Source organism: Dyadobacter sp. CY343 (assembly GCF_021390335.1).
GTDB lineage: Bacteria > Bacteroidota > Bacteroidia > Cytophagales > Spirosomataceae > Dyadobacter.
Genome location: NZ_JAJUXK010000007.1, coordinates 1 through 400,247 on the forward strand (window position 1 = coordinate 1; position 400,247 = coordinate 400,247).

Sequence of the window (400,247 nt, forward strand, 5' to 3'; positions counted from 1 at the left end):
CGGTTATTACTCAGCTCAATGCTCATCAGTTTGAACTCCTTATCAAATACTCTTCTTTCTCCTGACATATGTATTAAGTTATAAAAGTTTCACTTAACTCAATGTCCGCTTAAAGGTAGCAGGTCCAGTATCTTTAACAAACATCCTAAGTACGCAGCCTAAAAGTGAACTCATATTTAGCCTAAAAGATCATCATTCAAATTCGGCAAACCTTAAAGACATAGAATCTTCAATGTAGTCGAGCATATCTTTGTCAGCCCCGCCGGCTTTTGCAACTTTTATGATGTCTATCTCCCTGTCAGGCTTTGTGTCTGCCCACGCGGCATCATGAGATTTCTCTGTTAGTGTCTTGAAGTCCAGATGCTGATTTTCTTGAATTGATTCGTTCAGACAAGCAATTTCCGACTCAGACAACCAATCCATATCTGGTTCAGAAACTCCTTTAATACTGTAGTTTCCAAATGTTTCGAAGAATTTGGCAAAAGTCGGCTTCCCGGCGCGCAAGCTTTTTGTTATATCGTATGCCAGGGATGGTGCTGGCCCGTTGTTCATGGCGTGAAACCTATCACCTGATATTTCCGATCCATATTTGACCAGGTGTTTTTGCTCGGCAAAATATAGGATCTTGAACAGTTTATGAATATCACTTTTGCCGCCTAAATGCTTTAAAATATAGAGCATGGCGCTAATTGTGATTTCTGTTTTCTCCTCTATCGTATTCATGTTATCGAAAATTAGAAATATCCCGAACTAATTTAAATGACTTATTGAGAGACGATCTTTATACCAAACAGCCAGAATATTAGGGTTTTGCCAAAGTTCGACAAATCTCTTGTTATAACGAAAACTGAATATCCTGCGGTATTCGGTTCCACGCTTCTGCCATTCAAATAGGTAATTTGTGAATCCTACTAGCTATATATAATACTTTTTGCAGGTTCCATACAACCTTCCGCCCCTACGTCAGCCTCTTTTAAGCAAAAGAACACAACCTGTGCTTGTTTTGCTATGAAAGTATTATCCTTAATCTTATCGTTATTCGTGTTTCAATCCGTGTATGCGCAGGATAGTTTGGAAGTTGTTTATACCCAGGAGCAGCAAGATACGCTTGTTAAGCAGAGGTTTATCGATCAGTACGAGAATGTTTTTATGACCAAAGTGCCAACGCGGCACATGTTTAAGCTTGGTTTGACATTCTCTCCCAACTACCTTTTTGCAGTCGAAAACAGCCAGACACAAAGCACTTCCTACCACGTCGGATATGAATATAAAGCATTCCCTTCCTTTTCATTAGGCACCGAAATTACGGCGGGCGGAGGCTGGGGGAGTCAGACGGATTTTTCAGGAACGCTGGTCGCGAATGTGTACGGAAGGTGGTACTACGACATGAAACGCAGGATTAAGGAGGGTGTAAATGTCAACAACTTTACCGGCAATTATCTGGCGGTTGTAGCCGAAAAAAGCTGGGGAATTGCTGAATCGAATTACCAGTTATCAAGATTCGGCTCAGAATTCGGTTTGCAGCGGCGGTTTTTGAATAACGGGCGGATCGAGTTTGCGATCGGAGCATTTTACCAGCTTTATCAGAAAGGATATTACCCTGCCCTGCTGAGCTACGAAGCAGGTAAAAAATCGGATTTCGCGATTGTTTCCCGAACGAGTATGGGGCTTGCTTTTGGCGACTGGCGGCGTAACAGGAATGCGGCAATATGTGAAGTACTACGCTGCGACGAGTCGCTGTCACAGCAATGGAAACTGCTTTGGCCAAAAATCTACCTCTCCTCCCGGTTCGCCCAGGCAACCGCCGGATTAGCTTATGAACGAAAACTTGGCAACCGGCCATTGTCCGTTAACGCGCAGGTAAACGCCGATTACATGCGCATTGTTTCCTCCCTGCAAACCGGCACGGAAGCCAGGCGGGCCAGCAACGATATTCAAATCTGGCCGTCACTTCAACTGAGATATTATCTGGATACAAAAGAAAAGCTTCGCCGGGGTACCGGAGGTAACAATTTGTCGGGTCTGTACCTCGGGCCGCATAGTGACTTTGTGTATTACAATAGCGAAACCATTTTCAGTGTAGGAAGACCCAAAAAGCATATGGGAGCTGGTGCAGCTTTGGGATACCAGCAAACCCTTTTTGGGAAAGCCTATCTTGATTTTGCATTGAGTTCCAGTTACAATTTCTTAAAACCCGGCCCTTATGAAAAACACTGGCTCAGCGCGATCAGGCTTGGGTTCGGGCTTACACTTTAATCTGCATACAACCATTTGAACACTTCCCGGACTCTTTAAGAAAACCCTGGCTGGTATAATGAAGAATAGCAATTACATCAGCAGCAAGAGCAAAATATCTCGCAAAATCATGAAACTGAACAATTTTATATTCAATAAAGCGATACCCGTAACCCTCGTCTTTTGCTTGTCGCTTATCTCAATGGCTCAGGCGCAGGCCACTTTGCAGGTTGCGACGAAGAAAATCGAGCGGACGATCGGTGGGCCGACGGTGCGGACATTGTATATCAATGCCGAAAAAGCGGATATTGAAATGGTCACGTGGGGCAAAGATGATATTTCTGTTGTGATGGAATTATCAGCAAAGCACCCCGATCGCGCCACCGCGGCCCAGGACCTTGCGAAGATGCAGTATATAGCCGACCGTAATGGGAAGGATTATTTTTTAAGAAATTATATTGTGTTGAAAGACGGCGAAAACAAGCCGGTTTCTAATCTAAAAGCGCGCTATATTATTCACCTCCCGGCTTCCTGCGCAGTCGATTTAAAAAACACCTTTGGCAATATTATGCTGAAAGGTTTGATGAAAAGCCTGACTTTAAAAGCCGATTTCTGCACAACTACACTTTCTGATCTGAGCGGCAAAGGCATTCTGAATACTACATTCGGAGAGTTGAGCGGCACGGAGCTTGCCGGCACCTTTACTTTTTCAACAGACCGGACCAATATCAGGCTCGACCATATTTCCGGATCCGTGAAGCTGGATGCATTGTATGGAAACGTGGAGATCTATCCCACGACCGGTTTAACCAGCCTGGCAATACGATCTAAAAAATCAGAAGTCACCTTATTTGCCAAGAACTGGCAGCAATTTGATTACACAATCAATAGCGCCTACGCGACGATGAAACTCCCGAACGGGTTTAAGTGGAAAAGAAATACCGCAGATTTTAAAGAAGCATTTTTCTCGAAAAATCAATTGGCGAACGTCGATATCAATGCGGAATTCGGGCAGGTGACAATTAAGTAAGCGTATCAAAATCATCATTTATGAAAATCTCAACAATCCTGCTGCTGACATTGATAATCAGCGGACCGGCCTTTGCGCAAGACAATGCACAGATTACCTATACTCAAGAGGAAGACACCCTCTTGAAGCAACATTTTATCGACCGGTACGAGAATGTGTTTATGACCAAAGTATCGACCCGCCACATGTTTAAAATCTCAGCCGGCGGCTCGTCGCTCCGCGGGACCGGCATTAACCTGGCTTACGAATACAAGCTTTCCCCCTCACTTTCGCTGGAAGCGGGCGCTTATGTACAGAATGGCACTGAAAATCTGGGTCTTTTAAGGAATATTGCTTTTGACCCGAATAAGACTTTGAATGTATGGGCCAATGCAAAGCTGCGCTGGTACTACCAGATGAATCAACGCATGAAAGACGGGCTGAGCGCCAATAATTTCAGCGGTGCCTATTTTGGTCTGTCTTATGAAAAACCTGTGATCACCCGAAGTGAATATGGTAACCGCGGAGCGCATGAAGGCCGGATAGGATTGCTTTACGGATTCCAGAGCAGGTTTTTTAATAGTGGTTTCGTTGATTTTGCTGTGGGTGTTTTTGAAGGTAACGGTTCTCCGATACTTCGGGATAACCTATCTACATCGAAATTCAGAAACACGATGATCGCCACCCAATTCAATGTGGGACTTGCTTTTGGCGACTGGAAAAGATCGGATAAAACCCCGACCTGTGACATTTTGCGATGCGACGAACAGGACCAGGATCAATGGAAAGTCCAGCTCCCAGATCTGGTGATCGGGCTGAAATATCAGAGGGCGGCGCTTGGTATCGCGTACGAGCGAAAAATCGGGAAAAGTGCATTTTCTTACAGTGCGTATGCCAATGCGAATTATCACAACGATAACTATTACAGATTTGGCAATGTGACCACGGGTGTTAGCCTGCGTCACTATTTTCTTCAAAAACACCAAATGCTGCGCGGGAAGACGGGAAACAGTTTTTCAGGTGTGTACTGGGCTGCTTCGGCAGCGTATGATTGGACATGGGTGCGAAGCCAATTTTACAACGAGCAATCTCAAACTAAAAGGTTCGATAGTCCCATGTTTTCGCTGGCACTGGGTTACCAGCAAAGACTGTTCAAGCGGCTGTATTTTGATGTTTCTGCCTTTTACAACAGAAGCACTTTATATGGAAAGCCTAATAACTTTTTCAGCTCGAAGATGTCCCTTGGTATGACGTTTTGAGATAAAAAACACCAGGCGGAAATAGCTTCCGCCTGATGTTTTACTGAAATAATTCCTGATAAAACGTTAAACCTTCCTCTGCCAGTTCGTCGGCGCTATTGGCCAGCGGGCGCCAGATACAGGCTGCGCGGGCGAGTTCTTTGGAAGGCTGCCCGAAGGTTTCGATCACTACGGCGCCTTCGTAGCCTATTTCGACCAATGCATTTTTAATACCTTCCCATTCAAGATGCCCGGTGCCAGGTGTACCCCGGTCGCTTTCATTGCCCTGGACGTGACAGAGCAGGTTTTTTCCAATTTTCCGGATCGCGTCGGGAATATCCTTTTCTTCTATATTGGCATGAAAAGTGTCCATCACGATCTTCAAATTCGGATGATTGACGTCCCGCACAAGCGACAGCGCCTGGTCGACCGTATTGATCATATCCGTTTCAAAACGGTTCAAAGGCTCTAAACCCAGTTCAATGCCATGATCTGCGGCTACCTGACTTACTTCACCTAAGATTTCAATGCACCAGTTACGTTCTTGTTTTTTCTGTTCTTCGGAAACAATCCTGGTCTTTCCGACAGCAGAGTAAAGTGGCCCACCAAAGATCGGGCTGCCCATTTCTGCTGCTATTTTAATGCAATCGATAATATATTCCTTACCTATTTCCCGATAGGCAGGTTCAGTACTTGAAATATCCCGCTCGGGCCCGAAAGCGCCACTGATGGTCACTTTCAGGTCGAGGTCGCGGGCTACTTCCCTCACTTGCTTCCAGTCGATCAGATTTTTGTCTTCCACGGCTATCTCAATGATATCGTAGCCCATGTTTTTCACCTTTGTCAGCAGGGTAATATCCTGTGTGGAAAATGGGGAAACCCAGATAAATGTGCTCGCGCCAAATAGCATACTGATTTGTTTATTCTTCAAAACTTGGCACATCCACCCGGATACCGCCATTCATCGCCGATTCGTGGGCGCATATTCCGGCGCAGGTATAGTTGGCAGCCAGCGCCGCATCCACCGCCGAATCTCTGCCTTCTATAATCGCAGCGACAAATTCCTGTACCAAATGTGGATGTGAGCCTCCGTGACCTGCGCCCTGCAGGAATGAAACGTGGTTCGGGTCGTCAATTTTTTCTCTTTTGGTAAAATGCTTGATCGGTTCGATCAGCAGCTCATCGGTATCAGGCACGTCAATGCGTTTTGCATTTTCGCCCCCGTCAAAAATGATATGACTTTCATCCTGCAACTGCTCCCATTCAAAGGACATTTTCGTTCCATATACATCATAACTCTCCCGGTACTGGCGCACTACATCAAATAGCGAGCGCGTAGCCTCGGCCACTACATCGGAATTTTTGAGGGTAAATGTGGCTGTTTCCACGGCAAAAGGCGATCCGTAGCGGCTGGCCAGATCTTCGGAAAGCCTGCCCGAACCGTGGCAAACTACTGTTTCTGCGATGGTATTGTTGATTTTTAATAATGGCGAAATCGCGTGCGTACCGTTCAGCATTGGTGGGTAACCTTTCCAATATTCACCCCAGCCTTCCATGCTCATATCCTGAATATGTGACCCGCGCACAAACTGGATCCGGCCCAGATCGCCGTTCTCTGCAAGCTTCAAACCATACAGAAACTCGCGCGTGTACAATGCAGTTTCCATCATCATATACACTTTCCCTGACTTGCGTTTCGCAGCAACGATCGCCTCGCAATCTTCCTTGGTCATCGCCATCGGAATGGTGCAGGCAGTATGTTTTCCGGCATTTAATGAAGCCAGAGTCATTCTCGCATGTTCAGGAACCGGCGTTACCACATGGATCGCATCCACATCGTCGCGGCCCGGAACATCTTCGAAATGCTCAAATACCAGGTTTGGATCGAGGTTAAACTTGGCAGTAAGCTCGTCGCGCGTTTCTTTGCTGCGCGTGCAAATTCCGACTGCTTTGATATTGGGATGACTTTGATAGATCGGGATAAATTCTTTACCAAAACCCATTCCCACAATAACTACTGTAATTTGTTTCTGACTCATGCTTTCAATCTAATTGTTGATTTCAAACTCATTAAATTCATTGATGATTAAAAATAATCATCATTATTCATCATTATTCATCATCATTATTCATCATCATTATTCATCATCATTATTCATCATCATTATTCATCATCATTATTCATCATCATTATTCATCATCATTATTCATCATCATTATTCATCATCATTATTCATCATCCCCGGGCTGAAGCCCGGGGCAATTGATTTCGGGCTGGCGCTTTGCGCCTCGCGCTTGTTTACATTTCATTCGTTGTGGGTTGAAACCTGCGGCGATGATTTTAAAATGGCGCCTCGCGCTCATTCCCCAATCAATACCCGTCGACTTCAGTCGACGGAAAGGCCCGCCGCCCATTGAACAGCGTTACGTATTAATTTCTTGTAGGGCTCAATTGTATGCGACGCTGCATCGTGACCCAGCGCGATCCCAACTACGCGACCTTTTGGGTACTTAACCACAAATAAGCTGGGATACGTATTCTCCGAGGTCGTAGCCTTCCCGGTAGCAAGCACTTCAATCGGCGTCGCAGCTGGGTCTGATTTGAAATAATAAAGCTCGTCGTCGAGGTGGAAAGTTACTGGTAATCCTTTTGTGAGCGGGTGCTTTTTGTCGGTGATCGTTACATCGAACGGACCATATTTGTCGTGGCCTTTTGAGCCGCCGCCTACCAGTTTTTCGTTGTATTCAGGCCAGTCTTTCCAGTTATACCAAATGGCAGGGTGAGCCAGGATAAGCCCTTTTCCTGCATCCGCAAATGCGAAAATTGCTTTTCTTGTTGCTTCGTCGGGGATGGGCTGGTTGTTGGCGAGGAATAGCACGTCTGCATTGGGCAACTGGGACAATATGGTCGACGGATCGCTGGTGTAGGTTACCACGGCCAGTCCGTCTTTCTGCAAAGTAGCCACATCTTCACCCTTATACCAGCGGTCGAAATCGTGGGAAGAACCACCACCGACCATTAATACGCGGATCGGCTTTTTGGCAGGTGGAATATTCGCCACTGCCTGGCCGGCGACCAGCGCAATTACAACAAAAAGCAGCGCTAACTTTTGAATGAATCTCAACATAAACTGTATTTAAAATTTAACTAAAAATTTGAATATCATCTTGTTACCCTCAAAATCCCGTTCATTCCGCGCCAGTGTCCGGGGAAGGTACACACGTAAGGATAGTCTCCCGGCTCACTAGGTACAGTGAATTCAAGCGTTACCGTTTCCCCCGTATTGACTAGCCTGGTGAAATGCAATACTTCCGAGATTTTCGGTACATACTGTTTTTCGGCAGCTTTCGGGTCGCGCAACATTTCATCGGCGGCTTTTCCTACTTTTTGCAAAGTTCCGGGTTTGATGATCACCAAATTATGCTGCATTCCGTCGGGGTTTTCCAGGTTGATCACTACTTTTTGCCCGGCCTTTGCGGTAATCAGCTTTTTATCGAATTGCATGATCTCCATTTCCACTTTCAGCTCGATTACGGTCGCTCCGGCTGTCTTGGCGCCTCCTTTTTTAGATTGATCTGCCTCCGTTTCAGCCGCCCTGCCTTCCTCCGGTCTGTTCAGCTCCAATGTTGCTTTCTGGAAATTGCCGGCGAAGCCAAACTTGCCTTCGTAAGCTCCAATGTTATTTTCACCCTCCATATCCTCGCCCGTACGAACCGTATTCACAAGCGGCGTCGCGAAAAGCATATGTGCCTTCCCCTGTGCGGCGGGTTTGCCGTCAATGTTAATAAAAATTACCCCGTCCTTTTTCAAGCCAGCTTCCACATCAAATTTCTCCGGCAAAGGCTGACTAGTAGCGGCCTGCGCCAGCATTCCGTGCTGTTTTACGGCCATAATCAATTTCCCATCCTGAATATAAAGCGCGTACCCGCCTTCCTTTCCTCCCTGACCAGCGATAAATCCTTGCAAAGCCCGGTCTTTTCCTTTCGTTACGCTCGCTTTGATCGTGATTTCTTTCCCGGTTACATCAGGCGGGAATTGAAGCATATTGCGCCTTCCCAATGCATAAACCTCCTTTTTCAAAGCATTACTGATCTGACCTGAAAGTGAGGAACTGCCGCTGTGTTTACCAGCAGCCGCCAGAAATCCTTTTTCGTGCTGAATTCCAGCGGCCAATAACGCTTTTGAAAGCCACTTATCCTTGCCATTTTCTTCTTCCAAAGAAGCCTGGAAAATCGCCTCGCCCACTTTTTCCGATTCCTGCATTTCAACCAAAGCCACAAAAACCGCAAGTCTTGTATTCAGATCAGGATCCTTCATGAGCTTTTGCAGCGATTCAAAACTTTGCGCATTCTTCGGTAATACCGAAGCCGCTGCCTTGCGAACGCCCGCAGCAGGATGCGACAATGCTTTATTCACTACCGCCAGACTTTGCATATCCGATCCGTCGAGAACACCCAGCCCGTGTAAAGTCCATAATGCATGCACAGCCGGGCTATTTAACCCGATCTCATCTATTTTTTGATTTTCAATAATCTTATACAAATCCGGTACAACCGAGCGTTTTCCCGACTCGACAAGCAGTCGCTGCGCTGTCATTCGCCAGAACATATTGTCGTTTTCCAATGCCTTTACCAAGCCCGGCAAATCGTCTTTGGACAGTTTGAGCGGCTCTGATTTTTTCCCATTCTTATAAACGATCCTGTAAACCCGGCCGTGGTTCAGGTCGCGCATGGGGCTGCTGAATGCATTTCCAGGCCCGCGTGGCTGCTCTTTGAAAGGGATAATAAATTCAGCAGGCGATTGCGCAGGCACGAATACATTGTGCTGAATAATGAAATTGTACCAGTCAGAAACCCAAACCGCACCATCGGGGCCTACTTCTGCATGCACCGGACCAAACCATTCGTCGGAACTGGCTAGCAAATTCCAGCCGTCTTTTTCTTTAAAACCAGCACCGTCTTTTTCAATAATCGCATTATGCACCAGCCTGATCGTCGGTTCGGATACAAATGCAACGCGGTTCCAGTATTCTTTTGGAAAAGATCTTGCTGTGTAAAAACGGTGGCCCGCAGCAGAAGTAAAACCACCTACCACATCCACCTGTCGCAAATTGGGCGTCATTGAATGTGCATCGTAATGTCCGTCGATCTTTTGCACAGCCTGTATTCCCGACTCTTCTCCCTCAACCGAACGCTGCAAATATTTGCCCGGCATCGAATAGAACGCGCTGTGCGTGTTGTTCGCTGTCGACAGAAACACATTATTATCTTCCGTCATTCCCAGCCCCCAGGTATTGTTACTGCTGCTTCCCAAATAGGAAAAGTCCTTTCCGTCGGGTTTGAAATGATATACGCCCTGCCCAAAATTGTAGGGTTTTCCCTCAATCTCGCCTTTAAAACCAGAGTACCCATTTACGCCCCAGATCTTATTATCGAAGCCGTATTGCAGGTTAGACGGTCCCGCGTGGGTATCGTTTTTACCCCAGCCAGTCATAATCACTTCACGCACATCGGCCTTATCATCGCCGTTGGTATCTTTCAAAAACACAAAATCCGGCGCCATGGAAACGATGATCCCGCCATTTGAAAAAACCATACTGGTCGGAATATTGAGGTCGTCGGCGAAAACGGTGAACTTATCTGCTTTTCCATCGCCATTCGTATCCTCACAGATCTTAATCCGGTCGTTTGCCGCGCCGTCCGTTTCTTTAAATGTATTGGGATAATCCACCGACTCGACCACCCACAACCTGCCTCTTTCATCCCATGCCATCGCGATCGGGTTGGTGATATCCGGCTCTGCTGCAAATAGTTGTATCTCAAAACCGGCTGCTACCTGCGTCAGCTTGTTAGATTCAGCCGGTGAAAGCGCATCCTGCATTTTAGGTACTATGTGTCTTTTGGTATAATGCGAAATCGTATCGGAGTCGTAGATATCGGCGTCAGGAAGCTGCAATGCCTGAATGCTTTTCTGGACATCGTCGCCTATTGCCCACACGACGCCATTTCTTACCAGATCCAGAAATCCTTTATTTGTCCAGGTACTGTCCTCGTGACCGTACGCGGTATAGAAAACGCGTCCTTTTCCCTCATTCCGAACCCAGGTATAAGGTTCGTGGTGGTCGCCTTCCACTCTTTCGCCCAATACGGTTTTGTCAGGATTGAGGTTTTTGTGCACGTAAGTTTCGTCCCACGTTTCAAAATCCGTAATACCCTTCATCACCTGGTGATCAGGTTTGAGGATTGTATTTTTAAAAGTCCCGACCTTATGTGAGGCAAATTGTCCGCCTACTGTTTTAATATACCATTCAGAATTTTTGAAACAGCCCGTTGCCGAATGTAGCGGGATCAAACCTTTGCCACCTTCTACAAATGCTTTCATCGCACTTTCCTGCACCGGGGCCAGCGAATCGTGGTTCGCGTAAATGATCAACCCGTCGTATTTCGCTAGATTTTCAGTATTAAGATCTTTTAAATCAGTGGTATAGCTCATATTAACACCACTTTTGAAAAGCTTAATCGCCAGCCAGGGCGCGTATTTGCCCGAATCGTGGTGCTTGCTGTTGTGCCCCAGGAAAAGTACTTCTCCGCGTCGGGCTGACTTGTTTCCTGTACTGTTCCCACTATTTCCGGAAGGATTTCTCGCACAGGCGGCAATGAATAATGCGGTAAAAAGGATCAGGATGTTTTTCTTCATTATATAAAAATTCGGGGTTAGGCGCTTTTCCCTTTGCGGGCTTGATGGAAAATAGACCGGGCCAGCTTGCGACCGGCCCGGTTTAAAACTATAAGTCGATTTTTTGAACCGGAGAGAATACCATATCCTCCACATCTTTGATTTTAACTCCTACACGGGCAAATACGTAATCCTGAGCCGGTACCAGTGCCGGCACGCTGACTGTCAGACTAATCGCATTCAGGTCTTTCAGGTCAGCTGCATTCAGGTCGGCGACGCCAATGTTGGTTGCGCGCGATACGAAATTGGTTTTATTGATAAACAACGACACGTGCTCTACGTCTTTTGCATTCACACCCGTAATGATCTTTTCCAGTTTCAGAGTGGCTGCTACTTTTCCTTCGCCGCCATTGAAACTCGCATTTCTGATCATATAATAGGGCTGCACCTCCACGTCAAGCGTTTGATTTCCACTGAGCGCCACGTAAAGGGTATCTTTTTTAGAAGCGTCCTGCTGGATCGTACGGAACGGGCCGCGGCCGGAGGGTACTACCAGTTTATAATTTCCATTGAACAAAAGAGCAGAATAACTCCCGTCCTGATCAACCGGCGCATCAATGGGCGCAAGCTTACCAAATCCGGGCTGCCAGAGTTGCAGGCGTACCTGGTTGAATTCGACCCCGATCGGCTCGCCGTTGTAAACGATCTGGCCCGTGAGTGTCGACTTGGGGTCCGTGAAATTGTCTTTACTGCAAGACAGCATCACAAACCCGAGCAGGAATATGGTCAAAAGTTGAACTGTTACTTTCATGATCTGATATTTTAAATGCCTTAGTGATTAGGATTTCTGACGATTTTGGGATTGTTATTAACAACATCGTCGCTGATATAGGAATAATAATTCCCCAGCTGAAAACGGTCTGCACCGGTTACGCGGCTCAATCTGGTCACTTTGTAAATCCATTTTCCATTCGTAGGCGAGCCTGGGTTATAGATTTTGTATGACCAGAGCCCGTAAGGCTGCGTGTTCCGTTTCGTCGCCTTTCCAAGGTCCTTTGACAATTCGGCCTGGCTGATCGCATTTCCGTCCATGATCTGGTGTGCGATCCTCCATCTTTTCATATCATATAAATAATGCCCTTCGAACGCGAGTTCTACTCTTCTTTCGTGGACAATCCGGTCAAAATTGATGTCGGCGGCTTTGAGCGGCGTTACCAAACCTGCGCGTGCGCGTACCATATTCATGTATTCAGCAGCCACCGGAAGCTGGCCAAGGTGAAAAGCCGCTTCCGCTGCATTCAGCAGCACTTCTGCAAAGCGATACCTTACCAGCCAGACCTCGCTATTTACTCCCCGCTGACCAGAGCCTACTACCGGATCCAGGTATTTCCGAAGGTAAAAACCGGTTTGGGCCGTAAATTCGAAACCATCGATCGGACCATCGAAACCTACTACCTGCTCGGGTACGGTTTTGCCGGGTAAAGTCTTTTGCGCACCACGGTCGTCGCCACTTACGATCGTACCGTTTCCAAGCTGAAAACCAGCCCAGATATCCACAGCGCGACCTTTGAATGTAGTGCCAGGCAGCATAACGGTACCGGCGAGCCGCGCATCCCTTCCCGCAAAAATATCAACCTGATTATCATAATAAAGCGGCGTACCTGCTGCATTCACAGTGGGGATCGGCGCGAATGTATTGTCCAGTTTTTCAAATGCTTCCACGAAATTCAAGGACGGATTAATGCGGCCGCCCTCTTCTTCTTCCGCACCATAACGCGGTTGGTTCCAGCCGGTGAAGTAATGCACTTTGCCACTTTGCAGCTTATAATCCTCTACAAAAATGACCTCGGGATTATTAGCCTTATCATAGAAAATACTCGCAAAGTTTTCAGACAGATCGGGCTTTTTCGTGTAAAGTCCGTATGCGCCGACGCTTCCGTCAATGATCGCTTTGGCAGCTGCCAGTGCCTTGGTGTAGTAACCCTGCGCCATCGACGCCGGAATACCCACTTCTCCTCCTGGCAATGCTACGGAAGGTGTATTCACTCCGTACTTTGCAATTGAGGCTGCATACAATGCCGCACGTGCTTCCATCGCCAGCGCCGCAGCTTTGGTTGCGCGGGATTTCTCACCCACATTGGCCGGCAGATCAGCTTTGATCGCTTCTGCTTCACTGATCACGAAATCATATATTTCGGATTCTTTGGCTCTTGGATGCTGCAAATAGCTTGGATCGCCGCTAAAATCGTAAGTCAGAGGTTCCAAGATCAACGGCACGCCGCCCATTCTTTTTACCAATTCGAAATAATAGGAAGCGCGCAGGAAACGTGCCTCTGCCAGAAACCTCGCTTTTACACCCGGATCCAACTTTTCAGCAGCTGTACATTTCTGGATAAACAGGTTCATTTCACGGATATAACCGTAATCCCAGGCAGCCCAGGATCTGACATCCCAGCCGCTGTTTTGAAATGCATTGTACCGTCCCGCCTCAGACCAGAATGCTTCATTGAAATCGCCGATCGTAGTCCAGCCGGGAATATCGTTAATGGTTTTGAACGTCGCAATATCGACGTAGCGATTATAGAGATCTCCCAAAACCGACAGTACCTGCTCTTCACTATTCCAGATCTGCGCGTCGGTGAGGATATTGGTGGGTGGCCGGTTAAGGAATGCATCGTCGTCACATCCCCAATTCAGTGTTAAAACGCCGATCAGTAGTATATAAAATATCTTTTTCATTTGAATCTGAGATTATTAGATTGACAGATTAATACCCACGTTCACGAATTTGGATTGCGGATATTGCAGCCCGTTGTCGTCTGCTATTTCCGGGTCTATCCCGTATTCTTTCAGGTTATCGATGGAAAACAGGTTATATCCGTTGATATATACCCGGGCGCGCTGCATTTTCAGCTTTTCCAAAACCGATTTCGGAAGCGAATAGCTAAGCTCGATCGTTCTCGCGCGGATGTATTTGACATTGTGCACCCAAAAAGTCGAGTTCTTATTATTGTTGCTGTGCGAGCCGTCGTTGTAACGCAATGCGGGATATTTGCCCGGAATCCATTCACTATTCAGATCAAAAGGATCGGCGCGGCGCCAGCGGTCGAGGAAAATGCTGTTCAATGCACCGTCGTTCTGATATGCCCAGCGCTGTTCCCAGTTCTGGTTCCAGGTGTACATCGCACCGCCCGAGAAGTCGGCATTCAATGTAAAACCTTTCCAGCTTACGGACATATTTAACCCGAAATTGATATTGGGCTGCCCGTTTGTGGTATAGCCGATCGGTCTTTCATCCAAGTTATTGATCACATTATCTCCATTGAAATCCTTGTAGATGAGGTCACCGGGAAGTAAAGTACGGTTTCCCTGTCCGTCGATATTCACAGGATATTCATTGATCTGTTGCTGCGACTGGAACTGCCCGACCGTTTCGTAGCCCCAGAAAATATTATCATATCTGGCTTCCCGAGAGTTGCGGTACTGATCCTGTGCATTGTTAAAAATCGGCCGGTAAGAAGCGACAAATTTGCTTCTCGAAAATGACACATTACCGCCTACCGAATAGTTGATCTCCCCTGATTTACCATTGAAAGTCAGCGCGCCTTCCCAGCCTTGCTGCGAATCGCTGTTTACATTTTCGTCGGGCAAACTGTAACCTAGCTCACTCGGTACGAGCAGATCATATTTGCGTCCCAGCAAGCCAGTGCGAAGTCTGTAAAAATAATCCACGGAACCTGTGATCTTCGTTCCGAGGAATGAGAAATCAGCGCCTATATCTGTGATCTTACTTTTGAACCAGGATATGTTATTGATAATCTGCCCTTTATCTCTGGAAGTAACCACCGGATTTCCGCTCAGAATCGCATTTCCCTGGTTGTAATTGTAGCCCGGCAGGTACGCGTACGGACTCAAAGGGTTGTTAGGATCATTGTTAAAAAGGATATTATCATCTCCCAGAACACCATAGGAAGCGCGGAATTTCAGGTCGTCGAGAATGCTGCGCGGACCGATGAGATCTTTAATAAATTTCTCCTCCGTGATCCGCCAGCCTACCGAAGCCGATGGAAAAGTACCCACGCGCCGATCGGGTGCGAACTTCCAGGAAGCATCGCGGCGGGCCGAAAGTTCGACGTAATACTTATTGGCAAAATCATAATTTACCCTACCGATATACCCTATACGCGCTAGCTCAGAATCTGAGTCGTTGTAAGTATCCATAGTCGGGAAATAGATCAGCGGCAGCACGTTTGTTTTCGGCACCGAATGCACCCATTGTTCCTGCGTTTGTTCTTCCTGCCGCTCGGCCACGAAGGTTGCGCCTACGGTATGTTTGCCAAATGTATTATTGTAATTAAGCTGACCCTGATACACATTCCGCATTACCTTTTTGGTCCCGCGCTCGCGCCAGGGGTTGGTACTTCCACCGGTTACGGTGTAGCTTTGGTCGGTAGGATTGTAGGTATAAGCTTCGTAAGTGTACTCGTGCCCGTTCATTACCCGGTCGGCGATGTAATAGGAAAACAGCCCTTTGGCTACCAACCCTTTTACGCCAGGAATCATATATTCACCCGTAAAATTGCTCTGCAAAACGCGCCAGTATTCCGTCCAGTAACCTCCCAGTTTCTTATTGTTGTAAGCCCAGTTTGTTTCATTATGCTTGATATCGTTCAGATATTCGGGGTTATCGTTGGCATAAGGTCGCTCAAATGGCCGGTTTCTCAGAATAGCGAAACGTGGCAGCCAGTAATCATCGGCTCCGGGAATACCCGGCTGGTCGCGGGCTTCAATACGTCCGTTGATCTGCACACCCAGTTTCAGGCGGTCGGTAATTTTCGCGTCTACATTACTCTGGATATTGGTTCGTTGGAAAGTAAATTCCCGCCCCAATACCGCATATTGTTTTAAATGCGTAGCTGAAATATAGTAGCTGATCTTGTCGGAGCCGCCGGTCATATTCAGATTGAGTGAATACAAGGGCGCATTCTTTTTGATGATAAAATCTTTCCAGTTAAAAGTCTGATAACCAGGCTCAGTACCTACTCTGTATTTTTCCAGCTCAGTGGGCGTGATCGTCGTTTTCCCGTACTGGTTCATTTCCGCCTCTGCGCGGCCGAGCATCCATTGATACGAATCGTTGACCACATTTGGAAAGCGCGACCAGTTTTGCCAGCCGGTATAAGCGTCGATATTGACCGTATTTTTAGTACTGTTCTTCCCGCGTTTGGTAGTTACAACTACAACTCCATTTGCAGCGCGAACCCCATAAATAGCCGCTGAGGCATCTTTCAGTACCGTAATACTTTCAATATCATTGGGAGAAATGTTATTGAACTGGCCCGCATCCTGCTGAATCCCATCGATCACAAAAAGCGGGTTACCCATATTCCTGATCTGCACATTGGCACTCGCGCCGGGGCGACCGTCGGGCATACGAAAAGTTACTCCCGGGATCTTTCCCGCCAGCCCGGAGCTGACAGTCGATCCGCCGTGAACACGCTCGATATCTTTGCTGGTCACCGTTGAAATAGCGCCGGTCAATGATTCCTTTTTCTGGGTACCATAACCCACCACCACCACCTCTTCCAATGCTTTATCGTCCACCTTTAAAGCCATTTCCACTTCCGTTTGTCCCTCGGCTACAATGATTTCGCGTGATAGAAAACCGACAAAGGAAAAGATCAGTGTCGCGGTTCCGTTCGGGACAGTTAATGAAAATGCCCCTTTTTCGTCAGAAGAAGTACCCGTTTGAGTTCCTTTTAAAACAATACTTACACCTGGCAATGCAGTGCCCGATTCGTCCTTGACAGTACCGCGTAAAGTGCGGTCAATTGTTTGGATCGAGCTTGATCCCGGCTCAACTGGTTCTACGTCAGATACTTTTACCGGTGTTTTGTCCGGCTTGATCACGATCAGATCTTCGCTCACTTTGTAATTGAGTTGCAGCGGCCGGAGCAGCTGATCGAGCACAGAAGATAAATGCGCATTGCTGACCTTGATAGTTGCTTTTCTGTCAGACTGTATCAGCCTGGAACTGAACACAAACTTGATATTAGTTTGCTTTTCCAGCTCTTTCAAAACCTTTTTAACATCCTGGTTTTCAATATCCAGCGATACCTTCTGCGTGAGGGCCGACTGTGCTCTGCCGTCTACCGCCCACGACACTCCGGCAAAGAGGCACACCAGGAAACACTGTATAAATGTGATACGCATAAGAGTTACGAGCAGGTCATCGGTTCGTCGAACTTTTTCCATATTTTTGATTGATTTGTTGGTTAAGGAGATTTTATTCAACAATATCTTCCCGGGCGGCCACTTCTGTGGCTGCGAGTAATTAGCGTTACTTTCGGGGATTCCAATCAGTCATGTGGCAGCATGGCTGATTTTTTTTGTCGACAGTAGGGCTCTATGTCATTCTGATTTTGGTTTTTGGTGAAAAGACTTCCTGACTCCGGCAATTACAATTTATGCTTCTACCTGCATCCGTTTCCAGTGATCCTGACCTGATCTCCGTCGATCTCATAGGTTGCATCAATGGCGTTACATATCACCGCAAGCTTTTTGCTGAAAGGCTGTCCAACTAAAGTGGCAGTTAGCGGACATTTTTTCAGCGCTTCCACACTACAATTTATTTTTACATTATATGCTTCCTCCAATGATTTGAATACCTCACCGACCGGCGTTTCGTCAAAAACAAAAAGCTGCGAGGCGATATCATATTGATTTTGGGCAACAACAGCGGGCGCGATCGGTTTCAGGACTTTGCCGCTGCCAGGGGCGAGGGCAATTTTTTGATCAGGATAAAGAATAAAACCCTTTTTTTCAGCCTTGTTAACCTCCGTTTCACTCGCATTATCGCTACCTACCGAGAAAACCGTCACCTTCCCCGTTTTCACTTCCACCTTCACTTCACCACTTTTTTCACGCGCATCCACACTGAAACTTGTTCCCAGCACTTTGGTCACGATACCTCTCGAATACACCAGAAATGGCCTCGAAGGGTCTTTTACGATCTCAAAAAAGCCTTTTCCACTGAGGGTAACTTCCCGCTTTTGTCCGGCCGGCATCTCGCGGAACGAGAGCCAGGAGCCGGGTTCGAGCACTACTGAACTTCCGTCGGGCAATAGTACAAACCGCGGTCGATCTGCATCATTTGTAACTTTTGTGAGCGACTGCTCTTTCATTACAGCAGGCTCTTCGCTTCTTGTAATTACATTTTGAGGACGAATAAAATACCAGAAACTCAGTGCACCTATTCCACAAATCAGGGTGACCGAAGCCGCGGCCCGGATCCATTGCCATGTATGCTTCGCCGGCTTTTCCTCTTCCAAAACCGGCTGCTCCTCTACATACATGCTATCTTCCACGACCTTCCACATTTTACTGCTCTGAGCTTCGGTAGGACGGTTTTTGCCAGTATCTTCTGCCAGCAGGTAAATGTATTCCCTCGCCGATTCGACTGTTGCCGCTTTTTCAGGATATTGTTCCAGAAAACCTTTCCAATAAGCTTCGCTATCCGCATCGGGGTTAAGGACCCATGCAACAAATGCATCAAGCCTGATCAGGTCGGTGAGAGAGTAAGGGGTGTATTTCATTGGATATTGAAAGGGTTGATTCCCCTTAAATACAAAGAGCGGAGATCGTCGGATTTGACCTCTTTAAAATGAAATTATTTTAGAAAAAAATTCTAAAAGTTAGATAAGGAGCAGATTATCAGCAGGAAATTAATAATCACATTTTGGGTCTGCCGGAATGCTGTAAGTGCTTTATAAAGGAAGTTACGCACCGATTTTTCATTCACACCCATAATCTGGCCAATCTCCGCAATACTGAATTCGTCGAAATAGCGCAGGGTAATCGCTTCGAGCTGGCGCTCGGGAAGCTGGGCAAGTAGCTCTTTGATCCGCTGGGCACGCAGTAGGTTAGATTCCGACTCGATCAGCATTGTCTGCGAATCGGAAAAGGAAAACGGCATGATCTCCGGGTCGGTAATATCAGAAATCTCTTCGGTCGCCGGGTACTTATCCAATGTCTGGTGAATCCTTCGGCGTAATGTCCGGTAGAGATAGAATTTAATCGAGGAGATATTCTCGGTCAGATTAGCGCGCAACCGCCAGATATCGATAAATATATCCTGGATCGCATCTTCGGTTACTGCGGTGTGGGTGGTGAGCTTACAGCCGTAGTTGTATAGCGTACGGTGGTATTTTTCGAAAATGAATGTAAAAGCCTGCTCGTCCCCTTGCCTGAGCGCCAGCCAGAGTTGCCGCTCTGTTTCCCACCTGCCAAAAGTATCCTTTACGACCACGTTCTGCTTTTTTAGACAAAGTACCAGGGCACGAAATTATACTATTATGCTATTTAATATCAATCAATTCACATAATACTTGCAGCGAGTCTCACGATTTTCACTTGCTTCTGAAACGAAAAAGCCACATAAGCCGATTTAATGAAAACTACTTCTACAAGATTTACAAAACTACCTTGAAGCCAGATTGAAGTCTGAAAAGGTCAAAGTTTCATGGCATAACATTTGAGTAACATTGACAACGTTATAAAATTTCGATAATAATGGTCACGTTAAACTTTGTCAAGGATGACTGGGTGAAGGAAAAGAACGGTTCCCGACTAATGCGGGTAGATGAATACCAGATCATCGAAGCCGTCAACTATGCGAACGGTAATCAGGCATTACCGTCCTCGAAGCGGGTTTATAGTGGAAAGATATGGTGTACTTGGGTGAATGACAACAAGACAGTGGTGACACAGCCGTTTTGGGAAGAGGATCTCGAACCCGCTGTTCCAAATGTTGCGCAATCTCAAAATAATCATTGACGAGCCCGTTCTGTACTATTCAGTTGCACACACTTTTTATATTAAAAAAGCCCGGAAAGTTAATTTCCGGGCTTTTGTTTTTGTAGTAAAGGTTAAGGCTTACCACTGTCTGCCTTATTCACTGAACTGGTATCGCCAGTGGTTTCTGCTGTTCCTTTCTTATTCTTTCTGCGATTCATTCTGTCTGTTTTTCGGCTGTTTGAAGGTACTAATGTATCCTTGATCACAGCTCCCGAACTGGTCTGACCTTTAATTAAGGTATCCTCGGAAGGAATATTGGCAGGTCGTACCGGCGATTGGGGAGAATTGAAATCCGTCTTACTTTCGGTTGCAGGAGCAGTGGTTGCTGGCTGCTGCGTTGGTGTCGTTTGCGGAGTAGTTTGTCCGGGGGCCGGGTTGGTTGGTACCGGGGTAGTTTGCGCGGAGGCAATCCCTGCACTGGCAAGAAATGCACTCAGTATTATTGATAATGTTTTCATTTCAGTCTGGTTTTTAGATGATTAGCACGCCGATTGCGGATAACTTTTCTATACCAAAAGTATTCCAGAAGCGATAGCGAAATGAATATTTTCGGGATTTCTCAAACTCTAATACAGTTTTAAGATTAGAGAGTGCACTCGAAAAATTTCGTACTAACTCATTCAAAGTTCGGCTGGTTAATACACAATTTGCGTACACTAATACCCAGACATCCAATAATTTGCCGACTTCGCTTATAGAAAATCTACATAGAAATAATTCGCATCATTTTGGGACAATCGAAATTTGCTTGGCCGTCAGAAAGTATAAAATTCGTAGCTGACCTTCCATTTATCTTCTTTACCCGGCGCTGCGCTAATTTTAATATAAGGCTCCGGACAAGAAGTAGTAGGGCACGCCCAGTACACCAGTTTTTCGAGCGGCTTGTCGCAGGTCATTCTAACGCCCGCTTTGCTTTTGGTGTTTTCAATACGGATATCATAATCCTTCGCGGAGGAGCCGAAACCTTGGAGCCCACTGCTGAAAACCTGATCGCCATTCACCACTTGCCGCGTATAGACTAGCTGCTTGCCCGCAGGTTTGATAATACTACCAAATCCGCTCCCCTCGCCTGTCACTTCAAATGGGAAAACGATCCGGATGTTTTCATTGGAAGGCTCGTTATCGATCATGAAAAAGTTGTGGTTGTAAGTGCTGGTCTCTATCGTTTTTGTGCCGGTATTTTTCAAGGTATGTTCCAATACCAGTTCAGGCTTGCCGGGTACCAGTCTCAGGGTTTTGGTGTAGATGTAGGAGTAGCCGGAAGGATCTTTCAATTCGTGGACAAACTCAACTTTGTCTTTTCCCCTGGTCACCTTCCATTTCCCGGGATTTCTAACCTCATAATTCGTTGCAAATGCATATTTCTTATCGTCTGGCTTAACTAACGTGCCCACACCGATCTTCACAAAGGTCTCGCCCGCTTTGGCTTCATCGAAATTCAGCGCGACGAATTCTTCTACCGGTCCCATAATCGCATCGTGTAACTTAGGGGCGTAAGGCGCCTGGTTCCATTTCCCGAAATAAGAATGACCATTGTATTCCAGACTTGGCACTACGCCACCCCAATCGAAGCGCGTGCCGCGGTAATATCCTTTTTCTGCGTCAGGGAGATATAGTTTTGCTTTAATGATTCCATTCGTAATATCGGTGGATGGAAAATCGGCCAGCCTGAACGCAGTTGCGCAAATGCACAGCAGGGCGATGATGAAACTGATTTTAATTTTCATGCAAGCGTTGATGTTTAGGAATTTGGGTAAAAAATAGAAATACGGGTTATTAAAAAAGACAGTAAGATAAAAATGCAACACTACATTTCACCTTACTGTCTGACTATATGCTTCCTTTAAAACTTAGGAAATTCCTTTAAAAGCGTCTTCGTTTATAAACGGTTGGTTCCTGAGGCGCTGCTTGGTGGCTTTGTAAAACGCATTCGCAACCGCCCCACCGGCTGGCGGTAATGCAGGTTCTCCCAAACCTGTCGGTGAAATACCGTTATCCACAAAGTGTACGTCCACTTCAGGAATTTCGCTCATTCTTATAAGCCTGAAACCGTTGAAGTTGGTCTGGTCGGGGGCTCCATCCTTGAAGGTCATATTGCCGTACATCGCGTGGCCAACTCCGTCCACTACTCCACCGCGTACCTGCTGTAAAGAGCCACTTTTGTTGATCACAATACCGCAATCCACTGCGGCGATCACGTTCTTCAATACAGGTTTGCCTTTTTCCATTGCAACTTCTCCTACCTGCGCTACGTATGAGCGGTGAGAGAAATATACGCTAAATCCCTGGAAAACGCCTTTTTTCTTACCCCAGTTACTTTTCTCCGCCGCCATTTTGATCACCCCGATCATTCTGTCGACATCGTACTTAACTTCTCCTGCGGGTGATTTTTTGGCTTTCTCTAATAGCGCCAACCTGAATGCAACCGGGTCTTTTCCAGCGGCCTCGGCCACTTCATCCAGAAAAGATTGTTCTGCGAAAGCGAGGAAGTTGGTGATCGGTGCGCGCCACGGTCCGGTTGTAATCGGCGATTTATGTTCTACCGAATCGATCAGCAGGTTATCTACAGATCCGGACGGAAAATTGTCTTCGCGGGTCGGGTTACCAGAATTAATACCTACCCCACGCAACTTATACCCGATCATTTCTCCATTTTTATCCAAAGCAGCTTCGAAGCGGTACCTGACTGCGGGACGATAAATGCCGCCTGTCATATCATCTTCACGTGTCCAAATTACCTTAACGGGCGCTTTAACAAGCTTCGAAACGTGAGCGGCTTCCAATACAAAATCGGCAGCGAGCCTTCTGCCAAACCCGCCACCCTGACGCGTGATTTCAACGGTAATCTTCTCAGGCGCAATGCCGGTCAGCTTTGCAACTTCTGTCCGTGCACGGTCCGGCGTTTGGGTCGGGCCTACCAATTCCACGCCATCTTCGCGTACGTGTGCGAAAAAGTTCATCGGTTCCAGCGGGCTATGCGGCAGGAACGGACATTGGTATTCAGCCTTGATCACTTTGGATGCTCCTTTGAATGCAGCTTCCACGTCTCCGTTTTTCCTCCGGACAGTCGCTTCACCATTGTCCATTAATTGGGTGAAAATCCGGTTATGATCAGCGGTACTTTCCAGTTCAGCGCCTTTTTCGTATTCTATCTTTAGTGCACCCTTGGCTTTTTTCACCTGCCAGGTAGATTTGCCGACTACCGCCACACTGTTTTCAAATGTGACCACATCAACAATTCCGGGCATTGCCTTGGCAGCCTCAGCATTCACAGATTTTAGTTTTAATCCAAATGCTTTCGGTCTCTGAATTAAAGCAAACAGCATTCCTTCCCGATAAAAATCAAGTCCGAAAAGTGGTTTTCCGGTTGCAATATCAAGGTTATCTACATTCCTGACCGATTGCCCGATCAGTTTAAAATCTTTTTCGCTTTTCAGCTTCACTTCTTTCGGAGCTTCGAGTTTGGAAGCTGCTTCTGCCAGCTGCCCGTAAGTCAGCGATTTGCCGGAAGTTTTATGTAAAACATTGCCATTTTCAGTACTGCATTCTGCCGCTGGCACTTTCCACGTCGATGCCGCCGCCTCGATCAGTAAATGCCGGGCTGTGGCGCCGGCGTTACGCAGCCTTTCCCACGAATGCGGAACCGCGCCGCTACCGCCTGTTACCTGCCGCTCGAAAATCGTAGTATCCAGGTTCCCCTGCACTGTTTTTACCAGTTTCCAATCCGCATCCAGCTCCTCTGCTACTACCATCGGAAATGCCGTTTTGATACCCTGCCCGATTTCGGGGTTCGGGGACACTATGGTGATGATATTGTCTGTTCCAATGGAAAGATATGCATTGAAATGAATAGAGCCGGCTGCAATAGAACGGGCGTCAACTACTACTGGAAGTGCGTTTGAGTTTGTCCAATTAAACCCTAAAAACAGTCCACCGCCTGCCGCAGCCGCAATTTTCATAAAATCACGTCTGGAAGTTTGATCTAGTGTTTTCATTATTGGTTGGATTTAGAGGCTGCAACTTTCACTGCTTCCCGGATTCGGTGATAGGTACCGCAGCGGCAAAGATTTCCGCTCATGGTTGTTACAATTTCCTGATCAGTAGGTTTTGGCTTTTCCTTCAATAATGCAGCAGCTGTCATGATCTGTCCCGCCTGGCAATAGCCACATTGTGCTACATCCACTTCATCCCAAGCTTTCTGAACAGGGTGGTCGCCTTTTTCTGATAGACCTTCAATCGTTGTCACTTTTCCTTTGCCTACTGCTGACACCGGCAAAACGCACGACCTGACTGCCTTTCCGTCCAAATGAACGGTGCAGGCGCCGCATTGCGCAATACCGCAACCGTATTTCGTACCGACCAATCCTAAGTTATCTCGCAGCACCCACAAGAGCGGGGTATCCTGCTCGACATCCGCATCGTAGCTGCGGTTGTTAATTGAAAGTTTGAATAAAGCCATGGTGAATAATTTGAGTGCTGAATTATCGATTCTGCGTAACAAATAACAAGTTACAAAATTTGGCAAAAAATACCTCGGCATCCCGCGGGGCATCCAGCCGGGGCAGCAGCTCTCAAAAGAATCAGAAGTAGTTGATTTACTGGGTATTTAGTGTCGACAGCGGTGAATATAGTAAGAACTGATATCAGGCTTCGCCACCAGGGCCTCCGAAACTGATGGGGAAATTGAAAGAGGGATCAATATCAGACGAATTCTGTATTGGGCCGTATTGATCTTCATATTTCTGAATATTATCTTTTAGTGCCGCAACGAGTCTTTTTGCGTGTTCAGGTGTCACTATAATACGCGCCTTCACTTTTGCACGAGGCACTCCGGGCATCAGACGTATAAAATCCAGAATAAATTCGCTGTTGGAATGCGCTATCATGGCAAGATTGGAGTATACTCCCTCAGCCATTTCCTCAGACAATTCTACATTAATTTGTTGCTCGTTTTCCTTATCTTCTTTCATTGGATGATTTTTAAAACAGCTTCGAGCTGAAATGGATTTCGGAAATTACTAAAAAATAGCAGCACCTAAAAGCAAAGAGCCGGCCTGCATTGCTGCGGGCCGGCTCTTTTTATTCTAATTTATTTACTACACTAATTCTTTTTTCTTACGCGACTGTCTGTCACGGGAATCAGTAAGTGCATCGAATTCTTCTTTCGAACCTACGATCAGACTTTCGTATTGGCGCATTCCTGTACCGGCCGGGATCAAGTGACCTACGATCACGTTTTCTTTCAAGCCTTTCAGTTCGTCGCGTTTTCCACGAACAGCCGCTTCGCTCAATACCTTTGTAGTTTCCTGGAACGAAGCCGCAGAAACGAAACTTTCGGTACCCAAAGAAGCTTGCGTAATACCCATCAAAGTAGGTTTCGCAACAGCTGCCTGCGCATCACGTGCAACGACCAGTTTAAGGTCGCGACGTTTCAAGCTTGAATTTTCGTCACGCAAGCGGCGTACAGAAACGATCATACCAGGTTTCAGTGTCTCGGAGCTACCAGCATCTTCAACAACTTTCAGATCAAGGATCTTATCGTTTTCTTCACGGAACAAAACGCGGTCAACTGGCTGCATTTCGAGGAAATTGGTATCTCCTGCATCCAGGATCTCCACTTTCTGCATCATTTGGCGTACGATACATTCGATATGCTTATCGTTGATCTTCACACCTTGCAGACGGTATACTTCCTGAATTTCATTTACCAGATATTCCTGAACAGCAGTTGGTCCTTTAATAGAAAGGATATCCGCAGGAGTGATAGCACCGTCAGAAAGCGGGTCACCGGCTCTTACAAAGTCACCATCCTGAACCAGAATGTGTTTCGAGAGTGCTACCATGTAGCGACGTTGTGTTCCGTCTCTTGATTCGATATGAATTTCACGGTTACCGCGTTTCACACCTCCATAAGAAACTACACCATCGATTTCAGAAACAGTTGCAGGGTTGGAAGGGTTACGTGCTTCGAATAATTCCGTTACACGTGGCAGACCTCCCGTAATATCGCGGGTTTTACCAACCACACGAGGGATTTTTGCCAGCGGCTGACCAGCTTTGATCGCTATGCCATTCTTCACAACCAAACGCGCTCCAACAGGAAGGTTATAGCCTTTTTCTGTCTGATCTTTCAACAACGTGCTCTTACCTTTTACCACTAATGCAGGGTTTTTGGTTTTATCACGTGTTTCAATGATCACAGATTCCTGGAAACCGGTTTGCTCATCAAATTCTTCACGATATGTAATACCTTCTTCAATTGCATCGAAAGAAACGTTTCCGGTGAATTCAGAAAGGATTACTGCGTGATATGGATCCCAGGTACAAAGTTCTTGTCCCTTCTGAACCTTCTCTCCATCTTTTACCAATAAGTGCGCTCCATAAGGAACGTTGTTCGAGATCAGCAACTGGCCTGTTTCAGGGTTAGTAATTTTAACCTCTCCTGAACGACCCATTACTACTGTCACCTCATCTCCTTCTGAATTAACAGACTGAACCAAACGAAGATCTTCAAAACCGATTACACCATCGAATTTCGCCTTGATGTTCGCTTCAACGGAAATGTTAGAAGCAGTACCACCGACGTGGAATGTACGAAGTGTCAACTGCGTTCCCGGCTCACCGATTGACTGCGATGCGATTACACCAACAGCTTCACCAATGTTAACCATATGGGCAGAAGCCAATGAACGTCCGTAGCATTTCGCACAAACACCATTACGTGTTTCGCAAGTCAATACCGAACGGATCTCAACTGTTTCAATGCTGGTTTCATCAATGTAAGAAGCGATCTCTTCCGTAATTTCCTGACCAGAAGCCAGGATCATTTCGTTAGACAAAGGATCAAATACATCGTGAACACTCACACGACCCAGGATACGTTCAGAAAGTGGCTCAACGATATCTTCATTGTCTTTCAAAGCAGAAATTGCAATTCCACGAAGTGATCCGCAATCTGTTTCAATAACAACAACATCTTGTGCTACGTCATGGAGACGACGTGTCAGGTAACCCGCATCAGCCGTTTTCAAGGCTGTATCGGCAAGACCTTTACGTGCACCGTGTGTTGAGATAAAGTATTCAAGAACGTCCAAACCTTCTTTAAAGTTGGAAAGGATAGGGTTCTCGATGATTTCACCTGCACCACCCGCGATGTTTTTCTGAGGCTTGGCCATAAGACCCCTCATTCCACCCAGCTGACGGATCTGCTCGCGCGAACCACGTGCACCTGAGTGCATCATCATATAAATGGAGTTGAATCCGCCCTGGTCAGTTTCCAATTGCTTCATCAACGTCTCTGTAATGCGTGAGTTAACACGTGTCCAGATATCGATAACCTGGTTGTAACGTTCGTTTTCAGTGATAAGGCCCATCAAGTAGTTGCTCCAAACGTTTTCCACGTCCAGTTTCGCTTGCTCGATCAGTTTCACTTTTTCGTCCGGTACCATCACGTCGTTCAATCCCATGGACAAACCGCCTTTGAAGGCCATTTGGAAACCAAGCTCTTTGATTTCATCCAGGAATTGAGCTGTACGGGCAACACCCGCCAGTTTGAATACCAAACCAATGATCTGTTGTAATTTTTTCTTGGTCAACAGTTCATTGATATAACCTACCTCTGCTGGCACGGCCTGGTTGAACAGGATACGACCGGCAACGGTTTCTACCAATTTTATTTCAAAAGTCCCGTCGTCATTACGAACACGCAGACGGCACTTGATATTCGCATGTTTCGAAAGTTTGCCTTCGTTGATCGCGATGATAACTTCGTCCGGACCGTAGAAAATCATTCCTTCTCCGATAATCGGATATTCAGGAGTGCTTATGCGACCTTTTGTTACATAATACAGACCCAAAACCATGTCTTGTGATGGAACCGTAATCGGTGCACCATTGGCAGGGTTAAGAATGTTATGTGACGAAAGCATCAACATTGAAGCTTCCAAAACGGCTTCCTGACCCAGTGGTACGTGTACCGCCATCTGGTCACCGTCAAAGTCAGCGTTGAATGCAGTACAAACCAATGGGTGCAATTGAATCGCTTTTCCTTCGATTAGTTTAGGCTGGAATGCTTGAATACCCAACCTGTGCAATGTTGGAGCACGGTTAAGCAGAACAGGGTGTCCTTTCAAAACGTTTTCCAAAATATCCCAGATCACAGGATCTTTACGATCTACGATCTTCTTCGCTGATTTTACAGTTTTAACAATTCCACGTTCGATCAGCTTACGGATAATGAACGGCTTGAATAATTCTGCCGCCATATCTTTTGGCAAACCGCACTCGTGCAACTTCAATTCTGGTCCTACAACAATTACCGAACGACCAGAATAATCGACACGCTTACCAAGCAAGTTTTGACGGAAACGTCCTTGCTTACCTTTCAGCATGTCAGAAAGTGATTTCAATGCACGGTTACCTTCTGAACGCACTGCATTTACTTTACGGCTGTTATCGAAAAGCGAATCTACCGCTTCCTGCAACATCCTTTTTTCGTTACGCAAGATCACCTCTGGTGCTTTGATCTCGATCAGACGCTTCAAACGGTTGTTCCGAATGATCACACGACGATAAAGGTCATTCAAATCGGAAGTCGCGAAACGACCACCATCCAAAGGCACAAGCGGACGAAGTTCTGGTGGAATAACCGGAACCATCTTGATCACCATCCATTCAGGACGGTTTTCGATACGTGTATTTGCATCCCGGAATGCTTCAACAACTTTCAGACGCTTTAATGCTTCTGCTTTACGTTGCTGGGAAGTGTCCGTTGCTGCCTGGTGACGAAGTTCGTATGAAAGCTCATCCAGTTTAATCCGGTTTAAAAGCATTTCAAGCGCATCAGCACCCATTCTCGCGATAAACTTATTTGGATCCGTATCAGGAAGCATTTGGTTTTCGCGTGGCAACTTGTCGATGATATCCAGATATTCATCTTCGGTCAAGAAATCAAGATAGCCAACGCCGTCTTCTTCCTTGATACCAGCTTGAACAACTGCATATCGCTCGTAATAAATAATTTGATCCAATTTCTTGGTAGAAAGTCCCAACAGGTAACCGATTTTGTTCGGTAAGCTGCGGAAATACCAGATATGCGCAACTGGAACCACCAATTCAATGTGGCCCATACGCTCACGACGCACCTTTTTCTCAGTAACTTCTACACCACAACGGTCGCAGATGATTCCTTTGTAACGGATACGTTTGTATTTCCCACAATGACATTCCCAGTCCTTCACAGGTCCGAAGATTCTTTCGCAGAATAATCCGCCCATCTCCGGCTTGTAAGTCCGGTAGTTGATGGTTTCAGGCTGGGTTACTTCACCGAATGAGCTCTCAAGGATAGACTCAGGTGAAGCCAGACTGATCGTCATTCTGGAAAAATCACTATTAAGTTTTTTGTTCTTTTTGAAAGACATAATTAAAAAGTCGTTTGTCTGTTAGTCGAAACTCAATTGATTTCATTATGGCGCGGTTTCCCGCGCCAACGACTAAATATTAGTCCAGTGTAATCTCCAATGCTAATCCACGAAGCTCGTGAACAAGTACGTTGAATGACTCCGGAATATTTGGTTTCGGAAGGTTTTCACCTTTCACGATTGCTTCATATGCTTTGGCACGACCCACCACGTCATCAGATTTAACGGTAAGGATTTCCTGAAGAATGTGAGATGCACCGAATGCTTCAAGCGCCCACACTTCCATTTCTCCAAAACGCTGACCTCCGAATTGTGCTTTACCACCAAGCGGTTGCTGCGTGATGAGTGAGTATGGCCCGATAGAACGCGCGTGCATCTTATCGTCAACCAAGTGACCCAGCTTCATCATGTACATCAAACCAACTGTAATTGGCTGATCGAAACGCTCTCCGCTCAAACCGTTGTAAAGGAATGTACGTCCCCAGTCTGGCAAACCAGCTTCTTTCAACTCAGCCGCAACTTCTGCTTCCGTAGCTCCATCGAAGATCGGAGTAGCATAGCGACGACCCAATTTTAGACCAGCCCAGGCAAGAATGGTTTCATATATCTGACCAATGTTCATACGTGAAGGCACCCCAAGTGGGTTCAACACGATATCCATTGGTGTTCCGTCTTCAAGGAATGGCATATCTTCATCACGAACAATACGGGCAACAACCCCTTTGTTACCGTGACGACCTGCCATTTTATCCCCAACTTTCAATTTACGTTTCTTAGCGATGTATACTTTCGCCAATTTCACGATTCCAGCTGGAAGCTCATCACCTACTTCAAGCGCGAAACGATCGCGTTTAAAACGACCCATAATTTCACTTCTTGCATTCAGGTAATTTTTCAGTACCAATGAAACCTGGCGGTTAGTATCTGCATCTTCTGTCCAAGAATCGGTCAATACATCTCCAATAAGGTTAACTTCCTCCGGAACTGCATATTGGCTTTCATCGCGGTAAGGGTTGTTTGCAGGGAACAAGTTCTCAGAGATATTTCTCACGTTAAACTTCATTCCTTTGCTGATCAACTCATCACCGAATTTGTGCTTAACTCCCTGAGTTGTTTTTCCGTCAGTAAGCTGAACAAGTTTGTCAACAATCCTTCCACGTAAAGCAGTTAGATCACGACCATACTTTTTCATTAACAGACGCAGTTCGTCTTTGTGTTTCGCACGCTCTTCCTTTGTAGGGCGAGAGAAAAGCTTGGTATCGATAACGACACCTTTCATTGATGGCGGCGCCTTTTTCGAAGCATCCTTTACATCACCAGCTTTGTCACCAAAGATCGCACGAAGTAACTTTTCTTCCGGAGTTGGATCAGACTCTCCTTTTGGAGTGATCTTACCTATAAGTATATCCCCTTCTTTTACTTCTGTACCAACCTGAACAATACCATTTTCATCCAAATTCTTAACCGTTTCCTCGCTTACGTTTGGAATCTCAGCAGTTAATTCTTCTTCACCACGTTTTGTATCACGAACTTCAAGCTCGAATTCTTCAATGTGAATAGATGTGAAGATATCTTCACGTACCACTTTCTCAGAAATTACGATCGCATCCTCGAAGTTGTATCCCTGCCAAGGCATGAACGCAACCAACAAGTTACGACCTAGCGCAAGTTCTCCACCTTCTGTACCATAACCCTGGCAAAGCGCCTCTCCCTTCTTCACTTTTTGACCTTTCAAAACCATTGGTTGAAGGTTCAGACAAGTGTCCTGGTTGGTTCGACGGAATTTAACGAGATCATAAGAAACGCTATCTTCAATAAAGCTTACCAGACGATCTTCTTCTGTTCTATCGTATTTGACAACAATTTTCTTAGCGTCAACAAATTCGATTACACCGTCACCTTCCGCCACAACCAATGCACGTGAATCCATTGCAACACGTTTTTCAAGGCCAGTTCCTACGATTGGCGCTTGTGGGCGCAGCAAAGGAACACCTTGACGCTGCATGTTCGATCCCATCAACGCACGGTTCGCATCATCATGTTCCAGGAATGGAATAAGTGAAGCTGCCACGGAAACAATCTGATTTGCAGCAACGTCCATATAAGATGCCTGAGATGGATCAACCATCGGGAAGTCACCTTCGAAACGGGTCTTAATTTTCTCAACCGTAAAGTTTCCTTCTTTATCGACAGACGCGTTGGCTTGTGCGATGTATTTGGAATCTTCTTCTTCGGCAGTCATATATATCAGCTCATCGGTCAGCTTACCTGCGCCATCAATGACACGGTAAGGAGTTTCGATAAAGCCCATTCCATTTACTTTGGCAAATACGCAAAGAGATGAAATCAAACCAATGTTTGGACCTTCCGGCGTTTCAATCGTACAAAGACGACCATAGTGCGTGTAGTGAACGTCACGAACCTCAAAGCCCGCTCTTTCACGTGAAAGACCACCAGGCCCAAGAGCAGACATACGACGTTTGTGCGTAATCTCAGCCAATGGATTGGTTTGATCCATAAATTGAGAAAGCTGGTTGGTACCAAAGAATGAGTTGATAACAGAAGAAAGCGTACGAGCATTGATCAAATCAACGGGCTTGAAATCTTCATTATCACGTACATTCATACGTTCCTTAATGGTACGCGCCATACGCGCAAGACCTACACCAAACTGAGCATAAAGCTGCTCGCCTACTGTACGCACACGACGGTTTGACAAGTGGTCAATATCATCGACAACCGCTTTTGCATTGATCAGACCGATCAGATACTTCACGATTGAAACAATATCACCGGTAGTCAAAACGCGAACGTCAAGACTTGTGTCAGATCCCAATTTCTTGTTGATCCTGTAACGGCCAACATCACCAAGGTCATAACGTTTGTCACTGAAGAACAAGCTCTGGATAACATCGCGAGCAGTTTGTTCGTCCGGTGCCTCAGCATTACGCAATTGGCGGTAAATTTGCTCAACTGCCTCTTTATCAGAGTTTGAGCTATCTTTTTGCAGCGTATTGTAGATAATATTATAATCCGCCACATTCATATCTTCTTTATGAAGAATCACTGATTTCTGACCTGATTCCGTGATTACATCAATGTCATCGGCAGAAATAGTCGAATCTCTTTCCAGCAAAACTTCATTACGCTGAATAGAAACTACTTCACCAGTATCTTCATCTACGAAATCCTCAGTCCAGGTGCGAAGTACCCTCGCAGCTAATCTTCTGCCGACCGCTTTTTTCAGGTTAGCAGGAGTCGCACTGATTTCCTCTGACAACCCAAATAAGTCAAGGATATCTTTATCAGAGCCAAAACCTATTGCCCTCAAAAGCGTAGTAACCGGGAATTTTTTCTTACGGTCAATGTAAGCGTACATCACATTATTCACGTCGGTCGAGAACTCGATCCACGATCCTTTGAATGGAATAATACGTGCAGAATATAATTTAGAGCCATTTGTGTGCTTGCTCATCGAGAAGAACACACCTGGCGAACGGTGAAGCTGAGAAACGATTACACGCTCAGCACCATTGATTACAAATGAACCCCTTTCGGTCATGTAAGGAATGTTTCCTAGGAAAACTTCCTGTTCAATGGTTTCAAATTCTTCGTGATCTGCGTCGTTACAAATCAGCCGTAACTTCGCTTTAAGCGGAACCGCATAAGTAAGTCCGCGATCGATGGATTCATCAACAGAGTATTTTGGTGGTTCAAGAAGATAATCAATGAACTCCAAAACGAAATTGTCGCGTGAATCGGCAATTGGAAAGTTTTCAGCGAAAACTTTGTACAATCCTTCCCCTGAACGGTCTTCAACCGATGTATCCAAACTGAAAAAATCCCGGAACGACTGTACCTGGATTCCTAGCAGATCCGGATAATCGATAATCTGATTAATCCTCGAGAAATTTTTTCTAGGTGTTGCTTTAATTGTAGCCAAGGCTATGTCTGATTTGGGTTAGAAGAAAAACCGGTACGCCGACTGTTCAATGCGTCCGGTATTAATTAGTTTTAAACCTAATCTAATGCCTCGTAGAAGAATAAATAACCGCCCCTTTTCTATCTTTTCTACGAGTAAAGAAGTGTTTCGGGCAGATCATTGAAGAAGTAAGGTGACTGCGATATGAATAAGCAGGGCCTTCTATTACAAACGAAAAAAAAAGCATTTTCGTTTGGTAAAACACAAAATAGGAATAGACCTGACGATTGTCAGGCCTATTCCTTAAATTATAAGTTAATGCAGCAAAGCAAATTACTTCACTTCAACTTCTGCACCTGCTTCTTCAAGTTGTTTTTTCAAAGCTTCCGCTTCGTCTTTTGCAACTCCTTCTTTAACAGGTTTTGGAGCGCCGTCAACTAGTTCTTTCGCTTCTTTCAGTCCAAGACCAGTAAGGTCTTTAACCAATTTCACAACAGCAAGTTTGCTTGCGCCAGCTGCTTTCAAGATTACATCAAAAGATGTCTTCTCTTCAGCAACAGGAGCATCCGAACCACCGCCACCAGCAGGACCTGCAACCATAACTGCACCAGCAGCAGCAGGCTCAATACCGTACTCGTCTTTAAGAATTGTAGCCAATTCGTTCACTTCTTTAACCGTAAGGTTAACAAGCTGTTCTGCGAAAGCTTTCAAATCTGCCATTTTTATTTAGATTTTTTGATTATACAATAAGATGATTTTAAAGCTCTGTTTTATTAAACCCGGAGAGCCAAGCCTGGCTATTTAATTAGTCTTCTTTTTCAGACAAAGTCTTAAGAATACCAGCCAATTTGTTTCCACCGCTTTGAAGGGCGCCGATAACATTTTTAGCAGGTGATTGCAACAATCCAATTATTTCTCCGATCATTTCTTGTTTTGATTTCAGAGAAATAAGAACGTCAAGCTGGCTTTCACCAACAAAAACCGCAGTATCAACAGAAGCTCCTTTAAATTTAAGCTTATCGCTACCTGATTTTTTCTTGAATTCTTTAATCAATTGTGCAGGTACTTTGCCTGACTCCGGGTGAAACATTACTCCAGAAAATCCTTTCAACACTTCGTCGAATGAGGAATAGTCTGTATCTAACGTTTCTAGCGCTTTTCTTATCAATGTATTCTTAACAACACGATACTCAATTCCACGCTCAAAGCATAAGCCTCTAAGCTGGTTTACTTCGCCAACAGACATTCCGTTCGCGCTTGTAATATAGAAGTATGGAGTGCTAGCGAATTTTTGACTTAATTCGTCTATAATTACTGCTTTCTCTTCCCGTGTCATATTATAATCCTGGAATCGTGTTTTTATCAATATCAACACCCGGGCTCATCGTACTTGACAAGTGAATGCTCTTTACATAAGTACCTTTTGCCGAAGATGGTTTAAGGCGCATCAAAGTATTGATAACTTCCTGTGCATTCTGCGCAAGCTGGTCAGTTCCAAAAGAAACCTTTCCAACGCTGGTATGAATAATTCCCGTTTTGTCAACTTTGAAATCAATCTTACCGGCTTTTACCTCTTTCACCGCTTTCGCCACATCCGGAGTTACAGTTCCTGATTTAGGGTTCGGCATCAATCCGCGAGGACCTAAAACCTTACCTAACCGTCCCACCTTTGCCATCACACTCGGCATAGTGATAATCACGTCAATGTCAGTCCAGCCTTGTTCTATCTTAGTGATATACTCGTCAAGACCAACGTAGTCTGCTCCTGCCTCTTTCGCTTCTGCTTCCTTATCAGGAGTGCAGAGAACCAAAACACGAACTTCTTTTCCGGTTCCGTGTGGTAATGTCACCACGCCACGTACCATTTGATCAGCTTTACGAGGATCAACGCCTAAGCGAACGTCGATATCTACCGAAGAATCAAATTTAGTGTAGGAAATCGTTTTAAGAACGTCCGCAGCTTGCTCCAGAGAGTAAGCCTGATTTGGGTCGTATTTCGAAAGCGCTTCTTTTTGCTTTTTGGTCAGTTTTCCCATGTTCTTTGTTTCGTTAGCGTATTAAACCTACGCTTAGTTGTTTTCTTCCCATGGGGCTTTGCCTGCCACGGTGATACCCATACTACGAGCCGTTCCCGCGATCATCTTCATAGCAGAATCAATTGTAAAGCAATTCAAATCCGGCATTTTAGTCTCAGCGATCGTACGAACCTGATCCCATGACACTGAACCTACTTTCAAACGGTTTGGCTGAGCCGAACCTGTCTTTACTTTTGATGCTTCCAGAAGCAAAATAGCGGCCGGGGGAGTCTTGATGACAAAGTCAAAAGACTTATCCTTATAGTATGTAATAACTACCGGCAATACCACACCCATTTTATCCTGGGTACGGCCATTGAATTGCTTGCAAAACTCCATGATATTCAAACCCTTTGATCCTAATGCAGGACCAATCGGAGGTGAAGGATTGGCTTGGCCGCCTTTCACCTGTAGTTTGACGTATCCACCTATTTCTTTTGCCATTGTTTTGGAATTTGTTGGGTCATTGATTGATTACGGTCCTAGTGCAAGTGGAAGCTTACCTGCCCATATTCTCTCAACTATCCTTTTCTACTTGTGCGTAACTGAGTTCCACGGGTGTATTACGCCCGAATATCTTAACAACTACATTGAGTTTTTTCTTCTCGTCAAATACTTCTTCAACCACTCCGATAAATCCACTGAAAGGACCATCGACCACTTTCACAGTTTCTCCTCTGATAAAGGACATGCTTGGCGCTTCTTCGTGCTGCTCAGCTTCGTCGACCTTACCCAAGATCCTGTTGATTTCGGACTGTCTTAATGGAACGGGGACTTTTGAATTGCCTTCCGCATTACCGAGAAACCCTATGACTCCGGGAATGCTGGTGATAATATGAAGTACTTCTCCTTTTGAAAGGTCGGCCGAAATAATAATATAGCCTGGGAAAAAGTTCTTTTCCCTCACTCTCTTTTTCCCATTACGCATTTCATAAATCTTCTCAGAAGGAATCAGAATCTGCGGAACGAATTCATTTAATTTTTGTCGTGTTATCTCATTCTCAATGTAAGACTTGATTTTTTTCTCTTGTCCAGACACCGCCCGTAACACAAACCAATTTAGACTACTCATACCATTTAGGGGTTAAAATAGCCTTAAAAAGACTGGTAAAACAGTTTTAGTGCATTCTCAAAAACGAAATCCATCACACCAACTACGAAGGCAAAAATGAGCGAGCCTACAAGCACCAATGTTGTATTAGCCTGCAATTCGTTAAATGGAGGCCAAGTAACATGCTGGGTGATTTCTTCCCAGGAAGCTTTAAAAAAAGAGGTAAACTTTTCCATTGTTCCTTTTAAAATATGCACGGGTGGAGAGATTCGAACTCCCATCAACGGTTTTGGAGACCGCTATTCTACCCTTGAACTACACCCGTTTATCGCGCAAACCGATCTTTCGGGCTGCAAAGATACAATTTATTTACAAAAAACAAGTGCATTCCGTAAGAAATGCACTTGCGTTTATTACTTAACTAATTAGTCAAGAATTTCAGTCACCTGACCAGCACCTACGGTACGTCCACCTTCACGAATCGCGAAACGAAGACCTTTTTCCATAGCAATCTTGTTGATCAATTTCACATCAATTGTGATGTTGTCACCAGGCATAACCATTTCTACACCAGCTGGAAGAGAAATTTCACCTGTTACGTCCGTGGTACGGAAGTAAAACTGGGGACGGTATTTGTTAAAGAATGGAGTGTGACGTCCACCTTCTTCTTTCGAAAGTACATAAACCTCGCCTTTAAAAGCAGCATGAGGCTTAACTGAACCTGGCTTGCAGATTACCATTCCACGACGGATATCTTCTTTGTTGATACCACGAAGTAAAAGACCTACGTTGTCACCAGCTTCTCCACGGTCAAGGATCTTACGGAACATCTCAACACCAGTTACTACTGATTTAAGACCTTCTGCACCCATACCAAGGATATCAACTGCTTCACCAGAGTTGATTACTCCTCTTTCGATACGACCAGTTGCAACTGTACCACGACCAGTGATCGAGAATACGTCTTCAACAGGCATCAAGAAAGGAAGATCAGTCATACGTGGAGGAATTGGAATGTAGCTGTCAACAGCATCCATCAATTCTTCGATCGTTTTAACCCATTTTTCTTCACCATTCAAACCACCCAAAGCAGAACCTTGGATTACAGGAATGTTGTCTCCATCGTAATCGTAGAAGCTCAAAAGCTCACGGATTTCCATTTCAACAAGTTCAAGAAGTTCTGGATCATCAACCATATCCACTTTATTCATGAATACAACAAGCTGAGGAACACCAACCTGGCGAGCCAAAAGAATGTGCTCACGAGTTTGTGGCATAGGTCCGTCAGTAGCCGCAACTACGATGATAGCACCGTCCATCTGTGCAGCACCAGTTACCATGTTCTTTACGTAATCCGCGTGACCTGGACAGTCAACGTGAGCATAGTGACGGTTTGCTGTCGCGTACTCAACGTGGGATGTGTTAATTGTGATACCACGTTCTTTCTCCTCAGGTGCATTATCAATTGATGAGAAATCACGAAGTACTGCTAAACCCTTTTTCGCCAACACAGTTGTGATAGCAGCAGTAAGGGTAGTTTTACCGTGGTCAACGTGCCCGATAGTACCGATATTTACGTGGGGTTTCGAGCGGTCAAACGTCTCTTTTGCCATGACTTAAGTACGCTTAAAATTAAAAAGTTATTACAAATTTATTTTACACTAACTATTGATCCTGCACAGCTTAAAAACTCCAAGCCCTTCAAAACCAATTCACCAAATACAGAATCAAAATCTTTCGAGCTTTTGAGGGGATTTGAACCGCGCGGCGGCCGCCCCTGATCTCTTCCTTACCAAGGAAGTGCTCTATCCCTGAGCTTTTGAGGGGATTTGAACCCCTGACCTCTTCCTTACCAAGGAAGTGCTCTACCCCTGAGCTACAAAAGCAACAAACCCTTGTAAGAACCAAAAAGCGATTAGCGAAAAAGTTACATTGAAATGTTTTCGCTAATCGCTTCGACGGTGCTTTAAATGAGCGGAAGACGAGGTTCGAACTCGCGACCTATAGCTTGGAAGGCTATCGCTCTACCAGCTGAGCTACTTCCGCATCTGTTTTATATCTGACCTTTGTCTGGTAACAAGATCACACTTGATATAAACTGTGGGGGCGGATGGATTCGAACCACCGTAGGCATACACCAGCAGATTTACAGTCTGCCCCATTTGGCCACTCTGGTACACCCCCGTACATCATTTCAACACTACCGCGAAACCGTTTGTCCCACTTTTTGGAGTCGCAAAATTATGGCCTTTTCTTAAATTCTCAAATTGTTTCTGAAAAAAAATAAATAAAAAAAGAAGCTGAAACGGAAAATATCGATTCCAGCCTCTCAATGCAGTTTTTAATCCTCAAAATAGTCTTACTCCAAAGCTCAACATTCTTACAGCGGGTCCGCGCTTGTCCTCGTACAGATAGTTCAGGTCATAGTTTACGAAAAGATCTGGAAATTTTCTAATCCCGATTTCCGCTGCAAGCCCATAGCGCAAATCTTCAATGTAAAAGTTCTTCCGGACGTGGTCAACATCTTTACTTCCTTCAGCCCGGAGCTTGGTGTAACTCCCCAGCTTATATCCGCCGTAAACCCCGGCACTCAGGTAAGAAATGAAGGAATGCGAGAAACTGACAGTCGGCATGATTGACAAGTTGACGTATGGTACAACGAGCTTGCTCTTTCTCATTACCACTTCCTCGTTATTCTTGTCGACAACCGGCAAGAACTCAACGTACTCGGTGTTCTTAACTACTGTATTATTATTGTCAAACATTAGATTGTACCAGGAGAAATCCGCACCGAAATCCACATGAAATCCCGCATTTTTACCTTGCACTACTTTTGCACTGGCAATGTAACCCAAGCTGATAAATCGCGAGCCAAAGGGTTTGAGCTCATAACCCGCCTTGTTATACCCCGGCGTAGTTTCATTAGTCCCATAAGTATTTAGGCCGAAGGCAACGTTGAAGCCTTTTCTCGGACTTGAACTTCTACCAGACTTATGAAATCGACGGCCTACCCTGCGGTAATTTGAATCCGATGTAACTACATCATCACCGTCTCGGACTTCAACACCCTTTCCGTCGATAGAAACCCTGGTATCTCCATCCTTCACATGAATGCCGCGCAAACCAATTCTCACATAATCCTTCTCATCTTTATCATCCTGATTTTTGAGATAATTATTCCCGTTAAATTCTTCTCTCAGGTAGGTTGTGTCAGCTTGTGTACTGTCTAATCTTATTTTTAAGTCTTTAAGAAGCGCATTCAAATCATATTTCAAGATCTTATCCAGTTCTTTTCGGTTTTCACCGTAAATGATCAGACGGGTTTTGTTTCCAAATGTTACGATAATAGAATCTTTCTCAAATTTCTTGTTCAAATCGGAGCCTTTTGAAATTCCTGCATTTATAATAGCAAATGCAAAAACCATTATCAGCAAGGCAAATACTTTACGTTTCATGGCTGAATAGATTATAATTTTGTTCTGTCTTTGGAGTCTTGATACTTATCTGACGTTTTATCTTCTTTACTGCGCAGCCGGTCGTCAACCCTCGCTACCAGCGTTCTGGGATTAAAACCAACTTCTTCCCAATCAACCCTTTCACCAGCCCTCGCATTCTTTAACTGACGAAATACTTTCGAAAATTTGGAAGCCTTTGGTCTCTCCTCCGGATCATCCGATTCCGATTCAACAGCAACTACGATTGTCCGAGCGGGCTCAGCCTCTACTTTTGCTATTCCGGCCGTTTTGTTCTCTTCTTTTACCGGCTCCCAATCATTCACCTCAGGAAGACTGGCAACTGACGAGGATGTATTATTATTCATTGACTTTTCGGCAGGCTGCTTAGTTTCCAGTTTTGCCAATGCAGGCTGCTCCTCATTTATTTCATTCAAACTGCGTTGCTCCGGCACTTGCTTTTCCTCAATTGCCTTTCTTACTACTAAACTCTCTTTCTTGATTTTTTCCTTCGGTACCGCTGCAATTGTATTTTCAGTTTTAACAGTCTTTTCATCAACTGCTTTTGGTAAAATACTGTCCTGCCGCTGCACCTTCGCTACAATCTGTTTATTGGTTACAGTAACATCTGTCTGACTATGTTGCCAAACTAAATAGCCTCCAAACAAGCCAACAACCGTACTTGCTGCCGCATACCACACCCAACCCATTACACGTCGCTTTGGTACTTGCTTTTCCTGTATCCTCAGCCATGAATTGTCAGAAGGCGTTTTTTCCAGGTCATTCAGCTTTCGCTTGAAAAGATCATCAACAGGATGCTTTTTCATATTCTACTTTTTTTTTAAAATCATTCTCCCATTCCAAAACCATTTTCTGCAACAATGCCCGGGCCCGATGCAATTGTGATTTGGATGTACTCTCACTAATTCCCAGCATTTCTGCTATTTCAATATGTGCATAACCTTCAATCGCATACAGATTGAAAACTGTCCGGTATCCCGTTGGTAGACGTTCTATCAAATCCAGCAGCTCCTGCGTATCCAGATTCTGGTCGGCTTGCACGTAGTCGGGTATATTGTTCGCCTCGTCAGACAAATTATCTTCCAGTATTCTTTTCTGCTTCCGAAGATATCCCAGTGACTCGTTGACCATTATCCGGCGGATCCAGCCTTCAAAACTTCCGTCACTGTTAAACTGATCGATCTTGGAGAATACCTTCAAAAATCCTTCCACCATTACATCCTCGGCCGCCATTTCATCACATATATATCGGAAACATAAACCCAGCATGCGAGTGCTGTATTTATCGTACACTTGTCGCTGCGCCTTTGAATCCTCCTTCTTAAGCGCTTTAACGAGTTGTGCTTCCTGGCTAAATAGTGATAAAATTTTACCCATTCTAACTTGTGGTTTCAACAGCAAGATGCTTATTACTTGTGACGAGGTTGCACGCCCTAAGAAGTTTTTTGTAGTTTTTAGTAAAAAATAATCAATAAGCTTCTCTTAGCTTTGATGCATTGATCCAGACACTAAATGTTTTATGCTAGATTCATCAGCACCTATTGGGATTTTTGATAGCGGTATCGGCGGTATGACGGTTGCGAGCGCAGTTACCCGGTTACTACCATTGGAAAACACCATATATTTCGGGGATACCGCTCACCTTCCCTATGGCGACAAATCGACGGCGTCTATTCAGGCATATTCAATCAAGATCTGTAATATGCTTTTACAACAAAACTGCAAGTTGATACTGATTGCCTGCAACTCGGCGTCGGCAGCTGCTTATGAGTTGGTTCGGGAATATGTTGGCAGTAAGGCGAAGGTGCTGAACGTGATAGACCCTGTTGTAGATTACATTAAGGAGCATTATGACGGAAAAACGATCGGTTTAATAGGTACGAAGCAGACTGTTTTATCCAATGTCTACAAAAAGAAAGTTGATGCGATCGGGAAGAATATCCATTTGAAATCACTGGCTACACCTTTGCTGGCACCGATGATAGAGGAAGGTTTTTTTGATAATAATATCAGTGAAAGTATTGTTGCAAGCTACTTATCGGATCCGACACTTGCGGGCATTGAAGCGCTTATTCTGGGTTGCACACATTATCCACTTATCAAGAAACAGATAGGAACGTTTTACGCAGACCAGATCGAAATCCTCGACACTTCTGAAATAGTCGCACATTCGCTCCGCGCCTGGCTGGAACAGCATTACCTCGTGAATGAAAAGGGAAGCGGCAACCGGCAATTTTATGTATCCGATTATACCCTCTCTTTCGAACAATCCACTTCTATCTTTTTCGGCAGAAAAATCCAGCTAGAGCATTATCCGCTCTGGGAATAGCCTATTCATAAATTAGTTTAATGGGGCCCAAAAGTCCGGAAGGCATTGGTTCCCATTTGCTTGCATCAAACTTTTTATAAGTAATATCAACAATGTTAATATCTTCAAATCGCTTCCAATCCGGTTTCTGAGTGTCTCGTAAACGCATATAATTAGCCGACAAATTTGTTACCTCAATTTCCAGCTCATTATTTTTTGCTTTGAAAAGCGCAGCATCCAGTTCAATCCGAAACGGAATGCACCACACAGTTCCTAATGCTTTCCCATTCAATGTTACATTCGCTGTTTCGCGAACATCCCCCAGATCTAAAACCACTGACTTACTCTTATTAAGATCAGCCGGCGCATCAAAGCTGATCTTATAAAGGGCAGTACCTGAAAAATACCTGGCAGAATCAGGCAGAACTGTCCAGGATTCAAGTTGCTGCATTTTAGCCGGGGCGGGTCTTAAAGGTCGGCCATTTAAAAAGGTTATTTCCCACGGCCCTTTGATCTCATAGTTTCGCGAATAAGTTACGATTTCGCCTGGTTTGCCAGCTTCTTTTGTCGATTCTAGAAAGCAGGATTGCCCTGGCAGCAATCGCAAAAAGACTTCCTGCCTGTCTCCTGATTTACGGAAAGCCATCTCAGATTTCCCACCAAGCGGATCTATTCGGGTAAAATGTCCGCCCTCGCCAAGTTTTACCCAACCTTCCCGGAAAGTATTGGCAAGATTTGTGACGAAATATAACGTGCGCCCGGCTTCCGTCCTTTTACGAATAAATGTCAGTCCCTTTTCGGCTAACTCCTCGGAAAATACCTTATTCTTAGTGAAACTTTCTTTCAAATTCGGAGAAACCTGAACATTTTCCTTTTTCTGCAACGCTAGTAATTCCTTCTCAAATGCTTGTTGATTAGAAGAATGCGCATTATAACCGCTCACTTTCTTCGGCAGATTATCCTCGAATATAATCGTAACTCCCGCCGCCGAAAGTCGTTTCAGCTCTTTGAGCGTTTCCATCGGCATATACGTACTGGAAGGAATCAAAATCGTTTTGTATGTTATATTGGCGGGAGTCAGCAGTTTGTTCCTTTTTACATTCAAGTCCTTCAATTGCAAATCCGAAATGAAAACGAATGTGTAGCCCGCATTCCATAACTTTTGCGACAGTTTGCCAAAAGGCAGATCGAGCAGCCAGCGGTCTACGTGATGTACTTCAAGCAAATGTATATTACCTGAAGATTTCGCCCTGGTCGCCCAGAGATCATGAATAGGAAAATACACAAGTATATCATTGTCAGGCTTACTGCTTTGAAGTCGCTCCTGACAAAACGCTACATATTGATTCAGTAAAGGGAGCTCCTTTGCAAAATGCGATGTGGGCCCGAAATGCGTAGACGCGTAAAACAGCCAGCCCGGATAGGGCGCACCGGGCGGCGAATAATTGGTACCATGATAAAAGACGTGGTTAATGCCGGAAGCGAACAGCTCATCGATCTGCGGCTTGATCTGTGAAAGTGATACCTTGAAGTGGTTCGCAAGCCACGTGCCAGTCTCCGAGCTAACAAGCCTTTTACCATTTAAATGAGCTGCCGAAGAAGCGAACTTCATCGCCAATGGATTGGGTGTTCCAAACTGCTCAATGGAATAGTCGGGATCAACACGCAAACCGGGAATGTCGAACCGGCTCGTACCAAATGATTCTGTTTCAGGAATATCCGCAGCGGCGTAAAGATCGAGCAAATTTCCAGGTGACCCGTGAGCCTGATAGCGAGTCACAAATCCTTTCTCCTTGCTCCACTTCGTCCAGGGAATTGCATACCTTTCGAGTAAAAGCTCAGCAAGAGTCTGGTGATAGTCTATTCTGATCAGTTCGCTCGACGGGTTTAGAGTCGAGTCTGACAGTGCATTTAGGTTTTCGAGAATATCATATTTCCTTCTCTTCTTAAACTCATTTGCAAAATCAGCTGTCCAATTGGCTCCGTAAGCCTCATAAGAATCCATGTACATGGATCTTGGCAATGCTGCAATACCTGTGAATGCAGAGTCGAACCGAGTGAGATAGTGGGACATTGCATTGGCATGAAAAGGATCAAGTACATATCCTTCGCCGCCCGGCGCAGCACGTTTTACTTTTTGCTTTGTGAGATTAACATGTGGTTTCCCATTCTGGACAACCATTGTCTTCGCAGCAAGCGATTCCGATACATTAGGCCCGCCAAAAGGCCAGCCGGTACCCGTTGTCATATCAACACCAATCCCAAGGCGCTTACCCTCCGTGACTGTAAATTGCATTACATCAAGCCACTCCGGCGATAGAAACGGGATCGCTTCTTTTTCTAATCCCTTTACACCATAGATCGGAATAATATGTACTCCGCCAATACCGGAAGCTTTAAATGATTGGAGCTGTGCCAAGATATCCTCTTTCTTCACAGTACTTCCCATCCACCACCAGTAGGTCCATGGTTTGGCCGTAGATATGGTCTGGGCTTGAATGAACAGACTTTTTAGAATAATCAGGAGAATAAGAAGTTGCCTCATAGAAGAGTTTTTGATTAAAGTCGCCAAGCTTGTTTTCTACACTACTAACTGACTTTATTTTTGAAATAGGCACAAAAAAAGCGAAACCGGAAGATTTCGCTGAATATTACATTCGAAGTGCTTAACCCTGGTAAGCCTGCTTCACCCTGGAAACAACAAGTTGTCGCTCCTCCCGCGCCCTTTTGCTATTCCTATACCAGAGGTACCCGATTACGCCCACAAGCAGGTAAGGCATTACAAAAAGGTACATAATGCCGGTATTTAATCCCACACCTACATTATTGCGTCCGTTCCCCATCGAGCTTTCTACCGAGCCACGGCACATTGCACACTGCGCCCAGGAATCGAAGCCCAGGGCCATGAACATAATTATTAATCCTGATATGATCAAAAATTTTCTCATGAATAATATGGACTGATCATTAAATAAACAATTACACCACTCACACTTACATACAACCAAATCGGCATTGCCCACTTTACTGCTTTTTTGTGCTGAGGAATCTGATTTGTGTAGCCGAAGTATACGGCGCGCAGTACAAACCAAACGACCACAATTGACAATAGAATATGCGAAATCAGTAAAAAGTAATAGATTGGCCTCACAAACCCCTCGCCGCCGAACGGAGTAGATTCGTTTGAAATGTGATAGAGAATATAACAAACCAGAAAAACAGCTCCGAGCAAAAACGCTCCCGTCATCGCTTTCCTGTGCCCGGCGATATCCATTTTACGAATGAAATAATACCCCGTGATCAGCAAAATCGCGGTAAGTGTATTAATTACGCCGATCACGTGGGGCAGCACTTTGGTCCATGCTCCGAGCTCGACTTTTTGTCTGATCCCCAATATAGCTGCAACTGCGATTGGGATCACCACAGCGAGTATGTTAATAATCCGCTCGTATTTCGGTTTTTTCTCTAAAATCAAAGTCGACATACTATTCTTTTGTTTTGCCTTCGTAAGACAATATCTTGATCTCTGCCATCAGACGATCCACTTCTTTCGGATCCGTAACCTGGTAATACCCTCTAACAAATCCTTTCGTATCCACCAATGCGCAAATCGACGCATCGTCAGGCATTCCATTCTTGATGCCCAACTCCTGCTCATAGAACAGTTCAAGATGGTTTGCTGGTTCCGCTTTCACTTCCCAGCCCTGGCTTTTCAGCTCTCTGGCAAAGGTTGTGGAATCGTCCTGTTCCAATGTTAAAGTGACTAACTGCACATCTTGAATCTCAGCTTTTAATGCTGCTACTCTTTGTAATTGGGAAAATGCCAGTTTGCAGCTGTCTGAGCAATCCTTGGGCAGATAAGTAATAACGTTCAGCTTTCCTGTGAAAGACAAATCCGTTATCGCCGATTTGCCAGCATCAACCTGGTGAAAGACTGTATCCGCATCCTCAATCAGTATCTTTCCATCCGAGCTGAGTTCCGGATTAAGGTAAGGAAGATCATAGTGATTTCTTGCAAAAATCTGCAAGAACAAAAATATCAAAGCCGGTATTACCAATGTTGCTATCAGTAATCCGGCTTTGCTGAAATTCTTCATTTGTTCTTAACTGAAAATCGCGTCAAATATGGCATTGCCTTCTAAGAGAAGAGCCAAGATCAACCACGCTACAAATATAATAGGGACAAGGATTGACCAGATAAGGGATTTCGTCTCGTGTTTTAAGTGCATGAATTCACCAACGATATAAAATGCCTTTACAATAGTCATAACGATGAAAACTGAAACTTTTAGGACTCCGTGAGGCACCAAAAAGGCGATAACGAATTCAAGTGCAGTTAATATCAATAGGATCCAGAACGTCTTCATGATCGCCTTGCGCTGTTCTGCGCCAGCGTTCGGATCCTGATTGTGAATATGATGTGCGTCTGCCATTTGTTTAAGAATATTACAAGTTAAAAACTAGACCAGATAGAAGAAGGTAAATACAAACACCCAAACCAAATCAACAAAGTGCCAGTAAAGACCCACTTTTTCGACCATCTCATAGCTCCCTCTTTTATCATAAAAACCGGTAGCGGCGCGGAAGAATATCAATATGTTTAATATAACACCACTAAAAACGTGGGTTCCGTGAAAACCGGTAATGAAGAAGAAGAAATCTGCAAATGCTGGCGGACCATATTGATTTTCTGTCAGATTGGCCCCAAAGATCGTTTTCTCAATCCACTCTCCATTTTCCATTACTTTCATTACGCTACCAGTATCAGTACCATGGATAAAGTGAGCCCATTCCCAAGCCTGGCAGCCTAAAAATGTAAAACCTCCCAAAATTGTCCAAAGCATATACTTTTCCACATTCGCTCTGTCCATCCGGTGACCAGCTTCCACCGCAAGTACCATTGTAACACTACTTGCGATAAGGATAAAAGTCATGATACCTACAAAAACCAGCGGAAGAGAAATCCCGTGTAAAAACGGAACTGCCTCATATACTCTTTCAGGAATAGGCCAGTATAGGTTTGAGAAGGTAAAATCTTCCCGGTTTCCGGTGAAGGCAGGAAAACTGAACCGGGCTGTACCATACGCCACCAAGAGGGCGGAGAAAGTAAAAGTATCGGAGATGAGGAAAAACCACATCATTAGTTTTCCGTAACTCGCTTTCATGGGCTCTATCCCCCCCAACCACATTTTGGGTTCCACAGCACCAGGTGTTGTTACATTTGCAGCCATTGGTAAAAGTATTATTAATTAAAAGTCAATAAAAAAACAAAAAGGTAGATCCAGAGGATATCTAAAAAATGCCAGTAAGTCGCACAAATCTGAATTCTTCTTAAATTCTTTTTGTGGACCCTCAACTTAAATGCAGCTGTCAAAGACACTGCTAAAACAATCAGGCCGGTAATAATATGGAATCCATGAAGTCCAGTAAACACGTAGAAAAAAGAACCTGAGGGATTTCCTACGAAATATACGTTCATGTCAACCAGCTTTTTCCACCCTTCAAACTGCATCCAAAGGAAGATCAGGCCGAGTACAAAAGTAATAGAAATTGCTATTTTCAATTGTTTGAACTGATCTTTTTTTGCCGAAAAATAGGCCCACTGCATTGCTATGCTGCTTAATAATAATACGCCTGTGCTATACCAGAAAATTACTGGCATTTCAAATTCGAGCCAGTTACCTTCTGCTCTGCGTACCAGATATGCGCTGGTCTGCGAAGCAAAAAGCATTATTATCGTTACCAGGAACAACCACAAAATGAACTTAATAGGGTCCATTGCCAAAGTCTCCTGCGGCTCCTTTTCTAACTTATATTGCTGAACGTTTTCCATTTCTCTACAAAAATTTCATTTTCACAATTTATCCAACAAAAATGCGATCTGAACGATCGGTAAATATATAAATGATCCAAACATTAACTGCTTGGCCGTCTTATCTGTGCAAGTTCGCATCAAATGGAATGTTTGCGCCAGAAAGAGTACTCCAAAGACGGTAGCTATAAATGCAGAATTGATTCCTGTCATTCCCAGCTCGTACGGCAACCAGCCGATTGGCAGTAGGAACAATGTATAGATCATAATCTGCAAAGTAGTATCAAGATCCTTCAAACCATTTGCAGGAAGTAGTTTAAATCCCGCACGTTTATAATCTTCATCCAATACCCAGGCAATAGCCCAGAAGTGTGGGAACTGCCAAAAGAACTGAATAGCAAATAAAATACCCGGTTCCAGGCCAAACTGATTAGTTGCGGCAACCCAGCCGATCATTGGAGGAAACGCTCCCGGAAAGGCTCCTACAAACACGGCAATAGGACCAACCCGCTTCAATGGCGTGTAAACGAACCCGTACAATACCAGTGAAAGAAGCGAGATAAGTCCGGTAGTGAGATTGAAAACGAAAACAAAGATAATCAGCGAAGCAACTCCTAAGAATAACGACCACGCTGCTGCTTGCTCAACAGTAATTCTGCCACTCGGTAAAGGCCGACCGGCCGTGCGCTTCATCAGCTTGTCAAAGTCCTTTTCGAGAATTTGGTTGATAATATTGGCAGAGCCTGTGATTCCTATCGAAGCAATTATGAACAAAATCAGATCACCTGTTTTTACATCTTTCGACCCCAGGCAATAGCCCATTGCACCTGAAAATGCTATTAGCGATGCAAGACGGAACTTCAATAATTCAAATAAAACGCCAAGCCTCTCCCTTAACCTTTCTATTCCGCTCGCGCTTTCTTGTAATGTTGTCATTATTAAAACAAATTTATCTTACTGCCTGTCACCGCACTTGTGGCGACGTTTCGTATTTCAAATAAGTATTTCCATTTACTACCAGCCAGCTAACAAATTGCAATCCGATCAATAGTATCGCGAGTGTCAAATGCAACGGCTGCGCCCACGGCGGTACCCCAAAATAAGCCATTACCAGGCCGGTCACTAGTTCTGCTCCTAAAATTATTGAGCAGGAAATCGCAAGGTTAGCAGTAAAAGATCCTCGCTTTTCGAATTTCAAAATCCTAAAGACCCACAACGCATTTATCGCCATTACCAATATTGAAAACGACCTGTGCACATAGAATCGCATTCCGATTTGATTTATCCATTCTGCACGCGCATTGTAGCCGAAGCGCACTATAATTTCATCTATTGCTTCCCGTACCTGAGTTCCAAGCAGAATCTGAAATAATGAAATCCCCATCACAGCGATGCCCAAAGTATTCAGAGCTCTTTTTCCACCTTCGCTCACCTCAAACCTTTTATCTACATATCCCGACCAAGTAAACAGATAGAGCAAGACAAAGACAATGATGATCGCAAAAAGCATGTGTAGTGTCACCACCACCGGCTTCAACTCAAAAGAAACCACTTTTGCACCCAGCCAGCCTTGAAATCCCACCAGTATGAACGCGGCGAGACTAAAATAAAAAATCTGCTTATTTCCCGTTTTCAAAAAGGGTAGGGAAGCAAGCAGAGTCAGAAAAATCATTATCCCGGTAAATGCTCCCAATAGCCTGTTTACGTATTCTATCCAGGTTTTAGTTGCATTGAACTCTACCTCCCCTTTCAACTTCGCTCCGTAGATCTCCTTATAATTAGTCGGTAACTGGGATTCCTCCGTTGGCGGGATCCATTTTCCGAAGCACTTTGGCCAGTCTGGACAGCCCATACCAGCTCCTGTACTCCTCACTACACCACCTGCTACAATCAGAAAATAGAGTGTAATGACAGTATTTAAAGCCAACCGACGGAAACGCCGGTTGGCTTTGGAATTAATGTGAAGCTTTGAACTGATCATTAAAGTTCTGCGACTCAATTGCTTTTTCCTGAGCTATCAACTCATTTTCATGAGGGAAGTTGGATTCAAGCGTTTGAGAATATGGAATGTTTTGAGGAATAAAATCTTCCTTGGCACCTGGCTTGCTATAATCATAAGACCAACGATAAACTGCTGGTATCTCACCTTCCCAGTTTCCGTGACCCGGAACAACCGGTGCAGTCCATTCCAGGGTATTTGAACGCCATGGATTCTGAGGTGATCTCTTGCCTTTGAAAATACTGTAAAAGAAGTTCCAAAGGAAAATGAACTGCGCAAGGAATGATAATATCGCTGCAATAGATATAAACATGTTCATATCCATGTACTTATGCGTAAAGTCATAGCTCGTAAATTGGTAATACCTACGAGGGAAACCTGCGATACCTACATAGTGCATTGGAATAAATACCATGTAAATCCCAATAAATGTCAACCAAAAGTGAATCTGACCCAAGGTCGTATTCATCATTCTTCCAAACATCTTAGGGAACCAGTGGTAAACTCCTGCGAAAAGACCAAATGCAGATGCAGCTCCCATTACAAGGTGAAAGTGAGCCACAACGAAGTAAGTATCATGCAATTGAATGTCCAGCGCGCTGTTTCCTAGGATAATACCAGTCAAACCTCCCGACACAAATAGGGAAACCAGACCGATCGAGAATAGCATACCAGGCGTAAATACTATATTACCCTTCCACAATGTAGTGATGTAATTAAAACCTTTTACCGCAGATGGTACTGCAATAATTAGCGTCAAGAACATGAATACCGAGCCCAGGAACGGATTCATACCTGTTACGAACATGTGGTGAGCCCACACGATAAAGGCAAGGAAAGCTATACCCAGCATTGAAGCGATCATCGCTCTGTAACCAAAGATAGGCTTCCGTGCATTTGTTGCAATTACCTCAGATGTGATTCCCAAACCCGGAAGTAGTACGATATAAACCTCAGGGTGGCCCAGGAACCAGAACAAGTGTTGGAATAAGATTGGGCTACCACCAACATTTGGAAGCGCTTCCCCATTGATATAAATGTCAGACAGATAAAAGCTTGTTCCGAAGTGACGGTCAAATATCAGGAGCAACACCGAAGACAGGAGAACCGGGAAAGAAATCAGACCAAGAACCGCAGTAATCAGGAAAGACCAGATTGTAAGAGGTAGTTTGTCAAATGACATCCCTCTCGTACGAAGGTTGATAACCGTTGTGATGTAGTTAATACCTCCTAAAAGCTGAGACACAATAAAGAACGCCATACTCGCTAACCAAAGCGTCATACCCATTCCTGATCCAGGGTGAGCCTGAGGTAATGCACTTAATGGCGGATAAATTACCCAACCACCAGCAGCTGGCCCGGATTGCAGGAACAAAGAAGCAAACATGATAACGCTGGCCAAAAAGAAGAACCAGTAGGACAACATATTCATGAAGCCCGACGCCATGTCTCTCGCTCCGATTTGCAACGGAATTAAGAAGTTACTGAATGTTCCACTCAATCCAGCAGTTAAAACGAAGAATACCATAATGGTACCATGCATCGTAACCAAGGCCAGATAAAAGTTTGGGTCCAATTTCCCTGCATCACTTATCCAACCACCTAATACAGGTTTGAGCCATGACAAGTTAGAGTCAGGCAAACCAAGCTGAATACGGAAGATAACAGACATTGTAATACCAATTACCGCCCAAAGAATACCGGTAATCAGATACTGCTTCGCTATGACCTTGTGATCTTCGCAAAATATATATTTCTGCCAAAAGTTTTGTGCTTCATGGTGGTGTTCATGCTCATCTGCGTGATGCTGAGCTGTTTCCAATCCTTCAATAGCTGACATATACTTTCAATATTTTTAAATTAGTAATTAGCGTAGACTAGTGCTTGTTCCAACTCCACCTCCCGAAGTGCTGTCAGCTGGTGCAGCAGCCTCTGCGGGCACATACTTCATAGCTTTTGCTTTCAGGTTTTCAGGAACTTTGGCAAGATATTCAGGATATGTTTGCAGGAAGGTAGACTGTTCTGCACACCATTTTTTGTAAGACGCTTCGTCCTCTACCACCAGGCGCATTTTCATTGAAAAATGCCCTTGTCCACAAACCTCCGTACATGCGATCTCATAGTCAAATTTTGAATTGCCAGTCTCTGCACGCATATCCGCTGTTGTCTTGTCAGCGACGAACCAGAATTTAGTAGGCATCCCAGGCACTGCATCCATTTTCACACGCATATGAGGAATAAACACACTGTGCAAAACATCACGTGCACGAATTTTCAACAATACAGGCCGGTTCACCGGAATATGCATTTCACTCGGGTTTGTGAAATCATCAAACGAATTCTCATCAGAAAGATCTATCCCAACCTCGTTTTGAGCGTCGATCAATTTGAAGTTGTAATTACCGAGTTTGTTATCACTCACCCCAGAATAACGCGCGATCCAGTTAAACTGTTTTCCTGTGATCTCAATTACTTCCGCATCTCTCGGTGCATCCGAAGTAATATCAGACCATGCTTTCCATCCCGTAAATACCAATAATGCCATTACGACAGCTGGTACGATAGTCCATATTAATTCTAAGCGGTGATTTTCAGGATAGAAGGTAGCGCGGTGATTTTTCTTGTGCTGATATTTCCAGGCAAAAAAGAAAATCAGGAAGTTTACCAGGATAAACGGGATAGTAAGAATTCCCATTGAAAACCAGAACAAATCATCGGTTCTTCTTCCATGAATAGATGATGCTTCCGGTAGGAAAAACTCACGAGCATGTAAATATGACCAGGTAATAGAAATTGCTCCAAAAACAAGGATCACAATAAACATCGCTCCATTCACCTTATTTCCCGGAGTCCGAACTTCGTTTGAATCTGTCTTATTAATACCCTTGACAACGTTTTGTAGCCTGGCGATGACGACACCGACAAGAACCACAAATACAAGAGCAACTAACGCGATAATGATATACATGATAATAGACTGGTTTTTGCAATTAGGCGATATCGTGATGCAATGATTCCTCCAACATAGGGTGATTCCTTGGGATCAAATTCGCCTTTTCTAATTGAGATGCTATTGAATACGCAAATGCACAAAGGAATATCAGGAAGAATCCCCATTCCAACGCTCCGAGCTCCGCTCCTGCACCTACCGTGCCAGGCATAATATTCGTGTAAAAATCCATGTAGTGCCCGATGATTACACTCCAGCATGCCACCTTCAAAATCGAATGTGTATACTTTGCATCGCGTGTCATCAACACCAAGAATGGAAAAAAGAAATTAAGAAAAAGTGTAATAAAAAAAGGCGCTTTATAAAAACCTCCGTGACCTCTGAAACGCTCAATGAAATAGATCGTTTCTTCTGGAAGGTTAGCATAGTAGATCAAAAGAAATTGAGCGAACCATACATAAGTCCAGAAAATACTGAATGCGAAGATGAATTTACCCAGATCACGCAAGTGACTTGAATTAACTGCTCTCAAGTAACCTCTCTCTCTCAGCATTACTACTGTCAACGTAATCACCGCCAAACCTGCAACATGCCAACTTGCCAACGTATACCAGCCGAACATAGTACTGAACCAGTGTGTATCGATAGACATTACGAAATCCCAAGCCGATGTTGATGACGTAACACCAAATACAACTAAAAATGCTGTCCCGAAACGGATAGATTTTTCATAAAATTCAGTTCCCCCAATTTCGTCCTCTTTCAGGGAAAGGTTACGGATCACTCTCCAAAGCCAATACCAAACAGCAAAGTAGATCACCAATCTGATTATGAAGAAAGGTGTATTCAAAAATCCTCTCTTGCCGGCAATGATCTTATCGTATTCAGGGCCGCCTACTTCGTACAAACCTTCGTGCGTCCAGTGAAAAAGATCATGTCCACCGAAAATGAATGTAAGCAACATCACAACGCCCATGTAAGGCAAGAATGCTGGTAAGGCTTCGGGGATTCTTTTGAAAACAGTTGACCACCCCGCTTGCGCCAGATAGTTATATGAGATAAAGAACATTCCTACTACCGACATACCGGTGAAGTATACGCCATTAACCCAGAGATTTGCCCAGATCCTAGCTACCCAGCTCTTGGCATGATGCCCACCTTCTGCGGCCGCAGCAGCTCCGTGACCGGCAGCTCCGTGTTCCGCACCAGCATGCCCAACTGCCGCAGCAGCCTGTTCTGCTCCGCGCGCAGCTGCTTCATGTCCTCCGCCAGTTGCTGCAAGGTAAGCACCCAAAGCTACCAGGGCCAACCCTACACCACCGCCTATAAGTAAATTCCTCTTAGCTTCTGATGTAAATTCAAACCGCTCTTCAATAGAAGGAATCGAATGTGCTGATGCCATTATGTATTTATTTCTCCGTTATTAAAAATATAATTACGCCCCTTTCTGCAACTTCTGTACGTAGTGTACAATCTTCCAACGCTCGGCTGGATCAATCTGAGAGCCGTGAGGCCACATCCGAGCTTTTCCATATGTGATCACGTGGAAGATATGCCCTTCATTCATATTCTTGTACGCATCGCTTGCATAATTAGGAACCCCTTTATACATAGCACCAACCTTTCCGTCCCCAGCGCCAGTGGCACCGTGACAATGCTGGCAATAACGTTCATATAAGATCTTACCTTCCGCCATTGAGGCGTCGGTCAAAGGAATAGGGTTTTTCAATACTTTTTCAGCAATTCCAATGCTATCAGCGGCAATATTATAAACCATCAAATCGACAGTTGCCGAGTCAGCCTGACCAAATGAAGTCTGATAATTCCTCCTTGCAACAGTACCAGCAACGGGCAGACGCATTGTTAATCCCATTGGGTTAATAGGATTTGCCTTTTCCTGCTTGTAAGGCTCATAGCCCACGGGTAGGTACATGTTAGGTGCATACTCCTTTCCTGGATCATTCAGATCTTTCTTACAACTGGACGCAGCAGTCAGAACAACCGCAGCTACCAAAATACCTTTATATATACTCTTGAATTTCATCGTCTCAAACTTCATTAAAATTGCTTGATGTTGACTTCCTCAGCTCCACTGTCCTTTAATGCTCTGGAAATGTCTTCAACTGTCATAGAATTTCTTCCCAAATCTATCGCCATTACAAACTTGTTATCCGTTGAGCGCACATCAAACCTGGGGTGAGCATGTGTGCCGGGCCCCAATCCATTCGAGATAAAGAATGTAATAACCATTCCGAAAGCTGTAAAAAGTACAGTAAGCTCAAATGTGATAGGAATATAAGCTGGAATTGAAATGGGATCTTTTCCACCAATAATCATCGGCCAGTCGATCCCCATAGTCCAGATCATCAATGTTAAAGCCACGCAGCATCCTGTTACACCGAACATAAATGCAGCTATACCAATTCTGGTTCTTGGGTGCCCCAATGCTTCATCCATACCATGGATTGGAAAAGGAGAATAAACCTCTTTGATCTTCACGCCAGCTTTTCTAAGCCGGGGAACTGCGTGAAGCACAGTATCGTCATCGTCATAAACTCCGACCAAATATTTACCAGATAATTCTGCCATACTATTACTAATTATTAAATATCAGAAAGTCTCCTTATTCTTTGTCTTTGTCAAATGCCGGTTCAGCTGTTCCACGTTGCCTCACTTTCGCAACACCAGCTATTTTTGCCGGAAGCTGAGCAGATGTCGAACGTAATACTGCCTTCACTTCTGCCATATTCACTACCGGCAGATACTTCGAGAATAGAAGGAATAGGGTAAAGAACAAACCGAACGAGAATATATAGTCGCCAATATCGTACCGTGTTGGTGAGAACATGGCCCAGCTTGACGGGATGTAGTCACGGTGAAGTGACGTGACGATAATTACAAATCGTTCAAACCACATTCCGATATTTACTACAATAGATATGAAGAAAGTAAATGTGATGCTGCGACGCAGTTTTCTTGACCAGAAAAGCTGAGGAGAAATTACGTTACATGTCATCATCGCCCAATATGCCCACCAATATGGCCCGGTCATACGGTTGAAGAATGCATAATATTCATATTCAACTCCACCATACCAGGCTATAAAAAACTCAGTAATGTAAGCCACACCTACAACAGAACCGGTCAAGGTAATAACCTTGTTCATTGTCTCGATGTGCTCCAATGTTATATAATCTTCGAGCTTATAAACAACCCTGGTAATAAGCATCAAGTTTTGAACCATCGCGAAACCTGAGAAAATCGCTCCTGCCACAAAGTATGGAGGGAAGATTGTTGTATGCCATCCGGGAATTACGGAAGTCGCAAAGTCCATACTAACGATTGTGTGAACCGAAAGTACCAGTGGCGTTGAAAGCCCTGCAAGGATTAAGCTGATGTATTCGTAACGTGCCCAGGTTTTTGCTGAACCATCCCAGCCCATTGCGAAAGTACCATACATGAAACGCGAGACTTTACTAGTAGCGCGATCACGGATTGTGGCAAGGTCAGGAATCAGACCGATGTACCAGAAAACCAGCGAAACCGAGAAATAAGTACTGATCGCAAAAACGTCCCAAACAAGTGGTGAGTTAAAGTTTACCCAAAGTGATCCGAAAGCATTTGGAAGCGGCAGTGCCCAGTATGCCATCCAGGGACGGCCCATGTGCATTAAAATAAATGAAGCTGCACAAATAACGGCGAAAATGGTCATCGCCTCAGCTGCGCGGTTAATAGATGTTCTCCATTTCTGGCGAAACAGCAAAAGAATCGCAGAAATAAGCGTTCCCGCATGACCAATACCAACCCACCAAACGAAGTTAGTAATATCCCAAGCCCAGCCGACAGTTTTATTCAGACCCCATACACCCAAACCTTCCCACCAGGTCCAAGCTAGGCAGACAGTACCATATGCCAAGACCAAAAGAGAGATACCGAAGGCAATTTTCCACTCTTTGGTTGGAGCACCTTCCACATGCCGACATATATCTTCCGTTACGTCTGCGTACGTTTTCCCACCTTGAATCAGCGGTTCTCTTACAGGTGAAGTAACATGCATACTACTATCTATTTATAATGATTTAAACTTCAAATTATACCCTTTAATACTAAGCGTGTTCTTTCGCTTCCGCAGGCTTAGCAGTAACATCTTTATTACGAACCTTGGTCAGATAAGAAAGCTGTGGACGAACATTAATTTCTTCCAGCATATGGAAAGCTCTTCCTTCACGTTCTTCCTCAAGGATTTTCGAAATCCGGCTTTCTGGATCGTTCATGTCTCCAAAAGTGATAGCGCCGGTTGAACATGCAGAGGCACAAGCCACATTCACTTCTCCGTCTACAATTCTTCTTCTTTCTTTCTTCGCTGTAAGTTTTGCTTCCTGTATTCTGTGAACACACATTGAGCACTTCTCAATTACCCCTCTGGAACGAACAGTTACGTCTGGGTTAATGACCATTTTACCAAGGTCATTATTGAAATGGTAATCAAAGTTGTCGTTATCAAAATATTTGAACCAGTTGAAGCGACGTACTTTGTATGGGCAGTTATTTGCGCAGTACCTTGTTCCAACGCAACGGTTGTAGGTCATTTGGTTAAGACCTTCTGAACTGTGCGTAGTTGCCAATACCGGACATACTGTTTCACAAGGTGCATTGTTGCAATGCTGACAGAGCATCGGCTGGAAAGTCACCTCCGGATTTTCAGAGGCTATTTCTAAACCTCTTAAATCCTCGACATCTGCATCACTGCTATAATATCTGTCGATACGTATCCAGTGCATTTCACGGCTATTGATAACTTCCTGACGGCCAACGACCGGAACGTTATTCTCAGCCTGGCAGCTTACCACACAGGCGCCACAACCAAAACATGTATTCAGGTCAATGACCATACCCCATGAGTGGTTCTTATATTTATGTCCATTCCAAAGTGTCAGATCCGTCGCATCAACAGTACCTTCTGATGTTGGAATTTTTGGGATAAACCGACCAGCTTGTGGGTCTTTTTGGAAATGAGATAAAACTGTTTCCTGCAAAACCGATTTACGGTTCATCACAGTATTATGCGTCTGAGTCTGAGCTATCTCACGCGTATCACCTGTCTTGGAAATAACAACCTCACCAGGTAAGAATGAGAGATACCCGCCGATAGATGTTGCGAAAGGATATACATTCTTTCCAACACCATTTGCTGATTTACCTGCCTTCTCACGACCAAATCCGATGGCTATCGAAACAGTACCATTAGCCTGCCCTGGTTGTATAATAACAGGAACTTCAACAGATTTCCCTTTACTTTCTACTTTAACAACATCGCCTTGAGCAAGTCCGAGTTCAGCCGCTGTCTTTTGTGAAACGCAAGCGTGATTGTCCCAGCAAGCTTTCGTAACAGGCTCTGGCAACTCTTGCAGCCAAGGATTATTAGCCGTAGCACCATTACCGATACCTACGTTTTCGAACAGAACCAGCTCGATTCCGGTTGAAGATGCTTTGTAGGTTTTTGCAATGCTGGCACTTGCGGCACTTATATCTCCGGCAAATGTGGCACCAGATGCAATAGCTGTTGAATTTGAATCAAATACTCCGTCATGAAGTGATTTTACCCAAAATGCTTCGAAGTCACCTCCTGCGCCCAGAGAAAATATGTTCTTTCTCCAATATGCTTTTACATATTCGTGATAATCAGAAGGCTGACCTGCCCATTTCAGTAAACTTTCCTGAGCCTGACGCGTACTAAAGATATGACTGATGGTAGGTTGTACCAGGCTGAAAGAGCCTGCAACAGGTTCCGCATCATTCCAAGATTCTAAATAATGGGGAGCCGGACAGATGTATTTCATCAATGAAGATGTTTCATCTGCGCGATCATTAAATGACACACTGAACTGAACTTTCGGCAATGCCGCTGCCAATTCAGAACCCCGAGGATGATCGTATACTGGATTAGCTCCCAGTAAAATAACCCCGGCGATTTTACCACCTTTTACATCATCAATGAATTGGTTCATTGCAATGTCATTTCCCTGGCGATAGTTAGCAGGCTTGTCAAGATTAATTGTAGTGCCGTAACTTCCGAGCAAACTATTTAAAGCATTCACCACAACCTGAACAGCTGGATCATTAACCCCACTCACAACAAGCGCCTGTCCTTTCGCTGCGATCAAATCGTTGGCTGCTTTATCGAGGTTTGGAATCTCTATTGAAGGAGCAGATATTGAAGCGCCTCCTAGCTTGGCAGCAACTTTCTTGTATAATGAACCTACAACTAAACCAACCTGTGAAGGCTTAATAGCAGAACGATAATCCGCATTTGATCCGGTTACAGATAGTCCAGACTCAAACTGGTAATGGCGTGACATTTCCTTCTTACCTTCTTTACCACTGCTCAACGCTCTCGTTTCACCGTATTGCTTTGAATAGGTATCAGGCGCGATCCAGGTTCCAAGGAAGTCCGCCTCTATGCCAACAATTACTTTCGCTTTGGCAAAATCATAAGAAGGTAATACCGCTTTGCCAAACGAAATTTCATTTCCTTTCAGAATAGCGGAAGAGGAATTTGCATCATATACAACATGAGTAGTTGTAGGATATTTACTAGTAAAATCTGCGATAACAGATTTGGTAGATGGACTTAGGATAGTCTGTGAAAGAATCCGGATTGCTCCTCCGTTACCCGCAATTTGCGTTAGCTGTTGAGTAATCTCCTTATCGACTGTCTCCCAGCTAACTTTTGTATCTTCGCCCTTTTTAGGACCTCTTAATTTTTCATTGTCATATAGCCCAAGCAAAGAAGCCTGAGCCCGGGCACTAGTCCCTGCAGAGATTTTTGATAAAGAATTCGGTTCAATCTTAACTGGCCTTCCCTCACGCGTTTTTACTAAAATACTGGCATAATCCCCATTTTCAGCGTAAGTAGTAGCATACCAGTTAGCGATGGTAGGAAATTCCCCTTCTGGCTTATTGATGTATGGAATTGCTTTTTTAACAGGTGCCTCGCAAGCTGCAAGAGAAACCGCCGCCATTCCGAAACCAAGAACTTTAAGGAAATCCCGACGATGCGTGCCTACTCCGTCAATCAGACTTTCGTATTGGCTCTCAGTAGGTTCAGCAGCAAATTCAGAAGCCGCATCCTTTACAAATTTCTCGTCATTCCGTAGCTCCTCTAGTCCCCGCCAATATCTCTTATTAGTATTTTCCATAAAACTATTCAATACAAATGCGTTGTATTCTGGTATTAATTTCTATTGATTAATAGTGGCATTTAGAACATTCCAAACCACCTATATCAGCTACTTTCAATGCTTCTTTGCTTTCCGAAGCGTGTAACTGCACCAGCTTGTCATAATATTGATTGTCTTTTGTATTGACTTCCGTTTTGCGGTGGCAATCGATACACCAACCCATTGTTAATGACGAACGCTGTTGAATAACTTCCATTTTCTCAACCTCTCCGTGGCAACTCTGACATTCAAGACCGCCCACATTAACGTGTTGAGCGTGGTTGAAGTAGGCCAGATCCGGAAGATTGTGCACCCTAACCCACTCGATTGGCTGGTTATTTTCAATTGAGGTATAAATCTTTTGAATTTCAGGAGATTCTTTTTTGATAACCCCGTGGCAGTTCATACAGATATTAGCAGAAGGAATATGTGCAGACTTACCCCGGTTAACGCCTGTGTGGCAGTAGTTACAATCAATCTTATATTCACCAGCGTGTAATTTGTGAGAGAAAGAAATCGGCTGCTTAGGCGCGTAACCTTGCTGAACACCTACACTATACGCTCCATCCAAAGTCGCTTTCAGAACAAGCAGAACGAATATCCACATCGTAGCAGATCTGATAGCCGGATCCATTGAAATACGTTTCAACGAATTGCCCAGGTTTGTCATGAAATCTTTTTTGCCTGCCGCTTCGCCCTCGTCACCGTTAACCGCTTTCGACAATAGTGAAACAATTACGAGCAGAACACCAAGTACCAGTATCATAACCAATACCAATGCAACGAGAACGATTACAAACAAGTCAGATGGAGCTCCACCCTGCGCATCACCTCCCGCTGCGACTGCCCCGCCACCTGCTGCGGCTGCTGGTGCAGCTGCGGTAGCAGCTTGATCAACATATGCAAAAATCCCTTTGATATCATCATCGGACAAGTTTGGAAAACTTGTCATTTGGGCTTTTGAATATTCGTTGTAGATTTTAACCCCGTAAGGATCGCCGGAAGCAATAACAGCCTGTGAGTTGCGTACCCACTTAGCGAGCCATGCAAAATCATGGCGGCTGCTTACACCTTTCAAACCAGGCCCAACCACTCTTTCATCTGTAACAGCGTGGCACTGTGCACAGTTATTTTTAAACAATGTTTCACCTTTTGCAGCGTCCCCGCCACCGGCAGGTGCTGCGGCAGCTGTCGCTGTACTATCTTGAGCAAATGCCAGATTTTGTACGTTCAGAAGCAGAGCTACCGCAATTGTGAAAAGGATTCTTGAGTAACTTAAGTAGGAACGAAACTCGGCGTTCATACGGAATGATATATTCATAATCAACTATTCATTATTCTTCAACAGACAAAACTAGCTTACGATTTTTTATCCACAAAAGTATTTCAGTGATATTTTGGACCCGTATCTTATTTATAATTTGTCTAATTTATTGGGCATTTTTAATAGCACTGACTTTCCAAATTTGCTTTGATTTTCAAGCATTTAGCAAAAAAAATACCATTTGTCAGTGCTAAAAAGCGACCGAGTCAAATGGCATTTTTCAGATAAATTTTTGTGCCAGACTTGCGGGCAAAATTACCTGTAATCAAGGGAGGTTCCGAGCGGATTCGAACCGCTGTACGAGGTTTTGCAGACCTCTGCCTAGCCACTCGGCCACGGAACCAAATTTAGGTTAGCTGCTTGCCCTAAGACCCGCAGCTAATCCGGGTGCAAAAGTATCAAATTTCCTGGCTATTCACCATTAACTTATTACTTTTTGCCTTTTTTTTCGCTTTCTTCCATTTGTTCTTTCAAAGCTGAGAGAACACTTAGGTCTCCAAAAGTAGACTTTTCTGCATCTTTTGCCGGAGCATCAGAGGTCGTCGCCTTTGCAGGAGCCGATTTTGCAGGTCTTTCCTCTTTCTTTTCCTCAGCAGGAACGTGCTTCACTTTTGAATGTGTCAATACGATTTTCTTCTCGTCTTTCAGGAATTCAAGAACTGTGAAGTCAAGGCTTTCACCTACTTCTGCCAGCGTACCATCTTCTTTTGCAAGATTTTTAATAGCTGCAATTCCCTCAATACCATAAGGAAGTTCCAAAGTCGCAAACTTGTCGCCTTTCGCAACGATTGTAGACTTATGAACTGAACCTACTTCGAAGATGCTTTCGAAAGTATCCCAAGGATTTTCTTCCAATTGCTTGTGACCAAGAGCAAGACGACGGTTATCTGCGTCCAGTTCAAGAACAACTACTTCCAGTTCGTCGCTTACTTTAACGAAATCAGATGGATGCTTGATTTTCTTAGTCCATGAAAGGTCAGAAACGTGAACCAGACCGTCGATACCTTCTTCAAGCTCGATGAACAAACCGAAGTTTGTAAGGTTCCGCACAACACCTTTGTGACGGGTTCCAACAGCATATTTCTCTTTAAGAGAAGCCTGAGTCCAAGGATCCTCAGTCAGTTGTTTGATGCCAAGAGACATTTTACGCTCGTTACGATCCAGTGTCAAAACTACTGCACTGATTTCGTCATTCACATTCATGAACTCCTGTGGATTACGCAGGTGCTGAGACCATGACATTTCCGAAACGTGGATCAAACCTTCAACACCTGGTTTGATTTCAAGGAATGCACCGTAATCAGCAACATTAACAATACGACCTGTAACTTTCGATCCAACCTGAATTTCTTCAGCCAAAGAATCCCAAGGATGAGATTGCAGTTGTTTCAGACCAAGTGAGATACGTTTTTTCTCTTCATCAAAGTCAAGAACAACCACGTTCAATTTCTGATCAAGCGCAAGCAGGTCAGATGGGTGGTTGATACGACCCCATGATATATCAGTAATGTGCAAAAGACCGTCAACACCACCCAAGTCGATGAATACACCGAAGTTGGTCATATTTTTGATCACACCTTCAAGTACCTGACCTTTTTCAAGGTTGTTCAGGATCTGCTGGCGTTGCGCTTCAAGATCTTTTTCGATCAGTACTTTGTGAGATACTACTACGTTATCATTTGCGTAGTTGATCTTAACGACTTTAACCTCCATACGCTTTCCAACAAAAATGTCGAAATCGCGGATTGGTTTAACATCGATCTGAGAACCTGGCAAGAATGCTTCAATACCGAAGATGTCAACGATAAGACCACCCTTAGTTCTTCTTTTAACGTTTGCATCGATAACCACATCCTCGTCAAATGATTTCTGGATGTTGTCCCAAGCAGTAATAACTTTTGCTTTCTTGCGTGAAAGAACCAGCTGACCTTGTGCGTCTTCCTGGTTTTCTACGTAAACCTCCACTTCGTCGCCGATCTTCATTCCTGGCAAGTCGCGGAATTCATTGGATGAAACGATACCATCAGATTTGAACCCGATATTCAGGATCACCTCACGGTCAGTAATACCAACTACAATACCTTTAACCACTTCTTTTTCCTGAACCGGAGAAATAGTAGTTTCATACATTTGTTCCAGACGACCACGGTCAGCACTAGAGTAACCTGTACCGAAGCCTTTGTCTGCTGCTTTGTCCCAATCGAAATCAGGAAGGGGTTGATTTTGTTGTTCCTTAGACATAAATAGGAATTATAGCTCTTGGATACATCAGCGAGCGAGCTACCTGGCTGAAATAAGTTAAACAAGGTATTTGAAAAATGAGAGCGCAAAAGTACGCGTTTCTGCTATAAATTCCGAAGGAGTCCGAAATTTTATTTGGAGAGAAAATAAAAGAAAATGAGGGTTGAAAGGACGTGACGGCTGGTGGCAGATAAACTCGCCACTTAATACGATCTTTCCTTTACACCAAGATAAGGTAGCCACTCATCGGCAGCCAGACCGGAGAAATCACGGATGAACATCAGGAAAGAAGGACGGAAGGGACGCTGCCGGAGCGGCATATCCATTTCTTCGGGGGTATGGTCGCCTTTTCTCGAATTACAACGCTTGCAGGCAGTCGCCAGATTGTCCCAGGTAGTTTTACCACCACGTGACTTAGGTATCACATGATCCAATGTCAAATTATCGTGCGTTCCGCAATATTGGCACCGATTTCCATCCCTCTTAAAAAGGTTTTGCCGGGTCATGACCACACCTCTATACGGAATATGTATGTAGCGGTGAAGGCGGATGACAACCGGCATGGGATACTGGTCGTTTACTGTTCGCAAATACTGCCTTCGGGATTCGGCCAGCATTTCAGCCTTGTTCATGTAAACTAACAAGAACGCCTTTGGAACTGTGCAAACACTTAATGCGCTATAATCTTGATTAAGAACCAGTACTTTACCCATGACTCCTCGAGGTAATTATTTGCGACAATATAATAAATTTCCGCTAAAAAAATCCTCACATTCGCCTCAAATTACTGACTTCCAACTCAGTAATTAGCGCGATCTGTTTCCCGCTTAATATCTTTTTCTTTTATGCTATCGCGCTTGTCAAACAGTTTTTTCCCTTTTGCCAATGCGATATGCAGCTTTGCGAGTCCGCGATCACTGGTGAACAACCTGATCGGGATGATTGTTAAACCCTGGTCTTTCAAGCCTTCGGTCAGTTTCCTGCGCTCCCTTTTTGTGATCAGCAACTTGCGATCACGCATTGGATCATGGTTATAGTGGGTACCTTCTGTATAAGGTGAAATATGCAAACTTCTGATATATAATTCGTTATCCATGAAAAGGCAATATGCATCCTGAAAATTCACCTTCCCTTGTCTGATCGATTTAATCTCAGTGCCCGTCAATGCCATCCCCGCAGTTATCTCTTCCAGGAAAAAATATTCGAACGATGCCTTACGATTCTTTATATCTACTTTTTTAACTATTTTTTCAGACATATTCTTAGCTGGATGATAAAAGGGCTCAAAATTAATTTTTTGTTAAAACTATACCAACACATGAAATCAAACCTACCGCAATGCATTTTGATCATTGCGATCATTGCATTACTGAACTTTAAAACCACGCCGGTGAATGCGCAGGACCAAATGTCGGCGGTGCGTGCGACGGTTGGTAAGTTATTTGATGGAATGCGTGCAGGTGATTCGCTGATGCTGCAAAGCGTTTTTACGAAAGACTGTGCACTGACATCCATTTCGAAAAACGAAGCCGATTCTCTTGTTGTGCGCACGAGCAGTATTCAGGGCTTTATCAAAGCAGTCGGCACGCCACATAAAGAAAAGTGGGACGAAAAAATCTACGATGTAAAAGTCTCCATCGATGAGCCGATGGCTATCGTGTGGGCGCCTTACAAATTCCATTTAGGCGAAAAGTTCTCACACTGCGGCGTCAATGTATTTACCCTATTGCACACAAAAACAGGCTGGAAAATTACAGGGATAACAGATACCAGAAGAAAAGAAGCCTGTCCTTAAAGCATTAAAATCTGACCATTTGCCGCCAGGTACCTTTCATTCGGTTGTACTTGATCGTACTGGGCAAAGCTTTCCACCAGTATTTGTTCATTTCCACCGCGAACGAAGGCTGCATATAACAATTGATCACACAACCTTCACAAGCCGGCAGCTTTCCTTCCAATGCAACCAGTTTTTGTACCTCGTCAGAATGGTAGAGGTTAAATAAATCTCCTTCGATCGGAAAATCCTTTAAGCCCAGGTGATAGCAAGGCAATACCAGTTTGTTCTCGGGTGAAATGACAATGGTAGTACTAGCAGCTTTGCAAACTGGCGCATCGACATGATTTCCTCCATCCAGGCGCAGCTGTACAAACGCTTCGTTGAGATATACATTCTTCTGTTTAGCCCACCAAAGTAATTCCTTCAATGCTTCTTTCGACAGGTTTGCGCCAACCTTATCGTATTCAAATACCGGATTCAAAATCAGCACCAAATCGTTTGGAATGCAGATCTCCTCCCAAAGCTGTTTGATCTTGTGAACGTTGTCTTCAAAAACGGTGAAAATAATATCTGGCCGCTCGCCCATTGACTTGGCAATGGCGATCGATTCCATCACTTTATCAAAGCATTTGACGCCACGCGACTGATCGTGCTCGTCGCGATCGGGTGAATCGAGTGAGAAGTGCAGCATATCAACCAGCCCGTGCAACTTTTCAGCCTGTTTTGGATAAAGCAGCCCGTTACTGGTCACCGTCGTAATCATTCCGTGGTCTTTTGCTTCCTTTAAAAGCAAGTCCAGTTGCCGGTGCAGTAAAGGTTCTCCGCCGGTGAAATCTATAACCTTAACACCCAGCTTTTTGAGATCGCGGAGATTTTCGCGAAGATTTTCAACCGTAATATAAGGCGAAGGTTTTTCCCAGATATCACAGAAACTGCATGATGCATTGCAACGATACGTCACATAATAATTACACAGGACCGGATGGGATACCAAACGCATATCAGCTGATCATAGAAAGAAGACTTGTTAGTTTATCTTTCAAATCCTTTCTGTCCACAATGAAGTCCAGGAATCCGTGTTCCAAAACAAATTCTGCGCTTTGGAATCCTTTCGGCAGGTCTTTGCCAATCGTCTCGCGGATTACGCGCGGACCTGCAAAACCGATCAATGCTTCCGGCTCGGAGATATTGAAATCGCCCAGCATCGCGTAGGAAGCAGTAACGCCGCCAGTTGTAGGATCTGTTAAAAGAGATATATAAGGAACTTTGGCCTCAGACAATTGCGCCAGGCGCGCAGAGGTTTTGGCCATTTGCATCAATGAAAACCCAGCTTCCATCATCCTCGCGCCACCCGATTTCGAGATCATCAAGAAAGGGACTTTGTGTTCCAATGCATAAGAAATCGCTCTCGCTATTTTTTCGCCCACAACTGAGCCCATCGATCCGCCGATAAAATTGAAATCCATACAAGCGATCACTAAGTCCAACTCGTTCATTTTCCCATAGCCGGTTCTCACTGCATCATTCAATCCCGTTTTCTGCATGGTTGATTTGATACGGTCGGGATATGCTTTTGTGTCAACAAAATGCAAAGGATCACCGGAAGTCAGATTTGCATCGAGCTCAACGAATTCATTGTCATCAAATAATAAATTGAAATAAACATCTGAACCGACCTTTTCGTGGTAATTGCAGTGCGGGCAGGTGAATGCATTTTGCTTGTGCTCCCTGGTAGGTGTGATTTTTTTACAATTTGGACATTGGTACCACAAACCATCTGGCGCCTCGCGCTTCATTTCCGTTGGTGTATTGATACCTTTTTCTTTCCGAATAAACCAGGACATGTTCTTGTGGGTTAATTTAAAATATAAAAGCTTAACTAACAGCTCTTTATATTGGCTTCATGATGAATACAAGATTCAAATATAAGAATAATTGTTTTTTTATACGGTTATCCGGCTTTATCAGTGGCGGCTACCAGCCATAGATGAACAATTTTGGCCTTAATTTGTTACTATTAAACCAATCAAATAGCTGGTTTATTTAACATCGATGACTACAGTTCCGTCCCCTATCGTGATTATTGTTGGCACTAACAGGCCCAACTCGATGTCGCGGAAAATTGCCGAATACTACCAGACCATTTTAAATCACCTGGATGCACCCAGTATTATCCTGGATCTGATCAATCTCCCGCACGATTTTACTGTGTCCGCTTTGTACCATAATACTGGTAAAAACGAGGATTTCAATAGCTTAAAATCCCTTCTAGAGCAAACTGATAAATTCGTTTTTATTGTTCCGGAATACAACGGTTCTTATCCGGGAGTTTTAAAAGCATTCATCGACGGCCTTCCTTATCCCAACAGTTTCGCGAATAAGAAGGCAGCATTGGTGGGCTTGTCGTCTAATATGCAGGGAGCAACTATTGCATTGAGCCACTTGAATGACGTGTTCAGTTACCTGGGTATGAACACTTTGGCATTACGCGTGAAGTTGGGTCAGATACGCAATCATTTCCAGGATAACGTGATATCAAATGCATTATATAAAGAGCTGATCGAGTTACAGGCAGGCCAGCTGATCCACTTTTAGATATAATGAAAAAGGGAGCAAAAGCCCCCTTTTCTATTTTATTTCAACCAATGCTGTTCCATTTCTAAAGCAGGGATCGCCGGTCGTTTCCATAACTCCGCTTTGCTTCTCCTGAATGCCGGTCCTTCCAGATCAGCGAATTTCACGAGGCCGTCTTTGAAAGAATTAATCATTACCTGCAAATCTTCATTTTCATCCTCAGACCATCCGTCATTCGCATCCAATTCCGTAAGCGATGTATTTGAAGATTCAAATCCTGAAGAAATAATCTCTCTCTCCATAACCAGATCAACCGAGCTGGTAGGAGTATTTTCGTAAACTTCCTCAGTAAGCTCAAGCTCTTCTTCCTGCACGGGAATATCAACCCTTGTATTATCTACCGCAGTCTCAACAGTTCCGGGAAACTTATGAGACAATTTAATTCCGGGAATCGGAGATTCAATGCTGTCAAAACCAGCGGCAACGATGGTTACCCTCAGTTTGTCTACCAGCGAATCGTCGAGGATCGTTCCTAATTTGAACATCCTGGCTTCGCCACCAACCTGAGACAATACGTAGCTCCAGATCTCGCGCTGCTCTTTCATTGTAGCCTCCTTCTTCTTGCTGGTAGCCAGCGTAACAAGGATACGTTTCGCGCCGCGAATATCTCTGTCATTCAATAGCGGAGAATCTAATGCTTCTTTGATCGCTACCTGCGCACGGTCTGTGCCGGTTGCTTCCGAAGTTCCCATTACAGATTGTCCGGCTTTTTTCAATACTTTCTCAACGTCCTTGAAATCCGTATTGATATTCCCGTTCGTTGTAATGATCTCGGAAATACTCTTAACTGCATTCAGCAAAATACCATCGGCTTCCGCAAAAGCCTGCGTGATCGTCATATCTTCAAACAGCTCTTCCAGCTTGTCGTTCAATACAACCAGTACGGTGTCACAATATTTTTTAAGCTGCTCAATACCTTCAAGCGCCTGTTCTTTCTTATCAAATCCTTCCCAGGTATAAGGTGCGGTTACCACAGCAACCGTCAATTTCCCCATTTCTCTGGCAAGCTGGGCGATAACGGGTGCAGCTCCGGTTCCGGTTCCACCACCCATACCGGCAGTGATAAACACCATTTGCGTTGACCCGCCCAGTAATCCTTTAATTTCTTCAATCGTTTCCAGGGCCGCTTCTTTCCCTTTTGTTGCGTCAGTTCCTGCTCCCAGTCCCTGTGTTAATGTTGCTCCAAGCTGTATTTTGACCGGAACGGGACTATTTGCCAGTGCCTGTCTGTCGGTATTACAAACTGCAAATTCTACATCTTTGATTTTTTTCTCAAACATGTAATTAACAGCATTGCTACCTCCGCCACCTACACCTATTACTTTGATAATCGCAGGCTCACCTTCGCCTGTGGCTGGAAAGTCTTTCACAATTTCGTTCACGATGTAATCCTGGTCTAGAGCTTTCAGCAAGCTTGTGTTTAATTTTTTCTCCGGGGTTGAGTTGGTCATAACTTGTGCTGATTTTTCAATAGTCGCCTAAACTATCGTCCTTTTTGCCAATAATATTATTGATGTTATCCCAGAATGTACCGCCATTTTTTTTGACAGGCTCCTTCACTTCTTTAGGTTTCTCTTTTTGAACAACGCTGGCTGTAAGAGCAGTAGCTGGTTTACAAACAGACTTAACCCTCGGGTCGATGGATTTCAGGCCCGCCCACGCAAGACCAATTGCAGTACTGAATGAAGAATTGCTCACCGCGTCAGCTTTGGCCGTTCTTTCCAGATTTTCGGGATAACCGACCCGAACGGACATATCAGTCACTTTTTCAAATAATAATTCTATCTCATCGATATTCGCAGAGCCTCCCGTCAGCACAATACCGCCGATAAGCCTGTCGAGATAGCCGGATTTGATGATCTCGGCATATACCATCGCAGCAATTTCTTTCAGCCTGGCTTCGATAATCAATGCAATATTCTTCTTCAAAACCGGCTTCGGTTGCCTGCCAGCAAGATAATTGACCAGGATTTCTATGTTAAGGGGAATATCCGCAGCAAGCGCAGCGCCATATTGCTTTTTCAGCTGCTCTGCGTTTTCGTATTGGATGTTGCATCCCAGAGCAAGGTCATTTGTAATATGACGGCCACCTACCGGGAAAGTAGCAATATGCCTGATAATGCGGTCCTGATAAATGATCAGATCCGTAGTATGGTCACCAATATCGACCAATGCAATACCAGCCTTTATTTCATTATCCGTTAAAACAGCCAAACTGGTAGCCAGCGGCCCCAGTACCATTTTATCACATCTTAAATTCTGATCAGCGTCCGCCAGGCTTTTTTTGGTGCGCTGGATTGATTGATTATTTGCAGATACAATCAGGAAATTGCCGCCCAGCTTGATTCCTGTGCGCCCAACCGGCTCCTTAATGCCCATCGAATTGTCAACAACGAAGTCCATCGGCAATACATGCAGTACATCGTAATTTGGCTCGATCTTCGCGCGGTACATATCATCAACAAGCTGATCCACATCGCGTTGTGTAACTTCCTCTCCTGATGATGCAGAAGGCCGAATTACGCCATCGCTCTGCGAAGTCACTTTTACGTGCGTCCCGCTGAAACTTACATTTACAACGCCGATATCCAGGTCAGACCGCAGTGAAGCTTCCTGAAGAGCCTCCCTTATCGCGCTACCAACCTGTTTTATATTTTCTACTGATCCATTTATTACTGCTCCGGCAGGCACGGGTACTTCACTAAAACCCAGAATTTCTATATTGTTCTGACGTGACCCGGAAGACGTTCCCTGTGCTGCGATCACGGCTATCTTAGTACTTCCGATATCAACTCCAACTACAATTTTTTCGTGTGCCATGCTAAAGGTGAATTATTATTCACAAACTATTTGATCTTGAAACTTAACACTTATTCTTTTAAATCTGCTCCAGTCCTGGCTCAATACTTTATCGTAGAATATTTTGAGCTTTTTAAATTTAGACTGATAATCTTCCGCTGTTCCTAATTCAATCTGCTGATCACCTACGACGGTCATCAGACTAATTTCTCCGTCAATATCTGCATTCAACTGCGTTACCTGCGCTTTCCAGAATGGGTCTGTGTTCAGAAAATGAAGTAAGTCCATGACGGGTGCTCCCTTCGCGTTCTGTAACTTTTCGGGCTCATTGAAAAAAGCGCCCGAAACCAATAATGTTCTTGCTGAATAATTTTCTGATAGAGGAAAAAAAACGCCTTCATCGCTAATATAGTATCCCGACGTATTCCGCGTTTCTCCATTTTCAGAAGTATTGATCCAGCGCGCTAGCGGTTTTTCCTGTTCTACTTCTACAACTATATTACCCCGAAGGTCACTGAAAACCTGGCATTTTCTGATCAGTCTGTTCCGCTTCACCCGTTGCTCCAGATCATTCATAGCAACGTCTTTCAGCCTGCTTCCCAACAGGGGGTCTCCCCCGTTTTCTGTCAATAACATCCGGACATCCATTTGATCCAAAAACCGGGCTCCTGAGTCTCCTTTGATCGATATTACCAGATTGGTACAACGTTGCTGAGTCAGCTTGCTTTCTGCCATACCTATTCCGGCAATTGGCAATAGAAGCCACAAACTACGTTTCAACAAAAGCCGTGAATAGTCAAATTTACGTAACATCTTAGTAATATTAACAATGCTATTATTAATTATTCACAAACCGATTTCTGAGCTGGATTGCCAGAGGCTCGACCAAAGTATCAATATCTCCGGCCCCTATTGTTACCACAATATCCGTATTTAATTCTCCTAAAATGCTAAGTACTTTGTCTTTAGAAATAATTTGCTTATCCTCAGATTGCACCTTTTCCAGGATTATCTGAGATGTTACTCCTTCAATTGGCTGCTCTCTTGCCGGATATATTTCCAGCAATAAAAGACGGTCAGCCAGAGATAGACTTTCTGCGAAACCTTCTGTAAAATCGCGGGTTCTGGTAAAAAGATGAGGCTGAAAAATCGCCGTTACGTGCCTGCCGGGATATAAACCTTTGACAGAAGAAAGAAAAGCTTCAATTTCGGCCGGATGGTGAGCATAATCATCAATATAGACATTTCCCTCCTCTTCGACCTGGTATTCAAAGCGCCGCTTCACGCCCCCATAATTTTCCAGCGCCTCCTTTATTTTCTCAGGTGAAACTCCCACATGTAAAGCAACTGCGCTGGCTGCAATGGAATTCTCAATATTATGATAGCCTGGAATTTTCATGGCAATACCTTCGATCACACCGTCAGGATACACAAAATCAAAAACGAATCTAGCGTTTTTAATATGAATATTCCTGGCATGAAATACACCCGAGTCCAGTGAATAGGAAAGCACTTCTGCTTTGGTACTTCCTGAAAGCTGCAGTCCCGTTTTCATAAAAAGCACACCGTCCTCATCGATCTGCCCGACAAAATCCCGGAAAGATTCCAGTACAGCCTCATGCTTTCCATAAATGTCAAGATGATCCGCATCGGTGGAAGTGACGATTGCTATTTCGGGGAAAAGTGTCAAAAAAGATCGGTCAAATTCATCTGCTTCTACAACACAAAAAACCTCTTCCAAACGGTCCGTAGGCTCATTTAAAAGCAGGTTAGTCCCATAATTTTGAGTGATACCTCCTAAAAATGCGGTACTGTTTACGTGCGCATGTTTCAGGATATGTGCAACAAGCGAAGAAGTAGTGGTTTTCCCGTGCGTGCCTGCCACCCCTATTGTCCTCAGGTTTTTGGTTAAAATGCCAAGTACCTGCGAGCGTTTCAGGATCAGGAAGTTTGTATCACGAAAATGGAGCATCTGCTGGTGTTGCACTGGCACTGCAGGTGTATAGATCACCAGCGTTTTATCAGGATCTTCGAGGAAAGTACGTGGGATCGTTCCAATGGAATCTTCAAGCGTTACCTCAATTCCTTCACTCATCAGGCTGCGAACCAGTGGCGTCATCGTTTTATCGTAACCTGCGACTTCAAATCCATTGGCCTTAAACCAGCGGGCCAGTGCACTCATCCCGATCCCGCCGATCCCCACAAAATAAATATATTTCCAATTGGTCATTGAAGACGACATGCTACGTATAGTCAATGTTAATTACATGATTAATTTCAATACTTCTTCTGCAATATCGTCGGCGGCAGTTGGCTTGGCCAGCTTTCTGATATTGGTTTTCAATTTTTCCTGCTCTCCCATATCCCCGAGCAATTCTAATGCTCTATTCACAAGCTCGTCTTTAGCCGCAGCATCTTTGACCAACCAGGCAGCATCCTGATCCACCAGCGCCAGTGCATTCTTAGTCTGATGATCCTCTGATGCGGCTGGAAAGGGTATCAATATAGCAGGCTTCGCCGCAAGGCAAAGTTCTGAAACAGACAATGCGCCCGCCCTCGATACCACCACATCTGCAATAGCATAAGCCAAGTCCATTGTATATATAAACTCAAAAGCTTTGATCGCGTCAGTGTGCAAATTTTCAATAGCAAGTTTGGCAGTATCAATATAAGTCCGGCCGGTTTGCCATAAAATCTGGTATCCCTGATCCAGAAAACGGGCCAGTCCCTCGTTCATGCTCTCATTAATTGATCTCGCACCTAGACTTCCGCCCATTACGAAAAGCGTTTTCTTATCTTCCTGCAACCCGAAATGTGCATAACCCTGGCGACGTTTGGAAGAAACATCTACGATATCGCTTCGTACCGGATTACCTAGAACAGCGATTTTCTCCTGCGGGAAAAACCCTTCCATTCCCGGATAAGCAACACAGATTTTTGCTGCTTTTTTAGCTAAAAATTTATTGGTAATACCCGCGTACGAGTTCTGCTCCTGGATTAAAGTCGGGATACCTTCGTAAGAAGCCATCATCAACAAGGGCCCGCTTGCAAATCCGCCTACACCTACTGCCACATCAGGTTTGAAACGCTCGATAATCGACTTCGCTTTCAGCAAACTGTTAATCATTTTAAAAGGCAGCGCAAGATTATCCAATGAAAGCGCCCTTTTAATTCCCGCAATTGGCAAGCCGACGATTTCATAGCCCGCCCTCGGTACCTTTTCCATTTCCATTTTACCCAAAGCGCCTACAAAAAGTACTTCCAAATCAGGATCTCTCTGTTTTAATGCATCGGCAATTGCAATTGCCGGGTAAATATGTCCGCCGGTTCCGCCCCCACTAATAATCACTTTTTTAGGCATATCAGATCCGTTTCTCTTCCACAAATTCACCGCGACTCACACTGAGAATCATTCCCATCGCCATTCCCGTAAATAATAAGGAAGTACCTCCCTGACTAAAAAACGGTAGCGTTTGTCCGGTGACCGGCACCAGTCCCACTGTGACAGCCATGGCCGAAAAAGCCTGGCTGACGACAATGAACGTGAGTCCGGCGGATAGCAACCCCCCAAATGGCCGCTTGGTGGCTTCGATTGCTTTCAGCCCGCGATAGAGTAATATGAGATACAAAACAATGAGAATCGTACCGCCAACTGTACCGTATTCTTCCACGGCTACTGCGAAAATAAAGTCTTTTTGAGGTTCGGGAAGGAATCTTCGCTGCCGGCTTTTGGCTACGCCTTCCCCGTATAGTCCGCCCCGCGCCATCGCCATATAGGATTGCTGCGATTGGTACACAACAACATCTTTATCAAAAAATGCGGATATCCGGTTTTGTGCAGTTCCTGCTCTCTGGGTAGAATTGAGGAGGATCGCGATGGTTGCGAAAAATACAAGTCCTAATGCTGTAAACAATAGGTAATGAATAGGGACTTTCCCCACAAACATCAGCAGGAAGCATATTCCCGCCAACATGACGGCCGTGGAAACGTTACTTGTAAAAATAAGTCCGCAAACGACGCCTACCAGTGAAAGCGGCTCCATAAATAGCTCGCGCGTATTCCAGCCGCCTTTAATATGTCTCGCTAAAATCAGCGACAAATGTGCGATCAGGGCAACTTTCGCCCATTCCGAAGGCTGAAACCGCTGGCCGATTACGGGAATCTCGATCCACCGTGAAGCATCGTTGACCGAGGTTCCGAAAAACATGGTGAAAACCAGGAGCAATATCGAGCTCCAAACCGCCAGCCGGGTGACGTAAACAAATTTGATATAAGGAATCCGGTGGATAAAAAACATCACTACCAGAGATAATACGCACAGCAACACGTGCTTATACAGATAGTATTCCGTATTTCCGTCCATCTGGCTATAAGCATCTTTTACACTCGCACTATACACTACCACGATGCTCCAAAGCAGCATGATAATGCAAATGCCCCAGATCCAGGGGTCACCTTTCAGGTTCTTTGCAAACCAGGCCTGCGTGTCTTCCCTGGTTTTATTCAGGAGATCAATATTGGGTGAAGCCATTGCTTAAATCAGATTAGTATTTTAATGGACGAGATTTCTGACTGCGGCTTTAAACTGCTCTCCCCGGTCCTCGTAATTTCTGAACAGATCGAAACTGGCGCAAGCCGGCGACAAGAGCACAACGTCCTGATCTACCGCCCATTCCCTAGCTTTCTCCACAGCTTCCTGGATATTTTCAGTCTCAAAAATGACCGGAACAATTCCCGAAAAGTACTTGACGAGTTTTTCAGGGTCTTTACCCAGAACTACCAAACCCTTCACTTTATTACGTACAAGCTCCTCGATTTGCGTATAATCATTTCCCTTATCCACTCCTCCCGCGATCAAAATCACCGGCTGGTTGAAACTGCCGAGCGCATAAAAAACGGAATCTACATTGGTAGCTTTGGAATCGTTTACATAGGTTACTCCATCGATCACTTCCACTACTTCGAGCCTGTGAGGAGCATTTTTAAATGATCTTAATCCCTCGCTGATCTTTGAATGGTCAATATTCAATAGGCGCGCGACCGAAATTGCGGCCATTGCGTTGATCGCATTGTGCGGGCCTTTTATTGGTAAGGTGCCAAAATCTTCCTCAAAAGTTTCTCCTTTAATAGTGGAAATCAACTTTCCATCGCTGAGATAAGCTCCTTCAATCGTTGTTTCATTTAAAGAAATTTCCACCCTTCGAACCTGCGGATTTCTCTTTTCCAGCTCCGTTTGAATTACCTCACTTTCTTTAAAATATATCAGGTAGTCTTCGTCGGTCTGGTTTTGAATAATATTGAACTTTGAATTAATATAGTTCTGAAAATCATATCCGTACCGATCTAAATGATCGGGTGTAATATTGAGTAAAACCGAAATTTCGGGATGAAAATTTAAGATATTGTCTAACTGGAAACTGCTGATTTCCAGCACATAAAAATCATGCTGCTGCGTAGCTACCTGCCAGGCAAAGCTATCGCCGATATTACCAGCCAGCCCAACCTTCAAACCTGCATTTTTGAGCAAATGATAGGTGAGTAGCGTTGTAGTTGTTTTTCCATTGCTACCCGTAATTGCGATGATCCGTGCATTGGTATAGCCTGCGGCAAATTCAATTTCGGAAACTATGGGAACCGACTTTTCCCTCAACGCAACGATCAGGGGCACTGTATCTGGTATCCCTGGACTTTTTACAACCAGATCTGCATCCAGAATTTTTTCAGTGGTGTGCTGCTCCTGCTCGAATGCTATATCTTCCTTTCGAAGTATTTCAATATACCTATCGTGAAGCTTTCCCTTATCTGATAAAAAAACCTTAAAACCCTTGGATTTCGCAAGAATAGCGGCTCCGACACCGCTCTCTCCACCACCCAAGATGACTACTTTTTGTTGCACAGGAATTCAATTAATCATTTGCAAAAAATGCCCTAACTACGAAGGTAAATCTTTTGCTGAAAACTTTTTTTACTCTTTCAGCAAATACCCCTAATAAAAAAGAGGCATATCAGATATGCCTCTTTACAACAAATATTTATGGTTTTTATCTATTCCTTTTTAAGCGATTCAGATATCCTCAAACGATTTGCCAGCTTCACAATCATGAAAATTACCCACGCAATAATAACGAACTGGATCAACACCTGAATGAAATTACCGTACTTAATTGCAACCTCCGGCGTTTCGCCCACAGCCTCTTTCAGAACAACTTTCAATTGAGTAAAATCCACGCCGCCTATGATCAAACCGAGTACCGGATTGATGATATCCTCCACCAGCGAAGTGGTGATTTTCCCGAAAGAAGCACCGATGACAACACCGACTGCCAGATCTAATACATTGCCCTTAGCAATAAAAATCTTGAATTCCTGAAGCATAATAAGTCGAGGTTAGTTGGTGAAATTAAAACGAATACAAAAATCCTATACTGAGTGCCTGTGCAAATTGAACTTCATCACTTTGATCCTGATCATAAACCATAATTCCACCCAGATTTACATTCACGTACTTATTGATCTTCGCAGTAAGCATCGCGTCCAGCCTGTTATCGATATTCAATGGGTGCTTGAAGCTTGAAAACATCAGATAGCGAAATTTCAGATTAATATCTTTTGCGATATCCTTATCGAAGTTGGCTACGAGCTGTATAAGAGCGGCTTCCGTCCTCACCCTCCTCCCTATAGGTACGCCATAATTTTTCTGCTCGGGCGTATTCACATACAGATCCGTGTCTACGACGATCGTCTGACGCAATGCGCCAGGCGCGAAATCTATAAAGAAATAAGGTACCGGCCGGTATTCAATACCAACTGCCTCTGTCAGATAGGCGGGTGAGAGAATGCCGGAAACCTTCCTTTTTATTCGTGAAGAATCGGGATTATCAGAATAAGTGTATCCTGCTCCGAACTGTGAAAGAAAGTTTATATTCGCGAAAAGGCTCCATTTCTCTGTCAGATCCCTGTTATACTTCGTATCGAAGAAGATCCTGTCGACATTTTTGCGGCTGAGCTGTCCTTTGTTCCTGACAATACCATATTGAGATTGAAAATCATTCCGCCACGAATTTTTGCCCTTTTTCTTCTCGTTCAAGGCGTTAAAGAACAACCCGAGTGCGATAGAATTAACCCCTCCGCCGGTCCAGTTCCCGCTGAATGAGCCCTGATTCAGGTTAGCCCCGAACTCGATTTTTTTCCAGATGGTATCTCCCGGCGCTTTGAAACGGCCTGCGTTAATTGGGTTAGAAAGATCAACGTTGTTTTGGGAGAATACTAAAAAATTAGAGAGTACTAATAAAAAGAAGGTAACCGAGAGTAAACTTCGAGATATGCTGCTCATGCGTTTCAATTTCAGTGAAAGAAATCCATTGAGTTCCGTAGTGAATTGTTTCAAAAATGTTGAGAAGCGCCCGGTTAAGGTAAGGCATTTTTGAATTTTTTAAAAACTAGCTGAACAGAACTGTCTCCAGATATTTTTTCCTGAGCTTCTCCCGGGAGCGCATTAGCCTCATTTTCACCGCACTTTCTGTCATTTTGAAAATGAGGGCAATTTCCCGAATAGTGCGATTGTCGAGATATTTCAGGTATAAAAGGGCTTTTTCTTCAAGATTCAGCTGACTCAGGGCGGTTTTCAAACTGATGGTATTTATTTCTTCAACTTCGAAAACCCGCTGTATATCGAAGTCGTCCTGCTGATCAGCATTCTCTGCATAAATAGTCACAATCCTTTTACGCCCGGATCGTACCAGGTCCATGCACTGGTTGTAAGTAATTGAAAAAAGCCAGGTAGAAAATTTCGCATCCTCTTTGAAAGTGCTCATTTTGGAAAGCAACTTCAGGAATACGTCGTGGGTTAGGTCCTGCGCCCGGGATGTATCTTTCGTGAATGAAAGACATTTTTGATAGACTTTGAGCACGTAGCGCTCGTAAAGCTTTTGGAAGTAGTAATTGTCTCTGGAATCTAAGAAAAGCTTGACTAATTCTTCATCAGATGCACTATGCGGAACATAATCGTTAAATAGATTTTCAATCATCCGGCAGTCGAAATATTACTAATAGTGTGTATAAAAAAACCAAGAAGGACTTTAATTTTTTGTAAATATTAAAAAACAACGCCTGGTATACAAGTACATACCAGGCGTTGTCAACATTATTTTATTAACGGGAAATATTAGCCCCCGATCGCTACGCGTTTGAAGGACTTAACTGTAAGCCCTTTGCTCGTTTTTTCCAACAACTGACGAATTGTAAGAGAAGAATCTTTAACAAATTCCTGGTTTAGCAGGGTATTGTCTTTGTAAAACTTCTGAAGTTTGCCCTGAGAAATTTTTTCAAGCATTGCTTCCGGCTTACCTTCCGCACGCGCCTGCTCTTTTCCAACTTCAATTTCGCGCTCAATTGTAGCAGCATCAACTTCATCTTTGTCAAGAGCAATAGGTTTCATCGCTGCAATTTGCATCGCAACGTCTTTACCCAATTCAGTAACATCCGTTCCGTTCACACCGTTGAATGCTACCAATACACCCAATTTTCCATTAGAGTGAATATAAGGCACAACCTGGTCAGCAGTTACGTTTTCGTAAGCAGTGATTTCAAGCTTTTCTCCCAATTTACCAACCAGATCAACGATATGCTCGCTAACCGGACGTCCGTCTGCAAGTGTAGCAGCAAGCAAAGTCTCTTTGTCGGAAATGTCGTCGGCAACAGCTTTTTCCAAAATGCTTTTCGCCAGATTTTTGAAATCTTCTACATTAGAAACCGGCTCAGTTTCGCAAGCTAATGCGATCAGCTTTCCGTTTGTTCCGTCAGCACTGATCTCAACAACCACTGTACCTTCTGAAACCGCGTTATCAGCGCGTTTTGCAGCTACTTTTTGTCCCTGCTTACGTAGAATATCAACGGCTTTGTCAAAATCGCCATCAGCTTCCTGAAGTGCTTTTTTGCAATCCATCATGCCTGCGCCGGTCATTTGGCGGAGTTTGTTTACATCTTGTGCGGTAATTGCCATGATTTGGTTTGTATAAATTTTTATTTCTTTAAAAAAATGATAGCCCATAGCGAAATGGCTATGGGCTATTTTTATCTAATCAGATACAAACATGGATTCAGAACCCAAGCCATATCGCCCTAATTATTATTCTCCATCACTTTCAGCCGGTGCCTCTTCCGCAACTTCTGCACGTGGTGCAGCAGGAGCAGCTTCTTCATTGCCTTTGTCAGCCTGACGTTTGGCTTCTTCTTCCTCAACCAGACGCTGATCGTCTTTATCTTGTTTGCGTTCCATCAAACCTTCTTCGATCGCTTTTCCAATCGCGAGGGTAACTAACGAAATTGCTTTGTAAGCATCGTCATTACTTGGGATTGGGAAGTCAACTAATTCAGGGTTTGAGTTCGTGTCGCAGATTGCAAAAATAGGTATGTTCAACCTTTTTGCTTCTGAAACTGCAATGTGCTCGCGTTTTACATCAACGATGAAAAGGGCAGCAGGAAGACGGGTTAAGTCAGCTACACCACCTAACACTCTTTCCAATTTATCCTTTTCACGTGTAAGCATCAGGCGTTCTCTTTTCGCGATATTGCTAACCGTGGTTTCGTCTTTTAGCATCTTCTCAAGAGTCTGCATTTTTTTCAAAGACTTGCGAATTGTGCCGAAGTTTGTAAGCATACCACCCAACCAGCGATCAGTTACGTAAGGCATTTTAAGGCGTTTCGCCTCTTCCGTTACGATTTCCTGTGCTTGTTTTTTAGTAGCAACAAACATGATCTTACGTCCTGAACGAACGATTTGCTTCAACGCAGCCTCAGCGTCATTGATGCAGCTCAAAGTTTTGTTCAGGTCAATGATGTGGATCCCGTTCTTCTCCATGAAGATATACGGAGCCATACGTGGATCCCACTTGCGGGTAAGGTGACCAAAATGGACACCTGCATCCAATAGTTCTTTATATTCTATTTGTGCCATTGCAGATTTAAAATTTTGAATGTTTTGAAATTACGCAGCACGAAGCATCGGGCACGATAAGCAACGTCTGGACAATTTGTCGTCAGTAAGTGTCATTTGTTGTCATTAATGGTCACTTGTTGTTTTTAATAAGAACAATAAATGACCCACTGACTATAAATGACCACAAATGACCATTTCTTATTAACGTTTCGAGAACTGGAACCGTTTACGAGCCTTAGCGCGTCCGTATTTCTTACGTTCAACCATACGAGGGTCACGGGTAAGAAATCCTTCTTTTTTCAACGCACCACGGAATTCTCCGTTGTATTCGCAAAGTGCGCGGGAAACAGCCATACGGATTGCTTCCGCCTGTCCTGAGATCCCGCCGCCTCTTACATTTACTTTAAGATCGTAACCATTACCTCCGCTGATCACAGCGAAAGGTTGCTGAAGAACGATCTGGTGTACTTCAAATGGAAAGTATTCTTTGTAATCGCGACCGTTTACTTTAATATCTCCTTTGCCTGGCGTCATATAAATACGAGCCACAGCTGTTTTTCTTCTACCTATTGTGTTGATCACTTCCATGAATTACAACTGGATTTCTTTTGGTTGCTGCGCGCTGTGCGGATGTTCCGGCTTTGCGTAAACAAACAGATTAGTAAACAAACGACGTCCCAAACGATTCTTTGGAAGCATACCTCTTACGGCTTTCTCAATCACACGTTCTGGGTGTTTTTCGAGCAACTCACGGGGAGTTTGAAAACGTTGACCTCCCGGATAGCCAGTATGACGAACATAAATTTTGTCGGTCATCTTTTTTCCTGTCAACTTAATTTTATCGGCGTTGATAATGATAACATTATCACCACAATCCACATGAGGAGTGTAACTGGTTTTGTGTTTGCCTCTGATAATTTTAGCAACCTCACTGGCCAAACGACCAAGAACTGCATCCTGAGCATCCACAACAACCCACTCCTTGTTTACTGTGTTTTTGTTCGCCGAGATGGTTTTGTAGCTTAACGTATCCACGATTAACAAAAAATTTAATTGATTTTCAATATATTACACTGTAACAAGACAGTCCCATCGCAAAATGGGAGTGCAAATATAGAGTTTAACAAATTGAATTACAAGTATGTTTTGGAAATTTCGGACGACGGCGGGCTCTGTGAGGCTATTTGACAGAAAACAAAACTAGTAGATCGGAAAGCTTACAGCTGCATAAGGTAATCCATAAAAATTATAAGCGCGGCGTTGTCTGTTATCAAGTAACACTTTAGTATTATTTCTTTCCTGGGTTAGATAAGCAATCTGGCCGTGGACGTAGCCTAGTTTCAACCCGAATCGTTTTGTTAAAAATATCCGCGCGTATACCTCAGATTGGCCATTGTAGTTCTTCAAAGCCAATGGTACAAGATTGAGGATCACAGGTGAAGTGGAAAGCCACTGACCATAATTTGGCTTCCCTGTCCCGCTTCCTATCAATTTATCATAATACCCGCGTCTGCGTGAACCGAGTGACGCGCCGATCAAATCGGTATTAACGCCCAGGTCGATCCGCCAGAAACGAAGGTTGATCCCGGCTACAAAACTGACACCATTTGCTGAAATATTGTCGAATTCAAGAAAATCTGTATCCGACTTTTTAGAATACAAATTGGTCCTGCCTGCATAATATCCCCACGCCCGAAGCCCGAGCCCGAAGCGCAGCCAGGGTACATTATTTGGGCTTATTTCTTCATGATAAAGAATAGAAGGTGCCCAGGATGTGCTGTTAAAACCAGAACCTACATCAATTCCCGCACTCACCTGCGACTGGCGCTGGCCGGTTACGGTATTACTGAACAGGATTAAAGCAAAAAACGGTAGTATGTGAAGTGCCTTCATTCTTGAATACGCAAATGTTATTGACCGAAAAGATATGTTAAAAAGATCCTGAGAAGCAAATATAGTTTGCAGGATGCGAAGATTTGCGATATTGCGGATTTCCGGTACGAATGCGTATTTAAAGATTTATAAAACCTTGATCACTAAACCCATGAAAAATTTCTTACCCAATCTCACAACATTATTTACGCTTGGTTTAATGCTGTGTCTGACCTTGTGTTCATTCCCATTAATAGCACAGGATGTTGATAAACTAGGCTTTCGTCCGCTTTTTAACGGGAAAAATCTCGACGGCTGGGTTGATGTCAATACTTCCAAGGAGACCTGGAAAGTGAAAAACGGCACACTGATTTGTTCCGGCAAACCGATCGGAGTAATGCGCTCTGATCGCCAATATGAAAATTTCATTCTGGAAGTGGAATGGAAACACATGGAGGCGGGCGGCAACTCAGGTATATTCGTCTGGAGCGAAGGCACGCCGCAGGAAAATGACCCGCTTACCAAGGCGATCGAAGTACAAATGCTCGAACTCGAATACGCACCTCAGCATAATGCAACCGAAGACTACGTGCACGGCGAATTATTCCCAACCATGGGAATGACTGCGATACCCGATAACCCGCGCGGTATCAGAAGCAAGTCTCTTGAAAAACGCTGTAAAGGAAAAGGCGAATGGAACAAATATGTGGTAGTGTGCGTCGACGGAACCGTGAAATTATCAGTAAACGGGAAATTTGTGAACGGGTTACGCGCCTCTGAAAGAAAGAAAGGCTATATCTGCCTGGAAGCCGAGGGTGCGGAGATACACTTTCGCAATATGCGCATTATGGAATTGCCGGGCGGCATTACTTCTCCGGAACAAACCGCGCCGCTCGTTAACTAGTCAGTCGGGTCTTTTTACGCAATATTTATAGCTAGACAAATTTTACTTATTCATGAAAATTTCCTTCGTAGGTGCCGGGAATGTAGCCTGGCATCTTGCTCAGGCTTTCGAAGAGGCTGGCCACTGGATTTGCGAAGTTTACAGCAGGGACACCCAAAAAGCGCGTCAACTGGCTTCCAATCTGTACGATACCAATATCCAGCCCGACCTCAACTTTTCAGAAAGCGAGGCAGAGGTGATCGTGATCGCGGTAAGTGACGATGCAATCGAAAGTGTGATCGAAAGAATTGTATTGCCGGAAGGCGTTATTCTGGTACACACATCAGGCACGCGCTCACTGGCGGAATTCCAAAATCTGGTGGAGATATATAGCGACGTTTTTGTTCATACCGGTGTCTTTTATCCGCTGCAAACCTTCACGAAAGATGTCGAAATGGACTACCGGGATCTTCCTTTTTGTATTGAATCAAAAACTGAACTGATTGAAAACAAACTGATCGCGCTCGCACAGAGTATCAGCGACCAGGTTAGCCGGACCGACTCCGACGAAAGGTTTATACTCCACGTAGCTGCCGTTTTCGCAAGCAATTTCACCAACTATCTCCTTACCGTTTCACACGAACTGCTGGAAAGGGAGCAGTTAAGTTTTGACTTACTGAAACCACTGATACAAACTACGATTTCCAAAGCACTGCAGTCAAACGATCCGTCGCTGGGACAAACCGGCCCGGCTCGCCGCGGCGACTGGAAAACGACGGGCCGGCATCTGGAATACCTGCAGGAAACCAATGAGGACTGGACCGAGATTTACAGACTGCTGACCGACAAAATCAGGAATACCTACATTTCGAAATAGCAAAAACACCGTCTGGAAAAAAGTTAGCCTATATTTGCAGCATTCCCAATTGACCATTTTCATGAGTTCTACGTTAACGGAACGGTTCAGCCAGATTACCACTTTCATTTTTGATATCGACGGCGTGATGACCGACGGCAGTGTGATCGCCCTCGAAACCGGCGAGCAGCCCAGGATTTTCAACGTACGCGATGGTTATGGGATCAATCGCGCGATCAAAATGGGTTACAGAGTGGCTATTATCTCCGCGCAAAGTCAAATGGGCGTGCGCAAGCGGCTCGAATATCTGGGTGTGAAGGATATTTTCATTGGAACTTCTCCCGACGGGAAACTGCCTGTTTTCAAAAAATACCTTGCAGAAACCGGTCTGAATATAAATGAGATTGTTTTCATGGGCGACGACCTGCCCGACTACGAAGTAATGCGAACCGGCGTAATGGCTGCTTGCCCGGCTGACTCTGCCGAAGAGATCCTCGCTTTATCCGACTACATATCTCCTAAAAATGGCGGACACGGCGCAGTTCGCGACCTGATTGAACAGGTAATGAAGGTGCAGGGGAAATGGATGGCGTGGTTTGAATAATTGAATCCGAAGTGGAAAAAAGGCGTTACTTCCCCAATTTGAACGGCGTTCGCTGCATCGCTGCGGTTTTGGTTATTTTTCATCACCTCGAACAGGCCAAACATGCACTGGGAATTGCTAATATGTACGAAGTGCCTATTGTGCAGCATGCCGGCAGGCTGGGTGTGGGCCTGTTCTTCGTCCTCAGCGGCTTCCTGATCACTTATCTTTTGCTGGATGAAAAAGGCCGTTTTGGTAATGTCGACGCGAAGAAATTCTATCTGCGGCGCGTATTCCGCATCTGGCCTATTTACTTTCTGATCATCGGTCTTTCCTTTTTCGTTTTCCCGCATATTGATTTGCTCGATTACCCGGGTATCGACGAGAAGCTGGCAACTGACGCAGCCGAGCGGCTTATCCTTTTACTTTTGGTATTCCCAAATTACGCTTTTGTTTTATACGATCTCCCCTATTGGTGCGCACAAACGTGGTCGATCGGAGTGGAAGAGCAGTTTTACTACCTCTGGCCCTGGCTTATTAAATACCCGAAACGCAGTATTCCGATTGTGATTTTGTTTCTGGCTTTGAGTGCCGCACTCCTGTACATCGGGCTCGAAATTGCCGATCCTACTGAAGAAGCGCGAAAGTCGATGATAAGTACTTTTCTGGGGCAGTTTAGGATACAGACTATGGCGCTGGGTGGATTATGCGCGTGGCTGGTTTACACTGGAAAAGATAGATTTCTGGATATTATTTTCAGAAAAGATATACAGATTATCGGTTACACCCTGCTATTGATACTCTTCTTTTCAGGCGTGCATTTCTTTGGTTTCCTTGAAGTGTACGCGTTGTTTTTCGCATTCTTTATTCTGAATGTATCCTGCAACCCGAAGTCCATTATCAGTCTGCAAAATCCGGTCATGGAGCATTTGGGGAAGATTTCTTACGGATTGTACCTGTATCACGTGGTAGTGATTGTATTGATTATTACCATTTTAAACAGGTATATTCCTGAGTGGAGTGGCACTTCCTACCAGGTTGGACTCTACGTGCTGACACTACTGGGCTCCGTTGCGGTAGCCTCGCTTTCTTTTTCTTACTTTGAACAGCCTTTGCTCAGATTCAAGGACAGAAAATTCGGCAGATAAACTTCCTTAATACTATTGATCCGCCAGCTCCGACATTTTATAAAAATGCAGGTTTTGCGCTTTTGCCTCTTTCAGGATCGTTTCCAGAAAATTTACATTAAATCCATATTCACCATTTTCGGGTGCTTTGTAAAGTGGTTCGTGTCCAAACAGCATCAACGCAGTGCGCGTCTCTTTTGCGCGCCGGATCGCTTCTTTCATGGCAGTTTCAGTCAGCCCGGTATCGGTATCTATCAATAGCGCATCTACGGATTTTTCTTTTTTAAAATCATAAAAAATCCAGGGCATTAATCGCGGCGCCAACGCATAAATCTGAAACCCAAGCAGTTTTCGTTTCGAGATCGCCACGTCGCGAATGATTTTGAACCCATTTGCATACAAAACCGAATCCACCGTTTCATTGTGATTTCCACCTGGGTGCGCGTAGGAAGTGGGTGTAAATCCTGCTGCATTCATATATTTCATTCCAGGCTCGATCTCAGTAGTATAATATCCTTCCGGGCCGCCGGCTGCGATGATCTCAGTAGATTTTCCGTGCGTCGTACTATGAAACGCAATCTCGTGTCCGTCATTTTCCAGTTGCTTTAATTTCAATATTTCATCCGTAGTCAGACTGTCGGAGCAGGTAATATAGAATGTAACCTTTGCCCCGTATCTCTGAAAAAGCGGCCTCAATGCGTACCATTCATTGATGAAATGATCGTCAAATGAAATAGCGACACCCGCACGATTCTGCTCACTACCTTTTTGCTGGCAGGATAACGTATAAAATCCAATTAAAATCAGCAGCAATTTCAGCGCAAATGTTCGCTTTCTTCGGGGTATGCAATGTTTCAATACTTCGGGAATGAAATGTTATTTTCGCTAAATTAATCACACAAATGAAAATACTTCACACGGCAGACTGGCATATCGGTAAAAAACTCGACCTCTATTCAAGACTGGAAGAGCAGCGGCTGGTACTGGAAGAAATATGTGAAATCGCCGAAAATGAGCAGGTCGACGCTATTGTTATCGCAGGTGACCTTTTTGACAATTTCAACCCGTCATCGGAAGCTACGGAGTTACTATACAGTACATTACACCGACTCTCAGCAAACGGAACACGTGCGGTTATTGCCATCGCCGGTAACCACGATTCCCCCGAGCGCATTCAGGTACCCGATGCTCTTGCGAAGGTCTGCGGGATATTGTTTGTAGGTTTTCCAAATACCGAAGTAAAAGCTTTCTGCACGCAGGGAAAAGTCGAGATTATCAGAACAACGCGGGGTTTTATTGAAATAACACTTCCCAACTGCGACTTCCCACTCCGTATTTTGCACACACCTTATGCGAACGAACAACGCCTGAAAACGTTTTTGGGCGTGGAAGATTCCGAAGAGCTGTTGCGGCTGCATTTGCAGGAACACTGGAAAAAGCTGGCTGACGAATACCTAGATGATAAAGGTTTCAACCTGCTGGCTACTCATTTATTTGTAATGAAAAAAGGCGAACCTGTACCGGAAGAGCCCGAAGAAGAGCGGCCGATCCTGCATATTGGCGGCGCGCAGGCTATTTACACTGAAAATTTCCCTGAAAATGTGCACTACATTGCACTCGGACATTTGCATAGATATCAGGTAGTTGACAAAAAACCTGCTCCCGCCGTGTATTCAAGCAGCCCGCTAGCGTATAGCTTTTCAGAGTCCAACCAGACTAAATATGTGGTGATACTGGAAGCGGAAGCAGGAAAATTGATCAGCTACCGGCCGGTTGAATTATTGAAAGGAAAAAAATTGAGAAGAAAAAGCTTTCAGAGCATCGACGACGCGATTGTGTGGCTGGGCGAATATCCAGAGGATCTGATCGAATTAACGATCGTTTCCGATAATTACCTCGAAGCCTCGGACAAGAAACGGTTGATGGAGGCGCATCCGGGCATTATCCAGATCATTCCCCAAATCAAAAAGCCCGAGCTGGCAGAAGCCACTTCCGGAGTAGACCTTTCACTCAGTATGGAAAAGCTTTTTCAGGAATACTTCAAAAGCAAAAACAAAGGCCAGGAACCGTCGGAAGGATTATTGGAGGTATTTCGTGAGGTATTAGGAACCGAAGGAGAATAATAGATAAGTGAGGATCGAAAAGCTCCGGTAGGAGCCCCCCTGTTTATAGAAAAATACGACCCGGAAAATACAACGACTCCGGCAGGAGTCTCCTCCGGAGACCACACATTTTTTATTGCCGATGCTATAAACAGGGGGCCACCCCGTGGCCTATTTTCGCCTTCAAAGCTCATTATATAGCAAAATAGGCTATTCCTCCTGGAATAGCCTATTTTGCATCTGCTACATTTACATATTTCAACTCGCTCTTCTTAGCTTCGCTTCAATCGTTTGTTGCGTGTGCGGTACGATGCGTAGGCGCTCTTTGGGGATTAGTTTGCCTGTGTCGATGCAGACACCGTATGTGCCGTTCTTGATGCGGATCAATGCGTTTTCAAGCTGCACTGAATATTTCTGTAAACGGGCGGCCAGCTGGCTGAGGTTTTCGCGCTCACTCGCATCTGCTCCGTCTTCTACCAGCTTCGCCGAACCTGCCGTAATGTCCGTTCCACTATCATTTTTCTTGCTCAGTCCTCCTTTAATATAATTCAGTTCACTCATTGTTGCATCCAGCTTCCCACGAATCAACTCTTCAAATTCCCTTAATTCTTCCTCTGAATATCTTGTGCGTTCTTCTTGCATGATCTTAATGATAATTATGTTAATCTATATTAAGGAGCGTTTTCAACTATAAAAATACGAGTATTCCGGCTATTTACGTATACTTCAAAAGATGCAAACGCTTTCCTACATGAAACTTACTAACATTGATATGAGGGACTATAACCTAACAAAGCCACAACCTCTTTCAGGATATGGCTTTGTGTTATAACATGATTGTACTATTTGTAAAGTACCGATTTGACTGCTTCAACAACGCGCTTCGTATTCGGCAATATCTCTTCAATTAAAGTCGGTGCGTAAGGCAAAGGCACGTCGCGGTTCGTTACCCGCACTACCGGCGCATCCATGAAATCAAATGCGTGACGTTGGATATGGTAAGTTATTTCTGTTGAAATAGATGCCAGCGGCCAGGCTTCTTCCACTACCACGCAGCGGTTTGTTTTCTTTACAGATTCAATAACAGTCGCATAGTCAATAGGACGAACTGTTCTCAAATCAACCAGCTCCACGTCGATACCTTCTTTTTCCAGTTGGAGAATAGCCGGCATTACCACACGCGGGATCATTTTACCAAAAGAAACAATAGTAACATCTTTTCCCTGACGTTTGATATCAGCTTTGCCCAGCGGGATCAGATATTCTTCGTCAGGAATCTGCATTTTATCACCGTACATTACCTCGGATTCCATGAAGATCACCGGGTTATTGTCGCGGATGGATGATTTAAGAAGTCCTTTTGCATCGTAACCGTTTGAAGGAACAACAACTTTCAGACCTGGTGTATTCGCATACCAGTTTTCAAAGTTCTGAGAGTGCTGTGCGCCCAGCTGACCTGCATTTCCGGTTGGCCCGCGGAATACGATCGGGCAACCGTACTGGCCGGCAGACATCGAAAGGATTTTCGCAGCGCTATTGATGATCTGGTCGATCGCAACAAGTGAGAAGTTGAAAGTCATGAATTCGACGATCGGGCGAAGTCCGTTTCCGGCTGCTCCTACCGCGATTCCAGCGAAACCAAGCTCGGCAATCGGCGTATCGATCACACGTTCCGGCCCGAATTCGTCCAGCATTCCCTGACTGGCTTTGTAAGCACCGTTATATTCTGCAACCTCTTCCCCCATCAAAAAGATACTTTTGTCAAGGCGCATCTCTTCCGACATTGCGTCGCGAATGGCATCTCTGAATGCTAATTCTTTCATTCGTAATTGTATAATTATTTAATCTTAGAAGAAACCTTCGCAAAATCCAGCCAACTAATCAACTACTTTGCCCGGTTACATTAAAAGAGGTTTGATAGACTTGTTTTCAAAACGTATTGTAAAATTAGAGAAACAAGCCCAATTCTCAAATCTTTACAAAAACCAATAGGGTAAATAACCTAGCTAATTTTCGCCGACCGGACATTAAACCGGGATTACGTCCACTTCTACTGTGAGCGTATGTTTTCCGTAGCTGAAAATGATCCCTTTCAATGGAGGCACGTCGCTGTAATCGCGGCCCCAGGCTGTGACAATATGCCGCTCGCCGGGCACCACATTGTTGGTCGGGTCAAAATCACACCAGCCGTAATCGGGAATAAATACCGAGATCCACGCGTGGGAAGCGTCCGAACCCTGCAACTTTGGTCTTCCCCGAGGCGGTAATGTTTCGAGATAACCGCTCACATACCGGGCCGCGAACCCAAAGCTCCTGATACAGGCGATCGCCAGATGTGAAAAATCCTGACAAACCCCTTTTTTGGCAGCGAGTACCTCCTCGATCGGGGTATGTACAGTCGTAAAATCGGGCACAAAGTCGAATTCGGTGTAAATTTTACGGCAAAGGTTTATGACACAATCATAAAGCGGCATATCTTCCTGAAAACAATCGCTGGCAAAAGCAGTGATATCCTGTCCCCACTTCACCATCGGACTGGGTAATATGTATTCCAGTAAAGCTATTTTCAGCGATCGGTCACCGAGCTGCCGCTGCCTCGCTGCCGCACAGCTGATCTCAGAGGGCATAAACAGCGCGCCCATGTCTTCCACATTCCGTTCCACCAAAGCAGTGGTGAGTACCGTAAGCTCTTTGTGCGGCGCGTGAAGGGAAAAGTAATGTGTTTTATTTCCGTAAAAATCCGTCCGCTCTACGATCTGCGAAGGCTGCGGCGTGATCTGGATATTGAAGTTCCGGCAGGATTGATTTGGCAATGTGCGCGGCATCAGACAAAGCAAACTATGGTAATTGTTCACCGCCTGCGCATATTCATATTTCGTTTTGTGTACCAGCTTATATTTCATCCGTGTCGTAATCTGCCGGTTCAAAGAAAGAATGATGCATGATGGTGTGGCTGAAATACATATTGGTCAGACTAATTGAAACCGAAGATATTAACCTGGAAACCTCTGATAATAAGCTGAACAATTCGTGCCTTTCAGAATTTCGGCCGGTTTTGCTCAATTCCGCAACATTAGCGAGTTTGACTGCCGTTACAGCCTTCAGTACCGACCTTTCAGCCTCATTGAGCCTGTCGCCGCGGGTGGTAGTAGGTAGTTTTCCAAGATTACTTTTCAATTCGTCCAGCATATATACCAGCGAATAGGGTAGCGCTTTTTCGAGCAAAACCATATCCAGCATCGCCTCCACACTCAAATGCGATTTATAGATCTGTCTGTAATTGACCAGGGAATGATGATTGATCAAAGTCGCTTCAATAAGCTCATTTTCAACCGCCTGTGAATTAACAACCCCAAAGTTAGACTGTATCACACTGATCCTCGACAAAATGCGCTCGATCAGCTTGCCCGTTTCTAAAAGCAAAAAGCTGTTATCCCGCGGCATACTTTCGGCGATCACGCCCAGAAACGTGAACATATTGTTGAAAAGCCCGTCCAGCGTTTTCTGGATATTGTTACTGTTCATGCTCGATGCATTCCGGATTTCATGAAATCCGTTGTCGATCAGATCCACGATCCGCCAGGTTTCCAGGTCCCACTGGTTCCGCACTGCCCCAACCGCATTCAAAAATGCGCCAATATTGGAAGCGATAGAACCGGGCCGGTTTGTATTGGAAATCAGGTCGATGATCTCTTGATAAGGGTTCCGGAAATGATCGACTTCTTCATCCAGGAATCCCGGATAAGTGGCCGATAAATGCGTGACGGATTGCAGTAATACCTTGATATGCTCCTGCTTGGCGGATCCGCCAAAGTTCCGATCGAGATTCAGTACGTTGATCGTGATATTCATGAACTTGATCACCGCCATCGTGCGCTCACAATATCTTCCTACCCAAAAAAGATTTTCGGCGCTGCGGCTCGGCAACGAAACGTGCTTGTTTACCGACGCAGGACTCGGCAGACTTACCTTTTCCTGCACTTCTTCGGTTTTGTTCGAAACAATCCACGTATCCTTCGAAAGTCCGCCATATTGATTGGAGATCACAAACCGGTCTTTCACAGGCGAGCTCCGCGTCAATCCGCCCTGCATCACGTAATAGCCATTTTCATCAGCTACCATAAATGCGCGCAATGCCGCGTAACGAGGTTCTATATTTCCATTGATCAGCGAGGGAGTAGTAGAGAGGCTGACTTCCTGCTGGGCGATGAACTCGTGCGGATTTTTTAACAGCATCCGTTTTACCTCTTCCTTTTCCTGAAAACTCAACAGCCGGCCGTAAATAGACCTGAACTTCGTCTTCCGGTTTCCTTTTTTAATAATCAGTTCGTCGAGATGTTCCAGCACGTAGCTAAGCTCTTTCCGGTGCCCGCACCACCACGTAGCGACCGAAGGCATAATGAGTTTTTCACCCAAAAAATACTGACTGATATTCTCCATAAATGCGAGGAACGCATGATTTTCAAGCACACTCGAACCTGGCGCATTAAGTACCTGCACATTTCCCATTCTGATCGCCTGTAATAGTCCGGGGACTCCCAGCCGCGAATCTTCGCGCAGTTCGAGCGGGTCGCACCAATCGTCATCGATCCGGCGCAGGATCACGTCTACTTTCTGCAAACCATCAATGGATTTCAGCCACACAGAACCGTTACGGACAAGCAGGTCGTCGCCCTGTGCGAGCGTGTAACCGAGGTAGGAAGCCAGGTAAGCATGTTCGAAATAAGCTTCGTTACTGGGCCCGGGCGTGAGGTAAACGATATTGGGAGCATCCTTGCTTTTATCAGCAAGCCGGGAAATGGTACTTTGCAGGCTGTTGAAATATGGGGCCAGCTTGCTCACGTACATGCCGTCTGCGAGCTCTGGCAATAGCTTGCTCATCACAACGCGGTTTTCGAGGGTATAACCCGAGCCGGAAGGTGCCTGCGTCCGGTTATCGACGATCCACATCTGTCCGTCTGGGCCGCGCGCCATATCTGCTGCAAACAGGGTAAGCTGGTTTGAGCCGGGAATTTTAATATCAATGCAGGGCCTGAAAAAGCCGGTATTGTCAAAAACTAATTCAGCCGGAATAATCCCGTCACGTACAAGCTTTTGCGGGCCGTACAGATCTTTAAGCATCAGGTCCAGCAGCACGGCGCGCTGCTGTAAACCTTTTGCAATTTGATTCCATTCTTTTTGTTCGATCAAAAATGGGATCGGATCCAACTGCCACGGCCGGTTCATGCCGTCGGGCGAGCCGTACACGTTGTAGGTAACCCCATTTTCCCGCAGTTTCCCGATGATTTCCTGATTTCTGCTTTTCAGCTCATCCAGGCCCAGCTTTTCGAGTGTTGCGAACAGTGCGTTCCAATGCGGCTTGACGTTTCCACGCAAATCCAGCACCTCGTCGTAAGAGCTCAGTCCGCTTTGATAAGATTGTAACAGGTTCACGGGAGCCTCGGTAAGCATAATTTCGTAGCAGGTGATTAATACTGAAACCTATTTTGATTTCCAGTATTTACGTAAATCCAGCGTATTTGGATACTCGGGATTGATTAATTCAATAGGTGCATCCGCCTTCATATCTTTTTTGGTTTCTGCGACAAAGCGGGAAACCGCACCCGACGTATCTTCCTTGATCTGCACTTCCTGCCGTGAAGAAGGTGTATGTCCAAAACCCTGAAACAAGCTTATCTTGCGGGATTCTGCTTCAAATGCATTTACAGGATGTGTATCAAAAGCACGCCCGCCGGGGTGAGAAACGAAGTAGGTACAACCGCCCAATATACGGTTATTCCAGGTATCCACAATATCAAAAACGAGCGGCGCATCGGCCCCGATAGTAGGGTGTAATGCAGAAGGCGGGTTCCACGCTTTGTACCGTATTCCCGAAATATATTCCCCTTTGATACCAGAGCTCCTCAGCGGAACCCGACAGCCGTTACAAACCAGAATATGCCTTCCCTCCACGAATCCACTGATTTTGACCTGCAATCTTTCGAGAGAAGAATCCACAAAACGTGCGGTTCCGGTATTGGAAAGTTCTTCTCCCAATACATGCCAGGGTTCAATACCCAGACGCAAATCGAGCTGGATATTATCTACCGTAATACCTCCGTAATGCGGGAAGCGGAATTCGAAGAATGGGTCGAACCATGAAATATCGAAATTGTAACCCGAGTCTTTCAGATCATTTACCACATCCACCATATCCAGGTACGCGAAATGCGGCAGCAGGAATCGGTCGTGCAGCTCGGTACCCCAGCGGATCAGTTTATGTTTGTATGGATTTTTCCAAAACTTAGCGATCAAAGCGCGGATGAGCAGCGTTTGTACCAGGTTCATGTGCTTGTGCGGCGGCATATCGAATGCACGAAATTCTAGGATACCCAGCCTGCCCGTCGACGAATCGGGGGAATATAGTTTATCCATACAAAACTCCGATCGGTGGGTATTGCCGGTAATATCAACCAGCAAATTCCTGAAAATGCGGTCTACCATCCAGAAAGGCACTTCTTCGCCTTCTGGGATTTGTTCAAATGCAATTTCTACCTCATACAATCTTTCATCCCGGCCTTCATCGATACGCGGCGCCTGACTTGTAGGGCCGATAAACGGGCCCGCAAAAAGGTAGCTCAACGCCGGGTGGTGCTGCCAGTAGGTAATCAAACTCCGCAGCAGATCGGGCCGGCGTAATATCGGGCTGTCGGCTGGCTTCGCGCCTCCGATGGTAACGTGGTTACCTCCACCGGTTCCGGTATGGCGCCCGTCGACCATGAATTTCTCAGTACCCAATCTCGAAAAGAAAGCCTCTTCATACAACGCACTGATATTGTCGACCAGCTCCTGCCAGTTTTTTGCAGGATGAATATTCACCTCAATAACCCCCGGATCCGGCGTCACGATCAATTTCTGAACCCGATAATCCGAAGGGTTAGGATAACCCTCAATTCGGACCGGCATTTGCAGTTTCTCGGCAGTTGCTTCAATAGAGGCAATCAGATCAAGATAATGTTCCAGATAATCAATAGGCGGCAGGAAAATATAGATAATCCCATCACGCTCCTCCACACAAATCGCCGTCTTCACAATAGGAACATCAAACAAAACCCCTTCCTCCCTTCCTCCATTCTCCCTTTCCTCCCTACTCGAAGGTAACTCATAAGCCGGCGCCACAGAACCGTAACGATTTTGAACGGCCGACTTATAATCGCCCAAAGCGGGCAGATCCTCAAACAAACTTCTTTCTACGGGCAGCTCGCGGCGGTCTTTGGCAACTTCTGGCAATGCTTTCAGTGGAAGCCGGTAACCCATCGCCGAATTTCCGGGAATCAAAAAGCAGTTATTTCGTCGGAACTGCCACACAGAACTTGTCCAGTGACTGCCTTTCTCGTCCCATTTAACAGGCAATACAAAACCGGCAGGGTTATTTAGGCCCCTTTCCAGCACTTTGGCCAGTGTTCGTCTTTCAATGGAATCTTTGAGGTTAACCTTCAAAGGATCCACATTCACGGGCAATTTTCCTTCCTCCATCGCCCAGTAAATAGGGTCTTCGTAGGCAGGAGTAATATTATTTATATCAATACCGAGGTACCTTGAAAGTTCTGTTGTAAATGCCTCCGCGTCCCGGAAAGTATATTTGGTACCGTTCTCTTTGGCTACCAGCTCATCGTTTCGCCACATCGGCACACCGTCGTTTCTCCAGTACAATGCATATTGCCAGCGCGGAAACTGCTCGCCCGGATACCATTTACCCTGACCGAAATGCAGTAATCCACCGTGCGCAAAACGTTTTTTCAGTCTCAGCGACAGATCGTAGGCAAGCTGACGCTTCATAGGTCCGTCAGCTGCGGTATTCCATTCCGGGGATTCGAAATCATCAATGGAAATAAAAGTAGGCTCGCCGCCCATCGTCAGCCGAACATCGCCTTCCTGTAAATCCTTCTCCACATCGTGCCCAACCTGCATGACGGCAGCCCATTGTTCTTCGGTATAAGGCTTGGTAACGCGCGGATCTTCGTGTATCCGATAAACTTTGTTGTCAAACTCAAAAGTAACCTGTGCCACGTCCGTAGCCCCCGAAACGGGCGACGCGCTGGCATAATCGGGCGTGCAGCAAAGTGGAATGTGGCCTTCACTTGCGAAAAGTCCGGAAGTAGGGTCCAGACCAATCCAGCCTGCGCCGGGAACGTAAGCCTCCGTCCAGGCGTGGAGATCTGTAAAATCCGCTTCCGGGCCAGAGGGGCCGTCGAGTGACTTGATATCCGATGTAAGCTGCACCAGATAACCCGACACAAACCGGGCTGCAATACCTAAATGCCGCAATATCTGGACCAATAGCCAGGCCGAATCGCGGCAAGAGCCACTTTGGATGTTCAGCGTACTTTCGCAGGTTTGCACACCCGCTTCCATCCGGATATTATAATGTATTGCCTTATATAGTTCCTGGTTCAAATGCACCAGAAAATCGACAGTCTTGATATCCCTGTTGACCTTCGACTTCTCGACAAAATCCATCAGCAGCGGCCCCGATTCCCTGGGTTCTAGGTAAGGTCCCAGCTCCATTTTAAGCGTCTTTTCGTATTGAAACGGGAACATATCCGCATATTCCTCCACGAAGAAATCGAAGGGATTGATCACCTGCATTTTGGCGATCACCTCTACATCAATGCTCAGTTCTGTTGTTTTTTCGGGAAAAACGACGCGGGCCTGATAGTTACCAAATGGATCCTGCTGCCAGTTTATAAAATGGTTTTCGGGAGAAATTTTCAGGGAATAACCTTCAATTGGTGTGCGTGAATGCGGCGCGGGGCGCAGGCGAAATATATGCGGTGAAAGTGAAACACTCCGGTCAAACTTATATTTGGTCTTGTGCGAAATTGCAACTTTTATAGCCATAGTTGGAGTATTACAATAATCTAAATTAATTTGGTAATCAGGAGTACATCTGTTTGTAAAAAAACGGATTATAGTTGTTTTTCAAAATATAAACCGGCACTAAATAATTTACGCAAAATTTTATTTTAAAGCTAAAACATTCTTAAAGAAGCTGCGCAGACTGAAATTTCTTCAAAAGTTGCGTAATTCGCCTTCATCCTAACCATTATCTCTCAGAATTTTTAAAATGAAAATAGCAATTATAGGCTGCGGCAACATGGGAATGGCATTCGCCCGCGCTTTCCTGAAATTCGACCTTGTTAAAAAAGAAGACTTTTTATTAGTTGAAAAAAGTACCGACAGGCAGGAAAGTCTGACCAGCTTTCAACCGGGCGTGCTTACCGGCGTGATCGGGCCGCAAGTCAGTGAATATGATTTGATTATCCTTTCTGTAAAACCCCAGGATTTTGGGGCGGTTGGTCAGAGTTTAAAGGAAGTGGTGCAGCCGAAACAGGTTGTGTTGTCGATTATGGCAGGTATCACGATTCAGAGCATTCAGCATACACTGGGACACAAAGCGGTGATCCGCGCCATGCCGAATACGCCTGCAATGCTTGGAATGGGTATTACTGCCTACGCCGCGTCGCCGGAAGTGGATATTCAGCAATTGCGTAAAGTCGAAAACCTGATCAATGCAACCGGAAGATCTGTGTTTCTGGAAAATGAGGAGCAATTGAATGCAGTAACCGCGCTCAGCGGCAGCGGCCCGGCGTATTTCTTTTATGTGGTAAAGGCGATGATCGAGGCGGGTAAGCAAATGGGCTTTGAAGAATCAGTGGCTGCGCTGCTGGTGAAGCAAACGATGCTTGGCTCCTACCATTTGATCAATACGGCCGACAAATCGCTCGACGAGCTGATCAAAGCAGTAGCTTCGAAAGGGGGAACAACCGAGGCTGCTTTAAGGCAATTTGAGGCAGGTAGTCTGGACGAAACACTGAAACAAGGCATTGTAGCCGCACAGATCAGGTCAGCCGAACTATCGAAAGGGTAACCTTCGTTTTTATTTTAACACACATTCAATCAAAACTAATGGAAGCAAAATCGGATAAACTCGCTACGCTGGACATTGTTCTGGGCGGGCTGATGCGGAGGTACAAGGAGCGCGTTCCCGATGTGGGAACGATCCTGAATGCGATGGTGAACACAGGTATGATCAATCATGCCGACGAAATAGAGAACGACCATATTGCATTCCGGACAATGGGCGTACCGCAGCTTGGTGTGCAGTCGTTTGAAAAGATATTCCTGCATTATGGTTACGAAAAGCGCGACCATTATTTTTTTGAAGGTAAAAAACTGGACGCGTGGTGGTACAGTCCGCCGCGTGAAAGTGACCCGCGCATTTTCGTCAGCGAGCTGCGTGTGGGCGACCTTTCCGAAGAAGCGCAACGCATTATTCGCAGCTACACAGACGAGGTAACCAGCGACCCTGCCGATTCGCTGGATCTGGATAATGGCCTGGAAGTAGACGCATTCCTCCACAAGCCGCTCTGGCGCACACCGACGGTTTCGGATTACCAGGCACTTTTAAAAGAAAGCGAATATGCAGCCTGGGTGATTTATAACAGATATTATCTCAATCACTTCACGATCAGCGTACATAACCTGCCTGAAGGCTACAATACCGTTGCCGATTTCAATACATTCTTAGAAAAAAACGGGATCAGGCTCAATACCTCGGGCGGAAAGATCAAAGTAAGTCCGGACGGAGGCTTGCTGCAAAGCTCAACTGTTGCGGAAATGATCAACGCGGAGTTTGCGGGCGGAGAAAAGCTTAGTATATCCGGCTCTTATGTGGAGTTTGCTGAAAGAAAAATCTTACCTCAATTCAAAAACATCCCTCAGCAAGAACTTCACCGAAGACATCGCAGAGACGGTTTCGAAGCCGGAAATGCGGATAAAATTTTTGAGAGTACTTATACTACGCAGACTGGGAAGTGACGGTTAGCTATTATCTTTTTTAGTATTCCGAATAGTCAGAATCCGAATAAGATCTTCGTTTACAATCTCGTAATATATCAGGGTTTGTTTGTTTAAAGTGCATTCACGCACACTGGGCTTAGAAGGAGATGCCCGGTACATATAAGGCATTTTACTGATCAAATCAATCTGATTAGTGAGACTCACTAGAAAGTCGGTCTTTACTTTCTCTGACCAATGTTCTCCTAAGTATGCTGAAATCTCTTCGATGTCTCCGCGGGCTCTATCGGACAATCTAACGTTCAATGCCATAAGCAGACTTCATATGGTCAAAGAAATCTGAATGCTTCCCGGAATCGAAATCTGCAATTCCTTCGTCTATTGCTGATCTTGTTTTGTTATCAAGATTTCCCCAAAAATCTTCCTGGGACTTCGCTTCCCGCGAAAGTAGAATAAGGTATGCCTGCAAAACTGCTGTATCTTCAATACCATCGATCAACGCGTGCAGGCTGGATTTCAAATCGTTTCGACTCATTTTCGTGCTGGTCTAGTGTGAAAGATTACTTTGAATAACTTCAAGCTACTATAAAAACGCAAAGTGCAAAGGTTTTTTAAATTAAGGAGACCAGGAAGTGAAGGAATCAAGCGGTTTCGAAATATTAAACAATACGTCAGGATCGAAGTCTAGCGGTGCCGCGATCGGCTTTCCGTCATAATCTATTATTTCAATAAGATCATCCCAATATATTGTCTTTCCGTCGGTTTTTGCTTTTTTAAAGGTATTAGCTTGTAACAGCTGGTAATAGACGCTTTCAGGTTTCTCAAAATATTCAGCCAAAAATTCTCCAAAGTCAATAGCCCGCACAATGTTATCGGACCACAATACAGTGATCACAAACGCGTCTATTGAAACTATCTCCTTAATCCTCGGATTCATCATTGCAATGGTCTTATTTTCCTAAACTGCGCATTGTCTTTCTGAGACTCGAAGTAATTGAGATACAACTCTTCTCTGTGAAGTTCAACCCAAGCCTGAACTAGCCGGATTTGTTTACCGGGCAAACGTCCAGCCAGTATATTACCAGTTTCAATCGAAAATTGTGCCTCATCACCAGCATATTCGGCATGGAAATGGGGCGGCAAATGATCTTTGAAGTACATAAAGATAACAATTCCGAAAAACCGGGAGATTTCTGGCATGTGTTCAGGTGGATAGTGTGTTAAAATTATCCACTAAAATAGCCATTATTCCGCAACCAAAAAATGAACGATGCGGCAGGCGGTGCCGGTGCTTTCTTTGTTCTTTTCCGAGGAGATAGTGAGCTTTAAAGTATGTTTGCCGGAGGAGAGTTCGTCGTCGAGCATGAGGTACCAGGGTAAATGCAGCTGGGTGCTCCACTTCGTAAACAGATCGAGCGTTTTTGGTTTTTTGCCGTCGATTGAATAGGTAATAATCGCTGCATCAGGGCCGGAAATGATCGCTATTCCCACGCCACGGCCTTTGAACGGCAGCTCGAAAGAAGCGTTTGCAGTTTCGCCGACCAACATCGGCACGTTTACAAAACCTTCGCGGGTCGAGAGTTTCGTAACAGGTTTCCAGCTCGGGTCAATTGTGAAACCTTTGAGGTTTTTGGCTTCTACGATGGAATAGTAGCTCCCCTTTTCGTAGGAGAACTGATCGATTGCTTTCGGAAACTCAACTGCCGTTTTTGTTGAATCAAAATCCTTTTTCAGCAATTCTTTTATCGTTTGAAAATACACTTCCTGTCCGTAAGGCGATGGGTGCAGATCTTTGAAATCGTACTCCCAGGAAAATTCGCCGGCCTTGATGCGGTCGTACACCTCTTTGGCCAGATTGATATAAGCAGCCCCATAATACTTCGCGATGCGCTGGTGCACAGCTACTTCCGTCGGCTCCTTTCCTTTTTCATAATCCGTATTTTTCAAAGGCTCGGCAAAAGCCATTAATACCACATTCGCCTTCGGATTTGCAGTATGCATTTGCCTGACAATTCCTTCCAGCGCGCGAACCTGCGCCTTTTCACTAAATCCATTTCCGCGGTCATTTACAGCCGATTCCATAAACAGAAGGTCGGGAATTCCTTGGGCCAACACATCCCGGCTAAACCTGAATGCGTGTGGCGTACTGCCAAGCGAGGGTATTCCGGCTGCTATAAATGTAAATTCAGTATCAGGGAAACGCTCCTGCAAATACTGCGAGGTCTTGTTCCGCCAGCCAGGGTTATGCGTGATCGAGCCGCCCAGAAATGCGACGGTACCTTTTTTGGTCGTTTTAAATTTTTCAAATGCATTCCCAAGTCCTGCGTTGACTTCAATATAAGGATCGTGCGGAAGCGGTTTGGTCACAGGAACACTGTTTTGTTCAATGAAATTTGCAAAAAACTCAGGGTGTTCGATCGGGAAATGGTGACCGTCCAGCTTCTGCTCGCCCCGTGTCATGGGGTAAACAGACACCGGCCCGCCGAGTTGCTGATAGGTTTTAACCAATAAATCGCTGTTTTCCGCGGGCGGTACTAATTTATCCTGCAAGCCGATTACGTGAACAATCGGCACCTTGAATGCAGCCAGCCCGGCCAGGTCGTTTAGTGGGATATCATTAAATTTCAGTGCTTCCTCTTCGGACTTCCCAAACAATTTCAACCACAAATCCCAATCTTTTTCCGATCCCGGCCCCTTCCCTTTTCCGCCCGGCCAGCTTTTGGGGTCGCATACCGGCGCCTCGGCGTAAATACAGCTTACCTTATCTGGATTTCGCTTTCCCCAGCCGTACACATACAGCCCGCCGCGGCTCACTCCCTCCAATGCGACTTTGAGAGCGAATTGTTTTTCTTTCACCAAATAATCGTAAAACGCATCCCAAACCTGCATAGCCTGCGGGTGTGCGAACATATCGTTGGTATTCACATAAGCAATATGGAACCCCCTCGAAAGCAGGATACTATCCATTTCGGTATGCCAGGTGGGGAAATGTGCGCGCCAAACCCACGGATTGCCCGGTATTGCCTTAGCCGGCTTCACATACCAGGCTTCCCGGTTTTCAAATGTAAATTCAATTTTGTCAAAGCCTTTCCAGGAGGTTTTCTTCTCGACAATTTGTGCATAGCTAATGCGCCCGGAGAGGCAAATAATCAATAAAATGAGCTGTTGGATGTGTCTTTTGATCATAACCTGGAAAAGAGATGATCGGACTGAATTTACCGGGATCGATTCTCTGTGTGGTACGATATTTTAAGTTAATGCTTTGTACAATAACTAAGAACTTATGGATAAGATCGAAAAGTTTAAAAGCATGGAGAAGATTCTCCGTGAAATTGAAGACTTGAAAAATAGTGAAACTGCCGTGATCAAAAAGATCGGTCAGATAGAAACAGAAAATATGAACCTGAATATTCAGGACCTGGAAAAGTCGCTGGGTGCGATTTATGATGGTGCTTATAAAAACCTTGAAAATGTGGAAACGCTCCATACTTCTTTCACGGAAACCGTTTCGGATTTCAAAGAGAAAAACAACATTACTGATGAGATGTTAATGGAAATCAGAGAGTAATCTCACTTTCTATTGAAAACCAGAAAAGCTGCCAGGTGCAGCTTTTCTGGTTTTGATGTATTTTAATATTAAAGTCCTGCATCATCGGAAGCACCTTTGGCCAGGGCTACCCAATCCATTCCTGCGCGATCTTTTGCCAGTGCAGAGACGAAACGGTTTTTAACCAGATCGGCCAGCGGCATAGGCGCATTTACCTTCGCCGAAGCCTGCAAAGTCAGGTTAATATCTTTCAAACCAAGCGGCAGGCCGAACAGTACCGGCTCGTAAGTATGCTGCGCCACCATTTTACCATAATTCTGGAAGATCGGGGCGGCGAATAAGGTCGAAGTCAGCATTTCGTATATGCTCTGACGTGGGATACCGCTTTTTTCCGCCAGTGTAAATGCCTCCGCCATCATTTCCAGGCTCGCTGCGATCATGAAGTTGCCGCAAAGCTTGATCACATTCGCTGCGCCGGGATCATCGCCGAAGTCAAAAACGCCTTTTACAAAGTTTTGCACCAACGGTTTTGCCCGTTCTCTCGCTCCTGCTTCTCCCGAAACTACAATATTCCCCATTCCTGAAAGTACCGCGTCGGGGCGCGCGAAAATTGGTGCTGCCACGTAGCTCGCTCCATATTTGTTGTGCGTTTCAGTGAGCTTGCGCGAGCAGTCGGGTGAGATGGTGCTCATGGAAATGTGCAACCCGTTACTGCCAAGTTTTTGCAGCAGAGCATCGGAGAATGTTGTTTCAACCGCATTATCGTCGGCAAGTACAGAAAATACAATTCCTCCCGGTTCGATCGCGTCGATCGCATTTTCGGCAACTTTTGCACCGAGTTGGGCCAGCGGCTCAGCTTTTGAAATCGTCCTGTTCCAAACTGTTACTTCAAAACCTGAGTTAATCAATCGTTGTGCTATTGGTGCGCCCAGGTTTCCAAGACCCAGAAAAGCTATTTTTTCAGCCATAATCTCAATTTTAAATGAAAATATATAGAGTACTACCTGAGTAAACTTTTCTCAAACCTGCATAATTCCAACATTGAACTGTTTTTCGATCGGTGCCTGGTCGGCAGCCTGAATTCCCGTGGAAATAATACTCCGGGTTTCAACCGGATCGATGATACCATCTACCCACAAGCGGGCGGCGGCGTAGTAAGGGGACAATTCTTCGTTATAGCGATCCGTAATTTCCTTCAATAATTTCTCTTCCTGCTCGGGCGTAATGATTTCTCCTTTCGCTTTTAATGTGGCTGTTTGTACCTGCAAAAGCGTTTTCGCAGCAGTTGCGCCGCTCATTACCGCCATTTGCGCAGTTGGCCAGGCAAATATCAGCCTTGGATCGAAGGCTTTGCCGCACATTGCGTAATTGCCTGCGCCATAAGAGTTTCCGATGATGAATGTGAATTTGGGAACGACCGAGTTGGCTACTGCATTGACCATTTTGGCGCCGTCTTTGATAATACCTCCCTGCTCCGCCCGGCTTCCAACCATAAAGCCAGTCACATCGTGAAAGAATATCAGCGGGATTTTTTTCTGATTGCAGTTCATGATAAACCGCGCCGCCTTGTCGGCAGACTCGCCGTAGATCACCCCGCCCATTTGCATTTCTCCTTTGCCGGATTTGACCATTTTCCGCTGGTTGGCCACGATTCCCACTGCCCAGCCGTCGACGCGGGCATAGGCGCAGATCAACGTTTTCCCGTAATCCGGCTTGTATTCATCCAGTTCCGAACCATCGACAATGCATTCGAGAATTGGCCGGACATCGTAGGGTTTCAGCCTGTCAATTGGTAGTAATGAATATATCTCCTCAGCGTTTCTGTTGGGATCAATGGAAGGTTTGCGGTCGAAGCCGGCGGAAAGCGGCCTGCCGATTTTATCAATATGTCTTTTAATTGCGTCGAGACAGGATTTGTCGTCGGGGAATTTGTTATCGGTTACCCCCGAAATCTCGCAATGCATTGTCGCGCCGCCTAGCGTTTCTGCGTCTACTTCTTCCCCCACAGACGATTTTACCAAAAACGGCCCAGCCAGAAAAACAGAGCCGGTACCTTCCACGATAAAAGCTTCGTCGGACATGATCGGCAGATAAGCCCCGCCTGCCACGCAACTGCCCATAATAGCCGAAAGCTGGACGATCCCCATCGCAGACATTTGTGCGTTATTCCTGAAAACCCGCCCGAAATGCTCTTTGTCGGCGAAAACCTCGGCTTGCATAGGCAGATATACCCCGGCGCTATCGACCAGATAAATGACAGGTAAACGGTTTTCCATTGCAATTTCCTGTGCGCGGAGGTTTTTCTTAGCCGCGATCGGAAACCAGGCACCTGCTTTTACGGTCGCATCGTTGGCGACGATCATGCATTGTTTCCCCGAAACAATTCCAATTCCAGCTACTACGCCGCCTGAGGGGCAGCCGCCTTCTTCGGCGTACATATTGTCTGCCACGAATGCACCAATTTCCACGAATTTTGATTCAGAATCGATTAGGTATTCGATTCTTTCGCGGGCGGTTAGTTTGCCTTTTTTGTGCTGTGCTTCGATTTTTTTGATCCCACCGCCGAGTTTTACCTGGTCATATTTTTGCCGGAGAATTTCCAATAGTTGCGGAAGGCTTTCCTGTGTAGTCATAGGGCAGATGAAGTGTGGATTATTTCACAAAATAAAAAGTCGTTTACCCGCAAGCAAACGACTTTCATACTTATTGAAAAATTACTTTTCTATTTGATCACCGTTGTAGTATCAAGCGGCGATTCCGCGGGGCCTTTGTCTTTTTTACCAAAAACGGAGATATTGATGTAGCGTTTCGGATGTTCTCTCAAGTTGGTCAGCAATTTATTGAGGCTCACCATCGTCCTGTCAATATTATTGTAAAGTGTCTCGTCCTTAACTAGCTTACCCGCTGTTCCTTTCCCGGATTCCACACTCGCAAGCAGGTTATGCAGCTCTCCTATCGTCTTGTTTGCATTGCGGACAGTTTCTCCGAGCTGCAATGCATTCAAAGAATCAGCAAGTGTTCCTGTTTTGGTCAGCAGCGGCTTGATCTCTTTTTCAGTTTCAATTAAGGAAGTGGAAAGCTCGTTCAGATTGGAAGTAAGCGCGAGCAGGTTGGTGCGGTTTTCATTCAATAATCCTTGTAAGCTGCTGCCTGTCTGGTTGTAGTTTTTCAATACCTGATTCAGAATAAGTCCGGTTTCCTCGAACCCAGCTACTACCTGGTTCAGGTTTTTGATGAGTGAATCTGCGTGGGTAACCAGCGGTAGCGCCTGCTGTTGCAGCACGGCTGAGATACCGGGGTCTTTTTTGGCTAAAAGCGTATCTCCGTCCTGCATCGGCGCTCCGGTACCCGGGGACAAATGAATGACTTTTCCGCCGAGCAGGCCACCGTCGGCGAGTATTGCGGAACTTCCGCCAGGTATCGCTATTCCTTTCTGTATATCAAGCGAAACCAGCAAATGGTTTTTACGGTTTTGCAACAATTTGATTTCACGAACCCTGCCGACATTCAATCCATTGAGCAGTACGGGATTAGAAGCTGTTAATCCGTCGATATTGTCATAGATAACAAAGTATTGATGCGTTCTTGAAAAAACATCTGAGCCTTTCAGGATATGAAAGCCGAAATACAGCATCACCATTGCGGCAATTGCCATCATTCCAACTTTTGCTTCTTTCGATAATTTCATGGACTAAATAATTTCCCGCCAGGCAACCGGCAAGTTCGGCAGTACTAAGTTTATATCGGTTGCATTAACATCAAAGTATCAAAAATTGTTTTGACAAATCAAAACATCGGCATCCCGTCTATTTAACGGTCCATGTCTTTTTTATAAGCCATGAACGCCTGGTGAATAGATTCTGCAACTTCTACCTGCCCGTCTTCCGAGGCCAGATAATCTTCCTCTTCCGGTGTGGATAAAAACCCGGTTTCGATCAGCACACTCGGCATTGCGCAGCGCCATAATACCAGGAACCCGGCTTGCTTCACGCCCCGACTTTCCCTGTCCGAAACAGACTGGAATTTCTTTTCGATCAGATCCGCCAGACGAAGGCTGCTTGAAATAAATGCGCTTTGGTAATTGGCGAGCATAATATGCGCCAGCGGTGAATTAGGATCAAAACCTTTGTATTTCTGCTTATAGTTCGTTTCCTGCAAGATTACCGAGTTTTCCCTTCTCGCCACGTCCAGGTTACCTTCCGTTTTATGCAAACCCATTACGAAAGTTTCCGTCCCGTGAACCGACCTTGATCTTGGTGTTGCATTACAATGGATAGATATGAAAAGATCTGCATTGTTACGGTTGGCGAATGCAGAACGTTCACCCAATTCTATAAAAACGTCAGTCGATCTGGTGTATAAAACCTTGACTTCCGGCGTAGCTTCTTTGATCTTCCTGCCCAACTCAAGCGCGACGCTCAGTGCGACGTCTTTTTCCTTTATTTTCCGGCCCCTGGTGCCGGGGTCTTTCCCGCCGTGACCGGCATCGATTACAACTGTTCTTACTTTTGCGGACTTGGAATCGGCGGGTTCCTGTTGAAATACGAACGCAAGACTTGCCAGCAGGAAACTCGCAGCAATTATTGATTTAAGAACTTTTAACATTATTTTTTAATTGGGGCGTTACTCGTTAGAGGTTTCTCTGCTAATTTTGATATCGAATGCAAAAATACTCTATTTGTTAAAACTGAAAAGAAAGGCGATTATTATATCGTCAGTGGTTGCGGCGTTTCTCCTGTTCAGCACTTTAGCCTGTGTGCAGCAACGCTCCAAGGGGTCCGGGAAAAATAAGAGTAAGCAGGCTGTTTCCTCTTCTGAAAAACAAACTTCGGATTCTCTTCTTACAGCTAATCAAAAGTCTGGTACCGATACACTTGGTACCGGTGAGGGTCGTACGTCTCAGCCGCTAACACCCGCTGACTCACTTAATAAGAATATTTCCGCCGATTCTACCGCCGCGGACACAATTTCAAACCCGGACGATTTACAGAATGTAGTTGAATATACTTCCGAGGATTCGACGATTATGGATGCTGTTCTTAAGCAAGTTCATTTATATGGAAATGCGGAAGTGAACTATGGTACCATCAACCTGAAAGCCAATTACATCCGGCTTAACTGGGTTACTAATGAGGTATATGCGATCGGCACCTACGATTCTACTTCCAAGAAAATGGTCGGCGATCCTATATTTCAGGATGGTCCGGAAACTTATAATACCAAAGAAATCAGGTATAATTTTAAATCTCAAAAAGCGCTGATCCAGGGGATTGTAACCCAGGAAGGCGACGGTAATATCAGGGGGGAAAAGGTCAAGAAAGACGCGGAAGGCAACTTTTATATCCGCCACTCCATGTACACGACGTGTAATCTCACGCACCCGCATTACTTCATCAATGCGCCGAAGATTAAAATGGTGAACAAAAAGCAGGTCATTTCGGGACCTTTCAATCTCGTGATCAGCGACGTTCCGCTTCCTATTGCGCTGCCTTTTGGTTTTTTCCCTTTTCCAAAGAAAAAAGAAAGTGGCACGAGCGGGATCATTTTCCCGACTTACGGAGAGGAACCGAACGGGCGGGGCTTTTACCTGCGCGAAGGCGGATATTACTTTGCAATCAGTGAATATGTCAACGCGATCGTAACAGGACAAATCTATTCGACTGGCAGCTGGGGTTTGGGTGTGGCTTCCACTTATATCAGACGGTACCAGTACAGCGGGAATTTTGCATTGCGTTTCAATAAAAACAAACCGAGCGACGAAGTGGATCGATTGCTGGGCCGGGGTGTTACCAATGATTTCAGCGTTGTATGGTCACACGCACCAAAGCCGCGCGGGAACTCCCAGTTTTCTGCTAATGTCAATGTAAGCAGCAATAGCTATAACCAGTTGCAGGAGTTCAACACAAACCGATATATATCTAACGTAGCCAGCTCGTCGGTGCAATACAACCGCACATTTGGTCAATATGCGCGGGCAGCAGCCAGCTTGCGCGTGAACCAAAATTTCGGACAAAAAGCGACCAATGCCGACACTGCTCGACGTGTTGGTGGAAAAACCAACGTTTCCACCGATTTTAGCTTTGGTATCAACCAGATCGCTCCTTTTGCATTAAAAGGTGGTCGCGGCAAGTGGTACGAAAGCTTCCGTCTTGGTCTGGATTTTAGCGGAAATTATGCATTGACCAACTCGCTGACTGCCATCGATACTTCTTTCAGCAGATTGGGTTTCCAGATTTCTAATACAGTAGATACGTCGAGGGTAGGGATAGCGAAAGTGGTGCCCTTCAACCTGAACAACCTGCCGGATATGTTGAAAGACGCGCAGTTTACCGGACGTTACAGCTTGCCGATTTCCCTGCCCAACTTTAAAGTTTTGCGGTTTGTGAATGTGACCCCCAGCCTTTCTTTGCAGGGGGAGGTTTTCACAAAACAATATAATTACTCAGTCGATTCTCTCACCAACCGTGTGCGCATTGATACGCTCAATCAGGCCGGGACTGAATATTCTTACAACTTCGGGGCGGGTGTGAACACTCGTTTTTACGGGACATTCTTTATCGGAGGAAAAAGGCTGGAAGCGATCCGACACACGGTAATACCTTCTTTATCATTTACTTACACCCCGGATTTTACCGGCGACGCATTTGGTTTTTATCAAAAAGTTAGTGTCCGGAACCGGAAAGACGAAATACAGGATTATTCACTTTCCCGGTTCCGCGGGATTGGTACGGGAGTCGGTAACGGGCGGGCGAGCAGTGTAATTTCTTTCAGCTTAAACAACTCTTTTGAGATGAAGCTGAAATCGAAAAGCGATACTGCGGCTACCCAATTCGAAAAAATATCACTGCTTGACAATTTGAGCGTCGGAGGTAGCTACAATCTCCTGGCCGATTCTTTGAATCTCTCCAATATCACTGTGAATGCGAATGCGCGGGTCGGCCGGAACCTGAATCTGAACTTTAATATGAACCTGGATCCGTACGCTTATGAAGCGAATCCACGGGTTTTGTCTAATCAGGTTGGTACCAAGGTCAACAGATATGCGATCACGCAGGGTCAGGGACTTGCCAAGCTGCAAAATTTGGGCTTTACATTAGGTACCAGCTTTTCACCCAAGGGATCAGACAAAACAAAAACACCGCCGGTTAATGGAGCTGATCCAAATGCGGAGATTAAACAGGAGCAGCGAGAATATATTGAGCAAAACCCCGAGCTGTATGTGGATTTCAATGTACCCTGGAATTTGTCGCTTAACTACAACTTCGGCCTCAGCAAGCCCGGCCTTTCCAAAGCAACTCTGATCCAGGCTGTGCAGGCGACGGGTGATCTGAGTTTATCTAAAAATTTCAAAGTAAGCGTAAGTACCGGTTTCGATTTTACTGCATTCTCTCCTACCATTACGCAGCTTACACTTTACCGGGATCTGCATTGCTGGGATATGAGTTTCAGCTGGACACCATTCGCAGGCAGCGCGGCGCGGGTTAGTAACTACAACTTCACATTGAAAGTGAAGTCGGCGCTCCTGCAAGATCTTAAAGTAACGCGCCGCCGCTCGTTCTACGACAGATCAGCCTATTGATTAGGCACAAAAAAAGGCTGCCCATGCAGGCAGCCTCTCAATTTCTTTGATCAGATTACTTCGAAGCTGGCTTAGCGGCCTTTGGAACCACTTCACCTTTCAGATATAAGGTAATCGATCCGCCTTCGGTATTACTGAAAACGGTTACAGGTTTGTTGAAAGAACCTGCTGCTGCTGCATTAAAAGTAGCTTTTACTGATCCTGTCTTTCCAGGAAGTACAGGGTCTTTAGACCAAACCGGTGTTGTACATCCGCAAGATACGGTTACATTGGAAAGAATTACTGGCTCTGTACCTGTGTTGGTAAAAACAAACTCGTGCGTTACCGGCGTTCCCTGAGGCACTTTGCCGAATGCATGCGTTTCTTCTTTGAATTTTAGCACACCTTTCTGAGCGAAACTAACGGTGGTCAGGCCAACCAATAGAACCAGAGCTGAAAAAAATACTTTCATAACTTTGACTATACATTAAGTGGTGAAAAACTAATTAGCAAACAAGATTAATGCTTAAAAATTAAATTTAATAATCGTTAACCAATATTAACAGAAGGCAGCGAATCGTGGTATGGCAGCGGATTATTATTTTCCTGCTTAATTTTGGCTTGCATTCAAAAAAACGTAATTTAACTACTGATTATTTCCAGAAAATTTCGCTTATGCTTCCGAATGATAGTTTGACCGGCTCCGGTATTTTGAGTAAAGAAAACATTATCAGTGATTATCGCCTTGCTTGCGAGAGTCGCCAGGTAAGTCTGCTGGGCCGGAAAGATACAATGGGAGGTCGTTCTAAATTTGGCATTTTTGGAGACGGTAAGGAAGTAGCCCAGATCGCACTTTCGAGGACTTTCAGGCAGGGTGATTTCAGATCCGGCTATTACAGGGACCAAACGATTGAAGCTGCTTTGGGTAACCTTACCTGGCAGCAGTTTTTTGCGCAAATGTACGCGCACGCGGATTTGGAACACGAGCCTAACACAGGCGGAAGGTCAATGAACGGTCACTTTTCCACACGCTGGCTGGATGAAGACGGGCGCTGGCTGGATCAGACGCAACTTTACAATTCTGTTTGCGATATATCCTCCACTGCGGGGCAAATGCCCAGGGCGGTAGGACTTGCTTATGCTTCCAAATTATACCGGGCCAATAAGCAACTGCACGGGCAGACGACATTTTCGCGTCAGGGAAACGAGATTGTATTTGCCACGATCGGCGACGCTTCCACTTCTCAGGGAATGTTCTGGGAGGCGATGAATGCAGCCGGAGTACTGCAAATCCCGCTGCTCACTTCCGTATGGGATGATGGCTATGGAATTTCAGTTCCTATTGAATATCAGACAACCAAAGGAAGTATCTCAAAGGCGCTGGCAGGGATGCAACGCAATGAGGATGAACCTGGTATGGAAATATTCACAGTCAGTGGCTGGGATTATCCTGCATTGATTGAGACTTACCAAAAAGCTACCAGGATCTGCCGCGAGGAGCAGGTTCCTGTTTTAGTGCACGTGACCGAGCTCACTCAGCCGCAGGGACATTCGACCTCAGGCTCACACGAACGTTATAAATCCAAGCAAAGACTGAACTGGGAAATTGAGCGCGACTGCAATTTGCGCTTCCGGGACTGGATATTGAAAAATGGATATGCTACCGACGAAGAACTTGAACAGATCGAAGTAGAATCCAAGGAAGTAGCGGCACAGTCGCGTAACAATGCGTGGCAGGCTTACCGGAAAGATATTGATAAGGAATACCTGGAAACAATACAGCTAATTCAGACAGCCGGGCGTGAAAGCCAGTTTGCCGACGAACTCAGCAATGTAGTGCACGATCTCTCCAAAACTTATTTGCCGGTGCGGCGGGATATGGTTTCCAGCATTCGCAAAACGCTTCGGATATTGGGCAGTGAAGCGGAGCCGGTAAAAAGTGCGTTGAAAGCATTTTTAAAAAACAGCCTCAAAGAGAACAAAGCGCGATTTAATACACATTTATACAGCGAAACGCAGGATTCTCCTTTACACGTAGAAGGAATTAAACCTGAATATTCAGAGAACAGCCCCACTGTTGACGGTCGGGAAATTATCAGAACTTACTTTAATTCTCTTTTTGAGCGAGACCCAACCGTGGTTGCGATTGGAGAAGATATTGGTATGATAGGTGATGTAAATCAGGGTTTTGCAGGTTTGCAGGAAAAATACGGCGAGCTTCGCATCACCGATACCGGAATCCGCGAAACGACCATTATCGGTCAGGGAATAGGAATGGCAATGCGCGGGCTGCGGCCGATCGTAGAGATCCAGTATTTCGACTATATTTATTACGCACTCTCCATATTGACCGACGACCTGGCGTCGCTCCGGTACCGGACAGCTGGCGGTCAGAAAGCGCCGCTCATTGTCCGCACGAGAGGTCACCGGCTTGAAGGTATCTGGCACTCGGGTTCTCCGATGGGTACGATGCTCAGCAGCTTGCGCGGCATGCACGTGATCGTACCGCGAAATTTTACCCAGGCAGCCGGTTTCTACAATACATTAATGAAGGGCGACGATCCGGCGCTTATCGTCGAGCCACTTAATTCTTATCGTCAAAAAGAGGTTTTACCCGATAATATCGCTGAAATCTGCATCCCGCTGGGGCAACCTGAAATTTTAAAGGAAGGAAATGATGTGACCATCGTTACTTATGGCTCCATGTGCCGTATAGTAATGGAGGCCGCTTCTCAATTGCAAAGTGTAGGGATCGACGCTGAGGTGATCGATGTACAGACACTTTTGCCATTTGACGTAAACAGCAGCATTGTAGAATCCATTAAAAAAACGAGCAGGGTTGTCTTCGCCGATGAAGATCTGCCAGGTAGCGCATCCGCTTATATGATGCAGCAGGTTATTGAAAAACAGAATGCGTACCGCTGGCTGGATTCAGCGCCGGTGACAATTTCCGCGAAAGACCATCGCCCACCTTACGGTTCGGACGGTGATTATTTTTCGAAACCTAATATGGACGATATCTTTGAAACTGTTTACAAGATCATGCACGAAGCGGAGCCCGAGCTTTATCCGGAACTGTTTTAGTGTTTGATATCTATGTATAAAAAATCAGGAAAGAGAATTTTAGACTTGATAATAGCGGCAGCCGGGATCTTCATCTCGCTGCCGCTATTTGTTTTAATAACCCTCCTAGTCTGCGTTGATTCGCGCGGCAGGCCATTTTTTCTTCAAAAACGACCGGGATTAAATGAGAAGCTATTTACGCTGATCAAACTCCGAACAATGCAGGACAATGGCGATGTCACTTCTTTGGGCCGCATTTTGAGGATTACTTCATTCGATGAGATCCCGCAGCTGTGGAATGTGTTGCGGGGTGAAATGAGCATTGTGGGCCCGCGTCCGCTTTTGGTGCAATATCTTCCTTTGTATAATGAGTTTCAAAAGCAGCGCCACACCGTATTGCCTGGTATCACCGGCCTCGCGCAGGTGAGTGGACGAAACGAGATCAGCTGGCAGGAGAAGTTTGAGTATGATGTTTCTTACGTGCAGAATGTATCCCTGAAACTGGATCTGGAAATTCTCGGTCGCACCGTTTCCCAACTTATGGAACGCAAAAATGTGAAGTCTTCGACGGGCCTTCCAATGGACGAATTTAAAGGAAACTGATATGCTGATCTACGGTGCAGGCGGCCACGCGAAGGTCATTTTCCGAATGCTGATTGAGGCGGGATTCGAAGTCGACGCAGTATTTGACGATCAAAGTGAGACTTATCTTTTTGACAAAAAAACAATTCCCTACAATCCGCACGTTTTCCCGGACCAAGAGGTAATCGTTGCGATAGGCGACAATGGTGCGCGGCGTCGGGTGAAAGAGCGAATATTTCACAAGTTTAGCAATATCATTCACAAAAGTGCATTGATCGATTCCAAGGTATCGATCGGGGAAGGGTCTGTCGTTTTTCAACAGGCAGTTATCCAGGCAGATGCGCGTATTGGGAGACATGTTATAATCAATACGGGAGCGATCGTAGAGCACGAATGCGAGCTCGGTGATTTTGTGCACGTAGCGCCTCGGGCTACACTTTGCGGGAATATGAAAGTTGGTGAAAATACGTTGCTGGGTGCCGGCTGCATTGTTTTACCAAATATTTCGATTGGAAAAAATTGCATCATCGGCGCGGGTAGCATAGTTACCAAATCAGTTCCGGACAATGTTACCGCCGCAGGTAACCCGGCCAGAATTTTAACATATTAAACACATACTATGAATTACAGAATATGGCTGTCGCCGCCGCATATGAGCGGTGGAGAATTGAAATACGTTCAAGAGGCATTTGACAGCAATTGGATTGCACCTGCCGGACCTAATATCCGTCATTTTGAAAATGAGTTAGCCCAATATACCGGAGCAAAATATGCGGTTGCGCTGGCGTCGGGAACAGCTGCTGTTCATTTAGCCTTGTGCGCTTTGGGTATCGAAAAAGGCGATATTGTACTCTGCCAGTCGCTGACTTTCGTTGCCACTGCTAATCCGATTCTATATCTCGGAGCCACGCCCGTTTTCATCGATAGCGAATCAAAAACGTGGAATATATGCCCGGAGGCTTTGGAAACGGCGGTAACGTATTACATAAAGCGTAACCAAAAACCAAAAGCATTGATCTGCGTGCATTTGTATGGAATGCCCTGCTTAATGAACGAGTTACTGGCGATTTGTGACAAATACGGTATTGCATTGATCGAAGACGCAGCCGAGGCGCTGGGTTCTACGTATACAGGGAAGCATTTGGGCACTTTCGGCAAAGCGGGGATTATTTCTTTTAATGGAAATAAAATAATCACTACTTCCGGCGGTGGCGCTTTGCTTTCAGATTCTAAAACGCTTACGGATAAAGCCAGGTTTTTAGCGACGCAGGCGAAAGATCCGGCTAGTTATTTTCAGCATTCCGAAGCTGGCTATAATTACGCGCTGAGCAACGTTTGTGCAGGCATCGGACGCGGACAAATGGAAGTTCTGAATGAGCGTGTGGCAGCGCGACGGTCTAACTTCAATCGGCATCAGCAGTACCTGGCTGCAATTCCTGGCATTTCATTTCAGGAGGAGCCAGCAGGCGGATATTCAAACCGCTGGCTGACTACCTTGGAGTTATCATCTGCAAACGCTGGTAGCACACCTGAAAAATTGATCCAGGCTCTTTCCGCAAATGGAATAGAAGCCAGGCGCGTGTGGAAACCAATGCATTTACAACCACTTTACAAAACAGCACCTTACTTCGGAGGTAACGTGGCTGAAAATCTTTTTGAAAATGGTGTATGCCTTCCATCCGGATCTCAGTTAACGGAGAAAGAGGTCACAGAAATAAGCAACGTAATTATTGAATTGATTGAAAATAAAAAAGGCTGTTCATGAGCGGGTCACGAACAGCCTTTTTCTCTTAATTAGCGTATTACAGAATTTCGATCTCGAATTGCAATGGTGTGTAAGCCGGCACCTTAGGGTTACCATTAGCTCCGTATCCAAGAGAAGAAGGAAAAATGATAATCGCTTTTTCCGTTTTTCTCATTCTTCGCACTGCTCTGTCGAATCCCGGAATCACACCGTTAGTGCCGGTAGTTACTGCAATTGTTCCTTCGTCGAATTTCGTATCGTCCAAGAACTTTCCAACGTATTTAACACTGACGGATTTGCCCACACCAAGCGTATCCCCAGTAACCGTGTTGGTTCTGATAATTACCAAATTACTGCTGGTACGCTCAGAAACAGGGAATTGCTTCCTCGCTAGGAAATCGTCAATTTGCTGTACTTCGGTTCTGGTTTTTACGAATTCAATTTCAAGTCTGATTACAGAATAAGCTGGGATATTTACTCTTTCTGCATTGCCGAAAGCCAATGTGTAAGGCAGAAGGAAAGTAGCTTTTTCTCCCGTTTTCATCAAGAATATTCCGCGCTCAAGACCGAAGATATTGGTTGAATAACCCTCCGCTGGAAAAGTAAATGTCGAATCGTCTTTGATTGATAAAACCTTCGTTCCATTCAACAGATATCCGTTGATCCTGACAGTTGCCCCGTCCCCTCTCTTTGGCCGCTGACCATTTGGATTTGACTTTCTGATAATGTAATACAAACCAGAACTATCCTTTATCGCAGAAGATCCTGCGCTGTCTTTTGCGAGAAACTCCTGGATCTGAGTCTCATTCTCAGCCATTTTCTCCTCATCCTCGTTGTCGGATTTCATACACCCTGACAAACCTGCCACCATAGCAAGTAAAAAACACAATGCTAAATAAGTACGCTTCATTTTCTTGTCTTCCTTTCTTTTAAATTAAATGGGAATAATTACTTGCATCGATAGACTCTGCCCAACTGCTATTGGTTGCAATCATAAAACTGAAACTTCCATAAGTACATTTTTTTCGTAGAATCTGCAAAAGGAAGATAGCGGGCAAACGCCGCATTTCGGGTTTCTTGCTACGCAAATATAGCGTCCGTGCAAAATTAGCCAGTGATGCGCTTTATGAACGAGCTGTTTCGGAATATATTTTACCAATATTTTCTCAACACTCAGCGGGGTTTTTGCGGTACCAGGAACGAGCCCCAAACGATGCGAAACGCGGAATACGTGCGTGTCGACTGCCATAGCAGGCTGGTTAAAAATCACCGACGCAATTACATTGGCTGTCTTTCGACCAACGCCCGGCAGCTTTTGCAGTTCATCCACGGAAGCCGGCACTTCGGAGCCAAATTGCTCGACCAGCATCCGCGCCATACCCACCAGATGCTTACTCTTATTGTTCGGGTAGGATATTGACCGGATGTAAGTAAAAACCTCTTCTGCATTGGAAGCGGCCAGCGCCTCGGGAATGGGAAAACGCTCGAAAAGCGGCGGCGTCACGATGTTTACACGTTTGTCTGTGCATTGCGCAGACAATATCACCGATACCAGCAATTCGTACGGATTGTTGTAATGTAATTCGGTTTCAGGTTCAGGGAAGTTATTGGTAAAATAATCCAGAAATAGTCTGAACCGCTCCTGTCTAAGCATAAATAGGAATCAAAGCTGATAACAACGACAAAATCCAGCTATTCAGCGAATAGCTGGTAAAAAGAAAAACCTACCGCCCTCAATTATAGAGAAGGGCAATAGGTCTTTTCGACGAGAATTGCTGTGAATATCTGAAAACTTCCGAGATCACTTTTTCCGAAGGAGTCCGGGTGATTTTGTTCATCTGGGTTTGAATTTCGAGCGAATCCAGATAAAAGTTCATCAGATTATCGTCAAGAGCAAGCGCCTCAACAATCAGTTCATTTTCATTTTCTGTTGTCTCGGCATATAAATACCTTACAACATCATCGTAGGTAAAAGTTTTTGTCATACTGTGGGGCACGTTGGTTGAATTGCTTACGCAAGTTTATCAACGCGTAACGCATCCTGCCCAATGCCGTATTAATACTCACTCCCGTGGCGTCCGCAATTTCCTGAAAACTCATGTCCTCATAGTGGCGCATGATCAGTACTTGCTTCTGCACATCAGGTAACCGCTGGATCATCTCCCGCAGTTGTTCATGTGTTTCCTGACGAATCTGGATTGACTCAACGGAATCCTCCGAAAAATCCAGCGTATTAAAAACACTGCTTCCGTCTTCGAATACTACATTGGGGTAGCGTTTATCGCGTCTGAAATAATCAATGGCAAGGTTGTGTGCGATACGTATAATCCATGGCAAAAACTTGCCCTCATCATTATATCTACCTCCTTTTATCGTATCTACGGCCTTTATAAATGTATCCTGTAATAAATCTTCGGCTACATATTGGTCTTTGACAATTAGATAAATAGTGGTGTATATTCTTGATTTATGGCGTTGAACGAGTTTTTCGAAAGCTTTCTCGTTCCCACGGATATACAATGTCACCAACTCACTGTCGCTAACTAGGACTTTCTCCATTTTTATTATTCGATTTAGTTAACGTAGAGCGGTTCTCCGATATTGTTTCTCCTTTCTGTCTGGTGATAAAAATGAAATAATTATCTGTATTTGAAATTATACGATTCAAAGAAATAGATTTAGCAAATAATTTGCAAATGTTTGGGTTTCTTTTTTCGGGAAATTGTTTTCCGTTAACACATGTTAACAACCAGGGCATATTTTCGTATATATTCGATCCGTCACGATACCTTCTGTTCTTTTAGCAACAAATTATAGAATTTATCAAATAGACATACGCTCGATTTGCCTGAACGGATTTACCTGGCGACACAATTATTTTTACACAGAAACCGAACAGTAAAATTTAACTTTTCCAATAAATATTGAACTATTGCCAGATATGAAATACACGCATATTTTTTTTGATCTGGATCATACACTCTGGGATTTCGAAAAGAATTCATCGGAATCCCTGGAAGAGATTTTTCACCGTTTGGCTCTCGAGCAACACGGAATCCAGTCAAAGGACGCATTTATTACTTGTTTCCTCAAAATTAATACGGCATTGTGGGATGCTTTCGACCGGGGACAGTTGCACCATACCTATATACGTGAGCAACGGTTTAAACTGGTCTTCGCGGAACTGGGCGTCCAGTGCCCGGATAATCATGACGAGATTGGTGAAATGTACCTGCGGGCGCTGCCGGATAAAAAGCATTTGCTGGAAGGAGCACTCGATCTGTTAACCTACGCCCAGGCTGCAGGGTACCGGATGCATATTATTACAAATGGTTTTAATGAGATCCAGGTACGGAAGATAGCCAGTTCGGAGATCAATCACTTTTTTGAGAATGTCATCACATTCGACACTGCAAATGCTAAAAAGCCGGATCGGAAGATATTTGAATTTGCTATGGAAACCGCAGGTGCCTCCGCTGAGGAAAGTATTATGGTCGGAGATAACTGGGTTGCGGATATTATGGGGGCCAAACAGGTTGGAATAGATACTGTTTACCTTAACCCGGCCGGATTGCAGTTTGACGAGGCACCGACCTACGACATTCGCAGACTGGAAGAACTACTGCTTATCCTTTAACCGAACTAATATTGATACAACACAGGATTTAGCTCGCTGTCCGCTGGTCCGCCCACCGGCCTGGATAGCAACCAAGTTTCCCAGTCGGCCTGCTGGTACTCGTTTCTTGGCTGCACAATTTGCTGGTCCTCGTCCATGTAAATCATGGTCATCACCTTACGCGGCCGGCCGGATACATTTGCTCCCGCGCGGTGGAACAACCAGCCCGCATGAAAGCTCACTTCGCCCAGTTCGAAAGGAGTTTCATTCAATGTGAATTGTTTCAGTTGCTCGTTCATCAGCGCTTCGCTTTCGTCACTGATTTCGACGTCGCGACCTATTTCTACGTGGTGACTTTTTTCTGCAAATGCCAGCGGCCCCATTTCCATTAAAGTTTCCTGAAGAGGAATCCATACCGTAACAGTTTTGGGAGAAGAAAGTGGCCAGTAAAACTGATCCGCATGCCAGGGCGTAATGCCGCCGGAAGATTCCTTATATAAAGCCTGATCGTGGTAAAGCCGCACGCCTTTCACCTGCAACAGGTCAGTCGCGATCCGGGCCAGCCTTTTGGAAAAAACAAACTCTTTTGCTTCCTCACTTTCGCGCCACAAGTTCATCACCTGCAGGAATGCCCGCTCGTAAGTCGTGCGTTCTTCCATTGGCTTCGTCAATTTGTTCAGCTTGAATACCAGATCGGTGATTATAGCTCCGTAATGTTCGAGCAATTGCGGGCTGAGCACGTTTTTGAGTTTTACGTATCCGTAGGTTTCGAAATGTGTAATCGCTTCTTGCGGAACTGCAAACGGTTCGGAAAGCTCGCTCTGAATCAAATCGTATTGTAGTTGGGCCATGATCAAGTCTTTTTCAGTTAAAAAAAGATTGCATTCAGCGAAAACTACCTTAGTGATCCTGTTCGTAAAATTTAATTTTTTTCTCGCGCAGAAAGCTTTTGATCACATCCACATGCACGCATTGACCTACATTCAAAAAAGGATAATTGGAAACCTGCTTTCGCTGACCTTCCGAAATCACTTCCCTATTGACCTGGTCAAAACCCAGGTGCAGGTGCCGGGTTGCGCTTTGCATTCCGTAGATGACACCATTTGGATCAAAAAGCGGCCCGCCGCTCTGGCCGCGCAAGCCGGGGGTACTCATTTCAATACCTGTTACTTCATTTGCCTCGCCAATATGTCGGGTAATAATGCCGTCGATCGGGAAACTGGGGGTTTTGGAGCGGCCTGCTTTTGTCCATTCAATATCTCCGGAATTTTTATTGTACTGATAATTTGTAAACTCGGGAAAAGGATAACCCAGCCGGCATAAGTACCTGCCTTGTCGCACAGCGCGCGAATCTTTCAGAAAATGCGCGTGGCCCTGGTATTGAATGGATTCGAAATCACGAAACTGGATAACCGCCAGATCCTGGGTAGGATGCAAATGGATGGAGAGCGCTTTGTAAGCCGAAACGCACTGGATAAAGTTGAAAAGAATGCGGATGGGATTCACCGAGTTGATCCGGTATTTGGTTTCCAGGCTGAGCCGCTGCGTTTCGAAACCGGGGTCTTTTTCAAATTTCCGTAATTCACCCCTGAATTTGAGATAGTTCTCGTAGATCGCATTCGCATGCAAAATCTGCTTTGCGACGTGCCTGCATGTAATTGCAAATCCGTCCTCGTTCACGAAAAACAAAGTGGCGGTTCCAGGTACAATATCACTTCCCGAGTAATATCTGAAAATAAAATGGATCGGACGGGTGAACTGATCTACTCTCTCAATAGCTCCAACAAACATGTCGGCAAATGTAGTAAACCAATCTCATTTGTGGGTGAAAGGAACCAGCGCTTCTGTCTGATCCCAGCTTAATATCATATTTACACCTTCGGGTATATCTTCAAAATAGATATTAAATTGCTCCTGAACAGTGGGGCGGATCCGAATTGGAACTTCAACCTGCATTACATTTTTCCCGTCATTGTATTCGGTACCCCATTGCCCGGTTTCTGCATTGAGAATAATCTTCCAGGTACTTTGCCCCGGAACGGAATACAGCGAGTAAGTGCCCGCCTTAACAGGCTTCCCCGCCATTAATATATCCTCTTGAAATTCGATCAAAGTCGCTTCGTTGGCCCCTGTTCGCCACACTTTTCCGTAAGGAGACAGTGCATTATCCTTATCCCTGCCAAAAATCAATCTTCCTTTTTTGCTTGGCCTGCTATAAGTAACCTTGATGCCCGCAACTTTAGATGTTTCCGCTACTGCCTCCGGGCTGAATGATTTGGTGTACATTCTCACGCCGGCAAACGCGATCAATCCCAGAACCATAATCCCTAACCCGATCAGTAGCGCTTTCTTCATAGATCAGGGACAGACGATTTTGTAAAAAGTGTAGGTTACCGATAATCGGAGATAATAGTAGTTGTCTTTCAGTGAAGGGTCACCCTGTATCAACTTGTCGGTTGCGACTGGCTTGCCGCCGAGATCATCGAGAAAATCAGTAAAAGTTTTTCTTGCACCATATTCAATACCAATATTCCACGGCCGGCGAACTTGGTATTTGATACCAACACCATAAGGCAGCGTAAATGTGGATGTTTTGTAAGGATTGCTCTGCACTTTGGGATCAAACTTTGAATACCCGATCCCACCAAATAAATACGGACTCCAGTTGACAGCAAACCTGCGTTCCTGGAAATTCAGAAAGTTATATTCCGCGACTGCGCTTCCTTCAAATATCCTGGTTGTGAAAGATTTGTTTCTCGCAAGCTGGAAAGGATCGTCACTGTGCTTGTCATCCGCACCGATAATACCTCCCGCAATTTCAGCGCGAAGTGACAATGCCTGATTGGGATTGAACCGAAAAAATAAACTGCCGGCGGGCTTGATGAATCGAATTCTTTGTGAGGGAGCAATATCTCCTTTGTAGTTAAAACCCCCTATTCCAGCTCCCAGCTCGATCTTCTGGGCAATGGTATTTGTATTAATTGCGGTAAAAAAATAAATACCTGCCGACAAGAAGTAGAGCAAGTATTTATCAATGTAGTTTCTAAAAGAATATTTCAAAGTGTGCCTTTATTTTAAAGGAGGACATTTAATTTGAGAAGGCAGCATATAGTTGATATGGATCATACCAAAAAGATAATTGTCCTTCAATTTGGGGCTATATCCGCGTGCACTTCCCGGCGCACCATAACCCGTAGCAGGAAGTGCCGCGAAAGGATCAGCTGCATCTATCTGGTAATTCACCTGCAAAAATTTCTTCAAAGACTCGGTTCTGTCAGCGCCTTTTCTCACTGCAATTGGATTAGTAGAACGGTTGGCTACTGTCGCGGCCAACGGATCATCCGCAAACAAAGCCGGATCTGCATACTTTCCTGCAACATCATCCAGGTAGTCGGTAAAAGTTTTCCTGAAACCCAGCTCAGCTGAAATATCGAATCTTGAATTGATTTTATACCGAACTCCGATTCCTACCGGTATTGCAAACTGTACCAACGAATACGGTTTGGCATAACCTTCATTTCCCTGACCCTCTGTACCCAGCGGCTGCAATTTAACCCAATCTCCGTCAAGTGAATCGAGCGCCTTAGGATTGTGGGCTGTTAATGCGACGCCGGCAAACAGATAGGCACCAAACTGCGGGCGTCTGTCGTAACTGCGACCATCGGGAATTAATTTAAAAATACCCTGAACCGAAAACTCTTTCAGATCATTGCGGAAATGCAGGTTTCTGGCATAAAATACGTTGCTCTCATATTTTGAGCCGCGGTTCATTATATAATCGTCGCCCGCGATTCTCGCATAAGTAAAGCTGGCCCTGGCGCCGAGTCGTGGTGTAAAGTGCCTTGTGTAGTTACCCCCGATACTCCAACGCACCATTTTGAACATCGAAGCGAGTGGTCTTCTGTAAGGTGCCATATCGCCAAAATAGCTGGAAGTACCGATACCAAAACCTGCCGTAGAATATGGGACAAAAATAGCCCGGCTCTGGGCCTGAGATTCTTTGCCTGCTATGAATAGTCCAAGAGTAAAAATCAACGCCAGCGTCCCGGGTACTGTCTTGAATTCAAAATTTCTACGCATTTTCAAATCGTTTTTTTGCAAAAATAGGATAGTTGTTGATTTTCTTCAGAGTGTATCACCATTTGAACGTATTTCCGATAAAATTATTTGTAGCGGCTCTAATTTTTAGAAATACCTGCGACAACACATTCACAGACGTTTTAAATTGACCTCAACTAAAACTTTGCTATCATTGCAGACCAAAAAAGATCCGGGAAATGATTACGAGTCACAATTTGAAATTTTCCTATTCTGCTCAAAAAAAATTTCAATTTCCTGATATCAGCTGCGGTGACAGAGAAACTTTGCTGATCCTGGGACAATCGGGAAAAGGGAAAACCACCCTGTTGCACCTGCTGGCACTCCTGCTACAACCCGAATCCGGCGAAGTGATTATTGGCGGAAGGTCGATCAAGCACCTGTCGCATGAACAAATCGCACTGATCCGGGCAAAGACTATTGGGATTATTTACCAGCGGGCGCATTTTGTAAGTGCATTGTCGGTAATTGACAATATGCTGTTGTCCAACTTTCTGGCAGAAAAAGATCAGGATCGGAAAAAGGCAATCTACCTGGCCAACGAGCTTGGTTTCGCAGAACATTTGTCTAAGAAAACATCGCAGCTCAGTCAGGGTGAACAGCAGCGGGTAAGTATTGCGAGGGCATTAATGAATGATCCGAATGTGATTTTGGCGGATGAACCTACATCCAGCCTCGACGATATCAATTGCCAGCGTGTAATCGATCTTTTAAAAGCACAATCAGCTTCCATAGGAGCCAGTCTCGTCGTGGTAACGCACGATCAGCGACTGAAAAGCGAATTTTCGAATCAGGTAATTTTATAGCCTTGCGCAAATGCTGCTGCGGCCGGGCTCGCAAGTCAAACTAACAAGCAATGAACCTTTTCAAGATCAGCCTCGCGAATATCAGGGAGAAGAAGCTTAACAGCTTTCTCAGTGCATTGTTACTGGCGCTTGGTATAGGCATGATCTCGCTGCTTTTGCTTTTAAACCAACAACTCGACGAGCAGTTCAGGAAAAATATAAAGGGAATAGATATGGTGGTGGGCGCCAAAGGAAGTCCGCTGCAACTTATTCTGTCCAGCATTTACCAGATCGACGCGCCTACCGGAAACGTGCCGCTGGCGGAGGTGAATTCTTTACGCAAAAATCCTTTCGTCAAAACGGTTATCCCGCTTTCGATGGGCGACAGTTACCAGGGTTTCCGCATTCTTGGGACAACTCCAAAATATATTGAGCATTACAAGGTTAAGGTTGCAGAGGGGCACATTCATAATGCGTCGATGGAAGTTACCGTGGGAAGTAAAGTAGCCCGCAACGCCGGACTAAAGATAGGCGATACATTTGCCAGCTCACACGGGCTCGACGGAGAAGGCGACCAGCATGATCATAAAAAATACAAGGTGACCGGCATTTTTGCGGCCAGCGGAACGGTCGTGGACCAACTGATCATAACCCGGCTTTCGAGTATCTGGGATATTCACGAACATGCGGAGGCTGGTGCTGAAAAACATGAAGAGCATCACGAGGAAGCTGGTGGCGAGGCGGAAGAAGAAGGGCAGGATGTGACAAGCGCGCTGATCCAGTTCCGTAACCCGATGGGATTAATGACGATCCCGCGGCAGGTCAACACGAACACTTCCATGCAAGCCGCATTGCCCAGCATTGAAATCAACAGGCTTTTCTCTTTGCTTGGTGTGGGTATTGAAACTTTGCGCGCGATCGCGCTGGTCATTATTACGATTGCCGGCGTGAGTGTTTTTGTCTCCCTTTATAATTCTTTGAAAGAGAGAAAGTATGAAATGGCGCTGATGCTGTCAATGGGCGCTACCCGTACATCACTTTTTTTAATGTTGCTGATTGAAGGGCTTTTCCTTTCGGTTGTCGGTTTTTTCGCAGGAATATTGCTCAGCAGGTTCGGATTGCTGCTTTTTTCAAAGGCGGCAGAACAGGATTTCCATTATTCGCTGGGGAAGTTTGCGATACTGCCCGAGGAAATTTATTTGCTTTTCGCTGCACTCACGGTTGGTGCAATAGCCGCTGCGCTGCCTTCTATCGGCATTTACAAATTGAATATTTCGCGCACGCTGGCAGAGGAATGATAATCTGTATAAATTTGTTAGTCAGGCGAAATCCTTATCCAAATCGATTCAAGATGAAATCCTTCAAGACAATCATATTCTTTTTCTGCATTACTTCTTTGCTAGCGTTCAAACCTGCAAATGAGCCGATCAAAGTAACCTGGGAGACTTTGAGAGACGTTACTTTCAAGAAAAAATGGTATGCGGAAGAATCCATTTATATGCTCCACCCGACATTCGGGCCTAGCGTGCAGAAGTTAAAAAACCAGCAGGTGGCGATCACAGGCTATATTCTTCCTGTGGATCTGGATGCAAATCTGTACGTACTTTCCGCATTTCCATTCAGCGCCTGCTTTTTTTGCGGTGGCGCAGGGCCGGAAACTGTGATGACACTTAATTTTAAAAAGAAAGACGGAAAGAAATTCAAGACTGACGAAAGGCTTACTTTCACAGGTACATTGAAGCTCAATACAGATGATATTTACCAGATGAACTATATTCTGGACGGAGCGGAAATTATTAACTAATTAATTGGATATCAAATTCCTATTAGCCGCCATACGCCGCAAATAAAGAAAAGTACAAGTCCTACCGGCGTGAGCACTTTCCAGCCCAGGTACATCAGCTGATCCACCCGCAAACGCGGCAGCGTCCATCTGGCCCACATTTGAACAAGTACTGCAAATACTGCTTTACTCAATAACCAGAACGCGCCGCTGAGGTATCCAAACCAGGTTCCCGGTTCGCCGCTGGTCCAGTCTGCGAGGCGCAGCGGACCAATATTTGGAAATGGTGTATTCCAGCTTCCTAGAAATAGAATAGCGCCGAGGAGCGACACAAGTAACATCATACCATATTCTGAAAGCATAAATATTGCCCAGCGCATCCCCGAATATTCCGTGTGAAAACCTGCTACCAGCTCCGATTCGCCTTCCGGTAAGTCAAACGGGGCGCGGTTACATTCAGCGAGAGAGGCGATGAAAAAGATCACATAGGCTATCAACAGAAAAGGATTCCGTACGATATTCCAGGACAAAAACCCACCTACTGCACTGATATCCAGCCCAAATTGCTTCATTTCAAAAAGGTATACGGGATCGACAGCATAAATACCTTGCTGGAAGCTGATCGCTTGTAAGTCAAGGGTTTGAGTGAGCATTACCACACATAATATTGATAACCCGAGCGGGATTTCGTAGGAAACGATCTGCGCCACCGCCCGCATTGCACCGAATAATGCGAACTTGTTATTCGAGCCCCAGCCCGCCATTAAAAGCCCAACAACATCAACTGAAACGATCGTAAGAAGGAAAAACACACCTACCGCGGCACCGGAACCTGCCAGATCAGGAGCGAGCGGCACGACAGCAAATCCGGCAAAAACGGCGACGAAGATAACGAAGGGAGCAATCAGGAAAAGCCACTTATCGGCTGCTTTGGGAACGATATCTTCCTTTTGAAGTAGCTTTAAAAGATCCGCAAATAGCTGTAAGACACCCCATTTACCTACTTCCATCGGTCCCATTCTATCCTGGATAAATGCGGAGACCTTTCTTTCCAGGTACACACCTATTACCACGAAACCGGGCACAAGCAATAAAAATATTATCAGCGTAAATGGTATCAATGCCTTTTCAGTCAAATGCTCGTTTTAACAAAAGTAAGTAAAAAAGTTACTCCACTTCGTCTGGCTGGCCACTATACCCCGATTCCTGCAAAATCCGGCTGGCATTATCTATCTCCATCAACGCTACAATAGATACTTCCGGGTTCTTATCCATAAACATCCCGACGATCCGCCAACCCACCCAGCGCGCTATTGCACCGGGCACTTTTTCTCCAATTTCGGTAGTAAATGGTCTTTCTTCAATGAATTTACGCTTTTGCAGCACATTCTTTTCATACAAAAGCTTGCTCGCAATAAAGTAACCCCAAATGTTCTGCTGGCTGTTATAAGTCCTTTTAAGGTCCGCTTCGGAATAGCCTATGATAAAACTGTCGGGCGTGTGGGGAAGCATAAATTTCACAAACTCGTAACCTTTTCCATAGCCGATCATATCGCCCAGGAGCGTCGGGTCGCCCGGATCTGTACGGTTGTATTTATTGGATAAAAAGAAAACGATAGATGGAACAATGTACGCTTTCTGATAGCGGCGAAGCTGGTAATCGAAAACATCAGGCCGATATCTTGCATCGGGACCGCCAAAATAATCCAGCCCGATAATGATCAGTGAATCAGAAATATATAAGTCGCTTCCTGTAAATCCGGTCACGATAAATTCGACTTTGGGAGCCTGAAATGCAGGATAGTAGTGCTTGATCCGTTTGAATGCATTTGAAAGTGAATCCACAATCCCTGCTTTCCGGTCACCGATCAATGAATCGAGCTGGCCTCTGAAACTTTGGAAATCAGGATTTTGCAAAACATTAAACAAATAACCCGCCAGCTGCGGAGATTCCACGGGCGCTTCGGTGAAGTAATACTTCTGAAGGTGACTGTGTTTGTTTAAAAAATTTTGTACTTCTGTAACCGACTTGCAGGCAAAAAGCTCCTGATCGAGGTTTTCTGAAACAATATTGATATTTATGTCAATGATATCCGGCTCGCTCCGGTGGTCGGGCTTGCAGGAAAACGTGAGTGCAGCGAGCAGAAAAAGCGGAATGATGTTCTTAAAATAAACCATTCGATTACTGGAAAATAACATGTCAGGTGAAGCTTCAAAAATAGAAAAAAAACGGATAAGCATTCTTGGATGCGGTTGGCTGGGCATTGCATTAGCTCAACGCTTGCTGGTCGATCCTATTACATCGGTAGTGAAAGCGAGCACTACCTCCGAGGGAAAGCTGGCCGATTTCGAGCGTCGAGGGCTGGAAGGTTTTCTGTTACCATTAACACCTGGTTTTCACGCCGAAAGTGATGTGGTCAAAGACTTTTTCAATACCGATTCATTGGTCATTTCTCTCCCGCCGCGTTCAGGGAAAAATGAACCGGGGTTTTATACAAAGCAGATTGAGGCTGTTGTTGAAGCTGTCAGAAACTCGCCGGTCAAAGAAGTCATATTCATCAGTTCCACAAGTATTTATCCGGATCTGAACAGAGTAGTAACGGAAGAAGATGTGACACTTCCGGAACATTCTCCTGCTCAGGAAATGGTTTTAGCCGAAAAATTAATTGAATCATTAAGGCCGGAAAGAACAGTCAGTATTCTCAGATTTGGCGGTTTGCTTGGCTATAACCGCATTCCGGGCAAATATGTGCAGGGGCAAAAAGATATGTCAACCGGCGAAATTCCCGTCAACTACATTCACCGCGACGATGGTGCGGCTGTTATTTTGACGATGCTGAAACTGGGGGTAAAGAACGAGACTTTCAATATCGTAGCACCTTCACATCCACCCCGAAAAGCCGTTTATTTGGATACCTGCGGGCAATTCGGCTGGGAAGCGCCTACCTTTTTGTCACCTGCAACGCAGCCCGATTTCAAGATCATTTCCAACGAAAAATTTACCCAAAACTTCGCCTACGAATTCCTGTACCCCGATCCGCTGCGATTTCTTTACATGCTGGAAGATACTGTCTGATATCAATACAAAGAAAAAATCCGCAAAATGACTTCCGCGGATTTAATATTGATATAACCAAAAGTAAACTATTGAGTTCCTCCGAGCAATTCGGTCAACTTGCTTTCCAGGGCAGGGCCGCGCAGGTTTTTGGCGATGATTTTTCCGTCTTTATCTATCAAAAAAGTGGCTGGTATTGCATTCACACCATAACTCTGCGCCACGCCGGAGTTCCATTTTTTGAGCTCCGATCCGTGTTGCCATTTCAAATTATCCTTGGCGATTGCGGTCTTCCAGGCTTTCTCATTATCGTCAAGCGAAACGCCGTAAATGTCAAAACCCTTTTCTTTGAACTTATCGTACATCCGCACCACATTCGGATTTTCCATCCGGCAAGGTCCGCACCACGAAGCCCAGAAATCGATCAATACATATTTTCCGCGCAGTGATGATAATGCAACCGGCTTACCTTCGGGGCTATTCAACGTAAAATCAGGCGCTTCCTGACCAATCGTCACACCCGCAAATCTTTTGATCTGCCCGATAAACATTTTTGCCAGAGTCGGCATTGGCTGTACCTGCTCATAATCGGCAGCCAGCTTTTTAAGGACTTCAATATCTGTTTCAGGATTCAAAAAGTTATTGGCCGTGAAAAGTGCTACCAGTGAAGTTCCCATTTCAGGCAGCAGTTTCCGGATCACCGCCAATCTCTCTCCGTCGGCTTTCGCAAATGATTGCTGGATCTCGGCAATTTTCTTGGTGTCTTTCTTTTCTTCCGCAGCAGCATATTCTTCATTCCAAACGGTCACTTTTGCAGCGAATGCCTGCATTAACTGGTCTATCTGGGCATAGTATTCCATGTTTTTGGAACCTGATACCTCGGCTTTCCCTCCGTTCCCTTTTGCGTCTTTCGGGGTACCGTCTGCATTAATGCTAAAAGTTTCGCCGCCTTCTACCAACAGCACTACTTTCTGCCTGTCAGCTATATTTACTGTAAAAAAGCTCCCTCTATCGCTTTCTTTTGACTTGATCGTAAAGCTGCGATCCGCGCCGAGCTGTGTGGAATCCACTTTGACAGCTGATCCGCCGGCCGAGGATTTCGACAAGATAACCTTCTCGCCTTTGGCGCCATTTTTTACTTTCCCGTTAATAGTAAACTCCTTCGGTTCAAGCTGCTGTGCCTGTGACTGCATTCCCGCAAAAACGAGTGCAGCCAGTAAAACGCTTTTCATCAATTTCTTCATAACCTAAGATCAGATCTTGTTAGGGAAAACTCACTATTATAATTTCTTTGCTAACAATTGATTCACCAGTTTAGGATCCGCGCTGTTGTTTGATTTCTTCATTACCTCCCCCACAAACAATCCTATCAAACCTTTTTTGCCTTTGCGATAAGCCGCTACCTTGTCTGGCATTGAATTAATTACCTCATCTACCAACGATTCCAGCTCGTTTGTATTGCTGTTTTGCAGCCAGTTATTTGTTGCAGCAATCTCTTTCGGCTCCCGTTGCGGCTCTGCCAAAAGCACCGGAAAAATCTTCTGTGTAGCCACCGAATTACTCACCGTACCGGACTCAGCCAGGTCGATCAGATCCGCCAGATTTTGCGGGCTCACCGGGAAAAGCGCAATATCTCCTCCATTTTCGTTCAGGAAAGATTTCACGGGTCCCATTAACCAGTTCGAAATCGTTTTGTAAGCCGGAGTTTTGTCACAAACTGCTTCAAAATAATCAGCAATTTCTTTGGTATCCGTCAATACCATCGCGTCGTAAGCAGGGATACCATATTGATTTACAAACTTCTCGCGTAGCTCGTGCGGCAAAGCGGGCATTGCAGACTGAATAGCCGAGAGCCACTCTTCTGAAATAACGACCGGAGACAAATCGGGATCGGGGAAATAGCGGTAATCGTTCATCGTTTCCTTCACACGCATTCCGTAAGTCTGCCCATTATCCACATCAAACATCCGCGTTTCCTGCTGAACCTGACCGCCGCTTTCAACCAATGCAACCTGCCGCCTTTCTTCAAAACTGATCGCCCGCATCATGTTGCGGATCGAGTTCATATTTTTGATCTCCACCTTGGTACCATATTCTGCCGCACCGTATTTGCGAACAGAAACGTTTACATCACAACGCAGCGAACCTTCTTCCATATTCCCGTCACTGATACCTAAGTATCGCACCAGCCGGCGGATTTCGGTTACAAAAGCGCCTGTCTCTTCCGCCGATCTCAGATCCGGTTCAGAAACCATTTCTACCAGCGGTGTTCCCGCGCGGTTGTAATCCAGTAAAGTTTCCTCCTGATCGCCTTCATACACAGATTTTCCCGCGTCTTCTTCTAAGTGAATATGGTGAAAGCGAATTACTTTTTCAGTAGTTTTTCCCTCTGCATTCTTAAATGAAATCGCAACTCTGCCATGTTCACAAATGGGTTTTTTATCCTGCGAGATCTGGTATCCTTTGGGAAGGTCGGGATAGAAATAATTTTTTCTATCAAAAGTAGTTTTCCTGCTGATTGAACACCCGCAAGCCAGCCCTAGCCGCACTGCATATTCAATTGCTTTTTTGTTGATTTTGGGAAGTGTGCCCGGCAAAGCGAGGGTAAGCGGGCCGATATTGGTATTGGGTTCTGTGCCAAAACGATTCACGTCCCGGGCAAACAATTTGGATTCTGTCAATAGCTGACAATGTACTTCCAGCCCGATTACGGTTTCATAAGTGGCTAAAAGTTCGTCCTTAATATCAGCCGGTTGCAGGGTATTTTGAGTCATAATAATAGGAAATGCTATAACAAAGATATGCATACGGGCCGTCCATAGCATGAACGGCCCGTATTTATCAGACTAAAAAAGTCTCTATTACAAAGAATTGATCCAGTTGGCAATCACCACAATATCCGCTTTCGGAACGTGTGCCATCGGCGCCATTGGAGGGTAGCCAGGCCAGTGTTCCGGTTTTGGGCTGTGTACCAGTGCTACGATCTCGTCAGCAGAATATTTCTTTTTAGCCACTTCCGAATATGCCGGTCCGATTACTTTATCATAAGCCTGGTGGCACGCAAAGCAAGCGTGTTTATTAAGCAATGCAGAAACTTCGGCAGGAACCGCTTTGCGTTTTGGAGCGGCAGCTACTGCAGGAGTTGCGGCTGCGCCAGGTGCAACGGCAGCGGTCGAATCGCCTGCTTTTGCAGAGTCACCTGCGGCAGCAGGAGCCGCAGCAGCGGGAGCGACAGCAGGTTTTTCAGGTTGATTTTTCTTGTCGTTTGCCAGCTTCACAAGTGCAGTTTCCTCTCTCGACTTGCTCCCGGATCCGTAGTAATGGTCATATTTATCACGATCGTCTTTCGAAGAGCATCCTGTCACGAAGTAAACCGCCAGGGCCACGATCGCCCAAGAAGTGCTTTTTTTCACTGTCATTGTTTTCAATTTTTAAATTTCCGCCAGATTAAGGAATGTGTTCAAACATCACACGAAGAAAGCATGTTTGCTCGATATTTCCGTCATGAATCACGCATAAAATAGAATTTATAAGCAACTTTGATGCAGTTACCAGTTTGTACGACAATAGGTTAAGTAAGCCCGCTTTCAAGAAAAATCATCAAATATTTCTCCGGATATTTTGCTCTTATTATTGGTATTAAAATTAATGTTGTTACTTTTGCACTCCTATTTGTAAAAACGATTAAAGAAATGGCTAAGAAAGGTAATAGAGTACAGGTCATACTGGAATGCACAGAACAGAAAGAAAGCGGTGTTCCGGGAATGTCACGTTACGTGACTACTAAAAATCGGAAAAATACGCCAGGCCGTATGGAGTTGAAAAAATTCAATTCTTTCCTGAGACGCTATACCGTACACAAAGAGATTAAATAAGTTTTTAAACTTTAACGATATACATACATGGCAAAGAAAGTAGTTGCTACCCTGAAAAAAGAAGGCGGTAAAGCATTCGCGAAAGTGATCAAAGCCGTAAGATCTCCAAAAACCGGAGCTTACACCTTCAAAGAAGAAATTGTTCCCCTTGACGGTGTTCAAGGCGCTTTGAAAAACTAGTCTTCGGCTGCGCTCAGACTGACATTGATCGCATTTATCCCACTGAGCGAAGCCGAAGTGTGATATTGTATTACTAAAAAGTCCCTGTTGGGACTTTTTTTGTTTTATTTTTGGTCCGTTAACATATATGGATTATGAGCTTATTCGGCTTTTTTTCGAAGGAAAAAAAAGAAACATTAGATAAAGGTCTTGAAAAAACCAAAGACAGCTTCTTTGGCAAACTTTCACGCGCTATTGTGGGTAAAACCACTATTGATGAGGATGTTCTGGACGAACTGGAAGATATTCTGGTCAGTTCAGATGTGGGTGTGGAAACTACCGTGAAGGTGATCAAACGCATTGAAGAACGCGTTGCAAGAGACAAATACGCGACTACTGCCGAGCTGGACAGTATTCTCCGGGAAGAAATCGCAGCGCTGCTTACAGAGAATAAATCCGTTGATATTAAAGACAGTTTTGAAACCCAGCATTTACCAAAACCTTTCGTAATTATGGTCGTAGGTGTAAATGGTGTTGGTAAAACGACTACGATCGGTAAGCTGGCACATCAGTTTCACCAGCGCGGGCACAAGGTTGTACTCGGCGCAGCAGATACATTCCGTGCAGCGGCAGTAGACCAGTTGAAATTATGGGGGAAAAGAGTTGACGTTCCTGTGATCGACCACGGAATGAATACCGACCCTTCGGCGGTTGCTTACGACGCATTGAAAAAAGGCAGCGAAATAGGTGCCGACGTGATTATCATTGATACGGCGGGACGTTTGCATACGAAAGTCAATCTCATGAATGAGCTTTCGAAGATCAAGCGCGTCATGCAAAAGATCATCCCCGACTCGCCGCACGAAGTTCTTCTCGTGTTAGACGGAAGTACAGGACAAAACGCTGTGATTCAGGCACGTGAGTTTACCAAAGTAACTGAAATCACTGCCCTGGCTATTACCAAATTGGACGGAACTGCAAAAGGCGGAGTAGTGATCGGTATTTCCGACGAATTCAAGATTCCTGTGAAATACATCGGAGTAGGCGAGAAAATGGATGATTTACAAGTATTTGACCGGGCTGAGTTTGTAGATTCTTTGTTTAAGAAAATAGGTTGATGACTATTTTTAATAAATTTGGGTATGGGCAAAATCCAGCCACCGAAAAAAAACTTAGCTACTCCAGGCGTTCCTTTGAGTGAAGAAGAATTCTTGCGCAGTGTAAAAGAGGCCGAAAAAGGGCCCTTTTACGCTGTAAATGAAACAGCTCAATTTATCGCAAATTGGAAGTCGAAATACGAGAAGTCGCATTCAGCAAAGTAGCACTGGAAAATTTGGAACAACTATATGCGTATGGTGTAGAAACATACTCTTATGAGTCAGCCACTGACTTCCTGGAAGAATTATTTGCTGAAATCACAAAGCTTTCCGTTAGTTATTTGCGGAATCCGGAATGCCGATACTTAAAAACAGTGTCTAAGAAATACCGTAACCTTCGCTTCAAAAATTATCTGGTTATTTACAGGATTGCCAGCATGCAGATCGAAATCTTAACGATAATGCATTCAAGTCGCAGCGTAGCCAAACTAAAACTAGCCCGGCGAATCAAATTACCTTAGTCGCTAGAAGTCGCTATTCTGCCTAATTTTTCCGAACTTTGCGCTCCGTTTTGCCGTTCAGTTTCAATCATTTGATTACGGCATCTTTTATTTACGCTCAATAGCTAAAAGCCAACCGCTGGTAGCTAATCTCAATGAAAACCAAAGGAATAGTAAAAAACAAAGTCAATATCGTCACGCTGGGCTGCTCCAAGAATGTGGTGGACTCGGAATTATTGTATACTCAGTTGAAGGGTAACGGTTTTGCCGTCGCTCACGAGTCGAAAAGAGACGATTCGCAGATCGTTGTGATTAATACCTGCGGGTTTATTGACAATGCCAAAGAAGAATCGATCAATACCATTCTACGCTATGCCGATGCAAAAGCGGCGGGAATGGTGGATAAAGTTTATGTTACCGGCTGTTTGTCACACCGTTACAAAGATGAACTTTCGATAGAAATCCCAACAGTCGACGCGTGGTTTGGAACAAATGAACTGCCCCGATTGCTCAAAACGCTCAAAGCAGATTACAAACACGAGCTGGTCGGCGAACGTTTATTAACAACTCCAACACATTACGCTTACCTTAAAATCGCCGAAGGTTGCGATCGCCCGTGCAGCTTTTGCGCGATACCGATTATGCGCGGCGGACATATTTCCCGCCCGATAGACGAGTTGGTGAAAGAGGCAAAATCACTTGCGAAACGAGGTACCAAAGAGCTGATCCTCATTGCGCAAGACCTGACTTATTACGGTCTTGATATTTACAAAAAAAGAAACCTCTCCGACCTGATCGCCCAGCTTTCAGATGTGGAAGGAATCGAGTGGATCAGGCTGCAATACGCGTATCCTGCCGGTTTCCCAATGGATATTCTCGATATCATGAATGAGCGCAGCAATGTTTGCAAATACCTTGATATGCCGCTGCAAACGGGTTCTACCGAGATTTTGAAATCAATGCGCAGAGGTATTACGCGAGAGAAAACAGAGGCGCTGATTTACAGTATCCGTGAAAAAGTACCCGGAATCACATTGCGCACGACATTGATCGTGGGGCACCCGGGCGAAACGGAAGCGCTTTTTGATGAAACTTATGATTTTGTAGAAAAACTGCGTTTCGACCGTCTGGGCGCATTCCAATATTCACACGAAGACAATACACATTCGTATACTTTGGAAGATAATGTGCCTGCCGAAATCAAACAGGAACGCGCCGATGCGATCATGGAATTGCAGCAGGGAATCTCCTATGAATTGAACCAGCCGAAAATCGGGAATACCTACAAAGTTTTGTTCGATCGGAAAGAAGGCGGACACTTTATCGGAAGGACTGAATTCGATTCGCCGGAGGTGGACAACGAAGTACTTGTTCCAGCTAGTCAATATGTTAGGTTAGGCGATTTTGCGAACGTTAAAATTAATAATGCAGAAGAATTTGACCTCTACGGTGAAGTTGTCTCCTGATATTTTCGCCGCTGGGTTAGTCTTACTAAATTTGCCTTTCAGAATTTTGAATAATAATATTTAAAAGAAATGTTACAAAGAGTACAAACTGTTTTTCTAGCTATTGCAGTAATCGGAATGGGCATGTTCCTTGCTTTCCCGATTTGGAATAAAATGTCGCTCTCGGGAGATCAGAGCGCGTTGCTCACCGCAACAAAACTAACGCACCAGGTTACTCCCGTGCAATCCAATATCCAGCCCGTTTATTATTTGATCGCACTGGCAATTTTGGTGGCTGGCATTTCTGCTTACGCCATTTTCCAGTACCGGAACAGAGTTCTGCAATCGGCATTATGTGCAGTCAATTCGATTGTAATGACGATTTTGATGGGATTGGTGATCTATTTCACATTCTATAAAGCCGCCAAATTATTTGATCCGGAGCTTCCAGGCAAATACGATATGGGCTTTTACGGATTGGTAGGAGCAATGCTGGCAAATGTTTTCGCCAACCGTTTCATCCGGAAAGATGAACGTACCGTGCAGCAATCCAAAAGATTCAGGTAGTAGCTTGCTACCCTGAGTGCAATGTTTGTCACATTGATCGCACCGGGCCGCCGGGCAGTCGAAATGTTACACCAATCCTTCGCGTAACAGATCATGCAGGTGGACAAAGCCCAGAACCTGATTGTTTTCAACGACAATAAGCTGGGTAATACTCTTCGACTGCATGATCTCCAACGCATTCACCGCATATTCATCTGGTGAAACTGTGACCGGCGCGATCGTCATAATGTCGCTGGCTTTCAAATTCAGCAAGCTTTCGCCTTCGTGTTCTTTCAGCATCCGGCGTAAATCGCCGTCGGTGATAATGCCCGCCATTTGATTTTCCCCTTTTATTACTGCGGTTGCCCCAAGCCTTTTTGAAGTCATTTCGAGGATAACCTGCTGTAATGTAGCACTTTCTGTTACGCTTGGCAGTGCATTGTGCGGGTAAAGGTCGCAGACTTTCAGATAAAGCCTTTTTCCAAGAGCCCCGCCCGGGTGATATTTGGCAAAATCGTCGTGCGTAAACCCTCGCGCTTCCAGCAAACAAATAGCCAAAGCGTCGCCCAGCGCCATCGTAACGGACGTACTGGTAGTTGGCGCCAGGTTTAGCGGATCGGCTTCTCTGGGCGCGTATGCGTGCAGGATAAAGTCGCTGTTTTTGGCCAGATAAGAATCCTTGTTACTGACCATCGCGATCATTTTCACACCGGTTCTTTTCAGCAGTGGAATTAAAACTTTGATCTCCGGCGTATCGCCGCTTTTTGAGATAACCAACACCACATCATTAGCCTGGATCATTCCCAGGTCACCATGAATAGCATCGGCCGCGTGCATGAACAATGCTGGCGTTCCGGTTGAGTTTAAGGTAGCTACGATTTTCTGCCCTACGATCGCGCTTTTGCCTATTCCCGAAATCACAACCCGCCCTCCCGAATTTAAAATAGTATATACGCAGTTTTCAAATTCATCATCAATCAGTTCAATAATTGTGTGCAATGCTTCTGCCTCCTGCCGTATTACTTCTTTTGCTATTGACTGGATATTTTTTATTAATTTCAAATCTGAAACACAGTTTAAAAGGATACAATTGTGGATATTCAAATCAAAAAACAAAGATATAGAAGTTTGGAATAACCATTTTGTTAACAGAGTATGGTAAAGCAGGTTGATCATGTCGTACTAGACACGTTAAAAGAAAAACTCAAAGAAATATTTGGATATAGTCAGTTCCGGGGTGACCAAGAAGTTATTATTCAAAACATACTTCTGGGAAAAAATACATTTGTAATCATGCCTACCGGGGCTGGTAAATCGCTTTGCTATCAACTGCCAGCGTTGGTCAGCGACGGGCTGACGATCGTTATTTCACCTCTTATTGCATTGATGAAAAACCAGGTCGACCAGTTGACCGCTTTTGGTATCAATGCACAGTTTCTAAATTCGACATTGACAAAGGCTGAAATGACGCGCGTTAAATCCGATGCGCTTGACGGAAGCCTGAAATTGCTCTATATCGCGCCGGAATCGCTTACAAAGGAAGATAATCTGGACTTCCTGAAAAAGGTCAAAATATCCTTTGTAGCCATCGACGAGGCGCATTGTATCTCTGAATGGGGCCACGATTTCCGGCCTGAATACCGCCGCATTTACGGAATTATTGAAAATATCGGCCAGCTTCCAATCATTGCATTAACTGCGACTGCCACGCCAAAAGTGCAGCAGGATATTCGCAAAAACCTGCAAATGGAGGAAGCAGAAACCTTTAAATCTTCATTCAACAGAAAAAACCTCTACTACGAAATCCGTCCGAAAAAGGATGTAAAAAAGCAGCTGATCCGCTACATCCGCAATAATAAGGGTAAGTCGGGTATTGTATATTGCCTGAGCCGGAAAACGGTGGAAGAGGTTGCCGAGCTGCTTAATGTCAACGACGTACGTGCATTACCGTATCACGCCGGTCTCGACAGCAATACTAGAATGTCGAACCAGGATGCATTCCTGAACGAGGAAGCCGATGTGATCGTGGCAACTATAGCATTTGGAATGGGTATTGACAAGCCGGATGTGCGTTTTGTAATACATTATGACGTTCCCAAGTCGCTGGAAGGCTATTACCAGGAAACTGGCCGTGCCGGGCGTGACGGTTTGGAAGGTAATTGTCTGATGTTTTATAGCTATGATGATATTCAGAAACTAGAAAAATTTAACAAAGACAAAACAGTTACCGAAAGAGACAATGCGCGCCACTTGCTGAATGAAATGGTGGCATATTCCACTTTGGGCGTTTGCCGGAGAAGGCAGTTGCTGAGCTACTTTGGAGAATATCTTGACAAAGACTGTGGTTTTTGTGACAACTGTATCAAATCAACTGAAAAATCAAAAGTTCAGGAAGATGTGGTTTTAGTGTTGAAAGCAGTTGCATTGACCGAGCAGCGTTTTGATTGTGAGCACATTGCAGATCTTTTGACCGCGACTGAAAATCAATATGTAAAAAGCTACGAGCACGATAAGCTTGAAGTGTACGGCAAGGGTCTTGAGTTGAATGAATCGCGTGAATACTGGATCTCGACGATCCGTCAGCTGGTGATTTTTAATTATCTGGAAAAAGATGTTGAGAACTACGGCGTGATCAGGTTGAGTACCAAAGGTGCCAACTATCTAAATGATCCTTACCAGGTTACGCTGCATAAAGATCACAATTTTGAAGAAGAGGAAGTAAAACCGGAAGACGACGATAAAGAAACGGCAGCAGCAGGAAGTGCCCACGCATACGATGAGGCGCTTTTAGGAATGCTGAAGGCACTTCGGAAGAAGGTGGCCAAAGAGAAAAACCTGCCTCCTTACGTTATTTTTCAGGATCCGTCTCTGGAAGAAATGGCGACGACCTACCCGACCACCCAACAGGAAATGGCGCAGATCAACGGCGTCGGAATGGGGAAGGTGCAAAAGTTCGGCCGCCAGTTTATTGATCTCATTACCAGATATGTAGAGGAAAATGAGATCGAAACTGCGAAAGATGTTGTTATCAAATCGACGGTTAATAAATCGAAGATTAAGATTTTCATTATTCAGCAGGTTGACCGCAAAGTAAGTCTGGACGAGATCGCAGAGGTAAAAGACCTGGAACTGGCCGATGTAATTGAAGAAGTTGAACATATTTGCTATTCGGGCACAAAGCTGAACCTGGATTATTATATTAACCAGGTGATCGACCGCGAAAGGCAACAGGATATATACGATTATTTTATGACCGCCGAAACTGATAATATCGCCGTGGCACTCGACGAATTTTCCAACGACGAAATCAGTGAGGAAGAATTAAGGCTGATGCGCATTAAGTTTCTGTCTGAACTAGCTAACTAGTTGCTGCACAATTTGATACGCACCAACCACCAAGTGAATTTTTAAAACAGCTTATGAATATACTGATATTGGGATCCGGCGGAAGAGAACATGCTTTTGCCTGGAAAATCTCCCAAAGCCCTCTTTGTGACAGCCTGTTTGTAGCCCCCGGAAACGCTGGTACAGCAGGTGTAGCAACGAACCTCTCTATTTCTTACAATGATTTTGATGCAATTGCGGACGCAGTACTGGCTCACAAGATCGAGCTTGTGATTGTGGGCCCGGAAGAGCCGCTTGTCAATGGTATTGTTGATTATTTCGAAGCGAACGCAAATCTTGCACACGTAAAGATCATCGGCCCGAACAAGGCTGGCGCGCAGCTGGAAGGCAGTAAGGATTTCTCCAAAGCATTTATGCAGAAATACGGAATCCCGACCGCTTCTTCCAAAACCTTTACGGCCGAGACGCTCGAAATAGGACTGGAATACCTGGAAGCACATCCCCTGCCGATCGTGTTGAAAGCGGATGGACTCGCTGCCGGAAAAGGCGTGATCATCGCAGAAAAATATGCCGAAGCGGAAACTGCTTTCCGTGAAATGCTTGTAGATAAAAAATTCGGAGATGCCGGTAACAAAGTAGTGGTCGAGCAGTTTTTAAAAGGTATTGAACTTTCCGTTTTTGTATTGACCGACGGAGAGCATTATAAAATTTTACCAGAGGCCAAAGACTATAAGCGCATTGGCGAAAACGATACCGGACTGAATACCGGCGGAATGGGTGCAGTATCACCGGTTACATTTGCCGACGCTAATTTTCTCCGGAAAGTTGATGAAAAAGTGGTCAAACCGACGCTTAATGGGCTAAAAAGCGAAGGCATTAAATATGTCGGTTTTATTTTCATTGGATTAATGAATATAAAAGGCGAACCTTACGTGATCGAATACAATGTTCGTATGGGTGATCCTGAAACGGAAGTAGTAATTCCGCGGATCCAGTCGGACCTGGCTATGTTAATGGCCTCGACTGCAAAGGGTACCCTGAATGACTTTGAACTACAGATATCACCACAGGTTGCAGTGACGACAGTAGTTGTTTCAGGCGGCTATCCTGGTGATTATGAAAAAGGAAAGGTGATTTCCGGAAGTGAAAAAGTAGAGGATGTGTTCTTATACCACGCTGGCACTACTTTTAACGAAAATACCGAAATAGTGACAAACGGAGGGCGGGTTATGGCATTCACCGGCCTCGCCAATTCACTCGAAAATGCGGTACATAAATCGCAGCGCGCAGCTCAGCTCGTGCAATATGAGGGTAAATATTTCCGTCACGATATAGGTGTTGATTTAATACGTTATAACGATTGATGAGGAGGAGTAATTATGGGATGCGGATCATGTTCATCAGGAGGATGCAGTACTGACGGTACTGCGGTATCCGGATGTGGAAGTAAAGGAGGTTGCGGAACCGGAGGATGTAACAAAATGAATGTCTTTGACTGGCTTAGCCACATGGATGTTCCTACCGGACAACGTTTTGACGTTGTCGAGGTGAAATTCAAGGGAGGGAGAAAAGAGTATTTCCGTAATATCAATCAACTGGAATTTATCACAGGCGACTATGTTGTCTGCGAAATGGCCTCTGGCCAGCATATTGGAACTGTTTCTTTGCAGGGCGAGCTTGTTCGGTTGCAAATGAAACGGAAAAACGTCGTGTTCAGCGATGATATGCATGTGATTTATCGCGTAGCATCGGAAAAGGATCTCGATAAGCACACGCAGGCAATGGCCCGCGAAATGCCGACCCTTTATCGTACCCGCGAAATTATCCGGGAAATGAAGCTGAATATGAAGTTGTCAGATGTAGAATTTCAGTCTGACAATACAAAAACGACGTTTTACTATTCTTCGGAAGAGCGCGTGGATTTCAGGGAGCTGATTAAAAGTCTGGCTTCGGAATTCAAGGTGAGGATTGAAATGCGGCAGATCAGTCTGCGTCAGGAAGCGAGCCGCCTGGGTGGTTTAGGATCCTGCGGCCGCGAACTTTGCTGCTCTACCTGGCTGACTGATTTTAAAAATATCTCAACTTCGGCAGCGCGTTACCAGAATTTGTCGCTGAATCCTGCGAAACTTTCCGGGCAATGCGGCAGATTGAAGTGCTGCCTTAATTACGAGCTCGAAACTTACATTGATGCATTAAGGGATATCCCCACAGTAGATGCGCCTTTGAAAACCAAAAAAGGCATTGCTACGCTGCAAAAGACGGATATTTTCAAACGGATCATGTGGTTTGGTTTTGATAAAGATACCAACTGGTACCCGGTAGCGATCGACAAAGTGTTGCAGATCATTGATCTCAACAAAAAAGATATTATCCCGGAATCACTTGAAATACTGACTCCCGAGCCAGAAAAAAGTCTGGAAAGAGGTGCTAATAAATTAAACAGCGACCTCGAAAATCTGGACAAAAAATACAGCGAGGAGCAGAAAAAGAAAAAGAAGAAAAAGAAAAACAGATCAGGTCAAAACAAAAACAATCCGAACGCGCAAGGCAAGCCACAAGCTGCGGCACCAAACCAACCGGCGGGTAAGTAAATTGTTTGGATTTATGAATATACAAGAAGTCAAGACTAGGCGTCGCCGTTTAGAACTTGACTTCTTTTTTTAGATAGATCTATGAAAAAACACATAGAGCGACTGCATCAGATTGCCAGCGGTGAATCCAGGCGCATTATTGGATTAATGTCCGGAACTTCGCTTGACGGACTGGATATTGCACTCTGCAATATCCGAAAAAGCGGCACTGAAACTGTGCCGACCCTCGAAAAATTCACTACAATACCCTACGAAGACCAGTTCCGTAACCAGATCAGAACGATATTTGCGAAACGGGAAATCGACTTCCAGCAACTTGTCCTGCTTAATCCCTACATCGGTTTGGTGCATGGGAAAATGATTAAGGAAACGCTGGCAAACTGGAATATCGCCCCCTCGGATATTGACTTGATCGCCAGCCACGGACAAACCGTTTTTCACGCACCTCAAAAACAACACAACTTACCCGGCTTCCCGAATGCCACTTTGCAAATCGGCGACGGCGATCATATTGCTGTGGAAACAGGCATTATTACGATCAGTGATTTCAGGCAAAAACATATTGCTGCGGGTGGCGAAGGTGCGCCGCTGGCTGTTTACGGGGATTATTTTCTGTTTTCGAAAAAAGATGAAAACCGCATTCTGCTGAATATGGGCGGTATTGCCAACTTCACTTACCTGCCCGGACATTTGGACGCAGCCGCAGTTTTCACCACCGACACCGGCCCTGGGAACACGCTTCTTGACTATTTCACCCGAAAACTTTTCAATAAACCTTTTGACGAAAACGGTGCGATCGCTGCGAGTGGTACTGTCAATGAATTGCTTTTAAATGCATTGAAATCGCTGCAATTTTTCACGCTGCCATTTCCGAAAACGACCGGGCCGGAAGTTTTCAATTTTGAATATGTGGAAACTGCAATTCAGAAAACGGGACTATCTTCGCTTTCAAACACCGACCTGATCGCTACACTCACGCAATTGAGTGCGGATACTATTTCAGACGCAATTTCAAGAACGATTGAAAGCGACCAGGAATACCGGATTTACGCTAGCGGAGGCGGCGGACATAATCGCGTTTTAATTCAGGCGATCAGCAAGAATCTAAATCAGGATGTTGGCCTGATCGATGAGTTGGGCGTATCCGGCGATGCGAAGGAGGCTGTTTTATTTGCAGTTTTAGCTAATGAAACCGTTGCTGGAATGCATTCCGATTTTGGTAAAAAAGAAGGAGTACCTTCTATTTCAATGGGCAAAATTTCTTTTCCCGGCTGATATTTAAATTAATACTAAAAATTCTGTTGGATAAGACTTCATACATGTACGATATCACTATTATTGGCGGCGGGATCGTCGGCCTCGCTACTGCACTTCGCATCAAAGAACAAAAGCCTGCATTAAAGGTTTTACTGCTCGAAAAGGAAAATGAAGTGGCAAACCACCAGACCGGTCACAATAGCGGCGTAATCCACTCCGGGCTATATTACAAGCCGGGAAGTTTGAAAGCGACCAATTGCATTCGAGGCTACCAAATGCTACTCGACTACTGCAATCGGGAAAATGTACCTTACGATTTGTGCGGCAAAATTGTAGTCGCGACTACCGAAGAGCAGCGCCCCCTGCTCCGAAACCTGTTTGAAAGAGGTAACCAGAATGGATTGACCGAAAACAGAATGATCTCCCAGGGCGAAATCCGTGAAATTGAGCCGCACGTGAAAGGCCTGGAAGGTATTTGGGTCCCTTATACCGGTATTATTGATTATAAAACTGTTTGTGAAAAATACGCTGAGAGCGTGCGGAAGCTGGACGGCGAGATTCGCTTTGGCGAGAAAGTGATTGACGTGCGCAGCAAAACCACGCATTCCGAAGTGGTATCTGCGAGCGGGAGAGTTTTCGAAACAAAGCTGATCGTGAACTGCGCCGGCCTATATTCCGACAAAGTCGCACAACTTACTCAGCCGGAGGATATTAAGGTTAGGATTATTCCTTTCCGCGGAGAATATTACAAAATCAAACCAGAAAAGCATCACCTCGTCAAAAACCTTATCTACCCGGTTCCAGATCCAAATTTCCCATTTCTAGGCGTGCATTTCACGCGCATGATCGAAGGCGGAATTGAGGCCGGCCCGAATGCAGTTTTCGCATTCCGCCGCGAAGGTTACGACAAGCTGGATATCAATTTTCCCGAATTAATGGAATCCCTCGCGTGGCCCGGCTTCCGGAAAGTGGCGATGAAATACTGGAAAACGGGAATGGGAGAATATTACCGCTCATTCTCAAAAGCTGCTTTCACAAAAGCATTACAGGGACTTATCCCCGAAATCCAAAGCGACGACCTCGTTCCTGGCGGCGCCGGAGTACGCGCGCAGGCTTGCGATTACGATGGTGGCTTGTTGGATGATTTTTCAATTATCGAGAATAAAAACGCAATCAATATCTGCAACGCGCCTTCGCCAGCTGCAACTTCGTCGTTGTCAATTGGCCAGACCGTTTCGGAGCGCGTTTTAGCGCGGGTATAAGTGTTCAATTGCCGTCGACGGGAACAAAAGTCGACTATTCCCGGCTTGGCTTGCCCTTCCCCCGACTGAAGTCGCGGGTAATTGATTGTTATTAAATAAATCAAAATATTCTTTCTAATTTTAGTCACGCTGGCAAGCTCCTGAAAATGAGTTACCGCCATTTACTACGTTCAAGAAAAGTGAAAATCGAAATTGAAAAAACCATGAACAAAACGGCAAACGCACCTGTGGCAGAAGCTGCTGATGGTGCAAAGAAAAGCGATCGATTGACTCGGCTAATTGAAAAAGTAATGGCGGATAAGGAATCCGTTAATCTGTACCACGACGGAAAAATTACCAAGGATGAATTGCACGCCAGAGGAGTTAGGTTTGTTAAGGGCTTATGATTATACAGCAGAGGATAGCGATAATTGTGAAGAATATATCTTTAAAACCGACTCGGGCGCACTCTACTCCTGTTATTTCATAAATGCTTCCGGGTATTTTGAAGACTATCCATCAATAAAAAATGACATTGTCACCTTTGGATTCGGGCTAATTAGTCCATCTGAAGGTTTTTTTGTGGAAAAACGTTTCGAAGCGCGTTTTAGCGCGGGTATAAGTGTTCAATTACCGTCGACTTAAGTCGACGGTAATTAAAGAAAGAGAAGAGCTTTAAGCTTGCGGTATTTCAAATTTTTTGACTTGGGTGCTTTTTTTGCGGGAACAAAAGTCGACTATTCCCGGCTTGGCTTGCCCTTCCCCCGACTGAAGTCGCGGGTAATTGATTAAAATTTTTCTTCTTGTCGGAATTTCGGACTTATTTGTATATTTGAGAAATGAAAAAGTTTGCTTCGGTAACAGAAGCCTTTGAGTGGTGGTGTAAAAGTGTTTATCCTGGCCTCGCACCTGATATTAAAAAAGGAAAGTACACAAGTGCTTGGAAAGATTTCACTTATCAACAAGGGATATCTGAAAAAAGAATGAGGGAGATATTACTAGAATTTGGAGATGTGGATGTGAAGACTGTTGTCACTTTTACGCCAAAATAAAAAAATTTATCCAAAATTAGTCGGAAAACTCGACTAATTACTATAAAGAAAAACCCGGATGCTGCTGTCTCCAAACGTTGTCACCCGGGCCAGTTTAATCAATTAACAATCAAACTTTCGTAAATGTATGAACACATTTCAGAATTCAACAAACAATCCGGCGAATTGCACAAAAGCCCATTTATCGGAAACCCAACAAGCAATGTTGCAGGATATCCGCAACTTCTTCCTGACAGATAAATGCTCGCAGATCATTGGTTCAATGAATGAGTTGGTGGAAACGATTTTGTTCAGTAAAGACCTTGAAAACGTAACTCCGGAAATGCGCGTAGATATTGCGAATCAACTGAGAACTGTCACATTAATTTCCAAGCTAAGCGAAAGCAACCAAAGGAACTGATAAATTAAAGGCACGAACAAAACAAAAAAAGTCGTGGCCGTTTCTTACGAAACAACCACGACTTAATATTTTCAAAAGCCAAAAGCTAACTGCTAACAGCTAAAAGCTGTTAGCTACTCCTGCCCTATCTTGCTATGCTTTTTACCATAACCGAAATACACTGCGAACCCGATTGCAAGCCATATTGCCAGACGATACCAGCTTTCGATCGGTAGTGAATACATTAAGTAAAGACAAACCACTATTCCCATGATCGGTACGAATGGTACCAGCGGCGTGCGGAATGAGCGGTGAAGCTCAGGCCTTTTAACGCGCAACATCCAAACACCTACGCACACCAGACAGAATGCAAAAAGCGTTCCGATACTTACCATATGCCCCAGGTCACTTACAGGAACAAGTCCCGCAAAAATGCTCACGAAGCCCATGAAAAAGATGTTGGTTTTGAACGGCGTTTTGAATTTAGGATGCACTTCGCTGAAAAACTTAGGCAGCAATCCATCTTTGCTCATTGAGTAAAAAACACGGCTTTGACCCAAAAGCATGACCAGCATTACAGAGGTGTAACCCGCCAGAATCGCAATGATCAATGCTGTTTGTAAGGAATCGTAACCCGTTTGCGCAAAGGCAGTCGCAGCCGGTTTTGCATCATTTGCGAATGCAGTGTATTTCACCAAACCTGTCATTACGTGCGCGAAAAGCACGTACAAAATCGTACAAACGACCAAAGATCCAAGGATACCGATCGGCATTCCTTTTTGGGGATTTTTAGCTTCCTGCGCGGCAGTTGAAACCGCGTCAAATCCAATGAATGCGAAGAATACCACCGCGGCCCCGGTAGCAATACCAGACCAGCCGAAGTTTTCATAAGCGCCTGTGTTTTCAGGAATGTAAGGCACATAGTTGTCCGGGTTGATATGGCTCCAGCCCAGTCCGATGAATACCAAAACAACCGCCACTTTTAATACAACAAGGAAATTATTAAGGAATGCAGATCCCTCAGTACCACGGATCAAAAGAAGTGAAAGCAGACAAACGATCAGGATCGCAGGCAGGTTCACGATTCCGTTATCAATAATAGTCCCGTCGCTAAGTGTTACTACTTCAAAAGGAGAGCAAACCAGCTGCGTGGGAAGGTGAATATCAAATTTACTGAGGAATTCCAGGAGATATCTGGACCAGCTTACTGAAACAGTAGCCGCTCCCAATGCATATTCAAGAACCAAATCCCAGCCGATGATCCAGGCAACGAACTCGCCCATTGTGGCATAGGAGTAAGTGTAGGCACTTCCTGCGATCGGAATCATGGAAGCGAATTCGGCGTAGCAAAGGCCGGCAAAACCGCAGCCTACCGCGGCAAGTATGAATGAAATGGTTACTGCAGGTCCCGAATGTTCCGCAGCGGCAATACCTGTTAAAGAGAAGAGTCCTGCGCCGATGATTGCGCCAATTCCTAATGCCACCAAGCTCGCCGATCCAAGTGATCTTTTTAGTTGGTTGGCTTCGCCTGTTGATTCATTTAATAATTTTTCAATGGGCTTTTTAACCCATAGTTGATTTGCCATAAGCTCTTTTGTGTAGTTATATGAACATCTTATAAAACTAAAAGAAAATTTGCTGATAACTTGTCAAGACAAAATAAAAAAAGGGACAGCACAATGCTAACCCTTTTTTCTTCTAACTTATTACGCTTTAACTTTCTTTGGTGCCGCTGGTGCTGTTTCTGCTACTGCCAGTGCAGGCTCTTTCTTCTGATCACGTTGCAGCAGGTCAACCACGATCGGTGCCGCTACGAAGAGTGAAGAGTAAGTACCTACGATTACCCCAAGCAACATACAGAATGTAAATCCGCGGATCACAGCTCCTCCGAAAATCATCAGAACGATCAACACCAGGATTACAGAGATACCCGTCACCGCAGTCCGGCTCAAAGTACTGTTCAAGGCATTGTTGATAACCGTCGGCAGGCTCTGGCCACGTGACTTATCGTCTGCCAGGTAATCACGGATACGGTCATAAATTACGACGGTATCATTCATCGAGTAACCGATCATCGTCAAAATCGCTCCGATAAATGCCTGGTCGATATCCAGTGACCAAGGTAACCAGCCGTTGAACAGCGAGAAGATCGCAAGAATGATCACCACGTCGTGCGCAAGCGAAACAACCGCACCGTAACTGAACGCAACCCTTTTGAAACGGATCAGGATATAGATAAAGTTAGCACCTAAGGCAAGCAATACAGCATATACAGCCGACCACAAAGTATCTTTCGCCATTGTAGGGCCTACTTTATTGGAGCTTACGATTTGCGCAGGATTGTTACCCATCTTCTTAACCGCTTCCATAACCTTCGCCTCAGCGCGCTGATCTGCGTCTGGTGTAGTTTCTTCGATCAGATATGCAGTCGTAATTTTCACCTGATCCTGTCCACCGAAAGTTTTCACTTCGGTTGCAGAACCCAGCGTTTCATCCATTTTATCACGCAGAACATCAGCATCAACATTGTTCTCAAAGCGCACTACATAAGAACGGCCGCCTTTGAAATCAATACCTAAACCAAATCCCTTAAATATGAAAGAACCAATTCCGATCGCAATGATTACACTTGATATAATGTAAAAACGGCGACGCTGAGATACGAAATCAAAATGGTTGTCTTTGAACCAGTTCTTCGTTAGACCGGTATAGAAGTTGAAAGTTTTACCCTTTTTAATCTGATATTCAAGCAGCAGACGCGTGATGAAAATCGCGGTGAAAAGAGATGTAAGCAAACCTAAAACCAGCGTAGTCGCAAAACCAAGTACCAATCCTGTGCCGAATGTGTAAAGGATTATACCTGTCAAAAGCGTGGTTACGTTCGAGTCAATAATCGCACTCAATGAACTCTTGAAACCGTCGCGAACTGCCTGGGCAAATGGTTTTCCTGCCTCAAGTTCCGTCTTTATACCTTCGTAGATCAGTACGTTGGCATCCACCGCCATACCGATCGAAAGGACGATACCCGCAATACCCGAAAGTGTCAGTACTGCGCCAAGCGACGCCATGATACCTAACAGGAAGAACAAGTTGATCAACAATGCGATATCAGCGATCCAGCCCGCTTTGCTGTAATAAGCGATCATGAACACCAGTACAATCACCAAACCAACCGCCGACGAAAGCAAACCGTCGTTGATCGCCTCAGCACCGAGTGAAGAACCTACTACGGCTTCTTCCACAATGTGTGTCGGAGCAGGTAACTTACCCGCTTTCAACACGTTAGACATATCTTTGGTCTCTTCAACTGTGAAGCTACCAGTGATACTTGAGTTACCATTTGGGATTTCACCCTGTACCGTCGGTGCAGTGTAAACCAGGTTATCGATAATGATCGCAACCGGGCGGCCAATGCTGCGGGCAGTTAGTGAGCGCCATTTGCGGGCTCCCTCTCCGTTCATTCGCATGGTTACTTCCGGACGACCGCTTTCGTCGTAGTCGTGCGTTGCATCTACGATCACGTCACCTTCCATGGCAGCCTCGCCATTTTGCTTTTTGATAAAATACAATGGCAGGATCAGCTGGTTATCTCCGGCAGCGGTTCCTTTACGGTCCCACATGAAAACCAGGTCAGCCGGGAATAGCGAGCGAACTTCCGGGCGGCGAAGAATTTCTCCTGCGCGCGCAGTATCTTTCAAATAAACACCCAGACCTTGCGGCATTGGAACAAATAAGCTGGTCAACGCAGCAGTTTGCGCTGCAACCGCAGCCGAGTCATTTGCAGTAGAGTCACTTTTTTGTGCCAGCTGCTCAGCCAGGCCACCAGTTGTTTTCTTGGTCGTATCTGCTTTTGCAGTGGTTGCAGCAGCAGGTCTTTTCGCTTTTTCGACCTCCGCCTGTTGCGTCAAATACCTTCCCAGACCTTCCAGACCTGCGCCCAGTTCGTTAGTCAGATATACTTCTGCAAATTCAAGTTTCGCAGCGCCGGACAAAAGGCGACGAACACGTTCAGGGTTATCCACACCTGGTAATTCCACCAAAATACGGTTTTGGCCAGGCAAACGCTGGATGTTCGGGTTAGTTACACCAAACTTGTCGATACGTGCCGAAGTGATCTGGAATGCACGGTCAATAGAACCGTTTACTTCAGTATTCAGCATTTTTATTACATCTGAATCAGATGAATTGCTGCTGATCTTGCCGCGGTTTGAGCTGGTAGCGAAAACAGACGCAAGGCTTGTATTCGGCGCCGCTTCTTTATACGCCGCAGCAAAACGGTTGATAAAAGTGCTGTTGCTCGCAGCTTTGTCCTCACCCGCTTTTTTCAATGCAGCCTGAAATGCAGAACTGCGTGCGTTTCCACCTGCCATTCCTTTCAAGATGTCAGCAGGAGCTACTTCTAAAACCACGTGCATACCACCTTGCAAATCAAGGCCCAGGTTGAGCTCACGTTCTGTAACTTCCTGCAGGGTATGACCAAGGTAAACTTCCTGCCGCCACAGCGAGTCAACATAACGCTGTTTTTTTGCTATATCTACTTCTCCTCTTGAATCGGTCGCGTAGGCAGTTGCTTTGCTTTTAAAGCTGCGTGAAGCGAAAGTAAAAGACAGATAATAGACGCTAATGAGGGCAACTATAATAGTTAACCCTATTATTCCATTCTTATTAGTCATTTTTTTAACTGAAAAAATTTAATTGAAATTCTTGAATAAAACGGATTGATTACCTGAATACAGGCGCCGGAGTCGCTGACAATGAGATTCTAATAATAAAAAATGCAGCAATTGCCTCCCCGGGTTCAGGGAGCGTTGGTGACTATGAGCCTTCCGAAGATTCGATGGAAGTAGGAGAACAGGAAAAACGATTCCTGAAATGTGAACCTTACCGCCAGCTGCGTGGCAACGAATTGCCAGACGGGCTGAGGTACGAAATAGAAGTAATGCGAGAAGTCAAATGAAATTGCCGGCGTGATAACCGCGTCGAGGGACAGGGTACTTACTTTCGCCTCTACCGGACTGGAAGCCTGCTCTTTGGCGCTCTTTTGCGCGATTTCCTTCGCCTTACCCGTGTAATTTTGACCTATTTCCGCATAGTCAGACCAAGACCGCGCGCCTGCTACCACCAAAAGCATGGCGGCTAGCATAAAGCTGATTGTCTGGTTGATAAGTCTTTGCGCTCTCACGAAGTGAATAGGGGGTTCCTAATGAACCGCAAATTTTGATCTAAAAATTTACAATACCAAACTATTTTTCAACTGCAATTTGTATCAACTTTCGAATATTTATTTTAAATCGTCGAATAGCCAAGCCGGGAATGCTGTGTTTCATTTTCGGAAAAAATAAATCGCGAAGCGCCGGGCGGGAGGCAAAATGCAATCTCTAAATCGCATTCTACCGGAACAAACCAGCCTGCCAGCCAGATAATTAGCATATTAAAATCGTCGTCTTCCAAACATTTTTCCAATGCGCCTAAATCTGGCAAATGTACCTCTGCTATTATTTTCGGACTGTATACGTCGATCTCACCGCCCAAAACAAGATCCAATCCCACCGAAACATTATTCAGCCGCGTTTCAGCTGGTACTGTAAACCTGCCCGCGGGTAAGGTTTGGAAACTCACCTCATAATCCAAAACCGCCAACAATATCTCTCCCGCCACTTTCAGATCACCCCTATTCTCTGAGATCAGCGGCATTACCGGCACCAGCCTGACGAGCATTGCCTTACTGATCTTAGCCGGTACCTGCCAGAAATTACGCAGTTCGTCCAGCAGGAGCGAATCGGGATCGAGATCGTGTGCAAGCTGTTCCAAACGCGCCAGCTTCAACCGGTTGAGGAAAAATTCGTGTTCCAGCGGCAAAAAGAACAGCCTCGATTTTTGCTCTTTTTCCCGCTGCAGCCTGATTTCGTCGACCTTTTTTTTCAAAGTATTGATCGAGCCGGAAGAAGGCAAATGGAAGAGCTGTTCGGGTAAATGGTCGTAAATCCCGTTCCTATTCGACGCTATGATCTTCCCCTCAAAATTCCCCAGCTCTGCCTCACCCACAAATTCAACATCCGCGTGGCTGCGCCTTTTGAAAGAGCCGAGCGGCTTGAATAGAATTTTGTCCTCTGCAATACCTTCTTCCAGCCACGAACCCGCGACGAATTCTGCACTGAGATCACTTTGATGTTCCGCCAGCATTTTTGTAGTCTATTTATTTGCCAAAACCTTTACCGGATACATTCCCGTAGAGCGCCGCTGGATTTTTAATTGTAAAAGCTGACAAGCATCACGCCATTCCGAATCGTTGCTCACATGCAGGGCAGGCTTCAAATCCACGATCAGGCAACGCAAAAATCCCTGCCCGGGCAAATTACCCGGCATAAAACCAGACCTAACATCCACACCCGACAGCCGATCACCCATTTCGCCAAAACAAAATGCGCGAATATCTTCCAGCGTGACCAGCCGGTTGCCCGTAATCAGGTTTTTTCGGAGCTGCTGTACATATTCCGTTTCTTCCGGCTTGGGTTTTCCTCCCGCAGTTTTGGTCAGTAAAATCGTGTCCGCGCTACTCAGGCCCGAGGCGCTGTAAGTCTGCATTTTGGTACCCGCCGAAATTCCGTTGGCAGTTTCAGAAGTAGTAGTCCAGTAGGAAATGAAAAGTACGTCAGGATTTTTCTCGCCCTTGATCACCAGAAAAGGCTGCGCGGTCGTTTCGCTCGCTTTTTTCACGCCCAATTTCTGCTCGATCCGCGCCATATTCTGTGCTATTTCCCGCAGCAGCGAAGCCAGAAAATCCTCCCCCACCGCATTGAATGCAGTTACCTCATCTTTCAGCAATTCCATTAAATGATACAAAACCGCCTTCGCATTGCGCTCATCAAACCGGCCTACTCCCTGGTGCCGGACGGTGTATGTACCCACCGTTTCTTCGTCCGAATAAGTGGCTTTCCCCGAAGGCGCGTAAGCCTGGTTTTTCTGGTTGATCACCGAGTTGACCATAAGAAATGCGTCGCTCGAAGGCAGCGCGATCCCGTTCAATCCGGGCTGCAATCGGTAGGTGAACTTATGAAGCTGCATATTCAATACCGGAAATGCATTGATCGCCACTGTTATATTTTCAAAACCCGCTGCCGGAAACGACGACGGCCATTTCACTTTGATCCACGTAAGCGGCTTTTTGAGCATTTGCAAAGTGCGGCTGTCAAACTGCTGCTCAAATTCAGGCGGGTACAATGAGGTTTCCAATTTTCCTTTTTCCCAAACTTCATCACTGGCCAGATTCACAAAATTGTCGCTGTAAAGCAAAAGCTGGTGGTCGGCGTCTTCCTGCAAGCCTGTCCACGTATTCAGTACCCTGCCATTTGCCTCCCAGGTGGTTTTGGGAAGAAATTCGCGGTAATCGTATCCCTTTATATCGTTGATCCAATCTATAAAAAACCGGAATCCGTTCCACGAAGTAACGCCCGGATCCACTTCCAATCCGATCCACAAAGCCTGTTCGGCACCTGCATGCGACCGGCTGTTGGCAGTCAAGATTCTTGCTCCTTTTTCCAGTGCATATAATCCAGCCGGAGTAGCATAACTGGCCACGGCCGCATTGACGAGTGAATAGCTGCCCGCCGGAGCAAAAAACAGCTCATTCGACTCTCCTTTCCGTGCATTGGGCCGCTTACATACAAACTGGTTTTCCCGCTCCGTCCAGCCAAGCGGCTCCACCGGCCGGGCTTGCGCGATAGCAGCGCAGGGTTGCGGGCTATTTTGTATTTGGGGTGATAAAACTTCCGCCAGGCGCGTCATCAAACGCAGCTCAGTACCTTCGATCTCGTGCCCTATCTTCTCGAATTCGACCGAGCAAGCCTCGATCAAAAGCCTCACCAGCGGGTCGAACTGGTCTATTTTAGATTCATCCAACCCCCAAAGCTCCGCCGAGCGCCGCAACAAGCGACGGGAGATGTTTTCTTTTGTATAGTTGGCTGTTTGCATGTCTGTGGGGTTATGGTGGGAGTTGTTGGAAATGGTTCGGGATTGTTGGGAGTGGTTTGGAATTGTTTGGAATGGTTCGGATTGTTGGAAATGGTTCGGAGTGGTTCGGGATTGTTTGGAATGGTTCGGGATTGTTGGAAATGGTTCGGAGTGGTTCGGGATTGTTCGAGATAGTTCAGAGTGGTTTGAACGTTAGGAATGGTTCGGAGTGGTTTGAAAATGCTGTTTGACTATAAATAACAACCTCGAACAACCCCGATCCACCCCGACCAATAAATGACGAAAAATGACGACCCCAATCCACCCAAACAATAAATGACCAAAAATGACCATCAATGACAACCCCGAACAACCCCAATCCATTTCGATCTACTCCGAACCATTCCGATCCACCCCGAACAATACCATCCCCCTCACTCAATCGACAAAGGCGAAATAAATATCCTTTCAAAAAACACGAAATGCTCGTTGGTTCGGCGGATTGTGGCTTTGATCTCTATTCCGATCCTTTTGCGGATATAGTTGGTGCTTTTTGAAAGCATTTCGAATTCCTCCACTTCCACCCTTATTTTAGTATTAGTAAGCCGCGTTTCGTATTTGCTCACAGCTTCTTCGAGCGACTCGCGGATCAGGTCTTTCCATTTTATTTGTGATAAAACTGAAAAATCATGCTCCCAGAGTGCACAGCCGTAGCCGCTGTCAAAACGCGACTCGTTGAAGTGCGTAACCATCAGCAAATACAAATGCTGATGTATAGCCTCGCGCTCGGAACATTTGGGATGATTTTTGCCCGAAACAATGCGGTCGAGCGCGAGTGGCAATGCATAGTTCTGATCTTCCATCGGCGTTTAATAAAATGTGGTTGCTTTAATGAAAGTGTATCTTATTTTTGCCTCATATTCAACTGTCCCTGAACCGAATGAACCTTCCTTTTGTAAAAACCCCCACGCAGCGGCTGCAAGTACTATATGCTTTGGTCGTAGTTGCTATATTGTTGCTGGTCGGGGCGCTGGGTTTCTGGATCGTCGATTACCGCGACGCTTACCCGATGGCGATGGTCAGTTTTCTGGTGCTCGGTGTATTGCATGTGTATTTATTGTCGCAATGGTTTGAACATCTTTTCGAAAACCGTTCTGCGAAAGCGATAGGTTTTACCTTACTAATCTCACTGCTTGCCGCGCTGGCCATTATTTTTCTATACCATAAACTCGCTCAGGATCTTTCCAAGGGGGTAGGAATGGCCACAGCACTGGTTGGTTTCCTGTTCCCGATCTTCGTTTCGCGGGTTTATCAGAATTATCTTGAAATCCCTTTAAAAGAATACAAAAAATGGTATTACCCGGTTGGTCAGCCGCTGCCGGATATGGATCTGCTGGACCTATCCAGGGTACTGGTTATTCAGTTTGAGTTTACTAAAAAGGTCAATGAAACTGCATTCACGAACTTCCGGGCAAAAGCACCGAATGCAATGCTCTTCGGCGAGCTTTTCTTTATTTTCTTAAATGATTACAACGACCGTAATCCCGGCAGCCCGGTTGAATATCTTTCGCCGGACGGCGCGCCTTATGGTTGGTTATTCTACAAAAAAAGCCCCTGGTACAAGCGCCGAAAATACATGGATCCCGATCTTACTTTTCAAGCCAACAATGTGCTGGATAATGAGACGATAGTAGCAGTAAGAGGCTGATCGTTACCAGTTTTGCCGGGAATCGTACTCGCTATATCCTTTGTATGAATCACTTTGCCTGATTTCCGTCATCAGGCTTGATGCATCCTGATTATCGACGCGATAAACCCCATCGATTGTAATACTGGCCGCTATTTTAGTCTGATATTTAAAATTGAGGGTAAACTGATTGTAATACATCCAGTAAACGCCAGCAGCGGTATAAGCGCAAGCCTCCTCCTCTGCAAAATCGTGTCTCCCAATCCCGTGATAGTCAATGATTGCGTGCGTGCATTCGTGTATGACAATACTCTTATTAGCATAATTATTTAACTTGAATCCGACCGGCAGCGTGATTTGATTGTGTAAATAACTGCCTCCCCGCCCTTTGACAGTTTTCATTTGCAACTTGATTACTCCAGACTCAATTCTATCCGCAATTGCCAGGTACATATCCGAACGGATCGGGTTTCCTCTCAATTCAAAATTAATCAGGCTAACAACCGGATCGTGTCTTAGGAAAGAGACAATTTCATCTTTAAGATTAGCCATTCCTGTTTGGGTTAAATAAAATCATCTTAATAACTCTGAAAAAGCATTTCGGCCGCCACGCAGGGCGTGACGGCCGAAAGCCTTATTACCACCGATTGACGTGCGGCGTACCGAAAAGCTTTACTTCCCGCGCCGACAAAGTGAGGCTTGTTGTCATCGGCATCGAGCCCGTTTCGATGAAACTCTCGCTGTACTGCACGCAATACACGTCGGTCAGTTCCAGTTCTTTCTGAGTCTGCTCTTCGTCAACATTCTTGAAAACGATCTTCGCGCTCGACTTTTTTCCGTCCGGATCTACCATCCATTCCCACAGGCTCTGGCTTTCGGAAACGCTCGACGAATCCACCTGCACGAATACAGTTCCGCCGTAAACTTTGGAAGAAACGCGGCCTTTATCGTCTATCGACTGGGATAAGGAATAGTTGCATGAAATCACTGAAATACCGTCGCCGGATGGACCACCGTCCCAGGTAAAATAGGCGTCAAAACTTGAAGCTGGCATAGTTGTAATTGTTTAAAAGTGAAAAGAATAGATTATGGATATATTAATTTAATTTGATTAGAGACCCCTGGACATTGATCAATCCACTCGACTTAATATCTGTGCTTGCGTCTCCTTCCACGGTCATTGTGGCTCCTTTAATATTTGCACTTGCGGTACTTTCTGCATTCAGCTCGGTACCAGCTTTGATGTCGGTCGCCGTCCCGCTTTCCAGCTTGATATCCTGGCTGGCTTTCATCGAAATTTGCCCGGCCTGCACATCGAAACTGGAATTCGCATTCATAGAAATGTTATTCGATGCTTCCACATTCAGGTCTTTGCATTTAATATGGACAAGCCCATTTTCGACCTGCATTTTTATTTCACCATCGTCCTTAAAACTGAATTGCAGGAAAGTATCCAGCTTATTCCGGTTGCTGATCTGAATTTTCGCATCCCCGTCTTTATCCAAAAAGACAACCATATTACCCGACCGCGTGGCGATGATTTTCACGTCGTTATTATCCGAGGTATAAGCAATATCCTCTTCGGGCTTTGGGTAAAGACTTGTGAGTACAAAAGGATTTTCGGCTAAATTTCCTTCATAACCGATCATCACCATCGCCCCTATCTCCGGCACAAAATTGGTCCCTCTACCCTGTGAATTGTGCATGGTACCAACCCGCATCCAGATCGATTCCTGGTCCTGCTGTCGCGACTGGCTCCAAAAGAATTTCACCCGCACGCGCCCCAGCTGGTCAGTATCATCATTTGCGATCACCTCCGCCTGCTCGGTTTCGCCCAGCGGATTGGTTACAAAAGGATTATTAGGAGGATGCTGCGCCGATTCGGGAACTGCATTAAAACTATTCTGGTAACTCCCGGCCGTATTGATCTCGTGGCGAATGTGCACCACCCGGTATTTCCCAAAATTCTCCTCATAAGCTTCCCCGCGCTCATTCAGTCGCTGCCCTTTTACGGCCAGTACTGTCCCGACGCTGATCGTGGGCGTTTCGCCGCTGCCTCTGAAATCGACCATGGAAGTAACCCGCGCCGAGCGTTCCATTTTCGTAAGTTCGTCCACTTCACTCTGTCCGCTGATAATTTCCGGTGCAGGAAGCAATGCCGTTTGAGCAAAAAGGGTGTCCGATTGTTCCAATGCAAACTCGCTGAGCGAAGTAAGCCCGTCGACCTGCTGCTGGGCAGATTGTCCCGTAAAAGCTTCCGGAACTGTATAATTGTATCCCTCAAAACTGAATGCAGCCGGTTGCAGCTTCAATGCAACATCGAAATTCTGCAAGCCGTCGACCAGAAAATCAACTTCCGCCCCGCCGTTTCCGTGGCCCAGTACCAGCTCGCGACCGTTATAGTAAAACCACTCGCAGCAGCGATCAGCAACGCGGCTCAGAAATTTGTAATTGCTCTCATTATATTGGGTGAAAGGCACTGCACGGCCGCCGTTTTCAGGATTAAGCTGCTTTCTGAGTAAATTCTGAGGGTAAGGCTGCAATACCGCATTAAATATATCCTGCACGGTACCTCTCAAAAACGACCTCCGCTGAACCGAATCTTCCATGACGATCGTCGGACTGTACCCTTTCAGCACGAATGCGCTGCTCATATCGCTCAGGCTTCGCAGCCGGATCTCGGTCACAATACCCTGAAATGTAAAGTCAAACGATTCCTGGCCAAGCCGCGGGCTAAATGAAAAAGTGATCTTTTTGCCCATTACCGCCCGATGCGCTTTGTTGAAAAAATGCTCGCCTGCATCTTCCAGCTGATCAAACGGTACCAGTAGCTCGAACCAGTGGTGTGCAAAAAGGTCCTGCTCGATCACCAGCCCCAGGTGCCGCGTGATCTGTACGCCGCCTTCGATCTCAATGGAAGTATTAACCTGTCGTGCCATTAACTTTTAATTTCAACCTGACCAATTTTCACTTTTACCGGGAGCAACACCAATTCGTACACCAGCGCCAGACTGCTGTCACGCACGAAATAATCCTTGCCTCTGTGCTGCGGCATATAGTCTTCTGCATTAGGCACATGCGCAATCTGGTATCCCCGCATGGTCGACTGCCGGGCCGCAAAAGATTCCCTGAAACCCACACAATACGCGTCCTCAAACTCCATTTTCCGCAATAGCTGTGAATCGTTGTCATACTTGAACTCGATCTGCCCGCTCAGCTGCCGGTCGTTTTTAAATGCCCAATCGTACAGCAATGCGAAATCATCGTTTTGGGTCGGCGAAATCGTCATTCTGATTAGTCTCGCTTTCGGCGCATCAGTCGGACTTCCGCGTTCGTCGGCATTGCGGTTGCAGCCGTAGGACACTTTTTTGACCAGAAATTTCTTCCCGTCCAGCGTAAAATGCGCCTCGACTCCGATAGTAGCGTCCTGCTCAGCCATCTTTAAAAATTTTCAAGTTTAGCCTCATCGATTTCCACGCTCGAAGCGGTGATAGTCAGGCAGGTAATGAAGTTTTGCAGCCGGTTCGTGAGTTTCTTATCCATATCATCAGTACCATCGTCAAACATTTCCACAAACTCGGTACAAACTGCTTCCTTGAAACTCAGTGTTTTGAAAGGCCCGTTTTCACCAAATTGCTCCACCGACAGATCGTATTTCTGCGAAGGCTTATTCGCCCATTCGATCAAAAAATCGTCCATGACCATTTCCAGCTCCACATACAAATGCGCCCACTGGATCGGCGAAGTAATCGACATCGCATCATCCACCGTCTGATGCAACTCAAACCGCATAAACATCACGCTGTATTCGTGATCCTCGATTTGCATTGTGCTTGCGAAGGACATTTTTTAATGTTGAATGATTGAATGACTGAATGACTGAATGGACCTTTGAAGTAGTGATGCATTTGTCACCCTGAGCGCAGCCGAAGGCTCGTACAATGTCACCCTGAGCGCAGCCGAAGGGGGGGTGCTCCATGTCCCTTCGACCGCCGGGCGGCCCCGTCCGCTCAGGGTGACAGTACATTCCTTCCTCCCTTTCCTCCTTCCTCCTATTTCCCTACTGCTGCGCATACTCCGCCGCCCATGCCGCCGCGTCCAGATCATCTCCTTTTTGGCCGGTTAATGCGATCATGAAGTTTTTGGCTGGGAAATAGGGAACCATGTGAATATCGAGATAGACTTTATCCTTCTGGTTTTTATCCTGCTCAAAACGCATTACACTGAACTTTTCGATCAGTTTGCCCGGGCCGGTTACGCTGTCCAGGAACTTGATGATCTGCTTTTTCAGATCGTTTTTAGTATTGTAATCGAAGTTTTCAAAAGCGCGACGGTTGAGAAAATCGATCAGTACTTTGGTGATATAATCAAAAACCCGCACGACGGAATAGGTTTGTAAACCCACGTTATCGCCGTTGAAAAGCGTCTTCGCCGAAAACGCCATTACTTTGCTGTATTCATTCACCATCGGGATCAGCCCCATTTTTTCAAGATCCGCGATCTCCGATTTTTTGAGCGGAAAACGCACACCGTCCACTTCACTCAGCGTCCCATGCTTTTTACCCGCCGCCACCTGCGACATCAGCGTTTTATAAACATTGCCCGCCAGCGCAGTAGAAGGTGGTAAGTACAAATCCTCCTCTTCGCCCAGATCAGCGTGCTTCGCCCTGCCTACCAGCCAGTTACACGTCATCATTACATTGGACAAATGCGCCGCGCCGCCTGTCAGGTTTGCCGATTCGAAAAGCTCCATCACGTCTTCCGGCGCATCGAGGTGCATGAAGTCGGTAAGCAGCATTGTTTTGTTCTGATGCGCCAGTTTCGCCCATTTGTCCACCACTTTTCCCGAACCCAGGTAACCCGGCACATTCAGGATCGAATAGTTTTCGCGCAGGTCGAGCCGGTCGAACTTCGCAGCCAGCTCTTCTCCCACCGCATCAATGAATGTCGTAACGTCCAGGTCCTGCAACTGGTCTGGCGCCGCATTCAGGAACGTCACATTCTTCACTTTTTCCTGCTCGGTATTCTTGAAAAACATCGCCACAGAACGGTACGATTGTTCCAGCGGCCGCACTGTTTCCACTGCTTTTCCAAGGTTTTCCTTCAATAGTTCCAATGCGGTATCAGCCTGTTTCTGACCCATTTCGATCATATCAGGAACGGAATCGCCACTGCTCAGCAGCTCGGTCCAGAGTTCCAGCCGCTTTTTCAGCTGCTGTCTTTCTTTCTTTTTATCAGCCTCGGTGAGAAATATCTTCTTCCGCGCCTTTTTCTCGGGATTAATATTCGCGGCGCCTTCGATAATAGTCTCTACAAGGTCATAACTGCCATATTTCGCCAGAAGCGGCAACCCCGTTTCCAGCGGCACCGCAGTGCGTTCTTTGAATGCCGGGGCAATGTCTGTTTTTTGTTCAGTGGACATGTTTTTAATGTTGAATGATTGAATGATCGAATGATTGAATATTTATTCTAATGAGTGAATGAGTGAATGTTTTTAATTAGTGAATGAGTGAATGTTTCTAATAATTGACTAGGTCGCCTGGCCATATGAATGAGCGAATTAGCAAGCGAGTAACTTTTCATTCACTAATCGCACCGGCGAGCCGGTCACTCATTCAGTCATTCAATCATTCACTCATTCAATCATTCAATCATTGAACTACCCCGCCTCCTCCAACTCATTGATCAGCGTCTGAAATACACCTAGCAATGCGGCTTTCGCTTCTGGCTTTTCGAGCGCGGCTTTTAGTATTTTGTTTACTTTTAAATGCCTTACTACCTGCTGGTAAGCTTCACTTCTTGCGTCGAGATCCTGTAAGAACGCGCTTTGGGCGATGATGCCTTTTTTACCAAAATCACCCAGATTTTTGAACCGGAGATTTTCATTGATAAAGCTGCCGTCCTGTGTGATGAACTCTACCTCCGCCTCGGGCTGATAGTGTGCAAAAACCTCTTCGGTCGTTTTCAGGTCATAAACCATTTCGGGCCGCGGCGACGGGTCGCCTGTGAGTTGCGTCGCGAATAGCGTTCTGTTTTGTGGGATATCCGCAATGCCTTCGCTCGACTGGTCGATCTTGCGTTCATTCCCCCCTATTCCGTAGTTGAACATGCTGGTATGTGGTTAAGAGTAAATTTTATAACTAACTATTGATAATCAACCTATTAATACAGTCGGGCAGCCTTGCATGATCGTGCCGCCATGCGCCGTCGAATCGCCCATTCTGACAGCCGGCCTGTTTCCGATCATGACCGTCGCAGAGCCTGTCACAATGGTGTCGGGTGGACCGACGCACACGCACATATCGCCCAGGACAGCAGCCGGCACCCCTCCGATCAGCGCCAGGGGCGCTCCCGGCGGTAAAATTGGTCCGCCCACATGCGGTATCGGCGGAGTACCCGGCGTCACCATCGGACAAACATGCATATCGCCTATTCGAGCTGCTGGTTGGGACATGGTTGTTGGGTTTTAGCTGTTGGCAGTTGGCTGTTAGGTATTAGCTTTTAGCTTTTTGATAATATTTTCTATCAATCCTGTCTTTCAATACAATTCACGCGCTAAAAGCTAACAGCTAATAGCTAATTGCTAAAAACCAACACCTCATTTCACTTTCTTAAAATCAAATATCGAGCTCAGCGAAACGCCTATTCCTACTGCGGCTGCACCGATTGAGATGTATACGCCGGGTTTTGCATAGCTGGTCAGGCCCTCGGGATTGGATATTTTTTCTTTATAATCTTTGTAATCCTTATTGAGCATTGAGTAGGTCACTGCGCCGAATGCCAGTGCGGCTACACCTGCTCCCAGCTTGATCGCCCCCCACTTCCGCGCCTGTTTGATCTCCGCCTGGTTAACCTGGCTGATCTGCTCCGAAACGCGCTCGGCTTGTTTCGCATCCTGCTGGCTCATAGCCGGTTTCTTTTCCATTTGCTGCGTTACGAGCGGCTCTTTTTTCTTTTGTAAAGAATCGTAAGTCGCGGAAGGAGCAGGGTTCACCGGCGCCGATTTCGCATTTTCGGAAGAATTGAATGCAACGCGCGTCAGGTACACAATCCAGTCATTGCCCGATTTATCCGCCCGCAGCTCGGCTACCCGTGTGATCGGCTGGTAAGGTGTATTATCCTTATTGCTTTTTCCTTTAAAATGCTGGGTGTAAAAAACTTTGACAAAAGGATACTTATCTACCTTCACATCGCCCACAACCAGGTTTGTAAATTCAATCGTATTGGTCTCCGATTTGACATAAAACAGGTCAAAATTACTGAGGTACTTCTCGATCGGCGTGTCCAGTCCCGGCGCGCTCACCTTATGTTTCGGGTCCACATCATCCTCCACGATCACCCCGTCATTCACAAAAATCTGGTCGTTACTGGGCATGTAACTGTTCATCATCAGGTACTTGCGCTCATAATTACTCAGGTCTTCGTTCGCGATCGCATTCAGCAGATCGTTCAGTCCCTTTATCCTTTCCCGCGCCAGTACCCGTATTTCATCGGCGTCTTTCCGGCTCAGCGTTTGCGCGCTGGATTGATTAGTTAAAAATGCCGCTGCCACCAGCAAAAAGCAGGTATTGTTGATCAAAAACTTTTTCATCGCATTCATGAGTTTCAATTACTTTTTCTCGGATAAATCAATAATCTGCACTTCCACGCGCCTGTTCAGCCGGCGGTTTTCTTCCGTATCATTCGGCCGCACCGGGTGCTTGCTGCCCATTCCCGTCGCTGTGATGAGTTTTTCCGAAATACCTTTATTGATCAGATATCTCGTTATCACTCTCACACGGTATTCCGACAATGTGAGGTTCAGGTTCGGATTACCGACATTGTCCGTATGACCGCTGATCTCCAATCCTTTACCAGTATTATTTTGGATAAATAGCGCCACTGAATCCAGGTAAGCGCGCGATTGCGGCGGCAGTTTATAATCGCTTCTTGGAAAATAAAGCGTCTTCCCGGAGACATTTCCCACCTCGGTTTTTGGATTTTCTTTTACCGTCAGAATCGCTTTCCGATCTGGTATTCTTAAAGATTTCAGAGTCAAACCCTCTTTCAGCGAAGCTACCGCCGTACTGAAATCAGCCTGATCTGCACTGCTGACACCAAAACTGTAAGACCGTCCCGGCGCGACTTCCGCGAAGTAATGCCCGTCGTTAATGCGGTTAAGCGGAACAATAAGCCGGCTGTCTTCCACCAGCTGCACCCGCGTTCCCTGCTGCGCATTGAGGATATTGACCGACAAAAGGGTGTGCTGCTTACTCAGTTTAATAATGTAAGTCCGCGGTTCCTGATCGGTTTTATCCAGGATCAGGTTGCCATTGTAGGCTTGATAACCGGCGGACTTCACTTCCACGGCTACGATATCTTTCTCAGTGAATACAATCTCGGCAGTCGGTCTGGTTGCGAGCAGACTGAAACAATCTTTCTTCTCTTTTTGGGTATAATAAAGGCAAATATCCGCTGCCAGTGGCTGGTTAGACATCGCATCGCGCACCTCGATGCGCCGGATAATGGAGGTCGGCGTGCGAACGGAATCTTTGAGCTCAAAATGCTTTTGCTCCGATTGCGCATACGGCTCATCGCTCGTTTGCTTCCCGAGCGGCATCAATGCAAATGCTACGAAATAGGTACCTTCCGTTTTCCCGTCTATGTTCAACGGAATGTGCAACGACTGGTATTGCGGCGCTTCAATCGTAAGTACCGACACATTGCAGGGCATTTCCACATTGAATATACCCGCGGAATCAGTCTTGCCCAACCTCATTTTTCCCTGATCTGTTTTGGCTGACAAACTTGCTTTCAATGCTTCCGAGCCGCTGATATCCGTCACTTTTCCGGCCAGGAAACCGCATTGGGCGTAGGCAATGGCGCTTCCTATCCACAAACAAAAAGTCAATATGTGCTGACCGTATTTCATTTGTCCTCGCTGGTTTCGACCCCGATATTTCCTAACAAAACCTCCCAGTTCACCGTATCTTTTCCATCGATGGTTTTCTGATACGATTCCAGTTTTACGCGGATATTTTTCTTGGTAATATCCCCGTAAGCCACTTTTCCATTGGCTGCAAATCCTTCAAAAACCTGCTGCGCGGCGATAATGCCGTAATAATTCCCGTCATTTTCCTGTTTCAGCTCGCTCACGTACTTTACCTCGTTCCAGGTGATATTGATCTTGCTGTAAGGCAGCAGTTTCAGCCGGTTCAGGTATTCTTTGACAGGATATTTTTTAACCCCTTTCGGCGAACTTACCGCCACCGTCGCCTGCGGCTCAAATAGGCTAAGAGCCTGTTGTACAGCCTTATTCTTTTCATCCGACTTCATACTTTTATCTCCGATAATGCGCAGGTAAGAAGTAAATTCATCCACCCGCCGGATCCCTTTTGCGCTGTATTCCTTGTATTCTGTGTCCGACAGAAAAGGTTTGGGTTTCTCTTTCGGTACCTGCGGCTGCTCTTTTACGGCTACTGGTTTCTGAGGTTTATCCTCAGCCTTTTTCACAATCTCCTTTTCCTTTTTTTCAATGTCTTTATGGGCCAATGCAAGCAATGGGGCCACATCTACAACATCACGCAGTATCTCGTGGCGGCCGTCGCGGTAGATTACCGTCGCCACTTCTTCTTTATTGATCGAAGCCGGGTTTCCCTCGCCCGTGAGATAGTTGATCACATCGTCGCTTTCGTAAGATATTTTACCCGAAATCACAGTGAGCGGGACACTTTTGACGATAATATCCTGGCTTACATTCCGTGGCGGCGCTTTGTAAAATGCCTCGATCTGCGTCTGCGCCTTGTTATTGTTTTCATTGAGTTCTGAAATCACCATAAACTGGCCGCTGGAAGAAAACACGATCAAAAACCGCTTTCTGTGATAAATCCGCGGGATACCGTCGGCGGCGATCCATTCCAGCTTGCTGTCCATCGCGCGGCTCAGTTTCGCCTGCACCGGGTTGCCATTATCCAGCCAGATCCTGTCCTGCGCGTGGGAAAACACCGCAGTAAAAACCAGTAAAAACATCAACAGATATTTCATAGCATTACCTCAATTATCATAGGTTACCAGGCTCATTACCAGCGCGTCAGTCGTCGCCGATTCGATTCTCCATCTACCATAGCGGCCTTCCAGCGTTTTGAACACGATTACCGTATTCACACTTTGCGAATTGACAATAAACGAGACGCCCTTCGCATCATAATCCCGGACTTTAAGCAGTGCATCGTAGATCAGACTATTAAAGTCGATCACACCCATATTCTTTACAATCAGACCATTAGCTGCGGTGACGGCGAGTACTGTACCGCGGCCGGAAATCGAATAGATATCGATGATCGCATCCGACTGCCTTGTTTCTGATGCGCTTACAGTCCCGTTATCCAGATCAAAATAGCTCCCTTCACTTCTTTTTAAAGTGATTGATTTTTGGTTGAAACGCTCGGTTGGTGCATTGGTCGTTTTAGCTTTCAATATGTCGCTATAACCCACGCCACCGCCTTCATTCCGGGCGTATAATGCGACATAGTAATCCGTATTTGCTGCTAATCCGGATATTTCCTGTTCGATTGTGATCGGCAGGTTTTCGGCTACGCTATCAAGTTTTATCACCGTGCCGGTTTCCGTATTCAGGTTTTCATTTTTACCATAAACAAGCCCGTATTCAAGAATTTTGCCACTTTTTTTCTCCTGCCGATCGTTCTTACTGGCCGGTTCCTGGATATTGCCTTTGACTGTAATCTGGGTCCTCCCGGCAAATACCAGCTCCAATGCCGAGAACGTCGGCGGCAGCGGGTCCACCGGGCCGAAAACGTCGCAGCCGACGAGCAATACGATCAATCCAATCCAACTTTTACTTAATATCCTTTTCATAAAATATAGGGTTTTCCCTTAATGGTTTCACCTGACGATGTTATATATACGCAGCCCGTTTTAGTCATTATTATAAGTTGTGATAGAGACTCCCATATTCCCCGAGTACACATCCAGATCCGATCGCTCCATTCCTTTTGAATTGATCCGCATCTTTCCAAAATGCCCTTCATTCGTCACGTAGGCGAGCACCGTGCCGTTGAAAAGCTTGTTCTCCCTGGTGGTATAACTTCCATTTACAAAATCAGCCGTGTATTTAAGACCCGTCAGATCTGAGTATTTCAATGCTTTGAAATCGGTACCGGTCGGCATGACGAAGAATTTGGCACCGTTTCTTGGATAAATACCCGCCGGCTGACCGTAAGGGTACCAGTACATATCCTCCGTTCCGTTCTGCGATTGCAAATGCCCGGTTTCCAGGTCATAAGTATTTGAGAAATTCATAACGAAAGTTGTATCCTGCAATATCGCCGGCTCTCCCACCTTGAATGTGAGCACATTACCATAAGCTACCCCGCCATTTGTGCCCGCATACGCCCGGGCAAAATAAGTCGCGCCCGTAGTAAGCTGATCCAGGTTTGCCGTGAAGCTGCCCGTCGAAACCGAACCGGCTGTCTGCGCTTTCGAATCGTTGATGGTCGGAACCTGGTTTGTGGTTGAAAAACAAACACCATGATTCGTAATTATCACATTGCTATTTCCCGTCGTCACACTATAGTTGACCTTCGCCGCATTTGCCTGCACACCCGAAACACCCGAAGTTCTGATTGAAGGAAGAATATAATTTGCTGTTACAAAGCTCGTTACCGGACCGTAAATAATCCCGCCTCCTTCATTTACTGCGTAAGCCCGGATGTAATACTTTTCCAGCGCCGAAAGTCTCGTGATCTGGTCTTCCCAATTGTAGGGAGAAGCTGCAATCGCCTCGCCGCCCTGCTCCACGTACCCGTTTTCAATCGTAGGCTCGTCGAGTATCCCATACACAAACCCGAAATCCTGAATTTTGCCGCTCTTTTTCTCCTGCCTGCTATTTTTCGAATCCGGATCTGCAACCTGCGCACTAACCCGAACCTGGTTATTCGAAACTTCGACAATGGTCACCTCCGAAACCTGCGGTACCAGCGCATCAACCGGCAGGAACATATTGCATCCGTCGAGGCAGGCCGCGAGGCTGATTAAAACGATATTTGTTATCCTTTTCATTTTCGAATATTTACCGGTTGCCGTAACACATCACTCCGCCCACGAGTCAAGGCTTTCCATGTAACTTGCAAAAGTCCTTTTCAAAATGCCCGGATAAGGCCGGTTGACCCTGATCCCCCTGCTTGTTGAATGGGGCGGGAATCTGAACATATCGCCTTCCCAGTCTCGGTTAATGTATTGCATCGCGTCGGCGCAGTACACATTGGCACCGGTTGCATTGGCAATATGCTGTAACATCAGCTTTCCATCTCCCCAGCCCCCCACTTTCGCGGGATCGCTATTGGCGGCTGAGCAGGACAGGAACACAATATTGCTCAGCTTGCAAGGCGCCCATTTTCTGAACAAAAAATCATTGGTAACATCTATCAGTTCTTGGCCTAGCGCAAGCCCGAAACCGCCCACTTTCTGCGGCAGCGAATAACCCGCCACCATCGACATGCCGTTGTAACCATTACTGTTTGTGGTACTTATGCCGTGGACGATGATAAAGACATTCGTTATTTTTCTTGATGAAATGATATTAAATGCAGTCTGCAGAATGCCCTCAGTACTATCTGCCCCGGCATTGAAGTAAAGGCTTTCCTGTGCGTCAAACTGGTTACTTCCCGAGAAGTCCAGATCACAAATAAGCAACCGATCCGCTTTCATAGTCCAAAAAGTGATTTCAACATCCAAAGATTTCCGCCTACGTGTATCAGTTCTCCGTTGTCCCAGTAACCTATCATCTGCGGTGTGCTGAGTGTGGGAGTAAAATTTACCAGTTGATCTTCGTGATTTTGCCGGATCAGGTGTCCCCTCAGCCGCTGGTTCCAGGGCTTGGCAAACTTGGCCGACTGCGCCCTGCCTACACCCAACAGCGTATCCGCGTCATCGACGTTGTTAAATCCATAATCCCGCATATCATTCCCGGTTCCACCTACATGGTCTAGTTCGAGAATATGGCCAAATTCATGCGCCGCAGTGTTCCTGACATAATCCACCGCGTGTGCAACGCCATTGATCCTGCTCACTGCGGATTCTGACCTGTACCTGTGCGGCATCCAGGAAAACATATCCGTTTCGACATCACTTCGATTGAAACAGCCGGTTTTTGGTACAGCCGTTGTGTTGATAAAGCTTCTGAAAGTATTTGGTTTTTTGCCCGTATTAAAGATCGATAATGCCACGTGCGCCTGAGCGGGCGAAGTCTTTACGATGTCCATTGACAGTCCGCAAACGATTTTTGCAGGAGTCAATCCCTTTGACGATTTGTACCATGGACGGTTTGGAACGAGATCAAATTTTTTATCCCAGTAGTTCGTGATCACTTTTTGATACTCATTCTCAAAGTCTTGCCACTCCGCCATTGTCCAGGGATTCGCCTGGTATTTGTATCCGCTCGACCTATCCGTAATAGTCCCCTTACCGTCGATAATCAGGTCATCGAATATTCCGCGGTCGGTAGGCTCTACTTTCCGCAGGTGTACACGCACCTGGATCGTCAGCTGCAATGTATTATCATCCAGCGGCAATAAAACCGAATCCCAATTTGTGGATTTGTAAGAAATCAAATAATGCATAATTACTGCTCTTTTAGATTTGCTCAATTCCCTGTAATACTTTCTGTTGCTCAGTCTTTCGGGTATTCCACAACACTTCATTTTCCCCCGAAACACTCAGTTCGATCACCGACCCTTTTCCTACTTCACCCGAAATGATCATGCGGCTGATCGGCCGGCGCAGCATATTCCGGATCACTCCTTTCAATGGTCGCACCCCGTATCTGGGTGTAAAACCCTGCATGGCAATGTGTTTTCTGGCTTCGTCGGTCAGATGCAGAGAGATACCCTGCTTTTCCATTAAATCGGTAAGGCTACGCAAATGAATGTCAAAAATCTTCACCACGTTTTCCTCTGATATCGGCGCGAAAGGCACGATTTCGGTTAATCTGGCAAGAAATTCAGGCCGGAAATATTTGGCCATGATCTCCATCAGGTCGGCCGATTTTGGAATACCTCCCTTATTAAATTCCTGGACAATATGCTCCTGCCCGATATTGGATGTAAAAAGGATCACCGCATTTGAGAAATCGCCTTCTTTACCCAGCCGGTCGTGTAACTTACCTTCGTCGAGTATTTGGAGAAAAAGATCAAAAACAGAAGGGTGCGCTTTTTCTATTTCGTCAAAAAGAACCACTGAATAGGGTTTCTGACGGATTTTGTTCACTAGTAAACCGCCTTCCTCGTAACCCACATATCCCGGAGGCGCGCCGTATAGAAGTGCCGCTGAATGCTCTTCCTTAAACTCCGACATATCAAACCGGATCAAAAAAGATTCGTCATTAAACAGAAAATCGGCCAGTGCTTTCGCTATCTCCGTTTTTCCGGTACCGGTGGGTCCGAGCAGGAAGAAGGAACCGATCGGCTGTCCCGCTTTGATCAAACCCGATCTCGACTCCAAAATCGCTTCGCTCAATGCTTTCACCGCCTGGTCTTGTCCTACCACCCTTTTTTTCAAAACTTCATCGATCCCAAGCAGCTTATCGCGTTCCGAACTTTGCAGCTTACCAAGCGGAATACCCGTTTTATGCGAGATAACCGCCGCTATTTCATTTTTGCCTACGAAATCACTGCGCTGCGCCGCGAGTTGCTGTAATGCGGTGAGTTTGGTATTCAATTCTGTATAAATACCCTCGGCTGTCTCCATTTCCGGCGCGTCCAGCTGGTCCAGTTTCCCGATCAGCAGCGGGCTGAGGCGGTTACCGAGCTGGCATGCAAACCATTTCAGTTCGTGTACCCTTTCCGCCTCGTCGATCGCCATTAATGCATTCAGATCGTTTTGCAATGAAACCAGCTCCTGCTCAGAAACTTCGTCCATGAGCCGCATTGCGGCCATTGTTCTGTCCAGCAGATCCAGCGCCACGTCGGGCAGCCGGCGTTCTTTGATGTACCTTTTTGAAAGCTTAACTGCCTCTGCCGCAACTCCCGGCGCTATTTTAATTCCGTGGTGCGCTTCGTACGAAGGCAGAATGTGCTCGATCATGCGCGTCGCAGTCGCTTCGTCGGGTTCTGCTACGTGCAGTACCTCAAACCGGCGGGAAAATGCTTCATCCTTTTCAATGTATTTCCGGTATTCTTCCGGCGTCGTGGCCCCGATCAATGTCAGCTCGCCTCTCGCCAGTTCGGGTTTCAGAAGCTGCGCTACTCCGGCACCTACAGAGCCTTTCGGATCGAGCAGCATGTGGATTTCGTCAATGAACAAAATCGCTTTATCGAAGGCTTTTATCTCATTTAAAATCCCTTTCAGTCTTTCCTCAATCTCACCTTTGTAAGATGCGCCTGCTACCAGCGCGCCGGTGTCCAGTTCAAGCAACTTTGCATTTTGAAGCAACTGAGGTACTTTTTTATCAAATATCAGTTTGGCAAAACCTTCTACCAATGCTGATTTCCCTACACCCGGCTCGCCTGTGAGGATCACATTGGGCTTGCTTTTACGGCCCAGTATTTCGGCCATTTGCCTTATCTCGTTATCCCGCCCGATCACCGAGCCGATCTTACCTTCGGCTGCATTGCGCGTTTTGTCTGTGGTGTATTTTTCAAGATTCGATGTTCCTGCCTGCGTTTTGGCAGTTTGTCTGGCAACTTCACTTCCCTGCTCCCTGCCATTCCCACTGGCCGAAGTAGTGGTTTGTGTGTGCATAGCCAGCACTTCTTTCTGCGTCAGCGGCAATGATTTGAGCTGATCCGATGAAAACCCAACACCCGGTTTCAGTATCGCGGCCAATGTGCTCAGCGGATCTGTATCCGTATTCAGTTGGAGCGAGATCAATGCAGCCAGTTCCAGCGCAGCAGCTGCGGCTTCGTCGGCGGCCGGATTTTCGGGTACTTTAATGGATTTGGCGCATTCTTCCAGCCGCACTTCGGTCCAGTCACGCAGGTAAGCAATATCTTTTCCCGCCATCACCAGCTCGGAAGCCAGCCCGACGTCATTGTGCAGCAGCCCCATTAAAAGATGCGGCGCACCGAATTTCTCCTGGCGGTACTCCCGTGCAAGTGCCTGTGCGACAGTGATTGCGTATTTAAGTGCTTCGGTTTGCATTGATTCTGGATTCAGGAATGTGTTAAAAACTCATTTTTCACTCAATCACATTTGCATTACCTAGGGTTGGTTCTTTTGTAAAAAGATCATCCGTTCCGTTGCTTTCGCCTTCATTTCCTTGTTGGCGGTTGAAAGCTGCAAGCCGTCATAAATTTGTTTCGCCTGGTCGTAATACACTTTCCGGTCATTTTTGCGAAGATTCCCCTGCGTAAGCAGCTGAAAATAACCTTCCGCTTCCGAGTACCGCAGCCACTCCCGGTAAGTCACGTTCGGGCCGTTTTTGGCTGACATACATTCATCGAGCTGTTTCTGGATCGCCGCCACATCTCCGCCGCCGCCGCCCAATTTTCCTGCGCGGCAATTGTCGAGATCGCGCTGCATCATACCCAGCTTGGTCTGCAACTCCTTGGCTTCACCGCCTCCACCTCCACCGCCGCCACCGCCGCCAGCAGCCGCACCGGCCAAAAGCTGACGTTCCATTCCTTTTATTTCCAGGTCTTTCATATTGATCTGATTGCGCAGATCATTCACCATTTGAACATCTATCCCTTTGCTATCGAGCGTCCGGCGGAGTTCCGCAATCGTTTGCCGGTACGTCACCAGCGCTTCTGTGAGCTTTGCGATACCAGTTGAAAGCCGCTTGTTCTGTTCGTGTGCGGCGGAGTTGGAGAGGTTATTGAAATGGCTCATAATGCCATTGATCCTGCTCTCAATATCAACGAGCTGCGTACGCGCCGTCGCTTTCGACATTTCGTCGGTTGCGCTGCTGTATGCACCGTCGAGCTGAATTACTTTCCTGGCAATGAGGCTTAAAGTATCCGTATCCACCAGCATAGGCGATTGTTCCTCCACGATCAGCCGGTACCGGGTAGTTTCCGATTCCGCCACCGACCCCGGCACCCGCAACAGCAGATAAACCGCCAGCACCGGAAACGTCATCGACAACATATACATCCCCACAAACCGCCCAATCGCCACCTTTCGCTGATTCTTATTTACAGGCTCCATTTGAAAAATTGTTTAATGCTCTTTTATTCCCTTCCTCCTTCTCTCACCCCCAACCCCCTTTGAGGGGGCTTTAAAAGTAACTTCCTCCTTTCCTCCATCCTCCCTTTCCTCCATCTCTCACCCCCAACCCCCTGTGATGGGGCTTTTTGTTGTTGCATGTAAGGATTTCCTCCCTTCCTCCCTTCCTCCCTTTCCTCCTTCTCTCACCCCCAACCCCCTATGAGGGGGCTTTTTGTTGTTGCATGTAAGGATTTCCTCCCTTCCTCCTTTCCTCCATCCTCCCTTTCCTCCCTTACAGCGGACTCCACCGCGATTTCGCTTTCTCCGGCTGCACCGGCGGCTCGTGTACCGGACTTTCAATGATGAAAACCTGCTGTCCTTTTCGTTTCCCAATAAATTCCAGCTGGCTCAGTTTCAGGAAAAGCGCGGCCCACATGTTGTAAAAATTGTCGAGCGTTTTAATGCAGGGTACTATATCGTTGTGATTATAATCGACCTGAATAACCCCGATGATCTGTTTTTCCAGACTTCCTGGCGTATCGTCGGCCCACTCGCCCAGGTAACCTAAGAGTTCCTCTTTCTCGCGGTCGGTCAAACATTCCAACGCGGCGCGGATACTTTGTACGATCTGGATCAGGCAAACTACCATATTGATCGGTTCCTGGTGCGGTAGCAGCCGCTGGTAACTTATATTGGCAATTGAAAACGCATTCACCAATCTTTCTACCAGCATTTGCACACTATCGGAAAGCGTACTTTTCTGACTTTTAGTTTTAATCTTTTGAAGGATCCGAAAGGAATAGGTTTCAATATCATTCAAATAAACCCCAAACCTGTTGTACCATTCGCGCAGACTTTTATGCGAAACGACCGTCCGGCAGGCAGGAATAAAATCGTGTGCGACGCGCAGTTCAGCATTCGTATATTCAATTTTACCAACGATCAGTCCCGCTCCTGTCCACTGTTCCTTGTTGATCAGATCAATGGGCGTCAAATCGATCCGGTAAGTGGGAGTAGTATAAGGATGCCGCACCGGAAGCTCCGTATCCAGCACATTACCAACCTGTTGCCGCTCAAAAAGATTGACACTTAAAATAATATATAACCCGATATTCTTCCCGGGCGCAAAGTGGTATTCATTGGTAATATTTGTCAGCGAGGTGTCCAGTTTCACCTGATCGGCGGCAGTTACTTCCAGCAAACTTCCGTCCGGCGTGATCGCATTGCATTGCTCAATTCTGATCCGGATCTGCAAACTGGCGTCGCCCAAAACCTGCATTTCCAGCGATTCCCGGTTGTCTTTTGAAAACAGGCCATAATTAAGTGGCGTTTGAAAAATCGCCTGCGCCTTCCGTACCTGCCCGGTGTGGTAATTATCCGTTTCGATAAAATGCTGACGGGCGATCTTCATGCCGTCAACCCAATTCACAGCCATGTGGCGGTTCTCAGCCATATTAATCCAATTTCGTAAAGTGCTACATCTTCATCGCCGCCTTCACAAGCCCGATCACCGACCGGACATTAAATTTGCGAAACAGGCTCCGGCGGTACGCTTCCACGGTTGAAATGCTCACGCCCAGCTTCTCAGCTATCTCTTTCGAGCTTAGCTCATCCATGATCAGGTTGAGGATTTCCGTTTCGCGCTTTGTCAGTTCCATAATTGAAATACTTAGACAAAGTTGCCGGTTCGGGAACGTGAAATCAATCGGCAGATACCCTGATTTTCAACGATATTTACCCTGATTTTTCTAAGGGTTTTTAGGAGGATTTTTAAGGGTTTTCCATGATAAAATTCATGAAAACTAGACGACGCCCATTCTGACAGCTATTTTCGTCAGGCCCACCGAATTCTTGACACCTAGCTTATGAAACAGATTCCTGCGGTGCGTTTCCACTGTTTTATCGCTGATACAAAGCTCATTGGCGATCTTGTTGGTAGAATATTCACTAGCCACCAGCCGTAGTATTTCCACTTCTCTTTTACTCAAAAAATCCCTGGTAGTAGGCGCCGGTTCCTGGGTGTACAAGTCGAGAGAGCTTTCCGCAAGTTTGAGCATTACCTCTTGTCCATAGTAAACTTTCCCCTCAGAAACAGCCCTGACAGCCCTTTCCCATTCATCCAGCTCAGATTCAAAAACAATATAACCACTCACTCCCGACCTCACCACTTCCCTCACCGACTCGGCAGAAGGGCTCGGTGCGAGCAGCAAAAATTTGAGGTTTGGGTGCATTTTCCGGATTTTCAGGATCTGATCGGCGGTATGGTCCGATTGATGGGCGAAGGCTACGACGATATCTACGTCTTTCAGATAAGGGAGCTGCGTGATTTGTTCGAGGCTATTGCATTTACCTACCAGCTCAATGTAAGACCTTTTCCTTAACCACTCGGCCACCGCTTCGCATTCCAAAGGATGGGGATGCACCAGGCAGGCATGCGTGATAGATTGTTCCATTTTTTCGGGGTTGAGTAATAGATATTGAAGAATTCAAAGGTAGTCTTACGTGCCTCCCCGCGTCAATACGGTAAAGTACAGAAATGACTAAGTAAGATTACCCGGTTTCCTGAAAAGCTGTCAATAAGTGCAGTCTAACCGGTTTTTCTACTCGTTTTCGCAAAGTTGGCACCTATAAGGAATACCCTTACATGGATACACTTACTGATATCTATATACGTTGGAGCCGATTTTTAGCTAATGGTAAAAAATAGCGTAATACTACCTGCACAAGTAGTAAGAATATTTCGCAGTACCCTTTTGTTCAGCAACCGACAGCCTTGAAATAAAATTATTTGCACAATTAATATAAATTTGTCGGAGTTAAGTCACTATTGTGCCGCGCTACCTGAACCCGTCATGACTGACAATTTTGAGAATGAACAGCTTATTGAAGCATTGCAGGGAGGAAGCGAAGATGCTTTCACTGTGATCTACCAGCGATACTGGTATAAGATGTTCCTGGTCGCATACCGAAAGCTCCAGAGCAAGGAAGCCGCCGAAGAAATTGTGCAGGATATATTCATGCGGCTCTGGCGCGAACGGGCCACCGACAGGATCATCAATCTCGACTATTATCTTTTTTCTGCTGTCCGCTACGAGGTTGTAGACCATATCCGAGGTAATATTTCCAAAGAAGCGTATCTCAGTCAAACACCCGATTTCTCTGCGTTGGGCGAATGCAATATTGAAAACCAGATCGCATTAAGCGAGCTGATCACTGCGATTGACGAGGGTTTGCATATTCTTCCTGAAAAATCCCAGGAAATCTTCAAGCTCTATCGCTTCGAACACTGGCCGCTTGCCCGTATTGCGAAACATTTCAAGCTGTCTGAAAAAGCAGTTGAATACCATCTTACCAAAGCCACCAAGTCTGTTCGCAGTTACCTCAAACAGACGCTTTCCATTTTACTGGCTTTTGTCTCTCCCTTTCTCCAATAGGTTTCTGATTTGTATTAAAAAAACAATTTCATCTCTAATAGGACGCTAACCTATAATTTTTAGAAGATTTTCTAAACTTATTTAGGGAATAGGTGCCTTTCTGCGGCTTATGTAAAAGAATACATCAAGCCTTTCAATGAACAATCAGGAAATCCAGTCTCTGCTGCTCAAATACCACAACGGAGATTGTACACAAGAGGAAATTGCGAAGATCCACCTCTGGTACGACAAGCTGAACGAAGAGTCTCTTCTTACACTCGACGCAAACGAACGTGAGCAGACAGAAGACCGCATTCTCGGAAATATCCGGACAGAGATCAATGAGGAGAAATTATATCAGAAAATATTAGTTAAAAAATGGTGGCGCAGCGGCACAACCTACGCATCGGCAGCGGCGGTCATTATTGCTATTGGCTGCTGGGTATTCCTTGGCAAAGCAAGTTCCCGCGAGGTGATCAGCCAGGAAAAGATATTGGTACAAGCTCCTGCCGGACAACTTATTACCCGCGTCAACAATTCTGACAGCACTCAGAAAATTCGCCTGGAAGACGGAAGTACCGTCACACTCAGCCCCCGCAGCCGCATTATGTACCCCCGCACATTTGCCAAAGATCAGCGCGACGTGCAGCTCGTGGGCAATGCATTTTTTGAAATCACTAAAAATCCGGACAAACCATTTTTCGTATACAGCGGCAAGTTGATCACGCGCGTGCTGGGTACCAGTTTCCGGATCAAGACCAATGCGAAAGACCAGGCGCTGGAAGTGGAAGTGGTGACGGGTAAGGTTTCGGTATTTGAAAACAATGATTCTTTCGCTGAAAATACGGCCAGCCCGCATTCCAACGGCGTAATCCTGACGCCAAATCAGCGGGTTACCTATTTCCCCGAAAGCCGGCACTTGATGACCGGGCTGGTAGTGGAGCCGGTGAAGGCAAATGTAGCTACTGACGATTTGCGGCCGGTTTTCAACAATATTGGAATGGGCAAGATCGTGGAGGCGCTGCACGAAAGCTATGGTATCGAGATCGTTTTTGCCAACGACCGAATTGCCGAATGCACCTTCACAGGCGATATGACCGATTTATCCCTCTACGAAAAGCTCGACCTGATCTGCGGATCGGTGGGCGCAGATTACGAAGTAAAAGGAACGCGCATTCTGATCAACGGCCGCGGCTGCGACTAAACCTAAACCCCTAACCCCTGAACTATGCTGAGAAAAAACCTGAGCTAAACAAAAAACCGATAGTGCGTCAACACTACCGGCCTTTATTACAGCCTGCATGAGCGATCCTGGACAGAGAGAACATGCGGCCAACGTCCTGTTTTTACAAATAGAACCTTCAAAATTATGCAAAGAAACCTACAATTAAAATGGTGTGCAGCACTGTGCATTGTCATGAAAATATCGCTCGCCCAAATCCTTTTTGCAGTGATCTGCACCAGCCTGACTTACGCGGCCGGTGAGAGCCGCGCACAGGAAATTATGGATCGACAAGTTACAATCCACGCGCGGGACGCCGAGTTGAAAGACGTGCTGCGCGACCTGGAAGCGCAGGCCGAAATCAAGTTTGCTTACAGTCAGAAAGCGATCAAAGCGGAGCGTACGGTCAATATCCATATTGTAAACCAAAAGCTGGGCGCGGCGCTTACGACACTTTTCGAGCCGCTGAATATTTCGTACCAGCTTACGTCGGGCCGGATATTGCTGACTTCGCCAACCGGAGCTGCTCTGCCGCCGGTACAGATTGAGAAAACCGAGGACGCCGCGATGCCCGCTGCCGAGGTGATCAAGGGAAAAGTTACCGACGAAACGAGCGCGGGCCTGCCGGGTGTGAGTGTGGTTTTAAAAGGAACACAAAAAGGGACTACTACCAATTCAAACGGCGATTTTGAAATAGATGTACCCCAGAGAGCAGGCGCAGTGCTGGTATTCAGCTTCGTAGGGTACAAGCCGCAGGAACTGGCGATTGATAATCGAAGCTCTATTGCGGTGGTGATGGAACCGGAAAACAAATCGCTCGAAGAAATCGTCGTGATCGGTTATGGCGCTGTCAAGAAAAGTGACCTTACTGGCTCAGTTTCCAGCATTAAGAGCGAGGCGATCCGGGAAATGCCTGTGACTTCGGTCGATCAGGCGATCCAGTCGCGGGCGCCGGGTGTGCAGGTGACGCAAACTTCCGGCGCGCCGGGTGGCGGTATTTCGATCCGCGTGCGCGGGGCGAACTCCATCAACAGTGGTAGCGAGCCGCTATATGTGATCGACGGATTCCCGATGTATCCCGACAATACCGCACTTGGAACCAGCGGAAACCGCCAGCCTACTAATGCGATGGCATCCATTAACCCTAACGAAATTGAGTCCATTGAAATACTGAAAGATGCTTCTGCGACCTCCATTTACGGTTCACGCGGCGCAAACGGTGTTATTTTGATCACGACCAAACGCGGGAAAGAAGGCCAGAGCAGCGTGGACTACGACGGTTCCTATTCATTCCAAAGTATTGCCAATAATGTAGATGTGCTGAATGGCGGGGACTATATGCGGTATATCAATCTCCTCGAAAAAAGTCAGGGTGGTAATCCACGCTATTCCGACCAGCAAATCGCCCAGATCGGCAAAGGTACTGACTGGTGGGATGTGATTTCAAGAACCGGCGGGCTGTCCAATCACCAGCTTTCTTTCACAGGAGGTACTAAGGGAATGCGCTATGCATTTGTAGGTAACTACCTTGACAACAAAGGGATTATCAAGAATACAAATTTCAACAGGTACGGTTTCAGGATGAACCTGGACAACGACTTTTTGAAAGGAAAAGCGACGCTGAGCAATAGCTGGTCTTTCAACCGCTCGGGAAGTAGTAATGTGCCTACTGACCGCGGTGGACCGGGTGGTATAGTCATTTCCGCATTAGGTCTCGATCCCACCGTGGGTGTTTTTGATGATCTGGGCGGCTATCAATATGCGAGCTATGATCAGCGCTTTTTGACAAATCCACTTGCAGAGGCAACGGAGGGTTATGACAAAGACTGGACGAATCGCTTGTTTGGAACTACCGCATTGACCATTAATATTTTGGACGGACTGAAATTCAGAACCAGTCTGGGTGTCGATTTGGTAAATGCACGCCGCACGACTTTTTACAACAACTTCACTTACCTCGGCCGCCAGAATGACCGGGAACTGCAAAAAGCCAACCGGAACAGTAATAACATCCTGAACGAAAACATATTAAGTTATAATAAAGAAGTCGCAAAAGGGCATTTTCTGGATGTGACGCTGGGTTATACTTATCAAAAAGAGGTCAACTATTTTGAATCCGTAGCGACCCGCGGCCTGCCTTCTGACGATGTGGAGGCTGTGAATATGCAAAATGGAAGCCGCCCGCTGGTGCCTGTTTCAGGGCGTCTTGAATGGGAGCTGCTTTCGTATTTAGGCCGTTTGAATTACAATTTTAAAGACCGCTACCTGCTTACCGTTACATTGCGCCGCGACGGTTCCTCCAAATTTGGACCTAACAACAAATGGGCAACATTCCCCTCGGCTGCATTGGGCTGGCGTGTTGTCAATGAGAATTTCTTCAAAAATTCAGGACTTGCTTCTGTATTTGACGATTTCAAAATCCGCGCGAGTTATGGTTTAACTGGTAACTCTCAAATTCCGGTTTACCGCTCAATAGCTGGTCTGGTACCTTACAATTATGTCCTTGGTGGCACACCTACATTGGTTTCAGGTTACGGGCCAAACCGTATTTCAAACAACGATTTGAAATGGGAAAGTACTTCCATGACCAATATCGGTCTTGATTTTACATTGCTCTCAAACAGGCTGAGTCTTACTGTTGATGCATTTCAAAATAAAACCACCGATTTGCTCCTCGACGTGTCTATTCCCCAAAGTACCGGTTTCAGTATCATTATGCTGAACTCCGGTTCGCTGACCAACAAGGGACTGGAATTCTCTGCCAATTATAAGTTAATGAGTTCCAATACATTCAGCTGGGACGTGAGCGGCAATGTTTCCATTCTTCGTAACAAAATCCTTGACCTTGGTAAAAGCACACCATTTTTCGCGGGTAGTACAAGCAGTCACCTCGGTGTATTGGGAAGCTGGGTGGAAGCCGGCAATCCGATCGGTGTGTGGCGGGGATACAATTATGTCGGGTTGTTTCAAAGTGAAGAAGAAGGAAAAAGTTACTCAGCAAAAGCAGGTTATCCTAAATATGAGGACGTAAATGGTGATGGAAAATACACGACCGACGATTTTAAGATCATCGGCGATCCTAATCCGAAACTGACCTGGGGCTTTAATACAACCCTCAAATACAAAGGATTTGACCTGGCCATATTTTTCAGGGGTGTGCACGGTAACCAGGTCCGGAACCTACAACAATCTGAAATGGGCGACGGGGTGCAGAAGATCAACCAGATCGGGAATATCCTGACAGATTCGTGGACACCGGAAAACCCAAATGCGCCACGACCGGTGATCGACGGGCGGAGAGATTTTATTTCCTTCCGCAGATCATCGTTTTTCATTCAGGACGGTTCTTTTGTGCGGTTGCAAAACTTGTCCCTGGGCTATTCGGTACCGCTGAAAACCAAGTACATCCGCACTGTCAGAATGTACGCCAGCGGCCAGAATTTATTCCTGATCACAAAATACAAAGGATTTGATCCTGAGGTAAATAACCAGGGTCAAAACAACCTGAACCGCGGCGACGATTACGATGCATATCCCCGCGCAAGGATGTATACAGTTGGCCTGAACCTGGGTTTTTAAGTCCATTCATTTGTACCTCAGACTTTTACAAAAATGAAAAATATACTATTACATAAATCCCGGGCATTTTTCCTGATCCTTTCGCTCCTGAGCGTTGCCGGTTGTTCAGACCTTAAAGAAAAACCTGATTTTATTAATCCGGACACGTTTTACAAATCGGCCAACGAACTGAAATTGGGTGTTAATGCGGTTTACGACGATTTGAATTCGGGCGGTTTCGGCTTTTTTTATGACAGATATGTATTTGAATGTCTGATCGGCGGCTACCAGGTAGGCTGGGAAAAGGGGCCGTTGCAGTTCAATCTCGGCAATGTAAATCCGGCGGATGAATACATTGAAGCTTACTGGGGCATTTGCTACCGGTCGATCAACCGCGCGAATGCGATCATCGAAACTGCCGAAGCTATGAAAGATCCGAGCAATCAGGCGCTGATCGACAGATTACGAGGCGAGACTTTGTTTTTGAGAGCGTTTTACTATTACGGTCTGCTCAGCTATTTCGATGATGCTCCGCTTTCTATTAAATCAACCAAAAACATCACCGAGCTTCCTTCCAACAGCGGTGGTAACCGGGCTATTATTGACCAGATCTATGCAGATACAAAGGCTGCGATCGAGCTGCTTCCTGCCAGTTACACAGGCGTTGATATGGGCCGTGCGACGAAATGGGCGGCAAAATCCGTGCTCATGAAAGCCCAATTGTGGGATGAAAAATGGGCCGATGCCAAAGTGACTGCGGAGGATATTATCAACAACAGCGGTATCACATTGTATCCCGATTTTGCGCACAATTTTGACCTGGCACATGAAAATATGGGCGAACGTATTTTTGAAGCACAGGTATCGGCCACGGCCAGTCCCAACGAATATAGCCAGCATTCGGCGCACTTTAACCCCGAAGATTTTCCAAGTGAACTGGGCGGCTCGGGATGGAGCTGGATCAGTACGACGCAGGAATTCCGCGCGGCTTACGATCCCAAAGACAAGAGGATTGCAGGTACATTCATTGAAACCTACCCGACCGGCCGTTTTGGAAAAATCAACGGAACCTACCCGATGGTAACGTGGAGCCCGAAAGCGGACTACAATCTGTCGCGTTTTGGAGGGGTGGTAAAATCAGATGCGAATCCCAAAGATCCTGCGCAGATGATCTTTGGCAAAGCGTGGTCCAACAAGATCGCTGAGCTCGACAGGCGGAACTCGGCCACCGAGAAAAACACGATCTACATTCGTTTATCCGATATTCTGCTGGGGCATTCCGAAGCTTGCAACGAAAGCGGGCAGGGTGACCCTTATGCTTCTATCAACAAAGTGCGCGAGCGCGCCGGCATTCCTGCATTGAAGGGTTTGACCCAGGCTACTTTGCGTGACGCGATCATTCAGGAACGAATGCAGGAGTTTGTGTTTGAGCAGGTGATGTATCCTGAGCTGCGCAGAAAAAGCAAATTCGGCGGACCTATTGACTATCTCGGCAAGGAAATCAAACATTTTGCCCAGAAATACAATGTGGACCGAGTGCCAAAAGCGAAGGATTATGTGTTGCCACTGCCTGTAAAAGAGCTGCTTGGCAACCCGAATGTGAAGCAAAATGCAACGTGGCAGTAAATGCAGCGTTCTAAGTAAAGCATTGGCGATAAATACTTTTAAAGATTGTAAATTGGTATTGTTGATGATTTTGACAAATAGAATAGCAAAAGGATGGTGAGTAACAGAATTTTTATTGGTGCAGGAGTTCTGATCGTTGCTATATCTTCCTTTCTCTGGTTTTCGGGCTCAGCAGGCTCTTCGTCGGTGGATTATAATGCCGATGTGAAGCCTATTTTGAATAAACATTGCATGGGTTGCCACGGGGGAGTGAAGAAGGCGGGGGATGTGAGTTTCCTTTTTGAGCACGAAATGCTGGAACCCGGCAAGTCGGGCAAGATACCTGTTGTCCGCGGCGACGCGCACGCCAGCGAGATGATCCGGCGGATATTAAGTGACGATCCTGACGAGAAAATGCCTAAAAACGGCACGCCTCTGAATGATGACGAGGTTGATATCCTCACAAAATGGATCGACGAGGGAGCAAAGTGGGAAACGCATTGGTCTTACAAGCAAATAGAAAAGCCCGAAGTGCCTTCGCTGAACGGCTTTAGCAATCTGTTTGGTTTATTAAATACCGGCGATAAAAAGTGGGCTACGAATGAGATTGACCATTTTGTTCTGGATAAATTAAAAGACAAAGGGCTGAAAGTATCCCCCGAAGCCGATCGCGCGACATTAATCCGCCGCGTGAGCCTGGATTTGACCGGCTTACCTCCGACTGAAAAGCAGGTAGTTGATTTTGTAAATGATAAATCGGAAAATGCTTACGAAAAGGTCGTTGACAGGTTGCTGAAATCGCCGGGTTATGGCGAGCGCTGGACTTCTATGTGGATGGATCTGGCGAGGTATGCGGATACAAAAGGTTACGAAAGTGACGGCGGACGGACCATGTGGCGTTACCGGGATTATGTGGTCAAATCTTTCAATCAGGACAAACCTTTTGACAAGTTTACGATCGAGCAGCTTGCCGGGGATTTGCTTGAAAAGGACAAAGACGGTTTCCCGCTGGAAGAGAATATGATCGCGACCGGCTACCACCGGAATACGATGACGAATAATGAAGGCGGTACCGACGATGAAGAGTTCCGCACCGCCGCGCAGATTGACCGGGTGAATACGACCTGGGAAGTTTGGCAGGGGACTACTTTCGCGTGCATTCAATGCCACAGCCACCCTTACGACCCGATCCCGCACGAGGATTATTACAAGTACATGGCGTTTTTTAACAATACCCGTGACGAAGATGTGTGGGATGAATGGCCAAAGATGCGTTTTTATAAAGGCGAAGATTCAGCCCGGGTTGAGCGCGTGAAAAGTTGGATCAGGGAAACCAAACCGGAACAACTGCCGGAAGTAACGCAGTTTATGAAGGTGATGGAGCCAAAGATCAATGCGCACAATTTCATAAAAGGCGATCAGTCGACGGTATTGCTGATCTCTTATTATGGTGTAAAAAACAACGGAAACGCACGTATTGCGCAGGTGGACCTTTCCAATGCTGATAATGTGGTGATGAATATTGCTACTAAGGCGGAAAATGCGGTTTTATCCCTGCATCTGGACAAACTGGACGGACCTGTTATTTCAGAAATCAAAGTACCGGCGAGAGACTCTGTGATCATTGCGCCTATTGCGAAAACAATGGGCAAACACGATGTTTTTCTTTCGCTAAAAAGTCCGAAATCTCCCGACGAATGGGTGCGCATTACCTGGATGTCGTTTCAAAAAGCATTGCCGGGAAATGACAAGCCGGAATACCAGCAAATCGTCGCTGACTATGCTACTCTGTTGACGCACCAGGCGGAGAGTATGCCGGTGATTTGGGAAGGGAAAGGTGATTTTGCTCGCAAAACGAATGTTTTTGTGAGGGGTAACTGGATGGTAAAAGGCGCAGAAGTGAAACCTGACGTGCCTAAGCTGCTCGCCCCAATGCCGAAAGATGCGTCGAAAGACCGGGTTGGGCTGGCAAAATGGATCGTGAGCCGCGATAATGCATTGACTTCGCGCGTGATCGTGAACCGTTTCTGGGAGCAACTATTTGGCAAAGGTATTGTGGAAACGGTTGAAGATTTCGGCTCGCAAGGTGCAGAACCCACGCATCCGGAATTGCTCGACTGGCTGGCTGTGAAGTTTATGGAAGAGGATAAATGGAGCATTAAAAAGATGTTGAAAACGATCGTGATGTCTTCAACTTACCGGCAAAGCTCCAAAACCGATGAGTACAAGTTGGATAAAGATCCTTACAATATCTGGATCTCGCGCGGGCCGCGCGTGCGCCTGAGCGCCGAGCAGGTGCGTGACCAGGCTTTGGCTTGCAGTGGGTTGATTTCGGATAAAATGTACGGTCCTGGCGTGATGCCGCCGCAGCCTGACAAGATCTGGCAATCGCCTTACAGCGGTGAAAAGTGGACTTTGAGCGAAGGCGAGGACCGGTACCGGCGCGGCGTTTACACTTACTGGAAACGCACTGCCCCCTATCCTTCCATGGTTACATTCGATGCGCCCAGCAGGGAATTCTGTCAATCGAGAAGAATTTTGACAAATACTCCTTTGCAGGCATTGGTAACGCTCAACGATCCTGTATTCCTGGAAGCGGCTGAAAACCTGGCTACGAAAATGCAGAAACGCGGTAAAACACCGGAGCAGCAATTGAAAGAAGGCTACCGCATGCTTACATTCCTGCCTATTGAGCAGAAGAACCTGAATGTGCTGGTTAAAGTGTACAACCAGGCCCTCGATGCTTACAAGAAGAAGCCCGTTGAAGCAGATAGTATTTTGGTTTACGGGAAAGAAAGGACACCAGAGTTAGCTGCGCTGACGATATCAGCGAATGTGATGCTGAATCTGGATAATGTGATTACGAAGGAGTAGCTTTTGAGGGGGGCGGGAGGCGGAAGTCTGATGCTCATGTTTTTGCCCTTTATCCGTCGACTGAAGTCGACGGAAATTGATTAGGCGAATTCGATAGTAGCGATGGCCCGGGCGGAACGCCCCAGGCCTAAAAATAAAAAAATCAATTGCCCCGGATTTAGGCCTTTAGCCGTCGACTGAAGTCGACGGAAATTGATTGGGGGAATTCGATAGTAGCGATGGCCCGGGCGGAACGCCCCAGGCCCACAACACAAAAATCAATTGCCCCGGGCTTCAGCCCGGGGATTCATAGAGATGGAAAAGCTGAGAAAGGAATTACAACATGCGACGTTGCTGCATCAAACCCGGCGGCATTTTTTGCAGTCCGTTGGGTTTGGGCTGGGGGCTTTGGGATTAGGTACGATGCTGGATTCTTGCGGGACTTCTTCCGCGGCCGATAGTCCGGTGGGGAATATTGCTCAATCGCGCATTCCGCAATTTGCTCCAAAGGCCAAGCGCGTCATTTATATTCACATGGCGGGAGCACCTTCGCAGTTAGAGCTTTTTGATTATAAACCCGAATTGCTCAAATACCACGGGAAGGATTGTCCGGCTGAGTTTTTGGAAGGGAAAAAATTTGCATTCATACAAGGTGTCCCCAAAATGTTGGGCCCGCAAAGTCGCTTCGCGCAGTACGGACAGTCGGGTGCGTGGATGTCGGATTATGTGCCTTACTTACAAACTGTTGCCGATGAGATCACTTTTCTCAAAGCAATGCACACCGACCAGTTTAACCACGCTCCGGCGCAGTTGCTGATGCACACTGGTAGTCCAAGATTGGGCAGACCAAGTCTGGGCGCGTGGTCCGTTTATGGATTAGGGTCTGAGAATCAAAATCTGCCTGGATTTATTGTACTCGCTTCTGGCGGGCAGCAGCCTGACGCGGGAAAGAGCGTTTTTGGTAGCGGCTTTTTGCCCTCAGTATATCAGGGTGTGCAATGCCGCACGGGCGGCGATCCGGTTTTGTATGTGAGTGACCCGAGCGGCATGAACCGGGACATGCGCAAGCAGACCATTGAGGCAATTAACGAAATCAATAAGCAGACTTACGAAGACGTAAAAGATCCCGAAATCCTGACCAGGATAAGTCAATACGAAATGGCCTTCCGGATGCAAATGTCCGTACCAGAGGTGATGGATGTTTCGAAAGAGCCGCAATTTATACTGGATATGTACGGGGTGAAGCCGGGCGAAGGGACTTTTGCGATGAACTGTCTGCTGGCCAGGAAACTGGTTGAAAACGATGTGCGGTTCGTGCAGCTTTTCGACTGGGGCTGGGATGGGCACGGTACTTCCAAAGATCACAATGTAGAAGGCGGCCTCCGTCAGAAATGCCGCGAATCGGATCAGCCTGTTGCAGCGCTGATCAAAGATTTGAAGATGCGCGGGCTTTTGGAAGAAACCCTCATTATCTGGGGCGCAGAGTTCGGCCGCACGCCGATGCAGGAAAATAGAAATGGATTGGTAATGCCTTATATGGGCCGCGACCACCATTTAGACGCATTCACGATGTGGATGGCAGGCGGCGGCGTCAAGCAGGGATTTTCGCACGGCGAAACCGACGAACTGGGTTACTACGGCACAAAAGGCAGAGTGCATGTACATGATTTACAGGCTACTATCCTGCATTTAATGGGTTTTGACCACGAAAAATTCACCTATCCCTTCCAGGGGAGAAACTTCCGGCTTACCGACACGGAGGGAAAAGTTGTTAAAGAAGTACTCGCTTAGGAAATCTAAAAAATGGAAAACAGTAAAGTGAAGGCTTTCCGGATGCAGTTAAAGCCGGGTTTTGAAACAGAATACAAAAAACGGCACGACGAAATCTGGCCGGAATTGTCGGAACTTTTGAAAAATGCGGGGGTACTGGAATATTATATTTTTTTAGACGAAAGAACGCTGGCACTTTTTGCTTTTCAGAAGCTGAGGGATGATGATACCACTTCGGGACTGGCAGCATTGCCGATCATGAAAAAGTGGTGGGACCATATGGCGGATATTATGGATGTGAATGAAGACAATTCACCCCAGGCATTCAGTCTTCCCGAAGTTTTCCGCCTTTGAAAGGCAAATGCGCGCATATTTTAGATTGACACTAAACCCCTGATCATGCATTACATTTTACTTCAGGATTCGTCCTGGGCTACATTTATTGGCAGGTTCCACCCGGCAATCGTCCATTTTCCTATTGGTTTTCTATTGATCGGCGCACTGCTCGAATTGGGGCGGCGCTGGGGTAAAATCGCTGTCAGTGACAGTACAATCGTCTTTATATTATTCTGGTCGGCGATAAGCGCGACTTTCGCCTGCATTGCCGGTTACATGCTTTCGCTGACGGGCGGCTACGATGCCGAACTCCTGAATAACCACATGTGGAAAGGAATTGGCGTTGCTGTATTTGCCTGGGCCTCGTGGTTTGTCAAATCCGACAGGTTTGAACGCGCAATGCCTTCTGCCAAAGTGATTTACCTCCCCGCAATCCTTATTGCAACCTTGCTTACATTGACAGCCGGCCACGACGGCGGCGCGCTTACGCATGGGGAAGGTTACCTCACGCAATATACCCCGGAACCTTTCCGCGGACTGGCTGGCCTGCCTCCGATGGAAGAGAAACCCACTGAGATTAAGCCGATCGCCGATGTGCAGCAGGCTGTCGTATATACTGATATCGTGCAGCCGATTTTGCAAGCAAAATGTACCCAATGCCACAGCGCCAGCAAAAGCAAAGGTGATTTGCGAATGGATCAACTCGCCTTACTGGCCAAAGGCGGCGAGAATGGCCCTGCATTTGTGGTTGGAAAAGGTGCTGAAAGTGATATGATCAAAAGGTGCCTGCTGCCGGAAAATGACGACGAACACATGCCGCCGAAAGGTAAGCCGCAATTGACGACAGACCAGATTGCATTGCTTTCCTGGTGGATTGACCAGGGCGCTTCGGCAGATAAGAAGGTATCCCAAATGACTGTTTCAGAAGCAGTTAAACCTGCATTGGCTTCGCTCGGAAAAGAAGCCCCGGCAGGTACAGGCGCGGCACAAGCTTCGGCAGTATTGAGTGTGAAAGTTCCTAAGGCAAATGAACAGGCTATTGAAAATCTCCGCAAAACCGGACTGATCGTCAATACTTTATCGCAGGATCAGAATCTGCTAGAGATCAGCGCAGTGAATCTACCTGATTTTACTGATAAACAAGTGGAGCTGCTGCAGCCCGTTGCGCAGCAGATCACGTGGCTCAAATTAGGCGGTACCAAAATTACCGACGCGGCTTTGCTGCAAATAGCCAAATTTCCGAACCTGAGCAAGCTACACATTGAACATACCGGCATTACCGACAAAGGTATTGCTGCATTAAAACCACTTCCTTATCTGGAATACATTAATATCGTAGATACCAAGGTGGGTGACGAAGGTTTGAAAAATGTCGCCGGCATGAAGGCGCTGCACTCGATCTATGTTTGGCAGTCGGCTGTTACGGATAGTGCTGTGAGCCAGGTGGGCAGGCAGAATCCTAATCTTTTGGTAGTGAATGGATTCAACGAGGCGGCGGTAGCGCAATTTTTGAAAGCCGGAGATACAACCGGCAAAGAAGAAGTCAAAAAACAATAACATGAACCGTCGGAAATTTATGAGCAGTGCGATCGCCACAGCGGGCGTATTAACGGGATTCGAAGCCATTTCAGATGCTGAAAAAGCGCCTTTTCAGTTTGCAGAAAAGTTTTCGTTGAAAATATTTGGTACGAATTGGGGCTTCGTTGGAAACACGGATGCATTTTGCGCAGCTATAAAAAAAGAAGGTTACGACGGACTGGAAATCTGGTGGCCCGGAACAAAGGAAAAACAGAAAGAGCTATTCGTTGCATTGAAAAAATACAGTCTGGACGTAGGATTTTTGTGTGGTTCGGGCGAAAAAGAATATGCAAAACACCTGGATGTTTTCAAAAAACAGATCAATGCAGCTTCAACTGAATATGAACAGAAACCACTGTATATCAATTGTCATAGCGGCAAGGATTTCTTTGATTATGAACAGAATAAGGCATTTATAGACCATACAACAGCTGCTACCGCAAAAACCGGCATTCCGATTTACCACGAAACGCACCGCGGCAGAATGCTTTTTGCTGCGCATATTGCGAGGGATTTTATGGAGAAAAATCCGGAACTGAAACTGACGCTGGATATTTCGCACTGGTGTAATGTGCACGAAAGTTTGTTGCAGGATCAGCAGGAAACTGTTAAACTCGCATTGTCGCGCACGGGGCATATTCACTCGCGCATTGGGCACGAGGAAGGCCCGCAGGTAAATGATCCGCGCGCGCCGGAATGGGAAGCGACCGTAAAAGCGCATTTGGCCTGGTGGGATGCAGTGGTGGAACAAAAGGTTAAGAGTGGCGAAACGCTTACAGTTTTGACCGAGTTTGGCCCGCCACATTACTTGCCCACAGTGCCTTTTACAAATCAGCCCCTTGCGGATCAATGGGCGATTAATGTGCACATGATGCATTTATTTAGAAAACGATATTTAAAATAACCAATGAAAAACACACACTTTTTGGTGGCAGCTGACGAAACGGAAGTTCAAAAAGCTTTTCATGCTGCGGTGATTGCGCATATTGATGGTAAAAATGCGCTGTCCATTAAAGATTTCCACAGCCAGATCGCGGAGGCTTTGCAATTTCCGGATTACGAAGGAACCGGCCTGGAAGACCTCGACGAAATGCTGAACGATCTTTCGTGGATCGGCTCGAAGCAAATCATTATCTACATCAGCAACTCGGCAGACTGGCTTTCAAAAGAAAAATCAACAGATAAGGTTCTTACTGTCATCGACTTACTCGACGCGACTGCCGAAGACTGGAAATGGCTTGATGACGAAGAAGGTGTTGACAAGAAAGAACTGCACATCATTTTCCAACAATCCGACCGCATTCAGGCGCTGCTGGAAGAGCAGGAGATTCCGTTTGGGGTTCTTTAAACACGCAGCAAATCCCTTCGCCATCTAACAAATCCTATCATCGCCAAAACCGTGAATACGAAATATAATATTGCGGTAAGATTCAGGGCTTTGTAGAAATACAGGATTACGTAGCAAGCATCGGCGATGATCCAGACGATCCAGTTTTCAAGGTATTTCCGGGCTAGCATATATTGACCGATCAGGCTGGCGATTGTGAGGGCGGAATCGAGGTAGGTGAAGCTGGCATTTGTGAATTTTTCCAGTAAAAATCCCCACGAAATAGTGCCGATTATAAATATGACGGCGAAGATCGGGTAGAGTTTTCTGGGTGTGAAAGTTACTTTCAAAACATCGTGATTGGCCCCACCAAATTTCCACATCCACCAGCCGTAAATGCTCGTGAAAAAGTAATATCCCTGCAAGCCCATATCCGCATACAGCCTCACCTGCCAGAAAACCGCCGCGTACAAAAGCGCATTCGCAATTCCGAAAAACCAGCTGGTTATATTTTGCCTGGTATTAAGATAGACGTAAATCGCGCCTGTTACAAAACCGAGGATTTCCAGGGGAGTGGTGACGAATATTCCCAGGGAAATCATCTTGTTAAGCCAGTCGATCATTGTTTCACAATCAGAAATCAAAAAAGTAAGCGCAATATGCGAATATAGGCACGAAAGCAACGTCTGTTAACAGAACCGTAACTTGTAAGCTGTCGCATTTAGCTTTATTTTTGTAACACATCAAAACGGCAAACGAAAACTTCCGCGCTGATGTTATCTTTTTTGCCGGTCGGGAAAATCCCCGAAACGGCTTTTTGCGTTTAAAATCCACAGTCGGCAACAGCCGCAATTTAATCTGAAACTACTTGGAAGTTAAGGACTTATTAACACTATACGGAGGCGACGGTTATATGGACTTGCTGGTAGAGCAGATCAGTTCTAAAAATCCCGAATCGGCTCATATTCAAATTAAAGGATTGGTCGGCAGCCTGGACGCGGTCGTCACAGCGTCGATCCAGCAGAGAAAAAAAAGTCCGGCACTTTATATATTAAGTGACCGCGATGAGGCGGCGTATTTCCAGAATGACCTGCAAAATCTGCTGGGAAAAACGGAAGTACTTTTTTACCCAACTTCCTATAAAAGGCCCTATCACTACGAAGAAGTGGATAATGCCAATGTATTAATGCGCGGTGAAATCCTGAATAAGCTCAGTGCAGGCCGTGCCACGCCTATTCAGCTGGTTACTTATCCCGAAGCATTATTTGAAAAAGTGATCAACAAAAGATCGCTGAAAGCCAATACATTTTCGGTGAAAGTCGGCGAGAAACTTGACCCTTCGTTTCTGACCGAATTTTTGACGAGCTATGGTTTCGAGATCACGGATTTCGTTTTTGAAGCGGGACAATTTTCGGTGCGTGGGGGTATTCTGGACGTATTTTCATTTGCAAATGAACACCCTTTCCGGATTGAGCTTTTTGGTGATGAAGTCGAGAGTATACGCTCTTTTGACCCTGATACCCAGCTTTCTATTGAAACTGCGAAGCAAATCAATATTGTCCCGGATATTCAGCAAAAACTGTCGCACGAAACGCGGGAATCGTTTTTCAATTTCCTTGCGCCTGAGACGACAGTTTGGTTTAAAGACGTTGAACTGACGCTTGAAGTGATTGAGAAATGTTTTGAAAAAGCTGAAAAAGCATTGGAAGAGGTAACCGGCGGCGGGGTACAAATTGTATCTAACCCTCAGGATCTTTTCGAAACGCGGAGAGGTTTTCTGGCGCAAGTGAAGAAGTTTAAAACTGTTGAGTTTGGCAAGAAATCCTATTTCAAAACAGAAACAAAAATCCCCTATTCGTCCAAACCGCAACCTTCATTTAATAAAGATTTCAAACGGCTGATCGACGATTTGTCTGAAAATCAATCCAAAGGATACGTGAATATCATCGTAGCCGAGCAACCCAAGCAGCTCGACCGGCTTGAACGTATTTTTGAAGATCTCGATCCGTTTGTCAAATTCCGTCCGATGCATATTTCGCTGCGGGAGGGATTTGTAGATGATAATGTAAAAGTTGCCTGCTATACGGATCACCAGATATTTGCGCGTTTTCACAAATACCGGTTGAAGGATAAGTTTACTAAGTCCAAGGCGATTACATTAAAGGAACTGAAATCGCTGCAAGTGGGGGATTTCGTCACGCACGTCGACTATGGTATTGGTCGCTTCGCAGGCTTGGAGCGGAAAGATGTTAATGGAAAAGAGCAGGAGGCGATCCGGCTGATTTACCGCGACAATGATTTGCTATATGTGAGTGTGCATAACCTGCACAAAATCGCAAAATATACCGGCAAAGAAGGCACGCCGCCCGCCATGAGCAAACTGGGCTCAGGTGACTGGGAAGCGAAAAAATCGAAAGTTAAAAAGCAGCTTAAAGATATTGCGCACGAGCTGATCGCATTGTACGCAAAACGCAGACAGGCGCCCGGTTTCCCTTATTCTCCCGACAATTACATGCAGGCCGAGCTGGAATCTTCCTTTATATATGAAGACACACCCGACCAGGCTACTGCCACAGCGAATGTGAAGGACGATATGGAGAAGGCGCACCCGATGGACAGGCTGGTTTGCGGGGATGTTGGTTTTGGTAAAACAGAAATCGCGATCAGGGCTGCATTCAAGGCGGTTTGTGATAGCAAGCAAGTGGCGGTGCTGGTACCTACTACGATTCTGGCAATGCAGCATTTCAAGACTTTCAGCGAGCGACTTGCTGATTTCCCGGCAAAAGTGGGGTATATCAACCGTTTCAAATCTCCGAAAGAGATCAAAGAAACCTTAAAACAAGCCGAAGAAGGAAAAATCGATATACTAATAGGTACCCACCGGATCTTGAATAAAGACGTCAAATTCAAGGATCTGGGGCTATTGGTAATTGACGAAGAACAAAAATTTGGAGTAAAAGCAAAAGACAGGTTGAAGGAAATGCGGGTGAATGTGGATGTACTTACCCTCACAGCTACCCCGATTCCGCGGACTTTACATTTCTCACTAATGGGCGCGCGCGACCTTTCGGTAATAGCCACTCCACCGCCGAACAGGCAGCCGGTCACTACGGAGGTACATACTTTCAGTGAAGAATTTATCCGCGACGCGATCAGTTTCGAGGTAAACCGGGGCGGGCAGGTATTTTTTGTCCATAACCGCGTGAACGATATTGAGTCTATTGCAAATATTATTTTGAGGCTGGTACCCGATGTCAGAATTGGGGTAGCGCACGGTCAAATGGACGGTGATAAGCTGGAAAAAGTAATGGTAGGCTTTATTGAGGGCGAATATGACGTATTGGTTTCGACCAATATCATCGAGTCCGGAATTGATATTGCCAATGCGAATACGATCATTATTAATACGGCGCACATGTTTGGTTTGTCGGATCTGCACCAGATGCGCGGCCGGGTGGGCCGGTCAAACCGGAAAGCATTCTGTTATTTGCTTACGCCCAATGCGTCGACACTGGCAAGCGACTCGCGTAAGCGTTTGCAAACGCTGGAAGAGTTCTCGGAACTGGGAGATGGTTTTAAAGTGGCTATGCGCGACCTGGATATTCGAGGTGCGGGAAATTTGCTGGGAGCAGAGCAAAGTGGTTTTGTGAATGATTTAGGGTATGAATTGTATCACAAAATGCTCGACGAAGCGGTGCAGGAATTGAAGAATAACGAGTTTAAAGATCTCTTCGCAAATGCATTGGGATTACCCGCAAAGCTGGTGCCGGATACGCAGATCGAGACTGATTTTGCTACGCTGATTCCAGACGACTATGTCAAAAATATTTCGGAAAGATTGTCGTTATATACCCGCCTCGACAATATTGAAACAGACGATGAGTTGGCCAAATTTGAACAGGAAATACTGGACAGGTTCGGCCCTGTTCCATCGGAAGTTCAGGATTTGTTGAAAACCGTGCGTTTGCGCTGGAAAGCAGAGAGTTTGCACTTTGAAAAACTAACTTTGAAGAGCAATACATTGAAAGGATACTTCGTTACTTCGCAGAATGACGAATTTTTCCAGTCAGCCAAGTTCGGGCAGGTTATTGATTACATTAAAAAACATCCCAAACAAATCTCTTTAAAAGACCAGAAAGGCAAGCTGATCCTGATTTGTGAAGATGTAAAAAGTATTGATCAGGCGCGGAATATCCTCGCCGAAATGACGAGCTAATTGATTTTTAGAAATATTCTGGTTTCATTTCCTAAATTTGCGATTTCGCATACTACAAAATACCAAACTATAAAGTCACTTTAAGCAATGATTTGCATGCAAAAGATGGGTACCCGGTCGATCGCGTTGATGTTGATTGTGTTATTAGCGGCTACTTCATGTAGTAAGAACAAAAGACCTACCAGCTTGAAACCTGGTAAGACAAGTTCTAAAACAGGGTTGGCATACAATGGCAAAGATGGCTTTGAAGTAAAGCAATACAAGGCGCTGCCTGCTGGCCCCGACCTTGTGTACATTGAGGGAGGCCGTTTCACAATGGGCTCGCTGGAAGAGGATGTGATGACAAGAAGGGATAATCCGAAAAGAACAGTAAGTATCCAGTCGTTCTATATGGATCAGACTGAGGTAGCCAACGTTCACTATCTTGAATATCTAAACGCAGTTCAGAGAGATTCATCTGAGGAATTTTACAGCAAAGCTTTACCTGATACGAATGTATGGTTCAACGAATTGTCTTTCAACGACTCTTACGTGACCATGTATCTTCGCCACCCTGGTTTCCGACTTTACCCTGTGGTAGGTGTGTCGTGGGTTCAGGCTAACGATTATTGCGCGTGGCGTACTGCCGCTGTGAGCCAGGCTAACAATACAGCCGGCGCAGCTGCCGCAGGAGGCAAGAAAAAGAAAGGTTTCTCTTTCGGCAAGAAGAAAAAAGCAGAAGGCGAAGCAGTTGCAACAGCAGAAGCTGCGGCTCCGGCACCACAACTTAGAATTGAAAGTGGCTACGTAATGCCTCCTTACCGTCTGCCAACAGAAGCAGAATTTGAATATGCTGCAATGGCGATGATCGGAACGCAGTATTCTGATGAAAACCAGTCCAATTCAAGAATTTATCCATGGGACGGTTCTACCATGCGTCAGCCACGTGGCCGGAAACAAGGAACAATGCTTGCGAACTTCAAACGTGGTCCCGGTGACTATGCTGGTATTGCCGGAAAATCGAATGACGGTGCTATTATCACTCAGGAAATTCGCTCATACCCTGCGAATGACAACGGTTTGTATGATATGGCAGGTAACGTAAGTGAGTGGGTTTATGACGTTTACCGTCCGCTTTCTAACTCCGACGTAAACGATTTGAACTCTTTCCGCCGCGACGGGTACCAGGATGATTCGAAGAACTATGATACCAAGAATGCTAACTCACTTGTTGATGATAAGCTGAGGGTGTACAAAGGAGGTTCTTGGTCGGATGTTGCTTACTGGTTATCTCCGGGAACACGTCGCTACATGGATCAGGATTCGGCAACTGCAATGGTAGGTTTCCGTTGCGCGATGATCGCTACTGGTAGTCACAAAGAATAATTGATTAAGAATATAAGAATGAGCCGCTATCTGAAAAGGTAGCGGCTTTTTCAATGCTGTGCCAATGCAATTGTGAGAATGTAGAACTCGCTGCAACCTGCATTACTCAATGTTTGCACGCATTCTTCGAGCGTAGCTCCGGTAGTCAATACATCGTCGATGATGATTACTTTCTTTGCGGTAAATGTATTTTCCACTTCAAAAACCCCTTTCACATTCTCCCGCCGTTCGATCTTATTTTTACCCGTCTGCGTTTCCGTATATCTAATCCGCTTCAAAGCCGAGCCAGACCACGGAATTCCGGTCGCTTCGGAAAAGCCCTGAGCTAGTAGATCGCTCTGATTATAGCCGCGGCTCTTTCTTTTCTTGAAATGCAGCGGGACACTGATGATCAGATCTACCGGAGGTAAAGTCCCGGCACTTTGCATTTCCTGACCAAACATCTGGCCCAGAACCAACCCTATCTCCTGGTTACCCCGATATTTCAATGCATGCAGCAGTTTTTGCACTTTGCTTTTTTTGGTAAAAAGTAAAAATGAATGCGTGAGCAGCACGCGGGGTTCGTTCACAAATTTGTAGCGCAGCGTATCTGCATGCAGGCCGCTCTGCCCGATTCTTGGGAGAGAAATGCGGCAAAAGGTGCATAACGTTGCCTCACTCCCGATTAAAGACTGGTCGCAGCCGGTGCAACAGCGCGGGAAAATAAGGTCTATTAAATCGGCAAAAAACGTACGGAGAATCATTTTCAAAATAATAATGGGGTTTTTAGAATGACTGGATAACTTTGGAAAGAAAATTCTTATCGCGATATGACGACATTGATAGTTAATGCTCAGGTAGTAAATGAAAATACGGTTCAGGGTTTAGACGTATTAATTGAAAATGGTCACATTAAAAGCATAGGAAAAAATTTACAGCACGTTCCAGCCGACAACATTATTGACGCAAAAGGCAAATACCTGATGCCGGGCGTGATTGATGACCAGGTGCATTTTAGAGAGCCGGGACTCACTTACAAAGCCAACATTTATACAGAAGCAAAGGCGGCAGTGGCTGGCGGGGTAACGTCCTTTATGGAAATGCCGAATACAGTACCGAATACGCTCACGCAGGAATTGCTGGCAGACAAATACCAGATCGCGTCACAGACTTCTCTTGCGAACTATTCCTTTTTCATGGGCGCCTCGAACGATAATTATGAGGAAGTGATGAAAACGGACCCTTCGCAGGTTTGCGGGATCAAAATATTCATGGGATCGTCCACTGGAAATATGCTCGTAGATGCGCCGGGTGTTTTGGAAAAGATCTTTGCAAATGCGCCGTGCATCATTGCCACGCATTGTGAAGACGAGCCGACTGTGCGCCAGCGCATGGAAATGTTTAAAGAACAATATGGCGACAATGTACCTTACAATATCCACGCATTGATCCGGAACGAGGAAGCTTGTCTGAAATCATCCTCTTTTGCGACTTCTCTGGCGCATAAAAACAAAACCAGATTGCATATACTGCATATCTCGACGGGCGACGAAGTGCCGCTTTTTGAAATAGGCAACCGGAAAAACGGACAGATCCTGCTTTCCGACGGGGAGCTCAAACTGGTCACCGCCGAAGCTTGCGTGCATCATTTGTGGTTTGACGCCGAGAATTATCATAAGCTGAGTAACAAAATAAAATGTAACCCTGCGATCAAAGCACCGCATCATAAAGAAGCGATCCTGCAAGCTGTGTTGGATAACCGCATTGACGTGATCGCGACGGACCACGCGCCGCATACCATTGAGGAAAAGGCCCAGCATTACTGGCAGGCGCCTTCCGGCTTGCCGCTGGTACAGCATACCCTCAATGTGATGCTGCAATTAAGCGCCGAAGGTAAAATTTCGATTGAAAGAGTGGTTGAAAAAATGAGCCACGCGGTAGCCGATTGTTTTCAGATTAAAGACAGAGGCTATATCCGCGAAGGTTACAAGGCGGACCTGATATTGGTGGATACTAATGCGACTACGACAGTGGAAGCGAGCGGGCTGTATTCCAAATGCGGCTGGTCGCCGTTTGAAGGGACGAAATTCAATTCCCAGGTCACGCACACATTTGTGTCCGGACACTTGGTTTATGAAAACGGGAAATTCAATGAAGAAGTAAAAGGCGAGCGGTTATTATTTAACCGATAAAAATTCGAGGTAATTCTGGATCACATTCAAATCAGCTTCCGTCCAGTCCAGGGTCGGCAGGTCCTCGGGCGAGAGCCAGCGGATCTGTTCGTGTTCGGTCAGAATGATATTGTTGGTGTGAAGATTACAGATAAAAGGCACCAAAATTATCTCGCGCCAGCCCTGGTCTTTGGAAGTTTCCGGAAGTCTTTGAAGAATATCAATTTCGACATTCAGTTCTTCCATGATTTCACGAACCAGCGCTTCTTCGTCAGATTCGTTTTGTTCAACTTTTCCGCCGGGAAATTCCCATTTGAGCGGGAAGGAAAGTGCTGCACTGCGTTGCCCGGCTAGTATCTTTCCGTTGTGCTCAATGACCGCGCAGGGCACCCTCACAACTAATTTTTTAGATACAAGCACTTCAAGCATAGAGGCGGTTAGTAATTTTACCGCAAATTTACTACTTCTATTCTTATTTTACATCTATATCCTGAAACTAAATAAATTACAAGACTCAGAACAATTCGCCTGCCCTGTAATTCGGCAAAATTCCGAGGTGTTTGAATGCCTTTTCGGTCACTTCCCTGCCTCTTGAAGTTCGTTTGATATACCCTTCCTGAATTAAAAAAGGCTCGTAAACTTCTTCTATCGTTTCTGCCTCTTCGCCACAGGCCGTCGCAATGGTTGATAAGCCTACCGGGCCGCCTTTGAATTTGTTAATAATAGTACTCAAAATGCGGTTGTCCATTTCGTCCAACCCGTTTTGATCTACATCCAAAGCCAGCAAAGCCATTTCCGCGATGGGGATCGTAATGCGGCCGTCGCCTTTCACCTGTGCAAAATCACGTGTGCGGCGGAGTAAGTTGTTGGCAATGCGCGGGGTACCTCTGCTCCTTCGTGCAATTTCAAATGCAGCATCGTCTTCCAGCGGCGTTCCCAAAATCGTAGCGGAACGTTTCAATATAGAGGAAAGCAGTTTTGCATCGTAATATTCCAATCTCGCATTGATCCCAAACCTGGCGCGCAGCGGCGAGGTCAGCATACCGGCCCGCGTGGTTGCGCCTATTAATGTGAATGGATTAAGCCCGATCTGAATACTCCGTGCATTCGGTCCGCTATCGAGCATAATATCGATCTTATAATCCTCCATCGCGGAGTAGAGATATTCTTCCACGATCGGATTTAACCGATGGATTTCATCAATAAAAAGCACATCATGCTCCTGCAAATTGGTCAGCAAACCAGCCAGGTCGCTGGGCTTATCGAGTACCGGGCCGGAGGTGATTTTGATATTGGCGCCCAGCTCATTCGCGACGATATTGGATAAGGTAGTCTTTCCAAGTCCCGGAGGCCCGTGCAACAAAACGTGGTCTAGTGCATCTCCCCGCTGCCGCGCAGCCTGAACGAAAATTTTAAGGTTTTCCAGAATTTTATCCTGCCCCGCAAAGTCATCAAAAGTAAGCGGACGCAATGCCCGTTCGATCTCTTTTTCAGTATTGGATAATCCCTCTTTATCCCCCGACAGATAGTCCTGGCGCATATTTGAATATAGAATAGTATTGTTCAAAAATACCCGTCGCTGGTATGCGGCGGGTATCTTATTAACCAAAAATAACTGTTTTAATCTGCAAAAAGAAGGATTAGCGAATCACCATTACAGAGCCACGCTTTACGGTAGGGTTACGTTCGGGGTAGTAAAGACTCTCGTAGGAAAGTACATAGGGATACGCGCCGGGCAACACTTTTTGACCTTTATAAGTCCCGTCCCAGCGGTCTTCCAGGTTATTGGAAGCATATATCACCTCACCCCAGCGATTATAAATGCGGATTGAAAAGTTGGTAAAGTAGGCTCCGAAAATTTCCAGGATTTCGTTTCTGCCTTCTCCGTCCGGCGTGAATGCATCAGGAATGAAGAACCTCGGCTCGCACTTATCCACGACCGTAGTCGATTTTGCAGCCACACAACCAAACTCGTTGGTCGCCTCCACCACGTACACACCTTCCTGGTTTACTGTGACGGTTCGCGTAGTATCGCCGGAATGCGGCCACAAGTAGGATAGCTGCCCCTGCCCGTTTGCATCCAGAATAACAGACTGACCGTCAGGAAGACATATTACATTTTCAGGAGCGAGGTTCAATACAGGCGAAGGCAATTCACCAACCTGGATCGTGTCCGAATTGTAGCAATCATTCCTGTCTTTCACGATCACTATGTAAGAACCCGGCTGACCGATCGTCACTTCGCGGGTATCTTCTCCGGTACTCCAGTCAAACTCAATCCATCTGTCACTTTGCACGCGCAGTACGATAGAACTATCACGGCAGAGTGTGGTATCTGGCCCTATTGTAAATGCCGGCGGGCGGCGCAATGTAATTTCAATGGTATCTGCGGAGTAGCATTCGCCTTGCGGGCCGTTGAATGCGACTGCAATATACCGGCCGGTTGCAGTTGCATTATAAGTTCTTTGGCGCGAAACCACTCTTCCGCGGTTGATCCACGCATATACTTCTGCTTCCACGCCCATATCAAGCGGCACGAAAGCACCGCAGGTATCTTTGTCGGCGCCAAGGTTAATCTGCGGAGGTGTTTCGTAAATCGTTACCGGCTGCACAATGATCGTATCCTTACATTTGTTCGACGCGCGCAATCTTACCATATAGGTTCCCGGTTGCGTGTACGTGTAAGTCGCCTGCGTTTCTTTGGAAGGCGAAGTAAAGCTGCCGTCTCCCAGGAAATCCCACTGATAACTATCTTCAATAGGATCGCAAATCGGGCTGGCCTGGAATGTAGTGGGTTCATTTGTACAAAAACCATCTGCCTCAAAACCCGGCCCGGAAGATTCCTGCGTGAAATCCTGAACCATATTCGGCAAACCCAACTGACTATTGCGACCGCCCAGATTTACACCGTCACGCTCATATTCAACGCCCGTCAGCGAATTCCCTTCCGGCTCACCAATCACCGCCAGATACTCACTCCCCTGAATCGCCATATAAATGCGTCCGTCGGGACCAAACTGCAGTGCTCCGAATTGTCGCGTCGCGGAACTGTCTATGGTAATAGCTGTCTCGGTTAGAAGACTGTCGGGCAGCGTAAGATCGTATTGTTTCAGATAAGAACTAGTTCCATTCTCCCCTTTAAATGAAATATACATTTTCTCCCCGCTGGGTGAAAATTCAATACCGTATGCAACAGGCGGCGCAGCGCCGAGATCGACCGTTTTGTCGTGGGTAAGTGTTCCTGTGGAATCATTGAAATAAAACAGATCCACATAATTTTTCGGCGGGCCTGGTACAATTACTGCCAGTCTTCTCTGCCCGGTCGCAGTGTCCGGCGATGAAAATTTCATGTAGCCTTCTGCCTTATGCAAGCTGTCGTGCGCGATGCCCAGATCAAAAGTACCGCTCTCATTTAACCCACCGTCGGTGGCATGAAAAACGCGGAATTTGTTGGTACCGTAATCGTGTGAAATCACCCAGTAAGTACTGTCGCGGTCGTTACGGGCAGACACTATACGTTCGGTTGTAGGGGTTTGCAAAGTTGTATTCTGCTCGATGATCGCGCCCAGTCCGTTGTTCCTCCGCATATCGACCACACTTACCGTCAACAGCTTTTCGCCGCCGTTGATATCTGAGGTAGTAAACACATTGAAGAGGTATTCGCAGCCTTTACATGTGGGCTGGGGCACGATAAGTACCGATTGCGTCGAATTCGGACTTCCTTTTAAAGGCGCACAATTTCCCGGACTAAAACAGGGCATTACCTCACTGTTCTTGTTCCAGATCGTTATCCCATCAGAATAAAACAAAAGCTGACCTTTTGAATTGGCAATGGACGAAGTTCCTTCGGGTGTATTGGCCTTTCCATCGGTAATCGGCGTAGGCGGGCTATTTGAAAAGTCAAGCCCCGCATTTCCCCCGAAATACCATTTTGCGCCTTCTTGAGCCGAAGGTTCCATACATATTTTCACATTCACCCGATCCTGGATTTTACACCCGTTTGGCAGAATTACTTCCACCGAATAACAGCCTGAGCTGTCTACATTCAAAGTCTGCGTAGTATCGCCTTTCGGGTACCACACGAACTTCGCTCCTGCCGGCGCTCCGTTGGGATAAGGGTCCAAAATAAGCGTATCCCCCGGACAGATGGTAGTATCAGTTTTCCATTCCTGAAAAGCCGGCGGAAGCTCCCCGATATTGACAACCTGAGACACTGTTTCCTTGGCCCCCCCTCTAAGAGTACGGGTTAATGCAACTGTATAAGCGCCCGGCGCCATGTACGAATGCTGCGGATTACGCCGTGTATCGGTTGCGGCACCTTCACCAAAACTCCATTGCCACGCAACTGCGGAACTTAGCGTATCCCTGAATGAAGTAGAGTCCGCCTCACAATCGGGGTTCTGCATACATTGTCCACTTACCAAAAATTCCGTTTGCGCCTTCGCATATCCTGTTGTGAGCAGCATAAAGAAAAAAGCACAAAAAATTTGTTGGTACTTATTATAAAATCGCCCCATGTTTCGTTAACAGTTCAAACACCCCTAGCCACCACATTCAATATTCAGATTACCCGACATACTAACGAAAATAAAATGTTAAAATTTTGTGCGGGAAAGTCGTAAAAACCACTCTAATTTGAATATTAATACGCAATTTGAAGATATTTTGTGAAATTAAATTTGGGCAAATTTTTCTAGTCCGTAACCTCGCCGCTTTTCTTATCGCGGCTATAAGTTAAATATATGACCAAGCGTATACTTTGCCTCTTTATACTGACACTGGTTTGCATAGATGGTTGGAGCCAAGACCCCCAGTTTTCCCAATTTTATGCCAATCCGTTATACCTGAACCCTGCGCTGGCAGGGGGAGCACTTGCGCCTCGCGCGACTGTTAATTATCGTAACCAGTGGCCTTCCCTTTCGGCCAATTTCGTAACTACTTCTTTTGGTGCCGATGCATTTTTTTCCAATTTTAATAGCGGAGTTGGTGTTTTGGTAACAATGGACAGTCAGGGATTGGGAAATTTGAAATCTACCGAAGCTGCATTACAATATTCCTACCAACTGCAATTTAATGAAGTTACTTCACTGCGGCTGGGTATTCAGGGCGGATTTGGCTCGCGTACGCTGGATTATTTCGGTCTTACTTTCGGCGATCAATACGATAACGGCGGGCTAACCGGAAATCCGTCAGAAGATCCCTTTGCGCAGGGCGGCCCCAATGTATTTTATGCCGATTTTGGCGCCGGGGCAATGCTTTATTCAGATTGGTACTGGGCCGGGCTTTCTGCGCACCATTTGAACAGACCGAATCAGGCATTCTCCGGATTGACCGAGGCGCGGTTACCCGTAAAAGCCAGTTTGCAGGCCGGGTTACGCATTCCTTTTGCGGGATATACTTTTTTGGGTGATGAAATCGATAAGGAAAAAACCATTTCCCCAGCTATTATGTACAAAAAACAAGGAAAATACGACCAGTTCGATGCGGGACTTTATGTTACCCTCGAACCGCTCGTACTTGGCGCCTGGTACCGGGGGATTCCATTTAAAAAATATGCACAGAATATAAATAACCACGAATCACTGATCTTTCTGGCTGGTTTTCGCCAGGATAAATTCTCGATCGGTTACAGCTACGATCTCACGATCTCTACACTTGGAGTTGGTAGCGGCGGGGCGCACGAAATATCGCTATCCTACATTTTCCCGCCTTTGGAACCCAAACAAAGACGTAGCCGAAGCAGCAAGAAGCAGCTTTCCTGCCCGAAATTTTAATATTGTTTAATACTACTTTTTATCGAGGACTCTGAGGGTAAAGATTTGCCCCGTTCGTCTTCTGCTATTGAAATTATCTTAACCTATGAATTTTAATATGAATACTAGTTACAAAAAAGGCATGCTCGCGACACTCTGCATGCTACTTGCTACCACGCTCCTTTTTGCCGCTCCACCGAAAAGAGAATTTTACGAAATTAAAGTGTACCACGTTAAGGATTCCGATCAGGCTACCCGGGTAGACAATTACCTGAAAGACGCATATATTCCGGCAATGCACCGAGCAGGAATTAAAAACATTGGCGTTTTCAAGCCCGTTGCTACGGATACTTCTGCTGGAAAATTAATCTACGTATTGACTCCGTTAAAATCACTGGACCAGCTCGTTGACCTGCCAAAAACATTGAATAAAGATGCAGCCTACCTCGCTGCCGGCAAGGATTACATCGACGCGGAATATAAAAACCCGCCGTATGTACGCATTAAATCGACTATCCTGAGAGCTTTTGAAGATAGTCCGATGATGAAAAAACCTGAGTTGACTTCTCCGAAAAGCGGTCGCATTTACGAACTAAGGAGCTACGAAGGGCATACAGAAAAGATCTACTGGAACAAGGTAAAGCAGTTCAATGCAGGAAACGAGATTGGCATTTTTGCCCGCCTGGGGTTCAATGCAGTATTTTACGGAGAGGTGATTTCTGGCGCGAATATGCCTAACCTGATGTACCTGACCACATTTGCAGACAAAGCATCCCGCGATGCGCACTGGAAATCATTCGGCGAGGATGCAGAATGGGGCAAAGTGAAAACGATGCCGGAATATCAGAATAACGTAGCTAAAAATGTACAGATGTTCCTTTTCCCAACTGAATACTCTGACATTTGAGTTTAATAGTCGTAAAAGCAAAAAAGGTTGCAGCTCAATGAGTTGCAGCCTTTTTTGCTTAAATGCCCATTATTTTCTTATTGCATTAATCACAGCCCGCACACTTCCGTGCTCATTCAAAAGTGATCCTGCTTCGTCGGAAGAGATATTGAGTTCTTCTACGATCATCCGCACAGCACGATCTACCAGCTTTTCGTTTGTAAGCTGCATATCGACCATTTTATTTCCTTTCACTTTTCCGAGCCTGATCATCACAGCAGTGGAGATCATATTCAATGCGAGTTTCTGCGCAGTACCGGACTTCATCCGTGTGCTGCCGGTCAAAAATTCGGGACCAACTACTATTTCAACAGGATATTCGGCTGCCTGCGCTACCAGTGAGCCGGCATTGCAAACCACACAGCCGGTCAATATGCCAGCTTCCCGCGCCGTATTCAACCCGCCGATCACGTAAGGTGTGCGGCCGGAAGCCGCTATTCCTATTAATGTATCATTTTTCCCAGGGTGATAATCGGCTAGATCGATCCAGGCCTGGTTACTATCATCCTCAGCATTTTCCACAGCTTTGCGGATCGCCTTGTCACCACCTGCTATAATTCCAACCACTAAATCAAACGGAACCCCGAAAGTAGGCGGACATTCCGAAGCATCCACAACGCCAAGCCGGCCGCTGGTTCCTGCTCCTATATAAAATAACCGGCCCCCTGATTGCATGCGTGGCACAATCTGTTCCACAAGCGCTTCGATTTGCGGAATAGCCTTTTGAACAGCGAATGGGACAGTTTGATCCTCGGCATTAATGGAGATCAACAGCTCGTTGACACTCATTTTTTCAAGGTCGTGATATTGGGACGAAGATTCGGTAGTAAGCATTTGCAGTGCGATAGTTGAATTTCAAAAGTAAATATTTTCCTTTTACTATGCTTTTGCTTCAAGAAATTTGGTATTAATTAAAGATTAAAGTCAAAAATCGAGCTGATTATTTGGAAAATAAAAAGATACCCTTCTATTTTGCAACAGGAATTTCGAATTAGCGAAATTTCGCTGACTATTAGATTTACGCTATGAGAGCATTTACTATCATTCTATTCGATCTTACAGTCACGCGATTTGCGTGAGTGAGGAAAGAGCTATATAACTGGCACCTCACTCACACAACGAGTGGGGTGTTTTTATCTAATACAAAATTCACCATGGAACTGAACAGATTTTCAAGAACCCTAACCCAGGAAGTTACAAATCCAGCCGCACAGGCGATGCTTTACGGTATCGGTCTGAAAGAAGAAGATTTTGCAAAACCTCAAATCGGTATTGCAAGTACAGGTTATGAGGGAAATCCTTGCAATATGCACTTGAATGGACTTTCGGTGTATGTAAAGCAGGGTGTTACTGCCAATGATATGGTGGGTTTAATCTTCAATACGATCGGCGTTTCTGATGGTATGACGAATGGAAACGACGGAATGCGGTACTCGCTTCCCAGTCGCGATATCATCGCCGATTCGATCGAAACTGTGGTTGCGGCGCAATGGTATGATGGCGTAATTGCGGTAGTAGGTTGTGATAAAAATATGCCCGGCGCAGTGATGGCAATGGCGCGGCTTGACCGCCCCGCAATCATGGTTTACGGCGGAACGATCCGTTCAGGACATTATAAAGGACAGAAACTGGATATCGTTTCGGCATTCGAAGCATTGGGTAAAAAGTTTGCGAACAATATTTCAGACGAAGATTACAAAGGTATTATTCAAAATTCGATCCCCGGCCAGGGAGCCTGCGGCGGAATGTATACTGCCAATACCATGGCGGCTTCCATAGAAGCAATGGGATTGAGCCTTCCTTTCAGCAGCTCCTATCCGGCAACGCACGAAGGCAAGCAGGAGGAATGCAAAAAAATCGGTGCGGCAATGAAGAAATTGCTCGAACTGAATATTACTCCGAAAGAAATTATCACTAAAGAGTCGCTCGAAAACGCGTTAACAGTGGTAATGGCGCTGGGCGGCTCAACCAATGCTGCGCTGCATTTTCTGGCTATTGCGCGTTCTGCGGGACTTTCGCTGACATTAGATGATATTCAGGAAGTTTCAGATCGTGTTCCATTTATTGCGGATCTGAAACCTAGTGGTAAATATTTTATGGAAGATATTTTGGCAATCGGCGGAGTACCAGCGGTAACTAAATATTTGTATTCCAAAGGGTTGATTCACGGTGATTGCATTACTGTAACTGGGAAAACGGTTGCGGAAAACCTGGCAGAAGCGCCGGACCTCGATTTTGAAAACCAGAAAATGGTTTTTCCATTGGAACAAGCTATTAAATCGAGCGGGCACATTCAGATCATGTATGGTAATCTGACGCCAACAGGTGCAGTTGCGAAAATTACAGGTAAAGAGGGAATGACATTCGACGGTGAGGCAAAAGTTTGCGAGCACGAGTCCGAGATCATTACCATGCTTTCAAAAGGCGAAATCAGAGAAGGACACGTGGTTGTGATCCGCAATGCAGGTCCCAAAGGCGGTCCGGGAATGTCGGAAATGCTAAAACCTACCTCTGCTGTAATGGGAGCCGGATTGGGAGACAAAATTGCGTTGATCACTGACGGACGTTTTTCTGGTGGTACGCACGGATTTGTAGTTGGTCACATTACACCGGAAGCTTTTGACGGCGGACCTATTGCCTTGGTAAAAGACGGAGACAGAATCACGATTGACGCTAATACCCGCGAGCTAACTTTACATATTTCCGATGAAGAAATGGCAGCCCGCAAAGCACAATGGGTACAGCCCGCACCGAAATTCACCAAAGGAATGTTGGGAAGATATATCAGAACGGTGAAGTCGGCCAGTGAAGGCTGCGTTACCGACGAGGCTTGATAAACATTTCAAACCATGAAAGCAGCAGATTTTAAGTTAGACAGAACAGCTTTTCATGCGGGAACACATTCCGAAACAGAAAAGTACTATTCGGAAATGCAGCCCAAAACAGGAAAAGAGAGACTAGAAGCGGCGAATTATCTCAATAGTGTAGCTTTTCAGTTTGACTTAAAAAACCCGCCGAAAATGGATCGAACTGCTTTTTCAGCAAGAAAACACAAGTTGTAATGGCTAATATTTTCAATGATGACTTTCAAGAATTTTTGAAAGCGCTCAACGAAACAAAGGTCGAATATATTCTGGTTGGGGGCTATTCGGTCATTCTTCACGGATATTCACGTACAACGGGTGATATGGACATCTGGGTACAGAAAACGAAGGACAATCATTCAAAATTGACTAGGGCTTTTAGAAGATTTGGAATGCCTTTGTTTGATATGACAGAGGAAAACTTTTTGAAAAATCCTGATTTTGATGTCTTTACTTTCGGTAGAGTTCCAGTTTCAATTGACATTATTACAAATTTGAAAGGACTTGATTTTGAAACTGCTAATGAAAATGCTTCGGACTACCTGGTTGAAGATCTAACAATAAGATTGATCAACTACCACGATTTGATTAAAGCAAAAAAAGCAGCAGGCAGGCCGAGAGATATTAATGATATTGAAAATCTTGAAAATTCGTCAGACAAATAAATAGAGGAGTCATGGAATTTAATGAAAATCAAACTGAGACAGTACAGGTTGCCGACACGGTAGCGGCTGTCGCCAAACCGGAGCTGGTCAATGGATCTCATGCGGTTATCAGGTCATTGATTGAGGAGGGTGTGGAAACTATTTTCGGCTATCCCGGCGGCGCAATTATGCCCGTTTACGATGCGATTTATGACTATCAGGATCAGATCGACCACATTCTGGTACGCCACGAGCAAGGTGCCGCGCATGCTGCGGAAGGTTATGCCCGGGTGAGCGGAAAAGTGGGGGTATGTCTTGTTACGTCCGGCCCAGGTGCGACTAATCTCGTAACCGGTATTGCCGACGCAATTATTGACTCTACGCCGCTTGTCTGCGTAGTCGGTCAGGTCGCGGCGCATTTATTGGGTACTGACGCATTTCAGGAAACTGACGTGATTGGTATTACAATTCCGATTACAAAATGGAATTATCAGATCACACGGGCTGACGAGATTCCAGAAATTATGGCGAAGGCATTTTATATTGCTAAGTCAGGCCGCCCGGGACCAGTTTTGATCGACATAACCAAGAATGCGCAGAATGAGCTGATGTCCAGGGAGTTTTCTTACAAAAAATGTGAAAACCTGATCAGTTACCGACCACGCCTTTCACCCAAAGTGGAGCAGGTAGAGGCAGCTGCGAAGCTTATCAATGAAGCAAAAAAGCCTTTTATCTTCGTTGGTCACGGTGTGCGGATCTCGCATGCTGAAAACGAATTGCTTCAATTTATCGAAAAAACAGATATTCCTGCCGCTTCAACGCTGCTGGGACTTTCCTCGGTTTCCGTTGATCACCCGAATTATGTGGGCTGGCTGGGAATGCATGGGAATTATGGTACCAATGTACTAACCAACCAATGCGACCTGATTATTGCGATCGGAATGCGTTTCGATGATCGGGTTACAGGCGACGTGAACCGCTACGCAAAGCAGGCGAAAGTGGTACATATTGAAATTGACCCGGCTGAGATTGGTAAAATAGTGAAAGCCGACGCTCCTGTCGTAGGCGACGCGAAACTGGCACTTGAAATGCTGCTTCCCCTCGTGAAGGAAAACAGTCACAAAGAATGGATTGCAGAGTTCAAGAAATTTGATGCGATAGAAGACGAGAAAATAACGCAGCCCGAACTTGCTCCTACTACGGAGAAGATCAAAATGGCTGAGGTAATCCGCACTTTATCTAGCAAAACAAATGGCGAAGCGGTGATCTTGGCGGACGTGGGCCAGCACCAGATGATGACTGCGCGTTACTATCAGTTTAAAAAACCAGGTTCCTTCATTACTTCGGGTGGTTTGGGAACGATGGGTTATGCATTGCCGGCTGCATTTGGAGCGAAAGTTGGAGCTCCTGACCGTGAGGTGGTTGCGTTTATCGGAGACGGTTGCTTTCAAATGACAATCCAGGAATTAGGTACGATCGCGCAGAGTGGACTTCCTGTAAAAATTATTATCCTGAATAACAACTTCCTGGGAATGGTTCGCCAGTGGCAGCAGCTTTTCCATCAGAAAAGGTATTCGTTCGTTGAGCTGCAAAATCCTGATTTTATTACAATAGGAAAAGGTTTTGGAATCGACGGACATACCTGCGCGGTACGTGAGGATCTGAATGCGTCGCTCGACAAAATGCTGGCTTCTGACAAACCTTACCTGCTGGAAGTGATTGTTGAGAAAGAAGAAAACGTGTTCCCGATGGTTCCTACCGGCGCTTGCGTATCAGATATCAGATTAGAATGACATTGAAATTATCGCAATTATGACAACATACACCATTTGTGTCTTCACGGAAAATACGATTGGTATTCTGAATAAGATTACCACTATCCTGACACGCCGGCGAATCAATATCGACAGCCTTACCGTTTCTGAAACCGAGCGTAAGGGTATTTCCCGCTTCACGATCGTCATTCAGCATGAATCCCGCGAGGCTGTGGAAAAGCTGGTGCGGCAGATCCGGAAAGTGATTGAAGTACTGGCAGTTTTCGGATATTTGAACGATGATATCGCCTATAATGAAATAGCTTTGTTTAAAGTTTCAACTCCGATCGGGGCTAAACCTATTGATATTGAAACTATTAACAAAGTTTACAAAGCCTGGGTCGTGTACTGGCACCTTACTTATGTGATTATTCAGAAAACGGGTACAGAGAAAGAGATCTTTGAGTTTTTTGATTATATCAAACCGCACGAAATCCTTGAATTTGTAAGATCAGGCAGAGTGGCAGTAAGTAAGTCGCCCCAGACGCTGGTTGATTATCTTCCTGAGGCTGAGTGGGAATATTATCAATAGCATTACCTCTTAATAAATATCCTTTTTAAAAATCGTAATAAATCAATTTAACCAATAATCAATGGCAAAATTAAATTTCGGCGGGGTCGAAGAAGAAGTAGTAACCCGTGAAGAATTTCCTCTTGAAAAAGCGCGTGAAGTACTTTCAACTGAAACTATAGCTGTAATCGGTTACGGCGTACAAGGCCCGGGCCAAAGCCTGAACATGCGTGACAATGGTTTTAACGTAATCGTTGGTCAGCGCCAGGGTGGTAAGTCTTGGGACAAAGCTGTTGCTGACGGCTGGGTACCGGGAGAAACGCTTTTCGATATCGAAGAAGCACTTTCAAAAGGAACTATCATTTGCTATTTGCTTTCTGACGCCGCTCAGATTGAACTTTGGCCAACGGTTAAAAAACACCTTACTGCTGGAAAATCACTGTATTTCTCGCACGGTTTCGGTGTTACTTACAAAGATCAGACTGGCATTATCCCTCCTACCGATGTGGATGTATACCTTGTCGCTCCAAAAGGATCAGGTACTTCACTTCGCCGCATGTTCGTGGAAGGAAAAGGCTTGAACTCTTCTTTCGCGATATTCCAGGATGCAACCGGCAAAGCACGTGAAAAATGCATCGCAATGGGTATCGGTGTAGGTTCAGGATATTTGTTTGAAACTGATTTCTACCGTGAAGTAACTTCTGACTTGACTGGCGAGCGTGGAACTTTGATGGGCGCTATCCAGGGAATTTTCGCTGCTCAATATGAAGTATTGCGTTCAAATGGACACACTCCTTCTGAGGCTTTCAACGAAACAGTTGAGGAATTGACGCAATCGTTGATGCCATTGGTTGCTGAAAATGGTATGGACTGGATGTATGCCAACTGTTCAACAACTGCACAACGCGGTGCATTGGATTGGTGGAAACCTTTCCGTGACGCTACCAAGCCTGTTTTCGAACAACTTTACAACTCAGTTAAAAGCGGCGAACAAGCCAATATCTCCATCACACGTAACTCACAACCTGACTACCGCGTGAAACTGGAAGAAGAACTGGCTGAATTGCGCGAATCTGAAATGTGGAAAGCCGGCAAAACTGTCCGCAGCCTGCGCCCAGAAAACAATTAATAAAATTTATCTGGAACCGCCGGCTGAAGCCGACGGCAATTGATAAAGCAATAATCAATTACCGTTGGCTTCGGCCAACGGTTTTGACTAAACACCCGCCGGCCTTTGCCGGCATATTGAAAAAATCAATTGCCCCGGACTTCAGTCCGGGGACACAAATTAAGAGCTTTGCTATTGCAAGGCTTTTTTCTTTACAAGCAATGGAAACAGTGCATTCAGCTCCTTCACTAGATAATATATTCCTGGCTGCCGAAAGGTTGCGCGGGATTATTAATCACACACCAATACTGTACAATGCGCATTTGTCTGAGCAGTATGAAGCCAATATTTATCTCAAAAGAGAAGATCTGCAAACAGTAAGATCGTACAAGATCCGCGGCGCTTATAATAAAATGGCAAGTCTGTCCCGGGAAGAACTGGCGAATGGAATAGTGTGCGCAAGTGCCGGAAACCATGCTCAGGGAGTTGCTTATGCATGTCGGAAAATGGAAGTGAAAGGAGCTATTTTCATGCCCACTACTACGCCGGCTCAGAAGGTAAAACAAGTGAGACTTTTCGGGAAAGAGTGGATAGAAATTCATCTAGTAGGTGATACTTACGACGATGCCTACTATGCTTCAAAAGAGTATCAGACTACGAATAAGGCCATTTTTGTACATCCTTTTGACGATTTGCAAGTGATTGAAGGCCAGGGAACTGTGGGGCTGGAAATTTTCAAGGATGCTGATTTCAAGATTGACTACCTGTTAATGGCGATAGGCGGCGGTGGGCTGGCTTCGGGCATTTCGACGGTTTTTAAACAACTATCTCCTAAAACGCAATTGATTGGCGTAGAACCGGAGGGGTCGCCTACTATGAGAAGGTCTGTCGACGCAGGTCAGGTTGTTACATTGGATCATATCGACAAGTTTGTCGACGGCGCTGCTGTGCGCAGAGCAGGTAATATAACTTTTGAGATCTGCCAGAAAAGCCTTGATAAAATATTGTTGGTGCCTGAGGGAAAGGTTTGTTCTACCATCTTGCAGCTCTATAATGAGGAGGCTATCGTAGCTGAACCAGCCGGCGCGCTCACGGTATCGGCCCTCGATTTTATCAAAGACGAAATCAAAGGAAAGAATGTAGTAGTATTGATCAGCGGTGGAAATAATGATATCACCCGCACCGAAGAGATCAAGGAAAGATCTTTGTTATATGAGGGTCTGAAACACTATTTTATCATCCGTTTCCCGCAGCGCTCCGGCGCATTCCGGGAATTTCTGAATGTGCTGGGTCCGAACGATGATATTGCACGGTTTGAATACGTCAAAAAAACCAACCGCGAACAAGGACCTGCTTTAGTTGGTATTGAGTTAAAAACCCGGGAAGACTTCGCGCCACTGATTGAGCGAATGGACGAAAACCGAATTGTGTATGAATATCTGAACGACCAGCCGGATTTGTTTCAGTTTATGGTTTAGATTTCGATTATGCTCCGCGTCCCTTCCGATATCAGCTCCTCCGAATTTGAATCCCTGAAAATCCAGGATATGACTTTTGTTGCTTATCGCAACGAAGTATATCCCTCCAAATACGACGTTTTTTTTGAGGAGCATGCGGTGATTGTGGTTTTAGAAGGAGAGAAAAAATTTACCAGCCCAAGCCAGGAGGTTCATGTCGAAAAAGGCGATATTTTGTTTGTTCAGAGGGGATTTTATTTAATGTCGGAGTCTATTAATGAATCTTACAAAAGTCTTGTTTTCTTTTTTGACGAAAAATTACTGAAAGAATTTGTCGGCCTGCATCCTGAGCTTTTTAATACACAGGAACAAAAAACGCTATTCGAAAATCCGATCCTGCTTTTGAAGTCGGACGATAATTTCGAAAAATTCATTCAATCTGTATTCCCCTATTTCCGCTCACGCGCAACGCTGAAAAATCATTTTCTCAGGTTGAAGTTTCAGGAACTGCTTTTGCATTTATTGGAACTGGATAATTCACAGCAGTTAAGAGCGATTTTATATAGTTTGTACAAAGGCGAAAAAGTGGATCTTGCTTTTCTAATGAATAGCTATTACCTCAAACCGCTCACATTAGACGAACTTGCAAAGCTTTCAGGACGCAGTCTATCCGCGTTCAAACGCGATTTTCAGGAAGAATTTCACACTTCCCCCGCGTTCTGGCTCAAAAATAAACGCCTCGATTACGCCGACTTCCTATTGAGAAACAGTACCAAAAATGTTTCAGAGATCAGTACCGAAATCGGCTACGAAAGTGTTTCTCATTTCATCAAAACATATAAGGAAAAGTTTGGCGTAACGCCGAAGAGGCAGGGGTGATCGACCCTGGCAGGTCTGGCTCAATTTCCTTATATTTGTTTTAGTCGAAATAAGAAAAAAATGGAAACACTGCACGTTTATCCTTCAAAAGCCCAGGAAAAGGCAGTAATTGCTTTCCTGGAAGCTCAAAATATTCCGTTTTCAAAGGAAGACAGTTTGCCACTGCATGTGCTTGCGGGCATTGAGCGAGGACTTGAAGATGTAAAAATAGGTCGGACAATGACCATGGAAGAGTTTCGGCGCCGCCGTTCGCTGGTTAAATGAGCCTGGAAATAATTTTTACGCAAACTGCGATAGAAACTTATGAGGCAATTTTTAATCAGATTGACCTCAAATTCGGACGAACCGCTGCAAAAAAGTTCGAAACGAAAGCGTTTCAGACTTTAAAAACGTTATCAAAAAGTCCATTTATATTTCGTGCTATCTCAGAAAATCCCGAAATTAGAAAAGGCTTTCTGCATGTGAACTGTTCATTCTTCTATAAAGTGTCAATCGAAGAAATTCACATCCTTTACTTTTGGGATAATAGGCAGGAGCCTTTGTTAAGCTAGCCAGATAAAGATTTCCGCTCAAATCACCTTTCAAAACCAAAATCACTATTTTTTGACCCTTTCCCGTTATCGGTATTCGCCTGAATATTTGCTACTTTGTATCCTCAATTCTCCTTTAAAGAAGTAATAGTCATTTGCTTAGTTCTTTGAAGCCGGTTTGAAATGGCGAAATTTTAATCAAACAAAATGAGTAATCAAGCAAGTACCCTTTTCGACAAGGTGTGGGACGCACACGTTGTACGTAAAATTGAAGATGGTCCGGACGTATTTTTCATCGATCGTCACTTTATCCACGAAGTAACCAGCCCAGTTGCATTCCTCGGACTTGAAACCAGAAACATTGGTGTAATGTATCCGGAGCGTACTTTCGCGACTGCGGATCACAATACTCCAACAATCAACCAACACCTGCCTGTTCAGGATCCGCTTTCGGCTAAGCAGCTCCAAGCATTGGAGACTAACTCTGCGAAATACGGAATTTCTCACTGGGGATTGGGCAATGCAAGAAACGGTATTGTTCACGTCGTAGGGCCGGAAAATGGTATTACGCTTCCTGGAATGACGATCGTTTGTGGCGATTCGCACACTTCTACACACGGCGCATTTGGTGCAATTGCATTCGGGATAGGGACCTCTGAGGTGGAAATGGTACTTTCTTCGCAATGCATAATGCAGCCGAAACCGAAGAAAATGCGCGTAAATGTAAACGGAGTTCTCGGTAAGGCAGTTACGCCGAAAGATGTGACCCTTTTTATTATCTCAAAACTGACAACTGCAGGCGCAACAGGCTATTTTGTTGAATATGCGGGCGACGTTTTTGAAAATATGAGCATGGAAGGTCGTATGACCGTTTGCAATATGAGTATTGAAATGGGTGCCAGAGGCGGTATGATCGCTCCCGACCAGACTACTTTCAACTATATCGAAGGTCGCGACCAGGCTCCGAAAGGTGAGAAATGGGACACTGCCCTGGCTTACTGGAAAACGCTTAAAACGGATTCCGACGCAGTTTTTGACAAAGAATATACTTTCAGCGCGTCGGAAATCGAGCCGATGATTACTTACGGAACCAACCCGGGAATGGGGCAGGGAATTTCCAAAGCGATCCCTACTGCTGATCAGGTGGAAGGCGGTAAGTCGACTTTTGACAAGTCTCTGAATTACATGGGCTTCCACGAGAATGAGTCGATGCTTGGTAAGAAAATAGATTACGTTTTCATCGGCAGCTGCACAAACGGCCGGATCGAAGATTTCCGTGCATTTGCATCTATTGTAAAGGGCCGTAAAAAAGCGGATAACGTAACTGCTTGGGTTGTACCAGGTTCGCATATTGTTGAGGCGCAGATTAAAGATGAGGGTATTCTGGATATTCTGACAGAGGCTGGCTTTGAACTTCGTCAACCTGGCTGCTCGGCTTGTCTGGCTATGAACGACGATAAGATTCCGGCTGGAAAATACGCAGTAAGTACTTCAAACCGCAATTTCGAAGGACGTCAGGGCCCGGGCGCACGTACGCTTCTTGCCAGCCCATTAGTGGCAGCAGCAGCGGCAGTGACGGGGGTTGTGACGGATCCGAGAGATTTGCTTTGAGTTTGAGAGAGCGTATATAGGTTACACAGAGACACACTGAGTTTTAAAAGAGGACCACGGAGAATGGAGTTGAGTGATGTGACAGGCAAGATTATTGGATGTTGCATCGACATTCATCGGGAATTGGGCCCTGGACTATTGGAATCTGCCTATGAAGAATGCCTGGCTTATGAATTAAAAAGGTCTGGCTTATTTTTCGAAAGGCAAAAACCGGTACCGGTTCATTACAAGGAAGTTAGATTGGAATATGGTTACCGAATGGATTTTGTTGTTGAAAATGCTGTCGTCGTAGAGTTGAAAAGCGTTGAAGCATTAAATCCAATTCATGAAGCTCAAATTCTAACCTATATGAAATTTGCAGAGAAAAAGGTAGGATTACTAATCAATTTCAATGTCCTGATCTTAAAAAACGGCATCAAAAGATTCGTAAAATAAAATATCTCCGTGGCTCTCCATTTTCTCCTCGATCTCTGTGTAACAACAACTTAGATAGTTATTCAATATTAAAACGCTGAAAGCCGAAAGCCAACAGCCTACTACCATGGCCTACGATAGATTTACAATTCTTAGAAGTACCGCAGTTCCTTTACCGATTGAAAACGTTGATACTGACCAGATTATCCCTGCCCGCTTTTTGAAAGCTACCAAGCGGGAAGGATTTGGCGATAACCTTTTCCGTGATTGGCGGTATAATGGCGATGATACGCCAAAGGAGGATTTCGTTTTAAATAATCCGATCTATTCCGGAAAAATTCTGGTTGGCGGCCGCAACTTTGGTAGCGGATCGAGCCGCGAGCATGCTGCCTGGGCGATTTATGATTACGGATTTCGCTGCGTGGTTTCCAGCTTTTTTGCTGATATTTTCAAAGGTAACTCGCTCAATATCGGCATTTTGCCGGTGCAGGTTAGCGCCGAGTTTCTGAACAAAATATTCCTCGCAATAGAAGCAGATCCGAATGCCGAGCTTGAAGTAAATCTTCCGGAACAGACCATTACGATTGTCGCAACCGGCGAAAAGGAATCTTTTGACATCAACGGTTATAAAAAACACAATATGACCAATGGTTTCGACGATATCGACTATCTGCAGGCGATGAAAGAGGAAATAAGAGGGTTCGAAAAACAGAGATTATATTAATAGCTATTAGCTGTTGGCTATTAGCAGTTAGCTTTCATAGAAACGCTAATTGCTAACGGCTAACAGCTGATAGCTGATAGCCAACTATGAACAGTCGCTATATAGAAATAATGGACACGACACTTCGCGATGGTGAACAAACCAGCGGCGTGTCGTTTTCTGCGTCGGAAAAATTAACCATCGCGCAGGTGCTTTTGCAGGAAGTAAAGGTTGACCGTATTGAAATCGCATCGGCACGGGTGTCGGAAGGTGAATTTCAGGCAGTCAGGCAGATTACCGACTGGGCAAGATCGAATGGTTTTCTTGACAAAATAGAAGTGCTGACTTTCGTCGATGGCGACGCTTCCATTAACTGGATACTTGACGCTGGCGCAAGGGTTATGAATCTGCTGACCAAAGGTTCGCTGAACCACCTGACGCACCAACTGAAAAAATCACCTGCCGCGCATTTTGAAGATATCAGAGCGGTACTAGAACTGGCTGATTCCAAAGGCATTGACTGCAATGTTTACCTGGAAGATTGGAGCAACGGAATGCGCAGCTCACCTGAATATGTATTTCAGGCGCTCGATTTCCTTACCTCACAGCCTGTAAAAAGGATTTTGCTGCCCGATACCCTCGGAATTCTTACGCCGGCTGAGTCCTATTCTTTTGTAAAACAGATCGTTGACAAATATCCCGATCAGCATTTCGAATTTCACGCTCACAACGACTACGATCTCAGCATTGCTAACGTGATGGAGGCGCTGCGTGCCGGGGCGCGAGGGTTGCATTTGACGGTCAATGGAATGGGTGAACGTACCGGAAATGCGCCGCTAGCCAGCACAATTGCTGTTTTGAACGATATGATGCCGGAATATAAAACTTCGGTAAATGAACGCTCCCTGTACACGATCAGCAAAATCGTTGAGACTTTTTCAGGTATTCGTATTCCTTCCAATAAGCCTATTGTTGGGGAAAGTGTTTTTACACAAACTGCGGGGATCCACGCCGACGGAGACAAGAAGAATAACCTGTATTTCAGCAAGTTGATGCCTGAAAGATTTGGCCGCCAGCGGCTTTATGCTTTGGGAAAAACTTCTGGAAAAGCGAATATCGAGAACAATTTACGTGATCTGGGAATTACGCTGGCCGACGCAGATCTTAAAAAAGTGACGCAGCGGATTATCGAACTGGGAGACAGGAAAGAGGCTGTAACCCCCGAAGATTTACCTTATATCATTTCCGATATCCTCGATAGCAATGCGATTGAGGAGAAGGTAGTGATCGTGAATTATGTTTTGACGCATTCAAAAAACCTAAAACCTTCGGCTACTTTGCAGATCAAGTTCGGGGAGGAGGTTTTTGAAGAAAATGCCCAGGGCGACGGTCAGTATGATGCGTTTATGAATGCATTGAAAAAGATCTATTGCCAAAAAGGGATCAGCTTGCCTATGTTGACGGACTACACGGTGCGGATCCCGCCAGGCGGAAAGACCGACGCACTCTGCGAAACGATCATTACCTGGGAAATTAATGGTAAAGAAGTGAAGACCAGAGGCTTGGATTCCGACCAAACGTTCTCCGCAATTATGGCGACGCAGAAAATGCTGAACTTGATCGGGATACCGGCGGATGTCCCGTTGGTCTCACCGGTAGCCAAAGTTGCATTAGATCTAAAACCATGAATAAACCGGAATTATATCAAAACCTGAAACATTATCTTTTACAAAAAAAGATAACCAAGGCTGCGGTTTTTGGATCCTTTGCCCGAAACGAGGAAAATGCTGAAAGTGACATTGACTTGTTGATCGAGGGAAATAATCTGACAATGTTTGATATACTCCGAATTGAAGATGAATTGGAATCGCTGTACAACAGAAAAATAGACCTTGTTGAATACAAAGCTGTGAAGCCGTCGATTCAACATCATGTTTTCAAAAATATAATTCAATTGATATGATGCGTGACGACAACGTATATATCGACGACATTATCCAATCCATTGAAATCATTCAGCAGTATCTTGACGGAAAGACTGAACTTGATTTCGAAGAGAGCTTGCTTTTGCAGGATGCTGTTTACCGGCGGTTTGAGATAATAGGAGAAGCAGCAACAAAGATCTCTGACAGTTTCAAAGAATCTCATCCCGAAGTTGAATGGAGGCTAATGAAATTGATGCGTAATAAATTGATACATGAATATTTCGGAATATCACCTGCTACCATTTTTGCGACAGTCCGAGAAGACTTACCGCTACTTTTACAGAAGTTAAAATAATTATCTTACTGATTATCAATTTAATAATTAATGAAAAAAAATATCCTTATTGTTCCCGGTGATGGAATCGGGCAGGAAGTTACTGAAGTTGGAAAAAGTGTTCTAGTGAAAATTGCCGAAAAGTTTGGGCACGAATTCATTTACGATGATGCATTAATGGGCCACGCTGCTATCGAGGCAACAGGCAACCCGCTTCCTGACGAAACGCTTTCAAAAATGCGGGCTTCCGACGCGATTTTGTTCGGCGCAGTGGGTCACCCTAAATATGATAATGATCCGACAGCCAAAGTTCGCCCGGAACAAGGTTTGCTCAAAATGCGTAAAGAACTGGGATTGTATGCAAATTTGAGACCTATTAAGCTGTTTGACGAGCTTTTAGGCGCTTCTTCCATTAAACCTGAAATTCTGAAAGGTTCTGATATTCTGTTCTTCCGCGAATTGACAGGTGATATATATTTCGGTGAAAAAGGTCGCAAAAACGACAATAATACTGCTTACGATATTGCGGAATATAGCCGCTACGAAGTTGAGAGGATTGCAAGAAAGGCATTTGAAGCAGCGCGTACCCGAAGAGGGAAACTTTGCTCGGTAGACAAAGCAAATGTACTGGAAACCAGCCGATTGTGGAGAGAAGTAGTACAGGCACTCGCGCCGGAATATCCGGATATTGAAGTTGAGCATCAGTTTGTCGACTCTGCTGCGATGATGCTGATTAAAGACCCGCGCCGCTTTGACGTAGTAGTAACGGCAAACTTATTCGGGGATATTCTGACCGACGAAGCGAGCCAGATCGCCGGTTCAATGGGAATGCTTGCTTCCGCGTCTGTGGGAGATAGTACCGGAGTTTACGAGCCAATTCACGGATCTGCGCACGATATTACAGGCAAAGGAATTGCTAATCCTTTGGCTTCCGTGCTTTCCGCTGCGTTGCTGCTGGATATTTCGTTTGGCTTGAAAGAAGAATCAGATTCTATCATTGCAGCTGTGGATCAGCTACTTAAAGATGGTTTCCGAACAAAAGATATTGCTGACAGCACGACGCCAGCAGACAAGATCTTAAATACGCAGGCAGCCGGAGTTGAACTTTTGAGAAGATTATAATTGAATCTAAGTTTTGCCAAATAATATTTGTTGCAATCAAAACTTCTGCTTTCTTTGCAGTACAAACCAGTTGTCAGCGAATTTTCGCTCTATATCGATGAACGCACTTAATATAAATCTCTGCCTACTCATTCTTATAGTCTAGTGATACTGGAAAAGGTGATGTTTTGATTGCATTTCGAACCCTTTCCCCCACAGGAAGGGGTTTTATATTATTTAAAAATTATTAAATTCGTATCCATTTAATTTCTAATACCCACCAATGAGTAATCGAGTTCAGATCTTTGACACAACTTTGAGAGACGGCGAGCAGGTACCTGGCAGCCAATTGACCACTGAAGAAAAGATTGTTGTAGCGAGTCAACTCGAGAAGCTTGGGGTAGATATTATTGAGGCGGGGTTTCCGGTTTCCAGTCCGGGAGACTTCAGGTCTGTGGTTGAAATCTCGAAAGTAGTGCGTGAGCCTATTATTTGTGCATTATCAAGAGCAGTTCAGGGCGATATCGACGCGGCGGCCAATGCATTGGAATTTGCGAAACGCGGCCGGATCCACACTGGAATCGGATCTTCTGATATTCATATCCAGCATAAATTTAATACGACCCGCGAGAAGATTCTGGAAAGAGCAGTTTCGGCAACGAAATACGCCAAATCTAAAATCGAAGACGTAGAATTCTATTGTGAAGACGCCGGCCGGGCTGATCTTGCATTCTTGTCTCAGCTTGTGGAAGCTGTGATAGCAGCAGGCGCGACGGTAGTTAATATCCCTGACACTACCGGTTACTGTTTGCCTGAACAATATGGTAACAGAATTAAATACATATTCGAACACGTTTCCAATATCCATAAAGCGACCATTTCAATTCACTGCCACAACGACCTTGGGTTAGCGACTGCGAATTCATTGGCCGGCATTTCACAAGGTGCCCGCCAGGTTGAAGTTACGATCAACGGAATCGGCGAGCGCGCTGGTAATACTTCGCTCGAAGAAGTGGTGATGGCGATGAAAGTTCATCAGGAAGAATTGGGATTGGAGACCGGTATTAACACGGAATTTATTTATCCGACAAGCCAGCTGGTTTCCAAAATGATGCGTATGCCGGTGCAGGCTAACAAGGCGATTGTGGGTCGTAATGCATTCGCGCATTCTTCCGGAATTCACCAGGACGGATTTTTGAAAAACAACCTTACCTACGAAATCATGAGCCCGCAGGATGTGGGTGTCGACAAGTCAGATATTGTTTTGACAGCCAGAAGCGGGCGTCACGCATTGAAGCATCGGTTCGAACTACTTGGATTCAGCTTCGACAAACCTGCCTTGGACGAATTGTACACCAGATTCCTGGAAGTGGCAGATTTGAAGAAAGAAGTGAACGACGCAGACCTGGTAGATCTTGCAAAAACGGCTATTCCGGTTTAATTAGAATATGCTTAGAAATGGTTAACTCCTTGAATCTGAATTTGATGTTTTAAAGATTTATTTGTACCATTACATATTCAATAACATCCATCAGATTGCAAAAAGCCCTCGGTGATTTTGACTAAGGGCTTTTTTCTTTGCCTAAAGAATAATCGTCCGGTTGTTGTGAATAAATACTCTGTCATTGAAAACTAGTTTGAGCGCCTTCGAAAGCACCGCTTTTTCAGTATCCCGCCCCAGAGTTGCCATATCCGAAGCCGTTTGCCGGTGATCCACTGACTTCACATCCTGCGCAATGATCGGCCCTTCATCCAGATCATTATTTACAAAATGCGCCGTCGCGCCGATGATCTTTACTCCTCTGTCATAAGCCTGCTTGTAAGGATTTGCCCCGATAAATGCAGGTAGGAAAGAATGGTGAATATTAATGATCTTGTCCGGAAAATGATTGACGAATGAAGGTGTGATAATCCGCATATATTTGGCCAGAACGAGATATTCAGGCTGGTAAACCCTCAATGTTCTCAGAATAGCATCTTCATGTTCCTCGCGTGATTTTCCTTCGTGGGAAATAAAATGAAAGGGTATTCCAAACTTTCCTACCAGCGGCTGTAACTTATTGTAGTTGCTGATAACCGCAAGGATATTCGCGTCGAGCTCGTCGAATGCGTACCGGATCAACAGCTCGCCGAGGCAGTGATGTTCTTTGGTCACAAATAGTACAATATCCTTTTTCTTTTTGGGGTTAATGCGCAGATTTAGTCCGGCGGGTAACTCTTTCTGCAAAACTTCCAGCAACTCATTTGCCTCCGTTTCGCCTTCAAATTCGGTCCGCATGAAGAAATATTTGGACGGACTTACATATTCATCGTTTCGAATGATATTTTGATTATGTTCAAAAAGAATGCGGGTAACCTGATAGATCAACCCTTTATGATCAGGGCCGTCCATTAAAAGAATGTGTTTTTGAATCATTTAGCTGTTTTACTAATTTTTTCCGGTAACCAATATCAGAAAATTTCTGTTAGCTAATCTCCCTAATCTGTTATTCAATGGCCGAAGAACTAATTATCCCTGCCGACACCGACCGCGCGGACGTATATAAAGTACTAACACCACAGATCCACGCATTAATTGAACACGAAAGTGACCTTACGGCCAACCTTTCTAATATTGCAGCTGCATTAAAGCAGGCTTTCGGCTTTTTTTGGGTTGGATTTTATATTGTTAAAGAGGGGCAGCTTGTACTCGGTCCTTTCCAGGGACCTATTGCCTGCACGCGCATTCCGTTTCATAAAGGAGTTTGCGGCGCGAGTTATTCACGGAAAGAGACAATCATCGTGCCTGACGTGGAGCAATTTCCCGGCCACATTGCATGCAGCTCCGATTCAAAATCTGAAATCGTACTGCCTGTTTTTCATCGAAATGGAACAGTGGCAATGATACTGGATGTGGACAGTGACAAGCTGGACGATTTTTCAGAAGCCGACGCAGTGGGCCTGGGTGCTATTTTGAAACTTTTGGAAAGAAAACTATAATACCATAAATGCAAAAAAAGGCTCCGCAGATACGATACGGAGCCTTTTTTGCATTATCTCTTCTCAGTTCAAAGAAAACATTGGAAGCCTTAAAGCAACAACATTATTGAACATCAGCTTTGTAATCTTCGGGTCCATATAATCGATCAATGGGAACTCTGAGACGAGCGACATTACTTCAAACTCACTTTCTCCCCTCACAACGCACCAAAGTCTGGAATAATCGTCCGACAATGCATACGACATCATTCTCCCCTGCTCCATCAGTTCATTGATCTTTTTCTTCTGAGCTGGGATTTTAGCAGTAAAATCTTCCGACATCACCGCCGGAAGTTGTATTTCAACCATATATTGGCTCATAGTCGATAGCAGTTAGGTTTACAGAAATGCACCCGTTTTGTGTGTGACCTGCTAATAAAATGATCTGATCCCTTTATTAGTTCCTGAAAGTGAGCTTCAAATATTCACAAAAAGCTTCCAGAACTTTTCCAACCATCTCATACTTCCCAGTGTCGTAGAATTCACGGATTGCGGTTTTCAGTATTTCAAGCGCGACCAAAGCAAAACAGTATTCAACTATCTTTGGGTAGGCGTGCTGATTTTATTATATAAACCGAACGAAGCACCCCTAAACTTCGGATGACCTTTAACGAACAGGAATTGGTGAAAGGCTGCAAGCAGCGCAACCGGATCGCCCAAAAACAGCTATATGATGTTTTTGGGGGGAAGCTGTTCGCTATTTGTCTCCGGTACACCAAAAACCGGGCTGATGCAGAAGATGTTTTGCAGGATGCTTTAATTAAAATATACGAGAACATAGATTCTTACAGAGGCGATAGTCCTTTGGAGTACTGGTTGCGTTCTGTAGTAGTAAATACGGCGCTCAATCATTTGCGGCAACAGAAATACGTGAAAGAGCTGGATGATATCGATTACCACCTGAATGGTATCGCAGACAGGGAGTTTACGCTGGCGAATTTCCAGTTGCAGCAATTACTGGAACTGGTAAGAGAATTACCTCAGGGCTGTCAGACTATCTTTAATCTGTACGCTATTGAGGGTTATCAACACAACGAAATCGCTCAAAAACTGGGCATTTCAGAAGGAACTTCTAAGTCGCAATATGCGAGGGCAAGAGCACTCCTTCAACAAAAATTGAACAAGGAAACAAGATTTGACGATGGATCCGTCCGGAATAAACAACTTTGAAGAACAGTGGCGAAAGGCATTGAGCGAAGCTTCCGAAACTCCCCCGAAATCTATTTGGGAGAATATCGAAGCACGTCTTGATGAGAACAGTGAGAAAGGAGCAGTTCTTCCACTTTGGTGGCAGTCTAAAAAACTTTGGCTTGCAGCAGCTTCTGTTGCGGCGTTACTGATAGTAGGCGCTGGAATATGGTTTTCTGACTCTTCCAAAAATGGTCAGAACCGCATCGAAGTGGCTGGTAAAGCCACTAAGTCCCCTGCGACTGAAAGAACGAACACGCCCGAAGCTGATCGCGCAGCTGCTCAGGAAAATACAGAAGCAGTTGCATCAAACGCGCCCGACAACGTCGAACCGACTGATAGTAAGTCTGTTATCAAAGAAAATAATCAAACTCTGACCTCGGCAACTACTTCCAGAGAGAATATTGGAAATAGCTCCGGAAGATCGTCCGCGAGCCGGGTTAACAGCCACAGCTCAATAGCAGCTGCCGGAAAATCTGATATTGCGCGGGTTGAAAATACTGTATCGGAGCGGAATCGGGATTTTGCACAAAGTAATAATCCAGCCAGTCCGGGCATTTCTTCAAACGAAATACAAAGCAATATTCTAGCAAAGACTGAAATTTCAGAAAATGCAATTGCCGTTGATATGCTGGCTACGCCGGCTTACAATGAACTGGATATTCACATGCAAAAGCGGTACGTTTTCTTCAAGCCCGATGCAATTGCAAAAGACGATATTAAGCCTAAAAAACATACAGAATACTGGGCGGGAATCGGGTTGATGCCAGCTTCATTCAACCCCGACGTTCAACTCAAAAAAACGCCCCAAGATTTTTCATACCAGGCTCTGTCGAGCAGAAAAGCAGTTACGGCTTCCAGTGAAGCAGGTATTTCTTATGCTTTGCAAACACACGGCGGAGTGCGGATTTCTAAACACTGGTCAGTGGAGCTGGGATTGAGCTATTTACAGGGAAATTCATCCTATGAAGGCGGTGGGTACCTTATTAATTCGAAAAGCCAATCCACCAACGTACTTGAAAATGCATTAGCAGATGCTTCGAAGGGATCGTCTTACGGTGGCGGCACCGATAAGTTCAACAACGGTGCGCTTTATGTAGACATTACCAATAAGGTGAGCAACAATTATCAATACCTGCAAATGCCGGTTCAGGCGGGTTTTACATTGAATCCCGATAAAAAATTGAGCTATTCCTTGCTGGGTGGGATGATGGCCAATTTCTTCCTCAGTAACGAAATCGAAGCCGCTTCGGGGGATATTATCACAACCAAGGCAAGCGACGAAATTTACCGCAGCATGAACTGGGCAGCAACTACCGGCCTGCGGTTTAATTACAGATTATCAAGCAGATGGAAGGCAAATCTGACAGGTTCGTACCAGAAAGCGATTTCTTCCGGATTCAGGTCAAATCAAACGCTGGATGCGCACCCGTATCTGTACGGAGTAGCGTGGGGAGTAAGATATTCCTTCTAAAATAGTTTGTAACCGTTCCAACCTTCGAAAGGATTTCTGAATCTAAAAAGTGTTGAAGCATTGAAAGGACACTGAAATTACTACCAGTATTCTGCAACTATCTTAACATTTATTAGCCATGAAAATTTTTAAACAGGTGCTTCTCGCTCCGCTTGTAACGGCTTTGCTCACGCTGGGCTGCACAAACGACGAAAACTTGCCCCCCTCCAACGAGGTCAATCCGGTGGAGATCCCCGCAGCTATTGCCGACGGATCCAGCAGGTTTGCTTTTAATTTTTTACACAACCTGCAAAAAAACCAGCCAGCCGAGGACAACTTCTTTGTGTCTCCACTCAGCCTGCACATGGCGCTGGGAATGCTGCTCAATGGCGCTGAAAATGAATCGGCTGCCGAAATCCAGAAAGCTTTGGAAATGCAGGGAGTTTCGCTTGAAGATCTCAACAAAGCTTACAACACGCTGATCAGGGACCTGCCGGTGGCTGATTCAAGAGTTTCACTGGGACTTGCCAATTCTATCTGGTACAAAAACGGGCTGAATGTCGAGACCAGTTTTCAGAATGTGCTGAAAGAATCTTTCCAGGCTGAGATCGCAGGATTACCATTTGATGATTCTTCGAAGGATAGGATCAACAAATGGGCCAGCGACAAAACGAACGGGAAGATCAAGAATGTGATCGAGACGATAGAGCGCGATCACCTGATGTTCCTACTGAATGCACTTTACTTCAAGGCAGACTGGAAAGCGCGTTTTGACCCGAAAGAAACCATTGATATGCCATTCAAGCTGGAAAACGGTTCCAGCAAAACAGTGAAAATGATGCGCATTAAATCAGCATTCAAGGTAGCTGGCGGCACAACTTTCGGTGCAGTGAGACTTCCTTACGGAAACGGACAGTTTACAATGACACTCCTGCTTCCGACAGCAGGCAATACGATCGACGCCGTGTTATCGGAGCTCGATGCTGAAAAATGGAAAACGATTATCAGCGGTAATGCCGAAAATAATGTAAAGGTAGGCTTGCCCAGATTTACGCTCGATTACTCAAGAAAATTGAATGAAACTTTGTACCAAATGGGTATTAAAAAGGCATTTTCAAATGGGGCTCAGTTTGGTAAAATATCGAGATCTACACCTATGAAAGTCGACTTTGTGAAACAGGATGCTTACCTGGCCATTGATGAAAAAGGTACGGAAGCCGCCGCCGTGACAGCGATCGGAATGGTACCAACATCCACAATTCCGCAGGAGCCGACATTCATCTGTGACCGGCCATTTGGATTGATTATCAGTGAAAATACGTCTAATACCATTCTGTTCATGGGTAGAATCAAAAACCCGGACAGCAAATAAGTCACTTAACCCGATTTACACTGAGGTTCTAAAATATCAAAGATAAAAAATGCCGGCTCTGCTGGTATTTTCGGGGTGCGTTATCGTCCGAGGGCTTTGCTGTCGGACGATTTTGTTTTGAATACAACCAATTACAAACTACAATTGTCTTTTAAGTATCCGATTGCACTCACGCTCACTTCTTTAACTCAAATTGGAGATAGTAATGAAAAATGCAGCCCTGTTCTTTTAATCCTGTTACTGGTGGGTTCCACAGCCTCGCAATGCACCGATGCTAATCTCTGCTGCGCGCCGCAAGCCTGCGCTTCTGATAATTCGCTTAGCGGCAAGTGGGAGTTGGATTATTACCTGGATATTGCCACCGGCACAACGGAGCCGAATCCTCAAAAGAATACAAGAGGAGTAATTTATACATTTTCCGATGATACAAATAGGGGTTCGATCCAGGGGCATACCCTGAACAATAGCGTAGCTGGCTCCTACGAACTTGCACCTGAATGCAATATCCGGATCTTGGGTTTTGGAGGCACAAAAGTCGGGGAGCCCTCGTGGAGTGGCAGGGCCTGGCTCAGCTCAGCAGAATTTTATCATTATGAGCTCCGGGCAATGCAGCTTACCCTCACACCGGTAAACGGAAAAGTACGGCTGGTATTCAAGAAAGTACGGTAACGACTATTAAGCTTTTAATCCTTCCTTACGAATCTGCATGCCCGCAAAAGACTCGATCTCTTTCAGAAACAATGCATTCCCTCGGTGATACCACGAGCGGAATCGGGCAGATTGATTCAGGTGTTTTGGTAAATATTCCAGAAGAACTGAGAGATCAAAGGTTTTTGAAGTAACACCTGCACCGGAAATCACGCCGTCGATCGCATTGCATTCCTGCTCAAAATGGTTGGGTACCGGCACCATCATCACCGGCTTACCCAGGTACATCGCCTCGCAAACCGATTCAAACCCGGCTGTCGTGACCAATCCCCGGCAGCCAGCCAGCATATTCAGGTACTTTTCACTATTGATCCGGTGGAAAGTCAGCGTTTTATCGTAGGCAAATTCCTCAGCAACATCCTGATTGTCCCAAAAACAATGCAGCTTCACTTCGGGGTGCTGCAAATGCCACGCTATGATCGGCTCACTCAAACTATGGTGGGTCATATATACGAGCAGATAATCTCCATTCCGAGGAACGAGCCGAGCTATCTCCTCACGTAATAGCGGCGGTACGACGGTCAGTTTCAGGTCAATCCGTGAAGGAATTTCGCGGAATGATAACGCCAGACGTTTCCTGGCTAGCCACGACGTTGACCTGGAATTAAGGTTGATAAGAAACCGGTTTAACCTGCTTTTTTCAGGAAAAACAAATTTGGGATGAAGCAAAAGATACTGGTGCGCAATGCAGACCATCGGAATGCCAGAGCGGTAGATCAGGTTGTATAAACCTCCGAAAGTGTCGTAAAAGCTGACAATGAGATCAGGCTTGATCTCCGTTACTGCCTCGTTGATCCGGCGAAGGCTTTTCAGGTATTTGGGTAAATTGGTAAGGTGTGTGTAAATCGTGCGTTGCAGATTCATGCCACCGCCCTGCGCATTGTAAATGATATTCGGAGCGTCGAAATGCAGGACATTTGTACAGATCGCTTCATTAAAAAAGGCCGGTATCTGCCTCCCGGGAGAAGTACCGACCATCGCGCCGACAATTTCGTGGCCTGCCTTCCGCAAGAGCTGTCCCAAAGAAATCGCCTGGGTCAAATGCCCGCGGCCTTCTCCCTGGACCATGAAAAGGATCTTCATATTATAAATAGCGTTGATTTCTTCCTGTCAAAAACCCGGTAAATGCTACCTGCTTTTCAACTACCGAAAAATTCTCTGCAACCTTCGCCGTTTTAACCGGCTTCTGAACAATCGCCTGCTGATCGTAATACAACAGACTCCAGTTACCATCGAAATCCTCCACCAATGCGCTCAGCGTTTCTACCCAATCGCCTGAATTCATGTAGATAATGCCGTCGATCTCGCGGATTGCCGGGTGATGAATATGCCCGCAAATCACGCCGTCGCAACTCCTGGAACGCGCCAGCTCTGTTAGTTTTTCTTCAAAATCAGTCATGTAATTCACGGCCAGCTTTACAGATTGCTTTATCTTTTGAGACAAAGAATAGTAAGACAGCCCGCGCCACTCCCGGTATCTGTTGTAAAATTTATTTACCCAAAGCAAAAAAGTATAGCCCATATCGCCCAGATACGCCAGCCATTTCAAATGCGTGGTAATAGAGTCGAAAACGTCCCCGTGCGTAACGTAGAAGCGCTGTGTGCCTGAATTGAGAATATAGTCCTTGCGGATCTGGAAGTGCTTTCCGAGTCTGAGCGGAATGATCTGATCGAGGAAATCGTCGTGGTTACCCCGGATGTAAATCACCTTCGTTTTGTGTTCTTCGATCATTTTGAGCACGCGTTTGAAAAACATCGTGTGCTTCTTTTTCCAGACCCCGTATTTTTTGAGCTGCCAGGCGTCGATGATGTCGCCGTTCAGGATAAGCTTTTTGCAGGTATAGCTTTTCAAAAAGCTGGTTACCTCTTCCGCTTTGGATCCGCCCGCGCCCAAATGCAGGTCCGAAATGATGATAGTCCGAAAGTGAGTTGTATCTCCCATGATACAAATTTTCACATTTTATATTACCTGGATATTACTACCACGTTATCAGTAAGTTAACTTTTGTCAAGAAACTACTTCTACAAAAAATCTTAAAATTTTTCTCGCCGTCACCATGGGTTAATTAAGAAAAAAGAGCAGATATTTATATTCCAGGAATCACTTATCAGGCTATGAAATCAATATTAACCCTTCTTTTCCTCTGCTCGCTTCAAGCTTTCGGGCAAAAGATCCACCTGCCGCACGAAGTAGAAAAAGGCGCTGAACCTGCCGGCGGAGTCGCGTATTTCAACCAATTTATCGACGCGAATCTTCAAATCCCCTTCCAAAGTGCCGCGAAAGGTTTGAATAAGCGGGTATTTATAAAAGGCATAGTAGAGCCCGACGGCACGATGACAAATTTGGAACTGGTCCGCGGCATCGATTCGCTTTGTGACCAGGAAGCACTTCGGGTTGTGAAGTTGTTTCGCGCATGGAAACCTGCGTTAGTCAAAGGCGAGCCGGTCCGACAGTCTGTTTCTTGCCCTATTCAGTTCAAGTCCCCGGCGAGGAGTAATTATGACAGTACCAGTAGCGCCATTGTTGAATATTATGATAACAAATACGTGCCTTTAAAAGACCCTGCAAAAGCTGAATACCGCACCACGCTGCCTGTTGACGCCAGCGGCTATGTGGCAGGTGATGTAAAATACGAGCAAAAGAAAGGCAGTAACTGGAAATCGGTGGGAACCGTCGCATTTGCGAAAAACAACGTCTGGTTCAAATCCGACTACCTGGGCGTGGATTCGGTACAGGCTTATTCACTGTCGGCGCGTGACAAGAACATGACAAGCCACGCGTCGGAGGCTACCTTTCAACAAAACGGTCGCCTGCTGGAATACACTGAGTATGGGGCAAATAATAAGGCCGCCATGCAAAAAGTTTACGACCTGAACGGAATGGTCCGCGAGATGAAGCTCTATTCCGACAGCCTGAAAACCGAGATCCGGTGGTATGATAACGGCCAGATCAGATCAGTTGTTGAAACTATTGTAGGCAAACAGAACGAATCCGAACAGGTTTTTTACGTAAATGCATGGAATTCAGACGGTAAGCAGATCGTAAAAGACGGCGACGGCTTTTGGAAAGCGACCAGCAAGTCTTATGACGGAAAATGGCTGACAGAAGAAGGAAAGTTGATCTCAGGCGTTAAAAATGGCAAATGGACGGGCAAATTGGCCGACAGTACTTTGCACTATACAGAGGAATATGAAGTAGGAGTACTGCAAAACGGCACTTCATTTTATAATGGGGAAAAGAAAGAGTACACACAGGCGCAGGTCAATCCGCAGTTTAAAGGCGGGCTCAATGCAATGTATCGTTTTCTTGGGAGCAATATCAAATATCCTGTTGAAGCCTCACGCAGGGGAGCGAGTGGAAGAGTGCAGCTTTCCTTTGTAGTGTGTGAGGACGGAAGTCTTTGTGAATATAAAGTTGAGAAAAGCGCTGGATCCGGGCTGGACGAAGAAGCGCTTCGTGTGGTCAAGAAAATGAATGGAAGCTGGGAACCCGGTGTGCTGCGCGGCAAGCCCGTACGCGTGCGGTACAATATGCCGATCAACTTCCAGACGATGTAAGGACAAAAACCACTTATCCTATCCCAAAGCCTTTCAAGGGCTTTGGGATTTTTTTATACCAAAACGACACGAGAAATAAATTTTTTTTGATGATATTGTGATATCATTTTAATATCAACCTCAATCCTTATGAATGAAAAACCACTAGCTTCCAATTCAGGCGCAGGAATGCTTGGTCTGGGTCTATTGCTGATATTTATCGGCGTTGGCTTGTCCAGCTCTTTCGATAATCCGATACCGGGCGCCGTATTCTTCATTCCCGGTTTTTTCCTGCTGGTCGGCTTCACTGTCGTTAATCCGAACGAGGCGGTTGTAGCCACATTTTTCGGAGATTACCAGGGAACTGTCAAACAAAATGGTCTTCGCTGGATCAATCCATTATTCAAAAAGAAGAAGATCAGTCTCCGCGCACGTAACCTCAACGGTCAGAAATTGAAGGTAAATGACAAGCTGGGAAACCCTATTGAAATTGCAGCGGTTGTAGTTTGGCGGATCAGCGACACGGTGAAGGCTTGCTTCGAGGTCGATGATTATGTAAAATATGTGGAAATACAATCAGAAGCGGCAGTGCGGCACCTGGCTGGTATTTACGCTTACGATAGCATGGAAGACGACGATATCGCAGTGCACGAAGTAACGCTGCGTGACGGCAGCGGGAAGATCAACGAAATGCTCGAAGGCGAGCTGACGGAACGCCTGAGCCGCGCCGGAGTAGAAGTGCTCGAAGCGAGGATCAGCCACCTGGCTTATGCGCCCGAGATTGCCGGCGCGATGCTGCAAAGACAGCAGGCTTCTGCGGTAGTAGCCGCCCGCCGCCAGATCGTGAACGGAGCAGTGGGAATGGTGGATATGGCGCTGGCAATGCTTTCGGAAAAAAAGATCGTGGAGCTGGACGAAGAGCGTAAAGCGGCGATGGTAAGCAATTTATTGGTAGTATTATGTGGCGAAAAAGCAGCCACGCCCATTTTGAACGCTGGTACCCTGTATCCCTGATATGTCAGAAAAAAAGGCATTTGTACTACGAATAAATCCTGATATGCTCAAAGAACTCGAAGTTTGGGCGCAGCAGGATTTTCGTAGTTTGAACGGACAGATCGAATACCTGCTCAGCGAAGCGCTGAAAAAACAAAGGCGGGTGAAGAAGCTTAGCGACAACGGTACGGAAGGAAAAGATTAAAGAAAATGTTAACATTGCATTACAATAGTTGTCGTACCAATTTTAAGTAAAATATGAAGAACGCTATCCGGATTTTGGCGCTGACCATCATCTCCCTACAAGTCTTTGCACAAATCCCCGATACTTTTCAATGGCTTCCGGATGGAAGCGGTTACCGTGATGTGAGTGACGATGAAATCGTGGAGGTTGCATTGCCTGCCAATACGCCGAAGGTCCTCGTATCACGTGCACAGCTTACTCCCCAGGGAGGTAATGCATTGACAATCAAGAGTTATACCGTAAGCAAAGCCGGCGATAAGTTTTTAATCTATACCAACTCCAAAAGGGTATGGAGATACGAAACACGCGGCGATTACTGGGTTTTTGATACAAATACCAAGACATTGAAACAGCTTGGAAAAGGGTTGCCGGCTTCTTCGCTGATGTTCGCCAAATTTTCACCAGATGGAAAGCAGGTAGGTTATGTAAGCCAGCATAATGTGTACGCCGAAGATCTGCAAAGCGGCGAAGTAAAGCAGCTGACCAAAGACGGTACGGATCGCGTAATCAATGGTACTTTTGACTGGGTTTACGAAGAAGAATTCGATTGCCGCGATGGATTCCGGTGGAGCGACGATAGTAAATCGATTGCTTACTGGCAGCTCGACGCACGCAAGATCCGCAACTTTTTAATGATCAATACGACGGATTCTATCTATTCATTTAATGTTCCTGTTGAATACCCAAAAGTAGGCGAAACGCCTTCTCCTTATAAAATTGGCGTGGTTGCGATTGCCAGCGCAGAAACGAAATGGATGAATATCCCCGGCGACCCGCAGAATACCTATGTGCCAAGAATGGAATGGTCGGGCATGCCGAATGAGCTTGTGATCCAGCAGTTGAACCGAAAGCAGAATGAGAGCACATTGATGTATATTAGTACGACTGACGGCAGCGCAAAACCATTTTATACTGAAAAAGACGAAGCTTGGATCGATATCAAAAGCCGCTGGGAAAATGATCCGATGGGTTGGGACTGGCTGAATGGGGGCAAAGAATTTTTGTGGGTGAGTGAAAAAGACGGCTGGCGCCACACTTACCGCGTGAGCCGCGATGGTAAAAAAGAAACGCTGATCACGACCGGAAACTTCGATTTGATCAATCCCGTGCGGATCGATGAGAAGAACAATGCTTATTACTTTATGGCGTCGCCCGACAATGCAACGCAGAGTTATTTATATAAAACCACATTGGACGGTAAAGGAAAACCAGTGCGGGTAACGCCGGCTGATCAGGTAGGATCGCATAATTATGAAATTTCTCCTGCCTCCAAATTTGCAATGCACCGTTTTTCAAATGCAAAAACCGCCCCGTTGACCGAATGGATCTCGCTTCCAAAACACACTGCGATCGACCCGAATAATTCCATTGCGCAATCTGCGAGCAAAATCAATTCGGCAAAACTGGATATTGAATTCTTCAAAGTAACCACCGAGGAAGGTGTGGAAATCGATGCGTGGCTTGTGAAACCGACGAATTTTGACGCTTCCAAAAAGTATCCGATCGTTTTCACGGTTTACGGCGAGCCTGCTGGAAGTACCGTGAAAGATTCGTACGGAACCGGCCGCAACCGCCTTTACAATGGCAGTATGGCCGACGACGGGTACATTTATGCGTCGATGGACAACCGTGGAACCCCTTCTCCAAAAGGCGCGAAATGGAGAAAAGCGATCTACAAGAATATCGGCAGGATCAATATTAAGGATATGGACGGTGCTGCGACTGCTATGTTCAAAAAATATCCGTTTATCGATACTTCGCGGGTAGCTGTTCACGGATGGAGCGGCGGCGGGTCTTCTACCTTAAACCTGCTTTTCCAATATCCGGATCATTTCAAAACGGGTATTTCCGTCGCTGCGGTGGGCAACCAGCTTACTTACGACAATATCTACCAGGAACGTTACATGGGCCTTCCACAGGAAAATCGGGATGATTTTATAAAAGGATCACCGATTACGCACGCAAAAAATCTGCGCGGTAACCTGCTTTACATTCACGGGACCGGCGACGATAATGTGCATTATCAGAATGCAGAAATGCTTGTAAATGAATTGATCAAAGCAAATAAGGTTTTTCAATTTATGCCTTACCCAAACCGCTCGCACAGCATTAGTGAGGGTGCTGGAACTTCGGCGCATTTGAGAACATTATTTACTGATTATCTCAGAAAAAACTGTCCTCCGGGAGCGAAGTAATACTTTGTCACACTGAGCGCACGGGGCCGCCCGGCAGTCGAAGTGCATGCACTTCGACTGCGCTCAGTGTGACAAAAAGCCCTATTTACCGTAAAGCTTTTTGGCTGCCGGCTCATATTTGTCTCCCGCGGTCCACTGCGGAGCCACTTTCCTGTCCGCGATCAGTCGCGCCGCATAGGTATAAGCCTGACTGAATTTCAGCAGATAATTAAAATTGATCGTTTCCGGATTATCTGAAACCTGGTGGTAGTTTTTCATAATATCTCCATTGAATTCCCTGAAACCAGGTGTAAATGTCGGCGCAGGAATACCTTCCTTGGCAAAACTTACATTATCTGATCTGTCAAAAAGTCCCTGTTCCGGCGAAGGATCGGCGAAAACACCTAGCCCGAAAGCCTTGCTGGCGGTTTCGATTTCAATGCGTGCGCCGGTCCGGTCGAGGCCCATTACAGCTACGATGGTGGTATCATTATAACCAGCCCCATCGGAATTAAGGTTGAAAATACATTTGTTTAAAGGCAGAAGCGGGTGCGCCGCGTAGTACTTGCTACCCAGTAAGCCTACTTCTTCCCCTGTCAAAGCGACAATCAAAACCGAGCGTTTCGGTGGATTTTTGGACAGCGCCTCTGCGGCAGTAAGCAGCGCCACGGTACCAAATGCATTATCTCTCGCACCGTTGAAAATGCTATCCTCGGCAGTGTAAGGCTGTCCGCCCTGCTTGCCCACGCCCACGTGATCGTAATGCGCGGTCAGCAATATGTATTCATCTTTCAGTTTAGGGTCGGAGCCTTGTATCAATCCGGCTACATTGTAGCTATTGATCGACCGTGCTTTCCTGCCGCTCGTTTTAAATTCAACTTCCTTTACAGCCCGTAGAGCGCGTGCATAATTTGCCTCTTTTCCATTCACCCAGGCGTGCGGGATGCTCGGTGCAGCCGCATTGCCGCTTTCAGCAAGTGATATTTTTTCGCCGCCGAATGATCGCAACACGATATTCCAGGGCACAGGCGCATTGAATAACTCAATCACCGCGATAGCGCCTTTTGCTGCCGCCAGTTTGCGCTTTTCAATTGAGGTCGCAATAATTTCGGAGGGTGTCTGCGGATCTGGTGTGCCACTTTCGATGAGAACAATCTTGCCTTTTACATCTAGCCCCTTGTAATCGTCCCAGCTTTTGGCAGCATCTTCCAAACCAAAACTTGCATATACAATAGGTGCTTTCAGGTTCGTTTCACCTCCATTCATAAGCAACCACGCCTCACCTGCCTTCATGATTTCAGCGTCTGCAATAATTTCCCCCGCAGCAGAAGCACCCATTTTCTCAAAAGGAACATTTTGAAAATAGGACGCAGTATTCGAACCTGCGTTTTCGGCAACCGGACTTAATCCCAGCTTTCTGAACTGCTCGGCCACATACCGTGCAGCCACAAAATTCCCCATCTCTCCAGTCCGCCGCCCCATCAATTCATCCGCCGCCAAAAACCGCATATGTGCTTCCGTTTCTGTTTTTTTTGTCTGAAACTCGGGCAGTTGCTGGGGTTTCTTTTGGGCGAGACTATACGTTCCCGACAACAGTAGAAACAATGGGATCTGCAAGTAAATAGCTTTCTTCATTTTAAAGATTAGTATTGGATTGATAAACTACAAGATAATAATTTCAAGATCAGTAAACTTCTGAATCCTTCTGAAATCCGACTTGTTATAAGTATAAAGAGATTCGCATTCGAGATTCTCGGCAACCGCCGTATGGATACAATCTTTGATATGTTTGAAACCGATCATCTCTGCAAGTTGGAGTGCTCGATTCAGATCGCTTTTGCTTACTGTACTGATATTTAGGGAAGTAAGAAATTCAAGTTCTACCCTGATCTGTTTTGCCTCTAAATCGAACCTGGCAAGACCGTAACCTAATTCCTGCACTACAAGCGTAGAAATCACGAAACGCGCATCCGTAATAGCGTCAAGAATCAGGCGATTGGCTCGCTGATTCTTGGCATAATCCTGAACCACAACGTAATTGAAGATCACATGCGAATCAAAATAGCGCATTTCGGCTATTGCTCCAGATCATCAATTACTTCATTAAAATCCCTTTGATCTTCGATTCTGATAGCAGGATGATCTTTGCGATGCTGTAAAAATCTCGCAACGTCGGATTGAGCAGGCGTTACTTGGGCAGCAGAAACAGTTTCTACTGTAATCTTGACTTCGCGATTACCAAAAACGGATTTGACCGATTTGATAAATGAAGTCCCTAGTTCTGAGGTTCTGACCTGAAAAGTGTGTTGCATAGTTTCTTTTTGTTTAAACAAATATAAAGTCTTCACAAATAACTCGAACTTAGACAAATCAGGCCAGTTCCTCCACTGATCACCTATTCAAAATCACCGCCGCTTCCTTCGCAAAATAGGTTAAAATACATTTTGCACCTGCGCGGCGGATGCTCATGAGAACTTCCATCATGGCGCGGTCGCCATCCAGCCAACCGTTTTGAGCGGCGGCTTTGATCATCGCGTATTCGCCGGAAACGTTATAGGCAGCAATAGGAATATCGAAGTTTTCATCCAGCAAACGGATAATATCTAAGTAAGAAAGCGCAGGCTTAACCATCAGCATATCAGCGCCTTCCTCAAAATCCAGCTGCGCTTCCACCAATGCTTCCCGCTTATTTGCCGGGTTCATCTGGTAGGTTTTTTTATCGCCAAACTTAGGTGCAGATTCCAGCGCGTCGCGGAAAGGTCCGTAGAATGCACTTGCGTATTTGGCAGAATAGGACATAATACTCACATCCGTGAAACCGTGCGAATCGAGGTGGCGGCGAATGTAACCCACTCTTCCGTCCATCATATCACTCGGACCCAGGATATCAGCCCCGGCTTTCGCCTGAGCGAGCGACATATTGGCAAGGATTTCCAGCGTAGCGTCGTTTACTATCTTCCCATTTTCCACCAATCCATCGTGACCGTCGGAGCTGTAAGGGTCCATTGCCACGTCCGTCATAATCACCAGCTCAGGGAAACGTTCCTTGATTGCGGTGATCGCTTTCAGGTAAAAGGTATCTTCCTTATAACTTTCAGAAGCAGTTCTGTCTTTTTTACTCTCAGGATAATTGGGAAAAAGATCGATCGCGCGGATGCCGAGATCGGTTACTTCTTTTAATTCTTCGAGCAGATTGTCGAGCGAAAACCGGTGAATACCAGGCATTGATTTCACTTCCACCTTTTGGTTAAAGCCTTCCTGAACAAACATCGGATAAATGAAATCGGAGACCTGAAGATTGGTTTCCTGAACCAGTTCCCTGATTCCTGCGGACTTTCTATTGCGTCTCGGGCGACGGGATATATCGATCATAATGGGCTTTCGGCGTCAGCACTCGGCTGTCAGTTTTTTTAAAATCAAATTAAATACTTCGCTACCCAAAAACCCGCTAACTTAATTTTCAGTTTCAAACCAGTCCTTTTGTCACCCTGAGCGCACGGGGCCGCCCGGCGGACGAAGGTCGATCTCGCACGAATCCCTTCGACTGCGCTCAGGGTGACAAACTTCCTCCATCCTCCTTTCCTCCATCCTCCTTCCTCCCCTATTATCCCACCATCAACTTAAACCCCTCCCCATGCAGGTTCATGATCTGAATAGTCGGGTCTTCACGGAGGTATTTGCGGAGTTTGGTAATGTAAACGTCCATACTTCTTGCGTTAAAGTACGAATCGTCGCCCCAGATGGTTTTCAATGCAAAGCTGCGGCTGATGGGCTGGTTAAGGTTTTGACAAAATAGCTTGAGCAGCTCGGATTCTTTGCTGGTCAGTCTGGCAGATTTCTCATTCGCAGTCAGCTGCTGGTGGCTATAATCGAAAGTGTATTGACCAACAATGAAGATTTTCGTAGCCTCCTGTGAATCAGGCTGTTTCTTATACCGCCGCAAAATCGCTTCAATGCGGAGGAGCAATTCTTCGCGGTCAAAAGGCTTGGTCACATAATCATCAGCCCCAGACCGAAAACCCTGCATGGTATCTTCCTTCATCGACTTAGCTGTCAGAAAAATGATCGGAACATCGCGCCCGCTCATTCTCACTTCTTTTGCAAGAGAAAAACCGTCTTTTTTCGGCATCATCACATCGAATATGCACAGATCATATTCTTTGTCGACAAAACTCTGCCAACCTTTCTGTCCATCAGTAGCAAGATCGGTAGGGAAGCCTTTATCGGTAAGATATTCCTGAAGCAGCGATCCCAGGTTTGCATCGTCCTCAACTAGTAGCAGGTTGGGCATAGAAAGGATATTAGATTATGTTTGCAAGATAGTATTGATAAACCTTCTTAGCTCATAAAAAATGTTAAAACTTCTGGTGTCGTTGATCGTGATTTTTGTCATTTTGGGAATCGCGTATTATGCCGGGCCAAAGGTGCCGGAGGCGCGCCTGACTCCCGTTTTACCTACCGTAAACAGTGACCTCGCAAAGCTTGAACAGGAAGTAATACAATCTGAAAAAGCGACTGCGCTGCTTAAAAATGACAATGAAGCGCGCATTATCTGGGCAGATAGTACGAAGAAGGAAAAAACACCTTACAGTATAGTATATATCCACGGTTTTGGAGCGAGCTGGGCGGAAGGCGACCCGATACATAAAGATCTCGCAAAAAAATACGGGGCGAACCTGTACCTCTCCCGCATGCACGACGCAGGTATCAATGATCCCAATGCATTCGACGACCTTACCCCGAATAACTTCCTGGCCGGAGCAAAAAGGGCGCTGGCAATTGGCAAAGTACTGGGTGACAGTGTGATCGTAATAGGCACCTCTGCGGGCGGACTGTTATCGGTTTACCTGGCTTCCACTCACCCTGAGATTAAAGGACTGGTTCTGTATTCTCCCTGCATGGAAGTAGCCAATCCGAGCCTGAAACTCATCACCGGGCCCTGGGGAAAGCAGATTTTGAACCAGGTAATGGGCGAACACAATACTTCGAAAGATTCAATTCCAGCGCACGCGCAGTTCTGGCTGCAAGGCTATAATTCCAATGGGCTCGTCACTTTGCAGCAAATGATGGACGTGATTTCGCGCCGCGAAGTGTATGAGCGCATCAAAATCCCCGTTTTTGTAGGGTATTATTTTAAAAACGACAAAGAACAGGATCAGGTAGTGTCTGTTGCGGCTATTCAAAAAATGTTTCCGCTGCTCGGTACGCCCGATAACCTTAAAGTTGAAAAGGCATTTCCGGAAAGCGGCGATCACGTGATCGCTTCCAGACTGCGGTCGAAAGATGTGAGAGGCGTGTACGAAGCTACCGATCAGTTTTTTATGGAAAAGCTGCTTATGAAACCGGTGGAAGGAGCAACAACTCAGCATAGTACTGTGAGTTGGGCAGACTAAATTCTGGCAAACCCGTCAAAAATTATTTACTTTACCGCCTCAAACGGACTTATCCTAATTAATCAATAGAAAAGGAAAACATGGCTTACGGTTTATTAAAAGGAAAAAGAGGAATTATTTCAGGCGCATTGGACGAAAATTCGATCGCGTGGAAAGTAGCCCTGAAAGCAAAAGAAGAAGGCGCTACATTCACATTGACAAACGCTCCGATCGCTATGCGTATGGGCGCGATCAATGATCTGGCCAAACAATGCGATGCTGAAATCATTCCTGCCGACGCCACATCTGTTGAGGATATCGAAAATCTATTTTCCAAATCGACCGAAATTCTGGGCGGTAAAATTGACTTTGTCCTGCATTCGATCGGTATGTCGCTGAACGTGAGAAAAGGCAAAGAATATGGTGATCTGAACTACGAATGGTTTCAAAAAGGTCTTGATATCTCTGCGCTTTCTCTGCATAAATTTTTGCAGGTTGCTGAAAAACAAGATGCACTAAATGACTGGGGATCGGTTGTGGCATTATCCTACATTGCAGCCCAGCGTACGTACTCTTTTTATAATGATATGGCTGAGGCAAAAGCATTGCTGGAAAGCATTGCGCGCAGCTACGGTTACCGTTACGGCAAGTCTAAAAATGTCCGCGTAAATACCATTTCCCAATCGCCTACCAAGACAAAAGCTGGTTCAGGAATCGCTGGTTTCGATGCATTTTACGAGTTTGCAGATAAAATGAGCCCGCTTGGAAACGCTTCTGCCGATGATTGCGCGAATTATGCGATCACATTGTTCTCCGATCTGACGCGCTATGTAACCATGCAAAACCTGTATCACGACGGCGGTTACTCGTCGACTGGTATCTCGGAAGAACTGGTTACCATGATCCAGGATCAACATAAGTAAGGAATTCTAGAATAGCATTCAGAAATAAAACACCCTTCAAGGCACACGTTTTGAAGGGCTTTCTGTTTTTGGGTAAAATATTTAACCGTTGCTCCCGTTTGCCGTTGTGTGCTATTTATGAACAGATTAGTTTAGCCAAAATAAAAAAGCCCCATGAAACCTCAGCAGAATCAGTTCTCCAAGTCTCTCTCATTTCTAACATTACTAAGTTTTCTGTTTTCGTGCGGCTCTGAAAAAGAAACTGCCCAGGCGGTACCTGACGCGCCGATCTATACGCTGGTTTTTCTGGACAAAACGCAAAGCGTGCACATTGATAAAAACTATGTAAACGACAAATATCGCCAGGCGCTGACCGATATTGTGGAAACCAATATGCGAAATAAAGGCGATAAGCTGGAAGTGTATTTTATTCACGAAAATACTTCAAAAGCAAGAGCACTATCGCTGACTGTGAGGACCGAAAAAGACAATATAGAAGGTGTGAATGCGACTGACCGTGAGGGAATTGAGACAGCTTTTCAACTCTCACTTCAAAAAGAAAAGGGTATATACCTGAGACAGTTGCTCGCCAAATTGAATCAGCAGAATACGGGCGCTTCGAATCAATCCACAGATATTTGGGCGAGCTTGCCGGTGATCGCAAAAGCTGGCGAAAGCGGCTCGGAGGTAAAGGTTTATTATTTCAGCGATATGGTAGAAAGTGTCAAAGGCGCTGATCGCAGAGACTTTCATATCAAACCTCCAAAGAACGATTCAGAAGCCGAAGCTGATGCAAAAGCTGATACCAAGAAGTTGGATCAATACGCAATTGGTTCGCCGCAGGTGACGATCGTCTCGCCTTTCGAACCCACTGCATCCACCAAAGAAAACAACCCCCACGTAACGCATTACTGGCAGACACTATTTCAGGAATTGGGTGGAGTAAGTGTAGAGGAACTTTGAGTTTTTCAGAAAATCTAAAACTGCCTAATTGCGTTTAGGTTTTCCTCTTCATTGAATATTGCCCGAACTGGGATTTGAAAGCCGGGAATTGCGAAGCTGGTTACAGTCCCGTCACCGGATTTGAGTACTAATTCGTATTCTTCTCCATTTAAATGATATTGTTCCAAAGTCTCGTGCTCCGGATCAATAATCCAATATTCTTCTACGGAATGTGCTTGATAATCTTTAAACTTTACGCCTTTATCACGCCGCTCGGTAGAAGGTGAAACAATCTCTACCACAAAATCTGGTGACGGAAAAAGGGTTTGATCCTTTCCAAAATTGATAGATTTTTCCTTTCTAAAAAAGCAAATATCCGGCTCATAGTCATTGCGACTGAGCGTAATCATGATCTTCTCAATACCAACGAAGCCTAGGTCGTTTTTGCCGACATAAATACTTAGCGCCCGTGAAAGCATGCTTGTCGCGAAGTTGTGACCCAGTTTCACAGGAGAATGCACAACGATCTCACCATTGATAAATTCGATCTTTTCGTCTTCCGTGATGTCGTTGTAAAACTTGGCCCGCCGCTCCCGTTCACTATTTAGAACGTCGGTCACAGCTTGAACCACAAAGTACGCATCCGGCTCATTGAGAATATCTGACACAATCCGCTTGCCCATTTCCGTTTTTAAAATTGGTCTTTCCAAAAGTTGTGTTTCCAAATTTAACGAATTTAAAGTTTAAAAAATTTACCAACTATTCATTGTCACCCAGCCCAATTCTCACGGTCTAAACTCCGGTATTGGATCGCTTCGGCGAGGTGTTCTACTTTAATTTCGTCGCTGTCAGCAAGGTCGGCGATGGTGCGGGACACTTTTAATATGCGGTCGTAAGCCCGGGCAGAAAGGCCCAGTCGTTCCATTGCTTTGCGTAAAAGTGCTTTACCAGCTTCCTGGATCACACAAATTTCCTTTACCATTTCCGGCGTCATCATCGCATTGGAATAGATCTCTTTTTTATCCTTAAAACGTTCCGTCTGTTTTTGCCTCGCACGAATCACGCGCTCACGGATTTCGGCACTGCTTTCTGATTTGCGGGTAGAGGCGATTTGATCAAAAGACACGGGCGTCACTTCCACGTGCAGGTCGATCCGGTCGAGTAGCGGGCCGCTGATCTTGTTCAGGTACTTTTGCACCATGCCCGGGCCGCAAACGCATTGCTTTTCCGGGTGATTATAGTAACCGCAGGGACAAGGGTTCATACTGGCGATGAGCATGAAGTTTGCCGGAAATTCAACGGCCATTTTTGCACGGGAAATAGTTACTTTCCGCTCTTCCAGCGGCTGCCTCATCACTTCCAGCACCGACCTTTTGAACTCCGGTAGCTCATCCAGAAAAAGCACCCCATTATGCGCCAGCGAAATCTCGCCGGGCTGCGGGTAACTTCCGCCTCCCACCAGCGCCACGTCGCTGATCGAATGGTGCGGCGCACGGAAAGGTCGCCGCGAAACGAGCGTTGCGCGCTTGCCGAGCTTGCCCGCTACCGAATGTATTTTGGTGGTTTCAAGCGCTTCCGGCAGACTTAGGGGAGGCAGAATACCCGGAATCCGCTTCGCCAGCATCGTTTTCCCGGAACCCGGCGGACCGATCATAATCGCGTTATGCCCGCCCGCAGCTGCTATTTCGAGTGCGCGCTTGATATTCTCCTGACCCTGAACATGTTCGAAATCAGCATCATATTCATTTTGTGTAGCAAAGAACAAATCGCGCGTATCAACTTTCACCGGATCTATATTGAGTTTCCCCTCAAAAAAAGCGATTGCGTCCGGCAACGTTTCTACCGGAATAACGTCAATATTATTGACGATCGCAGCTTCGTGCGCATTTTCGGCAGGTAATATTAAACCCTTAAAACCTTGCTTTCGCGCTTCGATCGCAATAGGCAGCACGCCTTTGATCGGGCGCAAAATTCCGTCGAGGGAAAGTTCTCCGAGGATAATATAGTCTTCGAGACTGCGCTCACAGGTAAGCTGCTCCGATGTATAGAGCGTGCATAGCGCAATAGGCAGGTCGTAAGCGGATCCTTCCTTGCGGATATCAGCCGGCGCAAGGTTAACCACAAGCTTTTGCCGCGGCATTTTATAGCCAAAATATTTAAGGGAAGCTTCTACCCGCTGCTGGCTTTCTTTAACCGCACTGTCCGCTAGCCCAACCATAAAAAACCCAAGTCCCTGACCTACATTCACTTCAATCGTGATGATGGTCGCATCGACGCCAAATACAGCGCTTCCGTAAGTTTTCGCTAACATGTGTGTGTAATTAGGATAAAATTGAAATTGGTCTTCGGCAAAAATAGCAGGAAATCGACGACACTTTCAATGGAAAACCCGCTCGCCTGGGTACCAGACAAGGCTGAAAGCTGCAAAGACAGTTTACAGTATGGAATCAGTTTCCGTATGAAAGATTTGGGTTATCCTGCGGTTTGCTACTCGACCACCGCTGATACGCAAATATAGGTTGGAATAATGCCGGTGGATCTGATACGTACCTCGGCATCTTCCGCCTGGGTGTTACCAGTGAGCACAAGCGCAGTATCCAGACCAAATTTGTTACCGCCCAGAATGTCAGTATGCAGCGTATCACCCACCATTAAAATATCCCTTTTGCTGACATTGGGATAGTTTTTAATGTGCTGGTAGGCAAAAATAAACATTTGCGGATCGGGTTTTCCGAAGCGGATGAATTGCCGGCCGATCGTATCCTCGATCATTTTGGCCAATGCACCCACAGCGATGGAAAGCCGGCTTTTTGATGCGGGATAAGTCTTGTCAGTATTGGCGACGATCACCGGAATATTACGTTTCCGGAGCAGATTAAGCGTTTTTGTCAAATCAGTATTCCAGTCAAAACCTTCATCGTCCATAAAAACGAGTGCATTGATGTTATGCGCATCATCGAGATTCACTTCGCGAATGGAAATGGTTTTAAGGCCCAGGGTTTCAATATAATGTGCCGAATTATCGGTACCAATATAAGCCACCAAACCCTCGCGAAATTTGTAATCCAGATACTCGCGTGCAAGCATTCCCGAGGAAATGATCCGGTCGGCGGTAACGTCAGTAATGCCCATTTTCAGATAAGAATCCGCCAACTGCTCGGGGCTGCGCGACGCGTCGTTAGTTACGACGTAAAAATCTTTTCCATATTCATTGAGGTAGGCAAATGTCTTTTCAATTCCCGGAATCAGTCCGTTGTATGTTTTTAAAACTCCGAAAGCATCGAAGAAAATGACGTCGTATTTAGAGATTACAGATTTAAAATTATCGAGAACCATAGTAAAAAAGTGAAATAAGCAATTGGTCAAAAGACCTTAAATATTCAGTTTTCGAAGGATAATATCCGCGTCAAAACCTTCAATGGACGGAAAATAAAGTTCGTAAGCTTCCTTTTGCAGCTTGGCGCAATAGGACCTGTGAAAGAAATATTTCCCATATTTTATCACATAATTAAGGATAAAAAACCGGTAAGCTTCCTTCATGAACAGTACTTCCCGCTCTGTCAGCGGATATATTTTGTGGTATTCCTGAAGAAATAGCAGAAAGCGGTCTTCCGTGAGCGGGCCGATCAGGTAACTGAAAACCGTGCGGTCGCCGACATTGGAACAAACCCGGCTAAAAAAATAAAAGTCCATTACGCGTGACGAAACCCTGAACCAGTCGTAGTCCCACCGTGAATAAAATTTCAGGTCGTCGGTAACCGAAAAATTACCAATATTCCAATCTACAAAAACAGGCATTAAATCGAATCCGCTGACATTCAGCCGCTGGATATTTTTCATAAAAATATCACATTGCTTTTTCAGTATATTGATAAAACCCCGGTGCTCATATTGGCCGGTATCCGTTTCCAGAATATCCAGCAAATGCTGAATATCAGTTCTCAGGTTTTTGGAAGACTTTGGTATTGAGCGACTTGCCCGGAAACACGCCTGATGAAATTTGGCTGTTTCAGCACCCAATTTCCCTATTTGTTCCTCATTTAATCTGCGTGGAAGGCGGTTTGCTGCGCGGATCGGATTGTAAAATACAACCCAGGTATCCACAAAATCTTCCTGATAACGATATGTGTAAACCTGGTTATTTTTGACCAGCGACCTCGCCAGCAGGTTCTCAAAAGGGTAAAGCAAATTGTTGGACAAAGCTTGAATAATCCGGTGATCTTCCTTGAAATGTTCGTACTTGCCGAAATACGAAAGCTTGGCGATCACCTTGTCATCATTGTCAAGCGTCACCCTGAAAACGTGGTTCGTAGACACCATTGCGCTGATATCCTCAACAAACTTCACCCCAATTGAATTGTCAAATCCGGCCCATGCCTTTCTAATAATTCCCGGATAATCTTTTAAACGCATTGCTTTATTCTCCCTACGCTTTTTAGCGTGTTGATGCTTTTTTTAGTTATTTCAAAATCAGTTTCAAAGGTAGCAACTTCACTGCGCGGATTGCGGCTGCGAGACAGGATAAATAAAAAAATAATCCCATATTTTTACAGAAACTTACCTTTTCAATTTTGTTTTTCTACTTCTCCCGATTTCTGGTCCGCCTCGCACTGCCTATTTATCTTAAAAAGCTTTGTGTTTCTAATTTCAACCGGGTTCCCAAAGGAAGTCCGATCCTGATCGCTTCAAATCACCCTGATTCGTTTTTTGACGCTGTCGTAATCGGTTCTGTGCTGAGGCATCCTATTCATACGCTGACACGCGGCGATGTTTTTAAAAAACCTGCGGCTGCTTTCTGGTTGCGCCAGATCAAACTGATTCCAGTATTTAGAGGATCGGAAGGCCGTCAATATCTTAAAAATCATGATGTTACCGCGCAGGAAAGTCACGATGCATTGAAGAAAAATGATGCAGTAGTCGTATTTTCAGAGGGTATTTGTGTAAATGAATGGCGTTTGCGTCCGCTCGGAAAAGGTACTGCGAGAATGGCCTACAAAATCTGGTTCGGCGACGATGCATTGCCCGAAATGAAAGTGATTCCAACCGGTGTGAATTATGAAAATTTCAGGGGCTCGGGTAAGCGGGTTGCATTAAAATTCGGCAACCCGATCAGTCAGGCAGATATTGTTATGAGCCCCAATGAATATGAAAAGTGGCTGCGCGAATTCAATGAAATCCTGGAAAAGAGAATGAATGAAGTGATCCTAACCATCCCGGCAGAATTGCCGGCTCAGGAGCAGAAAAGTATCTTGAATGCCTATTTCAACGAATGCGAGACACCGGATCGCAGCAATATCTTATTGAAAGGAATAGGCTGGATCGGACGAATCGTTCATGCACCGCTCTATTCATTTTTCAAGAAAAAAACAGCCCGGCTTACCGGTAAGTCGGTTTTTTATGATTCTGTTTTGTTTGGAATGCTGATGTACATTTACCCGGCGATCGTCGGAATACTGGCGATAATCCTGGGTGCGTTTGCCGGCTGGCAGGCGGGGCTCGCATTATTTGTCGCATTGCCCGTGTTGGCCTGGGTGGGAAGTAAATACAGGTAGTAATCAGTCTTTGACCCGACCAAATCCCATCGTTTTCAGCATCCAGTCCGGTAGCGGTTTCTGAGATTTTCTTTTTTGTAAATCCATAAACCAGCCGATCTTTTTGAGAATAGGCACTTTGTGTGTTTCTACCAACTCGATCAGCGTTCCGTCGGGATCTTCCAGATAAGCAAACCGGCCCGCCGCTGCTTCCATGCCGAAAGATTGCTCGCTATCAATTGTAAAAGGATAACCCTGCGCCTGTAACTTGGTTTTCAGCGCATTCATATCGATGGTATCAAAACACAAATGGATATAACCGCAATCGCCCCAGAAGCGGTTTTCAAATATTTTCTTCGGCGTGCGATCCAAAGCCTGGATCAGCTCAATTTGAACATCTCCTAAAAGCCTGCTGAATGCGCCTTCGGGTGTAAAGTTTTTTCGCAAAAGCATTCTCCTGAATCGCTGTCCCGGAAATGCGGAAGGAATATCGGCAAACACGCCCGTTTCGTCATAAACGACTTCCAGCGGTTGTAAAAGGCTCTCGTAAAAAACGACTGACTGATCAATATCCGAAACACCTACCACCACGCCAGCCACTCCGCCAACAGGCTTTCCGGTATTCTGAAACCAGGTTTTGTCCGTCGTGACCTGAAAAATGTTTCCGTAAGGATCTGTTCCCCAGAAACCTTCACCTTCCGGCAAAGCGACAACCGGCCCTACTGCCTGCCCGGAATTGCTCTTGATCCACGCATGCGCCTTCTGTACATCGGGCGTTTTAAAACGTATTGCATTGATTCCCAGATCTCCTACCTCAACTTTAAAGTTAGCTGGCTGCGATTTCCGGCTCGTGAAAGACCAGATTTCCAATCCGCCGCCACCGGCCATATTCAGTGCCAGTACTGCGTGGCGCTTGTGCACTTCGCCTCCTGTGTAGGGAGTCATCAACGGAGCTTCGGCTTTTTCGTCAAAAACGGGTACGTCGAAACCCAGTACCTTTCGGTACCATTTCCAGGCATCCGGCACATTTTGAACACCTATTCCTACTTGTTGAATTCCTGAAATCAGCGCAGCACTCATTCGTTGAGAAAAATTAGATCGGTCGCAAAATTTATTGAATGGCAATTTTACGAAATAAAACGCAAACCGATCGCCGTGTGGCACAGTTGCGAAGAAATTGTGGACTGTGTAAAAATTTTCTTCAAGCACAATTCCTTCCCCATTGTCTGTTAAACATTATAATTCATATATTTAAATGAGATTTCCAGCATATTATTTTTAAAAACAGGAAATCAACGCATCCATTTGGGTGCGCTCACCGTATGTGTGGTGAGCTTGTCTCAATTCAATCTCGAATGAATCAGTCAGTTACCATTGCACCGATAAGCGAAAGCTTGCCGGATTTTTTAGGCTCTGCCAATTACTCAAAAGTCGTTGTAATAGCTGATAATAATACCAAAAAACACTGTTATCCGAGTCTGAAAGCATTTTTACCCAAACATAGCGTCTTAACCGTTCCGAGCGGCGAGGCGAATAAAACCCTGGCGACCTGCGAAAAGATCTGGCAGGGAATGACAAATGAAGAGCTTGACCGGCACGCGCTGGTGATCAATATCGGTGGCGGCGTAATCGGGGATATGGGCGGTTTTTGTGCGGCGGTTTACAAGCGTGGAATAGATTTTATACAGGTGCCGACGACCCTGCTTTCACAAGTCGATGCCAGTGTCGGAGGAAAATTAGGGGTTGACTTTCAAGGCTTTAAAAACCATTTAGGTGTTTTTAATATTCCCAAAAGCGTCCTGATCGATCCTCAGTTTTTGAATACATTACCTGAAAGAGAAATTCGGTCTGGGTTCGCTGAGATTATCAAACACTGTTTGATCGCCGATGCCGCCAAGTGGGACGAGATCAGGCAAAAGGATTTTGAGAGGCAAAACTGGCAGGACCTGATCGCGCATTCAGTAAAGATCAAGCAGCAGGTAGTAGAAGAAGATCCGACGGAGAAAGGATTACGTAAGATTTTGAATTTCGGACACACACTCGGGCACGCGGTTGAAACTTGTTTTCTCAACAAAACGGCCAATCAGAGATTATATCACGGAGAAGCGATCGCAATCGGGATGATCATGGAAAGCTATCTTTCCTTCGAGCGCAAAATGATCACGCAGGACACGCTTTCCGATATTGAGGAATTTATTTTTGCTACCTACGGAAAGGTGAAAATCAGTCCGCAGGATATTGAAGAAATCATCGGTTTGACCAAACAGGACAAGAAAAACAGAGGAAAGGAAGTGCGGTTTTCATTGCTGAAAGGAGCGGGGCAATGTGCGTTTGATATAGTAGTTACTGCTTCTGAAATGCGTAAATCAATAGCTTATTATTTGGGATAGTATCTACCAGCTTCGAGTAAGTTTATTGGTTAGAATGATGTGTATCAATCTATTACAGACATATTTTTTCACAACCTGACAAATTAAATACTTATGCTGAGGTCTATCTTTACTTATGTTGCATTACTCCTGGTAATAATAATCGCCGGATGTTCCAGCGGTCGGAAAGTGTTCGTCGAGCACGATTACAGCTACGAAACCAACTTTAAGGACTATTCATCCTATACATTTCTGGAATGCGAGCGCGATACCAATAATCTTTGTACAGAAATTTACGAGGCGATCCGTCGCCAGATGCAGGTAAGAGGCTACAAGCTTACCGCCGAAAAACCGACACTGCTTGTTAACTACGGTATTTTCTACGACAACCTTCGCTACCAGGGATATATGCAGCCAGTCATCAAAAACTGGGTGGATACGGAGAATGACGGTTTCCGCTACGAGCCAATCAAATATGCATTGGACAAAGGCACACTGATCGTTTCACTCATCGATGCAGAAAGTGACCAGGTGGTGTGGAGAGGTTATGCTTCCGGGATATTCAAAGGTGTAGAAAACTCCAATAACCACTACCGCAGCGTAGTAAGGCGCATTTTCGACCAATACCCCCTATTCGCGAAAGGCTACGACCCAAGAAGATACAGCGAAGCCGTAGGCCGCTAAAAATAAATTATTTTCAAATTATCAATCAATTACCGCCGGCTTAAGCCGACGGCTAGTGACACCCCCCAACCCCCTGAAAGGGGGCTAATAAAAAAAATTAAGCCCCCTTTCAGGAGGTTGGGGGTGGGGTGGAGGGCTACCGCAACTTCAAAGTCGCCAGCGTCAGAATCGCCAGAATAATTCCTACGATCCAGAACCTGGTTACGATCTTCGATTCGTGTATTCCTTTCTTTTGATAATGATGGTGAAGGGGTGACATCAGAAATATGCGTCGCCCTTCGCCATATTTGCTTCTGGTATATTTGAAATAGCTGACTTGCATAATTACCGATAGGTTTTCTGCAATAAAAATTCCGCACATGATCGGGATTAGCCACTCTTTGCGGATCGCAAGTGCTACAACCGCAATTACTCCACCCAACATCAAACTACCTGTATCGCCCATGAAAACCTGGGCAGGGTACGCATTATACCAGAGAAACCCGACACAGGCTCCAATAAACGCAGCACAGAAAATCACCAGCTCGCCCGAGTTGGGAATGTACATAATATTCAGGTATTGAGAGAATTTGGTATTTCCCGAAAGGTAAGCCAACACACCGAGCGTCAACGCGATAATGCCCGAAACACCAGCGGCCAGACCGTCAATTCCGTCGGTTATATTGGCTCCGTTGGAGACAGCTGTAATAATAAAGATAGCGATTATCGTGTAGATAACCCAGGTATATTCCTCTGGTAACCAGCCAAAAAGCAATGTTTTATAATCAAATTCATTGTTCTTAAAAAAAGGAATTGTCGTGATAGTTGGATGTACGATATCACGGTACCGCTGCACCTCACCCAGATTAGAGCTCAGCAAAGGCTGGTCGTAAACCCGGATCCGCACGCTGTCATTAAATGATAAAGTCACACCCACGATCAGTCCCAGCCCAACCTGACCGACGATCTTGAATCGTCCGTGTAATCCATCCTTATTGTTCCTGAATTTTTTAAGATAATCATCAACAAAACCAATCAAACCAGTCCATAATGCTGTGATAATGAGCAGTACAATGTATACGTTGGTTAATTTGGCAAAGAGCAATACCGGAATCAGCAGCGAAGCCAGGATAATGAATCCGCCCATCGTCGGCGTACCCGCTTTCTCCATCTGACCGGCTAGTCCGAGATCACGGATCGACTCGCCCATTTGCTTCTTACGCAGGAAATTGATGATCGACTTACCATAGGTCGCCGCGATGAACAGCGACAAAACGGTCGCTCCTAACGCCCTGAATGAAATGTACTGGAATACACCGGCACCAGGGATATTGAAGTGCTTGTCTAAATAATCAAACAGGTAATAGAGCATGAAGAAACTTATTGGGGTGACGGCTGCAAATTTGGTTCTTTTCCAAGACTACGCAAAAAGCCACTAGTTTTTTAATTAGAATGTCTTTTTTCAAACACTTCGAGCAAAACTTCCTTGTCGTCGAAATGATGCTTTACTCCCTGAATATCCTGGTAATTCTCGTGACCTTTTCCCGCGATCAGGATGATATCTCCCGGGTTTGCTGCAAGTCCGGCTCTAAAAATCGCTTCGCGCCTGTCAGCTATCGTAGTGGTCTTTTTGAAATCGATCGGTGGCACTCCTTTTTGCATTTGCGCCAGAATATCCATCGGATCCTCAAAACGGGGATTGTCAGAAGTAAGAATAACCCGGTTACTGAACTTGCACGCAATTGCAGCCATTTTCGGCCGTTTCTCGGCGTCCCTGTTTCCACCGCAACCTACAATCGTAATCACCTGCTCGTTTCCACTGCGCAAATGCGCGATCGTTTCCAGCACATTTTCTAATGCGTCTGGCGTATGAGCGTAATCTACGATCCCTACGATCTCATCAACAGAATGGAATTGCTCAAAGCGCCCCGGCGGACTTTTCAGGTTTGAGAGTTCCACTAATATTATTTCCGGCTTTTCGCCTAGCAAAACAGCCGCGCCGTAAACCGACAGCAGATTATAAGCATTGAACCGCCCGATCACCCTGAACCACACTTCCTGGTTGTTCACATCCATGTGCATGCCCGCCAGTGTGTCCGAAATGATCTTTCCTTTAAATGCGGCGAGGGTTTGCAGTGAATAGGTTTCCACCTTCGCCCGGGTATTCTGTACCATCACAGCGCCTCTGCGGTCGTCGATGTTGACCAGTGCAAATGCAGATTTCGGCAACTGATCAAAAAAGCCTTTTTTCGCGGCAATATAGTTGTCAAATGTCTTATGGAAATCGAGGTGATCGTGGGTGATATTGGTGAAAATGCCACCGGCAAAATGCAAACCTGTAATCCTGTGCTGGGCTACGGCGTGCGAGCTCACTTCCATAAAAACGTGGCTGCAATTTTTCGCTGCCATTTGCGCCAGCAACTGGTTTAATGCAACAGAATCGGGCGTTGTGTGCGTGGAAGCGATTACCTCGTCCTCGATCTGATTCTGAACCGTAGATAAAAGCCCGCAACGGTAGCCGAGCCTTCTGAACAGCTGAAACAAAAACGTCGCTACTGAAGTCTTTCCATTCGTTCCCGTAACCCCTACCAACTTCACTTTTCGCGAAGGATGCCCGTAAAATGCAGAAGCGATCAATCCCATCGCCGCCGCCGAATCTTCCACCTGAATATAAGTAACCTGCTCGCTGAGCTGCTCAGGCAACTCTTCGCACAATATCGCAGCCGCGCCAAGCTCCGTGGCGGTTCCTATGTATTGGTGCCCGTCAGTTTGTGTACCCCTCAGCGCAACAAAAAGACTCCCGGACTGGATTTTGCGGGAGTCGAGCACAATGCCTGTGATGCTAATTTCTTCGGAACCCGTGATGCGGGCGCCTTTCACATCGGAAAGAAGTATGTTGAGTATTTTTTCCTGGTTACTTTCCATTAATGGAATTACTGTAAAGTTAATAGTATCGTTTTGCCCCCGCTCTGGTTGGCACCTGGCGGCAGTGATTGCTCAACCACTTTTCCGGAACCTTTAAAGGTTACCCTAAAACCTTTGTTTTCAAGCAGATACAGCGCATCCCGCATTGCCATGCCCTGCAAATCCGGAACGTCCTTCGAGCCCAGATCTGTCTTTTTCCAGTTTGTTTTGCCCTTTTTGTAAAGAGAAGCAGCCGCATATTCGGCATCTTCGGGCGCTGGGGTTAGTTTGAGTTCCTTGCTGATTACTTTCAGGTCGGAAGTACGTCCCGCCCACATTACTGCTTTGGATTCTGCTGGTAATGAATCTATTACCGGTTTCTGGATACCTACTTCCGACGCATAGATCCTGTCCGCAACCTCTTTGAAAACGGGCGCAGCAACACTTCCCGCATACCTGGTATAATCCGCTCCCGAGCTTTTCGGGTTATCGATCACAACAATGCAGCTGTATTTAGGTTTGTCCGCGGGGAAATAACCTGCAAAAGAAGTATAGTTTTTACCTTCTGTATAAATCCCGTTGATCAGCTTGCGCGCAGTTCCTGTCTTTCCTGCGATCTTGTACAGATCACTTTTAATATGTTTTGCTAATCCATTGTTCACAACTCCTTCCAGCATTTTCTTCACTTTCCGGATCGTTTCAGGCGAGCAAATTGGCTTTTCCTCCACATAAGGCTCCATTTTATCTTCCAGCTCCTCGGCATTCCGAATTTCCTTCACGATCATCGGCCGCACCCAGTAACCGTCGTTTGCGACTGCATTATAAAGCGCGAGCGTTTGCAACGGCGTCATTTGCATTTCGTACCCGTGCGCCATATAATACATCGAATAGCTGCTCCATTGCTTGGAAGTCCGGTCACGGATCAGCGGCGGCTTTTCGCCTTTCATCTGAATATCCGTCGGTGTGGTGAGGTGAAATTGTTTCAGGTATTTCAGGTACTGATCGGGTTTATCGGCGAAGTACCGCAACATCAGCTGCACAATTCCGATGTTTGAAGATTTTTCCAAAACCTGTGCGGCTGTGATTGTACCAAAACCGCCTCTGTGTGCATCCCTGATAATATTACTTCTGAAACGCATTGCCCCATTTCCGGTATTGACCATGATCTTATCAGGGTCCATTTTTGTTTCCTCCAAAATCGCCATCATCGTGGCCAGTTTGAAAGTTGATCCCGGATCATTACTGCCGGCAAGCGCGTAATTAAACACTTCCTCATACTTGTGGTCGCCGCGTTTGGTCAGGTTGGCCATCGCTCGGATTTCGCCGGTTTTTACTTCCATTATCACCACCGAGCCAAAGTCCGCGTCCATTTCATTCAGTTTCCTCCGCAATGCGATCTCAGCCATATCCTGGACTTTCATATCCAAAGTGGTGTAAACATCGCGACCGGCCTCCGGTTGCACATTGAGCGCGTCACCAACTGGAATTTTCATCCCGCCTTCGACCAGTTCCACCCAGCCGATACCTGATTTTCCTTCCAGTATCTTGTCAAAACTTGCTTCCAGACCAATATACCCTCTGCCACTTTTCGCATCAATACCGCCGATCGTACGGTCGGCCATCGGGCTGTAAGGTTTGTACCTTTTGTAAATAGTCTCAAACTTGCCGCCGCCGCCTTTTTTATGTTTGGCAAAAAACGGCCACTTCTTCACTTTTTCGCGATCCAAATAACTGATCTCCCGGCTTTTCAGGCGCAGGTAACGTTTGGTTTTACTAACCCGGTAACGCATGATCTTGCTCCGGTAACCAGCGGCCGTATGTTCCCCGAAACTCTTTGCAAGCAGCGACGAAAGTTCATCAATATGCTCATCAAAATAGGTAGAATCCGCTACTTTGGTGTCCAGTCCGATATAATAATAGGGTAAGGAAGTAGCCAGCAGACTTTTATCATTGGAGTAGATATTCCCGCGCATTGCCGGGATCGTGTCCAGTTTCAGGTCATTTTTTGCAGAGTATTCAGCCCACGTTTTGCCTTTAAACTCATCATAATACTGCACGCGGATCAGTTTCACAAATACTAATATTGCCAACAGGAACAAGAGCCAGCCAACAGTCCTCGCCCGGTTGATCAGCGCTTTCTTATTGTTTTGACCACTTTCCACTTCGTTCTTCATACGGGGAAGAAAAAATTACTTTAAATGATATATTGAGTCGATTGATGGATCTCAGTATTCTTCGGCTTTGACAAAAATCTTCTTCGGCGGCGTCAGGTTTTCTTCCAGACCAGCTGCCTTCACTTTTTCAATAATAACCGATTGTTTCTTGCTCTTTTGGTATTCAGAGTGAATGGAGTGGTATTCGGCACGCAGATCGTCCACTTCCTTTTTCAGCTTAATACTGTTCCGCACATATTGTTCAGATTGAAAACCGATCCTTTCGTAGGCGACCAGCAATATCACCACCCAGCCAAAATAGTAGAAGTATTTAACAGGAAGCCGCTCTTCACGTCCCGGCGCTTTTTCACCAAATACCTTATCGAGCGGTAAAAATTTATTCAGCCAGTTAAAAAGATGATATTCCCGTTTACGTTTGGGCGGTTTCGGGGCTATTGGCTTTGGTCTTTTCTTGTTTTCCGCCATGCTTCTTTCTTGTTATAATGCGTTGAGTCAACTACTTACGCTTCCTTTTCTGCGATCCTCAGTTTCGCACTTCGCGCCCGTGGGTTGCGTTCTACTTCCTCAGGCGTCGCCTCGACCGGCTTTCTGGTAACGCTGTTTAGGGGTTTTAATACATTTCCGTAGAAGTCTTTTTCAAGTTCTCCGTCAAATTTCCCCTTTTGTATAAAATTCTTGACGAGCCGGTCTTCGAGCGAGTGGTACGACATCACCACTAATCTTCCGCCGGGCGCCAGCACTTCCGGAACCTGCGCAAGAAACTCTTCCAGCACCAGCAATTCATCGTTTACCTCAATCCGCAAAGCCTGGAAAACCTGCGCAAAATATTTGTTTTCGCGATGTTTAGGCGCAAAACGCAGCAATAGGGTCTTTAAATCATTGACGGTTTCAATAGGCGTATTGTGGCGTGCAGAAAAAATCGCTTCGGCGGCAGTTTTCGCATTGGTTACCTCGCCGTACATGCCGAGAATCCTTTGCAGCTCCCGCGCCGATCTCGAATTCAGTACCTCCTTTGCCGTTTTATCAATACCAGGGTTCATCCGCATATCCAGGTCCGCCTCGAATCTGGTCGAAAAACCTCTTTCAGGAGTATTGATCTGATGAGACGAAACGCCCAGATCAGCCAGGATACCATTCACTTTCTCCGCTTTGTGTAATTTCAGATAACGTTTTAAATGCCTGAAATTCGCTGCAATGAATGTAAACCGCTGATCGTCTTTTAATATATCTGAATTCCGGGCCGCATCAGGGTCCTGATCGAAAACCAGTAGCCGGCCGGTGGTTAGCTGTTCAAGAATTGCTTTCGAATGCCCGCCCCCTCCGAAAGTAACATCGACGTAAATACCTGTGGGATCGATTTGTAATCCTTCAAGACATTCCTGCAGCATTACAGGTTCGTGATAGGTACTTTGTTGATCCATTGTGAAAAGAGACTATTTTTAGGAACTAATTTTTACCGGGAGGCAGTTACAAACTTAGCAATTTTAGCCCGTAGGAATTGCGCCGGGCCAGGGATTTAATTTTCTTGCTACACTTATATTTCCAATATAACAAACTGTTTATGAGAGCGATCATTTCGGGAGTTTCCCTGCTGTTTTTAGTGTTCCAGATCGGCTGTAAATCTACCTCGGAAGCCAATCTGAAAAATGGCATCTGGCGGGCGACGCTCAGCCGTGACAATCAGGAACTTCCGTTTCTGCTCGATATCTCCAAAAATCCCGATGGAAAAACGTACAACGTTTATGCATTGAACGGGGCGGAAAAATTGAGCATGGACACCGCCTATTTCGAGAACGATTCGCTGGTGATCACCATGCAGCTTTTCGATGCTAAAATTGTAGCAAAAGCAGAAGATGAACATTTGAAAGGCGTTTATTACAGACTGGCAAATGGCATCGTTTCAGGTTCACTGCCTTTTGAAGCAAAATTTGGTGAAAAATATACCTTCTTCAAACCCGGTGAAGCAAAGAGCTCCAAAAATGTGACGGGTAAGTGGGCGACTGTTTTTATTAATGAAGAAACCGGCGACAGTACGCAGGCAGTGGGCGTGTTGAACCAAACCGGCACTGATGTAACTGGTTCATTTTTAACTACAACCGGGGACTATCGCTACCTCACAGGAAGTGTAAATGGGGATAGCCTGTTCCTTTCCACTTTCGACGGCTCGAATGCAAAGCTTTTCAAAGCAGCTATTCAGGATGGGAAAATGGTGGGCTCACTGAAATCTGGTCTGAAAGCCTCGCGCACGTGGACTGCTACATTGGATCCAAAAGCTGAATTACCTGACGCGAACAGCCTTACCTTCATGAAACCCGGCGCAGAGCGTGTCGATTTCAAATTTGCTGATGTTTCCGGCAAGGAATGGTCGCTGAAAGATCCGCAATTTGCAGGCAAGCCGGTGATCATTCAGATAATGGGTTCGTGGTGCCCCAACTGTATGGACGAAACCAACTTTCTGGCACCCTGGTATGACAAAAATAAAGACCGCGGCGTAGAGATCATCGGGTTATCTTTTGAACGTTCTGACAAGCCTGAGGTATCTAACCCAAAGATTACCAAGATGATAGAGCGTTTCAAGATCAATTATCCGGTTGTGCTGGCGGGTACCAATACCGACGAAGCGACTGCGAAAGCGCTTCCAATGCTCAACAAGGTAATGTCCTACCCCACTACTATTTTTATTGATAAAAAAGGAAAAGTACGCGAGATACACACCGGCTTTTCCGGCCCGGGAACAGGTAAGTATTATGATGAATTCGTAAATGAGTTTAATACCCTGATGGACAAGCTCATCGCCGAGAAATAATCCCAAATACGGACGCACCGCAGCTATAAATTGTGGTGCGTTTTTTAATACCCAAAAAATAGTATGCTTGCATAATACTACTTCGATTTTTACATTTGTGATCAAGGCTTTCCTGATATTGTAAAGCAGATCAAGAGCAATGCGCAAAGAGAAAACGGTTGATTTTCAGATAAAAAGGGCCTGGCATTCTATTTCAAGAATGTACAATGCGTATGCTGCACGCCACGATACGACGATGGCAGTGGGCTACGTGCTTTTGAATATTGATATCGAAAACGGTACGCCTGCGACCAAGATCGCGCCTTTGCTCGGCATGGAGCCGCGAAGTCTGGTCAGGATGCTTAAAGCGCTGGAAGAGAAAGGGTTAATCAAGCGCGAAGTGAGTGAAAATGACAAGCGTTTCGTCCGCATTGTATTGACCGAGCTCGGCAAGGAAAAGCGCGAGCTGGCGCGGGAAGGTGTAATTTCACTGAATACCATGATCCGCGACAAGATACCTCTTGAAAAGCTGGTCACATTTTTTGATGTGATCAAGGATATTAACCGGCTGGTGGAGGAAGAAAACCAGAAGTTAAAGGCTGGCGACGGCGAAATAGAAGAGTTTTAAGCCGCGACAACTATTCTAAAAACCAAAATCTTTACCCAATGAATCGTTCAATCCGTAAAGTTGCTGTTTTAGGTTCCGGTATCATGGGATCCAGGATTGCCTGCCATTTTGCAAACATAGGAGTGGAAGTACTTTTGCTCGATATTGTTCCAAAGGAGCTTTCAGAAGCCGAAAAAGCGAAAGGTGTCACTGCGGAACATCCTGCTTTCAGAAATAAAATAGTGAACGAATCGCTGCAACAGACGATTAAAGCGACGCCTGCTTCCCTGTACAGCCCGGCCTTTGCCTCCCGCATTAAAACAGGGAATTTCGACGATAATCTGGCCGATATTAAAAATTATGACTGGGTGATCGAAGTAATCGTGGAGCGGCTGGATATTAAGAAAAGCTTGTTTGAAAAAGTCGACGCGCTGCGTAAACCTGGAACGCTCATTACTTCCAATACTTCCGGCATTCCGATCCATTTAATGGCCGAGGGCCGGAGTGAAGATTTCAGGAAACATTTCTGCGGTACTCACTTTTTCAACCCGCCGCGGTATCTGCGCCTTCTGGAAGTAATTCCTACATCCGACACTGACCAGCAGGTAATTGATTTCCTGATGCATTACGGCGATCTGTTTTTGGGTAAAACGACCGTATTATGTAAAGATACCCCCGGGTTTATCGCCAACCGACTCGGAATATATGCTCTGATCCAAACAATCCGCGTGGCCGAAGAAATGGGGCTGAGCGTGGATGAAGTCGATAAATTGACAGGTCCGGTTGCGGGTCGCCCGAAGTCGGGTACATACCGGCTTTCAGATGTGGTAGGGCTGGATACGACGGTTCACGTAGCCAACAATCTCTATGCTTCCGGCGAAGGTACCGACGAATCGCGCGACGCATTCAAGTTGCCTGCTGTCATGCAGAAACTATTTGATAATAAGTGGCTTGGCGATAAAACCGGTCAGGGTTTTTATAAAAAAATAAAAGACGAAAAAGGGAAATCTGTCATTCTTGCGCTTGATTTCGAAACGTTGGAATACCAGCCTTCGGGCAAGGTAAAATTTGCTACACTGGAAGGTACGAAGGCCATCGGAGATGTTTGGAAACGCTTTCCGGTATTGCTGGCGGGAGAAGATAAAGCGGGTGAATTTTACAGAAAAACATTTGCCGACATATTCCGCTACGCCACTTTCCGCATTCCCGAGATTTCAGACGAAGTGTTCCGGATCGATCAGGCTATTTCGGCAGGTTTCGGCTGGCAATATGGGTTATTCGAAACCTGGGACGCGATCGGGGTTAAAAATATGCTCGGTATCATGGAAAGCCTCAATCTGAAACCGGCAAACTGGGTTTACGAGATGCTGGAAGCTGGAAATGAGACTTTTTATAAAGTAGAAAAAGGCAAGCGGCACTATTACGATATTCCTTCTAAATCCTACAAAAAAATCCCTGGTCAGGACAGTATCATATTGCTTAGTAACCTGGCGGACAACATTGTATGGAAAAATGCCGGTGCCAATTTATACGATATCGGCGACGGTATATTGAACCTCGAATTCAAATCCAAAATGAATACGATGGGCGCGGAAGTGATCGAGGGTATTCAGAAGGGGATCAGTATTGCGGAAAAAGATTTCCGCGGACTGGTGATCGGAAATGAGTCCAGCGAGGCATATTCTGCCGGCGCGAACCTGGCGATGCTATTTATGTTTGCGATCGAGCAGGAGTTTGACGAGATCAATATGGTAATCGCGCAGTTCCAGCAAACGATGATGCGCGCGCGCTATTCTTCGATTCCGGTCGTTACCGCGCCGCATTCACTTGCATTAGGTGGCGGCTGCGAGCTGAATCTGCACGCCGACAAGGTTGTAGCACATGCCGAAACCTACATTGGTTTGGTGGAATTGGGCGTAGGATTGATCCCTGCGGGCGGCGGTACCAAGGAAATGGCGCTGCGTTGCTCAGACTTGTACCAGGCCGGCGACACGGAACTGAATATCCTGCAAGCTGCATTCATGAACATTGCCCAGGCGAAAGTGTCCACCTCTGCCCAGGAAGCACGGGAAATGAATTACTTACAAGAAAAAGACCAGATCGTGCTCAATCGCTCGCGCCTGATCGCCGAGGCCAAACAGGCTGCTATTGAGCTGGCGGAAAACGGTTACACGCAGCCCAAGCAGCGCAGCGATATCAAAGTGCAGGGAAAAACGGGAATGGCGCTTTTTATGGCGGGAATCGCACAGATGCGGTTGGCGAACTATATCAGCGACCACGATGCGAAAATTGCAAATAAGCTCGCTTACGTGATCAACGGAGGAGATTTGAGCTACCCGCAAATGGTCACTGAGCAATATCTGATCGACCTGGAACGGGAGGCGTTCCTATCTCTTTGCGGCGAGAAAAAGACGTTGGAAAGGATGCAGGGGCTTCTGAACGGAGGCAAGCCGCCAAGAAATTAACGGCCGGCCAGTCTTATCCAGGAATTATTGCCAGGCGAAATACTTTTTTGAAATATTAGGATTTGTGATCAAATGTTCGATATTTAGAATTAATCAAGTGAAAAATTCTCTGAAACCATCTGATCTTTGAGCCGGAACCACCCCAACAAAGAGCACATTAACCAAAATGATTTCAAAAAAAGCCAAATACGCCCTGAAAGCTCTGAAAGTGTTAGCAGAGCAATACGGAAAAGGCCCTGTATTAATATCCTATATCGCTGAGAAAGAGAAGATTCCGAAAAAGTTTTTGGAGGCTATCCTCCTTGATTTGCGGAATAATGGTGTTTTGCAAAGCCAAAAAGGAAAAGGCGGCGGATACCTGTTGCGGATACCTCCCGGCGAAGTGAATTTTTCCAAAGTTTTAAGGATCATCGATGGACCGATTGCGCCTGCATTGTGCGTATCGATGTTTTTTTACGGTCGTTGCGACGATTGTAAGGATGAGGAAACTTGCAGTCTGCGAACCGTGCTGGAAAGGTGGCGGGATGCTAACCTGGCAGTTTTGGACAAAACCACATTGAATGATCTGCTCCGCGCCGAGAATGCGGGTTCTGATCTGCTATCTCAAAGCAGCGCGATCACTCCGGACGTATAGATCTGTTCCGTCGAAATCGCCGATATATTTGTAATTATTTAATACATAAGTATTTAACGCAGGGTAACTTCTAATACCCTGCGTTTTTTTGTCTTGTACCCAGAAACTGTTTTTTCCTACTGCGTCAAGAATAAATGCAGGTTTGTTCCGCGCCAGATCAGACATGAATCTCTTGCGATAGATTTCGCGAACCGGAAGGTCGAAAATAGAACGCTCGGTATGGTTTTCGGCGGTACCCTCTGCCAACTGCGCCTCCACGTAATAGGAGCATTGCCAGCCCCAGACTACCATATAATCTCTTTCCTGCCTGTATTTCATCAACTCCTGCACCACCGGACTTTGCGCCAGCATTCGCGCATTGACTGAATCAAAATTATTCAACCTCCTTTCCTTGACATAATTAACTCCATCAACTCCCGCAAACCAGATCAGTAACGCAGCAGGTACTAAAATAGCCCATTTTTCGATTTTTTTTATCCCAAAAGCAGCAAGCAAAGTCCAGGGAATGATGCAAAAATTGAGGTAATGGATAAAATCGTTTCCGGATTTGGTGACGGCGTAAATGCTGGCTAGTACTGAAAATAGTATTGTAAAGCGAAATATCAAATCGGACGATTTCTTGTCCGAAGGCCGGAAAATTTGGATTAACCCTAATAAGATTGGAATAGCCAAAATATAGGTAAACGCCTGAAAATCAGAAGATAGCTTAAAGATTGCGAGAAACTGGGCGGGTATTCCCATGAAACCTTCACCACCCGCATAAACTGCGTTGCCGAGCAGATAGAAGTCGATCATATCCCTGAACACACCTACCGCGAGCATCCAGATCAATGCGATGAAGGGAAAGGTAAGCCCGCCTAATGCAAGTGATATTGCCGGAATGTAGTCCTTCCTGGTTTTAAACCATTGGTAACAATAAAAGAAGCCGCCGAAAACCAAAACGATCGCCTGCGGAACTGCCTGAAGTTTTGCAAAAGGAATGGCGCCCGAGACGAAACCCAGCCAATATGCATTCCATTTGATCTGTTCATTATTTAGGGAAATTCTGGAAAGCAGCCAGACGCAAATCGCCAGCAGCAATACCGGAACCTGTTCACTGGAATAATGCACAAAATCGACTTCCTGCGTAAATGAGAGCAGAATAACAGGTACCAACCAGATATGCCGAGCCGCTCTTTCGCCAAACCAGTTTTTTAACGCAAAAAACAAAAAAAGTAAAGCGCCGGCCGAACTGATCAGGCCCATAAACCGGCCAGAAGTATAGTTGATCTCGAAGCCGAAAAGTCGGGGAATGACAAGCCAGTAAATATCCAGCGGGCCGATGGTCGTACCGTCGACAGAGCGCCAGTACACAGGATCCTGAAACAATGTGATCGCGTGGCTCAGCATCTGGCTTTCATCGGGATTGAGCTCCCGGTTAAAAACTACGATCGGCAAACGCATTAAAATCAGTAATGCAATGCCCGCAACGAGGCTGATTTTGTATGAAAGTGGTTTATAAAATGCCGAAATCACGACCGCGCCCGCCAGTATGTAGCCGATTAACCAGTATACCGTTGGGGAATAGTCGAACGTAATCATAGGCTAGCTGATCGTATCTACCTTTTCGACGAAATCCCGGTAATGTACCGCGGGGATGAAGTGCTGCTGGGAGCGGTATTGCAATACCATAAACACCAGAAAAAGGGAAATCAGAAACGCTTGCAGCATTAAGATCATCAAAGTACTGCCCAGAGTCGAAGCCCAGCCGGGTGTGGCGTTGCCGATCAGTTTCAGGAATATAATGACAAAAATGAATGCGATAGCGACGCCTGACATGAACATCGAAAAGATCAGGATCCGGACTGCGGTAGTGTCGATCATCACCGAAATTGCGCTCAAACCGTGCAAAACGAGGGAAACGAAGTTCATCTTGCTCTCGCCCGCCAATCTTTTCGCGCGGTTGGTCAAGACAGAATCGTAGGGAATGCGGGATTTTATAATACCTCCCGGATAGTTATTCCATATCTCGGAAACGCGTACCAGATTTTGCAGCCTGCTTTTAGGGACAAGACTGAAATTTCCGAAAGTGATCATTTTTCCTGTTAACAGATTGAATATCAATTTGTAAATAACATAAAATGACCTGAATAACAGCCCCTCGGTTCTTTTATTTCTTTCGGCGAAAATGATTTTATCAGGCTCTTCGAGCGACTTTCTGACCAGACTATTGATGTCAGAAGGAGCATCTTCGCCGTCTGCATCCATGACAATCACCTTGTCTGTCGGCAGATTTTCGGCTACGTAGGAAAGACCAATCGCGATCGCTTTTTGGTGTCCCAGGTTTCTGTATAATCTTAAAACCTTGATTTCCTTGCCGTCAAAGTTGGCGAAGGGCAGGGATCTTAACCTTGAAGAACAATCGTCGACAACCAGTAAGGTAGTATTAGCCAGAATTGAAGTGCTGACATCTGCATTTATTTTTTCTATCAGCAGGTTCAGCGCCTCCCAGTCGTTGAATTGGGGTATTATAATGACAAAGTTTTCTGACATCTGGGGAGGACATAGTAAATCTCCGAAGCGGGCTCCGGAGATTCTATAAAATTAAACAGTTTTTAGACCTAATCTGGAAGAAATGCCGTCGTGCATTTGTGTAAGTGTCTCAACCAAACCATATTCTGGGCTCCATTGCGGATAGTGGGATTTGAATTTGGAAAGATCGCTCACGTACCAGATATGGTCGCCAATGCGGTTGGTGTCAGAATATGAATAGGAAAGTTTGTTACCCGAAATCTGCTCGCACAATGCGATCGCTTCCAGCATCGAGCAATTGGCAAAACGGCCGCCACCTGCATTGTACACCTCACCCGGACGTGGGTTTTGGTAGAAATGCCAGAACATATTTACAAGGTCGTGGCTATGGATATTATCACGAACCTGCTTGCCTTTGTAACCAAAAATCGTGTAATGATTGCCTGTAATCGCGCATTTCATCAGGTAAGCCAAAAATCCGTGCAACTGGGCGCCGGAGTGATTTGGACCTGTTAAGCAGCCACCGCGGAAAACAGCAGTTTTCATGCCGAAATACCGACCGTATTCCTGTACCATAATATCAGCTGCTACTTTGGAAGCGCCGAAAATGGAGTGTTTCGTATGGTCAATGCTGTGTTGTTCGTCGATACCATTTTCAAAATATGGATGGTTTTCGTCGATCTCCCAGCGCGTTTCCAATTCTACCAGCGGCAGGTAATTGGGATTGTCGCCGTATACTTTGTTAGTTGAAGTAAATATAAAAACTGCCTCAGGAGCGTGCAGGCGGGTCATTTCAAGCATATTCAATGTACCTACCGCATTTACACCGAAATCCGTAAAAGGCTCGCGTGCTGCCCAGTCGTGGCTTGGCTGCGCGGCGGCGTGCACGATCAGTTTGATATCTGTGCCGTACTCCTTGAATATGGGTTCCAGCTGACTAACTTCCCGGATATCTGCCGAATAATGCTTGTAGTTGCCGAAAGCATCCTGGATACGATTGCGGTTCCATTCAGTGTTTCCGTCAGCTCCGAAAAAGTATTGACGCAAATTGTTATCAACACCGATGACAAGATCAAATTTATCAGCTAAAAACGCAACCGATTCACTCCCTATCAATCCAGCCGAGCCGGTAACCAAAGCTATATTCATGTTTGTGTATTTTTTAATTACTTATTTTCTTGATAATATCAAATCTTCCTGCCTCGAATACGTAAAGTAAATTAAAAATGTTCAAAAAGCCGCTACTTCAGTTCTCGAGTGGGCGCTTGCAAACGGACAATATGCAACTGGCGGTATTAAAAATATTCAATAGCGCTAAAAAAAAGATATCCCCGCGTGAACAGGGATATCTTGGTATAATTTAAAAGAAATGAGGCTATTGCTTCACCACAGAGTTGGTCATACCACCGTACAACTTTGCTCTGATATCGTTTACGCGGGTGTCAAGCTCAGGCTGTGCATCGTATTTGTATGACATCTGGCGCGGCAGTGAATCAGGACTTACGCCGTAAATCTCTTTGTCCCCCTTATTCACATCCGACTGCTCAATGTGGTTATACTTTTGGTATTCACAAGAGCTCAGCAAGGCAACACAAGCAACAAACGCAACAATTTTATATACTTTCATTTCTTTGACAGTTCAATAGTATTACGCGCAAAAATAACCGCCATTTTGATAACGACCAAATTGCGAAGGCATTTGGCTTACTATTTTTTCAATGCTTCCAGCTCATCGCTTACAAACCGGATCAGCTCGGTGATATTCTTTTCAGAAAAATCGAAAGGAACATTCGCAGCCTGATAAATTTCACCAATAGGTGCAGTATAGCCTAATTTGAGCGCGTCGAGATAGCCCTTCAAGCCTGCTGCCGGATCCTGACGGTAATTTTTCCAGACACCGATCGCGCCCAGCTGTGCAATTCCGTATTCAATATAGTAGAAAGGAACTTCGTAAATGTGCAGCTGACGTTGCCAGAGGTACTTTTTGAAATTTTCCAATCCATTCCAGTCCATCACCGAATCCGTAAATTCTTCATAGATCCTCACCCAGGCGACTGTCCGTTCTTCGGCGGAATGCGTTGGATTTTCGTACATCCAATGTTGAAATTTATCTACCGTCGCAACCCAGGGAAGTGTTTCAATGATCGATTCCAGATGCTGGATCTTGGCCCTTTTCAGGTCTTCTTCATTTTCAAAAAATTCATCCCAAAAATCCATCGTGATCAGCTCCATCGACATAGATGCCAGTTCTGCTACTTCCGAAGGCGTATGTTTAAAGGAATTCAATGCGAGGTCGCGCGTCACAAATGAATGCACCGCGTGGCCGCCTTCGTGCAGCAGCGTGACCATGTCCCTCAGATTGGAGGTCGCATTCATAAATATAAATGGTACCCCGATTTCGTCCAGCGGATAATTGTAGCCGCCGGGCGCTTTGCCTTTCCGCGATTCAAGATCGAGGTGGTTCATCGCTTTCATCACGCGAAGACAGTCTCCCAGAAACGGGTTCAGCCGGGTGAAGCAGCGAATTGTTTTGTCCAGAAGTTCTTCTCCCGTCGCAAATGGTTTCAGTGGCGGTAAGCCTCTCGGGTCTACTTTGGTATCCCACGGGCGTAATGCGTCAACTTGCAGCGATTCTTTACGGCCGGCGGCCATATTGTTCAAAAGTGGCACAACTGCTTTTTTCACCGATTCATGAAAATCGAAACAATCCTGCGGCGTATAAGCGAAACGGCCCATTGCTGCAAACATATAGTCGCGGTAATTGTCGAAACCTGCATTCTGACCCACTTTACTCCGCAGTGTAACCAAAGAATTCAGCAGTTCGTCGAGTTTGTCGTGATCCTGGTAACGGCGCTCGCTGATCGCCCGCCACGCTTCTTCGCGGGTTCTCCTGTCAGTGGATTGAAGCCGGTCGGCCGCTTTTTGCAAAGTCATTTCCTCCCCGTCCAGCGTCACCGTCATTGCTCCGGCTATTGCTCCGTAGCGACGTTCTTCGGTTTGCATTTCGGTGATAAGCGGAATGTTTTCTTCGCGGAAGATCTCGATCGCTTTCTTCATCCCACGCAAAGTGATCGCAAAACCTGGCTCTGTCAGCTCGCTCAGAAACGGGTTATCTACTACTTTTTTATCTAATGCATTGCCGTACTCGGCTAGCTTGGGCTGTATTTCCGTTATGAAAAATTGCAGTGCATTGATCAGGCTGGTATTGGCGGTATCGCAAGTCTGGCGAATATAGCGCCACGCGAAATTTTCAGACAAATAGGATTCAATTTCACTGCGATCCGAAAACCATTGTTTCAGGTCTTCCGCGGTATTGATCTCCCGGTTTTGCAGATTTTCAAAAAGCGGCTGCACATCTTCCCAGCTTTTCAAATCAAATTCTTCCCCAATAAAAACCCGGCTAGCCCGGCTCGGTATATGTATCGTTTCTTGTTCAATCATGGTATTTCTAAGATGTAGATGTTTCAAATTTAACATTTGCCTAATCTGTTCAAAGCGAAGACTACGCTTTTGTTTTTGAAAACAGATTGTATGCATCGCTCAATCCCACTCCTTTGTCACCCTGAGCGTACCGGGCCGCCGGGCGGTCGAAGGGACGTGCAGCATGCCCCTTCGACTGCGCTCAGGGTGACAAAGGGGGCCGTTCAGAGTGACAAATATTAAATGTTCGATGGGAAAAAGAAGTTTAATTTATTGAAGCGGCTCCGGCTGGGTTGCATCCGATAGGTTATCCGAGATCACATTCTCGGTCTCCTTCACATTTGCAAAAGCATATTCCATTTTTGTGCGGTCGAATTCCTTTTCATTATTGGCCAGCCAGATCGTAGCAACGCCGTTCCCGATGAAATTCGTGATTGCGCGTGCTTCGGACATGAAACGATCGACGCCCAGCAGCAGCGCCAGACCTTCTACCGGGATCACTTTGATCGCAGTCAATGTAGACGCCAATACTACAAATCCACTTCCAGTCACGCCCGCAGCACCTTTTGAAGTAACCATCAGAATGCCGATCAGCGATAATATCTGCCCGAAAGTGAGGTGTACATTGAAAACCTGCGCGAGGAAGATCGTCGCCATCGACAGGTAAATCGTGGTTCCGTCAAGGTTAAAGGAATATCCCGCCGGTACCACCAGCCCCACGACCGGTTTGGAACAGCCCATTCTTTCCAGTTTGACCATTAAAGAAGGTAATGCAGCTTCGGAAGACGAAGTGCCTAGCACGATCAGCAGCTCTTCACGGATGTATTTCAGGTAAGACCAAAGTTTGATCTTGTACATCCGTAATATCAACCCCAACACCCCAAAAATGAATATCGCCATCGTCGCATAAACCGTTCCCATTAACTTGGCAAGCGGTAAAAGCGTGTCAATACCGTATTTACCGATCGTGTAAGCCATTCCGCCAAATGCGCCGATCGGAGCGAAAATCATCACCAGATGCAAGGCTCGAAAAACGTATTTGGAAATGAAGTTCAGCCAATGAATCACCTTGTCCTTTCCTGAATACTTACTCAAAACCGTACCCAGAACCAGCGAAAACAGCAAAACCTGCAAAGTGACGTTATCAAAAAAGAACTGCAGCCAGCTGAAATCGCCGACTTTCCCGGTGTAAGCGGAAATATCTCCCTGCCCCAGATTACTTGTCACAACGCCCTCGCCGGGCTTAATCACATTCGCAACGATTATCCCGACTATCAAAGCAAGAGTTGTTACTATCTCAAAGTATATCAGCGCCTTAGCTCCTACTTTGCCTACTTTTTTCAAATCCCCCATTCCAATAATTCCCAGCGTGATCGTCAGGAAAATGATGGGATTGATGAAGATTTTGACGATTTGAATAAAACCCTTACCCAGAAACTCCATCTGTACCCCCTGAGCCGGGAAATAATGTCCCAGCAACGCGCCGCAGGTAATTGCAGCCAAAACCCAAAAGGTAAGATTGGTAAATAACTTTTTCAAAAGCAGCAAGATATAAGGGTAGGCAAGGAATCAATTTACAATAATAAAAATTCCACCACCGGATTTAGGCGACAGAAAAGCATTTTTTTATCTTCTATTTATACTTGGTCTAAATTAATGCCCTATATTTGCCAGTGATCGTTTGTATTCATTAAATCCGGAAAGTGCTCCGGATGACAAAACTTATTCAGATGCCTTTGTCAGTCAGATCGTTAATTCCCATATTCCTTTTTATCTTTTGTATTCAAATCCATGCAAATGCAGCGACGCGCATTGTATCGACAAATGGTACACTGAGCGAAATTCTGGTGGGTTTGGGTTTGGAAAAACAGATTGTGGGTGTAGATGTGACCAGTACTTTTCCTGCTTCTCTGGATAAAATCCCCAAGATCGGGCACAACCGCATTATTGCCGCAGAAGGAATTCTGGCGCTGAACCCTGACGTAATTATTTATACCAACCAAAGTATGATACCTCCCGTAGTCCTCAAACAGCTGACCGGCGCGGGCAAGAAAATGGTGGAATTCAGGCACGATTTATCCAGAGAAGGCGCCGTGAAACTGATCCGGGAAGTAGGCGCCTATTTTAATGCAAAGCCTCAGGCAGAAAAGCTGGTAAAATCACTGGAAACTGATCTTGCCAAAATCACTACTCCGAAAGCTCCCAAAAAACTGCTTTTCATATATGCACGCGGAACCGGCACATTGATGGTATCGGGATCAGGCACTTCGCTCGATAAAATGTTTCAGCTCACAGGCCACAAAAATGCGGTGCAGGGATTTTCAGATTTCAAACCGTTGACAGCCGAGTCGCTGGTCACTTCAAATCCGGACGTACTCGTCTTATTTTCAAGTGGTTTGGAAAGTCTGGAAGGAATGGACGGGCTGCTGAAAGTGCCGGGGATTGCGAATACCAATGCGGGTAAAAATCGAAAAATCATCACGATGGATGGTCAGTTACTGACCGGCTTCGGGCCACGGCTCGGAAAGGCGGCCCTGGAATTGTCACAAAAAGTTAACTGACCGGTATGCTAGCAGAAATCGATAGAGAACGCGATATTGACAAACCAGCTGTTGAAGATCGGTTGTTCCTGCCGTCTTCTACGGGAAAAATGGCGTGGATGCTCGGCTTCATATTGCTGGCTTGCGTCGTTTTCTCTTCCTGCATTGGTGCACTTTCTATTTCTGTAAAAGAGCTGACAGACATAATAGCATTCAAGCTGGGTTTTATTAGCAAAACCAGTGTTGAAGAGCAAAAATCGATCGTTTTCTGGGTGATCCGTTTGCCGAGAGTTTGTCTCGCGGTACTAATAGGCGCCGGCCTGGGTATTGCGGGAGCGTCACTTCAGGGACTTTTCAGAAATCCTATTGCGGATTCCACATTGATCGGAGTCACTTCGGGAGCGTCGCTTTTCGCAATATTCGTATTAATGCTAAATGTCAAATATTTCGGAATGCTAACCGAGCTGGCCGGTGCTTACAGCATTTCATTTGTCGCATTTCTGGGTGCGGCATTTACTACGTTTCTGGTTTACCAATTGTCAAAAATTGCCGGCGAAGGTGGCATTACCACTCTTTTACTTTGCGGTATTGCGATCAATGCATTCGTGGGCGCAGTAACTGGCTTGATGACCTATCTGGCTGATGATCAGCAACTCAGAAGCATTACATTTTGGAACCTGGGCAGCCTCGGCGGCGCTACCTGGACTTCCGTTCTGGCAGTCGCGCCATTTGTGGGGATTTCTGTGTTTTTTATGCCTTATTTATCAAAAGCATTGAATTTGCTTGTATTAGGCGAAAGCCAGGCGGCCAGTCTGGGGGTAAATATGAAGGCGCTCAAACAGAAAGTGATCATTCTTGCGACGATGGGCGTCGGGGCCTCAGTTGCAGTAGCAGGCACAATCGGCTTCGTCGGCCTGGTTGTTCCGCACATTATTCGCACTACATTCGGCCCGAGCCACAAAACGTTACTGGTCGGCTCGGCAATAGGCGGCGCCATCGTACTTACCCTGGCAGATACCTTGTCGAGAACGATCGTAGCACCTTCCGAGCTGCCCATCGGCATTCTTACCGCCCTTTTAGGCACTCCATTTTTCATCTACATTCTTTGGGAACAAAAACGAAAAAGACTATGATGGAGATTACTCAGGTGGGTTTCGAGGTACGGGGCCGCAAACTTTTGAATGGAGTAAGCTTTGATGTCACAGCCGGTGAATTCTGGGCGATTGTCGGTGCAAATGGCGCAGGGAAGTCTACGCTGGTCAAGATACTTTCCTCGGAACTCGCTCCCACTTCGGGTTCAGTTGTATTTGACGGGAAGGATCTCAAAAAATACAAGCTCAGGGACCTGGCGAGAAAACGGGCGGTACTCGCGCAACAGAATACGATCACACTGTCATTTACGGTGCAGGAAATTGTACTAATGGGAAGATACCCTTTTTACGATTCAGCGCCTACGCGCCGTGACCTTGCAATCGTTGATATGTGCCTTAAAAAAGTTGGTATCGGCCATTTGAAAACCCGGCTTTACCCTACCCTTTCGGGCGGCGAGCAGCAGCGCGTACAGGTTTCGAGGGCACTGGCGCAAATCTGGGAAGTAGATAATGGCTTACTTCTCCTCGATGAACCTACTACTGGAATGGACCTGCTGCACCAGTTTGAGACGTTCCAGCTCGCGAAAGAAATGACTTCAAAAGGTTTCGCGGTGATCGCAGTGATCCACGATCTCAATCAGGCTTTGCAATATGCCGACAAGGTTTTAATGCTCAGAGACGGAGAAAGCTTTGCGATCGGCTCACCGTCAGCGGTTTTGACAGAAGAACATATTAAGTCAGTTTTCGGGCTACCGGTCCGGATCCTGCATCCGGAACACGTACAGTTTCCGATCATCGTACCAAATGTTACCCCGGCATTGTCGGGCATTTCACAGTTATAAATATCACTTTTAAAAAACATTACCATGAAATCAACCCTTTCACCAGACAGAACCGAACTCAAAGAACGTTGGGAAGAATTTAAGGTTATTAACCCTAAAACCAGGATACGCGACGCTGCCAAACAACTGAATACAACTGAGGCTGAACTGGTTGTGATCGGGATTGGTGAAACTGCCACCCTGCTCGACGGTGATTTTCGTGAGTTGATCAAAGAAGTGGTTTCGCTGGGCCACGTGATGGCGCTTACCCGGAATGACCATGTGGTGCACGAGCGGAAAGGTGTTTACGAAAATGTTTCTTTTAATAACCACGTCGGACTTGTTTTGGGCGAGGATATTGATTTAAGATTGTTTTTGGGAGATTGGAAATTCGGTTTCGCCGTGTCGGAAAACGACCGACATAGTCTGCAATTCTTCAATAGCTTCGGAGAAGCAACGCATAAAATTTATCTGACAGAGAAAAGTAACAAAGCTGCTTACGATGCATTAGTCGCCAAGTATACTGCTGCTGATCAGGATGTTAACTTACTTATCAGCCCGAAACAGGAAAAAGCGCAGGAGCCGGAAACTGCACCGGAAATTGACATTGCTGCATTCCAGGCCGAATGGCTGGCGCTGAAAGACACGCACGACTTTTTCACATTGCTGCGCAAATACAAACTCTCCCGGAAACAAGCTTTACGCTACGCTCCGGAGGGATATGCCTACCAGATCACACCTGCGAGCATGAAGCCCATTTTTGACGCAGTTTCTGAGTCGGGGCTACCGATTATGGTCTTCGTTTCCAACCCAAACTGCATTCAGATCCATACCGGGCCGATCAATAAGATTTTTGTAATGGGCCCGTGGCTCAATATCATGGACCCGGAGTTCAACCTGCATTTGCGGGAAGACGCGATCGACGAAGCCTGGATCGTGCGCAAGCCGACCGAAGACGGTATCGTGACCGGCATTGAACTGATCGATAAAGAAGGTGTGATGTTCAATCAGTTTTTTGGAAAAAGAAAGCCAGGTATTCCCGAACTGAAAGAGTGGCCGGCATTGCTGGAAACTACGGTGACCAGACTGAGTTAAGATATAGTTACAAGAATTTTTTAAGCTAAATTTCGCCATAGTAATTAGGAAAACCGGTTTCATATTGAGCCGGTTTTTTTGTTTGTATAGAATAAAATAATTTACTCTCCAACATATTTTTTTGTAAACTTTTCCAGAAACACAAACTGCTAATTTTCTGTCTATTAACATATTATAATTAGAATTCTGTAAAGATTTTCTAAATTTTAATGTTGAAGGTTTTTCGAATTTTGTACATTTAACATTCAATCCTGTTAATAAAACATACTCACATGGAAACAATTCAGTCTTCCCAATCTGAGCGGACTTACACGTCCGACGAAGCTTACCAGGCTTCCCTTCAATACTTTAAAGGTGACGATCTTGCTGCCAGAGTTTGGGTAAATAAGTATGCGCTGAAAGACTCTTACGGTGCGATTTACGAAGGTACCCCCGACGATATGCACAGACGGATCGCGAAGGAGATTGCGAGAGTTGAGCAGAAATATGCCAACCCGATGAGCGAGACTGAAATTTTTGACCTGATTAAGGATTTCAAATACATTATCCCGCAAGGCAGCCCGATGACCGGTATTGGCAATCCATACCAGATCGCCTCGCTTTCAAACTGTTTTGTGATCGGAAATAATGGCGCGTCGGATTCGTATGGCGGCATTATGAAGATTGACCAGGAGCAGGTGCAACTGATGAAAAGAAGGGGCGGCGTCGGTCACGATCTTTCGCATATTCGCCCAAAAGGATCTCCTGTCAAAAATTCGGCACTTACCTCGACGGGCATTGTACCGTTTATGGAGCGCTTTTCTAACTCTACCCGGGAAGTAGCGCAAGACGGTCGCCGCGGTGCATTGATGCTGTCCGTTGCGATCCGGCATCCTGATTCTGAGGACTTTATCGATGCAAAAATGCAGCAGGGCAAAGTTACCGGGGCCAATGTATCTGTGCGTATCGACGACGATTTTATGAAAGCGGTCGAATCGCAGGGTACTTACAAGCAGCAATACCCAATCAAAAGTGCGAATCCAACACATATTAAGGACATCGACGCGACGGTGCTCTGGAAAAAAATAGTACATAATGCGTGGCAATCGGCCGAGCCGGGGATCTTGTTCTGGGATACGATCACCCGTGAATCCGTTCCTGACTGTTACGCCGACCTGGGTTACGAGACCGTTTCTACCAACCCTTGCGGCGAAATTCCTTTATGTCCTTATGATTCCTGCCGGCTACTGGCGATCAATTTATTCTCTTACGTAGAAAACCCATTTACTGCCACTGCGAGCTTCAACTGGACTTTATTTAAAAAACATATTGCCGCAGCCCAGCGTATGATGGACGATATCATCGACCTGGAGCTCGAAAAAATCGATACCATTATTCAGAAAATCGACGCCGATCCTGAGAGCGCAGAAGTGAAGTTGGTGGAAAAAAATCTTTGGCTGAACATCCAGAAAAAAGCTGGCGAAGGCAGAAGAACAGGTATTGGTATTACCGCAGAAGGCGATATGCTGGCTGCGCTGGGACTGCGTTACGGAAGTGACGAAGGAAATGATTTTGCAGTTGAAATTCATAAAATTGTTGCATTGGAAGCCTATCGCGGCTCAGTTCACACAGCAAAGGAACGTGGCGCATTTGCGATTTTCGACTCAGAAAGAGAAAAGGATAATCCGTTTATACTCCGCCTGAAAGCCGCTGACGCACAGCTTTACTACGAAATGCTGGAATATGGCCGCCGAAATATCGCCCTATTGACGATCGCTCCCACCGGCACCACGAGCTTAATGTCACAGACTACTTCGGGTATCGAGCCTGTTTTTCTTCCGGTTTATAAAAGGAGAAGAAAAGTGAATCCGAACGACAAGGATGTGCGCGTTGATTTTGTGGATGAAGTAGGCGATTCGTGGGAGGAATATGTCGTTTTTCACCACCGTTTTAGACAGTGGATGGAAGTGAACGGACACGATCTGACGAAAAATTACTCTCAGAAAGAGCTCGATGATCTGGTCAAAAAATCACCCTATTACAAAGCGACCAGCAACGATGTGGATTATCTGAAAAAGGTAAAAATGCAGGGCGCCATCCAGAAATGGGTAGATCACTCGATCAGCGTGACGATCAATATGCCGAATGATGTGACCGAAGAACTGGTCGGCGAATGCTATATGGAAGCGTGGAAGGCTGGCTGTAAGGGAGTTACGGTTTACCGCGACGGATCAAGATCGGGTGTTCTTATTTCAAATGAAGAGAAAAAGGAAACTAAACCCGACGCGCCGACTCCTTTCCCAACTGAAAGACCGCAGACGCTGGAAGCCGATGTAGTTCGTTTCCAAAATAAAAAAGACAAATGGATCGCATTTATCGGTACGATCGACGGCAGACCTTATGAGATTTTTACCGGTTTCGCAGACGATGATGATGGAATCCTGATCCCGCGCTGGGTTAACGATGGTTTTATCATCAAAAACCGGGAAAGCGACGGGACTTCCAGATACGATTTCCAATATAAAAATACGCGCGGATACAAAACCACAATCGAGGGTCTTTCCTACAAATTTAATCCGGAGTACTGGAACTACGCTAAGCTGATTTCCAGCACATTACGTCACGGAATGCCTATTGAAAAAGTGGTTGACCTGATCGGAAGTCTGCAACTCGACGAAGCGATCAATACCTGGAAAAACGGGGTGGCGCGGGCGTTGAAACGCTATATTCCGGACGGAACTGACGCCGCAAAACAGAAATGTCAGAATTGTAATTCAACCAACCTGCAATATCAGGAAGGCTGCCTGACTTGTAAAGATTGCGGGTCGTCGAAATGCGGATAGGTTTTAGCTATTAGGTTTTAGCTATTAGCGGTTAGCTTTGGATTTTATGTGAAAAGCTAACCGCTAACAGCTAATAGCTAACTGCTAGTAACTAACCGCTTTCAAAAAATATGATCTTCTACGATCCCCAGGTAGCTATAAGGAGTCAATCCGCGGAGTTCTTCGCGGATTTTTTCTGATACGTCGAGCGTTTCGATAAACCTTGAAATCGACTCGTGGGTGATCTTTTCGTTGGTTCTCGTCAACTCTTTCAATGCTTCGTAAGGTTTTGGGTAGCTTTCGCGGCGCAGGATCGTCTGGATCGCTTCTGAAACTACCGCCCAGTTATCTTCCAGGTCAGATTTCAGCATTTCGCCATTCAATTCTACTTTTCCTAACCCTTTAATCAGTGAGTTCAGGGCGATTGCGACGTGCGCCAGGGGAACACCGATATTTCTTAAAACCGTCGAATCTGTGAGATCGCGCTGCAAACGGGAGATCGGAAGTTTGGCGGCAAAATGTTCGAACAATGCAGATGCAAGTCCAAGGTTACCTTCTGAATTTTCAAAATCGATCGGGTTCACTTTGTGCGGCATCGCCGACGAGCCTACTTCACCAGCCTTAATTTTTTGTTTGAAATAACCCATGGAAATGTAGGTCCACATATCCCGGTTCAAATCTGTCAAAATGGTATTCAGCCTTTTCAAACAGTCGAAAGTAGCGGCGAGGTTATCATAATGCTCTATCTGGGTCGTGTGCTTGCTTCTTTTCAAGCCCAAACCCTCTACAAAATGATTCGCAAACGCCATCCAATCCTGTTTAGGATAAGCCACGTGGTGCGCGTTGAAATTTCCTGTTGCGCCGCCAAATTTAGCCGAAGCCGGAATTTTATCGAGCATTTCCAGCTGCCGCTCCAAACGCTCTACAAAAACCAGAAACTCTTTTCCAACGCGCGTAGGCGAAGCCGGCTGTCCGTGTGTATATGCGAGCATCGGCACATTCTTCCACTCGATCGACATTCTTTTCAACACAAAAAGAACCTGACGGAAAAGTGGTTTGATCTGGCGTTCCAACGCATCTTTCAGGGAAAGCGGAATCGCAGTATTGTTGATATCTTGTGAAGTAAGACCGAAATGGATAAATTCCTGGTAGGTTTCAATGCCCAACTTTTCGAATTGCTCCTTAATAAAGTACTCAACCGCCTTTACATCGTGGTTGGTAACTTTTTCAATGTCCTTAATATGCAGTGCATCCGTCTCGCTGAAATCCTCATAGATCTTGCGCAGCGCAGGGTATTTCTTCTTGTCAAATTCTGATAGTTGAGGCAGCGGTATCTCGCAGAGGGCGATGAAGTATTCTATTTCAACAAAAACACGGTAATAAATAAGGGCGTATTCGGAGAAATAAGTTGACAACTCTGCTACTTGCTTGTAGTAACGGCCGTCAACCGGAGAAATCGCTGTGAGCTGATTTAAAGACATGATTTTCAATACAAAAATTGATTATCGCGCAAAGTTAGTGGAATTCACGGTCACAAAATGGTAAAACTGACACGAAATATTCTTTTTAGCATTGGGTCGAGAATAATTAAAACTATTCGCATATTCGCCCGCTAAACCTTTATCACCCAATAATCTATGCAGCCTTCGCCATTTCTTGGAGAGTTAATCGGAACTATGGTCCTCATTTTGCTCGGCAACGGAGTGGTCGCCAATGTGGTACTCAAAAGAACCAAAGGCGAAAGCGGCGGCTGGATCGTCATTACCGCCGGCTGGGGGTTTGCGGTGATGATCGGGATTTTTACTGCCAATGCATTCGGCAGTGCAGCAGCGCATTTAAATCCGGCTGTGACGATCGGGCTGGCTGTACTCAGAAATGATTATAGTATGGTCGCGAGCTACCTTCCGGCGCAACTGATCGGCGCATTTTTAGGTGCAATATTGGTCTGGCTTCAATATTTGCCGCATTGGAAAGCAACCGAAGACGGAGGCGCAAAACTTGCCTGTTTTGCAACTGACCCCGCCATTCGCTCGACCGGAGCCAATTTCCTGAGTGAATTTATCGCAACCGTGATATTGATCGTAGGCGTTGTCGCGATTGGCTACGCTGGTACCTCCGACCCTGATAAAGGGGGGATCCCGTCAGGCGTGGCACCTTATCTGGTCGGAATGCTGGTTTGGAGCATCGGACTTTCGCTGGGCGGCACTACCGGCTACGCGATCAATCCGGTGCGGGACCTGGGCCCGCGCATTGCCCACGCTATTTTACCTATCCCGAATAAAGGCGGCTCCGATTGGGGCTACGGCTGGATTCCAGTTGCTGCGCCCATTGCCGGAGCTATTATAGGAGGTTTGATATTACGCTCCTTTTCCTTCTGAAAATCACTCCACTTTTATTTTGCCGCCGCCGGAGTAACTTCTGTATTCTCCCCGGTACATCGCGTCTGCCGCTGCCGGGCCTGCTGTGAAATTGCCTTTTGAAACGATCCTGACCTGATAGTAGAAAGTTTTAGCCTGTTTTTCGGCAGTTGTGAAATAGTGGATCCTGTCGTCGCGAATATCATAATACTCCGGAACGGCCGCATTTTTAATCCACGGCATATCGCGTGGTTCAGTAATGCGGGGGTTTTCAATTTCAAAGCCGGCGGGCAGCAAGTCGGTCACTACTACATTTTCAATCGGAAGTCCGTTTGTACTTACCAGCGTCAATTTTACAACTACCAAATCGTTTTGCCGGAATACCTGTACAGGCGCGCCGTCGCGTGTCAGAAACTGCCTGCGAATGCTCAATCCCTGATCTTCTTCCGTGTAAGTGCCGGTAGCGGACATTCCTTCGGTTTGGGAAAACCAGTACAAATCTCCTTTCCCCTGCGTTTTTACAGCTACTTTTTTACCAGAAATCCCTTTTGAAAATTTGACTTCTTTGCCGCTAAATGTGCCCAGTTCTTTACCACCGGCCGAAATCGAAGCAGTAACTGTCGAGCCGGACGTTTTTTTAGCCAATTTCCCAAGTGCTAAAACTGCAAATGCCGCTTCCTGGGTATTCAGGTAAGATGCCGACTGGATAGCCTGCGACAGCTGCCTGCCGAGCGGCGTAATTTGAAGATTTCCTGGATCAGTTTCCAGCAACGTGTTCAGTACGAGCGATATATTCCGCAGTGGCGACGAGTAGCTATCGTCCTGGAATTGTCCCCCGCGGTCTGCTTCATATTTTTTAGGCAAAAGTGAAGCGAAACTTCTCGAATCGCCCGCAAGCTGGAATGCGGCAGCCAGCAGATATTTCGAGTCACTGGTCAGCATCCGGACATTCTGCTTGTAATAATTCATAGCCGCCCGGTTGGGATTTCCGTTCAATGCCAGCACGTAAAGCGAATATATTGCCTCCCTGCGCGCGACCAGTTTTCGGGTTTGTGTGCCTGTGCCGGGCTGATTTTCGTAACCAAGCCCATTTTCGGTACTGGCGATTACTACCTCTTTCGTCGCAGTTGTTCCGGATTTTAATTTCAAATATTCCAGTGCGCGGCTGACCGTTTTCGTATTTACTTCAAACCCCGCCCTTTTTGCTTCTTCGAGAAAATGAACTGCATAAGCGGTTGCCCACCAATCTTCCTGGGTAGCGCCGGGCCACATTCCCATTCCGCCATTATAAAGCTGCTGGGACTCTATTTTCCTGATCGCCAGTTGGATATTGGTCATTGGGTTAAGATCGCTTTCCGCGTTTCGCACTGTATACACAGGTATTGCCATCGCTTTCGTTAGCTCAGAAAAATAGATCTGCGGAAATGCTTTGGAGATTGTTTGTTCCAGACAACCATAAGGATAGCCCAGCAAAGTTGAAAGCGCCTTACCACCTCCCTGCACAAGCGGAGAGCGGCTGAATACGATCTGGCTGCGGCTGGTTGCGGGAATAAAGGAAGTATTCAGGTCGATAACTCCCTGATTGTTGGCGGTAATCGTGCCAGAGGTACTGGTTTTCAAAAGTGGAGAAGCCGGCCTTATCGATACTTCGGTTGCATTTGTAAATGTTTCCCCAAAAGCATTAACCTTCACAATCACTTTCGCCAGTCCGATCGCCTGCGCAGCTTTCAGCGAAAACGTAACCCGGTTTTCCTTGCCGGCGGCAATAGGTATGGTTTGAGAAGCTTGCCCGCTCGCCGCTACCGGGCCTTGCAATTGCAGCGTTACAGACGCATTTGCTGCATTTTTGCTTGTATTACTGATGTTGACCGGCAAAATCAGCTCGTCTCCCGGACTCAGGAAACGGGGTACCGCCGCGCTGATCACAACCGGGTCAGCTACTTTCATATTCTTACTCACCGAGCCGAATGCATGATCCTTATAAGCCACGGCCATTACGCGCAGGTCGCCGCTGAACTGCGGGATATTAATATCAAAAGTCGCCTCTCCGCTGCTATTTGCAGTCAGGATTTTACTCCAGAATGAAACCAGCTCTGTCCGTCCGTTACTGAGTGGATTGATCCTTCTTTCCAGATCATAACCGTCGCCCCCAAAACTCGACTTTGCATTCAGACTCAATTCGGGAAAAAGTTGCGCGTATAAATCGTGGCTGGTTACTTCCAATGCGCGTTTTTGATAAAAATGACCGTAAATGTCAGGTGTTTTAAAATTTTTGATCTGCAAAATTCCCTCATCGACAACCGACACTGTTACCTGCGCATTCGGCTTTGTTTTTATTCTGATCTTTTGTTTGGTTTTAGATCTGGACTGTTCCGAAACAGAAATCGTAACCGGCAATTTCCGCTCTGTATCTTCCACTATAATCGGGGTAAATCCATGTGCTACTGTGAGCGGCATGTCAGAATTGTCCATTTTCCGGATCAGCGTCGCGGTAACGAATACATTGGGCAAATGCTCTTCCTTGATTTTCAGCGTCAGCTCAGCCGCTTTTTTATCTGTGGTTAATATGTGGTGCTCCGATACATGGTTGCGCTCGATGGTTACCAGCAATCTTCCGTCAAAAGGAGTCTTAAACAGCACTTTTGCCTCGTCGCCGGTTTTGTAGGTATGCTTGTCCGTTTCCATCAAAACCCTGCCTTCATTGCTTACCTCGAAAGACGAATATTGCGTGTTACCGTAACCATAGGCATAAAATTTGGCCACTGTATAATGCGCCGCACCGGGCCTTTTTACCCGCACTTCATATTCCCCGGAAACCGTGGGAGCATAGCTGAATGTCCCTTTGCCCGCCGGTAAATTCAATGCTTTTGCGTAAACTACTTTCTCTTTTTTACGGGAAGTATATTGTAGCCGCTCGTATTTCTTCTCTACAACAGTCTGATATTCAATCCTTACCACCTCCACAGAAGAAGTTGCGCCGCCTTGCAGCTGACCTTTGCGGTTCAACCCGACAATTTCTATCGGAACCGGCGCATTGGTTCCCACATAAGTGTCGGGCAGGCGGATACCGTAAAATACAGGCTGCGTGAATACATCAAATCGCTGCAACCGATTGACCGGCCGGCCGTTTTCATCAAAAACCGTGACATATATTTTCCCTTCCAGCACACCGATATCTTTCAGTCCGCCGCTCAGCAGGAAGTTTTCTTTCGCCTGCCCGCTTTCATTGGTCACACCCTGACGGGTTTCTTTGGCGAATGAGGTTTCAGCTGGAATGTCGAAAGTATATTCAGAAAACCCTTTTGCAAAAAATCCTTTCCGGGTAAGCTGAGACTCCATTTCGTAAGTCCGGTTTGCTGCCGGGGGTCCGAACAGATTGACAGCTGTAGCTGTAAGTGAAACCGTTCCGCCGGACATATAATCCGAATTGGCGCCACTAAGATCGACCTTAATGCGGTCGGGCATAAACTCTTCCAAACTGATCGCATGCGAGCCGAGCAGCACATCGTTGGCGTTGTACACTTCCAGCACATAAGTACCCGTCAATGCGGCGCGGTCCATTTGCACTTCCGTTTCCACCGCTCCCTGCTCATTAGTCGTTTTCCGCCAGGTCCGGTATTCCCGACCATTTGGTGTCAACATTCTCATTTTCAACGGGATCTTCGCAGCAGTCTGCCACGACTGACTTCTTAGCACAGTATTGAAGTACATTGTTTCCCCCGGCCGGTAAATATCCCTTTGACCGTAAGTAAAAGCCTGAAAACCAGAAGCATTATCGCGCGCACCTTCCACCTCAAACCGCGAGGTTTCCACTTTGGTATCGTTTAAAACTAGGTAGTTGAAATCCTTATCATTACTCGCAGTCAGCATCGCGACTTTAAAACCAGGCCCTTTCTCTTCCAATTTATCGATGTGCGCAACTCCCTTTCCGTCGGTAGAAATGGTGTGAATTACCTGATTATTAGAGCTTATCAATGTGATTTCCAGATCGGAGATTGGCTCGTTGGTCTGGATTGAGTTGGCAAAAACCCAGATTTCGTCTTTCCCCTGTTTGGCTATTAACCCGATATCAGAAATAGATATGAGTTTGGTAGCGCTTAAATAGGCTTCATTTGTAGAACGAACGGTGACCAGATAAACGCCCTGCCGCTTGTTTTCATCGGGTAAGGCAATATTGAGTGCTGATAACCCTTTGCTTTTGGGCAGATTTTCCGTGTCGACGGTCTTGAAAACCAGTGCGTCACTCATATTATCTGCTCCTTCGTCGGTGTACTGAAAAGTACTAAACTGCTGCCATTCATCGCCTACATAACCGTATTCATTCCAGCGGTTTTGGCGGAGATAGTTGAGGATATTATTGGAGTATAATTTTGATACACGGATCTGAACTTCGGGTATATTGACAATTTGGACGCCCACATTCCTGGATCCTTTTCCGGGCAGGTAAACCGCCTTTTTATTAACAAAAGAGATAGCAGGCGGCAGTTTCCCGAAAAACAGATCCTTGGAAGTTTCCTCTTCCAGCGCCTGTCCGAGCATACCTCTCAGATTTTTATTGAGCAGTAAAGAATACGTTTCCGTTTCATTGAAATCGGCGCGCACGATGAACCCATTTTGCGTCGGCTCTATTTGGGAAACGGTGTCGGGGTTAATGCTGAAACCTTTGGAAATACTTTCCTTATCCAGCTCCTGCGAAGTGATGATCCGGGCATAGCCGGCATTATTTTCGAAACCAGTTTGAATATCAACTACCTGTAAATGAAGCGGAGAAGGCAATGTTGCGTTGTGCGAAATCTCGACATTGGTATTGAATTTGGTATTTGGTATTTTCAAACCCGCCGCGATGCTCAGCTTCACCGGCGTGTCATTATTATCGGCCTTTCCGGTGTTGGTTAATGAGACGATCACCTGTTTTTCATCGGGAGAAGGAAGTAATTTAAAATTTGCCGGCTGGTCAGCGACTGTTATTTTCAGCTTTTCAGCTACTTCCTGGCTGTTAACCGGGTAGTTAAATACCAGTTTGAGCCGGGCTTCCTGCCTGCCGCTTTCCTGAGAAATTGTCCACCAGCTTTCAGTCCCGGCTAGTTGCAGAAATGGCGTGTGGAAGTCTAACGGATCTTTGGAAACGTCGTATTTCTTTTCATTCTCAACTTTTTTAGTGAGCAGGTTTGTGAGCTTTGCTTTGTAGGACGTAGCGGGTTCGAACCCTGCAATAGGAGAGAAAATCAGTTCATTGGGCGCAGTCCATTTAAACTTGCCTTTCACAGCAGGCTCAAACTGAACGTATTGTGTCGAATCCCAGTCGTTCAGGTCACCAAGAGCAACCAGGTCTTTATTGAAAGTAAATACAAGATTTTGAGACAAACTGATTTCATTCTCAAAGTTGGTACCTGCAATCCTGACTTCATTTAAAGTAGAACAACCATTTAATAACCAGCTGAAAAAGAACAGATAAACGAGGGAAAACGGGAAACTTTTTTTCATAATGAGATATAAAAAACGGATGATTTTTTTAGCAAAATCATCCGTCTAATTTAACTTTTATCACCGAATCACCCGGAACATTGAATCCTAAATGATTTAAAGGTCTGAAACTTTATATAACTGGTATTAAAACGCTTCCATCACTTCTTCAATTGGTTTGGCACCTTCAAAAAATGACAATAACCGGAGCAAAATCGCATCTACTACCGCGTCGGGGCAGGAAGCGCCGCAAGTCAGCATAATCTTCACAGGCGCTTTTTCAGGAATATAATTTTCCGAAACGATCTCTTCTTTTAAATGCATATCAAAATGCCTGATCAGCTGTCGATCAAGCAGCTTATTGACCGATTCAATAAAATAAGTAGGTAGTTTCTGCTCGCAAAGTTCGACCAAATGCGACGTATTGGAGCTGTTATAACCTCCCGCCACGATTACCAGATCGGCCTCGCGCGTGAGCAATGCATAAGTCGCATCCTGATTATCATTGGTAGCGTAGCAAAGTGTGTCGCGGGTATTGGCAAAATGTGCCTCTACCTGATCCGGGAGCAGGTTATAGTGCCGGATCATGACGTTTTTCAGGAAATCCGAAATGCCCTGCGTGTCCGACGCCAGCATGGTAGTCTGGTTTACAACCCCAATGCGTTGCAGGTCTCTGGCGGGATTGAAACCGTCCGAGTATTGTCCTTCAAAATCTGTATAAAACTGCTCCGCTGATCTGGAACCTGTCATATATTCGGCCAGCCGCTCAGCCTGCGCCATATTTTCGATTATCACAGTCGGCGCGTTTTCTTTGCTGTGTGAAAATGTTGCCCTGGTTTCTTCGTGTTTCGGTTTTCCGTGCACCACAATCGTATAATCCTTCTCGCCGATCTGCGCCGCGCGGTTCCAGACTTTTTCTACGAACGGGCATGTTGTATCATACACATAAGAGTTAATGCCAAGTTCAGCCAGTTTTTGCTGATTTTCAACCGTAGTCCCAAAAGCCGGAACGATCACAATATCCTTGGTCGTAAGCGTTTCCCACGCGATCAGCTGATTGCCTTTTGTGTCCATTATAAATTGAACTCCACGATCTACCAGATCCCGGTTCACATCGGGATTATGGATCATTTCGCTTAGCAGGAAAATCCGTTTTCCGGGATTTTCGGCAATCGCTTTGTAGGCAATATCAATCGCATTTTCCACTCCGTAACAAAATCCGAAATGGCGGGCGATCAGGAACTGTACCGGGCCAAAATCGAGCAATGTAGGCGAATAGTCCCTTTTCAGCTTGTCATTTTTCCGGCGAAATTCCTTGATCGGGGTGATAATCTGGCTCCGGTAAAAGTCGGGGATATTAAACGTTTTCATTTATGATTTCGGTAGATTGCAGCAAACAGCCAAAGATAACAGAACTCCATCTGCATAAGAACAATCGGCTGTTTATCATTGTTCAAATCCGGATTTTAAAAAAAATTCCAATGCGCCGTGCAACATGCAAGAGGCGCTATTGTCTTTAACACAGAACGTTCAAAAATTAAACCTTCTGCTTGAAAACACAAATATACCCAGACCGGCATGTCGAACTGGTGGAACGCTGTAAACTCGGTGAACGAAAGGCACAATACGAGTTGTACAAGTCGTATTCCAAAGCCATGTTCAACATTTGCATGCGGATATTAAACCATATGGGGGAGGCAGAAGATGCTTTGCAGGAGGCGTTTGTGGATGCATTTACGAATCTGCACCAGTTCCGGCAGCAGGCGACATTCGGCGCCTGGCTGAAACAGATCGTAGTAAATAAAGCGATCAACCATTTACGCAGCCGGAAAGTGAAATGGGTGGAGATCGACGAATTTCAGGAAACCCTGGAACATAGCGACCGAAATGAAGATTCGTTCGGCCTCGACGAAAACCAGACCACGCTGGAAGTGGAAAGGGTGAGGAATATGGTCCAGAAATTGCCGGACGGTTACCGCGTGGTATTAAGCCTGTATCTGTTCGAAGGCTACGATCACGAAGAAATAGGCGAAGTACTCGGAATCAGCGAAACAACATCGCGAACCCAATATATGCGCGCGAAACGGAAGTTGACGGAGATGTTGGGGGGGTAGTGTGGGGGGCGTTTTGGTCATTGAATGTGTCATTGGTGGTCATTTTTAGTCATTGATTGTCATTGATAGTTTTATACAGTAACAACGCGCAACTTTTAATACAATAAATGACTACCAGTGACAACAAATGACAATGAATGATACTAGTGACAACAAGTGACTACAAGTGACTACCAGTGACTACAAGTGACTACCAGTGACTACCAATGACATTCAACTAAAAAAAACAGATTTGAAAAAATTATCTACCCATGACACGTTAATGAATCTATGAAAAATTCTTCAGATAAAAAGGATCGATTGGAGCGGTTTGTGAGAGATAACAGGGATGGATTTGATACTTTCTTACCGCAGGATTCTTTATGGAGCCAAATCGAAAGTCAGCTTCACAACGAAATTCCTATCGTTCCGGAGAAATCCAAAAAAAAAATTAGGCGGCTAACCAATCCCTATTTCGACTGGCGCATTGCCGCCGGGGTCTTTCTCGCCCTTGGAATCGGGTTTATGGTGTATTTAAATAACGAGTACGGCATTACCCGCGACCCGCGTGTGGCATTGAAAGTGCCTACTTACGCCCGCGAACTCAATCAATACAATGTTGCAATAGATCAGAAGAGGGAGGAGATCATCAAGCTCGCGCGGAATAATCCTGAATTGTACAAGGATTTTGCGGCTGACCTTGAAAATCTGGAAGTGAATTACAAAAACCTCAGATCCAACCTCTCCAATGCGCCCAACCAGGAAGCATTACTGGAAGCGATGATCGAGAATCTACAATGGCAGGTTGACCTTCTCAACCAACAATTAGACATTTTGCAACGTATTAATAAAGTCAAAGATGACAGCGAAAAAGAGAATAACAGCGCTCCTGTTATTTAATATAGCACTTATTCTGCCGCACTTGCTCAGCGCGGCGCCCACCGATCCCGAACAGGGCGGGCTTATTGAAAAACGGAGGAATATCATCAAGGTTTTTGATGTAAAGAAAAGTGATGTGCTGGTGGTGGACAACCAGTTCGGTCAGGTCAAGATCAACCTGTGGAGCAAGGAAGAGATCAAGGTCGAGATACTGATCACGGCTAATGCAGCTTCCGACGGTCGCGCCTCGCAATATCTGGGTTCTGTGAATATCGACGAAAAAAGGAGTAAGGATCAGATTGCATTAACCACCCAAATCGACCGCGGACAGTTTGCCAACAATGGCTGGAACAACCGGAAGGGCGAAAAGAATTATGTGCAGATCGACTATACGGTGTATATGCCGAAAGAGAATGCATTGATCGTCCGTAATAAGTTCGGCGACACGGATATTCCTTCCTTTCACGCGCCGCTTACTATTGATTCCAAGCATGGAAATTTTGTAGCTAACCTGCTCGAAAATGCTGATAATGTGATCGATGTGAAATATGGCAGCGCAAAAATCGGCAAAATGGACGGGGGTAAATTGGAATTCGAATACTCCAAGCTGAGCCTGGATCACGGCAGGAAGATCCTCTTGACCAATAAATCAGGCGAGCTGAATATCGGTGATGTATTTAATCTGGATGCGGATATTAATTATTCGGGCGCCAAGATCGGCACCATCAGGGGAACCGGGAAAATAAGACTGAACTATTCGGGTAATTTCAAGATCGACGAGCTGACTAATTCTGCGCAAAATCTTGATATTCAAGCATCTTACTCCTCGGTAGTATTGCCTGCGGAGGGCAACCAGTTCAATGTCACGGTGACTTACGGGAATTTCACCTATCCTACCAGCAACGTCAATTTTTCGGTGCAGCCTGCGAAGGATAACAAATCCTATAAAATAAAGCAATACCAGGGCAAGATAGGTACCGGCTCGGGGACAAAGATTACGATCAACTCGCGTTACGGCGATGTAAGGCTTAAAGAGTAAGCGTTTCTATTCCTCTAAAATCACATTGTAACTGAAATTCAGCGGATCGAACGCATTGAAAAGTTTCTCAATAAATGCCGGGTCGCTCGTATAAAAACTAAAGAGATTATCATACCGTTCCTGGGCGATTCCGTTCGGGAACAGTTTGTTTTTGAGCGCCAGCAGCTGTTCAATTTCAGATTGATGATTACGTTCTTCTGCTCTTACAATCCTCTTTTCCAGATGTTTAAGTGAATGCAACAACCTGGTTTGCTCCGCTTTCACAGCGCCCAGCATAGTCTGATCCACAGCAACAGCCTTCTCCAATATAGCTTCGAATATCCTGTTAAATTCCTCTTTCTGATCGTCCAGGTCCAGGATATGCGCTGTATTTTTTTCGATAAAAGTTTTGCGTAAAGCGACTTCATCCAAAAACAACTCCTGATAACTGATGTTCAGTTTTTTAACCTTTTTACATTGATGCCCCGTAATGTACAGCGCAAAGTTTCTCGGGATCAACATCGGGAAAGGAACCGAAAAATGGTCGAATACACCTTTCAGTTGCATCCAGTAAGGTACTTCTGACGGCCCACCGATATACGCGAGATTAGGCAGGATGATCTCTTCGTAAAGCGGCCTTAAAATCACATTTGGACTGAAAATTTCAGGCTTGGTTTCGGCCAGATGCAATATTTCGGTTTCTGAAAAAGTTAAGTCTGTATTTAACACTTTGTACACATTACCTTCTTTTGTAATGCGCTCCCGCAGGTTTTCGTCCAGGTAAAAGAGATTGATCTCGCGCGCATTCAGCGGCGTATGATAGCCCAGCGAATTGAGCTTTGCTGTCGTTTCATTTACCAGTTTTCCCGAAATGGAATTGGTAAGTTCTTCTTTGATAACGGGAAGAAAGGAGCGTTTGAGATCCGCGTGATCGGCGTCGAGGGTAACGAGGCCGTAATGCCCGAATAACTCGTGCATGTAACATCGTACCGCGTCGGCGAGTGTATTATTTTCAAGATATGCTCTTGCAAAAAGGTCAGGCTTGCCGGGAAGTTGTTTCAATATACTTTCCAGCTCTTTTGGATTCAGCCTGCCTACTGCGCCTTTATGATCCCCTGTCCATTTGTGGGTTTCTCCAAATAAGTGCACGGACGCAATTTCCTCAAAATCATGGTCTTCGGTCGCCATCCAATATACCGGCACAAAATTGTATTCCGGGTAAGTCTCTTTCAAAGCGCGGGCGAGCTTGATCGTCGTTACGATCTTGTAAATAATGTAAAGCGGCCCTGTGAAGATGTTAAGCTGATGTCCCGTGGTAACAGTGAAAGTCTTTTCATCGAGCAACAGCGAAAAATCAGGCAGATCAGCCAGCCCGTTGTATTGACTTTCGAGGGTTTCTACCAGTACCTTTCTTTTTTCAGTCTCAAAAGCGCTCTTGTTTAAAATAGCAGCTTTCGCATTTTCAAGCGTCGGAAAATTGCTGTAAAACTCAGATAGTGGCGCTTTTTGATCAAGATAATCCAGCAGTAACGCGGGAAATTGTCCGGTTGTACGCAGATCCACAGTATGCAGAGTCGTGAAAGGTGGCTTTTCAGCAGCTTGTAGAGAATCCAACGTTTTTTGCTTTTGTGTTCATTCGAAACCAAAGATCTAACGTGAAAATCGCGGATTTTGGTTTCCCAAAGTTGCGTATTTTGAAGAAGAATAAAAAACCCCGTAAGCGGTTACAAGAAAGGCCGGATCCATGCAAATCCGGCCTTTTTTTGAACCTACTATTTTAGATCAGAAAGTGTAATTATTCTTGGCAATAAGCTCATCTGCAATGCGGCGGCGGGCATTTTTAAGATTCGACGGTTCAATTTTCGTGAAGCGTTTTAATCCCATTAACATCACATTCAACTCGTCGCTCTCTGCGAAACTAGTGATTGCGGCACGTCCGGCCGAATTGACTTTTTCTACCGAACGGTTCAGGTATACCAATGCTAAATCCTTTTGCAATGCATTTCGCTCTTCGCCGAGCAGCCCAATGCGTTTTTCCACCCGCAGCAAAACAGATTCGGCTACATATATCTCGATCACCATATCGGCCAGGCTCATGATAATCTCCTGCTCTTCTGAAAGCTTCATCATAAACTTCTGCACCGCAGCCCCGGCGACCATCAATACTGCCTTTTTTAGATTTCTGACTACCTTTTTTTCCTTTGCAAAAAGCGTTTCCTCTTCGTCCGCACCAAAATCAGGAATAGACATAATTTCCTTTCCAACTGCCGCCGCAGGGCCCATCAGGTCAAGCTGACCTTTCATGGCGCGCTTCAAAAGCATATCGACCACGAGCATTCGGTTGATCTCGTTGGTGCCTTCAAAAATCCGGTTTATCCGGCTGTCGCGATAAGCTCTGTCCATGGGCGCATCGGCAGAAAAGCCCATTCCTCCGAAGATCTGGACACCTTCATCCACCACAAAATCCAAAACCTCCGAACCGTGCACTTTCATGATCGCGCATTCAATTGCGAGCTCTTCCAAAGCTTTCAACTTTGCTTCGGAATCCGACATTCCTTTTGCCTGGAAAGCGGTTATTAAATCATCAATATTCTGCCCGACCCGGTACGCCGCCGATTCGGTAGCATACATTCCCACAGCCATTTCGGCGATTTTATGTTTAATAGCTCCAAAATTGGCAATTGAAGTGCCAAATTGCTTGCGCTCGTTTGCGTAATTGATTGCCTGTTCGGCCACTTTTTTTGCACCGCCCAATGCAGCGGCAGCCAGTTTTATCCGACCTATATTCAGGATATTAACCGCGATCTTGAAACCATTACCTCTCTCCGAAAGCATATTCTCAACCGGCACTTCGCAGTCGTTGAAGAAGATCTGGCGGGTATCAGATCCTTTGATTCCCATTTTATGCTCCGGCTCGTTCATCGTAATGCCGCCCGAAGTTTTATCTATAATGAATGCAGTCAGGTTTTTATCCGTCTGTCCATTCTCTTCGACTTTGGCAAAAACAATGAATACATCCGCGAAGCCGCCATTCGTGATCCACATTTTCTGACCGTTCACAATGTAATGCTGCCCGTCACCAGAAAGTCTCGCTTTGGTTTTGGCCGAATTCGCATCTGATCCTGAATCCGGCTCAGTCAGACAGTAAGCCGCTTTCCACTCGCCGGAAGCCAGCTTTGGAAGGTATTTAGATTTCTGTTCTTCATTTCCATAATACAATATCGGCAGCGTCCCGATTCCGGTGTGTGCAGACAATGCGACTGAAAACGAGTTACCCGCGCCGGTTGCCTCAGCTACCAGCATAGAAGTATTGAAATTCATCCCAAAACCACCATATTCCTCTGGTACCGCGGTTCCCAGCAGGCCAAGTTCACCTGCCTTATCCATGAGGCTGGCGATCAGTTCGGGACTTTTGGCGTGATCAATTTCATCCAGCCGCGGCCAGATTTCTTTGGCGAGGAACTCGCGACAAGTAGCGGCAATCATCTGCTGCTCTTCGTTAAACTCTTCTGGGATAAATATTTGCGAAGCCTGGGTTTCTTTAATCAAAAACTCTCCTCCGCGGATAGAGCTTCGCTCGAATATTTTATTCGCTTCTGCAACGGCCATATCAATGATTATTATAGAACGATGTGAAATATTAGTATGCAAGCATACTATTCATAAACTCAAATATAAATCATAATTATATTACGCCTGCATCCTGCCGGCGAAAAAATAGTAAGGGAAAATCGCTGCTTTTTAGCTGATAGTTACTTTTTGAAGATCTTGAACTGTTTGAGCAGCTCGCCGCCCGCGCTATTGACCCGGATAAAGTAAATGCCTGATGATAACCCCAGATCCGAGAGATCGATGTAAGCCAGATTATCCGCAACAGTTACCAGCCCCGCCGGAAGCGCGATCCGCTTACCTGAGACCATTACAACCTCATACAACATTTCGTCGCCGGTCTGATTTTCGGGGAGTTTAATATTAATGATATTCTCTGTCGGGTTGGGATAAAATGCCCATTCCTCCATATTCTTGGTGATATTCACAGAATCCCCGTAAGAAATACTAAACTGAATTGAGTTGGTAACGATTGCAGAATCCTCTTCTGCGGCAGTCACCGTGAGGGTGTACCTGCCTACGTAAGGCGCAAATCCGCGTGCATTTTCATACAATGCATACGGAAATACGCTTGTAGTGGAAGTCCGTTTGTAAGGCCCGTCCAGTTCGAAGGTCACCTGGTCATATTCGAAATTTCCGTAGGCGTAAATGTTCAGAAGCGGCGGAAGTGAATCGTAAGCTACCACATCGTCGCCGGCGAGTTTGCGGATCACGCGCTGGTCCACTTTACTGCCGCCTTGCACGAGCTCAAACCGTAGTTCGGGAGTTTGTACTTTCAGTATCAGCGGGATTTCCACATATGCTCCGCCGTTATCGTAAGCCCGGATTATCAGCCTGTATTCTCCTTCTTCAGTGGGGGTTCCTGAAAACACATTTAAAGCAAAATTGAGCCAGGAAGGCCGGTTTTGGACAGATATAGATGAAATATAACCATCGGGGTCTCCAAAGATATTGGTAGGTAAAATATAGTTAAAAGGCATATTTACCTGTGCATATTTCACAGGCAATGTAGTAGATGCAAAAGGCGGTGCATTCAGGAACTGAGGCTCTACAACACGAATCGTAAAATAGGTTTCTACAAATGCATTCAGATCGTCGTACGCTTTGAAAATGATCCGGTACTCGCCCAGTTTGTCAGGCGTACCGCTTAAAGTTCCGTTCGTAAATTTCAGCCAGCCAGGCAATTCAGCAGCTTCGATCCTGGTAATTTCCCCGTCACTGTCCTCAAATGTACCCGCTGGAATTGCAAAGCTGAAAGGCTTCCCGATGGCGACCATCTGATTGGAAAAATTAGCATCAACAGTCGGCGGCTTGTTCGCATTTTCCCTGGTATCAACCCGGATCGTGAAAAAAGCATCCGTAGAACCTCCCTCATCGTCAGTTCCTTTCACTGTGATCCGGTAGTCGCCAAGCGCAGTTGGCCGACCGATCAGTGTCCCGTTTTCAAATCTTAACCACGAAGGCAGGCCGCCTACTTCTACTTTTACAATCGTACCGTCCACATCCGAAAAGGTGTCAATAGGCAGTTTGTAAGTAAAATCCTTGTTGACCGCGATGATCTGCATCGGCACCGGACGAAAAACGTAAGGCGCATAGTTTGACGCATCGTTCCAGTATTCCGGCGTAAGCAGGTCTTCTTCCAGCTTCACCTGCACAGGTTTCGGGCTGGCCGGATTTGCATAAGCGCGTTTCGACCATTCAGAAAAAATCACATTGATCGCGCCCTTTTTTTCAACCGCGGCAGAAAGCCGGTAGCTGACAGATTCGCTGTAAGTAATAGGCTGTAAAGGTTGGCCGAGCCAGTTCGATGCAGCAGGCCGGAGAAATCCCTCCGATCGCGCCATTTGATCTTTTGTAGAGATTACGACCGCGACCACATTCGCACCGTGGGCAAAATTCTCTGTGATCTGTTTTAAATGCGTGTTATTGTCGAGATATGAGCTGACAAACAGTTCATTAGCCGTGATAAAATCAGCCGGCATATTACTTTTTACAATATCCACCGACCACCTGTGATCGTAATTAGGGCTGTCGTTAATCTTAATCCCATCTGATTTTTCATTCAGATCCTTGAAACCCAGCGTCCCGCGCATGACGGAAGCCGCATCAAATACTGAACCATAATCGGAAACGAACTTAACGCCAGGATCAACGGATTTTACAGCTCCGATCATTTGTTCGAAATACTTTTTCATCGCCTCGTGCCGGTAGATATACCAGTCCTTTCCAGCCCGCTGCCTGAAAGATTCTTCCGGGTCCCAGGCTGTAAAAGGCGGATAAGGGTCATTAAAAGTCTTGTAATTCATGCCCCAGAGAAAATTGAGGCGCTCGATTTTTTTGTAATGGTCTTTCAGCCAGGTTCGAAAGCCAGCTACCATTGTTTTCGAATAATCGTAAACAGCCGTGCTTTCCTTGCCGCCGGTGATCAGGCCGCCGGGATATTCGCCTTCCTGAGTGGGAGTATTGGTGACGGAAACGTAAAGCAGTTTGTTGGTAGTCTGTAAATGTTTGTAGCGGGTCACCGTTTCCTTCACAAACGCAATTCCCTTATTTACAATAGCTTGATTATCAAACCCGAAGAAAGTATCCTGATATCCCCCTAGCAGCGGCTGGTCGGAGTGGCTGAACTGGCTGTCAGAAGGTTCCCAAAAACCTTTGATACGTGTGCTGTGTCTCCCTAGGTGAATGCGGAGCGCCACTTTCATGCCGAGATCAGTGGCTATTTTGATCTGTTCATCGTACTTGGCCCACTTCGGAGTTTCAGTAGGAGAGCTGTAATATACTTTGTCCCAAGGAATTGTGATATAAACTGCATTGAGGCCGTACTGACTGGCGGCTGTGATCAGTTCCGGCTCGGGACCACGGTTATCAGCGTCGGTCAGGTTCAGTAGCATCAGTGCCAGATACCTTTGTGGATCAACTTCCGCTGTTTTTTTATCAATTTGGGCTGATAGCGGTTGCTGTGCAAGAAACAGGCCGAATACCAGAAAAAATAGCTTATTGAGATGATGAAATGCGTTCGTAGAATTGAACATGCTAAAACTTTTTGTCAATTAATTTGATCCACTCGTTGTATCCGTTTTCCACATTGAATTGACCTGCGCGCTCAATGCTTTTTGCACTATTAACCGTCACTTTTCCTTCCATTACTGACCGCATTCCTGCTACCATCTGCCTCACACTCAGATCCTTGGTCACGAGGCCCATTCCATCCTGGATAAACTCAGAAACGCCTCCCGAAGGAAACGAAACGATAGGTTTTCCCAACAGCGCAGCTTCAATCATTACCAGTGGAAATGGGTCTTGCCGGGAAGTGAGCAGAAAACCGTTACCCACGTTAAGGTAGTTATAATAATCTTCTTTCTGCTTTCCCACCAAATGAATTTTGGTCGCCGATTTGGAGTGAATGCACCTTTGTTCAGTATAGTAAACGAGCCCGTCATCGATCTTAGCGCCCACCCAGATCAGGTGAACGTTGGGGTCATTGACCTCAGCCGCAATATCAGGCAGCATATCGAAACCTTTTCGCTCAGAAGTCATTCCTGACAATACCCAAACGAATGCTTTTTCAGGTATGCCTAGATCCTTTCTCAACTGGCTGCTGCGCTCGTTATCTTGCTTGACCAGTTTATGGTCGATAAAGGAATGGAGTAAGCCAATATTTTTGCCGCCTGCATTACTAAGTGCGTCACAGGTAGCCTGCGAGCAGCCGATCAGCAAATGCGAGTAATCAACGATACCCTTGAAATCGGGGCCACTCAGGTAAGCGTAGGTCAGGGGCATTTCGTGAAAATGGGTAACCACTTTAATCGAAAACTCCTTCGCTATCACAATGGATTCCGGTATCATAGTGGTATTCACGTACCAGAAATCCGCATTAAAATCCTTCGCAAGTTTTCGTAAATACTTGTGAATAGGGTTAATACCAAGATGATAGGATACTTTTTGCAAGATATTGAAGTGACGCGGCGCAATAAATCTTGGAATGTCCTCGGGAAAATCTTTTAATAATTCTCCATTGGCAAAACTTACTATACCTACGTCGAAACGGGAACGGTCGATCTTTTTAAGAATATACAACAGCATCATTTCCGATCCTGTCCTTGTCGCATAGGGCGTGAAAAACAGTATTTTTTTCTTAGTACTATTCATGCAGAGGCGGTTAAAAGGTCAATGTTCTCCTGTGGTTTTATCTTATAAGACCCTTTTTTTAAGAGTAACGTTTGCCAGAAATATTTTAAAATCACCTTTGTTTTTCTAACATAGATCCGCTGCGTCCTGAGCTCAGCAAATGGATTTCTGCCACTTTTGATATTCAATGCGATTTTCCACCCAAAAATGACGGGCACCATACATATATAATGCGCGATCAGCAAAAGGTACTGAAAAACACCATATTGCTTCCGGATCCATAGGAAATTAGACACCTGCATTTGGGTACTGAACCGGTTGATCCACGAAATGTTCGTGCGCCGGAAAGGGTTGTTATTTTCAAGATGAATAAATGTGCAGTCTTTGAAATAGCACAGTTTTCCCAACTTTCCAAGCCTGCCCGACCATTCTACATCTTCTCCATACATAAAAAAATCAGGGCTGAAACCGCCTGTTTTTTCAAATCCCTCGCGGCGCAGAAAGATGAATGCGCCGACCAGCCAATCGTACTGATCGGGATCTTTGTAATCAGGTTCCGGGTAAAAACGGTTTAGTATATTCTCTGTCAGGCGGCCCGGCGGAAGTATGAAAAACGTCTTGCGAAACTCGTTGAAACTCTGGTAAAAAGGCATTGGTGTTCCGTCTGCGTAATATTGCAAAGCACCGCAGGCGATCATATCCTGCTTGGCTTCCATGCGCGTGAAACAGCGGCCTATCACATTGTCTGTCAGTAAAGTATCTGCATTAAGTAACAGAAAATACTTCCCTTTTGCGATCGCCATACCCTCGTTATTAGCAATACCAAAACCCGGGTTGGAAGGAAGGTCTATCCAGCGTACTTCGGGATAAGAGGCGCGGATCAGGTCGCCGCCGCCATTTTCAGGATCATTGTCAACAATTATTACCTCAAACGTCACTCCGGAAGTGAACTGATGAATCGACTTTAAACAATTAATGATGAGTTGTGAAGTGCGGTAATTAATGATGATGATGGATACATCCATGAAAAAGCGTGCAAGTTAGACGCGTAAAAATAGAAAATCTCCGTGGAACAAGGGCAAACCTTCCACGGAGATCGTCGATTAGAATTTAATTAGTTAGTTGCCGGTTAATTGAGCCTTTCAAAGATTCCGGCCACTCCCTGCCCGCCGCCAACGCAGGCAGTTACCATACCATATTTCTGATTTTGCCGCTTCATTTCATTGAACAACTGCACCGATAAACGTGCGCCCGTCGATCCTAGCGCGTGGCCCAGCGCGATCGCGCCGCCATTTGGATTGACAATTTCAGGGTTAATATCCAGCTCCTGGATCACGGCCAGTGACTGTGCCGCAAAAGCTTCATTCAATTCAATCTGCTCGATATCCTGCAATCTCAAACCCGCCTGTCTCAACGCAGTAGGAATAGCCGCAACCGGCCCGATGCCCATAATTCGTGGGTCTACGCCCGCAGTTGCGTAGGATAGCATTCTTGCGATTGGTTTGAGGTTCAGTTTATTAACCATATTCTCCGACATGACCATCACAAATGCAGCCCCGTCGGAAGTTTGCGACGAGTTACCCGCGGTAACCGAGCCACCGGCAGCAAATACAGGTTTTAGCTTGTTCAAAGCTTCCAGCGTAGTGTCCGCGCGCGGACCTTCGTCCTGGCTCACCACCAATTCTCTCGTTTTCTTCTTGCCCGAAGCCGCGTCGAAATAGGTTTCTTTCACGGTAACAGGCACAATTCCGTCTGCAAACCAGCCTTCTTTCTGCGCCCGCAATGCTTTTTGGTGAGATTGAAAAGAAAATTCATCCTGCTTTTCACGGCTGATATTGAAGTCTTTCGCAACCTGCTCGGCCGTAAGTCCCATACTCAGGTAGTATTGCGGATTCGTATGTGCGATTTCGTAGTTCAATGCAGTTTTCCAGCCCATTGTCGGTACCATAGACATAGATTCGGTACCTCCTGCAATAATGCATTCAGCCATTCCTGCGTGTATTTTCGCAGAGGCCATCGCAATTGCCTCCACGCCTGAGCCGCAATATCTGTTGATCGTAATTCCTGATACGTTTTGTGGCAATGCGAGCAAAGCGACGTAACGTCCCATTTGCATTCCCTGCTCAGCTTCGGGTACCGCATTGCCGACAATCACATCGTCAACCTGGGTAGGGTCCAGTTGAGGGAGCTGTTCCAGTAAATGTTTGATTACTGTCGCTCCAAGGTCATCGGGGCGTGTAAACCGGAAGCCGCCTCTCGAAGCTTTTCCAACCGCGGTCCGGTAGCCCGCTACAATATATGCGTTCATATAGCTATTTTAAGTCGATGAAAAATAGATAGTATGCAGGCATACTATCAGGTAAAAATAGAAATTTAACATAAAACAACAAACCGCCGGAAAACAATTTCCGGCGGTTTGCAACTACGAAGTCTTTACTGATGGATTATTAAAATCTAGGAGTGAAAGTTCTCCTCAATGATTGATTTTGGTCTTTTTGCAATATCCGGCATGACGATCCATAGGATAATGTAAAGGAAGACGATCGGGAAAGTGACAGGGATAAAAACTGCCAGCACGAATAATACCCGAACGATCGTTACATCGATCTGAAAGTAATCTGCAAGGCCGGAAGCTACTCCACCAATCATTTTGTTTGCTGTATTGCGATATAATCTGTTATGGTTCATGGCTGTTTGTGTTTATTTCGTTTTGATGATTCAAAGCTACTATGCATTACATAGTAGTTGTTATCTTTCTTTATAAGCGGCTTTTTGCCGGGAGCACGGGTTGTATTTTGTGGTATATGGATGAAATGCGGGATAAAAGCTGTCACGTCAAAAACAAAGTCGCGTATCGACTGAAATTAATCCATCGAAATAGGCAAATGCGTTAGATCTGTATTAGGAAAATCAAAGATGTTGCGCAACAGAATTGGCAATGAATTACCTTTGGAATTGGAATAAGCTTGTGTGCTGACAATCTGGCACCTATTTGCGACAGGCTTAATTTTTTGTTTGAGAATGAACGATATAAAATATATAAACCATGTTTAAAATATTCTCTAAGCTATTTGGCACCAAATCAGAACGGGATTTGAAAGAACTGACCCCGTACGTGGGTAAAGTGAATGCCGAATATGCTCTGTTAGCTTCTTTAACAAATGACGAACTCAGGGCCCAGTCGGAAAACCTGAAACAGCATATATCAGATCAGCTTAAATCCATCGACGACCAGATCGCGTCGTTGAGACAAGAGGCGGCCGACGAGCCTAATGTGGATAGCAAAGAAGTAATCTTCAAAAGAATCGACGCCCTTGAACTGGACAGGAACAAGGAATTGGAAAGGGTATTATTGGAAATTCTTCCAAAAGCATTTGCGATCGTAAAAGACACAGCCCGCCGTTTTAAAGAAAATGAACAGCTGGAAGTGACTGCCAATTTCTTCGACCGCGAAGTTGCTGCACGTAAGTCACATATCCGGATCGAAGGCGATAAGGCATATTGGAATACAACCTGGGACGTAATCGGCCAGCCTATTAAATGGAATATGCTGCATTATGATGTGCAGCTGATCGGTGGGGTTGTGCTTCACCAGGGTAAGATCTCCGAAATGGCGACTGGTGAAGGTAAAACGCTTGTTGCGACGTTACCTGCGTTTTTGAATGCATTGGCTGGTCAGGGAGTACATATTGTAACTGTCAATGATTACCTCGCAAAACGTGATGCTGAGTGGAATGCGCCTCTTTTTGAATTCCACGGTTTAAGCGTCGACTGTATCGACCGCCACCAGCCTAATACCAACGCGAGAAGAAATGCTTACAAAGCGGACCTTACTTACGGAACAAACAACGAATTTGGTTTTGACTACCTGCGTGACAATATGTCACGGACTACGGAAGAGCTGGTTCAGCGCAAGCACCACTTCGCTATGGTCGATGAGGTTGACTCCGTTTTGATCGATGATGCACGTACGCCATTGATCATCAGCGGGCCGGTACCACGCGGCGACGAGCAGGAATACATTGAATTAAAGCCCCGCGTTTCGCGCATTGTTGAAGCTCAGAAGAAGCTTGCAATGGACTTTTTAAATGATGCCAAGAAAAAAATTGCGGCGGGAGATAAAAAAGAAGGTGGCCTGGCATTGTTCCGTGCACACCGCGGTATGCCGAAATACAAGCCTTTGATCAAATACCTCAGTGAATCGGGTATTAAAGCTATCATGCAGGAATCGGAATCGATCCACCTTGCTGAAAATCAGAAATTAATGCCGGTAGCCGATGCGCCATTGTATTTTACGATCGATGAGCGCCACAATAGCATTGAGCTGACCGAAAAAGGAATTGACTTCTTAACAGGCGAATCGGAAGAAACGAATTTCTTTATTCTCCCCGATATCGCAGTTGATCTCGATGCGATCGAAAAAGATACTTCACTGAGCGAGCAGGAACGGATTATCAAGAAGGAATCCCTAATCCGTGATTATTCTGTAAAAACTGCCCGCATTCACACCGTGAACCAGTTACTGAAAGCATTTACACTCTTCGAAAAAGATGTGGAATATGTGATCATGGACGGAAAGGTTAAGATCGTAGATGAGCAGACCGGCCGTATCATGGAAGGTCGCCGCTATTCTGACGGTTTGCACCAGGCTATCGAAGCCAAAGAAAGTGTAAGGGTTGAAGACGCTACACAGACTTACGCGACGGTTACTCTCCAAAATTACTTCCGGATGTACCACAAATTGGCTGGTATGACGGGTACTGCGGAAACAGAAGCAGGTGAATTCTGGGAAATTTACAAGTTGGACGTAGTTTCTATCCCGACCAATGTAACTGCTGTTCGTAAAGATCAGGAAGACAAAGTGTACCGTTCGGTGCGTGAAAAATACAATGCGGTTACCGACGAGATCGTGGAGCTGGTAGAAGCAGGCAGGCCGGTTTTGGTAGGTACGACTTCGGTTGAAAACTCCGAGATCATCAGCCGCATGCTTACCCTGCGTAAGATCGCCCACCAGGTACTGAATGCAAAACAGCACCAGCGTGAGGCAGAAGTAGTTGCCGAAGCTGGTAAGCCCGGAACTGTGACCATTGCTACCAACATGGCAGGTCGCGGTACGGATATTAAACTTACGCCGGAAGCGAAAAAAGCGGGCGGTTTGGCCATTATTGGTACTGAAAGGCACGAAAGTCGCCGCGTCGACAGACAGTTACGCGGACGTTCAGGTCGCCAGGGTGACCCGGGTTCTTCCCAGTTCTTTGTTTCCCTTGAAGATAACCTGATGCGTTTGTTCGGTTCTGACCGGATGGCGAAGGTAATGGATAGAATGGGGCTGGAAGAAGGCGAGGTGATCCAGAGCGGCATGATCACGAAATCGATCGAGCGTGCGCAGAAAAAGGTGGAGGAAAACAACTTTGGAATGCGGAAACGTTTGCTGGAATATGACGATGTCATGAACTACCAGCGTGACGCGATCTATACCCGCCGCCGGAATGCACTCTTTGGAGATCGTTTGGCTGTGGATATTGCCAATACCCTTTTCGATGTGTGTGATGAACTGACAAATACTGCCGGAACTTACGCAGAGCTCGAATTGGCGGCCATTACTACGCTGGGTATGGAACTTCCATTCAGTGAATCGGAATACAATTCGTTCAAACCGGGAGATCGGTCGCAGCGTCTTTATGAAGCTGCTGAGAAGCAATATCAGGAGAAGAACAATGCGATTTCGCAAAAAGCATTGCCAATTCTCCGTTCGATCCACGCAGAGAGAGGCGCTACGGTTACGGAGATTATGATCCCTTTCAGTGACGGACTTCGCCAAACTGGTGTGGTAGTGGGATTGAAAAAAGCCATCGATAACGAGGGTAAGGAAATTACGCACGAAATGGAGAAAGCGATCGTGCTTTCGCTGATCGACCAGGAATGGAAAGAGCATTTGCGTGAAATGGACGATTTGAAACAGTCGGTTCAGAATGCCGTATTTGAACAAAAAGATCCTTTATTGATTTATAAATTCGAATCGGTAGAACTGTTCAAACGCTTCCTGAGCAAGGTAAACTTTGATATGATATCCTTCCTGATGAAGGCGGATATTCCTCAGGAAGAGGCTGTTCCTGCTACTGCTGTACAGCAAACGGTACGCCGCCCGGCACCCGCGCCTGAGTTGCATACCAACAAGGAAGAAGATATTGATCTGGATATTGAAGATAGCAGATATGCTCGTACAGAGTCTTCAACAAAGGCGCAGCCCGTTCGCATCGAGCGTATTGCAGACCGTAACCAGAAGGTATCCGTTCAATATCGCGACGGTCGGATCCTGCGCGATGTGAAATTTAAAAAAGTAGAACAGGAAGTGAAAAACGGCGAATGCGTAGTAATTGAATAGTCGTTTTTCTAAAAAATAATACAAGCCCTGCCTTCTCAGAATAGAAAGGCAGGGCTTTTTGCTGCCGTAAAATCAGGATTTATACGATATTTGCAGTTATAGTAGCGCATTAACACAATATTCCATCAACATGAGGCTTCACAAGGAAGGATATACCATCATTCTGATCACAATCATCGTTCTGGTACTGATCAACTTAGGGATTAATTACCTCCTTCCGGACGGTTACTGGATCCCGATGTTGGCAATTATCGGCAGCATCTTTGTGCTTCTGCTGGTTGTCCAGTTTTTCCGCGTCCCGACCCGCGTAGTGCACAAAAGCGACCGGCAAATCGTAGCGCCTTGTGACGGAAAAGTGGTTGTGATTGAAGAAGTCGTTGAAACCGAATACTTTAATGGCCCAAGAAGACAGATCAGCATATTCATGTCGCCGCTGAACGTGCACATCAACTGGAACCCGGTAAGTGGTGTAGTTCAGTATTTTAAATACCACGCAGGACTTTATCTGGTAGCGTGGCACCCGAAATCCAGCACGGATAATGAGCGCACCACGGTAGTAATCAGAACATTAGAAGGAATTGATATTCTGTTCAGACAAATTGCAGGAGCTGCTGCACGCCGCATTCGCTGGTACGTAAAGGAAGGCGACAAAGTTGAGCAGAGCACCGAAATGGGTTTTATCAAATTCGGCTCGCGCGTAGATATTTTCGTCCCGCTGGATGCGGAGATCAAGGTTAACCTGCAAGATAAAACCGTAGGCAGCGTGACAGTATTGGCTGAATTGAAATAAGTTTACGGCGTTAATGTGCCGAGCCAATCACCAATTTGCTGAAAAAATCCCGGCACCGCCGCTGGATAAACAATCGCCATAAACACCATTCCGAAGATTGCGCCATACATGTGCGCGCTGTGATTCACATAACTCGTGCCCTTTTTCGCTTCATAAAGCGAGTATCCCAGAAATAAGATCCCGAAAATAAATGCCTTCATTTTGATGAAGAAGTACAGAGAAATTGTCATAGTCGGAGCAAAAAGAATTGCTGCAAACAGAACAGCGGAAACACCTCCGGAAGCACCCAGAGAGTTGTAATTTGAATTGTTGCGGTGCTTCATAAAAGTTGGAATATCGGAAACGATAATTCCCACTATATAAAGGAACAGGAAATACAGCGACCCGCTGGGCCCGAACAACATACCGAAAAGCCGCTCGATCCCTTCCCCTACAAACCATAAACTGAGCATATTGAATATTAAATGCCCAAAATCTGCGTGGATGAAGCCGGACGTTACAAACCGGTAATATTCATTTCGCCTGGTGACTTTGTATGGGTTCATGATCAGCTTATCCATCAAACTGTAATTGTTGAAGGCATAATAACTGATACCAGATGTAATAATGACAAGCAGAAGGGTAAGTGACATAAAATCAAAGATTAAAGAATAACATTATTTTTCCCGATCAACCAATTGCTGTGCGAATTGCAGTAGCGGTTCCTTCCGGGAATTTTCAATACTGAGATTTCGAAGGTTTTCCAGCCCCTTTCCGAAATAATCACTGATTTTTTGTTCAGTCAAACTGCGGATACCCAGTGATTCATAAACTGCCTTTACCGCGCTAATCTTTTCTTCAGCATCAAAAATCGGTTCTGAAATCCACTTTTCCAGCTCACTTTTAGTTGCATTATCCGCTTTTGAAAGCGCCTCGATCAATAGGAACGTTTTCTTGTTTGCAATAATATCCCCGCCTACCTGCTTTCCAAACTTGGAAGGATCGCCGTAAACGTCCAGAAGATCGTCTTTCAGCTGAAAACCGATCCCCATATTTTCCCCGGCAGCATAAAGCAGCTTGACGGATTCTTCATCCGCGCCGCCAATTATTCCACCTAATTCCAACGCAAAACCAAGCAGGACCGACGTTTTCAAACGGATCATTTCCAGATATTCTTCCTCTGTCACATTCCAGCGCGTTTCAAAATTCATGTCGAGCTGCTGGCCTTCGCACACCTCAGCGGCAGTTTGATTAAATCTTGCCAAAACAAGCCTTAGCTTCTCTTTGGGAATATCCAAAAGCAGATCATAGGCGCGGATCAGCATTACATCTCCCGAAAGAATAGCTGTATTCGCATTCCATTTTTCGTGCACTGTCGGTTTTCCTCTCCGCAATGGTGCGCGGTCCATGATATCATCGTGCATTAATGTAAAATTGTGAAAAACCTCCACCGCCATGGCCGGTTTCAGTGCCGCACTGATATTTTCCGAATAGATCGATGCTGACAATAATGTCAGCAAAGGCCGGAAACGTTTCCCGTGAAGGGACATAATATAACCGATCGGCTCGTAAAGTTCAGCCGGATTTTCGCCGTAGGAATGTTTCTCAAATTCGGCTTGAAGCGTTTGCAGTAATTGCTCGGGGTTAACCATTCGAAGTGCAGAAATCGCCTGATCAGATCAGGACGCAATATTTAGATTTTAACTTATCAGCCGGTTGAGGCGACTTATGCAAAGTAGCGGAATTTCCTTGTCTTGCGGATAACATTTCATGTATTAATTCGATTTTGCATTGTTTTGGAGCTATTCCCCGACAATATGATAACTTTGAAAATCTAACATTTCCCAGAACAGCATGCCATTTCACCAGTATTTCAACGGAGATATTACGCCAATAGATCAGCCTGTATTTCAAACCAATGACCTTGGTATACTGCGCGGGTACGGTTTGTTTGACTATTTCAGAACCTATAACGGTATTCCTTTCCGCTGGGACGATTACTGGCAGCGATTTGAAAACTCCGCGAGGCTGCTCAAACTGCAAGTTCCAATCTCACAACACGACACCGAAAAGGTACTTGCCGATCTGCACGCATTATCCGGCGAACAGGAAGTTGCATTCCGCTTTGTACTTACAGGAGGTTACGCGCCCGACAGTGTGCATGTAGTGCAGCCCAATTTCCTGATAAAAACGGAGGCGCTGCCGCAGGATAATCCGGCCGGCCGTTTGAAAGGTATTAAAGTAATTCCTTATGAATATGTCCGCGACCTGCCAGAGATCAAAACCACCAATTACGTACACATGGTTTTAATGGCGGATGAAATGAAAAGGCAGCTGGCAGCAGATCTGTTGTTTTATAAAGACGACGAAGTAAGTGAACTGACAAGAAGCAATATATTCATTTTCAGAGACGGGAAACTGATCACTTCCAACCGGAACATATTAAATGGAATAACAAGAAAAGTGGTACTGGAACTTGCAGAAGCACATTTTGAAGTGGAAGTCAGACCCATTTTTTATCAGGAAGTGATTACAGCAGAAGAAGTTTTCACCACCAGTACTACCAAATGGGTAATGCCAGTAGTACAGATCGGCGACGAGCTTATAGGCAACGGACTGGCTGGAAAGCGGACATTATTTTTGCAGGAGCTTTTTGAAAAACTGGTAGCCGATTGGGGTAAATAAAAAAGTGGCTTCCTTGCGAAAACCACTTCTCTTCACTTTTTGTAATAAATCAATTTATTTAGGCGCAATAGGTGATTCTTTGTTGACAATCGGCCAAACTCCCGGCCGCGGAAAACTTACTCCTTTCGTTGGTCCTTTGTCCATCGCATCCAATCCGAAATAGTACAACGGCCAGCCTTTATAAGTAAGCTGTTTTTTACCAAAAACGGTGATCGTACCGAATAACGTTTTATCCAGAGCCGAAGGAATATCTTCAATGGTATTTACTTCGTAAATCGGCCAGGTCGCATCGTGGGTCGCGTCGTTTGTTGTCCAATTGTTGTTCATCGATGAATCTCTTGCAAATGCATATAAAGTACGACCGAGGCTATCGACGATAAATTGCGTTTCCGCTGTACCTTCTGTGTAGTCTGCCTTGTAGGATTTACCGTCGTTTCCAACCAGCTGCGCATTGGAAAGCATTACCGTGTATTTCGTTTTAGCCACATACCACAGATTTCCCATTCCCTCTCCTTTCGCATCGCCCGCAGCCGCATCATCCTGGAAATAATACAGCGGCCAGCCTTTGTAAGTCGTTTGTGTCACACCGTCGGTCCGCGTGATATTGGCGAAATCAGAAGCTTTCAGGCCTGCATCCAATTTAATGGAAGTAGGATTCGCTACTGAAAATACCGGCCAGCGCGTCAGGCATTGACCTGTGCAGACCGAAGTTGTGCCTGCATCTTTTGTAAAAAAATAAAGCGATCTCCCGTCCTTATCTGTCAAAACCTTACCTAGCGAGCCGGCGTCTTTTAGCATCACATCATTAGAAACCGGCTGTTGATTATCATCATCGTCAGAGCAGGAAATTGTCACTGCCAGTAATAGCCCCAGCACAAACAGACTGCGGGTAATGGAAAAGATTTTCATCGGATTCATTTTTATTGTTAGAGATGAATTGGTTGTCGCGATTACGGCGAAAAACCTCCGATGGTTGCGTGGCTGCTCTGTTGCATTTGAAGTAAATAAAAAAGGCACGATCTGCGCGATCGTGCCTTTTTTCATATTTTTTTGGTAAAATATCAGGTCCAGCCCTGCGCGGTCATCGGCACGCGGCTGTCGCCTTTGGTATGTAGGGAAACTCCTTCACTTTTATCTGCTATATAACCTACAAATGTGATTTTGGGGTTGTTTTTTATCTTTTCGTAGTCTGCCTGAGAAACTGTAAATAACAGCTCATAATCTTCTCCTCCATTCAATGCAGCGGTTATCGGGCTCAGATTGAGTTCCGTAGCTGCCAGATAAGTTTGCTCATCAATAGGCAATCTTTCTTCAAAAACCACCGCACCAACGCCTGATTGGGCACAAATATGCAGCAGATCGGAAGCCAGTCCGTCGGAAACGTCGATCATAGAAGTTGGCGTTACACCCGCTTCTTCCAGTTCATAAATCACGTCCATCCTTGCCTCGGGGCGCAACTGACGTTGTATCACATAATCCTTACCTTCCAGCTCCGGCTGCATATCCGGGTTAGTCAGAAAAACCTGCTTTTCCCTTTCCAGTAGCTGCAAACCAAGATAAGCCCCGCCCAGATCTCCCGTTACGCACAGCAAATCGTTTGGCTTTGCTGTATTTCTGTAAACGACCTTGTCTTTCTTAACTTTCCCAAATACACTTACCGAGATCAATAATCCGGATCTCGAAGAAGAAGTATCGCCGCCCACCAGATCCACACTGAAATCCTTGCAGGCCGTTCTCACACCCGCATAAAATTCATCGATCGCCTCAACAGAAAACCGGTTGCTGATCGCAATATTCACCGTAACCTGCCGCGGATACCCGTTCATTGCAGCAATGTCCGAAACGCTGGCTGCTATTGATTTGTAACCCAGATGTTTAAGCGGAAAAAAGGTAAGATCGAAATGCACGCCTTCCAGCAGCAGATCGGTGGTTAACAGCCCATATTCTTCACCAATATCCATTACCGCCGCATCGTCGCCGATACCCGTAACAGTATCCGGCTGCGTATTTGTCACTCCTTTATTTATTCTCTGTATCAGCCCGAATTCACCCAGGCTGCTGATTTCTGTTCTGCTTTCCATGCTACAAAATTAGACAAAAAAAGCGAAGCCACTTCCGGTCAGAAATGGCTTCGCAATTCAAAATATTAAGTATATGTGTTCTTATGGATTCGTCAAAGTGTATTCGTTGATCGAGCCGCCCGTTTTTGAGCTGCCTTTCAACCGGGTCAATACCAGTTTGGCATCGTCGATTGAATTGATCGTAAATTCAATGGTACCGCCTGTTCCGGTCGGCTGTGGAGTCAATCCACTCAATATCAACTTGCTATCTCCTTCTAATGCCCAGGTTCCGTTGAAAGTGCTTCCTTCAAAGTCTGTAAATGAAACGGTCATTGCGCCTGCTGCATTGGTAAGTACCAGCCTGAATGCCGAGTATCCCGGAAACTGGTTGCTGGATCCGCCTCTTGAATAAGCCGCCACAGTTCCGTGTTTTACAGATTCCGCTGTCCACGCTTTGGCAATTCGCTCAGAAACGGGCTTTACTTTTTCTTTACATCCCGCGGTTATCAATGTGAAAACCAGAGCAATACACCATATCAGAGAGTAACTTTTTTTCATATATCTTTTTTCAAAAATTTCTTAACACAACGCCAAGTTCCTACTTTTTAGTCTGAATATCAAAATATTCGATCAAGATCATTTTAATTTTATAGCCGCCGGTTGATATCATTAAATTGCGGGCAAAATTTACCTTCATGAAAGAATATACGCGTGCGCAGCTGGCGCTCCGGAATGGTCAGGATAAAGAGGAGATCTGGTGTGCCTACAAAGGGATCATTTACGACGTCACTTCGTCGAGATTATGGCGAAACGGGCACCACTACGAGCATTGGGCCGGCCAGGATCTGACAAAAGAACTAGGCGACGCGCCGCACACAGATCAGGTTTTCAAGCGCTTTCAGGTGATCGGCAGATTACAAAAACTCTAAACCCGGTCAAATGGAATCTACATTTTTAATAGCCGACAGCGGCTCCACGAAGACCGATTGGGTTGTCACAAAAAGCGGCTCGCGACTAGCCACATTCCAGTCGGCAGGTATTAATCCATTTTATCAGTCGGCGGAAGAGATTATTCCTGTAATTGAAAAGCAGGTACTCCCTCAAATTCAGGTTGTTATTGATAAGATATTCTTTTACGGAGCCGGCTGTGCGGACGAGAAATCGAGCCGGCCGGTTTATGATGCTTTACAAAATTGCATTCCCTCCGCTACGGAAATTCAGGTCGCTTCCGATATGCTGGGTGCCGCACGCGGCCTGTGCGGGCATAGTGCCGGACTGGCGTGCATTCTCGGAACCGGGGCTAATAATGCATTTTACGATGGCGAAAATATAGTCCGCCAGATCGGTTCGCTGGGATTCTGGCTGGGCGACGAAGGAAGTGGGTCTTATCTCGGTAAGACGCTCGTCGTGAGTTATTTACAAAATGAACTTCCGGCTGATCTGCACGAAAAATTTGCCAAAAAATATCCCGAAATAGATCGGCTCTACATATTGGACCACGCTTATAAGAAACCCTATCCAAACCGCTTTTTTGCTACGTTTTCCGGATTTATTTCAGAGCATACTGATCATAGCTACATCCGGGATGTGCTCGAAGAAGCATTTTCGCTTTTTACCCAAAAATACATTCTCAAACACAAAAACGCAGATCAATATCCTGTCCATTTCACCGGATCGATCGCATTTTACTACCAGGATATTCTCAAATCTGTACTCGCCTCAAAAGGTTTACAAACCGGCCGCATTCTAAAAACGCCGCTGGACGGATTGGTACAGTATTATTTATAAATCAATCGGGAACGAAGCGTTAATGAATGTTAAAGCGCGCTAGTTTGGTGCGCAGGCAAGCTGCATTCCCGTTGTATCTGTGTAAATGGTCTTAAATTTGACTATTATACCATTGTAATGTCGAGACGAACAATTCAAGCGCTTACTGTTTTTTCTGCACTGCTGATTATAGGCGTTGTCATTACGCAGATTTTCTGGGTGAAACAGGCGCTCGACCTCCGGCACCGGCAGTTTAACCAGAATGCCCACGTTGCTTTACAGGATGTAGCAGCAAAACTGGCGCAGGTAAACGGCGTAATGCAAACCAGTAATCCCGTCGAGCAGCTTTCTCCTGAGTATTTTCTGGTCAATACCAATTCAACTACCCAGCCCGAATTGCTGGAAGTTTTTATCAAGGAAAGCTTTCAGAAATACAAACTGATCGCCGATTTCGACGTCGGAATTTACGATTGCACGACCAACAGAATGCGCTACGGAATGTCGCTGAGCACGAAAAACAATGCAAAAATTCCAACGCCGACTTCCAACTGGATCAAAACAGATAAATACCCCTATTACTTCGGCGTGCGCTTTCCAGAACAGGAAACCTATTTCGCAGGCAGTATCAACCGCGCAATCTGGTCGTCGGTGCTGGTACTTGTTGCCGTGTCGCTTTTCGCTTATGCACTTTTTGTGATTTTGAGACAAAAGCAGCTTTCGGAGGTACAGCGTGATTTTGTCAATAACATGACCCACGAGCTGCAAACGCCGATTTCTACGATCCGAATTGCTGCAGATGTATTGAATTCTGACAATATCGTAACCCAGCCGGCACGCCATAAGCGATATGTTCAGATCGTGCAGGATGAGATATTGCGGTTGCAGGGTCAGGTCGAAATGGTGCTTTCGATGGCCAAAGCTGAGCGGAATGTACTTACTTTACAAAAGGAGCAGATCAACGTGGGCGAAATGATCAAGTCTGTGCTGCTTCCGTTTGAAAATAAGGTGAAGTTTAAAGACCAGGCCGAAAACCAGATCATCGAAGCGGATCCATTTCATTTGCGGTGTGTGATCAACAATCTGGTAGACAATGCATTAAAATATTCCGACGATGCGCCCGAAGTTGAAATTGATATTTACAACAAAGGAAAATGTCTCGTAATCGCAGTGCGCGACCACGGGATCGGAATTGCGCCTGAATACCAGAAAAAGATATTTAACCAGTTCTTCCGCATTCCTTACGGCGATGTGCATAATGTAAAAGGATTCGGGATCGGGTTAAGTTATGTAAAACAGATCGTGAGGGCCCACCGCTGGAAACTCGAACTGGAAAGTACATTAGGAAAAGGAAGTACTTTCAGGATCAATATTCCTCAGAAACAACACGCATGAAAAAAAGAATATTATATGTAGAGGACGATCCCAATCTGGCGTTCGCTACCAAAGACAATCTGGAACAATATGATTTTGAGGTAATTCACGCCGCAGACGGAAAAGAGGCGCTGGATTTTTTCGAAAAGGAGCATTTCGACATTTGTGTGCTGGATATTATGCTGCCTAAAATGGATGGATTTACATTGGCCGAAAAGATCCGCAGCTCCGATAGTCAGGTTCCTATCCTTTTCCTCTCTGCAAGATCTTTGCAGGAAGACAAGATCAAAGGGCTGAAAATTGGCGCCGATGATTATGTGACCAAGCCTTTCAGCATTGAAGAACTGAAACTGCGGATTGATGTTTTTTTGAGAAGAAGCAAGTCCGAACAGCCTGCGCCGGTAAAGACGAATACCAGCAAAGTAGGTCAATATGCATTTGATTTTCAAAAACTTACATTGAATCTGAATGGTAGCAGCCAGAACCTTACATTCAGGGAAGCGGAGGTTTTGAAGTATCTGTCAGAACGCCCTGACGCCGTAATCCGCCGCGACGACTTGTTGAAAGCGATCTGGGGAGACGACGATTATTTTATGGGCAGGAGCCTGGATGTTTTTATCTCAAGATTGCGTAAATACCTCGCCGGAGACCCCGAGATCCGCATTGACAATATTCACGGAGTAGGATTCAGAATGCGCTGGTAATGTGTTTTTGTAAATATTTTCGACCAGGAGTTGTTCAAAAAAAAATATTTACACATCTTTGCACCCTCATTTGGAAAAAAAGTAAGGTTATGGCTAAGGTTTGTCAAATTACAGGTAAAAGAACTCGCGTTGGAAATAACGTTTCTCACGCTAACAATAAAACAAAGCGTAAATTCTTCCCGAATTTGCAAAAGAAACGTTTCTTCCTTCCTTCAACAGGAGAGTGGGTTACGTTGAAAGTAGCTACATCAGCTCTTCGTACCATCAATAAAAACGGTATCGAAGCAACTATACAGAAAGCATACGATAAAGGAACACTTACGTTCTAAGGATATTACGAGTTTATTTTAAAGGGCTTCCTTTCATCAGGAAGTCCTTTTTTTCGTGTCCTGGCTAAATACACTAACTTGCCTGCATGAACGGTCGCGGAAATATCTATCTTCTTTTGGGCTCTAACCTCGGCGATCGCACCGCGATTTTGCAGCACGCCAGGGAAATGGTCGCTGAAAAAGCAGGTACTATTTTGGCAGAATCGTCGATTTATGAAACCGAACCCTGGGGATTAGCCGACCAGCCTGCATTTTTGAACCAGGTTATCGAAATTGAATCAGCTTTAAAACCGGAAAATCTTCTGAACATATTGTTGCAGATAGAGCAGGAACTGGGCCGCATTCGCAAAATACGCTGGGGCGCCCGGCTGATTGACATTGATATGCTCTACTACGCCAACCTCATTCTTGACAATTCCACCCTCACTCTGCCACATCCCCGCCTCCACAAACGTAGATTTACATTAATACCTCTTTCCGAAATCGCTCCGGAATTTATCGACCCGAAACAAAAGAAGACAATTACTCAATTATTGGACGAATGCCCTGATCATAGTACAGTTTCAAAGGTCTCTTGAAATATTTATAAAAGCATTTTCACGACCGGTTTACCCGCATTGACCATTGACTCCCTTTTTTAGGTAGTTCATCACTTTTCTCTGTCATTATAATGCCGTTAGACCTTGTTTTGCGGAGATAAGTCGATCAATTTTACCTTTTGTCCGCAAAAACAAAGGGGATGTAGCCACTGAGTTGTCAATCTTTTGAATAGAAAAAATTCAAATTGCGAACCAAAATTAAGCCAATGAAAAACAGGAAAATCTACCTACTGCTGCTATTACTCGGCGTTTGTTTTCAGGTCAATGCGCAAAACCGGCAGACGGTAAGCGGTTATGTCAAAGACAAAGCCAACGGAGAAGGGCTCATAGGCGTTTCGGTATATGTGCGCGAAGCCGCTACCGGCGTGGTTACAAATCCCTATGGATTTTACTCTATTACATTGCCCAGCGGTAATTACACGCTCGTTTTCAGTTACATAGGCTACCAGAAAGTCACCAGAGAAGTGACACTCGACGCTGACAAAACGTTGAGCATTGAAATGGAAGACGAAAGCAATCAGTTGCAGGAAGTAACGGTTTCGACGCAGCGGGAGGATGAAAATGTGCGAAGTATTGAAATGTCTGTGAATAAGGTGGAGATGAAAACGATCCGGAAAATGCCTGCATTACTCGGTGAAGTGGATTTGATTCGCAGTATTCAGCTGCTTCCTGGCGTGACTACGGTTGGGGAAGGCGCTTCGGGTTTCAATGTAAGGGGCGGCGATGTTTCTCAGAATCTGGTTTTGCTGGATGAAGCGCCCGTTTACAATTCTTCCCACCTTTTCGGTTTTTTCTCGGTATTCAATCCGGATGCTGTGAAAGACGTGAAATTGATCAAAGGAGGTATTCCTGCGCAATATGGCGGGAGGATTTCTTCTATTCTCGACGTCAGAATGAAGGAGGGTAACTCCAAGAAACGCGAGGTGAATGGTGGGATCGGTACTATATTTTCCCGTCTCACTTACGAGCAGCCTTTTGCTAAAGGAAAAGGGTCTTTCATCGTCGCTGGTCGTCGTTCGTACATTGATGTGCTCGCAAAGCCTTTTCTGAACTCCGATCTGAAAGATTCTAAATTTTATTTTTACGACCTTACAGCGAAAGTCAACTACCAGCTGGGCGATAAGGATACATTTTATGCTTCCGGGTATTTCGGCAAAGACGTTTTCGGCGGGGGAGATTTTGGCTTCGGCTGGGGAAATGCAACTGCCACAGCGCGCTGGAACCACATTTTTTCCAATAAGCTGTTCATGAACCTGACGGGCTATTACAGCAACTACGACTATTCGCTCGGGCAAAACGCAAACGATCCCAATGCAAAAGACAAGTTCGACTGGAAGTCCAAGATCATCAGTACCAGCATTAAACCTGATTTTACATTTTACATTACACCTAATAACCAGCTGACTTTCGGAGGTCAATACATTTACTACGATACCCGCCCGGGCCGCGCACTTGCTGTGTCGGAAGGACAGTCTACCGATATCAGCCTGGATCCAAAGTACGCGGATGAATCGGCGTTTTATATTGGAAACGAGCAAAAATTTTCGGATCGGATCTCCATGCAATATGGTATTCGCTACTCCTATTTCCGCAGTTTGGGCCCAGGCACTGAGTACGAATATATAACTGATGAAATCGGAAAACGTAAACTACCAGTATTTCCCGGAACAGAATATAAAAGAGGTGAAAAGATCAAAAGCTACGGAAATTGGGAGCCGCGCGCTTCGCTGAATATCGGGGTAACTTCCAATGCGTCGATCAAGGCCAGCTACAACCGGACTGCCCAATACCTGCATTTGCTTTCTAATACAGCCGCCGCTTCGCCACTTGATGTATGGACTTTGAGTTCACCCATTATTCAGCCTGAAAAAGCAGATCAGGTTGCATTGGGCTGGTTTCAGAATTTGAAAGACAATACCTACGAAGCTTCCGTGGAGGTTTATTATAAAAAACTATATAATCAGATTGACTATATTCCAGCTTCTGAACTACTTCTCAATCAATTCGTTGCGGGTGATCTATTGTTTGGAAAAGGCCGGGCTTACGGAGCTGAGTTTTATCTTAAAAAAAATAAGGGAAAACTGACAGGCTGGATCAGTTATACATTGTCAAAAACTGAGCGGCAGGTTGAAAGTATCAACAACGACGATTGGTTTCCGGCAAGATTCGATAAGCCGCACAACTTCACTTCCGTTGCGATTTACGAAGTGGGAAAACGGCTCTCACTATCCGCCAATTTCACGATTACTTCGGGTACGCCCGCTACTTTCCCAACCAACCGGTGGGAACACGGCGACTGGATTATCGGTAATAATTACAATAACCGAAGAAATAATAACCGCATTCCTGCCTATCATCGACTTGACCTGGCAGCCACATTGAAATCCAAAAAGAAGCTTTTTAAGGTCGGCGAGGGCGAGTGGGTACTATCTTTCTATAACATTTACAACCGCCGCAATCCATTCTCGATCTACACACGGGTGAATGAAGATAATTCCTTAAAGACAGAGGCTGTACGGTACGCGGTGATAGGAAGTTTTATCCCGGCGATCACTTACAATTTCAAATTTTAACCGGCCATGAATCCAATGAAATATTTTAAAAAATCAGCTATAAAAATTGGTTTTGCGGCATTACTGGGAGGATTTTTCCTAACCGGCTGCGAAGATGTGATCGACCTGGAAACTGAAACCGGACCGCCGCAACTGGTAGTCGACGGGTGGATTACCAATCAGCCTGGCCCGCAGACGATCAAGCTCACCTGGTCGGCAAGCTATTTTGACAATACGCCCGCAAAACCTGTTCTGAATGCAGAAGTGGTTGTGAAAGATGATAAAGGCACTATTTATGAATTCGAAGACACGGCGGGAAATGGTCAGTATATCTGGCAGAAAACGGGAGATACGCTCGGTCACATTGGTCGCAAATATACTTTGACCATCAAACAAGGTGCAGATACTTTTACTTCAAGCACCGAGATAAAGCGTGTTCCTGCGGTGGATTCGATTATATATAGAAAGGAAAAATTGCCTTTTGAGCCGGATAAAGGCCCGCGCGAAGGTTATGTAGCCGAATTTTACGCGCGTGATTTGGCAGGCGAAGGAGATACTTACTGGATCAAGCCGGTGATCAGAGGCAAACCGGAAATAAAACGGGCGACCAGCATTTCCATTGCTTACGACGCGGCATTCAGCGCTGGCGCGCCTTCCGACGGACTGATTTTCATTCTGCCGCTTCGGCAGTCAATCACAACAGATTCACTCTATTCCGCTGGTAATGAGGTAGGTGTAGAGTTGCACAGCATTACTAATGAGGCTTTTGATTTTTTGAGTCAAGTTCGTGAGCAAGCCGGAAATGGCGGGCTGTTCGCTACTCCGATCGCCAATATCAGATCGAATGTGGTGAATACAAATCCGGCCGGACCCAAGGCGCTGGGATTTTTTGGTTCCTCGGCGATCAGCAGAATGGAAACAACGATTGACCCTGCAAAAGCACGGCCTGACGACGATTAACCAGCATTTTTGGAAATATTGAAACCGCTGGTGAGCTACTTTGCCAGCGGTTTTTTAGTATATTTCATTTAAATAAAAACACAATGAAAAAGCCACTCCTGCTATTAATCGCACTTTTGCCACTTGTATCATTTTCTCAAAAGCGGGCTCGCGACCTGGGGATTAAAATTGGCGTACTGCCCATCGGCGCACTGAATGCGATTACCGACGTTCCCGGTGTGAAAGTGGGGCAAGTTACACTGACCGAAGGGGCTGATGTCCGCACCGGCGTAACTGCGATCATCCCTCACGACGGAAATCTTTTTCAGCAGAAGGTCCAGGCTGCGATGTATATCGGAAATGGTTTTGGAAAAATGACAGGCTATTCACAGGTGGAGGAGCTGGGTACGATTGAATCTCCCATTGTTTTGACCAATACACTCAGTGTACCCACCGCCGCCGACGCGATCATTGACTGGACTTTGGGACAAAAAGGAAATGAAAGCGTACGGTCTGTAAATCCCATTGTAGGCGAAACTAACGACGGCTTTTTAAATGATATCCGCGGTCGCCATGTGCGTAAAGAACACATTCTGAATGCATTGGCACAGGCTGAAAATGGCCCTGTCGCAGAAGGGAATGTAGGCGCCGGAACAGGGACAGTTTGTTTTGGCTGGAAAGGCGGGATTGGAACAGCGTCCCGAAAACTACCGCAAAAGCTGGGCGGCTATACGGTGGGCGTTTTGGTACAGACTAATTTTGGGGGTGTATTGAAAATCAATGGCGTACCTGTCGGGCAGGAGCTGGGGCAATATGCATTCAATGAAACGCTTGACAAATCTTCGGACGGATCATGTATGATGATTTTAGCGACCGACGCGCCGCTCGACGCAAGAAATCTTAAAAGATTGGCCAAAAGAGTATTCCTGGGAATGGCACAAACAGGCGGCATTGCCGCGAACGGAAGCGGCGATTATGTCATCGCATTTTCAACCGCCAACAGGGTATTGCACGATGCGCCGGAACCAACTGCCACTGCGACTTTTCTGACCAACGATGTCGTATCTCCGCTTTTTATGGCCGCGATGGAATCCACCGAAGAAGCGATTATTAATTCTCTTTTTATGGCCAAAACAATGGAGGGAACGCAGGGCCACAAGGTCGAAGAACTTCCTGAGGAAAAGGTGTTGGAAATAATGCGTAAATACGGCAGGCTGTAAGTAATGCTGGTTTTGTTATTTAAACTTCAAAAGATAACCCGTCAGATCAGCGAGATCCTGCTCATTCAAGCCCAGTGTTACTGGCTCGGGCATAAGTGAGTTTGGCATTTTTTCTCTGGTTTTAATGTCCGTTGATTTAATCGAATGCTGCTTTCCTGCGGCATCTTTCAATACTACATTCGCGCCGTCGCTCAGTAAAAATCCGAAATAAGTATCGCCAGTTTTAGTCACGATTGTGTAGCTTTCGTACCCGAAAACCATGCTCGCTGATGGGTTGACGATTGCGTCGAGTAATCCGCTTTTGTCAAACTTTTTGTGTACCAAAGTAAGGTCTGGACCAATATCCGCGCCGGTCTCGCCGTGTTTGTGGCAGGCTACGCAATAGGTTGTAAATACCTTTTCACCCTGCCCGGGATTCGCTTTCATTCGGGAGATAAAATCTGTCTTCAAAACCTTCCCGTTTCTTGGAAAAAACTGACTGGCCACGACTCTGACATTCTGATCAGGATTTTTGAAAATGATCTCACTTACCGATTTTGCAACAGTATCCTGCAACTGGCCCTGCACCCGCATATCAACCAGTATATTGCCTCCGTCCACATCTGCTGCCATTATTCTGGCTGCTTCAATCCGGCCAGCCACACTTCCCGACTTATCTGCCACTATTTTTTTCTTTTCCAGCATTTGCCGGTAACCCGGCGTCATTTGCTGGGCGGTAGCCTCTTCCCAGTTCAGCAAATCGGCCCAATCGTTACTTCTCCGGAAATTCAGCCACCACGAAGCCTGCGACGAAACGTCTTTTAATGGCGACTTACTTAATGCAACCATCGCCTCAGCGGCCTTTTTACTTTTTATAAACCCGATTGCAGTTAACGCTTTTCTTCGGTCTTTCTCCGATACTTTTGATGAATTTGCTCTGATTTTCAAATCGCCTATCGCCTGTTCCGGGTGAAGCCGCCAAGCCAGATTTGCACGTTGCGCGTTCCAGTTCTCTGGTGAAGCTTTGTAGGATTCTTTTACCATATTGTATACCTGGTTCTCCTTCCCGTCGGCCGCAGTACCGATCGCTTCCAGCATCCACGAGTCTTGTCCATCGTAATTTCTGATCAGCGCTGAAATGCTTTTGAACGCTTTTTCATACGGTAAATCGCGCAGTGCAATTGCTACTTCGCGCCGCACGGCTGCGTCGGGATCATTGGCCATTTGTTCCAAAAATCCGTCAGACTTACCAATCGACCGTAATGCACGGAATGCGGTGAGCCTGTGCGCGGCGTCCGCTGATCTTGTCAGTTTATCAACCTCCTGCGCACCTTTCTCGCCCAACTGAGACAGCAGCCAGATTGCCCGCGCCTGGTGAAATGGGTTTTCGGCGGTTAATAACTGTTTCACATCGCCGATCACTTCTTCGCCCTTTGCTTTCAATCCTTCAAAACCAAGTAAACGAACATTTACGGCCGGATTTTTCAATGCACCGATCAGGCCTGCGGTAGTTGTCAGATCGATTTTTGGGGTAGTTAATTTTTTATTTTTCGGTGTAATGCGGTAAATGCGGCCGTAACCGATTTTGTCTTTCATCGCGTGCCCGCCTACCACCGGATCGTACCAGTCGGCAATATATAACGCACCATCCGGGCCAATTGCCGCATCCGATGGGCGGAACCATTTTCGGGTATCTCCATCCGTTTCATACCATTCATATCTTTCATTAGCTTGCGGAAATGAGCTGATCAGGTCGCGGCGATTGAGCTTGAAACCTGCGCCGGTCTGCTCAGGCTTGTAGGCAAAAATCACGTTTCGGCCGGCTTCGCAGCTCAGTAATGTGCCACGGTAATCTTTGCCTAGTTCGTCGCCTTCGTAAAAAACGATTCCGGTAGGGGAGCCGGCGCCGGTGTTGTCGCCGGCTGGCATTACGCCGGGGTCTTCCTGGTGCCAGTGGGTAGTGAAAATATCCTGTCCCGGCCGGCGATCCGCCTGCCAGTAACGTGTCCCGTCTGCCGAAAAATAACCCGCATTACCATTTTCCTGTAAGAAACTTACCCGGCAGGTAATTACCTGATCATCATTATCGTTTTGCCACATATTGCCGTAACTGTCCAGGCAAACCTCGAAGCTATTCCTGAAATTGTGCCCCAGAACTTTCAAACCGGTTCCGTCGGGATTAATCCGCAATGCTAGCCCTCCTACCCAGATCCTGCCGTCGTCAGACTTCTGATTTCCCTGATTCGTTTTATTATAAGGTGTGCCGCCGGTATACAAACTGCCGCTCCGCAATTCCCAGCCGCCTTTATCCTTCACTTTATGCGGACCTGCATTGCCGGTATTGAAATAATACTTTCCGTCAGGGCCTGCTACGAGCGAATGCAGAGAATGATCGTGGTCAAAGCCGCCAAAACCGGTAAGGAAAATTTCGCGGCTATCGGGCTTGTCGTCTCCGTCTTTATCAGTGTAAATAATCAGGTTAGGTGCGCAGGAAACGATGGTTTTGTTGCCAATTACCGCAATACCCAGCGGAGAAGTCAGCAAGGTATCTTCGACGTATACTTTGGAGGATTCTGCCTTACCGTCGCCGTCCTTATCTTCTAAAATCATCACGCGGTCACCCTTCTTTTTATGGCTTAGCCGCTCTCCGGGTTTGGTATTGAAATCTCGGTAATTCACTGCCTCCGTGATCCAAACCCTGCCTTTCGCGTCAATATCCATATTCGTAGGATTATGAAACATCGGCGCCTCCGCCCAAAGTGTCGCTTCCAGATCATCGGGAACGTATAGCTTGGAAGTATCGGCCAATGCTATTGGTGCGCCTGTCGATTGTTTTGGAGTTTCAGGCTGTTTATGTATTTGATAAAAACCAAAGAACGAAAGCAGGCCAATGCCGACAAACGCATAAATGCTACGCTGAGGAATCAGGGCTATTGAATTCATATTATTTGAAGGAGAAAAGGCTTTCGAGATAAGTACGGTTTTGCTGATAAGATTCGACGAGATCAGCACCGGGCGGGGTAGCGCCTTCGATTTGCATCCAGCCGGAATAATCTATTTTTTTGACCGCCTCTGCTATTCTAGGCCAGTCTAACGTGCCTTGGCCAAGGCGTTGGCCGTTTTCTTTCATGTGGATCTCACAGATCATTTCCTTTCCAAGCATCGGAATTTCCTTGAAAATGTCGTGACCCGCGTCGACTGAATTTCTAAAATCGTAATAAACTTTGACAGCTTTTGAACCTACTGCATGGATAATATCCAAATGCTCCTGGCCGCTGAGGTAAGATTCAATTCCAAGTGTAATACCTTGCTTTTCAGCGTGCGGTGCTACTTTTTTTAGTCTTTCAATAACTGCTTTTTTACCTTTTTCATCATTTCTCAAATCTCCATCCGAGAAAAAAGCCAGCAATATCACTTTCACGCCGAGCTCCTTTGCGGCATTGACGCTATTCCAAACCCATTCCTCGGTGCGCGGATCAGATTTGTAGGGTACCCGATTTAATTCACCGATCGCAAGACTTGAAATTTTGACGCCTGTGCGCGTGGAAGCTTCTTTAATCGACTGTAATGTAGTCGGGACAGAAAGTCCGGCCTGGTCTTTGGAAGTATTATAACTGATCTGAATTCCTTGCAACCCGATTTGTTTCGCCCTGTCAAAAGCTTCCGGGTTCAATGCTTTGCCGACAGACCAATCGCAGGCTCCCAGCTGAAACCGGGGCGCAGCAGGTAAAATCCAGTCCTGCGAGGCTGCAAGGCACATTAGCGCAGACTTCCGGAGCAACTCTCTTCGACTTAACAACAGATCTTGAAACATCACAGGCGGATTTAGGAATGCAATGCATTTACCTTTTAAATCTGCCTGCAAACGGATTCTACTTGTCAGATACTCAGGTTACTATTTGTAAAAAGCGTCCTCGATATGCCGGATCTCGGTTTCACCGTTTGGTAAAATAAGGACAGAAACAATGTCAAAACGCACATCGAAATGCCAGTCTTTGTCGAAAATATAATTCTCTGCGGCGCGCATTACAAGTTTAGCTTTTGCCGGATTGACGAACTCTTCGGGCATTCCATAACCGGTACCGCTCCGCGTTTTTACTTCGACAAAAATTAGCATTTTGTCTTTTTGTAAAATCAAATCGATTTCTGTGTGCCTATTGCGGTAATTCTTCTCGACGATCTCAAAACCTTTTGCCAACAAAAAAGCGGCAGCCTGCGCCTCGCCCCAATGTCCCGTATCGTTATGTGCGGCCATTCAAATTCTTTGCGGTAAATATCTAGTAGTTAATAGCGAGAACCTTATAGTTCATGGAAAGATCTTCCGCGTCCTTTGGAGCAAGCTTGCCATTTTTTATCAAATGCATTTCATTGACGGCGTCACTGACGTCGTCTAAAACCTCAGCCTGAAACTTGGAAATAGGTTTCGCCTTAACAAAAGGAAGTCTTTGTAAAAGACCCATCACGAAACCTGCCTTGCTATCTTTGATGTCTAAAATCACTTTCATTCTAAATAGGTTTAACTGTAAACTTGCTCCAAACGAACATTTTAACTCAAAATGAATGTTAGTAATTCAGATACTTCTGTTCGCTGTATGCATTTAGACGTTGCCTTTTTATAAAAGTCACGCGGTTTCAGAAGTAAAACAAAAGAATAATTGGCAAGTTTCAATCTTTCAATGAATACCCTCATCAATAAGCAGGTAACCTTCCGGGATCTCGGACTGATTGACTATCAGGAAGCGTGGGATTATCAGGAACGGATTTTTGCTGAAACGCTCGCATTGAAGACTCAGAACCGCATATTAAGCGACGCAGAGAAAGTATTGACCCCCAACATCCTGCTCTTTTGCCAGCACCCTCACGTTTATACGTTGGGCAAAAGCGGCAAACCCGAACACCTGCTTTTGTCGACAGAAGATTTGACTGCGAAACAGGCAAAATACTACAAAATCAATCGCGGCGGAGATATTACCTACCACGGGCCGGGTCAGATAGTAGGCTACCCGATCCTTGACCTGGACAATTTTTTTACCGATATTCATTTATATATGCGGATGCTGGAAGAGGCGATTATCCGCACGCTGGCTGATTATCAGATTGATGCTGGAAGAATTAAAGGTTTAACAGGCGTTTGGCTTGATCACGAGGCGCAGGTGAATCCAAGAAAAATTTGCGCGTTGGGCGTAAAAGCCAGTCGCTGGGTTACCATGCACGGATTTGCGCTCAATGTGAATACGGACCTGTCCTATTTTGGGAATATTGTCCCCTGCGGCATTGAGGATAAAGCAGTGACCTCAATGCAGAAAGAGTTAGGAAGAGAAGTCAGCATCGGCGAAGTTTCAAATATTTTAAAAACCCATTTGGCTGATTTGTTTCAGATGGATTTAACAGACTAATAAAGAATGAAGAAAGATATCATATTTCACCCTGTGAAGGGAATACAGGTTGCGATTGTCAGAAGTATTAATGCGGAGGAAGGTGAAGAATGGAATGTAATTGTGATCAACAAGAATGACGAGCCGGTTACAAATGTATTCGTCACTTCGAAAGGATACGGCAATAGTGAGCTGGGTAATGATTTTAATCAGAAAACATCGACGCTCAGACACTTCTTCGCAGAGATTGCGGCGGGCGCACATGTAGTGGTGGAACCGATCATGCCGGACGTTTTTCACCTCAATAATGAATTCTGGGTCAGCTACTTCATCGGAAATCAGATCTACGATAAAAAGTTTATATTCGTCCCCGACAGCATCATCGAAGCCAACCTGATCCCGATCGAGCCGCTTGGTTTGCAAGGGGTTTTGCATGAATAGCATTTATTTTTTAACCTAAAAACACACTATGACAGAAGATTTTAAAAGACGCAGCAAAAATTTCCTTCTCCTTGACATTGAGACCGTTTGTTCTCACGCTTCCTACGAACAGCTGCCCGATCGGATGCAGAAACTTTGGGACAAAAAGGCGGTTAGTCTAAAACGCGGCGACGATACACTCACTAATGCAGAACATTTCTACGACCGCGGCGCTATCTACGCGGAATTTGGAAAGATTATTTGCATTGCATTCGGTGCTTTTTACTGGAATGAAAATGAGGAACTTGCATTTAAGGTAAGCAGCTTTTCGGGCGATGACGAGGCTGATCTGTTACGACAGTTCAAAGCATTGATTAAAAAATATCCCGCAGACCAGCTGGTACTTTGCGCGCATAATGGCAAGGAGTTTGACTTCCCGTTTCTCTGCCGCCGCATGCTGATCCATTGCATTGAAATACCGAAAGCACTTCAAATGACTGGCAAGAAACCGTGGGAAATCCTGCACCAGGATACGATGGACCTTTGGAAATTCGGGGATTACAAAAGCTACACTTCGCTCGATCTGCTGGCTGCTGTTTTTGATATTCCCGGCAGTAAAAACGAAATGAGCGGCGACCAGGTCACGAAGGTGTACTATGAAGAAAATGATCTGGCGAAAATTTCCCGATATTGCAGGGAGGACGTAGTCGTACTGGCACAGCTTTATTTGCGTTTGCATTGCTTCCAGGCTGTTCAGGAAGAGAACATTACCAGGGTCGGCTGACCCTGCACTTGGTGACCAATAATCGGTCGTTAAGTATTAATTTAAAAGAATAATGAAAGATAAAAAAGAAAAAAATAAGCCCGAAAGGGAAAAGAGGGAGCAAAAAGCACCTCATCATATTGTTTCCTATATTGATAATTTAAAGGCAGATATCGCCGCATTCTTTGATCTGAACGGTGGTCAGGAGTTTCGTCCATTCGACGTTCACGACCATTTTGGGGTACAGGATAAGAAAGTAAGAGTGCTTTTTAATGAGATACTGCATGAACTCGAACAAGCGGGCCGGATTACTTATCATAAGAACGGTACCTATTCCGCCGGCGCAAATAAACCTGTAAACAAAGACCTGACAGGCCGCGTAGATCGTGTGAACAAATCGTTTGCATTCGTAATCGTGGAAGGGCGCGATGATGATATCTACATTGAATCCGAGCTGCTGAATGGTGCGTGGGATGGGGATATTGTTTCTGTTCAGACATTGAGTAAAAACAGTCGCAGCTCTGGCAGAAGTGATTCCGGTAAAAGTCGGGTTGAAGGCCGGGTAACAGATATTATCGAGCGGAAAAATGCGGATATAGTCGGTATTATCGAGATCAATCAGCGCTATGCTGTTGTGCAGCCCGATAACAAGAAGCTTTTCGACCCTATTTTCATTGAACCGGAAGAAACTAAGGATGCCAATACCGGAGATAAGGTCATTGTAAAAGTAAAGGAATGGCCGACGAGAAGAAGTCAGGCGGCGGGTGAAATTGTGACGGTGCTGGGCAAGGCGGGAGATAATGATGTAGAAATGCATGCGATCCTGGCAGAATTCGGCTTGCCTTACGATTTCCCAGAACACGTTGAAGCAGAAGCAAATAAGATTTCTGATAAGATCTCAAAAAAGGAAATTTCAAATCGCCGGGATATCCGCGACTGGCTCACATTCACGATTGACCCGGTAGATGCCAAAGATTTTGACGATGCATTGTCTGTCAGATATCTGGATGATGAAGTGGTGGAAGTGGGCGTACATATTGCCGACGTTTCGCATTATGTGCTACCAAATACCGAACTGGAAAAAGAAGCTTATCGCAGGGCAACTTCGGTATATCTGGTCGACAGAACGGTTCCTATGCTCCCGGAAAAGCTCTCTAACAATCTTTGCTCGCTAAGACCAAATGAAGATAAGCTCGCGTTTTCGGCCATATTTGAGATTAGCCCAAAAGGTAAGTTGCTGAAAGAATGGTTTGGCAGGACTGTAATCCATTCGGACAGACGTTTCAGTTACGAAGAGGCGCAGGCTGTACTGGACTCTGGTGAAGGAGATTTTCCAAAAGAGCTGGCTACGCTTAATAAACTGGCCAAAATCTTCCGCGCAGAGCGTTTCAAAAAAGGCGCGATCAATTTTGAAACCCCGGAAGTACGTTTCAAACTGGACGAAAATGGAAAACCGCTGGGGATATACCAAAAAGAGCGCCACGATTCCAACAAGCTGATCGAGGAATTTATGTTGCTCGCCAACAAGCGGGTTGCCGAATATGTGTATTTTTTATCAAAAGATGAGAATAAAAATACGATGGTGTACCGTATTCACGAAGCACCGGATATTGAAAGGCTGAAAACGTTTGCCACTTTCGTCGGCAAGCTGGGCCATAAGCTGGAAGTGGAGGAAGAGAATAAAATCGCCAAATCCATGAATGCGATGCTGGCCCGCGTTGAAGGAAAACCGGAACAAAATCTGATCGAATCGCTTGCAGTCCGAACGATGGCGAAGGCGAGGTATTCGACTCAGGATGATGGCCACTTTGGACTGGCATTCGAGCGATATTCGCATTTCACATCCCCGATCCGTCGATATCCTGACGTAATGGCACATCGCCTTTTACAGCATTATCTCGACGGCGGCGCGAATGTCAATCCGGAAGAGTACGAAAGTGCTGCAAAGCATTCCTCTGAACGCGAGCGGCTTGCGGCAGAGGCTGAGCGTGCATCTATTAAATACAAGCAGGTAGAATTCATGAGCTCCATGGATCCCGACGCAGAATTCGACGGGATTATCACGGGCGTGACTGAATTTGGGATTTTTGTAGAAATCACGGAAACAGCGTCGGAAGGGCTAATCCGTATGACTGATCTGGGCGATGACTATTATGAACTGGATAAAGAAAATTATCGGATCATTGGTCAGCGCACGAAGAAGATATACACTTTTGGAGATCAGGTAAAGGTAAAAGTAAAAGATACCAACCTCGCCCGCCGCAGTATGGACCTGTATCTTGCAGGAACTATACCTTCTCCAAGCCGTGAAAACAGAGGAGGCCGCTCGAATGTCCGTAAACCAGCGGTTCACGAATCGCGCGCACCAAGGTCTTCACGCGGAAATAAAAAACCTGGGGGTTCCTCGGCGGAGAAGCCCAAGCGGAAACGGAGGTAGTGTAAATCAGACTGCCTGCTTAGCCTTGATCCGCTGATCGAGCGATTCAATACGGGAGGAAACAGCTAATATGCCCTCCCGCAATTTTTTTTGAAGTGTTTCAGGAGATACTTCTGAGAATTTGACTTTCAATTCATTCCAGAAGTCTTTCTTCTCCTTCTCAGAGTCAAGGGAGAGATAGCGTTTAAAATCCTCTTCAAAAATACCTGGCAGCAGCGATTCCTTTTTCATGATTCCAGCAGTTCTGTTAGCTCATTCAGTTTATCAAGAATATCATTAATATGCAGTTCAATACCTTTTTGATCAAGGCTTGAAATTTTATCATTGAATTCTACATAAAAATCCAAAATACTTTTCAAATAGTTGATCTCGTCCTCGATATTCTTTCGCTCTTCTTGGGACATTACAGGGCTCAAATGATAACCGTCCCAAATTAGCCTAAGTCAAGCAAGCATTTGATTCCGATTATTAAATGGTTCTGCTCAATGGAAGAATGGTTAATTTGCGAGCCGCTCGGTTAGAACAGGAGTGATCGCTACTTTCAAGTAAGCCACAATATTCAGACTTCATTATGTCAAAAAATTACTATCTCATTCTCTTCCTCCTACTTATCTCCATCTCCTCCTTCGCTCAAAAAGCTGCTGACAAGGAAGAGTGGAAATCGATTTTTAATGGTAAAGACTTGACTGGCTGGGATATTAAGATCGCGGGACACAAAGTCAACGACAATTACAAAAATACCTTTATCGTTGAGGACAAAATGATCCGCGTGAATTACAAGGAGTATGACCGATTTACCACTGAGTATGGACACATGTATTATAACAAGCCGTATTCTCACTATAAAATCAGGTTACAATATCGTTTTACCGGAAACCAGGTGCCGGGCGGCGCTTCGTGGAATGTGAGAAACAGCGGGATTATGCTGCATTCACAGCCGGCCGCGAGTCTGGGGATAGATCAGGATTTTCCTATTTCACTTGAAATGCAATACCTCGGAGGACTGAATGCGGGCGAACGAAATACCGGAAACCTTTGCACGCCAGGCACAATTGTGGATATTAACGGTAAGCTCGATGAGGCGCATTGCATCAACTCCACTTCTAAAACCTACGATGGAGACCGTTGGGTGAATGCGGAAGCGATCGTGCTGGGCGATTCCATCGTGTACCACCTGATCGAAAAAGATACGGTACTTGTATTTACCAAACCGAGAATCGGCGGCGGTTATGTCGGGAAAAATCATACCTTCAAAGATGGTAAAGTGGGTAGTGAAGATGAATGGGTAAAAAAGGACGGCACGCCTTTGGGCAGCGGATATATTGCGCTGCAAGCTGAAAGTCACCCGATTGATTTTCGGAATATTGAAGTGCTCGAATTGAAGGGCTGCATGAATCCGAAAGCTGTCAATTACAAATCATACTACGTAGAGCCTGACAATCAAGCTTGTAAGTTCAAGAAATAGCATATGCTTATAAAAAGTACAATTCTCCGGATTGTCCTGCTGATAACCGTTCTGGCTGGTCTTAACTGGCTGGCTTCCCTGTTCTTTTTCAGACTGGATCTTACCGAAGACAAGCGTTACAGCATTTCCGAAGCCACGAAAAACCTTTTAGGCAGCCTTGATAAAGATATTATTGTCAATGTATACCTGTCGGGTGAATTTCCGGCAGGTTTTGAAAGACTTGAAAGTGCAACCAGGGAAACGCTCGAAGAATTTAAGACCTTCTCCAATGGACATTTAACTGTCAATTATTCCGACCCTTCCAGCGCGACGAGCGAAGATCAGCGGCAAAAGCAATATATGAACCTGGTTGATCGCGGATTGACTCCTACCAATGTTTTCGCGAATGAAGATGGAAAACGAACTGAAAAGATCATTTTTCCCGGCGCGATCGTTCAGGCCGATACCCTCGCTGTTCCCGTGCAGCTATTAAAGGGAAACAAAACGAGTTCTTCCGAAGATCAGCTGAACCAGTCTTACGAAGGAGTTGAGTTTGAACTGGCTTCGGCGATCCGGCTGTTGGCGAATCCTGACAGGAAGAAGATAGGCTTAATTGTCAGTCATACTAAAATCTCCCCTGCGCGACTAAGCGATTTAATCGCGACGATCCAGCAGCATTATGATGTATTCCTGGATATGAACAATCCCGAATCCTACGACGGACTTGATGCCCTGCTGGTTATGAAGCCGGACAGCGCGTTTTCAGACACTGACAAATATAAGCTCGACCAATATGTGGTTTCAGGTGGAAAGGCGATGTTTTTTATCGATGGAGCGAAGGTAGATAGTGTGAGTCTGGACGGGAATTATGCGCAGCCAAATGATCTTAATTTAAACGATCTGTTTTTTAAATGGGGGGTCCGGGTGAATACCAATCTGATCAAAGATCTTAATTGCGCCGATATTCTGCTGAATGTAGGAACCCGCGGCGACGCACCTGAAATCAAGCCACTACCCTGGCGTTTTTATCCGCTGCTGAATAATTTTGGTACCCACACGATTACCAGAAATTTGAATGCGGTTTACACCAGATTTTTGAGCAGCATAGATACGGTTGGCGGCGCGGCTGACATTCAGAAAATACCGCTGATGTTCACTTCTCCGTATACGCAAGTAGTAAATGCGCCTGCATTGGTAGGCTATAACGAAGCTCGGAAAGATCCGGAGGCTTCCGAGTACAGAGGTGGAGCAAAACTGGCGGCTGTGCTTCTGGAAGGATCATTTCATTCTCTATTTCAAAACCGCATTCTGCCAAACGACCCGCGATCAGCCAAATTTAAAGGGGAAGGGAATGGCGGAAAAGTGATCATCTGCTCCGATGGTGACGTCATCGTCAACGATTTTGACTACAAAAGAAATGCCCCATTTCCACTAGGTTACGACCGCGTTTCCCAGCAGACTTTCGGTAATAAGGACTTTGTAATGAATGCGTTGGACTACCTTACTGACGCAAATGGGCTGATCAGTGCGAGAAATAAGGAGATCAATATCCGCGCGCTCGACAAGATCAAATTACAGGAAAACAGGAAATTCTGGCAGGGGCTCAACCTGCTTCTCCCGATTGCGCTCATCGGGATCTTCGGCGCCCTGAGATACTATCTTCGTCTACGAAAATTCACCAGAATTTAGGGTACTTCGTCCGGTAATTTTTCTATTTTTGTTCCCTACAAAACGATTTTCGGGCTGTGGCCAACCCTATATATTTCACATTTAAACACTTACGTCACGAATTATGAAGTTTGTCGTTTCGTCATCAGTCCTACTCAAACAGCTATCTGCTATCAACGGTGTAGTTTCAACGAACCCAATAGTACCGATTCTTGAAAATTTTCTGTTAACGTTGGATGGTAACTCGCTGACGGTAACCGCCTCCGATCTTCAAACGGTTATGATCACCGAAATTGAAGTGGAATCTTCTGAAAAAGGTGCCATCGCGATTCCCGCAAAACTGTTGCTGGATACACTGCGCGGACTTCCTGAGCAGCCGATCACTTTGCAGGTAAATGGGGAAACTTTCGGAACCGAGATTATTTCGGACAACGGTCGTTATAAACTTTCTGGTGAAAACCCGATTGACTTTCCAAAAACACCAGCTGTTAATCGCGGTCAGTCTGTGGAATTCTCTTCTTCTGCATTAGGATCTGCGATTGCAAATACACTTTTCGCAACAAGTACTGACGATCTTCGTCCGGCCATGACAGGTGTTTTCGTTCAAATGGGAACGGAGAATGCGACTTTCGTTGCAACCGACGGTCACCGCCTGGTTCGCTATCGCCGGACAGATATTAAATCGGATGTGGACACTTCGATGATCATTCAGCGGAAAGCGCTGAATCTCCTTAAATCTTGCTTGCCTTCTGAGGACTTGCTGGTTAAGGCAGAATTCACCTCATCAAATGCATTTTTCAGTTTTGGAAATATCCGCATGATATGCCGTTTAATAGATGAGCGTTTCCCGGACTATGAAAATGCAATTCCTACTAACAATCAGAATACACTTACGATCAGCAGAATGGAAATTCTGAGTTCGTTAAGACGTATTTCTATTTATTCAAACCGCACTACACATCAGGTTCGTCTGAAAATGTCTCTGAATGATCTCGTGATTTCTGCGGAGGATCTCGACTATTCAAATGAAGCCAATGAAAGGTTAATGTGTGAGTATAATGGAGAGGATTTGGAAATTGGTTTTAATGCTAAATTCTTGATCGAGGTACTGGGTAACCTTTCAAGCAAAACAATCACATTTGAACTTTCCGCTCCAAACCGTGCTGGCTTAATTATCCCCGTCGATCAGGAAGAAAATGAAGATATTCTGATGCTGGTGATGCCCGTAATGTTGAATACCTACGTATAGGATTTACCATCAAATCATATTTGGTCCGACACTTCTGTGCCGGACTTTTTTTGTATATGCCTGACATTTAGACAGTTACAATTCGCAATAACTAACTACGAAAAAAATCGTACTTAACACTTGCATCTACGATATTTTTCGTAGACATTTGGTACGAAGATCATCGTAACCATTTCTACTATGTACATTAAACCCACCGATTCTGAACTAGAGATCTTGAACTTCTTATGGCAAGCTGGCCCCAGCACCGTCAGAGCAGTTCATGATGCGCTCGCCGCAACGAAGGATGTTGGTTATACAACCACTTTGAAACTTATGCAAATCATGCACGACAAAGGCTTGCTATACCGGACAGAGCAAGGAAGGTCGCATATTTACGTCGCACTATTAGGAAAAGAGGAAACGCAACAAAATCTGCTGGGCAAATTAGTAGACACCGTATTTCAGGGGTCTGCTGCGCAAATGGTCATGCAGGCACTGGGGAATCATACTACCTCTCCGGAAGAATTAAATGAGATTCGTGAATTGTTAAATAACCTTGAAAACAATCGGTAGCTATGAAATCGATCTCAACTTTTGTGTCAGATTCTGTTATCTCAGCCTTCGGCTGGACTTTGGTGCATTCACTGTGGCAGGCAACTGCATTGCTGATAATTAGTCTGGTTGCATTCTATGTTCTCCGGAAGAAATCAGCTAGTACGAAGTATCTCGCTGGGGTGAGTCTGCTCTTCGGTCAGATTGTCGCTTCTGTTATTACATTTTTCTATTATCACTCCAAATACTCCTCCCCCCTACCCGGCCTTAGCAATACAGTCTCACTGAACAAATCGAATCTGAACAGTCTCGCTCAATCCGGATACGAGCTTCCGATCAGTTTAAAAATACAGTTCTGGCTCACTTCTCATTTGCATGAGTTGGTCGTTTGCTGGGTAATTGGCGCTGCAATACTATTGATCCGTTTTCTCGGGGGCTGGCTTTTTACTGTAAAGCTACGCGCTCAGGCTCGCGTAGTCATGGACAAAGAGTGGCGCGCAAGGCTAGGCGTGATTGTCGCGAAGATGAATATTGCCAAATCAGTCGATTTCAAGGAAACATCTAAAATATTGACACCGATGGTGATCGGTACTTTAAGCCCGGTCATCCTGGTTCCAATAGGCTTTCTGTCAGGATTTTCAACCTCTCAGGTGGAGGCTATCCTGGCGCATGAATTGGCTCATATTAAGCGAAATGATTATCTGATTAATCTGTTTCAGTCATTTGTTGAGGTGATTTTTTTCTTTCACCCTGCTATCTGGTGGCTTTCTGACAGGATCCGTGCCGAGCGCGAGCATTGCTGTGATGATATTGCGCTGGCAGTTTGTGGAGATAAAATGTCGCTGGTGCATGCACTTGTAAAGGTTGCGGAGTGGCAAACCGCCCCCCGGGTTGCAATGGCTTTTGCTTCAAAAAAACCACTACTACTCAACAGAGTGCAGCGCGTACTCGGTATTTCTCCAAAAACTTCCAGAACAATCGGAAGCTTGCCGGTCCTGTTCTTTCTTATCACATTGGCTGTCAGCATTTCCGTATATGCAGTAGCTCAAAAATCTGAAAAACCACAAGAAAAGAAAGTAGTAAAACAAACTGCCAAGAAAAAAGCGAAGCAACCTTTATTGGTGGAAGTTTCCGGCGAAATAATTCAGATACCCGATGAGGAAATCCCGGAGGATATTGCACTGCATATTGAAGGATTGCTCGAAGAGTCGGCTGTACTGCATTTGAACAGTGATTCGCTCGAAAAAAAAATGTCCGAAATCAGTCGCAGGATGCACGCGATAAATTCAGAAATGGAGCCGTTTTTACGCAGAACGGAGGAGATTCACCTGGAAATGGAGAAGCAAAATTTTGAGGTAGAGCGGGTTGAAAGAGAATTAGAGAAGATCGAATGGAAAAAAGAGCGCGCAATGGAATCCAGATCGGAGCTAATGGAAAAGCGGTCTTCACTTCTTGACAGAGGAAATAAATCGAGCCAATCCAAGCTAACTGATACGGATCTTGACAAACAACTGGCTGATTATGAACAACAGATCAAAGTTGTGGAACAAACTATCTCAGAACTGAACACGCAAATTTCAGCGGCCAGAAAATCGCAGTTTGAAGCAGAACAGCCAAACCGAAAACTGGAAGCGGAAGCGGAGGAGGTGAATGCAAAAATTGAAGAACTGAGTAAAAAACTGGGTATCGAGGCGCTTAGCATAGAAAAATTGGAAGCGGCTTCCAGGCCAATATCTTCCAGGGTAGTGCAGGGTACGGTACACAAGCAACACAGACTGGCTCCACCGCCTCCGCCACCGCCGGTACCAGCAAAAGTATCAAAGCCTGCAAAATCACCAATCGCGCCGCCACCTCCACCAGCACCTCCTAAGAAAAGAGGGAATTGATAGCAATTAAAAAATTACTCGACTTCAATAATTACATCGTCCGTCAATGGGCGGGTGACGCAGGTGAGAATAAATCCGGCATCTCTTTCTCCCTGCGTCAACCCCTCATCCTCATCCATTTGCACAGTTCCGGAAACGCACCTGCCCATACAGGCCGTACACATGCCCGCCTGACAGGAATAGGGTAAGTCAATATCCATATTCAAAGCAGCTTCCAGCACAGTTTCGTGCGCTTTTACAGAAACCTTGTATTCAGTGCCTTCATAAAAAACGGTTACTTCCCTGGTTTTGTAAGTATCATCTTCTGCCACGATCACCTCGCCCGGCTGGCTTGAAGAAGTAGTCACAAAACTTTCTCTCCGCACTTTTTGATCCAGAACTGCTAAAATTGATAATGCACGTTTGGCTTCATCGATCATATCATCCGGCCCGCAAAGAAAATATTCTGCCTCACTTGCCTTCAAATCCGAAAGTTGACCTAATATTTTCAGAATATGCGTTTTGTTCAACCTACCTATTTCTCCTGTCCAGCTTTCGCCTGGCTGGCTGAGGGTATGTACAACCTGGAAACGGTCACCATATTTCTCTCTAAGCGCCTCAATTTTTGTTTTGAAAATAATAGAATCTTCATTGCGACTGCCGTAAATCAGGAATACCTGGCTTTCCGGCTCCACAATTAAAACTGATTTTAGTATTGAAAATAAAGGAGTTATCCCGCTTCCCGCACCAACAAAAACAACCTGCCTGACCTGATCATCCTCTTGTTTCGGAAAAAAAGAACCCATCGGCTCCACAGCTTCCAGTATGTCACCTTCCTTGATCGTATCCAGCAACATATTGGAAGCAAATCCGCCTGGAATACGCTTGATCGTAACAGCCAGCGAAACGTCGGTATATGGCGAGCTCGACATTGAATAGGACCTTCTCACCTTTGTTCCGTCTTCTATTGGCAACAATAATGTGAGAAACTGGCCTGGCCTGTAAGCAATTACCTCATTCAGCGGATGCCAGAAGTGGATTGTTGATGCCTCTTCCGTTTCCTTTTCTACCTCCTTAACTTTCAAAAAATAGTGCTTGCTCATGGTCTTTTGGCTATTAGCTTTTAGCTTTTAGCGGGTAGCTTTTAGTATTGTTGAATATAAATGCAAAAGCCTCACAGGATAACACCTATGAGGCTTTTTTCATTTCCTGATTTCTATTTTAAAGTTGCAACTGCATCTTTAATGCGCTGCACAGCTTCTATAAGCGATTCGTCTGACGCAGCAGTTGAAATGCGAATGCAATTCGGAGCGCCAAAACCTGAACCTGCTACGGTTGATACGTAAGAATTGTTGAGCAGCCAGTTACAGAAATCGTCGGAGTCTTTAATGGTAGTTTCTCCGTCTGATTTCCCGAAATAATAGCTCACATCCGGGAATGCGTAGAATGCGCCTTGCGGTACATTTACTTTAAATCCTTCAATGTCTTTCAACAAACCGACAACCAGGTCACGACGGCGGTGGTAAGCTTTTGCCATTTCTATCGAAGGCTCCATTGGCCCGTTGAAAGCAGCGGTAGCCGCTTTTTGAGCAATTGAGTTGGTACCGGAAGTAACCTGTCCCTGTAATTTCTCAACACCTTCGGCGATCCATTTGGCGGCTGCAATAAAACCGATCCGCCATCCTGTCATCGCGTAACCTTTTGCAACACCATTAACAGTAATCACGCGTTCCTTCAAAGCCGGAATAGAGCCAATACTGAAATGGCCTTCGTCGGTGAAGTTGATATATTCGTAGATTTCGTCAGCCAGCACATACACACCTTCGTGTTTTTCAAGTACCGCAGCGATTTCTCTCAGTTCTGCTTCTGAATACACTGCTCCTGTTGGGTTGTTAGGAGAAGCGTACATGACAATCTTTGTTTTTGGTGTAATTGCAGCTTCCAATTGTGCAGCAGTTACTTTGAAATCATTTTCAAAAGCACCGTCCACAACTACCGACTTACCTTCCGCCAGCTTCACCATTTCGGAGTAGCTTACCCAGTAGGGTGCAAAAATCACTACCTCGTCGCCTGGGTTGACCAAAACCTGGATCACATTCGCCAAAGAATGTTTGGCGCCTGTGGATACCACGATATTTTCTGGCTTCCAATCTATATTATTATCACGTGCCAACTTATCAGCAATCGCTTTGCGCAGATCAGGATAGCCTGCAACCGGAGAATAGCCGTGGAAACCATCATCGATAGCTTTCTTGGCTGCCTCGCAAATGTGCTCAGGCGTCTTAAAGTCTGGCTCACCTACACTCAGACTGATTACTCTATGACCTTTGGAGGCTAGCTCCCGGGCCATTTTGGTCATCGCCAGCGTCGAAGATTCTTCGAGGGCGTTGATGCGGTCGGCCAACATACGTGTTTCCAACCGGGTTTGCTCTGCTACTGCGGACATTGCAACAAAAATTGAGTTAAAGAAGGTACTGCGATCTGTATCAACAAATTGCCCGCAAAGGTACGGGTTTTTTATAGTTGTGCGGTTTAATGCAAACAAAGATTTGTTAAAATTTTTCCGTTACCAATTCAATGAATGTTCGTATTCATTAATAATCACGTAACAGATTACGCTAAAAAATGAATTTATGGAAACTGAGATCACAATTGAAGAGCTGAGATTTTTGGCAAATATTCCGCAAAAACTGGACAATGATTTCCTCAGAGTAGCGAACGGACTTCACCAGCGGGGAAAATATACGAAGGAGAAAATTTTTGTGATGCTGGTAAAAATGATCCACAGTCCGAAGAAGTATGCTCTTTCCAGAAATAAACTGACCAATCTTGCCAAAACTGTGTATGAACTTAAAAAGGGTGGCAACGAAATCACTTTGACAGATGACGGAAAAGAGCTGCTGGTAAACGAAGAAGCTGTTTTGACATTGGCACAAAAAGACGCGCAGCAGGGAAAACAGTTCGATTTAGGAGAAGAGAAGCTGCATTATGCCGTTTTTGGTAAAGAACAAATTGAAGAAGGCGCATTGCTGCAAATGGAAACGGCGATCAGCCTGCCGATTTCCGTTGCCGGCGCATTAATGCCCGACGCACATCAGGGCTATGGTCTGCCAATAGGCGGAGTGCTTGCTACTGAGGCAGATAAGGTGATTCCTTATGCTGTCGGTGTTGATATTGCTTGCCGGATGTGTATGTCCGTTTTTGACATTTCGCCCGACTATCTGAAATGCGAGCCGCATTTACTAAAAAAGATATTGCTGGAAAATACAAAGTTCGGAATGGGCGGAGAAACCGGGCGCAAGTTTGACGATAGCGTAATGGACAAGCCGGAATGGGGCGCAACGAAGATTATCCGCAACCTGAAAGATAAAGCTTACCGGCAACTGGGCAGCTCGGGAACTGGAAATCACTTTGTAGAATGGGGTATTACAGAAGTTTTTGAAGACGATCCGCTGCTGGATTTGCAGAAAGGGACTTATTTATCCCTACTATCTCATTCGGGTTCGAGAGGTTTTGGTGGAAATATAGCCAATCATTATTCTAAGCTGGCCATGCAGAAAACCGTATTGCCCAAACAGGCTGCCCACCTGGCGTGGCTCGATTTGAATACCGAGGAAGGTCAGGCATATTGGATTTCCATGAACTTGGCCGGGGACTATGCTTCCGCCAATCATCATGAAATTCATAATAAAATTGCAAAGCAACTCGGTGAAAAGCCTATTAAAATGATTGAAAACCACCACAATTTCGCCTGGAAGGAGAAACTGGCAGATGGAAGGGAAGTTATTGTCCACAGAAAAGGTGCGACGCCGGCTGGAAAAGATGAGTTGGGTATTATACCCGGCTCGATGAGTCAGCCGGGTTATGTAATTCGCGGGAAAGCGAATGCCGCTTCCATTAACTCTGCCTCGCACGGAGCCGGGCGCCTTATGTCGCGAAACAAAGCATTTACAAATACCACCAGAAGCGAAATGGACCGGATTCTGAAAGACGCTGGTATTGAGCTCATTGGCGGAGATCTGGACGAGTCGCCAATGGTTTACAAAAACATCGATCAGGTTATAGCCGCACAGACTGACCTGGTTTCAGTACTCGCGAAGTTCTCACCAAAAATTGTGCGAATGGCCGATCCGAATAGGAAAGAGGGGCGAGAGGATTAACATTATCTTAATTACCTGGCAAAGAAGCTGCCAATTGACATTTAAAAATCGCACACAGTAAGACTAAGTGCTGTTTCAGATAGTGCCGAAACATAATCGGCATCGACCAAACGAAAAATGGTCTAAGAGATAGCAATGCAGAAAGTTAATTTGCTATCCTAACTAACTATCCGATCCCGATGGGCGGGAGGATCGAGGTAACTAATTTTACTGTATTTGTAAGGTGGATTCTGTTAAATCGAAAGTTTTGGGAATTCTAACTCCCGTGCAAAGGCCCGGTTGGTGGAAAAGTAACTCAGTGAGAATTCCGATGTTTAGGGAATCCGAACTGCCAATTCACTTGTTTCGGCCGAGGTTGGAGGGAGACCGTCTGTTTGGCGATGTAGATGCATTAATCCAGAAATTTTTGGGCTTGACGATAGAACACAGGAATATATGATCAACAGAAGTTTACCAGCATTGTCAGCAATTCTTTGAAATCACGGGTTTCGACTAAGATACGATCGAAATGTTTCGTCAAGTTAGCAATCCAGAAAAATGGCATCTCGATACTATTCGGCTCGGAGAGTTGCTATACCTAAGAGATGTCAATGGCATTTGGAAATTCGCTTCTGTTCGAGACATATACATTAAAAATGATGATGACGAAGGTGGTTTTCAGATTGTTGCTCATTTACATTGCGATTGGGAGGAAGAACATGGCCTCGATGTGATTTTCAAAAGCGGATGGGACATGCCATTAATAAAAATAGGGGGATAAGCCTACTGATATTTTTGAATGGATGACACCATCGCATGATAAATTCGAAGTTGCCACTTTTTGTTTTGTGACTTTCGCTGCGCGGTGATGCAAATATGCATGTTCAAAATATAGATCAGAACGACAGCTTTCAAAAATGCTAGCTATCACAAACTTTGAGCAATGTTTAAACTCTTATTATGACTAAGATGCCAATTATTCTACTTGAAACACCAGTAAAAGCCTCACTGGAAATATGTTACAAACTTTCGCTTAATGTTGATTTGCACAAGATTTCAACAAGCAAAACAGGCGAACATATTATTAGCGGCGTTAAACACGGTATGATGAAACCGGGCGACTCAGTAACTTGGAGAGCTAAACACTTTGGAATATGGCAGACTCTAACAACGAAAATCACATTTGCCAAACCATATGTTCATTTTGTTGATGAAATGACCCAAGGAGCATTCAAATCAATGAAACATGAGCATTTCTTTGAGCAAACTGACGAAGGCACTTTAATGAAGGATGTCTTTAGGTTTGTGTCTCCTTATGGTATGGCCGGAAGGATCTTTAATCACTTTGTTCTCGAAAATTATATGAGGAAATTTCTCGCTGAGCGAAATCACCAAATAAAAAAGGTAGCCGAATCAAATTTGCGAAATCGCTTTCTCTGAATGCTGATATATAGCAAAAGAACAAGCTGATCGACTTGATTTGAGACTCTTCATTCTCAATTCACAGCAAAATCAATCTCAGCCGTGATTTTACCAATAATACAAGCTATACCAAATGTCATCCATTTCAAACTTTCCAGCGGTCAAATTTCTCGAAAACTCCTGGACGCTTTTTAACTCCGAAAATTCATTAGCAACGGCTCTCCTTCATTATTATAGGAGGGGTTTCCGCCACAAAAAAGCCGGCGGAGATCCGGATGAATCGCCCATGGTTCACAAAAACATTAACCAGGTGATCGCTGCACAATCTGAGATTGTAACCGGGCTAGCACAATTTTCACCTAAGATTGTGAGAATGGCTGAACCAAACCGGAAAGAGGGGCGGTAGGATCAAGAATAAGTTACTTACCTGGAAAAGAATCGACCAACTGACACATAAAAATCGCACACTAAGTAGGAAAAGTGCTGTATCAGATAGTACCGAAACATAATCCGTAGCGCGACCAAAGGAAAAATGGTCTACATTATAGCAATGCAGAAATTTAATTTGCTATCTCAAAACTGTCCGGATCTCTATATGCAAAAATGCTTCAAAATATCTTCACACCGAGGTTACCATCTTCATTCGCGATTGGTTTAAGCTACTGGCTCACAACAAATTTGACGAGGCATTTCAATTAATAGACCATGATAAAAATAATCTCTACGCCCCCCACTTGATCGTGCCTTGCTTGAAAATGTTTTGAAAAACTATTATTGGGATGGTTATATGGAAGGTGAACAAACCTGCTTCTCTGATCCATACCTGCTAGACCTACATTCCGAGGTCGTTGAATTTTATGAAGGTGCTAATAATAGCTTAGATGTAGAATACAATGCACCAGGCAATGGAGTGTGGTGAGACCTTACAGCACAATTTTCATTCAAACCGGCGACCGCTGAACTATATTATGTATTCTTCATGAATATCCATGTATTATAATGGTGCAGATTCGGATCGGAAAGTGGGGCAGACAGAAACAACCGAAGTTATTTCTGCCAAAACACCATTGTAATGGATGCATTGCGTTTTACAGAAAAGCCGTATAAAGGGCGAATCAGTTTCCTGCTTCCAAAATCAGTCAATGATGATCTAGTCTTGCCAATTGAAAACTCAGACTCACAACAAGCAAGTTACCGACTAAATATTGCTCAACAATACTTGGATCAATCAAATAAATCTTCATTTGATACGGGTAATTTGGATCCGCATGCGCAATGAGTCAGCAAAAATTTTTATAGATATATGTTTCCTGATAGGAGGAACCCAAAATTTTCAAAAAACAAAAAAGGCTACTGATCCACAGATCAGTAGCCTTTCTATATTTTAAACAACTCAGAATTACGCCAGAGCAGCTTTCAGATTCTGATCGATCGCTTCGAGGAATTCTTCTGTGTACAGGTAGTGGTCACCGTGTTTCACGTCGTTTCCGAAAACGTTGATTGCCAAATCTTTGGTCATTTTGCCGCTTTCTACCGTTTCGATACATACTCTTTCCAAAGCATTTGCGAAGTCGATTAATGGCTGGTTGTCGTCCAGTTTGCCGCGGAATGCCAAACCACGTGTCCACGCAAAAATAGATGCGATTGGGTTGGTAGATGTTGGTCTTCCTTTCTGATGTTCGCGGTAGTGGCGGGTTACAGTTCCGTGGGCAGCTTCTGCTTCCATTGTTTTGCCGTCTGGCGTAACCAATGTTGAAGTCATCAGACCTAATGAACCAAAACCTTGCGCAACTGTATCTGACTGAACGTCACCATCATAGTTTTTGCAAGCCCACACAAAGTTACCTTCCCATTTCAATGCAGAAGCAACCATATCGTCGATCAGACGGTGCTCATAATTCACTTTTCCAGCATACTCAGCATCATACACTTCCTGGAAAATATCCTTGAAGCGGCCATCGTATTTTTTAAGGATCGTGTTTTTTGTAGAAAGATACAAAGGCCAGCCTTTGTCCAGAGCCACATTAAAGCATGAACGTGCAAAACCACGGATCGATTCGTCAACGTTGTACATGGCCATCGCCACGCCAGGTCCCTGGAATTGGTACACCTCGTGCTCGATCACTTGCCCGTCTTCGCCTTCAAATTTCACAGTCAGTTTTCCTTTGCCAGGAACAATGAAATCAGTCGCGCGATATTGATCACCAAACGCGTGACGACCAACGATGATCGGCGCAGTCCAGTTTGTTACTAAACGTGGTACGTTTTTCATCACGATTGGCTCGCGGAAAACGGTTCCATCCAAAATGTTACGGATCGTACCATTCGGCGATTTCCACATTTGTTTCAGATTGAATTCTTTAACGCGGTCTTCGTCAGGAGTGATTGTTGCGCATTTGATACCAACACCAAATTCTTTAATCGCATTGGCTGCATCAATTGTAACCTGGTCATTTGTCTCGTCGCGGTACTCAACGCCCAGATCGTAATACTTGATATCTACATCCAGATAAGGTAAGATCAATTTTTCTTTGATAAACTTCCAGATGATGCGGGTCATTTCATCGCCATCGAGTTCTACAACAGGATTGTCAACTTTAATTTTGCTCATGTCTTAAATTCTATACAATAGTTAAAGATTTGAAATCAAACCGTGAAAGTACAAACAAATGAATAAAAAGGCGGGAATTTCATCAACTTGCGTGGGAAAAAGACGGTTATTTCTAATGAAAAAGGCTGAATTAAGAAAGGAGTTTTTACAAAAAAGAGAAGATGCCGACGGGCTTTGGCTGATTGAAAAAAACGCATTGATCGCCCAAAATCTTGAAAAATACCTGCTGAAAAGTACATTCAAAACCCTGCACTCCTTCCTGCCTCAGCTAACCTCCCGCGAGGTGCATACGTTTTATATTATTGAATTGTTACGCATAACTTTTCCGGAAATGCGCATTGCCGCTCCTTATATTATTCCCGGCACAAAGGAGATGAAGCATTTTTTGTTAGCTCCTGATAGCGAGCTCGTTGTTAACCGCTGGCGAATTCCTGAGCCCGATCCCAATACTTCCGAGTCGGTTTTACCCGAAGAAATAGATATTGTCCTCGTCCCGCTGCTTGCATTCGACCGAAAAGGTTACCGCGTCGGCTACGGTGGCGGTTATTATGATCGATTTCTGGCTCAAACCCGCTCTGACTGTATTAAAGTCGGCCTTTCCATGTTTGACGCTATTGACCAAATTACTGATATTGATGAATTTGACATTCAGCTGGACTTATGCATTACCCCTGATCAGATCTATAAATTTTAGCCGAATAATTCTGTGTTCTCACTGGTCAGCAGCGTCAACTATGTGCTTATTTATTGAATTTAAATAGTTTAATCAGGGATTCCGGGAGTTATAACTAAATTTTCGTCGTAAATTTGCGGCACTTTTTGCCTCTTGGCAAGAGCCAAAATTTTTATCCATTTAATCAAATGCAAGAATGAAAATCGCAGTAGTAGGCGCTACCGGTTTGGTAGGCGGCGAAATCCTCAAAGTGCTCGAAGAGCGTAATTTCCCAGTGACGGAATTGTTAGCTGTCGCATCAGAAAGATCTGTTGGTAAGGAAGTTACATTCAAGGGTAAACAGGTCAAGGTGATCGGTTTTGAGGAAGCGATTGCAGCTAAACCTGAAATAGCAATATTTTCAGCTGGCGGCAGTACTTCTCTTGAACTTGCACCACGATTTGCAGAAGCCGGAATTACAGTTGTTGATAACTCCTCAGCATGGAGAATGGATCCTACGAAAAAACTCGTAGTACCTGAGATCAATGCAACCGAGCTGACCAAAGAAGATAAGATTATAGCAAACCCCAACTGCTCAACCATTCAGATGGTGGTGGTTTTGAATCCTTTGCACAAAAAATATAAGATCAAACGGGTTGTTGTTTCTACCTACCAATCTGTAACCGGAACAGGTAAGGCAGCAGTTGACCAGCTTTTCTCGGAACGCGCAGGCGACCACAGTAAAGGCAAAGTGTACCCGCATCAGATCGACCTGAATGTACTTCCTCATATTGACGTATTCCTGGATAATGGGTATACAAAGGAGGAAATGAAAATGACGAACGAAACGAAGAAGATTATGAGCGATGATAGTATCGCCGTGACAGCTACAACCGTTCGCATTCCAACGATCGGAGGTCACTCCGAGGCGGTGAATATCGAGTTTGAAAATGAGTTTGACCTGGCCGAAGTTCGCCAGTTACTTGCTGATACAGAAGGTGTTGTGGTTCAGGATGATCCGAAAAACGCTTTATATCCAATGCCATTAACTGCGCATGGAAAAGACGAAACTTTTGTAGGCCGCATCCGCCGCGACGAATCACAAGCTAAAACGCTGAATTTGTGGATCGTAGCTGATAACCTTCGCAAGGGAGCAGCAACAAATGCAGTTCAAATTGCGGAGTTCTTAGCAAAGAACGAATTAGTAGGTGTTCCTCAGGAAGCGTAAGAATTCAAAGTATTATAATGAAGGAGAGCTGCCGAAAGGCGGCTCTTTTTTTGTAAACCCCTAAATCCCCTGAAAGGGGACTTTACGTTTTAATCTGGATGAATGTATAAGCCCCCTCCCAGGGGGTTGGGGGTTTGCCAGTCCCGGGTTGGGGCTACCTATCTACCTCACCCATTACCACATCAATCGACCCGATAACTGCTACTAAATCGGCCAGTAGGGCTCCTTTTGTAATTTCACCAATTACGGAAAGGTTATGGAATGAGCAGGAGCGCGCCCGGCATCTGACAGGAATATCAGATCTTCCGTCGGTCCGGAAATAGAATCCAAGCTCCCCTTTTGGGTTTTCGGCGCGGACGTAGAAATCCATTGCTTTCGGGCGGATTTTTTTTGGAACAATAGCCTGAGGATCGAAATCTCGGGTTCTTTTGTAATCGTTTGTCAGCTGGATCAGACTTTGCTCGATCAGCTTGACAGATTCCTGGCATTCTAATACCCGCACCCACGTCCGGTCCCAGCAGTCGCCGACTGTCCCCATTTTCCCCTCGCCGATAGGAATTTCGAAGTCGAGTTCAGGATAAACCGAGTAACCATCCACTTTCCGTAGATCGTAGCGCAAGCCCGAGCCGCGCAGCATAGGGCCCGTGCAGCCGTAGTTGATCGCTACTGGCAGAGGCAGAACGCCAACGTTAGCCGTACGCTGGATGAAGATCTTGTTATCCACAACCAGCTGCTGCAACTCTATCAACTTCGGTTTGAGGTATTTGATAAATTCGAGGCAACGCTCTTCAAATCCTACCGGCAAATCATAGAACAACCCGCCGATCCATATATAATTATAAAGCATTCTTGAACCGCAAGTCCATTCGAGCAGGCGAAGTATCTGCTCGCGGTCGCGCATCATCCATAAAAATGGCGTGTACGCGCCGATATCCATTGCATAAGTGCCCAATGCGACAAAATGTGACGCAAGCCGGTTAAGCTCAGCCACCACGACCCGGATATATTCAATCCTTTTAGGAATATCATTTTCAATACCCAGCATTCTCTCAACTCCCATTACATAAGAATGCTCCGAGTTCATCGAAGCCACGTAATCGAGACGGTCTACGTAGGGTATAATCTGATTAAATGGCAGAGATTCTGCATGCTTTTCAAAACATCTGTGCAGGTAACCAACGTGGGGGATCACATCTACCACCACTTCTCCATCAGTCACTACTTCCAATCGCAGAACTCCATGAGTAGAAGGATGTTGAGGCCCCATATTTAGCACCATTTCCTCAGTACGAAGATTTTCGGACTTGTATTTGGTGGGAACAGAAACAGTCAGATATTCCTGCTTGTATTCGTATTGAATGGAGTTGCTCATACTTAAAATCTGACTAGTTTCTGGTCGTGTACCTCAACCTTTAATGGGCCGATCGGGCGGCCTTCGTTGTGGAGCCGGTCGACCGCTGTTACATAGTAAACATATCTTTGGCCGGATTCGGCACTGCTGTCAATAAATTTTTCTCCCTGGTAACACATTCCGATAATTTTCCGCGGATCGTGGCCCGAACCTTTTTCGTCGGGAAGAAAACGGTAGATCACATAATACCAGGCACGGTCGCCGTCAGAAGCGGCATCAGGCTTTTCCCACGTCAGTTCCAGTCCTTTCGACAGCAATGTCGCTTTCAAACTTCTTGGGGAAAGTGGCGGAACCTGATCTTTCCAAGGCATAGTTGGTATTAATGCGGGATATCTGAAAAGATCGCGGCGCAGTGAATCAACAAAACCCAGACTATTTCCTTTCAATGATCTTGAACTAAAAAATATCTCCCCATCGGTTTCGCTTTCTCTCGAATACCTGATCTGGCCCGGCATTTCCTTGGGATTGGACCAATGCGTATCCCTGTCTTTGTAGCCTACGCGATAGGCGCCCATTCCTATATATAAGTGTCTGTCAAAACGATTTTCAGTCCACCAGTCTACCAGATTCCGGTACGGTACCCTATTAAAACCCGATGAAAAGTAAACCTGCGGGGCAATGTAATCGATCCAACCTTCTTTCACCCACTTCCTGCTATCAGCAAAAAGATCATCGTAGGAAGCAAGCGCGCCGTAAGTTTTGGAGCCCTCGGCATCACGGTCTTTATTTCTCCATACACCAAAAGGACTAATGCCGAATTTCAGCTTCGGCTTCAATTCCTGCAATGCATCATGAATTTGTTTTACCAATAAATCCACATTGTGCCTCCGCCAGTCCGCTTTACTTGTAAATCCTGCTCCATATTTCCGGAAAGTACCTTCATCCTGGATCACCTGCCCGGGCGAAGCGTACGGATAAAAGTAGTCGTCGAAGTGAATGCCGTCGACGTCGTAATTCCTGGCGACGTTTACTGTCATATCGGTAATGAACTGCCTCACTTCCGGGATCCCAAAGTCGAATAATTTGTACCCGTCATAAGTAAGGATCCATTCGGGGTGCAGGCGGCTCATATTCTCAGAGGAAACACTGGTAGAAGATTTGTGAACGAGCCGGTTCAGGTTAAGCCAGGCGTGAAATTCAAGCCCACGTTTGTGCGCCTCTTCAATCATAAAATCGAGCGGGTCCCACATTGGCTCCGGCCGCCTCCCTTGCCTCCCCGTGAGCCACTCCGACCACGGTTCCGGACTTTTCGCATAAAACGCATCTCCCGCTGCACGAACCTGCACGAAGACTGCATTCATTCCCACCTTTTTATGAAAATCCAGAAGATTTGAGAATTCTTCCTGCTGCTCGCCTGGTATAAGATTTTTACTGCTGGGCCAATCGATGTTATCAACGGTTGCAATCCAAACTGCCCTGAATTCTCGTTTTGGAGGCAATGGATTGTCAATTTCAGTAGTCTGCGCGATGCAACTTTCCAGCGAGAATAGGATCACAGAAAAGAAAAGCGCAACTATTTTAATTTTTTTCACTATCTGACCAATGCAAAATGTTAATCCAATCAAAGTAACGTAATTTGGAACAAAGTTAGCTGACAAGAGACTTAAATTCACGCGGAGAAGCTTGCCTATACCCTTCTGAACGCGATACAGAGAGATTTATGTATTCTTGTCTTTGTTATATTTCGCTCATTTTTAGCGCTGTTGCACAGGAAGAATCAATGCCGCGATTATTGTAATTGTGAATTATTTTTCTGCATATTTATTGTGTAATTACAAGGTTTTTTGTGATAAAAATAAAAGCCCTGGCCTTGTAATACTGGTAACGTTTAAACATACATCCCATATTGGAACCTTTTGTTAAAACCACTAAGAAAAACGTCCTGTTTGAAATTGCATGGGAGGTTTGTAATCAAGTTGGAGGAATATACACTGTTATAAGAACCAAGGTGCCCGCTATGGTTGAAAAGTGGGACGACAACTATTTTTTGCTGGGGCCCTATTTTGAGAAAAAGGCATCGTCTGAATTTGAGGCTATTACCGATCTTGACGATTCTCCCGCTGGCCGTATCGTAAAACGAATGCGTGAAATGGGCTACGCGGTGCACTACGGCTACTGGCTGGTAACCGGAAAACCCAGGGTAGTACTTTTCGACCTCGACAGCGTTGCGAAAAACCTGGACACGATCAAATTCAACCTTTGGGAAAAAAGCCGCATTCCTACTATAAACGTCGAGCCGCTGGTTAACCAGACCTTGTGTTTCGGTGAAATGGTGCGCCTGTTCCTGAAAGAATATGCGGAGGATAATGCCAAGCGCGAAGAAATTTTTGCCCAGTTCCACGAATGGATGGCGAGCAGCGGGCTGCCTGAACTGAAACGTGACAATGTAAAAGTGGCGATGACATTTACCACCCACGCTACCATGCTGGGCCGGTATCTGGCGCAGAATGTCTCCGGTTTCTATAACAAATTACCATTTTTCGATTGGGAACAGGAAGCCAAAAATTATGGTATCCTTGCTCAATGTTCGGTAGAAAGGCAAGCCGCACTCAACGCGCATGTACTAACTACTGTGAGCGACGTTACTGCCCGTGAATGTGAAGTATTCCTCGGCCGAATGCCCGATCTGGTGACGCCAAACGGTCTGAATGTAGTTCGTTTCCAGGCAGTTCACGAATTTCAAAACCTGCATTTAAAACACAAGGAAAGGATACACGAATTTGTCCTGGGCCACTTTTTCCCGAGCTATTCATTTGATCTTGACAAAACACTTTACTTTTTTACTTCGGGGCGTTATGAATATAGTAACAAAGGTTACGACCTTACCCTCGAAGCACTGGCGCGCCTGAACTGGAAAATGGTGCAGGCGAATATGGATATGACGGTCGTGATGTTCATCGTCACCAAGCAACCTTATTATTCTGTCAATCCTGACGTGCTGCAATCGCGCGCGGTTTTGAATGAATTGCAGGAAACCTGTACTGCGATCGAAAAAGAGGTTGGCGAAAAGCTTTTCCTCGCGACAGCTGCGGGAGCCGATCACAAAATGCCCGATTTGAATCAGTTTGTAGACGAATACTGGCGCCTGAGATTAAGAAGGACGATCCAGAGCTGGAAAACTGAGAAACTTCCTGCATTCGTAACCCACGATTTGAAAGAAGAAGACGGTATTACTGATTTTTGCAAAAAGGCGAATCTGATCAATAATGAGCGGGACCGGGTAAAAATCGTTTATCACCCCGACTTCATTTCTTCTACTAATCCGTTATTCGGTCTGGATTACGGACAATTTGTTCGCGGCTGTCACCTGGGCGTATTTCCAAGTTACTACGAACCCTGGGGTTATACGCCCCTTGAATGCGTTGTTCGCGGGGTACCTACCGTGACGAGCGATTTGTCGGGTTTTGGAGATTATATTATGCAGATTATGCGGGATTATGAAAACCGCGGTATTTATGTGATCAACCGGAAATCACAGACTTTCTCACAAGCCGCCGACCAGCTGGCGGATATTCTATTCAAATTCGTAAGAATGCAACGCCGGGACCGCATTATGCAGCGAAACCGCGTCGAAAATATCTCCGACGTTTTCGATTGGACCAACCTGCGATCGTACTACGATACGGCGCATGATCTGGCGGCGAAGAGGAGGAAGCCTTGATCAATAGTTATAAACGACAAAGCCCGCGAATGCGGGCTTTGTCGTTTAAAGGGCTTCTTTCAGGTAATTACTAATTGTGCTAATACTGCAAACCTGAATATTCTCTTTTAGTCTAAAATCCTCGGCAGAAGGTGTGACAATTAATAATAAAGGATTACCCAGATCTTGTTGTGCAACACTATTGCCGCGGCTCAAGGTGGGGCTATTGGTATATTTAACTTCAATCGCAAGCTTCACATTACTGCCTTTTACCAGCACAAGATCAAGCTCGGCACCGTCTTGAGTGCGGTAGAAGTAGGGTTTTACATTAAAAGGCAGCGCTGCTATAACTTGTTGGATAACATAACCTTCCCACGAACTGCCTACAATGATATTACCTGTCAAATCTTCCATACCTGTTATGCCTGCAAGGGAATGCAGCATACCAGAATCCCTGATGTAGATCTTGGGAGTTTTGACCAGCCGCTTGCTCACATTCACATGCCAGGGCAACAATCGTCGAATCAAAAAGGCATTTTCGAGATAGTCAAGGTATGTTTGAATGGTAGGAACCGACATCTTGAGCGAATTCGCCAATTGCGATACATTAAGCAATCCACCATGAACACTCACTAACATATTAACAAGCAACCTCACATTGACCGGATTTCCTGGAATACCCAGCAATGGCAAATCTCTCTCAATATAGCTGCTGATAAAATCAGCCATTTTCCTTGCCGAGGAGCGGTCTGTCGCAGCCTGTAACATAGCGGGATATCCTCCCCGCAGCCAGTGAACTGCATAAGAAATTTCATTTTTGACTTCTTCCAGCAGAAGTGGATGGAGTTCCAAAAAAGCGATCCGGCCGGCGAGCGTTTCAGAACTGTTCTTTAGCAAGTCCGGCGAGGCAGATCCTAATAATATAAATCTTCCCGGCACCCGATTTCTGTCTATCAAAGACCGCATTAAGGGAAAAAGGGAAGGCATTCTTTGAATTTCATCAAGGATTATGATGCTCTCCCGCCTTTCGTCCAGATATAATTCCGCATCTTGCAATCGGATTAAATCCGCATTTGATTCCAGATCTAGATAAATGGAAGGTTTGCCAAATTGATCCAGAAAACTCTTAATCAAAGTTGTTTTCCCGACCTGACGCGGGCCTAGCAATGCGACTGCCGGATTATCGGATAGTTGCTCTAAAAACTCCTCCTCGATGACGCGACTGAACATATTCCATTATTTTAATACCGTAAATTTAAAGTTTAATTTTAAAATACCGGTATTAATTTTTTTGAATTAGATCTATATCAAATGTAAATCTCAATCAAAACGCAGATTCTTATTACCTTTTCCCCTATCAAAAACGATATTACAAACACATGAACTACATAGAAGTTGCTCTGAACGTTGAGCCGGATTATTCGGAGATATTGGTAGCGGAGCTGGGAGAGTTGGGTTTTGAATCTTTTGTGGAGACGGACGAAGGCTTGCTAGCTTACATCCAGGAAGGTGATTTCGATGAGGCAGAGCTACAAAATATCGTTGCCAAATACCTGGAATTGACTGCAATAGCGGCTACCTGGAAATCGTTAGAAAGAAAGAACTGGAATGAGGAGTGGGAAAAAAGCTACGAGCCGATTGAGGTCGGTAACCAGGTCCGGGTGAGGGCCGTATTTCATAAACCGGATCCTGCATTTACGTACGATCTGCTGATTCAACCCAAAATGTCTTTCGGTACCGGGCACCACGAAACTACCTGGCTGGTGATGAACGAGCAGCTGAGCCTGCCTCATCAGGGTTTAGCAATTATGGATGTAGGCTGCGGAACAGGTATTCTGGCCATTTTAGGCGCAAAACTGGGTGCAGTAAGTTTGCTTGGATTCGATATTGATGAATGGGCCGTCGAGAATACGGTCGAGAATTTTGAAATGAATGAGCTCTCCGCGGAAACGGAAGTATTTCAGGGAACGATCAGTAAAGTGCATGAGGGAAAGATGTTTGGGGGAATACTGGCGAACATTAACCGCAACATCCTCCTCAGCGAAATTCCAACTTACATACAACACCTGGAACCGGGAGGCTGGCTGGTAACAAGTGGATTTTACGAAGTAGACCAGCCCGATATTGAACAATGCGCCATTGAAAACGGCCTTAAAAAACTGAGATCAAATACACGTAACCAATGGGCGACCGTTGTATTTGAAAAAGCGAAAATCGAGTAAGATTAATCGACAACCAGCGAAGAGCTAATCGCTTAAAGCCAATAGCTAAAAGCCAAGATAAATGAAAATAATCCGCTATACCTTTCTTCTGTACTGCATATTCATAATCGGACACACTGCCGCTGCTCAGAATATAAAGTTGCCGGACGAGGCGACGCAGTTTATGGTACAGTTCAAAAAGCTGATGGACGGAAGCCGCAATCCGCAATATATGCGCGCCGCCGCCCAGCTCGACAGTGCCTGGATGAGCGGCTTCAACACCGGTCAACAGATGAAATTTACCAGCATTATCAAAGCGCAGGTAGCGAAAGGGCAGAAAGCTGGTCCCGTTTTGTATATCCTGACCCGCAATGCAGTTTATTTCGCGAAACAGAAACCTGAAAGCTTCGATAGCTTCCTGAAGTTCGCGGAAAGTTCGGGAGAAAAATATGACGGAAAAACATTGCAGAAAGTAATGGAAACCGTGCGGCTTTTGAATGAAAACAAAAAGCTGTACGCCGCCAATTACAACTCGCTCTATCTGGTTGAAGGCACTTACAGTTATCGTTTTGACACTACCAATGCAGAAAAGGCAAATGCGGAGGCCAATCTGGCGGCGGCAAACGACAGCTGGGACACGCCGGTTGATACCAATTTTGTAATTGCGCCCAAATCAAATCCATTGCCGGCTGTGACGGGCGCATTGATCGATCTTCAAAATGCGAAGTTTGCGATGGTTACCGCCAGCGATTCTGTCGTTTTCGGTCCTGCCAATGGTAGTGTTGCTTTGCAGAATGGAATTTTTGTGGGTAAAAATGGCAAGTTTGATTGGTTAGCGGCAGGCGATTCGTCTATTTACGCAGATCTCGACGCTTATTCTTTTAATATAAGTCAACCAAAGATTATTGTGGAAAATGTGACTTTACATCACGATCAGCAATTGGCAGCTCCCATTAAAGGCACGCTGGAATATCGCGGGGTCAAAAAAGCGAAAGGCCAGCCGGCTCCGTATCCACGCTTCGTTTCAAACGGTATTGATGCCAGATTGAAAGATACCAGAAAGAGTATTGACTACTTGGGCGGGTTTTCGCTGATCGGGACGGATATGTATAGTACCTCGCTCAGCGACAAGCTTTCGACTGTCAAAGTAAAGTATAAGGACAAGCTTGCATTCACGGCGCGCAGTAAAAAGTTTGCATTGCGCGACTCTGTGATCTCATCCTCGTTTGCTATTTATTCCATGCCGCTGGGCAGCGATTCTATTTATCATCAGGGAGTTGTATTTAAATATAATGACGACGAAGGGTTAGTGAAAACCAGCCGGATGGAAAAAACCGACTATGCTCCCCTGCCCTATCAGGATAGTTACCACAAAATGAATATCTGGTCACAGGCTATGCGGTGGCGGTTTACGAATGATAAGTTGGAGTTTCACCGCATTGACGGTAAGCAGGTTGTACCGGTAACATTAGAGTCTCAGGATTTTTTCAAAAAAGAGCGTTTCCGGGAGATAGCGAAAGAATTCGGCTCTCAGCCGCTGAATATGGCGGCGAGCTACGTTCAAACCACCAAAAAATCTTCATTTCTGGCAGAAGAACTGGCTGCCAAGTACAAACAAAACCCGAAAATCCTGCGCAATGCCCTCGACCGGCTCACACTCGACGGTTACTTTATGTACAATAAGGAAACCGACGAATTTGCACTGAGCAAGAAGGGCGTTTTGTTCGTGCTCGCGAATATTGATAAAGCTGACTACGACAATTTCCAGGTTGCGTCACAATATACTTCCGATAATCAGACAGCCAATGCTACGATCTATATGCCCGACACGCTTCTGACCGTGCTCGGCGTTTCAAGATTTGTTGTCAGTGATTCTTTGAAAATTTACGCGATACCTTCTGACAAAAAGCTGATTATCGGTAAGAACCGGAGCTTTACATTGAATGGTCAGATGGTGGCTTCGAACTACCAGTTTCGTGGACAGAATATCAAGTTTGACTACAATAAGTTCTTCGTAAATGTGGCTCCATCGGATTCGATCACATTTACACCAAGAGAAAAATTTGCAAAAGGACAGAAAGGAGAAGTCGGCGGGCATGTGAAATATGACAAAGGCGGTACCTTCTATTTAAGTGATCCCAAGAATAAATCCGGTCTTCAAAAGGGTATTAAAAAGTCGCCGCGACTGGTTGTGGAAGACGGTATGACGGTATTTTTCGACCAGCCGGAGCGGGGAACTGTCCTTTATCCAAGAGAAGTATTCTTTAAAATACCAAAGATCGATATGGACGGCTTGGACAACCGGGATGTGATTTTTGACGGTACATTCAATTCAAACGGCATTATTCCGCCTATTCAGACCATCCTGAAAAGTATGCCGGATAATTCGCTTGGTTTCGAATACAAGCCGCCGGTGACGGATATCAAGCTTTACGAGGGAAAGGCGCTGGCTAAATTTACGGATACACTTACGATGGATAACTCCGGCTTGCATTCCAAAGCGATCCTGAAATATCTCTCAGCTTCGATGACTGCCAAAAACGTGCTACTCACTTCGGACTCTTTAATGGCATCGGGCGAAGTGGCGAGTATTAAGGAAGCGACAATCGGCAAAGGCTATTTCCCGGCTGTGGCTTTGAAGGATTTTGCGTTGAAATGGTATCCGAATGCAGATAGTATGTTCATTAATACAACCGGAAAATCATTCACTTTTCACCAGGGTACTACTAATCTGGAAGGAAGTTTGCTGCTGAGATCGACCGGGCTTTATGGAAACGGCAAGCTGAAAAGGGCCGATTCTGAATTGACCTCGCCGGATATTAAATTCAATAAAGATGGTTTTCTCGCAAATCGCTCTGAGTTTGCAATCAATAGCGGAGAAGCGAAGTCTGCTAAAAAGCTATTGACCGGAAACAATGTCAATATCGATTTCAATTTCAAAACGGGTATTGCCAATTTCCTGACAGACGAATCGGGTTTTGGAAGCGATACTTCGGGCATGCAGATTCCGACGGCTTCTTACCAAACGCTGATCGGCAGTGCGAAGTGGGATATGAATAAAAAGACGATTCTGATGAAAGGAATCGGTGAAACTTCGACCTATACTTCCACGGATTCGACCCAGGAAGGATTGACTTTCAGTGGTACCGAAGCGCTTTATGATATTGAAAAAGTGTCCCTGAATATCAAGGGAGTACCTTTTATACAAACAGCCGACGTCAATATTATCCCGGACAAGGGAATAGTGAGTGTAGATGGCAAAGGAAAAATTGCCCCGCTCAAAAAGGCGCGCATTGAAATTGACACACTGAATGTAGCCCACCGCCTCCGCGACGCCGATATCCGCATTGATTCCCGCAACCATTTCGAAGGATCTGCTACCTATCAATACATTACGGCCCGCAAAGACACTTTTAATATCAAAATGCAGAATTTTGAATTGAGGGAAATCGGCGCGGTGGAAGAAGGAAAACGGTCGAGAAATAACAATCCGTCGGGCCCTATCAAATACTATACAACTGCACGGGCAGATGTGAAAGAGGAGGAAAATCTCATACTATCTCCGCGCATTCAGTTCAAAGGCGGCATTAACCTGATCGCCTACGAGCCTTCGCTGCAACTCGACGGTTTTGTGAAACCAGTGATCAAATTCCGGAAGGATTTTCAGAGCTCGTGGATTGTATATAAAGAATCGCCGGGCGAAACGGTTGCAATTAACATTAACAAAGACCTAAAAAACGAGCACGAAATTCCACTTTCGGTAGGCTTGCATTATAATGAGGCGCGCGGAATGTATATGAGCTTTTTGTCTCCCAAAGAGTCTGACGGTGACGAAGACATTTATCTTGCGCAGGGTGCATTGAATTATGACGAAGATAACAAGGCCTTCAAAGTAAGTCCGCCACCGGGTGCCGACGGGCTGATCGACGAGGCGAATGCGTTACGATTTGATGATAAAACTGGTCTGGCGACTTTCTCCGGCCCATTTAAATTCATCGGTGCGGACTGGCTTCAATCGGTCGGAAGTGCGGAAGTGCAGGTTGATAGCGCGAAGTATTCATTTAATAGTATGCTTTTGCTCAAACTTCCGGCACTGGATCCGATCTCCCAACCGATGGCTGCAAAAATCGTGGAGACCAATCTGGAAGAACAAAACAGTACCGCGGCAGACGATGATTTTGAACAACTTAATCAAAAACTTTCGGCTCTCATCGGCTCGAAAGCGACCGATGCTTACGCAAAACTGACTGCTGCCGGCTATAAACCGCTATTTGAAGCGTCGCCTGTTCTCGATGTTCCGATGCTTTTATCGAATGTAAATCTGCGCTGGTCGCCCACGCATCAGGCATATTATTCGCAGGGGCCGATTGGCGTGGCGCATTTTGGCCAGAACAATATTAATGCGCAGATGGAAGGTGTGCTTGAAATCCGCAGAGGTGTGGAAGGTGATGAATTCAGCTTGTATTTGCAGGCTTCACCGGATATCTGGTACTATATTGATTACAAGCTGGGCGAGCTTGGCGTGGTTTCGTCGCAGCTCGATTTCAACGATCAGATTACGGCCAAGTCGAAAAATGTGAAGTCGAAGGATATGAGTCTGGTTTCGATCGGATCGGAAGAAAAGGACATGTTTGTGAACCGGTTTGATGATTTTTACCAGCCTGCAATTAAAAAGGCAAAACTTGTGAAGAGCACCGAAAAGAAGAAACCTGTCAGTGCGCCGGCAGCGCAAAAGAAGAAAAAGGAGGAACCGACAGAAGGTTTCTAAGCAAATTTTAATAATTGCAATAGTTTATGCTACACTTTGAAAATTTGCTTACAGAAATGCAGTTTTACCGACTTAATGCTTGGAAAATCGTCTGACTATCGTATTTTTGAAGAAAACTGATTGTAATTTAAATTAATCATTGAATAATACAAAATGAGTGTTGCCTTATTAATAGTATCGATTGTTGCCGCTTATTTGTTGGGATCTATACCAAGTTCGGTATGGTATGGAATAGGATACTTTGGAATTGACGTACGGAAACAGGGAAGCGGGAATGCAGGTGCAACGAATACGTTTCGTGTGCTGGGTAAAAGAGCAGGAACTGTTGTAATGCTGATCGATGTATTGAAAGGCTGGACTGCTACCTGTCTTGCTTCAATGCTATTTTATATGAACGAAATCGGCGAAACCGAGCTGCTCGTTTACAAGATTCTTTTTGGAATAATTGCGATAGTAGGTCATATTTTTCCTGTTTTTGTAAATTTTAAAGGCGGAAAAGGAATTGCTACTTTGCTGGGTATGGTCCTGGCGATCCACCCGGAACTGGCCTCTGTCTGCATCACGATATTTATTCTGACACTACTGGCTTCTCAATACGTTTCACTCAGCTCTATCCTGGCGACCCTCGCTTTCCCGGTACTTTCCTGGGTAGGTATGTTTGGTCACCCGGAGCCGCTGCTGATCGTATTTGGCTTTGTAATGTTCGTTCTGGTAGTATTTACACACCAGAAGAATATTGTCAGACTTTTAAATGGAAATGAAAACCGCGTTAATATTTTCGGGAAATCGAAAACCGCTGCCCGGCAATAGTCTCTGTGAAATCAAGAAATACGAACCCCTGGGGAAACCTTAGGGGTTATTTTTTTATCTTGGCCCACCAATCTTAATCAACAACAATGCAGCAATACATAGAAAATAACCGCGATAGATTCTTAAACGAACTGCTCGATTTACTACGCATTCCTTCTGTGAGCGCGGATTCAAAATTCAAAAACGATATGCTGAAAGCGGCAGAATTTGTGCGCGACAGCATTCAGAAAGCGGGAGCAGACAAAGCGGAAATATATGAAACTGCCGGGCACCCGGTTGTTTACGGAGAAAAAATCATTGATCCAAAACTGCCTACCGTGCTCATTTACGGGCATTACGACGTGCAGCCGGCGGATCCGTACGAACTCTGGAACTCCCCTCCTTTTGAACCCGTGATCAAAAATGAGCGGATCTACGCGCGCGGCGCTTGTGACGATAAAGGTCAGTTTTATATGCACATTAAAGCATTGGAAACGATGATCGCGACTGACACGCTGGCTTGTAATGTGAAGATTATGATTGAGGGCGAAGAAGAAATCGGCTCTTCCAATCTGGGAACGTTTGTGAAAGAATACCGCGAAATGCTGAAATGCGATACCATATTGATATCTGATACCAGCATTATCGCGAATGATGTTCCTTCGATTGAAACCGGCTTGCGCGGACTGACTTATGTGGAAGTAGAAGTAGTAGGTGCAAATCGTGACTTGCATTCAGGCGTTTATGGCGGCGGAGTAGCAAATCCTGTTAATATACTCTGCGAAATGATCGCGTCGCTGAAAGATGAAAACGGTCACATTACAATTCCAGGTTTTTACGAAAAAGTAGAAGAACTGACCACAGAACAACGCGACGCATTAAACGCTGCGCCATTTGATCTCGAAGAATATAAAAGAGATCTTGCTATTGACGATATCCAGGGAGAAGCGGGATATTCGACCATTGAAAGAACCTCCGTCCGGCCTACATTGGATGTGAATGGAATTTGGGGCGGCTATATTGGCGAAGGTGCAAAGACGGTATTGCCTTCGAAAGCGAATGCGAAAATCTCCATGCGCCTCGTCCCGCACCAAACTGACCATGAAATTTTGGAACTGTTCACAAAGCATTTCGAATCGATCGCCCCAGCATCGGTGAAGGTGAAAGTGATGCCGCATCACGGCGGGCTGCCTTACGTAACTCCAACTGATTCAATTGAATACAAAGCTGCTGAACTGGCAATGGAAGAATCTTTTGGCAAAAAACCAATTCCGACACGCGGAGGAGGAAGTATTCCTATTGTCGCACTCTTCGAGCAGGAACTCGGCTGCAAAAGTATTCTGATGGGTTTCGGGCTGGATATCGACGCCCTGCATTCACCAAATGAGAGCTACGGATTATTCAACTATTACAAGGGAATCGAGACGATCCCGCTGTTTTTCAAGCACTACGCCGAGCTGAAACAATAATTATTGCTCCCAAATAAATTACCGCTTCCGCCGCTGATCGCGTTTCATCTTTTTCAGATTCGCGATCGCGGTTTTCGCTTCTTTGTTCTGACTTGATTTCTTGTCCGCGCGATCGTCGGCCAGTTTGTAGTATTTCAAAGCTTCGTCGTAATCCTTTTTATTTTCGGCAATCTTGCCCAACCCAATAAGTGACGAAACATAGTAACCCGCATTCATGGAATTGGTTTGCGTCGAGTAATCAATCGCTTTCTTATAATATTGGCTAGCCAGATCGTAGTTACGGTGGTAGTTCATATTGTAGTAAGCCAGCACGTAAGCCGCATTCCTGCCACTAACCCCCTCGTAGCCAGGCATTCCCTTGCTAATCTTGTCAATAATATTCTGCGCGGCCCGCTCAGCCTCTGCCATTTTGCCCGTCACGAAAGCAGTTCTGCAAAAGTAACGCTCGAAATAAGGGTTGTTCGGGTAAGTCTGCCACATGTACTTGGCCATTTCGTAGGCTTTATTGTACTCATTTTCAATGCTATAAATCTGCAACAAAAAGTACCTGGCCTCTACCCGCGTGTAAAATGCGTTGTTACCCACTTTCTCCAACTGCTGCTCACCCAGTTTCTTGTTTCCTTTTGGAAAAAGCGCCAGGATTGGTTTCAGGATCGGATATTCTTTGGGCACCCACTCGGCGTAGTAGTTATAAAGTCCGTCGCCGAAAAGCAGCTCCGGCGTGAGGTCACCGTTTCCTTTGCATTGCTCGAAATATTTCAGAGATTTTTTCCCCGCAAATGCTGCTTTTGTCCAGCTTTCCCGCTCCGCATATAACCTGCCTTTGAATGCATAAGCCGCAGCGAGAAAAAAGGCGGGCTCCACTTTGTTTTTTTCTCTATCATATAATTCCTCAGCCAGGTTAATGGTAGAATCCATTTGAGCCAGGAAAGTTTTGTCGTAAGCTTCGTTGTCCGTATTCGGCACAATTTTCCACCATTCCGCGAGCCCCATCAGAAAATGTGGCATAGGGTGTTTTGGATAGCGATATTTTAGCCACCGAAACTCCGCATCTGCCTCATGAAACTGATAATTGTAAAGCATATTGATCGCTTCCGTCGATTCAATCTGTACACTCGGATTTTTCAGGATCATATCGTAATTCTTGTCCAGTTCGGCCGAAGAATACAATTGAGCGGAAGTGTTTTGTATTGAAATTACAGTTAAACAGCAGAAAATGATGGTGTTAATGATGATTTTCATAGCAGGGGTAAACTTGTCCTATTAACGCCGGATTTATATTTTACGTTTGTGACGAGCCCGGTTTTTGAAAAAAGAGTTAATATTGATCCTCAGAGCATTTGCCAAAATGACACCCCGAATATGATTAACATTCTTGATAAAACTTTTGTCCCTTTTATTCCCGCCGCTACCATCGAGCACCGCGTTTCGGAGCTTGCCGCATTGATCAGCAAGGATTACGAAAATCACTGTCCTGTGTTTCTGGTGGTGTTAAACGGCGCATTTCTTTTTGCGGGCGAGCTGGTCAAGAGGGTCAATTTATCATGCGAAATTAATTTCATCCGCTTTTCTTCCTACTCAAAAACTGAGTCTACGGGTGAGGTTAAAGAGATTATCGGGCTTGACAAAGATCTCAGAGACAGGGACGTAATTATCATTGAAGATATTGTAGATACAGGTTTGACAATGACGGAGCTGGTGAAAAAGGTTCGGGAAATGTCGCCCAAATCTGTCGAAATCGCCACCTTGCTTCATAAACCTGCCGCACTGAAAACACCTGTTAGTATGCGTTACACGGGTTTTGAGATTGAAAATAAATTTGTAGTTGGCTACGGTCTTGACTACGACGGCATTGGCCGCAACCTGGATTCGATTTACGTACTTGCGTAATCGTTCGCATATCGCTCAACAACTAAACCTCTGACCATGCAGATTCAATTTTTCGGTGCTGCGCAAACCGTAACAGGAAGCAAGCATTTGATAACTACTGAAAAAGGCACAAAAATACTCCTCGACTGTGGTCTTTTTCAGGGAATACAAACAGACGAATTCAATCAGAATTTCGGTTTCAAACCCTCAGAAGTAGATTTTCTCATACTTTCCCACGCCCATATTGACCATTCCGGCCTTATTCCGCGACTGGTTAAAAAAGGATTCAAAGGTGAGATTTATACCACAGCTGCAACTGCTGACCTTTGCCGCGTAATGTTGATGGACAGTGCGCATATTCAAGAAAAGGATTTGGAGCGGATCAATCGCCGCAGGGAAAATCAGGGCCGCCCTTTGCTCGAAGAACTCTACGATTCGGAAGATGCGGCGCACGCTTTGACTTTGTTCAAAACCGTTAAATATGGTCAGACATTTTATTTGGGTGAAGATAAGGAAGTAGCCGTTTTGCTCACCGACGCAGCTCATTTGCTGGGAAGCGCGGCGGTACACCTTACGATTCCTGATAAAGGAACGTTTAAACAATTGACTTTCACGGGAGATATTGGTCGGCCGGAAGACCGCATTCTCAAAAAGCCCGATGTATTTCCGCAGGCGGATATTATTATTTGCGAATCCACCTACGGCGATCGGATCCATGAAAAAGAAGTGGATATGAAAGCGCATTTACTGCGGATTGTGAAGGATACTTGCGTAGATCGGCAGGGTAAACTGATCATTCCTGCCTTCGCGATCGACCGGACGCAGGAAATGATTTATGCATTGGACCAGCTTTACAGCTCAGGTGAGCTGCCGCATATTCCTGTTTATATTGACAGCCCGCTCGCGATTCGGGCCACTGCGATCATGAAGGAACATGAAGAATGTTTCAATCCTGAGATACTCGAATATATTGAAAAAGACGGCGACGCGTTTGCATTCCCTTACCTGCATTATGTGTCGGAAGTAGCCGAATCCATTGCATTGAATGACAAAAAGGAACCTTGTATTATCATTTCTGCATCTGGAATGGCCGAAGCGGGACGGATCAAACACCATATTAAAAACAATATCGGCAACGAAAATTGCACGATCCTGCTCGTGGGTTATGCATCCGCAAATACTTTGGCGGGTGCATTAAAGCGCGGTGATAAGCAGGTGAATATTTTTGGAGAAAAGTTTGAGGTGCATTGCCACGTGGAAAGCGTGGATTCGTTTTCCGGCCACGGTGATTACAACGAAATGCTCGATTTCCTTTCCTGCCAGAATCCTTCGCGGGTGGAGAATGTATTTCTGGTTCACGGTGAATATGAAACACAGGTTTCCTTCAAAATAAAATTGGAAAAGGCTGGGTTTCAAAACGTTCAGATTCCTGCTTTGTACGAGGCTGTGAAAATCTGAATTTTTATGGGTATTCGGGGTTCTGTACACTTGGAAAGTCCATAGTCTTGGTTATTTTTGCCAACCCAATTTCAATGCCGAAGTGGTGAAACTGGTAGACACGCACGTTTCAGAGGCGTGTGGGGGTTGCCCCATGCGGGTTCGAGTCCCGCCTTCGGCACAAAGCGCTGTTCCTACTATCAGGAATAGCGCTTTTGCTTTTTAGGAAAAATTCTCAGTGCAGTTAAATAGCTTCGCAAAGCTTTACTTCCTAACACTCAGTCATAAACATTTCTTCGGTTCCCTACTTCGAATATCTCTACAATCAGTTTTTCCCCGTCCACTTGATATAGTATCCGGTAGTTGCCAGCTCTGATCCGGAACATTTCCTTATAGCCTTTGAGCTTTTTGCATCCCGATTGATAAGGATTTGCGAGAAGCGACGAGACTGCTGCTGACACCAGGTTATAATCCTTCCCGGAAAGTCCATTCAGAAATCTTTCCGCGCTGCGGCTCAATATGACACTGTACATCAGGTCAAATCATGCCTAGCGTCCAGCTTCGTTTTTACTTGCTCCCAAGGAACGAATTCTTCGCCTTGTCTTTGTTTGATAAGAAGGCCATCGTAATAATCTTCCAGAAGGTCGACCAATGTGTCCTCCGGCTCTAACTCTTGGTTGATAACCAAATTCATCAAAAAGGCATTTTCCCGTAGTTTTTTTATAACCTGGAGAATAGTCGAATGAAGGGCTTTCACTTTGGGTTGAACCGGCTTTCCTGCCGTCTCAATCGGCGCCAGCAATTTAAGTGCCTTTTCATACCGTTTCTTTTCGAGAAGTGCATCTTCTAGCGTGAAGTCATGAATCGCACGCTGTTCCTTGCCAAGATCATTCAGAAAACCCTGGTATACGGCATTCAATTTATTTATCGCAAGGGACGGTAAGGCGTTGCCGATGGCCGGAGCATGGCTGCACAGATGTAAAAATCTGTCAAAAATTGTAGTGTGTTTAAGACTTATCGAGTGCATATAGGGACTAAGCTAAGCTCTTGGAGAGCAGTTACATCACGTAATATTAAACAGTTAAAGAGAAATAAGTGTTGCCGACATCCGGGATTCTTTTTTGCGCTTAAAAAAAAGGCGCTTTGCGATCAATGAAAGAGAAAAATTGCAGAATCGCAGAGAAGTGAGCTACTTTTTCTCCCGAACCCTCTTTACAATCCTTACCGCGGTCATAATTACAACAGCGAATGCAACCAATCCCAACACCCCCCAGAGCCAGTCTACCGTATTTTTCAGTACCACCAGGAAAACAATCGAGAATAGAAATACCGTCGCGACTTCGTTAAAAAGCCTCAGCTGAAACGATGTGAAACGGAATTTTCCTTCGCGCAATTCGAGGAGGATCTTGCCTGTAAAGGATTGGTATGCGTACAAACCGAAGACAAACACGAGTTTCAGCCGCATCCAGTCCTGGTCGAGCCAGGCGGGCGTGATGTAAAGCATTGCTCCGCCGCATATTAAAGTCAGCCAGCTGGCGGGCGTCATAATCGCAGTCCAGAGCAACTTCTCCATTTTTGTAAACTGTGCAAGCAGGATCTCCCGCTCGGGGCTCGGCTTGCTGTTCGCTTCGGTATGATAGACGAAAAGACGGGGCATATAAAACAGTCCCGCGAACCAGCTTACAACGAAAATAATATGCAGCGCTTTAAAGTGAAGGTATGTCATAGGACGAATCGTTTCGGGGATAAATTTCGTAAATAATACAGCAATACCAGACACAAACTTTCTTCGTACGGTATTCGTTAATCATTTTGACAATAACCCATGATAATTAAGATGAAAACCACCATCCCAATTTTGACCTTTCTCTTGATGTGCTGCATGGTAGTGATATCGTGTGCGCAGTCGGATAAAAAACAGAAAAGAAAAATGGATAAAGAAGCTGCTTTTACCTCGCTTGATGAGACAAATGTAAATACTGCCGGCATGGAAACGGCGACATTCGGAACCGGGTGCTTCTGGTGTACAGAGGCCGTTTTAGAATCTTTGGACGGTGTTAAAAAGGTAGTTTCAGGCTATTCAGGCGGCCACGATCCGAAGCCGAATTACGAGGCAGTTTGCACCGGCAATACCGGTCATGCTGAGTGTGTGGAGGTGGTTTATGATCCAAAAGTGATCAGCTATGCAGATCTGCTCGAAGCATTTTTCCGCAGCCACGATCCTACTTCCCTGAACCGCCAGGGAAATGATGTTGGAACGCAATATCGCTCGGTGATTTTTTATCATAATGAGGAACAAAAGTCCCTGGCCGAGAAAGCGAAGGCAGAATTGGACAAATCCGGCGCGTATACCAAGCCAATTGTCACCGAAATTACGCCAGCGGTTAAATTCTTTGTGGCCGAAGACTATCATCAGAATTATTTCGCAAACAACCCCGATCAGGGCTATTGTGCGTTCGTAATTGCCCCAAAACTCGACAAATTCAAGAAGGTTTTTAAAGAGAAACTGCGGAAAGAAATATAGGTTTTTAGCGAAAATAAAGGCATCTGCCCACTTATACGGCTAGACACCCCGGATAATAAGTATAAATGGCACAAGTTTTGAAGCATTCGGATAAAGGCTTTAATTTGTGCCATTATTAACAATAACTAATCTATTACGATGAAAAAGATTCTATTCATGTTTTTCTTTTGCGCCGTTCTGAGCGCGACTTCGGAAAAGGCGTTCGCGCAGTTTGAGAAGGGAGATAAAATACTAAATTTAGGAATTGGCGGCGGCGGATACGGCTTCTACGGAGGTGGCGGTTTTGCAGTGGGCGGTTCGTTTGAAGTAGGAGTTCATGAGTTTATCAGTGTTGGTGCTCAGGCAGATATCAGATTCTATGATTACGGATATTCGTTTGGTCCTTCTGATAATTATGTAGCGTTGCCAATCGCTGCAAGAGGTTCTTACCACTATGGTAAACATTTCTTAACTATCGAACAATTAGATCTTTATGCTGGACCTGCATTAGGATTTAATATCGATAACAACCAATACTATACTAATTCTGCTATTGTCATTGGAGCATTTGCTGGCGCGAGATATTATTTCAAACCTACATTTGGGGCATTCCTTGAACTTGCAGGTGGAACAAATATGATTCCTGCAAAAGTTGGTGTGTCGCTCAAATTCTGATGTGAATCTACATTACAAAAAAAAGCCTGGGAATCGCTTCTCAGGCATTTTTTTATGTCTTGTGAATTTAGAATCTGATATTTAATGTAAGATAACCCGCTTGTGTTGCCGGGTTGAAGCCGGGGCTGATCCTGAATGCGATCGGCTCGCCTCTGTGAATTAATTCCCTTCTGATCTTCCCGGCTTTCGAGCCATTTTTCCCTGCTTTTATAAACCCGACAGTACCAAAAGTTGCTGCACCTGCCAAGCCGCCGAGCATCAACCACGCCCCACGGATTGCGCGCTGCTCGTCTGCATAAGAGGCGAAATTGCCATTTGCATCCATTGAGCCGGCAATAATGCCTGCGCCCACTCCGGACAAGATCATACCGACCGAAGTCCCGGCGATCCCCATCACGAGGCCGGTTTTAGATTTACCCTTATAATATTTATAAGTCGCCCGAAGGTTGTCCGCAGAGGATGCGCGTATTTCTTCCAAAAACTGATTGCGAGACCCGGGCGCCTGCAAGGGTGCAGCTGGCCGGGCCTGTGGAGCTGATTGGCCAGGCGCATAGTAACTGGGCACTTCCAGCACTGCCTCGAAAGTTTTCACCTCGCCATTCCCGTATTGTATGGAAGAAATTTCAGACTTTTTTACAGTAAATAACGGGCCCTCGTCGTCACTTAGCTTTTTGTATTTCACTACTGTATCATCTACCTCCTGGATGCGGACTTCCAGCTTCGTGTCGTTGCGCAAAAAAAGAATATCCGGTTTCCGCACATTTTGGGCGAAAACCGGATTCAGTAATAAAAGGTATAAAATGGCTAACAGCTGGATTTTCAGCAGTGATAAAATTACTTTCATTGTAGAAGGATAATATGAATATACCCTTCAATGAAGCAATAAATTCGCCTTTATCAAAATGTCATCCGCAGGGTAAGCTGACCCGATTTATTAAGCGGGTCAAATTTTGGGCTGAGCTTAAATGTAGTAAGTGATTGGCCGCGTCTTTCGAGTTCATTTTTAACCTTATCAGCCTTTTTCTTATGCACACGGTACTTGTTAAAAGACAAAGAACCGAACACAATTCCGAAAGCCGGCCCGGCGATCGCTAACGCACCACCAAACTTTTTATCATCCGAATCTTCACCAACAGCAGTTACAATTACGCCGGAAACCAGGGTTGCAACGGCAATAGAGGTAAATACGATCGCGCCGGTTTTTCCATCCACCGATTTGTTGTGGTGATATTCATATTTGTCCCGCAACTGATCCGAATTGGCCATTACAATGCTTTTCTCAAAAGGGTCAGTCGGCAAATTGTTTAAATCTGCATATTGCCCTACCGAGTCAGTAGGCACTTTGCCTGGTTGAATAGAGTCTCTTACATTGATCGTTTTCCCATTTTTCAGCAAAACCCGCGAGACTTTATCCAGATAAATGTAGGTAGCGGCGCTGTCGGCAGTTCCAAGATCGCGGTAGTTGATTTTTTCATAACTCATCTGCGTGATCAGCGCCTGAATCTGTGTACTGTCGCGCTTGACAATGATATCATTTTTGCGCGGGCTCTGAGCATAAGATAGTTGCGCAACGCCGATTGACAACAATGTGATCAGCAGCACTGGCAGGTTTTTAAATGTGTGTATCCGCATTTGTAGTATGGTTAAGATGGAAAAAATGAAAGCTAAACGTACACAAACTTTTTCCAATCTTGTAAAAAATTGTGCTACTACATCCCGAATTTGTTCAATTGCTTGACAAGTACCTCAAAATCCTTCGGATAAGGCGCTTCTATCCGAACTCGCTCTCCGTCCATCACTGCAAAAGAAAGTGAATGCGCATGTAATGCAACGCGCTGAATGAGAGGCTGTTCCTCGGTCTCCTTTTTTAGATTGAATTTTCGCTTCAGACTGGACAGATAAATTACCTCCCCACCATATTGCGGGTCGCAGACGATCGGCGCTTTCAGGCACGAAAGGTGAATGCGGATCTGGTGCATGCGGCCGGTTATGGGAATACACTCCACTAATGTGTAGCCTCTGTAAACTTGCAGCGTGTTGAAAATTGTCTCCGCTACTTTGCCCTCCGCCCGGTCTATTTTCACTGCCGTGCCATTTTTTAATGGTAAAATCGGCAAAAACACAGAAATGCTGTCAAGTTTGTGAATGCCATTTGTCACAGCGTGGTACCGTTTAGTAACTTCCCGATGCTCAAATTGCATGGCCAAATGCCGGTAAGCGGCTGGATTTTTGGCAAAAGCCAGTGCACCTGAAGTTTCTTTGTCGAGCCGGTGTGCCGCCTGCAGTTCGGAATTATATTCCTTTGCCAACCGTAATACACTGCCTCCCCTGTCAGCAGTTCTTTCATCCAGCGTAGCCAGGTGCGGCGGCTTATTTACTACTAAAAAATCCTCGTTTTCAAATAAAATGAGGTCTTTAAAATTGATTTTCATAGTTATTGCGATAAAAATAAATCCGAATGAACTACCGGAAAAGTAATTCATTCGGATTCACGGAGCTTTGAAATGAATTGTTCCGTTATAACACAAAACTAATCAATCTCGATCTTATATGACAATGGATTTAACAGCTTTAAACCATTGCAGAAACTTTTGTCGGGTTGGGATTGATCGTATCAGACTCGACTAAACCATCTCGCAAACGCACAATCCGGTGCGCGTAATGTGCAATATCCTCTTCGTGGGTCACCATTACGATCGTATTTCCCTTACTATATAATTGGTCGAACAGATCCATGATCTCGTAGGAAGTTTTGGAATCCAGGTTACCTGTGGGCTCATCGGCGAGCAAAATGCTGGGATCATTGACAAGCGCCCGGGCAATAGCAACCCGCTGCCGCTGACCACCCGAAAGTTCGTTCGGCTTGTGTCCGGCGCGGTTCTCCAGACCTACATTTTTCAAGGAAAGCATTGCTTTTTCAGTCCGGTCTGACTTTCCCAAACCTGCATAGATCAATGGAAGCGCCACATTATCCAGTGAAGACATTCTTGGCAGCAAATTGAAAGTCTGAAACACAAAGCCGATCTCCTTGTTTCTGATCTCGGCCAATTCGCTTTCAGTCATATCACTTACGTCCTTATTATTAAGGACATATCTGCCGGTTGTAGGTGTATCCAGGCAGCCGATGATATTCATCAATGTAGATTTCCCCGAGCCGGAAGGGCCCATAAAAGCGACATATTCGCCTTTATTTACCGAAATCGTCACCGATTTGAGCGCCTGGATTACTTCGCTGCCCATTACGTAACGTTTTGCAATCTCGCTGGTCTCGATAATTCTCATATATGATCTCCTGTTAGGATGCTGCCGCAATTTTTCGGAAATGATTTGCAACGTATAATGACGCCAAAAGAACAGCAGCTGGAACGCCTTCGTTGGCTAGTTCACCATCAGGTTTCCACCAGCTTGTCGATTTAAATCCGGCACTATCTTCTTCGTTCTTGACGGTCCAATTCCGCATGGTCCATGAATCGAACTGCCACTTAAAGTTTTGCCCGCTATAAGTAATGGTAGCAGTGCCTTTGAGGTAACGAAATTGCAGTTGACCTAGAACCTTCTGCCCCTCAATATCAGTGATATCGATTGCTTTTTTCCAAAATCCCTGGGATTTGAATCTGAGCATATTACCATCCAATTCTCCGTATCCTTCTTCTTTCCAAGAGCTTGTTTTCAATATTCCGGCTATTAGTTTTCCTCTGAAAATCCTGCATTCGGTGCCGGTAAAATTGGATTTGCAGATTAATGACATTGTTGATGAAGTGTAATTACAGATAACTAAAATATCAAATCACTGAAATTCCGCCCGCCGTTTTTCGATAAGTGCCTGCATAGGCTGATAGCGGCTCACAAATTGCTGATAGTCGGCAGGCGTCGCATATTGTTTTACCTTCTCTTCGCCCTCTTTGGCCTGCCCGGTCAAACCCTGTTCCAGACTGAGATATGCATATTGCTCCCATAATCGAAAATCGTATTCGTTATATGCGAGTGCATTCAGTACTAAATTATATGCTTTGTCAGTCTGCTTTTTCCCTCTAAAATAGGTCGATGCAGCTGATATTGTCTGTGCATTGAAAGGGTTAGTATCAATTGCTTTTCGAAAATTAGCCTCAGTTGGTGACTGTAATGCGACTTTCAGTAAAGAATCCGTTGGCGATTTCGGTTTTACGCCGGAAAAAAGACTTTGTTTTAATTTTTCAATGGCCGGATTGTTCTCTTTCTCCTGGATTTTATCGAGCAAAATCACTGCAATCTCTTTTTTATCGTAAAGCGCATTTGCAACTGCCATTCCAATTATCCCTTCCAAACCCTCTACAACTGACAGATTTTCAATTGCTTTTTCATATAACCCTAGCTGCAAAAACCAGTGGCCCAGCACTTTATGATATTGGTCGCTCTTCTCTTCCTCGTCCGAAGATAACGCTGTGAGAGACTGCAAAGCCCGAAGTTTGTCGCCGCTGTAAAACTGAGGATACAATGCAGCCCAGGTTAAATCCTTTGAAAGAACGGGATTCTTACCTGCTAACTGTGTCAGCAGTTTTGCAGGAGCAGTATCGGATCTTGCCTGATTGACAGCATAGTTTAATAAATAAGCCGAAGCAGACACGCTCAGAAGCGAATCGGCAGGAACTGCGCTGGTATTGAAATCCTGCTTGGCGAACTGTTGCCTCAGGTTTTGAACTGCCAGCCAGTTTGCCTCCCACGACAGATATTTATATTTCTCGGTATTAGAAGAAAGTGAATCTAACAAACCTGAATCAGTGTTTTTTGCTAAAATCGCCAATAAGTTCGTTGCCGGAATTTCCGGACGTTTTGTATTCACCTGCGCCTTTTCAATATAGTAGTACGCAGAATCGGCCACATTTGTTTTGGAATAGAGCATTCCCAGATTATTAAGCAATTCTCCACTTTTAGGAAAATGACCAATACCCTCCTGTAAACTATGAACGGCGTCGAAAAACAGGTTTTCCTGGATCAATATCCCGCTCAAACCTGCGTAAGCCTGGGCAGACGGATTTTTCAATAAAGCCTGCCGAAAGTAAAATGCAGCCGCAGTGGGATCTCCCTGCCGGATCGCCAGCGACGCGAGTGAATAGTTGGATTTATGGTTTTGAAATTCCTGCTGCAAAGCCAGCTTGTAGTATTGCTCCGAAAGTGTAAATTCCTCAGTAGCAGCGTGAAGATCCCCCACTCCATTAAAATATCCTGCGATCGCCTGATTAACCGGTAAAAGCTTTTGAATAAAAATAAGAATTACAAAACCAGCAAAACCAAACAACCGCGTCTGTGTTAGTCCAAATCGGAGCGGCTTGTAAAGAACTTTGTGGACCGCGAGTTTTTGTTTAAAAAGAGGATAGAAATTGATTAGAACATAGAAAAGGAACAAAACGCCCATTGCAAGCTGTCCCTGCACGACCACATCTTCCAAAGCTTCCAGCACGGGATCATTTGCTGTACCCGCCATAAGTGCCGTAAATGCAGCGGCTATCATGAACATTCCTGCGTAAATCCAAAATCCGGCGCTCCTGAACGGAAGCAAGCTGCCCATTGAATCCGCTCTGCGGCGAAATCCCCAGATCCCCAAAATGCCCGCCGCTAGCGCCAGAAAAACGGGACTTACCAATGTGAGATCCCAGTTGATTTGTCGGGTGTTTCGCAGAAAAATCAGCAGTAACAGCAGCAGGTACAATATTGAAATGACAATAAAATTGATCAATCCGGTACTTCCTTTTCTCATGGAACCGCTGGTACTCAGCCACACTAAGCCGGCCATGATTTCGGTAGAAGAAATGAGGAGAAAAAGGACTGTCAGGATCAGCCAGAATGGAAATGAGTAACTGGCGGCTGTCAGAGCCGGAAAAGGTACCTCAGACATCGTCCAAGTAAGGAAAACCAGAATACAGGACGCAACCAGCAAACCTGTAATCCGCATAGCAATACCCGCTTCCGGCTTAAATGCGTGGAAATAATAAGTAGCGCCGCCATAAACGAGTACAGTGACCAGAAACAAAAACTTGCTCTCCGTATCAGCGACAGCCAGCATTTCCAGCCGGGCAAAACCGAGGAATAGGATAAAAATGACCATTCCTGCCAGGTACCAGAATCTGGATAAAGTTGTCAGTCCGGCCAAAATGAGGCAAAGCCCGACTATCGCAAAAATCCAGAAGACACGGAAAGTGAGGTGATCCACTTCCATGACCGACGCCATTAAGCTTTCATTCACCAGGTGTGTCGGCGTAGAAACGCCATATTGCCAGCTGCCCAGCTGCAATATGTCCACAACCGCACTCACTTCCGAGAGTTCGCTAATTACATTCCAGCGAATGACATTATCGAGCGGATCAATGCACTTGAGTACAAAAAACGCAATTGCTAAAAACAAAACGGTCAGCGCCGCAAGCGCCATTCTGCGCTCCGAAACTGACCAAACCTTCCAGAAAAATAATTCCTTCATATTAACGATTAACCTGCTCTGAGAACGCGGAATTGTAAAGATCCGTTTTAATCAAACGAAAAACTCAGCAACCTGTTATTTCAACCAGATCGGCTGTTGCAAGTAATTCAAGTGCATTGGCGAGATTGGCTGTGAAAATATCTTGTAGCTTTCCCTGATCAGATTTGTCACCATAATTACTTATTGCTAAATGCAAATAACAGTAACATTGTCCCTCCCTTTTCTAAAAAATATCCAATAAATCACTTTATGTCTTCTTGGTACTGACCAAATTATCCTATACTTTTGCGGTCTGAAAAAAACCTCATTAGAGATAATCAAAATCATATAATGGCAAACGAGACAAACATAGGAAAAATTACGCAGGTAATTGGTCCCGTTGTAGACGTATCATTTGAAGATAGCGGAAGCATTCCATCTATCCTCGATGCGTTAGAAGTCATCAAACCAAACGGTTCGAAAGTAGTTCTTGAGTGCCAGCAGCACTTGGGCGAAGACCGTATCCGTACCATCGCGATGGACAGTACCGAAGGTATGCAGCGCGGAATGGCAGTAAGGCCGCTTGGTGCGCCTATTAAAATGCCAATCGGTGAAGGAATTAAAGGTCGTCTTTTCAATGTAATCGGTGAAGCGATCGATGGACTTACGCCTTTGGATACTACAAACGGTATCTCGATTCACCGCTCAGCTCCGAAATTTGAAGAGCTGGCGACTTCAACCGAAATCCTTTTTACGGGTATCAAAGTAATCGATTTGCTTGCTCCTTATGTAAAAGGCGGTAAAATCGGTTTGTTCGGTGGTGCCGGTGTTGGTAAAACCGTTTTGATCCAGGAATTGATCAACAATATTGCAAAAGCCTACGCTGGTCTTTCAGTATTCGCCGGAGTTGGAGAACGTACCCGTGAAGGAAATGACCTGATGCGTGAAATGATTGAAGCCGGTATCATTAAATACGGCGACGAATTCAAGCACAGCATGGAAGAAGGCGGCTGGGATATTTCAAAAGTGGATTATAATACTTTGAAAGACTCACAGGCAACTTTCGTTTTCGGACAAATGAACGAGCCTCCCGGCGCACGTGCACGTGTTGCATTGTCAGGTTTGACTATGGCGGAATATTTCCGTGATGGTGACGGCGAAGGTCAGGGTCGTGATATTCTTTTCTTTATTGACAATATCTTCCGTTTTACACAAGCTGGTTCAGAGGTATCCGCTCTTTTGGGACGTATGCCGTCTGCGGTAGGTTACCAGCCTACACTTGCTACTGAAATGGGTCAGATGCAGGAACGCATTACCTCAACAAAACGTGGTTCTATCACATCTGTACAAGCGGTTTACGTACCTGCGGATGACTTGACTGACCCTGCTCCTGCAACAACATTTGCCCACTTGGACGCGACTACGGTACTAAGCCGTAAAGTTTCTGAAAAAGGTATCTACCCTGCGGTGGATCCATTGGATTCAGCTTCACGTATTTTGAATGCTGAAACTTTGGGTGCTGAGCACTACGATTGCGCACAGCGCGTAAAAAATATTTTGCAACGCTACAAAGAATTGCAGGATATCATCGCGATTTTGGGTATGGAAGAACTTTCTGACGAAGATAAGCTGGTTGTGTCCCGCGCTCGTCGTGTTGAACGTTTCTTGTCGCAGCCATTCTTCGTAGCTGAGCAGTTCACCGGTTTGAAAGGAACTTTGGTAGATATTAACGATACCATCAAAGGATTCAACTTGATCATGGACGGAGCTTATGACCACCTTCCTGAAATGGCATTCAACCTGGTTGGAACCATCGAAGATGCGCAGGCAAAAGGAGAAAAAATGCTTGCAGAAGCAACAAGATAGTTTAATAAGTCTATGAGTTCATGAGTCAATGAGTTTAACTCATGAACCGCAAAGCGGACGCTTTTAACTCATAAACTCTTGACTCATAAACTCCCAAAAATGCATTTAGAAATAATTACCCCAGATAAGAAGGTTTTTGCCGGAGAGGCGAATTCCGTGACGTTACCGGGTTCAGAAGGCCAATTTCAGGTTCTAAACCGTCACGCGCCGCTTGTAAGTACATTAGGGAAAGGCGACGTGGTGATCGATACAGGTGCTGCAAAGCAAACCTACGTGATCGACGGCGGTGTAGTAGAAGTGCTTAATAACAAAGTATTGGTACTCGCGGAGGCGATTCTGTAATATAGATTTAAGAGTTTGTAAAAAGCAGAAACTGGAAACGGTTTCTGCTTTTTTTTTTGTGATCAGGCACATACAAAGTCATTGGCTTCGATAATGATTTAAGTTCATACCAGCCGATCCGCGTCATTGCTTTGTATTTCAGTAAGAATATGTAAGTTACAAAAAGGAAAAGTTTTCATATTTTCGGAAGGTACAATCCTTCACTTCCAAAAGATGACACAACCGGCTGCCAAAAACGGACTATTGAAAATTCTGGGGGTTGGGTTTGGCATCGCGGTAACCGTGGGCGGGACAATCGGCACCGGCATTCTTCGGAAGCCCGGCCCGATTGCAGAGCAACTTGGCGAACCGTGGCTTATTATGGCCCTTTGGGCAGCGGTAAGTTTGTATGCTTTTTTGGGAACGCTTTGCACGATCGAACTCGGCACCTCAGTCCCGAAAGCCGGCGCCTGGTACGTGTATGCGCAACGAGCATTCGGCAACTATGCTGGCTTTGTGGTAGGAATCAATAGCTGGCTCGGAACCTGCTCTGCGCTGGGTTTTGGTGTGTACACGATGAGCGAATACCTTGCACTCCTCATTCCGGGGTTAGCCGGTGCGGAACCTTATCTCGCTGCTGCTATTTTATTGGTACTCAGCGGAATTCACTGGATCGGACTGGCGCTTGCGAGCAGCTTTCAGAACATTATGAGTGTTTTGAAAGGGATCGGACTTTTTGTTTTTGTGGCGGTTTGCTATATCTATGGGGATGAAGTTTCGGCTGAGCAAATGCAGAGTACTACCAGTCAGATTCTGGCGACAGGCAGCTGGATCGCGCCGGTTATCTTCTCGCTTCAAGCGATTTTTTACACTTATGACGGGTGGCATACAGCAGCATATTTCTCGGAAGAAGATAAAGATCCTTCTAAAAATCTACCCAAATCCATGATTGGCGGCGTTTTACTGATCATCGCCATCTACCTGCTGTGCAATATGGCGATCCTGTACATTTTGCCAATGGACGAACTGGCCCAATCGAAGCTGGCTGCGGCAGATGCGATACGACTGATATTCGGGGAAGGTTCTGGTAAAATTGTCACGCTATTTTTAATGATATCCATATTGGGAATCGTGAATGCGCAACTGCTATTTAATCCACGCGTACTCTATTCCATGAGCCGCGACGGGCTGTTTCTACCTGCCGGGACAAATGTAAACCGCGGAGGAACGCCGGCAGTCGCAATGCTGATCACCTCGGGAGTCGCTATTTTATTGATACTAATAGGAAAAGAAGCCACCGAAAAGTTGTCCGATATTGCGACTTTCTTTTTTGTGCTGGGCTACACTTCCGGCTTTGCCTCCCTACTCGCACTTCGCCGTAAAGAACCTTCGCTGCCCCGCCCGTGGAAAGTGCCGGCTTATCCCCTTTTACCCGTTATTATGCTGATCTGCTCACTCGCATTTTTAGTAGGCGCAGTGATACAGGATTTAGGAAGTAGTCAATATGCTTTGCTTTTTTTAGTGATCAGTTATCCTGCCTATCTTTTAGTCAGGAGAGCAAACCGTTAATTATCAGCGATATAAATAATATTCAATGCGTAATACCACCTTCAAAATTTCCGGCATTATCCTGCTTTGTACCCTTCTTGCTGCTTTTCAATTGGCGGAAGAAGATTTTACAAAAATGATCTCAGGAAAACTTGAGAAATACAGGCAAACGTATCCCGTCGAGAAAGCATATCTGCATCTGGATAAACCTTACTATATGTCGGGAGACACATTATGGTATCAGGCTTATTTGGTTGAAGGCTCGCTGCACTTTGCAGATAGCGCGAGTAATTTATTATATGTTGATCTGATCGAGCAACGTACCGGTAAAAACCTGGCAGTCAAGCGAACACGTTTGGAAGCAGGTGTCGGAAACGGGGAAATTGTGCTCGCAGACTCTATTCCTCCCGGCGCGTACACGATCCGCGCCTACACCAACTGGATGCGCAATGCACCTGAGGATTTTTTCTTTCAAAAAAATATCTTCATTTACGATCCGAAAGGAAGTGCGCCTGCGCCGGTCGCCGGCAAAATCGACCTGCAATTCTTTCCCGAAGGCGGCGAGCTGGTGGCGGAATCTTCCACGCGGATTGCTTACAAGGCATTGAATGCTAGCGGATTAGGCCAGGATGTGAGAGGCTTTATTTTAGATCAGAATAAGGATACTATCGCTTCCTTCAAAAGCGACCATCTGGGAATGGGCAGGATACAGTTTTCGGCTAAATCCGGCGCAACCTATTCGGCATTTTTATGGGCAGAAAATGGAAATGCGAGTGAATATCCGTTTCCGGAAGTGAAGGAAACGGGATATACTCTGATTGCAGATAATGTATCCAGTCCATTGAAAACCAGGATCATGGCTTATGCGAAAGTGCCGGGTAAAAGTGAGATTCCTGTGCATGTAGTCGGTCATTCCCGCGGGATAGTCGCATTTGTTGCCAAAGGCAAGATTGGCAGCAGAGGCTTGATGATCCAGGTTCCAAATGCCGACCTGCCCGACGGGATTACGCACCTCACGCTATTTAATGACGAAAACAAACCGGTTTCGGAGCGGCTTATCTTTATAGACCATGGCCACAAGCTCCGGGTAGGAATAGCGCCTTCGAAGAATGCATTCAAACCACGTGAAAAATCGGAAATTGAGATTACCGTGAGCGATTCTTCCGGCAGACCCCTGGAAACAAATCTATCCGTTGCAATTACCGACGCGGGACAGATCCAGCAACAGCTTTACGACCAGCATATACTTTCCTATCTACTGCTATCTTCTGATATTAAAGGCTTTATCGAACGGCCCGGCTATTATTTCGATGAAACCAAGACAGAAAGGAAAATCCACCGGGATATCCTGATGATGACGCAGGGCTGGACGAGATTCGGGTGGGGCGACATTTTGCAAGATTCTTTACAACCTCCAAAACGGTTTTTGGAACAGGGAATTACGTTTTCCGGCGAGGTAAAAAGAAATAAAAAGCCAGTCGGAAAAACGCCCGTCTCCGTTTATCTGAGCAACGATAGCCTCAGTACATTTCTGACGGCCGAGACTGACGAGCGTGGCCAGTTTTCACTCTACAACCTGATTTTTGAAGATTCATTGAAAGTGAGAGTCCAGGGAATGAATAAAAAGAACAGCCAGAGCCTTACATTCAGAATATTCCCATTTGAACCACCAAAGGTATCAACTTCAAAAGGTCCGTATTTCCCCCTTACCGTCGACGGTCGCCTGCTGAGTGATTTTTTGAGAAGAAATGCACAGGATCAGGAGATTGCGCGGAAAATACGGGAGAGCCGGGAGCGATTATTGCAGGAAGTCACGATCAAGGCGAAGAAACAGGTGCCGCGCGATTCCAGGAAAATTTACGGTACCGCCGATGCATCCATTAAAATGACTCCCGAGCTGGTTGGCGGGCGTATGAATATACTGGATGTGCTGGCTGGCAGAGTGGCGGGAGTTCAGGTAGTGGGTTCCGGAATAAATGCATCGGTATATATCCGGGGCAACCGCGGGGAGCCGCAATTTATATTGGATGGAATGCCGGTGGACAAAGATTTCGTTAGCGCGCTGAATGTGAATGATGTCGAATCTATTGATGTCTTAAAAGGCGCATCCGCCTCAATTTTTGGTATGGGTGGAGGAAATGGCGTGATCTCGATTTTGACAAAAAGAGGAAATAGTAATTACGACTATTCGCAGGATGTGGTTCCGGGGGTCTTGGTTTCTAAAATAGCAGGTTTTCATGTGCCGAAAACTTTCTATTCGCCTGCCTACCCGACAAGTATTAATCAGAATGTGAATCCTGACTATCGATCCACGATTTTTTGGGCACCGATGTTGAGGACTGATAAGAATGGGAAAGTCAGGTTACAATACTATAATTCTGACGCTGCGACCACGGTGGATATCCGCGTAGAGGCGCTGAGTGCGAATGGTATTCCCGGATTCGGCAAATCCACATATTCAGTCAATTAAGGAACAAGAATACTTGCATTCCGACGTTAGTATTCTTATTTGAATGGCGTTTAAAACCAGTTCTGGTGACAAAATTGGTAACTTTGTTGTTTACACTGAAATAGCCGGTCACGTCTAGGAAACTGATGGCATCTGATTGAAATATGAAGACCGTATATTTAAAGTTAACCCTTCTGATCCTGGTGCTGGCGAATTTCTTCGTTACGCACGATTCTCGTGCTCAGCGTCGTGGTAAAGACCGGGAAAAGGAGTCGGTCACCGATACCGTCGCCCTTCGAATAGAAAAGGAGTCGCTGGCGACAGAAGGCATGAAATTCATGATGAAAGACGAGCCTGAACGCGCACTGCCCCTTTTTGAAAAGCTGGTTCAGGAAAGCGCGCAGGACCCGGCCAGTCACTATCTGGTTGCTACTGCTTTGATCAAGCTGGAAAAATTTGATGAAGCGATCGCACCCGCCAAAAAAGCTTTTGACCTCAAAAAAGACAATATTTTTTACGCCCAGCAATTGGCTGAACTGTATGCAAAACGCAGGAAATATGCGGAAGCAGCAACTATTTATGAAACCCTTGTCGCCAGGAATCCTGAGAATATACAGTATGGTATCGAGCTCGCTGCGATTTATGTTTTTAATGATCAACCTGATAAGGCGATAGAAACCTACAATGTCCTTGAAAAGTCGATGGGCATTACCGAGGAGATCACGCATCAGAAACAACAACTCTATTTACGCCAGAATAACCTCGACAAAGCACTCGCAGAAGCAAAGAAACTCATTGAAGCAGAGCCTACCGAGGTAAGCTACCGCGTGGAGCTGGCTGAACTTCTGATCGCAAACGACCGGATCGTTGAGGCCGTAAAACCGCTGGAAGAAGCATTGAAAATCAATCCGGACGAGGCACAGGCGCATGTTCTGCTGGCTGATATTTACCGTCGGAATGGTGATGTTCAGAAGTGTAACGAGGAATTGAAGCTCGTTTTTGCCAATCCTAATCTGGATGCTGATCCTAAAATCAGGGTTTTAACGGGCTATTTGACCATGCTCAAATCGGAAGGTGAGATCAACGATGCAGTTGCGCTCGCAAAACAGCTTTCGGACACGCACCCCAACGAACCACGTGCAAACGTGATTTATGCTGATCTGCTGGTTCGTCAGGATAAAAAGGCAGAGGCTCGTGATATGTATACCAAAGCCAGCCGCGTTGACGGATCTGTGTTTCAGGTTTGGGCAGCGATTTTGCAGCTCGACGGCGATCTGAATCAGGTAGATAGTATGCTCGTGCACTCAGAAAAAGCATTGGAGTTGTTTCCGAATCAGGGTATGTTCTGGTATTCAAATGGAACTGCGCATTTGATGAAGAAGAATTTTAAAGAAGCGATCTCCTCTCTCGAAGAAAGCCTTAAACTGATTTCCAATAACCCGGAACTTGTACCTTACATTCACGCACAACTGGGCGATGCGTATAATGGACTCGGCGATCATATTAAGTCAGACGCGGCGTACGATCAGGCATTGAAAGCCAATCCGGATAACGATCATGTGCTGAATAATTACAGCTATTTTCTCTCTTTACGTAAAGAAAAACTGGACCTGGCGCTTAAAATGTCAGAAAAACTTGTCCAGCAACATCAGAATAACCCTACTTACCTGGATACGCACGCCTGGGTACTATACATCCGGAAAGACTATAAAAAAGCCAAGGAGTTTCTTGAAAAAGCAATGACTGACAGTAGTACCGTAAGTGGCACGATTGTTGAGCATTATGGAGATGTTCTTTTCAAATTAGGCGAAAGGGACAATGCAGTGGCGCAGTGGAAAAGAGCAAAGAGAATGGGAGAAACCACTGAACTTCTTGACAAAAAAATAGCAACAGGTGCATTACATGAGCAATAAATTTTCTGTCGGGCTGCTGGCCATTTGTTTAATCTGGTTTTCAGCTTGTCACAAACAGCGTACTTCGAAACGTAATAAAAATAACCCGGTCGCCGATTCCACACTGACCCAGGCCACTCAACCGGTAATCGATTCTGCAACAACTGGCACCCCTGAAAATGTTGCGCCGGTCAAGATCAATGAGATCGAATTCAATTACCTCACAGCTAAATCCAAAGTTTCGCTGGCTAGTAAATCCCAGAATTTTGATAATACCAATGTCAATATCCGCATGAAAAAGGATAGTGTCATTTGGCTATCTATTACGGGAGTGGGTTTGGAAGTTGCCAGGGGACTTATTACCCGGGATTCTATTGTTTTTATGGACAAAATCCATCGGGACTATTTCGTGTTCAGTTATGAGCAGCTGAGCAAACAATACAATTTCGACCTCAACTTTGATCTGCTGCAATCGATGATCATCGGAAATCTTCCGTTTGAACCCCAGCCCGAAGCCAGGTTTGTGAAAATGAACGAGTTTTATGTTTTGAAACAGATCAAAGACAGACTCGAAGTCGACAATTTTATCAGCGAAAGCACCCTTAAATTGTCTAGATTAAAAGCAGTTGAGGTGCCTACCCAAAATGCGTTTTCGCTTGATTATGAAGATTTTAGAGATGTAAACAACTTTCTATTTCCCTTCACAAGCATTATCAACCTGAATGTCAAATCCTTGAAAGATCAGCAAGTGAGAGAGACGAATATGCGCATCAGGCATACCAAGGTTGAAATGCTGAATGACAGCCCCGGATTTCCATTCAGCGTGCCTTCGAGCTATAAACGCAAAAAATAAAGTCAGAAAGTCTGCTTAAATTTGCCGGCCACGAATTGTATTTTGCCTGCAAGAATCAATAAATATGCTCATTAGTTCCCCCGGTCGCCGTCGTTTACTTTTAACGTTAACGTTCATTCTCTGTTCGTTAGCTGGTGCGTACGCTCAAAAATCCAGGGAACAGCTGGAAAAGGAGAAAAGCGAGAACCAGAGCAAAATCCGTGAGATCCAGAGCATTTTGAAGCAAACTTCCTCTCAGAAAAACGTCAATCTGGGTCAATTAAAGGCGCTTAACCAGCAGATTAATACCTATAAAAAACAAATTGACCTTCTTTCCGACGATCTGGATTTGCTGAATGGTGAATTAAAGATTCTGGAAAAAAAGCGTCAATCCCTTGACAGCAGCCTGAATGTCCTGAAAGAGGAATACGGGCACATGATCTACGAAGCTTCCAAGCGAAATGCCTATTTCAACCAGCTGGTGTTCCTGTTCTCGGCGGGTACTTTCAATCAGTTGGTTTTGCGCTATAAGTATCTCAAACAATATACAGAAGCGCGGCAGGGACAGGCTAAGGAAATTGGTGTCCTTCAGGAAAAGGTCATGAACGAGCGCAGGCGGATTACTGCCAAACAGAATCAGCAAAAAACGGTTCTGAATACGCGCGTAACCGAAAACACGAAGCTCGAAGGACTGAAAGTAAAACAGAACGAGGTGATCCAGGAGCTTTCGCAAAAGGAAGTCGAGCTGAGAAAACAAATCGCAGAAAACAAGCGCGCTACCGATTTACTCGAAGCTAATATCCGGAGGATCGCTGAGAGAGAAAGAAGAGAACGGCTTGAACGCGAACGCCGTGAACGCGAAGAGCGGGAGGCACGCCGGAAAGCGGAACGTGAGCGCCTTGTGCGGGAAAATGCGGAGCGGGAGAAAAAAGGAGAAGCTGCTATTGTAGAGGCGCCCAAGGAAGAGGAGCCTGTTATTTCCAGCGGTATGAGTGAAGAAGAAACGACGCTGGCTTCCTCATTTACAGCCTCTCAAGCCCGACTACCCTGGCCGGTAAAAGGCTTTGTATCAGGCCACTTTGGTCAGCGGCCGCACGCAGTTTTGAAGGGTGTTATGGTTGATAATTTGGGTGTAGATATCCAGACTACCGCCGGCGAACCTGTTCGCTCCGTTTATGACGGGGTTGTATTGGATGTTACTGAAATGCCGGGAATGGGAAATGTAGTCGCTATTCAGCACGGAAATTATATGACGATTTATGCCAAAATGAATGGGGTAACTGTTCGTGCCGGGCAAAAAGTGAAAGCAAGAGAAAACATCGGCCGCGTAGCTACCGACAGCGACGGCACATCCGAACTCCAGTTCCAGATCTGGAAAAACACCTCCCGCCTGAATCCGGAAAGTTGGCTGATGCGGAGGTAAGGTCAGAATGGTTCGGGGTTGTTCGGAATGGTTCGATATTGTTGAAGACTGACCAGACCCGAACCACTTCAAACCAAACCGAACAACACCGAACCAAAGCGACCCGAACATATTCACAAACAATCTTAATTGCATAAAGCATGTCTGTTCATACACCTGATATTAAACGCGTTACTACCCACACTATACAGGAAATGAAGAACCGGGGCGAGAAGATTTCTTGTCTTACTGCTTATGATTATTCAATGGCCGGGATTGTGGATGCAGCGGGTGTTGAGCTGATACTTGTCGGCGATTCGGCTTCCAATGTAATGGCCGGCCACGAGACTACCCTGCCGATTACCATCGACCAGATGATCTACCACGCTACTTCTGTTGTACGTGCGGTAAAAAGGGCACTGGTTGTTGTGGACTTGCCTTTTGGGTCTTATCAGGGAAATTCCAGGGAGGCATTGAATTCGGCGATACGGATCATGAAAGAATCCGGCGCCCACGCGGTGAAGCTGGAAGGCGGACTGGAAATCAAAGATTCTATTATTAGAATATTAAGTGCCGGAGTTCCTGTAATGGGGCATTTGGGGCTGACACCTCAGTCGATATATAAATTCGGTACCTATACGGTCCGTGCCAAGCAGGAAACGGAGGCAGATAAGCTAATAGAGGATGCAAAAATGCTGGAAGATGTAGGCTGCTTTTCTGTGGTTTTGGAAAAAATACCTGCGAAGCTGACTAAGAAAGTCTCCGAAAGTATTTCGATCCCGACCGTGGGAATCGGTGCAGGGCCACATGCGGATGGGCAGATATTAGTGCTGCACGATCTGCTTGGAATCAATAAAGAGTTCAAACCCAGGTTCCTGCGTCGCTATGCGGACCTGAACGGGGTTATGACTGACGCAATTTCTAATTATATTAAGGATGTAAAAGGAAAATCGTTTCCCAACGAACAGGAATCATATTAACCTTTTTAAAAGTAAAGAACTATACAAATGGCTAAAAAATCTCTTCATGTGGTATATGAGGATAATCACCTCCTCATCATCAACAAAGAACCCGGTATCCTGGTACAAGGTGACGCTACCGGTGATAAATGCCTTTTGGACATGGGAAAGGAATATATCAAGGATACATATCAAAAACCGGGAGCTGTATTTCTCGGAACTGTCCACCGCCTCGACAGGCCGGTGAGCGGGCTTGTCGTATTTGCTCGCACCTCAAAATCGCTTGAACGGATGAATGAAATATTCCGCAAACGCGACGTGCAAAAAACCTATTGGGCGATCGTGAAAAACAGGCCGGCTGAGAAAAAGGGTAAATTGATACACTGGCTTTCGAAAGACGAATCGCGCAATGTAACTACTGCATACGATTATGAGGCCCCAAATACGCAGCGCGCCGAATTGAGCTATCGCTGGCTGGGAGAAGTTAATAAATTTCATTTGCTGGAAGTAATGCCCATTACCGGGAGGCCGCACCAGATCCGCGTCCAGCTGGCTTCCATGAACTGTCCGATCCGTGGCGATTTGAAATATGGTTACCCAAAAGCGAACCCCGATGGAAATATCAATCTGCACGCGCGACGTCTGTATTTTGAGCATCCTGTAAAAAAAGAGCCGGTAATATGCCGCGCCGGCGTTCCTAATGATCCTTTTTGGGAGGAGTTTTTGACATTGGACAAGGAAGAAATCAAGCCGGAACATCTCGGTTTCTTACACGAGTAAGTACATGATCGAAAAACTGAAACAACGCTGGAATGTCAAAAACGGCTGGGATGTACTGATCATCCTGCTCGTTTTTGCCTGCACCGGTTTTTCAGTTTTGTATGTAAAAAAGGGATTGTTTGCATTAATAGGACTCACCGAAGCTTCTCCGGCCTGGCTTCGCTGGGGTGTTAATATCCTCATTATCCTGCCACTATATCAGGTTATATTGTTGATCTGGGGTTGGATTTGGGGGAAATTTTCGTTTTTCTGGGAGTTCGAAAAACGTATGTTCAGCAGGATCGGGAGTTTGTTTAAAAAGAAGCGGGCTGAGATTTAGGCTGCATTCTTACCTGGCTCCCGTTTCTATTAATTTTCGGTAAATTCCTCTTGCATTGTCATAAGCCGCTTTCGCCGCCTGTTTCTCTTCTTTGCGGATATTCGGCTCCTTCATTTTCCAGCATTGTTCCAGGGCCGCGAGGCACCATTCAGCGCTTTTGCTTTCTGTAATAGGTTTACCATCAATCTTCACAAAAACAGGATTTGAATGCGAGCTTGGGAAAATGCGCAGCGCTACCCAGGATGATTTTTCAAGCTTGTGATCAAATTTTATATTTCTTATTTCCCCGTCGGCCGCTATTTCAGTAGTATCTGTTGCCTCTCCATTCACAATCAACTCCACACGTACCTTTCGTGACTTTTCAATGCGGGCTCTTTCAATATCCCAAAATGGTCTAACATCGAGCGGCGTTTTGGCAATCACCGCACCTATACTATCCTGGTTTACAGGCAAATAGGCCGCTACTTGTGCAGTAATAGAGATATTAGTGTCTTTTTTAAGCTGCAACTCACTGTTCCCAATTCCAGCCAGTTGCCCATTCACGGCAAAATCCAGAATGTGCGATTTTCCATCGGAAACATAACTTCTCCCCTTTTTAAGCGCATCGACGTATCCGTCGTAAGTCATCGGCCCGTCGGTTTTGAAATAGCTCCTGGCCTGTCCTACCCGAGCGTCGGTAATGCAGGGAAAGTCAGTTTCGCCGCTGAGCCTCGGTGTAAAGCCGCAATTGAGTGTGTGGTAGTACATATTCAGCTCCCAAAGAGCAGGCGTATCACCCGCACTGAAAAAGTCGACGAGATTTTGAGTGACGGTAACAATGTATTCATTGGCGCCAATACCATCCATTTTTGGCAAAATATAGTTTGGTATCGTACTAACCGGCTGCACAGGTTCGAGTCCCCAGCCGGAATGCGCATAACCGGTAACACCGCCCTGCTCTTTCGCCCAGGATAAAACCGGCGCAGTCCAGCTCGGCCAGTCTTCAATCACTTTTGTATTCGGGTAATCATCTTCTTTTATCCTCAGCAAAACAATATGCCCCGCGTGCGACGAAGGAAATCCGGAAACTTCCACATCATTCCGCATTGTATTGGTTTTGCCGGAAAGCGGGTGGTCTTGGCCGGTAAAGAACGTTTTCTGTCGGTACCAGCTCGGCCCCCAAGCCAGATTCGCAGCCATATTGAGGTCTTCTCCCAAAACCTGCCGGAACATATCTTTGGGATCTACACCCTCCTCGGGACTGTCGTAGTGACTGCATCCTGCGGCGTGAATATGGTGATCGGCGCTGTACCAGCCCAGTTTTAAGAGTTGGATCCAGCGTTTCAAATCGAAACTAATATCAAATGTCTTTTTGCCTTCGGGGACAGTAACTTCTTTAATCTGAGGAATATACTCCGGTCCCCGGGTGTATGTGATACGGTACGTACCAGCTGGAAGTTGCACGTGCTCACCGTCTTTCCGGTAGATTTGGGGCTGGAAAAAGAAGTCGGGGTATTCGTCGAATGCAGCTACGCGGCGAGATTGCAGCGGGTAGTAACGTTTGAATTTACCGGTTGATAGCACTTTTGAATCAGCAATAATAAAAGAAGCCATCGCCGGACTTCCATCTGAATCGCGGATACGGAAATTGACAGTAACTGCCGGTTTTGCATTAAATAATATATGTGTGGAGTTTCGGAAACCAAGATCCTGGCTGCCCTGCCCAACATGAAAAGCAATTTCCGCCTCCCGCTTTCCGGCATCTTTACAATAGATCTGAACTACTGCATATTCAAGTTTCAGACCCGACAAATTAGCTTGCAGCGGCCGGTTGGTGTACATCTGCAATTCCAGAAAGCGATTTGCAACCTGGCCCGGCGTAAGTTTATGTTCTTCTTTTACCCGATGTTCAAAAGACGGAGAATGGAATGGTTTGGCTGCATTCGGACTTTCTACTTCTAGCTTGGCAGTAATGCCAGCGTCATTATTGATCCGTACCAGAAAACTTGTCCACCCGTTCTGGATCAGCTCCGCTTTCGCCGCACCTCGTTCCACTTTTACCCGGCCTTCGGGATTGATATCGATGATATTCAGGCAATAGGGATCGAATATTTCCTGAATGCCTTTTACGGTTTCCGCTGATAATGGCTTGTTTTCCAGCACCTTTAACTTTTGCAAATCGCCCGCTGCCAGTGGATTTCCGGAAAATGCAAGCGCATCCCGAAGTCGCATTGCCTGTGATAGAAGCGGCTGAGGCTCTACCGCACTTTGCTTGTGATCAGCTGCATGATGGTGTTCGTGCTGCGCAAAAAGCACGACAGAAAATAGCAGTTGAAAAACGAGTGCGATAAAAGTCTTCTGCATATCAATCTTTATCCTTTTTCCTGTTCAATTTCCAGGCACTGAACCCTAAATAGACCATACTGCCTCTCGCTCCTCCCCTTTTCCAAAGTCCGTTCACACTGCTAAGCCCCAGAAATATTGGTCCAAAATGCCCTACCGCTCCGATCGAAGGCCGATTATTTCCTTCAATGAATGAGATAGGGAATGCGAAATCGGAATCCTCATCTTCAAAACGTGGTGTGATCGTGAAAGCATTTGGCTGATAAATATCCAAAAGCTCGCCTGACCGTTCTTGAAATCGTTTTGTTTGAGAAAGGTTAAGAAAGAAACCTTTTACTAATTGAAGATCCACTTCCAAATGCAAAGCCTGCGGCAATCTCACGCTTTTATTAAATGTTGTGTCAGAAGTTGAGGGATAAAGGCTCATAAAACCTTCGGTACCTCTGTCACTGATCGTTTCCAGCTCGGTTTGGCCAATTACTGCCTGCGCCTGCCGACCTCTCGACACTTTTGAATCATTGGTATTGTAGCGGATTGAGCCAATATCTGTCAGCGAAGCGCCAAGCCGAATGAGGTATTCCGGGCTTTCGTCATACACTTCTTTTGATTTCCCCCAATAAGAACCAAGTTCATAGCTGAAACCAAGATCATAACCCCAGCCGGATCCGTATTTATCGGAATTAAACAAGCTGCCGAGCGAAACGCCGCGGTTTGGTGTGCTGTAACCGCTTTCATAACCGAAGTTGTTGACTGTTAACTCATTAATATCCGGATTTGTTGCGAGCGGCTGAATGGAAAAGTTTTCGACATTGGCAGACAAATACCCTACTCTCGCGCCAAAAACCCGCTTAACCGTACCGCCGATCCGTACCTTATGTGACTCTAAATCAAGTAGCTGCACGCCATAAGAAACACTTACATCTGAAAAACTTTGCTGAATAAGGCTAAAATCTCCCCAGGCTTCATTATTGACTGCCGGCGTACTTCCCGTATCCAATCTATGGAAATACAAATTGCGCACCGCATCGGGAAAATGGTTCGCCATCGCGTAACCTCTCGTGCGGAACGATAATGCGAGTCCCTGGTATTTACCCAGAGAAATCATTGCCGACGGCCAGCGGATTTCACTTGCCAGATGGATCGGATCTTCATAAGAAAGTGAGCCCATTGTCCTCGACCGGCCGTATAATTCTTTGGTTGAATGCGGCGCAAGAAGCGGGTATAACAGTGAATTTTCACCCAAAAACCTAAAATACCTGTAATTAATGCTCCCGCCGATGGTCCCGATATTGATCTGCCACTTATGCTTTGGCCCGCCTAGTACCGACGGGTTGTAGGTGGCGCGGTATAAGCCGCCGTAATTGCTTTTGTCGAGACCTGGAATTTGTTGGGCAAAGCTGCCTGTTGCGAAGAATGCGGAGAATAGTGCTGAGTAAAGTGCTGATTTTTTCAATGTTGAGATTTGTTTGTAATGTTCAGTTTTCCGGAAGAATCGTAAAGTAGTAGCTCTTGTCCGATCAACTCCCGTAGTGTTTGTATTAGTAAATTTTCATCCGTATGCTCAAAAGCCTGACCCAATGCGACAGGGGCCAATGCGCCTTCCTTTTTGATATATTGAATAATTTGCCCGGCCAGATTCGCTTCGGTCGTTTCGTTTTTTTTCTTTTTTAAACAAATATCACAGATCCCGCACTCTTCCGCGTCGAACTCGTTGAAATATTCCAGCAATAATAATGTCCGGCAAATGCGGGTGTGCGACGCATATCTGGCAACTGCCCGGGCTTTTGTTAAATCCCGCTCCTTTTTTCGCTGTATTTCAAAAACATTGAGCGGCAGAACCGACGCTTCATATCTGGGTGTCAGGAATAGAAGTTGAGGTTTGTCTTTTCTGGGCTGGTAATCCACTATTTCGCGCTCGGCCAGGAATTTCAGTTTTTTGATAACTTCCGCTTCCGGGGCAAAATAGATCTGCGCCAGTTCCGTCTCCGAGATCCGCACATATTCTGTAAAAACCTCGCCGCCGTAGAGTCGCAAAATCAATTTGATAAACGAATCCATTTCCTGGTAACGTATCTGGAAGTCGTACAATTGGCGGTTATCTACCAGGAAATGTATCTTGGAAGGATCGTTGAAATTTTCGCTTAATTGAATAAAACCCTCTTCTTCAAGGAGTTTCAATGCGTAATGCGTTTCACTTGACGGTAACCCGAATACGCCGGTAAAATCTTGAATATCAAAGCTATACCCCGCCATTTCACCCCCATTAACAGGTACCTGGTAATAATTCGCGAGCGATTGGTAAACCTTCCGCAGCACTTCCATGCCTGGGTACCGCCTTTCGATATTCTTTGAAAGTTCTTCCAGCTCGATCGGACTGAAAAGTGCTACTGCGTACGCTTTTTTCTCATCGCGCCCTGCCCTGCCAGCCTCCTGGTAATAGGCTTCCAGGTTATCAGGTAAGTCGAAATGGATCACGGAGCGCACATCGGGCTTGTCGATCCCCATTCCAAATGCATTGGTTGCCACCACAGCCCTGATCTGGTTTCGGATCCAGGCAGTTTGCCGCTCCGACCTGTCTTTAAGCGGCAGGCCCGCGTGGTATGCTTGTGCAGAAATGCCCTTTCGGTTGAGCCAGTCGGTAATTTCCTTGGTTTTTTTCCTCGTCCGCACATAAATGATCGCCGATCCTTCCACATTTTTTAATACCTGCAATATCTTGGCTTCCTTATTTTCTTCACCAAAAGCGGAATAGGAAAGATTAGCGCGCGCGAATGATTGTTTGAAAACGCGCGAATTTTTCATTTCCAGCTTATCCAGAATATCCGCCCGCACTTCTTCGGTGGCAGTCGCGGTTAATGCGATCAGCGGCACGTGCGGGATCAGCTTGCGAAATTCGGAAATGAGGAGATAGGAAGGCCGGAAATCGTAACCCCATGCAGAAATGCAATGTGCCTCGTCGATTGCGAGCAAACATACGTTCATTTGCGCCACGCGCACTTTCATAATATCTGTGCGCAACCTTTCAGGCGAAACGTACAGGAATTTGGTATTTCCGTGAATGCAGTTATCGAGGGTAATATCAATCTCATTTTTGCCCATTCCGGTGTGAATGGCGGCAGCAGAAATTTCCCGTTTTTTGAGTTGTTCTACCTGATCTTTCATCAACGCGATCAGCGGCGTTACCACAATGCAAACCCCCTCCATCGCCATTACCGGCACCTGGAAACAGACAGATTTTCCGCCTCCCGTGGGTAGCAAAACGAGGGTGTCGATGCCATTCAGGACGGTTTTAATCGCATCTTCCTGGAAGGGACGAAACGTATTATAGCCCCAAAAACGCTTTAAAATGGCATGAAGATCAATCATTCCGGCAAGTTACAGTGTGTTATTCGCAAACTCAAAATTACCGTACCGGCAGCTAACCGGGCCAGATTTAAATGCTTGAAAATATTAACTTTGTTTTCATTCATTTAAAACGGTTTCATGCGCACGCTGCTTTTCCTTATCAGTATTGTTAGCCTCTCCGGCTGTTCCGTATCGCGGTATATTAATAAGGAAATAAAAAATTCGCCGGTTCTGGGCCAGCAGCATACGGGAGTTTCTATCTCCAATCTGAGTGAGGGGAAAGAGCTGGCTTCTTACCAGAGCAACAAATATTTTACGCCTGCATCCAATACAAAGCTATTCAGTTTTTACGCAGGTTTATGTGCCCTGGGAGATTCTATTCCGGGTTTGGAGTACCTGGAATGGGGTGAATTGCTGATCATCCGTGGTACAGGCGACCCTTCACTATTGCACCCTGACCTGCCTCCCAGTAAGGTAATCGACTTTCTGAAAAGCCGTAAAGAACCTATTTTTTTTACCCCCTATAATTTTGAAAACAAGCGATTTGGCTCCGGCTGGGCGTGGAGCGACTATAATGATTACTACCAGGCGGAAGTTACGCCAATGCCTATTTATGGAAATATTGCGCGATTTAAAGGTGGGGCTTCTCAATTTACGGTCAGTCCAGGGCGCTGGAAGCAGGCGTTGGTTTTCGATAGTCTGGCCTCCGGTATCGAGCGGGAAGAATTTTTTAACATATTTCACCACTCTAAACTCGGCGTTCCTCAGGGACTTGAACAGGATGTGCCGGTCCGCATGACGGATCAACTCACCGTGCAGCTTCTGAGTGACACGCTGAAAAAGGAGGTTAAGCTCATTAATATTCCGCTGGATATTGAGTTGCAGCGCATTAATAGCATTCCTTCGGATTCGCTGTATACCAGAATGATGCAGGTGAGCGATAATATGATGGCCGAGCAATTAATGCTGCTTTACGCTTCGGCGAGCGGGCTCCCGCTGAATACTGAAAAAGCGATCGCTCATGCAATTGAGCACCATTTGAAAGATTTACCCGACAAGCCGATCTGGAAAGACGGGTCGGGATTGAGCAGGTATAATCTCTTTACGCCCAGAAGTATCGTGGCTCTTTTGCAAAAGATCTATGTAAAAATGCCACAGGAAAAGCTGTTTAAAATACTGCCTTCCGGCGGGCAAAGCGGGACTTTGAAGAATTTATTTAAAGACAGTACTCCCTTTATTTACGCAAAAACGGGTAGCCTAAGTAACGTCTACAACCTGAGCGGGTTTTTAGTCTCAAAAAAAGGTAAGGTGCTGGTATTCAGCTTTATGAATAATGGATTTACACGCCCTGGCAGTGAAGTGAGGAAAGAAGTGGAGCGGATATTGACCGGTGTACGCGATAAATTTTAAGCTATTCTTTTTCTTCCCAGGTTTTGCCGGTACAGTAAATGCGGTTCATTCCATTTTTACGAACCAATAGGTAAACCTGATAACTCCCCGGCTCCACAGTCGCCTCGTGAAAGCTTCCATACGCGCCTTTTGAAAAGTACATCAATCTTCTCAAAGTCGTTTTTAGTGGTACGGCAGCTTGATAAGGCGGCGATACATACGCGTGCTCAGCTGATTTAAGCAAAATATAAGGACCGTCAGAATAGTCCCTTTCTGCTTTGAAGAAATCCTGAGGGAATCGGATAACAATATGGTTACCAACCTTCTCTACGATTTCCGGGGTTAGCAGACTGTCACATTGGATATCCAGGTTTTTCTTGTCGGGATTCCAGCCTTCTGCCAGCGGATCTCGCGACTTATAATAGGAACGTATCTTCTCATAATGCTGCTGGTCCATTGAAAACATACTTAAACCCAGCCAATCTGCATTGAAGCGTGCATTAAATTCCTGCGCAATGGCCGCCCGGCGGTTATTGACCGCGTCTGCAAAATTACTGTGCAGAATCACCAGGTTCAATATGATAGTCAGCACTAAAATCCCTGGGACAAATTTTCTAACGGTCACTTTTGTGGTAAGTGCGAGAAATGCGTAATACAATGCAATGCACCACAGCGCCGAATACATGCGGTACCGGCCTTTGAACATTCCTTCAAAAGTGTCTGTCGGAATGCGTTTGTAGGTTAAGGCGAGTGCGGTAATAGCTACTAATATGGCTATTCCGGCCGCAAATAGGGCTGTTTGATTCGCATAAGGAGCTTTCAAGAAAGCCGAATCCCACAATTTGCTGAATTCTTTTCGGTAAAGAAAAATAAGCAGACCGATGAAAAACATTCCAAAAACCGACGCCAGATACAATATGGAATAAGGTGTATTATAGGCAGTGAGGGTGACTATTGAACCGATAAATCCAAAAAATCCGAAAAAGCCTTCATGTACCTGCTTTGGATTTGTAATATCAAGATTTTGAGTAATAGGAGTGAAATCGATAAAATACACGATTCCAACTACCACCGTAGTGACTAGTGTGATCAGAAACTGTTTCCTGTATCCTGTAAGCAGGTATATCAATCCTATTACGGGGAAAACCATTAACCCATTTCCGTAAGTGAATGTAGCTGCGAGCGCGAAAAATAAGGCGGCTAATAGCTTTTTGGGATGGAATGCTGCAAAATAAAGAGCCGAGAGAAAGAAAAGGATTACGCCAAAATTGCATAGCGAACTAACGCCCCAGAATATATTTTCAAAAGACTGGATATTGAACCACAACCATAAAACAGGAACGAAGTACCATATTGAAATGCGGAGCTTGCTAAACGCACGATAAAAGAAAAACGCGCAAAGTGCCCAGCAGACATTGGCAATGATCATCGGCCAAACAAGGTTGACTTCACCAAATATCCCGTAAAGCAGCAGAATTACAGAACGGGAGAAAACAAGCCGGTGTTCGGGAAATAAGTCTGTAAGTAACTTCCAGCGTTCCAGCAGATCAGCATCGCCGAATGGCGGAATTATGCCTAAAATAGTAATGTCGTCGAAAGCTACATAATTGACATTCAGCGCGATTGTCTTAAAAACCCAAATATAAATGACGACCGGAGCAATGCAAAACAATAATAAAAGCCAGGTTTTTTCCCTGGCTAAGCGTAGGAGAGATTGGAGCATAAAGTTAATTTTCGGTTTCCTCTTCGGCCGAGGCACGGGGATCCTTTGTGTAATCGTAAAGCAGCTTGCCCTTATCGTCCCACTCTCTCAAAACAAAAGGCTCAAAATCTTCTTCCCAACTTGTTTTGGGATATTGTATCTCTTTTTTCCGCTGTCTCCGAAACTGGTAATATTCAATCCAGCGGCCCACTTTCTTGCCGTCGTCGTATTTACCATTGGCCATTAATTGACCTTCTTTATAAAATTGCAAAAATTCGCCTTCCACCTCCCCAAATGCAACCGGCACTACTTCCTTGATCTGTGTGTGTGCTGAATCATAATAAGTTATGCGGGACTCAGAGGGAAATCCTTTATCCCAGACTGATTTATCGATCAGATTATATTTCGCATCGTATTTCACCCAGCGACCGTCTTTCACGCCCATAAAATAGTAACCCTCCTCGATCAGATTTTCGCCATTATACTTTTTGTATGAACCGTGGAGCGGCAGCGCCTGGTCTTTTTTCTGGATCACCGCTGAACTGAGCTTCTTGCCTTTTTTGTCGTACCAGCGGGTTTCCGTAGCGCGGGCATAGGGACTGATCGGCTGATATTCCTTTAATACATGAAACGATTCGACTGTCGCGCGGTCGCCGCTGCCGTATTTCACCGACATACTTTGCATTGGAACACCTTTATATTGCACTTTTGCAAGCTTAGCTCTTTCCTTTTTTGCCTTCCTGTCGGATTTCTGGCTCTTGTATTCCTTTACCCGTAAACCCAGGTCAGGAATGGTTTCGCCAAAAAGTGTTGACAGACTTGTGGATTTCCCCTTATCACCTGGCAATGAGGCTCCTACAACCGGATCGAGACCCGAAATAAATGAACTAAGTCCGGTTGGCCGGCTCGTTGTGTCCTTTTTTACTGTCTCTTTTGGAAGCCAGGCGGGTGGTGTAGAATCCTTTTGAACGGACTGAGCATATCCCCCCTCTATCAGAATACACGAAATTAGGCTACAAATCAGAACGATTCTTTGCATGAGAATTGGATTTTTCTTACGAGCAAGATTGTTACTTTTGTAACGAATTGATTTTTTCTATATTGATATTCAACGTACAAATTTAAAAAAACACCGTGGAAAAAAGCGCAAAAATTTATATCGCCGGGCACAGAGGAATGGTAGGTTCTGCCATACATAGAAAATTGGTCAAAGAAGGCTTTAATAATCTGGTGCTAAAAACTTCTTCCGAGCTTGATCTGCGCGATCAGGGTGCAGTTAGATCTTTCTTCGAAACGGAGCGTCCGGAATATATTTTTCTTGCTGCCGCAAAAGTAGGTGGCATATTGGCCAATAACATTTACCGCGCCGAGTTTTTACATGATAACCTCCTGATTCAGAATAATGTAATCGACAGTGCGTACCGTTCCGGCGCGACAAAGCTGATGTTCCTGGGTTCCAGCTGCATTTACCCAAAACTTGCTCCGCAGCCGCTACGCGAAGATTCTTTGCTGACAGGATTATTAGAGCCGACCAACGAACCTTACGCAATTGCGAAGATCGCGGGTATTAAAATGTGCGAAGCTTACCGCGCGCAGTATGGCTGCAATTTTATCTCGGCAATGCCCACTAACCTGTATGGTCCGAACGATAATTACGACCTGAACAACTCACACGTACTGCCCGCAATGATCCGGAAATTCCACGAAGCGAAGGAAGAAAACAGGCCTGCTGTTGAGCTTTGGGGTACAGGATCGCCGCTGAGAGAATTTTTACACGCAGATGATCTGGCCGATGCCTGCTACTTTTTAATGCAGAATTACAATGAGCCGGGCTTTGTAAATGTGGGTGTAGGTGCGGACGTGACGATCAAATCTCTGGCTGAAATGATCAGGGATATTGTTGGTTACGAAGGTGATATTAACTGGAATACAGACAAACCTGATGGCACGCCGAGAAAGCTGATGGACGTAAGCAAGCTGCACGGTTTGGGATGGAAACACCGGATAGAATTGGAAGACGGGATCCGTGTAACTTACCAGGATTTCCTGCAAAAAAGAGAAACGTATGCGGTCTAAATTGATAGCTGGCAATGCGTTTAAAACGTTGTAAGCCTAATATTTAAGTACTAAAATCTATTTTGACCTACGATAATTCTTTTTTTTGACAAATTTCCAATATAAAATTATAAGAATCTTCGGGAATCTAATTAGTTTTGCAGCGTCCCAAAAAGGGGCATTTTTAAAACCTTAGTCAGAGAGAAATGTCGGCCATTATTAAGTTAGACCAGATAGACCGTAAAGTACTGGAGATCCTTCAAACGAACGCAAAAATAACCAACGCACAACTATCGAAAGAAATAGGGCTGTCCCCTGCTCCGACTTTGGAGCGCGTGAAAAAGCTGGAACAGTCGGGCATTATAAAGAGCTACCACGCTCAGCTTGAACCTGAGAAAGTAGGCTTGGGTGTAAGTACCTTTGTTCAGATTTCACTGGTAGGACACCGTAAAGCTGTGACGGAATCGTTTGTTGAAAAGATCCACGCAATCCCAGAAGTAATTGAATGCCACCATATTACAGGTACAGGTGACTTTTTATTGAGAGTTATCTCGAAAGATATCAGTACTTATCAAAAACTGATGCTTGAAAAGATCAATGAAATTGAAGAGGTCGCAAGTACTCAGACGATGGTGATCCTGTCTACTTTTAAAGAAAGCAAAGTATTACCTATACCTTGATGATATTTCGTCAGGACATTAAAAAACCGCAGAATATACTTCTGCGGTTTTTTTCTTTTTATTAAATCTTCTTCACTATTGATGTTGCTCTCTCAGCAAATCATTCACCGTTTTTACGGGATTAAAAGTGATCAGGGGAACTTCTACGAACAGGGTATTCCAATCGGCCATTGATCCGTTCCACAAACCTGGTAACTCCTGGGCTTTCAGGTCTTTACCGTCTTTTGATTTGGCAGTAATGAAACCTGTAAGCGGATCACGGAATTTTTTCAAATCAAATAATTCTCCCTTATAATTCTTCACGCCACACACCAGATCGACCGGATTAAAGTGTGTTGAGTTCTTGAAAATATCGTTTTGAGACGAATCATCTAAGTCTACCTGCGCTGATTCGACAATCTGCAAAGACGAAGATCCATCTGCATTTTCGGCCCAGAAAGGTCCGCCGCCGGGCTCACCCTGGTTTTTCACCATTCCGCAGGCTCTCAGAGGACGATCCAGCTTTTGAACAAAATATTCTTTTCTTTTTATATCCTCCCACGAATCGAAACCTGCAGGCGGAATCACACAAAGCTCCTCTTTGAAAAAAGTATCGATTTCTGATAAAATGCTGAAATCAGTGTCTGCATGAAGCTTTTCAAGATAGGTGAATATCTTTTTCTGGTATTTGAGAACTATTCCTGAAAGCGCTTTTTTATATTGAATTGTATCTGCCTTGATTCTGTCAGGCACTACATTATCAATATTTTTAATAAAAATAATATCTGCATCCAGCTGGGCTAAGTTCTCCAGCAATGCGCCGTGACCTGCGGGACGGAATAAAAGCGAACCGTCTTTTTCGCGGAAAGGCGAATTATCCAGGTTAACCGCAATGGTATCCGTCGCGCTTTTTTGCTCCGAGAATGAAACAATATACCTCACGCCAAATTCGCTCTGATAGCTTGGCAGTACTTCTACCACCAACTTTTCAAATTTATCGCGATGTTCGGGAGAAACTGTGAAGTGAATCTGGACATTGCTGCCTGCATTTGCATATTTCGCACCTTCCACCAAATGTTCTTCCAGAGGCGTTCTTGACCGATCGGTATAATTATGAAATTTCAGTAATCCTTTTGGTAGTTCCCCATAACCCAATCCTTTAGTAGTCAGGAAATAAGATGCGATTGTAGTTTCATCCGCAGAAGTAATATCATAACCATCTGATAATAGTGACGCTTTTAAATCTTCGTAAAAAGCAAAGTCGGGGAGCTTTACAAAGAATTCATCCACTGATTTATCTCTTTTTCCTTCTTGTAAAAAGCTGAAAAGTGACTTGAACATTCGGGTTGCCGCCCCGGATGCGGGTACAAATTTCAACAAAGCCACTTCGCCGTCGGCTGCTTTTTTGTCAAAATCACTGATCACTTCTGAAATTTCTGAGTCTGTAAGTCTTATAATTCCGTCACCAACTGTCGCCGCTTTCGACAGCTGGAGAAATGGAAAACCATCAACAAAATATCCAACCTGCTCTTCCACAGTGCCGATATCACTTCCTCGCTCCTTTATTTGAGTTATATCTTTTTCAATGAACATACTTATGTTGTTTAATCAGTGAAGTTTTAGGGTAAGACTAATTATATAAAAGCGAGCCGGGAACCCGCTATAACTATGGATACCGATTTATTTAAGTATCCTCAATTTGGCGAAACTGAGAAGCAGTGTTTTCTCTCCGACGAGGTCAAATTTGACGGTTGCTTTGCGATCAGTACCGTTCACGTCCATTCTGGTTACCTGTCCGAACCCAAACTTCAAATGTTCCACTTTGTCTCCTTCTGCAAGGTCAAAAGTATCGCTGGGTACGAAATCCACCGACGGTAAATGCGCAGGGCTGGGCGAAGTTGCTACCGGAGCTGCGGGCTTGCGAAGATTTCTCGCAAAATTGGTAATCGGAGGTAGCCCGGAATTCCGCTCTGTGGCAGTTTGGACCATTTTGGAAACATTCAGAAAACGCTGGTCGACTTCCAGTAGAAACCGGCTTGGTTCGCACAACTTAATGCGCCCCCATTGATAGCGGCTCTCTGCGTAAGAAAAAGTCAGTTTCTTTTCGGCGCGGGTAATCGCTACATAAAATAGCCGCCTCTCTTCTTCCAGATCCTGCCGGCTTTCCAGCATCATTTGACTTGGAAAAAGATCTTCTTCCAAACCGACTATAAATACATTCCTGAATTCCAGCCCTTTGGCGGAGTGAATGGTCATCATGGTAACGCGGTCGTGGTCCTCATTTTCGTCCGGCTCGTCTGCATTGGTCAGCAGCGAAACGGATTGCAGGAATGCGCTAAGCGATTTGTCTTCGGTTTCTTCACTATCGACGAATTCTTTGATCCCGTTCAATAATTCCTGAACGTTTTCATACCTGGAAAGCCCTTCAACGGTCTTATCCTCATATAATTCTCTCAAAATCCCCGAAGCTTTCGCAATATGCGCAGCAATTTCATACGCATCTTTTCCTTCTTCGACCTGGATTTTAAAGCTTTTAATGAGCGTAGCAAATTGCTCGATCGGAGAGATCGTGCGGCCGGAAGCATATTTGCCGATATTGGCGACTACATCCCAGATAGGCATATTGTTTTCAGAAGCCGTGACCGAGATTTTGGCTACGGTTGTATCTCCGATACCACGCTTGGGAAGGTTAATAATCCTTTTAAATGCTTCTTCGTCGCGCTGATTGACGGTATATCTAAGGTAAGCAAGCAAGTCCTTGATTTCTTTTCTTTGGTAAAAAGACTGCCCACCAACTATTCTGTACTTAATACCAAGCTTTCTGAGTGCTTCTTCGAAGGAACGGGACTGCGCATTGGTACGGTACAAAATTGCAAAATTCTCATTCCGCAATGCTTTCTGCATTTTCTCCTCAAAAATAGCAGTCGCCACAAGCCGGCCTTCCTCATTATCTGAGTTGGCCTTGATCACATCTATTAATGAACCTTCTTCATTTTCAGTAAATGTCTTTTTCTCTAACTGCGCTTTATTTCTCGCAATCACAGAGTTTGCAGCGTCGACGATCGTACTGGTAGAACGATAATTTTGTTCCAGCTTAATAGTCTGAACGTCAGGAAAGTCCTTTTCGAAATTTAGTATATTCTCAATATTCGCACCCCGGAAAGCATAAATACTCTGCGCATCGTCTCCTACAACACATATATTCCTATGAACCGCCGAAAGTTTCCTGGTAATAAGATACTGCGAAACGTTGGTATCCTGAAACTCATCCACCATCACATGCTGGAATTTGTGTTGGTACTTATATAGTACATCCGGAAAATCCCTGAAAAGCACATTAGTGTTGAAAAGCAGATCGTCAAAATCCATCGCATTCGCCTGGAAGCAACGGGTTGCATAGGTTTTATATAACCTGCCGATCTCCTTCATCTTTGCCGCGTCGTCATCTGCCTGGATAACCGCATTATTAATGTAATCATCCGCAGAGATCAACCGGTTTTTCGCTCCTGAAATTCTGTTAAAAACCACATTGGCTTTATAAACTTTATCGTCTAGGTTATACTCTTTAATGATACTTCGCAGTAAGGATTTGGAATCATCAGTATCGTAGATCGAAAAGTCGCTGGTGTAACCCAGATATCGTGCCTCAATCCGCAAAATCTTTGCAAAAACGGAGTGAAAAGTCCCCATCCATATATTCCGCGCCTCAGTCCCGACAGCGCCTTCAATCCGCTGGCGCATTTCGCCCGATGCCTTATTGGTAAATGTCAGGGATAATATGCGAAAAGGATCTACGCCATTTCCGATCAGGTGCGCAATGCGATAAGTGAGTACCCTCGTTTTCCCGGACCCGGCACCCGCTATGATCATTAAAGGTCCATTTCCATGCAGCACAGCCTCCCGTTGAGGTGGATTGAGGGTGGATAGATATTCGTTCTGATTTAAAATCGTATGTTTTTCTGATTTGCTCATTGCCCTTTGCTAAAATTCAAAGTTAGGAAAAACCCTTTAATGCCTTCTTTCACTTCAACTGTAAAACCTGTAAGTTTCGAAGGTGGAAAATTTGTTCCTCGATTTAGAACGCTAACAACAGCTTATCGGTTGTCTGCAATGGTGTTGTTACACAGCATTAATATGAAAACATTATAATGGATATAGAAGATCAGCCGCTGGAAGTACAATGGGAGTTCCTGCTGGATAAGCTTGAAAGATTAGTAGGTAAAAAACCGGCAGACCTGAATGGTGTGCTTTTCCTTATAGGTGTACAAGAGCTGGGCCAGGGAGCCAAGCGGTTTACTAAGGAGCAAAAACAGGATCTGATGCATATCGGTATCTGTGAAGTACTGCGCCTTTCCTCCTATTATGAATTTGAATATGCCGATAAAGAAGGCTGGCCGCATTATAAACTGATACGCGCGCTTCCACCTGGTGATGTGTTAAAACAAGAAACGTTACTAAAAATGCATGTTATAGAATATTTCAAAGAACTTTAAAATAGGTTAAAATTCTTCTATTTTCATTTTCAAGGAGTTGCGTGATTGGGTTAAAATTTTGGTAAAAATATTTTGCTTTTGGATTTGGATGTTAAAAATAAAGCCTGCACTTTTGCACTCCCAATCGGGAACAACGGTAGCGCAGACGGCGAGACCACTAGTTCTGAAAGATTCAGAGCAACGTTCTTTGACATGATGAAGAGAGCAAAAAGATAGTTCGTTAGAAACATTGATGATCTTCTTTCGGGAAGATGATCGCAAATAATTTACAATGGAGAGTTTGATCCTGGCTCAGGATGAACGCTAGCGGCAGGCTTAATACATGCAAGGCGAAGGGGCAGCAATGTCACTGTCGTACGGGTGCGTAACGCGTATGCAACCTACCTTTTA

The 400,247-nt window shown here is 45.5% G+C and carries 348 protein-coding genes, 7 tRNA genes and 1 rRNA gene; 154 read left to right on the forward strand and 202 right to left on the reverse strand.

Going from position 1 to position 400,247, the window contains the following annotated elements; all coding sequences use genetic code 11:
• Positions 1 to 192: 192 nt before the first annotated feature.
• Positions 193 to 723 (reverse strand): Panacea domain-containing protein, encoded by a 531-nt coding sequence (locus tag LZG94_RS21900; protein ID WP_233793869.1) that lies wholly within the window; start codon positions 721 to 723, stop codon positions 193 to 195.
• 318 nt (positions 724 to 1,041) lie between these two features.
• Between LZG94_RS21900 and LZG94_RS21905 the strand changes: the two genes are divergently transcribed.
• The 3 genes from LZG94_RS21905 to LZG94_RS21915 all read left to right on the forward strand — a co-directional run bounded on the left by LZG94_RS21905 (position 1,042) and on the right by LZG94_RS21915 (position 4,503).
• Positions 1,042 to 2,256 (forward strand): hypothetical protein, encoded by a 1,215-nt coding sequence (locus LZG94_RS21905; protein ID WP_233793870.1) that lies wholly within the window; start codon positions 1,042 to 1,044, stop codon positions 2,254 to 2,256.
• Positions 2,257 to 2,365: 109 nt separating this feature from the next.
• Positions 2,366 to 3,265, forward strand: coding sequence for a DUF4097 family beta strand repeat-containing protein (locus LZG94_RS21910; RefSeq protein ID WP_233793871.1), 900 nt, complete (start codon positions 2,366 to 2,368; stop codon positions 3,263 to 3,265).
• Positions 3,266 to 3,285: 20 nt separating this feature from the next.
• A complete protein-coding gene (locus LZG94_RS21915) occupies positions 3,286 to 4,503 on the forward strand; it encodes a hypothetical protein (RefSeq protein ID WP_233793872.1) in 1,218 nt (405 codons plus the stop codon).
• 40 nt (positions 4,504 to 4,543) lie between these two features.
• Here the strand turns inward: LZG94_RS21915 and LZG94_RS21920 are convergent, their stop codons facing one another.
• Together LZG94_RS21920 and LZG94_RS21925 are read right to left on the reverse strand one after the other, a co-directional pair.
• Entirely contained in the window at positions 4,544 to 5,413 is an 870-nt protein-coding gene (locus LZG94_RS21920) for a sugar phosphate isomerase/epimerase (RefSeq protein ID WP_233793873.1), read from the reverse strand.
• Positions 5,403 to 6,521, reverse strand: a complete 1,119-nt coding sequence (locus LZG94_RS21925) for a Gfo/Idh/MocA family protein (protein WP_233793874.1) — start codon at positions 6,519 to 6,521, stop codon at positions 5,403 to 5,405. The genes LZG94_RS21920 and LZG94_RS21925 overlap by 11 nt, the downstream gene beginning before the upstream one ends.
• A gap of 43 nt (positions 6,522 to 6,564) precedes the next feature.
• Here LZG94_RS21925 and LZG94_RS21930 point away from each other — a divergent pair, with 43 nt between their 5' ends.
• Positions 6,565 to 6,900 (forward strand): hypothetical protein, encoded by a 336-nt coding sequence (locus LZG94_RS21930; RefSeq protein ID WP_233793875.1) that lies wholly within the window; start codon positions 6,565 to 6,567, stop codon positions 6,898 to 6,900.
• Here LZG94_RS21930 and LZG94_RS21935 read toward each other — a convergent pair.
• The 7 genes from LZG94_RS21935 to LZG94_RS21965 all read right to left on the reverse strand — a co-directional run bounded on the left by LZG94_RS21935 (position 6,870) and on the right by LZG94_RS21965 (position 19,466).
• On the reverse strand, positions 6,870 to 7,610 hold the full coding sequence (locus LZG94_RS21935; protein ID WP_233793876.1) for a ThuA domain-containing protein: 741 nt from the start codon (positions 7,608 to 7,610) through the stop codon (positions 6,870 to 6,872). The two genes, LZG94_RS21930 and LZG94_RS21935, sit on opposite strands and share 31 nt — an antisense overlap.
• A 35-nt stretch (positions 7,611 to 7,645) precedes the next feature.
• Positions 7,646 to 11,179 carry a PVC-type heme-binding CxxCH protein gene (locus LZG94_RS21940; protein WP_233793877.1) on the reverse strand — a complete coding sequence of 1,178 codons (3,534 nt, stop codon included), beginning with the start codon at positions 11,177 to 11,179 and terminating at the stop codon, positions 7,646 to 7,648.
• A gap of 88 nt (positions 11,180 to 11,267) precedes the next feature.
• Positions 11,268 to 11,969, reverse strand: a complete 702-nt coding sequence (locus tag LZG94_RS21945; protein ID WP_233793878.1) for a DUF3823 domain-containing protein — start codon at positions 11,967 to 11,969, stop codon at positions 11,268 to 11,270.
• Between the two features lie 20 nt (positions 11,970 to 11,989).
• Complete coding sequence (locus LZG94_RS21950; RefSeq protein ID WP_233793879.1) at positions 11,990 to 13,897, reverse strand: RagB/SusD family nutrient uptake outer membrane protein; 1,908 nt, start codon at positions 13,895 to 13,897, stop codon at positions 11,990 to 11,992.
• Between the two features lie 15 nt (positions 13,898 to 13,912).
• On the reverse strand, positions 13,913 to 17,413 hold the full coding sequence (locus LZG94_RS21955; protein WP_233793880.1) for a TonB-dependent receptor: 3,501 nt from the start codon (positions 17,411 to 17,413) through the stop codon (positions 13,913 to 13,915).
• A 218-nt stretch (positions 17,414 to 17,631) separates the two neighbouring features.
• Positions 17,632 to 18,753 (reverse strand): FecR family protein, encoded by a 1,122-nt coding sequence (locus tag LZG94_RS21960; RefSeq protein ID WP_233793881.1) that lies wholly within the window; start codon positions 18,751 to 18,753, stop codon positions 17,632 to 17,634.
• A 92-nt stretch (positions 18,754 to 18,845) separates the two neighbouring features.
• A complete protein-coding gene (locus LZG94_RS21965; protein WP_233793882.1) occupies positions 18,846 to 19,466 on the reverse strand; it encodes an RNA polymerase sigma factor in 621 nt (206 codons plus the stop codon).
• 263 nt (positions 19,467 to 19,729) lie between these two features.
• On the opposite strand from LZG94_RS21965, the gene LZG94_RS21970 reads away from it, so the two are divergent.
• Positions 19,730 to 19,993: a hypothetical protein gene (locus LZG94_RS21970; RefSeq protein ID WP_215236364.1), complete on the forward strand. Its 264-nt coding sequence runs from the start codon at positions 19,730 to 19,732 to the stop codon at positions 19,991 to 19,993.
• A 92-nt stretch (positions 19,994 to 20,085) separates the two neighbouring features.
• Here LZG94_RS21970 and LZG94_RS21975 read toward each other — a convergent pair whose 3' ends face one another.
• From LZG94_RS21975 to LZG94_RS22080, 22 genes are all read right to left on the reverse strand, one after another.
• Positions 20,086 to 20,472 (reverse strand): hypothetical protein, encoded by a 387-nt coding sequence (locus LZG94_RS21975; RefSeq protein WP_215236363.1) that lies wholly within the window; start codon positions 20,470 to 20,472, stop codon positions 20,086 to 20,088.
• A 297-nt stretch (positions 20,473 to 20,769) separates the two neighbouring features.
• A complete protein-coding gene (locus LZG94_RS21980; protein ID WP_233793883.1) occupies positions 20,770 to 21,741 on the reverse strand; it encodes a hypothetical protein in 972 nt (323 codons plus the stop codon).
• Positions 21,742 to 21,864: 123 nt separating this feature from the next.
• Entirely contained in the window at positions 21,865 to 24,009 is a 2,145-nt protein-coding gene (locus LZG94_RS21985; protein WP_233793884.1) for a molybdopterin cofactor-binding domain-containing protein, read from the reverse strand.
• Positions 24,009 to 24,473, reverse strand: coding sequence for a (2Fe-2S)-binding protein (locus tag LZG94_RS21990; RefSeq protein ID WP_215236360.1), 465 nt, complete (start codon positions 24,471 to 24,473; stop codon positions 24,009 to 24,011). Before LZG94_RS21990 ends, LZG94_RS21985 begins: the two co-directional genes overlap by 1 nt.
• 184 nt (positions 24,474 to 24,657) lie before the next feature.
• Positions 24,658 to 24,984 carry a DUF3467 domain-containing protein gene (locus tag LZG94_RS21995; RefSeq protein WP_215236359.1) on the reverse strand — a complete coding sequence of 109 codons (327 nt, stop codon included), beginning with the start codon at positions 24,982 to 24,984 and terminating at the stop codon, positions 24,658 to 24,660.
• Positions 24,985 to 25,110: 126 nt separating this feature from the next.
• Entirely contained in the window at positions 25,111 to 29,433 is a 4,323-nt protein-coding gene (rpoC, locus tag LZG94_RS22000) for a DNA-directed RNA polymerase subunit beta' (RefSeq protein WP_233793885.1), read from the reverse strand.
• A 79-nt stretch (positions 29,434 to 29,512) separates the two neighbouring features.
• Positions 29,513 to 33,376, reverse strand: a complete 3,864-nt coding sequence (gene rpoB, locus LZG94_RS22005; RefSeq protein ID WP_233793886.1) for a DNA-directed RNA polymerase subunit beta — start codon at positions 33,374 to 33,376, stop codon at positions 29,513 to 29,515.
• Between the two features lie 312 nt (positions 33,377 to 33,688).
• On the reverse strand, positions 33,689 to 34,075 hold the full coding sequence (gene rplL / locus LZG94_RS22010) for a 50S ribosomal protein L7/L12 (protein ID WP_215236356.1): 387 nt from the start codon (positions 34,073 to 34,075) through the stop codon (positions 33,689 to 33,691).
• An 85-nt stretch (positions 34,076 to 34,160) separates the two neighbouring features.
• Complete coding sequence (rplJ, locus tag LZG94_RS22015) at positions 34,161 to 34,691, reverse strand: 50S ribosomal protein L10 (RefSeq protein WP_215236355.1); 531 nt, start codon at positions 34,689 to 34,691, stop codon at positions 34,161 to 34,163.
• A gap of 1 nt (position 34,692) precedes the next feature.
• Complete coding sequence (gene rplA / locus LZG94_RS22020) at positions 34,693 to 35,391, reverse strand: 50S ribosomal protein L1 (RefSeq protein ID WP_215236354.1); 699 nt, start codon at positions 35,389 to 35,391, stop codon at positions 34,693 to 34,695.
• Positions 35,392 to 35,424: 33 nt separating this feature from the next.
• Complete coding sequence (gene rplK, locus LZG94_RS22025) at positions 35,425 to 35,874, reverse strand: 50S ribosomal protein L11 (RefSeq protein WP_026631777.1); 450 nt, start codon at positions 35,872 to 35,874, stop codon at positions 35,425 to 35,427.
• Between the two features lie 73 nt (positions 35,875 to 35,947).
• A complete protein-coding gene (gene nusG / locus LZG94_RS22030; RefSeq protein ID WP_082216648.1) occupies positions 35,948 to 36,502 on the reverse strand; it encodes a transcription termination/antitermination protein NusG in 555 nt (184 codons plus the stop codon).
• Positions 36,503 to 36,525: 23 nt separating this feature from the next.
• The gene (gene secE, locus LZG94_RS22035) at positions 36,526 to 36,717 is read right to left on the reverse strand and encodes a preprotein translocase subunit SecE (RefSeq protein ID WP_149639681.1); all 192 of its coding nucleotides are present in this window, start codon (positions 36,715 to 36,717) and stop codon (positions 36,526 to 36,528) included.
• 18 nt (positions 36,718 to 36,735) lie between these two features.
• Positions 36,736 to 36,806 (reverse strand) — tRNA-Trp (locus tag LZG94_RS22040).
• A gap of 100 nt (positions 36,807 to 36,906) precedes the next feature.
• Positions 36,907 to 38,094 (reverse strand): elongation factor Tu, encoded by a 1,188-nt coding sequence (tuf, locus tag LZG94_RS22045; RefSeq protein ID WP_215236353.1) that lies wholly within the window; start codon positions 38,092 to 38,094, stop codon positions 36,907 to 36,909.
• Between the two features lie 134 nt (positions 38,095 to 38,228).
• Positions 38,229 to 38,299, reverse strand: a tRNA-Thr gene (locus LZG94_RS22050).
• Positions 38,296 to 38,367, reverse strand: a tRNA-Thr gene (locus tag LZG94_RS22055). The genes LZG94_RS22050 and LZG94_RS22055 overlap by 4 nt, the downstream gene beginning before the upstream one ends.
• Before the next feature lie 87 nt (positions 38,368 to 38,454).
• Positions 38,455 to 38,527: transfer RNA gene (locus LZG94_RS22060), tRNA-Gly, on the reverse strand.
• 55 nt (positions 38,528 to 38,582) lie between these two features.
• Positions 38,583 to 38,665 (reverse strand) — tRNA-Tyr (locus tag LZG94_RS22065).
• Positions 38,666 to 38,829: 164 nt separating this feature from the next.
• On the reverse strand, positions 38,830 to 39,936 hold the full coding sequence (locus LZG94_RS22070; protein WP_233793887.1) for a hypothetical protein: 1,107 nt from the start codon (positions 39,934 to 39,936) through the stop codon (positions 38,830 to 38,832).
• 11 nt (positions 39,937 to 39,947) lie between these two features.
• Positions 39,948 to 40,760: a hypothetical protein gene (locus tag LZG94_RS22075; RefSeq protein ID WP_233793888.1), complete on the reverse strand. Its 813-nt coding sequence runs from the start codon at positions 40,758 to 40,760 to the stop codon at positions 39,948 to 39,950.
• Positions 40,741 to 41,331, reverse strand: coding sequence for an RNA polymerase sigma factor (locus LZG94_RS22080; protein ID WP_233793889.1), 591 nt, complete (start codon positions 41,329 to 41,331; stop codon positions 40,741 to 40,743). The genes LZG94_RS22075 and LZG94_RS22080 overlap by 20 nt, the downstream gene beginning before the upstream one ends.
• 142 nt (positions 41,332 to 41,473) lie before the next feature.
• On the opposite strand from LZG94_RS22080, the gene murI reads away from it, so the two are divergent.
• Entirely contained in the window at positions 41,474 to 42,283 is an 810-nt protein-coding gene (murI, locus tag LZG94_RS22085; RefSeq protein ID WP_215236349.1) for a glutamate racemase, read from the forward strand.
• A gap of 1 nt (position 42,284) precedes the next feature.
• Here murI and LZG94_RS22090 read toward each other — a convergent pair whose 3' ends face one another.
• The 21 genes from LZG94_RS22090 to smpB all read right to left on the reverse strand — a co-directional run bounded on the left by LZG94_RS22090 (position 42,285) and on the right by smpB (position 65,066).
• Complete coding sequence (locus LZG94_RS22090) at positions 42,285 to 44,807, reverse strand: glycosyl hydrolase (protein ID WP_233793890.1); 2,523 nt, start codon at positions 44,805 to 44,807, stop codon at positions 42,285 to 42,287.
• Positions 44,808 to 44,928: 121 nt separating this feature from the next.
• The gene (locus LZG94_RS22095; RefSeq protein WP_409013344.1) at positions 44,929 to 45,168 is read right to left on the reverse strand and encodes a hypothetical protein; all 240 of its coding nucleotides are present in this window, start codon (positions 45,166 to 45,168) and stop codon (positions 44,929 to 44,931) included.
• Between the two features lie 38 nt (positions 45,169 to 45,206).
• Positions 45,207 to 45,746, reverse strand: coding sequence for a DUF420 domain-containing protein (locus tag LZG94_RS22100; protein WP_215236346.1), 540 nt, complete (start codon positions 45,744 to 45,746; stop codon positions 45,207 to 45,209).
• Position 45,747: 1 nt separating this feature from the next.
• Positions 45,748 to 46,359, reverse strand: a complete 612-nt coding sequence (locus LZG94_RS22105; protein WP_233793892.1) for a hypothetical protein — start codon at positions 46,357 to 46,359, stop codon at positions 45,748 to 45,750.
• 6 nt (positions 46,360 to 46,365) lie between these two features.
• Positions 46,366 to 46,695, reverse strand: a complete 330-nt coding sequence (locus LZG94_RS22110; protein WP_215236344.1) for a cytochrome C oxidase subunit IV family protein — start codon at positions 46,693 to 46,695, stop codon at positions 46,366 to 46,368.
• 27 nt (positions 46,696 to 46,722) lie between these two features.
• On the reverse strand, positions 46,723 to 47,493 hold the full coding sequence (locus LZG94_RS22115; protein ID WP_215236343.1) for a cytochrome c oxidase subunit 3: 771 nt from the start codon (positions 47,491 to 47,493) through the stop codon (positions 46,723 to 46,725).
• A gap of 14 nt (positions 47,494 to 47,507) precedes the next feature.
• Complete coding sequence (locus LZG94_RS22120) at positions 47,508 to 48,095, reverse strand: cytochrome c oxidase subunit 3 (protein ID WP_233793893.1); 588 nt, start codon at positions 48,093 to 48,095, stop codon at positions 47,508 to 47,510.
• Between the two features lie 21 nt (positions 48,096 to 48,116).
• On the reverse strand, positions 48,117 to 49,010 hold the full coding sequence (cyoE, locus tag LZG94_RS22125) for a heme o synthase (protein ID WP_229254846.1): 894 nt from the start codon (positions 49,008 to 49,010) through the stop codon (positions 48,117 to 48,119).
• Positions 49,011 to 49,038: 28 nt separating this feature from the next.
• The gene (locus LZG94_RS22130; protein WP_233793894.1) at positions 49,039 to 50,055 is read right to left on the reverse strand and encodes a heme A synthase; all 1,017 of its coding nucleotides are present in this window, start codon (positions 50,053 to 50,055) and stop codon (positions 49,039 to 49,041) included.
• The gene (locus LZG94_RS22135; protein ID WP_215236340.1) at positions 50,030 to 51,913 is read right to left on the reverse strand and encodes a cbb3-type cytochrome c oxidase subunit I; all 1,884 of its coding nucleotides are present in this window, start codon (positions 51,911 to 51,913) and stop codon (positions 50,030 to 50,032) included. Before LZG94_RS22135 ends, LZG94_RS22130 begins: the two co-directional genes overlap by 26 nt.
• A gap of 27 nt (positions 51,914 to 51,940) precedes the next feature.
• Complete coding sequence (locus tag LZG94_RS22140) at positions 51,941 to 53,041, reverse strand: cytochrome c oxidase subunit II (protein ID WP_233793895.1); 1,101 nt, start codon at positions 53,039 to 53,041, stop codon at positions 51,941 to 51,943.
• Positions 53,042 to 53,063: 22 nt separating this feature from the next.
• Positions 53,064 to 54,425, reverse strand: a complete 1,362-nt coding sequence (locus LZG94_RS22145) for a quinol:cytochrome C oxidoreductase (RefSeq protein WP_233793896.1) — start codon at positions 54,423 to 54,425, stop codon at positions 53,064 to 53,066.
• Between the two features lie 33 nt (positions 54,426 to 54,458).
• Complete coding sequence (locus LZG94_RS22150) at positions 54,459 to 55,082, reverse strand: cytochrome c (protein WP_215236337.1); 624 nt, start codon at positions 55,080 to 55,082, stop codon at positions 54,459 to 54,461.
• Positions 55,082 to 55,612 carry a DUF3341 domain-containing protein gene (locus tag LZG94_RS22155; protein WP_215236336.1) on the reverse strand — a complete coding sequence of 177 codons (531 nt, stop codon included), beginning with the start codon at positions 55,610 to 55,612 and terminating at the stop codon, positions 55,082 to 55,084. Before LZG94_RS22155 ends, LZG94_RS22150 begins: the two co-directional genes overlap by 1 nt.
• Positions 55,613 to 55,646: 34 nt before the next feature.
• Positions 55,647 to 57,080: an NrfD/PsrC family molybdoenzyme membrane anchor subunit gene (nrfD, locus tag LZG94_RS22160; protein WP_215236335.1), complete on the reverse strand. Its 1,434-nt coding sequence runs from the start codon at positions 57,078 to 57,080 to the stop codon at positions 55,647 to 55,649.
• Between the two features lie 49 nt (positions 57,081 to 57,129).
• Positions 57,130 to 60,222: a TAT-variant-translocated molybdopterin oxidoreductase gene (locus LZG94_RS22165; protein ID WP_233794131.1), complete on the reverse strand. Its 3,093-nt coding sequence runs from the start codon at positions 60,220 to 60,222 to the stop codon at positions 57,130 to 57,132.
• A gap of 49 nt (positions 60,223 to 60,271) precedes the next feature.
• A complete protein-coding gene (locus LZG94_RS22170; RefSeq protein WP_409013346.1) occupies positions 60,272 to 61,564 on the reverse strand; it encodes a c-type cytochrome in 1,293 nt (430 codons plus the stop codon).
• A gap of 275 nt (positions 61,565 to 61,839) precedes the next feature.
• Positions 61,840 to 61,910: transfer RNA gene (locus LZG94_RS22175), tRNA-Cys, on the reverse strand.
• An 86-nt stretch (positions 61,911 to 61,996) separates the two neighbouring features.
• Positions 61,997 to 63,808: a 30S ribosomal protein S1 gene (gene rpsA, locus LZG94_RS22180; RefSeq protein ID WP_215236333.1), complete on the reverse strand. Its 1,812-nt coding sequence runs from the start codon at positions 63,806 to 63,808 to the stop codon at positions 61,997 to 61,999.
• A gap of 203 nt (positions 63,809 to 64,011) precedes the next feature.
• Positions 64,012 to 64,521 (reverse strand): HNH endonuclease, encoded by a 510-nt coding sequence (locus LZG94_RS22185; protein WP_215236332.1) that lies wholly within the window; start codon positions 64,519 to 64,521, stop codon positions 64,012 to 64,014.
• 86 nt (positions 64,522 to 64,607) lie between these two features.
• Positions 64,608 to 65,066 (reverse strand): SsrA-binding protein SmpB, encoded by a 459-nt coding sequence (gene smpB, locus LZG94_RS22190; RefSeq protein WP_233793897.1) that lies wholly within the window; start codon positions 65,064 to 65,066, stop codon positions 64,608 to 64,610.
• 60 nt (positions 65,067 to 65,126) lie between these two features.
• On the opposite strand from smpB, the gene LZG94_RS22195 reads away from it, so the two are divergent.
• Entirely contained in the window at positions 65,127 to 65,603 is a 477-nt protein-coding gene (locus tag LZG94_RS22195; RefSeq protein WP_233793898.1) for a nuclear transport factor 2 family protein, read from the forward strand.
• A 4-nt stretch (positions 65,604 to 65,607) separates the two neighbouring features.
• On the opposite strand, the gene LZG94_RS22200 is transcribed toward LZG94_RS22195, so the two are convergent.
• The gene (locus LZG94_RS22200) at positions 65,608 to 66,585 is read right to left on the reverse strand and encodes a radical SAM protein (RefSeq protein ID WP_233793899.1); all 978 of its coding nucleotides are present in this window, start codon (positions 66,583 to 66,585) and stop codon (positions 65,608 to 65,610) included.
• A 1-nt stretch (position 66,586) separates the two neighbouring features.
• Entirely contained in the window at positions 66,587 to 67,429 is an 843-nt protein-coding gene (accD, locus tag LZG94_RS22205) for an acetyl-CoA carboxylase, carboxyltransferase subunit beta (RefSeq protein WP_215236328.1), read from the reverse strand.
• Positions 67,430 to 67,637: 208 nt separating this feature from the next.
• On the opposite strand from accD, the gene LZG94_RS22210 reads away from it, so the two are divergent.
• Positions 67,638 to 68,180: an NADPH-dependent FMN reductase gene (locus LZG94_RS22210; protein WP_255700700.1), complete on the forward strand. Its 543-nt coding sequence runs from the start codon at positions 67,638 to 67,640 to the stop codon at positions 68,178 to 68,180.
• 38 nt (positions 68,181 to 68,218) lie between these two features.
• Here LZG94_RS22210 and ftsZ read toward each other — a convergent pair whose 3' ends face one another.
• From ftsZ to LZG94_RS22285, 15 genes are all read right to left on the reverse strand, one after another.
• Positions 68,219 to 69,670 carry a cell division protein FtsZ gene (gene ftsZ, locus LZG94_RS22215; RefSeq protein ID WP_409013347.1) on the reverse strand — a complete coding sequence of 484 codons (1,452 nt, stop codon included), beginning with the start codon at positions 69,668 to 69,670 and terminating at the stop codon, positions 68,219 to 68,221.
• Positions 69,671 to 69,686: 16 nt separating this feature from the next.
• A complete protein-coding gene (gene ftsA, locus LZG94_RS22220) occupies positions 69,687 to 71,039 on the reverse strand; it encodes a cell division protein FtsA (protein WP_233793901.1) in 1,353 nt (450 codons plus the stop codon).
• A 15-nt stretch (positions 71,040 to 71,054) separates the two neighbouring features.
• Positions 71,055 to 71,831 carry a cell division protein FtsQ/DivIB gene (locus LZG94_RS22225; RefSeq protein WP_215236324.1) on the reverse strand — a complete coding sequence of 259 codons (777 nt, stop codon included), beginning with the start codon at positions 71,829 to 71,831 and terminating at the stop codon, positions 71,055 to 71,057.
• Between the two features lie 25 nt (positions 71,832 to 71,856).
• Entirely contained in the window at positions 71,857 to 73,260 is a 1,404-nt protein-coding gene (gene murC, locus LZG94_RS22230; protein ID WP_233793902.1) for a UDP-N-acetylmuramate--L-alanine ligase, read from the reverse strand.
• 21 nt (positions 73,261 to 73,281) lie between these two features.
• A complete protein-coding gene (gene murG / locus LZG94_RS22235; RefSeq protein WP_233793903.1) occupies positions 73,282 to 74,379 on the reverse strand; it encodes an undecaprenyldiphospho-muramoylpentapeptide beta-N-acetylglucosaminyltransferase in 1,098 nt (365 codons plus the stop codon).
• A 1-nt stretch (position 74,380) separates the two neighbouring features.
• Positions 74,381 to 75,550, reverse strand: coding sequence for an FtsW/RodA/SpoVE family cell cycle protein (locus LZG94_RS22240; protein WP_229254839.1), 1,170 nt, complete (start codon positions 75,548 to 75,550; stop codon positions 74,381 to 74,383).
• A 21-nt stretch (positions 75,551 to 75,571) separates the two neighbouring features.
• Positions 75,572 to 76,915: a UDP-N-acetylmuramoyl-L-alanine--D-glutamate ligase gene (gene murD, locus LZG94_RS22245; protein WP_233793904.1), complete on the reverse strand. Its 1,344-nt coding sequence runs from the start codon at positions 76,913 to 76,915 to the stop codon at positions 75,572 to 75,574.
• A 149-nt stretch (positions 76,916 to 77,064) separates the two neighbouring features.
• Positions 77,065 to 77,394: a large-conductance mechanosensitive channel protein MscL gene (gene mscL / locus LZG94_RS22250; protein WP_215236321.1), complete on the reverse strand. Its 330-nt coding sequence runs from the start codon at positions 77,392 to 77,394 to the stop codon at positions 77,065 to 77,067.
• 25 nt (positions 77,395 to 77,419) lie between these two features.
• The gene (locus LZG94_RS22255) at positions 77,420 to 78,352 is read right to left on the reverse strand and encodes a DUF3078 domain-containing protein (RefSeq protein WP_233793905.1); all 933 of its coding nucleotides are present in this window, start codon (positions 78,350 to 78,352) and stop codon (positions 77,420 to 77,422) included.
• Between the two features lie 106 nt (positions 78,353 to 78,458).
• Complete coding sequence (locus tag LZG94_RS22260; protein ID WP_233793906.1) at positions 78,459 to 79,046, reverse strand: RNA polymerase sigma factor; 588 nt, start codon at positions 79,044 to 79,046, stop codon at positions 78,459 to 78,461.
• Positions 79,047 to 79,183: 137 nt separating this feature from the next.
• On the reverse strand, positions 79,184 to 80,020 hold the full coding sequence (gene tsf / locus LZG94_RS22265) for a translation elongation factor Ts (protein ID WP_215236318.1): 837 nt from the start codon (positions 80,018 to 80,020) through the stop codon (positions 79,184 to 79,186).
• A gap of 126 nt (positions 80,021 to 80,146) precedes the next feature.
• Positions 80,147 to 80,974: a 30S ribosomal protein S2 gene (gene rpsB, locus LZG94_RS22270; protein WP_233793907.1), complete on the reverse strand. Its 828-nt coding sequence runs from the start codon at positions 80,972 to 80,974 to the stop codon at positions 80,147 to 80,149.
• Positions 80,975 to 81,157: 183 nt separating this feature from the next.
• On the reverse strand, positions 81,158 to 81,544 hold the full coding sequence (gene rpsI, locus LZG94_RS22275; protein ID WP_026631735.1) for a 30S ribosomal protein S9: 387 nt from the start codon (positions 81,542 to 81,544) through the stop codon (positions 81,158 to 81,160).
• Positions 81,545 to 81,547: 3 nt separating this feature from the next.
• Entirely contained in the window at positions 81,548 to 81,991 is a 444-nt protein-coding gene (gene rplM / locus LZG94_RS22280; RefSeq protein ID WP_233793908.1) for a 50S ribosomal protein L13, read from the reverse strand.
• Between the two features lie 165 nt (positions 81,992 to 82,156).
• On the reverse strand, positions 82,157 to 82,849 hold the full coding sequence (locus LZG94_RS22285) for a hypothetical protein (RefSeq protein WP_233793909.1): 693 nt from the start codon (positions 82,847 to 82,849) through the stop codon (positions 82,157 to 82,159).
• A 151-nt stretch (positions 82,850 to 83,000) separates the two neighbouring features.
• On the opposite strand from LZG94_RS22285, the gene LZG94_RS22290 reads away from it, so the two are divergent.
• The 4 genes from LZG94_RS22290 to LZG94_RS22305 all read left to right on the forward strand — a co-directional run bounded on the left by LZG94_RS22290 (position 83,001) and on the right by LZG94_RS22305 (position 86,298).
• Positions 83,001 to 83,732, forward strand: coding sequence for a DUF1080 domain-containing protein (locus tag LZG94_RS22290; protein WP_233793910.1), 732 nt, complete (start codon positions 83,001 to 83,003; stop codon positions 83,730 to 83,732).
• Positions 83,733 to 83,784: 52 nt separating this feature from the next.
• Complete coding sequence (locus tag LZG94_RS22295; protein WP_233793911.1) at positions 83,785 to 84,588, forward strand: Rossmann-like and DUF2520 domain-containing protein; 804 nt, start codon at positions 83,785 to 83,787, stop codon at positions 84,586 to 84,588.
• Between the two features lie 61 nt (positions 84,589 to 84,649).
• Positions 84,650 to 85,171, forward strand: a complete 522-nt coding sequence (locus tag LZG94_RS22300; protein WP_215236313.1) for an HAD family hydrolase — start codon at positions 84,650 to 84,652, stop codon at positions 85,169 to 85,171.
• Positions 85,172 to 85,182: 11 nt separating this feature from the next.
• Positions 85,183 to 86,298, forward strand: a complete 1,116-nt coding sequence (locus tag LZG94_RS22305) for an acyltransferase (RefSeq protein ID WP_233793912.1) — start codon at positions 85,183 to 85,185, stop codon at positions 86,296 to 86,298.
• 12 nt (positions 86,299 to 86,310) lie between these two features.
• Here LZG94_RS22305 and LZG94_RS22310 read toward each other — a convergent pair whose 3' ends face one another.
• Complete coding sequence (locus LZG94_RS22310) at positions 86,311 to 87,090, reverse strand: polysaccharide deacetylase family protein (RefSeq protein WP_233793913.1); 780 nt, start codon at positions 87,088 to 87,090, stop codon at positions 86,311 to 86,313.
• 89 nt (positions 87,091 to 87,179) lie between these two features.
• Between LZG94_RS22310 and LZG94_RS22315 the strand changes: the two genes are divergently transcribed.
• Positions 87,180 to 88,400, forward strand: coding sequence for an exonuclease SbcCD subunit D (locus LZG94_RS22315; protein WP_233793914.1), 1,221 nt, complete (start codon positions 87,180 to 87,182; stop codon positions 88,398 to 88,400).
• Positions 88,401 to 88,637: 237 nt separating this feature from the next.
• Here the strand turns inward: LZG94_RS22315 and LZG94_RS22320 are convergent, their stop codons facing one another.
• From LZG94_RS22320 to LZG94_RS22340, 5 genes are all read right to left on the reverse strand, one after another.
• Positions 88,638 to 89,024: a TraR/DksA C4-type zinc finger protein gene (locus LZG94_RS22320; protein WP_215236377.1), complete on the reverse strand. Its 387-nt coding sequence runs from the start codon at positions 89,022 to 89,024 to the stop codon at positions 88,638 to 88,640.
• A 197-nt stretch (positions 89,025 to 89,221) separates the two neighbouring features.
• Complete coding sequence (locus LZG94_RS22325) at positions 89,222 to 90,202, reverse strand: pyruvate dehydrogenase complex E1 component subunit beta (RefSeq protein WP_215236309.1); 981 nt, start codon at positions 90,200 to 90,202, stop codon at positions 89,222 to 89,224.
• A 204-nt stretch (positions 90,203 to 90,406) separates the two neighbouring features.
• Positions 90,407 to 91,282, reverse strand: coding sequence for a transglutaminase family protein (locus LZG94_RS22330; protein WP_233793915.1), 876 nt, complete (start codon positions 91,280 to 91,282; stop codon positions 90,407 to 90,409).
• Positions 91,272 to 93,830: a circularly permuted type 2 ATP-grasp protein gene (locus LZG94_RS22335; protein ID WP_233793916.1), complete on the reverse strand. Its 2,559-nt coding sequence runs from the start codon at positions 93,828 to 93,830 to the stop codon at positions 91,272 to 91,274. The genes LZG94_RS22330 and LZG94_RS22335 overlap by 11 nt, the downstream gene beginning before the upstream one ends.
• A 30-nt stretch (positions 93,831 to 93,860) precedes the next feature.
• Positions 93,861 to 97,259: a DUF2126 domain-containing protein gene (locus tag LZG94_RS22340; protein ID WP_233793917.1), complete on the reverse strand. Its 3,399-nt coding sequence runs from the start codon at positions 97,257 to 97,259 to the stop codon at positions 93,861 to 93,863.
• A gap of 226 nt (positions 97,260 to 97,485) precedes the next feature.
• Between LZG94_RS22340 and proC the strand changes: the two genes are divergently transcribed.
• Together proC and LZG94_RS22350 are read left to right on the forward strand one after the other, a co-directional pair.
• Positions 97,486 to 98,289 (forward strand): pyrroline-5-carboxylate reductase, encoded by an 804-nt coding sequence (proC, locus tag LZG94_RS22345; RefSeq protein ID WP_233793918.1) that lies wholly within the window; start codon positions 97,486 to 97,488, stop codon positions 98,287 to 98,289.
• Between the two features lie 38 nt (positions 98,290 to 98,327).
• Positions 98,328 to 99,239 (forward strand): DUF1338 domain-containing protein, encoded by a 912-nt coding sequence (locus tag LZG94_RS22350; protein WP_233793919.1) that lies wholly within the window; start codon positions 98,328 to 98,330, stop codon positions 99,237 to 99,239.
• A gap of 3 nt (positions 99,240 to 99,242) precedes the next feature.
• Here LZG94_RS22350 and LZG94_RS26590 read toward each other — a convergent pair whose 3' ends face one another.
• The 5 genes from LZG94_RS26590 to LZG94_RS22370 all read right to left on the reverse strand — a co-directional run bounded on the left by LZG94_RS26590 (position 99,243) and on the right by LZG94_RS22370 (position 102,404).
• Positions 99,243 to 99,530 (reverse strand): type II toxin-antitoxin system RelE/ParE family toxin, encoded by a 288-nt coding sequence (locus LZG94_RS26590; protein ID WP_409013348.1) that lies wholly within the window; start codon positions 99,528 to 99,530, stop codon positions 99,243 to 99,245.
• On the reverse strand, positions 99,514 to 99,753 hold the full coding sequence (locus LZG94_RS22355; protein ID WP_233793920.1) for a hypothetical protein: 240 nt from the start codon (positions 99,751 to 99,753) through the stop codon (positions 99,514 to 99,516). The genes LZG94_RS26590 and LZG94_RS22355 overlap by 17 nt, the downstream gene beginning before the upstream one ends.
• A gap of 81 nt (positions 99,754 to 99,834) precedes the next feature.
• Positions 99,835 to 100,158: a DUF2442 domain-containing protein gene (locus LZG94_RS22360; RefSeq protein WP_233793921.1), complete on the reverse strand. Its 324-nt coding sequence runs from the start codon at positions 100,156 to 100,158 to the stop codon at positions 99,835 to 99,837.
• Positions 100,155 to 100,418 (reverse strand): DUF4160 domain-containing protein, encoded by a 264-nt coding sequence (locus LZG94_RS22365; RefSeq protein ID WP_233793922.1) that lies wholly within the window; start codon positions 100,416 to 100,418, stop codon positions 100,155 to 100,157. The genes LZG94_RS22360 and LZG94_RS22365 overlap by 4 nt, the downstream gene beginning before the upstream one ends.
• Positions 100,419 to 100,463: 45 nt before the next feature.
• The gene (locus LZG94_RS22370) at positions 100,464 to 102,404 is read right to left on the reverse strand and encodes an SGNH/GDSL hydrolase family protein (RefSeq protein WP_233793923.1); all 1,941 of its coding nucleotides are present in this window, start codon (positions 102,402 to 102,404) and stop codon (positions 100,464 to 100,466) included.
• Positions 102,405 to 102,501: 97 nt separating this feature from the next.
• Here LZG94_RS22370 and LZG94_RS22375 point away from each other — a divergent pair, with 97 nt between their 5' ends.
• The gene (locus LZG94_RS22375) at positions 102,502 to 102,786 is read left to right on the forward strand and encodes a hypothetical protein (RefSeq protein ID WP_215236300.1); all 285 of its coding nucleotides are present in this window, start codon (positions 102,502 to 102,504) and stop codon (positions 102,784 to 102,786) included.
• A 68-nt stretch (positions 102,787 to 102,854) separates the two neighbouring features.
• Here the strand turns inward: LZG94_RS22375 and LZG94_RS22380 are convergent, their stop codons facing one another.
• The 4 genes from LZG94_RS22380 to LZG94_RS22395 all read right to left on the reverse strand — a co-directional run bounded on the left by LZG94_RS22380 (position 102,855) and on the right by LZG94_RS22395 (position 107,370).
• Complete coding sequence (locus tag LZG94_RS22380; protein ID WP_215236299.1) at positions 102,855 to 103,733, reverse strand: NAD(P)-dependent oxidoreductase; 879 nt, start codon at positions 103,731 to 103,733, stop codon at positions 102,855 to 102,857.
• 51 nt (positions 103,734 to 103,784) lie between these two features.
• A complete protein-coding gene (locus LZG94_RS22385; RefSeq protein ID WP_233793924.1) occupies positions 103,785 to 105,398 on the reverse strand; it encodes an acyl-CoA carboxylase subunit beta in 1,614 nt (537 codons plus the stop codon).
• Positions 105,399 to 105,487: 89 nt separating this feature from the next.
• Positions 105,488 to 106,453, reverse strand: coding sequence for an MlaD family protein (locus LZG94_RS22390; protein ID WP_233793925.1), 966 nt, complete (start codon positions 106,451 to 106,453; stop codon positions 105,488 to 105,490).
• A gap of 122 nt (positions 106,454 to 106,575) precedes the next feature.
• A complete protein-coding gene (locus tag LZG94_RS22395) occupies positions 106,576 to 107,370 on the reverse strand; it encodes an N-acetylmuramoyl-L-alanine amidase (RefSeq protein ID WP_233793926.1) in 795 nt (264 codons plus the stop codon).
• A gap of 73 nt (positions 107,371 to 107,443) precedes the next feature.
• On the opposite strand from LZG94_RS22395, the gene LZG94_RS22400 reads away from it, so the two are divergent.
• Entirely contained in the window at positions 107,444 to 110,344 is a 2,901-nt protein-coding gene (locus LZG94_RS22400) for a putative LPS assembly protein LptD (RefSeq protein ID WP_233793927.1), read from the forward strand.
• A gap of 55 nt (positions 110,345 to 110,399) precedes the next feature.
• Here LZG94_RS22400 and LZG94_RS22405 read toward each other — a convergent pair whose 3' ends face one another.
• Positions 110,400 to 110,795: a DUF1573 domain-containing protein gene (locus LZG94_RS22405; protein WP_215236294.1), complete on the reverse strand. Its 396-nt coding sequence runs from the start codon at positions 110,793 to 110,795 to the stop codon at positions 110,400 to 110,402.
• 203 nt (positions 110,796 to 110,998) lie between these two features.
• Between LZG94_RS22405 and LZG94_RS22410 the strand changes: the two genes are divergently transcribed.
• From LZG94_RS22410 to LZG94_RS22425, 4 genes are read left to right on the forward strand one after another with little or no spacing between them, the layout of a single operon-like run.
• Complete coding sequence (locus tag LZG94_RS22410; RefSeq protein ID WP_233793928.1) at positions 110,999 to 113,407, forward strand: thiamine pyrophosphate-dependent enzyme; 2,409 nt, start codon at positions 110,999 to 111,001, stop codon at positions 113,405 to 113,407.
• Positions 113,408 to 113,419: 12 nt separating this feature from the next.
• Positions 113,420 to 113,989 carry a sugar transferase gene (locus tag LZG94_RS22415; protein ID WP_233793929.1) on the forward strand — a complete coding sequence of 190 codons (570 nt, stop codon included), beginning with the start codon at positions 113,420 to 113,422 and terminating at the stop codon, positions 113,987 to 113,989.
• Position 113,990: 1 nt separating this feature from the next.
• Positions 113,991 to 114,578 (forward strand): acetyltransferase, encoded by a 588-nt coding sequence (locus LZG94_RS22420; protein ID WP_233793930.1) that lies wholly within the window; start codon positions 113,991 to 113,993, stop codon positions 114,576 to 114,578.
• Between the two features lie 9 nt (positions 114,579 to 114,587).
• The gene (locus LZG94_RS22425) at positions 114,588 to 115,733 is read left to right on the forward strand and encodes an aminotransferase class I/II-fold pyridoxal phosphate-dependent enzyme (RefSeq protein WP_233793931.1); all 1,146 of its coding nucleotides are present in this window, start codon (positions 114,588 to 114,590) and stop codon (positions 115,731 to 115,733) included.
• A 37-nt stretch (positions 115,734 to 115,770) separates the two neighbouring features.
• Here the strand turns inward: LZG94_RS22425 and LZG94_RS22430 are convergent, their stop codons facing one another.
• The 4 genes from LZG94_RS22430 to LZG94_RS22445 form a co-directional block, all read right to left on the reverse strand.
• On the reverse strand, positions 115,771 to 116,559 hold the full coding sequence (locus tag LZG94_RS22430; protein WP_233793932.1) for an FKBP-type peptidyl-prolyl cis-trans isomerase: 789 nt from the start codon (positions 116,557 to 116,559) through the stop codon (positions 115,771 to 115,773).
• Positions 116,560 to 116,703: 144 nt separating this feature from the next.
• Positions 116,704 to 117,366, reverse strand: a complete 663-nt coding sequence (gene nth, locus LZG94_RS22435) for an endonuclease III (RefSeq protein WP_233793933.1) — start codon at positions 117,364 to 117,366, stop codon at positions 116,704 to 116,706.
• Positions 117,367 to 117,445: 79 nt separating this feature from the next.
• Positions 117,446 to 117,697 (reverse strand): hypothetical protein, encoded by a 252-nt coding sequence (locus LZG94_RS22440; RefSeq protein ID WP_233793934.1) that lies wholly within the window; start codon positions 117,695 to 117,697, stop codon positions 117,446 to 117,448.
• A complete protein-coding gene (locus LZG94_RS22445; protein WP_149639748.1) occupies positions 117,672 to 118,271 on the reverse strand; it encodes an RNA polymerase sigma factor in 600 nt (199 codons plus the stop codon). Before LZG94_RS22445 ends, LZG94_RS22440 begins: the two co-directional genes overlap by 26 nt.
• A gap of 382 nt (positions 118,272 to 118,653) precedes the next feature.
• On the opposite strand from LZG94_RS22445, the gene LZG94_RS22450 reads away from it, so the two are divergent.
• Entirely contained in the window at positions 118,654 to 119,349 is a 696-nt protein-coding gene (locus tag LZG94_RS22450) for a YjjG family noncanonical pyrimidine nucleotidase (protein ID WP_233793935.1), read from the forward strand.
• A gap of 5 nt (positions 119,350 to 119,354) precedes the next feature.
• Here LZG94_RS22450 and LZG94_RS22455 read toward each other — a convergent pair whose 3' ends face one another.
• The 5 genes from LZG94_RS22455 to LZG94_RS22475 are packed head-to-tail and all read right to left on the reverse strand — an operon-like array spanning position 119,355 to position 123,408.
• Positions 119,355 to 120,179, reverse strand: coding sequence for a phytanoyl-CoA dioxygenase family protein (locus LZG94_RS22455; RefSeq protein WP_233793936.1), 825 nt, complete (start codon positions 120,177 to 120,179; stop codon positions 119,355 to 119,357).
• A gap of 49 nt (positions 120,180 to 120,228) precedes the next feature.
• Positions 120,229 to 121,119 carry a serine protease gene (locus LZG94_RS22460; protein ID WP_233793937.1) on the reverse strand — a complete coding sequence of 297 codons (891 nt, stop codon included), beginning with the start codon at positions 121,117 to 121,119 and terminating at the stop codon, positions 120,229 to 120,231.
• A gap of 24 nt (positions 121,120 to 121,143) precedes the next feature.
• Complete coding sequence (locus tag LZG94_RS22465; RefSeq protein ID WP_233793938.1) at positions 121,144 to 121,683, reverse strand: DUF2911 domain-containing protein; 540 nt, start codon at positions 121,681 to 121,683, stop codon at positions 121,144 to 121,146.
• 3 nt (positions 121,684 to 121,686) lie between these two features.
• The gene (locus LZG94_RS22470) at positions 121,687 to 122,388 is read right to left on the reverse strand and encodes a DUF6089 family protein (RefSeq protein WP_233793939.1); all 702 of its coding nucleotides are present in this window, start codon (positions 122,386 to 122,388) and stop codon (positions 121,687 to 121,689) included.
• A gap of 9 nt (positions 122,389 to 122,397) precedes the next feature.
• On the reverse strand, positions 122,398 to 123,408 hold the full coding sequence (locus LZG94_RS22475) for a hypothetical protein (RefSeq protein ID WP_233793940.1): 1,011 nt from the start codon (positions 123,406 to 123,408) through the stop codon (positions 122,398 to 122,400).
• A 197-nt stretch (positions 123,409 to 123,605) separates the two neighbouring features.
• On the opposite strand from LZG94_RS22475, the gene LZG94_RS22480 reads away from it, so the two are divergent.
• From LZG94_RS22480 to LZG94_RS22490, 3 genes are read left to right on the forward strand one after another with little or no spacing between them, the layout of a single operon-like run.
• On the forward strand, positions 123,606 to 124,232 hold the full coding sequence (locus tag LZG94_RS22480) for an ABC transporter ATP-binding protein (RefSeq protein WP_233793941.1): 627 nt from the start codon (positions 123,606 to 123,608) through the stop codon (positions 124,230 to 124,232).
• Between the two features lie 50 nt (positions 124,233 to 124,282).
• Positions 124,283 to 125,509, forward strand: coding sequence for an ABC transporter permease (locus tag LZG94_RS22485; protein ID WP_233793942.1), 1,227 nt, complete (start codon positions 124,283 to 124,285; stop codon positions 125,507 to 125,509).
• 53 nt (positions 125,510 to 125,562) lie between these two features.
• Positions 125,563 to 126,015 carry a DUF3299 domain-containing protein gene (locus tag LZG94_RS22490; protein WP_233793943.1) on the forward strand — a complete coding sequence of 151 codons (453 nt, stop codon included), beginning with the start codon at positions 125,563 to 125,565 and terminating at the stop codon, positions 126,013 to 126,015.
• 11 nt (positions 126,016 to 126,026) lie between these two features.
• Here LZG94_RS22490 and LZG94_RS22495 read toward each other — a convergent pair whose 3' ends face one another.
• The gene (locus LZG94_RS22495) at positions 126,027 to 127,112 is read right to left on the reverse strand and encodes a complex I subunit 1 family protein (RefSeq protein ID WP_233794134.1); all 1,086 of its coding nucleotides are present in this window, start codon (positions 127,110 to 127,112) and stop codon (positions 126,027 to 126,029) included.
• Between the two features lie 49 nt (positions 127,113 to 127,161).
• Positions 127,162 to 128,172, reverse strand: coding sequence for a gliding motility protein (locus LZG94_RS22500; RefSeq protein ID WP_233793944.1), 1,011 nt, complete (start codon positions 128,170 to 128,172; stop codon positions 127,162 to 127,164).
• 19 nt (positions 128,173 to 128,191) lie between these two features.
• Here LZG94_RS22500 and LZG94_RS22505 point away from each other — a divergent pair, with 19 nt between their 5' ends.
• Positions 128,192 to 129,070, forward strand: a complete 879-nt coding sequence (locus LZG94_RS22505; RefSeq protein WP_233793945.1) for an NAD-dependent epimerase/dehydratase family protein — start codon at positions 128,192 to 128,194, stop codon at positions 129,068 to 129,070.
• A gap of 68 nt (positions 129,071 to 129,138) precedes the next feature.
• Here the strand turns inward: LZG94_RS22505 and LZG94_RS22510 are convergent, their stop codons facing one another.
• The 3 genes from LZG94_RS22510 to LZG94_RS22520 form a co-directional block, all read right to left on the reverse strand.
• The gene (locus tag LZG94_RS22510; protein WP_233793946.1) at positions 129,139 to 130,293 is read right to left on the reverse strand and encodes a TlpA disulfide reductase family protein; all 1,155 of its coding nucleotides are present in this window, start codon (positions 130,291 to 130,293) and stop codon (positions 129,139 to 129,141) included.
• 36 nt (positions 130,294 to 130,329) lie between these two features.
• A complete protein-coding gene (gatB, locus tag LZG94_RS22515; protein ID WP_233793947.1) occupies positions 130,330 to 131,823 on the reverse strand; it encodes an Asp-tRNA(Asn)/Glu-tRNA(Gln) amidotransferase subunit GatB in 1,494 nt (497 codons plus the stop codon).
• A gap of 87 nt (positions 131,824 to 131,910) precedes the next feature.
• A complete protein-coding gene (locus tag LZG94_RS22520) occupies positions 131,911 to 132,468 on the reverse strand; it encodes a hypothetical protein (RefSeq protein WP_233793948.1) in 558 nt (185 codons plus the stop codon).
• A 273-nt stretch (positions 132,469 to 132,741) separates the two neighbouring features.
• On the opposite strand from LZG94_RS22520, the gene rpmG reads away from it, so the two are divergent.
• From rpmG to LZG94_RS22550, 7 genes are all read left to right on the forward strand, one after another.
• Entirely contained in the window at positions 132,742 to 132,924 is a 183-nt protein-coding gene (gene rpmG / locus LZG94_RS22525) for a 50S ribosomal protein L33 (protein WP_019944752.1), read from the forward strand.
• A 27-nt stretch (positions 132,925 to 132,951) separates the two neighbouring features.
• Positions 132,952 to 133,104 (forward strand): DUF4295 domain-containing protein, encoded by a 153-nt coding sequence (locus LZG94_RS22530; protein WP_167266513.1) that lies wholly within the window; start codon positions 132,952 to 132,954, stop codon positions 133,102 to 133,104.
• Positions 133,105 to 133,238: 134 nt separating this feature from the next.
• Positions 133,239 to 134,201, forward strand: a complete 963-nt coding sequence (ftsY, locus tag LZG94_RS22535) for a signal recognition particle-docking protein FtsY (protein WP_233793949.1) — start codon at positions 133,239 to 133,241, stop codon at positions 134,199 to 134,201.
• A gap of 24 nt (positions 134,202 to 134,225) precedes the next feature.
• Positions 134,226 to 134,405, forward strand: a complete 180-nt coding sequence (locus LZG94_RS22540; protein ID WP_233793950.1) for a hypothetical protein — start codon at positions 134,226 to 134,228, stop codon at positions 134,403 to 134,405.
• 11 nt (positions 134,406 to 134,416) lie between these two features.
• A complete protein-coding gene (locus LZG94_RS26595; protein ID WP_409013356.1) occupies positions 134,417 to 134,701 on the forward strand; it encodes a type II toxin-antitoxin system RelE/ParE family toxin in 285 nt (94 codons plus the stop codon).
• Between the two features lie 134 nt (positions 134,702 to 134,835).
• Positions 134,836 to 136,146, forward strand: a complete 1,311-nt coding sequence (gene rimO, locus LZG94_RS22545; RefSeq protein ID WP_233793951.1) for a 30S ribosomal protein S12 methylthiotransferase RimO — start codon at positions 134,836 to 134,838, stop codon at positions 136,144 to 136,146.
• 69 nt (positions 136,147 to 136,215) lie between these two features.
• Positions 136,216 to 136,692 (forward strand): DUF4293 domain-containing protein, encoded by a 477-nt coding sequence (locus LZG94_RS22550; RefSeq protein WP_233793952.1) that lies wholly within the window; start codon positions 136,216 to 136,218, stop codon positions 136,690 to 136,692.
• A gap of 66 nt (positions 136,693 to 136,758) precedes the next feature.
• Here LZG94_RS22550 and LZG94_RS22555 read toward each other — a convergent pair whose 3' ends face one another.
• Positions 136,759 to 137,733, reverse strand: a complete 975-nt coding sequence (locus tag LZG94_RS22555; protein ID WP_233793953.1) for an SIS domain-containing protein — start codon at positions 137,731 to 137,733, stop codon at positions 136,759 to 136,761.
• Positions 137,734 to 137,826: 93 nt separating this feature from the next.
• Here LZG94_RS22555 and recQ point away from each other — a divergent pair, with 93 nt between their 5' ends.
• The 8 genes from recQ (at position 137,827) to LZG94_RS22595 (ending at position 146,557) form a co-directional block, all read left to right on the forward strand.
• Positions 137,827 to 140,037, forward strand: coding sequence for a DNA helicase RecQ (gene recQ / locus LZG94_RS22560; protein WP_233793954.1), 2,211 nt, complete (start codon positions 137,827 to 137,829; stop codon positions 140,035 to 140,037).
• A gap of 53 nt (positions 140,038 to 140,090) precedes the next feature.
• The gene (gene purD / locus LZG94_RS22565) at positions 140,091 to 141,380 is read left to right on the forward strand and encodes a phosphoribosylamine--glycine ligase (RefSeq protein ID WP_233793955.1); all 1,290 of its coding nucleotides are present in this window, start codon (positions 140,091 to 140,093) and stop codon (positions 141,378 to 141,380) included.
• A 117-nt stretch (positions 141,381 to 141,497) separates the two neighbouring features.
• On the forward strand, positions 141,498 to 142,607 hold the full coding sequence (locus LZG94_RS22570) for a regulatory iron-sulfur-containing complex subunit RicT (RefSeq protein WP_233793956.1): 1,110 nt from the start codon (positions 141,498 to 141,500) through the stop codon (positions 142,605 to 142,607).
• Positions 142,608 to 142,688: 81 nt separating this feature from the next.
• Positions 142,689 to 143,882, forward strand: a complete 1,194-nt coding sequence (locus tag LZG94_RS22575) for an anhydro-N-acetylmuramic acid kinase (RefSeq protein ID WP_233793957.1) — start codon at positions 142,689 to 142,691, stop codon at positions 143,880 to 143,882.
• Positions 143,883 to 143,926: 44 nt separating this feature from the next.
• Positions 143,927 to 145,126, forward strand: coding sequence for an L-2-hydroxyglutarate oxidase (gene lhgO, locus LZG94_RS22580; RefSeq protein ID WP_233794135.1), 1,200 nt, complete (start codon positions 143,927 to 143,929; stop codon positions 145,124 to 145,126).
• Between the two features lie 179 nt (positions 145,127 to 145,305).
• On the forward strand, positions 145,306 to 145,512 hold the full coding sequence (locus tag LZG94_RS22585) for a hypothetical protein (protein ID WP_215236267.1): 207 nt from the start codon (positions 145,306 to 145,308) through the stop codon (positions 145,510 to 145,512).
• 432 nt (positions 145,513 to 145,944) lie between these two features.
• A complete protein-coding gene (locus LZG94_RS22590; protein WP_233793958.1) occupies positions 145,945 to 146,157 on the forward strand; it encodes a hypothetical protein in 213 nt (70 codons plus the stop codon).
• 127 nt (positions 146,158 to 146,284) lie between these two features.
• Positions 146,285 to 146,557 (forward strand): hypothetical protein, encoded by a 273-nt coding sequence (locus LZG94_RS22595; protein ID WP_233793959.1) that lies wholly within the window; start codon positions 146,285 to 146,287, stop codon positions 146,555 to 146,557.
• 113 nt (positions 146,558 to 146,670) lie between these two features.
• Here LZG94_RS22595 and LZG94_RS22600 read toward each other — a convergent pair whose 3' ends face one another.
• From LZG94_RS22600 to LZG94_RS22625, 6 genes are all read right to left on the reverse strand, one after another.
• Complete coding sequence (locus LZG94_RS22600) at positions 146,671 to 148,122, reverse strand: amino acid permease (RefSeq protein WP_215236266.1); 1,452 nt, start codon at positions 148,120 to 148,122, stop codon at positions 146,671 to 146,673.
• A gap of 120 nt (positions 148,123 to 148,242) precedes the next feature.
• Entirely contained in the window at positions 148,243 to 151,209 is a 2,967-nt protein-coding gene (secDF, locus tag LZG94_RS22605; protein ID WP_233793960.1) for a protein translocase subunit SecDF, read from the reverse strand.
• A gap of 125 nt (positions 151,210 to 151,334) precedes the next feature.
• Positions 151,335 to 151,679, reverse strand: a complete 345-nt coding sequence (locus LZG94_RS22610) for a hypothetical protein (RefSeq protein WP_233793961.1) — start codon at positions 151,677 to 151,679, stop codon at positions 151,335 to 151,337.
• A 143-nt stretch (positions 151,680 to 151,822) separates the two neighbouring features.
• Positions 151,823 to 152,719, reverse strand: a complete 897-nt coding sequence (locus LZG94_RS22615) for a hypothetical protein (protein ID WP_233793962.1) — start codon at positions 152,717 to 152,719, stop codon at positions 151,823 to 151,825.
• Between the two features lie 9 nt (positions 152,720 to 152,728).
• On the reverse strand, positions 152,729 to 154,507 hold the full coding sequence (locus tag LZG94_RS22620; RefSeq protein ID WP_233793963.1) for a type VI secretion system baseplate subunit TssF: 1,779 nt from the start codon (positions 154,505 to 154,507) through the stop codon (positions 152,729 to 152,731).
• Between the two features lie 413 nt (positions 154,508 to 154,920).
• Entirely contained in the window at positions 154,921 to 155,349 is a 429-nt protein-coding gene (locus LZG94_RS22625) for a GPW/gp25 family protein (RefSeq protein WP_233793964.1), read from the reverse strand.
• 77 nt (positions 155,350 to 155,426) lie between these two features.
• On the opposite strand from LZG94_RS22625, the gene LZG94_RS22630 reads away from it, so the two are divergent.
• Positions 155,427 to 156,194 (forward strand): TssN family type VI secretion system protein, encoded by a 768-nt coding sequence (locus tag LZG94_RS22630; RefSeq protein ID WP_233793965.1) that lies wholly within the window; start codon positions 155,427 to 155,429, stop codon positions 156,192 to 156,194.
• A gap of 3 nt (positions 156,195 to 156,197) precedes the next feature.
• On the opposite strand, the gene LZG94_RS22635 is transcribed toward LZG94_RS22630, so the two are convergent.
• From LZG94_RS22635 to LZG94_RS22730, 20 genes are all read right to left on the reverse strand, one after another.
• Positions 156,198 to 156,725 carry a hypothetical protein gene (locus LZG94_RS22635; protein ID WP_233793966.1) on the reverse strand — a complete coding sequence of 176 codons (528 nt, stop codon included), beginning with the start codon at positions 156,723 to 156,725 and terminating at the stop codon, positions 156,198 to 156,200.
• An 85-nt stretch (positions 156,726 to 156,810) separates the two neighbouring features.
• The gene (tssD, locus tag LZG94_RS22640) at positions 156,811 to 157,227 is read right to left on the reverse strand and encodes a type VI secretion system tube protein TssD (RefSeq protein WP_215236258.1); all 417 of its coding nucleotides are present in this window, start codon (positions 157,225 to 157,227) and stop codon (positions 156,811 to 156,813) included.
• Positions 157,228 to 157,270: 43 nt separating this feature from the next.
• Positions 157,271 to 159,112, reverse strand: a complete 1,842-nt coding sequence (locus LZG94_RS22645) for a type VI secretion system Vgr family protein (RefSeq protein ID WP_233793967.1) — start codon at positions 159,110 to 159,112, stop codon at positions 157,271 to 157,273.
• Positions 159,112 to 159,612 (reverse strand): type VI secretion system tube protein TssD, encoded by a 501-nt coding sequence (gene tssD, locus LZG94_RS22650; RefSeq protein WP_233793968.1) that lies wholly within the window; start codon positions 159,610 to 159,612, stop codon positions 159,112 to 159,114. Before tssD (LZG94_RS22650) ends, LZG94_RS22645 begins: the two co-directional genes overlap by 1 nt.
• A gap of 2 nt (positions 159,613 to 159,614) precedes the next feature.
• Positions 159,615 to 160,019 (reverse strand): type VI secretion system tube protein TssD, encoded by a 405-nt coding sequence (tssD, locus tag LZG94_RS22655; RefSeq protein ID WP_233793969.1) that lies wholly within the window; start codon positions 160,017 to 160,019, stop codon positions 159,615 to 159,617.
• 214 nt (positions 160,020 to 160,233) lie between these two features.
• Positions 160,234 to 161,595 (reverse strand): DUF5458 family protein, encoded by a 1,362-nt coding sequence (locus LZG94_RS22660; protein WP_215236254.1) that lies wholly within the window; start codon positions 161,593 to 161,595, stop codon positions 160,234 to 160,236.
• Between the two features lie 237 nt (positions 161,596 to 161,832).
• Positions 161,833 to 162,282, reverse strand: coding sequence for a hypothetical protein (locus LZG94_RS22665; RefSeq protein WP_215236253.1), 450 nt, complete (start codon positions 162,280 to 162,282; stop codon positions 161,833 to 161,835).
• 45 nt (positions 162,283 to 162,327) lie between these two features.
• Positions 162,328 to 162,627: a PAAR domain-containing protein gene (locus tag LZG94_RS22670; protein WP_233793970.1), complete on the reverse strand. Its 300-nt coding sequence runs from the start codon at positions 162,625 to 162,627 to the stop codon at positions 162,328 to 162,330.
• Positions 162,628 to 162,771: 144 nt separating this feature from the next.
• Positions 162,772 to 163,764, reverse strand: coding sequence for a hypothetical protein (locus LZG94_RS22675; RefSeq protein ID WP_233793971.1), 993 nt, complete (start codon positions 163,762 to 163,764; stop codon positions 162,772 to 162,774).
• 18 nt (positions 163,765 to 163,782) lie between these two features.
• Entirely contained in the window at positions 163,783 to 165,084 is a 1,302-nt protein-coding gene (locus LZG94_RS22680; RefSeq protein WP_233793972.1) for an OmpA family protein, read from the reverse strand.
• Positions 165,081 to 166,196, reverse strand: a complete 1,116-nt coding sequence (locus LZG94_RS22685) for a hypothetical protein (RefSeq protein WP_233793973.1) — start codon at positions 166,194 to 166,196, stop codon at positions 165,081 to 165,083. Before LZG94_RS22685 ends, LZG94_RS22680 begins: the two co-directional genes overlap by 4 nt.
• Positions 166,197 to 166,205: 9 nt before the next feature.
• A complete protein-coding gene (locus LZG94_RS22690; RefSeq protein WP_233793974.1) occupies positions 166,206 to 167,027 on the reverse strand; it encodes a fibronectin type III domain-containing protein in 822 nt (273 codons plus the stop codon).
• Between the two features lie 60 nt (positions 167,028 to 167,087).
• Positions 167,088 to 168,230, reverse strand: coding sequence for a hypothetical protein (locus LZG94_RS22695; protein WP_233793975.1), 1,143 nt, complete (start codon positions 168,228 to 168,230; stop codon positions 167,088 to 167,090).
• 30 nt (positions 168,231 to 168,260) lie between these two features.
• The gene (locus tag LZG94_RS22700; protein WP_215236248.1) at positions 168,261 to 168,878 is read right to left on the reverse strand and encodes a hypothetical protein; all 618 of its coding nucleotides are present in this window, start codon (positions 168,876 to 168,878) and stop codon (positions 168,261 to 168,263) included.
• Positions 168,875 to 169,789 (reverse strand): hypothetical protein, encoded by a 915-nt coding sequence (locus tag LZG94_RS22705; RefSeq protein WP_233793976.1) that lies wholly within the window; start codon positions 169,787 to 169,789, stop codon positions 168,875 to 168,877. The genes LZG94_RS22700 and LZG94_RS22705 overlap by 4 nt, the downstream gene beginning before the upstream one ends.
• A gap of 13 nt (positions 169,790 to 169,802) precedes the next feature.
• Complete coding sequence (locus LZG94_RS22710) at positions 169,803 to 172,307, reverse strand: ATP-dependent Clp protease ATP-binding subunit (RefSeq protein WP_233793977.1); 2,505 nt, start codon at positions 172,305 to 172,307, stop codon at positions 169,803 to 169,805.
• A 60-nt stretch (positions 172,308 to 172,367) separates the two neighbouring features.
• Positions 172,368 to 173,315, reverse strand: a complete 948-nt coding sequence (locus LZG94_RS22715) for a hypothetical protein (RefSeq protein WP_233793978.1) — start codon at positions 173,313 to 173,315, stop codon at positions 172,368 to 172,370.
• 292 nt (positions 173,316 to 173,607) lie between these two features.
• Complete coding sequence (locus LZG94_RS22720) at positions 173,608 to 174,768, reverse strand: hypothetical protein (RefSeq protein ID WP_233793979.1); 1,161 nt, start codon at positions 174,766 to 174,768, stop codon at positions 173,608 to 173,610.
• Between the two features lie 22 nt (positions 174,769 to 174,790).
• Positions 174,791 to 174,973: a response regulator transcription factor gene (locus LZG94_RS22725; RefSeq protein WP_215236243.1), complete on the reverse strand. Its 183-nt coding sequence runs from the start codon at positions 174,971 to 174,973 to the stop codon at positions 174,791 to 174,793.
• Between the two features lie 144 nt (positions 174,974 to 175,117).
• Positions 175,118 to 175,768, reverse strand: a complete 651-nt coding sequence (locus tag LZG94_RS22730) for a response regulator transcription factor (protein WP_215236242.1) — start codon at positions 175,766 to 175,768, stop codon at positions 175,118 to 175,120.
• A 399-nt stretch (positions 175,769 to 176,167) separates the two neighbouring features.
• On the opposite strand from LZG94_RS22730, the gene LZG94_RS22735 reads away from it, so the two are divergent.
• From LZG94_RS22735 to LZG94_RS22780, 10 genes are all read left to right on the forward strand, one after another.
• Positions 176,168 to 176,749, forward strand: a complete 582-nt coding sequence (locus tag LZG94_RS22735; protein WP_233793980.1) for an RNA polymerase sigma factor — start codon at positions 176,168 to 176,170, stop codon at positions 176,747 to 176,749.
• Between the two features lie 136 nt (positions 176,750 to 176,885).
• Complete coding sequence (locus LZG94_RS22740; protein ID WP_233793981.1) at positions 176,886 to 177,932, forward strand: FecR family protein; 1,047 nt, start codon at positions 176,886 to 176,888, stop codon at positions 177,930 to 177,932.
• 165 nt (positions 177,933 to 178,097) lie between these two features.
• On the forward strand, positions 178,098 to 181,529 hold the full coding sequence (locus tag LZG94_RS22745; RefSeq protein ID WP_233793982.1) for a TonB-dependent receptor: 3,432 nt from the start codon (positions 178,098 to 178,100) through the stop codon (positions 181,527 to 181,529).
• A gap of 33 nt (positions 181,530 to 181,562) precedes the next feature.
• Positions 181,563 to 183,134, forward strand: a complete 1,572-nt coding sequence (locus LZG94_RS22750) for a RagB/SusD family nutrient uptake outer membrane protein (RefSeq protein ID WP_233793983.1) — start codon at positions 181,563 to 181,565, stop codon at positions 183,132 to 183,134.
• 93 nt (positions 183,135 to 183,227) lie between these two features.
• Complete coding sequence (locus LZG94_RS22755; protein WP_233793984.1) at positions 183,228 to 185,987, forward strand: DUF1553 domain-containing protein; 2,760 nt, start codon at positions 183,228 to 183,230, stop codon at positions 185,985 to 185,987.
• Positions 185,988 to 186,281: 294 nt separating this feature from the next.
• A complete protein-coding gene (locus LZG94_RS22760; RefSeq protein WP_233793985.1) occupies positions 186,282 to 187,757 on the forward strand; it encodes a DUF1501 domain-containing protein in 1,476 nt (491 codons plus the stop codon).
• 12 nt (positions 187,758 to 187,769) lie between these two features.
• Positions 187,770 to 188,090, forward strand: a complete 321-nt coding sequence (rhaM, locus tag LZG94_RS22765) for an L-rhamnose mutarotase (RefSeq protein ID WP_233793986.1) — start codon at positions 187,770 to 187,772, stop codon at positions 188,088 to 188,090.
• 45 nt (positions 188,091 to 188,135) lie between these two features.
• On the forward strand, positions 188,136 to 189,629 hold the full coding sequence (locus tag LZG94_RS22770; protein WP_233793987.1) for a c-type cytochrome domain-containing protein: 1,494 nt from the start codon (positions 188,136 to 188,138) through the stop codon (positions 189,627 to 189,629).
• 1 nt (position 189,630) lies between these two features.
• Positions 189,631 to 190,554, forward strand: coding sequence for a sugar phosphate isomerase/epimerase (locus LZG94_RS22775; protein WP_233793988.1), 924 nt, complete (start codon positions 189,631 to 189,633; stop codon positions 190,552 to 190,554).
• A 3-nt stretch (positions 190,555 to 190,557) separates the two neighbouring features.
• Complete coding sequence (locus LZG94_RS22780; RefSeq protein ID WP_233793989.1) at positions 190,558 to 190,998, forward strand: barstar family protein; 441 nt, start codon at positions 190,558 to 190,560, stop codon at positions 190,996 to 190,998.
• On the opposite strand, the gene pnuC is transcribed toward LZG94_RS22780, so the two are convergent.
• Entirely contained in the window at positions 190,995 to 191,600 is a 606-nt protein-coding gene (gene pnuC / locus LZG94_RS22785; protein ID WP_233793990.1) for a nicotinamide riboside transporter PnuC, read from the reverse strand. The genes LZG94_RS22780 and pnuC overlap by 4 nt on opposite strands.
• A gap of 245 nt (positions 191,601 to 191,845) precedes the next feature.
• On the opposite strand from pnuC, the gene mfd reads away from it, so the two are divergent.
• On the forward strand, positions 191,846 to 195,193 hold the full coding sequence (gene mfd, locus LZG94_RS22790) for a transcription-repair coupling factor (RefSeq protein WP_233793991.1): 3,348 nt from the start codon (positions 191,846 to 191,848) through the stop codon (positions 195,191 to 195,193).
• 96 nt (positions 195,194 to 195,289) lie between these two features.
• On the forward strand, positions 195,290 to 196,558 hold the full coding sequence (locus LZG94_RS22795; protein WP_215236230.1) for an SUMF1/EgtB/PvdO family nonheme iron enzyme: 1,269 nt from the start codon (positions 195,290 to 195,292) through the stop codon (positions 196,556 to 196,558).
• Positions 196,559 to 196,608: 50 nt separating this feature from the next.
• On the opposite strand, the gene LZG94_RS22800 is transcribed toward LZG94_RS22795, so the two are convergent.
• Positions 196,609 to 197,301, reverse strand: a complete 693-nt coding sequence (locus tag LZG94_RS22800; RefSeq protein ID WP_233794136.1) for a ComF family protein — start codon at positions 197,299 to 197,301, stop codon at positions 196,609 to 196,611.
• Between the two features lie 66 nt (positions 197,302 to 197,367).
• Here LZG94_RS22800 and LZG94_RS22805 point away from each other — a divergent pair, with 66 nt between their 5' ends.
• A complete protein-coding gene (locus LZG94_RS22805) occupies positions 197,368 to 198,729 on the forward strand; it encodes a dihydroorotase (RefSeq protein ID WP_233793992.1) in 1,362 nt (453 codons plus the stop codon).
• Here LZG94_RS22805 and LZG94_RS22810 read toward each other — a convergent pair.
• From LZG94_RS22810 to LZG94_RS22820, 3 genes are all read right to left on the reverse strand, one after another.
• Positions 198,715 to 199,137, reverse strand: a complete 423-nt coding sequence (locus LZG94_RS22810) for a (deoxy)nucleoside triphosphate pyrophosphohydrolase (RefSeq protein ID WP_233793993.1) — start codon at positions 199,135 to 199,137, stop codon at positions 198,715 to 198,717. The genes LZG94_RS22805 and LZG94_RS22810 overlap by 15 nt on opposite strands.
• Positions 199,138 to 199,222: 85 nt before the next feature.
• Complete coding sequence (gene ruvB, locus LZG94_RS22815) at positions 199,223 to 200,248, reverse strand: Holliday junction branch migration DNA helicase RuvB (protein WP_233793994.1); 1,026 nt, start codon at positions 200,246 to 200,248, stop codon at positions 199,223 to 199,225.
• 100 nt (positions 200,249 to 200,348) lie between these two features.
• Positions 200,349 to 203,174: a PKD domain-containing protein gene (locus tag LZG94_RS22820; RefSeq protein WP_233793995.1), complete on the reverse strand. Its 2,826-nt coding sequence runs from the start codon at positions 203,172 to 203,174 to the stop codon at positions 200,349 to 200,351.
• Between the two features lie 276 nt (positions 203,175 to 203,450).
• On the opposite strand from LZG94_RS22820, the gene LZG94_RS22825 reads away from it, so the two are divergent.
• The gene (locus LZG94_RS22825; RefSeq protein WP_233793996.1) at positions 203,451 to 204,482 is read left to right on the forward strand and encodes a type IX secretion system membrane protein PorP/SprF; all 1,032 of its coding nucleotides are present in this window, start codon (positions 203,451 to 203,453) and stop codon (positions 204,480 to 204,482) included.
• Positions 204,483 to 204,579: 97 nt separating this feature from the next.
• On the forward strand, positions 204,580 to 205,368 hold the full coding sequence (locus tag LZG94_RS22830; protein WP_233793997.1) for an NIPSNAP family protein: 789 nt from the start codon (positions 204,580 to 204,582) through the stop codon (positions 205,366 to 205,368).
• A 69-nt stretch (positions 205,369 to 205,437) separates the two neighbouring features.
• Here LZG94_RS22830 and murQ read toward each other — a convergent pair whose 3' ends face one another.
• Positions 205,438 to 206,241 (reverse strand): N-acetylmuramic acid 6-phosphate etherase, encoded by an 804-nt coding sequence (murQ, locus tag LZG94_RS22835; protein ID WP_233793998.1) that lies wholly within the window; start codon positions 206,239 to 206,241, stop codon positions 205,438 to 205,440.
• Positions 206,242 to 206,561: 320 nt separating this feature from the next.
• On the opposite strand from murQ, the gene ilvD reads away from it, so the two are divergent.
• The 17 genes from ilvD to LZG94_RS22915 all read left to right on the forward strand — a co-directional run bounded on the left by ilvD (position 206,562) and on the right by LZG94_RS22915 (position 222,743).
• On the forward strand, positions 206,562 to 208,241 hold the full coding sequence (gene ilvD, locus LZG94_RS22840; RefSeq protein ID WP_233793999.1) for a dihydroxy-acid dehydratase: 1,680 nt from the start codon (positions 206,562 to 206,564) through the stop codon (positions 208,239 to 208,241).
• A gap of 15 nt (positions 208,242 to 208,256) precedes the next feature.
• Positions 208,257 to 208,469: a hypothetical protein gene (locus tag LZG94_RS22845; RefSeq protein ID WP_233794000.1), complete on the forward strand. Its 213-nt coding sequence runs from the start codon at positions 208,257 to 208,259 to the stop codon at positions 208,467 to 208,469.
• Positions 208,469 to 208,936 carry a nucleotidyltransferase gene (locus LZG94_RS22850; protein ID WP_233794001.1) on the forward strand — a complete coding sequence of 156 codons (468 nt, stop codon included), beginning with the start codon at positions 208,469 to 208,471 and terminating at the stop codon, positions 208,934 to 208,936. The genes LZG94_RS22845 and LZG94_RS22850 overlap by 1 nt, the downstream gene beginning before the upstream one ends.
• A gap of 11 nt (positions 208,937 to 208,947) precedes the next feature.
• Positions 208,948 to 210,708, forward strand: a complete 1,761-nt coding sequence (ilvB, locus tag LZG94_RS22855; protein ID WP_233794002.1) for a biosynthetic-type acetolactate synthase large subunit — start codon at positions 208,948 to 208,950, stop codon at positions 210,706 to 210,708.
• A 19-nt stretch (positions 210,709 to 210,727) separates the two neighbouring features.
• Entirely contained in the window at positions 210,728 to 211,261 is a 534-nt protein-coding gene (gene ilvN, locus LZG94_RS22860) for an acetolactate synthase small subunit (RefSeq protein ID WP_233794003.1), read from the forward strand.
• A gap of 61 nt (positions 211,262 to 211,322) precedes the next feature.
• Positions 211,323 to 212,369 (forward strand): ketol-acid reductoisomerase, encoded by a 1,047-nt coding sequence (gene ilvC, locus LZG94_RS22865; protein WP_215236210.1) that lies wholly within the window; start codon positions 211,323 to 211,325, stop codon positions 212,367 to 212,369.
• Positions 212,370 to 212,569: 200 nt separating this feature from the next.
• Positions 212,570 to 213,826: a threonine ammonia-lyase IlvA gene (gene ilvA, locus LZG94_RS22870; protein ID WP_233794004.1), complete on the forward strand. Its 1,257-nt coding sequence runs from the start codon at positions 212,570 to 212,572 to the stop codon at positions 213,824 to 213,826.
• A gap of 9 nt (positions 213,827 to 213,835) precedes the next feature.
• The gene (locus LZG94_RS22875) at positions 213,836 to 214,684 is read left to right on the forward strand and encodes a response regulator transcription factor (protein WP_233794005.1); all 849 of its coding nucleotides are present in this window, start codon (positions 213,836 to 213,838) and stop codon (positions 214,682 to 214,684) included.
• Positions 214,685 to 214,744: 60 nt separating this feature from the next.
• Positions 214,745 to 214,948, forward strand: coding sequence for a hypothetical protein (locus LZG94_RS22880; RefSeq protein ID WP_233794006.1), 204 nt, complete (start codon positions 214,745 to 214,747; stop codon positions 214,946 to 214,948).
• Between the two features lie 473 nt (positions 214,949 to 215,421).
• On the forward strand, positions 215,422 to 216,825 hold the full coding sequence (leuC, locus tag LZG94_RS22885; RefSeq protein ID WP_233794007.1) for a 3-isopropylmalate dehydratase large subunit: 1,404 nt from the start codon (positions 215,422 to 215,424) through the stop codon (positions 216,823 to 216,825).
• A gap of 63 nt (positions 216,826 to 216,888) precedes the next feature.
• Complete coding sequence (locus LZG94_RS22890) at positions 216,889 to 217,260, forward strand: GxxExxY protein (protein ID WP_233794008.1); 372 nt, start codon at positions 216,889 to 216,891, stop codon at positions 217,258 to 217,260.
• 106 nt (positions 217,261 to 217,366) lie between these two features.
• A complete protein-coding gene (gene leuD / locus LZG94_RS22895; protein WP_233794009.1) occupies positions 217,367 to 217,963 on the forward strand; it encodes a 3-isopropylmalate dehydratase small subunit in 597 nt (198 codons plus the stop codon).
• Positions 217,964 to 218,049: 86 nt separating this feature from the next.
• A complete protein-coding gene (locus LZG94_RS22900) occupies positions 218,050 to 219,630 on the forward strand; it encodes an alpha-isopropylmalate synthase regulatory domain-containing protein (protein WP_233794010.1) in 1,581 nt (526 codons plus the stop codon).
• Positions 219,627 to 219,905: a nucleotidyltransferase family protein gene (locus LZG94_RS26600; RefSeq protein ID WP_409013351.1), complete on the forward strand. Its 279-nt coding sequence runs from the start codon at positions 219,627 to 219,629 to the stop codon at positions 219,903 to 219,905. Before LZG94_RS22900 ends, LZG94_RS26600 begins: the two co-directional genes overlap by 4 nt.
• A complete protein-coding gene (locus LZG94_RS22905; protein ID WP_233794011.1) occupies positions 219,902 to 220,222 on the forward strand; it encodes a DUF86 domain-containing protein in 321 nt (106 codons plus the stop codon). Before LZG94_RS26600 ends, LZG94_RS22905 begins: the two co-directional genes overlap by 4 nt.
• Positions 220,223 to 220,252: 30 nt before the next feature.
• Entirely contained in the window at positions 220,253 to 221,323 is a 1,071-nt protein-coding gene (gene leuB / locus LZG94_RS22910) for a 3-isopropylmalate dehydrogenase (protein ID WP_233794012.1), read from the forward strand.
• A 262-nt stretch (positions 221,324 to 221,585) separates the two neighbouring features.
• Complete coding sequence (locus tag LZG94_RS22915) at positions 221,586 to 222,743, forward strand: 2-isopropylmalate synthase (protein WP_233794013.1); 1,158 nt, start codon at positions 221,586 to 221,588, stop codon at positions 222,741 to 222,743.
• A gap of 141 nt (positions 222,744 to 222,884) precedes the next feature.
• On the opposite strand, the gene purU is transcribed toward LZG94_RS22915, so the two are convergent.
• Positions 222,885 to 223,718, reverse strand: coding sequence for a formyltetrahydrofolate deformylase (gene purU / locus LZG94_RS22920; RefSeq protein WP_255700704.1), 834 nt, complete (start codon positions 223,716 to 223,718; stop codon positions 222,885 to 222,887).
• A 77-nt stretch (positions 223,719 to 223,795) separates the two neighbouring features.
• On the opposite strand from purU, the gene LZG94_RS22925 reads away from it, so the two are divergent.
• Positions 223,796 to 224,281, forward strand: coding sequence for a GAF domain-containing protein (locus tag LZG94_RS22925; RefSeq protein WP_233794014.1), 486 nt, complete (start codon positions 223,796 to 223,798; stop codon positions 224,279 to 224,281).
• Positions 224,282 to 224,344: 63 nt separating this feature from the next.
• On the opposite strand, the gene LZG94_RS22930 is transcribed toward LZG94_RS22925, so the two are convergent.
• Positions 224,345 to 224,641: a muconolactone Delta-isomerase family protein gene (locus LZG94_RS22930; RefSeq protein WP_215236196.1), complete on the reverse strand. Its 297-nt coding sequence runs from the start codon at positions 224,639 to 224,641 to the stop codon at positions 224,345 to 224,347.
• Positions 224,642 to 224,920: 279 nt separating this feature from the next.
• Between LZG94_RS22930 and LZG94_RS22935 the strand changes: the two genes are divergently transcribed.
• The 4 genes from LZG94_RS22935 (at position 224,921) to LZG94_RS22950 (ending at position 229,002) form a co-directional block, all read left to right on the forward strand.
• Positions 224,921 to 225,490, forward strand: coding sequence for an RNA polymerase sigma factor (locus LZG94_RS22935; protein WP_233794015.1), 570 nt, complete (start codon positions 224,921 to 224,923; stop codon positions 225,488 to 225,490).
• Positions 225,462 to 226,982 (forward strand): outer membrane beta-barrel protein, encoded by a 1,521-nt coding sequence (locus LZG94_RS22940; protein ID WP_233794016.1) that lies wholly within the window; start codon positions 225,462 to 225,464, stop codon positions 226,980 to 226,982. Before LZG94_RS22935 ends, LZG94_RS22940 begins: the two co-directional genes overlap by 29 nt.
• Positions 226,983 to 227,100: 118 nt before the next feature.
• Positions 227,101 to 228,333, forward strand: coding sequence for a serpin family protein (locus LZG94_RS22945; protein WP_233794017.1), 1,233 nt, complete (start codon positions 227,101 to 227,103; stop codon positions 228,331 to 228,333).
• Between the two features lie 144 nt (positions 228,334 to 228,477).
• On the forward strand, positions 228,478 to 229,002 hold the full coding sequence (locus tag LZG94_RS22950; RefSeq protein WP_233794018.1) for an META domain-containing protein: 525 nt from the start codon (positions 228,478 to 228,480) through the stop codon (positions 229,000 to 229,002).
• Positions 229,003 to 229,008: 6 nt separating this feature from the next.
• Here LZG94_RS22950 and LZG94_RS22955 read toward each other — a convergent pair whose 3' ends face one another.
• Positions 229,009 to 230,124: a glycosyltransferase family protein gene (locus tag LZG94_RS22955; protein ID WP_233794019.1), complete on the reverse strand. Its 1,116-nt coding sequence runs from the start codon at positions 230,122 to 230,124 to the stop codon at positions 229,009 to 229,011.
• A 1-nt stretch (position 230,125) separates the two neighbouring features.
• Positions 230,126 to 230,983: a UDP-2,3-diacylglucosamine diphosphatase gene (locus LZG94_RS22960; protein WP_233794020.1), complete on the reverse strand. Its 858-nt coding sequence runs from the start codon at positions 230,981 to 230,983 to the stop codon at positions 230,126 to 230,128.
• Positions 230,984 to 231,156: 173 nt separating this feature from the next.
• Here LZG94_RS22960 and LZG94_RS22965 point away from each other — a divergent pair, with 173 nt between their 5' ends.
• From LZG94_RS22965 to LZG94_RS22980, 4 genes are all read left to right on the forward strand, one after another.
• A complete protein-coding gene (locus tag LZG94_RS22965) occupies positions 231,157 to 232,599 on the forward strand; it encodes an energy transducer TonB (protein ID WP_233794021.1) in 1,443 nt (480 codons plus the stop codon).
• 129 nt (positions 232,600 to 232,728) lie between these two features.
• On the forward strand, positions 232,729 to 233,592 hold the full coding sequence (locus tag LZG94_RS22970) for an SPFH domain-containing protein (RefSeq protein ID WP_233794022.1): 864 nt from the start codon (positions 232,729 to 232,731) through the stop codon (positions 233,590 to 233,592).
• Between the two features lies 1 nt (position 233,593).
• Positions 233,594 to 233,776 (forward strand): Arc family DNA-binding protein, encoded by a 183-nt coding sequence (locus tag LZG94_RS22975; protein WP_215236188.1) that lies wholly within the window; start codon positions 233,594 to 233,596, stop codon positions 233,774 to 233,776.
• A gap of 53 nt (positions 233,777 to 233,829) precedes the next feature.
• Positions 233,830 to 236,010: a DPP IV N-terminal domain-containing protein gene (locus tag LZG94_RS22980; RefSeq protein ID WP_233794023.1), complete on the forward strand. Its 2,181-nt coding sequence runs from the start codon at positions 233,830 to 233,832 to the stop codon at positions 236,008 to 236,010.
• Positions 236,011 to 236,091: 81 nt separating this feature from the next.
• Here the strand turns inward: LZG94_RS22980 and LZG94_RS22985 are convergent, their stop codons facing one another.
• From LZG94_RS22985 to LZG94_RS23005, 5 genes are all read right to left on the reverse strand, one after another.
• Entirely contained in the window at positions 236,092 to 237,624 is a 1,533-nt protein-coding gene (locus tag LZG94_RS22985) for a M28 family peptidase (RefSeq protein WP_233794024.1), read from the reverse strand.
• A 27-nt stretch (positions 237,625 to 237,651) separates the two neighbouring features.
• Positions 237,652 to 238,059 (reverse strand): type II toxin-antitoxin system VapC family toxin, encoded by a 408-nt coding sequence (locus LZG94_RS22990; RefSeq protein WP_233794025.1) that lies wholly within the window; start codon positions 238,057 to 238,059, stop codon positions 237,652 to 237,654.
• A 5-nt stretch (positions 238,060 to 238,064) separates the two neighbouring features.
• On the reverse strand, positions 238,065 to 238,301 hold the full coding sequence (locus LZG94_RS22995; RefSeq protein WP_233794026.1) for a hypothetical protein: 237 nt from the start codon (positions 238,299 to 238,301) through the stop codon (positions 238,065 to 238,067).
• A gap of 79 nt (positions 238,302 to 238,380) precedes the next feature.
• Positions 238,381 to 239,361 (reverse strand): porphobilinogen synthase, encoded by a 981-nt coding sequence (hemB, locus tag LZG94_RS23000; RefSeq protein ID WP_233794027.1) that lies wholly within the window; start codon positions 239,359 to 239,361, stop codon positions 238,381 to 238,383.
• A 232-nt stretch (positions 239,362 to 239,593) separates the two neighbouring features.
• Positions 239,594 to 240,280, reverse strand: coding sequence for a response regulator transcription factor (locus LZG94_RS23005; protein WP_233794028.1), 687 nt, complete (start codon positions 240,278 to 240,280; stop codon positions 239,594 to 239,596).
• Between the two features lie 61 nt (positions 240,281 to 240,341).
• Here LZG94_RS23005 and LZG94_RS23010 point away from each other — a divergent pair, with 61 nt between their 5' ends.
• From LZG94_RS23010 to LZG94_RS23020, 3 genes are all read left to right on the forward strand, one after another.
• Complete coding sequence (locus tag LZG94_RS23010; protein WP_233794029.1) at positions 240,342 to 241,382, forward strand: carboxylesterase; 1,041 nt, start codon at positions 240,342 to 240,344, stop codon at positions 241,380 to 241,382.
• 80 nt (positions 241,383 to 241,462) lie between these two features.
• Entirely contained in the window at positions 241,463 to 242,284 is an 822-nt protein-coding gene (locus tag LZG94_RS23015) for an enoyl-ACP reductase (protein ID WP_233794030.1), read from the forward strand.
• A gap of 153 nt (positions 242,285 to 242,437) precedes the next feature.
• Positions 242,438 to 243,226 carry a hypothetical protein gene (locus LZG94_RS23020; RefSeq protein ID WP_233794031.1) on the forward strand — a complete coding sequence of 263 codons (789 nt, stop codon included), beginning with the start codon at positions 242,438 to 242,440 and terminating at the stop codon, positions 243,224 to 243,226.
• Between the two features lie 14 nt (positions 243,227 to 243,240).
• Here the strand turns inward: LZG94_RS23020 and LZG94_RS23025 are convergent, their stop codons facing one another.
• The 4 genes from LZG94_RS23025 to LZG94_RS23040 all read right to left on the reverse strand — a co-directional run bounded on the left by LZG94_RS23025 (position 243,241) and on the right by LZG94_RS23040 (position 247,618).
• Positions 243,241 to 243,930 carry a Uma2 family endonuclease gene (locus LZG94_RS23025; RefSeq protein WP_233794032.1) on the reverse strand — a complete coding sequence of 230 codons (690 nt, stop codon included), beginning with the start codon at positions 243,928 to 243,930 and terminating at the stop codon, positions 243,241 to 243,243.
• Between the two features lie 44 nt (positions 243,931 to 243,974).
• Complete coding sequence (locus LZG94_RS23030) at positions 243,975 to 245,516, reverse strand: YifB family Mg chelatase-like AAA ATPase (protein WP_233794033.1); 1,542 nt, start codon at positions 245,514 to 245,516, stop codon at positions 243,975 to 243,977.
• A 176-nt stretch (positions 245,517 to 245,692) separates the two neighbouring features.
• Complete coding sequence (locus LZG94_RS23035) at positions 245,693 to 246,541, reverse strand: TIGR01459 family HAD-type hydrolase (RefSeq protein WP_233794034.1); 849 nt, start codon at positions 246,539 to 246,541, stop codon at positions 245,693 to 245,695.
• Between the two features lie 36 nt (positions 246,542 to 246,577).
• Positions 246,578 to 247,618 carry a hypothetical protein gene (locus tag LZG94_RS23040; RefSeq protein WP_233794035.1) on the reverse strand — a complete coding sequence of 347 codons (1,041 nt, stop codon included), beginning with the start codon at positions 247,616 to 247,618 and terminating at the stop codon, positions 246,578 to 246,580.
• Positions 247,619 to 247,776: 158 nt separating this feature from the next.
• On the opposite strand from LZG94_RS23040, the gene LZG94_RS23045 reads away from it, so the two are divergent.
• Entirely contained in the window at positions 247,777 to 248,757 is a 981-nt protein-coding gene (locus LZG94_RS23045) for a 1-acyl-sn-glycerol-3-phosphate acyltransferase (protein ID WP_233794036.1), read from the forward strand.
• Between the two features lie 3 nt (positions 248,758 to 248,760).
• Here LZG94_RS23045 and LZG94_RS23050 read toward each other — a convergent pair whose 3' ends face one another.
• A complete protein-coding gene (locus tag LZG94_RS23050) occupies positions 248,761 to 249,816 on the reverse strand; it encodes a VOC family protein (protein WP_233794037.1) in 1,056 nt (351 codons plus the stop codon).
• 275 nt (positions 249,817 to 250,091) lie between these two features.
• Here LZG94_RS23050 and aroB point away from each other — a divergent pair, with 275 nt between their 5' ends.
• Together aroB and LZG94_RS23060 are read left to right on the forward strand one after the other, a co-directional pair.
• Positions 250,092 to 251,126: a 3-dehydroquinate synthase gene (aroB, locus tag LZG94_RS23055; RefSeq protein WP_233794038.1), complete on the forward strand. Its 1,035-nt coding sequence runs from the start codon at positions 250,092 to 250,094 to the stop codon at positions 251,124 to 251,126.
• Between the two features lie 87 nt (positions 251,127 to 251,213).
• Positions 251,214 to 251,789, forward strand: coding sequence for a DUF4136 domain-containing protein (locus LZG94_RS23060; protein ID WP_215236226.1), 576 nt, complete (start codon positions 251,214 to 251,216; stop codon positions 251,787 to 251,789).
• A 136-nt stretch (positions 251,790 to 251,925) separates the two neighbouring features.
• Here LZG94_RS23060 and mraY read toward each other — a convergent pair whose 3' ends face one another.
• The 5 genes from mraY to rsmH form a co-directional block, all read right to left on the reverse strand.
• Positions 251,926 to 253,140, reverse strand: a complete 1,215-nt coding sequence (mraY, locus tag LZG94_RS23065) for a phospho-N-acetylmuramoyl-pentapeptide-transferase (RefSeq protein WP_215236172.1) — start codon at positions 253,138 to 253,140, stop codon at positions 251,926 to 251,928.
• Between the two features lie 71 nt (positions 253,141 to 253,211).
• Positions 253,212 to 254,693 (reverse strand): UDP-N-acetylmuramoyl-L-alanyl-D-glutamate--2,6-diaminopimelate ligase, encoded by a 1,482-nt coding sequence (locus LZG94_RS23070; RefSeq protein WP_233794039.1) that lies wholly within the window; start codon positions 254,691 to 254,693, stop codon positions 253,212 to 253,214.
• A gap of 8 nt (positions 254,694 to 254,701) precedes the next feature.
• Entirely contained in the window at positions 254,702 to 256,846 is a 2,145-nt protein-coding gene (locus LZG94_RS23075) for a penicillin-binding protein (RefSeq protein WP_215236170.1), read from the reverse strand.
• Positions 256,847 to 256,897: 51 nt separating this feature from the next.
• Positions 256,898 to 257,311 (reverse strand): FtsL-like putative cell division protein, encoded by a 414-nt coding sequence (locus tag LZG94_RS23080; protein ID WP_215236169.1) that lies wholly within the window; start codon positions 257,309 to 257,311, stop codon positions 256,898 to 256,900.
• A 35-nt stretch (positions 257,312 to 257,346) separates the two neighbouring features.
• The gene (gene rsmH / locus LZG94_RS23085) at positions 257,347 to 258,267 is read right to left on the reverse strand and encodes a 16S rRNA (cytosine(1402)-N(4))-methyltransferase RsmH (protein ID WP_215236168.1); all 921 of its coding nucleotides are present in this window, start codon (positions 258,265 to 258,267) and stop codon (positions 257,347 to 257,349) included.
• Between the two features lie 140 nt (positions 258,268 to 258,407).
• Here rsmH and LZG94_RS23090 point away from each other — a divergent pair, with 140 nt between their 5' ends.
• From LZG94_RS23090 to LZG94_RS23105, 4 genes are all read left to right on the forward strand, one after another.
• Positions 258,408 to 259,652, forward strand: a complete 1,245-nt coding sequence (locus LZG94_RS23090) for a peroxiredoxin (protein ID WP_233794040.1) — start codon at positions 258,408 to 258,410, stop codon at positions 259,650 to 259,652.
• Positions 259,653 to 259,791: 139 nt separating this feature from the next.
• Positions 259,792 to 260,259 (forward strand): MarR family winged helix-turn-helix transcriptional regulator, encoded by a 468-nt coding sequence (locus tag LZG94_RS23095; protein WP_215236166.1) that lies wholly within the window; start codon positions 259,792 to 259,794, stop codon positions 260,257 to 260,259.
• Positions 260,260 to 260,297: 38 nt separating this feature from the next.
• Complete coding sequence (locus tag LZG94_RS23100) at positions 260,298 to 262,703, forward strand: 3-hydroxyacyl-CoA dehydrogenase/enoyl-CoA hydratase family protein (RefSeq protein WP_233794041.1); 2,406 nt, start codon at positions 260,298 to 260,300, stop codon at positions 262,701 to 262,703.
• 166 nt (positions 262,704 to 262,869) lie between these two features.
• Complete coding sequence (locus tag LZG94_RS23105; protein ID WP_215236164.1) at positions 262,870 to 263,337, forward strand: Rrf2 family transcriptional regulator; 468 nt, start codon at positions 262,870 to 262,872, stop codon at positions 263,335 to 263,337.
• Here LZG94_RS23105 and LZG94_RS23110 read toward each other — a convergent pair.
• The 6 genes from LZG94_RS23110 to LZG94_RS23135 form a co-directional block, all read right to left on the reverse strand.
• Positions 263,302 to 264,918: a hypothetical protein gene (locus LZG94_RS23110; RefSeq protein WP_233794042.1), complete on the reverse strand. Its 1,617-nt coding sequence runs from the start codon at positions 264,916 to 264,918 to the stop codon at positions 263,302 to 263,304. The two genes, LZG94_RS23105 and LZG94_RS23110, sit on opposite strands and share 36 nt — an antisense overlap.
• Positions 264,919 to 264,921: 3 nt before the next feature.
• Complete coding sequence (locus tag LZG94_RS23115; RefSeq protein ID WP_233794043.1) at positions 264,922 to 265,869, reverse strand: glycosyltransferase; 948 nt, start codon at positions 265,867 to 265,869, stop codon at positions 264,922 to 264,924.
• Between the two features lie 51 nt (positions 265,870 to 265,920).
• Positions 265,921 to 266,997, reverse strand: coding sequence for an NAD-dependent epimerase/dehydratase family protein (locus LZG94_RS23120; protein WP_215236161.1), 1,077 nt, complete (start codon positions 266,995 to 266,997; stop codon positions 265,921 to 265,923).
• A 226-nt stretch (positions 266,998 to 267,223) separates the two neighbouring features.
• Positions 267,224 to 267,475 (reverse strand): hypothetical protein, encoded by a 252-nt coding sequence (locus tag LZG94_RS23125; protein ID WP_215236160.1) that lies wholly within the window; start codon positions 267,473 to 267,475, stop codon positions 267,224 to 267,226.
• A gap of 80 nt (positions 267,476 to 267,555) precedes the next feature.
• Positions 267,556 to 269,289, reverse strand: coding sequence for a M3 family oligoendopeptidase (locus tag LZG94_RS23130; RefSeq protein WP_233794044.1), 1,734 nt, complete (start codon positions 269,287 to 269,289; stop codon positions 267,556 to 267,558).
• Positions 269,290 to 269,538: 249 nt separating this feature from the next.
• Entirely contained in the window at positions 269,539 to 270,807 is a 1,269-nt protein-coding gene (locus LZG94_RS23135) for a cation:dicarboxylate symporter family transporter (protein ID WP_233794045.1), read from the reverse strand.
• Positions 270,808 to 270,998: 191 nt separating this feature from the next.
• Between LZG94_RS23135 and LZG94_RS23140 the strand changes: the two genes are divergently transcribed.
• The 5 genes from LZG94_RS23140 to LZG94_RS23160 all read left to right on the forward strand — a co-directional run bounded on the left by LZG94_RS23140 (position 270,999) and on the right by LZG94_RS23160 (position 277,637).
• Complete coding sequence (locus LZG94_RS23140) at positions 270,999 to 271,829, forward strand: hemin ABC transporter substrate-binding protein (protein WP_233794046.1); 831 nt, start codon at positions 270,999 to 271,001, stop codon at positions 271,827 to 271,829.
• A 5-nt stretch (positions 271,830 to 271,834) separates the two neighbouring features.
• Entirely contained in the window at positions 271,835 to 272,941 is a 1,107-nt protein-coding gene (locus tag LZG94_RS23145) for an iron ABC transporter permease (protein ID WP_233794047.1), read from the forward strand.
• Positions 272,938 to 273,741, forward strand: coding sequence for a heme ABC transporter ATP-binding protein (locus tag LZG94_RS23150; RefSeq protein WP_233794048.1), 804 nt, complete (start codon positions 272,938 to 272,940; stop codon positions 273,739 to 273,741). Before LZG94_RS23145 ends, LZG94_RS23150 begins: the two co-directional genes overlap by 4 nt.
• A 24-nt stretch (positions 273,742 to 273,765) precedes the next feature.
• Positions 273,766 to 274,815, forward strand: a complete 1,050-nt coding sequence (locus LZG94_RS23155) for a hemin-degrading factor (RefSeq protein ID WP_233794049.1) — start codon at positions 273,766 to 273,768, stop codon at positions 274,813 to 274,815.
• Positions 274,816 to 275,087: 272 nt separating this feature from the next.
• Positions 275,088 to 277,637: an adenosylcobalamin-dependent ribonucleoside-diphosphate reductase gene (locus LZG94_RS23160; RefSeq protein WP_233794050.1), complete on the forward strand. Its 2,550-nt coding sequence runs from the start codon at positions 275,088 to 275,090 to the stop codon at positions 277,635 to 277,637.
• A gap of 101 nt (positions 277,638 to 277,738) precedes the next feature.
• On the opposite strand, the gene purB is transcribed toward LZG94_RS23160, so the two are convergent.
• The gene (gene purB, locus LZG94_RS23165; protein ID WP_215236151.1) at positions 277,739 to 279,097 is read right to left on the reverse strand and encodes an adenylosuccinate lyase; all 1,359 of its coding nucleotides are present in this window, start codon (positions 279,095 to 279,097) and stop codon (positions 277,739 to 277,741) included.
• 156 nt (positions 279,098 to 279,253) lie between these two features.
• On the opposite strand from purB, the gene LZG94_RS23170 reads away from it, so the two are divergent.
• The gene (locus LZG94_RS23170; protein ID WP_233794051.1) at positions 279,254 to 279,994 is read left to right on the forward strand and encodes an MIP/aquaporin family protein; all 741 of its coding nucleotides are present in this window, start codon (positions 279,254 to 279,256) and stop codon (positions 279,992 to 279,994) included.
• A gap of 3 nt (positions 279,995 to 279,997) precedes the next feature.
• Here the strand turns inward: LZG94_RS23170 and LZG94_RS23175 are convergent, their stop codons facing one another.
• Together LZG94_RS23175 and LZG94_RS23180 are read right to left on the reverse strand one after the other, a co-directional pair.
• Positions 279,998 to 285,457, reverse strand: a complete 5,460-nt coding sequence (locus tag LZG94_RS23175) for an alpha-2-macroglobulin (protein WP_233794052.1) — start codon at positions 285,455 to 285,457, stop codon at positions 279,998 to 280,000.
• A gap of 126 nt (positions 285,458 to 285,583) precedes the next feature.
• Complete coding sequence (locus tag LZG94_RS23180) at positions 285,584 to 286,807, reverse strand: 4-hydroxy-3-methylbut-2-enyl diphosphate reductase (RefSeq protein WP_233794053.1); 1,224 nt, start codon at positions 286,805 to 286,807, stop codon at positions 285,584 to 285,586.
• Between the two features lie 179 nt (positions 286,808 to 286,986).
• Between LZG94_RS23180 and LZG94_RS23185 the strand changes: the two genes are divergently transcribed.
• From LZG94_RS23185 to LZG94_RS23195, 3 genes are all read left to right on the forward strand, one after another.
• The gene (locus LZG94_RS23185) at positions 286,987 to 287,550 is read left to right on the forward strand and encodes an RNA polymerase sigma factor (protein ID WP_233794054.1); all 564 of its coding nucleotides are present in this window, start codon (positions 286,987 to 286,989) and stop codon (positions 287,548 to 287,550) included.
• A gap of 270 nt (positions 287,551 to 287,820) precedes the next feature.
• Complete coding sequence (locus tag LZG94_RS23190; protein ID WP_215236146.1) at positions 287,821 to 288,429, forward strand: hypothetical protein; 609 nt, start codon at positions 287,821 to 287,823, stop codon at positions 288,427 to 288,429.
• A complete protein-coding gene (locus tag LZG94_RS23195; RefSeq protein WP_233794055.1) occupies positions 288,389 to 289,447 on the forward strand; it encodes a hypothetical protein in 1,059 nt (352 codons plus the stop codon). Before LZG94_RS23190 ends, LZG94_RS23195 begins: the two co-directional genes overlap by 41 nt.
• Positions 289,448 to 289,453: 6 nt before the next feature.
• Here the strand turns inward: LZG94_RS23195 and bshC are convergent, their stop codons facing one another.
• The 7 genes from bshC to LZG94_RS23230 form a co-directional block, all read right to left on the reverse strand.
• On the reverse strand, positions 289,454 to 291,040 hold the full coding sequence (gene bshC, locus LZG94_RS23200) for a bacillithiol biosynthesis cysteine-adding enzyme BshC (RefSeq protein ID WP_233794056.1): 1,587 nt from the start codon (positions 291,038 to 291,040) through the stop codon (positions 289,454 to 289,456).
• A gap of 168 nt (positions 291,041 to 291,208) precedes the next feature.
• A complete protein-coding gene (locus LZG94_RS23205; RefSeq protein WP_233794057.1) occupies positions 291,209 to 293,035 on the reverse strand; it encodes an acyl-CoA dehydrogenase family protein in 1,827 nt (608 codons plus the stop codon).
• A 143-nt stretch (positions 293,036 to 293,178) separates the two neighbouring features.
• On the reverse strand, positions 293,179 to 296,070 hold the full coding sequence (locus LZG94_RS23210; protein ID WP_233794058.1) for a putative Ig domain-containing protein: 2,892 nt from the start codon (positions 296,068 to 296,070) through the stop codon (positions 293,179 to 293,181).
• Between the two features lies 1 nt (position 296,071).
• On the reverse strand, positions 296,072 to 297,187 hold the full coding sequence (locus tag LZG94_RS23215) for a glycosyltransferase (protein WP_215236142.1): 1,116 nt from the start codon (positions 297,185 to 297,187) through the stop codon (positions 296,072 to 296,074).
• On the reverse strand, positions 297,184 to 298,191 hold the full coding sequence (locus LZG94_RS23220) for a glycosyltransferase family 2 protein (protein ID WP_233794059.1): 1,008 nt from the start codon (positions 298,189 to 298,191) through the stop codon (positions 297,184 to 297,186). The genes LZG94_RS23215 and LZG94_RS23220 overlap by 4 nt, the downstream gene beginning before the upstream one ends.
• Before the next feature lie 104 nt (positions 298,192 to 298,295).
• A complete protein-coding gene (locus LZG94_RS23225; RefSeq protein ID WP_233794060.1) occupies positions 298,296 to 299,474 on the reverse strand; it encodes an acetyl-CoA C-acyltransferase in 1,179 nt (392 codons plus the stop codon).
• Between the two features lie 146 nt (positions 299,475 to 299,620).
• A complete protein-coding gene (locus LZG94_RS23230; RefSeq protein WP_215236139.1) occupies positions 299,621 to 299,854 on the reverse strand; it encodes a PspC domain-containing protein in 234 nt (77 codons plus the stop codon).
• Between the two features lie 358 nt (positions 299,855 to 300,212).
• On the opposite strand from LZG94_RS23230, the gene secA reads away from it, so the two are divergent.
• Both secA and LZG94_RS23240 read left to right on the forward strand, forming a co-directional pair.
• On the forward strand, positions 300,213 to 303,551 hold the full coding sequence (gene secA, locus LZG94_RS23235; protein ID WP_233794061.1) for a preprotein translocase subunit SecA: 3,339 nt from the start codon (positions 300,213 to 300,215) through the stop codon (positions 303,549 to 303,551).
• Positions 303,552 to 303,681: 130 nt separating this feature from the next.
• Positions 303,682 to 304,341, forward strand: a complete 660-nt coding sequence (locus LZG94_RS23240; protein ID WP_233794062.1) for a phosphatidylserine decarboxylase family protein — start codon at positions 303,682 to 303,684, stop codon at positions 304,339 to 304,341.
• A gap of 2 nt (positions 304,342 to 304,343) precedes the next feature.
• Here the strand turns inward: LZG94_RS23240 and LZG94_RS23245 are convergent, their stop codons facing one another.
• On the reverse strand, positions 304,344 to 304,973 hold the full coding sequence (locus LZG94_RS23245) for a rhomboid family intramembrane serine protease (protein WP_233794063.1): 630 nt from the start codon (positions 304,971 to 304,973) through the stop codon (positions 304,344 to 304,346).
• Between the two features lie 24 nt (positions 304,974 to 304,997).
• The gene (locus LZG94_RS23250; RefSeq protein ID WP_233794064.1) at positions 304,998 to 305,972 is read right to left on the reverse strand and encodes a polyprenyl synthetase family protein; all 975 of its coding nucleotides are present in this window, start codon (positions 305,970 to 305,972) and stop codon (positions 304,998 to 305,000) included.
• Between the two features lie 202 nt (positions 305,973 to 306,174).
• Here LZG94_RS23250 and LZG94_RS23255 point away from each other — a divergent pair, with 202 nt between their 5' ends.
• Positions 306,175 to 307,005: an aminotransferase class IV gene (locus tag LZG94_RS23255; protein ID WP_233794065.1), complete on the forward strand. Its 831-nt coding sequence runs from the start codon at positions 306,175 to 306,177 to the stop codon at positions 307,003 to 307,005.
• Positions 307,006 to 307,059: 54 nt separating this feature from the next.
• On the opposite strand, the gene LZG94_RS23260 is transcribed toward LZG94_RS23255, so the two are convergent.
• The 3 genes from LZG94_RS23260 to LZG94_RS23270 form a co-directional block, all read right to left on the reverse strand.
• Positions 307,060 to 308,049, reverse strand: a complete 990-nt coding sequence (locus LZG94_RS23260) for a hypothetical protein (protein ID WP_233794066.1) — start codon at positions 308,047 to 308,049, stop codon at positions 307,060 to 307,062.
• A gap of 17 nt (positions 308,050 to 308,066) precedes the next feature.
• Positions 308,067 to 309,086: a thiamine-phosphate kinase gene (gene thiL / locus LZG94_RS23265; RefSeq protein ID WP_215236132.1), complete on the reverse strand. Its 1,020-nt coding sequence runs from the start codon at positions 309,084 to 309,086 to the stop codon at positions 308,067 to 308,069.
• Positions 309,087 to 309,167: 81 nt separating this feature from the next.
• Positions 309,168 to 309,623: a hypothetical protein gene (locus LZG94_RS23270; RefSeq protein ID WP_215236131.1), complete on the reverse strand. Its 456-nt coding sequence runs from the start codon at positions 309,621 to 309,623 to the stop codon at positions 309,168 to 309,170.
• Positions 309,624 to 309,760: 137 nt separating this feature from the next.
• Between LZG94_RS23270 and LZG94_RS23275 the strand changes: the two genes are divergently transcribed.
• The 9 genes from LZG94_RS23275 (at position 309,761) to LZG94_RS23315 (ending at position 318,546) form a co-directional block, all read left to right on the forward strand.
• Positions 309,761 to 309,994: a cytochrome b5 domain-containing protein gene (locus LZG94_RS23275; protein WP_233794067.1), complete on the forward strand. Its 234-nt coding sequence runs from the start codon at positions 309,761 to 309,763 to the stop codon at positions 309,992 to 309,994.
• Between the two features lie 10 nt (positions 309,995 to 310,004).
• The gene (locus LZG94_RS23280) at positions 310,005 to 310,853 is read left to right on the forward strand and encodes an N-acetylglucosamine kinase (protein ID WP_233794068.1); all 849 of its coding nucleotides are present in this window, start codon (positions 310,005 to 310,007) and stop codon (positions 310,851 to 310,853) included.
• Between the two features lie 117 nt (positions 310,854 to 310,970).
• Positions 310,971 to 312,224 carry a sensor histidine kinase KdpD gene (locus LZG94_RS23285; protein WP_215236128.1) on the forward strand — a complete coding sequence of 418 codons (1,254 nt, stop codon included), beginning with the start codon at positions 310,971 to 310,973 and terminating at the stop codon, positions 312,222 to 312,224.
• The gene (locus LZG94_RS23290) at positions 312,221 to 312,907 is read left to right on the forward strand and encodes a response regulator transcription factor (RefSeq protein WP_233794069.1); all 687 of its coding nucleotides are present in this window, start codon (positions 312,221 to 312,223) and stop codon (positions 312,905 to 312,907) included. The genes LZG94_RS23285 and LZG94_RS23290 overlap by 4 nt, the downstream gene beginning before the upstream one ends.
• 89 nt (positions 312,908 to 312,996) lie before the next feature.
• Positions 312,997 to 313,236 carry a 50S ribosomal protein L28 gene (gene rpmB, locus LZG94_RS23295; protein ID WP_026632020.1) on the forward strand — a complete coding sequence of 80 codons (240 nt, stop codon included), beginning with the start codon at positions 312,997 to 312,999 and terminating at the stop codon, positions 313,234 to 313,236.
• An 86-nt stretch (positions 313,237 to 313,322) separates the two neighbouring features.
• Positions 313,323 to 313,814 carry a 2-amino-4-hydroxy-6-hydroxymethyldihydropteridine diphosphokinase gene (gene folK / locus LZG94_RS23300; protein ID WP_233794070.1) on the forward strand — a complete coding sequence of 164 codons (492 nt, stop codon included), beginning with the start codon at positions 313,323 to 313,325 and terminating at the stop codon, positions 313,812 to 313,814.
• A gap of 227 nt (positions 313,815 to 314,041) precedes the next feature.
• The gene (locus LZG94_RS23305; protein ID WP_233794071.1) at positions 314,042 to 316,408 is read left to right on the forward strand and encodes a TonB-dependent receptor; all 2,367 of its coding nucleotides are present in this window, start codon (positions 314,042 to 314,044) and stop codon (positions 316,406 to 316,408) included.
• Between the two features lie 15 nt (positions 316,409 to 316,423).
• Positions 316,424 to 317,347 carry a DUF4249 domain-containing protein gene (locus tag LZG94_RS23310; protein ID WP_233794072.1) on the forward strand — a complete coding sequence of 308 codons (924 nt, stop codon included), beginning with the start codon at positions 316,424 to 316,426 and terminating at the stop codon, positions 317,345 to 317,347.
• Positions 317,348 to 317,430: 83 nt separating this feature from the next.
• Positions 317,431 to 318,546, forward strand: a complete 1,116-nt coding sequence (locus LZG94_RS23315) for a P1 family peptidase (RefSeq protein ID WP_233794073.1) — start codon at positions 317,431 to 317,433, stop codon at positions 318,544 to 318,546.
• Between the two features lie 15 nt (positions 318,547 to 318,561).
• Here the strand turns inward: LZG94_RS23315 and LZG94_RS23320 are convergent, their stop codons facing one another.
• The 4 genes from LZG94_RS23320 to LZG94_RS23335 all read right to left on the reverse strand — a co-directional run bounded on the left by LZG94_RS23320 (position 318,562) and on the right by LZG94_RS23335 (position 323,030).
• Positions 318,562 to 321,468: a PVC-type heme-binding CxxCH protein gene (locus LZG94_RS23320; RefSeq protein WP_233794074.1), complete on the reverse strand. Its 2,907-nt coding sequence runs from the start codon at positions 321,466 to 321,468 to the stop codon at positions 318,562 to 318,564.
• A 1-nt stretch (position 321,469) separates the two neighbouring features.
• Positions 321,470 to 322,339, reverse strand: coding sequence for a sugar phosphate isomerase/epimerase (locus LZG94_RS23325; protein WP_233794075.1), 870 nt, complete (start codon positions 322,337 to 322,339; stop codon positions 321,470 to 321,472).
• Positions 322,340 to 322,420: 81 nt separating this feature from the next.
• Positions 322,421 to 322,780, reverse strand: coding sequence for a YraN family protein (locus LZG94_RS23330; RefSeq protein WP_233794076.1), 360 nt, complete (start codon positions 322,778 to 322,780; stop codon positions 322,421 to 322,423).
• Between the two features lie 22 nt (positions 322,781 to 322,802).
• Positions 322,803 to 323,030 carry a hypothetical protein gene (locus LZG94_RS23335; RefSeq protein WP_233794077.1) on the reverse strand — a complete coding sequence of 76 codons (228 nt, stop codon included), beginning with the start codon at positions 323,028 to 323,030 and terminating at the stop codon, positions 322,803 to 322,805.
• A 171-nt stretch (positions 323,031 to 323,201) separates the two neighbouring features.
• On the opposite strand from LZG94_RS23335, the gene lipB reads away from it, so the two are divergent.
• The 4 genes from lipB to rnr are packed head-to-tail and all read left to right on the forward strand — an operon-like array spanning position 323,202 to position 327,520.
• Positions 323,202 to 323,921 (forward strand): lipoyl(octanoyl) transferase LipB, encoded by a 720-nt coding sequence (gene lipB / locus LZG94_RS23340; protein ID WP_233794078.1) that lies wholly within the window; start codon positions 323,202 to 323,204, stop codon positions 323,919 to 323,921.
• A gap of 6 nt (positions 323,922 to 323,927) precedes the next feature.
• The gene (locus tag LZG94_RS23345; RefSeq protein WP_233794079.1) at positions 323,928 to 324,341 is read left to right on the forward strand and encodes a hypothetical protein; all 414 of its coding nucleotides are present in this window, start codon (positions 323,928 to 323,930) and stop codon (positions 324,339 to 324,341) included.
• A gap of 28 nt (positions 324,342 to 324,369) precedes the next feature.
• The gene (locus tag LZG94_RS23350) at positions 324,370 to 325,104 is read left to right on the forward strand and encodes a 3'-5' exonuclease (protein WP_233794080.1); all 735 of its coding nucleotides are present in this window, start codon (positions 324,370 to 324,372) and stop codon (positions 325,102 to 325,104) included.
• A 52-nt stretch (positions 325,105 to 325,156) separates the two neighbouring features.
• Positions 325,157 to 327,520 carry a ribonuclease R gene (gene rnr, locus LZG94_RS23355; protein WP_233794081.1) on the forward strand — a complete coding sequence of 788 codons (2,364 nt, stop codon included), beginning with the start codon at positions 325,157 to 325,159 and terminating at the stop codon, positions 327,518 to 327,520.
• A gap of 6 nt (positions 327,521 to 327,526) precedes the next feature.
• On the opposite strand, the gene LZG94_RS23360 is transcribed toward rnr, so the two are convergent.
• Positions 327,527 to 327,751 carry a hypothetical protein gene (locus tag LZG94_RS23360; protein ID WP_233794082.1) on the reverse strand — a complete coding sequence of 75 codons (225 nt, stop codon included), beginning with the start codon at positions 327,749 to 327,751 and terminating at the stop codon, positions 327,527 to 327,529.
• A complete protein-coding gene (locus LZG94_RS23365; RefSeq protein ID WP_233794083.1) occupies positions 327,748 to 327,924 on the reverse strand; it encodes a hypothetical protein in 177 nt (58 codons plus the stop codon). The genes LZG94_RS23360 and LZG94_RS23365 overlap by 4 nt, the downstream gene beginning before the upstream one ends.
• A gap of 167 nt (positions 327,925 to 328,091) precedes the next feature.
• On the opposite strand from LZG94_RS23365, the gene LZG94_RS23370 reads away from it, so the two are divergent.
• From LZG94_RS23370 to LZG94_RS23390, 5 genes are all read left to right on the forward strand, one after another.
• Entirely contained in the window at positions 328,092 to 328,985 is an 894-nt protein-coding gene (locus LZG94_RS23370) for a DUF1080 domain-containing protein (protein WP_233794084.1), read from the forward strand.
• 3 nt (positions 328,986 to 328,988) lie between these two features.
• Positions 328,989 to 330,653, forward strand: coding sequence for a gliding motility-associated ABC transporter substrate-binding protein GldG (gene gldG, locus LZG94_RS23375; RefSeq protein WP_255700706.1), 1,665 nt, complete (start codon positions 328,989 to 328,991; stop codon positions 330,651 to 330,653).
• A 103-nt stretch (positions 330,654 to 330,756) separates the two neighbouring features.
• On the forward strand, positions 330,757 to 331,881 hold the full coding sequence (dnaN, locus tag LZG94_RS23380) for a DNA polymerase III subunit beta (protein ID WP_215236111.1): 1,125 nt from the start codon (positions 330,757 to 330,759) through the stop codon (positions 331,879 to 331,881).
• Positions 331,882 to 332,061: 180 nt separating this feature from the next.
• Positions 332,062 to 332,436 (forward strand): BlaI/MecI/CopY family transcriptional regulator, encoded by a 375-nt coding sequence (locus LZG94_RS23385; RefSeq protein ID WP_215236110.1) that lies wholly within the window; start codon positions 332,062 to 332,064, stop codon positions 332,434 to 332,436.
• Between the two features lie 2 nt (positions 332,437 to 332,438).
• A complete protein-coding gene (locus tag LZG94_RS23390; protein ID WP_233794085.1) occupies positions 332,439 to 334,301 on the forward strand; it encodes a M56 family metallopeptidase in 1,863 nt (620 codons plus the stop codon).
• Positions 334,302 to 334,315: 14 nt separating this feature from the next.
• Here the strand turns inward: LZG94_RS23390 and LZG94_RS23395 are convergent, their stop codons facing one another.
• A complete protein-coding gene (locus LZG94_RS23395) occupies positions 334,316 to 335,383 on the reverse strand; it encodes a ferredoxin--NADP reductase (protein WP_233794086.1) in 1,068 nt (355 codons plus the stop codon).
• 113 nt (positions 335,384 to 335,496) lie between these two features.
• Complete coding sequence (locus LZG94_RS23400; protein ID WP_233794087.1) at positions 335,497 to 336,726, reverse strand: pyridoxal phosphate-dependent aminotransferase; 1,230 nt, start codon at positions 336,724 to 336,726, stop codon at positions 335,497 to 335,499.
• Positions 336,727 to 336,913: 187 nt separating this feature from the next.
• Between LZG94_RS23400 and LZG94_RS23405 the strand changes: the two genes are divergently transcribed.
• The 4 genes from LZG94_RS23405 to LZG94_RS23420 all read left to right on the forward strand — a co-directional run bounded on the left by LZG94_RS23405 (position 336,914) and on the right by LZG94_RS23420 (position 341,120).
• Complete coding sequence (locus LZG94_RS23405) at positions 336,914 to 338,440, forward strand: RtcB family protein (protein WP_233794088.1); 1,527 nt, start codon at positions 336,914 to 336,916, stop codon at positions 338,438 to 338,440.
• Positions 338,441 to 338,948: 508 nt separating this feature from the next.
• The gene (locus LZG94_RS23410) at positions 338,949 to 339,200 is read left to right on the forward strand and encodes a DUF6985 domain-containing protein (RefSeq protein WP_233794089.1); all 252 of its coding nucleotides are present in this window, start codon (positions 338,949 to 338,951) and stop codon (positions 339,198 to 339,200) included.
• A gap of 179 nt (positions 339,201 to 339,379) precedes the next feature.
• On the forward strand, positions 339,380 to 339,859 hold the full coding sequence (locus tag LZG94_RS23415; RefSeq protein ID WP_233794090.1) for an SRPBCC family protein: 480 nt from the start codon (positions 339,380 to 339,382) through the stop codon (positions 339,857 to 339,859).
• A gap of 1,054 nt (positions 339,860 to 340,913) precedes the next feature.
• Positions 340,914 to 341,120, forward strand: coding sequence for a hypothetical protein (locus LZG94_RS23420; RefSeq protein ID WP_233794091.1), 207 nt, complete (start codon positions 340,914 to 340,916; stop codon positions 341,118 to 341,120).
• Between the two features lie 120 nt (positions 341,121 to 341,240).
• Here LZG94_RS23420 and LZG94_RS23425 read toward each other — a convergent pair whose 3' ends face one another.
• Positions 341,241 to 342,452 (reverse strand): NADP-dependent isocitrate dehydrogenase, encoded by a 1,212-nt coding sequence (locus LZG94_RS23425; RefSeq protein ID WP_215236105.1) that lies wholly within the window; start codon positions 342,450 to 342,452, stop codon positions 341,241 to 341,243.
• Positions 342,453 to 342,567: 115 nt separating this feature from the next.
• Here LZG94_RS23425 and LZG94_RS23430 point away from each other — a divergent pair, with 115 nt between their 5' ends.
• Together LZG94_RS23430 and LZG94_RS23435 are read left to right on the forward strand one after the other, a co-directional pair.
• The gene (locus LZG94_RS23430; RefSeq protein ID WP_233794092.1) at positions 342,568 to 343,146 is read left to right on the forward strand and encodes a 5-formyltetrahydrofolate cyclo-ligase; all 579 of its coding nucleotides are present in this window, start codon (positions 342,568 to 342,570) and stop codon (positions 343,144 to 343,146) included.
• A 175-nt stretch (positions 343,147 to 343,321) separates the two neighbouring features.
• Positions 343,322 to 344,332 carry an aspartate-semialdehyde dehydrogenase gene (locus LZG94_RS23435; protein ID WP_233794093.1) on the forward strand — a complete coding sequence of 337 codons (1,011 nt, stop codon included), beginning with the start codon at positions 343,322 to 343,324 and terminating at the stop codon, positions 344,330 to 344,332.
• Positions 344,333 to 344,486: 154 nt separating this feature from the next.
• On the opposite strand, the gene LZG94_RS23440 is transcribed toward LZG94_RS23435, so the two are convergent.
• Positions 344,487 to 345,704 (reverse strand): NADH-quinone oxidoreductase subunit D, encoded by a 1,218-nt coding sequence (locus LZG94_RS23440; protein ID WP_233794094.1) that lies wholly within the window; start codon positions 345,702 to 345,704, stop codon positions 344,487 to 344,489.
• A gap of 2 nt (positions 345,705 to 345,706) precedes the next feature.
• Complete coding sequence (locus tag LZG94_RS23445) at positions 345,707 to 347,275, reverse strand: family 10 glycosylhydrolase (protein WP_233794095.1); 1,569 nt, start codon at positions 347,273 to 347,275, stop codon at positions 345,707 to 345,709.
• A 314-nt stretch (positions 347,276 to 347,589) separates the two neighbouring features.
• Here LZG94_RS23445 and LZG94_RS23450 point away from each other — a divergent pair, with 314 nt between their 5' ends.
• Positions 347,590 to 349,404 carry a glycosyltransferase gene (locus LZG94_RS23450; protein ID WP_233794096.1) on the forward strand — a complete coding sequence of 605 codons (1,815 nt, stop codon included), beginning with the start codon at positions 347,590 to 347,592 and terminating at the stop codon, positions 349,402 to 349,404.
• 45 nt (positions 349,405 to 349,449) lie between these two features.
• On the opposite strand, the gene LZG94_RS23455 is transcribed toward LZG94_RS23450, so the two are convergent.
• Positions 349,450 to 350,613 carry an ATP-binding protein gene (locus LZG94_RS23455; RefSeq protein ID WP_233794097.1) on the reverse strand — a complete coding sequence of 388 codons (1,164 nt, stop codon included), beginning with the start codon at positions 350,611 to 350,613 and terminating at the stop codon, positions 349,450 to 349,452.
• 149 nt (positions 350,614 to 350,762) lie between these two features.
• Between LZG94_RS23455 and prmA the strand changes: the two genes are divergently transcribed.
• From prmA to LZG94_RS23475, 4 genes are all read left to right on the forward strand, one after another.
• Positions 350,763 to 351,605 carry a 50S ribosomal protein L11 methyltransferase gene (gene prmA / locus LZG94_RS23460; RefSeq protein ID WP_233794098.1) on the forward strand — a complete coding sequence of 281 codons (843 nt, stop codon included), beginning with the start codon at positions 350,763 to 350,765 and terminating at the stop codon, positions 351,603 to 351,605.
• Between the two features lie 61 nt (positions 351,606 to 351,666).
• Entirely contained in the window at positions 351,667 to 356,352 is a 4,686-nt protein-coding gene (locus LZG94_RS23465) for a hypothetical protein (RefSeq protein WP_233794099.1), read from the forward strand.
• Between the two features lie 153 nt (positions 356,353 to 356,505).
• The gene (plsY, locus tag LZG94_RS23470) at positions 356,506 to 357,162 is read left to right on the forward strand and encodes a glycerol-3-phosphate 1-O-acyltransferase PlsY (RefSeq protein WP_233794100.1); all 657 of its coding nucleotides are present in this window, start codon (positions 356,506 to 356,508) and stop codon (positions 357,160 to 357,162) included.
• An 86-nt stretch (positions 357,163 to 357,248) separates the two neighbouring features.
• Positions 357,249 to 358,610: a dipeptidase gene (locus LZG94_RS23475; protein ID WP_233794101.1), complete on the forward strand. Its 1,362-nt coding sequence runs from the start codon at positions 357,249 to 357,251 to the stop codon at positions 358,608 to 358,610.
• Positions 358,611 to 358,628: 18 nt separating this feature from the next.
• Here LZG94_RS23475 and LZG94_RS23480 read toward each other — a convergent pair whose 3' ends face one another.
• On the reverse strand, positions 358,629 to 359,852 hold the full coding sequence (locus LZG94_RS23480; protein ID WP_233794102.1) for a lipopolysaccharide assembly protein LapB: 1,224 nt from the start codon (positions 359,850 to 359,852) through the stop codon (positions 358,629 to 358,631).
• A gap of 120 nt (positions 359,853 to 359,972) precedes the next feature.
• On the opposite strand from LZG94_RS23480, the gene hpt reads away from it, so the two are divergent.
• The 3 genes from hpt to LZG94_RS23495 all read left to right on the forward strand — a co-directional run bounded on the left by hpt (position 359,973) and on the right by LZG94_RS23495 (position 362,097).
• Positions 359,973 to 360,500 (forward strand): hypoxanthine phosphoribosyltransferase, encoded by a 528-nt coding sequence (hpt, locus tag LZG94_RS23485; protein ID WP_215236093.1) that lies wholly within the window; start codon positions 359,973 to 359,975, stop codon positions 360,498 to 360,500.
• 36 nt (positions 360,501 to 360,536) lie between these two features.
• Positions 360,537 to 361,937, forward strand: coding sequence for an MBL fold metallo-hydrolase RNA specificity domain-containing protein (locus LZG94_RS23490; protein WP_233794103.1), 1,401 nt, complete (start codon positions 360,537 to 360,539; stop codon positions 361,935 to 361,937).
• 76 nt (positions 361,938 to 362,013) lie between these two features.
• Positions 362,014 to 362,097, forward strand: a tRNA-Leu gene (locus LZG94_RS23495).
• Between the two features lie 97 nt (positions 362,098 to 362,194).
• On the opposite strand, the gene LZG94_RS23500 is transcribed toward LZG94_RS23495, so the two are convergent.
• From LZG94_RS23500 to LZG94_RS23510, 3 genes are all read right to left on the reverse strand, one after another.
• Entirely contained in the window at positions 362,195 to 362,449 is a 255-nt protein-coding gene (locus LZG94_RS23500; protein ID WP_233794104.1) for a type II toxin-antitoxin system RelE/ParE family toxin, read from the reverse strand.
• Positions 362,449 to 362,943, reverse strand: a complete 495-nt coding sequence (locus LZG94_RS23505; protein ID WP_233794105.1) for a hypothetical protein — start codon at positions 362,941 to 362,943, stop codon at positions 362,449 to 362,451. Before LZG94_RS23505 ends, LZG94_RS23500 begins: the two co-directional genes overlap by 1 nt.
• A gap of 162 nt (positions 362,944 to 363,105) precedes the next feature.
• On the reverse strand, positions 363,106 to 363,642 hold the full coding sequence (locus tag LZG94_RS23510) for a CopD family protein (RefSeq protein ID WP_233794106.1): 537 nt from the start codon (positions 363,640 to 363,642) through the stop codon (positions 363,106 to 363,108).
• Positions 363,643 to 363,753: 111 nt separating this feature from the next.
• Between LZG94_RS23510 and msrA the strand changes: the two genes are divergently transcribed.
• Positions 363,754 to 364,440, forward strand: a complete 687-nt coding sequence (gene msrA, locus LZG94_RS23515) for a peptide-methionine (S)-S-oxide reductase MsrA (protein WP_233794107.1) — start codon at positions 363,754 to 363,756, stop codon at positions 364,438 to 364,440.
• Positions 364,441 to 364,578: 138 nt separating this feature from the next.
• Complete coding sequence (locus LZG94_RS23520; RefSeq protein ID WP_233794108.1) at positions 364,579 to 365,094, forward strand: hypothetical protein; 516 nt, start codon at positions 364,579 to 364,581, stop codon at positions 365,092 to 365,094.
• 67 nt (positions 365,095 to 365,161) lie between these two features.
• Here LZG94_RS23520 and LZG94_RS23525 read toward each other — a convergent pair whose 3' ends face one another.
• The 6 genes from LZG94_RS23525 to LZG94_RS23550 form a co-directional block, all read right to left on the reverse strand.
• Positions 365,162 to 365,938 (reverse strand): hypothetical protein, encoded by a 777-nt coding sequence (locus LZG94_RS23525; protein WP_233794109.1) that lies wholly within the window; start codon positions 365,936 to 365,938, stop codon positions 365,162 to 365,164.
• 53 nt (positions 365,939 to 365,991) lie between these two features.
• Positions 365,992 to 366,726 carry a hypothetical protein gene (locus tag LZG94_RS23530; RefSeq protein ID WP_233794110.1) on the reverse strand — a complete coding sequence of 245 codons (735 nt, stop codon included), beginning with the start codon at positions 366,724 to 366,726 and terminating at the stop codon, positions 365,992 to 365,994.
• A gap of 77 nt (positions 366,727 to 366,803) precedes the next feature.
• Positions 366,804 to 367,526: an RluA family pseudouridine synthase gene (locus LZG94_RS23535; RefSeq protein WP_233794111.1), complete on the reverse strand. Its 723-nt coding sequence runs from the start codon at positions 367,524 to 367,526 to the stop codon at positions 366,804 to 366,806.
• Positions 367,527 to 367,665: 139 nt separating this feature from the next.
• A complete protein-coding gene (locus LZG94_RS23540) occupies positions 367,666 to 368,376 on the reverse strand; it encodes an ABC transporter ATP-binding protein (protein ID WP_215236084.1) in 711 nt (236 codons plus the stop codon).
• Between the two features lie 13 nt (positions 368,377 to 368,389).
• Entirely contained in the window at positions 368,390 to 368,842 is a 453-nt protein-coding gene (locus tag LZG94_RS23545; RefSeq protein ID WP_233794112.1) for a hypothetical protein, read from the reverse strand.
• Between the two features lie 39 nt (positions 368,843 to 368,881).
• Positions 368,882 to 371,545 carry a hypothetical protein gene (locus tag LZG94_RS23550; protein ID WP_233794113.1) on the reverse strand — a complete coding sequence of 888 codons (2,664 nt, stop codon included), beginning with the start codon at positions 371,543 to 371,545 and terminating at the stop codon, positions 368,882 to 368,884.
• 330 nt (positions 371,546 to 371,875) lie between these two features.
• Between LZG94_RS23550 and atpD the strand changes: the two genes are divergently transcribed.
• The 10 genes from atpD (at position 371,876) to LZG94_RS23600 (ending at position 383,892) form a co-directional block, all read left to right on the forward strand.
• On the forward strand, positions 371,876 to 373,390 hold the full coding sequence (gene atpD, locus LZG94_RS23555) for a F0F1 ATP synthase subunit beta (protein WP_233794114.1): 1,515 nt from the start codon (positions 371,876 to 371,878) through the stop codon (positions 373,388 to 373,390).
• Between the two features lie 99 nt (positions 373,391 to 373,489).
• Positions 373,490 to 373,732 carry an ATP synthase F1 subunit epsilon gene (gene atpC / locus LZG94_RS23560; protein WP_233794115.1) on the forward strand — a complete coding sequence of 81 codons (243 nt, stop codon included), beginning with the start codon at positions 373,490 to 373,492 and terminating at the stop codon, positions 373,730 to 373,732.
• Positions 373,733 to 373,945: 213 nt separating this feature from the next.
• Complete coding sequence (locus LZG94_RS23565) at positions 373,946 to 375,280, forward strand: APC family permease (protein WP_233794116.1); 1,335 nt, start codon at positions 373,946 to 373,948, stop codon at positions 375,278 to 375,280.
• 25 nt (positions 375,281 to 375,305) lie between these two features.
• Positions 375,306 to 377,729, forward strand: coding sequence for a TonB-dependent receptor plug domain-containing protein (locus tag LZG94_RS23570; RefSeq protein ID WP_233794117.1), 2,424 nt, complete (start codon positions 375,306 to 375,308; stop codon positions 377,727 to 377,729).
• Between the two features lie 143 nt (positions 377,730 to 377,872).
• Positions 377,873 to 379,621, forward strand: a complete 1,749-nt coding sequence (locus tag LZG94_RS23575; RefSeq protein WP_233794118.1) for a lipopolysaccharide assembly protein LapB — start codon at positions 377,873 to 377,875, stop codon at positions 379,619 to 379,621.
• Positions 379,611 to 380,453 carry a DUF4292 domain-containing protein gene (locus tag LZG94_RS23580; RefSeq protein WP_233794119.1) on the forward strand — a complete coding sequence of 281 codons (843 nt, stop codon included), beginning with the start codon at positions 379,611 to 379,613 and terminating at the stop codon, positions 380,451 to 380,453. The genes LZG94_RS23575 and LZG94_RS23580 overlap by 11 nt, the downstream gene beginning before the upstream one ends.
• Positions 380,454 to 380,517: 64 nt before the next feature.
• Entirely contained in the window at positions 380,518 to 381,855 is a 1,338-nt protein-coding gene (locus LZG94_RS23585) for a murein hydrolase activator EnvC (RefSeq protein WP_233794120.1), read from the forward strand.
• Between the two features lie 140 nt (positions 381,856 to 381,995).
• A complete protein-coding gene (gene panB / locus LZG94_RS23590; RefSeq protein ID WP_215236073.1) occupies positions 381,996 to 382,814 on the forward strand; it encodes a 3-methyl-2-oxobutanoate hydroxymethyltransferase in 819 nt (272 codons plus the stop codon).
• A gap of 27 nt (positions 382,815 to 382,841) precedes the next feature.
• Positions 382,842 to 383,573 (forward strand): RluA family pseudouridine synthase, encoded by a 732-nt coding sequence (locus LZG94_RS23595; RefSeq protein WP_233794121.1) that lies wholly within the window; start codon positions 382,842 to 382,844, stop codon positions 383,571 to 383,573.
• 4 nt (positions 383,574 to 383,577) lie between these two features.
• The gene (locus LZG94_RS23600) at positions 383,578 to 383,892 is read left to right on the forward strand and encodes a DUF6787 family protein (RefSeq protein ID WP_233794122.1); all 315 of its coding nucleotides are present in this window, start codon (positions 383,578 to 383,580) and stop codon (positions 383,890 to 383,892) included.
• A 9-nt stretch (positions 383,893 to 383,901) separates the two neighbouring features.
• On the opposite strand, the gene LZG94_RS23605 is transcribed toward LZG94_RS23600, so the two are convergent.
• Genes LZG94_RS23605 through LZG94_RS23615 form a run of 3 tightly spaced genes read right to left on the reverse strand, consistent with a single transcriptional unit; the run spans position 383,902 to position 389,580 of the window.
• A complete protein-coding gene (locus tag LZG94_RS23605) occupies positions 383,902 to 386,235 on the reverse strand; it encodes a CehA/McbA family metallohydrolase (RefSeq protein WP_233794123.1) in 2,334 nt (777 codons plus the stop codon).
• Position 386,236: 1 nt separating this feature from the next.
• Complete coding sequence (locus LZG94_RS23610) at positions 386,237 to 387,667, reverse strand: DUF5723 family protein (RefSeq protein ID WP_233794124.1); 1,431 nt, start codon at positions 387,665 to 387,667, stop codon at positions 386,237 to 386,239.
• Positions 387,664 to 389,580 (reverse strand): ATP-dependent DNA helicase RecQ, encoded by a 1,917-nt coding sequence (locus LZG94_RS23615; protein ID WP_233794125.1) that lies wholly within the window; start codon positions 389,578 to 389,580, stop codon positions 387,664 to 387,666. Before LZG94_RS23615 ends, LZG94_RS23610 begins: the two co-directional genes overlap by 4 nt.
• 117 nt (positions 389,581 to 389,697) lie before the next feature.
• On the opposite strand from LZG94_RS23615, the gene LZG94_RS23620 reads away from it, so the two are divergent.
• On the forward strand, positions 389,698 to 390,969 hold the full coding sequence (locus LZG94_RS23620; protein ID WP_233794126.1) for a D-alanyl-D-alanine carboxypeptidase/D-alanyl-D-alanine-endopeptidase: 1,272 nt from the start codon (positions 389,698 to 389,700) through the stop codon (positions 390,967 to 390,969).
• Between the two features lies 1 nt (position 390,970).
• On the opposite strand, the gene LZG94_RS23625 is transcribed toward LZG94_RS23620, so the two are convergent.
• Positions 390,971 to 392,671, reverse strand: coding sequence for a hypothetical protein (locus LZG94_RS23625; RefSeq protein ID WP_233794127.1), 1,701 nt, complete (start codon positions 392,669 to 392,671; stop codon positions 390,971 to 390,973).
• Positions 392,672 to 392,675: 4 nt separating this feature from the next.
• Complete coding sequence (locus LZG94_RS23630; protein ID WP_233794128.1) at positions 392,676 to 393,689, reverse strand: toxin-antitoxin system YwqK family antitoxin; 1,014 nt, start codon at positions 393,687 to 393,689, stop codon at positions 392,676 to 392,678.
• Positions 393,690 to 393,784: 95 nt separating this feature from the next.
• Between LZG94_RS23630 and LZG94_RS23635 the strand changes: the two genes are divergently transcribed.
• Both LZG94_RS23635 and LZG94_RS23640 read left to right on the forward strand, forming a co-directional pair.
• Complete coding sequence (locus LZG94_RS23635; protein ID WP_310589887.1) at positions 393,785 to 394,726, forward strand: GDP-L-fucose synthase; 942 nt, start codon at positions 393,785 to 393,787, stop codon at positions 394,724 to 394,726.
• A 185-nt stretch (positions 394,727 to 394,911) separates the two neighbouring features.
• Positions 394,912 to 395,385 (forward strand): Lrp/AsnC family transcriptional regulator, encoded by a 474-nt coding sequence (locus LZG94_RS23640; RefSeq protein ID WP_015813234.1) that lies wholly within the window; start codon positions 394,912 to 394,914, stop codon positions 395,383 to 395,385.
• A gap of 75 nt (positions 395,386 to 395,460) precedes the next feature.
• On the opposite strand, the gene LZG94_RS23645 is transcribed toward LZG94_RS23640, so the two are convergent.
• Entirely contained in the window at positions 395,461 to 396,957 is a 1,497-nt protein-coding gene (locus LZG94_RS23645; protein WP_233794129.1) for a DUF4301 family protein, read from the reverse strand.
• An 87-nt stretch (positions 396,958 to 397,044) separates the two neighbouring features.
• On the reverse strand, positions 397,045 to 399,336 hold the full coding sequence (locus LZG94_RS23650; protein ID WP_233794130.1) for an ATP-dependent helicase: 2,292 nt from the start codon (positions 399,334 to 399,336) through the stop codon (positions 397,045 to 397,047).
• A 176-nt stretch (positions 399,337 to 399,512) separates the two neighbouring features.
• Between LZG94_RS23650 and LZG94_RS23655 the strand changes: the two genes are divergently transcribed.
• Both LZG94_RS23655 and LZG94_RS23660 read left to right on the forward strand, forming a co-directional pair.
• The gene (locus tag LZG94_RS23655) at positions 399,513 to 399,857 is read left to right on the forward strand and encodes a hypothetical protein (protein WP_215236062.1); all 345 of its coding nucleotides are present in this window, start codon (positions 399,513 to 399,515) and stop codon (positions 399,855 to 399,857) included.
• 268 nt (positions 399,858 to 400,125) lie between these two features.
• Positions 400,126 to 400,247: ribosomal RNA gene (locus LZG94_RS23660) — 16S ribosomal RNA — on the forward strand; the annotation flags it as partial.

Excerpts from the sequence above, each read along its gene's own strand:
- LZG94_RS21900 (WP_233793869.1), bottom strand. The coding sequence starts at position 723 with ATGAATACGATAGAGGAGAAAACAGAAATCACAATTAGCGCCATGCTC.
- LZG94_RS21910 (WP_233793871.1), top strand. The coding sequence starts at position 2,366 with ATGAAACTGAACAATTTTATATTCAATAAAGCGATACCCGTAACCCTC.
- LZG94_RS21915 (WP_233793872.1), top strand. The coding sequence starts at position 3,286 with ATGAAAATCTCAACAATCCTGCTGCTGACATTGATAATCAGCGGACCG.
- LZG94_RS21925 (WP_233793874.1), bottom strand. The coding sequence starts at position 6,521 with ATGAGTCAGAAACAAATTACAGTAGTTATTGTGGGAATGGGTTTTGGT.
- LZG94_RS21930 (WP_233793875.1), top strand. The coding sequence starts at position 6,565 with ATGATTAAAAATAATCATCATTATTCATCATTATTCATCATCATTATT.
- LZG94_RS21935 (WP_233793876.1), bottom strand. The coding sequence starts at position 7,610 with ATGTTGAGATTCATTCAAAAGTTAGCGCTGCTTTTTGTTGTAATTGCG.
- LZG94_RS21940 (WP_233793877.1), bottom strand. The coding sequence starts at position 11,179 with ATGAAGAAAAACATCCTGATCCTTTTTACCGCATTATTCATTGCCGCC.
- LZG94_RS21945 (WP_233793878.1), bottom strand. The coding sequence starts at position 11,969 with ATGAAAGTAACAGTTCAACTTTTGACCATATTCCTGCTCGGGTTTGTG.
- LZG94_RS21950 (WP_233793879.1), bottom strand. The coding sequence starts at position 13,897 with ATGAAAAAGATATTTTATATACTACTGATCGGCGTTTTAACACTGAAT.
- LZG94_RS21955 (WP_233793880.1), bottom strand. The coding sequence starts at position 17,413 with ATGGAAAAAGTTCGACGAACCGATGACCTGCTCGTAACTCTTATGCGT.
- LZG94_RS21960 (WP_233793881.1), bottom strand. The coding sequence starts at position 18,753 with ATGAAATACACCCCTTACTCTCTCACCGACCTGATCAGGCTTGATGCA.
- LZG94_RS21970 (WP_215236364.1), top strand. The coding sequence starts at position 19,730 with ATGGTCACGTTAAACTTTGTCAAGGATGACTGGGTGAAGGAAAAGAAC.
- LZG94_RS21975 (WP_215236363.1), bottom strand. The coding sequence starts at position 20,472 with ATGAAAACATTATCAATAATACTGAGTGCATTTCTTGCCAGTGCAGGG.
- LZG94_RS21980 (WP_233793883.1), bottom strand. The coding sequence starts at position 21,741 with ATGAAAATTAAAATCAGTTTCATCATCGCCCTGCTGTGCATTTGCGCA.
- LZG94_RS21985 (WP_233793884.1), bottom strand. The coding sequence starts at position 24,009 with ATGAAAACACTAGATCAAACTTCCAGACGTGATTTTATGAAAATTGCG.
- LZG94_RS21990 (WP_215236360.1), bottom strand. The coding sequence starts at position 24,473 with ATGGCTTTATTCAAACTTTCAATTAACAACCGCAGCTACGATGCGGAT.
- LZG94_RS21995 (WP_215236359.1), bottom strand. The coding sequence starts at position 24,984 with ATGAAAGAAGATAAGGAAAACGAGCAACAAATTAATGTAGAATTGTCT.
- rpoC (WP_233793885.1), bottom strand. The coding sequence starts at position 29,433 with ATGTCTTTCAAAAAGAACAAAAAACTTAATAGTGATTTTTCCAGAATG.
- rplL (WP_215236356.1), bottom strand. The coding sequence starts at position 34,075 with ATGGCAGATTTGAAAGCTTTCGCAGAACAGCTTGTTAACCTTACGGTT.
- rplJ (WP_215236355.1), bottom strand. The coding sequence starts at position 34,691 with ATGACACGGGAAGAGAAAGCAGTAATTATAGACGAATTAAGTCAAAAA.
- rplA (WP_215236354.1), bottom strand. The coding sequence starts at position 35,391 with ATGGGAAAACTGACCAAAAAGCAAAAAGAAGCGCTTTCGAAATACGAC.
- rplK (WP_026631777.1), bottom strand. The coding sequence starts at position 35,874 with ATGGCAAAAGAAATAGGTGGATACGTCAAACTACAGGTGAAAGGCGGC.
- nusG (WP_082216648.1), bottom strand. The coding sequence starts at position 36,502 with ATGAGTAGTCTAAATTGGTTTGTGTTACGGGCGGTGTCTGGACAAGAG.
- secE (WP_149639681.1), bottom strand. The coding sequence starts at position 36,717 with ATGGAAAAGTTTACCTCTTTTTTTAAAGCTTCCTGGGAAGAAATCACC.
- tuf (WP_215236353.1), bottom strand. The coding sequence starts at position 38,094 with ATGGCAAAAGAGACGTTTGACCGCTCGAAACCCCACGTAAATATCGGT.
- LZG94_RS22070 (WP_233793887.1), bottom strand. The coding sequence starts at position 39,936 with ATGAAACGTAAAGTATTTGCCTTGCTGATAATGGTTTTTGCATTTGCT.
- LZG94_RS22075 (WP_233793888.1), bottom strand. The coding sequence starts at position 40,760 with ATGAAAAAGCATCCTGTTGATGATCTTTTCAAGCGAAAGCTGAATGAC.
- LZG94_RS22080 (WP_233793889.1), bottom strand. The coding sequence starts at position 41,331 with ATGGGTAAAATTTTATCACTATTTAGCCAGGAAGCACAACTCGTTAAA.
- murI (WP_215236349.1), top strand. The coding sequence starts at position 41,474 with ATGCTAGATTCATCAGCACCTATTGGGATTTTTGATAGCGGTATCGGC.
- LZG94_RS22090 (WP_233793890.1), bottom strand. The coding sequence starts at position 44,807 with ATGAGGCAACTTCTTATTCTCCTGATTATTCTAAAAAGTCTGTTCATT.
- LZG94_RS22095 (WP_409013344.1), bottom strand. The coding sequence starts at position 45,168 with ATGGCCCTGGGCTTCGATTCCTGGGCGCAGTGTGCAATGTGCCGTGGC.
- LZG94_RS22100 (WP_215236346.1), bottom strand. The coding sequence starts at position 45,746 with ATGTCGACTTTGATTTTAGAGAAAAAACCGAAATACGAGCGGATTATT.
- LZG94_RS22105 (WP_233793892.1), bottom strand. The coding sequence starts at position 46,359 with ATGAAGAATTTCAGCAAAGCCGGATTACTGATAGCAACATTGGTAATA.
- LZG94_RS22110 (WP_215236344.1), bottom strand. The coding sequence starts at position 46,695 with ATGGCAGACGCACATCATATTCACAATCAGGATCCGAACGCTGGCGCA.
- LZG94_RS22115 (WP_215236343.1), bottom strand. The coding sequence starts at position 47,493 with ATGGCTGCAAATGTAACAACACCTGGTGCTGTGGAACCCAAAATGTGG.
- LZG94_RS22120 (WP_233793893.1), bottom strand. The coding sequence starts at position 48,095 with ATGGAAAACGTTCAGCAATATAAGTTAGAAAAGGAGCCGCAGGAGACT.
- cyoE (WP_229254846.1), bottom strand. The coding sequence starts at position 49,010 with ATGACAACATTACAAGAAAGCGCGAGCGGAATAGAAAGGTTAAGGGAG.
- LZG94_RS22130 (WP_233793894.1), bottom strand. The coding sequence starts at position 50,055 with ATGATCAGTTCAAAGCTTCACATTAATTCCAAAGCCAACCGGCGTTTC.
- LZG94_RS22135 (WP_215236340.1), bottom strand. The coding sequence starts at position 51,913 with ATGTCAGCTATTGAAGGATTGGAAACAGCTCAGCATCACGCAGATGAG.
- LZG94_RS22140 (WP_233793895.1), bottom strand. The coding sequence starts at position 53,041 with ATGTATATCATTATCGCGTTAGTTGCTCTTGTATTTGTGGTTCTTGTC.
- LZG94_RS22145 (WP_233793896.1), bottom strand. The coding sequence starts at position 54,425 with ATGGCATCAGCACATTCGATTCCTTCTATTGAAGAGCGGTTTGAATTT.
- LZG94_RS22150 (WP_215236337.1), bottom strand. The coding sequence starts at position 55,082 with ATGAAGTTTGAGACGATGAAATTCAAGAGTATATATAAAGGTATTTTG.
- LZG94_RS22155 (WP_215236336.1), bottom strand. The coding sequence starts at position 55,612 with ATGGCAGAATTATCTGGTAAATATTTGGTCGGAGTTTATGACGATGAC.
- nrfD (WP_215236335.1), bottom strand. The coding sequence starts at position 57,080 with ATGCATGTTACTTCACCTGTAAGAGAACCGCTGATTCAAGGTGGGAAA.
- LZG94_RS22165 (WP_233794131.1), bottom strand. The coding sequence starts at position 60,222 with ATGGAAAATACTAATAAGAGATATTGGCGGGGACTAGAGGAGCTACGG.
- LZG94_RS22170 (WP_409013346.1), bottom strand. The coding sequence starts at position 61,564 with ATGAATATATCATTCCGTATGAACGCCGAGTTTCGTTCCTACTTAAGT.
- rpsA (WP_215236333.1), bottom strand. The coding sequence starts at position 63,808 with ATGTCTAAGGAACAACAAAATCAACCCCTTCCTGATTTCGATTGGGAC.
- LZG94_RS22185 (WP_215236332.1), bottom strand. The coding sequence starts at position 64,521 with ATGGGTAAAGTACTGGTTCTTAATCAAGATTATAGCGCATTAAGTGTT.
- smpB (WP_233793897.1), bottom strand. The coding sequence starts at position 65,066 with ATGTCTGAAAAAATAGTTAAAAAAGTAGATATAAAGAATCGTAAGGCA.
- LZG94_RS22195 (WP_233793898.1), top strand. The coding sequence starts at position 65,127 with ATGAAATCAAACCTACCGCAATGCATTTTGATCATTGCGATCATTGCA.
- LZG94_RS22200 (WP_233793899.1), bottom strand. The coding sequence starts at position 66,585 with ATGCGTTTGGTATCCCATCCGGTCCTGTGTAATTATTATGTGACGTAT.
- accD (WP_215236328.1), bottom strand. The coding sequence starts at position 67,429 with ATGTCCTGGTTTATTCGGAAAGAAAAAGGTATCAATACACCAACGGAA.
- LZG94_RS22210 (WP_255700700.1), top strand. The coding sequence starts at position 67,638 with ATGACTACAGTTCCGTCCCCTATCGTGATTATTGTTGGCACTAACAGG.
- ftsZ (WP_409013347.1), bottom strand. The coding sequence starts at position 69,670 with ATGACCAACTCAACCCCGGAGAAAAAATTAAACACAAGCTTGCTGAAA.
- ftsA (WP_233793901.1), bottom strand. The coding sequence starts at position 71,039 with ATGGCACACGAAAAAATTGTAGTTGGAGTTGATATCGGAAGTACTAAG.
- LZG94_RS22225 (WP_215236324.1), bottom strand. The coding sequence starts at position 71,831 with ATGTTACGTAAATTTGACTATTCACGGCTTTTGTTGAAACGTAGTTTG.
- murC (WP_233793902.1), bottom strand. The coding sequence starts at position 73,260 with ATGTCGTCTTCAATGACCAATTGGAAATATATTTATTTTGTGGGGATC.
- murG (WP_233793903.1), bottom strand. The coding sequence starts at position 74,379 with ATGCCTAAAAAAGTGATTATTAGTGGGGGCGGAACCGGCGGACATATT.
- LZG94_RS22240 (WP_229254839.1), bottom strand. The coding sequence starts at position 75,550 with ATGGCTTCACCCAATATTGATCTCCTGAATAAAACCAGGGAAGACACG.
- mscL (WP_215236321.1), bottom strand. The coding sequence starts at position 77,394 with ATGCTTCAGGAATTCAAGATTTTTATTGCTAAGGGCAATGTATTAGAT.
- LZG94_RS22255 (WP_233793905.1), bottom strand. The coding sequence starts at position 78,352 with ATGAGCAGCATATCTCGAAGTTTACTCTCGGTTACCTTCTTTTTATTA.
- LZG94_RS22260 (WP_233793906.1), bottom strand. The coding sequence starts at position 79,046 with ATGATTGAAAATCTATTTAACGATTATGTTCCGCATAGTGCATCTGAT.
- tsf (WP_215236318.1), bottom strand. The coding sequence starts at position 80,020 with ATGGCAATTACCGCACAAGATGTAAACAAACTCCGCCAAATGACCGGC.
- rpsB (WP_233793907.1), bottom strand. The coding sequence starts at position 80,974 with ATGGCACAAATAGAATATAAAGAACTATTGGATGCAGGTGTCCATTTT.
- rpsI (WP_026631735.1), bottom strand. The coding sequence starts at position 81,544 with ATGGAAGTGATCAACACAATAGGTAGAAGAAAAACAGCTGTGGCTCGT.
- LZG94_RS22285 (WP_233793909.1), bottom strand. The coding sequence starts at position 82,849 with ATGAAGGCACTTCACATACTACCGTTTTTTGCTTTAATCCTGTTCAGT.
- LZG94_RS22290 (WP_233793910.1), top strand. The coding sequence starts at position 83,001 with ATGAAAAATTTCTTACCCAATCTCACAACATTATTTACGCTTGGTTTA.
- LZG94_RS22295 (WP_233793911.1), top strand. The coding sequence starts at position 83,785 with ATGAAAATTTCCTTCGTAGGTGCCGGGAATGTAGCCTGGCATCTTGCT.
- LZG94_RS22300 (WP_215236313.1), top strand. The coding sequence starts at position 84,650 with ATGAGTTCTACGTTAACGGAACGGTTCAGCCAGATTACCACTTTCATT.
- LZG94_RS22315 (WP_233793914.1), top strand. The coding sequence starts at position 87,180 with ATGAAAATACTTCACACGGCAGACTGGCATATCGGTAAAAAACTCGAC.
- LZG94_RS22325 (WP_215236309.1), bottom strand. The coding sequence starts at position 90,202 with ATGAAAGAATTAGCATTCAGAGATGCCATTCGCGACGCAATGTCGGAA.
- LZG94_RS22330 (WP_233793915.1), bottom strand. The coding sequence starts at position 91,282 with ATGAAATATAAGCTGGTACACAAAACGAAATATGAATATGCGCAGGCG.
- LZG94_RS22335 (WP_233793916.1), bottom strand. The coding sequence starts at position 93,830 with ATGCTTACCGAGGCTCCCGTGAACCTGTTACAATCTTATCAAAGCGGA.
- LZG94_RS22340 (WP_233793917.1), bottom strand. The coding sequence starts at position 97,259 with ATGGCTATAAAAGTTGCAATTTCGCACAAGACCAAATATAAGTTTGAC.
- proC (WP_233793918.1), top strand. The coding sequence starts at position 97,486 with ATGAAAATAGCAATTATAGGCTGCGGCAACATGGGAATGGCATTCGCC.
- LZG94_RS22350 (WP_233793919.1), top strand. The coding sequence starts at position 98,328 with ATGGAAGCAAAATCGGATAAACTCGCTACGCTGGACATTGTTCTGGGC.
- LZG94_RS26590 (WP_409013348.1), bottom strand. The coding sequence starts at position 99,530 with ATGGCATTGAACGTTAGATTGTCCGATAGAGCCCGCGGAGACATCGAA.
- LZG94_RS22355 (WP_233793920.1), bottom strand. The coding sequence starts at position 99,753 with ATGAGTCGAAACGATTTGAAATCCAGCCTGCACGCGTTGATCGATGGT.
- LZG94_RS22360 (WP_233793921.1), bottom strand. The coding sequence starts at position 100,158 with ATGATGAATCCGAGGATTAAGGAGATAGTTTCAATAGACGCGTTTGTG.
- LZG94_RS22365 (WP_233793922.1), bottom strand. The coding sequence starts at position 100,418 with ATGCCAGAAATCTCCCGGTTTTTCGGAATTGTTATCTTTATGTACTTC.
- LZG94_RS22370 (WP_233793923.1), bottom strand. The coding sequence starts at position 102,404 with ATGATCAAAAGACACATCCAACAGCTCATTTTATTGATTATTTGCCTC.
- LZG94_RS22375 (WP_215236300.1), top strand. The coding sequence starts at position 102,502 with ATGGATAAGATCGAAAAGTTTAAAAGCATGGAGAAGATTCTCCGTGAA.
- LZG94_RS22380 (WP_215236299.1), bottom strand. The coding sequence starts at position 103,733 with ATGGCTGAAAAAATAGCTTTTCTGGGTCTTGGAAACCTGGGCGCACCA.
- LZG94_RS22385 (WP_233793924.1), bottom strand. The coding sequence starts at position 105,398 with ATGACTACACAGGAAAGCCTTCCGCAACTATTGGAAATTCTCCGGCAA.
- LZG94_RS22390 (WP_233793925.1), bottom strand. The coding sequence starts at position 106,453 with ATGAAATTATCGAAAGAAGCAAAAGTTGGAATGATGGCAATTGCCGCA.
- LZG94_RS22395 (WP_233793926.1), bottom strand. The coding sequence starts at position 107,370 with ATGTTAAAAGTTCTTAAATCAATAATTGCTGCGAGTTTCCTGCTGGCA.
- LZG94_RS22405 (WP_215236294.1), bottom strand. The coding sequence starts at position 110,795 with ATGAAAGTATTTTTTTCAGCTCTGGTTCTATTGGTTGGCCTGACCACC.
- LZG94_RS22410 (WP_233793928.1), top strand. The coding sequence starts at position 110,999 with ATGCTTCCGAATGATAGTTTGACCGGCTCCGGTATTTTGAGTAAAGAA.
- LZG94_RS22415 (WP_233793929.1), top strand. The coding sequence starts at position 113,420 with ATGTATAAAAAATCAGGAAAGAGAATTTTAGACTTGATAATAGCGGCA.
- LZG94_RS22420 (WP_233793930.1), top strand. The coding sequence starts at position 113,991 with ATGCTGATCTACGGTGCAGGCGGCCACGCGAAGGTCATTTTCCGAATG.
- LZG94_RS22425 (WP_233793931.1), top strand. The coding sequence starts at position 114,588 with ATGAATTACAGAATATGGCTGTCGCCGCCGCATATGAGCGGTGGAGAA.
- LZG94_RS22430 (WP_233793932.1), bottom strand. The coding sequence starts at position 116,559 with ATGAAATCCGACAACGAGGATGAGGAGAAAATGGCTGAGAATGAGACT.
- nth (WP_233793933.1), bottom strand. The coding sequence starts at position 117,366 with ATGCTTAGACAGGAGCGGTTCAGACTATTTCTGGATTATTTTACCAAT.
- LZG94_RS22440 (WP_233793934.1), bottom strand. The coding sequence starts at position 117,697 with ATGACAAAAACTTTTACCTACGATGATGTTGTAAGGTATTTATATGCC.
- LZG94_RS22445 (WP_149639748.1), bottom strand. The coding sequence starts at position 118,271 with ATGGAGAAAGTCCTAGTTAGCGACAGTGAGTTGGTGACATTGTATATC.
- LZG94_RS22450 (WP_233793935.1), top strand. The coding sequence starts at position 118,654 with ATGAAATACACGCATATTTTTTTTGATCTGGATCATACACTCTGGGAT.
- LZG94_RS22455 (WP_233793936.1), bottom strand. The coding sequence starts at position 120,179 with ATGGCCCAACTACAATACGATTTGATTCAGAGCGAGCTTTCCGAACCG.
- LZG94_RS22460 (WP_233793937.1), bottom strand. The coding sequence starts at position 121,119 with ATGTTTGTTGGAGCTATTGAGAGAGTAGATCAGTTCACCCGTCCGATC.
- LZG94_RS22465 (WP_233793938.1), bottom strand. The coding sequence starts at position 121,683 with ATGAAGAAAGCGCTACTGATCGGGTTAGGGATTATGGTTCTGGGATTG.
- LZG94_RS22475 (WP_233793940.1), bottom strand. The coding sequence starts at position 123,408 with ATGCGTAGAAATTTTGAATTCAAGACAGTACCCGGGACGCTGGCGTTG.
- LZG94_RS22480 (WP_233793941.1), top strand. The coding sequence starts at position 123,606 with ATGATTACGAGTCACAATTTGAAATTTTCCTATTCTGCTCAAAAAAAA.
- LZG94_RS22485 (WP_233793942.1), top strand. The coding sequence starts at position 124,283 with ATGAACCTTTTCAAGATCAGCCTCGCGAATATCAGGGAGAAGAAGCTT.
- LZG94_RS22490 (WP_233793943.1), top strand. The coding sequence starts at position 125,563 with ATGAAATCCTTCAAGACAATCATATTCTTTTTCTGCATTACTTCTTTG.
- LZG94_RS22500 (WP_233793944.1), bottom strand. The coding sequence starts at position 128,172 with ATGGTTTATTTTAAGAACATCATTCCGCTTTTTCTGCTCGCTGCACTC.
- LZG94_RS22505 (WP_233793945.1), top strand. The coding sequence starts at position 128,192 with ATGTCAGGTGAAGCTTCAAAAATAGAAAAAAAACGGATAAGCATTCTT.
- LZG94_RS22510 (WP_233793946.1), bottom strand. The coding sequence starts at position 130,293 with ATGAAGAAATTGATGAAAAGCGTTTTACTGGCTGCACTCGTTTTTGCG.
- gatB (WP_233793947.1), bottom strand. The coding sequence starts at position 131,823 with ATGACTCAAAATACCCTGCAACCGGCTGATATTAAGGACGAACTTTTA.
- LZG94_RS22520 (WP_233793948.1), bottom strand. The coding sequence starts at position 132,468 with ATGACAGTGAAAAAAAGCACTTCTTGGGCGATCGTGGCCCTGGCGGTT.
- rpmG (WP_019944752.1), top strand. The coding sequence starts at position 132,742 with ATGGCTAAGAAAGGTAATAGAGTACAGGTCATACTGGAATGCACAGAA.
- LZG94_RS22530 (WP_167266513.1), top strand. The coding sequence starts at position 132,952 with ATGGCAAAGAAAGTAGTTGCTACCCTGAAAAAAGAAGGCGGTAAAGCA.
- ftsY (WP_233793949.1), top strand. The coding sequence starts at position 133,239 with ATGAGCTTATTCGGCTTTTTTTCGAAGGAAAAAAAAGAAACATTAGAT.
- LZG94_RS22540 (WP_233793950.1), top strand. The coding sequence starts at position 134,226 with ATGGGCAAAATCCAGCCACCGAAAAAAAACTTAGCTACTCCAGGCGTT.
- rimO (WP_233793951.1), top strand. The coding sequence starts at position 134,836 with ATGAAAACCAAAGGAATAGTAAAAAACAAAGTCAATATCGTCACGCTG.
- LZG94_RS22550 (WP_233793952.1), top strand. The coding sequence starts at position 136,216 with ATGTTACAAAGAGTACAAACTGTTTTTCTAGCTATTGCAGTAATCGGA.
- recQ (WP_233793954.1), top strand. The coding sequence starts at position 137,827 with ATGGTAAAGCAGGTTGATCATGTCGTACTAGACACGTTAAAAGAAAAA.
- purD (WP_233793955.1), top strand. The coding sequence starts at position 140,091 with ATGAATATACTGATATTGGGATCCGGCGGAAGAGAACATGCTTTTGCC.
- LZG94_RS22570 (WP_233793956.1), top strand. The coding sequence starts at position 141,498 with ATGAATGTCTTTGACTGGCTTAGCCACATGGATGTTCCTACCGGACAA.
- LZG94_RS22575 (WP_233793957.1), top strand. The coding sequence starts at position 142,689 with ATGAAAAAACACATAGAGCGACTGCATCAGATTGCCAGCGGTGAATCC.
- lhgO (WP_233794135.1), top strand. The coding sequence starts at position 143,927 with ATGTACGATATCACTATTATTGGCGGCGGGATCGTCGGCCTCGCTACT.
- LZG94_RS22590 (WP_233793958.1), top strand. The coding sequence starts at position 145,945 with ATGAAAAAGTTTGCTTCGGTAACAGAAGCCTTTGAGTGGTGGTGTAAA.
- LZG94_RS22595 (WP_233793959.1), top strand. The coding sequence starts at position 146,285 with ATGAACACATTTCAGAATTCAACAAACAATCCGGCGAATTGCACAAAA.
- LZG94_RS22600 (WP_215236266.1), bottom strand. The coding sequence starts at position 148,122 with ATGGCAAATCAACTATGGGTTAAAAAGCCCATTGAAAAATTATTAAAT.
- secDF (WP_233793960.1), bottom strand. The coding sequence starts at position 151,209 with ATGACTAATAAGAATGGAATAATAGGGTTAACTATTATAGTTGCCCTC.
- LZG94_RS22610 (WP_233793961.1), bottom strand. The coding sequence starts at position 151,679 with ATGCTAGCCGCCATGCTTTTGGTGGTAGCAGGCGCGCGGTCTTGGTCT.
- LZG94_RS22615 (WP_233793962.1), bottom strand. The coding sequence starts at position 152,719 with ATGCTGGCGGAACATCAAAGTGATCTCAGTGCAGAATTCGTCGCGGGT.
- LZG94_RS22620 (WP_233793963.1), bottom strand. The coding sequence starts at position 154,507 with ATGCAAACAGCCAACTATACAAAAGAAAACATCTCCCGTCGCTTGTTG.
- LZG94_RS22625 (WP_233793964.1), bottom strand. The coding sequence starts at position 155,349 with ATGGAAGATCAGAACTATGCATTGCCACTCGCGCTCGACCGCATTGTT.
- LZG94_RS22630 (WP_233793965.1), top strand. The coding sequence starts at position 155,427 with ATGAACCTTCCTTTTGTAAAAACCCCCACGCAGCGGCTGCAAGTACTA.
- LZG94_RS22635 (WP_233793966.1), bottom strand. The coding sequence starts at position 156,725 with ATGGCTAATCTTAAAGATGAAATTGTCTCTTTCCTAAGACACGATCCG.
- tssD (WP_215236258.1), bottom strand. The coding sequence starts at position 157,227 with ATGCCAGCTTCAAGTTTTGACGCCTATTTTACCTGGGACGGTGGTCCA.
- LZG94_RS22645 (WP_233793967.1), bottom strand. The coding sequence starts at position 159,112 with ATGGCACGACAGGTTAATACTTCCATTGAGATCGAAGGCGGCGTACAG.
- tssD (WP_233793968.1), bottom strand. The coding sequence starts at position 159,612 with ATGGCTGAGCAGGACGCTACTATCGGAGTCGAGGCGCATTTTACGCTG.
- tssD (WP_233793969.1), bottom strand. The coding sequence starts at position 160,019 with ATGTCCTTCGCAAGCACAATGCAAATCGAGGATCACGAATACAGCGTG.
- LZG94_RS22660 (WP_215236254.1), bottom strand. The coding sequence starts at position 161,595 with ATGTCCACTGAACAAAAAACAGACATTGCCCCGGCATTCAAAGAACGC.
- LZG94_RS22665 (WP_215236253.1), bottom strand. The coding sequence starts at position 162,282 with ATGTTCAACTACGGAATAGGGGGGAATGAACGCAAGATCGACCAGTCG.
- LZG94_RS22670 (WP_233793970.1), bottom strand. The coding sequence starts at position 162,627 with ATGTCCCAACCAGCAGCTCGAATAGGCGATATGCATGTTTGTCCGATG.
- LZG94_RS22675 (WP_233793971.1), bottom strand. The coding sequence starts at position 163,764 with ATGAAAAAGTTTTTGATCAACAATACCTGCTTTTTGCTGGTGGCAGCG.
- LZG94_RS22680 (WP_233793972.1), bottom strand. The coding sequence starts at position 165,084 with ATGAAATACGGTCAGCACATATTGACTTTTTGTTTGTGGATAGGAAGC.
- LZG94_RS22685 (WP_233793973.1), bottom strand. The coding sequence starts at position 166,196 with ATGAAATATCTGTTGATGTTTTTACTGGTTTTTACTGCGGTGTTTTCC.
- LZG94_RS22690 (WP_233793974.1), bottom strand. The coding sequence starts at position 167,027 with ATGAAAAGGATATTAAGTAAAAGTTGGATTGGATTGATCGTATTGCTC.
- LZG94_RS22695 (WP_233793975.1), bottom strand. The coding sequence starts at position 168,230 with ATGAAAAGGATAACAAATATCGTTTTAATCAGCCTCGCGGCCTGCCTC.
- LZG94_RS22700 (WP_215236248.1), bottom strand. The coding sequence starts at position 168,878 with ATGAAAGCGGATCGGTTGCTTATTTGTGATCTGGACTTCTCGGGAAGT.
- LZG94_RS22705 (WP_233793976.1), bottom strand. The coding sequence starts at position 169,789 with ATGCATTATTTGATTTCTTACAAATCCACAAATTGGGATTCGGTTTTA.
- LZG94_RS22710 (WP_233793977.1), bottom strand. The coding sequence starts at position 172,307 with ATGCAAACCGAAGCACTTAAATACGCAATCACTGTCGCACAGGCACTT.
- LZG94_RS22715 (WP_233793978.1), bottom strand. The coding sequence starts at position 173,315 with ATGGAGCCTGTAAATAAGAATCAGCGAAAGGTGGCGATTGGGCGGTTT.
- LZG94_RS22720 (WP_233793979.1), bottom strand. The coding sequence starts at position 174,768 with ATGGCTGAGAACCGCCACATGGCTGTGAATTGGGTTGACGGCATGAAG.
- LZG94_RS22725 (WP_215236243.1), bottom strand. The coding sequence starts at position 174,973 with ATGGAACTGACAAAGCGCGAAACGGAAATCCTCAACCTGATCATGGAT.
- LZG94_RS22730 (WP_215236242.1), bottom strand. The coding sequence starts at position 175,768 with ATGGAACAATCTATCACGCATGCCTGCCTGGTGCATCCCCATCCTTTG.
- LZG94_RS22735 (WP_233793980.1), top strand. The coding sequence starts at position 176,168 with ATGACTGACAATTTTGAGAATGAACAGCTTATTGAAGCATTGCAGGGA.
- LZG94_RS22740 (WP_233793981.1), top strand. The coding sequence starts at position 176,886 with ATGAACAATCAGGAAATCCAGTCTCTGCTGCTCAAATACCACAACGGA.
- LZG94_RS22745 (WP_233793982.1), top strand. The coding sequence starts at position 178,098 with ATGCAAAGAAACCTACAATTAAAATGGTGTGCAGCACTGTGCATTGTC.
- LZG94_RS22750 (WP_233793983.1), top strand. The coding sequence starts at position 181,563 with ATGAAAAATATACTATTACATAAATCCCGGGCATTTTTCCTGATCCTT.
- LZG94_RS22755 (WP_233793984.1), top strand. The coding sequence starts at position 183,228 with ATGGTGAGTAACAGAATTTTTATTGGTGCAGGAGTTCTGATCGTTGCT.
- LZG94_RS22760 (WP_233793985.1), top strand. The coding sequence starts at position 186,282 with ATGGAAAAGCTGAGAAAGGAATTACAACATGCGACGTTGCTGCATCAA.
- rhaM (WP_233793986.1), top strand. The coding sequence starts at position 187,770 with ATGGAAAACAGTAAAGTGAAGGCTTTCCGGATGCAGTTAAAGCCGGGT.
- LZG94_RS22770 (WP_233793987.1), top strand. The coding sequence starts at position 188,136 with ATGCATTACATTTTACTTCAGGATTCGTCCTGGGCTACATTTATTGGC.
- LZG94_RS22775 (WP_233793988.1), top strand. The coding sequence starts at position 189,631 with ATGAACCGTCGGAAATTTATGAGCAGTGCGATCGCCACAGCGGGCGTA.
- LZG94_RS22780 (WP_233793989.1), top strand. The coding sequence starts at position 190,558 with ATGAAAAACACACACTTTTTGGTGGCAGCTGACGAAACGGAAGTTCAA.
- pnuC (WP_233793990.1), bottom strand. The coding sequence starts at position 191,600 with ATGATCGACTGGCTTAACAAGATGATTTCCCTGGGAATATTCGTCACC.
- LZG94_RS22795 (WP_215236230.1), top strand. The coding sequence starts at position 195,290 with ATGCAAAAGATGGGTACCCGGTCGATCGCGTTGATGTTGATTGTGTTA.
- LZG94_RS22800 (WP_233794136.1), bottom strand. The coding sequence starts at position 197,301 with ATGATTCTCCGTACGTTTTTTGCCGATTTAATAGACCTTATTTTCCCG.
- LZG94_RS22805 (WP_233793992.1), top strand. The coding sequence starts at position 197,368 with ATGACGACATTGATAGTTAATGCTCAGGTAGTAAATGAAAATACGGTT.
- LZG94_RS22810 (WP_233793993.1), bottom strand. The coding sequence starts at position 199,137 with ATGCTTGAAGTGCTTGTATCTAAAAAATTAGTTGTGAGGGTGCCCTGC.
- ruvB (WP_233793994.1), bottom strand. The coding sequence starts at position 200,248 with ATGCGCCAGGACTATCTGTCGGGGGATAAAGAGGGATTATCCAATACT.
- LZG94_RS22820 (WP_233793995.1), bottom strand. The coding sequence starts at position 203,174 with ATGCTGCTCACAACAGGATATGCGAAGGCGCAAACGGAATTTTTGGTA.
- LZG94_RS22825 (WP_233793996.1), top strand. The coding sequence starts at position 203,451 with ATGACCAAGCGTATACTTTGCCTCTTTATACTGACACTGGTTTGCATA.
- LZG94_RS22830 (WP_233793997.1), top strand. The coding sequence starts at position 204,580 with ATGAATACTAGTTACAAAAAAGGCATGCTCGCGACACTCTGCATGCTA.
- murQ (WP_233793998.1), bottom strand. The coding sequence starts at position 206,241 with ATGCTTACTACCGAATCTTCGTCCCAATATCACGACCTTGAAAAAATG.
- ilvD (WP_233793999.1), top strand. The coding sequence starts at position 206,562 with ATGGAACTGAACAGATTTTCAAGAACCCTAACCCAGGAAGTTACAAAT.
- LZG94_RS22845 (WP_233794000.1), top strand. The coding sequence starts at position 208,257 with ATGAAAGCAGCAGATTTTAAGTTAGACAGAACAGCTTTTCATGCGGGA.
- LZG94_RS22850 (WP_233794001.1), top strand. The coding sequence starts at position 208,469 with ATGGCTAATATTTTCAATGATGACTTTCAAGAATTTTTGAAAGCGCTC.
- ilvB (WP_233794002.1), top strand. The coding sequence starts at position 208,948 with ATGGAATTTAATGAAAATCAAACTGAGACAGTACAGGTTGCCGACACG.
- ilvN (WP_233794003.1), top strand. The coding sequence starts at position 210,728 with ATGACAACATACACCATTTGTGTCTTCACGGAAAATACGATTGGTATT.
- ilvC (WP_215236210.1), top strand. The coding sequence starts at position 211,323 with ATGGCAAAATTAAATTTCGGCGGGGTCGAAGAAGAAGTAGTAACCCGT.
- ilvA (WP_233794004.1), top strand. The coding sequence starts at position 212,570 with ATGGAAACAGTGCATTCAGCTCCTTCACTAGATAATATATTCCTGGCT.
- LZG94_RS22875 (WP_233794005.1), top strand. The coding sequence starts at position 213,836 with ATGCTCCGCGTCCCTTCCGATATCAGCTCCTCCGAATTTGAATCCCTG.
- LZG94_RS22880 (WP_233794006.1), top strand. The coding sequence starts at position 214,745 with ATGGAAACACTGCACGTTTATCCTTCAAAAGCCCAGGAAAAGGCAGTA.
- leuC (WP_233794007.1), top strand. The coding sequence starts at position 215,422 with ATGAGTAATCAAGCAAGTACCCTTTTCGACAAGGTGTGGGACGCACAC.
- LZG94_RS22890 (WP_233794008.1), top strand. The coding sequence starts at position 216,889 with ATGGAGTTGAGTGATGTGACAGGCAAGATTATTGGATGTTGCATCGAC.
- leuD (WP_233794009.1), top strand. The coding sequence starts at position 217,367 with ATGGCCTACGATAGATTTACAATTCTTAGAAGTACCGCAGTTCCTTTA.
- LZG94_RS22900 (WP_233794010.1), top strand. The coding sequence starts at position 218,050 with ATGAACAGTCGCTATATAGAAATAATGGACACGACACTTCGCGATGGT.
- LZG94_RS26600 (WP_409013351.1), top strand. The coding sequence starts at position 219,627 with ATGAATAAACCGGAATTATATCAAAACCTGAAACATTATCTTTTACAA.
- LZG94_RS22905 (WP_233794011.1), top strand. The coding sequence starts at position 219,902 with ATGATGCGTGACGACAACGTATATATCGACGACATTATCCAATCCATT.
- leuB (WP_233794012.1), top strand. The coding sequence starts at position 220,253 with ATGAAAAAAAATATCCTTATTGTTCCCGGTGATGGAATCGGGCAGGAA.
- LZG94_RS22915 (WP_233794013.1), top strand. The coding sequence starts at position 221,586 with ATGAGTAATCGAGTTCAGATCTTTGACACAACTTTGAGAGACGGCGAG.
- purU (WP_255700704.1), bottom strand. The coding sequence starts at position 223,718 with ATGATTCAAAAACACATTCTTTTAATGGACGGCCCTGATCATAAAGGG.
- LZG94_RS22925 (WP_233794014.1), top strand. The coding sequence starts at position 223,796 with ATGGCCGAAGAACTAATTATCCCTGCCGACACCGACCGCGCGGACGTA.
- LZG94_RS22930 (WP_215236196.1), bottom strand. The coding sequence starts at position 224,641 with ATGAGCCAATATATGGTTGAAATACAACTTCCGGCGGTGATGTCGGAA.
- LZG94_RS22935 (WP_233794015.1), top strand. The coding sequence starts at position 224,921 with ATGACCTTTAACGAACAGGAATTGGTGAAAGGCTGCAAGCAGCGCAAC.
- LZG94_RS22940 (WP_233794016.1), top strand. The coding sequence starts at position 225,462 with ATGGATCCGTCCGGAATAAACAACTTTGAAGAACAGTGGCGAAAGGCA.
- LZG94_RS22945 (WP_233794017.1), top strand. The coding sequence starts at position 227,101 with ATGAAAATTTTTAAACAGGTGCTTCTCGCTCCGCTTGTAACGGCTTTG.
- LZG94_RS22955 (WP_233794019.1), bottom strand. The coding sequence starts at position 230,124 with ATGAAGATCCTTTTCATGGTCCAGGGAGAAGGCCGCGGGCATTTGACC.
- LZG94_RS22960 (WP_233794020.1), bottom strand. The coding sequence starts at position 230,983 with ATGGGAGATACAACTCACTTTCGGACTATCATCATTTCGGACCTGCAT.
- LZG94_RS22965 (WP_233794021.1), top strand. The coding sequence starts at position 231,157 with ATGAAATCAATATTAACCCTTCTTTTCCTCTGCTCGCTTCAAGCTTTC.
- LZG94_RS22970 (WP_233794022.1), top strand. The coding sequence starts at position 232,729 with ATGAATGAAAAACCACTAGCTTCCAATTCAGGCGCAGGAATGCTTGGT.
- LZG94_RS22975 (WP_215236188.1), top strand. The coding sequence starts at position 233,594 with ATGTCAGAAAAAAAGGCATTTGTACTACGAATAAATCCTGATATGCTC.
- LZG94_RS22980 (WP_233794023.1), top strand. The coding sequence starts at position 233,830 with ATGAAGAACGCTATCCGGATTTTGGCGCTGACCATCATCTCCCTACAA.
- LZG94_RS22985 (WP_233794024.1), bottom strand. The coding sequence starts at position 237,624 with ATGAAGAAAGCTATTTACTTGCAGATCCCATTGTTTCTACTGTTGTCG.
- LZG94_RS22990 (WP_233794025.1), bottom strand. The coding sequence starts at position 238,059 with ATGCGCTATTTTGATTCGCATGTGATCTTCAATTACGTTGTGGTTCAG.
- LZG94_RS22995 (WP_233794026.1), bottom strand. The coding sequence starts at position 238,301 with ATGCAACACACTTTTCAGGTCAGAACCTCAGAACTAGGGACTTCATTT.
- hemB (WP_233794027.1), bottom strand. The coding sequence starts at position 239,361 with ATGATCGATATATCCCGTCGCCCGAGACGCAATAGAAAGTCCGCAGGA.
- LZG94_RS23005 (WP_233794028.1), bottom strand. The coding sequence starts at position 240,280 with ATGCCCAACCTGCTACTAGTTGAGGACGATGCAAACCTGGGATCGCTG.
- LZG94_RS23010 (WP_233794029.1), top strand. The coding sequence starts at position 240,342 with ATGTTAAAACTTCTGGTGTCGTTGATCGTGATTTTTGTCATTTTGGGA.
- LZG94_RS23015 (WP_233794030.1), top strand. The coding sequence starts at position 241,463 with ATGGCTTACGGTTTATTAAAAGGAAAAAGAGGAATTATTTCAGGCGCA.
- LZG94_RS23020 (WP_233794031.1), top strand. The coding sequence starts at position 242,438 with ATGAAACCTCAGCAGAATCAGTTCTCCAAGTCTCTCTCATTTCTAACA.
- LZG94_RS23030 (WP_233794033.1), bottom strand. The coding sequence starts at position 245,516 with ATGTTAGCGAAAACTTACGGAAGCGCTGTATTTGGCGTCGATGCGACC.
- LZG94_RS23035 (WP_233794034.1), bottom strand. The coding sequence starts at position 246,541 with ATGGTTCTCGATAATTTTAAATCTGTAATCTCTAAATACGACGTCATT.
- LZG94_RS23040 (WP_233794035.1), bottom strand. The coding sequence starts at position 247,618 with ATGCGTTTAAAAGATTATCCGGGAATTATTAGAAAGGCATGGGCCGGA.
- LZG94_RS23050 (WP_233794037.1), bottom strand. The coding sequence starts at position 249,816 with ATGAGTGCTGCGCTGATTTCAGGAATTCAACAAGTAGGAATAGGTGTT.
- aroB (WP_233794038.1), top strand. The coding sequence starts at position 250,092 with ATGAATCAGTCAGTTACCATTGCACCGATAAGCGAAAGCTTGCCGGAT.
- mraY (WP_215236172.1), bottom strand. The coding sequence starts at position 253,140 with ATGCTCTATTACCTGTTTGATTATTTAGACAAGCACTTCAATATCCCT.
- LZG94_RS23070 (WP_233794039.1), bottom strand. The coding sequence starts at position 254,693 with ATGGAAAGTAACCAGGAAAAAATACTCAACATACTTCTTTCCGATGTG.
- LZG94_RS23075 (WP_215236170.1), bottom strand. The coding sequence starts at position 256,846 with ATGAAGAACGAAGTGGAAAGTGGTCAAAACAATAAGAAAGCGCTGATC.
- LZG94_RS23080 (WP_215236169.1), bottom strand. The coding sequence starts at position 257,311 with ATGGCGGAAAACAAGAAAAGACCAAAGCCAATAGCCCCGAAACCGCCC.
- rsmH (WP_215236168.1), bottom strand. The coding sequence starts at position 258,267 with ATGGATCAACAAAGTACCTATCACGAACCTGTAATGCTGCAGGAATGT.
- LZG94_RS23090 (WP_233794040.1), top strand. The coding sequence starts at position 258,408 with ATGAGAGCGATCATTTCGGGAGTTTCCCTGCTGTTTTTAGTGTTCCAG.
- LZG94_RS23095 (WP_215236166.1), top strand. The coding sequence starts at position 259,792 with ATGCGCAAAGAGAAAACGGTTGATTTTCAGATAAAAAGGGCCTGGCAT.
- LZG94_RS23100 (WP_233794041.1), top strand. The coding sequence starts at position 260,298 with ATGAATCGTTCAATCCGTAAAGTTGCTGTTTTAGGTTCCGGTATCATG.
- LZG94_RS23105 (WP_215236164.1), top strand. The coding sequence starts at position 262,870 with ATGATTTCAAAAAAAGCCAAATACGCCCTGAAAGCTCTGAAAGTGTTA.
- LZG94_RS23110 (WP_233794042.1), bottom strand. The coding sequence starts at position 264,918 with ATGATTACGTTCGACTATTCCCCAACGGTATACTGGTTAATCGGCTAC.
- LZG94_RS23115 (WP_233794043.1), bottom strand. The coding sequence starts at position 265,869 with ATGTCAGAAAACTTTGTCATTATAATACCCCAATTCAACGACTGGGAG.
- LZG94_RS23120 (WP_215236161.1), bottom strand. The coding sequence starts at position 266,997 with ATGAATATAGCTTTGGTTACCGGCTCGGCTGGATTGATAGGGAGTGAA.
- LZG94_RS23125 (WP_215236160.1), bottom strand. The coding sequence starts at position 267,475 with ATGAAAGTATATAAAATTGTTGCGTTTGTTGCTTGTGTTGCCTTGCTG.
- LZG94_RS23130 (WP_233794044.1), bottom strand. The coding sequence starts at position 269,289 with ATGATTGAACAAGAAACGATACATATACCGAGCCGGGCTAGCCGGGTT.
- LZG94_RS23140 (WP_233794046.1), top strand. The coding sequence starts at position 270,999 with ATGCCTTTGTCAGTCAGATCGTTAATTCCCATATTCCTTTTTATCTTT.
- LZG94_RS23145 (WP_233794047.1), top strand. The coding sequence starts at position 271,835 with ATGCTAGCAGAAATCGATAGAGAACGCGATATTGACAAACCAGCTGTT.
- LZG94_RS23150 (WP_233794048.1), top strand. The coding sequence starts at position 272,938 with ATGATGGAGATTACTCAGGTGGGTTTCGAGGTACGGGGCCGCAAACTT.
- LZG94_RS23155 (WP_233794049.1), top strand. The coding sequence starts at position 273,766 with ATGAAATCAACCCTTTCACCAGACAGAACCGAACTCAAAGAACGTTGG.
- LZG94_RS23160 (WP_233794050.1), top strand. The coding sequence starts at position 275,088 with ATGGAAACAATTCAGTCTTCCCAATCTGAGCGGACTTACACGTCCGAC.
- purB (WP_215236151.1), bottom strand. The coding sequence starts at position 279,097 with ATGTCTTTAAATCAGCTCACAGCGATTTCTCCGGTTGACGGCCGTTAC.
- LZG94_RS23170 (WP_233794051.1), top strand. The coding sequence starts at position 279,254 with ATGCAGCCTTCGCCATTTCTTGGAGAGTTAATCGGAACTATGGTCCTC.
- LZG94_RS23175 (WP_233794052.1), bottom strand. The coding sequence starts at position 285,457 with ATGAAAAAAAGTTTCCCGTTTTCCCTCGTTTATCTGTTCTTTTTCAGC.
- LZG94_RS23180 (WP_233794053.1), bottom strand. The coding sequence starts at position 286,807 with ATGAAAACGTTTAATATCCCCGACTTTTACCGGAGCCAGATTATCACC.
- LZG94_RS23190 (WP_215236146.1), top strand. The coding sequence starts at position 287,821 with ATGAAAAATTCTTCAGATAAAAAGGATCGATTGGAGCGGTTTGTGAGA.
- LZG94_RS23195 (WP_233794055.1), top strand. The coding sequence starts at position 288,389 with ATGACAGCGAAAAAGAGAATAACAGCGCTCCTGTTATTTAATATAGCA.
- LZG94_RS23205 (WP_233794057.1), bottom strand. The coding sequence starts at position 293,035 with ATGGCCGTTGCAGAAGCGAATAAAATATTCGAGCGAAGCTCTATCCGC.
- LZG94_RS23210 (WP_233794058.1), bottom strand. The coding sequence starts at position 296,070 with ATGTTCAATTCTACGAACGCATTTCATCATCTCAATAAGCTATTTTTT.
- LZG94_RS23215 (WP_215236142.1), bottom strand. The coding sequence starts at position 297,187 with ATGAATAGTACTAAGAAAAAAATACTGTTTTTCACGCCCTATGCGACA.
- LZG94_RS23220 (WP_233794059.1), bottom strand. The coding sequence starts at position 298,191 with ATGGATGTATCCATCATCATCATTAATTACCGCACTTCACAACTCATC.
- LZG94_RS23225 (WP_233794060.1), bottom strand. The coding sequence starts at position 299,474 with ATGAACGCATATATTGTAGCGGGCTACCGGACCGCGGTTGGAAAAGCT.
- LZG94_RS23230 (WP_215236139.1), bottom strand. The coding sequence starts at position 299,854 with ATGAACCATAACAGATTATATCGCAATACAGCAAACAAAATGATTGGT.
- secA (WP_233794061.1), top strand. The coding sequence starts at position 300,213 with ATGTTTAAAATATTCTCTAAGCTATTTGGCACCAAATCAGAACGGGAT.
- LZG94_RS23240 (WP_233794062.1), top strand. The coding sequence starts at position 303,682 with ATGAGGCTTCACAAGGAAGGATATACCATCATTCTGATCACAATCATC.
- LZG94_RS23245 (WP_233794063.1), bottom strand. The coding sequence starts at position 304,973 with ATGTCACTTACCCTTCTGCTTGTCATTATTACATCTGGTATCAGTTAT.
- LZG94_RS23250 (WP_233794064.1), bottom strand. The coding sequence starts at position 305,972 with ATGGTTAACCCCGAGCAATTACTGCAAACGCTTCAAGCCGAATTTGAG.
- LZG94_RS23255 (WP_233794065.1), top strand. The coding sequence starts at position 306,175 with ATGCCATTTCACCAGTATTTCAACGGAGATATTACGCCAATAGATCAG.
- LZG94_RS23260 (WP_233794066.1), bottom strand. The coding sequence starts at position 308,049 with ATGAAAAAAGGCACGATCGCGCAGATCGTGCCTTTTTTATTTACTTCA.
- thiL (WP_215236132.1), bottom strand. The coding sequence starts at position 309,086 with ATGGAAAGCAGAACAGAAATCAGCAGCCTGGGTGAATTCGGGCTGATA.
- LZG94_RS23270 (WP_215236131.1), bottom strand. The coding sequence starts at position 309,623 with ATGAAAAAAAGTTACTCTCTGATATGGTGTATTGCTCTGGTTTTCACA.
- LZG94_RS23275 (WP_233794067.1), top strand. The coding sequence starts at position 309,761 with ATGAAAGAATATACGCGTGCGCAGCTGGCGCTCCGGAATGGTCAGGAT.
- LZG94_RS23280 (WP_233794068.1), top strand. The coding sequence starts at position 310,005 with ATGGAATCTACATTTTTAATAGCCGACAGCGGCTCCACGAAGACCGAT.
- LZG94_RS23285 (WP_215236128.1), top strand. The coding sequence starts at position 310,971 with ATGTCGAGACGAACAATTCAAGCGCTTACTGTTTTTTCTGCACTGCTG.
- LZG94_RS23290 (WP_233794069.1), top strand. The coding sequence starts at position 312,221 with ATGAAAAAAAGAATATTATATGTAGAGGACGATCCCAATCTGGCGTTC.
- rpmB (WP_026632020.1), top strand. The coding sequence starts at position 312,997 with ATGGCTAAGGTTTGTCAAATTACAGGTAAAAGAACTCGCGTTGGAAAT.
- folK (WP_233794070.1), top strand. The coding sequence starts at position 313,323 with ATGAACGGTCGCGGAAATATCTATCTTCTTTTGGGCTCTAACCTCGGC.
- LZG94_RS23305 (WP_233794071.1), top strand. The coding sequence starts at position 314,042 with ATGAAAAACAGGAAAATCTACCTACTGCTGCTATTACTCGGCGTTTGT.
- LZG94_RS23310 (WP_233794072.1), top strand. The coding sequence starts at position 316,424 with ATGAAATATTTTAAAAAATCAGCTATAAAAATTGGTTTTGCGGCATTA.
- LZG94_RS23315 (WP_233794073.1), top strand. The coding sequence starts at position 317,431 with ATGAAAAAGCCACTCCTGCTATTAATCGCACTTTTGCCACTTGTATCA.
- LZG94_RS23320 (WP_233794074.1), bottom strand. The coding sequence starts at position 321,468 with ATGAATTCAATAGCCCTGATTCCTCAGCGTAGCATTTATGCGTTTGTC.
- LZG94_RS23325 (WP_233794075.1), bottom strand. The coding sequence starts at position 322,339 with ATGTTTCAAGATCTGTTGTTAAGTCGAAGAGAGTTGCTCCGGAAGTCT.
- LZG94_RS23330 (WP_233794076.1), bottom strand. The coding sequence starts at position 322,780 with ATGGCCGCACATAACGATACGGGACATTGGGGCGAGGCGCAGGCTGCC.
- LZG94_RS23335 (WP_233794077.1), bottom strand. The coding sequence starts at position 323,030 with ATGAAAGTGATTTTAGACATCAAAGATAGCAAGGCAGGTTTCGTGATG.
- lipB (WP_233794078.1), top strand. The coding sequence starts at position 323,202 with ATGAATACCCTCATCAATAAGCAGGTAACCTTCCGGGATCTCGGACTG.
- LZG94_RS23345 (WP_233794079.1), top strand. The coding sequence starts at position 323,928 with ATGAAGAAAGATATCATATTTCACCCTGTGAAGGGAATACAGGTTGCG.
- LZG94_RS23350 (WP_233794080.1), top strand. The coding sequence starts at position 324,370 with ATGACAGAAGATTTTAAAAGACGCAGCAAAAATTTCCTTCTCCTTGAC.
- rnr (WP_233794081.1), top strand. The coding sequence starts at position 325,157 with ATGAAAGATAAAAAAGAAAAAAATAAGCCCGAAAGGGAAAAGAGGGAG.
- LZG94_RS23360 (WP_233794082.1), bottom strand. The coding sequence starts at position 327,751 with ATGAAAAAGGAATCGCTGCTGCCAGGTATTTTTGAAGAGGATTTTAAA.
- LZG94_RS23365 (WP_233794083.1), bottom strand. The coding sequence starts at position 327,924 with ATGTCCCAAGAAGAGCGAAAGAATATCGAGGACGAGATCAACTATTTG.
- LZG94_RS23370 (WP_233794084.1), top strand. The coding sequence starts at position 328,092 with ATGTCAAAAAATTACTATCTCATTCTCTTCCTCCTACTTATCTCCATC.
- gldG (WP_255700706.1), top strand. The coding sequence starts at position 328,989 with ATGCTTATAAAAAGTACAATTCTCCGGATTGTCCTGCTGATAACCGTT.
- dnaN (WP_215236111.1), top strand. The coding sequence starts at position 330,757 with ATGAAGTTTGTCGTTTCGTCATCAGTCCTACTCAAACAGCTATCTGCT.
- LZG94_RS23385 (WP_215236110.1), top strand. The coding sequence starts at position 332,062 with ATGTACATTAAACCCACCGATTCTGAACTAGAGATCTTGAACTTCTTA.
- LZG94_RS23390 (WP_233794085.1), top strand. The coding sequence starts at position 332,439 with ATGAAATCGATCTCAACTTTTGTGTCAGATTCTGTTATCTCAGCCTTC.
- LZG94_RS23395 (WP_233794086.1), bottom strand. The coding sequence starts at position 335,383 with ATGAGCAAGCACTATTTTTTGAAAGTTAAGGAGGTAGAAAAGGAAACG.
- LZG94_RS23400 (WP_233794087.1), bottom strand. The coding sequence starts at position 336,726 with ATGTCCGCAGTAGCAGAGCAAACCCGGTTGGAAACACGTATGTTGGCC.
- LZG94_RS23405 (WP_233794088.1), top strand. The coding sequence starts at position 336,914 with ATGGAAACTGAGATCACAATTGAAGAGCTGAGATTTTTGGCAAATATT.
- LZG94_RS23410 (WP_233794089.1), top strand. The coding sequence starts at position 338,949 with ATGTTTCGTCAAGTTAGCAATCCAGAAAAATGGCATCTCGATACTATT.
- LZG94_RS23415 (WP_233794090.1), top strand. The coding sequence starts at position 339,380 with ATGACTAAGATGCCAATTATTCTACTTGAAACACCAGTAAAAGCCTCA.
- LZG94_RS23420 (WP_233794091.1), top strand. The coding sequence starts at position 340,914 with ATGGATGCATTGCGTTTTACAGAAAAGCCGTATAAAGGGCGAATCAGT.
- LZG94_RS23425 (WP_215236105.1), bottom strand. The coding sequence starts at position 342,452 with ATGAGCAAAATTAAAGTTGACAATCCTGTTGTAGAACTCGATGGCGAT.
- LZG94_RS23430 (WP_233794092.1), top strand. The coding sequence starts at position 342,568 with ATGAAAAAGGCTGAATTAAGAAAGGAGTTTTTACAAAAAAGAGAAGAT.
- LZG94_RS23435 (WP_233794093.1), top strand. The coding sequence starts at position 343,322 with ATGAAAATCGCAGTAGTAGGCGCTACCGGTTTGGTAGGCGGCGAAATC.
- LZG94_RS23440 (WP_233794094.1), bottom strand. The coding sequence starts at position 345,704 with ATGAGCAACTCCATTCAATACGAATACAAGCAGGAATATCTGACTGTT.
- LZG94_RS23455 (WP_233794097.1), bottom strand. The coding sequence starts at position 350,613 with ATGTTCAGTCGCGTCATCGAGGAGGAGTTTTTAGAGCAACTATCCGAT.
- prmA (WP_233794098.1), top strand. The coding sequence starts at position 350,763 with ATGAACTACATAGAAGTTGCTCTGAACGTTGAGCCGGATTATTCGGAG.
- LZG94_RS23465 (WP_233794099.1), top strand. The coding sequence starts at position 351,667 with ATGAAAATAATCCGCTATACCTTTCTTCTGTACTGCATATTCATAATC.
- plsY (WP_233794100.1), top strand. The coding sequence starts at position 356,506 with ATGAGTGTTGCCTTATTAATAGTATCGATTGTTGCCGCTTATTTGTTG.
- LZG94_RS23475 (WP_233794101.1), top strand. The coding sequence starts at position 357,249 with ATGCAGCAATACATAGAAAATAACCGCGATAGATTCTTAAACGAACTG.
- LZG94_RS23480 (WP_233794102.1), bottom strand. The coding sequence starts at position 359,852 with ATGAAAATCATCATTAACACCATCATTTTCTGCTGTTTAACTGTAATT.
- hpt (WP_215236093.1), top strand. The coding sequence starts at position 359,973 with ATGATTAACATTCTTGATAAAACTTTTGTCCCTTTTATTCCCGCCGCT.
- LZG94_RS23490 (WP_233794103.1), top strand. The coding sequence starts at position 360,537 with ATGCAGATTCAATTTTTCGGTGCTGCGCAAACCGTAACAGGAAGCAAG.
- LZG94_RS23500 (WP_233794104.1), bottom strand. The coding sequence starts at position 362,449 with ATGTACAGTGTCATATTGAGCCGCAGCGCGGAAAGATTTCTGAATGGA.
- LZG94_RS23505 (WP_233794105.1), bottom strand. The coding sequence starts at position 362,943 with ATGCACTCGATAAGTCTTAAACACACTACAATTTTTGACAGATTTTTA.
- LZG94_RS23510 (WP_233794106.1), bottom strand. The coding sequence starts at position 363,642 with ATGACATACCTTCACTTTAAAGCGCTGCATATTATTTTCGTTGTAAGC.
- msrA (WP_233794107.1), top strand. The coding sequence starts at position 363,754 with ATGAAAACCACCATCCCAATTTTGACCTTTCTCTTGATGTGCTGCATG.
- LZG94_RS23520 (WP_233794108.1), top strand. The coding sequence starts at position 364,579 with ATGAAAAAGATTCTATTCATGTTTTTCTTTTGCGCCGTTCTGAGCGCG.
- LZG94_RS23525 (WP_233794109.1), bottom strand. The coding sequence starts at position 365,938 with ATGAAAGTAATTTTATCACTGCTGAAAATCCAGCTGTTAGCCATTTTA.
- LZG94_RS23530 (WP_233794110.1), bottom strand. The coding sequence starts at position 366,726 with ATGCGGATACACACATTTAAAAACCTGCCAGTGCTGCTGATCACATTG.
- LZG94_RS23535 (WP_233794111.1), bottom strand. The coding sequence starts at position 367,526 with ATGAAAATCAATTTTAAAGACCTCATTTTATTTGAAAACGAGGATTTT.
- LZG94_RS23540 (WP_215236084.1), bottom strand. The coding sequence starts at position 368,376 with ATGAGAATTATCGAGACCAGCGAGATTGCAAAACGTTACGTAATGGGC.
- LZG94_RS23545 (WP_233794112.1), bottom strand. The coding sequence starts at position 368,842 with ATGTCATTAATCTGCAAATCCAATTTTACCGGCACCGAATGCAGGATT.
- LZG94_RS23550 (WP_233794113.1), bottom strand. The coding sequence starts at position 371,545 with ATGAAGGAATTATTTTTCTGGAAGGTTTGGTCAGTTTCGGAGCGCAGA.
- atpD (WP_233794114.1), top strand. The coding sequence starts at position 371,876 with ATGGCAAACGAGACAAACATAGGAAAAATTACGCAGGTAATTGGTCCC.
- atpC (WP_233794115.1), top strand. The coding sequence starts at position 373,490 with ATGCATTTAGAAATAATTACCCCAGATAAGAAGGTTTTTGCCGGAGAG.
- LZG94_RS23565 (WP_233794116.1), top strand. The coding sequence starts at position 373,946 with ATGACACAACCGGCTGCCAAAAACGGACTATTGAAAATTCTGGGGGTT.
- LZG94_RS23570 (WP_233794117.1), top strand. The coding sequence starts at position 375,306 with ATGCGTAATACCACCTTCAAAATTTCCGGCATTATCCTGCTTTGTACC.
- LZG94_RS23575 (WP_233794118.1), top strand. The coding sequence starts at position 377,873 with ATGAAGACCGTATATTTAAAGTTAACCCTTCTGATCCTGGTGCTGGCG.
- LZG94_RS23580 (WP_233794119.1), top strand. The coding sequence starts at position 379,611 with ATGAGCAATAAATTTTCTGTCGGGCTGCTGGCCATTTGTTTAATCTGG.
- LZG94_RS23585 (WP_233794120.1), top strand. The coding sequence starts at position 380,518 with ATGCTCATTAGTTCCCCCGGTCGCCGTCGTTTACTTTTAACGTTAACG.
- panB (WP_215236073.1), top strand. The coding sequence starts at position 381,996 with ATGTCTGTTCATACACCTGATATTAAACGCGTTACTACCCACACTATA.
- LZG94_RS23595 (WP_233794121.1), top strand. The coding sequence starts at position 382,842 with ATGGCTAAAAAATCTCTTCATGTGGTATATGAGGATAATCACCTCCTC.
- LZG94_RS23600 (WP_233794122.1), top strand. The coding sequence starts at position 383,578 with ATGATCGAAAAACTGAAACAACGCTGGAATGTCAAAAACGGCTGGGAT.
- LZG94_RS23605 (WP_233794123.1), bottom strand. The coding sequence starts at position 386,235 with ATGCAGAAGACTTTTATCGCACTCGTTTTTCAACTGCTATTTTCTGTC.
- LZG94_RS23615 (WP_233794125.1), bottom strand. The coding sequence starts at position 389,580 with ATGATTGATCTTCATGCCATTTTAAAGCGTTTTTGGGGCTATAATACG.
- LZG94_RS23620 (WP_233794126.1), top strand. The coding sequence starts at position 389,698 with ATGCGCACGCTGCTTTTCCTTATCAGTATTGTTAGCCTCTCCGGCTGT.
- LZG94_RS23625 (WP_233794127.1), bottom strand. The coding sequence starts at position 392,671 with ATGCTCCAATCTCTCCTACGCTTAGCCAGGGAAAAAACCTGGCTTTTA.
- LZG94_RS23630 (WP_233794128.1), bottom strand. The coding sequence starts at position 393,689 with ATGCAAAGAATCGTTCTGATTTGTAGCCTAATTTCGTGTATTCTGATA.
- LZG94_RS23640 (WP_015813234.1), top strand. The coding sequence starts at position 394,912 with ATGTCGGCCATTATTAAGTTAGACCAGATAGACCGTAAAGTACTGGAG.
- LZG94_RS23645 (WP_233794129.1), bottom strand. The coding sequence starts at position 396,957 with ATGTTCATTGAAAAAGATATAACTCAAATAAAGGAGCGAGGAAGTGAT.
- LZG94_RS23650 (WP_233794130.1), bottom strand. The coding sequence starts at position 399,336 with ATGAGCAAATCAGAAAAACATACGATTTTAAATCAGAACGAATATCTA.
- LZG94_RS23655 (WP_215236062.1), top strand. The coding sequence starts at position 399,513 with ATGGATATAGAAGATCAGCCGCTGGAAGTACAATGGGAGTTCCTGCTG.